Raw genomic sequence first — 448,744 nt, forward strand, 5'->3', positions numbered from 1 at the left:
ACCCGAAGGTGCACGGCGGCATCCTCGGCCGACGCGACCTGCCCGAGCACGTCGCCAAGATGGCCGAGCACGGCATCGGCAACATCGACCTCGTTTGCGTGAACCTCTACCCGTTCGAGGCGACCATCGCCAAGGCCGACTGCACGCTCGAGGACGCGATCGAGAACATCGACATCGGCGGTCCGACCATGGTTCGTTCGGCGGCCAAGAACTGGGCGCACGTCGCCATCGTCACCGACGCGGCCGATTACGAATTGCTGCTCTCCGAGCTGAAGGCCAACAAGGGCGCGCTGGCCAAGGCGACCCGCTTCAAGCTGGCGAAGAAGGCGTTCACCCACACCGCCGCCTACGACGGCGCGATCTCGAACTACCTGACCAGCCTGACCGAAGACTCGATCGAAGGCGTGCCCGAGCAGTTCGCCTTCCCGAATCGTTTGAATTCGCAGTTCGTCAAGGTGCAGGACATGCGCTACGGCGAGAACCCGCATCAGGCCGCCGCGTTCTACCGCGAGCTCGACCCGGCCGCCGGCAGCATCGCCCACTACAAGCAGCTGCAGGGCAAGGAGCTGTCGTACAACAACATCGCCGACGCCGACGCGGCGTGGGAAGCGGTGAAGACCTTCGATGCGCCGGCCTGCGTGATCGTCAAGCACGCCAACCCGTGCGGCGTCGCGATCGCGGCCGACCCGCTGACCGCGTACAAGCTGGCGTTCGCGACCGACACCACGAGCGCCTTCGGCGGCATCATCGCCTTCAACCGCGAAGTCGATGGCGAGACCGTCGAAGCGGTGACCGGCCAGTTCCTCGAAGTCTTGATCGCCCCGGCCTTCACCAAAGAGGCCAAGGCCATCATCGCCGCCAAGAAGAACGTGCGCGTGCTGGAAGTGCCGCTCGTCGCCGGCGCCAACCGCTTCGACATGAAGCGCGTCGGCGGCGGCCTCTTGGTGCAGACGCCGGACCTGAAGAACGTCGGCCTCGACGAGCTGCGCGTGGTGTCCAAGCGCCAGCCGACCGAGCAGGAAATGGCCGACCTGATGTTCGCGTGGCGCGTCGCCAAGTTCGTGAAGTCGAACGCGATCGTGTTCTGCGCGGGCGGCCGGACAGCCGGCATCGGCGCCGGCCAGATGAGCCGCGTCGACTCGACCCGCATCGCCGCGCGTAAGGCTGCTGACGCCGGCTTGAGCCTCGCCGGCGCGGTGGCGGCCAGTGACGCGTTCTTCCCGTTCCGCGACGGCATCGACGTCATCGCCGGAGAGGGCATCAAGGCCATCATCCACCCGGGCGGTTCGATGCGCGACGAAGAGGTGTTCGCCGCTGCCGACGAGCACGGCATCGCCATGGTGCTGACCGGCACGCGCCACTTCCGCCACTGATCCATCCGCCGGGGGCAGCGTCATGAAGATCCGACCCGAACAGGCCGGCGACCAGGCGGCGATCCGCGACGTGCTCATCGCCGCGTTCGCCGACCATCCGCACAGCCGCAACAACGAGCACACGCTGGTCGACGCGCTGCGCGAAGAGCACGCGCTGTCGCTCGGCCTGGTGGCCGAGGAGGGCGGCGAGGTGATCGGCTACATCGCGTTCTCGCCGGTCACCGTCGCCGGCGAAAAATGCGGCTGGTACGGGCTCGCGCCGCTGGCGGTGCGCCCGGACAGGCAGCGCCGCGACGTCGGCCGCTCGCTGGTCAAGGCCGGCCTTGCCGCCTTGCGCGAGACCGGCGCCGCCGGCTGCGTGCTGCTCGGCGACCCGGACTACTACGGCCGATTCGGCTTCGCGCGCCGCGCAGGGCTCACCCTGCCCGGCGTGCCGCCGGCGTTTTTCCTCGCGCTGGCCTTCGAAGATTCGCAGCCGGCCGGTGAGGTGGCGTACCATCCGGCTTTTGACAGTTGCAAGTGAGATAGAGACAGGAGTCCTCACAGCATGAAAGTACTGGTTATCGGCGGGGGCGGCCGCGAGCACGCCATCGCCTGGCGTCTCGCGCAGTCGCCGCGCGTCTCCAAAGTCTTCGTCGCGCCGGGCAACGCCGGCACCGCGCTCGACAAGCATCTGACCAACGTGCCGGCCGACTCGGTCGACGAGTGGCTGGCGTTCGCCAAGGCCGAAGGCGTGTCGCTGACCGTCGTCGGCCCCGAGGCGCCGCTGGCCGCCGGCGTCGTCGACGCCTTCCGCGCCGAAGGCCTGAAGGTGTTCGGCCCGACGCGCGAAGCCGCGCGGCTTGAGGCGTCGAAGGACTTCGCCAAGGCCTTCATGAAGCGCCACGGCATCCCTACCGCCGACTACGAGACCTTCTCCGACGTCGCCAGCGCGCACGCCTACGTCGACACGAAAGGCGCACCTATCGTGATCAAGGCCGACGGCCTGGCCGCCGGCAAGGGCGTCGTCGTCGCGATGAGCCTCGAAGAAGCGCACGCAGCCGTCGACGATATGTTGTCGGGCAATAAGCTCGGCGACGCCGGCAGCCGCGTCGTGATCGAGGAATTCCTCAGCGGCGAGGAAGCCAGCTTCATCGTCATGGTCGACGGCAACAACGTCTTGGCGCTGGCGACCAGCCAGGACCACAAGCGGCTGAAGGACAACGATCTCGGGCCGAACACCGGCGGCATGGGCGCGTACAGCCCGGCACCGGTCGTCACGCCCGAGGTGCACGCGCGCGCGATGCGCGAGGTGATCCTGCCGACCGTAGAAGGCATGAAGGCTGACGGCCTGCCGTACACCGGCTTCCTGTACGCCGGCCTGATGATCAGCCCGGACGGCACGATCAAGACGCTGGAATTCAACTGCCGCATGGGCGACCCGGAAACCCAGCCGATCATGGCGCGGCTGAAGTCCGACTTTTCCGTGCTGATCGAGCACGGCATCGCCGGCACGCTCGACAAGGTCGAGGCCGAATGGGACCGCCGCGTCGCGGTCGGCGTCGTGCTGGCATCCGAGGGCTACCCGGAGAAGCCGAAGCACGGCGACGTGATCGACAACGTGCCGGACAACACCGACGACATGATCGTGTTCCACGCCGGCACCGCGTTCAACGACAAGGGCCAGCTCGTCACCAGCGGCGGCCGCGTGTTGTGCACCGTGGGCCTGGGTGAAAACGTCAAGCAGGCGCGCCTGGTCGCGTACCGCCTGGCGGACCTGATCCAGTTCCCCGGCAAGCAGCAGCGCCGCGACATCGGCAACAAGGCGCTGGTGAAGAAGTAAGCGCTAAGCCTTAGAAAGACGAAAGCTTGGCCGAGCCTGCGGGGCTCGGCCAAGCTTTTATGGGGTAGTCCGGCGCAATGCGCTGCGCTTATTGCGCCCTACGGCGCTTATAGGTTGGTGGCCGACTTGGCCTGCAGCCCACCCCATTGTCTGAGGCCGTTGCTCAGACAGTCGATCTGGGTGCCCGCCATCGCGCTAAGCCTGGAGCAATATTCGCCCAAATTGGTGAGTGTCTGTTTCCATGCCGTATGGCTTGGAGGTACCAACTCGTTGAGCAAGCCGTTGGGTGCCACTTGCTTGATGGCGCCTCCGAGCACCTCCCGATAGGCGCCCAGGTAAAGGTTGTCCTTCACCGTGCTGGCGAACAGCTGCTTGCTCTTGTTGATCTGATCCGCCGCGCTTCCCACCGACACCACGTTACCTTGGGCCGGCACCGGCTGTAGATCCGTGGAGGTGATGTTGATAATGCCCATTTCAAGGTTTACACGCTGGACGCTGTAGAAGATGTCGGTCTGGTCGCTGGCCGTACGCATGGTATCGACCAGCGTTTCCGCCGAACGGATACGCTAAAGCAGTTTGTAAGCATCGGTCGTTGGCTGGGCCGAATGGTCCTTGAATCGTTCGTGCCCATAGTGAGCCAGCATCGTGATCAGCAACTGCGTGCGGAATAGCCGGAATTGCACATTGTCTTTTGGTATCTGGCAAAACTGCGAATCCAGCAAGTCTCCAAAGAAGTCTTCCCCGTCGAGCCGCACCTGATCAATGGGCCGCTGTATGCACGTCGTCGAGGACGACGCTACCGCCGTCGGTGTCAAGCTTACCGTAGCGTCCCGTCCCGGAGCCGCGCACCCAGCCAGCAGCGTCGGCAATAGAGCCGCGTACCATATGGCATGTTTCACTTCTTCCCCTCCCGTTTAACATGCAGCTTGAATTAGTGTTTTGGGCTGGCGGCTAAGGGTGCCTGGCCTGGAACGACCGCCGACCGAGCGCTCGGGCGGGCCAGGAACCGCACCAAATATTGTCGTCGTAGATTGAAGCTCCAGGGTAATGCAACAAGGCAGAGGCCGAGTTTTGCAATATTCAGTACATTTGTTTCTGCTTTAATGCCATGTTATGAATTAAGGCTGCCAAAAGTGATTTTATTTGAAAAATATAATGATATGCGTATAGGGCGGCCTGGTGGGTCGCGCGCAATAAGCTCAGCGCATTGCGCCGAATTGTCCCGCCAGGCCGACAAGGGTTGGCCGAGGGCCCGGCCAAGCTTGTACTCACGTCATACGCTCATCGCGGCGGCTCTTTAGCGATTCGCCGCAACGCCTCAGTGGAACCCGAGTGGCCGGCGCGACTCTGAGTGTTTCCGGGCTGACCTCAGCCCGCCGCAGTGCGATAATCCAGCCCCATGCGTTTTCCTGTTCATATCCCCGGCGCCGCGCTGCTGCGCCGCGCCCGCGCCCGCCTCAAGGCCGGCGGCGTGATCGCCTATCCGACCGAGTCGTGCTACGGAATCGGCTGCGACCCGCTGAACGCGCGCGCCTTGCGCCGCGTGATCGCGATGAAGGGCCGCCCCAACCACAAGGGGCTGATCGTGATCGCGGCGAGCATCGAGCAGCTCAGGCCGCTCGTCGAGCCCTTGTCGCGCGACGACGAGGCGCGGCTGATGGCGCACTGGCCGGGGCCGGTAACCTTCCTGCTGCCGGCGTCGCGCCGCGTGCTGCCGCTGTTGCGCGGCCGGCACCGGACGCTGGCGGTGCGCATCCCCGATCACGCCGAGGCGCGCAGCCTCGCGGCCGTGCTTGGCCCGCTGGTGTCGACCTCGGCCAACCCTGCGGGCCAGGTGTCGCTCAAGAGCGCGCGCGCGTGCCGTCTCACCTTCGGCGAGCGCCTGCTGACGTTGCCGGGCCGCGTCGGCGGCCGGCGCGCGCCGTCCACCATCATCGATTTCGCCAGCGGACGCGTGTTACGCTAGCCGCCTGCCTGTAAAGAGAGACCACCGTGCAAGAACCGATGTCTATCGTAAAGCTCATCCTCGACGCCAGCCTGATGGTGAAACTGGTGATGGCCGGGCTGATGCTGCTGTCCGTGCTGTCGTGGGGCCTGATCCTGCAGAAGATGGCGCTGTTGCGCCGCGCGCGCCGCGAGGCGGAAAGCTTCGAGCGCACCTTCTGGAGCGGCGCCGACCTGAACCGCCTGTACGAGGAGTCGGGTCGCCACAACGCGGCGCTCGGCATGGAGAAGATCTTCAGCGCCGGCTTCGGCGAATTCCTCAAGCTGCGCCGCCAGGGCGCGAGCGCCTTGTCCGACGTGATGGACGGCACGCGCCGCGCGATGCGCGCCGCCGCGCAGCGCGAATTGGACGAGCTGGACGCGCACACGTCCTTCCTCGCGACCGTCGGCTCGGTCAGCCCCTATATCGGCCTGTTCGGCACGGTGTGGGGCATCATGCACGCCTTCATCGGCCTCGGTAACGCCGGCCAGGCGACGCTGGCTACCGTCGCGCCGGGCATCGCCGAAGCGCTGATCGCGACCGCGATCGGCCTGTTCGCGGCGATCCCGGCGGTGGTCGGTTATAACCGCTTCTCCTACGACGTCGACCGCCTGGCGACGCGCTTCGACACCTTCATGGAAGAGTTCTCGAACATCCTGCAGCGCCTGGCGACCCGCGGCTGAGCGATTCTTGCAATATGAAAAAGGCGGTGCCTCGCGGCGCCGCCTTTTTTGTTTGCCCGACCGCCTCAACGCAGGATGATGACGTCTTCCCTGCGCGTTTCGGTTTGACCTGTGTTGCTGACCCGGTTGCCGTTTCGGGCCTCCGGGCTGACGCCGGGTGAGAATTGTTCCTCGATCTGCCGTGCGGCGTCCTCGCCCAGGCTCTTCGAGACTTCGCTCACGACACGTCCGCGGTTGGGCATCACCCGGTTGTTGCCGGTCAGGAAGCGCGCATCCTGGCCCTCGCCGCTCGCGCTGAACGCCGCCTTGACCTCGTAGGTACGGGTGTCGATCAGGCTGAAGTCGGCGACCAGGTCGAGGCTGAGCGCCTGGGTGTATTTGCCGGTGCCCTGTACTGGGTTGATCTCGTCGCGCCACTCCAGGCTCGACACCGAGCCGAACAAGACGTAATCGGCGCCGGGGTACATGCCCTTCTTGATCCGGTCGATGACGTCATAGAGTTTCTCGTTGTCCTTGCTGGTGTAGGGGCGCGGCTGGACCAGGCGGTATTGGCCCGACTTGAGCATCTCGCCCTTGATGTCGGCGGTGAATTTGCGCAGTTCGCCGCGATCGATGTAGCTGTAGGTGCCTTCGGCCTCGAAATAGCGGCTCTCCGAGTCGGCGCTGAGCGAGCCGTGTGTCCGGCCGGCCGAAGCACGGAGCGACGATTTCTCGCTGGCGGCGACCACGCGGAAGTATTCGCTGACACGTTCCTCGTACGCGAGATCGGTCACGGCGACCTTGGGCGCGTCGGCCAGCACGCTGCCGGCAAGGAACAGACCGGCCATCAGGCCGGCGATCGATGTCTTCATGATGGTTTCCCGTAAAAGGGGCCGCAGCCCCCAGTGCCAGCGCGCTCAGCGGCGCGAAGTCTTGCGGATTTCCTTCTCGTCCTGCCATTCGTCGATGCCGTCCTCAATGTTCTTCAGCATCAGCGTGAACTTGTAATCGACGAGCTTGGTGCTGGCGTTGCGCTTGACGATCGAAGTGATCTCGCCGGTCAAGAGGTACTTGGCGCCCTGCATCTTGCCGACCTTGGCCTTCTTGCCGTACAGGCCGGTCTGGTTCTGGCGCATCAGCTCGTCGGTCTGCGCGTTCATCGTGCTGTTGTCGGTCGTGAAGCGCGCGCCGCCCTTCATCAGCTGGGTCTTAATCGAGTTGGTGATGTTGCGGGTGTCGATGTACTCGCTGGTCTTGTTCTTCACTTCGGCGACGGTGATCAGCGGGCGACCCTGCATGGCGGGGTGCTGAATCAGCGAGCGCGTCATCGACTCGGCGATCGCCTGCAGGTCGGAGGTGCCGAATTCGTTGGTGATGGTCTCGACGGCCTTGCTGTCGCCGTAACTGACGCTGCCGTCGCCCAGCAGCGGCGAGGAGGTGGAGGAGCAACCGGTGACGAGCAACAGGCTGGCCAGCACGGACAGTGCACCGGCGCGGCCGGAATTCAGGAATGTCATTTTGCGTCCTTCTGTCTTGTCGATACGGGAAAGCTGGGGTCAGCGCACCGTGTTTTCCGGGCTCTGCAACTGCAGGCGGAAGTCGGTGGTAGCGGCGGTCGGCGCGACCTCGGAAAGAAGCTTGCGCTCAGTACCGTACAGCGTGATCGGCTTCCAGGCTTCTTCACCCCAGGTGGCGAAGCCGTTGTCGTCCAGCCACTTGAAGCGGTAGTACACGACCTGGTTGCGGCTGGACTCGTTGACGAGCTCGGCCTGGATGTTCAGGAGGCCGTTGCGGCGCGCGAGGCGGATGTTGTCCACCTTGACCTTGTCCATCTGGCCGAGCTGTTCGGTCTTGCTGGCCACCGAGTCGGCGAGCGCGGGCAGGCAGGCGCCGAGGCTGGTCGCCAGGACAAGCGAGGTAATCAGGGTTTTCATGGGGCGTATTCTCAACTGCGTTTACGGGCGCGCTTGGCGGTCAGGGTCGGGGCCGGCTCCTCTGCCTGGGCCTCTATGATTTTCGATGCGCCGGTCGGCGAGGCCGGGTCGGACTGCGCCAGGTAGGCGCTGCCGGCCATGACGCGGATGGGTACGATGGTGTGGCGCTGATCGATGCGCAGCGGCAACTGCTTGGTGCCGCTCGGTGTCTCGACGGTCAGCGTGTACTGGCCGTAGGCCAGCATCTGGCGGCCGATCGCGATCTGCTCGGGCAGGGTGCGCCACATGCGGTCGTCGGCCTGTTCGGTGACGACGGCGGCGACGCTGGTGAGCAAGCCGCCCAGCGGCCCGGCCTTGTCGTTCATCTCCTTCTGCAGCACGCTCTTGACGGTGGCGCGGATGGCGCTGCGCAGCAGGATGCCGGGCATATCGTCGCGCAGCGTGCGACGGGACATGGCGTCGAAGTCGGCGATCGGGCTGATGGCGATGTTCCGGCCGTTGACCACGATCTGGCGCGGGGCGATGTTGCCGCTCGTCTTGCCGATCACCGGGAAGGAGATCGGCGTCAGCACCAGGCCGCCGCCCATCGTCACCGGCAGCGGCAGCGTGACCGAACGGCGCGCCGGGGCGCTGCCACTGGAGACCACGAACAGCACGTCGGACGCCTTGGCTTTCAGGCGGCGCGCGCGCGAGTCGAGGCCGCGCAAGCCCTCCTCAAGAACGGGAGTGCTCGGACGCAGCTCGATGGCTTGGCGATAGCCGGGCGCGGCGAGGCTCGGTTCGCGGTTGGCTTCGTAGACATAGCCGGCGAGGTAGTGGCTGAAGGCGTTCTGGTAGCCGTTCTTCAGCTTGAGCACGTCAGGCGCGTCGAGCGTTTCTACCGGATAGCCCTTGATGTTCTGGATGCTGGGCTGGCTGACGTTCTTGGCCTTCGCCTCATCTTCCAGCTTCGCATATTCCTTGTCGCGGAAATCCTTGATCAGCGCCTCGCGCTCGTGGGTCTTCTTGATCTCCACCCGCGCGAGGTCGAGTTTGCCGCCCAGCGCGTGGTTGAGGGCGAGATAGGTGCTCAGCATCACCTTCTCATAGTCGGTGCCCTCGTAACGGCGCGTCTTGTCGTTGAGCAGCACGCTGCCGACCTGCCCCATCACCTTGCCGGCGTTGGCGCGGTATTCGTCCTCCCATGCGCGGATCTGCTGGTCGGCCTGCTGCCACGACGCGGTGCTAGCCGGAATGTCGTTCTTCAGCTGCTGCAACTGGCCGATCTCCATGTAGTAGAGCAGGTCCTTGCCGCTGCTCAGCAGGCCGCTGCTGTTGCTCTCGAGGCTGGCGATGGCGGTGTCGATCTGCCCCTGGTTGGCGGCGTTCAGCGAGCCTTGCAGCCGGCTGTTATGGCTGCTGAGCGTGCCGCAACCGCTCAGCAGGCCGGCGGCCAGCAGCAGTGTGGCCGTCGTGGACAGGCGGGATGGGATGGTCATGGGGACTCCTAGGCGGGAAGCGGACGAAAAAGGCTTTCCTGGCAGGAAGGAGACTCGTCAATCTGCATTCCCGATCAGGCGGCTGATCGGGCGCGATTATAGTGTTAATAATTGTGGTAATGTAATTTTTTTGCATTTGGCATATGCAAATATTGACTTGGTCTTCGCTGCCTTGGTCGCCGAAAAACGCAAGCCCCACCACCGTTGGCACGGTGTGGGGGCCTGGTCTTGAAGAACAGCTTGGCTGAGCCGTCTGGCTCAGTCTTCCAGCAGCTGCGCCGGCAGCCGCGGCGGGACCGGCGTGTCGACGACGATCGACGTCTTGGTGTCGCCATACTGCATCAGCTTGCCGATCAGGTCCTGCAGCGCCGGCATGGCCGGCAGCGCGGTGCGGATCAGCAGCGCGCTGGTGCCGGTGATCGACACGCACTCGACCACCTCAGGCATTTCGCGCACGCGCTCGAGCACCATGCCGTACTCGCGGTGCTTCACCGTCAGTTCGATCACGCACAGGATCGGCATGCCGATCTTGGCCGGGTCGATCGCGACGTGGTAGCCGGTGATCACGCCGGCGCGTTCGAGCTTCTCGACGCGGTCGGCCACCGCCGGCGCCGACAGATTCACGCGGCGCGCCAGTTCGGCGAAGCGGATGCGCGCGTTTTCCGATAACGCGGCGAGGATTTTGCGATCGTATTTGTCTAGTTGCACTTCGAAAGTCTCATACTCTTAATCCCTTTGAAAATAAGACAAAACTGCACAGAAACCAATGGTTTCCATTATGCGGCGGGTGATCGATTGTATACAATAGCTTCATCTCGATGCCTGTCCGGAGCTTGTTGCCTCTTGTTTCCCGGGCGGCCTCGATAGGGGCTGTTGTCTCTGGCTGCGCGTTCTGCCTACCGGTGCAATGGTTCTGGCGATCTCTTTGTCCCTGGTCCTTAAGTCAGGTTTGACGGAACGACCTTGCGGGTCCGCTTGTTTGAGCGGGCCCGTTTTTTTTGCCCCTCCGCCCCGCCGATCACGCGCCGCGCGCTGTTTTTTTCCGCGATCTGGCAGCCGTATCGCAAAACATGTCATATTTCTGTAACCGCCCGTTTCTATCCTTGCCACAGTTTCTAAACAGGGTCACACCATGCCTGCCAATATTCTGCTGGTCGAAGACGAACCGGCGATCCAGGAATTGATTGCCTTCAACCTGACGCAGGCCGGTCACCATGTGCTGCGTGCCAGCACCGCCGAAGCGGCGCTGACGCTGGTGAAGAACGCCTTGCCCGACCTCGTGCTGCTCGACTGGATGCTGCCGGGCGCATCGGGCATCGACATCGCCAGGAAGCTGCGCTCGGACGACCGCACCAAGCATGTACCGATCATCATGCTGACCGCGCGTTCGGACGAGCAGGACAAGGTCGTCGGCCTCGAGACCGGCGCCGACGACTACATCACCAAGCCGTTCTCGCCGCGCGAACTGTTGGCGCGCATCAAGGCGGTGCTGCGCCGTCGCGCGCCGCAGATGACCGACGACGCGGTCGAGGTGAAGGGGCTGAGGCTCGACCCGGTCACGCACCGCGTGTCCGGCCACGAGAACACCATCGACCTCGGCCCGACCGAATTCCGCCTGCTTCACTTCTTCATGACGCACCCGGAACGCGTGCACTCGCGTTCGCAATTGCTCGATCAGGTGTGGGGCGACCATGTGTTCGTCGAGGAGCGTACCGTCGACGTGCACATCCGGCGTCTCAGGAGCGCGCTCGAGCCATCCGGCCACGCGGAGCTGATCCAGACCGTGCGCGGCACCGGCTACCGATTCTCGACCCAGGCGTGAGGCCCGATGCGTGAATTCCTGCAGCGCACCCTGATCGGTGTCGTCGTCGTCGGCTTCTTCACTCTCCTCGTGTGGGGGGCGCTCGGCGCGGTCCAGGCGCTGTGGCTGGCGCTGACCGTCGTCGTCCTGTGGTTGTCCTTCCACCTGTATCACATCGCGCTGTTGCTGCGCTGGCTCAAGCACCCGGGCTCCGAGCGCGTGCCCGACGGCTTCGGTTCCTGGCACATGGTGTTCATGACGCTGTACCGCCAGGCGCGCGCGCAGACGCAGAACAAGAAGAAGCTGACCAACGTGCTCGAGCGCTTCATCAGCGCCGGCGAGGCGATGCCCGACGGCGTGGTCGTGCTCGACGAACATGACCGCATCGAGTGGCTGAACCCGTCTGCGGTCGAACACCTGGGGCTCAACCGCAAGGAAGACGTCGGCAACCAGATCCTCAACCTGATCCGCCAGCCGAACTTCCACGCCTACATGAGCGGCGACAGCTTCTCGCAACCGTTGATCCTGCGCTTCGTGCAGCCGTCCGAGCGCGTGCTGGCTATCCAGCTGGTGCCGTTCGATTCGACGCGCAAGCTCTTGCTGTCGCGCGACATCACGCAGATCGAGCGCGTGCAGACGGTGCACCGCGACTTCGTCGCCAACGTGTCGCACGAGTTGAGGACGCCATTAACCGTGATCGGCGGTTTCCTCGAGACCTTCGCCGACATGGACGAGCCCGACGTCGGCATGCTCAAGCAGTTCATGCCGATGATGCTCGACCAGACGCGGCGCATGCAGAGTCTGGTCGAAGACCTGCTGACGCTGTCGCGGCTCGAGAACAGCCCGAAGGCGGTGCCGAACGAGAAGGTCAACATGGACGAGCTGCTCGCGACGCTGCGCGCCGAGGCCGAGGGCCTGTCGCGGGGCCGGCACAAGGTCGTGTTCGATAAGGCTTCGGCGCGATGGCTGTGGGGCAGCGCGAGCGAATTGCACTCGGCGTTCGGCAACCTGGTGTCGAACGCGATCCGCTACACGCCCGAGGGCGGCACGGTGACGCTCGCTTGGCGCGATGCCGGCGAGAAGGCGGTGTTCTCGGTGTCCGACACCGGCATCGGCATCCCGCGCGAACACATCCCGCGCCTGACCGAACGCTTCTACCGCGTCGACCGCGGCCGCTCGCGCGGCAACGGCGGCACCGGGCTGGGGCTCGCCATCGTCAAGCACGTGCTGGCGCGCCACCACGCCAAGCTCGAGATCGCGAGCGAGGCCGACAAGGGCAGCACCTTCAGCGTGGTGTTCGGCGCCGAAAGGTTGGCCGAGGCCGAATAGGCTCGGCCAACCTTGGCGGTGAAATGCGGTCGAAGCTTAAGGGCGGCCACCGGCTTGGCCCGGCGTGCCGCCCGCGTTACGATGACACGACAATAACGACCGTCCCCGGGATATCGCCATGAACCGTTTGCAAGCCATCCGCCCGTTCGGCCAGCGCATCTGGCTGGACAACCTGTCCCGCGAGCTGCTCGCGTCCGGCGAGCTCGCCCGCCTCGTCGCCGAGGACGGCATCGCCGGCGTGACCTCGAACCCGACCATCTTCCACAAGGCGATCGGCAGCGATCCGCGCTACCGGGACGACCTCAATGCGCTCAAGCTGCGCGCGCTGAACGCCGAGCAGACGTACGAGGCGCTGGTGGTGCCCGACGTGCAGGCAGCGTGCGACCTGATGGCCGGACAATACGCCGCGAGCCACGGCGACGACGGCTACGTCAGCCTCGAAGTATCGCCGCTGTTGGCCGACGACGTCGAAGGCACGCTGGAGGCAGCGCGCCGCCTGTGGGCGGCGGTCAAGCGCCCGAACCTGATGATCAAGATCCCGGCAACAAAGGCCGGCGTGACGGCGCTCGCTCACCTGATCCGCGAGGGCGTCAACGTCAACGTCACGCTGCTGTTCAGCCTCACGCAGGTCGAGGCGGTGTGGGACGCGTACATCGCCGGTCTTTCCGCCCGCCACGACGACGGCGAGCCGCTGGGCCACGTGAAGGCGGTGGCGAGCTTCTTCCTGTCGCGCGTCGACAGCGCGATCGATGCGGCGCTGCCGGCATCGCTGCAGGGCAAGGGTGCAATCGCGCTGGCGAAGAGCGCGTACGCGCGCTATCTCGAGCGCTTCCACGGCGCCGAATTCGCCGCGCTCAAGGCATCCGGCGCGCGCCCGCAATACCTGCTGTGGGCGAGCACCGGCACCAAGAACCCGGCCTACCGCGACGTACTCTATGTCGAGGCGCTGATCGGCCCGGAAACGGTCAACACCGTGCCCGATGCGACGCTCGCGGCCTTCCGCGACCATGGCGAAGCGGCCGACGCGCTGACCGGCGCCGACTTCACCGCCGAGAAGCAAACGTTGGCCGAGATCGAGGCGGCCGGCGTGAACTGGGAAGACCTCGGCGCGCGCCTGCAGCAGAACGGCCTCGCGCTGTTCGCGGATTCCTACCTCGCGCTATTGAAGCTGACCGCGTGACGCGTCGGTGAGATAGGGAAGGGGGCGGCTGTCAGCCGCCCTCTTTGTTTTTAGTGCGTCTCCACGCGACGAAGCCGTACACCGCTGCGTTGACCGCGATGACGAAGAGCGCGAGCCAGGTCTGCAGGCCGGCCGTCAGTGCGTCCGGGTAGATCAGCGGCAGTAGATAGTGCTCGACGAAGCCGCCGTCATAACCCGCTTCGCCCGCTGCGCGTCTCAGTGCGTTCTCGAGCGGCGTGAGCGGGCAGGCCCAGTGCATCGTTTCGACCGTGACGCCCCAGGCGAACGCCGGCAGGTGCAGCCACGCCACGCGTGGCCAGCGCAGCGCCAACAGGCCGCCTAACATCACGAAGACGATGAACGCGAGGTGGACGAAGACCACCGCGTCGGCGGCGAGACGGTACGGCATATCGGTCTAGAACGGCCGCGCCTGCCGCCGCGCCGCCATGCGCGAGCCGGCGGCGGCGAGCTCGTCGGGGGTGATCAGGTGCGCGGCCAGCGGGAACAGCCATTCTTCCTCGAACGCGATGTGAGCGCGGTAGTCGCCGACGTAGGACGCGACCAGTTCAGCCGGCAGTTCTGCCGCCTCGCCTGAGGCGACGCGCTCGAGCGCCGGGCGCAGCGCCTGCCACTGCTCGACGAAAACTTCGTGCTCGCGGTGCAAACGGATGAGCGCCTCGGCGGCGCCCGGGTCGCGCTCGCGCAACAGCGGAAACAGCTCGTCCTCCTCGTCCTGATGGTGGTGCGGTCCGGCGTGATCGAAATAGCGCAGGATGGCGCGCGCGGCGTCGATCGCGTTCTCGTCCGCGCCGTGCATTTTCAGGTGCTCGGGCAGCGCGGTGAGCATCTTGCAGAAGCGGCGCAGCTTGTCGTGACAGGCGGCGAGCATCTCGAGCGGCTCGTCGAACGACGGCGCGGGGCGGGGCAGCGAATCGGTGAGCGGCATGGCGGCCTCCTGGGACGATAAGGATAGTGTAGGTCCAAGGCGCCACGCGACGAAGCTCGGCTCGCGCGAGGCTAGCCTACGGTGAGCAACTCGAGCACGTGGCCGTCGGGGTCGCAAAAGTACACGCCGCGTCCTCCCGCGCGATGGTTGATCTTCATGTCTTCCCGGGAATAAGGCTCGCTTCCGTAGCGGATGCCTTCCGCCTCGATACGCACGAAGATCGCGTCGAATTCCTGTTCGCTGACCTTGAACGCATAGTGGAGCACTGGCAGCGGCCCGTCGTCCCGGTCGGACCAGTCGCCGAAGTCGAGCGTCAGCGCGTCGTTGACCCGCACCGGCGCGAAATAGCCGACCGCCTCTTCATCGAACGAAAGCCCGAGAATCCTCGCGAAGAATCTCGCCGACGCGACCTTGTCGCGCGCCGGGACGATGGTGTGGTTGAGTTCGATCGTCATGGTCCTCTCCTCGTGAGCTATAGACCCGCTGCGCGCCGATTCGATCTCGATCGCTGCGCCAAAGGTCGGCCGAGCCAACGCTTCCTGACGCGCGCGCGCTGCGTTACGCTGTCGGCTGTCCTTCGATCCTCCGCCCCCATGAGCCTGACCCTAGACGAATCCGGCTGGGTGCGCCCGGCGCGCCACGTGATCAGCCCCAACTGCGACGACTATCCGGGCGGTGAGCGGCCGAGCCTGCTCGTCGTGCACAACATCAGCCTGCCGCCGAGCGAGTACGGCGGGCCGGGCGTCGAAGCGCTGTTCACCAACGCGCTCGACGCAGGTGAGCACCCGTACTACGCCGGCATCGTGCAGCTCAGGGTGTCGGCGCACTTCTTTATTAGACGCGACGGGGAACTGGTGCAGTTCGTTCCGGCCACGCGCCGCGCGTGGCACGCCGGCGCGTCGAGCTTCTGCGGGCGAGAGCGCTGCAACGACTTCTCGCTCGGCGTAGAGATGGAAGGTTCGGACTTCGAGCCGTTCGCCGACGCGCAATACGCCACGTTGGCCGAGCTGGCCGTCCTGCTCAAGCGCGAGCTGCCGCTGACCGCGATCACCGGCCATTCCGACATCGCGCCCGGCCGCAAGACCGACCCCGGCCCCTTCTTCGACTGGGAGCGCATCCGGCCGCTGTTCGAGTCCGCCTGACGTTGGGCGCGTCCCGCTGCCGCCGGGCAGCAGTCGCAGGCGTCGTGTTCTGATGGAAAAAAGAATAAATGGTAGGAAAAAGTCACGTTTTTGTCATATGTCGCGACTAAGCTCGAACGCTTCGTGATTCGCCCTTTTTCCCGCCATGACCCTCGTCAAACGCCTGCGGCTGACCGCCGCGCTCACCCTCGCGTGCCTGATCGTCGTGTTCGGCCTGACCGGCTGGCAGTTGTCGGCGCTCGCCGATCGTTTTTCGCAGTACCGCGAGCGCCAGCACTTCAGCGCCGACCTGTTGGCGCTGAAGGCCGGCGCCTTGTCGCTGTCGCGCGCCGACCCGCTGCTGTTCGAGACGCGCAGCAAGCTCGACCGGGTCAACGCCGACGTCGAGACGCTGAACCTGCGCGTGCTCGCCGCGCTGCAGTCGGAGGAGCGCGCGGCGTTCGAGGGGGCGGTGGTCAAGAACTGGGCCGGCTACCGCCAGCAGCTCGAGAGCGCGATCCAGATCGCCGAGACCGCGCCGCAGGACGCGCTGATCATCCCCGAGCGGGCGTATCAGCGTTACCTCGCGCCGTTGACCGACCATCTCGACAAGCGCCTGGTCGAGGAGCGGCGGCTGCTTGCGGCCGAGGAGGGCGCGATGCGCACCATGCTCGGCCGGCTGGCGGCCATGGTGCTCGGCCCGCTGGCGCTGGCGAGCGGCCTGGTGCTCGCGCTGCAGTGGCAGCTCGGCCAACGTCTGCGTCGCCAGATCGGCGCGATGCAGGCCGCCACCGAGCGGCTGGCGCGCGGCGACCTGACGGCACGCCTGCCCGACGACGGCGGCGACGAACTGGCCGACACCGCGCGGCTGCTCAACGACTTCCTCGACATCCTGGTCGACAAGCTGCGTTCGCTGCGGCGCAGCAGCGGCGAGTCGACCACCGGCCTTCGTCCTCCGGCCGCGCCGGCGACGGCGAGCCGCGAGGCCGAGACGGCGTAAGCTTGGCCGGTTCGCTCAACAAAAAGACCGCCCTGAGGCGGTCTTTGTCGTCGGGGTGGCCGGCGCGCTAAAGCTCGATCTGCGCGCCCAGTTCGACCACGCGGTTGGTCGGGATCTGGAAGAAGTCGGTCGCCCTGAGCGCGATCTTGCTCATCCACACGAACAGCTTCTCGCGCCAGCGCGCCATGCCTGGGCGTTCGGTAGAGATCAGCGTCTCGCGCGACAGGAAGAACGACGTTTCCATCAGCTCGAACACGAGCCCCTGAAGGGCGCAGTCGGTGATCACGTCGTGCACGTCGGGCGTTTCCTTGTAGCCGTAATACGCCTCGACGCGCCAGAACGACTCGGACATCCGCGTCACCTTCACGCGTTCTTCCTCGGGCACGTAGGGGTCGTCGACGGTGTGCATCGTCATCAGCACCACGCGCTCGTGCAGCACGCGGTTGTGCTTGAGGTTGTGCAGCAGCGCGTGCGGCAGGCCCTTGGCCGTGCTGGTCAGGAACACCGCGGTACCCTCGACCCGCGTCGGCGGGTAGGCTTCCAGCCCCTCGACGAAACTGTCGAGCGGGATCGCCTGCTCGGTGAGGCGCTCGAGCAACAGCTCGCGGCCGCGACGCCAGGTGGACATCACGACGAACAGCAGCACGCCGATCACCAGCGGCAGCCAGCCACCGTGGAACAGCTTGAGCGCGTTGGCGGCGAAGAACGGCAGGTCGATGATGAGGAAGGCCGCCAGCACCGGTAGCACGAACATCGCCGGCCAGCGCCAGTTGCGCAGCGCCACCATCGCCGTCAGCAGCGAGGTGATCACCATGGTGCCGGTGACCGCGATGCCGTAGGCGCCGGCAAGCGCGCTCGAACTCTGGAAGCCGGCGACAACGACGATCACGGCGACCAAGAGCGTCCAGTTGATCAGCGGGATGTAGATCTGGCCGATCTCCATGTCGGACGTATGGAGGATGCTCATGCGCGGCAAGAGGCCGAGCTGCACCGCCTGGCGGGTCAGCGAGAACACGCCCGAGATCACCGCCTGCGACGCGATCACCGTCGACAGCGTCGCGAGCGCCACCAGCGGCAGCAGCGCCCAGTCGGGCGCCAGCATGAAGAAGGGGTTGCTGACCGCCGCCGGGTTTGCCAGCAGCAGCGCGCCCTGGCCGAAGTAGTTAAGCGCGAGCGCCGGCAGCACGTAGAAGAACCAGGCGAGCCGGATCGGACGCCGGCCGAAGTGGCCCATGTCGGCGTACAGCGCCTCGGCGCCGGTGATCGCCAGCACCACCGAGCCGAGCGCGAGGAAGCCGAGTCCGGCGTGCTCCGCGATGAAGCGCATGCCCCAGTAGGGGTTGAGCGCGTACAGCACTTGCGGATTCTGGATAATGCCGTGCACGCCGAGCACCGCGAGCGCCGCGAACCAGACCATCATCACCGGGCCGAACAGGCGGCCGACGCGCGCGGTGCCGTGGTGCTGGATCAGGAACAGGGCGGTGAGCACGACGATCGCCGCCGGCAGCACGTAGGGCTTGAACGCGGGCGTCATCACCACGAGCCCCTCGACCGCCGACAGCACCGAGATCGCCGGCGTGATCACCACCTCTCCGTAGAAGAAGCCGCCGCCCAACAGGCCGAGCAGCATCAGCGGCAAGGCGACGCGCGGCGGGACGTGGCGACGCGCCAGCGCCATCAGCGTCAGGATGCCGCCTTCACCCTTGTTGTCGGCGCGCAGCACGAAGACGAGGTATTTGACCGACACCACCAGGATCAGCGCCCACAGCACCAGCGACAGGATGCCGAGCACGTTGTCGTGCGTCGGGGCGATGCCGAGATGGGGGCCGAAACATTCCTTCAGGGTGTACAGCGGGCTGGTGCCGATGTCGCCGTACACCACGCCGAGCGCGGCGAGGGTCAGGCCGGCCATCGCCTTCTTGTTCTGCGCTTGAGATTCCATTCGTTCTTTTCCGTTATGGCCGCATGTTGCGTTGCGCAATGGGCGTTGAGGCAGCGCGAAGCTTACTCCTGCGTCTGGCCCGGGCCAAGCCCCGCCCGGACGTACGGGGAAAAGACGGTGCAAAAGCCACAGATGCGCAGCGCTTCATGCTACGCCGGTGGCATGAAGACGGGAAGAATGGCGTCGATTTCGGGTTGGCCGAGCCCCTTGCCGCGGCTCCCGAGCCGTCGGCGGCCGGGCGCCGTTTCCGCGATGCCCTCTTGCGGCTACAATCAGGCCATTTGCCCGACATTCAGATCGTAAGGACTCCCGCCATGCGCGCATCGCAGTTTTTCATCTCCACCCTGAAAGAAGCGCCTTCCGAGGCCGAGTTGCCCAGCCACAAGCTGATGCTGCGCGCCGGCCTGATCCGTCGGCTCTCGTCCGGCCTCTACTCGTGGATGCCGATGGGGCTGAGGGTGCTCAAGAAGGTGGAGAACATCGTGCGCGAGGAAATGAACCGCGCAGGCTCGGTCGAACTCTTGATGCCGGCGGTGCAGCCGGCCGAGCTGTGGCAGGAGTCGGGCCGCTGGGACTTCTACGGCAAGGAACTGCTGCGCCTGAAGGACCGCCACGAGCGCGACTTCTGCGTCGGTCCGACGCACGAAGAAGTGATCACCGACATCGCGCGCAAAGAGGTCAAGAGCTACAAGCAGCTGCCGCTGAACTTCTACCAGATCCAGACCAAGTTCCGCGACGAGGTGCGCCCGCGCTTCGGCGTGATGCGTTCGCGCGAATTCATCATGAAGGACGCGTACTCGTTCCACGCCGACTTCGACAGCCTGAAACAGACCTACCAGGACATGTACGACGCCTACTGCCGCGTGTTCGGGCGCTTGGGGCTGAAATTCCGCCCGGTCGCCGCCGACACCGGCTCGATCGGCGGCACCGGCTCGCACGAGTTCCAGGTGCTGGCCGACTCGGGCGAAGACGTGATCGCCTACTGCCCGACGTCGCCCTACGCGGCCAACATCGAGCTCGCCGAAGCGCTGGCTCCTTCCGAGCCGCGTCCGGCCCCCTCGGCCAAGCTCGAGAAGGTCCTCACCCCGAAGACCAAGACCATCGCCCAGCTGGTCGATTTCCTGAAGGTCGATATCAAGGCGACGGTGAAGGCGATCGTCGTCGAGGGCGACGACGGCGCGCCGGTACTGATGCTGCTGCGCGGCGACCACGAGCTGAACGAAGTCAAAGCGGAGAAGGTCGCTGGCATCAAGACGCCGCTGACCTTCGCCAGCCCCGACGCGATCCGTACCGCGTTCGGCGCGAACCCGGGCTCGCTCGGCCCGGTCGGCTTCCCGGGCCGCGTCGTCGCCGACCGCACCGTTGCCGCGATGGCCGACTTCGTGATCGGCGCCAACGAGGACGACTACCACTACATCGGCGCCAACTTCGGCCGCGACTGTTCGGAGCCCGAGGTCGCCGACCTCCGCAACGTGGTGCCGGGCGACGCCAGCCCGGACGGGCAGGGCGTGCTCGAACTGTGCCGCGGCATCGAGGTCGGCCACGTGTTCCAGCTCCGGACCAAGTACTCCGAGGCGATGGGCGCGACCTATCTGGACCGCGACGGCAAGCACCAGGTGATGGAGATGGGCTGCTACGGCATCGGCGTGAGCCGCATCGTCGCCGCCGCGATCGAGCAGAACTTCGACGAGCGCGGGATCATCTTCAGCGACACGATGGCGCCGTTCACCGTCGGCATCGTGCCGATGGGCTACTACCGCTCGGACGCGGTGAAGGCCGCCGCCGACGCGCTGTACCAGGAGCTGAAGGCCAAGGGGGTCGACGTGCTGCTCGACGACCGCGAAGAGCGCCCGGGCGTGCTCTTGGCCGACTCCGAGCTGATCGGCATCCCGCATCGCGTCGTGATCGGCGACCGCGGCCTGAAGGAAGGCAAGGTCGAGTACCAACATCGCACCGACGCCGAAGCGACCCCCGTCGCCGCCGCCGAAGTGCTGGCGCACGTGCTGGCCAAGCTGGGCCAGTGATGAGGGTGCTGCAGCGTGGAGTCGTCGCGCTGACGCTCGCCCTCGCGTGCGCCGCGCCGGCCTTCGCCGGCGCGCAGCGCGAGGAGGCGCTGTCGGCCAACGTCGCGTCGGCGATGTCGCGCTCGATCGCCGACGTCAACGCGCCGCGGCTGGTGTTCGACGACGCGCGTGAGGGCCAGGCATGGTTGGCCGAGATGTCGCGCCGGCTCGAGAAGCGCATTCCAGACGCGTGGTTCCGCGAGCGCCTGCTGACCGCGATCCACTACGAGGCGACGCGCGCCGGGCTCGACCCGCAATTGGTGCTCGGCCTGATCCAGGTCGAGTCGGGCTTCAAGAAGTACGCGATCAGCCCGGTCGGCGCGCGCGGGCTGATGCAGGTGATGCCGTTCTGGGTGAGGAGCATAGGCACGCCGCAGCAGAACCTGTTCGACCTGACGACCAACCTGCGCTACGGCTGCACCATCCTGCGCCACTATCTGAACATCGAACGCGGCAACCTGTACCGAGCGCTCGGCCGCTACAACGGCAGCCTCGGCCAACCGCAGTATCCGAACCTGGTGTTCGGCGCGATGCGCGCGCACTGGCAGTGGACGCCGCCGGCGCGCGTGCAGAACGCGTCGCTCAAGCCCTGAGTTTTTGAGTCGGTACAAACGCAAAACGGCCGGGATATCCCGGCCGTTTTTGCTTTACTGTCAGAAGAGGGGGCTCACTCTTCGTCGTGGCTGTCGTGCGCCAAGAGCAGCTTCTTCAGCAGCGCGGCCATCTGGTGGCGCTCGTCGGCGTCAAGCGGCGACAGCATCTCGGCCTCGGCGGCCAGGTGGTACTCGGCCGCCTCGTCGACGATGGCGAGGCCCTTCTTGGTCAGCGTCACCAGCACGCCGCGGCGGTCGCTCGGGTCCGGCAGGCGCGCGATCAGGCCGTTGGTCTCGAGGCGGTTCAGCCGGTTGGTCAGCCCGCCCGAAGAGATCAGCACCATGCCCTGCAGCTGGTGCGGCGGCAGCTGGTACGGTTTGCCGGCGCGGCGCAGCGCGGCGAGCACGTCGAATTCGCCGACGTTCAGCTCGTAGCGGGCGAGGTCGGCCAGCACGCGGCGGGTGATGAAGTACTCCATGCGCACGATGCGGCCGATGACTTCGGTGGTCGACGCGTCGAGTTCGGGGCGTTCGGCCTGCCACAAGGCGACGATGCGGTCGATCTGGTCCTTCTGATCGGAAGCGGAGGTGTCGGAGCCGACAAGGTTGGCCGAGGTCGGGGTGGAAAGGGTCACAGGCGTATCCATTTTCAGAGTTTGCTTCACGAGTTCCACGAAGTCCTAGAGCCTTGTCATGGAGCACGGCGAGCGGCTCCGCAGCTGGCGTGTCGCCGGCGTAGCGGGCGCGGTTCGCGGACGGGTTCATCACGGGCTCTAACAGCATTCGCTGTCGTTCTTGTTGTTTCGGGGATAAAAAGCTTGATCAACAGATTCTTTATCGTAAGAATTTTGATATAAAGCTAGTTATCGGCCCGGCAGTTCCCATTATGCACCGGAGCGGCGTCTTAGCCGTCATGGGAATTGCCCTAGGTCCGCGCGCCGGCGCGGATTTTTTCCGCCAACCGGCGACAAGACCGGGTTGGGCCGACGGCGGAATACGACACCGGAAACCGCATATCAGGAGAAATCGAGATGCTTACTGCCATTCGCGGCGCGATGCTCACCTTCAAGGACGATCCGTTCGAGAAGGCCATGAAGGACTGTATGGTGCACGAGTCGGACGCCATCATCCTCATCGAAGACGGCAAGATCAAAGACGTCGGCCCGGCCGCCGACATGCTGAAAAAAGTGCCGGCCGGCGTGGAAATCACCAGCTACAAGGACAGCGTGATCGTCCCGGGCTTCATCGACACCCACGTCCACTACCCGCAGACGCAGATGATCGGCGCCTACGGCGAGCAACTGCTCGACTGGCTGAACAACTACACCTTCGTCGCCGAACAGCAGTTCGCAAACAAGGACCACGCCGACGAGGTCGCCGAAGTCTTCCTCGGCGAATGCCTGAAGAACGGCGTGACCAGCGCCACCGTCTACTGCACGGTGTTCCCGCAATCGGTAGACGCTTTCTTCGAAGCGGCCGAGAAGCGCAATATGCGCGTGCAGGCCGGCAAGATCACCATGGACCGCTTCGCGCCCGAGGCGCTGCTCGATACGCCGCAGCGCGCCTACGACGAGTCGGCCGCGCTCGCGAAGAAATGGCACGGCCGCGGCCGCGCCGAATACGTGATCACGCCGCGCTTCGCGCCGACCTCGACGCCGGAACAGCTCGAGATGGTCGGCCAGCTCGCACGCGACTTCCCGACCGCGCTGATCCAGTCGCACGTATCGGAGAACGTCAGCGAAGTCGAATGGGTGAAGTCGCTGTTCCCGGATTGCGGCAGCTACACCGGCGTGTACGACAAGTACGGCCTGATGCGCGAACGCGCGATCTACGGCCACGGCATCCACCTGACCGAAGAAGAACTCGAGATCTTCCACGCGACCGGCGCCGCCGTCGCGCATTGCCCGACGTCGAACTTCTTCCTCGGTTCCGGCGCGTTCAACGTGAAGAAGGCCAAGGAAAGCCGCCGTCCGATCAAGGTCGGCCTCGCGACCGACCTCGGCGCCGGCACCAGCTTCTCGATGCTACAGACGCTGAACGAGGCGTACAAGGCCGCCCAGCTGAACGGCAATGCGCTGTCGGCAGGCCACGCCTACTACCTCGCTTCGCGCGGTTCGGCGCAGGCGATCGGCCTGGAAGACAAGATCGGCTCCATCGCTCCGGGCTTTGAAGCGGACTTGGCGGTGATCGACCTCTACTCGACGCCGATCATCTCCTACCGCATGAAGTACGCGAAGGACTTCGCCGAGGCGCTGTTCATCCAGATGACGCTCGGCGACGACCGCGCGATCTCGGCGACCTACGTCGCCGGCAAGAAGGTGTACGACCGCGACGCGGCCCGATAGCCACCTTGTCAGCAAGAAGGCCACCCCAGGGTGGCCTTTTTTTTGTCGCCGCGGCCTATTCGGGACTCAAGACTTGGCCTTTTTCGGCACTTCCACCAGCCGCGTGCCGGCCAGCCGGTCGTGCAGGAACAGCTTTTCCGGGTCCAGCCACGCCGACAGCAAGGGCAGCAGCCACCAGACGAGCGCGAGTGCCACGTGTTGCAGCACGCTGCCGCCGCTCCTGGCGAGGCCGAGGTAGGACAGCGCCGGCAGGCCGACATAGAGGCCGAGCGCGAACACGTAACGGCGGAAAGCGCCGCGCCACGACAGCGTCAAGCCGGCACGGTCGACCAGGCGGATGCGCCACGTCTTCATCGCCACCGTCTGCCCGCCCCTGACCCAGCACCAGCCGAAATAGGCGAACAGCACGGCGGCGAAATACAGCTGCGACAGCAGGGTGGCAAAAAGCGACGGGCCGAGCCAGTTGAGGAGCGGGGTGATCAGCGCCGAGGCGACCAGGAGCAGCGCGCCCACGAGCAGCAGCTCGTAGAGGAGGCAGGCGAGCCGGCGCGCGAGGCCGGCGCCGGGAAGCGGGTTTTTCATGGCGGAAACATCGGCAAAATAAACGCGATTGTATCGCGCGCCGCCGCGGCTGCCTCGCTGTGCCGGCGGCGGGGCTCGGGCGGAAGTCGGAAATGCTATCGGAATTAAATGGAAAAAGTCGCAGCAGAAGACGAAAAAACAGCGCGGGGGCCGCGCAAAATGACAAGGGTTTGCCCCGCTTTCTATGCCTTTTGCGTTTGCACAAAAAGGCTTGACCGGCCTTTCGAAGATACGCTAATTTCAACCATTAAAACCTAACAAACATGAAATCAAGAGGCAATGATGCAGATATCGGGCGCGGAGATCGTCATCCGCAGCCTGCAGGAGGAAGGCGTTGAATTCGTCTTCGGCTATCCTGGCGGCGCGGTTCTCGAAATTTATGATGCTATCTTTAAACAGAGCGCATTCAAACACGTGCTGGTACGCCACGAGCAGGCCGCGGTCCACGCCGCCGATGCTTACTCGCGTTCCAGCGACAAAGTCGGCGTCGCGCTGGTAACGTCGGGTCCTGGCGCGACCAACGCCATCACCGGCATCGCCACCGCCTACCTCGACTCGATCCCGATGGTCATCATCACCGGTCAGGTGCCGACCGCGGCGATCGGTCTGGACGCATTCCAGGAAGTCGATACCGTCGGTATTTCCCGTCCCTGCGTGAAGCACAACTTCCTCGTCAAGGACATCAGCGAACTCGCCTCGACCATCAAGAAGGCGTTTTATGTCGCCAAGACCGGCCGACCCGGCCCGGTGCTGGTCGACGTCCCGAAAGACGTGCAACAGGCGCTGTCCGAGTTCCACTACCCCGACAGCGTCAGCATCCGCTCCTACGTGCCGGTGACCCGCGGCCACCCGGGGCAGATCAAGAAAGCGGTCAACCTGCTGCTGGAAGCCAAGCGCCCGTACGTCTACGTCGGCGGCGGCGCGGTGCTCGGCAACGCGTCCGAAGAAGTGCGCGAACTGGTTCGTTCGCTCGGCCTGCCCTGTACCAACACGCTGATGGGCCTGGGCGCCTACCCGGGCGACGACCGCCAGTGCCTCGGCATGCTCGGCATGCACGGCACCTACGAAGCCAATATGGCGATGCAGAACTGCGACGTGCTGATCGCGATCGGCGCGCGTTTCGACGATCGCGTGATCAGCGTGCCGGCCAAGTTCACCGCCGTGCCGAAGAAGATCGTCCACATCGACGTCGACCCGTCGTCGATCGCCAAGCGCGTGAAGGTCGACGTGCCGATCGTCGGCGACGTCAAGCAGGTGCTGCGCGAGATGCTCGACCAGCTCAAGCAGGCGACGCAGACCATCGACGCCGGCGCGCTGGCGTCGTGGTGGAAGCAGATCGAGGAATGGCGCGCGCCGAACTCGCTGAAGTACGCGTTCTCGGACGAGCTGATCAAGCCGCAGTACGTCGTCGAGACGCTGTACGAAGTGACCGGCGGCAAGGCCATCGTCACCTCCGACGTCGGCCAGCACCAGATGTGGGCGGCGCAGTATTACAAGTTCGCCGAGCCCAAGCAGTGGCTGAACTCGGGCGGCCTCGGCACCATGGGTGTCGGCCTCCCGTATGCGATGGGCGCTCAGCTGGCGAACCCGGGTGCGCAGGTCGCGTGCATCACCGGCGAAGCGTCGATCCAGATGAACATCCAGGAATTGTCGACCTGCCGCCAGTACCACATCCCGGTGAAGATCGTGAACCTGAACAACCGCTACCTCGGCATGGTGAGGCAGTGGCAGGAGATCTTCTACGGCAACCGCTACTCCGAGTCGTACATGGACGCGCTGCCCGACTTCGTGAAGTTGGCCGAGGCCTACGGCCACGTCGGCTTCAAGGTCGAAAAGCCGTCCGACGTCGAAGGCGTGCTGCGCGAGGCGTTCAGCCCGCGGCTCAAAGAGCGCCTGGTGTTCCTCGATTTCCTGACCGACCAGTCGGAAAACGTCTACCCGATGATTGGCAATGGCAAGGGCCTGGACGAAATGGACCTGCCGCCGCATATGCGCGAAGCGCAAGCGACCGAATCCGATCGCGACTACGGCAACCTGAGCTGATCGAGGACACCCATGCGACACATTCTTTCCATTCTCCTGGAAAACGAAGCGGGCGCCTTGTCCCGCGTGGTGGGCCTGTTTGCGGCTCGCGGTTACAATATCGATTCGCTGACGGTGTCGACGACCGAAGACCCGACGCTGTCGCGTATGACCATCGTCACCCACGGTTCGGACGACGTGATCGAGCAGATCACCAAGCAGCTGAACAAGCTGATCGAGGTGGTCAAGGTGATCGACCTCAACGAGTCCGAGCACATTGAACGCGAGCTGATGCTGATCAAGGTGCGCGCCACCGGCAAGGACCGCGAAGAGATGAAGCGGATGGCGGACATCTTCCGCGGCCGCATCATCGACGTGACCGAGAAGACCTACACCATCGAGCTGACCGGCACCAGCGACAAGCTCAACGCCTTTATCGAGGCCGTCGACCGTACAGTGATCCTGGAAACGGTCCGTACTGGCGCTTCCGGCATCGGCCGTGGCGAACGTATTCTGAAAATCTGATCGAACGGGGCGGCCCCCGCTGCCCCGAGCAAAAGGAATTGCAAAATGAAAGTGTTTTACGATAAAGACGCCGACCTCTCCATCATCAAGGGCAAGAAGGTCGCCATCGTCGGTTACGGCTCGCAAGGCCACGCCCACGCGCAAAACCTGAAAGAATCGGGCGTGAACGTCGTCGTCGGCCTGCGCCGTGACGGCGCTTCGTGGAAAAAGGCCGAAGCGGCCGGCCACGAAGTGAAGGAGGTCGCCGAAGCGGTGAAAGCCGCCGACGTGGTGATGATCCTGCTGCCGGACGAATCGCAGCCGGACGTGTACGGCCGCGACATCGAGCCGAACCTGAAGCAAGGCGCCGTGCTGGCGTTCGCCCACGGCTTCAACGTCCACTACAACCAGATCGTGCCGCGCGCCGACCTTGACGTGATCATGGTCGCGCCGAAAGGCCCGGGCCACACCGTGCGTTCCGAGTACCTGAAGGGCGGCGGCGTGCCGACCCTGATCGCCGTCTACCAGGACAAGTCGGGCCTCGCGCGCGACATCGCCCTGTCCTACGCGGCTGCCAACGGCGGCACCAAGGGCGGCGTGATCGAGACCAACTTCCGCGAAGAAACCGAGACCGACCTGTTCGGCGAACAGGCCGTGCTGTGCGGCGGCGCGGTCGAGCTGGTGAAGGCCGGCTTTGAAGTGCTGACCGAAGCTGGCTACGCGCCGGAAATGGCCTACTTCGAGTGCCTGCACGAACTGAAGCTGATCGTCGACCTGATGTACGAAGGCGGCATCGCCAACATGAACTACTCGATCTCGAACAACGCCGAGTACGGCGAGTACGTGACCGGCCCGGAAGTGGTGACCGCCGCGACCAAGGAAGCGATGAAAAAAGCGCTGTACCGCATCCAGTCGGGCGAGTACGCGAAGATGTTCATCCTCGAAGGCAAGACCAACTACCCGAGCATGACCGCGCGTCGTCGCCTGAACGCCGATCACCCGATCGAGAAGGTCGGCGCCCAGCTGCGCGGCATGATGCCGTGGATCGCCAAGAACAAGCTGGTCGACCAGTCCAAGAACTAAGCCCGCGCCGCGGGAATGCAAAAAGCCGGGAGATTCTCCCGGCTTTTTTATGGCGCCATAGCCGTTGTGCGGCTCAGTTGGCCATCGCCTCGCCCATGCGCACCGCGCACGCCGGCGCCCAGTCGGCGTTGAACTGCAGCGGACCGTCCGGGAACAGCAGCACCACGGTAGAGCCGAGCAAGAAGCGCCCCATCTCCTCGCCCTGTTTCAGGGTGATGTTCTGATCGCGATAGTCCCAGTGGCGCACGCTGGCGCTGCGCGGCGGGTTGACCACACCGTGCCACACCGTCTCCATACTGCCGACGATGGTGGCGCCAACCAGCACCAGGGCGAACGGCCCGTGCGGCGAGTCGAAGTGGCAGACCACGCGCTCGTTACGCGCGAACAGGTCGTCGACGCCGCATGCGGTGGCCGGGTTGACCGAGTACAGTTCGCCCGGCACGTAGCTCATCTGCAGTAGGCGCCCGTCGCACGGCATGTGGATGCGGTGGTAATCGCGCGGGCTGAGGTAGATGGTGGCGAACAGGCCGTCGTCGAACTGGCGCGCCAGCGTGGCGCCGCCGGCCAGCAATGCGCTGCTGCTGTAGGACTTGCCCTTGGCCTGGAAGATCTGGTCGCGCTCGATGCGGCCGAACTGACTGATCGCGCCGTCCACCGGACAGACCAGCTGCGCCGCCGCCAGAGGGCGCACGCCGGGCTGCAGCGCGCGGGTAAAGAATTCATTGAAGCTGGCGTAGGCGCTGGGCTCGTGCGTCGCCGCCTCCGCCATGTTGACGTCGTAGCGGGCGATGAAGCGGCGTATCATCCACTGCGTCAGCGCGCCGGCGCGCTGACGCGCGACAAAGCCGAACAGGCGGGTGATCAGGAGCTTGGGCAGCAGGTGCTGCAGCTGGACGAAGAGACGCTCGGACAAGGGCGGTTCCCAGGGGTTCGGTCAAAATAGCGAATTATAGCCTATCCGCCTGTCGGCTGCGCTGGGCGCACTGGCGCGGCGGACAAGGCGTTGCGCGCCCGCCGCGCCGCTCGCGTTACAATAGCCGGCTTGTTGATACCAACCGCAACGGTGCCGTGGCGCCGTTGTCTTCTGCGGAAAGTGAAGATGCAGACTCCTGACACCCTCAGCCCGGAAAAGCTGACGCTCCGGCGCCAGGGCATTTACCTGTTGCCCAACCTGTTCACCCTCGCCGCGCTGTTCGCCGGCTTCTACGCGGTGGTGCAGGGCATGAACAAGAACTTCGAATACGCCGCGGTCGCGATCTTCGTCGCGATGATCCTCGACGGCCTGGACGGCCGCGTCGCGCGCATGACGCATACGCAGAGCGCGTTCGGTGCCGAGTTCGACAGTCTTTCCGACATGGTCAGCTTCGGCGTCGCGCCGGCGCTGGTCACCTACGAGTGGATGCTCAAGGGGCTCGGCAAACTGGGCTGGATGGTCGCCTTCATCTATTGCGCGTGCGCCGCGTTGCGGCTGGCGCGCTTCAACACCATGATCGGCATCGCCGACAAGCGCTGGTTCATCGGCATGCCGAGCCCGGCCGCGGCCGCGCTGGTCGCGGGTCTCGTGTGGATCTGTCACGAGTACGGCTACAACGACATCGCGATCCTGCCGTGGCTCGCGCTCGGCTTCACCGCGTTCGCCGGCGTCTCGATGGTGACCAACGTGCGCTTCTGGAGCTTCAAGGAGCTGCACGTGCGCCGCAAGGTGCCGTTCGTCGCCTTGCTCCTGGTCGTCGCCGTGATCCTGGTGCTCGCGTCCAAGCCGGCGCTGGTGCTGTTCGGCTTCTTCGTCTGCTATGGCGCGTCCGGTTACGTGCTGTCGCTGTGGAATTTCGCACACCGCGGACGCCAGTCGGTGCCGTGATTGGACATTAAGTAGAATATTACGTCCAAAAAGAGACGACCGCGTATGCGGCCGTCTCTTTTTTTGTCAAAAACGTTTGACGGCCTGTCTAATTATTCGTAATCTGGTTTCAACAAAACACAGGAGTGAGCCGTGCAATTGGACATCGACAAGCTGGTCGCGGATTTTGGCGGGCCGGGTGCCCTCGCCGACGCGTTGAACGCGGCGTTTCCCGACGAGCCGGTGTCGCGCGCGGCGATCTACAAGTGGCGCGAGCGCGGCACCTTGCCGCTGACGCAGCTGAACAAGCTGGCGCAACTGGCCGCGAGCCAGGGACGAGCGTTCGACTTCAATACCTACCTGACAGGTGCCGCGACGACGGCGACCGCGACCGAGAGAGAGCCCGCCATGAGCGACCGTTTGTACATTTTCGACACCACTTTGCGCGACGGCGAGCAGTCGCCGGGCGCCGCGATGACCAAGGAAGAGAAGGTACGCATCGCGCGTCAGCTGGAAAAACTTGGCGTCGACATCATCGAGGCGGGTTTTGCCGCGGCGAGCCCGGGCGACGCCGACGCGATCCGCGCGGTGGCCGAAGTGGTGAAGGAGTCGACCGTCTGTAGCCTGGCGCGCGCCAACGAGCGCGACATCCGCGCCGCCGGCGAGGCAATCAAGCCGGCCGCGCGCGGCCGCATCCACACCTTCATCGCGACCAGTGCTATCCACATGGAGCACAAGCTGCGCATGAGCCCGGACCAGGTCGTCGACGCGGCGGTGAAGGCGGTGAAGATCGCCCGCGAATACACCGACGACGTCGAGTTCTCGGCCGAGGACGCGCTGCGTTCCGACATCGATTTCCTCGCCCGCGTGTTCGGCGCGGTGATCGAGGCCGGCGCGACCACGCTGAACGTGCCGGACACCGTCGGTTACGCGGTGCCGAAGAAGACCGAGGCCTTCTTCCGCGAACTGATCGCCAAGACGCCGGGTAGCGACAAGGTGATCTGGTCGGCGCACTGCCACAACGACCTCGGCATGGCGGTCGCCAACTCGCTGGCGGCGGTGCTCGGCGGCGCGCGCCAGGTCGAGTGCACGATCAACGGCCTGGGCGAACGCGCGGGCAACGCGGCGATGGAAGAGATCGTGATGGCGGTGAAGACGCGCCACGACATCTTCAACGTCGACACCCGCGTCGACACGACGCAGATCGTGCCGAGCTCGAAGCTGGTGTCGACCATCACCGGCTACCCGGTGCAGCCGAACAAGGCGATCGTCGGCGCGAACGCGTTCGCGCACGAGTCGGGCATCCACCAGGACGGCGTGCTCAAGCACCGTGAGACCTACGAGATCATGAGCGCCGAGTCGGTCGGTTGGTCGGCCAACCGCCTGACGCTGGGCAAGCTGTCCGGCCGCAACGCCTTTCGCACCAAGTTGGCCGAGCTCGGCATCACGCTCTCCAGCGAGGAAGCGCTGAACGCCGCGTTCGCCCGCTTCAAGGAGCTCGCCGACAAGAAACGCGAGATCTTCGACGAAGACCTGCACGCGCTCGTGTCCGACGAGATGATTTCCATCGAGCAGGAACACTACAAGTTCGTGTCGCTGAAGGTCGCGACCGAGACCGGCGAGCCGCCGCGCGCCGAGATCGTGTTCGCCGACAGCGGCAGCGAGAAGCGCGCGTTGTCCGAAGGCTCCGGCCCGGTCGACGCCGCGTTCAAGGCGATCGAATCGGTGGTCGGCAGCGGCGCCGAACTCGAACTGTATTCGGTGAACGCGATCACCAAGGGCACCGAATCGCAAGGCGAAGTCACGGTGCGCCTGGCCAAGGACGGCCGCATCGTGAACGGCCAGGGTGCCGACACCGACATCATCGTCGCATCGGCCAAGGCCTACCTGTCCGCCCTCAACAAACTGGCGGGCGAGGCGCGGGTCAATCCGCAAACCCAGGTTTAAGCGTCTACCCACGCCGCCAATCTGACACAGCCGCCGTTCCGCGTGCGATCCGCCGGGGCGGCCAGGGCAGTGCCCACAAGGCGCTGCCCTTCAGTGCGTCTGCGTCCTGCCGGCAAAAACAAAGCCCACCGCGTGATCAGGTGGGCTTTGTCGTTTGTGCGAGTGTCAGATCAGCCGGGTAGCGCAGGGTTGGCCGAGCCTGGCGTGCCTTCGATTACGCGGCGGTATTCGGCCATCTTCACCCAGTGGATGATCCACAGCACGATGGCCGGGATCAGCGCGATCAGGTTGATGAAGGGAATCATCAGCAGCACGAGGCTGATAACGAAGCCGATGGTCAGGCTGAAGCCGCCGTCGCCCGGCAGGCGGCGCTCGGCCAGGTCCTTTTTCAGGCTGGATGACAGCAGGATCGCGTAGACGCAGAACCAGACCGTGCCCAGTACCGGCACCAGCGACAGCCAGACGAGCCCGCCGGCAAAGGCGCGATTGCGCTCGGAGACCGCGTTCATCGTCTTTTGCAGCGTAAAATAGTAGAAGAAGGCCGGGATCAGCGCGAGAAGCGCGATGAACAGGATGGCGCCGAGTCCGAAGCCGGCGGTCAGCGAATCGAAGGTGCTTTGTTCGTACATGGTGGCAGATCCAAGATTGAAACAGGGGTGTCGCCAAGGTACGCGATGGATTTGCCATTGTCATTACGGCGCGCGCCCGCTTGAGTGGGCAAAACAGGGAAGACAGCGATGGCTCAGGGTTATTTCATCACCGGTACCGATACCGAGATCGGCAAGACGCACAGCGCGGTGAAACTGGTCGAATTGTGGCGGCGCGACGGCAAGCGCGTGGCGGCGATGAAGCCGGTCGCGTCCGGCTGCGAGGTGCTGCCCGACGGGCGCTGGCTGAACGACGACGTAGAACGGCTGGTGGCCGCTACCGGCCAGACCGACCGCGACGCGATGAACCCCTACCGCTTCCTGCCGCCGGTGTCGCCGCATATCGCCGCGCGCGAGGCGGGGGTGAAGATCTCGCTCGACGTGATCGCTGAACATTACGATAAGTTGGCCGAGGGGGCCGACGTGGTGCTGGTCGAAGGCGCCGGCGGCTGGCTCGCGCCGCTGTCCGACACGCTGTTCATGGCCGACCTCGCCGCCCGGCTCGAGCTGCCGGTGATCCTGGTGGTCGGCATGCGTCTGGGCTGCATCAACCACGCGCTGTTGACGGCGCGCGCGATCGAGGCGTCCGGGCAGACGCTGGCAGGCTGGGTCGCCAACCGCGTGGTGCCCGATCAAGCGGCTTACGCCGACAACCTGTCGACGCTCAAACGCCACATCACCGCGCCGCTGCTGCTCGAGATTCCCCACGCCGGCTGATCGTCGTGGTGCCGATTGCCGGCGGCCGTTCTTGCGGCATAGGGCTCGGCCAACCTTGGTTGGTGCGGTCGCATTGAGCCAGCCGTGTCCGTTCGTTGCGCTATCTGCCGCCATCGAATGGCTCCTCCCGAGCACTCGGTATCGTAGGGGGGGCCTCGTCAGGACGCGTTTCAGTGTGAAGTCATAGCGGTCATCGCCGTATATATCTTCAGATGAAGATATATGGAGTGAGGGGTGTCTCTCTGTGATTACGGCGGCAGGCGGGTGGCGAAAGCGCTTTCGATTTGCCGCTTATCCTATTGAGTTTCTTGCCAATAGGCCTTCAATCGCTTGGCGTGACGTCGCTGCCGGCGTGCCCGTGAGAAAGCTTGGCCGAGCCCTTGTGCGGGGGCGAAAGAAAGATATGAGCGTCAAAAAAAGTATCTTTATATAAAGATATTAGCCGTTATCCGCGGCCGACAGCGCGGCAAGCCTTTGTTACAATTCAGCTTTGACCGACAGCCCTCCTTCTTCCCACCGCCATGAACGAACTCAAGCAGAAAATCCTGACCGACGGCCGTTTGCTCGACGGTTATATCCTCAAGGTCGATAACTTCCTCAACCACCAGCTGGACGTCGGACTGCTCGAGCGCGTGGGGGAGGCGTTCGCCGAGCGTTTCGCCGGCGTCAAGATCGACAAGATTCTCACCATCGAGGCGTCGGGCATCGCGGTCGCCTGTATGGCGGCGCGTCACTTCGGCTACCCGCCGGTGGTGTTCGCCAAGAAGACGCAGAGCCTCAATATGGACCCGGACGCGTACGAGGTCGAAGTGTTCTCATATACCAAGCAGACGACCTATAAGGTCCGCGTGTCGCGCCGTTACCTGTCGGCCGGAGAGAAGGTGCTGATCATCGACGACTTCCTCGCCAACGGCCACGCGGCGCGCGGTCTGATCGACATCGTGCGCCAGGCCGGTGCCGAGCCGGTCGGCCTCGGTATCGTGATCGAGAAAGGTTTCCAGGACGGCCGCAAGGTCGTCGAGGACGCCGGTGTGCGCCTCGAGTCGCTGGCCATCCTCAAATCGTTCGAAGGCGGCAAGGTCAACTTCGCCTGATCGCGGCGCTCTTGTCAGCAAAAAACGGCACCCCTGGGTGCCGTTTTTTGTTGTCTGCCTGGCTCATTGTCCGGGCTGGACGCGGAACACTTCGCGGCCGCCCACCGAGCCGACCAGCGGGTTGCCGGTGCCGGCGGGCGAGTTGACGTCGCCGCTCATCACCGCCGGCTCGCCGCTGCGCGTGGTGCCGCTGCAATTGACGATGCCGGCGTTCGGTTCGAGCACTTGGCACTGCAGCAGGCCGTCGAGCGGGTAGCCCGCCTGTTCGAACCATTTGGCGCCGTAGCCGCCGGCGTTCTTGGCGGTGGTGGAGGACATCATGCTCGCACAGCCGGCAAGCAGCGCAAGGCTCGCTCCCAGTGCGACGAGAAGGCGTGGGGTCATGGTGGTCTCCGGTTCGCTAGGCAGGGTGTCGATCGATCAGAAAGACCGGCCATCGATCATTGGACGGTGGATTGCTGCATCGCAACACGATGACGGCTTGTTTTATAGCGCTTAAAGCCTAGTATCAGAACAGCCCGTCGTCATTATGGTTGTCATGAACGGGCAATGCGGCGGTCGGGTTGGGCCCGCTTGGGCCTCTCTAAAAAGCGGGGGAAGCCCATGTCTTTTCTGCGTGTCTCCACTATAGCGCTGCTCGCGTCGCCGCTGGTTGCGCGGGCGTCGCAGCTCAACCTCCAGACGCCGGTCACCGATACCGCGCGCGAGGTATACGACCTCCATACCCTGCTTCTCGTCGTCACCGCCGCGATCTTCGTGGTCGTGTTCTCGGTGATGTTTTACGCCTTGTTCAAGCATCGCAAGGCGGCCGGCCACCAGGCGCGCCTGTTCCACGAAAATACCACCGTCGAAATCATCTGGACGGTCATTCCCTTCCTGATTCTGGCCGGCATGGCTTGGCCGGCGACCCGCGTCATCCTCGAGCAAAAGAGCACGCGCGGCGAAGACATGACCATCAAGGTCACCGGCTATCAGTGGAAGTGGCGCTACGACTACCTCGATGCCAACTTCGGCTTCGTCAGTCATCTGGCCACCCCGAACGCCGCGATCGCCAACGACGGCGCCAAGGGCGAGCACTACCTACTGGAAGTGGACGAGCCGCTCGTGGTGCCGACCGGCCGCAAGGTGCGCTTGCTGATTACCGCCAACGACGTGATCCATGCGTGGTGGGTGCCGGCGCTCGGCGTGAAGCAGGACGCGGTACCCGGCTTCGTGCGCGACGCCTGGTTCAAGGTCGACCAGCCCGGCGTCTATCGCGGCCAGTGCGCCGAACTGTGCGGCAAGGATCACGGCTTCATGCCCATCGTGGTCGACGCGCGTTCGCCGGCCGACTACGACAAGTGGCTTGCCGCCAAGAAGGCCGCCGCCGCGGCCAACGTCGATGACCCGAACAAGGTGTGGACCTTGGCCGACCTAAATGCGCGCGGTGAGAAGGTCTACCAGCAAAACTGCGTCGCCTGCCACTTGGCGAACGGGCAGGGGGTGCCGGGGGCGTTCCCGGCGCTGGCCGCCTCGAAGATCGCTACCGGCGACATCGCGGCGCATATCGGCATCGTGCTTCACGGCAGCAAGAAGAATCCGGCGATGGCGGCCTGGGGGACTCAGCTGTCCGACACCGACCTCGCCGCGGTCATCACCTACGAGCGCAACGCGTGGGGCAACAACACCGGCCAGGCCGTCCAGCCCAAGGACGTGAAGGCCGCGCGCGGCGCCAAGAGCTAGGCGTGGCGTGCGACCGGACTCGGCCAATCAGCGCTGATATCCAGCAGAACCCGGGCCTGCCGGCCCTTAGAAGCGGCTTCGAGGAGTGATCTATGGCGATCGTTACCGATACCGAGCACGGCCACGCTGGCCACGAGCGCCCGACGGGCTGGGCACGCTGGCTGACGGCCACCAACCACAAGGATATCGGTACGCTCTATCTGTGGTTCTCGTTCGTGATGTTCCTGACCGGCGGCGTGATGGCGCTAGGCATCCGTGCGGAACTGTTCCAGCCGGGGCTGCAGTTCTGGCAACCCGAGCTTTTCAACCAGCTGACCACGCAGCATGGCCTGATCATGGTGTTCGGCGCGATCATGCCGGCCTTCACCGGCATGGCCAACTGGATGCTGCCCTTGATGATAGGCGCGCCGGACATGGCTTTCGCGCGCATGAACAACTGGAGCTTCTGGCTGCTGCCGCCGGCGGCGCTGCTCCTGATCATCTCCTTCCTGGTGCCCGGCGGCGCCGCCTCGGCCGGTTGGACGCTGTACGCGCCGCTGTCGACACAGATGGGCATGGGGATGGACTTCACCATCTTCGCGATCCACATCATGGGCATCAGTTCGATCATGGGGTCGATCAACATCATCGTCACCATCCTCAACCTGCGCGCGCCGGGGATGACGATGGCGAAGATGCCGATGTTCGCGTGGGCGTCGCTGATCACCGCCTACCTGATCATCGCGGTGATGCCGGTGCTCGCCGGCGTGGTGACGATGGTGCTGACCGACCGTCACTTCGGCACCCACTTCTTCAACGCGGCCGGCGGCGGCGACCCGGTGCTCTACCAGCACGTGTTCTGGTTCTTCGGCCACCCCGAGGTCTACATCATGGCGCTGCCGGCCTTCGGCATCGTCAGCCACATCCTGCCGACCTTCGCGCGCAAGCCGCTGTTCGGCTATGCGTCGATGGTCTATGCGACGAGTTCGATCGCGCTGCTGTCGTTCATGGTCTGGGCGCACCACATGTTCACCACTGGCATGCCGGCGACCGCGCAACTGTTCTTCATGTACGCGACGATGTTGATCGCGGTGCCGACCGGCGTGAAGGTGTTCAACTGGATCGCCACGCTGTGGCAGGGCAGCATCAGCTTCGAGACGCCGATGCTGTTCGCGATCGGCTTTGTCTGCCTGTTCACCGTCGGCGGGCTGTCGGGGGTGACGCTGAGCATCGCCGCGGTCGACATCCAGCTGCAGGACACCTACTACGTCGTCGCGCACTTCCACTATGTGCTCGTCGCCGGCGCCTTGTTCAGCCTGTTCGCCGCCGTTTACTACTGGTTCCCGAAGATGACCGGGCGGATGTACAACGAGAAGCTCGGCAAGCTGCACTTCTGGTGGTCGCTCGTGTGGTTCAACGTCACCTTCTTCCCGATGCATTTCCTGGGGCTGGCCGGCATGCCGCGCCGCATTCCTGACTACGCGCTGCAGTTCACCTCGTTCAACGAGGTCGCTAGCGTCGGCTCGTTCTGCTTCGGCCTCGGCCAGCTCATCTTCCTCTTCAATATGCTCTGGAGCATCAGGAAGGGCGAGCCGGCGCCGGCCAAGCCGTGGGAGGGCGCCGACACGCTCGAATGGCAGATCCCCTCGCCCGCGCCTTACCACAGCTTTGCCGAGGCGCCCGAACTCGAGGTCGGCGAAAACGGCGCGATCCGCGGCATGAAGGGTGGAGCGCACCACTGAGGAGAAGGCCATGTACGCCGACAGGCAACGCTCGGCCAACCTGGCCCTGCTGAAAAAACTCGCGGTGATCGCGCTCTTGATGTTCGGATTCGCCTGGGGGCTGATCCCGATGTACCGCGTGATCTGCGAGGTGACCGGCATCAACCAGCTGGTGCGCGCCGACGAGGTGTCGAAGCCCGCCCCCGGCGCGGCGGTCTCCGAGGTCGCGATGACCTTCGACGCCACCGTCCAGCCCGGCCTGCCGTGGCAGGTACGGCCGCTGACGACGCACTTGAGTGCCAGGCCGGGAGAGTTCGTGAAGGTGACCTACGAGATCACCAACGCCAGCCCGCGATCGGTCGTCGGCCAGGCGCTGCCGCGTTATCTGCCGGCGGCGGCGGGCGAGTATGTGAAGAAACTCGACTGTTTCTGCTTCAGGCAGCAGGCGTTCGCACCGGGCGAGCGACGAAGCTTTCCGGTGGTGTTCGTGATCGATCCTCGGCTGCCCGAATCGGTGCGCGAGATCACGCTGTCGTACACGGTGTTCGACGTGCCGGGCAAGGACGTGCAAGGGAAGGCAGGCTAGCGATGGCGCTGTGGGCGGCGTTCAAGGCGGTGGTGTCGGCGGCTTTCGGCGTGCGCCGTGGCGCGGCGGCGCGCGAGGACGTGAAACTGAAACCGCTGCAGGTGATCGTTGCCGCGCTGATCGCGGCGGGGCTGTTCGTCGGGGCGCTGCTGTTGCTGGTGAACTGGATCAGTTGAAGCGAACAAGGTTGGCCGAGCCCGAAACCGGGCGGTCCGCATGAAGGAGGAGGGCGTATGCAAGGCACCCCGCAAACCCATTATTTCGTGCCTAACCCATCGTACTGGCCGATCGTCGGCGCGGTGGCGCTGTTCTGCCTCGGTCTCGGGGCCGCGCTCGCGGTCAACGGCGTAGCGCTCGGCGGTGGCATGCTGGTCACGGGCGCGAGCATCCTCGCCTACATGCTGTTCGGCTGGTTCGGCGACGTGATCCGCGAGAGTCTCGCTGGCCGCTACCACGGCAAGGAAGACCACTCGTTCCGCTGGGGCATGGGCTGGTTCATCTTTTCCGAGGTGATGTTCTTCGCCGCCTTCTTCGGCGTGCTGTTCTACGTGCGCGTGATCTCGGTGCCCGAACTCGGCGACTTCGAACACAAACTGCTCTACCCTGACTTCGAGGCCGCGTGGCCGCTGTCGACCGGGCCGGGCATTACCGAGCGTTACGAGGCGATGTCGGTCTGGGGCTTGCCGGCGATCAACACGCTGATCCTGTTGTCGTCCGGCGTGACGGTGACGTTTGCGCACTGGGGCCTGGTGAAGGGCCGCCGTAGCCAGCTCGCCGCGGGACTCTTCGCGACGGTGCTGCTCGGTACGAGCTTCCTGTTTTTCCAGGCCTGGGAATACGCTCATGCCGTGCACGAACTCAAGCTGACGTCCGCGTCGGGCGCCTACGGCATGACCTTCTACATGCTGACCGGCTTCCACGGCATGCACGTGCTGCTCGGGACCATCATCCTCGCCGTCGTGTGGCTGCGCGTGCTCAAGGGGCACTTCAACCCCGAACACCATTTCGCTTTCGAAGCCGCCGCGTGGTACTGGCACTTCGTCGACGTGGTGTGGCTGTTGCTGTTCGTGTTCGTGTACTGGCTATAGGCCGTGCGGCGCCCACCAGCCTAGCGCCATGCCGGCGATGAGCAGGCAGAACAGCCCGAGCGACAGCCCGATACGCAGCGTCAGCGCCCGCACCGCGCGCGGCGAGCCGGGCCGGCCGCGCAAGACCCCGACAAGCCCCCACAGCAGGGTGGTCACGATGGCAAGCAGCAAGAACCCGATCAATCCCTTCATCACGCATCCTTTCGCACGACCGGTGTCGCTTCAGTGTAGAGCGCCCGGCCGCGCGGTGTTGTCGTTCAACCCGTTCGGCAAGCGGCGGCGCAACGCGATTCGCAAGGCGCGCCCCGCAACGGCGCCGCGCGATGCGGCAGGTGGCGGCTCGGAGCGGCAAATCGCGGGGCCGCATCTTGTGCCTGCCCGGCCGCAACGCCGCTCGCTCATCGGCTTGTGGCTATTGGCCCTGCTGCCGTTCGCTTTGGCGGTGTGGCAGTGGCAGCGCGGAGAATCGCGCGCCACCGTCCTCGCGAGCTACGAGGCCGCCACGCGCGCGCCGGCCGGGGCGCTTCCCTCCGACCTGCAACAGCGGCCCGACTATCGGCGCGTGACCGTTGCCGGTCGACCGGCAGGCGCACCCTTGTGGCTGGCAAACGCGTGGCTGGGTCGCGAGGCGGGGGTGCGCCAGTTCCAGCCGTTGGGGCTCGCCGACGGCAGCGTGATCCTGATCGAACTCGGCTGGCTGCCGGCGAACGCGCCGCACCGCACCATCGCCCTGCCCGATACGCCGCTGACCGGCCGCTGGATGCCGCTACCGGCCCGCTACACCTTGCCCGGCGCGCGCATCGTGAACAGCGGCGTGACCGATGCGATCGACCCGGCAACGTTGGCCGAGGGGTTCGGCCAGTCCTTGCGCGCAGGGGTCGTCGCGCTCGAGAGTCCGCCCGCGCCGCTGAAGGCATGGCCGACGCGGCCGTCCTTCGAGCCCGACCGGCATTATGCGTATGCGTTGCAGTGGCTGCTGATTGGGTTATGTCTGATAGTAGGGTGCATCGCGCTGGGGAGGCGTCGCAATGAGTCTGCGTAATCTGGCCCGTTTGAAACTGCTGCTGCTGGCGCTGTTCTGCGCGAGCCCGGTACTGGGGGCGTGGGTGGCCTATCAGGCACGCCTGCCCGAACAGGGCAGGACCGTCGGCACGTTGCTGCCGACCCGGCCTTTCGCTGCAGCGTCGGTCGGGGGCTGGCCGCAGGGCAAGTGGGTGCTGGCGGTGGTCGAGCACGGTGAGTGCGGCACCGTCTGCCAAGGCAGGCTGTTCGCCACGCATCAATGGCAGGCGGCGCAGGGTGAAGCGACCGAACGCTTGCGCCGCGTGCTGCTCACGCCACAGGGCGGGGCCGCGCTCGACGGCGTGCCGCGCTTGAGCCTGGGCGATGCCAAGGTCGACGATGGCGTGTATCTGATCGACCCGCTCGGCAACCAGGTGATGTTCTACGCCGACAACGCGCTGCCGACGCAGGTCATCCGCGAGGTGGCGCGCATTCTGAAGACCAATAACGGCCTGGGTTGAACGATCCGGGCCCGTAGGCCAACGTTGGCCGAGCCTTGCGCTAAGGGGGAGTCCGATGCGAGTGCAACGTGGATTGTGGCTGGCGCTGTTGCTGGCCGTGATCGTGGTGCCACTGGGCGCTTACGTGCGCCTGTCCGACGCGGGTCTCGGCTGTCCCGACTGGCCGGGTTGCTACGGCAAGCCGTCGCCGCTCGCCGCCGCCGCCGACATCGCCCGCGCGATGACGCTCGATCCGGACGGGCCGGTCAGTCACGCCAAGGCGTGGAAGGAAATGGTCCACCGCTACCTCGCCGCCGGCCTCGGCCTCGTCATCCTGATCGCGACCGCGATCGCTTTCAAGGTGCGCCGCGATCGTCTTCCGGCGAGTCTGCTGCTCGCGCTGGTCGTGTTCCAAGGCCTGCTCGGCATGTGGACAGTCACGCTGCTCCTGAAGCCGGCTATCGTCACCGGCCACCTGCTCGGCGGGATGTCGCTGATCGCGGCACTCGCGTGGTGGGTGTCGCGCGGACGGCTCGCGCCGGTGGCGACGTCCCGGAGCTTCAGCATCGCCTGCGGGATCCTGATCGCGCTGGTGTTCGGCCAGATCGCGCTCGGCGGCTGGGTGTCGACGCATTACGCGGCACTGGCCTGCCAGGGTTTTCCGAGCTGCAACGGCGAGCTGGTGCCGTCCGCGATGCGTTTCGACGGTGCGTTTCACGGTCTGCGCAACATCGGCGAAGCGGCCAGCGGCGCACCGCTCGATATCGAACAGCTTGTGGCGATCCACTGGACGCACCGTCTCGGCGCGCTGTTGCTGTCCGTCGCCGTGCTCGGCGTGAGCGCCTGGGGCTGGCGCTGGCCGGCCTTGCGCGGCCGTCTCGTCTGCTTGCTGGTCGCGTGGCTCGCGCAGGCCGCGATCGGCGTCGGCAACGTGCTGATGCAGCTGCCGCTGCCCTTGGCGGTGGCGCACAACGCCGGCGCGTTGTTGTTGCTGGTCGCGACGGTGAGGCTCGCCGCAAGCTTGGACGCCGTGCCGGCATCGGCGCGGTCTGCGTGGGAATGGAAAGGGGAATCGAGATGAGCGTGATGATCGTAGAGACAGCCCGCCACCCGCACGCCTGGCGCGCGCTGTGGCCGCTCGCCAAGCCTAAGGTGGTGCTCTTGATCGTGTTCTGCGCGGTGATCGGCATGTGCCTCGCGAGCCCCGGCTTGCCTCCGCTGTCGCTGCTGGTGCCGGCGACGCTCGGCATCGCGCTGGTGGCGGGCGCGGCGGCGATGGTCAACTGCCTCGTAGAGCGCACCGCCGACGCGCTGATGCGCCGCACCGCCCACCGCGCGACCGCGCGCGGCGAGGTGAGCACCGCGTTCACGCTTGCGGTGGCGCTCGCGGCAGGCGGCCTCGGCATGCTGCTGCTCGTCGTCTACGTGAACGCGCTGACCGCGTGGCTGACGCTCGCCACCTTCGTCGGCTACGCGCTCGTCTATACGCTGCTGCTCAAGCCCAATACGCCGCAGAACATCGTGATCGGCGGCGCGAGCGGCGCGATGCCGCCGATACTCGGCTGGGCGGCGGTCACCGGCGACATCGGCGTGCCGGCGCTGGCGCTGTTCCTGATCATCTACGCGTGGACGCCGCCGCACTTCTGGGCGCTGGCGCTCTACCGCCGAGACGACTACGCGCGCGCCGGCCTGCCGATGCTGCCGGTCACCCACGGCGAGCGCTTCACCACGCTGTCGATCCTGCTCTACAGCTGGCTTTTGGCCGGCATCAGCCTGCTGCCGGTGGCGATAGCGCACAGCGGTGCGCTTTACCTGGCAGTCGCGCTGCTGCTGAACGCGCGCTTCCTCTACCTTGCCGCCCGACTGCATCGTCAGTATGCTGACCCGCTCGCGCGGCGCACCTTCGTCTGGTCGATCTGGTACCTGACCTGGCTGTTCGCCGCCTTGCTCGTCGACCACTACTGGCAGGTTCCGCTTTCCTGATGCGCGCGCTGATCGTTTTCTTCGTCGCCGGCCTGTTCGCCTTCGCGCTGGCCGCCTGTTCGCCCGACGAGCCCCGGCTCGACCTCAAGGGCACCGACATCACCGGCGCCGGCTTCGGCGGCGACTTCACGCTGACCGACCAGCACGGCAAGCAGCGCAGCCTGTCCGAATTCAAGGGCAAGGCGGTGGCGCTGTTCTTCGGCTACACGCACTGCCCCGACGTCTGTCCGACGACGATGGCCGAGTTCGCGGCAGCCCGCCAGTCCATGGGCGAGGCCGCCAAGTCGGTGCGGGTGCTGTTCGTTACCGTCGACCCGGAGCGCGACACCGTCAAGGTGCTCGCCGACTATGTGCCGCACTTCGACCCGAGCTTTCTCGGTCTGACCGGAACGCCCGCCGAGGTCAAGACGGTGACCGAGCGCTTCAAGGTCGTCGCGCAGAAACAGGGCGCCGGCGCCGACTACACGGTCGACCACAGCGCCGGTTCCTACCTGTTCGGCAAGGACGGCCGGCTGCGCGTCTATGAGCCCTACGGTACCCCCTCCGCGGCACTCGCCCACGATCTGCAACAGCTATTACGCTAAACCGGCGGCGCTTACGTTAAACTAGCAGGGTTGAACCACCGTGCCCCCGAAAGTCCAGTATCGTGAGTGAAGCGAGCCGCCCCGACGCCGCGGGCAACCTCGACCTGGCCAGGTATACCCTGACCGCGCGGGTAGAAATCGCCCATCATCTGAGAGCCATCGCCCAGGCCGGGCCGATGGTGACCGTGTTTTCCAATCGAGGTCGCACCTTCATCCTCACGCGTTTTCTCGAGGTCGATGCCAAGGCCGGCGTGCTGATCTTCGACTGGGGCAGCAATCCGGATACCAACCGGCAGATGCTCGAGAGCGAGCGCAATGTGTTCGTCTGCTCGCCGGACGGGGTGAAGACGCAGTTCGTCACCGGCGCCGCGCGCGAGGTCGAATACGAGGGCCGGCAGGCGTTCGAAGCCGACCTGCCCGAGCAGGTGGTCAAGCTGCAGCGGCGCGAGTACTTCCGCATCCAGACGCCGGTCATCAACCCGCTCGTCTGTCTGATCGACGACTTCCCGGAAGGGCCGATCGAGCTGCCGCTCTACGACATCAGCCTGGGCGGCATCGCCTTGTGGCTGCCGACCGCCTCCGCGCCCGGCTTCGAGCTCGGCCAACGTTACGAGCGCTGCCGTATCGAACTGCCGGGCATCGGGTCTCTGAACGTGGCGCTCGAAGTGCGCCACCACCTGACGGTGCAGCAGCGCAACGGCAACGAGGCGAAGCGCGTCGGTTGCTACTTCCTCAACCTGAGGCCGGCGATGGAAAACCTGGTGCAACGCTACGTGGCGCAGCTCGAACGCGAGCGCCGTGCGCGTTGACCGCAAGACACGAATAGAACCATGACACTGACTATCGCGCTCTCGAAAGGGCGCATCTTCGAAGAAACCGTCCCGCTGCTCGCCGCGGCGGGCATCGTGCCGGCCGAAGCGCCGGAATCGTCGCGCAAGCTGATCATCGGCACCAACCGTCCCGATGTGCAGCTGGTGATCGTGCGCGCGTCCGACGTGCCGACCTATGTGCAGTACGGCGCGGCCGACCTGGGCATCGCCGGCCGCGACGTGCTGATCGAGCACGGCGGCGTCGGCCTCTACCAGCCGCTCGACCTCAATATCGCCAAGTGCAGGATGATGGTCGCGGTGCCCGAGGGCTTCGACTACGAAGACGCGGTGCGCCACGGCGCGCGCCTGAAGGTCGCGACCAAATACCCACAGATCGCGCGCGAGCACTTCGCCGAGAAGGGTGTGCACGTCGACATCATCAAGCTGTACGGCTCGATGGAACTCGCGCCCTTGGTCGGCCTCGCCGACGCCATCGTCGACCTGGTGTCGACCGGTGGCACGCTGAAGGCCAACAAGCTCACCGCGGTCGAGCATATCCTCGACATCAGCTCGCGCCTGATCGTCAACCAGGCCGCGCTCAAGCTCAAGTACCCGACGATCCAGCCGGTGCTGGACGCCTTCGCCGGTGCCGTGCCGGCCTGACCGAATCCATCTCAAGCGGGACGCGCATATGCAACGCCTCTCTACCTCGCAAGCCGACTTCGAGGCTCGCCTGAAGGCTCTCCTCGCCTTCGAAACCGCGCAGGACCCGGCGGTCGACGCCACCGTCGCGGCGATCTGCGACGACGTGAAAACGCGCGGCGACGCCGCCGTCGTCGAATACACCAACCGTTTCGACCGTATGAGTTCGGCTAACATGGCCGAACTGACGCTGTCGCGCGAAGAACTGAAGGCCGCCTACGAGCGCCTCGATGCGGCGGTGCGCGACGCGCTCGAAGTGGCCGCCCAGCGCGTGCGCCGCTACCACGAGAAGCAGCTGTCGACCTCGTGGAGCTATGAGGAAGAGGACGGCACCCTGCTCGGCCAACAGGTGACCGCGCTCGACCGCGTCGGCATCTACGTGCCGGGCGGCAAGGCGGCGTATCCGAGTTCGGTGCTGATGAACGCGATGCCGGCCAAGGTCGCCGGCGTCGGCGAGATCATCATGGTGGTGCCGACGCCTGACGGCGAGAAGAACGACCTGGTGCTCGCCGCTGCGTATATCGCCGGCGTCGACAAGGTGTTCACCGCCGGCGGCGCACAAGCGGTGGCCGCGCTCGCCTACGGCACCGAGACCGTGCCGCAGGTCGACAAGATCACCGGGCCGGGCAACGCCTACGTCGCGGCCGCGAAGCGCCGCGTGTTCGGCGTGGTCGGCATCGACATGGTCGCCGGCCCGTCGGAAATCCTCGTCGTGTGCGACGGCGACACCGATCCGGACTGGATCGCGATGGACCTGTTTTCCCAGGCCGAACACGACGAGATCGCGCAGGCGATCCTGCTCGCGCCGTCGGAGGCATTCCTGGACCAGGTTCAGGCCAGCATCGCCAAGCTGCTGCCGGCCATGCCGCGCCGCGCCATCATCGAGGCGAGCCTCACCAACCGCGGCGCGCTGATCGCGGTGAAGGATCTGGACGAGGCCTGTGACATCGCAAACTACATCGCGCCGGAGCACCTCGAGCTGTCAGTCGCCGAACCGGAAGCGTGGCTGCCGAAACTCAAGCACGCCGGCGCCATCTTCATGGGGCGCTTCACGTCGGAAAGCTTGGGCGACTACTGCGCCGGCCCGAACCACGTGCTGCCGACCAGCCGCACCGCGCGCTTCGCGAGCCCGCTCGGCGTGTACGACTTCCAGAAGCGTACCAGCCTGATCCGCGTGTCCGAAGCCGGCGCGCAGACGCTCGGTCGCGTCGCGAGTCTGCTCGCGCACGGCGAAGGGTTGACCGCTCATGCGAAGAGCGCCGAGATGCGGCTAAAGGACTGAAAAACCGGCTTGATTGCCGGCACGACTAGCCCTGAACGGCCGGGTCGCGTACGATCTGTCAGACAATCTCGGCCAAGCTTGTTGCGCTTGGCCCGACGCCCGACTCGGCCGAATGAAAGCACGATGAAACAGTCCGTAGAACAACTGGTCCGCCCGGAAATCCAGGCGATCGGCGCCTATCACGTGGCCGACGCGGCCGGCCTGATCAAGCTCGACGCGATGGAGAACCCGTACCGCCTTCCGGCCGCGCTGTCGGACGAACTGGCGGCAAGGTTGGCCGAGGTCGCGATCAACCGCTATCCCGACCCGTCGGGCGGCGGGCTGAAGGACGAACTCAAGGCGGCATTCGGCATTCCCGCCGCGGCCGAGGTGCTGCTCGGCAACGGTTCGGACGAGCTGATCACGCTGATCACGCAGGCGCTGGCTCGTCCCGGCGCCAAGCTGATGGCGCTCGAGCCGTCGTTCGTCATGTACAAGATGAACGCGCTGTTGTCGGGGCTAGCCTACGTCGGCGTACCGCTGACGGCCGACTTCGACATCGACCTGCCGGCGACGCTCGCCGCGATCGAGCAACACCAACCGGCGGTGCTGTTCATCGCCTACCCGAACAACCCGACCGGCAACCGCTATCCGCGCGATGCGGTCGAGGCGTTGATCGCCGCCGCGCCGGGCCTGGTCGTCGTCGACGAGGCCTACCAGGCGTTCGCCGACGACAGCTTCATGTCCGAGGCCGGCACGCGCGACAACCTGCTGGTGATGCGCACGCTGTCGAAGATCGGTCTGGCCGGTATCCGCCTCGGCTACGCGGCGACGTCGAGCGCGTGGGCGACGGAACTCGACAAGGTCCGCCCGCCGTACAACGTCAACGTGCTGACGCAGGCGGCCGCGCGCTTCGCGCTCGAACACCGCGCGGTATTCGACGGGCAGGCCGTAACGCTGCGCGCCGAGCGCGCGAGGTTGGCCGAGGCCCTCGCCGCGCAGCCGGGCTTTAGCGTTTATCCGTCGGAGGCCAACTTCGTCACCGCTCGCGTGCCCGACGCGCAGGCGCTGTTCGCCGGTCTGAAGGCCGCCGGCATCCTGATCAAGAACCTCAACGGCGCGCACCCGCTGCTCGAGAACTGCCTGCGTTTCACCGTCGGCACGCCCGAGGAAAACGGCGCGGTGCTCGCCGCGCTCGCCCAACTGAAATAATCATGCGCACCGCTACCGTCACCCGCAACACGCTGGAAACCCAGATCACCGCGTCGATCAACCTCGACGGCACCGGCAAGAGCCGCTTCGACACCGGCGTGCCCTTCCTCGACCACATGATGGACCAGATCGCCCGCCACGGCCTGATCGACATCGACATCGTCGCCAACGGCGACCTGCACATCGACGCGCACCATACCGTCGAAGACATCGGCATCACGCTCGGCCAGGCGTTCGCCAAGGCGGTCGGCGACAAGAAGGGCATCCGCCGCTACGGCCACGCCTACGTGCCACTCGACGAGGCCTTGAGCCGCGTCGTGATCGACCTGTCCGGCCGCCCGGGTCTGCAGTACCACATCGACTTCACGCGCGCCGCGATCGGCGGCTTCGACGTCGACCTGTTCAGCGAATTCTTCCACGGCTTCGTCAACCACAGCATGGTGTCGCTGCACATCGACAACCTGCGCGGCGTGAACAGCCACCATCAGGCCGAGACGGTGTTCAAGGCCTTCGGCCGCGCGCTTCGCATGGCGGTCGAGTTCGACGAACGCATGGCCGGCGTGACGCCGTCCACCAAGGGGACGCTGACCGCATGAGAGTCGCCGTGATCGACTACGGCATGGGCAATCTCCATTCCGTGCTCAAGTCCATCGAAGCCGTCAACGACGTCGGCGCCGAGATCTTTCTCAGCCGCGACCCGGACGCCATCGTCAAGGCCGACAAGGTCGTGTTCCCCGGCCAGGGCGCGATGCCCGACTGCATGCGCGAACTGAACGGCTACGGCCTCGCCGACGCGGTGCGCGAAACGACGCAGAGCAAGCCGTTTTTCGGCATCTGCGTCGGCGCGCAGCTGCTGTTCGACGAGAGTGAAGAAGGCCCGACGCAGGGCCTCGGCCTGTTCCCGGGCAAGGTCGTGCGCTTCGAGAACGGCCTCACCGACGAGCACGGCGACCGCCTGAAGGTGCCGCACATGGGCTGGAACCGCGTGTTTCGCACCCGCGAGCACCCGCTGTTCGCCGGCGTCGAAGACGGCGAGCGCTTCTATTTCGTGCACAGCTACCGATTTGCCCCGGCCGATCCGGCCCTGACCCTGGCCGAGAGCGAATACCCGGACCGTTTCGCCTGCATCGTCGGGCGCGACAACGTGTTCGCTACCCAGTTCCACACCGAAAAGAGCCACCGCGCGGGACTTCAGATGATGAAGAACTTCCTCGCCTGGGACGGCGCTGTTTAACCCTCGTTCGACGACTACGCACCATGCTGCTGATCCCTGCTATCGACCTTAAAGACGGTCAATGTGTCCGCCTCAAGCAAGGCGTGATGGACGACGCCACCGTATTCTCCGACGATCCGGTCAAGGTCGCGCTGCACTGGCGCGACCAGGGCGCGCGCCGCCTGCACCTCGTCGACTTGAACGGTGCCTTCGCCGGCAAGCCGAAGAACCTGCCCGTGATCCGCGACATCCTCGCCGAGGTCGGCGACGACATGCCGGTCCAGCTCGGCGGCGGCATCCGCGACCTCGAAACCATCGAGGCCTACCTCGACATGGGCCTGAAGTACGTGATCATCGGCACCGCCGCGGTGAAGAACCCCGGTTTCCTGCACGACGCGTGCGACGCGTTCCCGGGCCAGGTGATCGTCGGCCTCGACGCCAAGGACGGCATGGTCGCGATCGACGGCTGGGCCAAGGTCACCAACCACAACGTCGTCGAGATGGCCCGCCGCTTCCAGGACTACGGCGTGGCGTCGGTGATCTACACCGACATCGGCCGCGACGGCATGATGAACGGCGTCAACATCGACGCGACCGTCAAGCTCGCGCAGGCGCTGACCATCCCGGTGATCGCGTCGGGTGGGCTGACCAACCTCGACGACGTGCGCGGCCTGTGCGCGGTCGAGGCCGAGGGCATCGAAGGCGCGATCACCGGCCGCGCGATCTACGAAGGCAGCATCCAGTTCGCCGAAGCGCAGTCGCTCGCCGACGAACTGTCGGCCGACTAAGGCCGCGAAGGCACAAGGTTGGCCGAGGCCGGGCGACGCGTCGCCAGCGAGCCCTCGGCCAAGCTTTTTCAGGAATCGATCCATGGCACTGGCCAAACGCATCATCCCCTGTCTCGACGTGACCGCCGGTCGCGTGGTGAAGGGCGTCAACTTCGAAGGGTTGCGCGACGCCGGCGACCCGGTCGACATCGCGCGCCGCTACAACGACGAGGGCGCCGACGAGCTGACCTTCCTCGACATCACCGCCAGCTCCGACGACCGCGACCTGATCCTGCATGTGATCGAGGCGGTCGCCTCGCAGGTGTTCATCCCGCTGACCGTCGGCGGCGGCGTGCGCCGTGTCGAAGACATCCGTCGCTTGCTCAACGCCGGCGCCGACAAGGTCAGCATCAACACCGCGGCGGTGACCAACGCGCAGCTGGTGAAAGACGCCGCCGACCGCTTCGGCAGCCAGTGCATCGTCGTCGCGATCGACGCCAAGGCGGTGACGCCCGAGAACGACCGCTGGGAGATCTTCACCCACGGCGGGCGCAAGCCGACCGGGCTCGACGCGGTCGAATGGGCGCAGAAGATGCAGGAGCTGGGCGCCGGCGAGATCCTGCTGACCAGCATGGACCGCGACGGCACCAAGATCGGCTTCAACCTGCCGCTGACGCGCGCCGTGTCCGATGCGCTCGACATCCCGGTGATCGCCTCGGGCGGCGTCGGCAACCTGCAGCACCTGGTCGACGGCGTGAAGCTCGGCCACGCCGACGCGGTGCTCGCGGCGAGCATCTTCCACTTCGGCGAATACACGGTGCGCGCGGCCAAAGAAGCGATGCGCGATGCCGGCATCGAAGTGCGACTGTAGAAAGGTTGGCCGAGATGAGCGACAACAACTGGCTTGATGAAGTGAAGTGGGACGACAAGGGCCTCGTCACCGCGATCGCGCAGGACGCGCAAACCCAGCGAGTGCTGATGGTCGCGTGGATGAACCGCGAGAGCCTGCAACTGACCGCCGACACCGGCATCGCGCACTACTGGAGCCGTTCGCGCGAGCGGCTGTGGAAGAAGGGCGAGGAGTCCGGCCACCTGCAGACGGTCAAGGAGTTGCGTCTCGACTGCGATGGCGACGTGATCGTGATGCAGATCGAGCAGGCCGGCGGCATCGCCTGCCATACCGGCCGCGAGAGCTGCTTCTACCGCCGCTTCGAGAACGGCGGCTGGGTGATTACCGACGCGGTGCTCAAGGACCCCGACGCGATCTACGCGCACGGCCACCAGCACTGAGCACCGATTTTACCGGTCGATTGCACGCTGTTACTTGCCGGTAATTTTGCTGACATACAATACGGCGCTCGTCCCGCTTTCTTCGAAGGAAGACGGGCTCCGCGAAAAGGACCGAAATGGACGCCGACGTGCTCAAGACCCTGGGCGACACGCTCGAAGCCCGCCGCGAAGCGGCCCCGCAAAGTTCCTACGTGGCTTCGCTGTTTCACAAGGGCCAGGACGCGATCCTCAAGAAGGTGATCGAAGAGGCCGCCGAGACGCTGATGGCGTCGAAGGACGGCGACAAGCTGCACGTGGTGCGCGAAGTCGCCGACCTGTGGTTCCACAGCATGGTGCTGTTGACCTGGCACGGCCTGCGTGCCGAAGACGTGTTGGCCGAGCTCAAGCGCCGCGAAGGCACTTCCGGCATCGACGAAAAAAACGCGCGGCCGCAAGACTGAAGGAGACGACGATGAGCGACTGCCTGTTCTGCAAGATCGCGGCGGGCCAGATCCCGTCGAACAAGGTGTACGAGGACGACGAGTTCGTCGCCTTCCACGACATCCGTCCGAAGGCTGAGGTACACCTGTTGGTCATCCCGAAGCTGCATGTCGCGTCGCTGGCCGAGTGCGGCACCGAGCACGAGGCGATGCTCGGCAAGCTGTTGTTGCTGGCGCCTAAGCTCGCGCGCGAGCAGGGCATCGGCCACGGCTTCCAGACGCGCATCCACACCGGCGCCGCCGGCGGGCAGGAGGTGTTCCACCTGCACCTGCACGTGATCGGCAACAGGCCCTGATGGGCAAGGCCGTCACGCACTTCGCGCGCGATAAGCGGTCAAAACGACAGAAACCATGACGGCTCGCCATGCGAGCCGTCGTACAGAAAGGAATGAACCATGGGTGGCCTCAGCATTACGCATTGGCTGATCGTGTTGTTGGTCGTGGTGCTGATCTTCGGCACCAAGAAACTGCGCAATATCGGCCAGGATCTGGGTGGTGCGGTCAAGGGCTTCAAGGACGGCATGAAGAATGAAGACGAGAAGCCGGCCGAGCGCAGCGCCGACCCGCGTGTCATCGACGCCGAGTCCGACAAGAAATAAGACGGCGACGACGTGTTCGAAATCAGTTTCGGCGAACTGCTGTTGATCGGGGTGGTGGCGCTGGTCGTGCTCGGCCCCGAGAAGCTGCCGGCGGTCGCGCGTACCGTCGGCGCGCTGGTCGGCCGCCTGCAGCGTTTCGTGTCCAGCGTGAAGTCCGACATCCATCGCGAGACCGCGGCTGCCGGCCTCATCGGCCTCAAGACCGAACTGCAGGACGCCGCGACCGTGTTCCAGCAGCGCATCGAATCCGAGGTGAACGAGGTCCGCCAGGCGGGCGCCGAGGCCGAGCGGGAGATTGCTGACGCGTCCGCCGAAGTGAAGTCGCTCGCCGATGTCGCGATGCAGCCGGACGCGCGCTCGTCGTACGAGACCGGGATCGCCACCGAACCCAACCTCGCCGTCGCCGAAGCCGAGGCGGAGGCCGCCCAGGTGCTGTTCGCCGCCGCGCCCGACGCGCCGGCGCCACACGCCGGTCTTGACCGTCCCGACGTCGACGAGAACCAGCTCGACCTCTTCACGGCGAACGACAAGCCCGCCGAGACCCCCCGCGCATGAACGAACAACCCCTGCTTGTCCACCTGATCGAACTCAGGACGCGACTGGTGCGCGCCATCGTCGGCCTCCTCATCGTGTTCGTCGCGCTGTTCCACTGGTCGGGCGACATCTACCACCTGCTCGCCAAGCCGCTGCTCGACGCCTTGCCGGCCGGCACCCATATGATCGCGACCGACGTCACCGCGCCGTTCTTCGTGCCGGTGAAGGTGACGATGCTGGTCGCCTTCCTGGTCTCGCTGCCGAACACGCTGTACCAGATCTGGGCCTTCGTCGCGCCCGGCCTCTACACGCACGAAAAGCGGCTGGTGCTGCCCTTGCTGCTGTCGAGCCTGATCCTGTTCGTCGTCGGCATGGCTTTCGCCTACTTCCTGGTCTTCCCGGTCGTGTTCGGCTTCCTGTCGGCGGTGACGCCTGAGGGCGTCGCGATGGCGACCGACATCGACAAATACCTGTCCTTCGTTCTGGGCATGTTCGTCGCGTTCGGCGTGACCTTCGAGGTGCCGGTGATCGTGATCGTGCTCAACCGCATGGGCGTGGTCAGCCTCGAACAGCTGCGCGCCGCACGCTCCTACGTGATCGTCGGCGCTTTCGTGATCGCGGCGATCGTCACGCCGCCCGACGTGTTTTCGCAGGTGATGCTCGCGCTGCCGCTGTGGCTCTTGTACGAGTTCGGGATCATCATGTCGGCCTTCATCAACCGACCCGCCACAGAAAAGACCGCATGACCCTCCGTTCGCTGTTTCATTACGGCGCGATCGCCAGCCTGGTCGCGCTGATCCTATTGTCGCTCGCCTGGGAGCTGGTGCTCGCGCCGCTCCGCCCCGGCGGCTCCTTCCTCGCGCTGAAGGCGGTGGTGCTGCTGTTGCCGCTGATGGGCATTCTCAAGGGCCGCGTCTATACGTATCAGTGGTCGAGCATGTTCATCCTCGCCTTCTTCGCCGAGGGCGTGATGCGCGGCTGGAGCGACAGCGGCCTGTCGCAGCGCCTCGCCTGGGCGGAGATCGTGCTGACGACGCTATTTTTCGCCTGCGTGGTGCTGTGGGTGAGGAACGAGCGCATCGTGCGCGCCCGGGCGGCACGGTAGCAACATAGCTATCCAAGTTGGCCGAACCTTTCGAGGACTCGGCCAACCTTGAGATCAAAAAACCCCCGGCAGTGCTGTCGGGGGTTTTCGTTTGCGCCTGCGCCGGTTCAGACCTTGAAGCGGTTCAGGCCGGCGCTCAGCTCGCCGGACAGCGCGGTCAGCCCGCCGGCGAGTTCGTTCGCGGTCTCGACCGCCTGGTGCGTGTTGTCGTTCATGTGCGAGATGCGCTCGACGTTCTGCGCGATGTCCTGGCTCGCCTGGCCCTGTTCCTGCACCGCGCGCGCCATCTCGGCCGCCTTGTCGAGCGACTGCGCGCACAGCGCGTGGATCGTCGTCAGCGACGCGGCGAGCCGGCCCGCGCCGGCGACGCCGGCCTCGATGCGCTTGCCGGCCGCCTGCATGCTGTCGACCGCGGCGTGCGTATCGCCCTGCACCGCGGAAATGCGCGACGAGATCTCGCCGGTGGCCCGGCTGGTGCGCTCGGCCAGCTTGCGCACCTCGTCGGCGACGACGGCGAAGCCGCGTCCGGTCTCGCCGGCGCGCGCCGCCTCGATCGCCGCGTTCAGCGCCAACAGATTGGTCTGCTCGGCGATGTCGCGGATCACCTGGACGATATTGCCGATCTCGCCCGAACGCTGGTTCAGCCGCTCGATCAGCGCGCTCGCGTCGGCGATGCCCGAGGCGATCTGGCGGATCTCCTCGGCGGTACGCTCGGCCAACCTTCCGCCTTCGTTCGCCTCGTCGCTCGCCGCGCGCGCCTGCTCCTCGACGCCGGCGGCGCCTTGCGCCATCACTTGCAGGCTGACCGTCATCTCCTCGACCGCGGCGGCGCTCGCCTGCGTCGCCTCGGTCTGGCGCGCCGAGTCGGCCGACACGCGGCGGCTGATGCCAGATAGCTGCTCGGCGCCGTCGACCAGCCGGTCGGCGTGCTGGTGCGATTCGCGGATCAGCTCGCGCATGGTCGCGATCAGCGACGCGTACGCGGCTGCCAGCCGGCCGATCTCGTTGCGGCCGAAGTCGGGCAGCGCGGCGTCCAGGTCGCGCGTCTCGGCCAAGTTCTCGCTCGCCGCGGTGATCTCTTGCAGCGGCTTCCGGATCGACGCGACGATCAGCGCGGCGAACGCGCCGCCGACGAGCACCGCGAGGCCGACCAGCAGCAGCTGCAATTCGCGCGCCGACGCGGTGGTCGCGTCGATCTGTCCATGGAGCTTGCCGACCGCCTGGCTTGCCGCCTCGCCCAGCTCGGACAGTTTCGCCTCCATGCTGCGCACGCTGTCCTTGTGCGCGGACAGCGCCTGGTTGGCCGAGGTGGTGTCGGCCAGTTCGCCCGCCTCGATGCGGCGGTAAACGCCGGCAAAGCCCTGTTCGTAGGCGCCGACCAGCGCGTCGAGCTCCTTGACGCGCGCGCTGCTGTCGTCGTCGATCGGGTGGTTCGCCGCGGCGGCGAGGCTGTCGCGCGACTTGGCGACGGTCTGCTGCCAGCGGCGGAAGTAGTCGGCGCGTTTTTCGGCGTCGCCGATGTTGATCAACGCGTCCTTCTCGAAACGACGCAGGTTGCCGACGTGGTAGCGTGCCTCTTGGACGTCGCGGTAGAAGGCGAGGTCGCGTTCTACGACTTCCTCGACCTTGGTCTCGATGCGTTGCAGTTGCAGGTGGTTGACGAGACCCGACGCCGCCAGGATGGCGAGCAGCAGGACGAAGCCCGCGACGATGCGCGAGGCGATCGACAGATTGCGCATGGTGATGTCTCTGTGATGGTTTGGAAGGGGGCGGGCCGCGCGGCTTTATATCTTCTTTAAGCAAATATCTCGACATCGAGTATTACCGGCGCGTTAATATTGCCCGCGCGCGCAAGCTATCACAAAGTGATGACATCTGTGTGGAAAATGCGGCTATCTACTTGGCATGCCGAGTGCCGCCAGCGTGTTCGCGGTGGTCGCGCGCGCGACCTCGCAGAAAGGAATGCCGCGCAAGGCGGCCAGTTCTGCGGCGAAGGCGGCGACGTTGGCCGGGCGGTTCGGCCAGCCCTGCGCCCATTGCGGGCGGATGTCGGGAGAGTCGGTCTCGAGCACGATCGCCGACAGGGGCAGCGTCGCGGCGAGCGTGCGGATGCGTCGGGAGCCCGAGTACGTCATCGCGCCGCCGAAGCCGAGCCTGAACCCCTGGCGCAGGAAGGCGCCGGCCTGCTGCTCGCTGCCGTTGAAAGCGTGCGCGATACCGGACTCGACCTTCTGTTCGCGCAGGTATTTGAGCACGCGGTCCTGGCTGCGCCGCACGTGCAGGATGACCGGCAGGTCGTGGCGGCGCGCGAGTTTCAGCTGTTCGACGAACAGGGTTTCTTGCCGTTTGGCGTCGAGCTCGGGCAGGTAGAAGTCGAGCCCGATCTCGCCGACAGCGACCGGTTTATGCGCGACGATCGCGGCGTCGAGTTGGCCGAGGTGGTCGTCCAGATGCGTGTCGACGTAGATCGGGTGCAGGCCGAAGGCGATCGGGCAGCCATAGCGCTCGCGCATCGCCAGCGTGCTGTCGAAATTGGACACGGCGACCGCCGGCACCACGATGCGGCCGACGCCGGCGGCGCGCGCTTCGGCGACCGCGGCGTCGCGGATCGCGTCGAGCTCGGGCGCGTCGAGGTGGCAGTGGCTGTCTATCAGCGCGCAATCTTCGCCGGGTGCAGAAAACATGGCATTGGCAAGTCGAAAAAGCGGGAAAATGGCATCGACCAGGTTTGACGTGACCTTGGTCTAGAGTGGAACAGAACCCGTCACCGGACCCTTCATGATAATGCGTTTGCGAACCCTGCTGCTGCTCGGCTGCCTGTTGTGGCTGGCGATGACGGTGCTGATAGGCGTGGCCTTCGTCAGCCGCGCCGTGCTGTACGCCGAACAGGTGTTCGGCCGCCAGACGCAGCAGATCGCCGACCTGGTCGGCCAGAAGGTGCTCGCCAACGAAGCGGTGCTCGACGCCTACGCCGCGTACACGCTGGTAGACGGCGCGGCCTCGGGCGGCGAGGAGCGGCTGTTCACGCGCCAGATGATGCGCCGCTACCCGCAGATCGTCGCGATGGAGCGTGTCGAACGCGTCGCGCACGCCGAACGCGCCGTCGTCGAACGCCAGCTCGCCGAGCGCTACGGGCCGGACTTCGGCCTGTTCGGCTTCGACTACCAGGAGCGGCGCGTCGTCACCCCCCTGCCGGCACGCGACGAATATTTTGCGGTACTGTTCGTCGAACCGCTGACGCTCGGCGGCGCGCGCGTGATCGGGCTCGATATCGGCTACGCCGACTTCCAGAAGCGTACCCTGCTCGCGTCGGCTAAAGCCGGCCACGCGGTCGCGTCGCGCCCCTACCCGCTGATCGAGGGGCAGATGGGCTATCTCTTGGTGCGTCCGGCCGAGGAAAGGCTCGACGCGCGCGACCGTCACGACGCATCGGCCGCCGCGCCGCGCCGTTTCGTCGCGATGGTCGTCAACAGCGAGGTGTTCGCGCCTCAACTGGCCGACCTGCCCGACGGCATGCGCGTGAAGATGTGGCACAAGCGCTACGGCGAGAGCGACCGCGCCGGCCAGTTCTTCGACAAGGCGCGCGCCGCGCGCAGCCCGCTCGAAGCCGCGCTGTTCCCGAGGCTGGAAGAGACGCGCCAGATCGGCAGCGACAGCCAGCCTTTCTTGCTGCGCGTCAGCTGGCAGCTCGGCTGGTCGCAGTTAGGCGCTTTCGAGTGGGCGTTGATGGCGCTGCTGTCGCTCGCGCTCTTGGTGCTGCTGGGGCTCGGCCTCTCCAGCGCGGTGCGCGGCCACGAGCGGCGCCGCGCGCGCGAGGCGCGGCTGTTCCACCTGGCCAACTACGACACGCTGACCGGGCTGGCCAACCGTCACCTGTTCTACGACCGGCTGCAGCACGCGATCTCGATCCAGGCGAGGACCGGCCGGCGCCTCGCGGTGCTGTTTCTCGACCTGAACCGCTTCAAGCCGGTGAACGACACCTACGGCCACGCCGCCGGCGACGAGGTGCTGAAAGAGCTGGCGCGCCGCCTGACCGGCACGCTGCGCGCGCACGACACGGTCGCGCGTCTCGGCGGCGACGAGTTCGTCGTGCTGCTCGAAGGCGTCGGCGTGAAGGACGAGGTCGACGCGCTCGTGTCGCGGATCGGGGCGGCGGTCGAGCGGCCGATCGGCGTCGACGGCCGCGAGGTGGTGGTCGGCGTCAGCGTCGGCGTCGCCTACTACCCGGAAGACGGCCTGTTGATCGACGAATTGCTCGCCGCCGCCGACCGCAAGATGTACGGCAGCAAGGGCGCCGCGACGCGTTAGCACAGCGCGCCGGAAAGACAAAGGCTCGGCCAACGTTGGCCGAGCCTTTTACGTTGAAGCCTCGGATCGCTCAGAGCTTGAAGCGGCCGATCAGGGCGTCGAGCGTGTCGGCCAGCTCGAACAGGCGCGCAGTGTCGTCGCTCGCCGCCTGCAGCGCGTGGTCGGTCTCCTCGATCTGCTGGTGGATCTCTTCGATGTGGCGCGCGATGTCCTGGCTCGCGCCGGACTGCTCGGTGATCGCGCTGGCGATGTCGGCGGTGCGCTCGACCGACAGCCGCGTGTTGTCGCGGATATGGACGATAGAAGCGGCGGCGCGGCCGGCGCGCTCGACGCCTTCTTCGACCTCGGCGAGCGCGCGGCCCATCTCGCCGCTGGCCGCGCCGGTCTCGGTCTGGATCGCGCTGATCATGCCGCCGATCTCCAGCGTCGCGCGCGCGGTGCGCTCGGCCAACTTGCGCACCTCGTCGGCGACGACGGCGAAACCGCGGCCGGTCTCGCCGGCGCGCGCCGCCTCGATCGCCGCGTTCAGCGCCAACAGGTTGGTCTGGTCGGCGATGTCGCGGATCGTGTCGACGATGCCGCTGATCTCGCCCGAGCGCGTCTTCAGACCGTCGAGCACGGACGCCAGGCTGCGGATGCTGCCGGCGACGCGCGCGATGCCGTCGGCGGTGCCCTCTACCTCGAGGCTGACCGCGCCGGCGGTCGCACCGGCGTTTTCCGCCTGATGCTGCGTCTCGCGCGCGGAGCCTGCGATGTGCGACACGCTGACCGACAGCTCTTCTATCGTCGCCGCGGTCGCGTTGGCCGCCGCCGCCTGCTGGCTCGAGCTGGCGCGGATCTGGCTGACCTGCGCGCTGAGACTGCGGCTCGCGTCGAGCACGCCGCCGGCGTTGCCCTGCACCTCGCGCATCATGTCGCCAAGGCTCGCGATGAAGCGGTTGAACGCGGTCGCCGCCTCGGCGATTTCGTCGCGGCCGTCGGCCGGCAGCGTGCGCGTTAGGTCGCCGCTGCCCTCGGCCAACTGCGCCATCGCGCGCCTGAGCCGGTCCAGCGGCTTGAGCAGCTGGCTGAGCGTGAGCCCCATCGCGATCAGGATCGCGGCGGCGATGGCGACGCTGACCGCCAGCGATGCGAGCGCCCCCCGTTTGACCTCGGCCAACACCGCGTCCATCGGAATCGACAGCCGCACCGCCCAGCGCTCGCCCGCCGCGCCGACGCCTACCGGCACGAGGAAGTGGCGGAAACCGCTATCGTCGTCGTATTCGAGCGTTTTTCCCGAGGCGATCGACGCCTTCTGTTCGGCGGACAGTTCTTTATCGGGTTTGCCGATCTCTGCCGCGTCGCGGCCGGCGAGCACCATGCCGGCGCCCGAATACAGCGTCAGGTAGCCGCTGCCGTAAGGCTTGACCCGCTCGGCCATCTTCTGCAGCTGCGCGAGCGACAGGTCACAGCCGGCGACGCCTACCGGCTTGCCGTTCACCATCAGCGGGAAGGCGACCGTCGTCATCAGGACCTTGATATCCGCCTCGACGTAGGGTTCGATCAGCACCGCGCGTCGCAGCGCCTTGGGCCGGGTGTAGTAGTCGTAGCGGTCACCCCCTTCGACGCCCCACAGCACGTCGGTCTTGCCGTCCTTGCGGTACCAGTAGACGCCGGCGCGGCCTTCCTTGTCGTTGTCCGGCTTGCCGGCGAACTCGGCGTCGCGGCCGTCGAGCGCGTTCTTGTCCCACAGCACGAAGTAGCCGACCGCGTCAGGGTTGGTCGGCACGAGCCGCTCGGCGGTCGCCGAGATCAGCGCGCGCGGCTTGGCCGAGCCGGTTCGCGCGGCGAGCGCGGCGGCGGCGAGGCTCTCGGTGCTGTAGTAGGCCTGCGCCAGCGTCAGTTGCACCGCGTTCGCCTGGTTCTGGGCGAGCGCGCGCGCGTTCTTCAGCGCGGCGTCCTCGGCGTCGGCCAAACTGGAACGGGTGTTAAGAAAAATTAAAGCGGCGAAGCCGGCAAGGATCAGCAAACCGCTGCCGAAAAGGATCTTGCTGCGAAGCGTGGCAAGCATCATGGTTTCCTAGGGGTGGGCGGGTCCGGGTCGGTGCTCGCGGCATCCGACACGACAAAGTGTCAATTTTATTTAACACTACGTCGCCCATCCGGCAAGCATGCGGCATGAAAAAGCAAAACGGCCCGTGACGGGCCGTTTCTTTGTTGCCATGCAGCAGGGTCAGCCGATGCGTTCGATATGCGCGCCGACCGCGCCGAGCTTCTTCTCGATGTGCTCGTAGCCGCGGTCGAGGTGGTAGATGCGGTCGACGATGGTGTCGCCGTCGGCGACCAGGCCGGCGATCACCAAGCTGGCCGACGCCCTGAGGTCGGTCGCCATCACGCTGGCGCCCGACAGTCGTGCGACGCCGTGGCAGATCGCGGTGTTGCCTTCGACCTCGATGCGCGCGCCCATGCGGTTCAGCTCGGGCACGTGCATGAAGCGATTCTCGAAGATGGTCTCGGTGACGACGCCGGTGCCTTCGGCGATCGCGTTCAGCGTCATGAACTGCGCCTGCATGTCGGTCGGGAAGGCCGGGTAGGGCAGCGTGCGCAGGTTGACGGCCTTGGCGCGGCGTTTCATGTCGAGCGAGATCCAGGTGTCGCCGGCCTCGACGACGGCACCGGCCTCGGCCAGCTTGTCGAGGATGGCGTCCATGCTCTTCGAATCGGCGTTGCGCAGCACGACGTGGCCCTGCGTCGCGGCGGCGGCGACGAGGAAGGTGCCGGCCTCGATGCGGTCGGGCATGATCGCGTGCTCGCAGCCGTGCAGTCTTTCCACGCCTTCGATCACCAGGCGGTCGCTGCCGATGCCGGAAATCTTTGCGCCCATCTTGACGAGGCAATGCGCGAGGTCGGTCACCTCGGGCTCGCGCGCGGCGTTCTCGAGCACGGTCGTGCCCTCGGCCAAGGTTGCCGCCATCAACAGGTTCTCGGTCGCGCCGACCGACACCATTTCCATCACCACGCGCGCGCCGCGCAACTTGCCGCGCGCCTTCACGTAGCCGTGCTCGATCTCGACCTCGGCGCCCATCGCGACCAGGCCCTTGATGTGGATGTCGACCGGACGGCTGCCGATCGCGCAGCCGCCGGGCAGGGACACGGTCGCCTCGCCGAAGCGTGCGAGCGTCGGACCCAGCACCAGGATCGACGCGCGCATCGTCTTGACCAGCTCATACGGCGCGACGAGGTTGTCGATGCCGCCGGCGTTGATCTCGACCACGCTCACGCCGTCGCACGACACGGCCGCGCCCATGCCGGCGACCAGCTTCTGCGTCGTCGACACGTCGCGCAGCATCGGTACGTTGGTGAAGCGCATCGTGTCGGCGGTCAACAGCGCCGCGCACAGGATGGGCAGCGCGGCGTTCTTCGCGCCGGAGACGCGGATCTCGCCGTTGAGCGGGCCGCTGCCGCGGATCAGCAGTTTGTCCATGTTGGGGTCAGCCTTGCTGCTCGGCCCATTCTTCCGGGCTCAGGGTTTTCATCGACAGCGCGTGGATTTCATCGCCGAGGCGGCCGGACAGCGCCTGGTTGACGAGGCGGTGGCGCTCGATCAGGCGCTTGCCCGAGAACAAGGGGCTGACGATCACCGCGTCGAAATGCGCGCCGTCGCCGTCGACGGTCAGATAGGTACAGACGAGGCCAGCCTCGATGTATTGCTTGACGAGTTCGGGGGTCACCATGGGAGGGTCCTAGGGGAAAAGTGGAAGATTTTTTCTTAGTGTCTGAGTTTGTAGCCGCGGTCGATCAGGCGCAAGGCGATGCCCGACAGGACGAGGAAGCTGACGCCGACCACGGCGAACGACAGCCACGGGCTGACGTCGGCCTGGCCGAAGAAGCCGAAGCGGAAACCGTCGATCATGTAAAAAACAGGGTTCACGTGCGATACCGCGCGCCACAGCGGCGGCAGGCTGGAGATCGAGTAGAACACGCCCGACAAAAAGGTCAGCGGCATGATGATGAAGTTCTGGAACGCCGCCAGCTGGTCGAACTTCTCGGCCCAGATGCCGGCGATGATGCCGAGCGCGCCGAGCACGCCGCAGCCGAGCGCGCCGAAGGCGAAGGCCCACAGCGGGTGCGCGGGCCACGGTAGCCCAAACGCCGCGGTGACGACGAGCACGCCGGCGCCGACGAGCAAGCCGCGGCAGACCGCGGCGAGCAGATAGGCGGCGGTGAATTCGAAGCCGGTCAACGGCGGCAACAGGATGAACACGATATTGCCGGTCACCTTCGACTGGATCAGGCTCGACGAGCCGTTGGCGAACGCGTTCTGCGCCATCGACATCATCGCCAGGCCCGGAATCAGGAAGGCCGCGTAGCTGACGCCCGGGTAGGCCTCGACGTGGTTAGAGAGCACGTGCGAGAAGATCAGCTGGTAGAGCAGCGCGGTCAGCACCGGCGCGGCGACGGTCTGGAACGCGACCTTCCAGAAGCGCAACAGCTCCTTCTTGAACAGCGTGTAAAAACCGGTGGTGTTGATCATGCCATCCGCCCTCCGCGCATCATGGCGACGAACACCTGTTCGAGGTCGACCTCGACGATAGCCAGTTCGCGGATCTCGAGACCCGCCTCGCGGACCGTGGCGAGCACGCCTTCGAGCGTCGAGAGCTCGGCCAACCTCAGGATCTGGCGGCCGTCTTCCTCGCGTGTCTTCAGCGATTCGAGTGCCGTGGGCAACGGACCGGACAGCTTCAACGCGATCTCGCGCGCGCCGCTTTGCGACAGCAGCTTTTCCTTCGGTTCGAGTGCGATGAGGCGGCCGCGCTTGAGCATCGCGATGCGGTTGCACAGCGTCTCGGCTTCTTCCAGGTAGTGCGTCGTCAGCACGATGGTGTGGCCGGCGCGGTTCAGTTCCTGGATGAAGTCCCACAGGCTCTGGCGCAGTTCGACGTCGACGCCGGCGGTCGGCTCGTCGAGCACGATAACCGGCGGACGGTGCACCAAGGCCTGCGCGACCATCACGCGGCGTTTCATGCCGCCCGACAGCGCGCGCATGTTCGCGTTGGCCTTCTCGGTCAGACCGAGCTTGAACAGCAATTCGTCGACCCAGGCGCCGTTGTTCTTGAGGCCGAAGTAGCCGGACTGGAAGATCAGCGTCTCGCGGACGGTGAAGAAAGGGTCGAACACCAGTTCCTGCGGCACGACGCCGAGCGTCATCCGCGCGTCACGGAAGTCGCGCACCGTATCGTGGCCCATGATGCGGATAGCGCCCGAATCCTGGCGCGACAGGCCGGCCATGGCCGAGATCAGCGTGGTCTTGCCGGCGCCGTTCGGCCCCAAGAGCGCGAAGAACTCGCCGGGCATGACCGAGAAGCTCACGTCGTCGAGCGCGGTCAGCGGGCCGTAGTGCTTGGAAACGCCGACGATGTCGATGGCAGAGGTCATCGGAAAGGGGAGGCGGGAAAAAGCGGCAATTATAGCGCGCTGTCGGCGTCGCCGTCATCTTCGGCTAGCCAGCAGGCATCCTGGAAAACCCCTTGAAAATAAGGGCTTAGACAGGCGATGCCGCAGCCGGGCAAGGGCAGGTTGTGCGGCGTGACCAGCCAGATCAGCACGATGCCCTTGATGAAGGCCTGCAGGCCGGCCGCGGCGCGGCAGGGCTCGACGCCGGCGGAGAGTTGGCCGGCGCGCTCTGCAGCCTCGAAAGCGCGCGTCAGATGGCCATGGCAGCGCTCCATCCAGCGCACGTTCTCGACCTCGATCGCGTCCAGCTCGTCGACGAATTCGCACTTGAGGTTGACGATGCCGATCACGCGCGAGATCTGCGCGTCGCCCGAGATGGTTTCGAGCACGCGCCGGCTGTGCCGCCACAGCGCGCGCGCCGGGTCGACGGCGGCTTCGGCCTCGAGCGCGTCGAACAGCGCGAAGAACGGCGCCTCGATCCGTTCGCACATGGCGTTGAACAGGTCGGCCTTGTTCTGGAAGTGCCAGTAGATCGCGCCGCGCGTGAGGCCGGCGGCGTGCGCGATGTCGGCGAGCGAGGTGCGGCTGACGCCTTTTTCCCAGAACACCGCTTCGGCGGTGTCCAAGAGCAGGCTGCGGGTCTGTTCGGCTTCTTCTCGGGTGCGGCGAGCCATGGCGGTCTCGAATGATCTGGCAAACGGGGGCGAAGTGTAGCGAGCCGGGTCGAGCTTGTGTTGTCCGCTTCACACATCTTTAGTCAATTTTACATACGTTCGTGAATGTATGTAAAATGGCGCGGTGATTTATGACGAGCCGTATGGGACTCGCGTCGCATTTGTAGTCAAATGAAGTATTCCAATCAAGTAAATTAGGAGAGCGGGTCGTGCAAGGCGAAGCGTTCAAGTTAGTGAAATCGGGTGGCCGGCTGGCCGCTGTCGTGGCTGTCGGCCTGGCTCTTGCTGCCTGCGGCAAGGGAGGCGATGCAATCGGCAAGGGCAACCCGCCGCCGATGCCGGTCGGCGTGGTGAGCACCGTGGCCAAAGACGTGCCGGTGCCGTTCGAGTTTGTCGGCCAGACGGCCGGCTCGCGTGAGGTGGAGGTGCGCGCGCGCGTCGGCGGCATCCTGTTGAAGCGGGCTTACACCGAGGGCAAGTCGGTCAAGCAGGGGGATCTGTTGTTCCAGATCGACCCGGCACAGTTCCAGGCCGCGCTCGATCAGGCACAGGGCGCGCTCAAGGTCGAGGAGGCGCAGCGGGCGCGCACCCGCCAGGATTACGACCGCATCCTGCCGCTGTTCAAGGAAAACGCGGTCAGCCAGAAGGACCGCGACGATGCGGCGGCCGCCTACCAGTCGGCGCAGGCTTCGGTCGCCGCCGCGCAGGCCCGCGTCAAGGAAGCGCAGATCAACCTCGGCTACACCCGCGTCACCGCGCCGATCTCGGGCATGACCAGCAAGGAAGTGCGTTCCGAGGGCAGCCTGGTGAGCACCGGCGACGGTTCGCTGACCAAGATCTCGCAGATCGACCCGATGTACGTCAACTTCTCGTTCTCGGACAACGATCTGCTGGCATTCCGCCGTGACGAGCAGTCCGGCAAGTTGAAGCTTCCCGAGGACAGGCGCTTCGAGGTGTCGGTCAAGCTGTCCGACGGTTCGAGCTACGCCAAGTCGGGCCGCCTCAACTTCACCGACAACCTGATCGACCCGTCGACCGGCACCATCCGTGCGCGCGCCGAGTTCGCGAACCCGGACGGCGAGCTCCTGCCCGGCCAGTTCGTGCGCGTGTTCCTGAACGGCGCCAAACGCGTCAACGCCATCCTGATCCCGCAGCGCGCGGTGCTGACCTCGCAGCAGGGCAAGATGGTCTGGGTGGTAGACGCGAAGAACACCGTCGCGCCGCGACCGGTCACGCTCGGCGCCGAAGTGGGCGACCAGGTGCTGGTCGAGACCGGGCTCAAGCCCGGTGAGAGGGTCGTGATCGACAACATCATCAAGCTGCGCCCGGGTGCCCCAGTGAAACCGGAAGCGCTTAAACCCGAAGCGGCCGAGGCGAGCGCGCCGGCCAAGGCCAACGGCTAAGCCGCGAAGGAGCCCCCATGTTTTCCGCTTTCTTCATCAGGCGGCCGATCTTCGCTTCGGTGTTGTCGATCGTCATCATGCTCGCCGGCCTCGCGGCCATCCGCGCGCTGCCGATCGAACAGTACCCGCAGATCGTCCCGCCGAACGTCTCGGTCACCGCCAACTATCCGGGCGCGTCGGCCGAGGTGATCGCCGACACCGTCGCCGCGCCGCTCGAGCAGGCGATCAACGGCGTCGACGACATGCTGTACATCCAGTCGTCGAGTTCGAGCAACGGCACGCTGACGCTGTCGGTCACCTTCAAGGTCGGCACCGACGCCGACCAGGCGACGATCAACGTCAACAACCGCGTGCAGTCCGCGCTCGCCAAGCTGCCCGAGGAGGTGCGCCGCCAGGGCGTGACGGTCAAGAAGCGTTCGACGTCTTTCCTGCAGGTGATCTCGCTGTACTCACCCGACAAGAGCTACGACACGCTGTTCATCAGCAACTACGCGACGCTCAACGTGATCGACGAGCTGGCGCGCACGCCGGGCGTCGGCGAGGTGGTCAACTTCGCCGGCCAGGACTATTCGATGCGCGTCTGGCTGCGTCCGGACAAGCTCGCGCAATTGAAACTCACTCCGGGCGACGTCGCCGGCGCGATCCGCGAGCAGAACTCGCAGTTTGCCGCGGGCAAGCTCGGCGCCGAACCGCTCAGCCAGACGCAGGAGTTCACCTACACGGTGACGACCAAGGGAAGGATGACCGATCCCGAGGAGTTCGAGAACATCATCGTGCGCTCGAACCCGGACGGCTCGACCGTGCGCGTGAAGGACGTCGCGCGCGTCGAACTGGGCGCGCTCAGCTACACCTTCAACGGCAAGCATAACGGCCGGCCGACCATCCCGATCGGTATCTATCTCGCGCCGGGCGCCAACCAGCTCGACACCGCGAAGGCGGTCGAGGACACGATGGCGCGGCTGTCTAAGAGCTTCCCGCAGGGGCTGTCGTACGACATCCCGTACAACACGACGCGCTTCGTCGAGGTATCGATCAAGGAGGTGATCAAGACGCTGGCCGAGGCGATGGCACTGGTGTTCCTCGTCGTCTACCTGTTCCTGCAGAACTGGCGCGCGACGCTGATCCCGTCGCTCGCCGTGCCGGTGTCCATCGTCGGCACCTTCGCCGGCATGTATCTGCTCGGCTTCTCGATCAACACGCTGACGCTGTTCGGCATGGTGCTGTCTATCGGTATCGTCGTCGACGACGCCATCGTCGTGCTCGAGAACGTCGAGCGGATCATGATGAAGGAGGGCAAGTCGCCGTTCGACGCGACGATGCAGGCGATGCAGGAGGTGAGCGGGCCGGTGGTCGCGATCGTGCTCGTGCTGTGCTCGGTGTTCATCCCGGTCGCCTTCCTCGGCGGGATCGCCGGCCAGATGTACAAGCAGTTCGCGATCACGATCGCGGTGTCGGTCAGCATCTCGGGCCTCGTCGCGCTGACGCTGACGCCGGCGCTGTGCGCGCTGATCCTCAAGCCCGGCCACCAGCATCAGCACCACCTGTTCGACAAGTTCAACGCCTTCTTCGACTGGGCGACCGGCCGCTACACGGACGGCGTGCGCTTCTTCATCAAGCGCGCCGCGCTCGGCGGCCTCTTGTTCGCCGGGCTGATCGTCGTGTGCGTCGGGCTGTTCAGGATGATCCCGTCCAGCCTCGCTCCCGACGAGGACCAGGGCTATATCGTCAGCGCGACCATCCTGCCCGACGCTTCGTCGATCAAGCGCACCGAGGCCGCGATGGACCAGCTCGACGCGATGTTGCTCAAGAACAAGGCGGTCCAGGACGTGATGAGCTTCGCCGGCTTCGACATCCTTTCGGGCGCGAACAAGACCAACGCCGGCGCGACCTTCGTCATCCTGAAGCCCTGGGACGAGCGCACGTCGGCCGACGAGAGCGCGCAGGCTATCGCCGGCCAGGTGTTCGGCATGGGCGCGCGCATCAAGGACGCGATCGTGCTCGCGTTCAATCCGCCGCCGATCTCGGGGATGTCGAACACCGGCGGCTTCGAGGGCTACCTGCAGAGCCGCGGCGGCGGCGACGTGCACGCGCTCGGCGAGATGACGCAGAAGCTCGTCGCCGCGGCGGCCAAGCGTCCGGAATTGGCCGGCGTGCAGACCACCTTCAGCCCCAACGTGCCGCAGCTCTTCGTCGCGCTCGACAGGGAGAAGGCGAAGGCGCTCGGCGTGCCGGTGAACGATGTGTTCGACACGCTGCAGGGCACCTTCGGCGCGCTGTACGTGAACGACTTCAACAAGTTCGGTCGCATCTTCCGCGTCCAGATTCAGGCCGACGGCGACTTCCGCGCCAAGGCCGACGACATCCGCTTCATCTACGTGCGTTCGCAGAACGGCGAGATGATCCCGCTGTCTTCGCTGGTGACGATCACCCAGAGCACCGGCCCGGAAACGCTCGAGCGCTTCAACGTGTTCCCGGCGGCCAAGCTCGTCGGCGGACCGGCGCCGGGCTACAGCTCGGGCGAGGCGCTCGCCGCGATGGAGGCCGTGGCCAAGGACGTGCTGCCCGACGACTACGGTCTCGCGTGGAGCGGCTCGGCCTTCCAGGAGCAGTCGACCTCGGGTTCTTCGGCGATCGTGTTCGTTTTCGGCATGATCATGGTGTTCCTGATCCTCGCCGCGCAGTACGAGCGCTGGACGCTGCCGGTCGCGGTGCTGATGGCGGTGCCGTTCGCGGTGTTCGGCGCGCTCGCGGCCAACTGGCTCAGGGGGCTCGCCAACGACGTCTACTTCCAGGTCGCGCTGGTGACGCTGATCGGCCTGGCGGCCAAGAACGCAATCCTGATCGTCGAATTCGCGGTGCTGAAGATGGAGGAGGGGCTCGCGCTCGCCGACGCGGCGGTCGAGGCGGCCAAGCTGCGTTTCCGTCCGATCGTGATGACCTCGCTCGCCTTCGTGTTTGGCTGCGTGCCGCTGGCGATTTCCACCGGCGCCGGCGCGGCGAGTCGTCATTCGATCGGCACCGGGGTGATAGGCGGCATGCTGGCGGCGACCTTCATCGCCACCTTCCTGATCCCGCTGTTCTTCCTGTTGATCATGAAGTGGTCGGGCAGCGAGCGCCTGAAGGCGCCGGCCCGCGCCGCCGAAGAAGGAGTGCAACATGATTAAACGCTTGCTGCCGGTCGCGGTGGCGGTCGCGCTGACCGCCTGCGCGGTCGGCCCGGACTACCAGCGTCCGGCCCTCGAGCTGCCCGACAGCTGGGCCAGCGCCCCGGCGATCGGTCCGAGCGCCGCCGAGACCGCCGCGCTCGACGCGCGCTGGTGGGACCGCTTCGGCGATGCCGAACTGTCGCGGCTGATCGACGAGGCGATGGCGCACAACCAGGACCTCGCCGCCGCCGCCGCCCGCGTCGACGAGTCGGCCGCGCTGTCCGGCCAGGCGCGCGCCGCGCTGTTGCCGCGGCTGGACGCCAACGCCGGCTACACCCGTGCCCGCAAGTCGGCCGAGACGACGTCGCCGGGCGTGCCGCTGGTCGGCGACGTGCGCAGCGTCAACGCGGTCCTGTCGTGGGAGGCCGACCTGTGGGGCGGCCTGCGCCGCGGCAATGAGGCGGCGCGCGCCGACTTCGCCGCCAGCCGCTACAGCCAGGCGGCGGCGCGGCTGTCGATCGCGTCGCAGGTGGCCGACACCTACTTCCAGCTGCGCGCCTTCGACGCCCAGCTGTCGATCGCGCGCGACACGCTGAAGACCCGCGACGAAACGCTGAAGCTGCAGAACCGCCGCTTCAAGGGCGGCGTGATCTCGGCGCTCGACGTGCGCCAGGCCGAGGCCGAGTCGGCCGCGTCGCGCGCCGCAGTGCCGACGCTTGAGCAGGCGGTCGGCCAGACCGAGCGCGCGCTGTCGGTGCTGGTCGGCAAGAGCCCGCGCGCGCTGATGAGCGCGCCTGCACGCGGCAAGCCCCTCGAGGCACAGGCGATCGCGCCGGCGGTGCCGTCCGGCCTGCCGTCCGAACTGCTCGAGCGCCGTCCCGACCTCGCCGCCGCCGAGGCGCAGCTGATTGCCGCCAACGCGCGCATCGGCCAGGCGCGCGCCGCCTACTTCCCGTCGATCAAGCTGACCGCGGCGACCGGCTCGGAGAGCCTCGCGCTCGCGAGCCTGTTCACCGGGCCTACGCGCACCTGGGCCTTCGTCGCCAACCTGGCGATGCCGATCTTCGACTTCGGCGCGACCGCCGCCCGCGTCGACGCGGCGAGCGCGCGCCAGCGCCAGGCGCTCGCCGGCTACCAGAAGTCGGTGCAGGCCGCGTTCAGCGAGACGCTCGACGCCTTGCAGGCGCAGGGCACCAGCCAGAGCGCCGAGGCCGCGCAGGAACAGCAGGCGCGCGCGCTGCGCGAAACGCTGCGCCTGGCGCGGCTGCGCTACGACAACGGCTACTCGAACTACCTCGAGGTGCTCGACGCCGAGCGCGGCGCCTTCCAGGCCGAGCTGGCGCTGGTCGATGCGCGGCTGACGCGGCTGCGCGCGGTGCTGTCGCTGTACAAGTCGCTCGGCGGCGGCTGGCAGGGCGATACCGCCCGGGCGGGTTGACCGTTCGCTGGCTGGGTCAAAAAGGCCGCTCTTCGGAGCGGCCTTTTTTTTAGGCTGCTCATTCAAGAAGGTGTTAGCCAGAAAAGCCTGTCCTGTTTGAGCGAGCGGCATGGCCTTCTTCAGGGGCGCGCGGCCTCAAGGTCGGCCGAGCCCTCGCGCGTAAGGCGCCAGTAGTGTTTCTGCCGATTCGCTTCGCAGACGAGCGTGTCGGGCTGCCCGCTGTTCCATTCGATACCGCCGTCGCGGTCGCTGCGCGCGACCCGTATTCCGTGCTCGGCCAACCTTGCCAGCACCGTAGGATGCGGGTGGCGGTAGCGGTTGCGATAGCCGGCGCCGATCCACGCCCAGCGCGGCGCGACCGCGTCGAGAAAGGCGGCGCTCGTCGAGGTCTTGCTGCCGTGGTGCGGCGCGATCAGTACCGTGCTTTTGAGCGCGCCGCCGTAACGGTCTGCCAGCGCAGCCTCGCCCGCGGCCGGCAGGTCGCCGGCGACGAGCAGGCTCGCCGATCCGGCCGAGACGCGCAGCACGCAGCTCTTCGCGTTGTCTTCGGCGGAGTCGGGCGTCGGCTGCGTGAGAAAGGCAAAACGCACGCCGTCCCAGTCCCATGCGACGCCGTCGCGGCAGTACCGTGCGGGCAACGGGAGCCCGGCCAAGGTTTCGGGCTGGCCGGCGTACAGCCGGTCTGCGGACACGCGCGCCAGCAGCGACGCGGCCGCGCCGTCGTGGTCGGCGTCGTGGTGAGACAGCACCAGCGCGTCCAGCTTATAGACGCCTTGGCCGGACAAGGCCGGCAGCAGGCCGCGTTCGGCGTCGCCCGGCCCGGTGTCGTAGAGCAGCGTGTGGCGGTGCGTTTCGATCAACAGCGACAGGCCCTGGCCGACGTCGATCAGCCGCGCGCGAAAAGCGCCTTCTGCCGGCGGGGCAGGGCGGTACAGCAAGAGCGGCGCGAGGCAGGCGAGGCCGAACAGCCGTCCCGGCACCGCGCGCGGCGCCAAGACCCACAGCGTGCCGGCGAGCGCGAGCAGCCACAGCGGCCATGGCGTCGCCGCGAGCGACAGCGTCGGCAGCCTGGCGATGGCTGCGACGCCGGCCAGAAAAAGCTCGGCCAACCCTCCTGCTATTTCCAGCGGCCAGCCGAACGGCAGCGCGAGGGCGGCGAGCGCCAACGGCGTCAGCAATGCGGAAACCAGCGGAATCGCGACCGCGTTGGCGAGCGGAGACACCCACGGCAGCGTACCGAAGAAGACCGCCAGCGGCGCGATCGACGCCAGCGTCGCCGCCCCCTGCGCGTCTGCGAAGCCCTTGACGCGCGGCAGTGGCGCGCGCCGACCGGCGCCGCGCGCGAACAATACGCCGACGAGGCCGAAAGACAGCCACAGTCCCGGCGCGAGCGCCGAAAACGGGTCGATCACGAGCACCGCCGCGAGCGCCAAAAGCCACGCCGACAGCGCCGACACGTGGCGCCGCGTGAGAAGCGCGAGCGCGAACACGGCGAGCATGTAGAGGCTGCGCTGCGTCGGCACCGACCAGCCGGCGAGCAGCGCGTAAATCGTCGCGGCGACGAGGCCCGCCACCGCCGCGACGATGCGCGGCGGGCGGCGCGGGCTGGGCCGGACGCAGGCGAGGCGGTAGGCGATCGCGCCGACGAGCGCCGCCAGGAGCGTGATGTGCAGGCCGGAGATGGAGACGAGGTGGGTGAGGCCGGTCGCGGAAAACTGCCGCCATTGTTCAGGAGCGATCGCCTGCTGCTGGCCGACGGTCAGCGCGCCGATCAACGCGGCGGCCGGCGTGTCGCCGAGCGTCGTGCGGATCCGCTGCCACAGCGCGTCGCGCGCCTTGTCGACGCGCGCCAGAAAATCGCCGGCGTCGGCCAGCCGCTGCCGGCCCTTGGCGACCGATCCGGTCGCGAGCAGGCCCTCCGACCACAGCCACGCCTCGGCGTCGAAGCCGGCGCCGTTCAGCGTGCCGTGCGCGGCCTTCAGCCGTACCTTGAGCCGCCAGCGGCTGCCGGGAGGCCAGTCCTGTTCCCGGAAATCGGACAGCATCAGCCGCTGCGGCAACGGCGCGTCGCTTTCGTCGACGTCGAGCACCAGGCGGCTGCCCCATTCACGCGGTTGTGCGAAGCCGCGCACCGTGCCTTCTACCGTGACCGGCACGCCTTCGAGCGACGCCGGCAGGCGCTCGGCCAACCTTTGTTCGGCGCGGAAACCCGCCCACGCGACGCCGATAAAGAGCGCTGCGGCGCCGATCAAAAGAGCGCGCCGGCGCGGCCACGCCATCGCCACGGTGCCCGCGCCGACGGCGAGCGTCAGCACGAGTTGCCAGTTGGGCAGCGCTTGAAGAAAGGCGACGGCGACCAGGCCGGCGATCAGCGCCGCGAGGTGAGAGGGCAGGATGCGCATCAGTCATTTTATGTATATGGCATGGAACTCTGCCAGCCGTGCCGGGTCGCTCCCCCCTCGTCGCGACGCTGCCGGCCGTTGCCCGGCCCCGACGCATCCCGTATCGTGCCGGCTGAACGATGGAGTGCCCGATGCCCTTTCCCCTGTACGCCCCGCTACCCGAAACCCTTGAGCGCGCCGCCGAGCTCGCCCGCCGCTACGGCCTCGAACTCGTCGCGACGCCGCCCGATACCGGCTACTGGCTGGCCTTGTCCGCCACGCGGCTCGAGCTGGCCGCCGCCGAGGGGCACGGCGCGGTGGTCGCCGACTTCGTAGAAGGCGCGGCGCGCCACCGGCGCGAGTTCGGCGGCGGGCGCGGCCAGCCGGTCGCCAAGGCGGTCGGGCTCAAGGGCGGGGCTATGCCTACCGTGGTCGACGCGACCGCCGGCCTCGGCCGCGACGCCTTCGTGCTGGCGAGCCTCGGCTGCACGGTGACGCTGATCGAGCGCTCGCCGGTCGCCGCCGCGCTGGTCGACGACGCGCTGCTGCGAGCGTATTCGGACGCTGCCACCGCACCGATCGCCGCGCGCATGACGCTGGTGCACGCCGACGCCGCCGTGTGGCTGGCGACGTTGGCCGAGGCCGACCGTCCGGACGTCGTGTACCTCGACCCGATGTTCCCCGACACCGGCAAGAGCGCCGCCGCGAAGAAGGACATGAAGGCGTTCCAGAGCGTGATCGGCGACGACCTCGACGCCGACAAGCTGCTGACCGCCGCTATAGCGGTCGCGAAGAAGCGCGTCGTGGTGAAGCGCCCGCGTCTGGGCGCGCCGCTTTCGGGCGTGTTGCGCACCGGCGAATTGCCGGGCAAGAGCACGCGATTCGACCTTTACGCGCCGAAGAAGCCGGCCTGAGCGTACGGCGACGGTGCCGTAGCCGGCGCGGCAGCGTAGAATCCGCGCATCGTTTTCACGGAGTCGGAACATGGAATCGCGCATCGACGAGCTCGAGGTCAGGCTCGCCTTTCAGGACGAACTGCTCGACGCGCTCAACCAGACGGTCGCGCGCCAGCAGCAGGAGCTGTCGCTGCTGCAGGAACAGATGCGGCTCTTGTACCAGATGCTGCAGAACCAGGAACCGGGCTCGCCCGGCGCGACGCAGCACGAGATCCCGCCGCATTACTGAAACAGCTCGGCCAACCCTTCGAAGGTTGGCCGAGCTGTTTCTTGCGGCTGCGGATAAGGCTCAGCGCCGGCGCAGCCCGCGCGGCCGCGTCGCCTCGCCCTCGATATTGCGGCGGCGGATCACCGGCGGCGGTTCGGTCGCGGCGGGCTCGGCGGGTTCGGCTTCTCCGATCTGGCCGCAGCAAGGTGCGATGTCGGCCGGCGGCGCGGCCTCGATCGGCGCGGGCTTGCTCGTCATCTTTCCCGAGAACAGGCTCGCGCCGACGATCAGCACGCCGCCTAGCCACTCGTTCGCCGTCATCGTCTCGCCCGCCATTAAATACGCCGACACCGCGGCGAACACCAGTTCGGTCAGCATCAGCGTGATCACCTGGTTGGCCGGCAGCACCGCGAGGCTGGCCTGCGACACGACGCTGGTGCAGATCAGCGACACCGCGAGCGAGCCCAGCACCCCCCACTGCCAGACGTCGATGGCCGCGATGCGCGACAATTCGCCGTTGGCAGCCGACAGCGCGAAGCCGAGCGCCGCGGTGCCGATCCAGATCGCCGACGACTTCACCGGCGGCGGCAGCGCGCGCGCGTGGCGGCTGACCACCTGGCCGAACGCGAACGCCATGCCGGCGGTCAGCGCCATCCACTCGTAGGGTTCGGACAGCCACGGCCCGCCGGTGCCGCCGGGCTGCCACAGGATCGCGACGCAGCCGGCGAGCGACACCGCGACCACGCCCCAGCCGATACGCGTCAGTTTCTCCTTCAGCACCAGCCACGAGAACAGCGCTCCCCACAGCGGCGACGCGTAGAACAGCAGCAGCGCGCGCATCACCTCGCCGTCGGTCATCGCTTTCGTGTAGCCGAAATTGGTCCAGCCGAAGGCGACGAGCAGGATCGCCAGTTGCGTTGTCAGCCGCCAGTGCTCGTGGAACACGCGCCAGAACAGCGCCACGCCCATCACGGTGACGAGGCTGTAGACGAGGAAGGACGACAGCTGCGGCGAGACGCCGGCGTCGGCGAGGAAGCGGAACGGGTACCACATCAGCCCCCAGACGAGGGCGACCGACAGCACGCCCAGCGCGGCGAAACGGATCTGTGACGGGGTGGGCATAGGAAGGACGGGCGGAAAGATTAGGATGAATGCCATTGTACCGGAAGCCTCCGACGCGCCCGCGCGGCAGCGCCGGACCCGATCAAGTTTGTCAGAAGGCGTCGCAATTTCTTAAGATGGGCGTTTTTGGCCGTCAGGCCGGAGGCCAACCGTGAATCCCCATCTGGACGAGCTGCAACCGTACCCCTTCCAGCGCCTGCGCCAGCTGATGGCCGGCGCGACGCCTAACGCCGCGCTCGCGCATGTCAACCTGTCGATCGGCGAGCCCAAGCACCCGGCGCCCTGCTGCGTGAAAGACGCGATCGCGTCGTCGCTGCACGGCCTGTCCGGCTACCCGGCGACGCAGGGCAGCGACGCGCTGCGCGCCGCGTGCGCCGCGTGGCTGCAGCGCCGCTACGGCGTAACGGCAGACCCGGCGACCGAGGTGCTGCCGGTTAACGGCTCGCGCGAGGCGCTGTTCGCATTCGCGCAGGCGCTGGTCGACTCGTCGGGCATTGAAACGCCGGTCGTGATCTCGCCGAACCCGTTCTACCAGATCTACGAGGGCGCGGCCTTGCTCGCCGGCGCCGAACCGTACTACGTGAACACGCTGCCCGAAGGCCGCTTCCAGCCCGACTGGTCTAGCGTGCCCGAGGCCGTCTGGCGTCGCACTCAATTAGTCTTCGTCTGCAGCCCGGGCAACCCGACCGGCGCGGTGATGTCGCTGGAAGACTGGAAGACGCTGTTCGACTTGTCCGACCGCTACGGCTTCACCATCGCGTCGGACGAGTGCTACTCGGAGATTTACTTCGCCACGCCGCCGCTAGGCGGTCTGGAAGCCGCCGTGAAGCTCGGCCGCGGCTTCGAGCGCCTGGTGATGTTCACCAGCCTGTCGAAGCGCTCTAACGTGCCGGGCATGCGCTCGGGCTTCGTCGCCGGCGACGCGAAGATCCTCGCGCAATTCCTGCGCTACCGCACCTACCACGGCTGCGCGATGAGCCCGTTGTTCCAGTCGGCGAGCGTCGCCGCGTGGGACGACGAGGCGCACGTGCTCGAGAACCGCGCGCTCTACGCGGCGAAGTTCGCCGCGGTGATGCCGATCCTGGCGAGCGTGCTAGACTTCGCTGCACCCGACGCCGGCTTCTACCTGTGGGCGCGCGTCCCGGGCGACGACGACGCGGCGTTCGCGCGCGGCCTGTTCGAACGAGAACACGTGACCGTGCTGCCCGGCCGCTTCCTCGCGCGCGAAGCGCACGGCGTCAACCCGGGCGAAGGCTTCATCCGCATCGCGCTCGTCGCGCCGCTCGAGGAGTGCGTCGAGGCCGCGCAGCGCATCGCCCGCTACGCCGCTCGCTAACCGTCAAGCAAACCTATAATTATGACCATTACCGATCACCACTTCGCCAAAGGACTCAACAAAATGCATCCGATCCAAGCCCTGATCGAAGAGGCGTTCGAGCAACGCGCCGACATCACCCCGGCCACCGTCAGCCCCGAACTGAAGGCCGCCATCGGCCAGGTCATCGCCGAGCTCGACGCCGGCCGCCTGCGCGTCGCCGAGAAGGTCGACGGTGCGTGGACCACCCACCAGTGGGTGAAGAAGGCCGTGCTGCTGTCGTTCCGCATCCGCGACAACGGCCTGCTGGACGACGGCGTGAGCCGCTACTTCGACAAGGTCGACACCAAGTTCCACGACTGGAACGAAGCGCAGTTCAAGGAAGCGGGCTTTCGCGTGGTGCCGGGCGCCGTCGCGCGCAAGGGCGCCTTCGTCGCCAAGAACACCGTGCTGATGCCGTCCTACGTGAACATCGGCGCCTACGTCGACGAAGGCACCATGGTCGACACCTGGGCGACCGTCGGCTCCTGCGCGCAGATCGGCAAGAACGTGCACCTGTCCGGCGGCGTCGGCATCGGCGGCGTGCTCGAGCCGCTGCAGGCCAACCCGACCATCATCGAAGACAACTGCTTCATCGGCGCGCGTTCGGAAGTCGTAGAAGGCGTGATCGTCGAAGAAGGCTCGGTGATCTCGATGGGCGTCTACATCGGCCAGTCGACCAAGATCTACGACCGCGAAACCGGCGAAGTTAGCTACGGCCGCATCCCGGCCGGCTCGGTCGTGGTGTCGGGCAACCTGCCATCCGCCGACGGCAAGTACAGCCTGTACTGCGCGGTGATCGTCAAGAAAGTCGACGCCAAGACCCGCGCCAAGACCAGCATCAACGAGCTGTTGCGCGGCATCTAAGCCGGCGCGAATCGCCCGCTTCAAAGGCTCGGCCAGCCCCTTTCAGGGCTTGGCCGAGCCTTTTGTCATATGGGAGGGCGGGTCCGCTTGGCGCGACGGGGTCAAAAACGGTAAAATCACAGCATTTTCCGGTCTTTGTGCCGATTCCCACACGATAAACGTGACCGAACCCTTCATCGAATTCCGGGATGTGAGCTTCGCCTACAACGATCGCCCCATCCTGAAAGACCTTTCCTTCCAGATCGCCCGCGGCCAGCTGGTGGCCATCATGGGCGGCAGCGGCAGCGGCAAGACGACGATGCTCAGGCTGATCGCCGGCCAGGTGCGCCCGCAAAAAGGCCAGGTGCGCGTCGACGGCCGCGACCTTTCGACCATGAGCCACGCCGAACTGTACGAACACCGCCGCCGCATGGGCTTTCTGTTCCAGTTCGGCGCCTTGTTCACCGACCTGTCGGTCGGCGACAACGTCGCTTTCCCGCTGCGCGAACACACCGACCTGCCGCCGCGGCTGATCGACGACCTCGTCACGCTGAAGTTGAACGCGGTCGGTCTGAGAGGCGCCGAGAAGCTGATGCCGTCCGAGCTGTCTGGCGGCATGGCACGCCGCGTCGCGCTGGCGCGCGCGATCGCGCTCGACCCGCGGCTGATGCTGTACGACGAGCCGTTCACCGGCCTCGACCCGATCTCGCTCGGCGTGATCGCTCACCTGATCAAGAAACTCAACGACGCGCTCGACACCACCGCGGTGATGGTCACGCACGACGTGACGAAGTCGCTCGAGATCGTCGACTACGTGTTCTTCGTCGCGCAGGGCAGGATCATCGCCGAGGGCACGCCGGATGAGGTCCGCGCGTCCGACTCGCCTTGGTTGCGCCAGTTCATAGACGGCGCGCCCGAAGGCCCGGTGCACTTCGCTTATCCGGCGGCGAGCTCGCTCGAGGCCGACCTGGGACTGGAGGTGCGCCATGCTTGAGACGCTGCTGGCGCCGGTGCGTCACCTCGGCCACTTGTCGATCAACGCGGTATGGCGGCTCGGCTTCGCCGCGCGCTTCCTCTTGGCGATCCTGCGCTTTTCCGGCCAGAGCCTCGTGCGCTTCCAGCTCACGATCCGCGAGGTCTATTTCGCCGGCGTACTGTCGCTGATCATCATCGTCGTGTCCGGCTTGTTCGTCGGCATGGTGCTCGGCCTGCAGGGCTACAACACGCTGTCGCGCTTCGGTTCGGCCGACGCACTCGGTGCCTTGGTCGCGCTGTCGCTGTTGCGCGAACTCGGCCCGGTGCTCGCCGCGCTGTTGTTTGCCAGCCGCGCCGGCAGCGCGATGACCGCCGAGATCGGCCTGATGAAGGCGACCGAGCAGCTCGAGGCGATGAGCGTGATGGCGGTCAACCCGATCGCGCGCGTCGTCGCACCGCGCTTCTGGGCAGGCGTGCTCTCGATGCCGGTGCTCGCGGCGATCTTCAACGTGATGGGCATCTTCGGCGGCTATCTGGTCGGCGTGGTGCTGATCGGGCTCGACGAGGGGACGTTCTGGTCGCAGATGCAGAGCGCGGTCGACCTCTACGACGACGTGGTCAACGGGCTGATCAAGAGCCTGGTGTTCGGCGTCGCGGTGACGCTGATCGCGGTGTTCGAGGGCTACGACGCGACGCCGACCGCGGCCGGCGTGTCCGGCGCGACGACGCGCACCGTGGTGACGTCGGCGCTGGTCATCCTCGCGCTCGACTTCGTGCTCACCGCCTTTATGTTCTAGGAATCAGAGAATGAAAAGAACTACCATCGACTTGTGGGTCGGCGTCTTCGTCGCGATCGGCATCGCCGCCGTGGTCTTCCTGTCGCTGAAGGTCGCCAACCTGACGACCGTCTCGGCCGAACAGACCTACCCGATCGTCGCCGAGTTCGACAATATCGGCGGCCTCAAGGTGAAGGCGCCGGTAAAGTCGGCCGGCGTCGTCGTCGGCCGCGTCGCGGCGATCCAGCTCGACGCTAAGAGCTACCGCGCCAGGGTGTCTTTACAGTTGGACAAACAATACCGCTTCAGCCGCGACGCCAGCGCCGAGATACTGACGTCTGGCCTCTTGGGCGAGCAGTACGTCGGCCTCACCCAGGGCGGCGACCCGGACGACCTCGCCGCCGGCGGCCAGATCACGCTGACGTCGTCGGCCGTGGTGCTCGAACAACTGATCGGCAAGTTCATGACGAACTTTGCCGAGAAGGGCGACGCCAAGCCGGCCGACGCCCAACAACCCTGATTCGCTCTTTCAAGGTGGACAACATGTTAAAGACCTTTACCTCGCTGTTCCTGAAGCTGGCCCTCTTGGCCGGCCTGTCCGCGCCGGCGCTGGCCGCCAACGACAACCCGGTCGAGCTGGTGCGCGACACCTCGCGCCAGGTGCTCGACCTGTTGAAGAAGGACGACGGCAAGAACGGTCGCCAGGTCCGCGCGCAGGTCGAGGCGCTGGTGCTGTCCAACTTCGACTTCAAGCGCATGACCGCCTACGCGGTCGGCCAGGGCTGGCGCCAGGCCGACGCCGGCCAGCAGGCCGAGCTGACCCGCCAGTTCCAGACGCTCTTGGTGCGCTCGTACTCGAGCACGATGAACCGCTTCAAGAACGCGCAGGTCGACATCAAGCCGAACGTGATCGCCAGCGCCGACGGCCGCGAAACGACGGTGAAATCGGAAGTGACGCTGCCGAGCAACGGCGACAGGAAGCCGGTGGCGATCGACTACACCTTCTACAAGAGCCCGCAGGGCTGGAAGGTGTACAACGTGTCGGTCGAAGGCCTGAGCCTGATCACCACCTACCGCAACCAGTTCAACGACGAGATCCGCAAGGGCGGCGTCGACGGCCTGATCAAGTCGCTGCAGGACAAGAACGCCGCGCTCGCCGCCAAGGGGGCGTGATGCTGGTCGCGAGCGACGAAGGGCGCTGGCGGCTGTCGGGTCCGCTGACAATGAAGGAGTGCGCGGGGCTGACCCTGCCTTTGGCCCGGGCGGCGCGCGAGGGCGGCGAAGTCGACCTCGCCGCGGTGTCGGTCGCCGATTCGGCCGCGCTGGCACTGCTGCTGGATGCGCGGCGCACCTCGATCGACGCGGGCAGGGCGCTGGCGTTTTGCAACCTGCCCGCCGGCCTGGTCTCGCTCGCCCGTCTTTACGGCGTGGAAGCCTTGCTAGAAAGAGACGCATCTTGAGACAGCGCCCTTCCTGGATCGTCGCCGGGCTATGCGCCGTGCTGCTGGCCGGCTGCGCCAGCGCGCCGAGCAACCCGCAGGATCCGCTCGAGCCGATGAACCGGGTGATCTACCGTTTCAACGACGTGGCGGACAAGGCGGTGGTCAAACCGGTGGCGCAGGGCTACCGGGCGGTCACGCCGCAGCCGGTGCGCACCGCGATCGGCAACTTCTTCAACAACTGGCTCGACGCCTACAGCGCGGTCAGCAACCTGCTGCGCGCCGAAGGCGAAAAAACGCTGAACGACGTGATGCGCGTCAGCATCAACTCGACCTTCGGCCTGTTCGGCGTGCTCGACATCGCGACGCCGGCCGGGCTCAAGAGCAACAAGAACACGCTGGGCGACACCTTCGCCAGCTGGGGCTGGAAGAACAGCAGCTATCTGGTGCTGCCGGTGGTCGGGCCGTCGACGGTGCGCGACGGCATCGGCGCCGCCGCCTATTTCATGGCCGAGCCCTACCGTCATGCCTTCGGGACCTATACCCGGGCCACCGTGGCCAGCGTCGTCAATGGCGTCAATACGCGCGAGCGCTACCTCGGGCTCGAGGAGACGGTCGACGAGGCCGCGCTCGACCCGTACAGCTTCGTGCGCGACGGCTACCTGCAGCTCAGGGCGCGCGAGACCGGCGCCGAGCCGCCGTTGCACAAGGAAGATATCGACCTCGACGAATTGATGAACGAGTCGGCGCCGCCGGCCGCGGCACCCGCCGTTACGCCGGCATCCGAGCCAGCCAAGCCTGGCGCCGTCTCGACGCCGTCGGCAGAACAGTCCGAGAAGACCGAGGGTCTGCCCCCGCCAGACGCGTCGGCGGCGCAGTAGACCGCTGTCCCATCATGTAAAAAGCTCGGCCAACCTTCGAAGGTTGGCCGAGCTTGTTTGCGCGTTCGGTCGGCGTCAGTCGGCGGCAAGGAAGACGGTGGCCTCGACCGAGTTGCCCTTGTCGCGGTATTCGAGCGCGTCGAAGGCGAGCCGTTCGGCGATCAGCAGGCCACGGCCGCACGCCTCTCCTTCGCCCTGCCGCGCCTGCCAGCAGAAGCTCCGACCCTCGTCGGAGACGGTGAAGCGGAGGCGGTCGGCGAGGCGTTCGAACGCCAGCGTCACGCGGCGCACGCCCCGTACCGGCTCGGCCAACCTTTTCTCGAGTTCGGCCTCCCACGTTCCTTCGTCCTGCCGTCGCGCCTTTTCCTCGAAAGACAGCTCGAGGTTGCCATGCTCGATCGCGTTGACGAGCAGTTCGAACAAGCCGGTTGCCACGCGGCCTGGCTGCGGGCATGCGTGAGCCAAGAGCGCGGCCAGCTGCTGCGCCTCGTCGTGCGTCCTGAGGGTGAAGCGCGCGTCGGCCAGGTGCTGCAGCGCGTCGACCTGCTGTTCGGACCGCGCCTTGAGGTGCGCGAGCCGGTCCCGGTGGCCGACCGCGGCGCCGACTGCCGCCAGCAGCATCTCGCGCGTGAACGGCTTGCTCAGGTAGTAGAAGGCGCCGGCGGCGAGCCCCGCCTGCACGCTGGCCGCGCTGCTGACCGCGGTCTGTAGCACGACCGGCAGGCATTCGAGCCGCGGCGTGTCCTTGATGCGGCGCAACAGCTCGACGCCGCAGAGGCCCGGCATCATCTTGTCGAGCAGCACCGCCGAATAGCTCGCGCCGTCTTCGTTCAGTCGGCGCCACGCGTCCTCGCCGCTGCCCGAGGTCACCGTGCGGTAGCCGGCGTCTTCCAGCTGCTCGGCCAGCAGTTCGAGGTTGAACGGTTCGTCGTCGACGAGGAGGACGGTATGGCTCATGGCTGTCTCCCTTCTTCACCTGCCGTCGCACGCCAGCGCGGCAGGGTGAAGCGCAACTCGGCGCCACCGGTCGGTGCGTTGCCGGCGCGGATCACGCCGCGATGCGCGTGTACGATCTCGCGGCAGATCGCGAGGCCCAGCCCGGTGCCGCCCGCACCGGTCCGGGTGCCGCTGCTTTGCGTGAATTTTTCGAACACGCTGTCGAACTCGGCCGGCGGGATGCCGGGGCCGGCGTCGCTGACCGTCACGACGATCAGCTCGCGCGCGTTGCCGTCCATCAGCCGGGCGTTCAGCGAGACGGCCTGGCCTGCCGGGCTGACCTTGATCGCGTTCGACAACAGGTTGCGCAGGATCTGGCCGATGCGGAAGTCGTCGAACTCGGCCGAAAGTTGCGCCGGCTCGACCCGGCAGTCGATGCGGCAACCGCGCTTGGCCGCCAGCGGCGCCATCTCGTCGCACGCGTCGCGCAGCGTCGCATCGAAGTCGTGCCGCGCGATCCGGTACTCCATGCGGCCGACCTCCATTTTCGCGAGGTCGAGCAGGTCGTTCAGCAGCGCGAGCAGCCGGCTGCCGCTGGCGTGGATACGGTCGAAGTAGTGGCCGAGTTTGTCGCCGGGGCCGCTGCGGCTGCTTCCCATCTCGGCGAAGCCGAGGATGGCGTGCATCGGCGTCCTCAGCTCGTGCGACATATTGGCGAGGAATTCGGTCTTGGCGCGGCTGCTGCCCTCGGCCAACTCTTTCGCGGCGGTCAGCGTCGCCTCGGTGCTCTTCTGCGTCGAGATGTCCTGCAGCAACCAGACCGCACCGTGGCCGGGCGAGACCGCGTCGAGCGTCTTGACGAACAGCCGGCACCAGCACGGGCCGTCGGGCAGCGTCAACAGCGGCAGCTCGGTCTGGAAGGTATGCCCGGCGGCCAGCGTCTGTGACAGCGTGCGCTCGAGGCGGGTCCAGTCTTCCTCGCTCTCGCACAAGAGCCGCGGATTCTGGCCGACGACGGCGGTCACCGGGTGGCCGAACAGCTCGAGGAAGGCATGGTTGACCTCGCGGAAGGCGCCGTCGACGACGAAGGCCATCGCCAGCGGGCTCGCCTCGAGCAGCGCCTCCAGCCGCTGGTTCTGTCGGTTCAGCTCGCGCTCCAGCCGTTGCTGCAGCGCGACGAGTTCGCCTTCCTGCGCCTTGCGCGCGCGGATGTCGCGGCAGACGGCGACGTAGAAGCTGTCGTCGGGGCGCACCACGCGGCTCAGCGAGATCTCGACCGCGACGCGCCGGTTGTCGACGCGGATCAGCTCGGTCTCGAAAGCCTGGCCGACGAGGCTGCCTGCGACCGCGTCGAAGCCGCCGTGGCCGGCCTGCTGGTAGAAGGCGGCGATCAGCGCGTCGACCGGCAGCTCGGCGAGGCTGTCGCCGTCTTCACCGACGAGCCGGGCGGCGGCCGGGTTGACGTTGCGCAGCCGGCCGCGCGCGTCGATGAGCAGGATCGCGTCAGTGCTGGCGGCGAGGATGGCGCGCAGCCGCGCCTCGCTCTCGGCCAACGATTGCTCGGCGGCGAGGCGCTCGGCGAGCTGGCGGTGCAGCGCATACTCGCGTTCGGCCTTCTGGCGGCGTTCATCGTCGACTTCGTCCTGACGCTGGCGGACGCGCCGCGCGAGCCAGACGACGAGCGCGACCAGCGCCGACAGGCCGACGGCGAGCGTCGCGAGCAAGAAGCGGCCGTCGCCTGACGCGGCCGTTTCGCCGCCGGGCAAGAGGTAGGCGGTCAGCCGCAGCTGCTGTCCGCCGAGCGTGACGCGCTGCGTCGCCAGCGTCGGCAGGCGCTGCGGCGGGAGGCCGGCTTGGGAGTTCGTCACCCGCTCGCTGCCGCTCTCGGCGACCAGCCGCAGCGGCGCGCCGCGCTCGGCGGCCAGCGCGCGCTCGTTCAGAGCGGCGAGGTTGACGTTGAGGACCAGCCACGCCGGTTCGGTGCCGGGCAGTGCGCGCACGACGTCCCAGCGCGCCTTGTCGACGCCGCCCGGGTGGCTGAGCACCAGCCGGGCGCGCCAGTTCTGCCGGCTCTCGAGCAGCGCGCGCCCCCAGGGCAGCAGGCTGCCGACGTCGAGTCCCAGCGGCAAGGCCGCTGCGCCGTCCGGCTGGTAACGGTCGAGCACGAAGTATTCGGCCATGGCCGGCGCGTCGCCGAGCCGGCCGTGTTGATAGACGCGCAGCGCGGTACCGAGCCGTGCCTCGGCGGCGGGGCGGTCCTTTTCGCCCAGGCGCGTGACGCGGCCGACGGCGGCGATCAGCGGGTTGCGTTCGAACAGCGCGTTGGCGGTCTGTGAACCGGCGTCGCCGACGGCGCTCAGGTTGGCGAGCCGGTCGGCCTCGTCGAGCACGCCCTGCAGTTCGCGGCCGAAGGCCTGCAGGCTGGCTTCGGCTTCCCGTTGATGGCCGGCGACGAGGCGGGCGTCGCGTGCGGCGCTCAGCTGCCAGCCGGCGCCGGCGAGCGTCGCCGCCGAGAGCAGCAGCGCGAGCGCGATCCACCACGAGGGCCGGTTCATGGGGTCCTTAGGCGGCGGGGTTCAGGTGTTGGTAGAGCGCGGCGTATTCCTCGGCCAACTTGTGGCGCGCGTCGAGATACACCATCGGGCGGGAGAGCTGGTGCGATTCGCGGATCTTCACCGAGCTCGACAGCCTGACCGGCAGCACCGGCAGGCCTTCGTCCTCGAGCTCGGCGACCAGTTGCGCCGGCAGGCTCGCGCGCGGCTGGAACTGGTTGACGACGATGCCCTCGATCGCGAGCCTGGGGTTGTGATCGGCGCGGATTTCGCCGGTGTTGTTGATCAGCTTGTAGAGCGCGTGGCGCGAGAAGCTGTCGCAGTCGAATGGAATCAGGCAGCGGTCGGCGGCGATCAGCGCCGACCTCGTGTAGAAGTTCAGCGACGGCGGCGTGTCGATCCAGACTTCGTCGAAGTCGGCGGCGAGCGCGTCGAGCGCTTCCTTGAGCTTGAACATCTTGTAGCGCGCCTCGAGCTTGCCCATCAGCTCGTCGAGCTCGGGGTGCGAGGGCATCAGGAACAGCCGCTCGAACGGCGTCGGAACGACGAAATCGAGCGGCGACTTCTGGTAGAGGCTGATGGTCAGCTGGTCGGCGAAGAAGCCGGCGACGCCGTTGTTGGCGTCCTGGAGGGGGTGGCCGAGCAGGTAGTGGCTGGCGTTGCCCTGCGGGTCGAGATCGACCACGAGCACCTTGCGCCCGGCCTTGGCGGCCGCGGCCGCCAGGTTGACGGCGATGGTCGACTTGCCGACCCCGCCTTTCTGGTTGAACACCACTCGTTTCATCGCGCGTTTCGTCCTTGCTCGAAGCGGACCCGCGCGCGAAACGGGCGCGGGCGTTTTAGACCGCCGAATGGCCGCAGACGAACTGCATCTGCTGGAAACTGGCCGAGTTCTGCACCACCGGCATCGGTTTTATCTGTGCGTCATTATAAGTGTAGCTGGCGGTCTGTCGTCCGTTTTCGTCGAACAGCGCGACCGCCATCAGCCGGAAGGTGCGCGCGCTGCAGTCGATCTGCCACGAGTTGATCGAATACTTGTGCGGCGGCGTCGACAGGAAGTTTTCCTTCTTCGGGTTGAAGATGGTCTTGCGGTCGCGGAAGGTGACCAGGCTGCCCTGGCGCCGGATCGAGCGTTCGTCCAGCTCGTTGAGGATGTTGCCGTTGGGCGATACGCCGAGATTGTGCCAGTTGGCGTTGGCTTCGGGCTTCACCGTCGGGCGGCCGCCGGTCATGGACGAGGGGCCGGTGGCGCAGCCGGCGAGGGCGGCGGTCAGCGCCGACAAGAGCAGGACACGGTACAGCATGGACGTTCTCCTTAAACTGGCGCCAGTGTCGCATAGCGCACGGGCTCGGCCAACCTCGGGCGACGCGGCGCGCGCGCTTGGCGTACAATGTCGCCCTTGCCCAGAAGCCTTCCCATGCAAGACGCACTCACCCTTCTCAATCAGATTTTCGGCTACCCGGCCTTCCGCGGGCAGCAGGCCGACATCGTCGCCCAGGTGGCGGGGGCGGTCACGCGCTGGTCCTGATGCCGACCGGCGGCGGCAAGAGCCTATGCTTCCAGATACCCGCGCTGATGCGCGACGGCGTCGCCATCGTCGTCTCGCCGCTGATCGCGCTGATGCAGGACCAGGTTTCCACGCTGCAGGAGCTCGGCGTCGCCGCCGCCTGCCTGAATTCGGCGACGCCGCCCGACGAGGCGCGCCGCATCGCGTCAGACGCGAAGGCCGGCGTGTTGAAGCTGCTGTACGTCGCGCCCGAGCGCCTGTTGACGCCGCGCATGCTCGACTTCCTCGACAGCCTGCCGCGGATCTCGCTGTTCGCGATCGACGAGGCGCACTGCGTCAGCCACTGGGGCCACGACTTCCGTCCCGAATACCAGCAGCTCGGGCTATTGGCCGAGCGCTTCCCCGACGTGCCGCGCATCGCGCTGACTGCGACCGCCGACCACCAGACGCGCGCCGACATTCTCCACTATCTGAAGCTGGAGGACGGCCAGACCTTCCTGTCCAGCTTCGACCGCCCGAACCTGTTCTACCAGGTGGTGGAAAAGCACAACGCTAAGAAGCAGCTGCTCGACTTCATCAAGCGCGAATACACCGGCGCGTCGGGCATCGTCTACTGCCTGTCGCGCAAGAAGGTCGAGGACACCGCGCAGTGGTTGGCCGAGCAGGGCATCAACGCCTTGCCCTACCACGCCGGCCTGTCGCACGAGATCCGCGATACCCACCAGCGCCGCTTCCTGCGCGAGGACGGCATCGTGATGGTCGCGACCGTCGCCTTCGGCATGGGTATCGACAAGCCCGACGTGCGCTTCGTCGCCCACCTCGACCTGCCCAAGAGCCCGGAGAACTTCTACCAGGAGTCCGGCCGCGCCGGCCGCGACGGCCTGCCTGCGGCCAGCTGGCTGTGCTACGGCCTGAACGACCTGGTGCAGCTGGCGCAAATGATCGAGGGCGGCGAGATGGCTGTCGCCCAGAAACAGGTCGAGCTGTCCAAGCTCGACGCGATGCTCGGCTTCTGCGAGACCGCCGCCTGCCGCCGCCAGCACATCCTCGCCTTCTTCGGCGAGAGCCGCGAGCCGTGCGGCCACTGCGACAACTGCGTCAGCCCGCCGATCACCTTCGACGCGACCGTGCCGGCGCAGAAGCTGCTGTCGGCGGTCTACCGCAGCGGCCAGCGCTTCGCCGCCGGCCATATCGTCGACATCCTGATGGGCAGCGACACCGAGCTCGTCCGCCAGACCGGTCACGACAAGCTATCGACCTACGGTGTCGGCCGCGACTACAACAAGCGCGCGTGGCGCGGCTTCATCCGCCAGCTGGTCGGCAAAAAGCTGCTCGAAGTCGACATGAGCCGCGGCCAGCGCCTGCTTCTGACCGACGCGTGCCGCCCCGTCCTCAAGGGCGAACAGAAGCTCTACCTGCGCCCGCCGGTCGACGACGCGCGCGCCAAGACCGTGCACGCCGCCGACCGCTGGCTGCGCACCGAGCGCGAAGAGCGGCTGTGGCAGGCGCTGCGCCGCTGGCGCAAGGAGACCGCCGACGCGCACAACGTGCCGGCCTACGCGGTGTTCAACGACCGCACGCTGCGCGAACTGGTAGAGCAGAATCCCGGCTCCGAAGCGGCGCTGTCGCGCATCTACGGCCTCGGCGAACTGAAGCTCGCGCGCTACGGCGAGGCGCTGCTCGAACTGTTGGCCGAGGCGCGCGAAGCGGCCGGCTGATTCTGCTACCATCGAACGCTGCTTAAAGATAACAACGACAGGAGTCCCGTCATGGCCGTCAACCTTCCCGCCATCGACCCCGCCAAACTGTTCCCGGTCGCCGGCGTCGAGCTCGCCGTCGCCGAAGGCGGCATCAAGAAGCCGAACCGCAAGGACGTGCTGGTGATCCGTCTCGACAAGGGCAACACCGTCGCCGGCGTGTTCACGCAGAACCGCTTCTGCGCCGCGCCGGTGCAGATCTGCAAGCAACACCTCGACGCCGGCGTGCAGATCCGCGCGCTGGTGGTCAACACCGGCAACGCCAACGCCGGCACCGGCGAAGACGGCCGTCAGCGCGCGCTCGCCGTCTGCCAGGCCGTCGCCGACGAGATCGGCTGCGCCATCGAGCAGGTGCTGCCGTTCTCGACCGGCGTGATCCTCGAGCCGCTGCCGGTCGACAAGATCGTCGCCGCGCTGCCGACGCGTCGCGAGGCGGACTGGGCCGAGGCGGCCGAGGCGATCATGACCACCGACACGCTGCCGAAGGCTTCCAGCCGCCGGATCTCCATCGACGGCCACACGGTGACGATCACCGGCATCGCCAAGGGCTCGGGCATGATCCACCCGAACATGGCGACCATGCTCGGCTACCTGGCCACCGACGCGGCGATCACCCGCCCGCTGTTGCAGCAGCTGGTGAAGGAAGTCGCCGACGTGTCGTTCAACTGCGTCACCGTCGACGGCGACACCTCGACCAACGACAGCTTCATGCTGGTGTCGACCGGCAAGAGCGAACTGCCGCTGATCAGCGAGGCCGACGACGCCTACGCCCAGGTCAAGGCGGCGCTGACCGAGGTCGCGGTCGAACTCGCGCAGGCGATGGCGCGCGACGGCGAGGGCGCGACCAAGTTCATGACCGTCACCGTCGAGGGCGGCCGCTCGCGCGACGAATGCAAGGCCGTCGCCTACGCGATCGCCAAGTCGCCGCTGGTGAAGACCGCGTTCTTCGCGTCCGACCCCAACCTCGGCCGTATCCTGGCGGCGATCGGCTACGCCGGCGTGAACGACCTCGACGTCGACCGCCTCGAGCTGTACCTCGACGACGTGCTGGTCGCCCGTGACGGCGGCCGCAATCCGGAATACAAAGAGGAAGACGGCCAGCGCGTGATGAAGCAGGAAGAAATCACCGTGCGCATCGTGCTCGGCCGCGGCGGCGCCTGCGCCACCGTGTGGACCTGCGACTTCTCGTATGACTACGTGCGCATCAACGCCGACTACCGCAGCTAGTCGAGCTTTATATAGAGAAACAGGCCGGGCATCTGCCGGCCTGTTTTGGTATGTCGCCGTCTAGATCCAGCCCGCCTTGCGGAAGCGCCGCCACAGCAATATATCCATCGCAACCATCGACGCCAGCGCCAGCGGGTAACCGTACGCCCATTTCAGCTCCGGCATCGCGTCGAAGTTCATCCCGTACACGCCGGCGATCATCGTCGGCATCGCGAACAAGGCGCCGTAGGCGGCGAATTTCTTGGTGATCGCCGAATCGTCGATCGAGATCAGCGACAGGTTCACCTGGATCGCGGTGTTGAGCACGTCGCGTAGCGCCTCGATCTGTTTCACGATTCGCTCGAGGTGGTCGTAGATGTCACGGTAGTACTCGTGCATGCCGACGCAGACCTGCGGCACTCGTCCACCGAACAGCTTGTGCACGGTCTCCAAGAGCGGCGTCGTGCTGTGCTGGACGACGGTCAGCTTGCGCTTGAGCGCGTACAAGGCCTCGATGTTTTCTCGCGCCGAGCTCTCCTTGGTGAACATTCCGTCCTCGATCTGCTCGAGCTCCTGTTCGAGCGCGTTGATGACGGGGAAGTAGCGGTCGACCACCGCGTCCATCAGCGCGTAGAGCACGAAGCCCGAACCGAACTTCAACAGGTGCGGTTCGCGTTCGCAGCGGTCGCGCACGTTCAGGAAGCTGATATTGCTGCGGCTACGGAGCGACAGAACGTAGTTGGCGCCGACGAAGACATCGATTTCGCCGATCCGTATCTGTTCGTTGGCATCAATCTCCAATAGATGCATCACAACGAACAGCATGTCGCCGTATTCCTCAATCTTCGGGCGCTGGTGGCCGTTGCGCGCGTCCTCCACCGCCAACTCGTGCAGGCCGAACTCCTCCCGCATTTCCTCCAGTTCGCCGGCCTCCGGGTCTTTCAATGCAACCCAGACGAAACAGTCGGGGCGTTGCACGTAGTCGCTGATGGCCTCCTGCGGGATGTCCGCCAGTTTCTGGCCCTCCTGGTAGGCGGCGCAATTGATCAGCATCATGTCTCCTCGATATCACGTCGGCGCTAGCGTAAGGCAGTAAGCTTTTTGCGTATAGATAGCAGGTCGGTCCAAGGTTGGCTGAGCGTCGAGCTCTCGGCCAACCGTGTTGAGGGCGTTTGGTCTCCTGCAGCAATGTGCGAGCCAGGCGGGGGCGGGAAGAACCGGTCGAAAAGTACTCGGCCGAGCGATGTCGGGATGACCGATTTATTACCCTATTTGGTTAAATCGTTTTAAAACAGCGATTTATTGTAGGTGCTTTTCAAAACCTGTAAAAACATGAAGTTTTTCCGTTTCCGAGTGTTGACGGCCCGGGCGGGGCTGGGTATAGTTCGCCTCCTCTGCTGCAGACGCAACCAACGAAGCGAAAGCGGCGCCGCTCTTTAAGAACATGAACAACCGATAGGTGTGAGTTTCTGGCCGAGGCGAGAAACTGGCACCAGCAAGACAAGCGATCTTCGGATCGCAAGCCTTGCGGACCAGAAAGTACGATAAGCTTAGGTTTGAACTGAAGAGTTTGATCCTGGCTCAGATTGAACGCTGGCGGCATGCTTTACACATGCAAGTCGAACGGTAGCAGGTCCTTCGGGATGCTGACGAGTGGCGAACGGGTGAGTAATGCGTCGGAACGTACCGAGTAATGGGGGATAACGCTTCGAAAGGAGTGCTAATACCGCATACGCCCTGAGGGGGAAAGTGGGGGACCGGCAACGGCCTCACGTTATTCGAGCGGCCGACGTCTGATTAGCTAGTTGGTGGGGTAAGAGCCCACCAAGGCGACGATCAGTAGCGGGTCTGAGAGGATGATCCGCCACACTGGGACTGAGACACGGCCCAGACTCCTACGGGAGGCAGCAGTGGGGAATTTTGGACAATGGGCGCAAGCCTGATCCAGCCATGCCGCGTGTCTGAAGAAGGCCTTCGGGTTGTAAAGGACTTTTGTCGGGGAGGAAATCCGCACACCTAATACGTGTGTGGGATGACAGTACCTGAAGAATAAGCACCGGCTAACTACGTGCCAGCAGCCGCGGTAATACGTAGGGTGCAAGCGTTAATCGGAATTACTGGGCGTAAAGCGTGCGCAGGCGGTTGTGTAAGTCTGATGTGAAAGCCCCGGGCTCAACCTGGGAACGGCATTGGAGACTGCACGGCTAGAGTGCGTCAGAGGGGGGTGGAATTCCGCGTGTAGCAGTGAAATGCGTAGAGATGCGGAGGAACACCGATGGCGAAGGCAGCCCCCTGGGATGACACTGACGCTCATGCACGAAAGCGTGGGGAGCAAACAGGATTAGATACCCTGGTAGTCCACGCCCTAAACGATGTCGACTAGTTGTTGGGGGTTGAAATCCCTGGTAACGCAGCTAACGCGTGAAGTCGACCGCCTGGGGAGTACGGCCGCAAGGTTAAAACTCAAAGGAATTGACGGGGGCCCGCACAAGCGGTGGATGATGTGGATTAATTCGATGCAACGCGAAGAACCTTACCTAGCCTTGACATGCTCGGAACCCTGCTGAAAGGTGGGGGTGCCCGCAAGGGAGCCGGGACACAGGTGCTGCATGGCTGTCGTCAGCTCGTGTCGTGAGATGTTGGGTTAAGTCCCGCAACGAGCGCAACCCTTGTCGTTAATTGCCATCATTCAGTTGGGCACTTTAACGAGACTGCCGGTGACAAACCGGAGGAAGGTGGGGATGACGTCAAGTCCTCATGGCCCTTATGGCTAGGGCTTCACACGTCATACAATGGTCGGTACAGAGGGTCGCCAAGCCGCGAGGTGGAGCCAATCTCATAAAGCCGATCGTAGTCCGGATTGCAGGCTGCAACTCGCCTGCATGAAGTCGGAATCGCTAGTAATCGCAGGTCAGCATACTGCGGTGAATACGTTCCCGGGCCTTGTACACACCGCCCGTCACACCATGGGAGTGGGGGATACCAGAAGTGGGTAGGCTAACCTTCGGGAGGCCGCTTACCACGGTATGCTTCATGACTGGGGTGAAGTCGTAACAAGGTAGCCGTAGGGGAACCTGCGGCTGGATCACCTCCTTTCTAGAGATAGCTGAGGCCAGGAATTCACAACCTATCGGTTGTTCTTAAAGATGCGTAGCAACTGGGTTTGTAGCTCAGCTGGTTAGAGCACCGTGTTGATAACGCGGGGGTCGTTGGTTCGAGTCCAACCAGACCCACCAGTTCTAGTTGGGGGCATAGCTCAGTTGGGAGAGCACCTGCTTTGCAAGCAGGGGGTCGTCGGTTCGATCCCGTCTGCCTCCACCATCATTCCGCAAACGAAAGCGCATGGCCAGAGGATTCTGGTTGGCGTGAGCTTTCGTTTGCGTGATTAACGCATCGATCTTTAACAAACTGTAAGCCGAAATCAATCAAAGCGGCGCGACAAACGGCGTGGTTAATTCCTTGCCGGATGAAGTGCCAACTTGGGTAGATGATTGTATCAACGGCGTGTTCTTTGAAAAGGGGAGCATGCCGCGTCGCAAACACAACCGATTAGTTCAGAAATCGTAAGGTGTCTGAAATGATAGGGTCAAGCGACTAAGTGCATCTGGTGGATGCCTTGGCGATCACAGGCGATGAAGGACGTGTAAGCCTGCGAAAAGCGCGGGGGAGCTGGCAATAGAGCTATGATCCCGCGATATCCGAATGGGGAAACCCGGCTCGAAAGAGTCACCGCTGCCTGAACACATAGGGCAGAGGGAGCGAACCCGGCGAACTGAAACATCTAAGTAGCCGGAGGAAAAGAAATCAACCGAGATTCCGTTAGTAGTGGCGAGCGAATGCGGAACAGCCAGTACGTGATAAGTAGAGTGTTAGGAGAAGGCCCTGGAAAGAGCCGCCATAGTGGGTGATAGCCCCGTATCCGAAAACAGTTTACTGGTACTAAGCGTACGAGAAGTAGGGCGGGACACGCGAAATCCTGTCTGAAGATGGGGGGACCATCCTCCAAGGCTAAATACTCGTGATCGACCGATAGTGAACCAGTACCGTGAGGGAAAGGCGAAAAGAACCCCGGGAGGGGAGTGAAATAGATCCTGAAACCGGATGCATACAAACAGTGGGAGCCCTTGAAAAATGGGGTGACTGCGTACCTTTTGTATAATGGGTCAGCGACTTACGTTCAGTAGCAAGCTTAACCGAATAGGGGAGGCGTAGGGAAACCGAGTCCGAATAGGGCGATTCAGTTGCTGGGCGTAGACCCGAAACCGAGTGATCTATCCATGGCCAGGATGAAGGTGCGGTAACACGCACTGGAGGTCCGAACCCACTAATGTTGCAAAATTAGGGGATGAGCTGTGGATAGGGGTGAAAGGCTAAACAAACTCGGAGATAGCTGGTTCTCCCCGAAAACTATTTAGGTAGTGCCTCATGTATCACTTCCGGGGGTAAAGCACTGTTATGGCTAGGGGGTCATTGCGACTTACCAAACCATGGCAAACTAAGAATACCGGAAAGTGCGAGCATGGGAGACAGACGGTGGGTGCTAACGTCCATCGTCAAGAGGGAAACAACCCAGACCGCCAGCTAAGGTCCCAAATGATCAGTTAAGTGGTAAACGAGGTGGGAAGGCCTAGACAGCTAGGATGTTGGCTTAGAAGCAGCCATCATTTAAAGAAAGCGTAATAGCTCACTAGTCGAGTCGTCCTGCGCGGAAGATGTAACGGGGCTCAAACTGATAACCGAAGCTGCGGATCTAGACGTCGTCAGTGTCGTCTAGATGGTAGGGGAGCGTTCTGTAGGCCTGTGAAGGTGGCTTGTAAAGGCTGCTGGAGGTATCAGAAGTGCGAATGCTGACATGAGTAGCGATAAAGCGGGTGAAAAGCCCGCTCGCCGAAAGCCCAAGGTTTCCTACGCAACGTTCATCGGCGTAGGGTGAGTCGGCCCCTAAGGCGAGGCTGAAAAGCGTAGTCGATGGGAAACGGGTTAAAATTCCCGTACTTTCGTATAGTGCGATGTGGGGACGGAGAAGGTTAGGTCAGCGGCCTGTTGGAATAGGTCGTTCAAGCCGGTAGGCTGGAGAGGTAGGCAAATCCGCCTCTCCTTAAGGCCGAGACGTGATAACGAGGGTCTACGGACCTGAAGTGACTGATACCACGCTTCCAGGAAAAGCCACTAAGCTTCAGCTATACGAGAACCGTACCGCAAACCGACACAGGTGGGCAGGATGAGAATTCTAAGGCGCTTGAGAGAACTCAGGAGAAGGAACTCGGCAAATTGATACCGTAACTTCGGGAGAAGGTATGCCCCTGTAGCGTGTAGTGACTTGCTCACGAAGCGCGAAGGGGTCGCAGAGAATCGGTGGCTGCGACTGTTTATTAAAAACACAGCACTGTGCCAACACGAAAGTGGACGTATACGGTGTGACGCCTGCCCGGTGCTGGAAGGTTAAGTGAAGGGGTGCAAGCTCTGGATCGAAGCCCCAGTAAACGGCGGCCGTAACTATAACGGTCCTAAGGTAGCGAAATTCCTTGTCGGGTAAGTTCCGACCCGCACGAATGGCGTAACGATGGCCACACTGTCTCCTCCTGAGACTCAGCGAAGTTGAAGTGTTTGTGAAGATGCAATCTACCCGCTGCTAGACGGAAAGACCCCGTGAACCTTTACTGTAGCTTTGCATTGGACTTTGAACAGACTTGTGTAGGATAGGTGGGAGGCTATGAAGCGCAGACGCCAGTTTGCGTGGAGCCATCCTTGAAATACCACCCTGGTGTGTTTGAGGTTCTAACCTTGGTCCGTGATCCGGATCGGGGACAGTGCATGGTAGGCAGTTTGACTGGGGCGGTCTCCTCCCAAAGTGTAACGGAGGAGTTCGAAGGTTACCTAGGTACGGTCGGAAATCGTGCTGATAGTGCAATGGCATAAGGTAGCTTAACTGCGAGACCGACAAGTCGAGCAGGTGCGAAAGCAGGACATAGTGATCCGGTGGTTCTGTATGGAAGGGCCATCGCTCAACGGATAAAAGGTACTCCGGGGATAACAGGCTGATTCCGCCCAAGAGTTCACATCGACGGCGGAGTTTGGCACCTCGATGTCGGCTCATCACATCCTGGGGCTGTAGCCGGTCCCAAGGGTATGGCTGTTCGCCATTTAAAGTGGTACGTGAGCTGGGTTTAAAACGTCGTGAGACAGTTTGGTCCCTATCTGCAGTGGGCGTTGGAAGTTTGACGGGGGCTGCTCCTAGTACGAGAGGACCGGAGTGGACGAACCTCTGGTGTACCGGTTGTCACGCCAGTGGCATCGCCGGGTAGCTAAGTTCGGAAGAGATAACCGCTGAAAGCATCTAAGCGGGAAACTCGCCTGAAGATGAGACTTCCCTGGAGGCTTGACCTCCCTGAAGAGTCGTTCGAGACCAGGACGTTGATAGGTCGGGTGTGGAAGCGCTGTGAGGCGTGAAGCTAACCGATACTAATTGCTCGTGAGGCTTGATCCTATCATTTGAGACACTTTAAGAGTGTTGTGACTGCGACGAGAGACGATCGTCACCCAAGAATTTGATTGAACCGTGACCCCTCGGGGGCACGCTTCGGCTTACTAAGTTTGTTGACAGTTTATGTCTGGCGGCCATAGCGAGGTGGTCCCACCCCTTCCCATCCCGAACAGGACCGTGAAACGCCTCAGCGCCGATGATAGTGCAGATACCTGTGTGAAAGTAGGTCACCGCCAGACGCCCCTTACGCAACCCCCGTGCCCCTGGCACGGGGGTTTGCTGCGTTACGGCGCGCGAAAAATGCGGCCGCTCCGGCGTGCTCTTCAGCTCCCCGCCCGCCCTGCCCAGCTCCTTGCCCTCCCATGCACGCTGCTCCTCGATCCGCCGCGCCCCACGCGCTGCCCGCCGCGCGCTCGGCCAACGTGGGGCTCGCGCCGCTTCGTTGCTTCCTCTTGGTCTAAGCCATTTTTATTGGGTCTAACGGGCCTGCTTCTGTATGCCGATCCCTGCTGCTACGTAAATCTACGTATAGAGAACTGCTCGCGTATTACTTATAGAAAAATATATAAGCATTTAACAGTGTCGATTGATATGTCAAAGTGCAATCGCGTCAGTGGCTTCACCTTGATCGAGTTGGTTGTCGTCATGGCCGTTGCCGCGATCAGCCTCGCCGTCGCAGTTCCCGCGTTCAGCAGCCTGTCGCTCAACGCGCGCTTGAGCGATATCACATCCGACCTCGTCGCCACGCTCAACTACGCCCGCAGCGAGGCAATTCGTCGCAACCAGACTGTGTACGTCTGTGCGCTTAACGCCAAGAGTAACCTCGATGTACAGGGTTGCCTCTCAAGCAAAATTGCCGGCAGCAACAACTACTCGTGGGGCGAGGGTATCCTCGCTTACGCGGACTTGCAGGCTAAAAACACTCCGGCTGCCTACAGCAGTGGGGAGAAAGTCCGGCATGCCCTGTTCAAGCAGGATGTAAGCGTTCAACTGCCTGCGAAGCAATTGGCTTTTTCCGCTGAGGGAAGGCTCCAAGACGGCAGCAGTTATCGATTCGTCTTTCGCGACAACGCCAGCCAGGAATGCCGCACCATTCGGCTTTCCGGAAGCGGTCGGGCAAGGTTGTGCGACAAAGGGGAGACGGGCTGTGACATCTGCTGAACCTTTCTCCGTGCAGCGCGGATTCACGCTGCTTGAAGTCCTGGTCGCGCTATTTGTCTTAGGCTTTGGATTGCTCGCACTCGCAGCAGTACAGTTGCGCACCTATTCGACGACGCGCGAGGCGGAATACCAGTCGATCGCGGCGTTGCACGCAGAAGGGTTGGCCGAGGCCATGCGTGCCAATCCTAAGCGTACCGGCGTCGCTTCCGAGCCGTGGCAATGGAGCCATTATGTGGAGAGTACGCCGGGCAGTGCCGCTACGGCGCCATCGCAGACTTGCTCCAACTACGATGCCACAACGCAGGCCTTCGGTTCAGGGAGCCAAAACTGTAACCAGAACCAGGTCGCCGCCTACGACCTCTATCTGTTCAAATCACGACTGGAATCGGCCTTTCCACAGGCGCAGGAAGTCAAGGCGACGGTCTGCCCCACGAATGATCTGTCCGTCGCTCCCACGCTTAGTGCACTCGCATGCGATGTCTCGGGCGCCCTTGCGATCAAGATCGTCTGGCGAGCCAAGATTGGCCGCGAGGTGAATCGGCAGATGAGTGGTGACGCGAATGCGTCGGCGACCCGGCAGATGTTCTATCAGGTAAGGTTCAGCCCGTGAAACACGATTTTCACGCCCAAGACGGCTTCTCCTTGATCGAGCTGATGGTGGCCGTCGCGCTATCGCTCGTCGTTCTCGCGGCGGTCAGCGCCAGTTATCTCTCCGGGCGGCAGGCCAGCCGCGTCGCGGAGGAAAGATTGGCGCTCCAGCAGGACGCTCGGCTCGCGCTGGCTGTATTGTCGCGTGACCTCAGAATGGCCGGCGTGTTCGGCTGCGCGGTGCCGGCTCTGAGCAACATAGAACGTAAGGGGGCCGCAGGCACGACCGTTCGGGATAACCTCCAGTTGGTCAGCCATTACGCGTCGGATGCCACCGATCAATTCGATAGCAACGCACTGGGCTTTCGTGCAGTCAGCGCTCAAGGATCGGCATGGATGAGCGCGTCACCCGTCGCCGCGACCAGCCCGATGCTGGTCGTCCAGTTCGGACAGGGCACGGCGGCGGTCAACGGCTCGAGTACCGTAGTCGCTAGCGACGGTATTGCATGGATGAACCGGCTCGATACGACTCCACCGCCGGAGCGCGCGGTTAACGCGAGCGCCAGCTATCTGGCGATCAGCAGTTGTGCGCGTATCGACTTTGTGAAAGTGGACGGTGGCCGCGTCAGTCGTGGTGCCAGCGACGGTCTGCAGCTGGTTTTCGGCAATAACGACCGTCTGCCCGTCGGCAAGAGCACGACAATCTCCGGCCACCAGGCTGGCAGTCTCGACGTCATGCGCTTTGTCTCGCGTGCCTACGTGGTCGGTAGCTATCAGGGGGAAAAGGCGCTGTACATGTATGAGCGGGCAGAAAATGGCTCCCTCGTCGGGCCCATTGAGATCGCGCCCAATGTCAGCAAGCTTGATGCCGAATATGGCACCGTCAACGCCTGTGAAGGAGCCAGTGCTGGGCTAAGTATTACCTACACAAAGGAGCCCGATGACTGGCGAAAAGTGGATCTGGTTCGTTTGCTGATCACGATGGAAAGTCCGCGGCCGGCGGCAGTGGTCAGCGTTGACGGGGCGGCTGTGTCGTCCCGGCAGTACAGCACAACGGTCGCCCTCAGGGGGAGCAATCTATGCGCGAACCAGGCCAAATTCCTCGCCGGCACGTGATCGGCGGGCAGAGGGGGAGCGTGCTGATCGCCTCGCTCATCATCCTGCTGGCCTTCACGCTGATCATTCTTGGGTCCAGCCAGCAGTTACTCGTCGAGCAGCGTATCAGCAGCAATCAGAACGACCGGCAAAAGGCCTTTCAGCTGGCGCAATTGACGCTCGGCGCGGGGGAAAAAACAGCGACCTCACTCGATGCCAGCATCAATAGCCTCGCCGACCCAGTCCTCTTCGGCGCGAACGGCCGGTTCGCCAGCAGCTGCCTAAACAGCCTGCAACAAAATGGGATGTGCCTCGACGCGGCGCATGGCGGCAATCTGACCGCCGCGTGGGAGCGCAGTGTTGACCGAAACAGCCGTAGTTTTCCGATGCTGCATCCTTGTGGCAACGCCATCGAATACGGCGTCGACTCGAGCGCGCGTACCGACTGTGCGAATGGAAAAGTCACCGCGGGTTCGCAGCTTTGGGCCAATCCGCGCTATATCATCGAATTGCTCGACAGCCATTACTCCGATGCGCGCTCCATCTCGGGACGCCTCTATCGCATTACCGCCCGCGCATGGGGACACAACGAAAATACCCAAGTGACGCTGCAGAGCCATTTCGTCGTACCCGACAGTTGAGAGCGAACGGCCCATTATGAACCGGCAGAGCGGTTTCACCCTGATCGAAATGATGATTGCCGTCGCCATTGTTGGGATCCTGGCGGCGATCGCGTATCCCAGCTATCAGAATTACACGATAAGGACACGCCAGGACGAGGCGAGGGCGGCGCTCTTGGAGAACGCCCACTATATGGAGCGTTGGTATGCCGAAAAGGGGAATTACAAAAAGACGTCCAATAGTTGGCCGAGCCTGCCAAAAACCAGCACCGATGTGTTCGATATCTCGTTTTCCACGACGGCGGTCAACGCCGATGAAGGCGAGTTTCGCATTCAGGCGGTGCCGAAAAGCGGCCAAGGCTGGCTAGGCGATACCTTTATCGAGCTGGACGAAAGCGGCAACCTGACTTACTGCAGTCGGGTGACCGGTTCGAAGAAATGTAGCTTGACTCGCTAAGCCAGGTGTTTCGGAAAGCCGGCTTGCGATCGGGGGTAACGGCATGCATGAACATCGGGCGGGGGCGGGGGCCGAAACCCGCAGGGTTGGCGCAAAGCCAGTGGAGATGGGCAAGAAAAAAGCGCCTTACGGCGCTTATTTTCCGGCGTGGAGCCTGTATATCGCTGGTGCCCAGGGCCGGACTCGAACCGGCACACCTTGCGGCGGGGGATTTTGAGTCCCCTGCGTCTACCGATTTCGCCACCTGGGCGGCATCCACAAGAGTTCGCGAGTTTACCCAAAGCGCGAGGGTTTGTAAACGGCCTCGTTAATCGCCGGCCTTGAGCGCCAGTGCGGCGTCGTAGAGCTGCTTGCGCGGCAGGCCGGTGATCGCGGCGGCGAGGCCGGCTGCCTGCTTGGTCGGAAGCTCGGCGGCGAGCAGCGCGAGGATGCGTTCGCTCTCGGCGTCGAGTTCGCCGGATCTTTCCTCGGGCGGCGCGGCGTCGACGATCAGCACGATCTCGCCGCGCTGCTGGTTGCGGTCGCTTTTCACCCAGTCGAGCAGTTCGCCGGCCGGCAACAGGCGCAGCGTCTCGAAGGTCTTGGAGAGTTCGCGTGCGAGCAGGACAGGGCGTTCGGCGCCAAGCGTCGCGACGACGTCTTCCAGCGTGTCGACCAGGCGGTGCGGCGCTTCGTAGCAGACCACGCAGTAGTCGGCGGCTAGCCAGTTCTCCAAGGTGCGGCGCCGCTCGCCCGACTTGGGCGGCAGAAAGCCCGCGAACAGGAAGCGCCCGGTGGCCAGGCCGCTGGCCGACAGCGCGGCGACCACGGCGCTCGCGCCGGGGACGGGGCTGACCGGGTGGCCGGCTTCGCGCACGCGTGCCACCAGCCGTGCGCCGGGGTCGGATACCGCCGGCGTGCCGGCGTCGGACACCTGCACCACGATCTGGCCCTCGGCCAACCAGCCGACCACTTGTTCGGCCATCGCGCGCTCGTTGTGCTCGCGTACGCTGACCAGTTTGCACTTCAGGCCGTAGGCCGAAAGCAGCTGGCCGGTGACGCGCGTATCCTCGGCGCACACCACGTCGGCGGCGGCGAAGGCGGCCAGCGCGCGCAAGGTGATATCGGCCAGATTTCCAATGGGCGTGGCCACCACATATAATGTGCCGCGATGAAAACTTTCACGCGCAGAATCAACAAGGTGGGCAAACGAGGTATGCAAAAGTGGGCTCCGCTGTGGTTGCTGGGTCTGTCGCTGCTCGCCGGGAACGCAAAAGCTGCCCCGCCGACCGACTACATTATCCAGCAACAGCGCTCGAACGCGTCAACTTTGGCGGCCGCTCCCCATGCCGTCACGGAGCAGGGCTCGGCCAAGCTCGGGACGGGTGATGCTGGCGCCGGGCAGGGGTCGCCGAGCCGTGCCGGCTTGCCCAAGGTCGTGCTGATGCTGCCGACTTCGTCCAAATTGCTGGGTGAGGCTGCAACGGTGGTGCAGGAGGGCTTTCTCGCCGCCGCGCGTACCGACGATGCCTTGTCGGTGACGCTGCTGGCGATCGACGACGGCGAAGCCGTACGCCGTTATCGTGAAGCGGTCGCCGACGGTGCGCGCGTGGTGGTCGGTCCGCTGACGCGGCAGGCGATCGCCGCGGTGGCACCCGAGGTCAGCGTGCCGACGCTGGCGCTGAACGCGCTCGACCCGGGCATCGCCGCCAACCCCAAGCTGCTGTCGTTGTCGCTGACCGTCGAGGGCGAGGGGCGCCAGCTCGCGCAGATGATGCGCGACGACGGTCGGCGCAGCCCGGTGGTGCTGTCGGCGCGCGATGCGATCTCACGCCGTCTGGCCGACGCTTTCGCCGCTGAATGGCAGCGCCAGGGGGGGCGCGTGCCGCTCAGGCTCGAGCTCGATCCGGCCGAGGCCGACGTGGCCGGCCGGATCGGCACCGCGGACGCGATCCTTCTTGCCGCCGAGTCCGACGCCGCCGCGCACTGGCGCCGCCGCGTGTCGCCCGAACTGGCCGCCTACGGCGCGAGCCAGCTCAATGTGCGCCGCCCGGACGCCGCGCTCGCCGGCGTCCGCGTGATCGACATGCCGTGGTTCCTGATGCCCGAGCATCCGGCCGTCAAGCGCTACCCGCGCCCGGATGCGCGCCTGACCCATCAGACCGAGCGGCTGTACGCGCTCGGCGTCGACGCCTACCGGATCGCGGTCAAGCTCGCCGCGCGGCCCGCCGCGCCGGGCCTGGCGCTCGACGGTGTGACCGGCGACCTCAGGCTCGGCCGCGACCGCCAGTTCGAACGCCGTCTGCCGGTGACGGTGCTCGAAGGGAACCCCGCGCCGTGAACGAGCGCGGCCGACCGTTCGAAGACGCGGCGCTCGCGCTGCTCGAGCGAGCCGGCCTGAAGCTCGTCGCGCGCAACTGGAGCTGCCGCGGCGGCGAACTCGACCTGGTGATGCGCGACGGCGCGTTCTGGGTGTTCGTCGAGGTGCGACAGCGCCGCTCCGCCGCCTTCGGCGGCGCGCTGGAAAGTATTAGCGAAAGTAAATGCCGGAAACTTCGGCACGCCGCTTCCGTCTTTTTAATGAATCACGGCATCGACGCGCCCTGTCGTTTCGACGCCGTGCTGTTCGAGGGCGATGCGCCGCCACGGTGGCTGAAAAACATCATCGCCTGATCGGGCGGCCCCGCCGCCTATTGCCGAGAAAGACCCGCATGGACCTCATCGACCGCGTCAACGGACATTTTCTGGACAGCATCGCCGCCAAGCAGCAGGCGATGGACATCCTGCCTCCGGCCGTGGCCGCCGCCGCCGAGCGCATGGTGGCCTGCTTCATGAACGAGGGCAAGATCCTCGCCTGCGGCAACGGCGGTTCGGCCGCCGACGCCCAGCACTTCGCCGCCGAGATGGTCGGCCGCTTCGAGAAGGAGCGCCCCGGCCTCGCCGCGATCTCGCTGGCGACCGACTCGTCGGCGCTGACCGCGATCGGCAACGACTACGACTTCGACATGGTGTTCTCCAAGCAGGTGCGCGCGCTCGGCCATCAGAACGACCTGCTGCTCGCGATCTCGACGTCGGGCAACTCGGCCAACGTGATCGAGGCGATCTACGCGGCGCACGAGCGCGGCATGGGCGTGATCGCGCTGACCGGCAAGGACGGCGGCAAGATCGCCGAGCTGCTCGGTCCGGACGACATCCTCCTCAACGTGCCGGTAGAGCGCACCGCGCGCATCCAGGAGGTGCATATCCTGTTGATCCACGCGATGTGCGACGCGATCGACTACATGCTGCTGGGGGGCGAATGATGAAGAAGTGGATGACGCTGGGCCTCGCGGCCGCGCTGATGGGCAGCCTCGGCGGTTGCGCGGCGGTCGTCGCCGGCGGTGCGGCGACCGGCGTGCTGGCGGCGAACGACAGGCGCACCAGCGGCGCCCAGGTCGACGACCAGAGCATCGAACTGAAGGGCCGCAAGATCGCCGACAAGATCCCGGCGTCGCACGTCAACGTGACCGCGTACAACCGCGCGGTGCTGATGAGCGGCGAAGTGCCGACCGACGCCGCGAAGAGCGAGGCCGAGCTGATCGTGCGCGCGATCCCGAACGTCCGTCAGGTGTACAACTACACCGTGGTCGCGCCGGCGTCCGGCTTCTCCGAGCGCAATGGCGACACCTGGATCACGGCCAAGGTCCGCACCAATCTCTTGCAGTCCAAGGGTTTCTCGCCCAACCATGTGAAGGTGGTGACCGAGCGCGGCGTGACCTATCTCTTGGGGCTGGTGACGCCGACCGAAGCCGCCGCCTCGTCCAAGCAGGTCAGCGAGACCGCCGGCGTGCAGAAGGTGGTGACGCTGTTCGAGACGATCAACGAGATCCAGCCCTAAGCGGGTCGGCATTCGTTAAAAAGCTCGGCCAACCTTGAGAGGTTGGCCGAGCTTGTTTTTGGGGGGCAGATTGTCGAGTTTAGTGCGGCATCTTCAGGTCGGCGCACAGCACGTGCAGCGCCTCGTCGATCTCGATCGCCATCGACAGCGTGATGCAGCTGCGCGTGTCGGTCATCGACAGATAAGGCTGGCTCATATAGAGCACGCCCGGCTGCTCGATCGCATGCTGGAAGTAGGCGCGACGCGACCAGACCGCACCGGTGGTGTCGGCCAGCGGCGCGAACTTCAACCCGGGCTTGGCGGTGACGAGACGGCTGTTCAGGTTGGTGCCGATCTGCCGGCCCTCGTGGTCGAGCAGGAAGCAGCGTAGCACGTCGGGCAGCGCCAGCATCGGCGTCGCCGCGTTCGAGAACGGCGTGCCCTGCATCAGCGCGATCGCCGCCTGCACGAAGGCCTGGCGCGACAACTCGAGGTGGCGGCGCGTGACTTTGCGCTTGAGCATCTCGCGGCCCATCAGTTCGTCCCACTTGGCGTCGATGCGCGGCGTGATCGTGTCGTCGCCCTCGGGCTCGCTCGCCGGCGCCGCGACGAAGAAGCCCTGAACCAGGTCGCAGCCCGATTCGAGCGCGATGCGCACGTCTTCGTCGGTTTCGACGCCCGCGACCACGACCAGCGCGCCGGCTTCGTGCATCAGGTGCACCAGCCGCGACAGCAGCTGGCGCGAACGCGGCTCGGTCACCGCGCTGCGCACCAGCCGGTGACCGAATTTCACCAGGTCGGGCTCGAGCCGGTAAATGAGCTCGAGGTTGGTCTGCTGCACGCCGAAGTTGTCGATCGCGATCAGGAAGCCCGCTTCCTTCAGGAGCGACACGCTGAGATCGTCGACGTCGTCGCCGGCGCTGTCCAGCAGTTCGAGCACCACGGTTTCGGGCGGGACGCCGATCTCTTCCAGCGTGCGTACCAGGGTCGCCGTGCGCTCGGGCTGGCCCAGCGTGGCGCCGTCGACGTTCAGGCACAGCCAGCGCGGCTCGCCCCGGCAGGCGAGAAAGCGGCGCGCGTGCAGAGCGCAGGCGATCAGGTCGTGGGCGTGGCGCTCTTCTGGCGTGCCCTGGAAGGGGGCGTGCTGGTGTTGCGGTCGGGCGAGGGCTTCGAGGCCGACGGTACGGCGATGGGCGAGGCTATAGATGGGCTGGAAAAACGTATCCACCGCGGTGGCGCGTTCCAGTCCTGCGGCCGCAGGCGGGGGGGGCGGGCTGCTCATGGTCGTGCTTCCTTGTCGCCAAATCCTGTTCAATTTATCAGTTTAGACGAGTTCGGCCGCAAGACGAACAACGGGCGCCCTGGAGCGCCCGTCGTATAAGGGTTTCCGCGAGGTTTAGCCCTGCTGGATGCCGGCCAGCAACCAGCGCTGGGCGCCGGCGTCCTTCACGTAGTGCCAGGTCTCGCTGAACGGCACGGCCGGTGCGCCGACCGATTCGCTGACGGTGCCGGTGAAGCGCACGCTGGCGATGTAACGGCCGCCTTCGTTGACGGCTTCGGCGAGCTGGCAGTCGAGCTGCGGGAAGTCGGCGACGTCGGCGTTGGCGGCGATGTCGTCGCGCAAGCCGTTGAACAGGTCCGGCGTCATGTACTTGCGGACTTCTTCCAGGCTTTCCGGCGTGTTGAGGCTCTGCAGATGCAGAAAGGTCGCCTTGGCCTGGCGCAGGAAGTGCGGCGTCTCGGTGCCGTCCGGCAGGCGGGCAGCCGAGGCCATCGCCGGTGCGCCGCCGCCCATGCCCGAACCGATCGAAGGAATCGCGCCGAACTGGCTGTTGTTAGCCGGTGCTTGCGGCGGCTGGTAGTTCAGCGGCGCGCCGCCGGGGGTGGCGAGATGGCCGTGGCCTTGCGCTGCCTGCTGCTGGCGGCGGCGGAAGAACATCATCGCGCCGACGAGCAACAAGCCGCCGATCGCGAGCGTGCCCCACGGGAAGCCGCTGCCGGTTTCGCTCGAGCCTGCCGAGCTGTCCATCGCCTTGCCGATCATGTAACCGGCGGCGGCACCGGCGGCGCCGGCGGCGAGCGCGGTGCCGAGGCCCGGGCCTTTTTGCGGTGCGGCTTGCGCCGGCGCAAGTGGACGGGCCGGCGCTGCCATCGGGGCGGCGGGCTGGTTGTAGCTCTGCGTCGGCGCGCTGCGCTGCATGCCGCTGCTACGGCCTTTACCCATGCGCGCGGCCTCGGCAAGCGGGGCGGCGAACAGGGAAACCATCATCAAGGCGAGCAGGGTCGTCTTGGTCTTGGTAATCATCGGGACGTGTCTCCGTCTGGGTGGGTAAGTCGTTACATTCTGAAACATTCTACGCGGATTAGTTCGGGGGTGGCGTCTGTATTTCAAGCACCGTCGCCGTATTCCCCGCGATGGAGAAGCGTACGTTGTAGCAATAAAGCCTCACGCCGTACACGCGCGTCGGGTCGTCCTGGTAGGCGGGGCGCGGGTCCTGCGCGAGCACCTCGTCGATCAGCGTCGCGAATCCGGGGGGAGGCTCGGCCAAGGTGGCGAGTGTTTCGAGCGCCGCCTCGCTCCAGGCGACGGCGAGCGTCGGCGGCGGGCCGTCGACGAAACCGCCGCGCGCGTCGGGCCGGCTCTCTGCGAAGGGGATATAGGGCTTGATGTCGAGCACCGGCGTGCCGTCGACGAGGTCGGCGCCGGCGAGCGTCAGCGTGACGCCGTTTCGCGTGTCGACGGCGACCAATTCGACCAGCGACAGGCCGATCGGGTTCGGCCGGTGCGTCGAGCGGCTGGCGAACACGCCGACGCGGGCGTTGCCGCCGAGGCGCGGCGGGCGGACCAGCGGCGCCCAGCCGCGTTCGATCGTCTCGTGGAAGACGAAGCTCAGCCACAGGTGGGAAAAGGCGTCGAGCCCGCGCACCGTGTCGGGCTGGTTGTACGGCGGCAACAGCTCCAGCGTGACGCGCGCCGACGGGACGAGCGACGGCTGGCGCGGGATGCCGAATTTTTCCCGGTAGGGCGAGTGGATGCGGCCGATGGCTTCGAAGGTATAAGGCATGCGCGGATGCTAGCACACGCGCCTCGAGGAAAAGGCTCGGCCAACCTTTAGATGCTCAGGGTTGGCCGAGCCCGGGGCTTCAGCCGGCGAAGTGCTTCTTGTGCCGCTCGTTCAGCTGGCTGACCGGCAGCAGCATGAAGAAGTCGGCGCAGTTGAAGTCCGGGTCCCAGGCCGGCTCGCCGCAGACGACGGCGCCGGCGCGCAGGTAGCCCTTGATCAGCGGCGGCAGCGGCGCCGGCGGCGCGTCGTCGTGCACGCGTTCGAGCGGCAGCGGCAGGTGAGGGAACACGCGCCATTCGGCCGGCGACAGGTGCTGGCCTTCGAGCTGGCGGTAGAGGCTGACCGCCTGGTGGCCGCCGTCGGCGAGGCTGACGCTGGCGCAGCCGGCGAGGTATTCGCCGCCGCGCTGCCGCGTGTAGTCGAGCAGTCCGGACCACAACAACGCGATCACCGCGCCCGAGCGGTAGTCCTTGTGCACGCAAGAGCGGCCGACCTCGATCAGGCGGTCGCGGAGGTTGTCGAGGCGTTCGATCGCGAATTCATGTTCGGAGTAGAGCCGGTCGACGCGGCGCGCGTTTTGCGGCGGCAGCATCCGGTAGGTGCCGACGACGAGCCCGCTCGCGTGGTCCTCGACGATCAGGTGGTCGCACAGCGCGTCGTACTCGTCGCAGTCGATGCCGAGGTGGGCCGAACCCAGCTGGGCGCCCATTTCGCCGGCGAAGACGTTGTAGCGCAGCTTCTGCGCGCGGCGGATGTCCTCGGCGTTGTCGGCCACCCGCACGGTGAACCGGACGCGTTCGCGCGTCTGCCTTTGTTCGGTGAGCTGCATGGCGTTTCCCTTCTTCTCGTGTCGTGGGGCCTTGACGAGCCAGGTTCCGGTCGCGATCAAGGTTGGCCGAGCCTGATACAGGTGTTTGAAAACAAGATGCCGTGCCGCACGGGTAATGACAAATAAATTTTTTGTGCGGCGATATGCGCGGGCATTGCTGCGCCATGGCTGGGCCCATGAAGCGCTCGACACCATGCTAGGCGGCGGGCTTGACGGAATCGTGTCGCGTGCGTGACGGGTCGATGACCGGTGTATGAACGGAGGGTGACGGGGTGGGCCATTAAAATCAGTCACTTAAGCAGGGGGGCGGGTTTTGCCTTACAATGGCGAGTTATCTTGCCGAACCGATTTTTCCAGTCATGATCTATCCGACAGCCTTTGACGTCATCGTGGTCGGCGGCGGCCACGCCGGCACCGAAGCCGCGCTCGCCAGCGCGCGCATGGGGCGCGCCACGCTCCTTCTGACGCACAACATCGAAACGCTCGGCCAGATGTCGTGCAACCCGTCGATCGGCGGCATCGGCAAGGGCCACCTCGTCAAGGAGGTCGACGCGCTCGGCGGCGCGATGGCGCTGGCGACCGACATCGGCGGCATCCAGTTCAGGACGCTGAACGCGAGCAAGGGTCCGGCGGTGCGCGCGACGCGCGCGCAGGCCGACCGCGTGCTCTATAAGGCGGCGATCCGCGAGATGCTCGAGAACCAGGCTAACCTGATGCTGTTCCAGCAGCAGGTCGACGACCTGATCGTCGAGGGCGATAAGGTGACCGGTGTGATCACCACCATCGGCATCACCTTCAAGGCGCGCTCGGTGGTGCTGACCGCCGGCACCTTCCTGTCGGGCAAGATCCACGTCGGCCTGGAAAACTACACCGGCGGCCGCGCCGGTGACCCGGCCGCGGTGACGCTTGGCGCGCGACTCAGAGAGCTCGCGTTGCCGATCGGGCGCCTCAAGACCGGCACGCCGCCGCGCATCGACGGCAAGACGATCGACTTCTCGGTGATGGAAGAGCAGCCGGGCGATACGCCCGAGCCGGTGTTCTCCTACCGCGGCTCGCGCGCTTTGCACCCTAAACAGTTGCCTTGCTGGATCACGCACACCAACGAGCGCACGCACGAGATCATCCGCTCCGGTTTCGACCGCAGCCCGATGTTCACCGGCGTGATCGAAGGCGTCGGTCCGCGCTACTGCCCGTCGATCGAGGACAAGATCAATCGCTTCGCCGACAAGGACAGCCACCAGATCTTCCTCGAGCCCGAAGGGCTGACGACGCACGAGTTCTATCCGAACGGCATCTCTACCAGCCTGCCGTTCGACATCCAGCTGGCCGCGGTGCGCTCGATCAAGGGCCTGGAAAACGCGCACATCATGCGCCCCGGCTACGCGATCGAGTACGACTACTTCGACCCGCGCAACCTGAAGTCGACCTTCGAGACCAAGTCGATCGCCGGCCTGTTCTTCGCCGGCCAGATCAACGGCACCACCGGTTATGAGGAAGCCGCCGCACAGGGCCTTTTGGCGGGTCTTAACGCCGCGCGCTTCGCGACCGGCGAAGACGGCTGGAGCCCGCGCCGCGACGAGGCTTACCTCGGCGTGCTGGTAGACGACCTGATCACCAAGGGCGTGTCCGAGCCGTACCGCATGTTCACCAGCCGCGCCGAATACCGGCTGCAGTTGCGCGAAGACAACGCCGACCTGCGGCTGACCGAGGTTGGCCGAGCGATAGGCTTGATCGGCGACGCGCAGTGGGACGCCTTCTGCCGCAAGCGCGACGCGGTAGAGGCCGAGAAGGCGCGGCTGAAGGCGACCTGGGTGCACCCGAGCCGTCTGCCGGCCGACGAGGCGCTGCGCGTGCTCGGCAAGGCGATCGAGCGCGAGTACAGCCTGTCCGACCTGTTGCGTCGCCCGGACGTCAGCTACGAGGGCCTGATGACGCTGCCGGGCGCGGGCGAGCCCGTCGCAGAGGCCGACGTTGCCGAGCAGGTGGAAATTCAGGTCAAATACCAGGGTTATATCGACCGCCAGAACGAGGAGATCGCGCGCGCCAGCAGTCTCGAAGACGTGCGGCTGCCCGGCGACATCGACTACGCGCTGGTCAAAGGCCTCTCCAAGGAGGTGCAGCAGAAACTCAACGCCCAGCGTCCCGAGACGCTGGGTCAGGCCTCGCGCATCCAGGGGATCACCCCGGCCGCGGTGGCGCTCCTGATGGTTCACCTGAAACGCGGCTTTGCCGACGCGAAAAAAAGCGCATGACTTCTTCCCGACCCGATTTCGCCGCGGGCGTCGCCGCCCTCGGCCTGACGCTCTCCGACGCCCAACTCGAACAGCTGGGCGCCTACCTCAACCTGCTGGCCAAGTGGAACCAGACCTACAACCTGACGGCGGTGCGCGAACAAGACCGCATGGTCAGCTACCACCTGCTCGACAGCCTCAGCCTGGTGCCGCACCTGGCTGGCGGCACGCGCCTGTTGGACGTGGGCTCCGGCGGCGGCATGCCCGGCATCCCGGCGGCGATCGCGCGGCCCGACCTTCAAGTGGTGCTGCTCGACGCCAACCACAAGAAGACCACCTTCCTGCGCCAGGCGGTGATCGAGCTGAAGCTGACCAACGTCGAAGTGGTCACCGAGCGCGTCGAGGCTTATCAGCCGGAACAGAAGTTCGACCGCCTGACCAGTCGCGCGTTTGCCGAGCTGTCCGAGTTCGTCAGGCTGACGCCGCACCTGTTGGCCGAGAACGGCCAGTACGTCGCGATGAAGGGCGTCTACCCGTACGAGGAAATCGCCCAGTTGCCGGCCTCGGTGCGCGTCGCCGAGGTGCTGCCGCTGACGGTGCCGGGGCTCGACGCCGAGCGCCACCTGGTGAGAATGGTGGCCGCATGAGCGCACGCGTGATGGCGGTCGCCAACCAGAAGGGCGGCGTCGGCAAGACCACCACCGTGGTCAACCTCGCCGCCGGGTTGGCCGAGCTCGGCCGTCGCGTGCTGATCATCGACCTCGACCCGCAGGCCAACGCGACGATGGGCTGCGGCATCGACAAACACGCCCTCGAGCGCTCGGTCTACCACGTGCTGATCGACGAATGCGAGACGCGCGACGCGATCACACGCTCGGAAACGGGCGGCTTCGACGTGCTGCCCGCCAACCGCGACCTCGCCGGCGCCGACGTCGAGCTGGTCGAGATGATGGCGCGCGAGACGCGCCTGAAGGTTTCGTTGGCCGACGTCGAGGGCGATTACGACTACATCTTCATCGACTGCCCGCCGGCCTTGAACATGATGACGATCAACGGCTTCGTCGCCGCCGACTCGGTCATCATCCCGATGCAGTGCGAGTACTTCGCGCTCGAAGGATTGGCCGAGCTGTCGACCACGCTGCGCAAGATCAAGAAGTGGCTGAACCCGAAGATCGAGATCGAGGGCGTGCTGCGGACCTTGTTCGAGCCGCAGCGGCTGCTGTCGGTGCAGGTGTCCGAGCAGCTGAAAAAGCATTACGGCGACAAGGTGTACGACACCGTGATCCCGCGCAACGTCAGGTTGGCCGAGGCGCCGAGCTACGGCCGCCCGATCTTCGCCTACGATCGCTCTTCGCGCGGCGCCAAGGCCTACGCGGCGCTCGCCGCCGAGCTGGTGTCGCGACTCGAACCCGCCGCCCAACCGCAAACCGATAACGTCTGACCCATGGCCAAACCCAAACTCAAAGGACTCGGCCGCGGGCTGGACGCGCTGTTCAGCGCCGCCGACGAGGAAATCCAGGAAGACCGCCTGCAAGTGCTGGCGGTCTCTGCTATCCGCCCCGGGCGTTACCAGCCGCGCAGCCATATGGACGAGGTCGCGCTCAATGAGCTCGCCGACTCGATCCGCGCGCAGGGTGTGATCCAGCCGGTGGTGGTGCGCGAGGTCGACCTCGGCCGCTACGAGCTGATCGCCGGCGAACGCCGCTGGCGCGCGTCGCAACTGGCCGGCTTGGCCGAGCTGCCGGCGGTCGTGCGCCAAGTGCCCGACGAGACGGCGCTGGCGATGGCGCTGATCGAGAACATCCAGCGCCAGGAGCTCGACCCGCTAGAAGAGGCGCACGGCCTCAAGCGCCTGATCGACGAATTCGGCCTCACGCACGACGCGACCGCGCAGGCGGTCGGCCGCTCGCGCAGCGCGGTGTCCAACCTGTTGCGCCTCTTGGCGCTGCCCGAGCCGGTGCAGCACATGCTGCACAAGCGCGAGCTCGAGATGGGGCACGCGCGCGCGCTGTTGCCGCTGCCGGTGCTGCACCAGGTCGAACTGGCGAAGGAAATCTCCGACAAGGGGCTGTCGGTGCGCGAGGTGGAAGAGCGCGTCAAGCGCACGCTGGAACCCGCGGCGCCGCGCGAGGCGAAGCCGGTCGACCCGGACGTCGCGAGGTTGGCCGAGGAGTTGTCCGAACACATCGGTGCGCGGGTGCAGATCCGCCACGGCCGGCGCGGCACCGGGCGGCTTTCCATCGACTACGGCTCGCTCGACGAGCTCGACAGCCTGCTGGAAAAACTGCAAGCAAAATCAATCTAATGGCCGCAACGTCGTCATACCTCGGGACGCTCCCTTGGTTGACGTCATGAAGCGTGCCAGCCTATAATCTCGTGCTTTTTTAATAACCACATCATGGTTAATCCGGAAGTCAGACGCGTACTGCAGTTGCAGATCCTGTTCACCTTGGTGGCGGTGATCGCAGCCGCTGCGTGGGGAGGGGTGGACAGCCCGCTTCCGGGGTCGATCCTGGCCGGTGGCGCAGCCGCCTTCCTCCCGGCGCTCGTATACGCCAGGATCGCTTACGCCCGGCGACGTATATCGCCCGCAGAATTGATGCGCGCCCACTTCATAGCCGAAGCGGTGAAGTTCTTGCTCACCGTCGTGATATTTGGGGTGGTCGCGCTGTTTTTCAAGAACATGTCGGTGCCGGCGCTGGTGATCGGGTATCTGGTCGCCGCTTCCGCGTACTGGTTCGGGCTTCTAAGCAAAAATTGAGATCGAGCAATGGCTACTAACGCTACTGACTACATCAAGCACCACCTAACATTCTGGCAGTCGTCGCAGGAAGGCGGTTTCTGGACGCTCAACCTCGACACCTTCAGCGTGTCGCTGGTGCTGGCCTTCGTCTTCGCCGGCGTGTTCGCCATGGTCGCGCGCAACGCGAGCATCGAGGCGCCGGGCCGCCTGCAGCTCTTCATCGAGTCTATCGTCGAGCTGGTCGATACCCAGGCCAAGGAAGTCTTTCAAGCCAAGAGCAAGGTGGTCGCCCCGCTGGCGCTGACCATCTTCTGCTGGATCTTCCTGATGAACGCGATGGACCTGCTGCCGGTCGACCTGATCCCGATGGCGGCCCAGTGGATCGGCCACACCTTCTTCGGTGCCGACCCCGCCCACGTCTATTTCCGCGTCGTACCGTCGGCCGACATCAACGCCACCTTCGCGATGTCGCTGTCGGTGATGATGTGCATCATCGGCTTCTCGATCAGCGCCAAGGGCCTCGGCGGCTGGGGCAAGGAACTCTTGACCGCGCCGTTCCACGCGACCAACCCGATTCTGGCTCTGGTCCTCGCGCCGGTGAACTTCGCGTTCCAGATGGTCGAACTGGCCGCCAAGCCGCTTTCGCTGGCACTGCGTCTGTTCGGCAACATGTACTCGGGCGAGCTGATCTTCATCCTGATCGCGCTGTTGCCGTTCGGCTTCCAGTGGATGCTCGGCGCGCCGTGGGCGATCTTCCACATCCTGATCATCACGCTGCAGGCCTTCATCTTCATGATGCTGTCGATGGTGTACCTGAGCCTGGCAGTCGAAGCGCACTGATTTTTGTTTGACCGTTTTACGACACCCTTTTACCCAACCATCCTGCTTTTAGTCTTAGGAGATATCTAAATGGAAGCTCTCGTTTCTCAGATTCAGTCGATGACCGTGCTGGCCGCTGCCATCATCATTGGCCTCGGCGCCATCGGTACCGCTCTGGGCTTCGCCATCCTCGGCGGCAAGTTCCTGGAGAGCTCGGCTCGCCAACCGGAAATGATCCCGGTTCTGCAAACCAAGCTGTTCATCATCGCGGGTCTGCTGGATGCTATCTCCATGATCGGCGTGGGCGTGGCTATGCTCTACACCTTCAACAACCCGTTCCTGGCCGCTGCCGTCGCCGCTGTTAAAGCCGCTGCTGGCGCCTGATCCCGTTTCGGGACGGTTGTTGTAGACACCACTCTGGAGGAAAACAAGCGTGGAATTCAACGCGACACTACTGGGTCAGGCGATCACCTTCGCCATCCTGGTATGGTTCACCATGAAGTTTGTTTGGCCTCCGCTTACCAACATGATGGACGAGCGTGCCAAGCGCATCGCCGATGGCTTGGCTGCTGCAGAACGCGGCAAACAAGATCTGGAAGCTGCTGAAAAACGCGTAGCCGACGAGCTGCGCAAGGCTAAGGGACAGTCGACCGAAATCGTGCTGTCCGCCGAGAAGCGTGCCAACCAGATCGTGGAAGAAGCGAAAGAGGCCGCACGCACCGAAGGTGCCCGCCTCGTCGCCGACGCCAAGTCCGAGATCGAGCAGGAAGTCCTGCGTGCCAAGGAAGCCCTGCGCGAGCAAGTGGCGGCCCTGGCCGTGGATGGCGCAGAGAAGATCCTGCGCCGCGAGATCGACTCGGGCAAGCATGCTGACCTGCTCGCCTCCATCAAAGCGGAGTTGTAATTAACTCATGGCAGAACTTACTACCGTAGCAAGGCCCTACGCCGAAGCGGTATTCAGCCTCGCCAGCGAAGCCCAACGCCTCGACCCATGGTCCGAGGCGCTTCGCTGGCTGGCTGCCATGGTGCAAAACCCGGAAGTGGCCGAATACGTCACTAATCCGAAACATACCGCACAAGAGGTTGAGGCGCTGATGCTGGACGTACTCGGCGAGCGCGCCACCGACGAGGTGAAGAACCTCATCGGCGCGCTGAGCGAGAACAGCCGTCTGACGCTGCTGCCGGAAATTGCCAATCAGTTTGAGCTGTTCAAGGCCCAGACGGAAGGTATCGTCGACGCGACTGTCGAATCCGCCTTCCCGATGACTGAAGAACAGAAGAGCGAACTGGCCCAGACGCTTTCCAAGAAGTACGGCAAGACCGTACGGCTTGACGTGCACGAAAACGCCGATCTGATCGGTGGGGTCCGGGTGTTGGTCGGTGACGACGTCATCGACGCTTCCGTTCGCGGCAAACTGCACGCCATGGCGGCAAGCCTCAAGAATTAGGAGAGATCATGCAGTTGAACCCCTCTGAGATCAGCGAGCTGATCAAGGCAAAGATCCAGAACCTGGCCGAAGGCGCTGAAATCCGTACCAAGGGTACGGTGATTTCCGTGACCGACGGTATCGTTCGTATCCACGGCCTCGCAGACGTGATGCAGGGTGAAATGCTCGAGTTCCCGGGCAACACCTTTGGCCTCGCGATGAACCTGGAACGTGACTCGGTAGGCGCCGTGATTCTGGGCGAATACGAGCACATTTCCGAAGGTGACGAAGTCACTTGCACCGGCCGCATTCTCGAAGTGCCGGTCGGTCCGGAGCTGGTCGGCCGCGTGGTGAACGCGCTCGGCCAACCTATCGACGGCAAGGGCCCGATCAACGCGACCGCCACGTCCCCGGTGGAAAAAATCGCCCCGGGCGTGATCGCGCGTAAATCGGTCGACCAGCCGATGCAGACCGGCGTGAAGTCGATCGACTCGATGGTTCCGGTCGGCCGCGGTCAGCGTGAGCTGATCATCGGCGACCGCCAGACCGGCAAGACCGCCGTCGCGCTCGACGCGATCGTCAACCAGAAGGGCACCGGCGTCATTTGTATCTACGTCGCCGTCGGCCAGAAGGCGTCGTCGATCGCCAACGTGGTGCGCAAGCTCGAAGAGCACGGCGCGATGGCTCACACCATCATCGTCGCTGCGACCGCTTCCGAAGCCGCCGCGCTGCAGTTCATCGCCCCGTACTCCGGTTGCGCGATGGGCGAATACTTCCGCGACATCGGCGAAGACGCGCTGATCGTGTACGACGACCTGTCCAAACAGGCCGTCGCCTACCGTCAGATCTCGCTGCTCTTGCGCCGTCCGCCGGGCCGCGAAGCCTATCCGGGCGACGTGTTCTATCTCCACTCGCGTCTGCTCGAGCGCGCATCGCGCATCAACGAAGATGAAGTCGAGAAGCTGACCGGTGGCAAGGTGACCGGCAAGACCGGTTCGCTGACCGCGCTGCCTATCATCGAAACCCAGGCAGGCGACGTGTCCGCGTTCGTGCCGACCAACGTGATCTCGATCACCGACGGCCAGATCTTCCTGGAGTCCGACCTGTTCAACGCGGGTATCCGTCCGGCCATCAACGCCGGTATCTCGGTGTCCCGCGTCGGCGGTGCGGCTCAGACCAAGGTGATCAAGAAGCTCGGCGGCGGTGTCCGTCTGGCGCTGGCGCAGTACCGTGAACTGGCTGCGTTCGCGCAGTTCGCTTCCGACCTTGACGAAGCCACTCGCAAACAGCTGGCCCACGGCCAGATCGTGACCGAGCTGATGAAGCAGAAGCAGTTCTCCACGCTGTCGACCGCCGAAATGGCGCTGACGCTGTGGGCGGTGAGCAAGGGCTCGTACGAAGACGTGCCGGTCAAGAACGCGCTGGCGTTCGAAGCCGCCTTCCTCGCCTACGTTCGCGCCAACCACAGCGACCTGCTCAAGGCCGTCGACGCTTCGGGCGAACTGTCCGGCGACAACGAGAAGATCCTGGCTTCGGCGATGCAGTCGTTCAAGGCCGGCTTCAGCTACAACTGAGCCTTTCGGTAAACGAAGCTAACTGAAAGGGTCAGGACATGGCAGTCGGTAAAGAGATTCTCACCAAGATCCGAAGCGTGCAGAACACGCAGAAGATCACGCGCGCGATGCAGATGGTGGCAACCTCCAAGATGCGCAAAACGCAAGAGCGTATGCGCGCTGCCCGTCCTTACGCCGAGAAGGTGCGCCACGTGATGGCGCACCTGGCTCAGGCCAATACGGACCTGGAGCACCCCCTGCTCGCCAAGCGCGACGTCATCAAGCGTGCCGGCGTCATCCTGATCACCTCGGACAAGGGCTTGTGCGGTGGACTTAACGTCAACATCCTCAAGCGCTTTTACGTCAAGGTTCAGGAACTGACCGAAGCCGGCGTCGAAGTCGAAGTGTGCAGCCTCGGCCAGAAAGGCCTGGCGGCTGCTCAACGGACCGGCCTCGGCGTGGTGGCAAGCGCGATCCACTTGGGCGACGTGCCCAGGCTGGAAAAACTGATTGGCCCGCTTACAGTCCTGTTGAAGAAGTACGCCGATGGCGAACTGGATGCGGTTTACATCGTGTCGTCCCGTTTCATCAACACGATGAAACAGGAGCCGGCAGTCGAACAGCTGCTCCCGCTGACCCCGGAACACATGGTGGTCGAGCACTCGCACTCGTGGGATTACCTCTACGAGCCGAGCGCCACCGCCGTGATGGAGTTCCTGGTGCGTCGTTACGTGGAGTCGGTGGTATACCAGGCGTTGGCCGAGAACATGGCCGCCGAGCAGGCCGCTCGGATGGTGGCGATGAAGTCCGCCACCGACAACGCGGGCAACGCGATCAAGGAATTGCGCCTGGTGTACAACAAGTCGCGTCAAGCGGCGATCACCACCGAGCTGTCGGAAATCGTGGCCGGCGCCGCCGCGGTGTAAACCGTCAAGCAGGCTGTAACGTATATTGTTTAGGAACCGATAATGAGCCAAGGCAAAATCGTACAAATCATCGGCCCGGTGGTCGACGTGGAGTTTCCGCGCACCGCCATGCCGAAGGTTTATGATGCCCTGAAACTGGCTGACGGCGACCTCACGTTCGAAGTCCAGCAGCAGCTGGGCGACGGCGTGGTGCGTGCCATCGCCATGGGCAGCTCGGACGGTCTGAAGCGTGGCATGGCCGTTGCTAACACCGGTGCGGGTATTTCCGTACCGGTCGGCACCGCCACCCTCGGCCGCATCATGGACGTGCTGGGCAACCCGATCGACGAAGCGGGCGCGATCGCGACCGAAACCCGTCGCGGGATTCACCAGAGCGCGCCGAAGTTCGACGAGCTGTCCGCTGCGACCGAGCTCTTGGAAACCGGCATCAAGGTGATCGACCTGCTGTGCCCGTTCGCCAAGGGCGGTAAAGTGGGTCTGTTCGGCGGCGCCGGTGTGGGCAAGACCGTGAACATGATGGAGCTCATCAACAACATCGCCAAGGCGCACTCGGGTCTGTCCGTGTTCGCCGGCGTGGGTGAGCGCACTCGTGAAGGTAACGACTTCTACCACGAGATGAAGGACTCCAACGTCCTCGACAAAGTGGCGATGGTCTACGGCCAGATGAACGAGCCGCCGGGCAACCGTCTGCGCGTCGCACTGACCGGCCTGACCATGGCGGAACACTTCCGCGACGAGAAGGACGAGTCGGGCAAGGGCCGCGACGTGCTGTTCTTCGTGGACAACATCTACCGCTACACGCTGGCCGGTACCGAAGTGTCCGCGCTGTTGGGCCGTATGCCGTCGGCGGTGGGTTACCAGCCGACGCTGGCCGAGGAAATGGGCCGTCTGCAGGAGCGCATCACCTCCACCCGCAGCGGCTCGATTACCTCGATCCAGGCCGTTTACGTTCCTGCGGATGACTTGACCGACCCGTCCCCGGCGACCACCTTCGCCCACTTGGACGCGACGGTCGTGTTGTCCCGTGACATCGCCTCGCTGGGTATCTACCCGGCCGTGGACCCGCTCGACTCGACTTCCCGCCAGCTCGATCCGCTGGTGGTGGGTGACGACCACTACGCGGTTGCCCGCGGCGTGCAGACCACCCTGCAGAAGTACAAGGAACTGCGTGACATCATCGCGATTCTGGGCATGGACGAACTGTCGGAAGAAGACAAGCTCGTCGTGTACCGTGCGCGTAAGATCCAGCGTTTCCTGTCGCAGCCTTTCCACGTGGCCGAAGTGTTTACCGGTTCGCCGGGCAAATACGTGTCGCTGAAGGACACCATCACGGGCTTCAAGGCGATCATCTCTGGTGAATACGACCACCTGCCGGAACAAGCGTTCTACATGGTCGGCTCCATCGAAGAAGCCGTCGAGAAGGCCAAGACCCTTAGCTAAGGAGAGGGCCCATGGCCAAGATGCATGTGGAAGTGGTCAGCACTGAAGAGCTGATTTTCTCCGGCGAGGCAGAGTTTCTGGTGGCTCCGGCGGAAAACGGCGAGATCGGTGTCTATCCGCGTCACGTGCCGCTCCTGACTCGCATCAAACCCGGCGTCCTGCGTGTGCAGGTGCCGGGCGAGGCGAAAGAGGTTCTGGTGGCGGTCTCCGGCGGCATGATGGAAGTGCAGCCTACCCTCATCACCGTGCTGGCCGACGTGGCCGTGCGTGGTGACGAGCTGGACGAAGCCCGGGCTCAGCAGGCCAAAAAGGACGCCGAAGAGGCGCTCAAGAAGGCCAGCGACGACCGCGAAACCGCCAGCGCCCACGCGGCACTGGCGACCGCGATCGCCGAGCTGAAGACGCTCGAGTACCTCCGTCGGCGCGCGCACTGACACAATTCGCGTATACTTTCAGGCTGCCCCGAGGGGCAGCCTTTTTCCTTTTCAGACGCCGAAAAATCGTTCATGGATCGTCTTTCTGTAGTCATTCTCGCTGCTGGAAAAGGCAAGCGCATGTATTCCGACCTGCCCAAGGTGCTGCACCCGATAGGCGGCAGGCCGATGCTCGCGCGCGTGGTCGATACCGCGCGCCGCCTGGAGCCGGCAAAGCTGGTCGTCGTGTACGGCCACGGCGGCGAGCAGGTGCGCAATACGCTGCCCGATGCCGACCTCGGGTGGGCCGAACAGGCCGAGCAGCTCGGCACCGGCCACGCGCTCAAGTGCGCGCTGCCGCTGTTGCCCGACACCGGCAAGACGCTGGTGCTATACGGTGACGTGCCGCTGATCGAAGCCCATGTGCTGTCCGAACTCACGGCGCTGGCAGGAGAAGGCGCCGCGCTGTTGACCGACGAGCTGGCCAACCCCTCCGGCTACGGGCGCATCGTGCGCGGCGCCAGCGGCGCGGTGCAAGCCATCGTCGAGGACAAGGACTGTTCGCCCGAACAGAAGGCGATCCGCGAGATCAACACCGGCATGCTGGTGCTGCCGAACCGGCGGCTGGCCGGCTGGCTGAACGAGCTGAAGAACGGCAACGCCCAGGGCGAGTACTACCTGACCGATGTGATCGAGCTGGCGGTGCGCGACGGTGTGCAGGTCCATGCGCTGAAGGTGCCGGCTTCCTGGCAGGCGGCCGGCGTCAACAACAAGGTGCAGTTGGCCGAGCTCGAGCGCATCCTGCAGGCGAACCAGGCGCGTGCGCTGCTGGAAGCCGGCGTGCAGCTGGCCGACCCGGCGCGCATCGACATCCGCGGCACGCTCGCACACGGCCGCGACGTGACGATCGATGTCAACTGCGTGTTCGAAGGCACGGTCGAACTCGGCGACAAAGTCAGCATCGGCGCCAACTGCGTGCTGAAGAACGTGAAGATCGAAGCGGGCGCGCAGATCGCGCCGTTCTCGCACCTGGAGGGCGCGGTGGTCGGCGCGAACAGCAAGGTCGGTCCGTACGCACGCCTGCGCCCGGGCACCAGCTTGGCCGAGGGGGTGCATATCGGCAACTTCGTCGAGGTGAAGAAGAGCGTGATCGGGCAGGGCAGCAAGGTCAACCACCTGAGCTACATCGGCGACACCGTGATCGGCAGCGGCAGCAATATCGGCGCCGGTACGGTTACCTGCAATTACGACGGCGTGAACAAGTTCCAGACGCGGATCGGCGACAATGTGTTCGTCGGCTCGGGCGCGCTGCTGGTCGCGCCGGTGACGGTAGAGGATGGCGCGACGATAGGCGCCGGCACGGTGCTGACCAAGACCGCGCCGGCCGATCAGCTGACGGTCGCGCGCGCGCGCCAGGCGACGGTGCCGGGCTGGCAGCGTCCGGCCAAACAGAAATAATCCAGCGCTCGGCCGGTTGGCCGAGCGCTGGGATCCAGATCATCACGATTCGGGGTGTGGCCCCGCAAGGTGGACATTATGTGTGGGATTGTCGGTGCGATCGCGTCGCGCAATGTGGTTCCGGTACTGGTCGACGGCCTGAAGCGCCTCGAGTACCGCGGTTACGACTCGGCCGGGGTGGCAGTGCTGGACGGTGACAAGGTCCGTCGCGTGCGTCGAGTCGGCCGCGTCGTCGAGATGGAAGGCGCGGCGGCGGCGGAGAGCCTCGAAGGCCAGGTCGGCATCGGCCACACCCGCTGGGCGACGCACGGCGGCGTGACCGAGCCTAACGCGCACCCGCACATCTCCTTCGGCGAGCTGGCGGTGGTGCACAACGGCATCATCGAGAACCACGAACAGCAGCGCGAGCGCCTGAAGGGCCTCGGCTACGCCTTCGAATCGCAGACCGACACCGAGGTGATTGCCCACCTCGTGCATCACTACTTCAAGCGATCGGATGACCTGCTCGGCGCGGTGCGCGAGGCGGTGGCCGAGCTGCACGGCGCGTACGCGATCGGCGTGATCGCGCTGGCGAAGCCCGACGAGCTGATCACCGCGCGCATGGGCTGCCCGCTGTTGATCGGCCTCGGCGACGGCGAAAACTTCATCGCGTCCGACGTGTCGGCCATCCTGTCGGCGACGCGCAAGGTGATCTTCCTCGAAGAGGGCGACGTCGCGCGCCTGACGCGCGACAGCGTCACCATCCTCGGCCGCGACGGCGCCCCGGCGGAGCGCGCGGTGCACCTGTCCGACGTGTCGCTCGCGTCGCTCGAGCTCGGTCCTTACGACCACTACATGCAGAAGGAAATCCACGAGCAGCCGAAGGCGCTGGCCGACACCATCGAGGCGGTGCTCGAGGTCGGCTTCAGCCCGACGCTGTTCGGCGCCGACGCGGCCTCGAGGTTGGCCGAGGTCGAAGGCGTGCAGATACTCGCCTGCGGCACCAGCTACTACGCCGGCCTGACCGCCAAGTACTGGATCGAGGCGCTGACCGGCCTGCCGTGCAACGTCGAGATCGCCAGTGAATACCGCTACCGCGACGCGTGGGCGCACCCGAAACACCTGATCGTCACCATCTCGCAGTCGGGCGAAACGCTCGACACGATGGAAGCGCTCAAACGCGCGCGCGAACTCGGCCATGCGCACGCGCTGTCGATCTGCAACGTGCGTGAATCGGCGATTCCGCGCGCGTCGGACCTGGTGTTCTACACACGCGCCGGCGCCGAGATCGGCGTCGCGTCGACCAAGGCGTTCACCACGCAGCTCGTCGCGCTGTTCACGCTGGCCGGGACGCTGGCCAAGCTGCGCGGCCGCATCAGCGCCGAAGACGAAGCGGCCTACCTCGAAGAGCTGCGCGCGCTGCCGGGCAGCGTGCAGCACGCGCTGAACCTCGAGCCGCAGATCCACGCGTGGGCGCAGTCGTTCGCCGCCAAGCAGAACGCGCTCTTCCTCGGTCGCGGCCTGCACTACCCGATCGCGCTCGAAGGTGCGCTCAAGCTCAAGGAAATCACCTACATCCACGCCGAGGCCTACCCGGCCGGCGAGCTCAAGCACGGCCCGCTGGCGCTGGTCGACGAGGCGATGCCGGTGGTGGTGATCGCGCCGAACGACAGCCTGTTGGAGAAGGTGAAGTCGAACATGCAGGAGGTGAGCGCGCGCGGCGGCGAGCTGTTCGTGTTCGCCGACGCCGACAGCCACTTCACCGATTCGGAAGGCGTGCACGTGATCCGCACCCCGCGCCACGTCGGCATCCTGAGCCCTATCGTCCACTCGATCCCGGTGCAGTTGCTCGCCTACCACGCGGCGCTGGCCCGCGGCACCGACGTCGACAAGCCGCGCAACCTCGCCAAGTCGGTCACCGTCGAGTAAGGCTACGCCGAGGCACTTTCACACAATCAAGCGCTACCATGACTCGGTCAACCAGCCCGGCAGGCTCAGCTTGTCGGGCTGAGTGCTTTTGATGGGACAGTCGTCTCGCGGACCGGTCCCGAGTGGGATGGTCGACGAGGGCGCCCCGCAGCCACCGGCCTGGGCCTAGTAGCGGGTCGACTCGTTACGGCCACAGTTGAGGCAGTGCTGATACGAGCCCCAGCGCCCCCGTCGTTGATCCATCGGGCCGCCGCAGCAAAAACAGACGATGCCGCGGCCAAACATCGCACGCGCGAGGCGGTAGCATCCCCACAGCGCCCACAAGCCGGCAATCCCCAGAAGCACCGGCGCGGCCTGGGCCAACAGCAGGCCCAAGGGCTTGGACCAGTCACCGGTCGAGAGCATCAGCTTCTCGCCCTGAGAGTGGGCGAGCCAACCGAGGACGGCCAGCGCTGCCGGCCTGTAAAAGAGGTTGAGCAGCAACCCAATTCGCATGATTCGCATGATGCACCTCCATTGCCACAAGCCAACGGCATGACTAAACAGGCCCGCCTTGTGCGGGCATGTTGTTTTGGAGGTTCCCCATGTCCCCCGGCCAACAGACACTACAGATTGCACTCTCCCAACTGGGAGCCAAAGGAACAAGCGCCCGGCTTCATAATGGCCCTCGGGCACGCCTGTACCCCAAGAGCGTCTACCCCGGGTGCATGGCCATCGTCTACCGGCGCGTAACGCAGGCCATCGCCTAAACCCGCATGGCCATCGCTGTCGCGGCGCGCCGGCGTGCTGCATCCATGGAGCGGCCGGCGCTGCGCGTGAAAAACCCTGTGCAGCGTGATGTTTTCATTATGGAATTCGCCAGGAGACTTGGCCACACGGCTTTCGGCGAACGGGTGGGTGTACCGCATCGAAGGCAGCGCCAGCGCCGTCGGCCGTAGTGAAGAACACGCCGGGCGACGCGGACCTACCTCAGGATTATGCGACGAACCGAGCAAGGTTGGCCGAGCCCGGCCGGATAGTAAAAAGGCGCCCATCTGGGCGCCTTTTTGGTGCAGCGAGGTGGCTCAGGCGAAGCGCCGCGCCGCGTCCAGCGCCAGCCCGCTGCCGATGCTGCCGTACAGGTCGCCCTCGACCGCCTGCGCCGCCGGCAGCAGGGCGGCGATGCGCTGGCGCAGCAGCGGGACGCCGCTGGCGCCGCCGGTGAAGAACACGGTATCGACCTGGCCGGCGGCCACGCCGGCGTCCTGCAACAGACGCGCGACCGTGGTTTCGATGGTGTCGATCTGGCGCTCGATCGCCTGGTCGAAAGCGGCGCGGGTGATGTCGTGCTGCAGGCCGGCCTCGATCTCGCTCAAGGCCAGCGTCACCCGCTCGTCGGCGGACAGCGCGATCTTCGCCGCCTCGACCTGGATCGCCAGCCAGTGGCCGGCGCGCTTGTTGACGAGCGAGAACAGCCGGTCGAGCTTGTCGCGTTCTTCGGCCTCGCCGTAGACGCTCTTCAGGTCGGACATCGCCTGGCGCGTGTAGGCGAAGTTGATCGTGTGCCAGGTCGCGAGGTTGAAATAGAAGCCGGACGGCATCTCGGCGCCGCTCTTCAGGCGGCTCTTCAGGCCGAGGAGCGGCATCACGCCGTTGAGGCTCAGCTGCTTGTCGAAGTCGGTGCCGCCGATGTGCACGCCGCAGTTGGCGAGGATGTCGTCGCGGCGGTCGAGCCGGCCCGCGCGCTCGGGCGAGACGCGGATCAGCGTGAAGTCCGAGGTGCCGCCGCCGATGTCGACCACCAGCACCAGTTCTTCCTTGTGGATGCGGCTCTCGTAGTCGAAGGCCGCCGCGATCGGTTCGAACTGGAACTCGATGTCGGAAAAACCGGCGCGGCGCGCGATCTCGGCCAGGGTGTCCTCGGCCAACTTGTCGGCCTTCGCGTCGTCGTCGACGAAGAACACCGGGCGGCCGAACACCGCCTGCTTGAAGCCGCGCCCGGCCTCTCGTTCGGCGCGCGTCTTCAGGCCGTCGATGAACATGGCCAACAGGTCGAGAAAGCGCACCGCGCGGCCCTGCACCTCGGTCTGGCCGTTCATCAGCGAGGTGCCGAGCAGGCTCTTGAGCGAGCGCATCAGCCGGCCTTCGTAGCCTTCCAGGTATTCGGAAAGCGCGGCACGGCCGAGCGCCACCGAGTCTTCGTCGGCGTTGAAAAACACCACCGATGGCAGCGTGACCTTGCCGTCTTCGAGCGCCAACAGCGCGCTTTGCCCGGGGCGGTGCCAGCCGACCGTCGAGTTGGACGTGCCGAAGTCCACGCCGCAAGCATTCGTCATCATTGTTCGTCCAAGCCGGTTCAGTAGAAGGCGCGCGAGTATAGCGGAAAGTGCCGACACCCGTAGCAGCGGCGTGCCCGGAGGCGGGATTGTGTTGTTTCGGCGCAGTCCGGGAGTAGAATCGGCGCTTTACGGCGGGGCCGCGCGGCGGACAGATATGACATCTGTGACCGCCCCGATGCGCTCGAGTCAGCCGAAGCGCCCGGCCGGGTGCTTTTTCATCGATGGAGTCAGAACATGTTGATAGGCGAATCCCGCGTCGAGCGGCTGGTGGTCCACCGCGTCGGCAACCAGGCGCGCGGCGAGAGCCTGCAGTTGTCCGACCGCGCGACGTCGGTCGACGACGAGGTGTCGGCGCTGCTGCTGGGCGGGTATCTGAAAGGCATCGTCTCGGACAAGAAGAAGTACCAGTTCTTCCACGAGTCCGACCTCAACCTCAACGAGCTCTACCACTACTCGCGCCAGTTCTTCCGCGGCGAGATCGATTTTCTCGACGTGTCGCACCGCATCGCCCGGCACCTGTACGCGCATTCCCAGCACCCGAACATCAGCTCCGGCGACGTGCTGGTGATCCTGTTTTCCGGCCTGTCGGACGGCGACGAGACGCAGCGCGCGATCGGCGTGTTCAAGTCGGAGATCCGCGACGATTTCCTGACGCTGATCGACTCGGGCGACGTGATCGACATCCGCCACGCGTCGGGCATCAACCCCAAGCTGATCGACAAGGGCGCGCTGATCCTCGACAACGGGCCCATCGTCTACGCGGTCGACCGCCTCGGCCACCAGACCAAGTTCTGGCTCGACGATTTTTTAAAGGCGATGCGCGTGCCCGACGTCGGCTCGAGCAGCCGGATGGTGGCGAAGGTGGTCGAGCAGCTGTCGGGCGAGATCGACGACCCGGTCGAGCAGGTGCGCTTCAAGGACGAATTCCTGTCGCTGTGCAGCGCCGAGGACGACGTGTCGGCCGGCCAGCTGACGTCGATGGCCGAGAAGTTCGTCCCGCGCGAACAGGTGAACCAGGCCTTCGACAGCGCGGCCGAATCGTACGGCTTCACGCTCGACGACGACGCGCGTCTGCCGGCGCAGGGCATGTACAAGCGGCTGGAGAAGACGCTGAGCAAGGTTGGCGTCGGTCACGGCATCAGCCTGCTGCTGCCGTCCGACCTGAGCCTGGAGACCTTCCGCTCGCTCGACGACGGCGAGGGCGAGATGACGCTGACGCTGAAACTGAAGAAGCGCGACTGAGCGCACGGCGCCCGGGCGCCGTCGTTCCTGGCCAAGAGCTCGGCCAACCTTCTAAAGGTTGGCCGAGTTTCATGACGGGGATCGAGGGGAACCCGTCGGTGTCGAGCAAAGCCGGGCCAAGCCCGGTCCACGGCTCAGCGCCGGGCTAAAGCCAGCTTGGCGCGGCCGAACAGCACTCCGCCGTTGACGACGAAGATACCGGCGAGCACCAGGCAGGCGCCGGCGAGAAAATGCGCGTCGAGCGGCTCGGCCAACAAGAGCACGCCGAAGGCGACGCCGTACAGCGGCGTCAGGAACGAGAACACCACCAGCTGCGACGCCTGGTAGCGGCGCAGCATCCAGAACCACGCGAGGTAGCTGGCGCAGGCGACCAGCACGCCCTGGAAGAACAGCGTGCCGGCGGTAATCCACGACAACGCGACATGGCCGATCTCGCCGCTGACCGCCGCGTAAGCGAGGGCGACGACGCAACCGGCGACCAGCTGGTAGAGCAGCGTCTCGGCCGGTTCGGCGTCGGCCAGTCGTGAGCAGCGCACCACCACCGTGGTCGCGCCCCACGCGAGGCCGGCCAGCACCGCGAGCGCGTCGCCAAGCCGCGTGTCGGCGTTGCCCCCCGCGTCGCCGAGGAAGGCGAACGCGAGGCCGGAAAACGCGAGCGCGATGCCGATCCACTGCCGAGGCGACAGCCGCTCGCTCGGCAGCCGCCACGCGAGGCCGAGCGCGGTGAAGATCGGCGCGGTATAGAGGAAGACGACCATATGCGACGCGCTGGTGTACGCGAGGCCGACCGCGATCAGCACGAATTCGACGCCGAACAAGAGGCCGGCGGCGACGCCGGGTTTGAAGGTGCCTTTCAGCCGCTTGTGGCCGCGCCACCGCATCAGGCCGCCGACCAAGAGCGCGGCAAGGCCCGAGCGCAGCGCGATCTGCATGATCGGCGCGATGTCTTGCGCGGCCAGCTTGATCACGATCTGCTGCAGCCCCCACAGCGCGCACAAGAGCGCCATCAGTCCGGCGGCGAGACCGTCGATCGAGAGTCGGGGGGCTTGCATGGGGAATACCTTCTTGCACGGAGCGGGGAGAGTGACGATTATCGGACCGTCTTCATCGCTCGATATAGCGTGTTGCCGACAAGCGATAGCGAGAACATGCCATGGCCGTCTTTTCCAAGCTGATGCCGCTTGCCGAGCCGCCGCCCGGCCCGGTCTACTTCAAGAGCGCCGACCTCGACGCGGGCAGCGTCTACCCGACACACCGCCACAGCGTCGGCCAGTTCGTCCATTCGCACTGCGGCGTGATAGAGGTCGGGATCGAGTCCGGCCAGCTGATCGCAACGCCGCAGTTCGGCATCTGGCTGCCGCCCGGCGTCGAACACCTGAGCCAGAACCGCGATGCGGCGAGCTTCTCGTCGCTGTATCTGTCGAGAGCCTGGTGCGCCGGCCTGCCCGAGACCGCGTGCGCGTTGACGGTGAGCCCGCTGATCGCCGGCGTGATCGACGAATTGCGCGCGCGCCGCATCGCTGCGCCGCAGGACGACGAAGAGCGGCGGCTGGTACGCGTGCTCGTCGACGCGCTCGTTCGCGCGCCGCGCCACGGTTCCTACCTGCCGACCTCGAACGATCCGGCGCTGGCCAGGGTACTCGGCGAATTGTTGCGCAACCCCGGCGACAAGCGGTCGCTGTCGGCTTGGGCCGAGGCGGTGCACAGCACCGAGCGCACGCTGGAGAGGCGCTGCCGGCGCGACCTGGGGATGGGCTTTGGCGAATGGCGGCAGCGGCTGCGCGTGGTGCGCGCGCTGACGCTGCTCGCGGCCGGCGGCAAGGTCGAGAGCATCGCTTTCGAACTCGGCTACAGCAGCGCGTCGGCCTTCATCGCGATGTTCCGCCGCCAGACCGGCACGTCGCCCGACGAGTTCCGCAAGGCGAATCCGGCCGCGCTGGCGTGATCCGGCCCGGCTTATTCCCGTTGGTTTTATCTATATTTACGATAAGCAATATCGAAACAATCTGTTTCGCAAATGAGTTATCGCTCGCGTACAATCACGAGCAATTGGTAAACCTTGCGAGCGATTCAACGTCATGTCCAATCTTTCGACCGAACAAGTCCTCAGCGTCCACCACTGGAACGACACGCTGTTCAGCTTCAAAACCACCCGCAACGACGGCCTGCGTTTCGAGAACGGCCAGTTCGTGATGATCGGTCTGGAAGTGAACGGCAAGCCGCTGATGCGCGCGTACAGCGTCGCCAGCCCGAACTACGAAGAACACCTCGAGTTCTTCAGCATCAAGGTGCAGAACGGCCCGCTGACGTCGCGCCTGCAACACCTGAAGGCCGGCGACCCGATCATGGTCAGCCGCAAGCCGACCGGCACGCTGGTGCTGCACGACCTGAACCCGGGCAAGAACCTGTACCTGTTGTCGACCGGCACCGGTCTCGCGCCGTTCATGAGCGTGATCCAGGACCCGGAAACCTACGAGCGCTTCGAAAAAGTCGTGCTGATCCATGGCGTGCGCTGGACCAGCGAACTGGCCTACTCCGACTTCATTACCAACGAGCTGGCGAACAACGAATTCTTCGGCGAGGCGGTGCGCGAGAAGCTGATCTACTACCCGACCGTGACGCGCGAAGCGTTCCGCAACCAGGGCCGTCTGACCGACCTGATCGTCAACGGCAAGCTCGCCGCCGACATCGGCCTGCCGCAGATGAACCCGGAAACCGACCGCGCGATGCTGTGCGGCAGCCCGGCGATGCTCGACGACACCTGCAAGATCCTCGACGAGCTCGGCTTCAAGGTCTCCGGCCGCATCGGCGAGCCGGGCGACTACGTGATCGAGCGCGCCTTCGTCGAGAAGTAAGCCTCCCGCGTCGCGAAGCGACCCTAGGAAAAGCCCGCCATTCGGCGGGCTTTTTTGTTGGCCGAGCTCGGCCAACCTTTTCCCCGCCGCGCAGGCAAAAAAAAAACGGGCCACCGCCAGGTGGCCCGAAACGCACGCGCTCATTACCAGACTCAAACAAAAAACTCAGGGATACAGCTTCAGCAGCGTCGACTTCAGCTCGGTGTACTTCTCCAGCGCGTGCAGCGACTTGTCGCGGCCGTTGCCCGACTGTTTGTAGCCGCCGAACGGCAGGTTCTGGTCGCCGCCCTCGTCGTAGCAGTTGATCCACACCGTGCCGGCGCGCAGGCGGCGCGCCAGCCGGTGCGCGCGGCTGACGTCGCGCGTCCACAGGCCGGCGGCGAGGCCGTATTCGCTGTCGTTGGCGATCGCGACCGCCTCGTCCTCGGTGTCGAAGGGGATGACCGCGCACACCGGGCCGAAGATTTCCTCGCGCGCGATGCGCGAGTCGGGCGTGGTCTCGAACGCGGTCGGCGCGATGTAGTAACCGGTGTCGGTGTGGACCGCGTCGCCGCCGAAGGCGAGCGTCGATTCGGCCTTGCCGATGGCGATGTAGTCGAGCACGCGGCGGTACTGCAGCTCGTCGACGATCGCACCCATGCCGGTCGAAGGGTTCAGCGGGTCGCCCGGGCGGTAGCCTTCGGCGGCCTTTTTCAGTTCGGCCATGAAGGTCGGGTAGATGCTCCGGTGCACGAGCACGCGCGAGCCGGCCGAGCACATCTCGCCCTGGTTGAAGAAGATGCCGCCGGCGGCGGTGCGCGCCGCCTGCGCGATGTCCGGGCAGTCGTCGAGCACGATGTTCGGCGACTTGCCGCCCAGTTCCAGCCACACGCGCTTCAGGTTCGATTCGGCCGCGCACGCCATGATGCGCTTGCCGACCGCGGTCGAGCCGGTGAAGGCGAGGCAGTCGACGTCCATGTGCAGCGCCAATAGCCTGCCGGTCTCGCCGGCGCCCGGCACGACGTTGAACACGCCGTCGGGGATGCCGGCCTGTTTTGCCAGCGCGGCGACGCGGATCGCGGTCAGCGGCGATTTTTCCGACGGTTTCAGGATCAGCGAGTTGCCCGCCGCCAGCGCCGGCGCGAACTTCCAGCTCGCCATCAACAATGGGAAGTTCCACGGCACCACGGCCGCGACCACGCCGATCGGCTCGCGCGTGACGGTGCCGTGCAGGTTGGGGGCGAGCGGGGCGACTTCGCCGCCGACCTTGTCGATCGCCTCGGCGTACCACTGTACGCAGTAGGCAGCGCCGGCCACGTCGACGCCGAGCGAGTCGCCGACCGGCTTGCCGGTGTCCAGCGTCTCGAGCAAGGCCAGTTCGTCAGCGTTGTCGCGGATCAGCTCGGCGAACTTCAACAGCACCGTTTTGCGCTTGACCGGCGCGAGGTTCGCCCAGCGGCCGTCTTCGAACGCGGCGCGCGCGGCTTTCACCGCGCGGTTCACTTCGGCTTCGCCGCACTCGGCGACCTCGGCCAACGTTTCTTTATTGGCCGGGTTGACGGTGGCAAAGCTGCGGCCGCTCGCGGCGGCGACGTACTGGCCGTCGATGAAGGCGCGGCCTTCGAAGGTCTGGCTCGCGGCCAGCGCTTGCCACTCTGCGTGGGTGAGACGGGACATCACATTCTCCTAAGTAGCGCGCCGACCGCCGGGGCGGATCAGAAGTTGGCCGGCGTGTTGGCGCTGATGATTTCGGCTTCGTCCTGGCCGATGTTCTTGAAGCGGTGCGGCAGCGTGCTCGGGAAGTAGTAACCGTCGCCGGCGTGCAGCACGTTGATCTTGCCGTCTATCGTCAATTCGATCGTGCCGCGCACGACCAGCCCGCATTCCTCGCCTTCCGGGTGCGTGATCGGCTCGTCGCCGGTGCCGGCGCCCGGCGCGTAAAGCTCGCGCAGCATGCGCATCTGCCGGTCTTTGACCGTCGCGCCGATCAGCAACAGGCGCAGGCCTTGCTGTCCCAGGTCGGGCTGCTCGCCCGGCCTGAACACGTAGCCGTTCTCGCGCGGCGGCTCGTCGAAGGTGAAGAAGTCCGCCAGCGACATTGGGATGCCTTCGAGCAGCTTCTTCAGCGAGCTGACCGACGGGCTGACCCGGTTCTGTTCGATCAGCGAAATGGTGGCGTTGGTCACGCCGGCACGTTTGGCCAGCTCCCGCTGCGACAGCTTGTAGCTTTCGCGCACCAACTTGAGTCGTGGTCCGATGTCCATAGTGCCTTCGATGTTCATAATAATTGACGGCCCGTGTTAAATAATCCGTAACAGGCTAGGCCCGTCAAAGAGGTAAGACATTGTATGGAAAGCCGCCACGTGCTTGTTGTAGTGCACAATTTTGATGCATCGCAGCACAAAAATGGGGCGTCACGACTCGCTCTGATGGGGCCTAGTAAAAATTTTTTTGACGGTGCTTGTCAAATATTTTTAACAAGCTTAGACTGGATTCAAGCTCGAAACAACGTTCCAGTCAGCGGAACAAACGCAAGGATACCCGATCATGACCGCAAGCCAGACCGCCCGCACCGCACCGAATACCGCCCTCGCGGTTTCGGCCGGCGTGCGCCGTCTTTGCAGGCCGGTTCATGCGGTGACCCTGCCGGGCGATCTGTCGGAATACCTCATGCAGGCTCGCCGCGTCGATGCGGCGACCTTCGCGGGTGTCCAGTCTGCGGTACCCCTGAGGGGTGCCGTTTTTTTTGTCCTGAAAACGCTGCAAAGGAGGCGCGCCGCCGTCTGCTGACGGTGTGCGTGCGATCACGATGAAACGTCCTGTCATCGGAATTCCCTGCTGTCGCTGGTGGCTCAAGGAGTCCCAGTTCTTCCACCTGGTCGGCGAGAAGTACATCCGCGCCGCCGAAGGCGCCGGCGGCCTGCCGCTGCTCTTGCCGGCGCTCGGCGAATCGACGCCGATTGAACAACTGCTCGATACGGTCGACGGTCTCTTGTTCACCGGCAGTCCGTCGAACATCGAGCCGCACCACTACGGCGCGGCCAGCGTCGACGGCGACTTCAATGACCCGCAACGCGACGCGACGACGCTGCCGCTGGTCCGCGCGGCGATCGACGCCGGCATCCCGGTGCTCGGCATCTGCCGCGGCTTCCAGGAAATCAACGTCGCGCTCGGCGGCAGCCTGCACGCGAAAGTGCACGAGGTGCCGGGCATGAACGACCACCGCGACCCGGGCGGCACGCTCGAAGAAATGTACGCGCTGGCGCATCCGGTAAGCTTCGCAGAAGGCGGCGTGCTGCACAGGCTGGCCGGCCAGTTGGAAGCCCAGGTCAATTCGCTGCACGGCCAGGGCGTCGCGACGCTCGCGCTGGCCTTGCAGGCCGAGGCGTACGCGCCGGACGGCCTCGTCGAGGCGTTCAGCGTGAAAGAGGCGCGCGCCTTCGCGCTCGCCGTGCAGTGGCACCCGGAATGGCAGTACCAGGACAACCCGTTGTCGCTGGCCATTCTTGAAGCGTTCGGTGAGGCTTGCTCCGCCCGCAAGGCGGCGCGCCACACCCACCCCAGCAACTGAAACTGTCGATAAGGAGGCAACCATGAGCGTCTTGAGCGAATGGCTGCGAGAACACCGGATTACCGAAGTTGAATGCGTGATTCCCGATTTCACCGGCATTGCGCGCGGCAAGATCGTCCCGCGCGAGAAATTCAGCGAAGAGGAGGGCATGCGCCTGCCGGAAGTGGTGCTGGTGCAGACCGTGACCGGCGAGTACGCCGAAGGCATCTCGGCCGCCACCGACCCGGACATGGTGCTGGTGCCCGATCCGAACAGCATCCGCCTCGTACCGTGGGCCAAGGACCCGGTCGCACAGGTGATCCACGACTGCTACCACTTCGACGGCTCGCCGGTCGAACAGTCGCCGCGCCACATCCTGCGCCGCGTGCTGAAGCTGTACGAAGACCGCGGCTGGGAGCCGGTCGTCGCGCCCGAGATGGAGTTCTACATCGTCGACGTGAACCGCGACCCCGACCTGCCGCTGCAGCCGCCGATCGGCCGCACCGGCCGCCCGGAGACCGGCCGCAAGGCGTACTCGATCGACGCGGTCAACGAATACGACGACCTGTTCGAAGAGATCTACGACTTCTGCGACGCGCAGAACCTGGCGATCGACACGCTGATCCACGAAGTCGGCGCGTGCCAGATGGAGATCAACTTCCTGCACGGCAACCCGCTCGACCTTGCCGACCAGGTGTTCCTGTTCAAGCGCACCGTCCGCGAGGCGGCGATCCGCCACAACATGTACGCGACCTTCATGGCCAAGCCGATGGAGAACGAGCCGGGTTCGGCGATGCACATTCATATGAGCGTGATCGACAAGGCGACCGGCAAGAACGTGTTCTCGAACGCCGACGGCAGCGTCAGCGAGACCTTCCTGCACTCGATCGGCGGCATGCAGAAGTACTTCCCGCAGGTGATCGCGCTGTTCGCGCCGTTCGTGAACAGCTACCGCCGCCTGGTGCGCCACACCGCCGCGCCGATCAACGTGCAGTGGGGCTACGATAACCGCACCTGCGGCATCCGCGTGCCGCACTCGGGCCCGTCGGCGCGCCGCATCGAGAACCGCCTGCCGGGTGTCGACTGCAACCCGTACATCGCGCTCGCCGCGACGCTCGCCTGCGCTTATCAGGGCATCGTCGAGAAGATCGATCCGACCGAACCGCTGGCCGACGACGCCTACGGCCTGCCGTTCGCCTTCCCGCGCGGCCTCGACGAGGCGATCATCCAGCTGCAGAACTGCAAGCCGATCGCCGAAGTGCTCGGCGAGAACTTCGTGAAGGCCTTCTGCGCCGTCAAGGAAGCCGAGTACGTCGAGTACGCCCGCGTGATCAGCCCGTGGGAGCGCAAGTTCCTGCTGCTGCACGTCTAAGTTGTTGAGGAGGACCTGATCATGAACCTGACCCCTAACGTCGCCGAAGTGCGCCAAGTCGAAGAGCGCAAGGCCGGCAAACGCAGCACCCGCGAATGGCAGCAACTCGACGCTGCCCACCACCTCCACCCGTTCTCCGACGCCGCGTCGCTGAACGCGCAGGGCTGCCGCGTGATCACGCACGCCGACGGCGTCTACCTGTGGGATTCCGAAGGCAACAAGATCTTCGACGCGATGTCCGGCCTGTGGTGCGTGAACATCGGCTACGGCCGCAAGGAGTTGGCCGAGGTCGCGTACCAGCAGATGCAGGAGCTGCCGTTCTACAACACCTTCTTCAAGACCACGCACCCGCCGGTGGTCGAGCTGTCGGCGCTGTTGGCCGAGGTCGCGCCCGAAGGCTTCAACCATGTCTTCTATACCAACTCGGGCTCCGAGGGGAACGACACGGTGATCCGCATGGTGCGCCACTACTGGGCGAGCCTCGGCCAACCGCAGAAGAAGACCATCATCTCGCGGATCAACGGCTACCACGGCTCGACCATAGGCGGCGCCAGCCTCGGCGGCATGAGCTATATGCACGAGCAGGGCGACCTGCCGATCCCGGGCATCGTCCACATCGAGCAGCCGTACTGGTACGCCAACGGCGGGGACCTGACGCCGGAAGAATACGGCCTGAAAGCCGCGCGCGAACTCGAGAAGAAGATCCTCGAGCTCGGCGTCGAGAACGTCGCCGCCTTCATCGGCGAGCCGGTGCAGGGCGCCGGCGGCATCATCATCCCGCCGAGTACCTACTGGCCGGAAATCCAGCGCATCTGCGACCAGTACGGCATCTTGCTGGTCGCCGATGAGGTGATCTGCGGCTTCGGCCGCACCGGCCACTGGTTCGGCAGCCAGTACTTCGGCATCCGCCCGCACCTGATGACGATCGCCAAGGGCCTGTCGTCCGGCTACCAGCCGATCGGCGGCGTGCTGGTGCACGACCAGGTCGCCAAGGTGCTGGCCGAGTCGGGCGACTTCAACCACGGCTTCACCTACTCGGGCCACCCGGTCGCCGCGGCGGTCGCCGCCGAGAACATCCGCATCCTCAAGCGCGAACGCATCATCGAGAAGATGCGCGAAGACGTGATGCCGTACGCGCACAAGCTGTGGCACGACGCGTTCGACAACCACCCGCTGGTCGACGACGTGCGCACGCTGGGCTTCTTCTTCGCCGTGACGCTGGTCGAGGACAAGGCGAGCCGCAAACGCTACGCCAACGGCGGCGAACTCGCGCTGCGCTGCCGCGACATCTGCTTCGCCAACAACCTGGTGATGCGCGCGACCGGCGACAGCATGATCTCGGCGCCGCCTCTGACGATGACGCGCGCCGAGGCCGAGGAATTCGTCGCCAAGGCCAAGGCGTGCGTCGACCAGCTCGCGCGCGAACTGGGACGCCTGTAAACCCCGGCGGGGCCGCCGACCGCATTCAGAACAAGACGGCCCCGTCGCTTCGATTCGCTAGCCAAACCGAATCTACAGAGGAGAAAACCATGCGACATCGCATGTTCAAAGTCATCGCGGCCGGCGTCCTGGTTTCGGCAGCCGTACCGGCGTCAGCCGCCGGCAAGGTACTCAACATCTACAACTGGTCGGACTATATCGCGCCCGACACCGTGAAGAACTTCGAGAAGGAAACCGGCATCAAGGTCCGTTACGACGTCTACGACTCGAACGAGGTGCTGCAGGCGAAGATCCTGACCGGCCGTTCGGGCTACGACATCGTCGTGCCGACCAGCGCCTTCCTCGCCAAGCAGATCAAGGCCGGCGTCTACCTGCCGATCAACAAGGCCAAGCTGTCCAACTACAAGAACCTCGACCCGGTGGTGATGGCGCAGGCGGCCAAGTTCGACCCGGGCAACACCTACGCGGTGCCGTACTTCTACGGCATGAACACGCTGGCGATCAACGTCGGCAAGGTCAAGGCGGCGCTCGGCAGCATGCCGATGCCGGCCAATGAATGGGACCTCTTGTTCAAGCCCGAATACGCGTCGAAGCTGAAGTCCTGCGGCGTGTCGGTGCTCGACAGCCCGGCCGAGACGCTGCCGATCGCCGCGCACTACCTCGGCAAGAATCCTAACGGCAGCGCAGACGCCGACTGGCGCGCGTCGGCCGACCTGTTCAAGAAGGTCCGCCCCTATATCACCCGCTTCTCTTCATCCGGCTACATCAACGAATTCGCCAACGGTTCGCTGTGCCTGGTGCTCGGCTATGGCGGCGACCTGAACATCGCCAAGCGCCGTGCCGAGGAGGCGAAGAACAAGCAGCAGCTGAAGGTGCTCGCGCCCAAGGCCGGCATCGAATTGTGGATGGACAGCATGGCGATCCCGAAGGACGCCGCGAACGTCGACAACGCGCACGCCTTCATCAACTACGTGATGCGTCCGGAAGTGGCCGCCGCCAACGCGAAGGCGGTCAGCTACGCGACGCCGAACAAGGCCGCGAAGAGCTTGATCGACGCGAAGTCTCTGAACGACCCGTCGATCTACCCGACGCCGGAAATCCAGCAGAAGAGCTTCATGCAGCTGCCGGTCGACGCGAAGATCCAGCGCCTGCAGACCCGTCTGTGGACCGAAGTGAAAACCCGTAAGTGATCAAACTGAGGCGGCCGCCCGGGGCCCGGGCTGCCGCGTCGGAGGGGAAGAATCGTGAACATGGTTGAATCGTCCGTGAACCAGGCCGCGAAGACGGCCGCCAGCAAGCCCTACCTGCAAATCGTCGACGTCGTGAAGAAATTCGGCGACAACACCGTCGTCGACCACATCAACCTGTCGATCGCGAAGAACGACATCTTCGCCTTGCTCGGCAGCTCCGGCTGCGGCAAGTCGACGCTGCTGCGCATGCTCGCCGGCATGGAAACGCCGACCTCGGGCAAGATCATCCTCGACGGCGAGGACATCACGCACCTCGCGCCGTACGAGCGCCCGATCAACATGATGTTCCAGAGCTACGCGCTGTTCCCGCACATGAGCGTCGCGCAGAACATCGCGTTCGGCCTGAAGCAGGACGGCCTGCCGCGCGCCGAGATCGCCGAGCGCGTCGAGCGCATGCTCGATCTGGTGCAGATGAAGAAGTACGCCAACCGCAAGCCGTTCCAGCTGTCGGGCGGCCAGCAGCAGCGCGTCGCGCTCGCCAGGAGCCTCGCCAAGCGCCCGAAGCTGCTCTTGCTCGACGAGCCGCTCGGCGCGCTCGACAAGAAGCTGCGCCAGCAGACGCAGCTGGAACTGGTGAACCTGATCGAACAGGTCGGCGTGACCTGCATCATGGTGACGCACGACCAGGAAGAGGCGATGACCATGGCGTGCCGCATCGGCATCATGTCCGAAGGCCAGCTGCTGCAGGTCGCGTCGCCGGGCGAGATCTACGAGCGCCCGAACTGCCGCTTCACCGCCGAATTCATCGGCGAGACCAACCTGTTCGGCGGCCACGTCGTCGAGGACGAGCCCGACTACGTCAGGGTCCAGTCGAGCGAGCTGCCGCGCCCGGTGCACATCGGCCACGGCATCACCGGCACGCTCGGCATGCCGGTGTGGCTGTCGGTGCGCCCCGAGCGCGTCGGCGTGTCGCGCCAGCAGCCGGCAGGCAACGGCAACTGGGCCAACGGCACGGTGCACGATATCGCGTATCTGGGCGGTTTCTCGATCTTCCACGTGCGCCTCGACACCGGCAAGGTGGTCAAGGCCAGCGTGCCGGCGACGCGCTGGCGCGAAGAGTCGGCTCCGACCTGGGACGAGCCGGTGTTCGTCAGCTGGGCTGACAACGACGCAGTGGTGCTGACGCAATGATGAGCCGACTCCTTTCGCTGCGGGCTTCCCGCGAAGCGGCCGCGCGCGGTGCGCGACGGCCCGCCTGGTGGCAACGGCTGATGCCGCGTGGACGGTCGCTGGTGACGGCGATCCCTTACGGCTGGCTGCTGCTGTTCTTCCTCGTGCCCTTCCTGTTCGTGCTGCAGATCAGCTTCTCCGAGGTCGAGATCGCCAGCCCGCCGTACCGGGCGCTCATCGAGCGCACCGAGGACGTGCTGAACATCGCGCTGAACATCGGCAACTACAGCTACATCTTCAGCGACCCGCTGTACTTCGACGCCTACCTGAACTCGCTGTACATGGCGCTGGTGACGACGCTGACCTGCCTCGTGGTCGGCTACCCGATCGCCTACACCATCGCGCGCGCGCCGGAAGCCAAGCGCAACACCTTGCTGATGCTGGTGATGCTGCCATTCTGGACCTCGTTCCTGGTGCGGGTGTACGCGTGGATGGGCATCCTCGACAACGAGGGCCTCTTGAACAAGGCGCTGATGGCGCTCGGCCTGATCGACGCGCCGCTGCAGCTGATGCACACGCAGCTATCGGTGCAGATCGTGATGGTGTACGCGTATCTGCCGTTCATGATCCTGCCCTTGTTCTCCAACCTGGTGAAACTCGACGGGCGCCTCTTGGAAGCGGCGGCCGACCTCGGCTGCAAGCCGTGGAAGACCTTCCTGAAGGTGACGCTGCCCTTGTCGAAGAACGGCGTGATCGCCGGCTCGATGCTGGTGTTCATCCCGGCGGTCGGCGAGTTCGTGATCCCGGAACTGGTCGGCACGCCCGAGTCGCTGATGATAGGCAAGGTGCTGTGGATGGAATTCTTCGACAACAACAACTGGCCGATGGCGGCGTCGGTGACGATCGTGATGCTCGCGCTGTTGATCCTGCCGATCATTTACCTGCACAAGCGCGAAGAAAAAGCGCTGGCCCGCGCGGCGCAGCGCTAGGAGAGCAACCATGAACGGTAACAACATCAGCGGGTTCGGCAAGCTGTCGCTGGGCCTGGGCTTCACCTTCCTCTACGCGCCCATCCTGATCCTCATCATCTACTCGTTCAACGCGTCCAAGCTGGTGTCGGTGTGGGCGGGCTTCTCGCTGCACTGGTACGGCGAGCTGTTCCGCGACGACGCGGTGATCTCGTCGTTCGGCCTGAGCCTGAAGATCGCGCTGTTCTCGAGCGCGATGAGCGTGGTGCTCGGCACCATCGCCGGCCTGGTGCTCGCGCGCTTCGGCCCGTTCAAGGGCAAGAGCCTGTTCGCCGGCATGATCACCGCGCCGATGGTGATGCCCGAGGTGATCGTCGGCCTGTCGATGCTGCTCTTGTTCGTGCAGATGCAGCAGTGGCTCGGCTTCCCGGCCGAGCGCGGCGTGCTGACAATCTGGATCGGCCACGTGACGCTGTGCATGGCCTACGTCACCGTCGTGATCCGTTCGCGGCTGGTAGAGATGGACCGCTCGGTCGAAGAGGCGGCGATGGACCTCGGCGCGCGTCCGCTGAAGATCTTCTTCCTGATCACGCTGCCCATCATCGCGCCGGCGATCGCGTCGGGTTTCCTGTTGGCGTTCACGCTGTCGCTCGACGACCTGGTGATCACCGCCTTCCTGTCCGGCCCGGGCTCGACCACCTTGCCGCAGCTGATCTTCTCGCGCGTGCGCCTCGGGCTGAACCCGGAGATCAACGCGCTGGCGACCATCACCGTGCTGGCCGTCGCGACGCTGGTCATCGTCGCCAACCGCGTGATGGTCAAAGCGGAACAACGCCGCGCGCGCCTCGCCGCCGCCGGCTGATCGCTGCGACCGACCTGCCCGCGCGCGGTGCCGGCACCACCGCGGGCAGTTTCTTACCGCCCTTCTAAGGAGGATTTATGTTCGGGTCTTTGCAGTTTGCCGGTCAGGAACACGTCGATTCTTGGTACGCCGCCAGCGCCGGCCCGTTCAAGGAGCGCGCGAGCTTGACCGAATCGCTGGCCGCCGACGTCTGTGTCGTCGGCGCCGGCTACACCGGGCTGTCGGCGGCGCTGGAGCTGGCCGAGCGCGGCTACCGCGTGGTGGTGCTCGAAGGCGCGCGCGTCGGCTGGGGCGCGTCGGGCCGCAACGGCGGACAGGTCTTGTCCGACCTCGCGTGCGGCATGGACCTGGTGCGCGACGAACTCGGCCAGGAAGCCGCGCGCGAGGTATGGAACATGACGCGCGAGGCAGTCGACCTCGTCGGCCAACGTTGCGCGAAGCACAAGATCGACGCCGAACTGGTGTGGGGCTATTTCCACGCCGCGCTGAAGGACCGCCAGCTGCGCGAGCAGGCGGCGTGGCAGGAAGACGCGGCGCGCCACTACGGCTACGACCGCTTCGAGCTGATCGGCAAGAATCGCCTGCCCGAGATGGTCAACTCCGAGCGCTACGTCGGCGGCCTGTACGAGCCCGACGCGGGCCACATCCACCCGCTGAAGTACGCGTTGGGATTGGCGCGCGCCGCCGAGGCGGCCGGCGTGCGCATCTTCGAGAACAGCGCGGTCACCGAGATCGTGCCGGGCGCGACGGTGCGCGTGAAGGTCGGCCAGCTCGAGGTGCGCGCCGAGTCGGTCGTGCTCGCCGGCAACACCTACCTGGGCAAGCTGGTGCCCGAGCTCGACAAGAAGATCATGCCGGTCGGCACCTACATCATCGCGACCGAACCGCTGGGCGAGGGCCGCGCGCGCTCGCTGATCCCGAAGAACCTCGCGGTGTGCGACGCCAACTTCGTGCTCGACTACTTCCGCTTCACGCGCGACACGCGGATGCTGTTCGGCGGCCGCGTCAGCTATACCGGCATGACGCCGGTCGGTTTGAGGGAAACGATGCGCCGCAGCATGCTGAAGGTCTTCCCGAGCCTCGAGAACGTGAAGATCGAGTACGACTGGGGCGGCTTCGTCGACATCACGATGAGCCGCGCGCCGCACTTCGGCCGCGTGAAGCCCAACGTCTTCTTCGCGCAAGGGTTTTCGGGCCACGGCGTCGCGCTGACCGGGCTGGCCGGAAGGCTGATGGCCGAGGCGATCAACGGCGAAGCCGAGCGCTTCGACCTGTTCGCGCGCCTGTCGCACCACAGTTTTCCGGGCGGTTCGCTGTTGCGCACCCCGGCGCTGCTGATGGCGACCAGCTATTACCGGCTGCGCGACTACCTTTAAATGGCCCGGGGCTCGGCAGCCGAGCCTCCCTCATCGTTCCGCGCCGTGCCCACCGGCCCGGCCGCAAGGAGAGCAGCATGACCACGCAAGAGCAATGGAACGAGCGCCGCCACCTCGCCACGCCGCGCGGCGTCGGCCTCACGACGCAGATCTTCGCCGCGCGCGCCCAGAACGCCGAGGTGTGGGACCTCGACGGGCGCCGCTACATCGACTTCGCCGCCGGCATCGCCGTGCTGAACACCGGCCACCTGCACCCTAAGGTGAAGGCGGCGGTCGCCGAGCAGCTGAACGCGTTCTCGCACACCTGCTACCAGGTGATGCCGTACACCGGCTACGTCGAGCTGGCCGAAAAGCTCAACGCACGCGCACCGATCTCGGGCGTGAAGAAGACGATGTTCGTCACCACCGGCGCCGAGGCGGTAGAGAACGCGGTGAAGATCGCGCGCGCCGCGACCGACCGTTCCGCGGTGATCGCGTTCGCCGGCGGCTTCCACGGCCGCACGATGATGGGCATGGCGCTGACCGGCAAGGTCAAGCCGTACAAGGCGGGCTTCGGCCCGTTCCCGGGCGAAATATTCCACGCGCCTTACCCTAACGCGCTGTACGGCGTCAGCGTCGACGACGCGATCGCCGGCATCGAGCACCTGTTCAAGTCCGACGTCGACCCGCTGCGCGTCGCCGCGATCATCCTCGAACCGGTGCAGGGCGAGGGCGGCTTCACCGTCTGCCCGCCCGAGTTCATGCAGCGGCTGCGCGTGCTGGCCGATACCTACGGGATTTTGTTGATCGCCGACGAGATCCAGACCGGCTTCGCGCGCACCGGCAAGCTGTTCGCGATGGAGCACTACGACGCAGAGCCCGACCTGATCACGATGGCCAAGTCGCTGGCCGGCGGCTTCCCGCTCGCCGGCGTGGTCGGCCGCGCCGAGGTGATGGACGCGGCCGCCCCCGGCGGCCTCGGCGGCACCTACGGCGGTAGCCCGATCGGCATCGCCGCCGCGCTGGCCGTACTCGACGTGATCGACGAAGAGAAGCTGTGCGAGCGCGCCGACGCCATCGGCGCGAAGATCCGCGCGACGGTAGAGTCCGTCAGGAAGGACGTGCCGTCCATCGCCGAGGTGCGCGGCCTGGGCGCGATGGTCGCGGCAGAGTTCTTCGACAACGGCCAGCCGTCGGCCGAGATCGCCAACGCGGTCAAGGCGCGCGCGCTCGACGCCGGCCTGATCCTCTTGACCTGCGGCAGCTACGGCAACGTGATCCGCTTCCTGTGCCCGCTGACGATAGAAGACGACGTGCTCGACGAGGCGCTCGCGATCCTGAACACCGCGCTGCGCGGCTGAAACGAACGAAATCGGCCGGCGACCCCGGCCGGCAAGGAGACACCATGCTGCAACTGAAACGCCCCGACCTGCTGCGTAACCAGGCCTTCGTCGCCGGCCGCTGGGTCAGCGCCGCCGAAACCATCGCCGTCACCAACCCGGCCACCGGCGAGACTTTGGCCGAGGTGCCGAAGCTCGGCGCGGCCGAGACGCGCGAGGCGGTCGCCGCCGCGAAGGCCGCGATGAAGGAATGGAAGACCCGCCCGGCCAAGGCGCGCGCCGCGGTGCTGCGCCGCTGGTACGAACTGTTGATGGCGAATCAAGAAGATTTGGCGCAGATCCTTACCGCCGAGCAGGGCAAGCCGCTGTCCGAGTCGCGCGGCGAGATCGCCTACGGCGCGTCGTACATCGAATGGTTCGCCGAGGAGGCCAAGCGCGTGTACGGCGACACCATCCCGGCGCCGCAGGCGGACCGGCGCCTGGTGGTGATCAAGCAGCCGATCGGCGTCGCCGCCGCGATCACGCCGTGGAACTTCCCGAACGCGATGATCACGCGCAAGGCCGCGCCGGCCTTCGCCGCCGGCTGCGCGATGGTGCTGCGCCCCGCGTCGCAGACGCCGCTGTCGGCGCTGGCGCTCGCGGTGCTGGCCGAGGAGGCCGGCATCCCGGCCGGGCTGTTCAGCGTGCTGACCGGCGGCTCTGCCGAGATCGGCGGCGAGCTGACGTCCAATCCGGATGTCGCCAAGCTGTCGTTCACCGGCTCTACCGGGGTCGGCCGGCTGTTGATGGCGCAGTGCGCCGGCACGATCAAGAAGCTGTCGCTGGAGCTGGGCGGCAACGCGCCGTTCGTCGTGTTCGACGATGCCGACCTCGACGCCGCGGTAGAAGGCGCGATCGCGTCCAAGTACCGCAACGCCGGCCAGACCTGCGTGTGCGCCAACCGGCTGTACGTGCAGGCCGGCGTCTACGACGCCTTCGTCGCCAAGCTCGCCGTAGCGGTCGCCAAGCTGAAGGTTGGCCGAGGTGACGAGGAAGGCGTGACGCAGGGCCCGCTGATCGACGAGAAGGCGGTGCGCCAGGTCGAGGCGCACATCGCCGACGCGCTGGAAAACGGTGCGACGCTCGTCGCCGGCGGCAAGCGTCATGAACTCGGCGGCAGCTTCTTCGAGCCGACCATTCTGTCCGGCGTGACCGCCAAGATGCGCGTCGCGCGCGAGGAGACCTTCGGCCCGATGGCGCCGGTGTTCAAGTTCGACACCGAGGAAGAGCTGATCGCTGCCGCCAACGACACCGAGTTCGGCCTGGCCAGCTACTTCTACAGCCGCGACATCGGCCGCATCTGGCGCGTCGCCGAGGCGCTCGAGTACGGCATGGTCGGCATCAACACCGGGCTGATCTCGAACGAAGCGGCGCCGTTCGGCGGCGTCAAGCAGTCGGGCCTCGGCCGCGAGGGCTCGAAGTACGGCCTCGACGACTACCTGGAGATCAAGTACCTGTGCTTCGCCGGGCTCGACCGCTGAGTCTGACTGGGTAAAAAAAGCTCGGCCAACGTTGGCCGAGCTTTTTTTACGGGTGTGCAGTTGGAAGAGGAACAGCGGGCGGCGCGCTGTCGGTGTATCGATGCGCATCAGCAGAGAAACGGCTCGTAGTATTTCGTCGTGAATCGCGGGCGCGCCAGCTTCCTGGGAATCTTCACGTCGCCAGGCTGCAACCACTGCGTCTGGATCGGCGAAGCATTTCCGCCAAGCGTATGAATGGCCAGCCGGTTGTACTGCTGCGCGAACGCTTGCCATAGCGGGTCGGTCGGGTTCGAAGAGAACGGGTCGAACGAAAAGGAGACGCCGGGGCCGCCCGAATAGAGGCCGAAGGGTTTCTTGTCCTTCTCCGGGCGTTGCACGAAATAGGCCGCCCACCCTTTGGGCGCGAAGCCGGTCCTCTGTTCGAAGGCCTTGGTGAACTCGAACGATTCGACGATCACACGGGTGAGCCGGGCGATGTCGTGTTCGTAGTACTGGAAGTCGAGACGGCGCTCGTCGGCCGCCGGACGCCAGTATTCGTTGACGAAGTCGGCGCGCGAGTAGACGAGCCCCTTCGGCTGCGGCACCTCGACCCCGTCGAAGCCGTGCTGGATGGCCAGCCGTTTGGCGGCGCGGAACCGGTCGCAGGCGGGCTGCGACGACGCCGGAGTGGTCGAGCCGGGACCGGCCTTGTAACGCTGATCGAAAAAGGCGGCCAGCTGGTGCAAAAACACGATCGCGAGTAGCGCGTCGCTCTCTTCGCGCATACGGATCAATCCCGCGGCGAGCTCCTCCGGCGATTCGAACGCGGCGAGCGAAATCTCGGAACGGCACAGCGTGGCCGTGCGGACCTCGAGCTGGCACTCGACGACGATGCCGGAAAGGCCGAACGAGCACTTGAACTCGTGGAACGCCGCTCCGTCCTTGTCGGCGGACAGCGTGCACAGCTCGCCGCGCTCGTCGACATAGCTCAGCGCGACGACGTGCGCGGAAAAATAGCCGGGACCGTCCAGCGAGGACTCCTTCGTGTCGCCGACGGCGGCCGAGCCGACGGTCGCCTCGCCGATCTCCGCCTGGAACGGTATCTCGACGCCGCGCGCCTGGAGCCACATATTGAGCTTTTTCAACCGGCAGCCGGCCTGCACGCGGACGACGTGCCGCCCCGTCTCGTCGTGTTCGAGCCCCAGGATTTCATCGAGCTTGCGCGTACACAACATCGTCCCGCCGTCATTGACGATGGTGGAGCTCACCGAGAGCCGCGAGCCGACCGGGTGTACCGGGGTCGGGAAACGCTGCGTATCGCACACCACCGCCTGAACGTCGGCGTAGCTTAGCGGCTCGACGTAGACGGCCGGCTTCGTCGAGCGGCTCAGCCCCCAATTGCGGTAAACATGGCCTTCATTCTCGAGTAGGCCGCTGAAAGGCTGAACCTCCCGGACATCGCCCTGCTGCGGATTGGCCGCAGGACCGGTCTTGTTGACGTTTTTCATTGCCGTTTACCCGTCTAATCCTGCTCGTCGAGTCGCTAGACCCAGAGTGGCCGATCGCGCACCGGGGAGGGCGTTTCTTGTGCCGAGATACTCGAAATAAATAGCGAGACGATCGCTGGAGCCGACCCGAAAGTTGCATTTGAACAATAGTGCGTGGAAGGCCGGCTTCCCATTCCCGCTTGGGAGACGGCGCCCCCCTTTGCCACGATAAGGCCGCCAGGCGGCAAAAAGCTCGGCCAACGTGGGAGGTTGGCCGAGCTTTTCAGGGACCAGATGACGGGCGGGGAAGGCGGTCTTGCCCGCCGACACGGCGTGGCTATAGTGCGGCTAGGGGGCCACCCCATGAGGAAGGAGACCGACCATGTCACTCACGCTCACCTCGGCCGCATTCGCCGCGAACGGCACCATCCCGGCGCACCTCACCTGCGAAGGCCGGGACGTCTCGCCGCCGCTGGCCTGGAGCGGCGCGCCGGAGGGCACGCAAAGCTTCGTGCTGATCGTCGACGACCCGGACGCGCCGGACCCCGCCGCCCCCAGGATGACCTGGGTCCACTGGGTGCTCTACAACCTGCCCGCGACCACGACCGGACTGCCCGAGGACGTGCGCGCGCTGCCGCCCGGCACGCGCGAGGGGCTCAACGACTGGCAGAAGACCGGCTACGGCGGACCCTGCCCGCCTATTGGCACCCACCGCTACTTTCACAAGCTGTACGCGCTCGACACCGTGCTGCCCGATCATATCAACCGCCCCACCAAGTCCGAACTGATGATCGCGATGCACGGGCATGTGCTCGCCCAGACCGAGCTGATCGGCACCTACCGCAAGGCGGGCTGAGGCATTCGTCGACGAGGCCGGCAGCGGAAGGCGGCCGGGCGGGTGAGACGCTACCGTAACGCCGGCAGCAATTTAATAGGGTGTTTAAAAAGCTTGGCCAACCTTCAAGGTTGGCCAAGCTTTTTTTACGGGCGGTCGGTCCGGAAAAACCGGGCCGATTCGGTGAATGACAAAGCGTCCGGCCGGTCGGCGGGCCGCCGACACGATGGGTGAATTGCTAGTGAACCGTGCCGGGTTCTGGTCTATACAGAGACGCGTGGCCGCCGCCTCTCCTCCCCGAAAGGCGCGGGAAGCGGCCATGCCTGCTGTACAGCATGTCCCCCGAAGCACGGATACGGTCGTCGATGGGCTAGCCCCCTTAGCAAGAGGGCTAAAGACGAAGTGATATTGCTTGAAAGCTGCAAGTCCGCTACGCCGTGCCTTGCACGGTTCTATCGTCGGTGCGTTTTACGCCAAAACCATGCAAGCTTTTAATAACTTATGCAAAAAGAAGGCAATGGTCATGTCAGACATACTCAAAGTGGTGGAAGTGCTCGCCGAGTCGAAGACTAGCTGGGAAGACGCGGCAGCCACCGCCGTTGCCAAGGCAGAAGAAACCATTCATGGCATTAAATCCATTTATATCAAGGATTTTGAGGCCAAGGTGGAGAACGGCAAGATTTCCAGTTACAGGATCAACGCAAAGATTACCTTCTTGATCGATTAGGAAAAATCGAATCCGGAAGGTTTTTTTTTGAGTGTCACTCTTCGATAAGGAATGCGCATTATGGCGAATCAACCCCAGTTTGATCCCGGTCGTGCTCTTGCCAACTATGACCCGTTCAATGTCGCCGAAAACATGCGAAAGCTGTTCGGAGGTTTCTTTTTGCAAGAGAATTGGATGTCGCCGGTTCGCTGGATGACAAACATAGCCCAGCAGGGAATGACGATCGATATTGCGGAGAACGATGAATCTTATACCGTTCTGGCCGACATTCCCGGTGTGAAGAAGGAGGATATTACAGTCGAGATTGCCGGCAATCGTATCACCATCAGCGCCGAAACGAAAAGTGGGAAAGAGGAAAGAAAAGGAGACGCCATCATTCAAAGCGAACGCCACTATGGCAGTTTCTTCCGCAGTTTCATTCTCGATAAAAATGTCGACGATGACAAGGTGGCCGCCAAATATACCGATGGCGTGCTGGAGTTGACTATCCCGAAGAAAAACGGTGGGCAAGGCAAACAAATCTCTATTCATTAATTCAGGTGCGGAGACCGGTTTTGGTGAGTCGAATACGGGTCTCCGATTCAACCGCTCACCTGTCCACCTCAGTACGGCGCAATCGGCAGGGCGTCAATAAGCTAAGCGCAGTGCGCCGTACGGCCATGGCGGGCACGAAATCGCCGGAGACCGGCAGGCAAGGAAGTTGACCGGGCGTGCGGCGCTATGCGACCTATACTGCTTCACGTCGCCAGCTTAGACGCAGCCGCGCTCCCTGGCCCACCCGCTGCCGCAACGCCGGCAGCAACCCCACCATCCTGCAAGGAGGTCGAACATGACAATCCGCATAGGCGACGAAGCGCCCGATTTCACCGCCGAAAGCACCGAAGGCACGATCCGCTTCCACGAATGGATCGGCGACGGCTGGGCCATCCTGTTCTCGCATCCGAAGGACTTCACCCCGGTCTGCACCACCGAACTCGGCTACATGGCCGGGCTCAAGCCGGAATTCGACAAGCGCAACACCAAGATCGTCGGCCTCAGCGTCGACCCGGTCAGCGACCACAAGGCCTGGGTCGGCGACATCGCCGAAACGCAGGGCCACGCGGTCAACTACCCCTTGATCGGCGACGCCGACCTGACGGTCGCCAAGCTCTACGACATGATCCACCCGAACGCCAGCCCCGGCCCGCGCACCGCCGTCGACAACGCGACCGTGCGCTCGGTGTTCCTGATCGGCCCGGACAAGAAGGTCAAGGCGATGCTGGTCTACCCGATGAGCGCCGGCCGCAACTTCGACGAGGTGCTGCGCCTGCTGGATTCGCTGCAGCTGAACGCCAAGCACACCGTCGCGACGCCGGTGAACTGGCGGCCGGGCGAAGACGTGATCATCCCGACATCGGTGTCCGACGAGGATGCGCGGAAGAAATACCCGCAGGGCTTCAAAACGCTGAAACCCTATTTGCGCGTGGTGGCGCAGCCGAAATAGCACCGCGCCGATAATGTCGAGGGGGGGCGCCGCGCGGCGCCCTTTTTATTGAACCGATGAAAACAGCTCGGCCAACCATCGAAGGTTGGCCGAGCTTTTGCATATTGAATGCTTAATGTGGACTGGAAATATTTTAAACTGTTGTGACTTGCCTAATATCCAAGCTTGACGTCACTAGAGCTACTTTACATTGCCTTAGCGATGGAGGTAGTGACATTCTCTTTTGATATTGCGTAAATGCCGTTAAAAGTTCTAACCCAGATTCTGTCCTGTGATTCGGAAATCAGCTTCGCGGTCATCTCAAAGTCGAAACGCGGGCTCAGGAAGTCGGACTTGAAAGAAATGGTCTTTTCTTTGTCGGCATCTTCAGGAGAGTCTTTTTTGTAGAACTTAATAAGTTCAGTAAAGCCGACTGTCAGACTCTTCTCGACTTCAGGTGTGATGTCGGTATTGGATTGAGAGATATAATCAATTTTATAGCTTATCGGGAGCTGGTACATGTAGCGGCCAATCCATTTTTGATCGGCAGCCTCATGCTCGGCAATCAGTGCTGCAGCCAGTAAGATTTTTTCACCCTCAACTTTGGTGATGTAAAGGTACGGCGACATTTTTGTAGTACGGCTGCTGCTATTTTCTTGGGCGACGTAGTTTGTGGATTTTGCTGCCGAAGAAAATAATTTGAGCGGATCGACTCGGACTTTTCCTCTGAGTGCTTCAACATCTTTTTCAGTGTTCGACTCAATCATTTTCATATTTGCTGCAACGCCGATCGGTCCCAGCAGTAGCCCGAGCCCTATGCCCCCACCGCCAAAAGTCTGCGAATAGATGATGTTTTTGTCATCGTCGAGATGACGAACCATATGATTCGTTTGATCGAGAAGAGTCGAGTGCATCACCGTCGGGGGAGCGTCCCGGGTAGCGCTAGGAGCGGGCTTCATATACGTGGGGGAAGTAGCGCAGCCTCCAAGAGCGGCGGCAAGCACTAGAAGTAAAATGCCTTCATATGTTTTTTTCATTGTTATGACTTTCGATGATGGAGAATTTTACGAGTGGAGAAACGTAATGCCTATTCTCTGTTGTTTTTCGTTGCAGGTTGTGAGAAAAAGCTCGATTGGGTAGTTTGCCATATAAATTTTTATGACAAAAGTGTTTTTTGAGAGTGCTTTAAAAGGTAGGCCTCAAGCGCCTTTAAGTTCGTGAGGTATGAAAAAAGCGCCCCGAGGGCGCTTTTTTCATGGTCGCGGACCGGTCTACACCCACTCCCTCACCGGCAAATACTTCTCATACAGCTCCGCCTCCGGCGTCCCCGGCTCGGGCTGCCAGTTGTACTGCCAGCGCACCAGCGGCGGCATCGACATCAGGATCGACTCGGTGCGCCCGCCCGACTGCAGGCCGAACAGCGTGCCGCGGTCGAACACCAGGTTGAATTCGACGTAGCGGCCGCGGCGGTAGAGCTGGAACTGGCGCTCGCGCTCGCCCCACGGCGTGTCCTTGCGCTTGTCGACAATGGGCAGGTAGGCGTCGAGGAAGCCGTTGCCGGCCGCCTGCATGAAGGCGAAGCAGGTCTCGAAGCCGCCCTCGTTCAGGTCGTCGAAGAACAGGCCGCCGACGCCGCGCGCCTCGTCGCGATGCTTCAGATAGAAGTACTCGTCGCACCACTTCTTGTACTTCGGGTAGACGTCCTCGCCGAACGGCTCGCACAGGTTCTTCGCGACCCTGTGCCAGTGGACGACGTCTTCCTCGAACGCGTAGTAGGGCGTCAGGTCGAAGCCGCCGCCGAACCACCACACCGGATCAAAGCCTTCCTTCTCGGCGATGAAGAAGCGCACGTTGGCGTGGCTGGTAGGCAGGTACGGGTTCTCGGGGTGGATGACGAGCGATACGCCCATCGCCTCCCAGCGTCTTCCGGCGAGTTCCGGCCGGTGCGCGGTCGCCGACGGCGGCATCGCGTCGCCGGTGACATGGGAAAAACCGACGCCGGCCTGCTCGAACAAGGCCCCGCCCGTCAGCACGCGCGAACGGCCACCGCCGACCACGCGCGTCCACGCGTCCTCGACGAAGCGCGCCTTGCCGTCCCGTTCCTCTAGCGCGGCGCAGATGCGGTCCTGCAGGTCCAGCAGGAAGGTTTTGACGCGGGCGGTATCGGGGGGCTGGCTCATGGCGAATCCTTGCATAAACGGTTGCCGACATTGTACTTCAGCGCGAAGCGGACCCGCGTTTCCCCTTATCATCGTTTGATCGACATCAAACGCCGCCTATCGAAGGAGAACAATGATCACCCTCTACACCTGGGGCACGCCCAACGGCCGCAAGATTTCCATCGCGCTCGAGGAGCTCGGCCTCGCCTACGACGTGAAGACCGTCGACATCGGCGCCGACGAGCAGTTTTCGCCCGAATTCCTCGCGATCAGCCCGAACAACAAGATTCCGGCGCTGGTCGATACCGACGGTCCGGGTGGCAAGCCCATCGGCGTGTTCGAATCGGGTGCGATCCTGATCTATCTGGCAGAGAAGACCGGCAAGCTGCTGCCGAAAGACGGCGCCGCGCGTTTTGAGGTGCTGCAGTGGCTGATGTTCCAGATGGGCGGCTTCGGGCCGTTTCTGGGCCAGGCGCACCATTTCAACCGCTTCGCGCCGGAGGCCGTTCCTTACGCGCAGAAGCGCTATAACGACGAGGCGCAGCGCCTGTACGGCGTGCTCGATGCGGCGCTGGCGGGCCGCGACTTCGTCGCCGGCGAATTCTCGATCGCCGACATCGCGCTCTACCCGTGGGCGGCGCGCCACGAGTGGCAGAACGTGAAGCTCGCCGACTTCCCTAACGTGCAGCGCTGGTTCGACGCGCTGTCCGCGCGCCCGGCGTTTCAGAAGGGCATGGCCGTGCCGGCGTAAGCGGCGCATCAGCCGCTCTGGAGGCTCGGCCAACGTCGACGCACGCCAAACCGCCCGGATCAAACGGGTGGTTTTTTCATGCCGTCGCCGGGCGGGCGACGGCCGGCTACACTCGATTAAGTATCGCCGCCGCATCCTGCCCCGCCCAAGACACGGACCGCCATGCCCTTCGGCCTGCTCGACCTCAGCCTCATCCTGCTCTTGCTGCACCTGCTCGGCGTGATCGCCGCGGTGCACGCGGTGCTGACCGTGCGCACCTCGCAGGGCGCGGTCGCCTGGTGCGTCGCGCTCTTGACCCTTCCTTACGTCACGCTGCTGCCCTATCTGTTCCTCGGCCGGCGCCGTTTCGCCGACTACGTCGCCGCGCGCCGCTTCGTCGTGGAGCGCATGCACGAGCAGGCCGGCCGCATGGGCTGGCGCCCCTTGCGCGAGATGGCGTCCGACCTCATCGTCAACTCCGAGCACGCGTGCATCCGCACGCTGTCGCGTCTCGCCGGCTCGCCGACCACCGGCCACAACCGGGTGCGGCTGCTCGTCGACGGCGAGGCGACCTTCGCCGCCATCCTCGCGGCGATCGCCGCGGCGCAGCGCTGCGTGATCGTGCAGTTCTTCATCGTCCACGACGATAGCGTCGGCCGCGCGCTGCAGCGCGCGCTGATCGAGCGCGCGTCGGAAGGGGTCAAGGTCCACTTCCTCTACGACAGCATCGGCTGCCACGCGCTGCCCGGCCGCTACATCGCGACGCTACGCAAGGCCGGGGTCGACGCGCGCGCCTTCGCCGCGACGCGCGGCATGGTCAACCGCTTTCAGGTCAACTTCCGCAACCACAGGAAGCTCGTCATCGTCGACGGCGAGCGCGCCTTCGTCGGCGGCCACAATGTCGGCGACGAATACCTCGGCCGACGTCCGCCCTTGTCGCCGTGGCGCGACACGCATATCGAGCTGGTCGGCCCGGTCGCAGCGGTGCTGCAGCTGAGCTTCACCGAGGACTGGTACGCTGCGACGCAGACGCTGCCGACGGTGCTGCTGCCTAAGAAGGCCGACGGCGGGGCTATGCTGTGCCAGGCGATCCCGAGCGGCCCGACCGATAGCCTGGAGAGCGGCTCTCTCTTGTTCGTAGAGGCGATCAACGCCGCGCGGCGCCGGGTGTGGATCACCAGCCCCTACTTCGTGCCCGACGAGGCGGTGTCGGCCGCGTTGCGGCTGGCGGTGCTGCGCGGCGTCGAGGTGAAGGTGCTGCTGCCGTCGCGGCCCGACCACCGCGTCGTGTTCGCCGCGTCGACGCTGTACGCGTACGAGGCGGCGCGCGCCGGCGTGCAGCTGTTCCGCTACCAGCCGGGTTTCCTGCACCAGAAGGTGCTGCTGATCGACGACGACATCGCCATCGTCGGCAGCGCCAACCTCGACAACCGCTCGTTCCGCCTCAATTTCGAGCTGATGGTCGCGACGGTCGACGCCGGTTTCGCGGCCGAGGTCGAGGCCATGCTCGCCGACGATTTTTCCCACGCGGTCGCGATCGACCCGGCGGTGCTGTCGACCTTGCCGCCGTGGCGACGCGTCGCGATGGGGCTCGCGCGGCTGTTCGCGCCCATCCTCTGACGCCTTTCTCTGCGCGTAAAAAAGCTCGGCCAACCTTTGAAGGTTGGCCGAGCTATGGGCCTGCCGCTTATCGCGGACGGTTCACTGTGCCAAGCAGTCGCGCGCCATCATGCGGCCGCCGCGCGTGGTCAGGAAACCCTTGTCGCCCTTGGTCCACCAGATCAGCTGGCGGTTGACGTAGCGCGCGCCGCTGGCGCTTTGCACCCGCGTCAAAGCGTAGTTCTGCTGGCGCCAGCGCAGCACGATGGGCTCACGGGCGGCGTCGACATATGCGGGATAGCGCACCGTCAGCTGCCGGCTGCCCTTGCACAGATAGGTCTCGTTGAACGGCACCAGGCCCTTCCCGGCCACCGGGGCCGACGCGTCGTTCGCGAAGGCCGGCAGCGCCAAGAGCGAGATCAGCGCGAACGTTTTCATGTGGGTTCCTTCGGATAGCCGGTGGCGATATGAATCAATCGTCCAGCGCCACCGCGCCTTTCGGCAGGTCCAGCGCCTCGACGCGCGCCTTCATCCACAACAGCATCGCGAGGCCCGGCGCCGCCACCGCGGTGGAGAATAGGAAGAACACCGGCCAGCCTATGCTCTCCACCAGCACGCCGGCTAGCGGCCCGACCCACACCCGGCCGACGGCGGCCAGCGCCGACAAGAGCGCGAACTGCGTCGCGGAAAAGCGCTGATTGCACAGCGACATCAGGAAGGCGACGAACGCCGCCGTGCCCATGCCGCCCGAGACGTTCTCGATGCCGACCGCGAACAGCAGCAGGTTGTCGACCAGCGTGACTTCCTTCAACGAGACGATCCACCAGTCGAACGCAGGCAGCGCGAAGCCGCCCCACGCGCCCTTGGTCGACACCGAAACCAGCCAGAAGCCCAGATTGGACGCCAGCTGAAGCACGCCGAACAAGAGCAGCGAACGGTACAGCCCGAGGCGCATCATCAGCGCGCCGCCTGCCAGCGCGCCGAAGATGGTCAGCCAGATGCCGATCACCTTGTTGACCACGCCGATCTCGGCCGGCGCGAAGCCCATGCCCTTGAGCAGGAAGGTGGTGGTCAGCGCGCCGGCGAAGGCGTCGCCGAGCTTGTAGAGGATGATGAAGGTCAGGAACGCCGCCGCGCCTTCCATCCGGAAATAATTGCCGAGCGAATGGTTGAGCGTCTCGAACTTCGCGCGCTTCGCCGCCCACCACGCCAGCGGCAGCGTGACCGCGACCCCCATCAAGAGCGTCACGAGGTCCACCCACTTCTTCTTGTCGGGACCGGCCGGCGTGAACAGCGGCGACAGAAGCGCGTCGGCCAGCGGAGAGCCGAAGCGGACGGTGAGCTGATAGCCGACCGCCACCGCCAGCAGCACCGCGATAAAACCCTTCACGTCGTTGGCGGCGTTGCTGTGCGGTACGGCGTTTTCGCTGGCGACCGGCGGCAACAGCAGCAACGAGAGCACGGCGGCGCCGGCCATCACCGCCGCCATCACCATATAGATGGTGTTCCAGCTCCACGCGTTGCCGCTCACCGGGTCGGCCCACACCATGGCGATACCTCCGGACAGGATCATCGCCAGCCGGTAGCCGAATACGCCCAACGACGAACCCAGCCCGCGCTCTTCCGGGCGCAGCACGTCGGTACGGTAGGCGTCGACCACCACGTCCTGAGAGGCAGACAGGAAAGCCACCAGCACCGCGAGCAAGGCGAAGCTCTGCACGTCGGCGGATGGCGAGCTGCCGGACATCAGCGCCAGCATCAGCGCGAGGCCCAGCTGCGTCAGCACCAGCCAGCCGCGGCGGCGGCCGAGCAAGGGCAGCTCGAAGCGGTCCATCAGCGGCGCCCACAGGAACTTGAAGGTGTACGGCAGGCCGACCAGGCTCAAAAAGCCGATGGTGGCGATGTCGATGCCGTCGACGGTCAGCCACGCCTGCATCGCGGTGCCCGACAGCGCCAGCGGCAAGCCGCTGGCAAAGCCGAGCATCCAGATCATCGCCATGCGCCAGAACGCAGTCCTACGAAAGTCAGCCACTCGATCCCCTTCAGTCGCGGCCGACGCGGTAGACCGCGAGGCTGCCGCGCAGATTGGGCAGGAAGCTCACGCGTTCATCGTTGTTCATCACGACGCGTTCGCGGATCGCGATGCCGTTCTTGGCGCACAGCGCCTCGAAGTCGCCGAGCATGCACCAGTGGATGTTCGGCGTGTTGTACCACTGGTAGGGGATGGTCTCCGACACCGGCATGCGGCCCTGCAGGATCTGCAGCCGGTTCTCCCAGTAGCCGAAGTTAGGGAAGGTGACGATGCCCTCGGCACCGACGCGCAACAGTTCGATCAGGATTTCTTCGCTGTTGCGCATCGCCTGCAGCGTCTGCGACAGGATCACGTGGTCGAAGCTCGCGTCGTCGAAGTCGGCGAGGCCGGCTTCCAGGTCGCCCTGGATCACCTGCACGCCGGCGGCGACGCACTTGACGACGTTGTCAACGTCGATCTCGACGCCGTAGCCGGACACGCGCTTGTCGCGCATCAGGTGCGCCATCAGCGTGCCGTCGCCGCAGCCTAAGTCGAGCACGCGGCTCTTGGGCGTGATCCAGTCGGCGATCACCTTGAGGTCGGCGCGTAAGCTCATCGGTTGACCTCCTTGTGCACGCGGTTCAAGAAGGCGTGCATCAGATCGTGGTAGGGGTGGTCCCTCATCAGGAAGGCGTCGTGGCCGTGGCCGGACGCGATCTCGGCGTACTGCACGCGCTTGCCGGCGGCCACCAGCGCGTCGACGATCTCGCGCGAGCGGGACGGCGAGAAGCGCCAGTCGCTGTCGAAACTGACCACCATGAAGTTGGCGAGTGTGCCCGACACCGCCTTGACCAGGTCGCCGGCGAACGGCTTGGCCGGGTCGAAGTAGTCGAGCGCCTTGGTCATCAACAGGTAGGTGTTGGCGTCGAAGCTGTCGGAGAACTTGTCGCCCTGGTAGCGCAGGTAGGATTCGATCTCGAATTCGACGTCGAAGCCGTACTGGTACTCGCCGGACTTCAGCATGCGGCCGAATTTGGCGCCCATGCCGTCGTCGGACAGGTAGGTGATGTGGCCGAGCATGCGCGCGAGCCTAAGCCCTCTGCGCGGGATCGCGCCGTGCGCGTAGAAGTCGCCGCCGAAGAACTCGGGGTCGGTCAGGATCGCCTGGCGCGCGACGTCGTTGAACGCGATGTTCTGCGCCGACAGCTTGGGGGCGGACGCGATCACCAGCGCGTTCCTCACGCGCTCGGGGTAGTCGATGCTCCACTGCAGCGCCTGCATGCCGCCCAGACTCCCGCCGACGATCGCCGCGAAGCAGTCGATGCCGAGCCGGTCGGCCAGCCGCGCCTGCGACTTCACCCAGTCGTTGACGGTGACGACCGGGAAGGCCGAGCCCCACGGCTTGCCTGTCGCCGGGTCGATCGTCGACGGGCCGGTAGAGCCGTGGCAGCCGCCGAGGTTGTTCACGCCGATCACGAAGAAGCGGTCGGTGTCGATCGGCTTGCCCGGGCCGATCATATTGTCCCACCAGCCGGGGTTCTTGTCGGCTTCGCTGTAGCGGCCGGCGACGTGGTGGTGGCCGGACAGCGCGTGGCAGATCAGGACGGCGTTGCTCTTGGCCGCATTCAGCGTGCCGTAGGTTTCGAACTGCAGTTGGTAGCTTGGGAGCACCGTGCCGCATTCGAGCGCCAGCGGCGATTCGAACACGGCGGTCTGGGCGCTCACCAGGCCGACCGAGCGTGGCGTATTGGACATGGCTTCAGGGCTTGCGGGCGTCTGACACCGGCACGACGCGCGCCGGCATCTCTATTATCGTGTTGTAAGGGTTGCACGCGATTATAACGGCATTCGCCGGCGTGTCAGTCCCTCGACCATCGCCTTGTGCGGGGCGATAATCGCCGTTTTTCCTCGCACTGTGACCCCCATGATCGGCCGTCTTCTGAAGCTTTTCGTGCTGATCGCCGTCGCCTACGGCCTGATCCGCTGGCTGTTCACGTCGCGCCAGAAAATCCAGTTGCACGAAGGGGCGAAGACGCTCGCGCAGGCGCTGGTGATCTCGGGCTTGCTGGCGGTGGTCTGGCACCTGATCGGCGGCCACCGCTAGGTCCTGTTTTCAAAGCGGCTGCAGGCCGCCCATGCGGCGTTGCGCGGTGCTCGAAATCCTCATGGACGACGTGTCCATTCCAGTTTCTGCGCGCCGTGCGCCTTGCCTGGACGTCCTTCGCCGGCTTTGAAAATCACGACCGAAAGCGGGCTTACTCCTCGAGCAGCGCCTTGAGCGCCTTCAGGTCGCGCTCGACCCAGCGCAGGTCCTCGGCGAACTGCGTATCGCTCATGCCCGTCAGCCGGAACAGCGTGAAGATCACTTCGCTGCCGTCGCCGTTGGCGAGCACGCGCATCGGCACGTAAATCTCGACGTCGGGCGACGGGTCGACTCTGTGGTCGACGACGCCGAAGTCGTTGCGCGGCGTGAAGCGCACCGTCATCGGCCCGTTCGGCGTCTCGGCCAACCAGGCACTGCCCGCCGGCGCGATCGACTGGCACAGTCCCGACGCCCAGCGCGGGAAGTTTTCCGGCGCACAGAGGAAGGCGTAGACCTCGCCCGGCGCGCGCTCAATCGTTACGCTGATCGTTTTCGCTTCGTTCGTCGTCATCACGTTCTCCTCGTCCGGATACGGCCTTACGTCGCCTTTATAGCTGCTCGGCAACTTAAGCGTGGCGCGCGTTGTCAGAATGGGCGGAGGACGCCGACTAATCCGTAGAGCCTGTTATGAATCTGGTCGCGAGCCCTCCAGGAGAACGTCCATGCTGATCCGCCGCCCCGACGACCCCGACGGCATCCTGCCGTCCGGCATCACGCCGCGCGAACTCTACCTCGACCGCCGCCGCTTCCTCGCGCTGGGCGCCGCAGGCGCCTTGATGTCGGCCGACGCCTTCGCCGCGCTGTCGGCGAAGAAGAGCCTCTACTCGACCGCCGAGAAGATCAACCCGCTGAAGGACATCACCGGCTACAACAATTTCTACGAGTTCGGCACCGACAAGGAAGACCCGGCCGCGTATTCCGGCGCGTTCAAGCCGCGGCCGTGGACGGTCGCGGTCGACGGCGAGGTGATGAAGCCGAGGACCTTTTCGATCGACGAGCTGTTGAAGCTCGCGCCGCTCGAGGAGCGCGTCTACCGGATGCGCTGCGTAGAGGGCTGGAGCATGGTGATCCCGTGGATCGGCTACCCGCTGTCTGCGCTGCTCAAGCTGGTGCAGCCGACCAGCCGCGGCAAGTACGTCGCGTTCGAGACGGTGATGCGGCCGACCGAGATGCCGGGCCAGCGCTCGCGCGTGCTCGCGTGGCCGTACCGCGAGGGCCTGCGTATCGACGAGGCGATGCACCCCTTGGCCATCCTCGCCGTCGGCCTGTACGGCGACGTGCTGCCGAACCAGAACGGCGCGCCGATCCGGCTCGTCGTGCCGTGGAAGTACGGCTTCAAGAGCATCAAGTCGATCGTGAAGATCCGTCTCACCGAGAAGCCGCCGGCGACGAGCTGGAACCTTGCCGCGCCTGACGAGTATGGCTTCTATTCGAACGTGAACCCGAACGTCGACCACCCGCGCTGGAGCCAGGCGCGCGAGCGGCGCATCGGTGAGTTCTTCAAGCGCGACACGCTGCCGTTCAACGGCTATGGGGCGCAGGTCGCGCAGCTGTATCGCGGCATGGACCTGAAGGTGCATTTCTGATGGAAGCGACAATCAGCGCCGCGCGCGGCTCGGCCAACCTTCGCGAACAGCGGGTGCGCCGCCTGAAGGCGCTGCTGTTCGCGGTCTGCCTGCTGCCTATCGTGCGCGAGGCGTATCTGGTGCTGTCCGGCGCCGAGGTCAACCCGATCGAGTTCGTCATCCGCTCGACCGGCCTGTGGGCGCTGGTGTGGCTGTGGGCGACGCTGTTCATCAGCCCGCTGAAGAAACTCACCGGCTGGGGCTCCTTGCTGCGCTTCCGGCGCGAACTCGGGCTGTTCTCGTTCTTCTACGCGTGCCTGCACCTCGTCTGTTACCTGTGGCTCGACAAGTTCTTCGACTGGGCCGACGTCTATAAGGACGTGATCGGCCGGCCCTTCATCACCATCGGCACGGTCGCGGTCGTGCTGATGCTGCCGCTCGCGGTCACGTCGACCGACGGCTGGGTGCGTCGACTGAAACGCAACTGGTCGCGGCTGCACTGGCTCGTCTACCCGGCCGCTGCGCTGTCGGTGTGGCACTATTTCCTCGAGGTCAAACGCGATACGACGCAGCCGTGGATCTACGCGGTCGTGCTGGGCTTGCTGCTCGGCTGGCGCGTGTACGAGCGCGGCATCCGGCCGTGGCTCGCGCGGCGCATGAGTCCCGTTCGCTAAACAGACCGCCCGGCACGCCGGGCGGTCTGATGCCATGCCGGCGAGGCTTACTTGATCAGCAGCCTGCGCCCCCCGCTCGTCGTTTCGCGCTTGGGCAGCGTCAGCTCCAGTACGCCGTCGTTGAAGCGCGCGTTGGCGCTGGCGTCGTCGATGTCGTGCGCGAGCTGGAAGCTGCGCCGCACGCTGCCGTAGTAGCGTTCGGAGCGGATCAGCTGTTCACCTTCCTTCAGCTCGTACTCCTGCTTCATTTCGGCGCTGATCGACACGGTATTGCCGTCGATCTCGACGTGGATGTCCTCTTTCTTCACGCCCGGCAATTCGGCCTCGACCGTGTAGGCCTTGTCGTCTTCCTTCACGTCGATCTTGATGTCCGGAGCCAACGTCGCGTCGCGGCCGAAACCGACCGGCCGCACGAAGAAGCCCTTGAGCATGTCGTCCAGCAGCGTGTCGAAGTCCGGTCGCCTGATCAGATTGGCCATGGTGTCCTCCTATTCAAAGGGGAGCAGTTTGCGCTGCCCACAGCCTCGAAGTAGCCCTTAAGCGACTGGTTTTCAATGGGAATTTTGTCGGGTTTGTCGCGCCGGACGCGCGGTCGGTATACTCGCCGGCATCCACGATTCCGATAAAGCCGACCATGAGCAAGAACAAGGCGCCGGTCACCCAGGCGGTGCGCGTGCTGCGCGAGCACAAGGTCGCCTACAGCGAGCACCTGTACGACTACGAGGAAAATGGCGGCACCAAGGTGTCGAGCCGCGAGCTGGGCGTGCCCGAGCACGCGGTGATCAAGACGCTGGTGATGCAGGACGAGAACAAGAAGCCGCTGATCGTGCTGATGCACGGCGACAAGGAGGTCGGCGTCGGCCTGTTGGCGCGCCAGATCGGCGCGAAACGCGTCGAGCCGTGCGAGCCCAAGGTGGCCGACAAGCACAGCGGCTATACGGTCGGCGGCACCAGCCCGTTTGGCACCAAGAGCGCGATGCCGGTGTATATCGAGGCGAGCATCGCCGACCTGGAGAGGATCTACATCAACGGCGGCAAGCGCGGCTTTCTCATCGGCATCAGCCCGGCCGACGCTATAGCCATCCTCGAGCCGGTGGCGGTGACGGTCGCGGTGTGAGGGCGAAACCGCGCGTGGGCGTCGACGTGGTTTAGCGACGTCGGCGGCAAGCGCCATCCCCGTTGCAACATAAAAGCTCGGCCAACCTTCAGGGGGTTGGCCGAGCTTTTTTCGTTCCTGCTATTTGTTGATCCGCGCGAGCCGGCGCCGGAACAGCGTGCGCATCGTGAAGCCGACGACGAGGAAGGCGAACATCGCTGCCGCCAGCGTCGCCGGGCTGCCCCACACCAAGGGCGAGATCACGCCGGCGGTGAGGCTGGACAGCATCGTCTGCGTGAAGCCCTGCATCGACGATACCGTGCCCCTGAGGTGAGGCATCTGGTCCATCAGCGTCAGCGTGATCGTCGGCGCGACCACCGACATGCCGACCGTGTACAGCGCCAGCGGCAAGACGCTCCACGGCAGCATCGCCGGGAAGAACAGGTGGTAGGCAAGGTTGGCCGAGGCCGCGGCGAACATCAGCGTGTAGCCGAAGGTGACCATCTCCCTCGCGCTGCGCCGCCCGGCGAGCCGGCCCGACAGGTAGGCGCCGAACATCATCCCGCCGACCGCCGGGCCGAACATCCACAAAAAGGCCTGCGGCGACAGCTCAAGGTGCTGCATCAGGAACACCGGCGCCGACGGGATGTAGAGGAAGAAGCCGGCAAAGTTGAACGACACCGCCAGCGCCAGCAGGTCGAACTCGGGTTTCTTCAGCACCTGCCAGTAGTTCGACAGCAAGGTCTTCGCGGCGAGCTTGTGGCGCGCCGGCGGCGGCAGCGTCTCGGGCAGCGCCGCGAGGCTCGCGACGAACAGCGCGGCGCCGATCAGCGCCATGAACACGAAGATCGAATGCCAGCCGAACGCGCCGAACAGCCAGCCGCCGACCACCGGCGCGATCGCCGGCGACAGCGAGAACAGCATCGTCACCTGCGACATCAGTTTTTGCGCTTCGGCGCCTTCGAGCCGGTCGCGGATGATCGCGCGTCCGACGATCAGGCCGGCGCCGCCGCAGATGCCCTGCAGCGCGCGGAAGATCAAGAGCGCGGTCAGATCGGTAGACAGCGCACAGCCGATCGAAGCGAGCGCGAACAGAAAGGTCGTCACCAGCACCACCGGCCGGCGGCCGACCGCGTCGGAGATCGCTCCGTGCCACAGCATCATCAGCCCATAGAAGAACAGATAGACGGTCAGCGCCTGCTGGATGGCGACCGGGCTGGCGGCGAGGCTGTCGCCGATCGCGCGCATCGCCGGCAGGAAGGTGTCGATCGAGAACGGGCCGAGCGTCGAGAGCGCGGCGAGCAGCATGGCGAGGCGGAAGTGCTGCCGTTGGAAATCAGAAGTCATGGCGGTCCGGATGGTGAATCGGCGAATTAGTTTAGTGGTTGACTAATTGCCTAGGCAAACGCGCGTGGCCGAAACGGGAAAGGGCCGCGCGAGGCGGCCCGTTTGCAGGCGCTAGATAGGATCAGAACAACTCGCGCCACGATAGCCGCATGCCCTGCGCGGCGGCGGGCGGCGCGACCAGCATCAGGTCGCCGACCGAGGTGTCGCTCGCTGAGCCGGCGAAGGTCAGGCGCAGACCGAGTCGTCCCGGATTGATGCTGGTGTAGAGGTTCGCGCGGTTGTTGATCTGGCCGTCCTGCGAGCGGTACGGCTGCCAGCTGACCGGCTTCGCGCTGCTGCCTAGGAAGGTCAGCTCGGTCGGCATGGCGAGCCCGGCCTGCACGCCGCTTGCGACGTTGGTGTTCGGCTGGTCGCTGTACTGGACGCGGTCGAAGTCGGTGTACTTCTCGTCGCCGTCCAGGTCGAAGAGCGGAATGTCGCTGCGCGCGCCGCTGCCGGCGTCGAGCGCCATGATCCAGCCGTCGCCGGGCGGCGCGCACTTGCCGCCGGGCGAAACCGGGATCTGGGTCGAGAAGAACAGCTTGTCGCCTAGCAGCATCGGGCTGTGCATGATGCGCTCGCCGTAAGTCGCCGGCAGTTCGAGGTGCCAGCCGCCGTCGCCGGGCTGGCTGGCCGCATTCTGGCTCACGCGGCGCACCATGCGGCTTGCGCCGCCGGCCTCTGCCATCTCCTCGCGTTCTATGGTCTGCGCGACGAGCGTGGTCGAGCGTTCGGCGTAGCGGTATTCGCCGACCTGTCCGTTGTCGCGCAAGCCGTAGATGGCCTGTACCGCGAACGGCGCGGCCTTGTCGGCGTTGTACAGCAGCCGGCCGGTGCCGAAGATCACCGTGTGGCCGCTGCCGCCGGCGGCGATCACCGGCGCGCTCGTCACCGGCTGGCTCGCGCTGCCGTCCCAGAACAGCCGGCTAGTCCAGTTGGCCGGGGCGGTGGACAGGTCGAAGCGCCAGACGTCGCCCTTCAGGTCGCCGGCGTAGACGACGTCGGCGACGTCGTCGTTGTCGATGTCGAGCACCGCCGGCGCCGACAGGCCGTTGCCGCCGCTGGTATCGACCGTCAGCTCGCGGATCACGGCGCCGGTTGCAAGGTCGATCACGAACAGGCTGGCGACACCGCCGGCGCTGTCGTAGCCGTTGGCGACGATGGCCGCCCAGGTGGTGGAGTCCCCGCTGCCGGTGTGGACCTTGGCGATGATCGGCCGGCCGAAGGTGTGGCCGAGGTGGCCGAAGCCCGCCGACTTGTCGGTCTTGTCCCACAGCACGACGTCGGACGCCTCCCAGGTGGCGTCGCCGGCAAGCAGGGTGAGCTTGAGTGCGAACAGCCCCTTGCCGCCCTGCGCGAGCGTGCCGACCAGGATCGAGTCGTCGCCGGCCTTTTCGATCGAAAGAGGCCCGTTCACGTAGTAGCGGTGCGGGTTGGAGAAGGTGCCGTAGTCGTTGCGCGCGAGATAGAGCGTGTTGAACAGCACCGCCGACGGGATGTAGCCGAGCACCTCGGTGTAGTCGGTGTCCCCCCCCCCGCGCTTGAACACGTGCAGCATGCCGTCGTTGGCGCCGACCGCGACCAGCTGGCCGTCGTTGGCGGTCTCGGGGCGGCTGTCGATGATGTCGCCGAGTTGACGCTGATAACGGGTCGGCAGGCTGACCGCGATCCCCTTGGGCTCGCCGAACAGTTCGCCGAGCACGTCGCCGAGGCCGAGGTTGACGCCGATCAGCGGGTTCACTTCGTCGGACGCGGCGCCGACGAGGTTGGAGATGTCGTTGATCAGGCCCTTGTAGGTGGTGACGATGCGCCTGTCCTTCGGCGCGGGCAGCTTGGCCGGTACCGGATGCGCGAGGTCGATCTTGCCGGCTTCGGACACCGGGTAGACGTCGAGCCGGCCGGTCCACGCGCCGGACTGGTACGACGCCTGGAACACCGAGCGCGACATCGGGTGGGCCGACACCGGCGGCACCGAGATCGAGCCCTGGCCTGCCATTTCGCGCATCGCGTTGTCGTAGGCGGTGGACAGCTCGGCCAGGTTCTTCGCCCACTGGTAACGGCCGCCGCCTTTCTGCGCCGTCGCTGCCAAGAGGGGCTGATCGGCGCCCAGCGCGATGGTGTTGGTCACCAGGTTCTGCCGCGGGAAATCGGCGGCGTCGAAAGATTGTCCGTCGCGGTCCGTTCCCCCCGTCATCAGGTCGCCCTGGTACGCGCGTTCGGCCAGATCGTCCAGTTTTGGCGGGTTGGGCAGGCCGGACAGCAGCGTATCGTCGTTGAATGGGAAGCTGTCGTCCTTCGATGGCGTGTCGGAGGACACCAGTAGGACAAAGTTTTTCTGGCAGCGGTACAGAATCGGCGAGTCGTAGCGCGTGGAAGACGCGCCGAGCAGACCGCCGACCAGTCCCTCCACGGCGGAGCTGACGCTCTGCAACAAGGGGCTGGTCGGTTTGTTGTACAGCGACGGCTGGCCGCGGTAATAGCGAGTGAGTTCGGCGTACGACTCGGCGATCGGAAACCCCATCTGAACGCCGAGCGCCCCGCCGAGGGTGCCGGTCAGCGTGGTCGCCAACTTGCCGCTGAGCAGCTCGTTGACGCCGAACAAGGCGTCGCCGACCAGGCCGCGCTCTTCCGCTTCCAGATACAGGCGGCCGCCGCTATTGCGCTTGTTGAGGGCTCCCTGGAGATCGAGCACCGTGCCGAGCAGGCTGGCGAGCGTCGGCTCTGGCAGCGAGTTGTCGTAAGACAGCAGCCCGAGCCGAACCGGATACTGCTTGCCCAGCAATTGCGTGGTCAGCTGTTGCACGTCCACCAGCAACGGTGCCTTATCCAGCATCGGCACCAGCATCACGTTCGGCGGGAGGGTCGCCGACGACAGCTGCAGCGGAACAGCCGGGTAGGGAGACGGCTCTGCCCGAGAGCTCAGGCAGGGCAGGAGCAGGGTGGCACAGGCGAGGCGGGCGACGACGGGCGACATGGCGGGCTTCCTTGTCTGGCGACGGGCGTCATGCCGGTCGCAAACCAGGCTGTGCTCTGTGCGCCGTCTGTGCAGCGTATCTCGGGGCGGTATAGCGGTCCCGGCGGCCGGCCTGTGTCAGGGATATAGGCAGGCCAACGGGGTGCGGCTATACGTAAAAATACGTATAAGTCATGGCTTGAGAGGGGTTTTTTGTTACTGATAAAGCAGTTGCAGGCTTACAGCCGGGCTATTTTAAATAAAAAACCCGCCAATCGGCGGGCCTCGTTTTTTTCTGCGAGGGTTCAGTGCGCCGCTTCCCAGCTGTCGCCGGCGCCGACCTCGGCCAACAGCGGCACCTTCAGCTTTGCGACGCCGGCCATGATGGACGGCAGCGTTGCCTTCACCGTCGCCAGCTCGTCCTGCGGCACTTCGAGCACCAGTTCGTCGTGCACCTGCATGATCAGCTTCGTCTTCAGCCCCGACTCTTCCAGCCAGCGCTGCGTCGCGATCATCGCCAGCTTGATCAGGTCGGCCGCGGTGCCCTGCATCGGCGCGTTGATCGCCGCGCGCTCGGCGCCGGCGCGGCGCGCCTGATTGCTGGCCTTGATCTCGGTCAGGTACAGCCGGCGGCCGAACACCGTCTCGACGTAGCCCTGTTCGCGGGCGCGGGTGCGCGTCTCTTCCATATAACGCGCGACGCCCGGGTAGCGCATGAAGTAGCGGTCGATGAAGGCCTGCGCGGCGGAGCGCTCGATCTCGAGCTGGCTGGCGAGCCCGAACACGCCCATGCCGTAGATCAGACCGAAGTTGATCGTCTTCGCGTAGCGGCGCTGTTCGCTCGTCACCGCGTCGAGACCGACGCCGAACACCTCGGACGCGGTCGCCTTGTGGACGTCCTCGCCGTCGCGGAACGCCGCCAGCAGGTTCTCGTCGCCCGACAGGTGCGCCATGATCCGCAGTTCGATCTGCGAGTAGTCGGCCGACACGATCGCGTGGTCTTTCGGAGCGACGAAGGCCTCGCGCACGCGGCGGCCCTCGGCGGTGCGCACCGGGATGTTCTGCAGGTTCGGGTCGGAGCTCGACAGCCGGCCGGTGATCGCCACCGCCTGCGAATAGTTGGTGTGCACGCGGCCGGTGTCGGCGCGGATCAGCAGCGGCAATTTATCCGTGTAGGTCGACTTGAGTTTGGCGAGGCCGCGGTATTCCAGAATACATTTGGGCAGCGGGTGGTCGAGCGCGAGCTTTTCCAGCACCGATTCGTCGGTCGAGTAACCGCCCGACGGCGTTTTCTTGACGCCCTTAGTGGCGATGCCGAGCCTGCCGAACAGGATCTCCTGCAACTGTTTCGGCGAGTTCAGGTTGAACGGCTGGCCGGCCAGCGCGTAAGCCTGCGCCTCGAGCGCCAGCATGGATTCGCCGAGCTGCCGGCTCTGCTCGGCCAACCTTTGCTTGTCGATCAAGACGCCGTTGCGCTCCATCGTGAAAAGCACCTCGGCGGTCGGCAGTTCGATGTCGCGGTAGACATTCAACAGCCTGCCATTCAGTTGAGACACGAGCGCCGCGTTCAGCCGCAGCGTGATGTCGGCGTCTTCGGCGGCGTAGGCGGTCGCGGTGTCGAGGTCGACGTCGGCGAAGCCGATCTGCTTGGCGCCCTTGCCGCACACGTCCTCGTACTTGATCGTCGTCTCGGAGAGATGCCGCTCGGCCAGGTCGTCCATATTGTGCGTCAGGTGGCTCTCTACCACGTAGGACGCTAGCAGGGTGTCGTCGGCGACGCCGGCGAGCGCGATGCCGTGGTTGGCGAACACGTGGCGGTCGTACTTCAGGTTCTGGCCGAGCTTTTTCTTGTCCGGGTTCTCGAGCCACGGCTTCAGTTTGGCGAGTGTCTTGTCGAAGTCGAGCTGGTCGGCGACGCCCGGCGCTTTGTGCGCCAGCGGCAGGTAAGCCGCCTCGCCCGGCGTGACGGCGAAGCTGATGCCGACCAGCCGCGCCGACATCTGGTCGAGGCTGTTGGTCTCGGTGTCGAGCGAGACGATAGACGCAGCGTCGAGTTTCGCCAGCCACGCGTCAAATTGCATCTCGGTCAGGATGGTCTCGTAGCGGCGTTCGACGCTGGTGTGTGCGGTATCGTCAGGGACGGTCGCGGCTTGGGGGGCGGCCGGTTCGGCGGCGCCGAACAGGTCAACGGTCGCGCCGCCGGCCTGCGCGGCTTCGGCCGGTGCCGGAGTGGTTAGGTTGGCCGAGCCCTTGGCGAGCCAGCCCTCGGCCTCTTTCAGCCAGCTCTTGAAGCCGTGTTCGCGGAACGCGTCGGCCAGGGCCTGCTCATCCTTCTCGCGGTGGCGCAGCGTGTCGAGGCCGTCGGGCAGGTCAGCTTGCAGATCGACGTCGCACTTGATCGTCACGAGTTCGCGCGACAAGGGCAGGCGCGCCAATGCCTCGCGCAGCTTCTCGCCGACCACGCCCTTGATCTGATCCGCGTGCTCGATCACGCCGTCGAGGTCGCCGTACGCTTCCAGCCATTTGAGCGCGGTCTTCGGCCCGCATTTGTCGACGCCGGGCACGTTGTCGACCTTGTCGCCGATCAGCGTCAGGTAGTCGACGATGAGCGTCGGCGGCACGCCGAACTTGCCGGCCACGCCCGCCTCGTCGAGGTTCTCGTCGGTCATCGTGTTGACCAGGCTGACGTTGGGCGTCACCAGCTGCGCCATGTCCTTGTCGCCGGTCGACACGATCACCTTGAAACCCTGTGCCTCGGCCGCGCGCGCGAGCGTGCCGATCACGTCGTCGGCCTCGACGCCTTCTACCGACAGCAAGGGCCAGCCGAGCGCCCTGACCAGCGCGTGCACCGGGGTGATCTGCTCGCGCAAGTCGTCGGGCATGCTCGGGCGTTGCGCCTTGTATTCCGGGTACAATGCGTCGCGGAAGGTCTTGCCTTTTGCGTCGAATATGCAGGCGCTATAATCGAAGCGGACTTCCTTTTCGAGCCTCCTGAGCATATTGACCATGCCGTACACCGCCCCGGTGGGGCGGCCGTCCGGCGAACGAAGATCCGGCATGGCGTGAAACGCGCGGTAGAGATAAGAAGAGCCGTCGATCAATAACAATGTTTTCATGAGGCAGACGCTATGAGCTTATTCGATAAGTTGCCGCAGGCGAGCGACCGGTACGCCACCATGCACCGCTTCCGCGCCCGCGAGGCGTGGCATGTGCTGAAGATCGTCTCGGAATTCGTGGAGTCGGCGGAAGAACTGCAGGGTATCACGCCCGCCGTCAGCATTTTCGGCAGCGCCCGCACCCCGCGTGACCACGCCTATTATAAGCTCACCGAAGAAATCGCCCGCCAACTGTCCGACTCGGGCTTCTCGGTGATTTCCGGCGGCGGCCCCGGCATCATGGAGGCGGCCAACCGCGGCGCCTTCCACGGCAAGAGCCCGTCGATCGGCCTGAACATCGTGCTGCCGCACGAGCAGAGCGGCAACGAATTCCAGGACCTGTCGCTGCGCTTCAACCACTTCTTCTCGCGCAAGGTGATGTTCGTCAAGCACGCGATCGCCTACGTCGTGATGCCGGGCGGTTTCGGCACCATGGACGAGATGTTCGAGGCGCTGACGCTGATCCAGACCGGCAAGGGTCGCAAGATCCCGATCATCCTGGTCGGCGCCGAGTTCTGGGGCGGGCTGGTCGCCTGGTTCCGCGAGCGCCTGGTCGGCGAAGGGATGGTTTCGTCGAACGACCTGAACCTGATCCAGCTGATCGACGAACCCGCCGCCATCGTCGAGGCGATCTTCCGCTACTACGAGACCCGCGGTTTCGAAGCGTCGCCGGAAGAGCGCGAACAACTGCTCAATCTATAGAATCGGAGCCGCGTCATGCGTCGCTTATTGCTTATTGCCGTCATGGCCCTCGGCCTGCCGGCGCTCGGTCAGGCCGCCGAGCCTGCCCCCAAGACTGCCGTTCCGCCGCCGCCGCAGGTGGCCGACGACGGCAGCGCCGAACCCGAGCCCGAGGTGCGCATCATCCAGAAGGGCGAACAGAAGATCGAGGAGTACCGCGTCAACGGCAAGCTCTACATGGTCAAGGTCACGCCGGCGACCGGCGTGCCGTACTACCTGGTCGACGAAGACGGCACCGGCCAGATGCAGCGCAAGGAAATCGACCCGACCCGGCGTGTCGTGATTCCGCGCTGGGTATTGATGCGGTTCTGAAGGGACATTTGATGTCGGTATACACCTCGGTCGGCGAGGCTGAACTCGCCGCCTGGCTGACCCGCTATTCGATCGGGCAGCTCAAGTCGCTCAAAGGCATCGCCGCGGGCATCACCAATACCAACTACTTTGTCGATACCACGCACGGCCGCTACGTGCTGACGCTGTTCGAGGTGCTCGCGCTCGACGAACTGCCTTACTACCTCGAGCTGATGAGCCACCTCGCGCGCCACGGCGTCGCCTGTCCGGCGCCGATCGCCGATTCGACCGACAGTTACGCGTCGCTCTTGGCCGGCAAGCCGGCCTGTGTCGTTACCTGCCTGACCGGCTCCGAAGTCGGCGCGCCGTCGGCGGCGCAGTGCCAGGCGGTCGGCGAGATGCTCGCCGCGATGCACGAGGCCGGCAACACCTTCCCGAAACGGATGGACAACCCGCGCGGCCCGGGCTGGTGGAGCGCGACCGCCGCCGGCCTGTACGGCGAGATGGACGCGGCGGACGCGGCCAGCCTGCACGAGGAGGTCGCGTTCCAGGAGCGCTACCGCTTCGCCCACCTGCCGACCGGCGTCGTGCACGCCGACCTGTTCCGCGACAACGTGCTGCTCGACGGCGAGCGCGTCGCCGGCTTCATCGACTTCTACTACGCGTGCAACGACGTGCTGCTGTACGACGTGGCGATCGCGCTCAACGACTGGGCGCGCGGCGAGGACGGTCTGATCGACGACGACAAGGCGCGCGCGCTGTTGGCTGGCTACCAGTCGGTGCGGCCGCTGACCGGAGACGAGCGCGCCGCGTGGCCGTCGATGCTGCGCGCCGCGGGCCTGCGCTTCTGGGTGTCGCGGCTGTTGGACCTCTACCGCCCGCAGGAAGGCGAGATGACCTATACGAAAGATCCGAAGGTGTTTCAGAAGGTGGTCGAAGCCCACCGCGCGCGCAGCGACTTCTGGCTGTAGGCGCGGACGGCACGGTAAAAGCAGCTCGGCCAACCTTCTGAAGGTTGGCCGAGCTTTTTTCGTGGCCGGCGCTGAGGGCGGCCGTGCCGCCGGGCCGGTCCCGGATCAGCGCGCCGCGAGCTTCAGCGCCGCCTCGGCCAGCCTTCTGCCCTGCGCGAGCGCCAGCGTTTTCTCGTCTTCCGAGATCGGCGCCTCGTTCTTCACGCCGGACACGTGCGACACCCCGTAGGGGCTGCCGCCGCTCGTGGTGTGCGTCAGCGCCGGCTCGGTATACGGCAGGCCGACGATCAGCATGCCGTGGTGCATCAGCGGCAGCATCATCGACAGTAGCGTCGTTTCCTGCCCGCCGTGCTGGGTGCTGGTGGTGGTGAACACGCACGCCGGCTTGCCGGCCAGCGTGCCGGCCATCCACTCGGCGCTGGTGCCGTCGAGGAAATACTTGACCGACGCGGCCATATTGCCGAAGCGCGTCGGGCTGCCCAGTGCGAGGCCGACGCATTCGGCGAGGTCGGCGCGTTCGACGTAGGGCGCGCCCGACTCGGGGATCGCAGGCGCGGTCGCCTCGCACACGGTCGAGACTTTCGGCACGGTGCGGATGCGCGCGCGCGCGCCGGGCACGCTCTCGATGCCGCGCGCGATCAGCCGCGCGAGTTCGCGCGTCGCGCCGTGCTGGCTGTAGTACAACACCAGAATGTCCTGCATTTTTGCCTTTTCGTGCGCGTCGCCGTCGCCGTTGCCATGGGCTTGGACGCCGACACGCGTTACCATCTGAGAATGAACAGCGATATTACCGTGCGTCTTGCCGAATTCAAGCGCTGGGACACCTGGCGCGGCTTCGGCCGTTTCCTGTTGGCCCGCATGGCGCAGGCGCGCCTGACCCAGGTGGCCGGCAGCCTGACCTTCACCACCTTGCTGGCGCTGGTGCCGCTGTTCACCGTCGCGCTGATCGTCGTGTCGGCGTTCCCGGTGTTCGACGACTACAGCACGCGCTTCAAGGTGATGCTGCTGACGACGCTGGTGCCCGAGTTCGCCGGCAAGGTGTTCTCTGTCTATCTCAGGCAGTTCGCCGACAACGCCGGCAAGCTGACGTCGGCCGGCGTCGTCATGCTCGGCGTGACCGCGATCCTGATGATGATGACGGTAGAGCGCACCTTCAACACTATCTGGCGCGTGACGCGCTCGCGCCCGCTGCTCAGCCAGACCATGGTGTACTGGACCGTGCTGACGCTGGGTCCGCTGATCCTCGGCGTCGGCCTCGGCTCCTGGCACTGGCTGTTCAAGACGATGCGGCGCCAGCACGAACTGTCGACCTTGGCCGAGCTGTTGCAGAGCATGGGTGCGATGGCGCTGACGACGGTGGTGCTGTCGCTGTTGTACCGCATCGTGCCGGCGCGCTTCGTGCCGATGCGCCATGCGCTGGTGGGCGCGACGTTGACCGCGGCGCTGATGGAGGTGCTGAAGGCGGGCTTCCGCTACTACATCGAGGAGGTCGCGTCCTACCAGCTGGTGTACGGCGCGTTCGCCAGCCTGCCGATCTTCCTGATGTGGCTGTACCTCTTGTGGCTCTTGGTGCTGGCCGGCGCGGTGCTGACCGCGTCGCTGTCGTACTGGGAAGGCGAGGCGTGGCGCCGCTCGCTGATGCCGCGCCGGCGCTTTCTCGACGCGATCGAAGTGCTGCTGCTCTTGGACGCCGCGCAGGCAGACGGCCGCCCGCTAAGCTTGCCCGAACTGCGGCGCGCGGTGAATGTCGGCTACGACGAACTCGGCGTGGTGGTCGACAAGCTGACGCTGGAAGGGCTGGCGGAGCGCACCCAGGCCGGCGCCTGCGTGCTGGCCAAGAAGCTCGACGCGATCCGGCTGATCGAACTGTTCCGGCTGTTCGTCTACCGGCCGGACGGCAGCGAGGACGACGACATCGCCTGCGCGGTCGAGGCGCTGATGGTGCCGCTGACCGACGTGTTCGAGGAGATGACGCTGGCCGACTTCTCGCGCCGGCTGGCCCTGAAGTAGCCGGTATCGTCGTAGAAGGCCGGGTCCCGGTTGGCATCCCACCAGCCGGGGATGCCCAATAGCGGCAAGGGGCTGAGCGCGCGCGGCGTCGAAAGAAACGAGTCGTCGGCCAAGAGCTCGGCTAAGCGCGCGTCCAGTTGCGCGCGCTGCGCGTCGGCCGGCAGCGCGAAGAAGCCGGCGTCTACGATAAGCGGCAGCGCCTTGCCGCACCAGCCGATGTGCATCTTGAGACCCTGTTCCATCAGCGCGTGGCCGAAGGCGAAGGCGGCGACGCTATCTCCCCAGCACTCTCTTTTCTCTATGAACAATTCCCGCCAGCGCATGCCTGCAAGCGCGTCGAGCAGGCCGGCATCGCTCGCGACGACGATCACGCCGCACTCGTCGAATAGCGTCGCGGCGTCGCGCAGCGGCCCGCGCTTGATTTCCCCTCCGGCGATCGCGCGCATGTGACGCGCGTTGAGCGCGGTCTTGGCGCGCGGCCACGCCAGCCACGACAGCGCGTTGAACCAGTCGTGCCAGTTCTGCGTGCGCGTCGGCACCTCGCCGGTGGTCGCGATGTGCGCTTCGTAGTAGTGCTCGGGTTCGAGGCCGCAGGCGAAGCGGAGATGGCCGGGCAAGGCCGCGCCACGGCCGCGCGCGCAAACGACGAGCGCGTCGAAGTCGGCCTGGGTCGGCCAGTGGCCGAGTTCGGGCAGCGGCGTGAGCGGCGCGTACAGCGGGTGGTCGGGATGGCGCAGCGGCCAGTTGGGTTGCGGCATGGGTGAAAACGGTGGGCTTAGCGCACGGCGTCGACCGGGTCGCGGAGGCCGGCTCGTTCGCCATCGCAACGGTTGCGGCCGTCGCGCTTGACGGTGTAGAGCCAGCGGTCGGCGCGCGCGAGCATGTCGTCGATGCTGTCGGCGCCGAACAGCGTGCTGACGCCGACACTCAGCGTGTAGCGGATCGGCGCGCCCTGCCAGTCGACGGCGTCGGCCTCGGCGGCGTCGCGCAGTCGTTCGGCGACCTGATGCGCCTCGTCGAGCGGCGTGTTCGGCAGCAGCACGGCGAATTCCTCGCCGCCGAGACGGCCGAGCACGTCGCTGCCGCGCAGCGCCTGGCGCGCGAGCCGGGTGAAGGCGCGCAGCACCTCGTCGCCGGCCGGATGGCCGAACGCGTCGTTGATCGCTTTGAAGTGGTCCATGTCGACCAGGAGCAGCGACAGCGGGCTGTCGTAGCGGCGGCTGCGCTTGTGTTCGCGCACCGCCAACTCGAGGAAGTGGCGGCGGTTGTAGGCGTTGGTCAGTACGTCGCGCGTCGCCTCGTGGTAGAGGCGCTTCTCGTGCCGGTCGCGTTCGAGTGCGATCGCCGCGATACGCGACGCACGGTAGACGAAGCGCATCTCGTCCGGGCTCGGGCTGCGCGGTTCGGCGTAGTAGGCCGCGATCGTGCCGATCAGGTGTTGTTCGTTGGTCATCACCGGCACCGACCAGCAGGCACGGATGGCGAACTGCTGGGCGAGTTCGCGGTAGCGCGTCGGCAGCGTGCCCGCGCCGACGTCGGCGACGATGGTGGTGCGCTGCCAGTAGGCGGCACCGCCGCAATTGGGCTCGTCGGGGCCTACGGGCACCTCGCGCAAGGCATGGGCGAAGCCCGAGGGCAGTGACGGCGCGGCGGCCAGCGTCAGCACCTCGCGGCCCTTTTCACGCAGCATGACCGCGCAGCGACCGGCGTTCAGCTGCGACTCGATCATCCGGCACAGCTGCGTCAGCACCTCGGGCAGCGGCCGGTTGTTGGCGATCATCTCGAGCACGATGTTCTCTTCCTCGAGCAGGCGCTGCGTCTGGCGCGTCTCGGTGATCTCGCGCTGCAGCGACAGGATCGAGACCAGCCGCTGCTCGGCGTCGAACTCGGGCAAGAGCCGCACTTCGAACACATGGCGACGCTGCGCCGACTCGAACTCGACCTCGAAGCGGCGGCCCTCCCAGGTGTCGATCAGGTGGCGGCATTCGGTCTCGAACTGGGTGGCGGCGTCGGCCGGCCAGCCGTTCTCGCCGACGCGGTGGCCGATCATTTCCTCGCGCGGCAGAGGCGTGTAGCGGTTGACCGCGCGGTTGACGAAGCGGCAGTTGAGGTCGAGGTCGAAGCGCGACACGATGTCGGCGGCGTTGTCGACCAGCGCACGGAAGTGCTGTTCGCGGCGGACCAGTTCGGCCTCGGCGAGTTTTTTCTGGGTGATGACCTGGCAGACGCCGAACAGCCGGTCGTCGTCCGGCGCGCCGCCGACGAGGCTCGCGTGTACCGACAGCCATTCCCAGTGGTCGTCGGCGTGGCGGATGCGGAATTCCAGCCGGTGTTCGGCGCCCGCTTCGGTGAGCGCCGTCAGGGCCGGCAGGTCGTCCGGATGCACGCGCGCCAGCCAGCGTTCGAGCGACGTGGTGCGCCAACTCTTGTCGAGCCCCAGCAGCGAAAGCAGCTCCGCCTCGCTCATCACCTGGCTGCTTTTCGGGTCGTACTCGAACCAGCCGAGCAGCGCGCTCGCGCGCGCCATCTGCCAGCGCGCGTCCTTGTCGCCGTTGCGCCGCCGCCGCCCGAGCCACAGGCCGGTGGCCACGCCGAACAGCACGCCGACCGCGCCGACGAGGCCGGTGCCGGCGGCGAAATCGGCGCCGGCGGCCAGCGCGGCGGGGCTCGCGGCGAGGAGCGGGGGCAGGGCGATGAGGCGCGCGTGTTTCAAGTGGGTTCTCCAGGCGGGTCGGGCCGGATACACTGACGGGTTCGGATGTTCGGTTTCCCGCGAGAGGCGGCCGGGCTTGTGTGAAGCCACTACAGCGTGCGTTGCCGCATCGCGGGGAAGGCGTATGGACTATTTTCCCATTTTTCTCAAGCTACAGGGTAGACCGTGTGTCGTGGTCGGCGGCGGCGACGTCGCCTTGCGCAAGGTCAGGCTGTTGCGCCAGGCCGGCGCGCGGGTGACGGTGGTCGCGCCCGAACTCGTCGCCGAGTTGGCCGAGCTCGCCGACCAGGGTGAGATCGCGCACCGCGCCGGCGAGTTCGCAGAGGCCGACCTCGACGCGGCGGTGCTGGCGATCGCCGCGACCGACGATCGCGACGTCAACCGGCGCGTCGCCGCAGCGGGCGAGGCGCGCCGGGTGCCGGTCAACGTCGTCGACGACGCCGAACTGTCGGGCTACATCACGCCGGCCATCGTCGACCGCTCGCCGTTGGTGATCGCGGTGTCGACCGGCGGCGGCGTGCCGGTGCTCGCGCGCCTGGTGCGCGCGCGGCTCGAGAGTCTGATCCCGGCGAGCTTCGGCGCGCTGGCGGGTTTCGCCGCGCGTTTTCGCGACGTGGTGAAGGCGCGCTTTGACGACGTAGAAGCGCGTCGCGCGTTCTGGGAGTCGGTGCTCGAGGGCCCGATCGCCGACGCGGTGGTCGCCGGCAACGTCGAGGCGGCCGAGGCGCAGATGGCGCAAAGGTTGGCCGAGCCCGACGCGCCGTCCGGCGCGGTGTACCTGGTCGGCGCCGGCCCGGGCAACCCCGACCTGTTGACCTTCCGCGCGCTGCGCCTGATGCAGCAGGCCGACGTCGTGCTGTACGACAGCCTGGTCGCGAAGGAACTGCTCGAACTGGTGCGCCGTGACGCCGAGCGCGTGTTCGTCGGCAAGCAGCGCGCCAACCACACGCTGCCGCAGGAAGACATCAACCAGCTGATGGTGCGCCTTGCGCTCGAAGGCAAGCGCGTGCTGCGTCTGAAGGGCGGCGACCCGTTCACCTTCGGCCGCGGCGGCGAGGAGATCGAGGAGCTGGCCGCGCGCGGCATCGCCTTCGAGGTGGTGCCGGGCATCACCAGCGCGAGCGGCGCGGCGGCCTACGCCGGCATCCCGCTCACGCATAGGGACTACGCGCAGTCGGTGACCTTCGTCACCGGCCACAAGAAGGACGGCAGCATCGATCTCGACTGGCCGGCGCTCACAAGGCCGCAGCAGACGGTGGTCGTCTACATGGGGCTGTCGACCGCGCGCGAACTGTGCGCGGCCTTCATCGAGCACGGCAAGGCGGCCGACACGCCGGCGGCGATCGTCGAGGCGGCGACGACGGCACGCCAGCGCACGCTGACCGGCACGCTGTCGACCCTGCCCGATGCGATCGACGCGGCGGCGATCAAATCGCCGGCGATCATCATCGTCGGCGAGGTGGTGAGCCTCGCTTCGCGTCTGGCTTGGTATCGCGGCGGGAACCCGCGCGCGGGCGAGGGTTCCAAGGTGCAGAACGGCGAGCGGGGGGAGTAAGATGGTCGGAGTTTTGCTTTTGTGCCACTACCAGCTCGGCGACGCGCTGATCGAGTGCGCGACGCACGTGCTGGGCGGCCCGCCCGAGCGCTGCGCGGCGCTGGCGGTCGGCCGCGACGAAGACCCGGACGTGGTAGAGGAAAAGGCGCGGCGCCTGATCGACGTGCTCGACGCCGGCGACGGCGTCGTGGTGCTGACCGACCTGTTCGGCGCGACGCCGGCCAACGTCGCCGCGAGGTTGGCCGAGCCCGGGCATGTGCGCGTCGCGGCCGGGCTGAACCTCGCGATGCTGGTCAGGGCGCTGTGCTATCGTGGCCTCGCCATTGACGATGTCATGATCAAGGCGCTGGAAGGCGCAAGAAACGGTATTCTCGACATGCAGTGATCGTCATGCGGGGATGTGCGACGACGTGGGAAACCCCCGGCGAGGGCCGGGAGCAAGGGAGAGCAAGAGAATGATCAAGACCCAGGTGGAAATCATCAACAAACTGGGCCTGCACGCGCGCGCTTCGAGCAAGTTCACCCAGCTGGCCTCGCGCTTCAAGAGCGAGGTGTGGCTCGCGCGCAATCAGCGGCGCGTCAACGGCAAGAGCATCATGGGCGTGATGATGCTGGCCGCCGGCAAGGGCACGACCGTCGAGCTGGAGGTGAATGGCGACGACGAGCACGCCGCGAGCGACGCGCTCTTGGCGCTGATCAACAACAAGTTCGACGAGGCGGAGTAAGCCCGATGAGCATCGCCCTGCACGGGGTGCCGATCGGCGGCGGGATCGCCATCGGTCGCGCCCACCTGATTTCGCAAAGCATGGACGAGGTGGTGCACTACCAGCTCGTCGAATCTGAGCTCGCCGAAGAGCTGGCGCGCTTCGACGAAGCGATCGCCACCACGCGCGAAGAGCTCGAAAGGCTCACCGCCAGCGTGCCCGACAACGCGCCGGCCGAGATGAAGGCCTTCCTGTCGCTGCACGTGATGCTGTTGTCCGACCCGATGCTGACCGAGGAGCCGCGCGGCATCATCGAGTCGCAGCGCTGCAACGCCGAATGGGCGCTCAAGCAGCAGGCCGACGCGCTGGTCGAGCAGTTCGACGCGATCGAGGAAACCTATCTGCGCGAGCGCAAGCACGACGTGCTGCAGGTGGTCGAGCGCGTGTTCAAGAACCTCAACGGCCAGGGCGTAGAACTGCCCGACGGCGACTGGGACGGCGAGCTGATCCTGGTCGCGCACGACCTGTCGCCGGCCGACATGGTGCTGTTCAAGGACAGCGCGTTTTCCGCCTTCATCACCGACGTCGGCGGTTCGACCAGCCACACCGCCATCCTCGGGCGCAGCCTCGACCTGCCGTCGGTGATCGCGCTGCACAACGCGCGCGAGCTGATCCACGAGGAAGAATGGATCATCGTCGACGGCGAGCAGGGCGTCGTCATGATCGACCCCGACCCGCTGGTGCTCGACGACTACCGCAGCCGCCAGGAGCGCTGGCGCGCGGCACGCGCCGATCTCGCCTGCCTGCGCCTGTCGCCGGCCGAGACGCTAGACGGCGAGTTCATCGAGCTGTTGGCCAACATCGAGGTGCCGTCCGACATCGAAGACGTCATCGACGCGTCGGCCGACGGCGTCGGCCTGTTCCGCAGCGAGTTCCTGTTTCTCGGCCGGGACACGCTGCCGTCCGAGGACGAGCAGTTCCAGGCCTACCGCAAGGTCGTGTCGGCGATGCAGGGCAAGCCGGTGACGATCCGCACCATGGACCTGGGCGCCGACAAGAACGCACGCTGGATGAGCCACGGCGTCGCCGACAATCCGGCGCTGGGGCTGACCGGCATCCGGCTGTGCCTGGCCGAGCCGCTGTTGTTCCGCGCGCAGCTGCGCGCGCTGATGCGCGCGTCGGTCTACGGCAAGCTGCGCATCCTGTTCCCGATGGTCAGCGGCCTTTCCGAACTCAAGCAGGCGCTCTCCCAGCTCGAGATCGTCAAGGACGAGCTGTGGGAGGAGGGCTTCGCGATCGCCGAGAACGTCGAAGTCGGCGCGATGGTCGAGGTGCCGGCCGCCGCGCTGGTCGTCGGCAGCTTCCTCAAGCTGGTCGACTTCGTGTCGATCGGCACCAACGACCTGATCCAGTACACGCTGGCGGTCGACCGCAGCGACGACGCGGTCAGCCATCTGTACGACCCGCTGCATCCGGCGGTGCTCAAACTGGTCGCGCACACGATCAAGACCGCCAACAAGGCCGGCATCCCGGTGTCGGTGTGCGGCGAGATGGCGGGCGACCTGAGGATGACGCGGCTCCTGCTCGGCATGGGGCTGACGCGCTTCTCGATGCACCCGGCGCAGGTGCTGGCGGTCAAGCAGATCGTCAGGGGCACGAGACTCGAAACTGTTAAGGAGTTGGTCGCGCGCATGCTGCGCACCGAAGACCCTGATAAAATCGCCGATCTGCTGACTCAACTGAATACCGCGCCGGGCGTCTGATCCGGCGGTTTTTTTATGCTCAAGGATGCCATAGCCCCCCAAGCGCTGCGCCGCGTGCTCGTCGTCAAGCTGCGTCATCACGGCGACGTGTTGCTGACCTCGCCGGTGCTGTCGGTGCTCAAGCGTCACGCGCCGCACGCCGAGATCGACGCGCTGGTCTACCACGATACCCGCGAGATGATCTCGGGCCATCCGGCGCTGTCCGAGCTGTTCACCGTCGACCGCGGCTGGAAGAGGCTCGGCCCTGTCGGCCAGTTGAAGGCCGAATGGGCGCTGCTGAAGCGCTTGAAGGCGCGCGACTACGACCTCATCGTGCATCTGACCGAACACAACCGGGGTGCCTGGCTGAGTCGCTTCCTCAAGCCGCGCCACTCGGTCGCGATGGAAGGGCGCGGGCGCTTCTTCAAGAAGAGCTTCACCCACCGCTTCCCCTATTTGCACGGCAACCGGCGCCATACGGTGGAAATCCATCTGGACGCGTTGCGCAGGCTCGGCATCCAGCCGGCGCCCGGGGATCGCCGCCTCGTGCTCGAGCCGGGGGACGACGCCTTTGCCAGCGTGGCGGCGCGACTGTTGGCCGAAGGCCTCGCGCCGCGACGCTTCGTCGTGGTCCATCCTTCTTCACGCTGGATGTTCAAGAGCTGGCCCGCCGAGCGGATGGCCGAGGTGATCGACCACCTTGCTGCCGAGGGTTGGCAAGTCGTGCTGACCGCGGCGCCGTCCGACGAGGAGCTCGCGATGGTGAACGCGATCAAGAGCCGGCTAAGCCGCCCCGTCTCCGACTGGAGCGCGAGCCTGTCGCTGAAGGAGCTGGCGGCGCTGATCGCGCAGGCGCGCCTCTATCTCGGTGTCGACTCCGTCCCGATGCATATCGCGGCGGCGATGGGGACGCCGACGGTCGCGTTGTTCGGCCCGTCGGGCGACAAGGAATGGGGGCCGTGGCAGGTCGCTCACCGGATCATCGCCGACAACGGCTTTGGCTGCCGCCCGTGCGGGCGCGCCGGCTGCGGCGACGGGCAGCTCAGCGAGTGCCTGACCGCGATACCGTCGTCGCGCGTCATCGAGGCGATCGATTCCTTGCTTAAGGAGACCGCGTGACCCGGCTCGCCATCGTCCGCCAGAAGTACAACCCGGCCGGCGGCGCGGAGCGCTTCGTCAGCCGCGCCTTGTCGGCGCTGTCGCAGGACGGCGCGCTGGAAGTGAGCCTGATCGCCCGCAAGTGGGAAAAGGTCGCCGGCATCCACGCGCTGACGGTCGACCCGTTCTACCTCGGCAACGTCTGGCGCGACTGGGGTTTCGCGCGCGCCGCGCGCCGCGCGTGGCTGCGCGAGGGCTACGACCTGGTGCAGTCGCACGAGCGCATCCCCGGTTGCAGCATCTATAGGGCGGGAGACGGCGTGCACGCGGCGTGGCTCGAGCACCGCCGCCGCGCCTTGAGCGGGTTCAAGCGGCTGTCGCTGGCGATCAACCCCTACCATCGCTACGTGTGCCGCGCCGAGCGGGCCATGTTCGTCGATGCGGCGCTGAAACTGGTGATCTGCAACGCGCACCTGGTCAAGCGCGAGATCCAGCGCCACTTCGGCCTGCCCGACGAGAAGTTCGCCGTGGTCTACAACGGCGTCGACACCGACGCCTTCCACCCGCGGCTTAAGATCGAACACCGCGCGGCGATGCGCCGGCAATGGAAGATTCCCGAGGCGGCCCCGACCCTGCTCTACGTCGGCTCCGGCTTCGAGCGCAAGGGGGTCGAGCGCGCGTTGCGCGCGATCGCGCCGCTGGCCGGCGTACATCTGGTAGTGGTCGGCCGCGACAAGCACGCGGTACGCTATCAAAGGTTGGCCGAGGCGCTGGGCGTGGCGTCGCGGGTGCGTTTCGCCGGCGCGCAGAACGAGGTCAAGCCGTTCTACGGCATGGCCGACGCCTTCGTCCTGCCGACGCTGTACGACCCCTTCCCCAACGTCTGCGTCGAGGCGCTGGCGTCGGGACTGCCGCTGTTCACCTCGGACAGCTGTGGCGCGTCGGAATTGGTGCGGCCCGGCGAAAACGGCTGGGTGGTCGATGCGCTCGACGTGGAAGACCTGACCGCGGCGATCCAGGTGTGGCTCGCCCGCGAGTCGCAATGGCCAGCATTGGCCGAGGCCGCCCGCGCGACCGCCGAGCCGCTGACGCTGTCGGCGATGGCCCGGCAACTTACCGAACTTTACCGCCGCTTCCTCTAGGGAGGCGGCCCTGGAAGGACTAGCCTAGATGTCGGAATACCGCACGCTGGATAGCTTCGCGCTCTACAAGCGCCTGTTCGGCTACCTGCGCGCCTATTGGAGGATGTTCGCCGTCTCGCTGGTGGCGATGATCGTCGCCGCCGCGACCGAGCCGGCGTTCGCCAGCCTGATGAAGCCGCTGATCGACGGCGGCTTCGTCGACAAGGACAAGGCGGCGATGATCTGGACGCCGCTGGCGATCGTCGGCCTGTTCCTGGTGCGCGGCGTCAGCAGCTATCTGAACGAATATACGACGAGCTATCTGTCCGGCCACCTGGTGCAGAAGCTGCGCGAACAGATGTTCGGCCAGCTGATGCGCCTGCCGGTGCGCTACTTCGATGACCATCCGTCCGGCCGCGTGCTGTCGCGCATCGCCTTCGACGTCAACCAGGTGACCGAGGCCGGCTTCAACGTGATCACCGTCGTCGTGAAGGACGGCATCACGGTGATCGGCCTGTTGGCGCTGCTCCTCTATACCGACTGGCAGCTGACGCTGATCTGTCTGGGCGTGCTGCCGCTGGTTACCTTGATCGTCAGGGTGGTCGGCAAGCGGCTGCGCGGGCTGTCGCGCCAGAACCAGCACAATATGGCGCAGCTGACGCAGGTGCTCGGCGAGACGATAGACTGCCAGAAGGTGGTCAAGGTCTACGGCGGCCAGGACTACGAGGCGACGCGCTTCGCGCGCTCGGCCGAGGCGATCCGCCACAACGCGGTCAAGCAGAGCTCGATGAGCTCGCTCAACACCGGCGTGACGCAGCTGGTGATCTCGATGGCGCTGGCGGCCATCCTCTACTTCGCCACCTTGCGCGCGCACGCCGGCAACTTCACCGCCGGCGACTTCATGTCCTTCCTGACCGCGATGCTGATGCTGTTCGCGCCGGTCAAGCGCATCACCAGCATCAGCCAGTCGCTGCAGCGCGGCCTCGCCGCTGCCGAGAGCGTGTTCGGCTTCCTCGACGAGCACGCCGAGGCCGACCATGGCCGGCGCGAGCTCGGCCAACCGCGTGGCCGGCTGGTGTTCCGCGACGTGCGCTTCCGCTATCCGAGCGCCGAGCGCGACGCGCTTGCCGGCGTGAACCTCGAGATCGAGCCGGGCAAGACGGTGGCGCTGGTCGGCTCGTCGGGCAGCGGCAAGACCACGCTGGTCAGCCTGATCCCGCGCTTCTACGACCCGGCCGGCGGCGAGATCCTCCTCGACGGCGAGCCCTTGCCCGACTACACGCTCGCCAGCCTCAGGAGCCGGATCGCGCTGGTCAGTCAGGAGGTGGTGCTATTCAACGACAGCGTCGCCGCGAACATCGCCTACGGCCGGCTCGACGAAGTCGGCCGTGCCGAGATCGTCGAAGCGGCGCGCGCCGCGAACGCGCTCGAGTTCATCGAGGCGATGCCGCAGGGTTTCGACACGCTGATCGGCGAGAACGGCGTGCGTCTGTCCGGCGGCCAGCGCCAGCGCTTGGCGATCGCCCGGGCCCTGTTGAAGAACGCGCCTATCCTGATCCTCGACGAGGCGACCAGCGCGCTCGACACCCAGTCGGAACGGCTGGTGCAGGCGGCGCTCGAGAACCTGATGAAGAACCGCACGACCATCGTGATCGCGCACCGTCTGTCGACGATCGAAAACGCCGACCGCATCGTCGTGATGCACCAGGGGCGCGTCGCCGAAGAGGGGGCGCACGCAGAATTGATCGAACGAGGCGGGCGCTACAAGGCTCTCTACGAGAGCCAGTTCGCCGAGGCGAGGGAGGCTTAGCATGTGCGGCATCGCCGGTTATTTCGGCCTCAGCGAGCGACCCGTCGCGGTGCGCGAAGCGATGCTGGCCGCCTTGCGCCAGCGCGGCCCCGACTCGCAGCACGCGGTCGGTTTCGGCCCTTCCGGCCAAAGGTTGGCCGAGCCCGGTGCGGCGCCCAACGCTCTGCTGCACGCGCGGCTGTCGATCATGGACCCGCGCCCCGAGGCCGACCAGCCGATGGCGAGCCCGGACGGCCAGGTCTGGCTGTGCTACAACGGCGAGGTCTACGGCTGGCACGACGACCGCGCCGCGCTCGAGCGGCAGGGCATCCCGTTCCGCACTCACTCCGACACCGAGTTCATCCTCAACGGCTACCTCGCGTGGGGGCTGGAGGGCCTGCTGCCGCGGCTGCGCGGCATGTTCGCCTTCTGCCTCGTCGACTGGCGCCTGGGCAAGGTGTGGCTGGTGCGCGACCGGCTCGGGCTCAAGCCGCTGCTCTACACCCACGACGGCGAATCGCTCGCGTTCGCTTCGCTGCTGCGCGCGCTGCTGCCCTCGCTGGACGCCGCGCCGCGCCTGAACCCCGACAGCCTCGACGCCTTTCTCGCGCACCGCTACGTGCCGGCGCCGCTGACGATCTTCGACGGCGTCCACCGGCTAGAGAACGGCCACTACCTCGAATTCGACCTCGGCAGCCGCAAGCTGCGCAAGGTCTGCTACTGGACGCCGCACGCGCATTCGCACGGCGCGTGGGAGGAGGTGCTCGACGAGGCGATCCGCATCCGCACCCACGCCGACCGGCCGATGGGCCTGTTCCTGTCGGGCGGCATCGATTCGAGCACCGTCGCCTGCCGCCTCGCCGAGATGGGCATGTCGTCGTTCCGGACCTTCAGCGCGAGCTTTCCGGGCACGCGCTTCGACGAGTCCGATCTGGCCGCCCAGATCGCTGGCCGGCTCGGCTTCCCGAACACCGCGGTGCCGATCGACCCAGAGCGCCTGCCCGACTTCGAGCGGCTGATCGCCGACCTGGACGAACCGTTCGCCGACCCGTCTTCGATGCCGACCTGGCGCCTGTCTGAGGCGGTGAGCCGCGAGGTCAAGGTGGTGCTCGGCGGCGACGGCGGCGACGAACTCTTGGCCGGCTACAAGCGCATCGACCAGCACCTGAGGCACGCATGGCGCGGCGACGCCCGCCTGCCACTGCCGACGCCCGCCGGCGTGGCCAAGCGCGGCTGGCGCAAATGGGTGGGCGAGCTCGGCATCGGCTGGCGCGACGCGTACGCGCTGCGCTTCTCCGGCTTCGCGCCGCACCAGCGCGCGTGGCTGCAGCCAGGACGCCGCATCGAGCGGCCGCACTACTGGCGCCTGCCCGAAGCCGCCGACCGCTCGCCACGCGAGACGCTGCTGGCGATCGACATGCTCAACTATCTGCCCGAATACATCCTGCGCAAGGGCGACCTGTGCACGATGGCGCACGGGCTCGAACTGAGGGCGCCGCTGCTCGACCATAAGCTGGTCGAGACGCTGATGGCGCTGCCGCCCGAGCAGCGCTTCACCCGGCCGGCCAAGCGGCTGTTCGCGTCGGTGAGCACGCCCTTGGAGTCGCTGCAGCTGTTCGACAGACCGAAGAAGGGCTTCAACCCGCCGCTCGAGCGCTGGCTGGCTGCTGAGCTCGCGCCGCGCCTGCCCGGCTTGGGCGAGCGTCTGGCCTCGTCGACCGGAGGACAACTCGAGCGTGCGCGCGTCGACGCGATGACCGACGCCTACCGCGCGAGGCAGGTCCCGGCCGAGCAGCTGATGCAGCTTGTGATGCTCGACGAAAGCCTGAGGCAGCTGCGTGAGGCTGGAGGTGGCGGTGAAAAATAGTCGCGCCTTCGGGCGGCTGCTGGTGTTCGCGTTTTATCTATTGCGGCTGCCGCTGTTCCTGTTCCGCCGCCGTCCTGACGACGCGTCGGTGCACCGCATCCTCATCCTTCACCATCTCTTGCTCGGCGACAGCCTGATGGTGGTGTCGCTGTTGGCCAAGGCTCGAGCGCGTTACCCGGATGCCGAGATCTATCTGGCGATGCCCAAGCTGGTCGCCAGCCTGTTCGACGAGCGTCCCTACGGCGTGATCCCTATCGGCTTCAGCCCCAAGGACGTCGGCTCGATCTGGCGGCTGTTCCGCCTGCCCAGGATAGACCTCGCCTACCTGCCGGCGGACAACCGCTACGGCTGGATGGCGCGCGCGCTGGGCGCCCGCTGGGTGATCGGCTTTGCCGGCGATAGGCCGGCGCATAAGAATTGGGCGGTGGACGAGTTGCGCCCCTACCCGCAGTCGCCGATGACCTGGTCGGACGCGGTGATGGAGCTGATCGACGGGGCTGGACCCGCACCGTTCTCGCTCGGGCAGTGGCGTGTCGCTGCGGAGGCGCTGCCGTTCAACATGCCTTCGCCCTATGCGGTATTGCACCTTGGTGCGAGTTCGGCGTTGAGGCATTGGGCGCCGGAAAACTGGAATGCGTTGGCTGCCGCTATCCGGGCGGAGGGGCGTGCGGTCGTGTGGAGTTGTGGCCCCGGTGAGCAGGGCTTGCTGGAAGGAATCGAGAGCCTGGCCGAAGACGTGGTAGTGGCCGGCTCGCTGAGTCTGCGGCAGTTACGGTTCCTGATCGCCGGCGCCGATTATCTCGTCTCCCCCGATACCGGTGTCGCCCATCTGGGCCGGGTCGCCTGTACTCCGACGCTGGTGCTGTTCGGCCCTGGCCCGGCGACCTTGTTCGGAAACGGCGCATTCTGGCAGCACTGCCCGTTCGAGCCGGTGACCGAGCCGGTGTTCCCCTGCCGGAACCAGCAGATACTGTTTTTCCGCGAGGTCCAGTGGCTAAGGCGCTGCGAGCGCTTTCACGGCGATGCACCGGGGCAGTGCGCGCGTGCGCAGTGCATGGAGGCGATCTCTGTGGCCATGGTAGAGGCCGGGCTAAAACGGCTCGGCTACTGATTCCGCCGTTTTTGTCCGGGCCGCGTTTCCAAACTTTGCAGCAAGGAAGTCGTTTTGTTTACATCGCGTAATGAAATCGCCAGCGCGGGTTGGCTGACGGTGCTGGCGGGCGTGTTTCTGGCGCTCTCTAATATCCCTCATACCGTCGCGTTCCGGTACTCGGCGCTGGCGGTTTTTCTGTTCGTCGTCTTCCGTTCCAGGCGCACGCTCGCGGACTTTGTCTACAAGAACCGGTTGCCGGTTGTGGCGTTTCTGTCGTTCGTGTGTTTCGGCCTGCTGCACTCGATCTTCCTGTCGGCGTGGCCCGAGGCCTCGCTGGGCGAGTTCAGGAGCCAGGTACTGGTCGGGGCGGGGTTCTTCCTTGCCGGAGGCACCGTGTTTACCCGGCGGCGCGAACTCTCGGTGGTCGACCTGATTGTGTGCGCGGTCGTCTCCGTGGCTGCATTGGAGCTGTTCTACGCGCTCTACCACTATTACACGAGCGGTACCTTGCCCTATATGGTCACGGCGACGACCGAGACCAAGCTCGAGTACACCTTCTTCGTCAATCTGGGGTTGACGGTACTCGGCGTGAGTCTGGTCGTAGGCAACTGGCTCGGCTTCGGCCGCCTGTGCCGCTGGCCGGCCTGGGCACAGTGCATCGCTTTTCTGCTGCTGATCACGACCAGCCTGTGGGCGGGCGCGCGCAACGGCCTGATTGGGATGGTCTATCTGTTCGGCTCGCTGCTGGCCGTTTACGTGCTGGTGGGTATCAAGAACAAGCAGGCGATCAAAGCGATCCTTGCGGGCGCGGTGGTGGTCATGACGCTCAGCGGGATGGTGTCTTATGCAGTAGAGAAAGACGCCCGCTGGCAGCGCTTCTGGGGGTCGGCCGAGGCCGGCTTCAATTACCAGGACAGCAAGGGTTGGTTCCGGCGTGACGTTTACCCACTGCTCGGGGATGGTCAGCCTGTCGATGGCTCTGCCTACGAGCGGATCGCCTGGATCAGCAAGGGGTCCGACCTGATCCTGCATAACCCGCTGGGTTTCGGTTACGCGCGGGACGCGTTCGGCCGTGCGCTGAAACAGGAATATCGCGATTCGGTCGTAGCGCATAGCCATAGCGGTTTCATCGATCTCGGGGTCGGCCTCGGCTGGGGTGGGCTCATTCTCTGGCTGGTGTTCCTCGGCGGCCTGGTCTGGCGTGGACTCACCGCCTTTTTCCGTCATCGCGAGCCGCTCGGCCTAGTGCTGGCGCTGCTGGCGACGGGCTATTTCGGGCGGATGCTGATCGAGAGCGTCAACAAGGATCACATGCTGCATATCTTTCTTTTCCTGGTCGCAGCGGTGATGGCCGAGCTGACCCGAAGAGTAGGGGAGCGGTCTTCGGCCTGAGGGGCATCGGGGGGTTAGCCGGCTGGGGGGGGGCAGCGTCCCATATCAGGAGTAGGTGCCTGTCCGTGTTTCTTATCGCCGCGCGTGAGGTTTCAGCCTATCGCAAGCTTGCACGACGGACTCGGAAAAGCTCGGCCAACCCTCTCAATGGGTTGGCCGAGCTTGAATTTGGGGCGGCATGCCACGCAGGCCATAAAAAAGGGCCACTGGGGTGGTGGCCCTCGACGTTTGTGGAGATTTACGTGGCAACGGACTCAGGCGTGCGCCTGCTGGTATAGCGGGTTGGCAGGGTCGAGTTCGCGACCGGTCTGTTGGATGGTGTGCCACAGGCTGCGGTCCTGCAGCTTGGGGCTGACCTGCGCCGCCAGCCCGGAATAGGCTTGGGCGTTGCGCTGGTGAGAATAGGCACGCAGCAGGGTGATCTGCGCGTCCAGATTGTCGGGCTCGTCGGTTAGCGTGTCGCGAAGCACGCGGATCGCTTCATCGACGCGGCCGTAGGCCAGGAAGACCTCGGCCTCGCCGACCGGGTCGATGCCGCGGGCGCGAGGTTTGACGTAGCGGGCCGTTTTCCAGGTGCGGCGTGCGGTGAAGTAGATCACCATCAGCAAGAAGCTGCAGCCGAAGGCGGCAAAGAAAATGCTCATTCCCCACTCCCAATAATCGTTTTGTTGTAGCAACGATTATTGGGAGAGCGAGGACCGGCGACAATCCGTAAAAATGCGTAATTTCCCTAGGGAAAGGGGAGAAAATCCATGCCTGCGACATTGAGTATGCGGGATGGGAGCCAATAGACACTCCGGACCGGGGCGGTGTCGCAGGAAAAGGGTCAGGTCAGGCGGCGCGCTGGATGTAAGGGCCGGTCAGGACGCGTTCGAGTGCAGCGGCATCGACGCCATCGACGATGGCGGCTTCTCCCAGGCGCTTGAGCAGCACGAAGCGCAGCTTGCCGGACTCGACCTTCTTGTCGTGGCTCATGTGCTCGAGCCAGGCTTCCAGCCCCAGATCGGGGGCCTGCGTCGGCAGGCCGGCCGCGCCGATCAGATGTACGGCTCGTTGCAAGGCTGCCTCATCGATCCAGCCGAGTTCATGTGACAAGGCCGCGGCGAGCACCATGCCGGCGCCCACCGCTTCGCCGTGCAGCCAGGTGCCGAAGCCGAGACCGGCCTCGATCGCGTGGCCGAAGGTGTGGCCGAGGTTGAGCAGCGCGCGTACGCCGGTTTCTTTTTCGTCCTGCACAACGATATCCGCCTTCATCTCGCATGAGCGGCGTACCGCGTAGGCGAGCGCGTCGTAGTCGCGCGCCCTCAGCGCGGCCATATTGTCTTCCAGCCAGGTAAGGAAGTCGACGTCGCCCAAGAGACCGTATTTGATGACCTCGGCCAACCCTGCGGAGAGTTCTCGCTGCGGCAGCGTGTCGAGCAGGGTCATGTCGGCGATCACCGCGCGCGGCTGGTAGAACGCGCCGATCATGTTCTTGCCCTTGGGGTGGTTGATCGCGGTCTTGCCGCCGACCGACGAATCCACCTGAGCCAAGAGCGTGGTCGGCACCTGGATGAACGGCGCGCCACGCTGATAACAGGCGGCGGCGAAGCCGGTCATGTCGCCGATCACGCCGCCGCCGAGCGCGATCAGCGTGGTCTTGCGCTCGGCGCGCGCGGACAGCAGTGCGTCGAAGATCAGGTTGAGCGTGTCCCAGGTCTTGTAGGCCTCACCGTCGGGCAGCACGATGGGCAGCACCGATACACCGGCCTCTTCGAGGCTGTTTTGCAGGCGTTCGAGATAGAGCGGAGCAACGGTGGTGTTGGTGACGATCGCGACCTTGCGCTGCGGCAGGTGGGGCAGGATCAGTTGGGCATCGTCGAGCAGACCGCGGCCGATGTGGATCGGGTAGCGGGTATCGGGCAGGCAAAGATCGAGGGTAATCATGAGGGCTTATCCGGCACGGCCGTTCAGGTGAGCGGCCAGCGCGTGTTCGAGGTCGATAATCAGCTGGTTGACGTTCTGCTGCGAGGTGTCGATCACCAGGTCGGCGACCTCGTTGTAGAGCGGGTCGCGCTCGCTGAACAAGGCTTCGAGCTTGGCGCGAGGGTCGGCGGTCTGCAGCAGCGGGCGGCTCTTGTCGTGCAGGGTGCGCGCGAGCAGGTCGTCGATAGGGGCGCGCAGGTAGATGACCGTGCCGTGGCGGCGCAACAACTGGCGGTTTTCCGGGCGCAGCACGGCGCCGCCGCCGGTGGCCAGCACGATGTCGTTGAGCTTGACCAGGTCGCCGATCACCGAGGTCTCGCGGTCGCGGAAACGCTCCTCGCCTTCGATCTCGAAGATGGTTGCGACCCGCACGCCGGTACGCGCTTCGATCTCGTGGTCGGAATCGTAGAAGGTCTTGCCCGCGCGCCGCGCGAGGGCTCGGCCAACCGTGGTCTTGCCGGCGCCCATCAGCCCGACCAGAAAGAAATTGCCTGCCAGTTTCATGGCAGGCATTGTACCCAACTTGGCTGGGCTGGTGTGAGCGGCGAGCCGACAGCGTCAGCGGGTGGAGGCGAGCGAACTCAGATTGTCGACCGTCTTGGGGGTGATGAAGACCAAGAGTTCGCGACGGTTCTTGCGCGCCTGCTTGTTCTTGAACAGGTAGCCGAGCACGGGGATGTCGCCGAGCAGGGGAACCTTGTTCTCGCCCTCGCTCTCGTCCTGCACGTAGATGCCACCGATGACCACGGTGCCGCCGTTCTCGACCAGCACCTGCGTCTGGATCTTCTTGGTCGAGATCGCCGGAATCAGCGTGGAACCGAAAATCGGCGCGTCCTTGTTCACCTGCAGATCCATGATGATGTTGCCGTCCGGCGTAATCTGCGGCTTCACCTTGAGACTCAGTACCGCCTTCTTGAACGAGATGCTGGTGGCGCCGCTCGATGTCGCTTCCTGATACGGAATCTCGGTGCCTTCCTCGATCGTCGCCTCGGTGCGGTCGGACGTCATCACGCGCGGGCTGGAGATGACCTTGCCCTTGTCCTCGGCCTGCATCGCAGAAAGTTCCAGTCCCAGTATGCCGCCGGCGGCTTGGGTCAAGATGGCGATCGTGCTGGCGTTGGCAACCCTGGCGGGAAGGTTCACGTTGTTGCCCAAGGTAAACGGGTCGCTTTTATCGTTGACGATGTTGCTGACGAGGGTATTGCGATTGGTAATGGCAGTATCTACGGTATTGGCAATGCTGGTGTTGAGTTTGACTTTTGCAAAGCCCAGTTTGACGCCCAAGTCGCGCTGGAAATTATCCGACGCCTCGACAATGCGCGCTTCGATCAGCACCTGTTTTTGTTGCACGTCCAGCTGGTCGACGAGGCTGCGCACCTTCTCGATCACCGTCGGCGTGTCGTTGATGATGAGGGTGTTGGTCTTCGGGTCGAGCAGCGCGCTGCCGCGGTCGGTCAGCAGCGTCTGGCGGCGGCCGTTGCTGCCGGTGGTGCTGTCCATGTCGAGCACCTGCTTGAATTCCTCGACGCTCTTGTAGCGCAGCACGAAGGTTTCCGAGCGGATCGGTTCCAGGACTTCCAGCTGCTTGCGTGCCTCGAGGATCTGCTTGTCGCGGTCGAGCAGTTCCTGGCGCGGCGCGATGTTGATCACGTTGCCGTTGCGGCGCATGTCGAGGCCCTTGGCCTGCATGATCAGGTCGAGCGCCTGGTCCCACGGCACGTCTTTCAGCCTGAGCGTGATCGAGCCGCTGACCGAGTCGCTGGTGATGATGTTGAGGCCGGTGAATTCGGCGATCACCTGCAGCACGGTGCGCACGTCGATGTTCTGGAAGTTGAGCGACAGCTTGTCGCCCTTGTACACCGGCTTGCCGAGCCCGTCGGGGGTCTTGGCGGCGGCGGCCTGCTCCTGCGTGAGGCGTTTGACCTCGATCACCAGCTTGCGGTCGGTCTGGTAGGAGGCGAAGTCCCAGTCGCCGGCCGGTTCGATCACGATCTTGCCGTCGCGGCCCTGGTTGAAGGCGTCGATCCTGCGCACCGGCGTCGCGAAGTCGCCGACGTCGAGCTTGCGCTGCTGGCTGCGCGGCAGCGGCAGGTCCGGCAATTCGACCACCACGGTGTTGCGCACGCGCTTGACGTCGGCCGAGGTGCCGCTGCTGGGCAGCAGGATCTCGATGCGCCCCTCGCCGTTCGCGCCGCGGCGGAAGTCGACCGCGATGTCGCTGCCCGGCGCGGCGGCTTGTGGCGCGGACGGCGTGGCCGCCGCCACCTTGGCCGAGGGGGCGGGGCGGCTGCGCTGTTCGACCGGGGGCGCGGCCTGGGCGGTGTTGACCGGGTCGCTGTTGAGGCGAATGGACAGCTTGTTGCCGCTGACTTGTGCGCTGTAAGCGGCGTTGCGCGTCAGGCTGAGGACGAGGCGAGTCCGCGAGCCGGCCTGCACCGCGGCGGCCGAGCGGACCAACGGGTTGTCGAGGTCGAGCACCGGCTTGGCCAGTTTCACTTCGGTGGCGGCGAAGTCGAACGCGATGCGCGGCGGGTTGGACATCGCGAAGCTGTTGGGCGTGGGGGCGGGGCCGTCGAAGCTGACCTGCAGCACATGCTCGGTGCCGCTGGCCCGGGAGACGCTGATGTCGGTGATCGCCGCCGCCTGGCTGAACGTGTAGGCGAGCGACAGGCCGACGCCGGAAAGCAGTTTGATTGTGGATTTTTTCATTATTTCTGCCCTTGTTCTTCGAGGTACAGGCTGGTGCTGCGCTGGACCCATTCTCCGTTGAGGTCCTCGACAGTTTCGCTCAATTGGACTTCGGTCTCGGCGACCTTCTTCACCTGGCCGAAGTTCGGCCCCATGAAGTTGCCCGGTGCGACGCGGTAGACGGTGTTGTCCGGCGTCTGGATCAGGCCGTAGTTAATGCCGCTGCGCTTGAGCGTGCCCACCAGCTTGAGCTTGTCCAGGTCGAAGTTTTCGAGCGCCTCGCGTGCGCGGTTGAAGTCGGGCGCGTTGGCGCTGTTCTGCCGCTTGGCGACCAACAGCTTCTGGTCGTCGAACGGGGTGAGCGCGTCGGCGTTGTCGTAGACCACCGGCTGATAGGGTTGCACCTGGGGCAGCGGGTCGACCTGGCCGGTCAGCCCTTGTCCCGCCTGTGCCATCCAGGCTTCCAGGTCCTCGTTGTCGCTGCTAGAACAGCCCGCGAGGGCGGCCAGCAGCGAGATCGCAAGCCATTTCTTCATGATGGTTTTCATTTTTGCGGAGGCGGCGTCTGGGCGGCGATTTCCTGCGGTTCGAGCGCCCGATAGGTTTTGGCGACGGCCTGCATGGCCAGGCGCTGGTCCTTGCCGGCGATCGGCGTGAGTACGACGTTGCCGATGGTCACGATGCGCGACAGCTGGCCGACGTCGCTGGCGAAGGCGGCCAGCTCGTTGTACGTGCCGGACAGGCGGATGTCGATCGGCACCTCGGCCATCTCGGGCGACTTGACCTCGGTGCCCGGACGGAACAGCTCGAACTGCAGGCCGCGTCCGATGCCCGCCTGGTTGATTTCGGTCAGCAGCGACTCCATCTCGGACTTGGTCGGCAGCTGTTTGATCAGCGCGCCGAACGACTGCTGGATCTCCTTGAGCTGAGCCTCGAGCGCCGACTGGTTGATCGCCTGACGCTTCTTGTCGACGAAGGTCTGTTTCAGCGTTTCTTCCTGGGTCTGGCCTTCCTTGAGCCGGTCGAGCTGGTCGCTCAATACCAGGTAGTAGCCGAGGAACAGCACGATCAGCGCGATGATGGCCAGCGCGCCGATCTGGGCCGGCAGCGGCCAGTTCGGCATGTCCTTGGGGTCGAGGTTGCGGAGGTCGTCGTACGTCATGATGCCGCTCCCGGCGCCGCCGGCTGGGCCGGTGCCTGTTGCTGTTTGGTGCTGAGGTTGAGCGTGAATTCGCTGACGCGCTGGTTGTTGATCACGGCGGCTTTCACCTCGACCAGCACCGGCGCGTCGAACACCGTCGACCCGGCCAACGTGCGCATATAGTTGGACACGCGCGCGCCGGACAGCGCGTAGCCCGACAGCGCGAAGCCGTTGCCGTTCTGGCGGAAATCCTTCAGGTAGACGCCGTCCGGGGTCTGCTTGAGCAGCTGGTCGAAGAGGCGCGTCGCGTCGCCGCGGCTGAGCTGCAGCTTTTCGACCAGCTGTTTGCGCGCGAGCAGTGAGTCGCGCTCCTTTTTCAGCGATTCGATGCTGCGGATCTGCTCGTCGAGCTTGGCGATGGCCTGCTGCAGGTGTTCGTTGCGCGCGTTCTGGCGTTCGACGCGGCCGTCGAGCAGCAAGTAGGTCGCCATCACGATGGCCGCCGAGCCGACGAGCGCGGCGCCGAACAGCACCTGGAAGCGCAGCCGGTGGACCGCCTTTTTCTGTTCGCGGTGCGGCAGAAGGTTGATGCGGATCATCAGTCGAACCTCCTCAGTGCGAGGCCGCAGGAAACCAGCAGCGAGGGCGCGTCGAGCAGCAGCGCCTTTGGGCGGATTGAGGTGGACTGCACCAGGGTGGTGAAGGGGTTGGCGATCATGGTGCTGATCTGGGTGCGGGCGGACACCGCGTCGTCGAGGCCGGGCAGGAGGCTCGAGCCGCCGGCGAGCAGCAGGTAGTCGACGCGCAGGTACTGCGACACGCTGACCGTGGTGTAGAAGAACTGCAGCGAACGCTGGATTTCCTGCGCGAGCGAGTCGACGAAGGGGTGCAGCAGTTCGGACTCGTAGCCGTCCGGCAGCGTCGACGCGCACTTGCCCTTTTCGGCCTCTTCATAAGTGATGCCGTAGCGGCGCTGGATGTCGCGCGTCAGCTGCTGGCCGCCGAACGCCTGCTCGCGGTAGTAGAGCTGCTGGCCGTTGCGGATCACGTTGCAGTAGATCTTGGTCGCGCCGATGTCGAACAGCGCGAAGGTCTGGTTCATGCCCTGCTCGGGCAGTTGCAACTGGATCTGTTCGAAAGCGGTCAGCGTCGCGAACGCGTCGATGTCGACCACCGACGCCTTCAGTCCGGCCATCTCGACCGCGGCGACGCGTTCCTCGACCTTTTCCTTGCGCGCGGCGCACAACATCACCTCGAGGTCGTCGGGGTTGTGCGCGGCGGGGCCGAGTACCTGGAAGTCGAGGTTCACTTCATCCAAAGCGAACGGGATGTACTGTTGCGCCTCGGACTCGATCATCTCCTCGAGGTCGTGGCTCTGCGCGACCGGGACCAGAATCTTCTTGTAGATCGCCATCGTGGTCGGCAGCGCCAGCGCGACGTCGCGCGTGGAGGTGCCGAGTTTCTGCCAGCCCTTGCGGATGGCGTCGGAGACCGCCTCGATATTGTTCAGGTTGCCGTCGACGACGGCGTCGCGCGGCAGCGCTTCGATGACGTAGCGGTCCACCTGATAGTTCTTGCCCGAGCGCGAGATTTCGACGAGCTTGACCGCGCTACTGCTGATGTCGAGCCCGATGAGCGGCGCCTGGTGGATTTTTCTTAGCCCGATGCGGCTTAGCCAGTCTGAGCCTTGTGCAAGCTTGCCGGATAGCATTCTTATAGTTTCCCGTGCAGGCGGCAGCGCCCCAGTCGCTGCCGTGGTAACGTTGTCTTGCGCCTTCTGCGAAGACGTTATAATCCGAACTCTCTCAGAAACCCTATCGAGAATATGTTGAAACGATTCTTTGCGCTCCTGGCCGGCCTCGCCGTCGGCGGCATCGTGCTCTTGGCCGGTGGAACGGTCATCGCGGTGATGCTGACCTATCCGCGCCTGCCGAGCCTGGACGTGCTGACCGACTACCGACCCAAGATTCCGTTACGCGTTTTCAGCGCCGATAGCGTGCTGATCGGCGAATTCGGCGAGGAGCGCCGCTCCTTCGTCCGCATCCACGAAGTGCCCGAGTTGATGAAGCAGGCGATCCTTTCCGCCGAGGACGAGCGCTTCTACCAACATAGCGGTGTCGACTATGTAGGGGTTATGCGCGCAGCATTCGGGAACGTAGTATCCGGACATGCCAAGTCCGGTGCAAGTACGATCACCATGCAGGTGGCGAAAAATTTCTTTCTATCAAGCGAAAAGACCTTCACGCGCAAGTTCAACGAAGCGCTGTTGGCGTTCAAGATCGAGCATACGCTGAGCAAGGACCAGATCCTCGAACTTTATTTCAACCAGATCTACCTCGGCCAACGTGCCTACGGTTTCGCCGCCGCGGCGCAGGCCTACTACGGCAAGAGCCTGCAGCAATTGAACGTCGCCGAGATGGCGATGCTGGCCGGCCTGCCGAAGGCGCCGTCCGCGTATAACCCGATCGTCAACCCGGACCGCGCGCGCTTGCGTCAGCTCTACGTGCTGCGCCGTATGCGCGAACTCAACTACATCACGCCGGCCCAGTACGACGAGGCGAAGAACCAGCCTTCGCACGCCGCGCCGCAGGGCTCGGACGTCAACCTGCCTGCGCAGTACGTCGCCGAGATGGTGCGCCAGGCGATGTACACGCGCTATCAGGACCGTGCCTATACCGACGGCTTCAAGGTGTACACGACGATCGACAGCCTCCACCAGCGGTGGGCTTTCGACGCGCTGCGCGCCGGCCTGACCGACTACGACCGCCGCCTCGGCTACCGCGGTCCGGAATCCTTCGTCGACCTGTCGACGCTGCCGTCGGGCACCGAGCGCGACGAGGCGCTCGAGGACACGTTGGCCGAGATCCGCGACAGCGGCGACATGCAGCCGGCGGTGGTGCTCTCGGCCAACCCTGCAGAGGTGCGCGCCTTCGTGCGCGGCGGCAAGGTCGCGGTGGTCAAGGGGCAGGGCCTGTCGTTCGCGCGCCGCGCGCTGAGCCCGAAGTTGACGCCGGCGCAGCAGATCCGTCCCGGCGCGGTGGTGCGCATCCGCGCGAATCCGAAGGGCTATTGGGAGATCGTGCAGATGCCCGAAGTCGAGGGCGGCTTCGTGTCGCTCGATCCGCGCACCGGTGCGATCCGTTCGCTGGTCGGCGGCTTCGACTTCAACCGGCGTAGCTTCAACCACGTCACGCAGGCGTGGCGTCAGCCGGGCTCGTCGTTCAAGCCCTTCATCTATTCGGCCGGCCTCGAGCGCGGCTTCACGCCGGCGAGCATGGTCAACGACGCGCCGCTGGTGATCGACCCGCAGACGCTGGGCGGCCAGCGCTGGGAGCCGAAGAACGACGACGGCAAGTTCTACGGCATGATGACGATGCGCCGCGCGCTGGCGCTGTCGAAGAACCTGGTGTCGGTGCGCATCCTGATGTCGATCGGCACCGACTACGCTCAGCAGTACATCCAGCGCTTCGGCTTCGGCCCCAAGCAGCACCCGGCCTACCTGACGATGGCGCTCGGCGCCGGCATGGTGACGCCGCTGCAGATGGCCGAGGGCTACGCGGTGTTCGCCAACGGTGGCTACCGCGTGCGCGCCTACTTTGTCGACCGCATCGAAGACCCGCGCGGCAAGGTGCTGGCCAAGACCGCGCCGGCGGTCGCCGGCCAGAACGCGCCGCAGGCGATCGACCCGCGCAACGCCTTCATCATGAGCACGATGATGCGCGACGTGGTGCGCTTCGGCACCGCCAACCGCGCGATGAGCCTCGGCCGCATGGACCTGGCCGGCAAGACCGGCACCACCAACGAGAACCGCGACGCGTGGTTCTCCGGCTTCAACCCGAACCTGGTCGCGATCACCTGGGTCGGCTACGACCAGCCCAAGAGCCTCGGCCGCTACGGCTACGGCGGCACGGTGGCGCTGCCGATCTGGATCAACTACATGGCCAACGCGCTCAAGGGGCAGCCGGAAGTCGAACTGCCGCCGCCTAACGGCGTGGTGGTGCGCGCCGGCGGCGGCTTGCGCGGCGGCGACGAGTACTTCTACGAGGAGTACCAGCGCACCAATCCGGAGCTGAGGGTGGACAACAGCGGCAGCGTGCCCGGCGCCCGCCGGCCGGAAGCGTCCAATGGTGCGGCCGAAGAGGGGGGCGACGCCGGCAGCGACAGCGCGCCGGCAGAGGATGCGGTCGAGAACGTCAAGGAGCTGCTGTTCTGACGATCCGCTTACCCGTGGACGTTAAAAATGCCCGCTCTGGTGAGCGGGCATTTTTTTGGGCGGGGCTGGGCACGGGTTGGCCGAGCCCGTCGGCTGGCCGGCAGGTGGGCGTCACGCCGGCGGCGTTTTGTCCGGATTGAGCAGCGCCCCGATGAGGTCCATCGGCAGCGGAAACACGATGGTCGAACTCTTGTCGCCGGCGATATTGGTCAGCGTCTGCAGATAGCGCAGCTGGATCGCCTGCGGCTCCCGGGCCAGCAATTGCGCGGCCTGCAGCAGTTTTTCCGCGGCCTGCAGCTCGCCTTCGGCGTGGATGACCTTCGCGCGCCTCTCCCGTTCCGCCTCGGCCTGCTTGGCGATCGCGATGACCATCGATTCCTTCAAGTCGACGTTCTTGATCTCGACGTTGGACACCTTGATGCCCCAGGCGTTGGTCTGCGCGTCGAGCGCCTTCTGGATGTCGAGGTTGAGCCGTTCGCGTTCGGCGAGCAGCTCGTCCAGCTCGTGCTTGCCGAGCACCGAACGCAGCGTCGTCTGCGACAACTGGCTGGTGGCCTCGGGGAACTGGGCGACCTGGATGATCGCCTTTTCCGGGTCGACCACGCGGAAGTACACCACCGCGCTGACGTTGACCGACACGTTGTCGCGCGTGATCAAGTCCTGCGGCGGCACGGCGAACACCACGGTGCGCAGGTCGACCCGCACCACCTGCTGCACCCCCGGGATGATGACCACCAGGCCCGGCCCCTTGACCTTCCAGAAGCGGCCGAGCATGAACACCACGCCGCGTTCGTATTCGCGGAAGATGCGGAACGCCGAGATCACTATCAGCGCGGCCAGCACGAATGCCGCGCCGCTGAAGCCCAATGTAAACCCCGTCATCGCTGTTCTCCTTGAGAGTCGTCGAGCGGCTCGACGATCAGGGTCAGGCCGTCGCGGCCGATGACCCGTACCGGCATGCCGCGCCCGAGTGCTACCGTGCTGCGCACCCGCCATTGCTCGCCCTGTACGCTCGCCCAACCTTCCGTCGCGGTGTCGCCGGGCGGCATGTCATCCAGCATGACCCCGACGCTGGCGGCCAGCGCTTCCTTGCCGCTGACCACCGGACGCCGGCGCGCCTTCAGCGCGAGGCCGGAGACGCCGAAGATGAACAAGGCGGTCGTGGCGGCCAGCGTCGCGACCAGCGCGACCGGGATGCCGAGGCCCGGTACGTCGGTGTCGATCAGCAACAGCGCGCCGATCGAGAACGCGACGATGCCGCCGATGCCGAGCGTGCCGAAGCTCGGCAGGAAGGCCTCGGCCAACAGCAAGGCGAGGCCGAGCAGGATCAGCGCGAGCCCGGTGTAGTTGATCGGCAAGAGCTGCAAGGCGAACAGGCCGACCAAGAGGCAGATCGCGCCGACGACGCCCGGCAGCACGAAGCCCGGGTTGGAGAACTCGAAGATCAGCCCATAGATGCCGATCATCATCAGGATCAGCGCGATGCTCGGGTCGGTGAGCGTGGCGAGCAGGCGGTCGCGCCAGTCCGGCTCTAGCCTTACCAGCACGGCGCCGGCGGTGTGCAGCACGCGCGTACCCGCGGCGGTGGCCACTTTGCGGCCGTCGAGCTTGTGCAACAATTCCGGCACGTCGCGCGCCAAGACGTCGACCACCTTTTGCGCCAGCGCTTCGTCGGCCGACAGGCTGACCGCCTCGCGTACCGCGCGTTCGGCCCAGTCCGCATTGCGTCCGCGCAGCTGCGCGAGCCCGCGGATGTAGGCCGCGGCGTCGTTCACCTGCTTCTTCTCCATCGTGCTTGGCGATTCTGCCCCGCCCGGGCTGGCGCCGGCCTTGCCGCGCTTGCCCTCGTCGGGCGCCTTGCCGGGCGGCTGCTCCGGCCCGCCTATGCCGATCTGCACCGGTGTCGCCGCCCCCAGGTTGGTGCCGGGCGCCATCGCGGCGAAGTGGCTCGCGTAGAGGATGTAGGTGCCGGCGCTGGCGGCCCGCGCGCCGCCCGGGGCGATGTAGGTGGCGACCGGCACCGGCGAGGCCAGGATGGCCTGGATGATCTGGCGCATCGCCACGTCGAGCCCGCCGGGGGTGTCCATCTGCAACACGACGAGCTGCGCCCGTTCCTGCTGCGCGTGGGCGAGGCTGCGAACGACGAAATCGGCGCGTGCCGGACCGATCGCGCCTTGCAGCGGGATGACCATGACGGCTTGCGGCGCCGCTTTCACGTCCGTCAACGCCAAACCGAAGCAGAGAACGGCGGCAAGTAGCCGGGCGAAGTGCGCGCGCAAACGGTGCGGAAGGCCGGCCGGTTTCATCGCGGCGAGCCTTCTGGCTGCCTGCCTGCAAGCGGGGTGGGCCGGATGGGCGGGGTGGGCATGATGTCAAATCCAGCGGAGGTTCAGTCTCCGGTGCAGGAAGAGGCGAGGAGATATCAGCAGTATAGGTTAGCGCGGCATGCGCCTTTTTCCGCCCCGGCGGGACTCGCCGGGTGTGGCGGGCGGCGGAGGCGATGAGTCGAAGGATGGCCAGGGTTGGCCGAGGCGGCGGGCGACAAAAAACCCGCAGAGCCTTTGCTGTGCGGGTTGTAGGGAATGTTTCGTGCTGCTTGGGAACTGAAGGTGGTGCCCCCGACAGGAATCGAACCTGTAACTGCCCCTTAGGAGGGGGCCGTTATATCCATTTAACTACGGAGACAGCCTTGAAAACTTACGCGTTGCGCCGGACCGACAGCTCGGCCAACTCGGCGAGCGCGGTGCGGACCGGCGTGTCCGGCAGCGCGGCGAGCGCCGCGACGGCGCGGCGGGCTGCCGCTTCGGCTTCGGCGCGAGCGTAGTCGAGCGCGCCGCAGGATTGTACCGCAGCGAGCACCTCGGGGAAATGATCGCGGCCGGCGCGTTCGAGCGCGTCGCGCACTTTGCGGGCGGAGGCCTCGTCGCCCTGGCGCATGACATAGATCAGCGGCAGCGTCGGCTTGCCCTCGGCCAGGTCGTCGCCGAGGCTCTTGCCGATGGTTTCGGCGTCGCCGGAATAGTCGAGCACGTCGTCGATGATCTGGAACGCGGTGCCGAGGTGCATGCCGTAGTCGGCCAGCGCCTGTTCCTGCTCGGGTGTCGCGCCTGCGATCAGCGCGCCGACGCGGGCGGCGGCCTCGAACAGCTTGGCGGTCTTGTACTGGATCACCTGCAGGTAGGCGGCTTCGTCGATATCGGTGTTGCCGATGTTCAGAAGCTGGAGCACCTCGCCCTCGGCGATGATGTTGGTCGCGTCGGCCATCACGTCGAGGATGCGCATGTCCTGCGTCGCGACCATCATCTGGAACGCGCGCGTGTAGAGGAAGTCGCCGACCAGCACCGCGGCGGCGTTGCCGAACAGCGCATTGGCGGTGTCACGGCCGCGTCGCAGGTCGGATTCGTCGACGACGTCGTCGTGCAAGAGCGTCGCGGTGTGGATGAATTCGACCATCGCCGCCAGCTCGAACAGGTGCTCGCCGTCGTAATCGAGCGCGCGGCCCGCCAACAGCGTGAGCGCCGGGCGAAGGCGCTTGCCGCCGGCGCCGATGATGTATTCGGCCACCTGGCGGATCAGTACCACGTCGGAGTGGAGGCGCGACCGGATGACGCGGTCGACGGTCTGCATGTCGTCGGCGATCAGCGACTTGAAGAGCGGGGCGGTAGACACGGTGTTGTTGTTTGGCGGGCCTGAAAGCGCGGGATCATACCAGAAAAGCCCGCCGGACCGTAGGCGCCGGACGTCGGCAAGACCGGGTCTTGCGAAAAAGTTGACGCGTTTCAGTGACTTGCGTAATATTGCGGGCTCCGCGTTTTGCGCGCGGAAGCAATGCAATTTTCAGGAGCTCATGCGAATGTATGCGGTCATAAAAACCGGCGGTAAGCAATATAAAGTTGCCGTCGGCGAAAAACTCAACGTAGAACAGATACCTGCAGACGTCGACAGCCAAATCGTACTTGAAGAAGTGCTGATGGTGGCGGACGGTGATCAGGTGGTGATTGGTGCTCCGCTGGTGGAAGGCGCCGTCGTGAAAGCGACCGTCGTGTCCCACGGCCGTGGTGAAAAGATCCGCATCTTCAAGATGCGTCGTCGTAAGCACTACCAGAAGCGTCAGGGTCATCGTCAGAACTTCACCGAACTCCGCATCGACGAGATTTCGAAGTAATCAGGAGATACAGTCATGGCACACAAGAAAGCTGGCGGTAGCTCCCGCAACGGCCGCGACTCCGAAGCTAAACGCCTGGGCGTGAAAGTATTCGGCAGCGAACTGATCCCGGCCGGTTCCATCATCGTGCGTCAGCGCGGTACCCGCTTCCACGCTGGCGACAACGTCGGCATGGGCAAGGACCACACCTTGTTCGCCAAGGTCGACGGTTACGTCGAGTTCACCACCAAGGGTGCGCTGAACCGCAAGACCGTGAGCGTGCTGCCGTACACCGGCGCGGACGCCGAGTAATTCGGTTCCGTCACGTCGAAAAAGCCCTGTCCTCGGGATAGGGCTTTTTTGTTTGTCCGGAACCGCGAGGTGTCGGACCTGAAGGGCGGCTCGGCCAACCTTGAGGCCCGATTCCTCATGCATTGGAGGAGAGAAAAGTGAAATTCATCGACGAAGCCCGCATCGAAGTGGTGGGCGGTAAGGGCGGCAACGGCGCGTCGAGCTTCCGACGCGAGAAGTTTGTGCCGTTCGGCGGCCCGGACGGCGGCGACGGCGGCCGCGGCGGCAGCGTGTACGCGGTGGCCGACGAGAACGTCAATACGCTGGTCGAGTACCGTTTCGTCAAGCGCTATCAGGCGCTCAACGGCGAGAAGGGGCACGGCGCCGACTGCTACGGCAAGGGAGCCGACGACATCGAGCTGCACATGCCAGTCGGCACGGTGATCGTCGACATCGACACCGAAGAGACGGTCGCCGACCTGACGCACCACGGCCAGCGCGTCGTGCTCGCCAAAGGCGGCAAGGGCGGCCTCGGCAACATCCACTTCAAGTCGTCGACCAACCGCGCGCCGCGCCAGTGCACGCCGGGTGAGTCGGGCGAGATGCGCGCGCTCAAGCTCGAATTGAAGGTGCTGGCCGACGTCGGCCTGCTCGGCATGCCAAACGCCGGCAAGTCGACCTTCATCCGCTCGGTGTCGGCCGCCAAGCCCAAGGTCGCCGACTACCCGTTCACCACGCTGCACCCGAACCTCGGCGTGGTGCGCATGAGCGATACGTCGAGCTTCGTGATCGCCGACATCCCCGGCCTGATCGAGGGCGCGGCCGAAGGCGCCGGCCTCGGCCACCGCTTCCTCAAGCACTTGAGCCGCACCGGCCTGTTGCTGCACATCGTCGACGTCGCGCCGTTCGACCCGGAAGTCGACCCGGTGCGCGAGGCGAACGCGATCGTAGAGGAACTGAAGAAGTACGACGAGGAGCTGTACGACAAGCCGCGCTGGCTGGTGCTGAACAAGCTCGACATGGTGCCCGGGGACGGGCGCCGGGAAGTCGTCGACGCCTTCCTTGCCGCCTTCGACTGGCCGCTTGAGAACCCGGACGACCGCTTCGCCTTCGACACCGGGGCCAAGCGCCACTTCGTGATCTCGGCGCTGACCGGCGAGGGCACGAAGGAGCTCACCTACGCGATCAAGGACTACCTCGACGCGCGCCGCGCCGCAGAGCGCGCCGCCCGCGGCGAAGAGCCGACCGAGGCGCCCAAGCCCTACGATCCGCTGGCCTGAGCCCTTTCAGGCTCGGCCGACGCCCCGTCTACCTCAGGTAGCGGGGCGTTTTTGCTGCGCCGCGCTTGTCAGCGCCGCGTCGCGCTGGCAAGGTCGCGGGATGACTTCCGCCACCCTTGCCGCCCCGGTCACGTCGAACCGGACCGCGTATTTCCTTCTCATGCTCGCCGCGCTGTTCTGGTCGGGCAACTTCGTGCTCGCACGCGCGATGCACGCGGCTATCCCGCCTTTCACGCTCGCGTTCGCGCGCTGGGGCATCGCGCTTCTCGTGCTGCTGCCGCTCGGATTGAAGCCCTTGTTGGCCGAGCGCGCGCTGTGGCGGCCGTACTGGCGCCGCATCGTCGTGCTTGCGCTCCTCGGCATCACCGGCTTCAATTCGCTCGTCTACGTCGGCCTGCAGAGCACCAGCGCGACCAACGGCGTGCTGCTCAATTCCTTCATCCCGATCCTGATCGTGCTGATCGGCGCGCTGGGCTTCGGCCTCAAGGTCGGTGTGCGCCAGGCGCTGGCGATAGCCGTGTCGTTCGCAGGCGTCTTGACCATCGTCGCGCACGGCGAACCGTCGCGGCTGCTGTCGCTGCAAATCAACCCCGGCGACGCACTGGTGTTCGCCGCCATGGCGTGCTGGGCCGTCTACACGCTGCTCTTGCGCGCCGTGCCGCCTTCGATCAGCCGCGTCGGCCTGTTGACGCTACTGGTCGCGTTGGGCCTCGCAGCGCTGCTGCCGTTCTGCGTCTGGGAATGGTCGCGCGGCGCGGCGGTGGCGTTCACGCCGGCGACGCTCGCGACCTTCCTCTACATGGGCACGCTGCCGTCGGTCGCCGCCTACTACTTCTACAATTTCGGCGTGGCGCGCGTCGGCGCGGCGCGCGCCGGCACCTTCATCCACCTGATGCCGGCCTTCGGCGCGTTGCTGTCGACGCTGTTCCTCGGCGAGGCGATCGCCGCCTACCACCTCGTCGGCATCGGGCTGATCCTCGCCGGCGTCGCTCTGGCGACGCGCGTGGCGCGGCGATAACGGCACAACCGTCACAAAGGAGAAGCACGATGAGCGATGAGGACAAAGAGAACGGCATGGCGAAGCGCACCCAGGTGATGGGCGAGGCCTTCGTCGCGCGCGCGATGAGCGGCGTCGACGGCTTCAACGCGCCGCTGCAGGACTGGCTGAACGAACACGCGTGGGGCAGCACCTGGCAGCGCGACGGCATCGACCTGAAGACGCGCAGCCTCGTCACCTGCGCGATGCTCGCGGCGCTCGGCCGCAGCCACGAACTCAAGGGCCACGTGCGCGGTGCGATCCATAACGGCGCGAGCCTCGTCGAACTGCGCGAGGTGCTGCTGCACGCGGCGGTGTACGCCGGCGCGCCGGCGGCGGTAGAAGGCTTCCGCGTTGCGCGCGAAATCATCGACGAGCTGGGGCTAGCCGTGCCGCCGCTCGAAGAAAAGCGCTGACCCTGCTGATGCAAGGGTTGAAATGTCGGCACAGTGCATCAAACTGATGCCGGTTCCTACCCCCAATATGAGGAGACTTGAGATGGCCACCGTTACCCTGAAGGGCACCCCGTTCGACGTCGCCGGCAACCTGCCGGCCGTAGGCGCCACCGCCGCCGAATTCTCGCTGGTCGGCAACGACCTGGGCGAAGTGAAACTCGCCGACTTCGCCGGCAAGAAAAAAGTGCTGAACATCTTCCCGAGCGTCGACACCCCGGTGTGCGCCGCGTCGGTGCGCAAGTTCAACGAGACCGCCGCCAGCCGCGCCGACACCGTCGTGCTGTGCATCTCGGCCGACCTGCCGTTCGCCCAGGCCCGCTTCTGCGGCGCCGAAGGCCTGAACGACGTCAAATCCGCGTCGACCTTCCGCGGCGGCGACTTCGGCCAGGCCTACGGCGTGGCGATCGCTTCGGGCCCGCTGGCCGGCCTGAACGCGCGCGCGGTCGTGGTGCTCGACGAGAACAACGTCGTGAAGTACACCCAGCTCGTGTCCGAAGTGACCGAAGAGCCGAACTACGAAGCGGCCCTGGCTGCGCTGTAATTCCGCTTGGCCGGTTCGCCGGACGGCTGAAAGCAAAACCCCGCGTAGGCGGGGTTTTTTCATGGCTCGGCCAACCTTTGGCGACGTTGGCCGAGCCTTAAGGACAATTCCTGTTCGGCCAAGCTTCGGGGAGGGTGGAAGACCAATATGGTTTTGATGCGGCTTCGCCGCGTTTGATTTGCATCGCCGGTTCCGCCCGGCGGACGGGTTCCTTTCTTTGCTTCGCCAAAGAAAGGAACCGAAAGAAAGGCGAGCCCACCGCCGCTCGTGTCCGCTTGACCGGCCCCCGGCGAGGCGTCGTCGAACTCGCGCCGCGCTACCGTCGCGGCGCTCAAACAGCCGGCGGCTTAAAACCTCGCCGGGGGCCGGTCAAGCGGCGCGGCAGAAGGGCGGTTATCCGTGGTCTACTGCGGCAGTCGTTCTTGTTTGGCAAAAGGCTTGGGGGAGTTTCAAAGGTTGGCCGAGCCCCCGTCGCGAGCTTGAGCCGCAGGGACGCGACGAATCAACTGCCGACGCTCGGCCAACCTTGGAGCATAGGAACGGTTTTTCAAAATGAGACCGCAAAGCGTGGCATACCGCGGCCCATGTGCCCTTCCGCCGCGCCGACCGGACGACGTCCCGCGAGGTTTTAAGCCGCCGGCTGTTTGAGCGATTCGACGCTAGCGAATCGCGAGTTCCGGCGGCGCCTCGCGGGGCGTTGGCCGGGCGGGAATAAGCGGCGGTGGGCTCGCCTTTGGGGTGCAGGGGGCTTTGGCGAAGCAAAGCCCCTTGCCCGTGTGCCGGGCGGAACCGGCATCTAAACAATGCGGCGAAGCCGCAACAAAACTATCTTGATTTGGTTAGGCCGAGCGTGGGCTGTTGGTGCATCGCCGCGCGGTTGGGCATTTAGGGCGTGTCGCGGGTGAACCTTGCGTAGGACACCTTATCGCCGGCCTCAAACCCCACGATCAGAAGACTGTTGTGCCAGCCGAATCCGGAGCATTGTCCCAATTCGTAGGTAAGAACCCTATTTTCTGAACGGTCGGGTCGGCCGAGTAAGAGGAAGATTTCGGAATGAGTCTTCCCAACAAGGCTGCCTTTTTCTATCAGGTCCAGAGCCATGCCGCCGCGAACACACCCGGGGTCATTGGTGGCGGCGTAAATATCGGTGTTACGCCGCCATTTGTGGGTATCGAACGGCTCGCTATTGACACTGGGGCGCTGGAGGCTAACCCAGACAAGGGCAATGGCGGAGACGCCAATCCCAAGGGCAATCGCGGCCGATACTCGAAGAAATTTTCGTCCCGGCATGTTCAAGTCAGTACCTCGGATGTAAGCGTTACCCGGCCGAGTTCGCAAGGCTCGGCCAAGCTCTCGCATCAAAACTCGAACCTGCTCTCCACCACCTCCACGCTATCCCCAACCCTCACCACCCCACTATTCAACGCCCGCATATTCACCCCGAAGCAAATCCCCTCCGGCAACGCCCGCGTGCGGAGCAGCGTTCTCATCGGCTCGCCGTCGGCGCGTCGCGCGCCGAGCTCAGGGTCGACCGTGCTGAAGATGCAGCGCGAGCACGGCGTGGTGACTTCGAATTCGACCTCTCCGACGCGCACCCGCTTCCATTCGTCTTCTTCCCACGCGAAGTCGGCGTCGACGACGAGGTTGGCGCGGAAGTGGCGGGTGGTGACCGGCTCGGCCAACTCCGCGTTCAACTCGTTAAGCGACGCGCGGTTGATCAGCAGATAAGGATAGCCGTCTGCGAACGACAGCTCGCCGTCGCCGCCCTTCTGCGCGCGCTGCGACTCCTTGCCCAGCCACAGCAGCCGGCAGGGGTGGCCGAGGTAGTCGGTGAACCACGCGTCGGCCGCCGCGTCGCCGTGCCAGGCGGAAAAAAGATCCTTCCACACCGTCGCGTCGTGCGGTGTCTTGAAGCTGGCGTGTTCTACGGCAAGCGCTTCGCGGCCCGGCGCGGTGAAGCGCGCGCCGCTGGGGCCCGGTTCTACGACGACGCGTACCAGGCTCGGCGCGGTGCGGCCGGTGATGAAGTGGCCGGCGGGGCTCACCAGCAGCCATTCGCGGTCGTGCTCGAGGCCGCGCGGGCCTGCGGCGGCGGATTCCAGCGCGTTGCCGCGCGACGATTTCAGCGGGTGGACGTAGAGTTCGGAGAGGCGCATCGCGTTACGCTCCGGCTTCGTCGTCGATCAGGCTTGCCTTGTGCTTGTCGGCGAGGCGCACGTAGTGCTCGGCGGAATACTTGAAGAAGGCGAGTTCGGCCTCGGTCAGCGGCCGCACCTGTTTGACCGGGTTGCCGAGGTACAGGAAGCCCGATTCGAGCCTCTTGCCCGGCGGCACCAGGCTGCCGGCGCCTATAAGCACGCGCGATTCGATCACCGCGCGGTCGAGCACGGTGCTGCCGATGCCGATCAGCACCTCGTCGTGGATGGTGCAGCCGTGCAAGGTCACATGGTGGCCGATGGTGACGTGACGGCCGATGATCAGCGGCGCGCCGTGCGGGTCGGACTCGCGCTTGTGGCTGACGTGCAGCATCGCGAAGTCCTGGATGTTGCTCGCCTCGCCGATCTCGATGTGGTTGACGTCGCCGCGCACCACCGCGCACGGCCACACCGACGCGGCGTCGCCGAGCTTCACTTCGCCGATCACGACCGCCGCCGGGTCTACATAAGCCGATTCGGGCACTTCGGGGCGGTGGCCGCAGAAGGAGCGGATATTGCGATTCATCGGTTTGTCCTCATCTCGAAAGGGTTTCTACGATGATACCGTGAGCCCGCCTCCCCGGATGCGGCGTCGCACCCAGGGTTTCACCGCACACTAAAGGATTCCGCATGAGCCTCAACCCGCTGCTCGACTTCTCCGGCCTGCCGCGCTTCGCCGACATCACCCCCGACCACATCGCGCCGGCGATCGACCAGATCCTGGCTGACGCGCGCGCCGCGATCGATGACATCACCGCCGGCGACGCGCCGGCGAGCTGGGGCACCGTGCTCGAACCGCTGACCGACGCGACCGAACGGCTCGGCCGCGCGTGGGGCGTGGTCGGCCACCTGAACGCGGTGGTCAACACGCCGCCGCTGCGCGACGCGTACAACGCGAACCTGCCGAAGGTGTCGATGTTCTCTACCGAGCTCGGGCAGAACCTCGAACTGTTCGCGCGCTTCAAGGACCTGAAGGCGAGCGCCGGCTACGCGGCCTTGAGCGGCGCGCAGAAGGCGCTGCTCGACCACGACCTGCGCGACTTCGTGCTGGCCGGCGCCGACCTCGAGGAGCCGGCGAAGAGCCGCTTCGCCGAGGTCGAGACGAGGTTGGCCGAGCTGGCGGCCAAGTTCGAGCAGAACGTGCTCGACGCTACCGACGCCTTCGCGCTGTACGTCGACGATGTGAAGGAACTGGCCGGCCTGCCCGACGACGTGCTCGCGCTGTTCGCCGCGGTCGCCGAGGCCGACGGCAAGAGCGGCTATAAGATCACGCTGCAGATGCCGTTCTACCTGCCGGTGCTGCAGTACGCCGACAAGCGCGAGCTGCGCCGCGAGCTGTACGACGCGTACGTGAAGCGCGCGTCCGAGTTCGGCCCGGCGGAACTCGACAACACCGCCATCATCGGCGAGAAACTCGGCCTCGCGCGCGAGTCGGCCGAGCTGTTGGGCTTTGCCGATTTCGCGACGCTGTCGCTCGAGACCAAGATGGCCGACAGCCCTTCCGAGGTGATCGCCTTCCTGCGCGACCTCGCCGCGCGCGCCAAGCCGTTCGCGGTCAAGGATCGCACCGAGCTCGAAGCGTTCGCGCGCGAGACCTTGGGCCTGGACACGCTCGAGGCGTGGGACCTGGCCTACGCCGCCGAGAAGCTGCGCGTCGCGCGCTACGCGTTCTCCGAGCAGGAGGTGAAGCAGTACTTCCCCGAGCACAAGGCGCTCGAAGGCCTGTTCGGCGTCGTTGACACGCTGTACGGCGTTAGCGCGAAGCCGGCCGACGCGCCGGTGTGGCACCCGGACGTGCGCTACTTCGAACTCGTGAAGGACGGCGAGCTCGTCGGCGGCTTTTATCTGGACCTGTACGCGCGCGAGAACAAGCGCGGCGGCGCGTGGATGGACGACGCGCGCGGCCGTCGCAAGAAGGGCGAAGTGGTGCAGACGCCGGTCGCTTATCTGACCTGCAACTTCAGCCGCCCGGTCGGCGACAAGCCGGCGCTGTTCACCCACGACGAGGTGATCACGCTGTTCCACGAGTTCGGCCACGGCCTGCACCACCTGCTGACGCGCGTCGACGTGTTGGGCGTGGCCGGCATCAACGGCGTCGAATGGGACGCGGTAGAGCTGCCGAGCCAGTTCATGGAGAACTTCTGCTGGGAGTGGGACGTGCTCTTGGGCATGACGAGCCATATAGAGACCGGGGAGACCTTGCCGCGCGCGCTGTTCGACAAGATGCTCGCCGCGAAGAATTTCCAGAGCGGCATGCAGACGGTGCGCCAGATCGAGTTCGCGCTGTTCGACATGCGGCTGTACGGCGACTTCGACCCGGAAGGCGACTGGCTGAAACTGCTCGACGAGGTGCGCGCCGAGGTCGCGGTGAACTTCCCGCCGGCCTACAACCGCTTCCCTAACGGCTTCTCGCACATTTTCGCCGGCGGCTACTCGGCCGGCTACTACAGCTACAAGTGGGCCGAGGTGCTGTCGGCCGACGCGTACGCGGCGTTCGAGGAGGCCGGCGGCGCCAACCCGGTCACCGGTAAGCGTTTCTGGGACGAGATCCTGGCGGTCGGCGGTTCGCGCCCGGCGCTCGAATCGTTCCGCGCGTTCCGCGGCCGCGATCCCGAGATCGACGCGCTGCTGCGCCACAGCGGCATGATCGCCGAAGAAATTCGCTGAGCGCCGGAACTTAGGCGAACGCGTCCGGCTCTATACCAGGGAATGTTCTCCTGTGTGTGGAGTGCTTTCCCGGCGGGCTTGGCGGCCCGCCAAGAGCAGCAAGCGAGCTGGACGCAGCGATTCTTTCCTCGTGTGTGTGGAAATCTTGAGAGTCTGTGTCACCCCTCCGGGTTTAAGCACCCCGGAGGGTTTTTTTTGCGCCTTGTCTCCCGCGTTTGACCGCGTCTCCCGCCCTTCCTTGCCCCCTGTCGTAATCGTGGCTTCACGAATTTTTCGCTTAAGCTTTATGAGTCATATTGATATAAAAAATATGTAAAATGATTGAAAATTTTATTGGCATGGCTAATAAATCATTCGGCAAATTGTGCTAGGGTTGCCCCTCGTCCAAACATATGAGAGACGGGTCGTCGGCGTGCCGGCGACCATATAAAGGGGAGAATCCGATATGACTATTCGTTCCAGGCTGATTTTACTGATCGTTTGTGCCGTGCTGGCGCTGGCCATGGTGGCCGGGGTCGGCTACCGCGGCATGGTGGCCGAAGAAGAGGCGATCCACGAGATCGGCGACGTCCGCCTGCCTTCGGTGCTGCACCTGCTGGACGCGCGCTCCAACTTCAACCGCGTGCGGGTGTGGAATCTGGAGGTCGCGATCAAGGAAAACGACTACAGCCCGGGGGCGCGCCAGTTCTTCGACGAGCGCCTGAAGAACAAACTGACTTCACGCGGCTATTTCGAGGGCGCCATCAAGGCGTACAGCGCGCTGCCGATGAGCGACGACGAGGGCCAGCTCTGGGACGCGTACACGCCGCGCGCCGAGGCCTGGCTCGCGGCCGACAAGGGCTTGGATCGCATTATCTCCCGCCTTTCCCGCGCCGCGACGCCCGAGGAGCAACAGGCGCTGTTCCGCGAGTTCTACTCGCTTTATGAGAAGCAGGCGACGGCGGCCGAAAGCATGGACGCGGCGCTGTGGAACCTTGTCACGCTGAACCAGAAGATCGCCGAAACCGCCGTCAAGGGCGGTATCGAGACCAGCCAGGAGAGCAAGCGCCTAGCCTTCGGCGTGATCGCGCTCGCCGTCGTCGCGCTGATCGCCATCGGTTTCTGGGTGTACCGCGCGGTGCTCGGCCCGCTGCTGGCGACGCGCGATACCGTGCGGCACATCGCCGAGCATAACGACTTCACCTTGCGCATCCCGCACGCCGGCCGCGACGAGGTCGGGCAGATGGTCGAAGGGCTGAACGGCCTGATCGACCGGCTGCAAACGTCGTTCCGCCAGATCCAGGCCAGCATGGGCGAGGTGCGCGGCGCGGTGTCGGCGCTGTCGGCGGCGTCGCAGCAAGTGGCCGCCGGTTCGGCGCAACAGAGCCAGTCGACCGCCGAAATGGCCGCCTCGGTCGAGGAGGTGACGGTCAGCATCGGCCATGTGGCGAGCAACGCCGACGCGGCGATGAGCATTTCCGGCCAGGCCGGCGGCGAGTCGCAGGAAGGCGGGCTGATCATCGAAAAGACCGTGTCCGGCATGGTGGGGATCGCCGGCACCGTGTCCACCGCCGCGAAGGTCATCGAACAGCTCGGCGAGGAGTCGCAGCATATTTCCAGCGTGGTCCAGGTGATCCGCGACATCGCCGACCAGACCAACCTGTTGGCGCTGAACGCGGCGATCGAGGCGGCGCGCGCCGGCGAACAGGGGCGCGGTTTCGCCGTCGTCGCCGACGAGGTGCGCAAGTTGGCCGAGCGCACCGCGCAGTCGACCGGCGACATCGGGCTGATGGTCGGAAAGATCCAGTCGGCCGCGCTGTCGGCGGTCAAGGAAATGCAGGACGTGGTCAGCCAGGTGGACGGCGGCCGCGCGCTCGCCGACGAGGCCGGGCTCAGGATAGCCAGCATCCGCGAGCGCACCGACGAGGTGGCCCGCGCGGTGACCGAAATCACCCATGCGCTGAAGGAGCAGGGGCAGGCGAGCCAGCAGATCGCGCGCCATGTTGAAGCGATCTCGCAGATGGCCGACGAGAACCACGCCGCCAGCGACGAAACCGCGAACAACGCGCGCCGGCTCGACGAGCTGTCCGGCTCGGTGTCCGATACGCTGGCGCGTTTCAAGGTCTGAGACGGCCGATTCGCCGTTCCGAACCCCGCGTCGCCGCAAGGCGCGCGGGGTTTTTTTATGGTGCTTCAAGAAGCCGACCTTCGCCAAGCGCACACCGACGCCGTCAGCGCGCGCAGGCCGTACAATGGCGGGTCCGATTGCCCGATAAGGAAGACTCCCTGTGAAATTCGCCACCTGGAACGTCAACTCGCTCAAAGTTCGCCTGCCGCAGGTGCTGCAATGGTTGGCCGAGAATCCGGTCGACGTGCTCGCGCTGCAGGAGCTGAAGCTCGACCACGACAAGTTCCCGCTGACCGAGATCGAGGCGGCCGGCTACCGCGCGGTGTGGTACGGCCAGAAGACCTACAACGGCGTCGCGCTGCTGACGCGCGCGCCGCTCGAGCCCGTCGAGGAGGTGCTCGGCATCCCCGGCTACGACGACCCGCAGCGCCGCGTGATCGCCGCGACGGTGAACGGCGTGAGGGTGATCGGCGCCTACTGTGTGAACGGCGAATCGATAGAGTCCGACAAGTACGTGTACAAGCTCGAGTGGTACGCGCGCTTGCATGACTACCTCGCCGCCGAGCTCGAAAAGCACCCGGCCTGCGTGCTGATGGGCGACTTCAACATCGCGCCCGACGACCGCGACGTGTACGACGTCGAGGCGTGGCGCGACAAGGTACTGTGCTCGGTGCCCGAGCGCGCCGCGTTCGAAGGGCTGTTGGCGCTCGGCCTGACCGACGCGTTCCGGATCTTCAACCAGGAAGACAAGCAGTACAGCTGGTGGGACTACCGCGCGGCGATGTTCCGCCGCAACCTCGGTCTCAGGATCGACCACATCCTCGTCACCGATGCGCTGAAAGCGCGCGCGACCGAGTGCGTGATCGACAAGGCGCCGCGTAAGTGGGAGCGTCCGTCCGACCACGCGCCGGTGGTGATCACGCTGGCCGACTGAACCCGGGCGCGGCCCCGACATCGAACAGCCTGGCCGAGTCTCCGTATAGCGGAACTCGGCCAGGCTGTTTGCTTTGATGGCGCCGCTCAGCCCTGCTGAGTCGCGAGCGCGGTCTCGGGCAGCGCGCGCGGGTGCAGGTTGGCCTCGAACTGGCGCGCGGCGGCGGTCCACGAGAAGCGCTCGGCGACGCGGCGGACGTGCTCGCGGTCTATAGAGAGCGCCTCAAGGCACGCTTTCTTGAGGTCCCAGTCGAGCACACCGGCGCCCGACTCGCCGACGACGTCGAGCGGCCCGGCGACCGGGTACGCGGCGACCGGCGTGCCGCACGCCATCGCCTCGAGCAGCACCAGGCCGAAGGTGTCGGTCAGGCTCGGGAAGACGAACACGTCGCCGGCGCGGTAGAAGCGCGCGAGCTCCATCTGCGGGAATACGCCGGCGAAGTAGACGTCGGGATAGTCCTTCCTGAGCTTCGGCAGCAGCGGGCCTTCGCCGACCACCCACTTGCTGCCGGGCAGGTCGAGCTTCAAAAACGCCTCGATGTTCTTCTCTACCGCGACGCGGCCGATGTAGACGAAGCGCGGCGGCGCGGTGTCTAGCCTGCCGCGTTCGCCGGGTGTGAACAGCTCGGTGTCGACGCCGCGGCCCCACAGTACGACGTTGTTGAAGCCGCGCGCGGCAAGGTCGTCGCAGATCGAGCGCGTCGGCGCCATCACCGCGCGACCGGCGTTGTGAAAGCGCCTGAGCCACGCATAGCTGACCTTGACCGGTAGCTTGACGCGCGCGTGCACGTATTCGGGAAAGCGCGTGTGGGAGGCGGTGGTGAAAGGCCGCTTCTTCTTCATGCAGTAGCCGCGCGCTGCGAGGCCGAGCGGCCCCTCGGTCGCGATGTGGATCGCGTGCGGCGCGAAGGTCTCGATTCTTTGCGCGACGCGCCGCCCCGGGAACAGCGACAGCCTTATGTCCGGGTAGGTCGGGCAGGGCAGCGTCGTGAAGTCCTGCGGCGTGAGGAATTCGACGGTGTGGCCGAAGCCGGCCAGTTCGCGCGCGGTTTCGGTCAGCGTGCGCACGACGCCGTTGACCTGCGGGCGCCACGCGTCGGTGACGATCAGGATACGCATGCTTTTTCTCCTTCGCTTGCCAGGGGCTCGGCCAAGCTGACGGGGGCGCCGCCCGGCTGCGCGGTCCACGCAAGGACCTCGAGCCGGCCGTCGGCGTGCTCGGCGAGCGCGGTCAGGCTCTCGACCCAGTCGCCGCTGTTGGCGTACAGCACGCCGTCGATGTCGCGGATCTCGGCCTTGTGGATGTGGCCGCACACGACGCCGTCGAAGCCGCGCCGGCGCGCCTCGTTCGCGAGCACTGCCTCGAACTGGCTGATGAAGTTCACCGCGTTCTTGACCTTGTGCTTCAGGTACTGCGATAGCGACCAGTAGGGCAGGCCGAGCTTCATGCGCACCCAGTTGAAGCCGCGGTTCAGCTGCAGGATCGCCGTATAGAGGCTGTCGCCCAGATACGCGAGCCACTTCGCGTACTGGATCACGCCGTCGAACGCGTCGCCGTGGATGACGAGCAGGCGCCTGCCGTCGGCGGTGCGGTGCTCTGCCTCGTCGCGGATCGCGATGCCGCCGAAGTCGAGCCCGCAGTAGGGGCGCGCGGCCTCGTCGTGGTTGCCGGGGATGTAGACGACGCGCGTGCCCTTGCGCGCCTTTCTCAAGAGCTTCTGCACGACGTCGTTGTGGCTCTGCTTCCACTGCCACGATCTCTTCAGCTGCCAGCCGTCGACGATGTCGCCGACCAGGTACAGCGTGTCGGCCTCGTGGTGGCGCAGGAAGTCGAGCAGCTGCTCGGCGCGGCAGCCGCTGGTGCCCAGGTGCACGTCGGAAATCCACAGCGTGCGGTAGCGCGGGGGCGGGGCGAAGTCTCGGATCATGATGGCGTCCAGGCGAGGGCGACGGCGCCATCGTGCAGGCGCGATGTGACAGCATGGTGAGCGCGGCGTGACGTTAAGGTGAACGCCAGTTTGGTATGATGGGCACCGCGCCTATTGGGGCGAGGAATGGTTGCAGGACCTGCACGAGGGCCTGTCCAAGCTGCCGATGTTGCCGGTCGGCCTGCCGTCGGTCGACGACAGGGTCCGCGGCCTCGACACCGGCGCCGACGACTACCTCGTCAAACCGTTCGCGTTGGCCGAGGTCGCCGCGCTCGCGCACGACGACGCGACGCGGACGCGCGCGCTGTCCAAGCTGATGGCCGGCATCGACCGCGCAACAAGGCTGACCGAGCCGTTGCTCGCGTTGTCGCGGCTCGACCCGCTCGCCGGCCTCGCGCGCGGCGACGCGCTGTTGATCGCTCTCCTCTTGCGCAACCTGCTCGACAACGCGCTGCGACACCCTGCCGCATTCCGCCAGCCCACACTAGGCGCTACACTGAGCGGGTCGGTGTTGCTGCACGTGGCGGCGCCGGCTCCAAGCTTAGGGCGACCATCCGCCCCCGTGCCCCGTCACCGCGCGGGGCGTTTTCTTGTCGCGGCCTTTCATGACGCTGTTTCCCGCCGCCGAGCAAGGCTCGGCCAACCTTGCCCGTGCCGCACTAGGCGTCGCGCGCCTGCGCGATGCGATGCTCGCGCTCGCCTTCGTCCTCGCCGCCGTCGCCAGGCTGTCGGGCGTCGCTTTGCCGTGGCTGCTCGTCGGCCAGGCGCTGGCGATGCTGTTCGGCCTGAACCGGCTGACCGTCGCAGCGCTGCGACGCGGCCTGCCGCCGCGCCTGCCGCTTTGCGCCGGCCTCGCAGGCGACCTCGTCGCGCTGACCGAAATCCTGGCGTTCACCGGCGGCGCGGCCAACCCGCTCGCGTCCTTGTATCTTCCGGTGGTGCTGATCGCCGCGCTCCTGGCGCCCGGGCGCTTCGTGTGGGCGCTGGCGCTGGCGGCCGTAGCCGCCTACGGCCTGCTGTTCTACTTCCACCTGCCTTGGCCGCTCGCCGGCGGCGACGCCGCCTACGCGTTCAACCTGCACCTTGTGGGCATGTGGCTGACCTTTGCGCTATCGGCGCTGTTGATCGCCGGCTTCGTCGCGCGGCTGTCGAGGCGCCTCGTCGAGCAGGAGGCGGCGCTCGCCCGTGCGCGCGAGGCGCAGCTGCGTAACGAACAGTTGATCGCGCTCGGTGTGCAGGCGGCCGGCGCCGCGCACGCGCTGTCGACGCCGCTGAACATACTGACCCTGCTCGCCGGCGAACTGCGGAGTGAAACCGCCGACCGGCCGGAATTGGCCGCCGACTGGGCGGCGATGGACGCGGCGCTCTTGCGCTGCCGCGAAGCGTTGGCCGAGCTGAAGGAGGGCGGCGAGCCCACGCCGCAGGCAGAAAGCCTGCGCCACGCGTTCGTGCGCCGGCTCGAGGGCTGGCGCGCGCTCAAGCCCGGCGTGAGGCTGGCGGCCGAGCTGCCGCCTGAGGATGCGCCGGCCGCCAGCCTGTCTCTGCTGTTCTGGCCGGCCTTTTTCAACCTGCTCAACAACGCCGCCGAGGCCGACCCGTGCGAGGTGAGGCTGAACGTAGAACAGCGCGAGCACGCGCTCTTGATCGACATCGTCAACCCGCGCGGCGCGCTCACCGATCAACAGCTGTCGCGCGCCGGACTCGCGCCGGTCGAGAGCGGCAAGCCGGCCGGGCTCGGCATCGGCGTGATGCTGAGCCACGCGACGCTGTCGCGGCTCGGCGGCACGGTTCGGCTCGAAAACCGCGCCGGCGGCGGCGTGCTCGCGCGGCTCGAGCTGCCACTGTTGCCGGAAGGGGAAACGCGATGAATGAGAACTGGCTGATCGTCGACGACGACGACGCGTTCGCCGGCGTGCTGGCAAGGAGCCTGGCGCGCCAGGGCCGCGCGGCGCGGCACGCGGCGGACCCCGAATCTGCGCTTGCCGCGCTGTCGCCCGACGTCACCCACATCGTGCTCGACCTGAACCTTGCCGGCGAGAGCGGCTTGCGCCTGTTGCCCGAACTCAAGCGCCGTTGTCCGGCGACGGCGATCCTCGTCTTGACCGGCTACGCGAGCATCGCCAGCGCGGTCGACGCGGTGAAGCTCGGCGCGGTGCAGTACCTCGCCAAGCCGGCGACCTTGGCCGAGATCGTCGCGGCCTTCGACGCGCGCGAACCGAACGCCGCGCAGCCGCTGCCGGCGCAGCCGATGTCGGTGAAGCGGCTGGCCTGGGAGCACGTGCAGCGCGTGTTGTTTGAACACGGCGGCAACGTGTCGGCGACCGCGCGCGCGCTGAACATGCACCGCCGCACCTTGCAGCGCATGCTGGCCAAGCGGCCGGTCAAGCAGTGAGCATGGCGCGTAGTCGAAACGCCATGCTGTTCGGAAGTGAAAAAACGACTCAAACAAATGTTCGAATTGGCGAAAGGCTTGGACGCGCTAGAGCATTTGCGCTAAATTCCCATGCGCACTGAAACCATTACTGGTTTTTGTGGTGTTAGCCCCTCGAAGCATCGTACCGGTCAATCCGGTAGGGTGTTTCTTCCTCGTGTTGGCCCCTGACGGATTCCCTTCAGGGGTATTTTTTTGCCCGCCGTTCCTCTCCCGCCGCCATTCGCGTCGCCTTCCGTGCGCTAGGCAAGCTCGGCCGGCCGAGCCTCTGTCAGTCCCTCGCCCCGCCCGGTTCGGCCGGGTTCGACGCGGCGCGCGCCCTTAGCCGAGCACCTTGCCCGGGTTCATCAGGTTTTTCGGGTCGAGTGCAGCCTTCAGCGTCTTCATCAGGTCCAGCGCGACCGGGTCCTTGTAGCGGGTGAGCCAGTGGGTCTTGAGTTGGCCGACGCCGTGTTCGGCGGCGAAGGTGCCGGCGTGGCGCGCGACCGCGTCGTAGACGATTTCGTTCGCGCGCTCCTCGTCGCAGAAAAGGTTCTCGTTGCCTGGCCGCGTGTACGACAGGTTGTAGTGCAGGTTGCCGTCGCCGGCGTGGCCGAAGGCGACGATGCGCACGCCGGGGAAGGCCGCTTCGAGCGCCGCGTCGGCGTCGCGCAAGAAGGCCGGGATGGCGCTCGACGGCAGCGCGATGTCGTGCTTGATGCTTGCGCCGTCCTTCGCCTGCGCCTCGGAGATCGCCTCGCGCAGCTGCCACAGCGCTTGGCGTTCGCTCTCGCTCTGCGCGACGACCGCGTCTGCGAAGGTCTGCTCGGCCAACCATTCGACCAGGTCGTCGGTGAGCCGGGCGGCGTCGCCGCCGTCGGTCAGCTCGACGAGCAGGCTCCACGGCGCGGAAAACGGCCGGCGCGCGCCCGGGATGTGCTGCTCGACCAGTTTCAGGCACACGTCGGCGACGAGCTCGAACGTCGTCAGCCGGTCTGCGAAACGGTCGCGCAATGTCGAGAGCCAGGCTATCGCCGCCTCGGCCGACTCGACGCCGATGAAGGCCGTCGCGACCGCGGTAGGGCGGGGAAACAGCTTGACCGTCGCCGCGGTGATCAGCCCCAGCGTGCCCTCGGCGCCGATGAACCACTGCTTGACGTCGTAGCCGGTGGTGTCCTTCCTCAGTCCCGACAAGGCGTTCAGGATCCGGCCGTCGGGCAGCACCACCTCGAGACCGAGCGTCAGCTCGCGCATCGTGCCGTAGCGCAGCACCGCGAGGCCGCCGGCGTTGGTCGACAGGTTGCCGCCGATCTGGCACGTCCCTTCCGATGCGAGCGACAGCGGGAACAGCCGCCCGGCTTGTTCCGCCGCGTCCTGCAAGCCTTTGAGCGTCACGCCGGCCTCTGCGGTCAGGCTGTTGTTGGCCGCGTCGACGCCGCGCACCTTGTTCAGCCGCCCCATCGCGATCACCAGCGCCGCGCCCGACGTATCCGGTGTCGCGCCGCCGGCCAGCCCGGTGTTGCCGCCCTGCGGGACGACGGGGGTGCCGGTCTCATGGCAGAGCCTGACGAGTTCGGCGACCTCGGCGGTACTGGCGGGGCGCGCGACGGCCAAGGGTTGGCCGAGGTAGCGTTTGCGCCAGTCGAGGCAGTACGGCGCGGTATCCGACGGGTCGGCAAGCAGATGATTCGCGCCGACGACGGCGGCGAAGCGTTCGACGAGGGGGCTCATTGGGCGGCCTCCATCAGCAGCGGCAGCAGTCTGCCGGGGGTGGCCCCGGGTTCGGCGTGAAGGATCAGCGTCCGGCGCGCCCGCGTGCAGGCCACATAGGCGTAGCGTTTTTCCTCGGCGAAAGGGACGTTGGCCAGCGGAAAGCGGCCTTCTTCCAGGCCGACCAGGACGACGCGATCCCATTCGCTGCCCTTGGCGTGGAAGATGGAGCTCAGCAGCGGGCCGGGCCGGGCGGTCTCGGACGGGTAGCGATGCCGGCGTTCCAGGTCCGCCAGCCTTTTGAGCCAGCCGGCGGCGGTAAAGCCTTGTGTATAAAGATGCCCGACGAGGTGGCGCCAGGCGGCGACGCGCGCCCGCCCTTGTTCGCGGCTGCCCGCATACGCGGCCAGGTCGGTCTCCAGCCGGGCCTCGCGGGCGAAGGCCTGGACCTGCGGGCCGAGGGCTTGGTCCGCGGGGGCTTCCAGCAAGGTGGCGATCGCCGCCTGGAGCTGGCTGCGCCGGCCTCTTTGCGCTTCGCCGGCGTCCGGGGCGAACGGGACCCTGGGCAGCATCTCGCAGACGGCACGCCAGTTGGCGGCGCTGTCGGCGATGTGGTCGATCAGGTCCTGCCGCGTCGCGTCGGCGAGCAGCCAGCCAGGCAGGCTCAGCAGCCGCTCGGCGAGCAGGCTGCGCTGGCGCTTCAGATATTCGGGGTCGGGCTGTGCGTGCGCTCGCGTCTCGCCGGTGCGCGGGGCGGCGACGATTTCGGCCAGCGCCTGCAAGAGCCGCGCTTCGCCGCGCCGCCAGAACGGCAGCACGCGTTCGTGCAGGCGTAAGGGTTGGCCGAGCTCGGCGAGCGCCAGTTGCACCGGCACCAGCTGCCCGGCGTCGCGCGCGAGGATGGCGCAGCTGCCGGCGTCCGGGTCCTGGCCCAGCGCCTTCAGGAAGGCAGCCAGCGGGCGGCGCTCTTCGATGACCCGGCCGGGGCTGTCGCCCGCGCCCTGCACCGGCGCTTGCGAGGGGCTGCGCAGCGCGTTGGCCAGTTGCGCCAGGCGCGGGCCGAAGCGGAAGGACAGCGACAGCGGCAGCCGCGTGCGCACCGCGAAGCGCTCGCAAAAGGCCGGGAAGATATGCGCCGCGTCGGCCGCCCGCCACGCCTGCAGCGCCTGGTCGCGGTCGCCGACGGCGACCACCCGCTGCAGCCGCCGTCCCCACAGCGACAGGAATTCGAGCTGCAGCGGGCTGGTGTCGTGGAACTCGTCGAGCAAGAGATAACGTTGGCCGAAGCCCGGCGGGTCGAGGCCGTCCTGCCCGGCCGCCCGCACCAGGTCATAGCAGGCGTCGCCCGCCAGCCGGAAGCCGCGTCCGCGGCGTTTTCGACGCTCTACCGGCTGGACGGCGCGCCGCCGTTCGTATTCCAGGAAGGCGTGCCAGACCGGGTAGGGGCGGTCGCCGATCGCCTGTTCGATCCAGTCGGGGTCCTGTTCGTCGCCGATCAGCCCGGGGGCGAGGCTCTGCTTGATGAAGCGGAAGGCGTCGAGCAGCTCGCGCCGCGCCTCGGCGTGCCCTTCGAGCTGCGGGTGACGCTCGTCGCCGGCGAAGGCCTCGTTGGTGCGCTCGATCACCTCCGGCAGCACATGGTCGAGCGCCCAGCCGTCGTCGACGCTCAGCCGGTCGTCTGCCAGGCAGCGCTGCGCCTCCGCCTCGCAGACCTCGTCGATGGTGGCCACGGTGACCCTGTCGGCCAGACGCGGATTCCACGCAGACAGGCGATCGGCCAGCACCGCCTTGCCGTTCGCGCTGAAGGTGAGCGCCAGCACCGCTCGGCCGACGGCCGCGTACTCCAGCGCCAGGAGGGCCAGCACGCTGGTCTTGCCGCTGCCGGCCGCCGCCTCGATCAGCAGATGGCCGTCGGCGTGGTCGAGGATGCGGCGCTGCTCGTCGGTCGGGGTGAAGGGGGCGCTCATTTCTGCCAGTAGGTCTTCACGTTGACGAATTCGTAGAGGCCGAATTCGGACAGCTCGCGGCCGTAGCCGGACGCCTTCACGCCGCCGAACGGCAGCCTGAGATCGGAGCTGGTGTGGCGGTTGATGAAGACGCTGCCGGCCTCGATCTGGCGCGCGAGCTGCCAGCCACGCTCGACGTCGCCGGTGTAGATCGCCGCGCCCAGGCCGAACGGCGTGTCGTTGGCGAGCCGGATCGCGTCGTCGGCGTCGCGTGCGCGCAGGATGCTCGCGACCGGGCCGAAGGTCTCTTCGTGGTAGACGCGGCAGGCCGGCGTGACGTGGTCTAGCACGGTCGCCGGGTAGAAGAAGCCGGGGCCGTCGGGCATCGCGCCGCCCAACAGCCGCTCGGCGCCGTTGTCGAGAGCGTCGAGCACCTGGGCGTGCAGGCTCTCGCGCAGGTCGGCGCGCGCCAAGGGGCCGAGGCTCGCGGCCGGGTCGGAAGGTTGGCCGAGCGTCAGTTTTCTAGCTTCGGCAACGAAGCGCTCGATGAAGGCGTCGGCGATCTCGGGGACGACGATCATCCGCTTGGCGGCGTTGCAGCTCTGGCCGGCGTCGCGGAAGCGCGAGTGGCAGGCTTCGGCCGCGGCGGCGTCGAGGTCGGCGTCCTCGAGCACGATGAAGGCGTTGCTGCCGCCGAGCTCGAGCACGGTCTTCTTGATGTGGCGGCCGGCGAGGCTGGCGATCACGCGGCCGGTGCTCGTCGAGCCGGTGAAGGCGACCGCGTCCGACGCGCGCACCGCGTCCTCGACCGACTCGGGGTCTATCCACGCGACGTCGAACACGTCGAGGCCGGCGGCGCGCACGACGTCGAGCAACAGGCCGGTCGACAGCGGCACCGACGGCGCCGGCTTGACGAGACAGGCGTTGCCGGCGGCCAGCGCCGGCACCGCGAAGCGCAGCACCTGCCACACCGGGTAGTTCCACGGCATGATCGCGAGCACGATGCCGAGCGGCTCAAACGCGACCGCGCTGGCGCTCGCCTGCGTCGCGATGTGCTTGGCGGCCAACAGTTCGGGCGCGAGCTGCGCGTAGTAGCGCGTCAGCTGTACCGACTTGTCGATCTCGGCCAGGCACTCGGCGGTGCGCTTGCCGACCTCGAGCGTCACGCGGTGGGCGAGCTCCTCGCGCACCGCTTCGAGCGTGTTGGCGAGCGTGGTGAGCTTCTCGGCGCGCGCCTCGGGCGCAAGCTGCGCCCACGCGCGCTGCGCGGTCTTCAGCGCGGCAAGGCGGCGCGGCAGTTCGTCGGCCGGCCAGGCGGGCCGGGTATGGACCACCTCGCCGGTGGCCGGGTTGCAGCTGGTAAACGCAGTCATGCCGCCACTGTAACAAAAAGCCCCGGCGCGTTCAGCAAGGAGGCTTCCCGTGTCGCGCGCCGGCAAGGCGGCGTCGCAACGTTGGTTAAGCTTACGCGGGCTCGAGATCGGCCGGCATCCGGCCGGTCAACAGGTAGTCGATCAGCTCGCGGGCGCTCCTGATCGCGCTGCCGAACGGCAAGGGTTCGGCGCCACGGAAGAACAGGCCCTTGGACACCTCGCCGCGGAAGGCGGCGGCGAGCTTGAGGTCGATGCAGAACTGGCCGACCTTGGACAGACCGTCGCGCAGGCCGCACACCGCAAGGCAGTTGAGGCCCTGCGTGCAGCGCGCCGGGTCGGCCTTCGCATGCGCCTGCAGCTTCTCCTCGCGTTTCAGATAATTTCTCAGGAAAGGCGTCAGCACGCCGCGCGCCGGCAGGCCGGCGACGCTCATGAACTCGCCGATGTCCTCGGGGCGCGCGCCGGCGAGCACCGCCTTGAAGTTGTCGTGCGCGTCGCCCTCGCGCGTGACGGCGAAGGCGGTGCCGACCTGCACCGCGCTGGCGCCGTAGTCGTCAAGGTAGGTTTTCACCTTCTCGTGGCTGTTCACGCCGCCGGCGACGATCAGTGGGATCGCCTCGCGCTCCAGACCCAGCGACTTGAACAGTTCGAACGTTTCGTCGAGCACGCGCTTGAAGCAGAACTTCGCGTCGGAAATGTCCGAGATCTTGGCCGCGCCGAGGTGGCCGCCGGCGTGCTTCGGATGTTCGATGACGATCGCGTCGGGCAGGCGGCCCTTCTTCATCCAGCGCTTGAGCACGATGCCGATGCCGCGCGCCTCGGACAGGATCGGGATCAGCGCGATGTCTGGATATCCAGAGGCCATCTCGGGCAGGTCGAGCGGCAGGCCGGCGCCCATCACGATCGCGCCGGCGCCCGATTCGCACGCCTGGCGCACGTAGGCGGCGTGCGCGTCGACCGCCTTCATTACGTTGACGGCGATAAGGCCCTGGCCGGCGGCGGTGGCGTTCGCGGCGCGGATCTCGCGGTCGAGCGCGGTGAGGTTCAAGGCGTCGAGCGCGGCTTGGTCTTTCGCGTGTTTCGATTCGGCGAGCAGGTCTTCGTGCAGGTGGCGCAGGTCGACGCTGGCGATGGTGCCGACGCCGCCTTCGCGCGCGACGGCGCCGGCGAGGCGCTTGGCCGAGATGCCGACGCCCATGCCGCCCTGGACGACGGGAAGCAGCGTGCGTCCGGCGAGGCGGAGCTCAGAGAAGGTGTGGGACATGAAAAAACGCCAGGTGGAGGTAAAACCGCATTCTGGCGTCTAGGGCTCGGCCAACGTTTGACCCGCATCAAGGAAGGCGCTCAGCGCGTCGCGTAGACGCGCCTCTTGCCCTGCCTGTCGAAGGCGATGACCGGGTAGGAGACCTTGGTCGGGCCTTCCATGCCCGGGCTCCCGGCCGGCATGCCCGGCACCGCAAGGCCGGCGATCGCCGGTTTTCCCTTCAGCACCTTCTTCACGAGGTCGGCCGGCACGTGGCCCTCGAACACGTAGCCGTCGATCTTCGCCGTGTGGCAGCCGCCGAGGTCGGCCGGCACGCCGAGCTTCGCGCGAACGGCGGCGAGGTCGTCGCGCGGCTCGACTTTCAAGCTCACGCCGTTCTTTGCGAGGTGTTCGGCCCACGCGGTGCAGCAGCCGCACTGCGGATTCTTGTAGACGGTGCCGGTCGCGGCGAGCGCGGACAGCGGCAGGATTAGGCTGGCGAGCAGGAGCGCGAGCTGCGGGTTCATAGATCTCTCTCTAGGGCATGCTTAACAATTAAACGTCATTAATGATGTTGCTAATGACATAAAGTGTTCAAGGGTGACAAAAATTGTCGTATCATCTTTAAACGAACTGTTTCTAATCAGGGCCGGGAGCGTTTAGCGACGCCCGGATGATGCGACGCAATGGATACACTTAAGGCGCTGATGGTCTTTATGACCACGGCAGAAAACGGCAGTTTCTCGGAAGCCGCACGAAAACTCGGCGTGTCGCCGGCGGCGATCAGCCAGAGCATCGCGAGGCTCGAGCAGGAGCTCGAGGTGAGGCTGTTCAACCGCACGACGCGCCAGCTGACGCTGACCGAGGACGGGCGGCGCTTCTATTCGCAGTGCCGCGGCCCGGTCAACCACCTCGACACCGCGATCAACCAGCTCAAGGAAAGCCGCGACGAACCGGCCGGCAACCTGCGCGTCAGCCTGCCGCCGTCGTTCGGCCGCCACTACGTGCTGCCGCTGCTGGGCGAATTCTGCGCGCAGTACCCAAAGATCAAGGTCTTTCTGGGGCTGAACGACCAGTTCAACGACCTGATCGACGACGGCTTCGACGTCGGCGTGCGCGTCGGCATGATGCCCGACAGCCGGCTCGCCGCACGGCATCTGACCGACATTCCGCTCTACGTCGTCGCGTCGCCCGGCTACTGGGCCGAGCACGGCAAGCCGCAAAAGCCGGAAGACCTGTCCGAGCACGACTGCATCAACTACCAGTTCTCGACGTCGGGCCGGCTGTTCAAGTGGGAATTCAACGTGGCCGGCGAACGGCTGCCGCTGGAAGTCAACGGCACCTACACGCTGAACGACATCGGCGCGGTGGTCGACATGGCGCGCCTCGGCCTCGGCGTCGCTCAGCTGTCGGGTCACGAGGTGATGCCCTATATCCGCAGCGGCGAGCTCGAGGTCGCGCTGGCCGGGCATGTGTCGCGTGAACGCTCGATCTATCTGTGCTTCCCGCACCGCGACCATATCGCGCCGCGCACGCGCGCCTTCGTCGACTTCGTCGTCGAGAGGCTGGCCGACCACCCGGACATCCGCGCCGAACTGACTGCGGCCGCGCCGGCCTGACCTTACGCCCCGGCGCGGTCATGCCGTTCGCCGAAGCAGAAAAGCCGTGTTCCCTGATCGGGAAACGGCTTTTTTTGGGCGGGCCTCCAGTGAACGGCCTTGGCCCCGGAGTGCGTTGTCAGAACGGCAGCACGTTCTTGGTGATCGCGACCCTCACGATATAGGCGACCGCGATCAGCGCCAGCGCGAAAGACGTTGCGCGCACCGCAGGCGGCCGCCCCGGTTTGAACACGACGACGCCGAAGCCGATGTAGGCGACGAGCGCGACGAGCTTGGCCGCGAGCCACGGCGTCGTCACCGGGTTGATCGACGCGATCACCGCGAGCGCGACGCCAGAGGCCAAGAGCAGCGTGTCGACGACGCGCGGCAGCACGCGCAGCCAACGTTGGCCGAGCGCGACCGGAACCGTGACGAGGAAGGCGCCGCGCAGCACGAACAGCGCGATCGACAGCGCGGCGAAGCCCAGGTGGGCGTGTTTGACAATCGCATAGGTATTCACGAGGCAGACTCCGTTCGGGTATCGGGGTCGATGATAAACTGGCCCGGGTGACAAGAGGGCGCGCACGACAGATGCTTTACCTGTACCAATCCAACCGGCTCGAGCAACTCGGCGCCTTCTTCGCGCGGCTGACGCGCGCGGTGCCGCTGCACGACCCGTTCGAGCCCGAGACGGTGATCGTGCAGAGCCGCGGCATGGGCCGCTGGCTGACGCAGACGCTCGCGCGCGAGAACGGCGTGGCCGCGAATATCGACTTCGCGCTGCCGGCCGCCTACGCGTGGCGGCTGATGCGCGAGGTGCTGCCCGAACTGCCTTCCAAGTCGCCGTTCTCCCCGGAGGCGATGCAGTGGCGGCTGATGCAGTTGTGGCCGCATCTACAAGGCGACGAATTCGCGCCGATCCTGACGTATCTCGCCGGCGGCGAACGCGCCGCGTTCGAACTGGCCGGCAAGGTCGCCGACATCTTCGACCAGTACCTGGTGTTCCGCCCGCAGTGGCTGCGCGCGTGGGAGGAGGGGCGCTTGCTCGGCCTGTCCTGCGACGAAGCGTGGCAGGCGGCGCTGTGGCGGCGGCTCGCCGCCGAGACGCCGGGTGTCAACCGGATCGGCATGCTCGACGCGCTGTTTTCCGGATTGAAGCGCGAACACCTGCCCGAGCGCGTCGTGCTGTTCGGCATCGCCAGCCTCGCGCCGATGTACCTCGCGCTGGTCAAAAGCTTGGCCGAGCTCACCGACGTGTGCTTCTTCGCGCTGAGCCCGTGCGCCGAGGCGTGGGGCGACATCGTCGACGCGCGTGGCCAGCTCGCGCTGTTCCACGACGATGACACGTACGACGCCGGTCATCCTTTGCTCGCGTCGCTCGGCAAGCAGGGGCGCGACTTCTTCGACCTGTTGCTCGCCGAATGCGCCAACGAACTGACCGACGTGTTCTCTCCCCCGGAAGGCGACACGCTGCTGTCCCGGCTGCAACAGGATCTGTTGACCCTCACGCCGCCCGGCGACGCGATAGCGCCGATCGCAGGCCATGACCGCTCGGTAGAACTCCATATCACGCATGGCCCGATGCGCGAACTCGAGGTGCTGAAGGACCGCCTGCTTTCGATGTTCGCGTTAGATGCGACGCTGACGCCGGCCGACGTCGCCGTACTGACCCCAGACATCAACGCCTACGCGCCGTATATCGACGCGGTGTTCGCGCGCCGCGACGACGCGCCGTCGCTGCCGTACACGCTCGCCGACCGCCAGCGGCTGCGCGAGCATCCGCTGGTGACCACCTTGGCCGAGCTCGTCGCGCTTTTCGACTCGCGCTTCGAATCTGAAGCCGTCCTCGCGCTGTTCGACTGCCCGGCGCTGATGCGGCGCTTCGATCTGGCCGAGGGTGACCTGCCGCTGATCCGCGACTGGGTGCGCCGCGCCGGCATCCGCTGGGGCCGCGACGCGGCTCATAAACAATCGTGCGGCGTGCCGGCCGGGCCGCGCTTCACCTGGCGCTGGGGGCTCGATCGCCTCTTGCTCGGCAGCGTGCTGCCCGACGGGCTCGCCGGAAGGGATATCGATCCTTGCTTCGCCGGCCTGTTGCCGGCCGCCGGCGCCGACGGCCAGCTGTTCGCGACGCTGTCGCGCTTTGCTTCGGCGCTGGACGCGCTGATGGGCCTGGCCGACACCTGGCAGACGCCGGCGACGCCGGCGGAATGGGCGACGCGCATGTCGGCGCTCGCCGACGCGCTGTTCGAGCCCGACGACGCCGCCGAAGACGCCGCGCTGCAGCTGTGGCGCGATGCGGCGGCCGAGCTGGTAGAGGATTCCGCACTCGCCGACTTCGACGCGCGCGTCGGCCAGGCGGTGCTGCGCGACTGGCTGGCCAGAAGGTTGGCCGAGACGTCGAGCAGCGGCTTTCTGGCAGGCTCCATCACCTTCTGCGCGATGGTGCCGATGCGCAGTCTGCCGTTCCGCGTGATCTGCCTGATCGGCATGAACGACGGCGCCTACCCGCGTGACGAGCGGCCGGTCAGCTTCGACCTGATCGCGCGCCATCCGGCACGCGGTGACCGTTCGCGCCGCTTCGACGACCGCTACCTGTTCCTCGAGGCGCTGCTGTCGGCGCGCGACACGCTGTACCTGTCCTACGTCGGCCGCTCGGCGCGGAGCAACGAGCCCTTGCCGCCGTCGCCCTTGATCGCCGAGTTGTTCGACACCTTCGACGCGATGACCGCTGGCGCCGCGCGCGAAAAGCTCACTGTGTCCCACCCGCTGCAGCCGTTCTCGCCCGACGCCTATCCCGACGATGCAACGGACCCGCGCGCGAGCTTCGAGCCGAGCTACGCCGCCGCGCTCGCCGCCCCCGCACGCGACGCCGCGCCGTTCGCTTCGCCGTTGCCGATAACCAAACCAAGCTTAGTGCGGCTCGAAACGCTTGCCCGCTTCTGGCGCCACCCAGCGCGCTTCTGGCTGGCCGAACGCCTCGGCATCCGGCCGCTGAAACACGACGAGGCGCTGCCCGAGGCCGAACCGTTCGGCCTCGGCAATCGCGCGCGCGAGGCGGTGCGCGACGCGTGGCTGACGGCCTACCTGGAGCGCAGGCCGAACGCGCCGGTCGCCTCGCGCCTCGCCGGCGCCGGGCTGTTGCCAGATGGCGCGCTCGGCGACGCGTGGCTGAACCGCGAGCGCGACGACAGCCTCGAATTCGCCGCGCGGCTGCCATCAACGTTGGCCGAGCCGGTACTGCCGCCACAGCCGTTCAGCATCGATTTCCCCTGCGAGACCGGAGTCCAGACATTGGCAGGAGAACTGGCAGGCTTGCGCAGTGCCGGCCGCATCGGCGTCTTGGCGCGCGCGAGCTTCACCGCCGAGCGCATCGGCTGGTGGCTCGAGCATCTGGCGCTGTGCGCGGCGCGCCCCGACGGGATCGAGCCTATCAGCCGCTGGTACGCGGCCGACGGCCTGTTCGACTTCGCGCCCGTCTCTCAAGACGCCGCACGTGCGCACCTGGCCGCCTGGCTCGCGCACTTCAATCGCGGCCTCGTCGCGCCCTTGCCGTTCTTCCCGCGCACCAGCTGGGCGTTTGCCGAGGCGCGCGCAAAGAGTCCGGACGACCTGGCGAAGGCCTTCGCCGCGGCGCGCGCCAAGTGGGCGCCGGCCTTCGTCGCCGACGGCGGCCAGCCGCAGAGCGAGGAGGCCGAGGTCGCGCTGGCCTTCCGCGCGATAGACCCGCTCGCCGACCCCGACTTCGTGCAGCTGGCCGACGCGTTGTTGCTGCCGCTGATGCAGTGCCTTCAGGGAAGCGAGCCATGAGCGCAAAACTCAATCCGCTGACGTGCCCGCTTAACGGCGTGAACCTGATCGAGGCGAGCGCCGGCACCGGCAAGACCTGGACCATCGCCGCGCTGTATCTGCGGCTCTTGCTCGAGGCCGAGCCCGACGCCGCCCCGCCCCGTATCGACGAGATCCTCGTCGTCACCTATACGAAAGCGGCGACCGCCGAGCTGCGCGGTCGGCTGCGTGAAAGGTTGGCCGAGGCACTCAAGGCGTTCGAAGACGGCGAGACCGAAGACGGCTTTCTCGCGTCGCTGCTCGCACAGCACGCGGCACAGGACGCGCGCGAACGCGCGAGACTGCGCATCGCGACCGCGCTGACCGGTTTCGACACGGCCAGCGTCTACACCATCCACGGCTTCTGCCAGCGCGTGCTGACCGACGCCGCGTTCGAGTCGGGCCAGCCTTTCTCGGCGACGCTTGTCAGCGACGACGGCGAACGCCTAGCCTCGCTCGCCGCCGACTTCTGGCGCCGCGAGCTGGTCGGCGACGCCGAGGTCGCCGCGCTCTTGGCGGGCGAGGGCGATACGCCCGACGCGTGGTTGGCCGAGGTACGCGCCTTCGTCGGCAAGCCCTATCTGGTGGCCGACGCGCCGCCTGATGCCGACCTCGCCCGTGCGAGGCAGGCGCGCGAAGCCGCGTGGCAAGCGGTGCTGGCGCTCGGCGACGAGACTGTCGCGCAGGGTCTGGAGTTGATGCGGACCAGCAAGGCGCTGAATCGCAGGAGCTACACGGCGAAAGTGTGCGAGCGCGTTGCCACGCTGCTCACGTCGCTGATTTCGGCCGGAACGCTACCCGATCTTTCCGGCAAGTCGCGCGAAGACGTAGAGCGCCTGTCGCCGGAAGTCCTGGCGGCCAAAACCCTGGCCGGGCAGCCGGCGCCGTCGCACCGCCTGTTCTGCGCTATCGGCGACTGGCTCGCCGCCGAGGACGAATGGCTCGTAGCGGTCGCCGCCAAGCGTGCGGCGCTGAAACTTCGAATGATTTCGTGGCTCGACGATGCGCTGGTCGCCGAACGGCAGAAGGCGCGCGAACGCAGCTTCGACGATTTGCTCACCGACCTTGCCGCCGCGCTCGAAGACCCGGACCGGGGCCCCTTGCTCGCCGCGCACATGGCGCGCACCTGGCGGGTCGCGCTGATCGACGAATTCCAGGACACCGACCCGGTGCAGTACGCGATCTTCGCGAAGGGCTTCATCGACAAGGACCGCACAGTCTTTCTCGTAGGCGACCCGAAGCAGGCGATCTACAGCTTCCGCGGCGCCGACATCTTCGCCTACCTCGCGGCACGAGCGCGCGCGAGCCGCCACTACACGCTGTCTACCAACTACCGCTCGGATTCGAGGCTGGTCGACACCGTCAATAAACTCTTCGCGCGCGCCGCGCCCTTCGTCTTGCCCGGCATCGACTACCGGCCGGTAGACGCGCGCGACGGCGACACTACCGGTCTGATAGGCGACGACGGCGCGCCGTGGCGCTGGTTCTCGCTGCCCTCGCGCGAAGGCGGCAAGGCGCAGCCGAAAGAAGGTGCGCAGCAGCAGGCGGCGGCGATGACGGCCGACGAGATCGTGCGCCTGATGGCCGCCGGGCGCGCCGGCGAACTGGTACTTAAGGAAACCGGCGCGGGGCTCGCCGGCGGCGACATCGCGGTGCTGGTCGCCACGCACCGCCAGGGCGACGCGGTGCGCGACGCCTTGGCCGAGCGCGGCGTCCAGGCGGTGTCGCTGAGCCAGCAGAGCGTGTTCCAGAGCCGCGAGGCGCGCGAGGTCGCCGCGCTGATGCGCGCGTGGGCCGAGCCTGGGCACGAGGGGCGGCTGAAGGAGGCGCTCGCGACCGAACTCGCAGGTCTCACCGCAGCCGGCATCGCCGCCTTGCTCGACGACGAGTCGGCGTGGGAGGGCAGGCTTGCCGCGTTTGCCGACGATCATATTCTTTGGCGCGAACGCGGCTTCATCGCGCTGTGGCGGCGCTTCTGCGCGCGCGAAAAGGTCGCCGAGCGGCTCTTGCCCTTGCCCGACGGCGAGCGCAGGCTGACCAACCTCGGCCAGTTGGCCGAGCTGATCCAGCAGGAGAGCGACAGCCTGTCGGGCATCGCCCCGTTGATGGCGTGGTTCGAGGCGCGGCTGGCCGATCCGCCGTTCGGCGAAGAGGCGCTGATGCGGCTCGAGAGCGACGCCGAGCTCGTCAAGATCGTCACCGTCCACACGGCTAAGGGGCTGCAGTACCCGGTCGTGTTCTGCCCCTTCCTGTGGGACGGCCAGCTCGAACGCAAGGGCACCGCGTTCTGGCGCCACCAGTGCGACGGCGTCGCGCGGCTGACGCCGGCCGCCGGCCACCCGGCAAGCCAGGCCGCGCGCGAGGCGGCGCTTGCCGAGACGCTATCGGAGAAGCTGCGCCTGCTGTACGTCGCGCTGACGCGCGCGCAATACCGCCAGTACCTCGCGTGGGGGCCGGTGTCGGGCATGGAGACGGCGGCGCTGTCGTGGCTGTTGCACGCGGGCCGCGCGACCGGTCTGGCCGATATTCCCGACGACGCGTTCAAGCCGGCTGCGGTGCAACAAGCCTTGGCCGAGCACGTCGCGCGATGCGCGCCCGACGAGGCTTTCGTGCCGCAGTCCGAATGGCCGGTGCGGCTCGCGCCGCGCGACGAGATCCGCCATCGGCCTGCGCCGCGGACGCTCAAGCGCGCGGTCTACACGCCGTGGCGCGTGACGAGCTTCACCGCGCTCGCGCACCGCAGCGATACGGGCGCCGACACGCCGGCCATGCCGGTCGCTGAGCGGCCCGACCACGACGCCGGCCAGAGCGCATCGACGTCGGCCGAGCCGATCGCCGTCGAACCGGTAGCGGAGGAGCTCATCCCCGCCGCGCCCGCCCTCGACCGCTTCGCCTTCCCGCGCGGCGCGCGCGCCGGCGTGTGCCTGCACGGCGTATTCGAGCGCATCGACTTCACGCACCCGCCCTGCGAGCATCGAAAGACGGTGCTCGAGGAACTCGCGCGCGCCGGCTTTAACGAACGCTGGCAGGACGCCGCGCTCGACATGGTCGCGCGCACGCTCGCCGCGCCGCTCGATCCCGATATCACATTGGCCGAGGTGCCGCCGAAGAAGCGGCTGATCGAGCTCGAATTCACGCTGCCGATCGAGAAACTGTCGCTGCCTCGGCTCAAGGCCATCCTCGCCGACCCGGAAAACGGCCTCGCCGAGCCCTTGCGCCGCGCGGCCGCGACGCTCGCTTTTCCGGCGGTAACCGGTTTCCTCAAGGGCTTCATCGACCTCGTCGTCGAGGCGGGCGGGCGCTTCTACCTGATCGACTACAAGTCGAATCATCTGGGCGCAAGCGACGCCTGCTACGCGCCTTCAAGGTTGGCCGAGGCGATCGCGCGCGAGCACTATTATCTGCAATACCTGTTCTACAGCGTCGCGCTGGTGCGTTATCTGACGTCGCGTGGGCTGTCTTTCGACGCCAGCCTGCCCGAGGTGCGCTACCTGTTCCTGCGCGGCATCGACGGGACCGGCAACGGCGTCTGGCGCGACAGGCCGAGCGCGCGCCTGATCCGCGCGCTCGACGCGTGGTTGGGAGGGAGAAATGTTTGAATCGGCCGAGATCGGGCACGCGATAGCCAAGGAAACCTTCCTGCGCGAGGCGCCGAAGTTGCGCGAGGCCTTGCTCGACGCACAGTACGAGCTGAAGGAACGCGGCGACTTTCCGCTTCTCATCCTGATCCACGGCTTCGACGGCGCCGGCCGTGGCGAGACGATGAACCTGGTCAACGAGTGGCTCGATCCGCGGCTGATCCGCACCGTCGCCTTCGACGCGCCTGACGACGAGGAAAAGGCTCAGCCTTGGCTGTGGCACTTCTGGCGCCACGTGCCGGGGCGTGGCGGCATCACGCTGTTCGACAGGAGCGGGTACGGTCGCGTGCTGGTAGAGCGCGTCGAGGGGTGCACCGGCACCGACAAGGCGCCGTGGCACCTGATCGAAGCGAACAACAAGTACCACGCGCGCATCAAGGTTCTTGAAATCTTGTGCCGCGCGCTGGCCGCCAGGCTGGGGGGCTGAGATGCCGCACGACGACGCGCGCGCGCCGCAGCTTACGGCGCTGTTCAAGAGGCTGGACCCAGCGCTGCCCTGTGAGGTCGAAAGGCTGGTCGGGCGCCTGATCAACGCGAACGGCGCCGGCCACGTCTGCCTGCCGCTGTCGGGCGCGGAGGCGCGCTCGCTCGCCGGCACGTCCATCGTCGGCCGGGCCGGCGGCTACGCGCCGCTGATCGTCGACGCGCAGCGCCGGCTCTATTTCGCGCGCCACTGGTACGACGAGCACCGGCTGGCGGCGACGCTGGCGCGGCTCGCGCGCGAGGCGCTGCCGGTCGACGCGGCGGAGGCGCGGGGGCAGCTCGACGCGCTGTTCGGCGCCGATGCCGGATCGCGCCAGCGGCTGGCCGCCGCGCTGGCGTTGCGGCAGCGTTTCCTGCTGATCGCCGGCGGCCCCGGCACCGGCAAGACGACGACCGTCGTGCGGCTGCTGGCGCTGATCGCCGCGACCAGCGGGCGCCCGCCGGTGATCGCGATGGCGGCGCCGACCGGCAAGGCGGCGGCGCGGCTGTCCGAATCGGTGCGCGCCGCGCGCGACGCGCTGCCGGTGTCGGCAGCGGTGAAGGCATTGCTGCCCGAGCGCGCGCAGACCTTGCACCGGCTCTTGGGCCTCGCGCCCGGCGCCGCACGCGCGCGCCACCACAAGGGCGCGCCCTTGCCGCTCGACGTGCTGGTCGTCGACGAGGGATCGATGGTGGACCTCTCGATGATGGCGCGCGTCGCCGACGCGCTGCCTTCGAGCGCGCGGCTGATCGTGCTCGGCGACCCGGACCAGCTCGCATCGGTCGAGGCCGGCAGCGTGCTCGCCGACCTCGCCGTCGGCGAGGCGTGGCGGCCGGACACGGTGTCATGGTTGGCCGAGGCGGGTTGCGCGGCACCGCCCGAGAGCGGCGCCGCGGTGCTGCCCGACTGCGTGGTGCGGCTGACCGAAAGCCACCGCTTCGACGCGAAAAGCGCGATCGGCCGGCTCGCGCGCGCGGTCAACGCCGGCGACGCCGCGGACGCCGAAGCGCTGCTCGACGACCCGGCCGAGCCCGACGCCGCGTGGCTTTTCGCGCCCGACGGCCTCGTCGCCGCCTTGTTCGCCGCGCGCGCCGGCTATTTCGAGCTGGTGAAAAAGGGCGCTGCGCCCGACGCGCTGTTCGCGGCGTTCTCGCGCCACATGCTGCTTTGCAGCGAACGCCGCGCGGTGGAAAACATGAACCGGGCGTTCGAGGCGAGGCTGGAAGCCGCGGGGCTGAAGACGGTAGGTGCCGACTGGTATCCGGGCCGCGCGGTGATGGTCACCGTCAACGACTACGCGGTCGGCCTGTTCAACGGCGACGTCGGCATCCTGGTCGAGACCTTGTCCGAGAACGGCCCGGTGCGGCGCGTGCTGTTCCCCGAGCCCGACGGCGGCTTTCGCGCGCTCGCGCCGGGGCGCCTGCCGGCGCACGAGACGGTGTTCGCGATGACGGTGCACAAGAGCCAGGGTTCGGAATTCGACGAGGTGTGGCTCGCGCTGCTCGGCGAGGGCTCGGCGTCGCGCGCGCTCGTCTATACCGCGATCACGCGCGCGCGCCGCCGTTTCGCGCTCGCCGCGACGCCGGCCCAACTGGCTTCGGCGTTGGCTTGTGGCGCGTCGCGCGCGAGCGGACTGGCCGATCAGCTGGCCGCGCAGGCGGACGGCTGAACGGGGTTTGCGAATGGCATGAGTTTCTTGTCGCACTGCGGCAAAAAACGCGTAAGATGGCCAACTTTCCGGCAGCAGTCATGGAGTCGCCATGCTTGTTGAAGAAGTTATCGCCGTGCTCGGTCGTGCCACCCATATCGACCGCAGCGCCTTCACCCCGTTGATCGTCGCCGGCCAGAAGCTCGGTTGTGTCAACGCTGTCTGGCGCGAGCGCCTGCTCGGCCACGAGTCCGCGCTGTTCGAAGAAAAGGGCGGTTCGATCGCCTGTCGCATCGCGGGCGACGCCGCCCAACTAACCCGCGAACTGAACGCCGCCGCCGAGCGCTGGCAGGCCATCGGCTGGCTGAACGGCTGGCGCAACGAGCGCTTCACCGCCTTCGGCGCCGACGGCACGCCGCTGTTCGAACTCGAACGCGCGGCGTTCCGCCCGCTCGGGCTCACGAGCCGCGCGGTGCATCTGAACGGCCTGACGCGGCTCGCCAGCGGCGAAGTGAGGATGTGGATCGCGCGACGCAGCCCGCACAAGGCGGTCGAGCCGAACCGCATGGACAACCTGATGGGCGGCGGCGTCGCCGCCGGCGAGAGCCTGCAGCAGGCGCTGTTGCGCGAGGGCTGGGAAGAGGCCGGCATGAGCGCAGGCTCCTTGACCGGGCTCGCGCCGGCGAGCCTCTTGCTCGCCGAGCGGCCGGTGCAGCGCGGCGTGCACCGCGAGTGGCTGTACGCCTACGACGTGTGGTTGGCCGACGGCGAACGCCCGGCGAACCAGGACGGCGAGGTCGCCGAGCACGTGCTGCTGCCCTTGCACGAGGTCGAAGACCTGCTCGTCGCCGAGCGCTTCATGATCGACGCCGCGCTCGTCGCGAGCGACTGTCTGGTGCGGCTCGGCTACTGGGGGGGCGAGACCGCGCGCGTCGACGCGGCGCTCGCCGCGGTGCGCCACCCGGTCGACGCCGCCGTCCACGCGCTCTGAGCGCCATTTCATCCGAGTTGCCCCGGTTTGACCTGGGTCAAGGCCGGCCCGCGCCGCGTCGCTAGACTGGTCCTGTCGGCGCCTCCCCGGCCCGGCTTCCCGACGCAGTCCCGGATAGTCACTGCTCTTCATCCCTCCCAGCAGACCGCCCACGCGGTCTGCTTTTTTTCGGCCCGTTTCGGGTTAAAACGAGTGTTTGCCATGATGGCCGCGCGCATGCCGGCGCGTCACAATCCTCGGGCAAGCCGAACATTGCCGCTGGCCGCGGCGCGCAAAACGTCGTAACACGCATAGAGACCCCGTCGTCGCGGAGCCACTACCATGTCCATGTACCGTGTGAAGTTGATCTCGCCCGTGTTCGGCGTGGACGACGCCGGCCCGCTGCATCCGGGCGTCTCAGAGGCGCGCCGGGCCGCACACCTGATGCTGGCGCTGTACCAGGGTCGCGTGCGCGCCGAGATCCACCGGGTGATCGACCTGAGGCTCAAGCAGAGCGAGTGCGTCGAGGTGATCGGGCCTTGGCCGCAGGCCGGCCCGCCGCCCGCGTGAGTCTCGCCGTTCCCCGCAACGGGGAGCGGGTCCTACGTGATGCGGAGCGGTCGCCCGGATCGCCATCAGACCATGCTCGGTCGGCAATGCGCCGCCGAGTTTCTCGATATTGACGCCGGCCGGCGCATCCCTTTGCAGAAGGCGTTCGGGCCGCGGCCTCAATAACAGCCGTTCTGAATATCCGGTGCGCGCAAGATGCCATATCTCCCGCTGTTTTCGCCGCCATTCAATTGGAGCTCCTGACCGAATCGAGCCCGTTTTCAGGGACTCTGGCGCGGCGATTCGGCCACGCAAGCCGGCGACGGCTTTTTGTATCGGAATGTGACGGGACGCGCGTGAAAGAATCGGGCCTTGCCGGAGGAAAATCGGGGAGGGGAGGGAAGCTGGCGCACCCGACAGGGATCGAACCTGTGACATTCAGTTTCGGAAACCGGAATTCGCGCATCCAAAGCGTTCCCATGTTGCCCCGCATCAATCTCTAAAGCCTTTGCTATGCCTAGCTTTACGACGTTGTGTTGTCCTATCATGTCCTATGTTTTCCTATCCAAGCTTTCCGGTTTTGTCGGGGCGTGTGTCGGGGCGTGAGAGATGGCAAGGGCTGAGTCAAAGCTGACGATCAAGAAGCTGGCAACACTAAAGCCACGCGATAAGGGCGAGGTGCTGCGTGATGGCGGCGGGCTGGTGGGTATCGTCGGCGTTGCCAAGGACGGGGAAACCGTCACCGTGCGGTTTACCTATCAGTACCGCGACGGCGTGCGTCGCCGGGAAAAATCCTGTGGCGTCTGGACGCACGATGACCGCCGCGACAAAGTGCCGGGTAGCAAGGGACTAGCTGAGATTCGCACCGAGCGCGACCGGCTGAGAGCCCTCGTGAAGGCCGGCATTGATCCGATCCAGCAAGAGGAACAGGAGAGGGAGCGCCAAGAGCAAGAGTTGGCCGAGCGGCAACGCGCCTTAGTGAAACAGAAAGAGGCCGAACGCCGTGAAGGCGAGGCCATGACGATGGACGGGCTGTACGAGTTATGGGATGCCAACCACGGCGCGACGCTGGAACCGCACTGGCGGGCGGTGCGCCGATCTCACTGGCGTTGCCATGTCTCCCCGGTGATCGGTGCGCATAAGGTGCACCACGCTGACAAGCAACCTATGCTGCTGCACTACGACAGGATGGTGCGCAAAGGGAAGGAAGTCACGGCGCGGCGCGTGCTTGCGTTGCTGAAGCAGGTAATCGCGTGGGGTGTGGAACGTCAGCATGTGGCCGACGACCACCCACTGACTCGCCTGACCATTCCCAAGAAGCAGCGCACCGTTAGGGCCGACCAGCTCCCCGAAAACTTCGACATTCAGCAGTATCTGAACGCCCGCGGGGACGAAGCGGTCGGCTCCGACCTGGAAGACTCGCTCGCCGGCCGCGCCTTGCCGTTTGCCGAACTGGTGACGCTGTTCAACGACCGCCTGCCCAAGGCCACCCAAGCCATCACCGGAACACACCTGATGCGGCTGATGCTCGCCACCGGCATTCGCTCGAGCGAGGCAGTACGCCTGCGCTGGCAATGGATCGACCTGGACCGGCGCTTAATGATTATTCCGGCCGGCAGCATGAAGAAGCGCAAGATGCACCACATCCACTTGTCCTCCTTTGCGGTGCGCCAGCTCGAGGAAATGCGGGCGATCCGGACGGGGGATTTCGTGTTTCCGGCTCCGCGTAAAGAGAACGACCACATCCTGCGCACTAACGTCGGCAACGACATCAGCAGCCGCCAGTTTTACCGCGCGGCAGACGAGTCAGACGAAGCCTTCGCTGCTCGTCTGGCAAAGCGCATGGTGTGCCGGCGGTCCCGTAAGGACTACGACCTCTATAACCTTCCTGGTGGCAAGTGGACGCTGTACGACCTGCGCCGCACCGTTGCCACGCGCCTGGAGGAGCTGGGCATCGAGCGCGATATGGTGGGTCGCGTGCTGGCCCATGCCCAGCCCGATGCCAAGACGACTGGACGCTACGCCCGCCATAGTCATTGGGAGCAACGTTGCAAGGCACTCGACCTGCTGGGTGTGGCGTTGGACATGTGCGAAGCCGGCGAGCTGCCGCTGATCGAGGTTGATAACGTGGTGCGGATGCGTCGCGCCTGATTTACACCAGCTTTGCCGCGCCTAGATCGGCCAATCGAAAAGCGGGAATCCCTGCCCGCCTGGCGCGGCAATCCATTTCAGAGATGCGCGAGGGAGCGCAAGTACAAATGAACTTTCCTTCATGGGCGCCAGAAATACTGGTGCATGAATGTCGCCGGAACCCGCACCCCACGCTCAAGACTCTTCTGACCGAGGCTGCCCTTGAACAGTTTTGGGAAAAGGTCGATGAACTACTGAGCAAAGCCAGTACCGCCTTTCCTGATGGCATTCCAGCGACTGCAGCACAGGTCGCAGCCAGACAGCTACTTGATGGCGGCCATCCCCTGCTTACCTACTGGAACGCCATTCGTAGAGCCCAGCAATACGAACCGATGGGGCATACCAAGAACGACAGAAAAGATCATCTGAACGAAGTTAAAAACCTTGCCTGGCGCTTGTCCCAAAAGCTCGACCGCTCCGAGTACTTCAGCACCGGGAAATTTCGAGATGCAGCGATCTGGATAGAGGCAGCAGCACCGACGATCGATGATGACAAGGTAAAAAACTACTACCTGAACCTGGCCGACGGCTTATCAAAAATGACCCTCGACGGAACGATGGCTCGCCTTGCCGACATCATCGCCTACATCGATCTTGCCTCGTTGGCCTCCCCTATCGTTGCTAGGCAGAAGGACATTGAGAAGGCACGGCTGATCAAGTTCTGCCGCCAAATGGTTGAGGCCCACCGGCACCATCTGTTCGGGCCAACCTCGCCTCGTCATGATCTGATTGCTGACCTAGCCAAAGCACTCGACATCGTCCCTCAAGACTACGACCGGGACGGTTTTGGGATGCAGGAGGTCAAGTCCATGACAAGAGGGGTGTAGATAACACCGTAAAAATCGTCGTTATCTACATAACGACCCGTTTCCTCCACAACGCATCATGCGGTCATCGATTCCCAACCCTCCTAAAGGGGACAGACGATGGCCGAGCAACTCAAAACCGCCCTGGCGATTCTGCGCCGCAAGCAGGTCGAAGCCCGCACCGGGCTTTCCCGCACCACCATCTACGACCGCATCAATCCCAAGTCGCCGCGCTACGACGCCACATTCCCCAAGCCGATCAGCTTGGGCGCGGGGGCGTCGGCGGTCGGCTGGCTCGAGTCCGAGCTGAACGCCTGGATCGAGTCGCGCATCATTGCCACCCGCCACGAGGCCTAAAGGGGACGAGCGATGGAAAAGAAAAACGCCCGCCCCGCCGAAGCGGAAACGAGCGCTCACATCAGCGCGAATCAGAGCACCGCCACGCCGCCGATCGTGACCGGACAATGCGCCGAGGTGCTCGCCATCCTGCGCGAGCGCGGCTCGGTGCTGAGCCTCGAACTGACCGCCGATCGCGCCATTCCCGAGGCCGCCGCGCGCATCCATGAGCTGCGCGCCATGGGCTTCAACATCATCACCACCCTCCTGGCCGAAGTCGTATTCCGGGATCGCGTGCGCCGCAAAGTAGCGCGCTACACGCTCGGCACGCCGGCATGGTCGGCACTCGATTACGGCAAGAACGGCACGCTCATGAGCGACCAGGCGGTCGCGCGCTGCCCGCCCGGCTAGACCGCTAACCCTCTCCCCGACAATTTGAGCGAGGCGTGAGGACGTGACCACGAACGGTGAACAACCGGTCGCGGCCACCCTCATGCTTGGAGGATTGTCACCATGGCAAGAATCGAGCCGCAAACCGTCCGCCGCGAAGCCTTGGTTATATACGCGGAAACTGAGGCCGCTCCCGCAAATCACCACCCTGTGGTCTGGGCCAAACTGCCCGACGACAGCGGCGAAACGCTCGCTCTCGAACGGCACGGCACCGGCTTCCGCCTCTACGTCAGCCCGCAGGAATCCCGCGCCGAACGCTACGCACTCAAGGCGCTGGTGGCGCGCTGGATGCCGCGTTCTCGCACGGCCAAGTGTCTGCGCTGGAAGCTGCCGAACCGCCAGCTTGAGCTGATGCGCTCGACCGAGCATGCCAAGGCGTTCTACGCCGGCCTCCAGGTCTGTGCCATGCCCTGGCTGTGCCCGGTGTGCTCCGCCAAGATTGCCGAACGTCGTAAGGCCGAGCTGCAGGCGGCGATGGCGACGGCGAAGGCCAGAGGCTGGCAGGTGCTGCTGCTGACGCTGACCGTGCCGCACGGCATGGGCGACGATCTGAACGTGATGCTCGATCAGATGCGCCAGGCGTGGCGCTACTGCTCCACCAGTCGGGCCGGCAAGGCGATGCGTAAGGCGATCGGTTTGATGGGGACGGTGCGCGCGCTCGAAGTCACCTACGGTCAGAACGGCTTTCACCCGCACTTCCACGTCCTGCTGTTCCTGGACAAGTCCAAGACGCCGCACGAGGTCGCGCAGTCCTTCGCGCCGATCTGGCAGCGCGCTTGCCTGAAAGCGGGGTTGGAGCGTCCGAGCGATGAGCACGGCTGCCGGGTTGACGACGGCAGCAGGGCGGCCGATTACGTAGCCAAGGGCGGGTTGGATTCGCACTGGGGTTTCGAGGACGAGGTCACGAAAGGACACAGCAAGAAGGGCCGTAGAGGCTCGCTGACGCCGTTCGACTTCCTGCGCGCCTACCGCGAGACCGGCGACGACAAGTTCCGCCGCCTGTTCCTGGTCTACGCCGACGCGTTTAGCGGTCAGCGCCAACTCTACTGGTCGAACGGCCTTAAGGCGCTGCTGGCGGTCGAGGATCTGACCGACGAGGAAGTGGCTACTCAAGAGGACGACGCGGATATTGTCCTGGCGCAGCTCACTAGCGACGACTGGAAGGCCGTCGTGGACACGCACAGCGAGGCTGCCTTGCTCAATGTGGCCGAGACGCACCCGGACGCGCTGGAGGCGTTCCTAGACGGCGTGAGGGCCATTGCCAGGGCCTGTCGGGGCAGCGGCACCCGTCGCCGGCTGGCGTTCCCGCTGCGCCTGGCCGGCGAGCGCGAAGGCTAGGCGCTGCTGCGCGACATGGGACTGGCGGCAACCACCCAGCGCGGCCTTCAGGACAAGCTCGCCAAGTACCACCTGCAAGAGGAAGGCAGCGACGCGATGCACCACGTCACCGCGCGCGGGCTGCTGGACGCATGGCGCGTACATCCTGCCGAGCGGCGACATCCTGGGCACACCGAGCGAGCCGATTTTCTACCGGGGCGACATCAAGGACGCGAACGCCTACGCGCCGCGCGGCACGCTCGACGGCTGGCGCGACCACGTGGCGCGGCTGGCGCATCGGTGTGGGGCCATCACGAGCAAACCAAACTTGCCTGGGACGCTACCGCGCTGGGGCTGGCGAACGCCGCCGCCGCGCGCAATGACTGCCTGATGTTTCTGGACGAGGCGGGACAGGGCAGCCCGGACGCCGTCAGCTTATTGGCCTACCGGCTGTTCAACGGCACCGGCAAGATGCAGGGGGCCAAGGACGGCGGCAACCGCGAACAGGCGCGCTGGCGCGTGCTGGCGTTCTCGACCGGCGAGCACCCGGTCGGCGAGCTGCTGAAAGAGGGTGGCCGCCGCATCAAGGTAGGGCAAAGCGTGCGCTTGCCCAGCATCGCCGCCGACGCCGGCCGGGACTACGGCGTATTCGAGACGCTGCACGGCTACCCGTCCGCCAAGGCGCTGGCAGACGACCTCAAGCGCCTATGCGGCGAGCACTACGGTACGGCGGGGCGGGCATTCGTCGAGTACGTCGCCCCGCGCCGGGAGGAGCTGGCCGACCTGATCCGGGAGCACACCGGGGCATGGTGCGCCGATCTGCCACCGTCGAGCGGGCAGGCCGCCCGCGTCGTGACCCGCTTCGCCGTGGTGGCGCTGGCGCTGGAGTTGGCGACGCGCGCCGGCATCACCGGATGGGCGGAAGGCGAGGCGCGCGAGGCGATCCACGCCCTGATGCGCGAATGGCTGCAGCGCAACGGCACCGGCAAGCACGAAGACCGCGCCATCGTTGACCAGGCGGAGGTCTTCCTCGCCCTGCACGGTTTCAGCCGCTCATCAAACAGCGTTTCCCACTGGTTCTTGCTCCAGGTGTATTCGCGCTGGTAACGAGGGATCGCGTAGACCACGTCCGCTTCGATGTCGAAGAGCTGCGAGACCGGGTAGTTGTTGACCGACTTGATCATAGGGACTCAATCACCTCAGCCGTTTGGCGGTAGTCGGCCAGGTAGCTGTCGAACGAAAAATCAGGGCTCTTGATGGCCGAAATGAAGTCGTCCATCCAGCTGCCCGCCTTCTGCTGCAGGCCATGCATGCTGGCCTCCGGCGCGATCACCCCCGCTGGGCGCGACGCGTAGCCCGTCAGGACGTTCAGCGCGGCATAACCGTGGTGTCCCATCTCCGAGAAGTACGCCTGGGTCAGGCTCTTGGCCTGCTCGCGCAGCGCCAGCAGCTCGTCAACGCGCCTTTGCTTCTTGACCACATCTTTGGTCGTCTTGATGTCAAAGACGCGGCAAAGCAGTGGCAGCATCTCCTTCTCTGGCACGTGGTAGCGCTTGAGCTGGTGCAGCTTCTCGGTCAGTGCCGTTTCCAGCTTGCGGATGTCGCCGATGTTCTGCACGAACCGATCAACCCGGTCCATGCCGCGCCGGGTGTGTGCGTAGCTGAATTCGATACTCTTGCTACCAAAGATGATGCCGTTCAAGCATATCCAGCGGCAGAAGCCCAACTCGAAGCGCAGCAGCCGGGTGCGGTTGTAGCTGTTGCTGATGCGCAGGAATGCGGTCCACTTATCCTTCTCCCAGGGCGAGAATTCCGCTGTCTTGTGGATCAAATCGATATGGCAGAACGACCGGGTCTTGGGCATGGTGATGTTCAAGCACTCCATGTCGCCGATCTCCGTGGTGAGGAACACCTTCTTCATCACCTTAGCCGCCATGTCGAAGGCCGTCTTGTTGGTGACAAGCTTGTAGTCATCGGTCACCACGGCAAAGGGGTTCTGCCGCTCCACGTCGACCACGGCGAAGTGCCTTTTGAGCTGCTGGTAATCATTCAGCGCATTCTTGGCTGGCATGTAAAGCTGCCGCAGCTCGACCGGGAAAAACGCTTCAGCAGGGTCTCTGGCCGTCCAGGCTTGTGCGGTCGTCATGGTCTTATTCCTTTCCCTGTTTGGCGCGAGCTGCACGCTTCTCGGCCAGGCTCAAGTGATGATCGTTGATGCGGTCGCCGACGTCACATCCCGGACAATCATATAAGTAAACGCCTTTGGAAACTGGCCATCGCCCGGGAAGGTATGGGCTTGCTTCTGCAAGCCCTACAACAGCAAAAACGATGATCGTCAAATTACACAAACAAGCTCGAACGACGCCGGCCATCCGCGAGGAAATCCGCCACGCGACTGGCACCTTGGCCGAACTGACGGCACGCTTCAACGTCAGCATTTCCACCATTCTCAAGTGGAAGAGCCGCGACGCCGTTGAAGACCGTTCTCACACGGCGCATCGGCTGCAAACCACGCTGACGCCTGCCCAGGAACGCATCGCAGTCGAACTACGCAAGATACTCAGAAATAGCTGGTGGCGTTGGTTTACCACCCAGGCAGTAGGCAGATCGCAAAGCACCTGTATGACGCCAAAGGCCCTAACTAATATTAACCAGCCAAGCCGGCTAAGGCAGTGACTTTCCGTGACCTAGACATCAAGAGGGCATGTTGACCTTGCTCTGAGAGGCGCGTGTTCAATAGTGGAATTTGACGGAACAGGTGCGCTTCGCCTACCTGTCCGGCGCGCGCGGCGTCAACAGCAACTACATTCTGCCGACCGACTGGAGCGGCCACGCCGGCAACGCGCTCGAAGCGCCGGATTCCGACCACATCCTGTACGGCGGCGCGGCGACCAGCAAGGCGTCGCTGGCGGCTGTTATCTGATTGTCAACTACCCCGGCCTGAAGGAATGAGAGGCGCAAATATGCAATTCCGCCCCTCTTGTATAGTCAACTACCCCGGCCTTCAGGCCGGAGCTTGCTGAAAGTCGAGCTGGGTTGACCAGGGAGAGCGGTTCACGCCGCTACGTTTGCAACAGGTCGTTGAGACCCACTTCGGGATGCTTCCTCAGTCCCGAACCCTGGAAGGACGGGATCATGCTGGCGAAAGGGAAAGCGCCGAAGGTTCTGTCCGCCGCGACAGCGGGAGCCGGTTGCAGACATTCCCGAGGGGAGCGGTTCTTCGGAACCCGTTACCAGGCCCGTAAGGGCAACCACAGGAGAAATCGCCATGGCGGTTTTGGTACTCAACAAGCAGGGCAAGCCGCTGATGCCGTGCAGCGAAAAGCGAGCCAGGCTGCTTCTGGAGCGCGGTCGTGCCGTGGTACATCGGCAGATGCCGTTCACCATCCGGCTGAAACACCGGATCGACGGCGCAGTGCAACCGCTGCGGCTCAAGCTCGATCCCGGTAGTCGCATCACCGGACTGGCGCTGGTGCGCGAAGTGGAAACGGTCGATGTCGAGACTGGCGAGGTGCGGCGCGAAGCGCACCCGCTGCTGCTGGCGGAGTTGCAGCAGCGCGGTGCCAGCATCCGCGACGCACTGACCCAGCGGGCCGCCTTTCGCCGGCGGCGCCGCAGTCAGCTGCGCTACCGCGCCGCGCGCTTCCTCAACCGCACCAGGCCGAAAGGCTGGCTGGCACCTTCGCTACGCCATCGCGTCGCTACCGCGCAGGCGTGGGTGACGCGGCTGCGCCGGCTCGCGCCGGTCACTGCCTTGAGCATGGAGTCGGTGCGCTTTGACATGCAGCAGCTGCTCAACCCGGAAATCTCCGGGGTCGAGTATCAGCAGGGCGCGTTGCTGGGCTATGAGGTGCGCGAGTACCTGCTGGAGAAGTGGGGCAGGCAGTGCGCCTACTGCGGCACGGGCAACGTACCGCTGCAAGTCGAGCACATCCAGCCCAAGGCCAAGGGCGGCAGCAATCGCGTCAGCAACCTGACGCTGGCCTGTCGGCAATGCAACGAGAAAAAGGGCAAGCGCGACGTGCGCGACTTTCTGGCCCACGCCCCGCAGCGGCTGGCCAGGATTCTGGTGCAGGCCACGGCCCCGTTGCGCGACGCCGCCGCAGTGAACAGCACGCGCCGCGCCTTGTACCGGGTCTTGGCCGCCACTGGCCTGCCGGTCGAAGCCAGCAGCGGCGGCCGGACCAAGTACAACCGCCACCTTCACCACATTCCCAAGACGCACTGCCTCGATGCGTTGTGTGTCGGCCAGGTCGATGCTGTCGGCCGGTGGCAGCGCCCGGTACTGGCGATAAAAGCCTGTGGGCGCGGTAGCTACCAGCGCACCCTACTGGACAAGTACGGCTTCCCGCGCGGCTACCTGACCCGGCAGAAACGCCACTTCGGTTTCCAGACTGGCGATCGGGTGCGAGCCATCGTGCCGAGCGGCAAGAATGTCGGCACCCATGTGGGCCGGGTCGCCGTCAGAAGCAGAGGCAGCTTCAACATCCAGACCCCAGCAGGCGTTGTTCAAGACATCAGCCACCGCCACTGCTCGCTGATCCAGCGGGCCGACGGCTATGGCTACTGTCATCAACCGGCCGTTCGAGAAAGGAATGCGTGAGCAGGCAACGGCCACCGCCTCGACGCCTGGGGCGTCGGCGCTCTACCTCCCCGCCATGAATGGCGGGGTTTCACGCGCAGACTGATGATGTTCGATACCTCGGTGCCGATGCCGAGCAACATCAAGCTGCTGCGCGAGCACGCCGCCGTGCTGCTGCCCTATCTATCCGACGCCGAGGCGCGGCGCCAGCGAAGAAGCCGAACCGGTGAATGATTTGGAGACACTTTGAGCGAACAGAAAAGGCGCGACGCGTTCGAGGCATGGGCGAACGAGCATATGGGGTTGCATGGGCTCGACCGGTGCGCGCTCGGCGGTTATCTGGACAACGCCGTCCACGACGCATGGTGCGCGTGGGCCGCCGCGCTCGCCACGCTGGCTGACCGGCGCAGCGACGAGGTCGAGCCGCCGACCGTGCCGGACTTCGAGACGCTGGTCTGCGAGCTGTACCAGGTGCTCGGCGCACTGGACGCGCCACAGGCGGTGCTGGACCAGGTGTGGGCCGCGATCGAAGGCGAGCCGTTGCCGCATGCGACGCGGCTGCCGTTCGAGGCGCCGGTGGTCGAGCCCGACGCCGCGCTGATCGCCGCCGCCGACAACGCGCTGCGCTTCATCGCGGCTACGCACGGCGTCGCCGGCGAACCGCCGGTCGCCGGGATCGCACTGACGGCCTACGCGCTCGCCGGTGCGCTGGCGAAGTACAAGACGGTGGAAGGACGGGAAGCGGACCGGCGCATGGCCGAGCAGATTGCCGACTCCATCACGCCCGCGCCGCGTCAGGTGAAGTACGCCGACTGGCGGCGCGAGCACGCCGCGCGCGTAGCGGCCGAGGCGAGATTGGCCGAGGTGGCGCGCGAGCAGGCGGCCGCAAAGCGTGAAGCGAGCAACATCGCCATGCAGCCGCCGGCCGAGTAGAGCCGCGTGAAATAGCCGGCGCCATAGAACTTTTTGGCATAACTGGCGCTAACCGGCCGGCGGGACACTCCGCCGGCTACGAGGTGCTCAGAGAGAGGTGCGCTTCATTGATTCGAACCAGATCCAGTGAGGGGGCGGGCGAGAGCAAAGGCCCACCTTAAGGCCGTCTGGTAAACGATCAATTTCCGGTCTTGTCGGGGCGTGTGTCGGGGCGTGAGGCCCTGAGACGGAAAAGGGCTTGCGTTCATGTACGCAAGCCCTTGAATTTGTTGGCGCACCCGACAGGGATCGAACCTGTGACCTTCAGTTTCGGAAACTGACACTCTATCCAACTGAGCTACGGATGCGCGATAGAACGGGAAAGATCATACGCTAATTTGCATGACCGCGTCCAGCGTGCGGCTTTTGCCTTGCCTGCCCCGTTTCCGTATAATTTGCCCCATTTTGATGTATTTACGGTTCTATTCTCAGGCGAGGCTCTCAGATGAGTAACGAAAACCAGGCGGCTGGTGCGCCCTTGAAAGCGGTAGTCGGCATCATTGTATTTCTGGCGGTGGCCATTTATCTCTTGGCCAAGCTGGCGACCAGCGGCTTCCAGATCGATGCGCAGGTGATGACCAAAGAAGCAGTGGCCGCGCGCCTGAAGCCGGCCGGCGATTCGGTCGCGAGCGACGCGCCGCCGGGACAGCGTAGCGGCGAGCAGGTGTACACGGCCGTGTGTATCTCCTGTCACGGCACCGGCCTCGCCGGTTCGCCGAAGTTCGGCGACGCCGGCGCCTGGGGCGCGCGCATCGCGCAGGGCTTCGACACGCTGTCCAAGCACGCGCTCGAGGGCCTCAACGCGATGCCGGCCAAGGGCGGTTCGCCCGACCTGTCCGACGACGAAGTGAAGCGCGCGGTCGCCTATATGGGCAACTCGGCCGGCGCCAAGTTCACCGAGCCGGCCGTCGGCGGCGCGGCGGGCGGCGAGGGCGCGGCAGCCGATCCGAACACCGTCGGCAAGAAGATCTACGAGAGCATCTGCGTGGCCTGCCACGCGTCGGGTGCCGCCGGCGCGCCGAAGTTCGGCGACAAGGCCGCCTGGGCGCCGCGCCTGAAGGACGGCGTCGACGCCGTGTTCAATAATGCCAAGAAAGGCCTGAACGCGATGCCGCCGAAGGGCGGCTTCACCGGCAGCGACGACGAGTTCAAGGCCGCCGTGACCTACCTGGCCAATTCGGCCAAGTAATCCGCGCCGCAGTCGGCATAAAAAAGCGCCTCCCGAGGGAGGCGCCTTTTTATGCCCGTCGAATCCGCGGGCGGGGCTCGGCCAACGTTGGCCGAGCGTGTTCAGCCCGTCTCACCCTTGCCCTTCAGCGCGTCGAGCGACGACAGCAGCGACGACAGCTTCGCGCGGCCCTCGCTCTTGGACACGATGGGCTCGGCGCCGGGACGGCCGAACAGGCGCACGTCGTCGGCGCCGATCTCGGCGATGAAGCGCGACGGGTCGACGAACTGCCATTCGCCGGCGCGCTTCCTCTTCACGCAGTGGGTCAGCGTCAGCGAGCGTTGCGCGCGCGTGATGCCGACGTACATCAGCCGTCGTTCCTCCTCGATCATGCCGTTGTCGACCGATTCGCTGTGCGGCAGGATGCCTTCCTCGCAGCCGACGAGGAAGACGTGCGGGTATTCGAGGCCCTTGCTCGCGTGCAGCGTCGACATCTTCACCGCGTCGACCTCGCTCTCGTCGCGGCCTTCGAGCATGGTGATCAGCGCGATCGTCTGCGCCAGCTCGATCACGTTCTTGCCGTCGGCCTCGCCCTTCTTCGCGAGCCAGCCGACCAGCTCCTGCACGTTCTTCCACTTGCTCTCGGCGGCGCGCGGGCTGTCTTCGGAGTCGAGCAGCCACGTCTCGTAGCCGATGTATTTCAGCAGCTCCTGCACCAGTTCGCCCGCCGGTTCGCGCCGCGCGCGCGATTCGAGGTTGACGATCAGCCGGCAGAAGTCGTCGAGCGCCTCGTGCTGCGCTATCTGGATCTGCCCGCGGAAGCCTTCCTCGGTCGCGGCGGCGAACAGGCTCTTCTGGCGCTGCCCGGCGTAGGCGCCGAGCTTTTCCAGCGAGACGTTGCCGACGCCGCGCTTCGGCGTCGTCAAGGAGCGGATGAAGGCCGGGTCGTCATCGGGGTTGGTGATTAGCCTTAGGTAGGACAGCACGTCCTTGATCTCGGCCTTGTCAAAGAAGCTCTGCCCGCCCGACATCTGGTAGGGGATCTTGTTGTTGCGCAGCACCTGCTCGAAGATGCGTGCCTGGTAGTTGCCGCGGTAGAGGATCGCGTAGTCGGCGAAGCGCGTGCGGCTTTCGAACTTGTGCGCCAGGAGGCGCTGCACGACGATTTCGGCCTCGTGCTCCTCGTCCTTGCACTGCACGACGTGGATCGGTTCGCCTAAGCCCAGCTCGCTCCACAGCTTCTTCTCGAACAGCTTAGGGTTGTTGCCGATCACCGAGTTGGCGGCGCGCAGGATGCGTGCGGTCGAGCGGTAGTTCTGTTCGAGCTTGATGATCTTGAGGCGGGGGAAGTCGACCTGCAACAGCCGCAGGTTCTCGATGTTCGCGCCGCGCCACGCGTAGATCGACTGGTCGTCGTCGCCGACGGCGGTGAACATGCCGCGCACGCCGGCCAGCAGTTTTACCATCTGGTACTGGCAGGTGTTGGTGTCCTGGTACTCGTCGATCAGCAGGTAACGCAGCTTGCCCTGCCACTTGGACAGCACCGCGTCGTCGCTGCGGAAGAGTTGCACCGGCAGGCGGATCAGGTCGTCGAAGTCGACCGCCTGGTAGGCGAGCAAAGTGTCCTGGTACGACAGGTAGGCACGCGCGCACACCTGTTCGAACGCGTTCTCGGCTTCGGTCAGGCAGGTCTCGGGCGCGCGAAAGTCGTTCTTCCACAGCGAGATCTGCGTCTGCACCTTGCGGATCTCGTCCTTGCTCGTGGTCTGGATCAGGTCGGCGACGATCTTGCCGGCGTCGTAGGCGTCGAGGATGGAAAACTGCGGCTTGTAACCGAGGTGGGCCGCTTCCTGGCGCAGGATCTGCATGCCGAGCGAGTGGAAGGTCGAGACGGTCAGGCCGCGCAGCTCGGACGCGGGCAACAGCTTGCCGACGCGTTCCATCATCTCGCGCGCCGCCTTGTTGGTGAAGGTGATCGCGGCGATGTTGCGCGCGTTCATGCCGCCTTCGCGGATCAGATGGGCGATCTTCTGCGTGATGACGCGCGTCTTGCCGCTGCCGGCGCCGGCCAGCACCAAGAGCGGGCCGTCGAGATACTGGATCGCCGCGCGCTGCGGGGGGTTGAGTTGCGGCAGGGACATGGCGGTATCGTCAGGCGTCATTCGGGGGGAGCGTGCATTGTAACACCGTGGCCCGGCCGGCCCCGGGCGGACGCGTGCGAGCGTAATGACGGCCGGGTCGAGTATCATGGCCGAAAGCAAAGGCTATCGGACGCGCTTTGCCTTTCAGAGGAATCCAAACACTATGGCCACCTATGCGATCGGCGATATCCAGGGCTGCTACGACCCGTTCCAGCAATTGTTGCGCGAGATCGACTTCCAGGCCGGGCGCGACACGCTGTGGCTGACCGGCGACCTCGTCAACCGCGGCCCCGAGTCACTGGAAGTCCTGCGCTGGGTCTACCGCCACCAGGACTGCGTCGAGATGGTGCTCGGCAACCACGACCTGCACCTGTTGGCGGTCGCCGAGGGCTTCGGCAAGTCGCACGCCGACGACACGCTGCTCGACATCCTCAACGCCGCCGACGGCAAGCTCCTGCTCGACTGGCTGCGCTGCCAGCCGATGATGATCGCGACCGAAGGCGCGGCGATGGTGCACGGCGGGCTCTTGCCCGAATGGAGCATCGCCAAGGCGATGCGGCTGGCCGCCGAAGTCGAATCGGCATTGTCCGGCCCGCATCACAGGCAATTCCTGTCGCGGCTCTACGGCAACAAGCCGACGCGCTGGAGCGAAGACTTGAGAGGCATGGACCGGTTGCGGCTCATCGTCAACGCGATGACGCGGATGCGCATGGTGACGCGCGACGGCGAGATCGATCTCACGTTCAAGGGGGAAAGGGAAGACGCGCCACCGAACCTCGTGCCGTGGTTCGAAGCGCCGAACCGCAAGAGTGCCGGTACGCCCATCGTCTGCGGTCACTGGTCGGCGCTGGGGCTGATGCTGACCGACGACGTGTGGGCGATCGACACCGGCTGCCTGTGGGGCGGCAGCCTTACCGCGCTTCGGCTCGAAGATCTTCAGGCGTTCTCTCTGCCGTGCCGGGCAAATCGGACGATCGCGTAAGCGCGGCCCCGATCTGCTCGCGCGCCGCTTCGCTCAGTGCGAAGCGGCTGTCGAACGCCGTCGCCGGCAGCGGCGTGCCAAACGACAGTTCGACCGTCATCGACGGTTCGGCGAGGATGTTGGCGATACAGGTCCACAGGCTGGTGTCGCCGGCGTAGGCCGGCGCGGTCGTCAGTTCGCCGTTCGCGTCGAGGTAGCGTAGCGCCACCGGTTGCACCATGCCGCGGGACAATATGGCCGACTCGAACAGCGACGCCTTGAACGGCAACAGCACGGTGCCGTCCGACGTCGTCGACTCCGGGAACACCGCCATGCAGCCGCCGTTCTCGAGCGCGCGCGCCAGTTGTTCGTTGATGCGGCTCGCGTCGCGACGCTTGCTGCGGTCGATGAACAGCGTGCCGGCGTTCTTCACCAGCCAGCCGGCGATCGGCCAGGAGAGGATCTCGCGCTTGGCGACGAAGCGCGACACGGTGACGCTGTTCAGCGCGAAGATGTCGAGCCACGACACGTGGTTGGCGACCAAGAGCGTGTTGGCCGGGAACACGCCCGGCGCGGTGCCGCGCACCTTCACCTCGACCCCGAAAATCTTCAGCAGCCCGCGGCTCCAGCGCTGGTTGACCACCGCGCGCTCGGCGTATGCGAGGTTGCGAAAGCGCCCTGCGACGATCACGAGCGCGCGCAGCGCGTGCGAGACGACGCGGCCGAGCCGGGCGATACGGGTGGGAAACGGAGTTCGGCGGGGGAGGGCTGGAGACATGCTCAATCGGGCTTCAAAACGGTCAGCGCCACTCTAGCACGGCTGACAATGCGGGCAATAGTACGAGCTGCGCTGGCCCTGGCGGATCGCCTCGATCGTCGCGCCGCAGTGCCGGCATGCTTCGCCGGCGCGGCCGTACGCGTAATACGTCTGCTGGAAGTAGCCCGGCTCGCCGCCCGCGCCGACGAAGTCGCGCAAGCTGCTGCCGCCGGCCTCGATCGCGCGTGCCAGCACCGCCTTGATCGTCTCGGCCAACCTTGCGCAGTCGTCGCGCGTCAGCCTTTTCGCCGGCCGCGTCGGCCGGATGCCGGCGTGGAACAGCGCCTCGTTCGCGTAGATGTTGCCGACGCCGACCACCAGCGCGTTGTCCATCAGCGCCTGCTTGATCGCGACGCTCTTGTTGCGCGTCACCTTGTAAAGATGCTCGCCGCTGAACGCGTCGGACAGCGGCTCGGGGCCGAGCCTGGTCAACAGCGGATGATGCTCGGGCGCGCCGGCGTGCCACAGCCACGCGCCGAAGCGCCGCGGATCGCGGTAGCGCAGCACGGTCGGCATCGCGCCTACGGGCGACAGCACGAGGTCGACGTGGTCATGCTTCTCGGGCGGCGTGCCGGGCGGCACGAAACGCAGGCTGCCCGACATCCCGAGGTGCACGATCAGCGTGCCGTGCGCGAAGCCGATCAGCAGGTATTTGGCGCGCCGCGTCACCGACAGCACGGTCGCGCCCTCGAGCGTCGCGGCCAGCTCCGGCGGCACCGGCCAGCGCAGGGCCGCGCAGCGTACGGTGACGGCGTCGACGCGCGCGCGGGTCAGCGTCGGCGACACGCCGCGCTTCGTGGTTTCGACTTCGGGCAATTCGGGCATGGCGCTCGCGGGCTTGTCACCCGCATGGAAGGAAAGGGCGTGATATTCTAGGGTCTATTCGCGTTGCACAATACGCGCCAAGGCCCAAGGCTTCGAACATGAATCGTCTGTCCCGCCCGCTGTCCATTCTACTCATCGCGCTTCTGGCTGGCTGCGCCCAGTTGAAGACGCCTGCGCCGACCGATGCGGCCAAGCCCGCCACCCAGCAGGACGCGGTGAAGGAGGGCGACGACAAGGACGACACCGTCGAGAACGAAGCCAAGCTGCCGAAGCTGGCGCTGACGCCGAGCATCTTCTACGGCGTGCTCGCCAGCGAGATCGGCGCGCAGCGCGGCCAGGTCGGCAGCGCCGCGGCAACCTATCTCGACCTCGCGCAAAGCACCAACGACCCGCGCCTGGCGCGCCGTGCCGCCGAAATGGCGCTGTTCGCCGGCCAGGTGAAGGTCGCTGCCGACGCGCTCACGCTGTGGGTCAAGCTCGACCCCGAATCGCACGCCGCGCGCGAGCAGCTGTTCATCGTGCTCTTGCGCGCCGGCAGGTTGGCCGAGAGCCGCCCGCTGATCGAGGAGGTGCTGATGCGCGACCCGTCGCGCGCGCCGGCGGTGTTCGTCCAGCTCGCCCGCCTCGCGTCGCGCCAGTCCGACAAGCCCGGCACCTTCGCGCTGGTGCGCGAGTTGGCCGAGCGTTTCCCCGCGCTGCCCGAGGCGCGGTTCGCGCTGATCACCGTCGCCGCCGAAGTCGACGACCAGGCGACCGTCGACGCCGAATTCGACAAGCTCGCGAAGATCGCGCCGAAGTGGGATCTGCCCGTCGCCTGGCAGGTCGACCGCCTGCGCCGCGGCAACGTCGACGCCTCGCTGGCCTTCCTGAAGGCGGAGCTCGCGCGCCGCCCCGCCGCCGGCATCGACCTCAAGATGGCCTACCCGCGCCTCTTGGTGTCGGTCAAGCGCTACGACGAGGCGCGCGCCGAATTCGGCAAGCTGCTCAAGCCATACCCGGACAACGCCGACCTCTTGTACGCGGCCGGGCTGATGGACTACCAACTCAAGGACACCCAGAACGCCGAGAAGCTGCTGTCCGAGGCGCTCAAACGCGGCCACCCGGAGGCCGACTTCCTGAGGCTGACGCTCGGCCAACTGGCCGAGGAGCGCGGCGATGCGACGGCCGCGCGCGGCTGGTACGAATCGGTCGCCAGCGGCCAGCACAAGCTGCAGGCGCAGTTGCGCCTCGCCTCGATCGACGCCGAGGCCGGCTTCATCGGCCCTGCGATAGCGCGTCTCGAGGCGGTCAACGCGTCGAGCAACGACAAGATCGCGCTCGCGCAAAGCGCGTCGCAACTGGCGCGCCAGTACAAGCGCAACGACCTGGCCGAGCGCGTGCTCGACAAGGCGCTCGTGAGCTATCCGAACACGCCGGAGCTGTTGTACGAACGCGCGCTGGTGCACGAGATTCGCGGCAACTATGCCGGCGCCGAGCGCGACCTGCGCGCCTTCCTGATCGAAAAACCGGGCGACCCGGTCGGCGAGAACGCGCTCGGTTATCTGCTGGCCAATCGTACGCAGCGCTACAAGGAAGCGCACGCGCTGATCGCGCGCGCGTTGAAGGCCGATCCGGAAAACGCGACCATCCTCGACAGCATGGGCTGGGTGCTCTACCACCAGGGCCGGCTCAAGGCCGCGCGCGGCTACCTGGAGCGCGCCTGGAACGCGATGCCGGACCCGGAGATCGCCGCCCATCTCGGCGAAGTGCTGTGGAAGCTCGGCCAACGTGACGAGGCGCGCGCGCTGTGGCAGAAGGCGGCCGCCGCCGCCCCCGATCATCCGGTGTTGAAAGACACGCTGAAACGATTCCAGCCCTGACATGCGATCCCTCAGCCTGGTCCCCCGCCTGGCCGCGCTCGCTCTTGTCGCGACGCTGACTGCGTGCGCGACGGCAGAGCGCCCCTTCGTCCCCGGCCCCGAATCGACCGCGCAGCGTCCGGCGGACACGCCGTTCGCCGCCGCCGGCCGCATCGCGGTCAACGCCGATGGCCGCGGGCATTACGGCAACTTCGAATGGCAGCACCGCGCGGAGCGCGACGAGCTGTCCATCCTGTCCCCGGTCGGCAGCACGGTCGCACGGCTGACGCGTGACGATTCCGGCATCGCGCTCGAGGCCGACGGCCAGACGCGCCGCGCGCTCGACGTAGAGACGCTGACGGCCGACGCGCTCGGCTACCCGCTGCCGCTCGAGAACCTGGTGTGGTGGATCCGCGGCCTGGCCGCGCCGGGCGTGCCGGTCGAAAAGACCGCCGACGGTATCGAGCAAGAGGGCTGGCGCATCCGCTTCATCGCCGACGATGCCGGCGGCCCGGTGCCGCGCCGCGTCGAACTCGCGCGCGACGGGCTGTCGATCAAGCTCGTCACGCACCGCTGGCAGTGAAACTTCCCGCCGGGCAGGGCTCGGCCAACCTTTACCCATCCGGCGCCATCCGGACCCGATTGATGACGTACGACTTCCAAGCCTTTCCTGCACCGGCCAAGCTCAACCTGATGCTCAAGGTGGTCGGCCGCCGCCCCGACGGCTACCACCTGCTCGAGACGGTGTTCCGCTTCATCGACTTTGCCGACACGGTCGAGATCGCCGCCACCGACGACGGCATCATCGAGCTCGTCAATCCGACGCCGGGCGTGCCCGCCGAGGCCGACCTCACCGTACGCGCGGCGCTGGCGCTGAAAGCCGCGAGCGGCAGCGAGCTGGGCGCGCGTATCCGCCTCACCAAGCGCATCCCGATGGGCGGCGGCCTCGGCGGTGGCAGTTCGGACGCCGCCACCGTGCTCTTGGCATTGAATCGCTTGTGGGGGGCGGGTTTCTCGCGCGAACGGCTGATGGAGCTGGGGCTGAAACTCGGTGCCGACGTGCCGGTCTTCGTGTTCGGCCGCAACGCTTTCGCGACCGGCGTCGGCGAGGCGTTGACCGAGCTCGACCTGCCCGAAGCGTGGTACGTCGTGCTGCATCCGGGCGTTCACGTGCCGACCGCCAAAATATTTTCGTCGCCGCTGTTGACACGCGATAGCCGGCCCAGCATAATGCGAACCCTCGAAACAACGCAGCAACGACGAAACGACCTGCAAGCGGCCGTTTTGGCGGAGTTCAAAGAAGTTGACAGCGCATTGTCGGAGCTAGCAAAATATGGCCCCGCGCTGATGACCGGCTCCGGAAGTTGCGTGTTTCTCGAGTGCGAGTCGCAAGACCAAGCAAATACAGTATTCAGGACCGTGTCGGAAAAATACGACGGGTTTGTGGCCAAGGGGCTGGCAAGCCACCCGATGTTCGACAGGGTCTGACAGGTTTACTGGGGAGTCGCCAAGTGGTAAGGCACCGGATTTTGATTCCGGCATTCGTAGGTTCGATCCCTACCTCCCCAGCCAATAAATCAAGAAAGCGTGTAAGCTCACCCCTTACACGCTTTTTTCTTATGTTTTTTCCAGGGCAATCGTTATGGCGGCTTACGACAGTCTGATGGTCTTCACCGGGACGGCCAACCCCGACCTCGCGCAAAACGTGGTCAAACACCTCGACATTTCGCTGGGGCGCGCCGACGTCGGCCGCTTCTCCGACGGCGAGGTGGCGGTGGAACTCCTGGAGAACGTCCGCGGTCGCGACGTGTTCATCCTGCAGTCGACCTGTAACCCGACCAACGACAACCTGATGGAAATCCTGACCATGGCCGACGCGCTCAAGCGTGCCTCGGCCGGCCGGATTACCGCCGCGATTCCCTACTTCGGTTACGCCCGCCAGGACCGCCGTCCGCGTTCGGCGCGCGTGCCGATCTCGGCGCGCCTGGTGGCCAATATGCTGACCACCGCCGGCATCGACCGCGTGCTGACCGTCGATCTGCACGCCGACCAGATCCAGGGCTTCTTCGACGTGCCGGTCGACAACGTCTACGCGACGCCGGTGCTGCTGAAGGACATCATGGCCCAGCGCTTCGAAGACCTGATCGTCGTCAGCCCGGATGTCGGCGGCGTGGTGCGCGCGCGCGCCACCGCCAAGGCGCTGAACACCGATCTGGCCATCATCGACAAGCGTCGTCCCAAGGCCAACGTGGCCGAGGTGATGAACATCATCGGCGACGTATCGGGCCGTACCTGCCTGATCATCGACGACATGATCGACACCGCCAACACCCTGTGCAAGGCCGCTTCCGCGCTGAAAGAGCGCGGCGCCGCGCGAGTGTATGCTTACGCCACCCACCCGGTATTCTCCGGCCAGGCGGTCGACCGCATTCAGAATTCCGACATCGACCAAGTCGTTGTGACCGACACCATCCCGCTGTCGGCTCAGGCCCGCGCCTGCTCGCGCATCCGCGCCGTCTCGATCGGCGGCCTGATCGCCGAGACGCTGCGTCGCATCAACAACGAAGAGTCTGTGTCCTACCTCTTCAACGAGGAACTGGTTTCGACAGGCTCCGTCCTGCCGTAAACGGTACGGCCGCTGGTCGCGGCGGCCGTGCTGCCTTCATTAGAAACTTGGAGTTTTACACATGTCCTACGAACTGATCGCCGCCAAGCGCGTTGAACAAGGTACGGGTGCGAGCCGCCGCCTGCGCCGCGCTGGCAAACTGCCGGCCGTCGTCTACGGTGCCGGCAAGGATGCCGAAGCCATCGTGCTCGAGCACAACCCGCTGTACTACGCGCTGAAAGACGAAGCTTTCCACGCCTCGGTGCTGGACCTCGTCGTCGACGGCGACAAGCAGCAGGTGCTGGTGCGTGACTACCAGATGCACCCGTTCAAGCAGCTGGTGCTGCACATCGACTTCCAGCGCATCGATGCGAACGAAAAAATCAACGTGAACGTGCCGCTGCACTTCCTGAACGCCGACCTGTCGCCGGCCGTGAAGCTGCAAAGCGGCAAAGTGTCGCACGTCGTGACCAGCGTCGAAGTCAGCGCCCTGCCGGGTCAGCTGCCGAAGTTCATCGAAATCGACCTGTCCGAAGCGCAAGCCGGTCAGTCGGTTCACCTGTCCGACCTGAAACTGCCGGAAGGCGTCGAGCTGGTGGCCCTGGCCCGCGGCGAGAACGCGACCGTGGCCAACATTTCGGGCAAAGCTTCCGCCGAAGCCGCTGCCGAGTAATTCCGGGTTTCCCGGAAACCGGGCCCGCTGCGAACCCTCTCGGCTCGCAGCGGGCCTTTTGCATTGAAGAGGGAAGAAGAATGAGCGAGATCCGCCTGGTGGTCGGGCTCGGCAATCCAGGCCCCGAATACGAAAAGACCCGTCACAACGCCGGTTTCTGGCTGGTCGACGAACTGGCGTGGCAGCTGAAGGCGCGCCTCTCGCCAGACGCCAAGTTCTTCGGCGAGGTCGCGCGCGCGACGCACCCGGCAGGCGGCGAACTGTGGCTGTTGAAGCCGGCGACCTATATGAACCTGTCCGGCCAGTCGGTCGGCGCGCTGGCGCGTTTCTACAAGATCCCGATCGAGTCGACGCTGGTCGTCCACGACGAACTCGACCTTGCGCCCGGCATCGCGCGCTTCAAGCAGGGCGGCGGCCACGGCGGCCACAACGGCCTGAAAGACATCGTCGCCAAGTGCGGCGGGCCGAACTTCTGGCGCTTGCGGATCGGCATCGGCCACCCGGGCGACCGCAACGAGGTCGCCAACTTCGTGCTGAAGAAGGCGCGCAGCGAGGAGCAGACACAGATCGACGACGCGATCGCCGACGCGCTCAAGGCGCTGCCGACGGCGCTCGCCGGCGACTTCCCGGCGGCCATGAAGGCGCTGCACACCGCGCGCTGATCGGTTTACTCAAATCGAATTTCTGGTGAGGCGGGGATCGAGAACGGACCGGCCGTGAGCGAAACGTCCGCCCGAGCGGCGGCAGACCGGGGCCATCCCGAGCCAGCCTTTCCCCGACGTCGGCTTTCCCCTGCGTTGTCCCGCCGGCATTGCCACGCCGGCGCCTCTCGTGTCGCCGCGACGGCGGACCGTCTTGCTAAGTGATGCTAAAATAACGGTTTTTCGTGCGCCGCCCCCGCCGGGGGCGTCTCGACAAAGGATTCCCATGAGCCTCAAATGCGGCATCGTCGGCCTGCCGAACGTCGGCAAGTCGACCCTGTTCAATGCGCTGACCCGTGCCGGCATCGAAGCCGCCAATTATCCGTTCTGCACCATCGAGCCGAACGTCGGCATCGTCGAAGTGCCCGACCCGCGCCTCGACGCGCTGTCGCAGATCGTCAACCCGCAGAAGGTGCAGCCGGCCATCGTCGAATTCGTCGACATCGCCGGCCTGGTGGCGGGCGCGTCCAAGGGCGAGGGCCTCGGCAACCAGTTCCTCGCCAACATCCGCGAGACCGATGCCATCGTGAACGTCGTGCGCTGCTTCGACGACGACAACGTCGTGCACGTCGCCGGCAAGGTCGACCCGGTCGCCGACATCGAGACCATCGTCACCGAACTCGCGCTGGCCGATCTCGCGACGGTGGAAAAGGCGATCCAGCGCGACGGCAAGAAGGCCAAGTCGGGCGACAAGGACGCGATGCGCCTCGTCGCGTTGCTCGAGAAGGTGCGAGCGCACCTCGACCAGGGCCTGCCGGCGCGCTCGCTCGGCCTCGATGAAGACGACGTCGCGCTCCTGAAGCCGATCTGCCTGTTGACGATCAAGCCGGCGATGTACGTCGCCAACGTCGCCGACGACGGCTTCGAGAACAACCCCTACCTCGACCACTTGAAGGCGCTGGGCGACAAGGAAGGCGCGCCGGTCGTCGCGCTGTGCGCTGCGATCGAGTCGGAAATCGTCGAACTCGACGACGCCGACAAGGCCGAGTTCCTGTCCGAGATGGGCCTCGATGAACCGGGCCTGAACCGCCTGATCCGCGCCGGCTACAAGCTCTTGGGCCTGCAGACCTACTTCACCGCAGGCGTGAAGGAAGTGCGCGCGTGGACCATCCACGTCGGCGACACCGCACCGCAGGCGGCCGGCGTGATCCACACCGACTTCGAACGCGGCTTCATCCGTGCACAGACCATCGCCTTCGACGACTTCATCGCCTGCGGCGGCGAGGCCAAGGCCAAGGAAGCCGGCAAGATGCGCTCGGAAGGCAAGGAATACGTCGTCAAGGATGGCGACGTGATGAACTTCCTGTTCAACGTCTGATCGGTCTTGTCGACGAGAAAAACGCCGCCCCACGGGGCGGCGTTTTTTTATCGGGCATCCAAGGTTGGCCGAGCCTCAGCGCCCCGGCGTCGCCCAGCGCCGTTCGCTGTAACACCCGAGCGCTTCGAGCGTGCCGCACAGCAGCAGATAGAGCCGCGCGATGAAGGCGAGGATCTCCAGCGGGTAGACCTGCTCGCGCTTGTTCACCTGCGTCGCGACGAAGGTCAGCTCGGCGACGCCGACGACGTAGGCGAAAGCGATGCGGGCGTCGGCGGCTTGTGCCGTCATGTCGATTGCATCTTACGGAGTCGCCATCATTCCATGAAATTATCGATTTCTATATCGCTGCCGGTTTTATTCGGCTGAAGTTTCCATGCGGTAAGGCCGATGTCAGCGCGCAATCTGCGACTAATATGGAAGCGTTGCGCCCGCGCGGCGCGTGATGACATCGAGGAGCTAGGCGGCATGATCAAGGTCAGCGTGTTCTACCCGAACCAGGCAGACAAGAAGTTCGACCTGGACTACTACCTCGGCCAACATATGCCGATGGTCGAGGCGCGTTTTGGCGAGGCCTGCCGCGAGGCGTCGGTGGAGGTCGGCATCCTGGGCGTCGCCCCCGGCACGACGCCGGCCTTCATCGTTACCTGTCATCTGACGTTCGACTCGGTCGACGCCTTCCAGACGGCGTTCGCGCCTCACGTCGCCGAGATCATGGGCGACATCCCGAACTACACCGACATCGAGCCGGTGATCCAGATCGGCGAGGTGAGGCGCGGACCGCTCGTGCGATGAAGGGAGCATGACGGCGACGCTACCCACTTGGCAAGGCCGTGAGCTCTTGCTAAGGTGACGCCCGCCAGCCTCGCGCGGCTAGGGTAGGCATCCTGACAGGCCGTCTGTGCTCTGCCGGATAGCCAACTTCAATGTTCGACGGCATCAGCCTCGCACAGTTTTTAAATCGCCGAGAGGGAAAATGGCCGCAAATTACCCGCCTCAGTCCAAAGAAGAAGAGCTTGATCTGGCCGACCTGTTGATCTTGTGTTGGCGTCACCGTTACTGGCTCGTGGGCTTTCCGCTTGCTGCCGTAGCGCTGGCCTTCATGGTGGTGCAAATCCTCCCCGTTCGTTACACGGCTTCCGCGACCTTGCTGCTTCCCTCGCAGGCAGCGGGGGCTGCGGCTGCCAACGTCGTCAAAAGCGACGACGTCGTGGACAAGCTCGCCAGTAACCAGGCCTTGATGGCGTCGTACGGCGTGCGTGGTGCCGAAGACGCCAGGCGAGCCGCGTTGAAGGGAGCGCTTGCCGTGTCCGCCACCCGCGATGGGATGGTGCAGGTGTCCGTGGACAGCGTGGATCCCAAAGCCGCAGCGGGGCTTGCCAACGCCGTTGCCGAGGCTGGGCGGGAGCAATTGCTAGAGGCGGGCGTGACCCCCGAAGGGAAGCTGCTTCGCCAGCTGGAAATCCGCCGCCGTCTGACCGTCAATAAGCTCTCGCAGGCGGAAAGCGCGCTGCGTGTGTCCGCGCAGGACATTCCAGAAGATAAGCGCGCCGTGCTTCGGCAGGAGGCCGCTTTGCTGGCGCTGCTGGAGACGAGGTCGTCGGAAAAGGATGAAGGGAATATGAGCTCTGCCGTCCTGTCGAATACCGCGGCGCTCCAGGGGGGCGGTGTGAAGGAACAGTTATGGCGGCGGCTGTTTTTCTACCAGGAGTCGCTCCGGCTGCTGGACGGCGACATCGCGCTGATCCGCGCCTCGCTGAAGACGGATTTCGGGGTGGCCAGCTACGCCACCGTGTCTTCTGAGAAGTCTTCGCCCAAGGCGGCGAAGATACTGGCGCTTTCGGGGATCGCGGGCTTGTTCTTCGCGTTCCTATCCGTGTTTCTTAAAGTCTCCTGGCAGAGGCTGCGCGGCGAATTGCGTGCGAAGCTGGCATGACAGGGAGGGCCATGCATCATCCGGCGAATACCCCTGCTGTCAAACCCAATCTATCGAGGTTCCCGCCCTATGAAAAAATCCCTGGTATTGCTCGCCGCGCTGGCCGTATCCACCCACGCGATCGCCGCCGACCTGCTCGACACGGCCAAAAGCCGTGGCACCTTGAAGATCGCGCTCGAAGGCACCTATCCGCCGTTCAACTTCAAGGACAAGAACCAGCAGCTGGCCGGCTTCGAGGTCGACTTCGGCAAGGCACTCGCGCAGCGCCTGAAGCTGAAGCCTGAATTCGTCACCGGCGAGTGGAGCGGGCTGTTGGCTGGCCTTCAGGCCGGCAAGTTCGATGTGGTGCTGAACCAGGTGTCGATCACCGACAAGCGCAAGGAAGTGTTCGACTTCTCGGTGCCCTACACCGTGTCGAGCGCGCAGCTGATCGTCCGCAAGAACGAGACGCGCAGCTTCAAGAGCCTGGAAGACCTGAAGGGCAAGAAACTCGGCGTCGGCCAGGGCAGCAACTACGCCGACATGGCCAAGGCGGTGCCGGGCATCGAGGTGAAGACCTACCCGGGCGCGCCGGAATACCTGCAGGACCTGGCGACCGGACGCCTCGACGCCGCGCTCAACGACAACCTGATGGTCCCGTTCTCGATCAAGGAATCGAAGCTGCCGGTGAAGGCCGGCGCGCCGGTCGGCGGCATCACGCAGATGGGCGTGCCGTTCGCCCGTGGCAACCCGAAGTTCAAGGCGGCGGTCGACAAGGCGATCGGAGCGATGCAGGCCGACGGCAGCTTCAAGAAGATCTCGGTGAAGTGGTTCGGCATTGATGTGTCCAAGGCTCCCGGCGCAAAATAAGTGCCCTCGGCCAACCTCAAGGCGCGGCGGCTGACGGCCGCGCCCTTCACGCCCTCGGGGCCCACCCGGGGGCGTTTGCATTCGGAAAGACAAGATGAATTGGTGGGAACTGTTTGAAACCGCCGGGCCGGTGCTGCTCAAGGGGGCCGGCTATACGCTGTTGTTCGCGGTGAGCTCGATGGTCTTGGGCCTCTTGCTCGGCTTCATCGTCGCGCTCGTGCGCGTCGCGCGCGTGCCGGTGCTCGCGCAACTGGCCGCCTTCTACGTCAGCGCGATGCGCGGCACGCCGCTCCTGGTGCAGATCTTCGTCATCTACTACGGCCTGCCCAGCGTCGGCATCGAGTTCGAACCCGTGACCGCCGGCATCCTCGCGTTGACGCTGAACGTCGCCGCCTACCTGTCGGAAAGCATGCGCGGCGCGATCGCCGGCGTCGCGAGGGGGCAGTGGGACGCCGGTCTGTCGCTCGGCTTCAGCTGGTGGCAGAGCATGCGCTACATCGTCGCTCCGCAGGCACTGCGCCTGGCGGTGCCTAGCCTGTCGAACAGCCTGATCTCACTGATCAAGGACACGTCGCTCGTGTCGGTGATCACCGTCACCGAGCTGATGCTGGCGACGAAAGAGGTCATCGCACAGACCTTCCAGCCGCTGCCGCTGTATCTGGCCGCCGCCGCGGTCTACTGGGCGCTGTCGGCGAGTTTCGAGCGCGTGCAAAGGCGGGTCGAGATCAAACTTGAGGAAGCGCACCGGCGCTGAGTGGTGCACCCCGATGAGAAACGCCCCGCATTGCGGGGGCGTTTGTTTTGAAGGTCAGCCGGGCTCGGCCAACCTTGTTCAGATGAAGAATGCCAGCGCTGGCAAGTCATGCCGTTTCCGTTAAACGAATCTGCTCTTTATCCGCCGCCGCAATACAAGCATGCCTGTTTGAAGAACGCCCCGCTTCCGTACCATGGAAAGCGGGGCGTTCTTATTGTCAGCGAGCGGTATCTCCCACCATGTGGTAGTGGTGAATGCGTAGCCGCATGCTGGGCCACCCCGCCGACGTTTCCTCTTTACGCGGTTTGGCAAAATTACGGTCGTCGATGCAGAAGGCCAACGCATCTCGCAGCGTCCCTGCCGCCCTCAGGATATCCAGCGGGGTCGGCAGGTAAACCGCGTTGCCTTTGGCGAGTTCGAGGCCCGCGTGTTCCAGTACCTGCCGGTGCTGTTCGCTGAGGTCGAAGCCGAATTCGGCGACGGGACGTTTTTTGTCACCCCAGTAACGCAACAGCCAGCGGTTGGTCTTGCCTTGGTAGAGGATGCTGAAATAGCTCTCGGTATCCTTAGGCTGGATGTCGACCTCATCGCCCAGCGCCGTCTGGCAGACGCTGAACAGTTGCTTTTCGATTGCGGTGGTAACGATGCGGTCGTTGTCCGGCTTGATCACGTCCCCGCTGGGCTCTGCTGGCGCGGAAGCGATAGGGATAGGTGCGATCTCCATCGTCGGCTCTGCCGGCTTGACCGACAGACCGCTCACGACCATGTCGCTGATGGTCAGTTCGACGGCCTTGCGGGCGATCGGTGCAAGGCCGTCGAGGAACTTGGTAGTGAAGGTGCGCTGAATATTGGCCCGGGTGGCCAAGAAGCGGACAAAATCGGCGTCGATGTCGCGCAAGCATGCGCCGAGAGCGGCTTTGAGCGCGGCAAGGTAGACGCTCTCCTCGGCAATGCTGCGCACGGTATCGGGCTTGAATTGGTCGAAACGGAAGCGGTAGAGCTGGGAGAGCGGCTCGTCGACCGGCTGCTCGAAATCGACCGTCAGAAAGGGTTCGCCATCCATGACATTCTTGTTGACGAGGTCGGTGAAGAAGCGCCATTCGCGTCCATTGGTAATCGCGGCGACCGCCACGCCCGGCGACGAGTTGAAATAACGCGAGAGCTGTGGGGCGTGGTTGTTGAGGCGTTCGGCGTGGGCCTTGGCCTCGATGAACATGACGGGAATGCCATCGCAGAACAGCGCGTAGTCCACGCGCTCGGAAGTTTTCACCCCCAGGAAATCGGCGTGATATTCGGCTTTGACGCGGGTTGGGTCGTAGGGGCTGAAACCGAGGATATCCAGCAGCGGTAAGATGAGTGCTTGCTTGGTGGTTTCCTCGGTCACGCAGTGACTGCCGACGCTGTGCACGTGGTTGGTGTGCTTTTTCAACCGTTCCTTGAACTCCTCCATCTACATTCTCCGCTCGGTGAAGATGCATTCAGCATTGCACGCCCGAGGGCAAGAAAAAACCTGCTTGCGCCTTGCCGTCATTTATTTCAAATGAATCGTCAGAACATGGCGTTGTGTGATGCGGCTTGTGGCGTGCTCACTACGAACGCGATTACCGCTGGTAGGCTCGGCCAACGTCGGGGGCTGAAAACAAAAACGCCCCGGGAGTGGGGCGTCTTGATGGCAGTTCAAAGAACTTACTGGCGTACGCAGTCGACGCAGTAGACCTTGTTGCCGTCCTTCTCCTGCGCGACCAGGCCGTGCACGTCGGTCTCGAAGCCCGGCAGGCGGCGGTTGAAGTCCTGCGCGAAGCGCAGGTAGTCGACGATGGTCTTGTTGAAGCGCTCGCCCGGGATCAACAGCGGGATGCCCGGCGGGTACGGCGTCAACAGCACCGCGGTGACGCGGCCCTCGAGCTCGTCGACCGGCACGCGGTCGATCTCGCGGTGCGCCATCTTGGCGAACGCGTCGGACGGCTTCATCACCGGCTCCATGCCCGACAGGTAGATCTCGGTCGTCAGGCGCGCGATGTCGTGCTCGCGGTACAGGTTGTGGATCTTCTGGCACAGCTCGCGCAGGCCGACGCGCTCGTACTCCGGATGCTTGGCGACGAACTCCGGCATGATGCGCCACATCGGCTGGTTCTTGTCGTAGTCGTCCTTGAACTGCTGCAACAGCGAGATCAGCGTGTTCCAGCGGCCCTTGGTGATGCCGATGGTGAACATGATGAAGAACGAGTACAGGCCGGTCTTCTCGACCACCACGCCGTGCTCGGTCAGGTACTTGGTGACGATCGCGGCCGGGATGCCCATCTCCTCGAAGCTGCCGTCGACGTTCAGGCCCGGCGTCAACAGCGTCGCCTTGATCGGGTCGAGCATGTTGAAGCCGTCTTCGATGTTGCCGAAGTCGTGCCACGATTCGCCGGCCTTCAGCGTCCAGTCCGGCTGCTCGCACACGCCCTCGTCGGACAGCGCTTCCGGGCCCCAGACGCGGAACCACCAGTCGTCGCCGTATTCCTCATCGACCTTGCGCATCGCGCGGCGGAAGTCGAGCGCCTCGACCAGCGACTCCTCGACCAGCGCGTGACCGCCCGGCTGCTCCATCATCGCCGCGGCGACGTCGCACGACGCGATGATCGCGTACTGCGGGCTGGTCGACGTGTGCATCAAATAGGCTTCGTTGAAGCCGTCGCGGTCGAGCTGGCGGCTCTGCGGGTCCTGCACCAGGATCTGCGACGCCTGGCTCAAACCGGCCAGCAGCTTGTGCGTCGACTGCGTCGAGAAGATCATCGACTCCTCGCAGCGCGGACGGTTGTCGCCGATCGCGTGGAAGTCCTTGTAGAACTCGTGGAAGGTCGCGTGCGGCAGCCACGCTTCGTCGAAGTGCAGCGTGTCGACCTCGCCGTCGAGCATGCGCTTGATCTCCTCGACGTTGTACAGGATGCCGTCATACGTGGATTGGGTAATGGTCAGGATGCGCGGTTTGACGCCCGGGTTCTTCTCGAGGATCTCGCGCGCGAACGGGTTGGCGAGGATCTTCTGTTTGATCGTTTCCGGCTCGAACTCGGATTTCGGGATCGGGCCGATGATGCCGTAGTGGTTGCGCGTCGGCATTAGGAACACCGGCACCGCGCCGGTCATCATGATCGCGTGCAGGTTCGACTTGTGGCAGTTGCGGTCGACCAGCACGATGTCGCCGGCGGCGACCGTCGAGTGCCAGACGATCTTGTTGCTGGTCGACGTGCCGTTGGTGACGAAGAACAGGTGGTCGGCCTGGAAGATGCGCGCGGCGTTGCGCTCGCTCGCGGCGACCGGGCCGGTGTGGTCCAGGAGTTGGCCGAGCTCGTCGACCGCGTTGCACACGTCGGCACGCAGCATGTTCTCGCCGAAGAACTGGTGGAACATCTGGCCGACCGGCGACTTCAGGAAGGCGACGCCGCCCGAGTGGCCCGGGCAGTGCCACGAGTACGAACCGTCGTAAGCGTAGTCGACCAGCGCGCGGAAGAACGGCGGCGCCAAGGTGTCGAGGTAGGATTTCGCCTCGCGGATGATATGGCGCGCGACGAACTCCGGCGTGTCCTCGTGCATGTGGATGAAGCCGTGCAGCTCGCGCAGGATGTCGTTAGGGATGTGGCGCGCGGTGCGCGTCTCGCCGTACATGTAAAGGGGGATGTCCGGGTTGCGGCTGCGGATGCGGTTGACGAAGCTGCGCAGGTGGGTCAGCGCCTCGAGCGTTTCCTCGGGCGAGCCGGCGCCGAATTCCTCGTCGTCGATCGACAGGATGAAGCCGGCGGCGCGGCTCTGCTGCTGGGCGAAGGAGGTCAGGTCGCCGTAACTCGTGTAGCCGACCACGCTCATGCCTTCGGCCTCGATGGCGGCCGCCAGCTCGCGGATGCCGGATCCGCTGGTGTTCTCGGAACGGAAGTCTTCGTCGATGATGACGAGGGGGAAGTAAAATCGCATGCCAGTTTCCTGAAAAAGCAAACTGCGCTGGCGGTGCGGGTTGGACGAATGTCCTCGCCGTCCTGAGGGCGCTGAAAAAAAGGGCGCTTTGCGCCGCGGTGCGTGTGAGCTGCTTTCGGCAACCGTCTCGTCAGCCGGCCCTGGGGTTTTTGAGCTAGCGCGCCGCGTCGGCGCGGGCTCAGGTCTGGCCCCAAGTCACCCGGAAAGGGGCGTATCTTAAACGAGAAAGTTGTCGCTTTTGCGTTCTTGTGCCCGCCGATGCTGCGCCGGTGCGGGTTTGCCGGGCTAAGTGCCCGTGTTACGGGCGTTTTTGCCTGGCGTGGCCCGCAAAAAAGCGTCGCAGTTTTACGACAACACGACGTCTTTCCCGTCGCCTTGCCGCGTCCAGCCCGGTCCCGCTACCCTGTGAGACAGTTTTCTGCCGAGTCCATTCCATGAAATTCGCGACCAAAGCCATCCATCTCGGCCACGACCCTAAGGATCACCAGCGCGCGGTGATGCCGCCGGTGTACCAGACCACGGTGTTCGCCTTCGACCACGTCGGCGAGGAGCTGCCTTTCACCTACGCGCGCGGCGGCACGCCGACGCACGCCGCGCTCGAGGATTGCCTCGCCGGGCTGGAGAACGCGCGCCACGGTCTGGCCTTTTCGAGCGGCATGGCGGCGATCGACGCGGTGCTGCGCGCGACGCTGAAACCGGGCGACACGGTGGTCGCGCTCGCCGACTGCTACGGCGGCGCCTACCGGCTCTTGACGCGCGTGATGCAGCCAACGGGTGTCAACGTCGTGTTCGCCGACCTGTCCGACCCGGCCAGTCTGACCGGGCTTCTTGACGAGACGGTGAAGCTGCTGTGGCTCGAGTCGCCGTCGAACCCGCTGCTGAACCTGGTTGACATCGAAGCGCTGTCTGCGATCGCGCGCGCGCGTGGCGTGAAAGTCGCGGTAGACAACACCTTCGCGACGCCCTATCTGCAGAACCCGCTCGACCTGGGGGCCGACGTCGTCGTCCATTCGGCGACCAAGTACCTCGGCGGCCACTCGGACGTGCTGCTGGGGCTGGTCGCGGTCAACGACGAGGCCTTGTTCCGCGACATCCGGCTGGTGCAGATCTCGGCCGGCGCGGTGCCGGGGCCGCAGGACTGCTTTCTCGTGCTGCGCGGCATCAAGACCTTGGTGCTGAGGATGGAACGCCACTGCGACAACGCCGAGCGCGTCGCCGACTTCCTGCTCGGCCAACCTTCCGTCGAGAAGGTGTTCTTCCCGGGGCTGCCCGACCATCCGCAGCACGCACTGGCGAAACGCCAGCAGCGGCGCTTCGGCGGCATCGTGTCGTTCTATCTGAAGGACGACAGCCGCGAGGCGGCGAGTCGCGTCGCCGAGAGGCTGCAGCTGTTCGCACTGGCCGAGTCGCTCGGCGGCGTCGAGTCGCTGGTCAACCATTCGGCGACGATGTCGCACGGCTCGCTGCCGCCGTTGAGGAAACGCGAGCTGGGGATACGCGAAGGGCTGCTGCGGCTGTCGCTCGGCATCGAGGACATCGACGACCTGCTCGCCGATCTTGAGCAGGCGCTCGCCTGAAGCCATAGGCGTCAAAAGGGTTGGCCGAGCCTTGTTGCGGGGCTCGGCCAAGCTTTTTCTATGGCGATGGCGCTGTTGGACGCGGATTGTGCACGACTCATTGCGCCGGCGGTGCGTCGTCGGGAGGCGCGGGTGAGGCGGCGGTGAGGGCCGCCGCCTCGGCCAACTTGCGGCGGCGTCGCGCGCGGTAGAGGTTGACCGCCTTGAGCGTGATCGCGCCACCCGACAGCAGCGACAGCAGCGCGACCGGCGCGGCGACCAGATACGGAAAGAGCGCGGTCAACAGCGCCAGCGCGACGAAGAACAGGCCGATGGTGAGGAAGGCCGCCGCCTCGCTGGCGTCGACGAGGCGCGTGCCGCGCACCACCGCGCCGAAGGCGTCGCCGATCCGCGCCGCCTGGCGTACCGCCGCGGCGCGTTCGCGCGGCACGAGCGACGGCGACAGCAGCGTCGGCTTCGCGCGTCGCCTCGGTTTGACCATCACCGGCCGTGGCTTCCGGCCGGCGAGCACGATCTCGGTCGAGTTTTCCAGGTCCTTCAGGAAGCGTTCGGCCAGGCCCCCGGCGAGCCTGGTGTCCTCGATCGCGACGTCGACCTCGCGGTTGGAGAACCAGCTCGAGTAGTTGAGGTTGGTCGATCCGACGCGCGCCCAGCGCCCGTCGGCGACCGCCGTCTTGCCGTGCATCATCGGCCCGTCCCACTCGTACACGCGCACGCCGGCCTGCAGCAGCGGGCGGTACAGCGTGCGCGACACCGTCGCGATCCAGCCGATGTCGGAGGAGCGCGGCACCAAGAGGCGCACGTCGACGCCGTCCTGCGCCGCGTGCTTGAGCGCGGTCATATAGAGGCCGCTGGCCATGAAGTAGGCGTCCGACAGCCACAGCGTGCGCCGCGCGAAGCTCGCGATGAGCAGGTCCAGACGCATCATGTAGGCGGTGTCGGGCGTCGTCGCGATCAGCCGCGCCTCGACTTCGCCCGCCGGCGGCGGCGTCGCCGGCAACGCGTCGGCCGGCAAGGGCGCGCCGGTGCTGGCCCAGCTGTCGGCGAATGCAAGCAAGGCGTCGCGCACGATCGGCCCTTCGAGTTTCAGTCCGGTGTCGCGCCACGGCGCGAGATTGCGCTCAGAATCGCCCTCCCAGTGGCTCGAGATGCACAGCCCGCCGATGAAGGCGACGCGGCCGTCGACGACGATCAGCTTGCGGTGGTTGCGGCCGAGCAGGCTGGTCGCGTCGCCCATCGCCGGCGGGTTGTACGCGCGAATCTCGCCGCCGGCGGCGGCGATGGGCTTGAAGAAGCCGCGGTAGTGTTCCTTCCAGCAACCGAGCCAGTCGTACAAGAGGCAGACGCGCACGCCGGCCTTCGCGCGCTCGGCCAACAGGTCGCGGATGCGCGTGCCGTAGGCGTCGGCGGCGAAGATGTACATCTCGATGTAGACGCAGTCGGTCGCGCCGGCGATCGCTTCCGCCCAGGCGGGGAAGTTGTCGGTGCAGTCGAACAGCGGCGTGACGGCGTTGCCCTCGACGAGCGGCGCGCCGGCCGAGCGCGCGAAGGCCTGGTCGGCGAGTTGTCTGACGAATTCAAACGAAGCGGGGGAGGGGGATGGCGTTGTCATTTCACGCTAAATGTTTGACTTCGAACACATTTGCCTAAAAAATAACCGGTTCAGTCGTGTTTATGAATATGTGCGTCACATAAATAGAAAAAAACTTTCAAAATAGACCGAAAACGGGTCCGGAAATGATCGCCGGAATTGTTGCAAGTAATTGATTTTTAAGGGAAAAACAACCGTCCAAAAAGCGGTTGCGGGGGTGCTCGCCTTGCCCTTAAAATCGAAACATTCGTTTCACATTATAAGTAGGTAATTGGTATGGACAGACAGCGCTGGTTGCAGGGGACCCTGTACAGCCCGGACTTCGAACAGGACAGCTGCGGCTTCGGTTTGATCGCCCAGCTGGACGACAAACCCAGCCACTGGCTCGTCAGCACCGCGATTTCCTCGCTCGCCAAATTGACCCACCGCGGCGCGGTGGCGGCGGACGGCAAATCGGGCGACGGCTGTGGTTTGCTGTTCCGCAAGCCGGACGGCTTCCTGCGTGAAGTCGCCGCCGAGGCGGGCATCACCCTGAAGGCGATCTACGCCGCGGGCCTGGTATTCTCGCACCCCGAAGAGGGGACCGGCCAGCGCTCGCTGCGCCGCCTGAAAGAACACCTCGAAGCGCAGGGCCTCGAAGTCGCCGGTTTCCGTAGCGTGCCGACCGACGTGTCGGTCTGTGGCGAAGCCGCGCTCAAGTCGCTGCCGGCGTTCAGCCAGGTGTTCGTCAACTGCCCGTTCGGCATGGACGAGACCACCTTCCAGCGTCGCCTGTACCAGGGCCGCCGCGGCGCCGAAAAGGCGAACAAGGGTGAAGACAACTATTTCTACCTGCCGACGCTGAACACCCACACGCTGTCGTACAAGGGTCTGGTGACGCCGGACAACCTCGAACACTTCTTCCTCGACCTCAAAGACCCGCGCTTCGAGTCGAGCCTCGCCGTGTTCCACCAGCGCTTCTCGACCAACACCTGGCCGCAGTGGCGTCTGGCGCAGCCCTTCCGTTTCCTCGCGCACAACGGCGAGATCAACACCGTGCAGGGCAACCGCAGCTGGGCGCGCGCGCGCGAGCAGATCATGGCCTCGCCGCTGCTCGAGATGGATGACGTGCGCCCGATCGTCCAGACCGACGGTTCCGACTCGATGTCGCTCGACAACATGCTTGAAGGCCTGTTGATGGGCGGCGTGCCGCTGTTCCGCGCGTTGCGCCTGTTGGTGCCGCCGGCTTGGCAGAACGTCGACTCGACCGACAAGGACCTGCGCGCGTTCTACGAATACAACTCGATGCACATGGAGCCGTGGGACGGCCCGGCCGGCATCGTGCTGACCGACGGCCGCTACGCCGCCTGTCTGTTGGACCGCAACGGCCTGCGTCCGGCGCGCTGGGTGCTGACGCGCGACAACATCCTGACCATCGCGTCCGAAGTCGGCGTGTGGGACTACAAGCCGGAAGAGGTGGTCAAGAAAGGCCGCGTGAAGCCGGGCCAGCTGTTCGCCGCCGACCTCTTCACCGGTGAACTCTTGATGCCGGAAGAAATCGACGCGCAGCTGAAGTCGGCCAAGCCCTACCGCCAGTGGATCAAGGACAGCGCCAAGTATCTCGAGCTGTCGAGCGAAGACGACTCGGCGCTCGAACTCATGCCGCGCGACGAGCTCGACAAGTACCAGAAGCTGTTCAGCGTCAGCCTCGAAGAGCGCGACCAGGTACTCCGCGTGCTGGCCGACGACGCCCAGGAGGCGATCGGCTCGATGGGCGACGACACGCCGATGGCCGTATTGAGCCAGAAGGTGCGCTCGCCGTTCGACTACCTGCGCCAGCAGTTCGCGCAGGTGACCAACCCGCCGATCGACCCGATCCGCGAAGCGGTCGTGATGTCGCTGAATACCGTGTTCGGCCCGGAACGCAACCTGTTCGAAGAGTCGGCCGAGCATGCCAAACGCCTCGAAGTGCGCTCGCCGGTGCTGTCGCTCGAGAAGTTCACGCAGATCACGACGCGCCCGGAGAGCTACCTCAAGGCGACCACGTTCGACCTGTGCTACGACCCGAGCGAGAGCAATCTCAAGGTCGCGATCGAGCGCCTCGCCGCCCACGTCGTCGACGCGGTGCGCGAAGGCAGCGTGATCGTCGTGCTGTCCGACCGCAACATCAGCCCGTTCCGCCTGCCGATCCCGTCGCTGTTCGCGACCGGCGCGGTGCACCACGCGCTGATCGACGCCGGCCTGCGCTGCAAGTCGAACATCGTCGTCGAAACCGGCGCGGCGCGTGACCCGCACCAGATCGCCGCGCTCGTCGGCTATGGCGCCACCGGCGTCTACCCCTACCTCGCTTACCAGATCATCGCCGACCTCGTCGCCGACGGCACCGTCGCGTTCCAGGTCAACGAGGCGCTGCAGCGCTACCGCAAGGGCATCAACAAGGGCCTGTTGAAGGTGCTGTCGAAGATGGGCATCTCGACCATCGCGTCCTACCGCGGCTCGCAGCTGTTCGAAGCGATCGGTATCCACGACGAAGTGGTCGAGCTGTGCCTGAAGGGCACCGTGTCGCGCCTGCAGGGTGCGAACTTCGACGACTTCGAAGCCGACCAGAAGAAACTCGCGCGTCTCGCGTTCAACGCGATGCGCCCGCTGTCGCAGGGCGGCCTCCTGAAGTACGTCCACGGCGAGGAATACCACGCCTACAACCCGGACGTGGTGATGGTGCTGCAAAAGGCGGTGCAGAACGGCGACTACGACGCGTACCAGACCTTCGCCCACCTGGTGAACGAGCGTCCGGTCGCGATGTTCCGCGACCTGATGAAGGTGAAGTTGGCCGAGACCCCGCTGCCGCTCGACGAAGTCGAGTCGGAAGAGGCCATCCTGAAGCGCTTCGATTCCGCCGGCATGTCGCTCGGCGCGCTGTCGCCGGAGGCGCACGAAGCGCTGGCGATCGCGATGAACCGTCTCGGCGGTCGTTCCAACTCGGGTGAAGGCGGCGAAGACGCGTCGCGCTACGGCACCGAGCGCATGTCCAAGATCAAGCAGGTCGCGTCGGGCCGCTTCGGCGTCACGCCGCACTACCTGGCGAATGCCGAAGTGCTGCAGATCAAGGTCGCCCAGGGCGCCAAGCCGGGCGAAGGCGGCCAGCTGCCGGGCGACAAGGTCAGCCCGCTGATCGCCACGCTGCGCCACGCGAAGCCGGGCATCTCGCTGATCTCGCCGCCGCCGCACCACGACATCTACTCGATCGAAGACCTGGCGCAGCTGATTTTCGACCTGAAGCAGGTGAACCCCGACGCGCTGGTGTCGGTGAAGCTGGTGGCCGAACCGGGCGTCGGCACGATCGCCGCCGGCGTCGCCAAGGCCTACGCCGACCTGATCACCATCTCGGGCTACGACGGTGGCACCGGTGCGTCGCCGCTGACGTCGGTGAAATACGCCGGCACGCCGTTCGAACTCGGCCTGTCCGAAGCGCAACAGGTGCTGCGCGCCAACGGCCTGCGTGGCCGCGTGCGCGTGCAGGCCGACGGCGGCCTGAAGACCGGCCTCGACGTGATCAAGGCCGCCGTGCTCGGCGCCGAGTCGTTCGGCTTCGGCACCGCGCCGATGATCGCGCTGGGCTGTAAATACCTGCGCATCTGCCACCTGAACAACTGCGCGACCGGCGTCGCGACCCAGGAAATCAAGCTGCGCGACAAGTACTTCATCGGCCTGCCGGAAATGGTGATGAACTACTTCAAGTTCGTCGCCCGCGAGACCCGCGAGTGGATGGCCAAGATCGGCGTTCGCAGCCTCGACGAGCTGATCGGCCGCATGGACCTGGTGGAGCTTGCCGCCGGCGAAACCGAGCGTCAGAAGAGGCTCGACCTATCGCCGCTGCTGTCGCTGGGCAGCGTGCCGGACTCCGAGCCGCGCTTCTGCGTCGAGCCGTCGAACCCGTCGTTCGACAAGGGCGAGTTGGCCGAGCAAATGGTGCGCGACGCGCTGCCGGCGCTCGAGAACCAGCAGATGCTGACGCTCGAGTACGACATCGAGAACATCCACCGCTCGATCGGTGCGCGCCTGTCCGGCGAGATCGCCAAGCGCCACGGCGCCGCCGGCCTACCGGACGGCTGCCTGACGGTGAAGTTCAAGGGTTCGGCCGGCCAGAGCTTCGGCGTGTGGAACGCGCCGGGCCTGAACCTCGAGCTCGAAGGCGACGCGAACGACTACGTCGGCAAGGGCATGCACGCCGGCCGCGTGGTGATCTACCCGCCGAAAGGCTCGGCCTACAAGTCGAACGAAGCGATCATCGTCGGCAACACCTGCCTGTACGGCGCCACCGGCGGTGCGCTGTACGCGGCCGGCGTCGCGGGCGAGCGCTTCGCGGTGCGTAACTCGGGCGCGCTGGCGGTCATCGAAGGCGCGGGCGACCATTGCTGCGAATACATGACCGGCGGTACTGTGATCGTGCTGGGCGACACCGGCTACAACTTCGGTGCGGGCATGACCGGCGGTTTCGCCTTCGTCTACGACAAGAGCGAGAAGTTCGCCTACCGCGTCAACAACGAGCTGGTCGACATCAATCTGATCAACAGCGAGGCGATGGGCATGTACCGCGCCTTCCTGCTGGAGAAGATCGCCAAGCACGTCGAGTTGACCGGTTCGGAAATCGGCCGCGCGATGCTGGAAGACTTCGACGACTACGTCGACTACTTCTGGCTGGTGAAGCCGAAGGCCGCTAAGCTCGACAGCCTGCTCAAAGACTAAGCGGTGACCCCGGGGAAGGCTTGCGCCGATCCCGGGGGCCGGACAGAGATACCAGAATTGCCGAGGCGGCATGCCCGCCTCCCAAGCTCCGAGGAAAGCCCCAATGGGTGACGTATTCCAGTTTATGAATGTGCAGCGCAACCCCGGCGACAAGGTCGAGGTCGCGGTACGCAAGATCGAGTTCAAGGAAATCTACACGCCGCTGTCCAAGACGGGCGCCGGCGAACAGGCCGGTCGCTGCCTGTCCTGCGGCAACCCGTACTGCGAGTGGGAGTGCCCGGTCCACAACTACATCCCGAACTGGCTGCAGCTGGTGCAGGAAGGCCGTCTGTTCGAGGCCGCCGAACTCAGCCACAAGACCAACTCGCTGCCCGAGGTCTGCGGCCGCGTCTGCCCGCAGGACCGCCTGTGCGAGGGCGCCTGTACCCTCAACCAGGTCGACGCCGGTGCCGTGTCGATCGGTTCGGTCGAGAAATACATCACCGACGAAGCCTTCAAGCAAGGCTGGCGTCCGGACATGTCGAAAGTCGTCTGGACCGACAGGAAGGTCGCCGTGATCGGCGCCGGACCTGCCGGCCTCGGCTGCGCCGACATCCTGGTGCGCAACGGCGTGAAGCCGGTGGTGTTCGACCGCTACGAGGAGATCGGCGGCCTGATCACCTTCGGCATCCCCGAGTTCAAGCTCGAGAAGGAGATCATCAAGACGCGCCGCCTCGTCATGGAAGGGATGGGCGTCGAGTTCCGTCTGAACACCGAGATCGGCGTCCACGTCACCATCGACGAACTGCTCGAAGAGTACGACGCGGTGTTCATGGGCATGGGCGCGTACAAGTACATGAAGGGCGGTTTCGACGGCGAACACCTGCCGGGTGTGCTCGAAGCCTTGCCGTTCCTGATCAACAACGTACGCAATAGCATGGGCACGCTGCCGGAAGGCGAAGCGCACCTGTCGATGGAAGGCAAGCGCGTCGTCGTGCTCGGCGGCGGCGATACCGCGATGGACTGCAACCGCACGTCGATCCGTCAGGGCGCCCAGAGCGTGATCTGCGCCTACCGCCGCGACGAGGAGAACATGCCGGGTTCCAAGCGCGAAGTCGCCAACGCGAAGGAAGAGGGCGTCGAGTTCCTGTGGAACCGCCAGCCGCTGGGCATCGAACAGGCCGCCGACGGCAGCCTGCTTCTTAGGTTGGCCGATACCCGCCTGGGCGCGCCGGACGCGCACGGCCGCCGCGCCGCCGAGGTGCTCGAAGGCTCCGAGCAGGTGATCGAGTGCGACCATGTGGTGATCGCGTTCGGTTTCCAGGCCGAAGCCGCCGACTGGTTCGGCCACACCGGCATCAAGACCGACAAGCGCGGCCGCACCGTCGCACCGGAAAAGCAGCCGTTCAAGTTCCAGACCAGCAACCCGAAGGTGTTTGCCGGCGGCGACCAGGTGCGCGGCGCGGATCTGGTGGTGCGCGCGGTCTTCGAAGGCCGTCAGGCCGCCGAAGGCATGCTCGAGTACCTGCAGATCTGGTAAGGCTACAGCCTGGCCCTGCCGTGAAAAGCCCGCCGTTTGGCGGGCTTTTTGTTGGGCCTCTCGATCGCCAGAGAACGAGGTCGGCAAGTTTGGCCGAGCCTCGGCCAAGCTTGCCGGCGTAAAGCCGCCCACAAAAAAGCCCGCCAATTGGCGGGCTTTTTTCAGGCCAGCGATTAAGCCGATTGACGCGAAGTCGCCAGCGTCGCTTCCTTGCCCTGGCGGTGGTAGCCGAGCAGGTAGTAGAGCCCCGCCAGGAGCACCAGCCAGCCCGGGCCGATCAGCAGCGCGATGCGCGTGTCCGGGAAGTAGGCCATCAGGCCGACCACCAACACGAGGAAGGCCAGCGCGATGTACGAACCGTAAGGCCAGAACGGCATGCGGTATTCGAGCGCAGCCAGCTGCGCGGCGCTCAGCGAGCGGCGGAATTTCAGCTGCGACAACAGGATGATCGCCCAGGTCCAGATCGCGCCGAAGGTCGAGATCGCGGTCAGCCAGGTGAACACCTCTTTCGGCGCCAGGTAGTTCAACAGTACGCCGCCCAAGAGCATGGCGACCGAGATCAGCACGGCGGCGTTCGGCACGCCGTTCTTGCCTACCTTGGCGAAGATCGGCAGCGCCTGGCCTTGCTGCGCGAGGTTGTACAGCATGCGGCCAGTACTGAAGATGCCGCTGTTGCACGACGACAGCGCGGCGGTCAGCACGACGAAGTTGATGATGCCGGCGGCGGCCGGGATGCCCATCTTCTCGAAAGTCATCACGAACGGGCTGCCCTGGGTGCCGATCTCGTTCCACGGGTAGATAGCCATCACGACGAACAGCGCGCCGACGTAGAAGATCAGGATGCGCCAGAACACCGAGTCGACCGCGCGCGCGAGCGTTTTCTTCGGGTTCTTCGCCTCGCCGGCGGTCAGGCCGATCATCTCGACGCCCAGATACGCGAACATCACCATCTGCATCGACATCAGGATGCCCTGCACGCCGTTCGGCATGAAGCCGCCGTGCGACCACAGGTTGGCGATGCCGGTGGCGATGCCGCCGTTGCCGAGGCCGAAGAAGATCATGCCTGTGCTGGAGACGATCATCAGCACGATGGTGACGATCTTGATCAGCGCGAACCAGAACTCGAATTCTCCATACGCTTTCACCGCGATGAAGTTGATCGAGCCCATGATCACCAGCGCCGACAGCGCCCAGATCCACGCCGGCATGTCCGGGTACCACACGCCCATGTAGACGCCGACCGCGGTGATCTCGGCCATGCAGGTGACGATCCACAGGAACCAGTAGTTCCAGCCGGTCAGGTAGCCCGACAGCGGGCCGAGGTAGTCCTGTGCGTAGCGGCTGAACGAGCCGGCGACTGGATTGTGGATCGCCATTTCGCCGAGCGCGCGCATGATGAGGAAGATGGCGAAGCCGCCGAGTGCGTACGAGACCATGATCGCCGGGCCGGCCATCTTGATCGCGGTCGCCGAGCCGAGGAACAGGCCGACGCCGATCGCGGCGCCGAGCGCCATCAGGTTGATGTGCCTCTCCTCGAGGCCGCGGTGCAAGGTGTCTTGCGTATCCTGCATTAGGTTTCTCCTCTATTGCAGTGAAGGGCGTCCGGGCCGGTCGGGCCGCGGCGCCGCTTTTTTAAAGACAGCACGGTTTGGCTGCTTGGACTTTGACTCGCCTTGCCGGGGTGACCGGAGGGCCGAGCCTTACCGCCCGCGAAAAGCGGGGCAGGAAAACGCCTTAGTATAAGAAGTCAACACCTTGCGATTTCACCATATCAAATTTTATAAATAGTGATTTTTACTAATTTTTTGGCATTACGTAGAAAAATAACGAAATCGTGAAAGGGCGGCGCGCGGCATGAAAAAACCCGCGCCGTGGCGGGCGCGGGTTGGCTGGGTTGGGCTCGGGCCGATCAGCTGGCCTTGATCGCCTCGAGCGCGATGTTGAGCTTCACCTCGTCGGCGATGCCCGGCAGACCGTAGGCCATGCCGAAGTCGCTGCGTTTGATGCTGGTGGTCGCGTTCACGCCGTACGCCTCCTTCTTCAGCATCGGGTGCTCTTTCTTGGCGAAGCGGGTCACGGTCAGGGTGACCGGCTTGGTGACGCCCAGCAGCGTCAGCTTGCCCTTCACCTCGGCCAGCTTGTCGCCGTCGTATTTCAGTTCGGTCGACTTGAACGTCAGCGTCGGGTACTTGGCGACGTTGAAGAAGTCGGCGCCCTTCAGGTGCTCGTCGCGCTTGGCGAAGTAGGTGTTAAGCGAAGCGGCGTCGATGGTGACGTCGACCGCGCCCTTCTTGGCGGCTTCGTCGAGACTGACCGTGCCGTTCACCTTGGTGAACATGCCGTTCTGGACCGACAGGCCCAGGTGGTTCAGCTCGTAGCCGGCGTAGGTGTGGGTCGGGTCGATCGCGTAGGTGGCCGGTGCGGCGAGTGCGAAGGCCGAGGCCGACGCGAACACGGCGGCGAGGACGGTGCGTTTCATCATGATTCAGCTCCTGGATAGAGGGCGGTTGAACTGCGCTGGGGGAAACTACGCGGCGCGCTTGAGCGCGACGCGGAACTTGATCTCTACCTTGTCGTCGACGGTGCCGGTGTCCGACCACTCGCCGTCGCCGACCTTGAACGCGAGGCGCGACACCGGCAGCACGCCGTCGACGACGGTCACGCCGCCGGCCTCGCGCGCGGTGAACGGCGCCGACACGTCGCGCGTCACGCCCTTCATCGTCAGCTTGCCGTTGACCTGGTAGCGGCCGTTGCCGAGCGACTTCATGCCGCTCGACACGAAGCGCGCGGTCGGGTACTGCGCGGCGTTGAACCAGTCCTTCTTCTTCGCCTCGGCGACCGCGTCGGCGGTCGGCAGGCTGATGCTGGCGGTCTGGATGGTGAAGTCGGCCTTGCCGGCTTCCGGCTTCTTCGCGTCGAAGTCGACGTTGGCCGAGAACTTGGTGAAGGCGCCGTCGATCGGCACGTTCAGCTGCTTCATCGTGAAGACGATGCGGCTTTGCGCGAGGTCCACCGGCTGGGCGAAGGACAGCGGCGCGACGAGAAGGACGGTACCGGCGATCAGGGTCAGTTTGTTCATGCTTGCCTCGGTTGCGGATGGGTAGCCGACCCGGCACGGCCGGGCCGCGGGATTCAGGAGCGGCGCAGGCTCATGCGCGCCAAGAGCCCGTCGCGGTCGACGAGCTGGTGCTTGAGCGCGGCCAGCACATGGCCTGCCACGGCGGCGGCGAGTATCCAGTTAAGCAGCACATGCACCTCGCGCAGCGCGTCGCCGAGTTCCTTGTTCTTGGCGACGAGGTCCGGCAGCGCGACGAGCTTCAGGTACACCACCGGGAAGCCGTAGGCCGAACTCATCAGCCAGCCGGTGAGCGGCACGGCGAGCATCAGCGCATAGAGCGCGGCGTGGCCGAGCTTCGCCAGCGCCTTGGTGTGCGAACTCATGCTCTCAGGCAGCGCCGGCGCGGACAACAGCGCGCGCAGCAAGAGGCGTAGCGCCAAGAGGCCCAAGACGGTGACGCCCAGCCACTTGTGCCAGCCTATCCACTTGAACTTGGTCGGCGACAGCGGCATGTCGGCCACCGTCAGGCCGAGAAAGAAGGCGGAGATGATCAACAGCGCCATCAGCCAGTGCAGGACGATGGTCGGCGCCGGATGGCGGGCGGACGAGGCGGTCATGGTTTGTAGTTCTCCATCGCGAGGCCGATCGTGCGCCTCAGCTTGGCAAGTTCGGCGCAGATGCGCGAAAAATCGTCGTTGTCGAGCCCGGCGAAGGCCTGGCGCATATGCGCCAAGTGCGCCGGGAAAATCTGGTCGAACAGCGCCTGGCCCGTGTCGGTCAGCGCGATGAACACGCTGCGCCGGTCTTCTTCCCGCGCGGTGCGGCTCACCAGGCCCTTGTCGAGCAGGCGGTCGATCACGCCGGTCAGCGTGCCCTTGGTGATCAGCGTCTGTTCCGAGAGTTCCTTACACGTCATGCCCGGCGTGTTGCCGAGCGTCGCGAGCACGTCGAACTGCGGCGGGGTCAGCCCCAGTTCGCGGATGTGTGCGTTCGAGAAGGTTTCGAACGCCTGGTAGGTGCGAACGAGTTCGCGAATCACCGGCAGGAACGGCTCCCGAGTTGCAGTAGGCATACGCGGCTCCAAAAAGTTCACACCATGATAGTTCTAATTAGAACTAAATGGCAAGACTGCTACGTGCTATCTAAATACGGCTTTGTTAAATCCTGTTAAGCGGCGTCATGCAACTGTTGTGCCGATGCCGCAGCCGCTCGTTATAATAACGAACACAAAATTTCGGGCGCAGAGTGTAATGAGCGAATTGCAGATCGGATTGCTGGTACTGGGGGTGGCGGTGATCGCCCTGGTATACGGCTTCAACGTGTTCCAGGAATGGCGTTTCCGCAAGAAGACGCGCCAGTCCTTCGCGCGCTCGCACCCCGACGTGCTGCTCGACGTGCCCAAGAACAATGTGCGCGACGGCGTGAAGGCCGACCGGCTCGAGCCGGTGCTGGTGCGCGACGCGCCGGAACTGGATGACGACGAGCCGCTGCCCAGCCTCGACGACGAGCCGGCCCCCGCACGCCACGAACCGGTCACGCTGACGTTGCCGCCTGAAGAGGAAGATGACATTGCAGAAGGCAGGGACTTCGACAACGCCGACCACCAGGCGCTGGTGGTGTCGCTGCTCGATCCGTCGCTCGACTTTATCGCCGAGGTCGCTTTCGCCGAGCCGCACGAACTGGCCACGCTGCCGCGTTTCAACGTCGCCAAGCGCGTACAGATCATCGGTCGCACCGAAAAGGGCTTGTGGAAGCCGGCCGAGGCGCTGCCGGGCCAGCGCTACAAGCAGCTGAACATCGCGCTGCAGCAGGTCGACCGCGGCGGTGCGGTCACCGAACAGGAGCTCGACAGCTTCTGCCAGCAGGTCGCCCGCTTCGCCGACGAGCACGATGCGGCGGTCAAGCTGCCGCACCGCCAGCAGAAGATCGTCGCCGCGCGCGAACTCGACCGCTTCTGCGCCGACGTCGACGTGCTGGTCGGCATCAACGTCGTGCCGCATTCGCCGCTCGAGGGCACGCGGCTCAGGAGCTTCGCCGAGTCCGCCGGTTTCACGCTCGAACCCGACGGCGCCTTCCATTACCTGGCCGACTCGGGCAACACGCTGTACTCGCTGGTGTCGGCCGACCAGGTGCCGTTCAGCCTGCACACGCTGCTCGACCGCCAGTTCCCGGCGTTCACGCTGTTGTTCGACGTGCCGCGCGTCGCCGGCGGCGTCGAGGTATTCGACCGCGCGGTCGAGTTCGCCAAGCGGATGGCGGTCGAGTTCGACGCCGAGCTGGTCGACGACAACCGCCGCGTGCTGTCCGACGCCGGCCTTGCGCGCATCCGCGACCAGCTGGTGCACATCTACGGCAGCATGGACGACCGCGGCATCGCGCCGGGCAGCGTCGCCGCCTTGCGCCTGTTCGCCTGACCCGCTCTGCGTTTCCCCGAGGCCGGCTTGATGCCGGCCTTGTCGCGTCCGGCTCCTCGGTCCCCGACCCAGCCCGCGTTACAATGGCGGACCGCCTCTCCTAGCCAAAGAATGACCATGTCCCAAGCGCTTGCCGACCGCGCGGCCGAGCTGACCGCCTTGCTCGAACGCTACAACCACGAGTACTACGTGAACGACGCGCCGAGCGTGCCCGACGCCGAATACGACCGCGTGTTCCGCGAGTTGGCCGAGCTCGAGGCCGCGCACCCCGAACTCAGGTCGCCCGACTCGCCGACGCAGCGCGTCGGCGGCGCGCCGGTGCCGGCGTTCGAGCCGGTGGTGCACACGGTGCCGATGCTGTCGCTGTCCAACGCGTTTTCAGACCTCGACGCCGACGACTTCGCCTTGCGTCACGCCGAGCTGATCGCCTTCGACGAACGCGTCAGGAAGGGGCTCGGCCAAGCCTTGGTCGAGTACGCGTGCGAGCCGAAGTTCGACGGGCTGGCGGTCAGCATGAGCTATATCGACGGCGTGCTGGTGCAGGGTGCGACGCGCGGCGACGGCGCGACCGGAGAGAACGTCACCGAGAACATCAGGACCATCCGCAGCATTCCGCTGAAGCTGACGACGCCCCATCCGCCGGCGCTGCTCGAGGTACGCGGCGAGGTGCTGATGCTGAAGAAGGACTTCGAAGCGCTCAACGCCGACCAGCTCGCGCGCGGCGACAAGCCCTTCGCCAACCCGCGCAACGCGGCGGCCGGCAGCCTGAGGCAGCTCGACTCGAAGATCACCGCGCGCCGCCGCCTGTCCTTCTTCGCCTACGGCGTCGCACGCGTTGAAGGCGTGGATGCGCCCGACACGCACGAAGACGAGATGGCATGGCTGGCCGAGCTCGGCATCCCGCGCGTCGGCGACGGGCTCGCGGCGGTGGTCGAGGGCGCCGAAGGCATGGCGAAATACTATGAAACGGTGCTCGCGCGCCGCGCCGCGCTGCCGTTCGACATCGACGGCGTCGTCTACAAGGTCAACAAGAAGCGAGAGCAGGATGCGCTCGGCTTCGTGTCGCGTGCGCCGCGTTTCGCGATCGCGCATAAATACCCGGCCGAGGAGGCGCTGACCGTCGTCGAGACGATCGACGTGCAGGTCGGCCGCACCGGCGCGATCACGCCGGTCGCGCGGCTCAAACCGGTGTTCGTCGGCGGCGTGACCGTCACCAACGCGACGCTGCACAACGAGGACGAGGTGCGGCGCAAGGACGTGCGCGTCGGCGACACCGTCGTCGTGCGCCGCGCCGGCGACGTGATCCCCGAGGTGGTCAGCGTCGTGCTCGAGCGCCGTCCGACGCAGCCGTCCGACGACGGCGACCTGTTCAGCGAGTCGAGCGTCCCGCTCTACCGCCCGTACGAACTGCCGAAGACCTGCCCGGTGTGCGGCAGCCACGTCGTGCGCGAAGAGGGTGAGGCGATCGCGCGCTGCTCGGGCGGCCTCGCGTGCAAGGCGCAGCGCACGCAGGCGATCCTGCACTTCGCCGGTCGCCGCATGATGGACATCGAGGGCCTCGGCGACCGTTACGTCGAGAACCTGGTCGAGTTCGGCTACGTGAACGGCGTCGCCGACCTGTACAGGCTGACGCTCGACAAGCTCTTGGAAATGAAGCGCAGAGCCGACGAGCGCGACGGCGTGATCACCGAGACGGTGAAGGCCGGCAAGATCGCGACCTTGTGGGCGGAGAACCTGCTCGACGGCATCGCCGCGAGCAAGACGCCGCCACTCTCGCGGCTGCTGTTCGCGCTTGGCATCCGCCACGTCGGCGAGTCGACAGCGAAGACGCTGGCCGACTGGCTCGGCCAACTTGCCATTGTCCGCCGCGCGCCGGCCGCCCTGCTCGCCGCCTTGCCCGACATTGGCGGCATCGTCGCCGATGCGATCGCCGACTTCTTTTCCGAACCCAACAACGAGAAAGCGCTTACTGCCTTGCTCGATGAAGGCGTCGCCCCGAGCGACGAACGCCCGCCGCGCGCCGACCTCGCCGCAAGGCTCGAGCCGGCGCTGCTGCTCGCGCGTCTCGGCATCCCGAAGCTGACCGAGACGCGCGCGCGGCAACTGGCCGAGCAGCAGCCCGACCTCGCCACGTTGGCCGAGCTGCCGCGCCGCGCCGTGATCGAAATCAAGCTGCCGGCCGAGGTGGTCAACGCGCTCGCCGACTGGCTCGACGAAGGCGCGCACCGTGTGCAGCTGGCGGCACTGGCTGGCTTGCGCGAGGAGCTGCTGGCGAGGCTGCCGGCCGAGACGAGCTCGGCCAACTTGGTGTTCGCCGGCAAGACACTGGTGCTGACCGGCACCTTGCCGACGCTGACGCGCGACGAGGCGAAGGCGCTGATCGAGGCGGCAGGCGGCAAGGTCGCCGGCAGCGTGTCGAAGAAGACCGACTACGTCGTTGCCGGCGAAGCGGCCGGCAGCAAGCTGGCCCGTGCCGAGGAACTCGGCGTCGCGGTGCTCGACGAGGCGGCGCTGATGGCGCTGCTGGAAGGCTCTCAATAACAATGACTTATTTTGCCAACAGGCTGGAGGCGGGCGGGCAAACCCACTACAATCCGCCCCGACCTCTTCGAAGGAAGCGAACATGAAAAAGATCACCAAGGCCGTGTTCCCGGTCGCCGGCCTCGGCACGCGGTTCCTGCCGGCCACCAAGGCGAGCCCGAAGGAGATGCTGCCGGTCGTCGACAAGCCGCTGATCCAGTACGCGGTCGAAGAGGCGATCGCCGCCGGCATGACCGAGCTGATCTTCATCACCGGCCGCAACAAGCGCTCGATCGAGGACCATTTCGACAAGGCGTACGAGCTCGAGACCGAGCTCGAGTACAAGAACAAGCAGAAGCTGCTCGAGATCGTGCAGGACATCCTGCCGCCGTCGGTGACCTGCATCTACATCCGCCAGGCCGAGGCGCTCGGCCTCGGCCACGCGGTACTGTGCGCGAAGCCGGTGGTCGGCGACGAGCCGTTCGCGGTCATCCTCGCCGACGACCTGATCGACGGCGAGCCGGGCGCGATGGAGCAGATGGTCGGCCTTTACGAGGCGACCGGCGCGTCGGTACTCGGCGTCGAGACCGTCGCGCGCGAGGAGACCGGTTCCTACGGCATCGTCGAAATTACCGATGCGCCGCAGGGCCGTCATCGGGTCACCAGCATCGTAGAGAAGCCGCACCCGGACGTCGCGCCGTCGACGCTGGCCGTCGTCGGCCGCTACATCCTGTCGCCGCGCATCTTTGACAAGCTGTCGACCACCGGCGCCGGCGCCGGTGGCGAGATCCAGCTGACCGACGCGATCGCCGCGCTGTTGAAGCAAGAAACGGTGCTCGCGCTGCCGTTCGAAGGCGTGCGCTACGACTGCGGCTCCAAGCTCGGCTATCTGAAGGCGACCGTCGCCTACGGCCGCAAGCATCCCGAGGTCGGCCGCGACTTCGCCGCCTATCTCGAACAGTTGAAGAATTAATATCGTCGGCGCGACCCGGGCACCGGGCACGCGCCGCCTCTGCCATCCAGGAGTCTGTTATGCCCAACCTCACCGAAGCCCAAGGCATCCTCAATAGCGCCGACGTGCTCTTCACCGCCGAAGAAGTCAGCGCCGCCGTCGACCGCATGGCGGCCGAGATCACCGAGCAACTGTCCGGCGAGTATCCGCTGGTGCTGGCGGTGATGGGCGGCGCGGTGGTGTTCACCGGCCAGTTGCTGCCGCGCCTGTTGTTCCCGCTCGACTTCGACTACGTGCACGTGTCCCGCTACGGCGACAAGACGCACGGCGGCGAGCTGAACTGGAAGATGGCGCCGAAGGAAGACGTGCGCGACCGCGTGGTGCTGGTGCTCGACGACATCCTCGACGAAGGCGAGACCATGGCCGCGATCCGCGACAAGGTGATGGAAATGGGCGCGAAGGCGTTCTACAGCGGCGTGTTCGCCAACAAGCTGATCGAAAAGGCCAAGCCGATCAAGGCCGACTATGTCGGCATCGACGTGCCCGACCGCTACGTGTTCGGCTACGGCATGGACGTGCGCGGCATCTGGCGCAACCTGCCGGCGATCTACGCGCTCAAATGATCCGGCCGGCCTCGGCCAACCCTTGAAAATAAAGCCCGTGAGGATTGCCCTCCGGGCTTTTTTTATCGACACTAGCCACGGATACAAACAACATAAACAGGTGCGATCATGCTGGCCATCATCGGAGGCAGCGGGCTGTCCCAACTGCCGATACTCGAAGTCACCCACCGCCAGGTGGTGCGCACCCCTTTCGGCGAACCGTCCTGCGCGCTCAGCTTCGGCCGCATCGCCGGGCAGAACGTCGTCTTCATCGCCCGCCACGGCTACGGCCATTCGCTGGCGCCGCACGAAATCAACTACCGCGCCAATATCTGGGCACTCAAGGAAATGGGCGTCAAGGGCGTGATCGGCATCGGCTCGGCCGGCGGGATCCGTCACGACCTCGCGCCGGGCACGCTGGTGGTGCCGGACGACCTGATCGACTACACCTGGGGGCGCGATCACACCTTCTTCGAAGGGCCGAACCATCCCGTGGTCCACGTCGACTTCACCCACCCCTACGATGGCGCGCTGCGCGAGCGCTTGATCGCGGCGGCCGACAAGAGTGGCCAGGCCTTTGTCGCCGGCGGCGTGTACGCCTGCACCCAGGGGCCGCGCCTCGAGTCGACCGCCGAGATCCGTCGCCTAGAGAGCGACGGCGCCGACATGGTCGGCATGACCGGCATGCCCGAAGCCGCGCTGGCGCGCGAGGTCGGCCTGCCGTACGCGATGTTGTGCGTGGTGTCGAACTGGTCGGCGGGCAAGATGGATTCGCAGCAACAGGTCGAATTCGCCGAGGGCCTGCGCGAGGCGGGCCTGGCCAAGGTACAAAGCCTGCTCGCCACACTCTGCCACGATTGATGGCCGGTACAAGGCTCGGCCAACCTTGCAAGGTTGGCCGAGCTTTTTTGTCCGCGTGAAAAAAATGTGTTCCGGGTGCTAAAGTCGGCGCGCGCCATGCCGATAAGGTGAGGGTAGGCGAAGAGCACCGGCGGCAGTCGGCAGCAAACGCCCGTTCAGCTGACTCAAAAACACAGGAGCAATACCCATGCTGACGATCAACACCAACGTCTCCTCGCTCACCTCGCAGCGCAACCTGGGCGCTTCGCAGAACGCGCTCTCCACCTCGCTGCAGCGCCTGTCTTCCGGCCTGCGCATCAACAGCGCCAAGGACGACGCCGCCGGCCTCGCCATCTCCGAGCGCATGTCCGGCCAGATCCGCGGCCTCGACCAGGCCAAGCGCAACGCCAACGACGGCATCTCGCTGGCGCAGACCGCCGAAGGCTCGCTGGTGGAAATCTCCAACAACCTGCAGCGTATCCGCGAGCTGTCGGTGCAGTCGGCCAACGACACCAACTCGGCCACCGACCGCGCCGCGCTGCAGGGCGAGGTCGCGCAACTGACGCAGGAAATCACCCGCGTCGCGTCGACCACCCAGTTCAACGGCAAGAACCTGCTCGACGGCACCTTTACCGCCCAGTCCTTCCAGGTCGGCGCGAACGCCAACCAGAACCTGTCGGTCAGCCTGAACAGCGCCAAGGCGACCAGTCTCGGCGCCAACAACCTGACCGCGACCGGTACCCTGAGCAACGCGACCGCCGCCGGCGCCGCCAAGGTGACCAACACGACGCTTGGCACCGAAGTGCTGACCATTTCCGGTTCGCTCGGCACCACCACCGTCACCCCGGCGGCCGGTGCGTCGGCCGGCACCGTCGCCGCGCAGATCAACGGCTCCACCGCGTCGACCGGCGTGGCCGCCGAGGCGCGCACCCAGGCGACTCTGTCCACCCTCGGTTCCGCCGGTACCGTGTCCATGAACCTGTACGGCTCCAGCAGCACGGCGGTGGCCATCTCGGCCAACGTGGCCAGCACCGGCGACCTCTCCACGCTGTCCGACGCGATCAACGCCAAGAGCGCGAGCACCGGCATCACCGCCGCGCTGAGCAGCAACAAGTCGAGCATCACGCTGACCAGCGAAACTGGCGACGATATCAACATCGAAGACTTCAACAACTCCGGCGCGACCAAAACGGCTAGCTTCCAGGGCCTGAATGCCTTCAGCGGCGCAACCTCCGGCGGCGCGATCACCCTGACCGGCGGCGCCGCGACCGACTCGTCGACCGTCGGCGGCACGCTGCGCTTCAAGTCGGACGCGTCCTATACGGTGACCTCGGCCGCCGCCGGCGGCCTGTTCAGCGCGACGACCGCCAACGCCTCGACGCTGACCAACGTCGCGTCGATCAGCATCGGCACCACCACCGGCGCCAACAACGCCATCGACATCATCGACGGCGCGCTGGCCGCGATCAACTCGCAGCGCGCGTCGCTGGGTGCCACGCAGAACCGCTTCAACTCGGCCATCACCAGCCTGCAGTCGACCTCGGAAAACCTGAACGCCTCGCGCAGCCGCATCCGCGACGCCGACTTCGCTTCCGAAACCGCCACGCTGAGCCGCAACCAGGTGCTGCAGCAGGCCGGTACCGCGATGCTGGCGCAGGCCAACCAGCTGCCGCAGCAGGTCATGCAGCTGCTGCGCGGCTAAGCGAATGTCGTGATGACAAAACCCGGTCGCACTCTGTGGCCGGGTTTTTCTCCTTGGGAGCGTGTCCATGTCCAGTCTGACCCCTCTGTCGCCCGCCGGCGGCTTACCCCTCCCCACGGCCGACGTGTCCGGCCGTTCCTTGCCGCTGCCGACGCCGCGCAGCAGCGCGCCGACCGTGCCGGTGTCCGCCCAGGCGGTGCAGGCGCTCGGCAACGCCGAAGCGGGAGGCGGAGCGCGCGCCGGTACCGACCGTCAAGCCCTGACCGAGGCGGTCGAGAAGGTCGGCAAGGCCGTATCCGCGTACACTAGCGAGCTGCAGTTCTCGATCGACGACGACCTCGGCGTCACCGTCGTCAAGGTCATCGACAAGCAGAACGACGAAGTCATCCGCCAGATTCCGTCGGAAGACATGCTCAAGCTCGCCAAGGGGCTGGACAAGCTCCTCGGCGTGCTGATCGAGCAGAAGGCCTGAAGCCCGGGCAGGGCTTGCGTTTAGGAGAAGAAGATGGCGTTGAGTGTCGGCGGTCTGGGTAGCGGCCTGCAGGTGGATGACCTGGTGTCCAAGCTGATGGCGGTGGAGTCGCAGCCGCTCAATCAATTGACCGTCAAGGAAGCCTCGTATCTGGCCAAGGTGACCGCGCTGGGTTCGATCAAGGGGGCGGTGTCGGCGTTCCAGACGGCGACCAAGGCGCTGCAGGACGTCAGCAAGTTCTCGAGCCTCACGGCCAGCAGCGGCAACAAGGACGTGGTCGACGTTTCGGCGGGAGACCAGGCGGCGGTCGGTAGTTTGTCGATCAAGGTCGATCAGCTGGCCCAGAACCAGAAGCTGGCGAGCACCGCATTCAGCAGCAGCAAGTCGGCGATAGGCAGCGGGACGCTGCGCTTCTATTTCGGCACCGACAACGGCGGCGCGGGTTTTGCGCTGAACGGCGACAAGTCGTACAAGGACGTCGCGACCCCTACGGGGGCAACGCTGGAAGGGGTCCGCGACGCGGTCAACAAGGCCAATATCGGCGTGACCGCCAGCATCGTCAACGACGGCTCGGGCTACAAACTGGTTTACAGTTCGAACGACACGGGCACCAAGAACGCGCTCAAGGTCGCGAGCAACGACGCGAGCCTGACTTCGCTGACCAACGCCGACAAGTTGTTCACCGACGGGACGTTCAGCGCGACGACGGCCACGACCTCGGCCAACCTGTCGAGCGTGCAGGCGGCGAAGGACGCCAAGTTCACGCTCGACGGCATTGCCATCGTGAAATCGTCGAATGTGGTCGGCGATGCGGTCGATGGCCTGACGCTGACCTTGAAAAAGGCGCAAGAGAGCGGCGATGCACCGGTGAGCCTGTCGGTGGCGAAGGACACCTCGGGCATCAAGAAAACCCTCGAGGGCTTCGTCAAGGCGTTCAACGACCTCAACAAGGCGCTCAACGACTCGAGTTCCTTCGATCCTTCCGAACCCAAGAAGGGCGAGACGCGCAAGGCGGCGGCGCTGAACGGCGAGTCGGTGATCCGTACGCTGCGCACCCAGATTCGCAACGCATTCAACGTCGCACAGGATGTCGGCGGCGCATTCCGCGTGCCGGCGGACGTGGGCATCAACTTCAATGCCGACGGCTCGATGAAGCTCGACAGCACCAAGCTGCAGAAGGCCATCGACTCGAATCCGCAAGACATCGCCAAGTTGTTCGGCTCGGTGGCGGCGCCTACCGACTCGCAGGTGCGCTTCGTTTCGGCGGGGAGCAAGACCGCTACCGGCACGTATGCGGTCAACCTCACCAACCTGCAGAACGGTGTCTTGCTCGGCGCCGACAAGGTGCCGGCGTCTTTCACGCTGAATACGGCGGCGAACTTTACCGTCAAGATCGACGGCGTGCAGAGCGACCCGATCAGCCTGGGCACCGGAAACTATACGCCGGCTACCCTCGCGACCGCCGTGCAGAATGCGATCAACGCCGATGGCAAATTGACGGCAGCCGGCGCCAAGGTCGGCGTGACCGTCGACAGCGTGACCGGCAAGCTGGTGCTGAGCTCGCAGAAGACCGGCAGCGGTTCGACGGTGGAGGTGACGGACGGCGGCTTGACGGGCCTGGATACGAGCGCGGGCGCGCTGAATCTGTTTGCGATGGGCGCCGGCGTGGCCGGCGGGACCAGCGTCTCGGGTACCATTGGAGGCCATGCCGCCGTCGGCGACGGCAAGACGCTGACCGGTGCGGTGGGGACGCCTGTAGAAGGCCTGAAGCTGGAAATCACCGGCGGCGCGACAGGCGATCGGGGGACGGTGACGGTGACCAAGGGTTTCGCGATCGCGCTCGACAAGGTGCTGACAGAGTTGCTCGACAGCAAGAATGGCCCGATCGCTGCGCGTACGGAAGGCTTGAACAAGTCGGCGAAAGATATCGGCAAGCAGCGGGATTCTTTGAGTAGCCGTCTTCAAGACATCGAAAAACGCTATCGAGCGCAGTTCAACGCGCTGGATACGCTGATGTCCCAGTTTACCTCCACCAGCAACTTCCTCACCCAGCAACTGGCCGGGCTGAGCAAGAGTTCATAAGAAAAGCCGTAATTGCGAGGATCGATGCGATGCGTAATCCCTATCTGAACGCGTACCAGAATGCGCTCGAAGTCGAGGTGGAGGCGGCCAGCCCCCACAAGCTGGTGCTGATGCTGTTCGACGGCGCCATCGCGGCGATCCGGCAGGCGCGTATCCAGATGGTGAATCGAAATATTGCCGAGAAGGGGCGCCTGATCGGCAAGGCCGTGGCGATCGTCGACGAAGGGCTGCGCGCCTCGCTGAATCGGGACGCTGGCGGGGAGATGGCGGCCAACCTCGCCGATCTTTACGAATATTGCGGGATGCGCCTGCTGGAGGCCAACCTGAAGAACGAGCCGGCCCTGCTCGACGAGGTCGAACGCTTGCTGGGCGAGATCAGGGGCGCGTGGGCACAGATCGGCAAAGGGTCGGCCGAGGCGCCCGCCGAAGCGCCCGCCCGGCAAGGATTGCACTATGGGGCAGCCTGACGGCCTTGAGACTTGGCGGCAATGGTTCGATACTGTCAGTACCCTGCGGCAGTTGGTCGAAGCCGAGCACTGGGACGAGGCGATCGAACTCGCCAACCGGGTGCTCGAATGGCAGAATGCGCTCCCCGACCTCGGCGCCTTGGCCGGCGGTCAGACGGTGGCGCCTGCGTTGGTCGCTGCGCTGGAGGACGTACAATCCGTCCGACAGGGAATGTCACTACAACGTGATGAGTTGGTCTCGACCCTGCAGCTATTGAGAACCGAAAGCAAGCTGAGCAAGACCTACGGCGGCTAGGTTCCGGTGGCGTCTCTCTCGCTTTAGGCCAACTCCTCAACTTTCGGGATGCTGATCGTGGAATGGTTGGTCTTGTCTTTGCTCTGTGTCTCCATGTTCGGCATCGCGGCCCTGGCGGCCTGGGTGCGTTCCTTGCACATGGCGCGCCGGATAGATTCGGCCCATCTGGAGAATCTGCAGCAGCAGATCGTGTCCTTGCAGAAGGACCTGCGTTTTCTCGCCGAGCAGACGGCGAAGCGTCCTCAGCCTGTCGTTGGCCGTATCGCGCCTTCCGAAGCCCCCGGCAACACGCCGTACGCGCAGGCGATCGAGCTCGTCCGACAGGGTCTCGCCGCCGTCGAGGTCGCCGCGCGCTGCGGTATTTCGCGTAGCGAAGCCGAGCTGATCGTCTCGCTGTACCGCAACAACTCCCCTTCATGATCAACCCGCTCGTCCCGCCGCCCGGCGCCTCCGTGACGCCCCCTTTGCAGGGCGGCACGCCGGCCACGCAAGGCGTCTCGGCCGTGCGTCTCTTGCGCGAGGGCAGCCGGCCGCTGATCGAGGCGAGCGTCCTGCCGGCGCGCCTGCCCTCGCTCGTCGTCGGCGAGGAGGTCGACGCGCGCGTCGCCGAGCGGCTCGACGGTAACCGCCTCGTTGCGCTGATCAAGGGCAACGCTTTCACGCTCGACCTGCCGCAGAACCTCACCGTGCGCGGCGACTCCTTGCACCTGAAGGTCACCCGGCTCGACCCCACGCCGACGTTTGTGCTGCTCGACGGCAACGCCGAGGCGGAGGCCGCCGCGGACAGTTCGAGCAACGTGCAGCTGAGCCGCTCGGCGCAGTACCTGAACGGGCTGCTCGACGCCGCCCGTGGCCGCGGCGCGACCGGCACGCGCGAGAGCGCCCCCGCGCTGTTGAGCTCCAGGCCCGATGAGCCCGAAACGTTGGCCGACGGTCTGAAGCAGGCGATCGGCAAGAGCGGTGCGTTCTACGAATCCCATCTCAAGGCCTGGTCCGAAGGACGGCTGCCGCTCGACGCGCTGAAGGACGAACCGCAGGCGCGGCTGGAGAGCGGCCGGCTGCAGGACGGCGCTCATGCCGCGCGCCAGGGCGCGGCTAGCCCCGAGCTCGGCCAACTCGTGCAACGCCAGCTCGACACGCTCGAGAACCGCCAGCTGCAGATGCCGGTGCTCGCCTGGCCGGGTCAGCCGGCGCAGGTGACAATCCAGGAAGAACAGGTCGCCGAGCGCGACGCCCATCACGACGACGCGTCGGCGCGCGCCTGGCATACGCGGCTCGACCTCGACCTGCCCAGCCTCGGCGGCCTGTCGGTGAAGCTCACGCTCTTAGGCGGCGCGGTGCAGGTGCGCTTCGCCGCCGACGATGCCGACTCGGCCGCGCTGATCGAGCGGCACGGTGCGCGGCTGACGAGCGGCATGGCGTCGGCCGGCCTTGACCTCGCCCAATTGACGGTAGCGTCCGATGCCCGCCTTGAAACCTGACGACAACCGCCGCTCGGCGGTCGCGCTTACTTACCGCGACGGGCAGAAGGTGCCGAACGTCGTCGCCAAGGGCTACGGTGAGCTGGCCGACCGCATCGTCGAACGCGCGCGCGAGGCCGGCGTGTTCGTGCACGATTCGCCGGCGCTCGTGTCACTGTTGATGCAGGTCGACCTGGACAGCCAGATCCCGCCCGAACTGTACCGCGCCGTCGCCGAGGTGCTCGCCTTCGTCTACTTCCTCGAACAGCAGACGCTCGCTCCCGACACGCGCTTCGGCGACTGGCGCAGCGCCCGCCCGCAGCCTGCCGAAGGTTGAGCCGACTGCCCCGCCCGTAAACCGGGCAGGCTGTCTCTGGTGCGTCGCCGTGCGTTTCTCTACCGTAATCGCGGAAATCCTACAACGGCCATGCGCCGCCGCTGGCCGCCGCAAAGCAAAGGGGAAAAAGATGAAAGTCGGATTTATCGGGCTCGGCATCATGGGCCGGCCTTGTGTGTTGAACCTGTTGAAGGCCGGTCACGCGGTCACCTTGTGGGCGCGCCGCCGCGAATCGGCCGAAGACCTGCTCGCCGCCGGCGCGAGCTGGGCCGACAGCCCGGCAGAACTGGCCGGCGAGGTCGAGCTCGTCATCACCAACGTGCCGAACACCGCCGATGTCGATAACGTGCTGCTCGGCGAGAACGGCGTCGCCGCCGGTGCGACACCGGGCCTCGTCTGCGCCGACATGAGCACGATCTCGCCGATCGGCGCGCGCCGCATCGCCGGGAGGTTGGCCGAGGTCGGCGTCGACTTCCTCGACTGTCCGGTGTCCGGCGGCGAGGTCGGCGCGATCAACGCGACGCTGTCCATCATGGTCGGCGGCAAGGCCGACGCGCTGGAAAAGGCGCGCCCGGCGCTGAGCGCGATGAGCAAGTCGATCACCCGCATCGGCGACTCGGGCGCCGGCCAGGTCGCCAAGGCGTGCAACCAGATCGCCGTCGGCGCGACCATCCTCGGCATCGCCGAAGTGGTGAAGCTCGCGCGCGCCTGCGGCGTCGACCCGGCGCCGGTGCGCCAGGCGCTGATGGGCGGTTTCGCCGCCAGCACCGTGCTCGACATCCACGGCCAGCGCATGATCGACGACAACTTCGCACCCGGCTTCAAGGCGGTGCTGCACAAGAAGGACATGGGCATCGTGCTCGAGACCGCCCGCGAGCTCGGCATCAAGCTGCCCGAGTCGGCGCACATCGCCGAGCTGATCGACCAGTTGATCGAGCGCGGCGACGGCGAGCTCGATTCGTCGGCGATCGCCCGGCTGGTGTGGGAAGATAACTGAGCGTCCCGCGCGCACGATGAAAAGCCGCCCGATACGGGCGGTTTTTTCTTGGCCGGCCTCGGCCTGGCCGAGCCCGACAAAAAGCCCCGCCGGGGCGGGGCTTGTTCACTCCAGATTGCGGCGAGCCGCGCGCGGCTTATTCCAAATTCTGGATCTGCTCGCGCATCTGTTCGATCCGCACCTTCAATTCGACCGACGCCTGCGTCGTCTCTGGCGACACCGACTTCGAGCCGAGCGTGTTCGCTTCGCGGTTCAGTTCCTGCATCAGGAAGTCGAGCCGCTTGCCGGCCTGGCCGCCCGCCTTCAGGATGCGGCGCACTTCGCTGACGTGGGTGGAAAGGCGGCCCAGCTCCTCGTCGACGTCGATCTTCTGCGCGAACAGCGCGAACTCCTGCTTGATGCGGTCGTCGTCGACGTTGTCGAGCGCCTCGGCCAACCTGGTCGACAGCTTGGCCAGATACGCCTCGAGGATCTGCGGCAGGCGCGGTTTAACGGCCGTGACGATCGCTTCGATGCCGTCGAGCTTCTCGATCAGGATGGCTTTCAGCTTTTCGCCTTCGCGCACGCGGCTGGCGTTGAAGTCGTCGAGCAGCTTGCCGAGCGTCTCGAGCGCGGCCTTCTGCAGCGCTTCGGCGGCGACCTCGTTGCTTTTCAGCACGCCCGGCCAGCGCAACAGTTCGGCGGTAGTCAAGGGCGCGAGGCCGGCACGCAGGCCGGCCAGTTCGTCGCCGAGCGCCAGCACGCGGTTCAACAGTTCGCGGTTCAGTTCGAGCGACGGCGCGTCCGATTCGCTCGCGTTGAAGCCAATCCGGCATTCGACCTTGCCGCGCGTCACCTTGGCCGAGATCAGTTCGCGCAGTTGCGATTCGATCGGGCGCAGTTCTTCGGGCAGGCGCATCTGCAGGTCGAGATAACGGTGGTTGACGGCGCGTAGTTCGAGGTTGAGTACCGCGCCGGGCAGGTCGCGGGTCGCGACGGAAAATCCCGTCATGCTAGAAATCATGGAAAGCTCCGGTAGAATGATTAGCGCATAACAGGTCTGAACGGCTAAGCTACGGGTTCAGACCCCGGTTCACTATATCAACGGCCCCGATATGACTCAATCCGCGCCGCAGAAACCTTTGCCAGCAGGTTACCGCCTGTCGGACTACACCGTGGTTCGCCAGCTTTCGGTGGGGGGCTTCAGCATCGTTTACCTGGCCCTCGACGACCAGGATCAGGCTTTTGCGATCAAGGAATACCTGCCGCACAGCCTTGCCTGCCGCGACGAGGACTTTGCCGTCACGGTGAAGAACGACCTCGACCGCGACTCGTTCAATCTCGGCCTGAAGTGTTTCTTCGAGGAAGGCCGCGTGCTCGCGAGCATCCATCACCCGAACGTGGTGAGGGTGAGCAATTTCTTCCGCGCCAACCACACCGTCTACATGGTGATGGAGTACGCCGAGGGACGCCCGCTGTCGCGCGAGCTCGAACTCGCCGGCGGGCGCCTGTCCGAACGCCGCATCCGGCGCATCTTCGCGCACCTGATCGCCGGCCTGCGCGAAGTGCACCTGAACCGCCTCTTGCACCTGGACATCAAGCCGGCCAACATCTATCTGCGTCGCAACGGCGCGCCGCTGCTGCTCGACTTCGGCGCCGCGCGCGAGACGCTGATGCGCGGCAGCCGCCAGTTCGCGTCGATGTACACGCCGGGTTTCGCGTCGCCCGAGCAGTACGAGCGCGACAGCTCGCTCGGTCCGTGGACCGACATTTACGCGATCGGCGCCTGTCTCTACACCTGCATGGGCGGCAAGCCGCCGCCGCCGGCGAACGAGCGCAAGGAGAGCGACAAGCTGGCCCCGGCCAGCGAGGCATTCGTCGCTTACTATTCCCCGGAGCTGACCGAATTGACCGACCGCTGCCTCGCGCTCCTGCCCGACGAGCGGCCCGCCAGCCTGATGCTGCTGCAAAAGCAGCTGATGTCGGAAGACTACACGCCGCCTGCGCTGCAGCCGGAGCCGGTCACCGTCGAGACGCTCGAGGCGCCGTCGCGTCTGATGGGCTGGCTCAAGCACATCACGCGTCGCGTCGAATAAGGAGTCGGCATGAAACTGGCATTTTTCCAGGACAGCCGGACCGGCGGCCGCGCCTACAACCAGGACCGCTGTGCTTTCGCGTATTCGGAAGAGGCGGCCCTGCTGGTCGTCGCCGACGGCATGGGCGGCCACCTGCAGGGCGAGGTGGCGGCGCAGATCACCAGCGACGTGCTGATCGATTGCTTCCACCAGCAGGCACAGCCCGGCATCGCTTATCCGAACCGCTTCCTCGTCAACGCGGTCAGCGCCGCTCACCAGGCCATCCTTGACTACACGATCGACCATCACCTGCCCGAGGTGCCGAGCACCACCGTCGTCGTCGCGCTGATCCAGCAGGGCATGCTGTACTGGTGCCATGTCGGCGACTCGCGCCTCTACCTGATCGACCAGGACGGCGTGCGCCTGCGTTCGCGCGACCATTCGCAGGTGCAACGCATGATCGACCAGGGCTTGCTGACCGAGGAGACCGCCCGCGTTCACCCGGATCGCAACAAAATCTACAACTGTCTGGGCGCGTCGCCCGAGCCCGACATCGACATCGGCGAGCGCCAGGCGCTCGTGCCCGGCCAGACGGTGCTCTTGTGCAGCGACGGCTTGTGGGGCTACATCCACGACGCCGAGTGGGCCAAGGTGTTCACCGGGCGCACGGTGAGCCAGGTGATGCCGGCGCTGATGAACGTCGCCGAGCGACGCGGCGGCGTGAGCGGCGACAACCTGACCGCGATCGCGATCACCTTGTTGCCCGACGCGGTCGAGTTGGCCGAGCGAGCCGACCTGATCGACACCGCCCGCGCCGAATCGCGCCACGGCAAGGCGGCGCCGTGCGAGCGCAACGTCGCGATTGCGCACCGCGAAATCCTCGCCAGCCAGCTGCCGCCGGCTCTCCCCGCTTCCTGATCTGCCTTGCCCCGCCGGCGCATCGATGCCGGCGGGGGTCGAGTCCGCGTCCAAGAGCTTGTATAATCTACGGTTTTTGGACGAGACCCTGCCATGCGCCCCTCCCAACGCTCCGCCGACGCCCTGCGTGCGGTGAAACTCACCCGCCGCTACACCTGTCACGCCGAAGGTTCGGTGCTGGTCGAATTCGGCGACACCAAGGTGATCTGCACCGCCAGCGTCGACGAGACCGTGCCCGGCTTCCTCAAGGGTAAGGGGCAGGGCTGGGTGACCGCCGAGTACGGCATGCTGCCGCGCTCGACCAACAGCCGCATGCGCCGCGAGGCGGCAAGCGGCAAGCAGTCCGGCCGCACCCAGGAGATTCAGCGTCTGATCGGCCGCTCGCTTCGCGCCGTGGTCGACCTGCAAAAGCTCGGCGAGCGCCAGATCGTCATCGACTGCGACGTGATCCAGGCCGACGGCGGCACGCGTACCGCGAGCATCACCGGCGCCTTCGTCGCCTTGCACGACGCGATTTCCGGCCTGATCGCCGCCGGCAAGCTGGCCGAGAGCCCGATCAAGGACTTCGTCGCGGCGATCTCGGTCGGCGTGGTCGACGGCGAGGCGGTGCTCGACCTCGACTACCCGGAAGACTCGGCGTGCGACACCGACATGAACGTCGTGATGACCGCCTCCGGCCGCTTCATCGAGGTCCAGGGCACCGCCGAGGGCGAGCCTTTCTCGCGCCAGGAGATGAACGCGCTGCTCGAACTGGCCGAGAAGGGCATCGCCGAGCTGATCGCCGAGCAGAAACGGGCGCTCGAACTGTGAGCCGAAAAGCCTTACCCGCGCGCCGCCTGTCGGTCGCCCCGATGCTCGACTGGACCGACCGCCACTACCGCTACTTCGCGCGGCTGATCACGAAGCACACCTGGCTCTACACCGAGATGGTGACGACCGGCGCGCTGCTTTACGGCGACGTGTCGCGTCATCTGCGCTTCGACGACGCCGAGCACCCGGTCGCGCTGCAGCTGGGCGGCTCCGAGCCCGACGAGCTGGCGCGCTGCGCAAGGTTGGCCGAGCAATGGGGCTACGACGAGGTCAACCTCAACGTCGGCTGCCCGTCCGAGCGCGTGCAGAAGGGCGCGTTCGGCGCCTGCCTGATGGCCGAGCCGGATCTCGTGTCCGACTGCGTGAAGGCGATGCGCGACGTCGTCGATATCGACGTGACCGTCAAGCACCGGGTCGGCATCGATGAGGTCGAAAGCTATGACTACGTGCGCGACTTCGTCGGCCGCGTGTCCGACGCCGGCTGCACCACCTTCGTCGTGCACGCGCGCAACGCGATCCTCAAGGGCCTGTCGCCTAAGGAAAACCGCGAGATCCCGCCGCTCAAGTACGACTACGTTTACCGCTTGAAACGCGACTTCCCCGACCTCGAGATCCTGGTCAACGGTGGCGTGAAAACCCACGACGAGATCGCAGCCCACCTCGAACACGTCGACGGCGTGATGGTCGGCCGCGAGGCCTACCACAACCCGTGGGTGATGGCCGACTGGGACGCGCGCTTCTACGGTGCGGCGGACGACGCGCCGAGCCGCGACGCGGTGGTCGAGGCGATGCTGCCCTATGTCGAACAAAGGTTGGCCGAGCCCGGCGCCAACCTGCGCCATATCGCGCGCCACATCCTCGGCCTGTATCAGGGTGTGCCCGGCGCTCGCGTCTGGCGGCGCATGCTGTCGGATTCAACGCTGCTCAAGGACGCCGACGGCGGCCTCTTGCTCGCCGCGCGCGACGCGATGGGCCGGGACTGAGCCCCGCCGTCAGAGCCGGCCGGCCCAGGCGTGAAGCCCGGCCGGCCTTGTCGTTTCGCCGCCGCCGGCCCCGCTCGGAAGAGCGCCCGCTGCGACGGTCGGCCTGCGATGATGTCTCGCTATGTCGGAAAACACTGGTGAATTTAGCTGTAAAACAGCCATTCCACACGAAAAAATAATTGCAGATTGCAGGGTTGTCGGAATAATTTCCGCCGGCCGATTTTTCGCTTTCAGCGCCACCCGGTTCTATGGCTAAATCGCAGCCAGTAACCGGGCTCGCCCAGGAGAACGCATGTTCGACCGCATCGTGCTGGCCAGCAACAACGCCGGCAAATTGAAGGAATTTTCCGCGCTTTTCGCGCCGCTCGGCATCAAGCTGGTGCCGCAGGGCGAGCTCGGCGTGCCCGAGTGCCCGGAGCCGCATCATACTTTCGTCGAGAACGCGCTGGAAAAGGCGCGCCACGCGAGCCGTGTGACCGGTCTGCCGGCGCTGGCCGACGATTCCGGCATCTGCGTCGAAGCGCTGGGCGGCGCACCGGGCGTGTTGTCGGCGCGCTTCGCCGGCGAACCGAAATCCGATGCGCGCAACAACGCGCTCTTGGTCGAAAAACTGCAAGGCGAAGCCAACCGCCGCGCCTGGTACACCTGTGTGCTGGTGCTGGTACGCCACCCGGAAGACCCGCACCCTATCGTCGCCGACGGCGTGTGGCTGGGCGAGGTGCAGGACAGCCCGGCGGGCGAGGGCGGCTTCGGCTACGACCCGTACTTTTACCTGCCCGAGCGGGGCTGTACCGCCGCCGAGCTCGATGCGGCCGAGAAGAACCGCGTCAGCCACCGCGGCCAGGCACTCGCGGCGCTGATCGCGCGCCTGAAGGCGCTGGCATGAGCATCGTCTCGCTCGACCAGCTGCGATGGGGGCTGAAGGAGCTGCCGCCGCTGTCGCTCTACGTGCACGTGCCCTGGTGCATCCGCAAGTGTCCTTACTGCGACTTCAACTCGCACGAGGCGAAGAGCGGCTTCGACGAGATGGCCTACGTCGACGCGCTGCTGCGTGACCTGGAATTCGACCTGCCGAAGATCTGGGGCCGGCCGGTGCGGACGATCTTCATTGGCGGCGGCACGCCGAGCCTGTTGTCGGCCGCGGCGATCGACGCCTTGCTAACCGGCATCCGCATGCGCGTGAAGCTCGACCCGGACGCCGAGATCACGCTCGAGGCGAATCCAGGTACCTTCGAGGCCGAAAAATTCCAGGGTTTCCGCGACGCCGGCGTCAACCGCCTGTCAATCGGCATCCAGAGCTTCGACGACCGTCACCTGAAGGCGCTCGGCCGCGTCCACGACGCCGGCCAGGCGCGCGCCGCGGTAGAGATCGCGCTGAACACGTTCGACCGCGTGAATCTGGATTTGATGTACGCGCTGCCGAATCAGACCTTGGCCGAGGCCCTGTCGGACATCGACACCGCGATCGGCTTCGGCGTCAGCCACGTGTCCGCCTACCACCTGACCATCGAGCCGAACACGCTGTTCGCGGTGCAGGTGCCGGCCAACCTGCCCGAGGACGACGCGTCGGCCGAGATGCAGGAGGCGATCGAACGAAGGTTGGCCGAGGCCGGCTACGAGCACTACGAGACGTCGGCATTCGCCCAGCCGGGACAACGCAGCCGCCACAACGTCAACTACTGGCAGTTCGGCGACTACCTCGGCATCGGTGCCGGCGCGCACGGCAAGCTGTCCTTCCACGACCGCATCGAGCGCTCGATGCGCGCCAAGCAGCCGGCGGCCTACCTGAAGGCCGTCGCCGCCGGCGAACCGAACCAGAGCCTGCACAACGTCGACAAGGCCGACCTGCCGTTCGAGTTCATGATGAATTTGCTGCGGCTGACCGAAGGCTTCGAGAGCCGCCTGTTCATGGAACGCACCGGCCTGCCATTGGTAAAGATCGAAGCCGAACTGAAACAGGCCGAGGCGCGTGGTCTGATCACGCGTGACCTCGCCACGATCCGGCCGACCGAGCTCGGCCAACGTTTTCTCAACGACCTGCTCACCCTGTTCCTGAAAGAAGGAGACTGATATGGCCCGCGAAATCATCCACACCGACCTGGCCCCGGCCGCGATCGGCGCCTATTCCCAAGCCGTGAAAGCCGGCAACACCGTCTACCTGTCGGGCCAGATCCCGCTCGATCCGGCGACGATGACCGTGGTCGAAGGCGGTTTCGCCGCCGAGACGCACCAGGTGTTCAAGAACCTGAAGGCGGTGTGCGAGGCGGCCGGTGGCGACCTGAACCAGATCGTCAAGCTCAACGCCTACCTGACCGACCTGTCGAACTTCGCGACCTTCAACGAGGTCATGGCGCAGTACTTCAGCCAGCCGTACCCGGCGCGCGCCGCCGTCGGCGTGGCCTCGCTGCCCAAGGGCGTGCTGGTCGAAGCTGAAGCGGTGCTGGTGCTCGGCGAGTAAGCCAGAACGCCATCATCGCGATGAGAAACGCGCCCCACGGGGCGCGTTTTCTTTTGGCTCCGGCCGACGCAGGGGGGAGTGTTATAAGTATTCGATTTAATGAATGAAAAGCGAATTTGACAGATGCACAAACATTGAGTATGCATAAGTAAGTCGCCGAGTTGCCTCGCACCGGAGCCGCGCCATGATCACCCTGTATACCTTCGGCCCGGAAATGGGCCTGCCCGATCCCAGCCCCTTTGTCATGAAGGCCGAGATTCTGCTCAAGATGGCGGGGCTGCCGTATCGCACCCGCACTCGCGGCTTTCACGAAGCACCCCACGGCAAGTTGCCGTATATCGACGGCAACGGCCAGGAGGTCGCCGATTCCTCGTTTATCCGTTCCTATCTGGAACGTCAGTACGGCATCGATTTTGACGCCGGCTACAGCCGGGTCGAGCGGGCGTTCGCGTGGTCTGTGGAGAAGATGCTGGAAGAGCACCTGTATTTTGCGATCGAACACATGCGCTGGACCATCGACGAGAACTTTCGGCACGGCCCGGCCCGGTTTTTCCGCGGGGTGCTGGCGCCGCTGCGTCCGCTGGTGCGCCGGGCGACGCGCCGCAAGGTGGTCAATCGCTTGCGCGCGCACGGTCTGGGCTTCCAGAGCATGGACGAAATCGCCGAGCGGGCCACGCGCGACATCGATGCCTTGGCGACCATTCTCGGCAGCAAGCCGTATCTGCTCGGAGAAACCCCGAGCGGGGCCGACGCTACCGTGTTCGCGTTTGTCGCCAGCGTGCTGTGTCCGGTGTTTGAAACTTCGATCCGTACCAACGCCGAGCGGCACGCCAACCTGAAGTTCTATTGCGAGCGCATGTGGTCGCGCTATTACCCGTGGGGCGATAAACAGGCCGAACAGGCACCCGAGCCACAAGAAGCCAGGTTCGGCCGCCTGGCCGTGGCCGCCGTACTGGAGAACGCCCGCCGCGAAAAGCCGCGCTTGAAGGCGCAATGAGCGTAGCGCATTGCCATTCCGTTCGGCTGACGTTGGCCATGCGCTAAGAAACGCGTCCAAAGGGCGCGTTTTTCATGCGCTGTGCTCGGCCAACGTTGGGGTCATTCGGCACGATGTGCTGTGCTTCTTACGTGTTCGGCCCCGGACGATGGCTGACGCGTTTCTTGAATAAACCCGGCTATTGTTTCTGCCAGTCCTTCATGGCCCGAAGTGGCGTCCGCTATTGCAGTGCCAATCGAGGCAAATGCAGCTTATAGAGCCGCACATAGCGCTCCAGGTCTCGGCCAACCCTGTCAGGCCGGAGCGAAGCGCTCGTGACGCGGCTGGGCGTCGTCCGCCTCGAGCCAGTCCACGGCGTGCTCCATCCAGATGTGGCAGGCATCGACGGGGGGAGGCGCGGTGTCGAGCGTCGCGACGCGCAGCACCCACAGCGGGCGACCTTCGCGGATCGCGAGCAGATGGCTGCCGCAGTCGCCGCAGAAGTGGCGGCGCTTGCCGGGCGACGATTCGAAGCCTTTCAGCCGTTCCTCGCCGCGCAGCCAGCGGAAGTGCTGCGGCCGTACGCCGGCGGTCGGTGCACAGGCGGCGGCGTGTGCCTTGCGGCAGGTGTGGCAGTGGCAGTGCTGGATGGGCGTGGCGAGCGCGTCGACCTGGTAGGCGACGGCGCCGCACAGGCAGGAACCGGCGAGCGGGGCGGGGGAGCGGGTCATCAGTGGAAATCGGTAGCGTGGAATAAAATGATTATGGCATTTTTGTTCCGCGGCTTGCGCGCGAGCTGTCACCGCCGGCCGGCTTCGGTTAATATTTCCATGTTGTTGGAAATATGGGAATGAAGACGATGCAAACGAGGAAACTGGCCGCCGAGGCGCTCGGCACGGCGCTCTTGCTGGCGGTGGTGGTCGGCTCTGGGGTGATGGGCGAGAAGCTGGCGGCGGGCAACGTCGCGATCGCGCTGTTGGCCAACGCGCTGGCGACCGCCGGCGGGCTCTACGTGCTGATCACGCTGTTCGGCCCGATCTCGGGCGCGCACTTCAACCCGGCGGTGACGCTTGCCGCATGGCTGTCGGGTGAGAAGGGCACAGGCGAGACGGCAGCTTACGTCATCGCGCAGGTCGCCGGTGCGGTGGCCGGCGTGTGGGCGGCGCACGCGATGTTCGATCTGCCGCTCTTGCAGTTCTCACAGCACGTGCGCAGCGGCGGCGCGCAGTGGTGGGCGGAAGGCGTCGCGACCTTCGGCCTGCTGCTGACGATAGGCCTCGGCGTGCGGCACGCGCGGGAGCGCGTGGCGGCGCTGGTGGCCTGCTACATCCTCGCCGCCTACTGGTTCACCGCGTCGACCTCGTTCGCCAACCCGGCGGTGACGCTGGCGCGCGCGCTGACCGACACCTTCGCCGGCATCCGCCCGGCCGACGTCGGCGGCTTCGTGCTCTCCCAACTGGCCGGGGCATTGGCCGGCTGGGCGACGGTGCGCTGGCTTCTGGCCGGCGGGCAACAGGAACAAGGGTTGGCCGAGGTCAGGCGCGGCGGATGATAACGGCGGCCGGTCGCAGCGAGCCGGTTCTGGGCGGATCGATGCGCGCGCGCCCATGAAAAAACGGACGGGATTGCCCGTCCGTTTTTTTGCTGGCCGCTTGCCTTGCCAGCGGTTTACTCGTTGGGCGTCTCGCCGATCGCCTTGAGCGCCAGCTTGTCGAGCTTGTCGTCCGGCCGCGCGACGAGGAGCGCGATGCGCTTCTCGATCTGGCCGAAGATCTTTTTGAACGACGCGCGCGCCGCTTCTTCGGTGTCGCCGTGCGGGTCTTCGTAGCCCCAGTGCGCGGTGCTCGGGTGGCCCGGCCAGATCGGGCAGGTTTCACCGGCGGCGTTGCCGCACACGGTGATGACGATGTCCATCACCGGCGCGTCTGCGCCCTCGAATTCGTCCCACGATTTGGAGCGCAGACTGGACGTGTCGTAGCCGACTTCGTCGAGCAGTGCGATCGCATGCGGGTTGACGCGGCCGGAGGGCTTGCTGCCGGCGCTGTACGCGCGGAAACGGCCACGGCCCATGATGTTGAGCAGGCCTTCGCTCATCACGCTGCGCGCCGAGTTGCCGGTGCACAGGAACAGCACGTTGTAGGTTTTTTCGCTCATGGCGGTCTCTTGGTGTGTGTGGATGTTGTACCGAAGGTTGGCCGAGCCTCGGCCAACCCTAGAGTGTGCTTAGCAGCAGCCGCTGCCGGGCGCGCATTCGCCGAGCCTGATGCGCGGCTTCGTCTCGAGTTTCACCGGCTCGGGTTTAAGCGGCGCGCAGCAGGCGCTGGCTTTGGCGACGGCTTCAGCGCCGTTGAAGGTCGGGACGCTGGACAGCGTGTGATAGGCCTCCCAGGCGATGCCGGCCGGGTCGCTCACCCAGTGCTTGTCGGATTCGGCGTAGCAGCAGGCGGTACCGGTCTGCGTCAGCATGGCCACGTCGGCGGCCGCAAGCTGTCGCTCGAGCGCGGCCAGTTCCTCGTCGCTGTCGACCTGGATGCCGAGGTGGTCGACGCCGACCGCCGCGCCGCGCGCCGAGATCGCGAAGTTGACGCGCGGGTCGTCGAGCATCCACTTGGCGTAGTCGTCCTTGACCACCGCCGGCTGGCAGCCGAACAGCGCCGAGTAGAACGCGAGGCTCTGGGCGACGTTTTCTACCGATACGTGGACATGGAAGCGTTTCATCGGGAGTCCTTTCAGCAGCACGGCGTGGCCGGCGCACCGCAGGCGGTGCCGGCGCAGCAGTTCTCGGTCAGGTAGCCGACGAGCGCGTTCATCGCCGCGTAGTCGGCTCGGTAGTGGATGTAGCGACCCTCTTGGCGGCTGGCGACCAGCCCGGCGTTGGCCAGTTCCTTCAGATGGAAGGATAGCGTGGCCGGTGCGAGGGCCAGCGTTTCGGAGAGCGTGCCGGGCGTCATTCCGGCGTCGCCCGCCTGCACCAGCGCGCGGAACACCGCGAGGCGGGTTTCCTGCGCCAGCGCGGCGAGGCGTTTGACGGCGTCTGTCTGATTCATGTTTCCAATATTATGGAAATATCGAATCGAAGGCAAGGGTGGTCTTACTCCCGGCTGTGCCGTGCTGCCGGTCGGTGTCCTGCCGGGCGGTGGGCTTGGCCGGGCTTTTGTCGCTTGTCCCGCCCGGCGTCGGCCATTAAGGTGAAGCATCAGAATGAGGAGACCTTCATGGCCGACTACGCCTTCCAGCTCGTCAACGTATTCACCCGCGACTTCGACGGAGGCAACCCGCTCGCTGTATTCACCGACGCCACCGGTCTCACCGACGCACAAATGCAGGCGGTCGCGCGGCAGATGAACCTGTCCGAAACCGTGTTCCTGTTCCCGTCCGACAAGGCCGACGCGAGCTTGCGCATCTTCACGCCGGCCACCGAACTGCCGTTCGCCGGCCACCCGACGCTCGGTTCGGCCTACGTCGTCGCGCAACTCAAGGGGCAGGGCGACGCCGTAAGGCTCGAAACCCACGCCGGCGTGATCCCGGTCGCCATCGACGGCCACCGCTTCACGCTGACCGCCAACGCGCCGACGCAGCGCCCGGCGGGTTTCAACCGCGCCGAGGCCGCCGCGACCTTCAAGTTGGCCGAGCACGACATCGCCGCCGACCCGGTCTGGGTCAACACCGGCGTCGAGCAGCTGCTGATCCGTCTTTCCAGCCGCGAGGCGGTGCTGACCGCTCAGCCCGACCTGCCGCTGTTCTTCACCTATTGCGGCGAAGACCCGGCGCACCAGCTCGCCTACCTGTGGCACGAGGAATTCGGCGAGGCGACGGTGCGGCTGTTCTTCGCCGACAACGGCGGCTTGCGCGAAGACCCGGGCACCGGTTCGGCGGCGGCCAACCTCGGCGGCTGGTGCGTGCTGGGCGGCGTCGAACTGCCGCTGTCGTGGCGCTTGCTGCAGGGCGAAACGATCCACCGGTTGAACCTGCTGCACCTCGACGTCTCGGCCGAAGGCGCGATCCGCGTCGGCGGCGATGTGGTATTCGTGGGACAGGGCTCGCTGGTGTTGCCGGACTGAGGGAAGCCTTTCTTGACGCTGCGCACGGCGGCTGGCAGATTCTGGTGTAAAACAACCGTTTGAAAACGGGCCAACACGAGAAGCGGGTCAACAAGAGAAGAGGAAGATCATGAAAGCATTGCTGAAACTGGCGCCGGCCGCTGTGGCGCTGGCCTTCGCCGGGAATGCGCTGGCCGATTCGGCGGCGGGTACCTGGAAGACCATCGACGACGAGACCCGCCAGGCGAAGGCGCTGGTACAGATTACCGAGAACCCGGGCGGCGTGCTGACCGGCCGCATCGTCAAGCTGTTCGCCAACCCGGACGCGGTGTGCGACAAGTGCGACGGCGACAGGAAGGGCAAGCCGGTCGAGGGCATGACCATCCTGTGGGGGCTGAAAAAGGCCGGCAACGACGCTTGGGAAGACGGCAAGATCCTCGACCCGAAAAAGGGCTCGGTCTACAGCGCCAAGATGAAGCTCGCCGAAGGCGGCAAGAAGCTCGAGGTGCGCGGCTTCATGGGCGTGTCGCTCTTGGGCCGCACCCAGACCTGGGAACGCCAGTAGCTAGCCTATTCAGGCTGCTCGCCGACGTCGTGAACCTGGCGGTGTAGGGAAGAAGGGCAGCAAGATTCAGACAGGCCCGGCGTTGCCGGGCCTTTTCGCATTCCCCCGCCTGCGCCCGTTTCGCATTTTTGCGCTACCATCGCCGCATGGATGTGTCCGCCGATATCGCCAACCAGCCGGTCGCCGCCGCACCGGCCACCGCCAAACGCCTCGAGAAGCTCGGCATCCGCCGCCGCTTCGACCTGGTGCTGCACCTGCCGCTGCGCTACGAAGACGAAACCCACCTCTACACGATCGCCGACGCGCCCTACGGCCAGCCGGTGCTGGTCGAGGGCGAGGTGATAGCCAGTGAGGTGCAGTTCAAACCGCGTCGCCAGTTGATCGTCCAGATCGAGGACAGGACCGGCACGCTGATCCTGCGTTTCATCCACTTCTATCCCAGCCAGCAAAAGCAGCTCGCGCGTGGCCGGCGCGTGCGCGCGCTCGGCGAAGTGAAGCGGGGCTTTCACGGCGACGAGATCATCCATCCGAAGATCCGCGAGGTGGTCGCGGGCGAGCCGCTGGCCGACCACCTGACGCCGATCTACCCGACGGTGAACGGCCTGACGCAGCCGGTGCTGCGCCGCATGATCGCCGCCGAGGTCAAGGTGCAGAACCTGGCCGACACGCTGCCGGCCGACCTCAAACAAAGACTCGACCTGTCCGACTTCGGTCACGCGGTGCGGCTCTTGCATTCGCCGACGCCCGAATACTCGGCGCGCGATCTGACCGACCCGACGCTGCCGGCGTGGCAGCGATTGAAATTCGACGAACTGTTGGCGCAGCAGCTGTCGATGCGGCTCGCCTACCGCGCGCGCCGCAAGGGCAGGGCGGTGCCGCTCGTCGGAACTGGCGAGCTGCGCAAAAGCTTGGCCGAGCTTTTGCCGTTCGCGCTGACCGGCGCGCAAGCCAAGGTGCTTGAGGAAATCGACGCGGACCTGGCCAAGACGCACCCGATGCACCGGCTGTTGCAGGGCGACGTCGGCAGCGGCAAGACCATCGTCGCGGCGATGGCGGCGTTGTCGGCGATCGAGGCCGGCTACCAGGTCGCGCTGATGGCGCCGACCGAGATCCTCGCCGAGCAGCATTACCTCAAATTGAGCGGCTGGCTCGAACCGCTCGGCGTGAAGGTGGTGTGGCTGTCCGGCAGCCTGAGAAAGAAGCAGAAGGCCGAGACGATCGGCGAGATCACCGACGGCTCGGCTCGGCTGGCGGTCGGCACGCACGCCTTGTTCCAGGACGACGTCGCGTTCGCCCGGCTGGGCCTGGCCATCGTCGACGAGCAGCACCGCTTCGGCGTCGGCCAGCGCTTGGCGCTGAAGGACAAGGGCGGCGAAGCGCACCAGCTGATGATGTCGGCGACGCCGATCCCGCGCACGCTGGCGATGAGCTTCTATGCCGACCTCGACGTGTCGGTGATCGACGAATTGCCGCCGGGGCGCACGCCGATCGTCACCAAGCTGATCAACGCCGGCCGCCGCGACGAGGTGATCGCCTTCGTGCGCCGCACCGTCGCCGAAGGACGGCAGGTGTACTGGGTGTGCCCGCTGATCGAGGAATCGGAGGCGCTCGAATTGCAGACGGCGGTCGACACGCACGCGGTGCTGTCCGAGGAGCTGGCGCCTATAGAAGTGGGGCTGGTGCACGGCCGGATGAAGTCGGCCGAGAAGGCCGACGTGATGGGGCGGTTTTCCGACAACTGGCTGCAGGTCCTGGTCGCGACGACGGTGATTGAGGTCGGCGTCGACGTGCCGAACGCCAGCCTGATGGTGATCGAACACGCCGAACGGATGGGCCTCGCGCAGCTGCACCAGCTGCGCGGCCGCGTCGGCCGCGGTGCGGCCAAGAGCAGCTGCGTGCTCTTGTTCGAGACGCCGCTGTCGGAGATCGCCAAGGCGAGGCTGAAGGTCATCTACGAAAACACCGACGGCTTCGAGATCGCGCGCCAGGACTTGCTGATCCGCGGGCCCGGCGAATTCCTCGGCGCGCGCCAGAGCGGCCTGCCGATGCTGCGCTTCGCCAACCTCGAGGAAGACATCGCGCTGCTCGAGGAGGCGAAGGCGTTCGCGCCGGAGATGCTGAGGCAGCACCCGGCGTTGGCCGAGGCCCACCTGAGGCGCTGGCTCGCCGGTCGCGAGCATTTCCTGAACGCCTGAAGCTCGGCCAACCTTCTTAAGGTTGGCCGAGCATGGCAACCATCACCAAACAAAAAGCCGCGTCTGAGGACGCGGCTTTTTGTCGACATGCTAGCAGGCTTACACGAACAGCTTCACGCCCAGCCAGTAGAAGCCGATCGCGAGGCTCATGCACACCGGCAGCGTCAGCACCCACGCCATCAGGATGCTGCGGATGGTAGAGAACTGCAGGCCGGCGCGGTTGGCGACCATGGTGCCGGCGACCGCGCTGGACAGGATATGCGTCGTCGACACCGGGAAGCCGAACAGGCTCGCCAGGCCGATCGATGTGCCGGCGACGATCTGCGCCGACATGCCCTGCGAGTAGGTCATGTCCTTCTTGCCGATCTTTTCGCCGACGGTCTTCACCACGCGTTTCCAGCCTATCATCGTGCCGATGCCGAGCGCGAGCGCGACGGCGACGACCACCCAGAACGGCGCGTATTCGGTGGTCGCGGTCAGATCCTTGTGCAGGCTCTTGACGCGCTGCTTCTCGGCCGGTGTGACGCCCGGCAACTTGTCGGCCTTCTTGGCCGCGTCGGCGAGGCACAAAAGCTGCGTGCGCACTTCCCAGCGCTTGTCGGCCGGCAGTTCCTGGTAGCTCTGCACCGAACCGATCGCCGCGAGCAGCGCGTCGGCATGCGGGACCGTGTCGGTCGGCGCGCATTCGAACGGCTTGCCGGCGGCAAGCGGCTCGGCCTTGGCCGGGTACTTGGCGGCGAACGCCGCCTCGTGCCGCTGGTAGAACTCCTTCATGTGCACCGCGGCCAGCCGCGTGTGCTCGATCTGGTAGGCGTCGCTCTCCATATTGACGACGAACTGCGCCGGCACGATGCCGATCAGCACCAGCATCACCAGGCCGACGCCCTTCTGGCCGTCGTTCGAACCGTGCGAGAAGCTCATGCCCATCGCCGAGACGATCAGCATGAAGCGCGCCCAGAACGGCGGGTGCTTGCGGCCTTCGACCTGCTGGCGCTGGAACGGCGTCTTGTGGATGTTGCTCAAGGGGCGCAGCTTGATCAGCGCGAGCACGAGGAGCGCGGCGAGGCCGCCGCCGACCAGCGGCGACAGCAACAGCGACAGGCCGACGTCGATCGCCTTGCCCCAGTTCACGCCGTGCGCGAGCGTGGTGCCGTTGAGCAGCGAGTTGGCGATGCCGACGCCGAGGATCGAGCCGATCAGCGTGTGCGAGCTCGACGACGGGATGCCGAAGTACCAGGTGCCGAGGTTCCAGATGATGGCCGACGCCAGCAGGGAGAACACCATCACCAGGCCCTTGGCCGAGTTGACCGAGACCAGGAGGTCGACCGGCAGCAGGTTGACGATCGCGTACGCGACCGCGAGGCCGCCGGCGAACACGCCGAGGAAGTTGAAGATCCCGGATAACACCACCGCGAGTTGCGGCTTCATCGACTGGGTGTAGATAACGGTCGCCACCGCATTGGCGGTGTCGTGGAAACCGTTAATGAATTCGAAAGCGAGCACGAAGCCCAAGGACAGGATCAGGGTGACGGCGATCGTCGGCTCCAGTCCTGAGAACATCTCCAGCATGATGAGGGGGAACGGATGATAGAAAGGCGCGATTGTTGGCGGGCGGGCGGGTCGCGTCAAGGCTTACATGTAAACTTTTCTTAACAGTGTGTCACCCGCCCCGGAAATGCCGTGACCGGCTTGACGCGGGCGAAGCAAATACGGCGGCATAACGGCGTGAAGTGACGGAAAACAAAAGAAAAACCCCCGTCGCGCGACGGGGGTTCTGTCGAGGCTAGTCCAGGCTTTCCGGCTCAGCCGAACTTGCCGGTGATGTAGTCTTCGGTCGCCTTCTTCTTCGGCGCGGTGAAGATGTTGTCGGTCTCGCCGAACTCGATCAGCTCGCCCAGGTACATGTAGGCCGTGTAGTCGGACACGCGCGCCGCCTGCTGCATATTGTGCGTGACGATGGCGATCGTGTAGTCCTCCTTGAGCTCGTGGATCAGCTCCTCGATGTGCGCGGTCGAGATCGGGTCGAGCGCCGACGTCGGTTCGTCGAGCAGCAGCACTTCGGGCTTGGACGCCACCGCGCGCGCAATGCACAAACGCTGCTGCTGGCCGCCCGACAGCGAGTTGCCGGACTGCTTGAGCTTGTCCTTCACCTCTTCCCACAGCGCGGCCTTCTTCAAAGCCCACTCGACGCGGTCGGCCATTTCCGCTTTGGAAAGTTTCTCGTACAGCTTCACGCCGAAGGTGATGTTGTCGTAGATCGACATCGGGAACGGCGTCGGTCGCTGGAACACCATGCCGACCTTCGCGCGCAACAGGTTCACGTCGATGTCACGGCCCAGCACGTTGTTGCCGTCGAGCAGGATCTCGCCTTCGCTCCGCATGCCCGGGTAGAGTTCGAACATGCGGTTGAAGGTGCGCAGCAGCGTCGACTTGCCGCAGCCGGACGGGCCGATGAAGGCAGTCACCTGCTTGGCCTCGATCTCCATGTTGACGCCCTTCAGCGCGTGGAAGGAGCCGTAGTAGAAGTTGAGGTCTTTGACCTCGAGCTTGGTTTTCTTTGCGGTCATGGTCGTCCAGCCTTAATGCGATTGGGTTTTCTGGCTGCCGAGCCAGCGGGCGAAGATGTTCAGCGACAGCACCGAGAGGGTGATCAACAGCGAGCCGGCCCAGGCCAGCGTGTGCCAGTCCTCGTACGGGCTCATCGCGAACTGGAAGATCACGATCGGCAGGTTGGCCATCGGCTGGTTCATGTTGAAGTTCATGAACTGGTTGTTCAGCGCGGTGAACAGCAAGGGGGCGGTCTCGCCGGAAATGCGCGCCACCGCGAGCAGCATGCCGGTCAAGACACCGGCCTTGGCCGAGCGCAGCGTCACGTACATGATGACTTTCCACTGCGGCGCGCCGAGCGCGGCCGCGGCCTCGCGCAGGCTGTTAGGCACCAGGCGCAGCATGTTCTCGGTGGTGCGTACCACGACGGGGATGACGATCAGCGACAGCGCCAACGAGCCGGCCCAGCCCGAGAAGTGGCCGACCGAGATCACGTACACCTCGTAGATGAACAGGCCGATCACGATCGACGGCGCCGACAACAGGATGTCGTTGATGAAACGGGTGGCCGGCGCGAGCCAGCCGCGGCTGCCGAATTCGGCGAGATACACACCGGCGAGGATGCCGACTGGCGTGCCGATCAGCGTGCCGAAGAAGGTCATCAACAGGCTGCCGTAGATCGCGTTGACGAGGCCGCCTTCGCTGCCAGGCGGCGGCGTGATCTTGGTGAACACGTCCGGCGAGATGCCGGAAAAGCCATAGGAGAACAGCGTGTAGAGGATCCACGCGAGCCAGAACAGGCCGAACGCCATGGTCATCATCGACGCCGTCATGTTGAAGGCGTTGGTGAAGCGGCGGCGGCGGTAGATCGAATTATTCAAGGTCAGGCTCCTAGTGCTGTCGGCCTTCCTGGCGCTTCAGGCGAAGCAGCAGGATCTTGGAGAAGGCCAGCACCACGAAGGTGATGAAGAACAGAATCAGGCCGAGTTCGATCAGCGACGCCAGATACAGATCGCCACTCGCCTCGGCGAACTCGTTGGCCAGCGACGACGCGATCGAGTTGCCCGGCTCGAACAGGCCGGTCGCGAAGTTCGACGAGTTGCCGATCACAAAGGTGACCGCCATCGTCTCGCCGAGCGCGCGGCCCAGGCCGAGCATGATGCCGCCGACGACGCCGGTCTTGGTGTACGGCAGCACCACGTGGCGTACGACTTCCCAGGTGGTCGAGCCGAGGCCGTACGCCGATTCCTTGAGCAAGGGCGGGACGATCTCGAACACGTCGCGCATCACCGCAGCGATGAAGGGGATCACCATGATCGCGAGGATCAGGCCGGCGGTGAAGATGCCGATGCCCATCGGCGCGCCCTGGAACAGGAAGCCGATACCGGGCAGCTCGCCGAGGTTCTCGATCAGCCAGGGTTGTACGTGTTCGCCGAACAGCGGGGCGAACACGAACAGACCCCACATGCCGTAGATGATCGAAGGGATGCCCGCCAATAATTCGATCGCGATGCCGAGCGGGCGCTTGAGCCACACCGGGCACAGCTCGGTCAGGAACAGCGCGATGCCGAAGCTGACCGGCACGCCGATCAGAAGCGCGATCACCGCGGTCGCGATCGTTCCGTAGATCGGCACCAGCGCGCCGAACTTTTCGCCGACCGGGTCCCAGTCGCTCGAGGTCAGAAAGCCCCAGCCGAACGCCTTGATGCTCGGCATCGCGCCGACCAGCAAGGACAGCAGGATGCCGAGCAGCAGCGCCAGCACGAGGAAGGCGAAGAAGCGCGTCACGCCCCGGAACACCGAGTCGAGAAGGCGCTGGCGCTGGTGGCTGTGGGCGTTCTGGTACTTTTGCATGCTTTGCTCAGTATTCAGCCGCGCTTGGTCCATGGACGGAGGCATACACGTTTTATCCTTTTGGAATAAATATTCGGCCGATATTTAGACAAAAAGCCGGGGAGCGTCCCCCGGCTGTCAATCCGGCCGGCATCACGACGCGTGGACGTGGTGGCCGGCCTGTCGTTTTATTGTTGTTCGCTTATTTCCAGGCGACCGGCTTGCTGCCGTCGCTGATCTGCTTCCAGCTGTCGCGGATCGCGGCCTTGGTCACGCCCGGCATCGGCACGTAGTCGAGCTGGGTCGCGATCGCATCGCCGCTGCTGTAAGCCCAGTCGAAGAACTTCAGCGCTTCGGCGCCCTGCGTCGGCTTGTCCTGCTTCTTGTGCATCAGGATGAAGGTCGCGCCCGAGATCGGCCAGCTGTTCTTGCCCGCCTGGTTGGTCAGGATCAGGTAGAAGCCCGGTGCCTTCTTCCAGTCGGCGTTGGCGGCGGCGGCCTTGAAGGTCGCGTCGTCCGGCTGCACGAAGCTGCCCGCCGAGTTCTGCAGCGCGACGTGCGCGATCTTGTTCTGTTTGGCGTAGGCGTATTCGACGTAGCCGATCGAGCCCTTGATGCGGGTCACGTAGTTGGCGACGCCCTCGTTACCCTTGCCGCCGACGCCGGTCTTCCAGCTGACCGCGGTGTTCGAGCCGACGCTGCTGCTCCACTCCGGAGACACTTTCGACAGGTAGTTGGTGAACAGGAAGGTGGTGCCCGAGCCGTCCGAACGACGCACGACGGTGATCTTCTGGCCCGGCAGCTTCACGCCTGGGTTCAGCTTGGCGAGCGCCGCGTCGTTCCACTGGCTGATCTTACCCAGGTAGATGTCGGCCAACAGCGGGCCGGTCAGCTTCAGCTGGCCGCCGGATATGCCCGGCACGTTGATCACCGGTACCACGCCGCCGATCACGGTCGGGAACTGGGTCAGGTTGTGCTTTTCCAGCTCTTCCGGCTTGAGCGGCATGTCGGACGCGCCGAAGTCGACGGTCTTGGACTGGATCTGCTTGATGCCACCGCCCGAGCCGATCGACTGGTAGTTCATATTGTTATTGGTCTTGGCCTTGTAGGCCTCGGCCCATTTGGCGTACAGCGGGTACGGGAAGGTCGCGCCGGCGCCGGTGATGTCGGCGGCGAAAGCAGAAGTGGCGAACGCCCCGGTCAGGGCGAAGGTTGCAGCCAAACGGACGGTGGTTTTCATGCGAGCTCCCAAAGTTAGCGCTTTATGGCACAGGGCGAATCCTAAAGCGAGCAGTTTGCAGAAATATTACAAGTCGTCATCCGGGCGCGGTCGAAGGGGAAGGTTGGCCGAGCGATGCCCGCCGTCGGCGCATCTCTTATATAATGCGCGCCGGAAACGAGGATATAAGCTATGAGCCGCAAACTGATCATCGGTAACTGGAAAATGCACGGGCGCCTCGCACGCAACGCCGAACTCATCGACGCGCTGCGTGCCGGTCTTGCCGCTTGTGAGGCCGAAGTGGGTGTCGCCGTGCCGACCGCCTATCTGTCGCAGGCGTCGCACGCACTCGCGGGTAGCACGATCGCCTTGTCCGCGCAGGACGCGAGCCGCTTCGCCGATGACGGCGCGTATACCGGCGAGACCTCGGCCAACATGCTGGCCGACCTCGGCGTGAGTTATGTGCTGCTCGGCCACTCCGAGCGCCGCCAATACTTCCAAGAAGACAACGCCGTGTTGCGCGAGAAGATCGAGGCAGTGCTCAAGGCCGGCCTGAAACCGGTGCTGTGCATCGGCGAGACCTTGGCCGAGCGCGAAGCGGGGGAGCACCTTTCGGTGACCGAGGGCCAGCTCGAAGTGCTGAAGGCGTTGACACTGGGCGATGAATGCATCGTCGCGTACGAGCCGGTGTGGGCGATCGGTACCGGCAAAGTGGCGAGTATCGAACAGGTCGCCCAGATGCACGCGCACCTGAAGCAAAAGCTCTTGCCAATCGTCGGATGCTCGGTTAATATTCGCGTCCTCTACGGCGGCAGCGTAAAGAGCGACAACGCCGTCGCCATATTGGCGACGCCCAATGTAGATGGTGCTCTTGTCGGTGGGGCGTCGCTGGACGCCGAGTCGTTTAAGAAGATTTGCCAAGCTGCCGGATAGATGATAAAGTATGGAAATTCTGAAAACGCTGATCTGGGTCGTCAATTTAGTCTCTGCGCTTGCAATTATCGTGCTGGTATTAATGCAGCATGGCAAGGGGGCTGACGCAGGTGCGGCTTTTGGTGGTGGTTCTTCGGGTAGTATTTTCGGTTCGACCGGCTCGGCGAATTTTCTGAGCAGGGTTACCGCCACTTCCGCGGTAATTTTCTTTTCCACTTGCTTGGCGTTGGTTTACCTCTCCTCGGGTAAGCACGATGCGCTGGGTGTGATGGGTGGGCAGGTTGATCAAACGGCTCCGCAAATCCCGAGCGGGGCCTCTGGTAGTAAAGCTCCAGGCTCAAAGATTCCGGAGTGACAATGCAGGTTAAGCCGACATGGTGAAATTGGTAGACACGCTATCTTGAGGGGGTAGTGGCCGTAGGCTGTGTGAGTTCGAGTCTCACTGTCGGCACCACCATAGAAAAAACAGGCCACCGGGACTCCCGGTGGCCTGTTTTGTTCAGTGTCAAGGAGGTCCTGCGGCCTCCTTTTTTGAGGGGTGTGCGGGAAATGCTGCAAAACTACTTTCCCATTCTGTTGTTTGTCGTGGTGGGTCTGCTCGTTGGGGTGGTACCGATTCTCTTGGGTCGTCTGGTCGCGCCAAACCGTCCTGACCCCGAGAAACTCTCCCCTTATGAGTGCGGCTTCGAGGCCTTCGAAGACGCCCGCATGAAGTTTGACGTCCGCTACTACCTGATTGCCATTCTTTTCATTCTTTTCGACCTCGAGATCGCCTTCCTGTTTCCGTGGGCCGTCGTGTTGAAGGAACTTGGCATGTTCGGTTTTGGCGTGATGATCGAGTTCATCACCGTCCTGACAATCGGCTTTGTCTACATGTGGAAAAAGGGAGCCCTGGAATGGGAGTAGAAGGCATCCTTGAAAAAGGCTTCGTCACCACTTCGGCCGATAAGCTCATCAATTGGACGCGTACCGGTTCGTTGTGGCCGATGACCTTTGGTCTGGCCTGCTGTGCTGTTGAAATGATGCACGCGGGCGCCGCCCGTTACGACCTGGACCGCTTCGGTATCGTGTTCCGTCCGAGCCCGCGTCAGTCCGACTTGATGATCGTGGCCGGCACGCTGTGCAACAAGATGGCCCCGGCCCTGCGCAAGGTCTACGACCAGATGGCCGAACCGCGCTGGGTGATCTCGATGGGGTCCTGTGCGAACGGCGGTGGTTATTACCACTATTCCTACTCGGTGGTGCGCGGCTGTGATCGCATCGTGCCGGTTGATGTCTACGTGCCGGGCTGTCCGCCGACGGCCGAGGCGCTGCTGTACGGCATTATCCAGCTCCAGAACAAAATCAAACGCACCTATACCATCGCCCGCTAAGGTAACCGCCCATGGCATCCAAAACGGAAGCGCTCAAGGCGCTTGTCGAGCAGGTGTTTGGCGACAAACTGGTGTCGACCAAGCTGGTGCTCGATGAGCTGACCATCGTCTGCCGCGCCGCAGACCTCGTGGAGGTGGCCACCACCCTCCGTGATCATCCCGAACTTTCCTTCGCGCAGTGCATGGACGCTGCCGGCATGGACTACAGCGCCTACCAGGACTCCGTCTGGGAAGGGCCGCGTTTCGCCGGCGTCTACCACCTGCTGTCGATCAAGCACAATTGGCGCATCCGCGTGCGCGCCTTCGCGCCGGATGACACCTTCCCGGTGCTGCCGTCGCTCGAAGCCGTATGGAACGGCATCAACTGGTTCGAACGCGAGGCGTTCGACCTGTATGGCATCGTGTTCGAAGGCCACTCCGACCTGCGCCGCCTGCTGACCGACTACGGTTTCGTCGGCCACCCGTTCCGCAAGGACTTCCCGCTGTCCGGCTACGTCGAAATGCGTTACGACCCGGTCGAGGCCCGCGTGATCTACCAGCCGGTCACCATCGAACCGCGCGAAATCACGCCGCGCATCATCCGCGAGGAGAACTACGGTGGCTGAGATCCGCAACTACACCCTTAACTTCGGCCCGCAGCACCCGGCCGCGCACGGCGTGCTGCGCCTCGTGCTCGAGCTGGATGGCGAAGTGATCCAGCGTGCCGACCCGCACATCGGCCTGTTGCACCGCGGCACCGAGAAGTTGGCCGAGAACAAGACCTTCATCCAGTCGCTGCCGTATATGGACCGTCTCGACTACGTGTCGATGATGTGCAACGAGCACGCCTACTGTCTGGCGATCGAAAAGCTGCTGCAGCTCGAGGTACCCGAGCGCGCGCAGTACATCCGCGTGATGTTCTCGGAAATCACCCGGGTCCTGAACCACCTGCTGTGGATCGGTGCGCACGCGCTCGATATCGGCGCGATGACCGTGTTCCTCTACGCCTTCCGCGAGCGCGAGGACCTGATGGACTGCTACGAGGCGGTGTCCGGCGCGCGCATGCACGCGGCCTACTTCCGTCCGGGCGGCGTCTACCGCGACCTGCCGGATACGATGCCGCAGTACACCGTCTCGAAGATCAAGAACGCCAAGGCTCTGGCGAGTCTGAACGAGAACCGCCAGGGTTCGCTGCTCGACTTCATCGAAGACTTCTCCAACCGCTTCCCGAAGTGCGTCGACGATTACGAAACGCTGCTGACCGACAACCGTATCTGGAAGCAGCGTACCGTCGGCATCGGCGTGGTGACGCCCGAGCGCGCGCTGCAGCTCGGCTTTACCGGCGCCATGCTGCGCGGTTCGGGTATCGAGTGGGACCTGCGCAAGAAGCAGCCGTACGACGTCTACGACCGCATGGACTTCGACGTTCCCGTCGGCGTGACCGGCGACTGCTACGACCGCTACCTGGTGCGTATCGAAGAGATGCGCCAGTCGAACCGCATCATCCAGCAGTGCATAAAATGGCTGCGCGTCAACGAAGGACCGGTGATCACCGACAACCACAAGGTGGCGCCGCCGTCGCGCGAGTCGATGAAATCCAATATGGAAGAGCTGATCCACCACTTCAAGCTCTTCACCGAAGGGATGCACGTGCCGGAAGGCGAAGCCTACGCCGCGGTCGAGCATCCGAAGGGCGAGTTCGGCATCTATCTGGTGTCCGACGGCGCCAACAAACCGTACCGTCTGAAGATCCGCGCGCCGGGCTACGCCCACTTGGCCGCGCTGGACGAAATGTCCCGTGGCCATATGATCGCCGACGTCGTCGCGATCATCGGCACGCAGGACGTCGTATTTGGGGAGATCGACCGCTAATGTTGTCCGCAGAATCGCTTGCCAGGATCGACCGCGAGGTCGCCAAGTACCCTGCCGACCAGAAGCGCTCCGCGACCATGTCGGCGCTGCGTATCGCTCAGCAGGAAAAGGGGTGGCTCGCCACCGAAACCATCGAGTTCGTGGCCAACTATCTCGGCATTCCGCCGGTGGCCGCCTACGAGGTGGCGACCTTCTACAACATGTACAACCTCAAGCCGGTCGGCAAATACAAGCTGACCGTGTGTACCAACCTGCCGTGTGCGCTGACCGGCGGTTACGACGCGGCCGACTACCTCAAGGAAAAGCTGGGGATCGGCTTCGGCGAGACCACCGAGGACGGCAAGTTCACGCTGCAGGAAGGCGAATGCATGGGCGCCTGTGGCGACGCGCCGGTCATGCTGTTGAACAACCATTCGATGTGCAGCTTCATGACGCGTGAAGCCATCGATAAGAAACTGGCGGAGTTGGAATAATGGCAGTCTTCGCTGACGGTATCCTGTTCGAGGGCGTCGATGCTTCCGATCCGAACTGCTGGACGCTCGACGCCTACGTCGCGCGCGGCGGTTACCAGGCGCTCAAGAAGATCCTGGGCGAGAACATCACCCAGGACGACGTGATCGCCGAGCTGAAAACCTCGAGCCTGCGCGGCCGCGGTGGTGCGGGCTTCCCGACCGGCCTGAAGTGGAGCTTCATGCCGCGCTCGTTCCCGGGCGACAAGTACGTGGTGTGCAACACCGACGAGGGCGAGCCGGGCACCTTCAAGGACCGCGACATCCAGCGCTACAACCCGCACGCGCTGATCGAGGGCATGATCATCGCCGGCTACGCGATGGGCGCCAAGCGCGGCTACAACTACATCCACGGCGAGATCTTCGAGGAGTACGAGCGCTTCGAAGAGGCGCTCGACCAGGCCCGCAAGGCCGGTTTTCTCGGCGACAACATCCTCGGCAGCAGCTTCTCGTTCGAGCTGTTCGGCCACCACGGTTACGGCGCCTACATCTGCGGCGAGGAAACCGCGCTGCTCGAATCGCTGGAAGGCAAGAAAGGCCAGCCGCGCTTCAAGCCGCCTTTCCCGGCGTCGTTCGGCCTCTACGGCAAGCCGACCACGATCAATAACACCGAGACCTTCGCCTCGGTGCCGTACATCATCACCCAGGGCGGGCAGAAGTTCCTCGAGCTCGGCAAACCGAACAACGGCGGCACCAAGCTGTTCTCGGTGTCCGGCCACGTGAACCGTCCGGGCAACTACGAGATTCCGCTCGGCACCCCGTTCTCCGAATTGCTGGAGATGGCCGGCGGCATGCGCGGCGGCAAGAAGCTCAAGGCGGTGATCCCGGGCGGATCGAGTGCGCCGGTACTGCCGGGCGACATCATGATGCAATGCACGATGGACTACGATTCGATCGCCAAGGCGGGCTCGATGCTCGGTTCCGGCGCGGTGATCGTGATGAACGAAGACGTCTGCATGGTCCGCGCGCTCGAGCGTCTCGCTTATTTCTACCACGAAGAGTCCTGCGGTCAGTGCACCCCGTGCCGTGAAGGCACCGGCTGGCTGTACCGCGTGATCCACCGCATCCTCAACGGCGAAGGCCGTGCCGAGGATCTCGATCTTCTGGACTCGGTGGGCAACAACATGGCCGGCCGTACCATTTGCGCGCTCGCGGACGCCGCGGTTTTCCCGGTTCGCAGCTTTACCAAGCACTTCCGCCACGAGTTCGAATACCTCATCGAACACAAGAAGCCGCTGGTCAATCACAAATGGGGCTGATCCGGTCTCCGGGTCCTAAAAATCGGGTAGCGCATCGCTATGCTTGAAATCGAAATCGACGGTAAGAAACTGACGGTGCCCCAGGGCAGCACCATCATGGATGCTGCCCACTCGGTGGGTACCGAAATCCCGCACTTCTGCTACCACAAGAAGCTGTCCATCGCGGCCAACTGCCGCATGTGCCTCGTGGAAGTGGAAAAGGCGCCGAAACCGCTGCCGGCCTGTGCCACGCCGGTCACCGACGGCATGAAGGTCCACACGCACTCCGAACTCGCCGTCAAGGCGCAGCAGGGCGTGATGGAGTTCCTGCTGATCAACCACCCGCTCGACTGCCCGATCTGCGATCAGGGCGGCGAATGCCAACTGCAGGACATCGCGGTCGGCTACGGCGGTTCGTCCTCGCGCTACCAGGAAGAAAAGCGCTCGGTATCCGGCAAGGATATGGGCCCGCTGGTTTCGGCCGAGGAGATGAGCCGCTGCATCCACTGCACGCGCTGCGTGCGCTTCACCGAGGAAATCGGCGGCTTCCAGGAAATCGGCATGGCGCACCGGAGCGAGTTCTCCGAGATCCTGCCCTTCCTCGGCAAGACCGTGGATTCGGAAATCTCCGGCAACGTGATCGACCTGTGCCCGGTCGGCGCGCTGACGTCCAAGCCGTTCCGCTACAGCGCCCGTTCGTGGGAGCTGTCGCGCCGCAAGAGCGTCGCGCCGCACGACGGCCTTGGTTCCAACCTGATCGTACAGGTGATGAACCACAAGGTGATGCGCGTGCTGCCGCTGGAAAACGAGGCGATCAACGAATGCTGGCTGTCCGATCGTGACCGCTTCTCGTACGAAGCGCTGAACTCCGAGCAGCGCCTGACGCGCCCGATGATCAAGCACGACGGCCAGTGGCACGAAGCCGACTGGCAGACCGCGCTCGACTATGTCGTCAAGGGTCTGACCGGCGTGTCGGCCCAGCATGGCAAGGACGCGATCGGCGTGCTCGCCGGTGCCGGCTCGACCACCGAAGAACTCTACCTGCTGCAGAAGCTGGCGCGCGCCTTCGGCGTGAACAACATCGACCACCGTCTGCGCCAGAGCGACTTCGCAGCCGACGCCGGCCAGGCCGGCGCGCTGTGGCTCGGCTCGACCGTGACCGAACTGGCCTCGGCCAACGCCATCCTGGTGGTCGGCTCGACCCAGCGCCAGGAACAGCCGCTGTTGGCTGCCCGCCTGCGTCAGGCGGTCAAGAAGGGTGCCGAACTCAACCTGATCCACGTCGCCGACGACAATCTGTTGACCCGTATCAACGGCAAGCTGATCGTCGCGCCGCAAGCGCTGGCCGACGGCCTCGCCCAGGTGCTGAAGGCCGTCGCCGAAATCAAGGAAGGCTCGGCCAACCTCGACCTCGCGAACGTGGCCGTCTCCGACGAAGCGCGCCGCATCGCCGAGAGCCTCACCAAGGCCGAGACCGCTTCGATCGTGCTCGGCAGCGTCGCCCAGCATTCGCCGGTGTTCTCGCAACTGTTGGCGATCGGCGGCGAAATCGCCCGCCTGACCGGCGCGCACTTCGGCGTGCTGTCCGAAGCGGCCAACAGCGTCGGTGCGCAATTCGCCGGCGTGCTGCCCAAGCGCGGCTTCGCGGGCGAGAGCGTCACCGCCGGCCTCGACGCCGGTCAGATGATCGCCTCGCCGCGCAAGGCCTACGTGCTGTTCAATGCCGAAGTCGAGGCCGACAGCTACGACGGCCAGGCCTCCGTCGCCGCGATGAAGGCCGCCGACACCGTGATCGCGTTCACCTCGTTCAAGGGCGAGGGCCTCTTCGACTACGCCGACGTGCTCTTGCCGATCGCACCGTTCTCCGAGACCGCCGGTTCCTTCGTGAACATGGAAGGCAAGCTGCAGACCTTCAACGGCGTCGTCCGTCCGCTGGGCGAAACGCGTCCGGGCTGGAAGGTGCTGCGCGTGCTGGGCAACCTGCTGTCGCTGCCGGGTTTCGAGCAGAACACCGCCGAAGACGTACGTAACGAGTTCGTCGGCCCGTTCGGCGACGGCTCGGCCAAGCTGTCGAACGCCGTGTCGGGCGTTGCGCTGACCCAAGCGGCAGCGAACGGCCTGGCCCGCGTCGGCGAAGTGCCGGTCTACCAGCTCGACGCCATCGTGCGCCGCGCGCCGTCGCTGCAGCAGACCCGTCACGCGCAGTCCCCGGTGGCCTCGGCCAACCCGGCGGTGCTGGCCGCGGCAGGCTTAGCCGATGGCGAGGTGGCGCTGGTTCGCCAGGGCGCCGCCGAAGTGCGCATCGTCGTGAAGGCCGACGCCGGCCTGCCCGAAGGCGTGCTGCGTCTGGCGGCCGCACATCGGGCGACCGCGCAGCTTGGCGGCATGTTCGACCCGATTGAACTGAAGCGGGGTTAATCGATGGAATTCTTTCAAGGCATTTTGGGTACTGAAGCGGGGCTGACGGTCTGGACGCTGCTGAAAATCGTGGCCATCGTCGCCCCGATGATGCTTGCCGTCGCCTACCTGACGTTGGCCGAGCGCAAGGTGATCGGCTACATCCAGATCCGTATCGGCCCGAACCGGGTCGGCCCGAAGGGTCTCTTGCAGCCGATCGCCGACGGCCTGAAGCTGTTGCTCAAGGAGATCATTCTCCCGACCAACGCGAACAAGAGCCTGTTCCTGGTCGCGCCGGTGCTGGCGATCATGCCGGCGCTCGCCGCCTGGGCGGTGGTGCCGTTCACCGACAAGCTGGTGCTCGCCAACATCGACGCATCGCTGCTGTTCATCATGGCGATCACGTCGATGGGCGTGTACGGCGTGATCATCGCCGGCTGGGCCGCCAACTCGAAGTACTCGTTCATCGGCGCGATGCGTTCGGCGGCTCAGATCGTATCGTACGAGATCGCGATGGGCTTCGCGCTGGTCGGCGTGCTGATGGTGTCCGACAGCCTGAACCTGGTGAAGATCGTCGAGCAGCAGGCGCACGGCATCGCCGGCGGTTCGCTGTTCTCGTGGAACTGGCTGCCGCTGTTCCCGCTGTTCCTCGTCTACCTGATCTCAGGCGTCGCCGAGACCAACCGTGCGCCGTTCGACGTCGCCGAGGGCGAGTCGGAGATCGTCGCCGGCTTCCACGTCGAATACTCGGGCATGGCGTTCGCGGTGTTCTTCCTCGCCGAATACGCCAACATGATCCTCGTCTCGACGATGACCGCGATCATGTTCATGGGTGGCTGGCTGTCGCCGTTCCCGGTGTCGTGGGGCTTCCTCGGGGCGGCCGGCTTCTTCTGGCTCGCGCTGAAGGTGGCGCTGGTGCTGTTCTGCTTCCTGTGGTTCCGCGCGACTTTCCCGCGTTACCGCTACGACCAGATCATGCGTCTGGGCTGGAAGGTGTTCATTCCGGTGACCCTGGTGTGGGTGGTCGTGCTGGGCGTCTGGTTGATGAGCCCGCTGTCGATCTGGCAGTAACTCTGGGTGATGAAGAGCATGGATACGATTCGCAATTTTTTCAAAACCTTCCTGCTGATCGAGCTGGTGAAGGGCCTGGCGCTGACCGGCCGTCACCTGTTCGCGCGCAAGATCACCGTGCAATTCCCGGAAGAAAAGACGCCGATCTCGCCGCGCTTCCGCGGTCTGCACGCGCAGCGCCGCTACGCCAACGGCGAAGAGCGCTGCATCGCCTGTAAGCTGTGCGAGGCGGTCTGCCCGGCCTTGGCGATCACCATCGAGTCGGAGCAGCGGGAGGACAACACCCGCCGCACGACGCGCTATGACATCGACCTGACCAAGTGCATCTTCTGCGGTTTCTGCGAAGAAGCGTGCCCGGTCGACGCGATCGTCGAGACGCACATTTTCGAATACCACGGCGAAAAACGTGGCGACCTCTACTACACGAAGCCGATGCTGCTGGCGGTGGGCGACAAGTACGAGGCGGAAATCGCGGCCAACAAGGCGGCCGACGCCAAATACCGCTAAGGGGACGTGATGAACTTTCAAGCCTTTGTATTTTATGTGCTGTCGGCGATCCTGATCTTCGCGAGTTTCCGCGTGATCACCGCCAAAAACCCGGTGCACGCCGCGCTGTATCTGGTGCTGGCCTTCTTCACCAGCGCCGGCCACTGGCTGCTGCTGCAGGCCGAGTTCCTTGCGATCACGCTGGTGCTCGTCTATGTCGGCGCGGTGATGGTGCTGTTCCTGTTCGTGGTGATGATGCTCGACATCAACTTCGAGAAGTTGCGAGAGGGCTTCTGGCGCAACTTCCCGCTGGCGGGCACCGTCGCCCTGATCATGGTCGCCGAGATGGTGCTGATCCTGATGAGCCCGCAGGCGTCGCTCGATCACTTCCAGGCGGCCGCGCCGGTCGCCGCCGATGCGAGCAACGTGAAGGAACTGGGTCGTCAGATCTATACCACCTACCTGCTGGCGTTCGAGCTGGCCGCCGTGGTGCTGCTGGTGGCGATCATCGCCGCGATCGGCCTGACCCAGCGCCAGCGCAAGGACACCAAGTTCGTCGATCCGGCTGTGCAGGTCAAAGTGCGTAGCGTAGATCGCGTGCGCATTGTGAAGATGGACGCCGAAAAGCGTGCCGTAGCGGACACCGAAAGCGTGTCTGGTGAACAACAGGCCTGACGGCCACTTAGAAAAAGGGAGGAAACGTGCTGACGCTGACTCACTTCCTGGTGCTGGCCGCAATCCTGTTCGCCATTAGCGTGCTGGGCATCTTTTTGAACCGCAAGAACGTCATCGTGCTGTTGATGGCGATCGAGCTGATGCTGCTCGCGGTGAACTTCAACTTCATCGCGTTCTCGCATTACCTGTCGGATACCGCCGGTCAGATCTTCGTGTTCTTTATTCTGACCGTGGCAGCCGCGGAATCCGCGATCGGTCTTGCCATTCTGGTGGTGCTGTTCCGCAACCTGAACACCATCAACGTGGAAGATCTGGGCAGCCTCAAAGGCTAAGATCACCGAATCTCAACTTACCTAAAGCACGCTAAGCATGGATATGAAAAGCTTGTACCTGCTGATTGCGCTCTCGCCTCTGGCGGGTTCGCTGATTGCAGGCTTGTTTGGGTGGGCGATCGGACGCCGCGCGGCTCACGTCGTGACGATCCTCGGCGTGGCCGTATCGGCCGCGCTGTCGCTCAAGGTCCTGGCCGGATTCCTGTCCGGCGAGGCCAGCGTCTTCAACGCGCCGGTGTACACCTGGCTGACCGTCGGCGGCATGGAATTCTCGGTCGGCTTCCTCGTCGACTCGCTGACGGCGATGATGATGGTGGTGGTGAGCTTCGTGTCGCTGATGGTGCACATCTACACCATCGGCTACATGCAGGAAGACCCGGGCTACCAGCGCTTCTTCAGCTACATCTCGCTGTTTACCTTCTCGATGCTGATGCTGGTGATGAGCAACAACTTCATCCAGCTCTTCTTCGGTTGGGAAGCGGTGGGCCTGGTGTCCTATCTGCTGATCGGTTTCTGGTTCAAGCGCCCGACCGCGATCTATGCGAACCTGAAGGCCTTCCTGGTCAACCGTGTCGGTGACTTCGGCTTCCTGCTCGGCATCGGTCTGGTGCTCGCGCATTTCGGCGGTTCGCTGAACTACAGCGACGTGTTCGCCGCCGCGCCGAATCTCGCCAACGCCACCATCGAGATCTTCCCGGGCGTCGAATGGTCGCTGATGACCGTGACCTGCATCCTGCTGTTCGTCGGCGCGATGGGTAAGTCGGCGCAGTTCCCGCTGCACGTGTGGCTGCCGGACTCGATGGAAGGTCCGACCCCGATCTCGGCGCTGATTCACGCCGCGACCATGGTGACCGCCGGTCTCTTCATGGTGTCGCGCATGAGCCCGCTGTTCGAGCTGTCCGACGTCGCGCTGAACTTCATCTTGATCACCGGCTCGATCACCGCGCTGTTCATGGGTTTCCTCGGCGTGATCCAGAACGACATCAAGAAGGTCGTCGCGTACTCGACGCTGTCGCAGCTCGGCTACATGACCGTCGCGCTGGGCGCCTCGGCCTACTCGGTCGCGATGTTCCACGTGATGACGCACGCCTTCTTCAAGGCGCTGCTGTTCCTCGGCGCGGGTAGCGTGATCATCGGCATGCACCACGATCAGGACATGCGCAATATGGGCGGCCTGCGCAAATACATGCCGGTCACCTGGATCACCTCGCTGATCGGTTCGCTGGCCTTGATCGGCACGCCGTTCTTCTCGGGCTTCTACTCGAAAGACTCGATCATCGAAGCGGTGCACGCGTCGCAGCTGCCGGCGGCCGGTTTCGCCTATTATGCCGTCGTAGCCGGCGTGTTCGTGACCGCGTTCTACTCGTTCCGCATGTACTTCCGTGTCTTCCACGGCAAGGAACAGTGGATGGAGAACCACGGATCGCACCACGGGCATGACGAAGACCACGACGACGAAGAGCCGACGGCCGATCACCACCACGGCCTCGGGCCTGACGACAAGCCGCACGAGAGCCCGTGGGTGGTGACGCTGCCGCTGATCGTGCTGGCGATCCCGTCGGTGCTGATCGGTTACTTCGCGATCGAACCGCTGTTGTACGGCGACTTCTTCAAGGGCGTGATCTTCGTGAACCACGAAGCGCATCCGGCGATGGAAGAAATGGCGCACGAATTCCACGGCGCCGTCGCGATGGGTATCCACTCGCTGCAGACGCTGCCGCTGTGGTTGGCAGTGGCCGGTGTGGCAACGGCCTGGTTCTTCTACATGAAGGCCCCGCAGATTCCGGCCGCGATCAAGCAGCGCTTCGCCTTCGTCGACCGCGTGCTCGAGAACAAGTACTACATGGACGACCTGTACTTCAACGTGTTCGCCAAGGGTTCGCGCGCACTGGGTACCTTGTTCTGGAAGGTCGGCGATACCCTGCTGATCGATGGCTTGCTGGTGAACGGCACCGCCAAGATGGTGGGCGCGTTCTCGGGCCTAGTGCGCAAGCTGCAGACCGGTTTCATCTACAGCTACGCCACGACCATGATCATCGGCGTGCTTGCGCTGATGTCGCTGTGGTTCGCCCAGCTGATCTTCTGATCGGCCCGAGTACAAGATTGCAATAAAACAAACTTAGGTCTTGCTATGTTCACACATCCGCTTAGTCTGGCGATCTGGACACCGATCGTGGCCGGGTTGCTGGTGCTGGCTACCGGCGGTGACCAGAAGGCGCCGCTGGCGCGCTGGCTGGCGCTGGCGGGCGCCGTCGCCGGCTTCCTGGTCTCGCTGCCGCTGTTCACCGACTTTGACAACCTCAACGCGGGGATGCAGTTCGTCGAGAACGCCCCGTGGATCGAGTCGCTCAACATCAACTACACCCTCGGCGTGGACGGCATTTCGATGCTGTTCATCGTGCTCAACAGCTTCACCACGCTGATGGTGGTGCTGGCGGGCTGGGAGGTGATCCAGAAGCGTGTGGCTCAGTACATGGCCGCCTTCCTGATCATGTCGGGCCTGATCAACGGCGCGTTCGCCGCGCTGGACGCGATCCTGTTCTACGTGTTCTTCGAGGGCATGCTGATCCCGATGTACCTGATCATCGGCGTCTGGGGCGGTCCGCGCCGCGTGTACGCGTCGATCAAGTTCTTCCTGTACACGCTGCTCGGCTCGCTGTTGATGCTGGTCGCGTTCATCTACCTGTACTTCCAGGCCGGCAAGAGCTTCGACATCCTCGCGTTCCACGACCTGAAGATCGCGTTGTCGGTGCAGACGCTGCTTTTCATCGCCTTCTTCCTGTCGTTCGCGGTGAAGGTGCCGATGTGGCCGGTACACACCTGGCTGCCGGACGCGCACGTCGAGGCGCCGACCGGCGGTTCGATGGTGCTGGCGGCGATCACGCTGAAGATCGGCGCATACGGCTTCCTGCGTTTCGCCTTGCCCATCCTGCCGGACGCGTCGCGTGAACTGGCGCCGATCATCGTCGGCCTGTCGCTGATCGCCGTCGTCTACATCGGCCTGGTCGCGCTGGTGCAGACCGACATGAAAAAGCTGGTCGCGTACTCGTCGATCTCGCACATGGGCTTCGTCACGCTCGGCCTCTTCATGTTCGTCGGCAGCAATCTCAACGCGTGGGCGGTAGAGGGCGCGCTGGTGCAGATGATCTCGCACGGCTTCGTGTCGGCCGCGATGTTTATGAGCATCGGCGTGATGTACGACCGCGTGCACAGCCGCAACATCGCCGACTACGGTGGCGTGGTCAACAAGATGCCGATCTTCGCCGCCTTCATGATGCTGTTCGGCATGGCCAACTCGGGCCTGCCGGCGACCTCCGGCTTCGTCGGCGAGTTCATGGTGATCATGGGTGCCGTGCAGGTGAACTTCTGGTACGCGTTCGCCGCCGCGACCACGCTGATCTTCGGCGCCGCCTACACCTTGTGGATGTACAAGCGCGTGATCTTCGGCGACGTCGGCAACCACCACGTGGCCGAAATGAAGGACGTGAACAAGCGGGAATTCCTGGTGCTCGCGATCCTGGGCCTGGCGGTGCTGGGCATGGGTCTGTATCCGCAGGTCTTCGTCGAGAAAATGCACCTTTCGGTCAACGACCTGATCGCCCACGTGGCGCAGAGCAAGCTGTAAGGTCTCAAGGAAAACGCTATGAACTGGGCTGATCTCAATCTGGTACCGGCCAAGCCCGAGCTGTTCCTGCTCACGGCCGTGTCGGTGCTCCTTCTTCTCGATCTGTTTATTTCGGACGCCAAGCGCGGCATCACCTATGCGCTGTCGCTGCTGATCCTGGTCATCACGGCCGGGCTGCAAGTGATGGTGGCCGAACCGTACGCGATCTACACGCTGAGCAACAACTTCGTGTCCGACCCGCTGTCGACCGTCGTGAAGCTGGCGATGTACGCGAGCACCTTCGCGGTGCTGGTCTACACGCGTCAGTACTGTAGCGACCGCGGCATCTTCAAGGGCGAGTACTTCACGCTGACGCTGTTCGCGCTGTTGGGCATGAACGTGATGGTCAGCGCGAGCCACTTCCTGTCGCTCTACATGGGTCTGGAACTGCTGTCGCTGTGCCTGTACGCGCTGATCGCGCTGCAGCGCGATTCGATCCCGGCGACCGAATCGGCGATGAAGTACTTCGTGCTCGGCGCGCTCGCCTCGGGCCTGTTGCTCTACGGCATGTCGATGATCTACGGCGCGACCGGTTCGCTCGAACTGGCCGTCGTCGCCAAGAGCATCGCGTCGGGCTCGGCCAACCAGGTGCTGCTGGTGTTCGGCCTGGTGTTCATCGTCGCCGGCCTCGCGTTCAAGCTCGGCGCCGTGCCGTTCCACATGTGGGTGCCCGACGTCTACCAGGGCTCGTCGACCGCGCTCGCGCTGATGATCGGCGCCGCGCCGAAACTGGCCGCCTTCGTGTTCGTGCTGCGTTTCCTGGCGCAGGGCCTCGCGCCTCTGGTCGCCGACTGGCAGGGCATGCTGGCGATCATTGCCGTGCTGTCGATGGCGGTCGGCAACATCACCGCGATCGTGCAGACCAACATCAAGCGGATGCTCGCGTACTCGACGATCTCGCACATGGGCTTCCTGCTCTTGGGCCTGATCGCCGGCAACGCGGACGGCTATTCGGCCGCGCTGTTCTACACCGTCATCTACGTGCTGATGACGCTGGTCGGCTTCGGCATCCTGCTGGCGTTGTCGCGCGCCGGTTTCGAATGCGAGACGCTCGACGACCTCAAGGGTCTGAACCAGCGCAACAGCTGGTACGCGTTCCTGATGTTGCTGGCGATGTTCTCGATGGCCGGCATCCCGCCGCTGGTGGGTTTCTTCGCCAAGTTCGCGGTGATCATGGCGGTGGTGAACATCGGTCTCGTGTGGCTCGCGGTCTTCGCGGTGGTGATGTCGCTGATCGGCGCTTTCTACTACCTGCGCGTCGTGAAATGCATCTACTTCGACGATGCGACCGACGACGCGCCCATCGTCGTTCGCGCCGACATGAAGCTCTTGCTGTCGGTGAACGGCGTGGCGCTCCTGGTTCTGGGCGCGATCCCGGAGCGTCTGGTCGCGTTGTGCCTCGAAGCGATGAAGCAGTCGCTGACCGCGCTGTAATCTTCCAGGGAACTTACTAGGGCGCGCGCCGCCCAATTCCCTCCCGGGCGACCGCCTGCGCTACGCAGCCGGTCGCTTATTTTTTGAGACCCCGCGTTAAAGAAGCTTAGGAGTGATTGTGCAAGCGAGTGTCGCCACCCTGTTGATCGTCGCCGTGCTGGCGGCCAACCTGCCGTTCCTGACCGAGAGCTTCGCCGGCGTGGCGAAGCTGAAGAACAAGCACTTCGGCTGGCACCTGCTCGAACTGGCCGTGCTGTACGCGCTGGTCGGGCTCTTCGCGCGGCTGCTCGAGGGGCGCAGCGCGCCGGTTCACCCGCAGAACTGGCAGTTCTACGTGACGACGCTGGCGCTGTTCCTGGTGTTCGCCTTCCCCGGCTTCGTCTACCGCTACTTCTGGCGCAAGCGCGGCGTGTGATCCGCGATGAAAAAAAACCCGGCCTCGGCCGGGTTTTTTGTCGGGTGCCTCTCAAAGCTTGGCCGAGCTCGGCCTGGCTCAATAGAAGCGCGCTTCGCCCTCGGGGCGGGTCTTGAAGCGCTTGTGCAGCCAGAAGTACTGCTCGGGGCATTCGCGGATGCGGTCCTCGAGGAAGGCGTTCATCCGGCGCGTGTCGGCGACGACGTCGTCGCTCGGGAAGTTGTCCCAGGCCGGGTAGAACTCGATCTCGAAGCGGAAGCCGACGCGCCGCGCGATCGCCGGCACCACGCGCGCGTTCGCGAGCCGCGCGATGCGCGCGAGACCCGGGATGGTCGCCGCGTCGGTGTTGAAGAACTTCACGAACAGCGAGTCGCGCGGGCCGAAGTCCTGGTCGGGCAAATAAAGGAAGGGCGTGTGGTCGGCCTTCATCGCCTTGATGATGCTTCTGAGGCTCTCCTGGCGCGACACGATCTTCACGTTGTCGTAGCGCTGGCGGTGCCGGTAGATCGCCGCGTCGAGTTCCTTGTTCTTCTGGTGCGAATAGACGCTGACGAGCGGCAGGTCCTGGTTGAGCCGGAAGCAGCCCATCTCGAATGCGGTGAAGTGCGGGTAGAACACGATCACGTCGTGGCCGGCCTCGCGTAGATCGGTCACGTAGTGCAGATTTTTGACGGTGACGAGCTTCCTGATGCGCTCGGCCGACGCGTACCAGCAGATGCCGTATTCGAGCATCAGCCGCAGCATCTGCACGAAGTTCGCGCGCACCAGGCGCCGACATTGGCCGAGGGAGAGTTCGGGAAAGCACAGGCCGACGTTGACCATGCCGACGCGGCGCCGTTCGCGCGCGGCGATCCACGCGAGGGTGCCAAGCAGCTCGGCCAACAGGTGAAGCAGCGGGATCGGCAGAAAGCGCACCCCCCACAGGAAGGCAAAGACGAATTTCATTCGGTGTCCAGTTCGGGCGCCGGCACGCCGGCCGGGTGCTTGTATCGGTTGTAGCTCCACAAATACTGCGCAGGGCAGCGGCGGATCATCGTCTCGACCATGCGGTTCAGCCGCGCCGCGTCCGCGTCCTTGTCGCCGGTGAACGGCTCGATCGGCGGCTCGATCTTCACCGCGAAGCCTTCGCCGCGTGGCAGCCGCTCGCCGGTGAAGAAGAGGGTGGTCACGCCGTTCAGTTGAGCGAGGCGCGCGAGCAGCGTCATCGTATAAGCGGGACGGCCGAAGAACGGCGCCCACACGCCCTCGCCGCCGCCGGGGACCTGGTCGGGCAGGATGATGGTCGCCTCGCCCTGCTTCAGCGCCTTGACCAGTTGCCTGACGCCCGACGCGTTGGCCGGCGCGGTCTTGCCCTGGCCGCGTTCGCGGCCGGCGTTCATCAGCGGTTCGAGCCAGGCGATCTTCGGCGGGCGGTACATCGCGGTCAGGGGGAAGGGCAGCCGTTGACTGAGGTAACGGCCGGCGATGTCGTAGCTGCCCAGGTGTGGCGTGACGAACACGATCCCGTCGCCGCGCGAGAGCGCCGCCTCGACGTGCTGCCAGCCTTCGCAGCGCCTGATCTGTCGGGCGATGGTGGCCGGTTCGGCGCTCCAGGCGATCGCCAGCTCGAACGCGCCCTTGCCGGTTTCGGCCGCGCACTGTTTGACGAGGGCTGTCAAGTCCTGATAAGGTCCCACGATTTGGCTTTGCGCCAGATTCGATTTCAGCCTCGCGGCGAACCGCGGCGAGGCATGGTAGACCAGCCGACCACAGAGCGAACCCACCCCCTGCAACCGCCCCAGCGGCAGTCGCGCCAGCGCGTGAAACAGCAATTCGATCAAGCGGGCCATAGCGTTTGCGTGGATTCAAAACGGCGTAGTCTATCATCTTAAGCAATGAGCAATATTCGGGAACGTCAAGGAAATGAGCGAATACCTGTTTACTTCGGAGTCGGTGTCTGAAGGCCATCCGGACAAAGTGGCCGACCAGATTTCGGACGCGATCCTCGACGCGATCCTGCGCGAGGACAAGCACGCGCGCGTCGCCGCCGAGACGCTGGTGAACACCGGCCTCGTGGTGTTGGCCGGCGAGATCACCACGCACGCCAACATCGACTACATCCAGATCGCGCGCGACACCATCAAGCGCATCGGCTACGACAACGCCGACATGGGCTTCGACCACCGCGGTTGCGCGGTGCTGGTCTGCTATGACAAGCAGTCGCCGGACATCGCGCAGGGCGTCAACGAAGGCGAAGGCCTCGACCTCGACCAGGGCGCCGGCGACCAGGGCCTGATGTTCGGCTACGCCTGCGACGAAACGCCGACCCTGATGCCGTTCCCGATCTACTACGCGCACCGCCTGGTGCAGCGCCAGTCGGAACTGCGCAAGGACGGTCGCCTGCCGTGGCTGCGCCCGGACGCCAAGAGCCAGATCACCTGCGTCTACGACGCCGAGACCGGCCTGCCGAAGAGCATCGACACCGTCGTGCTGTCGACGCAGCACGCGCCGGAGATCGACCACAAGACGCTGACCGAGGCGGTGATCGAGGACATCGTGAAGCCGGTGTTGCCGGCCGACATGCTGACCGAGAACACCAAGTACCTGATCAACCCGACCGGCCGCTTCGTCATCGGCGGCCCGCAGGGCGACTGCGGCCTGACCGGCCGCAAGATCATCGTCGACACCTACGGCGGCGCCGCGCCGCACGGCGGCGGCGCGTTCTCGGGCAAGGATCCGAGCAAAGTGGACCGTTCGGCGGCCTACGCCGGCCGTTACGTGGCGAAGAACATCGTCGCCGCTGGCCTTGCGCGCCAGTGCCAGATCCAGGTCTCGTACGCGATCGGCGTCGCGCACCCGACGTCGATCTCGGTCGACACTTTCGGCACCAACGTCGTGCCGAACGAGCTGATCGTCGAACTGGTGAAGCGCCACTTCGACCTGCGCCCGAAAGGCATCATCCAGCAGCTCGACCTGTTGCGCCCGATCTACACCAAGACCGCCGCCTACGGCCACTTCGGCCGCGAAGAGCCGGAGTTCAGCTGGGAGCGCACCGACAAGGCCGACGCGCTGCGCGCCGACGCCGGTCTGTAATCGCCGCTTGCTGCCAACAAAACGCCCCGTCTCGCACGGGGCGTTTGTTTTATCGGGACAAGGGTTGGCCGAGCGTTTTCCCGGGCTCGGCCAACGTTTCGACCATTCGCGCCACGCCCTGTATAATGGCCGGATTCCGGGGAGCGCTGCGAGGCATATGCCCCAGGCCCGGACCCCAAACGGCGCTCACCTCGCTATAACCCGTGCCGGGCACGGGATGCCGGGTGAGCCGCGTCCCTCCCGGCCTTCGTGAAGGATCATCCACGATGGCTGAATTCAAAGATTACCTCGTCGCCGACATCGGCCTTGCCGCCTGGGGCCGCAAGGAACTGGCGATCGCCGAAACCGAGATGCCGGGCCTGATGGCGCTGCGCGCCGATTACGGCGATTCCAAGCCGCTCAAGGGCGCCCGCATCGCCGGTTCGCTGCACATGACCATCCAGACCGGCGTGCTGATCGAGACGCTGACCGCGCTGGGCGCCGAAGTGCGCTGGGCGTCGTGCAACATCTTCTCGACGCAGGACCAGGCCGCCGCCGCGATCGCCGCCGCCAACATCCCGGTGTTCGCGTTCAAGGGCGAGTCGCTCGACGAGTACTGGGAATTCAGCCACAAGATCTTCGAATGGCCGGAAGGTCAGCCGGCGAACATGATCCTCGACGACGGCGGCGACGCGACGCTGCTGCTCTTGCTCGGCAGCAAGGCCGAGAAGGACCGTGCGGTCATCTCCGAGCCGACCAACGAGGAAGAGGTCGCGCTGTACGCCGCGATCGCGCGTTATCTTGAAAAAGACGCCAACTGGTACTCGAAGCGCCTGCAGCATATCCAGGGCGTGACCGAGGAAACCACGACCGGCGTGCATCGTCTGTACCAGCTGGAAAAAGACGGCCTGTTGCCGTTCCCGGCGTTCAACGTCAACGACTCGGTGACCAAGTCGAAGTTCGACAACCTGTACGGCTGCCGTGAGTCGCTGGTCGACGGCATCAAACGCGCGACCGACGTGATGGTCGCCGGCAAGGTCGCCGTCGTGCTCGGCTACGGCGACGTCGGCAAGGGCTGCGCGCAGAGCCTGCGCGGCCTCGGCGCGACCGTCTGGGTGACCGAGATCGACCCGATCTGCGCGCTGCAGGCGGCGATGGAAGGCTACCGCGTCGTGACGATGGACGACGTGTGCGACCAGGGCGACATCTTCGTCACCACCACCGGCAACGTCGGCGTGATCACGCACGACCACATGGTCAAGATGCGCAACAACGCGATCGTGTGCAACATCGGCCACTTCGACTCCGAGATCGAGGTCGCCAGTCTGCGCCAGTACCAGTGGGACAACATCAAGCCGCAGGTCGACCACATCATCTTCCCGTCGGGCCGCCGCATCATCCTGCTGGCCGAAGGCCGCCTGGTGAACCTCGGCTGCGGCACCGGCCACCCGTCGTTCGTGATGTCGAACAGCTTCACCAACCAGGTGCTCGCGCAGATGGAAATCTTCGGTGCCGGCGAGAAGTACGGCAACGAGGTCTACGTGCTGCCGAAACACCTCGACGAGAAGGTCGCGCGCCTGCACCTGGAGCGCATCGGCGTCAAGCTGACCGAACTTTCCGACGAGCAGGCCGCCTATATCAGCGTGCCGAAGGAAGGCCCGTACAAGCCGACCCACTACCGTTACTAAAAATCGACCCTTAAAGGGCACACGGCGGCGGCCCGAACACCGGCACGCCGCCGTTTTTGCGACAAGAGACGTCCATGAGCCAGAACCGCACCTTCAGCTTCGAATTCTTCCCGCCCAAGACGCCGGAAGGCGTCGCCAAGCTGCGCACCACGCGCCAGCAGCTGGCGCAGTTCAAGCCGGAATTCTTCTCGGTGACCTTCGGCGCCGGCGGCACCACGCGCGACGGCACGCTGGCCGCCGTGCTCGAGATCCAGGGCGAGGGCCACGCCGCCGCGCCGCACCTGTCGTGCATCGGCTCGACGCGCGAGAGCATCGCCGCCATCCTGCAGGAATACCGCAACCACGGCATCCGCCACATCGTCGCGCTGCGCGGCGACATCCCGTCGGGCATGGTCGGCATCGGCGAATTCCGCTACGCGAACGAGCTGGTCGCCTTCATCCGCGAGCAGCACGGCGACTGGTTCCACATCGAGGTGGCCGCCTACCCGGAATACCACCCGCAGGCGGTGAGCGCGACGGCCGACATCGACAACTTCGTGCGCAAGGTCGAGGCCGGCGCCGATGCGGCGATCACGCAGTACTTCTACAACGCCGACGCCTACTTCCACTTCGTCGACGCCGTGCGCGCGAAGGGCGTCGAGATCCCGATCGTGCCGGGCCTGATGCCGATCGCCAACTTCAGCCAGCTCGCGCGCTTCTCCGACGCGTGCGGCGCCGAGATCCCGCGCTGGCTGCGCCTGAAGCTGCAGGCCTACGGCGACGACATCGCGTCGATCCGCGCGTTGGGGCTGGACGTCGTCACCGAGCTGGGCGACAAGCTCCTCACCGGCGGCGCACCCGGCCTGCATTTCTACACGCTGAACCAGGCGGGGCTCGTGTCGACCGTGTGGCAACGCCTGGGTCTGTAACACGAGGAAATGAGATGACGAGTCAAACCGACGCCCTGTCGTTCAACGAGAGCCGCAAGTCGCGCCTCGGCCAGGTGATGTTCGCCAGCCGCTGGCTGCAGCTGCCGATCTATCTGGGCCTGATCGTGGTGCAGGGCGTGTACGCGTACAAGTTCATCGCGTCGCTGTGGCATTTGTTGAGCGATCTGGACGTGCTGTCCGAGACCGAGATCATGCTGTCGGTGCTCGGCCTGATCGACGTGGTGATGATCGCCAACCTGCTGTTGATGGTGACGGTCGGCGGCTACGAGACCTTCGTGTCGCGCCTCAGGATCGACAACCACCCGGACCAGCCCGAATGGCTCGACCACGTGAACGCGTCGGTGTTGAAGGTGAAGCTGTCGATGGCGATCATCAGCATCTCGTCGATCCACCTGCTGCAGACCTTCATCAACGCGAGCAAGCTGTCGCCGCAGACGATGATGTGGCAGCTGTTTATCCACCTGGGTTTTCTCGTGTCGGCGGCGGCGATCGCCTACACCGACAAGCTCTTGTACTCGACGCTGCACAGCGCCCCGGCTTCGCCGCACTGAACCGAAAGGATCGCGTGCCGGCGCGAAAAGCCCCGTTCCGCCTTCGGTGGGAACGGGGCTTTTTCATGTGCTTCTTTGGAAAAGGGCGAAGGGTTGGCCGAAGGCGCTTCGCTCCCTCACTCCGCGCTGATCACCCTGTTCCGCCCCTGCTGCTTGGCGCGGTACAGCGCCGTGTCGACGTCGTTGATCAGCGCCTCGATATTGTGATGTCGGGCGGCATCGAGCGTCGCCACGCCGACCGACACCGTTACGCACGGCGCGACCGGCGAGGCGGCGTGTTCGATGTCGAGTTCGGCGACCGCCTCGCGCATTTCCTCGGCCAGCTCCTGCGCCAGGTGGGTGTCGGCGCCGGGCAGGATCACGATGAACTCTTCGCCACCGATGCGCGCGACCAGGTCGTTGCTGCGGCGGAATACCGCGCGCAGCGCTTCGCTGACGCGTGCGAGACAGGTGTCGCCGCGCGGGTGGCCGTAGCGGTCGTTGTACAGCTTGAAGTGGTCGACGTCGCACAGCACCAGCGACAGCGGCGTGCGGTTCAGCAGCGCCGAGTCGAACAGCGGGCGCTTGATCTCGTCGAAGTGCAGCCGGTTCGCGAGGCCGGTCAGCGCGTCGCGCCGCGCCTGGCGGTGCAGGCGCGCGTTGCTGTCCTCGAGGTCCTGGCGCGCGGCCTGCAGCGCGCGCAGCTGGTGGCGGCGCGCCATCACGTTGGCGAGCATCTCGCCGATCAGGCGCAGCAGCGCGACCTCCTGCTCGCCCCACACGCGCGGTGTCGCGGTGTCGCAGCCGAAGAAGCCGAGCGGTACGTGCGATACGCGCACCTTGACCAGTACCAGCGTCGCGATGCCCAAGAGCGACAGCGTCAGCTGTTCCTGGCCGAGGCCGTGGCTGTCCGGCGTGTGCGCGTCGAGGATGACGACGCTGTGACGCGCCAGCTGCGGCACCAGCCAAGGCGAGGCGTCGGCGCTGTACAGCGTCAGGAGCTCGTTCACGGAGCGGCTCTGAGCGGCATGCCATTCGTGCGTTTCCTGCACCGCGAGCCGCGAATCGAGAATGAACAGATAACAGCGCTGCACGCCGAGAAAACCGCCGATGCGCGCCAGAGCCTCGGCCAACGTCGCGTCGAGTGCGTCTTCGGTGACGTTGATGAAGCGGGTCGACAGCTCGGACACCAGCTGCTGGAAACGGTTCAGGTGGTCGAGTTCTGCGGTGCGTATCGCGACGAGTTCGGCGAGCCGGTCACGGTGGGCGGCCAGCTCTTCGCACGCGCGCAGGCCCTCGGCGTTCTTGTCGGCGAGCCGGTCCTGCAGGTCGCCGAAAGCGTCGACGAGCGCATCGAGTTCATGGCAGCGCCGCGTGTCGGGCAGCACGGCGGCACCGAGGCGATAGCGGCGCAGGTGCTCGGTCAGCGTGTTCAGCGGCGCGGTGAAGTAGTGATTGAGCGCGAGCGCCAGCAGCAGCGCGACCAGCGCCAGCTGCAGCAGCTGCACTAAGGCGTTCTGCAGCGCCTCGTCGCGGATATGCGCGTACAGCGTGGCGTAACTCAGCATCACGCGCAGTGTGCCCAGCTTGACCGGTGGGCGATGCCCCAGCATCAACGGCACTTCGACCACCCGCGTCGGCTTGACCGTCATCGGCAGGCGAGAGCTCGACAAGCGCTGGTCGGAATCGGTCGTCAGTTCGGCGTAGGCGACGCCGGGATGGGTGGCGATCGCCTGCAGCGTCTTCTCGGCCGACGGCAGGTCGACGTCCCAGACGTTCTGCGCCAGGATCGGCATGTATTGGTCGCGGATCAGCCGTTCGATCGAACCGGCGTGCTCGATCTCGGTATGGTAGCCGCGCCAGGTCTGCCAGCCGACCACCGCGATGCTCAATAGCGACAGGCACAACAGCACGCGCCCGACGACCTGCCGGACGAGCGGTGTCTCGCTGGCCGCGTCGGCGCTGGTGCTCATGGCGGAAGCGGTAAGAGCGCGGGCGGCAGCGCGCCGGCGCGCGAAAGAGGAGAGAGGGGGCGACAAGCGTGCAGCATGCAGACCTCCTGCCATTGGCTTTTGCTTGTCAGTGTGGCACAGCGGGCTTCAAGCCGCAGGAGAGGGTGCCTGCCCTTATGTAACGGGCTAAGGCCTGAGGTGGGACAGCGGCATGGCCGTCGTGCGTTTCAACTCCTTGAGGACGAAGCTCGACTTCACGTCGATCACGCCAGGGTGGCTCAAGAGCTCGTCCATCACGAAGCGCGAGAAGTGTTCGAGGTCTTCGAAGTACACCTGCAGCAGGTAGTCCATTTCGCCGGTCATCGCATAGCAGTGCGTCACCTCGGGCCATTGCTGCACCGCGTCGACGAAGCTCTGGATATGCGCATTGCCACGCTTTTCCAGCATCACGCGCACGAAGGCCTGCAGGCCGAGGCCGATGCGGCCCGGGTCTAAAAGCGCGACGTACTGCTTGATCACGCCCGATTCTTCCAGCTGCTTCAAGCGCCTCAGGCAGGGCGACGGTGACAGCGCCACCCGCTCGGCGAGCTCGACGTTGGTCAGCCGGCCGTTCTTCTGCAACTCGGCGAGAATGCGCAGATCGGTCTTGTCTAGGGTCAAGCTTGACATGTTTTGTGTTCCTCTCGCTGACCATTAGCAGTCTATGCCTGTATTTTCGTTTTTTGCAGCCATTTTGCAAGAAAATTGCCGTTCTCCTTGCCTACACTAGTCATCAAGCGAGTCCCGTCTCGAGGGCCGAGGAGAAACGGTATGTACACGCTCGACGCCGCCGAACAGCGCGAAGACATGAAGCTGGCCGCTTTGCCAGCCGATCTGGATATCCACAACGCCGCAGTCCCCGTCTATACCGACGCAGAACATCACACCTGGTCGGTGCTGTACGCGAACCAGGAAAAAGTCCTCCCCGGGCGCGCGTGCGCCGAGTTCCTCGAAGGTCTGCGGCTGATCGACTTCCCGCACGACCGTATCCCGCGCCTCGCCGACATCAGCGACCGCATCGAGGCGTGTACCGGCTGGCGGCTGACCCGCGTCGACGGCATCGTCCCCGACAAGGAATTCTTCGAACTGCTTTCGCAGCGCATCTTCCCGTCCACCGACTTCATCCGCAAACCCGAGGAAATCGGCTACACGCCGGCGCCGGACATGTTCCACGACCTCTTGGGTCACGTGCCGATGTTGACCAGCCCGCGCTTCACCGCCTTTTTCGAACGCTTCGGCCGCGCCGGCGTGCGCGCGTTCGAACTCGGCCACGACGCGACCATCTGGCTGCCGCGCATCTACTGGTACACCGTAGAGTTCGGCCTGATCCGCGGCGCCGACGGCCTGCGCATCTACGGCTCCGGCATCCTGTCGTCGCCGAACGAGGTGATGTACAGCCTGTCGGACGCGACCGACAAACGCGCCTTCGACATCGACGCCGTCGCCGCGATGCCGTACGACATCTGGCACATGCAGGACACGCTGTTTGTCATCGACAGCTTCGATGCGCTCGAAGCCGACTTCGCGCGCTGGACCGAACGCCAGGGCCTCGCCTGATTTCCCCTGCACCAGAAAAAAGGCCGCCCCACGAGGGCGGCCGACCTGTACCTACGCAAAGGAGACCCCGATGAGAATGGAAACGATGCTGCAAAACCCGCTGCAGACCGACGGCTTCGAGTTCGTCGAGTACACCGCGCCCGACGAGGCGGGCCTGAAGCATCTGGCCGAGCTGTTCGCGCTGATGGGCTTCAGCGAGGTCGCGCACCACAAGCACAAGAACGTGCGGCTGTTCCGCCAGGGCGACATCAATTTCATCCTCAACGGCGAGCGCGCCGCGCCGTTCACCGAGTTCGGCCAGAAGCACGGCCAGTCGGCCTGTGCGATGGCATGGCGGGTGAAGGACGCGGCGAAGGCCTACGAATACGCGCTCGCGCACGGCGCCAAACCGTACCAGCGCCCGGTCGGCGCGATGGAACTGAACATCCCAGCGGTAGAAGGCATCGGCGGCTCGGCGCTGTACTTCGTCGACCGCTACGGCCGCGACACCATCTACGACGTCGATTTCGTGCCGGTCGACGGCGTCGACCCGCACCCGGCAGGTGTCGGCCTTACCGAGATCGACCACCTGACGCACAACGTCGCGCGCGGCCATATGGGCGTGTGGGCCGGCTTCTACGAGAGCATCGCCAACTTCCGCGAGATCCGCTACTTCGACATCGAAGGCAAGCTGACCGGGCTGGTGTCCAAGGCGATGACCAGCCCGTGCGGCAAGATCAGGATCCCGATCAACGAGTCGAGCGACGACAAGAGCCAGATCGAGGAATTCCTGCGCGAATACCACGGCGAGGGCATCCAGCACATCGCGCTGGCGACCAGAGACATCTTCGCCACCGTAGAGGCACTGCGTCAGCGTGGCGTGAAATTCCTCGACACGCCGGACACCTACTACGACAAGGTCGACGCGCGCGTGCCGGGCCACGGCGAGAACGTAGAGCGGCTGCGCGAGAACCGTATCCTCGTCGACGGCGCGCCGGTAGAAGGTGCCGGCATCCTGTTGCAGATCTTCACCGAGACGGTGATCGGGCCGATCTTCTTCGAGATCATCCAAAGGAAGGGCAACGAGGGCTTCGGCGAAGGCAACTTCAAGGCCTTGTTCGAGTCGATCGAAGAAGACCAGATCAAGCGCGGCGTGCTCAAAGCCGACTAATCGACCATCAAGGTTGGCCTGACTGAGCGAGGCTAGCATCGCGAAGAAACGCTAAGCGGAGCATGCGAAACCAGGCTCGGCCAACCTTTCACCCCCACGGTGACCGCCATGCGCAAATGGATCAGCTTTCCGCACAAGGCCGGGACGGTGTCGCGCCAGGCGCACGCCGACTTCCCGGCCGCAGGCATTTACGAGCGCGAGGCCGGCCGCAGCGGCTTTTTCGGCCCCGCCAGCCACTTCCACCACCGGCACGCGCCGACCGGCTGGAGCGCCTGGGAAGGCCCGCTCAGACCGCGCGCGTTCGACCTTAACGAGCTGCCGCAACAGGGCGCGATGCCTGTCGACGCGGCGACGGTGCTGAAAAACGCGCACTGCGACTTCCGCATCTGGAGCCTGGATAAGCCGATGCCGGCGCTGTTCCGCAACGGCGACGGCGACGACCTGCTGTTCATCCATCAAGGCAGTGGCGAACTGTTCTGCGACTACGGCCACCTGAGTTTCCGCGACGGCGACTACCTGTTGATTCCGCGTTCGACGATGTGGCGCATCGAGCCGGCCGAACCGGTGACGATGCTGCTGATCGAGGCGACGAACGGCGCCTACCAGTTGCCCGACAAGGGCCTGGTCGGCCCGCACGCGATCTTCGACGAGGCGATGCTCGACGTGCCCGAGATCGACGACGCCTTTCGCGCGCAGTACGCCGAGACCGAGACGCGGGTCGTCATCAAGCGCCGCGGCGCGCTCTCGACGGTGACCTACCCGTACAACCCGCTCGACGCGATCGGCTGGCACGGCAATCTGTCGGTCGCCCGCATCAACTGGCGCGACATCCGGCCCTTGATGAGCCACCGCTACCACCTGCCGCCATCGGCGCACAGCACCTTCGTCGCCGAGCGCTTCGTCGTCTGCACCTTCGTGCCGCGGCCGATCGAGTCGGACCCGGGCGCGCTGAAGGTGCCGTTCTACCACAACAACGACGACTACGATGAAGTCATCTTCTACCACGCCGGCGACTTCTTCAGCCGCGACAACATCAAGCCCGGCATGCTGACCTTCCACCCGTGCGGCTTCACGCACGGCCCGCACCCGAAGGCGTTCGCCAAGGCGCAGACCGCGCCCAAGACCTTCACCGACGAGGTCGCGGTGATGATAGACGCGCGCGACGCGCTGGAAACCGGCGACGCGATGGCGGCGGTCGAGTGGGGCGGCTACGTGGATAGCTGGAAGCCGAAGGATTAATCACGAGCTTGGCCGAGCCTGATCCGCCAGAGGCTCGGCCAAGCTTTCACTTCAAGAGACGAGACCCTTATGAAACTCGCCACCTACAAGAACGGCAGCCGCGACGGCGAGCTGCGCCTCGTCAGCCGCGATCTTTCCCGCTGCGTCGCCGTCACCGACATCGCGCCGACGCTGCAGGCGGCGCTCGACGACTGGCTCGACGCCGCGCCGCGGCTGAAGGAACGCTACGTAGAGCTCAACAGCGGCAGCCTCGCCGGCGTCGAAGCGTTCGACGAGGCACGCTGCCACTCGCCGTTGCCGCGCGCCTACCAGTGGGCTGACGGCAGCGCCTATCTGAACCACGTCGTACTGGTCAGAAAGGCGCGCGGTGCAGAAGTGCCGGAAAGCTTCTACACCGATCCGCTGATGTACCAGGGCGGCTCCGACGCCTTCCTCGCGCCGCACGCGGCTATCCCGCTGCGCGATCCGGCGTGGGGACTCGACTTCGAGGGCGAGGTCGGCGTGATCACCGGCGACGTGCCGCTGGGCGCCGATGTCGACGTCTGCGCGAGGGCGATCCGCCTCGTGCTGCTGGTCAACGACGTCACCCTGCGCAATCTGATCCCGTGCGAACTCGCCAAGGGCTTCGGCTTCTTCCAGAGCAAGCCGGCGACCAGCTTCTCGCCGGTCGCGGTCACGCCGGACGAGCTGGGCGCCGACTGGCATGGCGGCAAGCTGCACCTGCCGCTGTTGGTCGACTACAACGGCAAGCGCTTCGGCGAGCCGAACGCCGGCGTCGAGATGCAGTTCTCCTTTCCGGAGCTGATCGCGCACGTCGCGAAGACACGCGAGTTGTGCGCCGGCTCCATCGTCGGCTCGGGCACGATCTCCAACAGCGACCGGCGTGTCGGCTCGGCCTGCCTCGCCGAGCTGCGCATGATCGAGATCATCGACGACGGCGCGGCGCACACGCCGTTCATGCAGGTCGGCGACACGGTGAGGATAGAGATGAGCGACGCCGCCGGCGACAGCATCTTCGGCGCGATCGAGCAGAAGGTGGTCGCCCATGAGTGACGTGAGCTCGGCCAACCTTGGCACCGAACGGGTGCTGTACGGTTACTGGCGTTCTTCGGCCGCCTACCGCGTGCGCATCGCGCTCCACCACAAGAATCTGCCATTCGAGAACGTGCCGGTGAGCCTCGTCAACGGCGAACAAAGGTCGGCCGAGCACCTCGCACGTAACCCGCAGGGCCTGGTGCCGGCGCTCGTCGATCGCGGCGCGACCTTCACCCAGTCGCTCGCGATCTGCGAATACCTCGACGAAGCCTACCCGGACACGCCGCGGTTGCTGCCGTCGCATCCGGCCGAGCGCGCCGGGGTGAGGGCGATGGCGCAGCTCGTCGCGTGCGACATCCATCCGCTTTGCAACCTTAGGGTGTTGAAGTATCTCGAGGCCGAACTCGGGCAGGACGCCGACGGCAAGAAGGCGTGGGTCGCGCGCTGGCTGCACGACGGTCTCGCGGCCTTGGAGACGTTGGCCGAGCCGGTCGCCGGCGACTACCTGTTCGGCGACACGGTGACGCTGGCCGACGTCTTTCTCGCGCCGCAGCTCTACAACGCGCGCCGCTTCGACGCCGACCTCGCGCCTTACCCGCTGTTGCGCCGTATCGACGAAACCCTGGCCGAGCTGCCGTCTTTCCAGGCCGCCGAACCGTCGCGCCAGCCGGACGCGCAGTGAAGCGGAACGGTCATCTTGATGTCATCAAAACCCACCGAAGCGGGTTTTTTATCGGTTGAATACTTGACTCCCGCAAGTCGCTCTGATTAAATGCGTGCCTCTGATGCGCGAGCGTCAGGATGGCCAATTAGCTCAGTTGGTAGAGCAGCGGATTGAAAATCCGCGTGTCCTTGGTTCGATTCCGAGATTGGCCACCAAGAATTTCGCTTCATGCGCAGCGTGAGGCAAATCAGCCGGGAGCGATTCCCGGCCGTCGATGGCCAATTAGCTCAGTTGGTAGAGCAGCGGATTGAAAATCCGCGTGTCCTTGGTTCGATTCCGAGATTGGCCACCAAGCTTCAAGTCAAAAGCCCGAACCGCAAGGTTCGGGCTTTTGCGTTTCCGCCAGCTTCCCCTCCCCCGGTCGGTTTTTGCCGATTCGAATCCTTTCGCCAGGCTGGCGTGCCGCCGATGAAAACGGGCCGGCATGGCCGGCCCCCATCTACATGTCCTGCGCCTCGACGATGCCCTCGTGGTGCGCTGCGTGGCGTGGCAGGATCAGGTTGAGGATGATCGCCAGCAGCGAGCACAGGCCGACGCCGACCAGCGAGAAGCCGCCGAACTTCAGCTCCAGCGCGCCGATGCCGCAGGTCAGCACCACCGACACGATCACCAGGTTCCTGGGCGCCATCAGGTCGACCTTCGCTTCGATCAGCGTCTTCAGACCGATGCTGGCGATCGTGCCGAACAACAGCACCATGATGCCGCCCATCACCGGCATCGGGATCGACGCGAGCAGCGCGTTGAACTTGCCGAAGAAGGCCATCGCGATCGCGAACAGCGCCGCCCAGGTCATCGTCACCGGGTTGAAGTTGCGCGTGATCATCACCGCGCCGGTGACTTCGGCATACGTCGTCACCGGCGGGCCGCCGATCAGGCCGGCGATGCACACGCCGAGGCCGTCGCCGGCCAGCGTGCGGTGCAGGCCGGGATCGCGCGGGTAGTCGCGGCCGGTGACGCCGCCGATCGCCATCACGCCGCCGATGTGTTCGATCGCCGGCGCGATCGCCACCGGCAGCATGAACAGCGCCGCCGCCCAGTTGACCTCGGGCGTGACGAAGTGCGGCACCGCGAGCCATGGCGCGTCGGCGATCTTTTCAAAGTCCACCAAGCCCATGAAGCCGGCCACGGCGTAGCCTGCGATCACGCCGGCGAGGATGGGCACCAGCCGGAACATGCCTTTCGCGTAGATCGCGACCAGTACCGTCGTCGCGAGCGAGATCGCCGCCAGCATCAGCGCGGTCTGGTACGGAATCACCTGCTGGCTGCCTGCGCGGCCCATCGCCATGTCAGATGCGACGGTCGCGACGCTCAAGCCGATGACCATGATCACCGGGCCGATCACCACCGGCGGCAACAGCCTGTTGACCGCCGCGATGCCGCGCCAACGCACCAGGCCGGCGAACACGAAGTACATGAAGCCGGCGGCGAACAGGCCGAACATCGTCGACGGCAGCCCCCAGGTCTGCGTCGCGTAGATGATCGGCGCGATGAAGGCGAACGAGGAGCCGAGGAAGATCGGCACCTTGCGGCCGGTGCTCAGCTGGAACAAGAGCGTGCCGACGCCGGCGCCCAAGAGCGCGAGCGACGGGTTGAGTCCGGTGAGCAAGGGCACCAGCACCATGGCGCCGAAGGCGACGAACAGGATCTGCGCGCCGGCCAGCGCCTGCTTGAGTGGTTGGAACATGTTTTCCCCTGGATGCGGCCGATACGAGAAGGGGGAGCCGGATCGCGTCTCCCCCTTGAGGCTCGGCCAACCTTGCGCATGTTTAGACGTGTTTGGTGCCGAAGATCTTGTCGCCGGCGTCGCCGAGGCCCGGGATGATGTAGCCGTTCGCATCCAGGTGCGAGTCGAGCGCCGCGGTGTAGATCCGGACGTCCGGGTGCGCGTCGTTGACCGCCTTCACGCCCTCGGGCGCGGCGACCATCACGATCGCCTTGATCTGCTTGCAACCCTTGCGCTTGAGAAGGTCGATGGTGGCGACCATCGAGCCGCCGGTGGCGAGCATCGGGTCGATGATCAGCGCGATGCGCTCGTCGAGCGCGTCGACGAACTTGTCGAAGTAGGGGACCGGTTCGAGCGTCTCCTCGTTGCGGTACAGGCCGACGACGCTGATCTTGGCCGACGGGATCATGTCGAGCACGCCGTCGAGCATGCCTAGACCGGCGCGCAGGATGGGCACGACGGTGACCTTCTTGCCCTTGATCTGCTGTATCTCGACCTCGCCGCACCAGCCCTGCAGCGTGGTCGTCTCGAGTTCGAAGTCGTGCGTGGCCTCGTAGGCGAGAAGGCGCGCGAGCTCCTGCGTCAGCGCGCGGAATTTCTTGGTGCTGATCTCGCCTTCGCGCAGAAGGCCGATCTTGTGCTGGACCAGCGGATGTTTCACAACGTGGATGTTCATTGGTATTTTGCCCCGAAAGACGTGCCGGCAGTGAAGGGTAGGGTTGCCGGACGGATGTGCGGTGAATCGTGTTACCGGAGGAAATTCTAGCTCGAAACCGGGAAGGCCGGCGCGTCCCGCTAGGCGCGGAACTTGTTGCCTTGCCACGGGGTCAGTTTATTTACCTGTAAAGAAAGCGGGACTCGTCGATCGTCGCCAGGCCCACGACTCCCGCAGCAGAAAGGTGGTCCACGATGAAGAAAAACACCCTGATTTCTGTTTTGACGATCGCGTCGCTGCCGGCGATGGCCGCGGTCGACAACGCTCAACTGCCCGAAAACATCCGCGTGCCCGGCGGCCACGTCGAAAAGCTGCAGGTGCAGGGCGAGGGCAAAATCATCTACGTGTGCAGCGCGAAGGCCGGTGCGCCTGGCCAGTACGAATGGACGCTGCTGCAGCCGCAGGCGACGCTCTACAACGCGCAGCGCCAGCCGGTCGGCCAGTATTACGCCGGTCCGCGCTGGGACCTTGACGACGGCTCACAGGCGGTCGGCAAGCCGGTGGCCGGGATGACGGCGCAAGGCGGCATCCCGCTGCAGCTGGTGAAGATCGACGAGACGCGCGGCGAAGGCGCGCTGCGCAACACGAGCTACGTTCAGCGCCTCGGCACGCAAGGCGGCCTGCCGCCGACGTCGCTGTGCGACAAGATCAACGACCGCGCGGTCGAAGAGGTGCCGTACAAGGCGACCTATGTGTTCTACCAGCCGTCGAAGCCGTAAGGCGTACGACAGCACGGCAAAAAGCCCGGACCTCGCGGTCCGGGCTTTTTTGCGTCCACAAGGTTGGCCGAGCGTCAGGCCAACGCCGCGATCTGGCGCTTGCGGCCGGCGGCCATGCCGCACAGCAAGGCGCCGCCGCCGTACATGACGTAGACGAGTGCGGCGACATGCCAGTTGTGGAACAGGTCGTGACCGAGGCCGACCAGGAACGGCCCGGTCGACGCGAACAGATAGCCGAAGCCCTGCGCCATGCCCGACAGCTGCGCGGCGACCTGCGCGTCAGGCGCGCGCAGCACGATCAGCGTCAGCCCTATGCTGAACATGCCGCCGAGGCCGAGGCCGAGCGGCACCGCCCAGAACCACACGGTAGCCAGCGGCGCGAACACGAGGCCGAGGAAGCCTGCGGTCGACAAGGACAGCATGATCGCGATCATCGCGCGCTGGTCGCGGAAGAAACGGCTGGCGAGCCACGGCGCGCCGAACGCTGTGGTCAGCTGGATCATCGTCGTGATCGACAGCACGAAGCCCGCCGCCAGCGGCGTGAGGCCACGGTCGATCAGGATCACCGGCAGCCAGCCGAACACGATGTAGGCGTGCGACGACTGCAGCCCCATATAGCCGGTCACCTGCCAGGCGAGCTTGTCACGCCACAGGCTTTTGGGCTTCGCCAGATGGGCGGGTTCGACGTGGGGCGGCTTCGCCTGCGGCATCCAGACGACGGCGGCCAGCAGCGCCGGCAGCGCCCAGAACGCGAGGCCGACCTCCCAGCTGCCGGTGGCGTCGCGCACCGGCACCGTTACGCCGGCGGCGAGCGCCGCGCCGAGGCACAGCGCCAGCGTGTAGAGGCCGGTCATGATCTCGGCCTTGTCGGGGAAGTCGCGCTTGACGAGGCCGGGCAGCAGTACGCCGGCGATGCCGATGCCGGCGCCGGCCAGCATGGTGCCGGTGAACAGGCCGGATACGCCGAAAAAGCTCCTCAGCGCGCAGCCGGCGGCCAGCACCGCCAGCGCGATCATCAGCGTGCGTTCGGCGCCGATGCGGCGCGCCATGCGCGGCGCGAGCGGCGCGAACAGGCCGAGGCACAGCACCGGCAGCGTGGTCAACAGGCCGGCGCCGGTGGCGGTGAGGCCGGTGGCGGACTTCACCTCGTCCAACAGCGGCGACAGGCTGGTCAGCGCCGGGCGCAGGTTGACCGCGATCAGCACCATGCCGGCGATCAGCAGCCGGTTCACGCCGGCTTTCGGCGGCGCCGGCGGGTCGTTGGCCTCGGCGTCGATCAGGAGTTCGTCGTGCAGGCGCGACGCGTCGGGCGCGCAGACGGGACGGGGAGACGACATGATTTTCCTTGCGGTGGCGGTTCAGCCCTTCCAGTACACGAAGACGCGGCAGGCTTCGGCGGCGGCGTCCGCGTCCTGTGCGATCACCGCGTCGAGCAGCGCGCGGTGTTCGGCGAGGCCCGGTTGGGCGAGGGCGGGGTTGTGGAAGCTGTCGACGAGTTCGGCGCGGTGATGGCTCATGACGAAGAACTGGTAGAGTTCGAGCAGCACCGGGTTGTGCGCCGCAGCAACGAGCCGGGTGTGGAAGGCGAGGTCGAGGTCGGCGTGGCGTTCGGGCTCGTCACGGTAGGACACCGCCTGCGCGGCGTCGAGCGCGACTTCGAGTTCGGCGATGTCATCGTCGGTGCGGCGCTGCGCGGCGAGCCGCATCGCCTGCGTCTCCAGCAGCTCGCGCACTTCGCGACGCTGGTCGGGCGCGCAGCGCGCCAGCGTCTTGACCGTGTCGAGCGGGTTGCTGCGCGTGCGCAGATAGGTGCCGTCGCCCTGGCGCACCTCGAGCACGCCGGCGAAGTTGAGCACGCGCACCGCCTCTCGCACCGTGTTGCGGCTCATGCCCAGTCTTTCGGCGAGTTCGGGTTCGGTCGGGATGCGGCCGCCGATCGGCCAGTCGCCGCGGTCGATCCGGGTCTTGAGTGCGGCTATGGCCAGGTCGACCAGGGAAGTTTTTTGCATGGCGAGAAATTCATCCGATGATTGCTTGAATCTACCGCCGTCGTCAGCGGATCGGCAAGTCATCCGTCGTAGTTTTCTTCAAAAAACTGGCTATTCTGGTTAAAAAACTACGATTGAATTGTCGCAGCCGTCCGGTGGCATTCCATGTCCTCTCCGCTTGCCCTGTTCCGCGTGTTATGCCATCGCCTCGTCGGCGGCGCGCCGTGGCTCGCGCTGCTTGCCTGGGTGCTGCTCCTGGCCCTCGCCGCTTTTCTCGCCTGGCAACCCTTCGCCGCGCAACGCCGTGCGGTGCTCGCCGAAACGCGCGACCGCATCGCCGCGCGGCGCCACGCGCTCGACACCCGGCTGTGGGAGGTGATCTACCAGGTCGAGAGCCAGCGGCGCGCGGCCGAGAACGGCCTCGCGCAGCCGCCGTCGCCCCCCGCGCTGATGCAAGCCCTGAAGACGCTGCCGGACGGCAAGAGCGTCGGCCTCGAGGCGGTGCCGATCACGCTGCTGCCCGAGCGCGTCGGCAACGTCTTCGTTCCCGGTCGCCGCGAGGCGATCTCGCAGGCCACCGAGCGCGAACTGGCGATGGCGCTGTCCTTGTTCCCAATGCACAAGGCGGCGCTCGCCTCGACGCCCGAGTTGGCGTGGGTGTACTACCACTCGGTCGACGGCTGGTGTGCCGCCTCGCCGTGGCTGTCGCAACGGCAGCTGCTGGCCGAGAGCGGTTCGGGCTCGCTCTCGGGCTTCATGAAAGCCGCCGCCGACCTGGACTTCCTGAAGATGGGCATGCCGGCGCGCAACCCGCAGCGGCGTTCTTACTGGACGCCGCTTTACCGTGATCCGGTCGGCAAGGGCTGGCTGATGAGCTATGCCGCGCCGGTGTACGAAAAGCAGCGTTTTCGCGGCGTGGCCGCGGCCGACCTGACGCTGCATTTCCTGTCGGCCTTTCTCGAGTCCGGGCGCGGCGACGGCGCACAATGGCTGATCGTCGACCGTTCTGCGACCGCGCCGGTTGCGCGGCTGGTCGCCGCCAGCCGGTTCAACGCGGTGGGAGGCGAGGTGCTGCCCGACTGGCGGGACTTCGCCGGCCGGCGCCTCGGCCTGCCGGCGGCGCCCGGCCTTCAGGTCGGCCAGTGGCAGGAGTGGGGTGGCTACCAGGTCTATGTCGATCCGCTCGACCGGGTGCCGTGGTCGCTCGTCTACCTGGTGCCGGCACACGTGATCGACCGCCAGGTGCTGTCGCAGCTGCGCCCGGTTATCGGTCTTTTGGTCCTGCTGCTGCTGCTGTTCACGCTGGTCGGCGCCAAGCTGTGGCAGGCCGTCCGCGAGCTGCAACGGCGCGCGAGTACCGACGGGCTGACCGGCGTCAGCAACCGGCGCGCCTTCTTCGAGACGGCGCGGCGCGAACAGGCGCGGCATCTGAGGCTCGGCCAACCTTTCTCGTTGCTGATGATAGACATCGACCACTTCAAACAGGTGAACGACCTCTTCGGGCACGCCGCCGGCGACCGCGTGCTGAAGGAGTTCTCGGCGCTGCTGTGCAGCCTGATGCGGGCCGAGGACCTGTTCGCGCGCCTCGGCGGCGAGGAGTTCGCCTGTCTGCTGTACGGCAGCGACGCCGAGCAGGCGCGCGAGGTGGCCGAACGGCTGTGCCGCATCGTGTCGCGCACCGCCTTCATCCTGTCGGGCGGGCAGCGCGTGTCGCTGACCGCGAGCTTCGGCGTGGCGACCGCCGAGTCGTCGAGGCTCTCGCTCGAGGAGCTTTACCAGAACGCCGACCACGCGCTCTACCGCGCCAAGGAGGCCGGGCGCAATCGGGTCGAGGTGGCCGGCACGCCGTCGGCCGGCCACCTCGCCGTCGCCGGCCCGTCCGTCTGACCTTGCTGCGATGCCTCCCCCGTGCTCGCTCGGGCCCGGCCGGGCCCGAGTCTGAGCCCCTATCGGACGGGGGTCGATGAAACACAGGCCGCCTGTTTCCCACATCGAGCAGGCAAAAAAGCGGCAGCCTTGTGGGCTGCCGTTTTTTATCGACCAAAGCTTGGCCGAGCTTACTTCGCGTCAGACCACAGCACGCCGCCGGTCGCCCAGTCGCTCTTCTTCACGTCCTGGAAGAGGATGTCGACGGCGGACGCATCGCAGCCGAGCACCTTGACCGACGCTTCGGTCAGCGCTTCGGCGTACTGGCGTTTTTCTTCGTCGCTGCGGCCTTCGAACAGTTGCACGTTGAGGGTCGGCATTGGTGTCTCCTTGGTTGGTTAGGGTTCAGTCTTTGTAGTCGGGGCAGAGCCGGTCGAGCCGGCGCAAGAGGGCCGGCCATTCGCGCTCGCCCTCGGGCAGCGGGTCGGCGGTCAGCTGGGCGAAGGTCTTCTCGCACACCTCGGGCGTCGGGAGGATCAGTTCGGCGCCGGTCGCCTGCGCGGCGAGCTGCATGCGGCACGCCTTGTCGAGCATGTCGATCAGGCAGAACGCCTCGGCGACGGTGCGGCCGGTGACGAGGCTGCCGTGGTTGTACAGCAGCATCGCCTTCCGCCCGCCGAGGTTCTCGACCAGCCTGACCTTCTCGCTCTCGGTCAGCGCCAGGCCTTCGTAGCGGTGGTAGCCGAGGTCGCCGTAGAAGCGCAGCGCGTGCTGCGACAGCGGCAACAGGCCGTCTTTGAGCATCGCTATAGAGATCGCAGCCTCGTTGTGCAGGTGCATCACGCATTTCGCGTCTTCGCGCGCCGCGTGCACCGCGCCGTGGATGGTGAAGCCGGTCGCGTTCACCTCGTAAGGCGTGTCACCGATGATGTTGCCGGCGATGTCGATCTTCACCAGGTTCGACGCGGTCACCTCGTCGAACATCAGCCCGAACGGGTTGATCAGGAAACGGCCCTTCTCGCCGGGCACGGCGAGCGAGATATGCGTATAGATCAGGTCGCCCCAGCCGCGCTCTGCGACCAACCGGTAGCAGGCGGCCAGATCGACGCGCGCCTGCCATTCGGCGTCGCTGATGCCGTCGCCGGCGACGCGGCCGGCGGCGTGCGCGAGGCTCAAGGAATCGGTCGTCACGGTCTTCTCTCAGGGTTAACGATAGGCCCCGATCTTCGCACGTCGCGGCGGGGTTTTCAAAGCGGGGTGGCGTCGGCGTGTCCGGCCGCTCGCCATCGAGTGCGTGGAATCAGGCGCGCGGCGCTGCCGGCGACAGGCTGGCGCCGAAGGTCGACGCGCCGAACGCGACCCGGTCGCCCGGCGCGAAACGCGCCGCCTCGTCGGCGGTGGCGATCACCTCGATCAGGTCCTGGCCGACGAGCAGGGTCATGATCCACACCACGTCGCTTTGGCGTTTGGCGATCAGCTCGGCCGACAGCGTCAGCCGGTTGCCGGCGACCGCGTGTTCGAGGAACAAGGCCTGCGGCGTACCATGCTTCACGATCCGTCCCGATTCGCACACGAGCACGCGGTTCGACAGCCGGAACACTTCGGACAGGTCGTGCGACACGAGCACCGTGGTCAGCTCGAAGCGCTGGTGCAGTTGCAGCAGTTCCTGCTGCAGCTTGAGGCGCAGCGACAGATCGAGCGCCGACAAGGGCTCGTCGAGGAACAGCAGCCTGGGCTTTCTCGCCAGAGCCCGCGCCAGCGCGACACGCTGCTTCTGGCCGCCCGACAGCATCGCCGGCAGGCGCTCGGCCAACGTCGCAAGGCCGGTAATCTCGAGCAATTCGGCGACCCAGGCGTCCTGATTCTTCCCAGCGGCAAAGCGCAGGTTTTCGCGCACGCTCATGTTCGGGAACAGCGCGTAGTCCTGGAACACCAAGCCGATAGCACGCGACTGCACCGGCAGAGACACGCCGCGTTCGGTGTCGAGCCATACCTCGCCGTCGACGACGAGCCGGCCGCGCTCGGGCGTCTCGAGTCCGGCCATCAGACGTAAGAGCGTGCTCTTGCCGGCGCCCGAGGCGCCGAACAGCGTGACGAAGTCACCGGAGGCGATCTCTCCATCCATGGCGAGCGAAAAGGCATGCCCGCCCTGGGCCGGGCGGGCGAGCGAAAAATCGAATTCGATCATAAGGTCTGGATCAGGTGGCCGCGCCGCTTGATGAGGTTGACGGCGAGCACCACCGCGAATGAGAAGCCGAACAGGATCGCCGAGTAGGCGTGGGCGACGTCGTAGTTGAGCTGTTCGACCTCGTGGTAGATCGCGATCGACATCACGCGCGATACGCCCGGGATGTTGCCGCCTATCATCAGCACCACGCCGAATTCGCCGACGGTATGCGCGAACGCCATGATGGTGCCGACGATGATCGCCGGCTTCACGTTCGGCAGTTCGACGCGCCAGAAAGTCGTCAGCCGCGACTTGCCGAGCGTGTACGACGCCTCGGTGAGGCTACGGGGCAGGTTGGCGAAGGCGGCTTGAACCGGCTGCACCATGAACGGCAGGCTGAACAGCACCGAGCCGATCACGAGGCCGGGGAAGGAGAAAACCAGTTTCAGATTGAAAGTGTCGATCAGCCAGCGGCCGAACGTGTACTGCGGGCTGAACGCGAGCAGCAGATAGAAGCCGAGCACCGACGGCGGCAGCACCAGCGGCATTGCGATCAGCGTCTCGACCAGAGCACGCGCGGGCGTGCGTCCCTTGCCGATCCATGCGGCGAGCGGCAGGCCGATGATCAGCAAAATCGTCGTGGTGATGGCGGCGAGCTTTAATGTGAGCCAGAACGGCGAAAGATCGAGGTCCTGCATGTTAGACGAGCGTCATTTCGTTGGCCTTGACGAGCGCGGTGACCTCTACGCCCGGCGCGAGCGCAAGCCGGTCGGCAGAGCGGGTGGTGACGATGGACGCGAGCGTCGTCCCCTGGAAGTCGAGCGTCACCTGGGAGAGCAGCCGGCCGCGCTCGACGCGTGTCACCTTGCACGGCAGCGCGTTGCGCAGGCTGATCGTGCCGGCGAGGTCGCGCGCGAGCGACACCTCGGCCTCCTGGAAGCCGAGGGTGACGGTCTGGCCGGTGGCGAGCGCGCTCGCCCCCGACAGCGCGCCGATCAACAGCGCGGTCAGCCCGACGCCGCCGACGGCGACGTCGACCAGGGTCACGCCGTCGACCGATTCGACCGCGACGATTTCGCCCTGCAAGCGGTTCATGGCAGCTGGTAGCCGAAGCGCTGGAACACCGCGCGCGCCTTCTTCGACGACAGGAAGTCGTAGAACTTCTTCGCGGCGGCCGGATCGTTCTGCTCGGCCTGCTTGAGCACGACGACGCCCTGCGCGATCGGCTGGTACGCTTTCTTCGGCACTTCGACCCACTTGCCCTGGCCCTTCAGTTCGGGCGAGATCACCACCGACTTGGCGGTGAAGCCGATGTCGGCCGCCTGCGTGCTGATGTACTGGTTGGCCTGGCTGATGTTCTCGCCGTAGACGAGCTTGGGTTCGACCGCCTTGTCGATCTTGTAGTGGGCGAGCGCCTTGATCGCCTCGCGGCCGTACGGCGCGGCCTTAGGGTTGGCGACGGCGATCTTGCCGACCTTGTCGCTGGTCAGCGTGTTCGCCCAGTTCTTCAGGTCCAGGTCCTTCATCGTCCACAGCACCAGCGTGCCGTAGGCGTAGGGCTTGACCTGGCCGACGGTGAAGCCGCCGTCGGCCAACTTGTTCGGGAAGTCCATGTCGGCCGACAGGAACAAGTCGAACGGCGCGCCGTTCATGATCTGGCTCGCGAACTTGCCCGACGCGCCGTAAGACGCCTTGATGTCGGTGCCCGATTCCTTCTTGAACTCGGCTGCGAGGTCGTCGAACGCGTACTGCACGTTGGCGGCGACCGCGACGTTCAGCGTGGCGGCGTGGGCGGCGAACGGCAAGAGCGCGAGCGCGGCGGCGATCAGGTGACGGTCAAAACGCATGGCGGGGTCTCCTCGGTGGAATCGTTATTTCCAAGAGTATATAGCCATGTCGCTGTGTTGTTAAGTAAATAACGAAGCCTCGGGGATCGAATATCATAAGCTCACATCGGCACGCCGAGGATCACGCTGGCCGGGCTGATGACCGCGCCGACCGCGACGCCCGGCGCCAACGCCAGCGCGTCGGCCTGCTCGCGGCCGACCATGCTGCACAGGCTGCTGCCGCCTTCCAGATCGACCGTCACCTCGCACTCGGCGTCGCCGCCGGCTATAGAGCGCACGACGCCCGGCAGCACGTTGTGACCTGCGAGGCTGCCCGGCGCGGCCGGAGGCGTCAGCGCGACCCAGCCCGCCTTGACCAGCGCGACCACGTCCAGGCCCTCGGCCAACCCTAGCCGTTCGCTGCTCGCATGGGTAATCAGCGCCAGGAGTCGCTCGCCGCCGGGCAGCGTCAGTTCGACCTCGTCGTTCACCTCGCCGCGGCGGATCGCTGTGACCTTGCCGAACAGCTGGTTGCGCGCCGAGGTCTTCACCGCGAACTTCTTCAGCAGCGACAGGCAGTCGGAGAAGTCCTCGCCGCCGGCCGACAACGCGGCGACGAACTGCTGCTGCGCGTGCTCGATCGCCCGGTAGGACTCGATCAGCCGTTTGCCGCGCTCGGTGAGCCGCGTGCCGCCGCCGTTCTTGCCGCCGGTTTCGCGCACGACCAGCGCTTCGGGCGACAACTGGTTCATCGCCTCGACGGTGTCCCACGCCCACTTGTAGCTGCGGCCGATGGCCTTGGCGGCCTGCGTGATCGAGCCGGTCTCGGCGACGGCCGACAGCAAGGCCACTTCGGTGGCGCCGGCGAGGCTGGCGTCGCCCTGCTCGAACCAGACGCGCGCGTTGAGTTTCACGGCAGGGTTGGTAGTGGCGGGAGGAGTCGTTTTTTTCATGGTTTCGCTGGCGACGAGGGTTGGGACGATTCTGGCGTTTCGTTGTGTATTCTAGTTTACACCGAGGCGCCGGAAAGCGAATGCGGCAGACCGCGGCAAGACTAGCTCAATTTCTTCAGATAGGCAGCCAGCCCGCTCATCAGCATCTCGATCGAGATCGCGGTGAGCACCAGCCCCATCAGCCGTTCGAGCGCGGCGATCACCTGGTCGCCGAGGATCTTCTGCAGGCGGCCGGATGCGAGAAACACGGTGGTGGTGACGAACATCGTGATCGTCAGCGCGCCCATCCATTCGGCCATGCGTGCCGGCTCGCGCGTCGATAGCAAGAGCACGGTCGCCATTGCCGACGGCCCGGCGATCAGCGGCACCGCGATCGGCACGATGAAGGGCTCGCTCTGGAATCTGGCGCCGAAGGCGCTCTCCTCGCCGGGGAAGATCATCTTGATCGCGATCAGGAACAGGATCACGCCGCCGGCGACGCGCAAGGATTCGTCCGACAGCTGCATCAGTTCGAGAAAGTGCCGGCCGAAGAACAGGAAGGACAGCAACACCGCGAACGCGATCAGGCATTCGCGCAGGACGACCTTATGCCGGCGCTCGGGCTTGACCTGCTTGAGCGCGGCGATGAACAGCGGAATGTTGCCCAAGGGGTCGGTGATCAGGATCAGCAGCACTGTAGCCGACCAGAACGACGTTTCCATGGCTCTTCCTCGCGTGTGTGCGACCTTGCGCCGGGTGCGGCAGACTCCCGGCGCAAGGTCGCTCAGCCCGCGTCGGGTTTGTCCTTGCGGTTGCTGCCGGACACCATAGGGATCGCGAACAACCGGCACTCGAGCGCGCCGTTGTAGAGCGGCACGCGGCGCTTCGGCGTCAGGCGGATCAGCTTCGCCAGGCGCAGGTCGCCGGTGAAGAAGTTGGCGGTCCAGCCGGCCCAGTACTGCTTGAGCCACGCACCGAGCGACGGGTAGAGCGCGGCGAGCGCGTCCTGCTCGTCGAGGCGCACGCCGTACGGCGGGTTGGCGATCAGGATGCCGTTGCCGGCCGGCGGGCGCGTGTCGAGCACGTCCTGCGCCTTCAGCCGTACCAGACCCTTGAGGCCGGCCTGCACGAGGTTGCGCTCGGCCGTTTCGATCATGCGCCGGTCGCGGTCCGAGCCCCAGATCATCAGCGGTTCGGGCTCGCGCTCCATAGACTTGACGACCTTCTTCACCTGCTGCCACTGAGCAGAATCGAAGTCGGCGAACGCCTCGAAGCCGAAGCGGCGGTTGCGGCCCGGCGCGCGTTTGAGCGCGATGTCGGCCGCTTCCACCAGAAACGTACCGCTGCCGCACATCGGGTCGACCAAGGGCTGGCTGCCGTCGTAGCCGGCGATCAAGAGGATGCCGGCGGCGAGGTTCTCGCGCAGCGGCGCCTCGCCGGTCTCACCGCGCCAGCCGCGCTTGAACAGCGGCTCGCCGCTGGTGTCCAGGTAAACGGTCGCGGTGTCGCGTGTCAGGAACACGTGGATGCGGATGTCGGGGACGCGGGTGTCGACGCTCGGCCGTGCGCCGGTCGCGTCGCGGAAGCGGTCGCAGATCGCGTCCTTGACCTTTAGCGACACGAAGTCGAGGCTCTTGACCGGCGCGTTCACGCCGTCGGTCTTGATCTTGAAGGTCTGCTCGAGCGAGAACCAGGACGGCCAGTCCACCGTGTGTGCGAGCTGGTAGACGTCGCGCTCGTCAAGGTAGCGGCCGTGCACGAGGCGCAACAGCACGCGGCTGGCGGTGCGGCTCTCGAGGTTGGCGCGCATCATCACCACCTCGTCGCCGGTGAAGCCGACGCCGCCGTCTACCGGCGCGATGTCGCGGGCGCCGAATTGGGCGAGTTCGTCGGCGAGCGCGGCTTCGAGGCCGCGCGGGCAGGGGGCGAAAAAGTGTTGCGGTTTCAAGCGGCATCCTCCGGGCAATTCGTTATTCTAGCCGGATTCGCCGTCTTGGTCGGCGGCCGGCTTTACGCTACCATCTTCGATTCCCCGAATTTGTGCTCCCGATGCTGGAAAACGCCTTTGCCGAACGTCTGGTCGCCTGGCAGCGCGACCACGGCCGGCACGACCTGCCGTGGCAGGTCGACGACCCCTACCGCGTGTGGCTGTCCGAGATCATGCTGCAGCAGACCCAGGTCGCGACCGTGCTCGATTACTATGCGCGCTTCCTGGCGCGCTTTCCGAGCGTAGAGACGTTGGCCGAGGCCCCGGTCGACGACGTACTCGCCGCGTGGAGCGGACTCGGCTACTACAGCCGCGCGCGCAATCTGCACAAGGCCGCCGAGCGCGTGATGGACGTCTACGGCGGCGCCTTCCCGCAGGCGCGAGCCGAGCTTGAAACGCTGCCCGGCGTCGGCCGGTCTACCGCCGCGGCGGTCGCCGCCTTCGCCTTCGGCGAGCGCGAGGCCATCCTCGACGGCAACGTCAAGCGCGTGCTGACGCGCGCGTTCGGTATCGCCGGCTTCCCCGGCGAGAAGGCGGTAGAGAAGAAGCTGTGGGCGTTGGCCGAGCGCCTGCTGCCCGAAACGGGCATCCAGGCGTACACGCAGGGCCAGATGGATCTCGGCGCCACCGTCTGCACGCGCGGCAGGCCGGCGTGCACCGTCTGCCCGATGGTCGACGGTTGCGTCGCCGCACGCGAAGGCCGTACCGGCGAACTGCCGACGCCGCGCCCGAAAAAGGCGGTGCCGACGCGCGACACGGTGATGCTGATGCTGACCTGGCAGGACAAGGTCTGGCTCGAGCGCCGCCCGCCGTCCGGCATCTGGGGCGGACTGTTGTCGCTGCCCGAGTTCGCCGACAGCGGCGCGGCCGAAGACTGGGCGTCGGCGCTCGGCCATGTCGACGTCGATATCGCATGGCCGGAACTCGAACATGTTTTTACGCACTATCGTTTGATCATCACGCCGTTGCCGGCGCGGCTCAGGGAAGGCTCGGCCAACCTTGTGCGCGACGGCGGCGGCGACTGGTGGCCGTTGGCCGAAGCGCTCGACGCCGGCCTGCCGGCGCCGGTGAAACGCCTCCTGGGTCGGCTCGCGCCGCGGGCCTGATCTCGAACCGAACCGCCGGTGTGCCCGGCCCCGTAACGTTATGGTTTCCGTCGTTAGATCCGTTGCCGATACCCTGGCCGACGCCGCCGATCACGGCCGTTGGCTCAGCAAGCTAGCCGCCTCGCACAACGAGACGGAGAGCGGGCTGCTCACGCGCGCCTACGAGGCCGCCCGGACGCTGTACGCCGGCAGGACGCTCGCGTCGACCGGCGAGGACCTGTTCGACCACGCGGTCGCCTCCGCCGCCATCGTCGCCGACCTCAACCTGTTGCCCGACGCCATCGTCGCGACGCTGCTGTTCGCCGCGCCCGACTGCCGGCCCGACTGGCAGGAATGGCTCGCGCGCGAATTCAACGGCACCGTGTCGGTGCTGGTCGAAGGCGTCGACCGCGTGCGCACGCTGACCGAGTTCGCGCGCATCGACACGCTCGCCACCGGCGACGAGCGCGCGCGCCAGGCCGAGACGATGCGCAAGATGCTGCTGGCGATGGTCGCCGACATCCGCGTCGTGCTGATCAAGCTCGCGTGGCGCACGCAGACCATGCACTTCTTGATTAACTGCGACGAGCCGATAAGGCTGAAGATCGCGCAGGAGACGATGGACCTGTTCGCGCCATTGGCGAACCGGCTCGGCGTCTGGCAGATCAAGTGGGAGCTCGAGGACCTCGCCTTCCGCCATCTGCATCCGGCCGACTACAAGAAGATCGCCAAGCTGCTCGACGAGCGGCGGCTCGAACGCATCGACTACATCGAACGCGTGCTCGGTTCGCTGCGCGGCGAGCTCGCGGCCGCCGGCATCAAGGCCGACGTCGCCGGCCGGCCCAAGCACATCTATTCCATCTGGAAGAAGATGCGCAAGAAGCAGCTCGACTTCTCCGAGCTCTACGACATCCGCGCGGTGCGCGTGCTGGTCGACAAGGTCGCCGACTGCTATTCGGTGCTCGGCATCGTGCACAGCATCTGGCAGCCGGTGCCGGGCGAGTTCGACGACTACATCAGCCATCCGAAAGCCAACGACTACCGCAGCCTGCACACCGCGGTGATCGGCCCCGAGGACAAGGTGCTCGAGGTGCAGATCCGCACCTTCGAGATGCACGAGCACGCCGAATTCGGCGTCGCCGCGCACTGGCGCTACAAGGAAGGCGGGCGGGGCGACGCCGCCTACGAAGAGAAGATCGCGTGGCTCAGGCAGTTGCTCGACTGGCGCGAGGAAGTCGCCGACGCCAACCGCGAAGGGCTGGCCGAAGCGTTCCAGACCGAACTGTTCAACGATACCGTCTACGTACTGACGCCGGCGGGCAAGGTGCTGACGCTGCCGGCAGGCGCCACCGCGATCGACTTCGCCTATTCAGTCCACACCGACCTCGGCCACCGCTGCCGCGGCGCCAAGATCGACGGCCAGATCGTACCGCTGTCGACGCCGCTGGAGAACGGCCAGCGCGTCGAGATCCTCGCCGCCAAGGAGGGCGGGCCGTCGGTCAACTGGCTGCACGAAGGCTGGGTGAAGAGCCACCGCGCGATCAGCAAGATCCGCCAGTACGTCAGGCTGCAGAACGCCGACGTCGTGCGCGAGACCGGCCGCCAGCTGTTCGAGAAGGAGCTCGCGCGTCATCCCGACGTGCAGCCCAACCTGCAGGCGTTGGCCGAGAAGCTCGGCTTCGCCAAGGTCGACGAGGTCTACAACGCGCTCGGCCACGGCGAACTGACGATGCGCGCCATCGTGCAGGCGATCATGAGCTTCGCGCCGCCTCCGCCGGCCGACGTGACGCCGGAAGACATCGTCCATCGCAGCCGCGGCGGCCACGACGCCGGCGGCATCCTGATCGAGGGCGTCAACAACCTGATGACGGTACTCGCGCGCTGCTGCAAGCCGGCGCCGCCCGACCCGGTCGCCGGCTTCGTCACCAAGGGGCGCGGCATCTCGATCCACCGCGCCAGTTGCTCGACGCTGAAGCGCCTGTCGGCCGACGCGCCCGAGCGGCTGATCTCGGCCGACTGGGGCGAGCAGAAGAACAGCGTGTTCCCGATCGACATCGAAGTGCTGGCGCGCGACCGCAACGGCCTGTTGCGCGACATCTCCGACGTGCTGTCGCGCGATAAGCTCAATGTCATCGCCGTCAACACGCTCTCCCGCGATCTGAAGGCGAGGATGCGCTTCACCGTCGAGGTCAGGAGTGTGACCGACCTGTCGCGCGTTCTTGCACACGTCATGGACGTCAACGGCGTGCTCGAGGTGAGGCGCGTCTGAAGCTTGGCCGAGCCGGGGCTCGGCCAAGCTTGTGCAGTGCATTTTTGTGACAGGCCAAGAGGCCATAAGCCTTATGAATTGGGGGTTTTCCCGAATGTTGCGCTGCGTATACTGCGCTGCACAAAAAACTTGCCAAGCCTATAACGCTCGCCAATAATTGGCATTGCATCAGGACGTGGCACGCAAGTGTGCGTTTTGGTGTTGTCTCCTCCATCCTCCTTCCAAAAGGTGGAACTTGGCGCAATCGGCATCGTCCGGTTGCGCGTTTTTTTTTGCCTGCTTTCCGGGGCTTCTGTTCCTCCTTTGCGACGCCCGATTTTTGCTTGTCGCACAAGGGTTTGACAGGCCCAGACCCCTGTAATAGAATCCGGAACTTTCAAGAATTACGATGGAAGAGTTCCATGAAGACCTTTTCTGCCAAGCCGCATGAGGTTAAGCGCGAGTGGTTCGTGGTCGATGCAACCGACAAGGTTCTCGGCCGTGTCGCTGCTGAAGTCGCCCGTCGTCTGCGCGGCAAGCACAAGCCGGAATTTACCCCGCACGTTGACACCGGCGATTACATCGTCGTCATCAACGCCGAAAAACTGCGCGTGACCGGTGCCAAGGCTCAGGACAAGAAGTACTACCGTCACTCGGGCTACCCGGGCGGTATCTACGAGCGCACCTTCACCGAACTGCAGAACCAGTTCCCGGAGCGCGTTCTGGAAAAAGCCGTGAAAGGCATGCTCCCGAAAGGCCCGCTGGGCTACGCGATGATCAAGAAGCTGAAGGTGTACGCCGGTGGCGAACACCCGCACGCTGCCCAGCAGCCGCAAGTGCTGGAATTCTGATTTCTGAGGCAACACGATGAACGGTAAATACTACTACGGCACCGGCCGTCGCAAGAGCTCGGTAGCTCGTGTGTTCATGCAAAAGGGCAGCGGCCAGATCATCGTCAACGGCAAGCCGGTTGACGAATATTTCGCTCGCGAAACCGGCCGCATGGTGATCCGCCAGCCGCTGGCCCTGACCGAAAACCTCGAGTCGTTCGACATCAAGGTGAACGTGATCGGCGGCGGTGAAACCGGTCAGTCCGGCGCGATCCGTCACGGCATCACCCGTGCGCTGATCGACTACAACGCCGACCTGAAACCGGCGCTGTCAGGCGCTGGCTTCGTGACCCGCGACGCTCGTGAAGTCGAGCGTAAGAAAGTCGGTCTGCGTAAAGCCCGCCGCGCCAAGCAGTTCTCCAAGCGTTAATTCGCGATGGATACCCCAAAAAGCCGCCCTACGGGGCGGCTTTTTTGTTGCTTGCGCACTGCCGTCTGCGTCCTTAACATGTCGTCTTTGCAACACGGATTTACAGGAAGGGACGTGGCATGATCAAGGTCGGCATCGTTGGCGGGACCGGTTACACCGGCGTGGAATTGTTGCGGCTGTTGGCCGGGCATCCGGGCGCCGAAGTGGTCGCGGTGACCTCGCGCAAGGAGGCCGGCATGAAGGTGGCCGAGATGTTCCCGTCCTTGCGCGGTCGCGTCGACGTCGCCTTCTCGACGCCGGAAGACGCGAAGCTCACCGAGTGCGACGTGGTGTTCTTCGCGACACCGCACGGCGTCGCGATGGCGCAGGCGCGCGAGCTGCTCGACGCAGGCGTCAAGGTGATCGACCTGGCGGCCGACTTCCGGCTGAAAGACCCTGTGGTGTTCCAGCAGTGGTACGCGATGGAGCACAGCTGCACCGACCTGTTGGCCGAGGCGGTGTACGGCCTGCCCGAGGTCAACCGCGACGCCATCAAGAAAGCCCGCCTGATCGGCATGGCCGGTTGCTATCCGACGTCGGTCCAGCTCGGCCTGTTGCCGCTGCTCGAAGGCGGCAAGCAGCTGATCGACACCCAGACGCTGATCGCCGACTGCAAGTCGGGCGTGTCCGGTGCCGGCCGCAAGGCCGAGGTCGGCACGCTGTTGGCCGAGGCCGGCGACAACTTCAAGGCCTACGCGGTGAAGGGCCACCGTCACAGCCCGGAGATCGAGCAGGGCCTGTCCGCCATCCACGGCGCCCCGGTCAAGCTGACCTTCGTGCCGCACCTGGTGCCGATGATCCGCGGCATCCATTCGACGATCTACGCGCGCATCGCGCCGGAAGGCCGCGACACCGACTTCCAGGCGCTGTTCGAAGCGCGCTTCGCCGGAGAGCCTTTCGTCGACGTGCTGCCGGCCGGCAACCACCCGGAAACGCGCTCGGTGCGCGGCTCCAACACCGCGCGCATCGCGGTGCACCGCCCGGGCAATGGCGACCTGTTGATCGTGCTGGTGGTCGAGGACAACCTGGTCAAGGGGGCGTCCGGCCAGGCGGTGCAGGTGATGAACCTGATGTTCGGCCAGGACGAAAACGCGGGTCTGGACATCGTTCCGCTGCTGCCCTGATCTTGAGCTCTCGCCAGACGACCCAATATCCGACTAAAATAGTAGGGTGATTTCAGGCCATGGGCGAGAATGCCCGCGCCAGATGTTTTGCGAGGTAAACACATGAATGCAGCGACCGAGATGCCGTCCCCGATCAACTTTACCGACAGCGCGTGCGCCAAGGTGCGCGACCTGATTGCTGAGGAAGGCAATCCGGAGTTGAAATTGCGCGTGTTCGTCACTGGTGGCGGCTGTTCCGGCTTCCAGTACGGCTTCACCTTCGACGAGCTCGTCAACGAGGACGACACGCCGATCGAACGCGACGGCGTGACCTTCCTCGTCGACCCGATGAGCTACCAGTATCTGGTCGGCGCCGAGATCGACTACCAGGAGAGCCTCGAAGGTTCCCAGTTCGTGATCAAGAACCCGAACGCACAGTCCACCTGCGGTTGCGGTTCGTCGTTCTCGGCGTGATCGCCGTTTGAAACGCGAAAGCCCGGGTCCTAGCGGCCCGGGCTTTTTTGTCGCGAGGTTCCATGGACAAACTGCCGGCGATCCATCTGCCGAAGATCGAGTTCAACCGCGAGTTCAGCTTTTCCGAGGCCGACTTCGAGCGCATCCGCAAGCTGATCTACAAAGAGGCCGGCATCGCGCTCAACCCGTCGAAGAAGGACATGGTGTACGGCAGGCTGGTGCGGCGCATCCGCGAACTGAAGCTGGCGAGTTTCGCCGCCTATGTCGACTTGCTCGAGTCCTACACCGGCAAGCGCGAGTTCGAACAGTTCGTCAACGCGCTGACCACCAATCTGACCTTCTTCTTCCGCGAGGAGCACCACTTCCCGCTGCTGGCCGAGCAGTTGAAGCAACGGGTCGCCGCCGGCGAGCGCGAGCTGACGATCTGGTGCGCCGCCGCGTCGACCGGCGAGGAGCCGTACTCGCTGGCGATCGCCGCGCTTGAGGCCTTCCCGATGGGAGCTCGGCCAACGATCAGCATCCTCGCGACCGACCTCGACACCCACGTGCTCGAGATCGGCCGCAAGGGCGTCTACTCGGCCGACAAGGTCGCACGGCTGCCGGCGGGCCACGCGAGCAAGTACTTCGACAAGCTGCCCGACGGCAGCTTCCAGGCCAAGCCGGTATTGCGCAGCCTGATCACCTTCCAGCGGCTGAACCTGGTCGACACGACGTGGGCGGTGCGCAGCAGCTTCGACGCGGTCTTCTGCCGCAACGTGATGATCTACTTCGACCGCGAGACGCAGTTCTCGGTGCTGAAGAAGTTCGTGCCGCTCTTGAAACCCGACGGCCTGTTGTTCGTCGGCCACTCGGAAAACTTCTTCTTCGCGTCGGACTACTTCCGGCTGCGCGGCAAGACGGTGTACGAGCTGACTAAGAGGCCGGCCTGAACGGCGGGCTTGAAGCGCGGAGCGCGCAGGGCTTACCATCGGTGCACAAAAAACGGGCGGGCCGGTCGGCCCGCTTTTTCGTGGAGACAGGATAGTCATGAAGGTGGTGGTTCTCGGCTCGGGCATCGTCGGCGTGTCGACGGCCTGGTTTCTGGCACAGGACGGCCACGAGGTGACGGTGATCGACCGCGCCAGCGGCCCGGCGCGCGAGACCAGCTTCGCCAACGGTGGGCAGATCTCGGTCAGCCAGTCCGAACCGTGGGCGCAGCCCGACGTGCCGCTCAAGGTGCTCAAGTGGCTGTTCAAGGAAGACGCGCCGCTTCTTTACCGTCCGATGTTCGACCCGGCGCAGTGGGCATTCTGCCTGCGTTTCCTGAACGAATGCCGTGCCAGCCGCGCCGAGGCGAACATGCGCCAGATCCTCGCGCTCGGCCGCTTCAGCCGCGAGACCTTCGATGCGATCCGCGCCGAGACCGGCCTCGCCTTCGACCACCGCGCGCGCGGCATCGTATCGCTCTTCCTTACGCAGCAGGAGCTCGACGCCGCCGCGCACGCCGCCGCGGTGATGGCCGAGTTCGGCATCGACAAGCGGGTGATCTCGCGCGACGAGATGGTCGTGATCGAACCGGCGCTCGCTGGCTACTCGGCCAACGTCGTCGGTGCGACCTATTGCGAGAGCGACCAGTCGGGCGACGTACACCAATTCACCAGCGCTCTGGCCAGCTTGGCCGAGGCCGCCGGCGTCAACTTCCGCTTCTCGACGCGCATCAACGCGCTGCTGGCAGAGAGGGGCGATATCGCCGGCGTGTCGGTGACGCGGCCCGACGGCGCGTTCGACACCGTCACCGCCGACGCCTACGTGCTCGCGCTCGGCAGCCACAGCCCGCTCGTCGCGCGCACCGCCGGCCTCAAGCTGCCGATCTACCCGGCCAAGGGCTATTCGGCGACGCTGCCGGTGGTCGAGCCCGCCGCCGCGCCGACCGCCAGCCTGACCGACGAGAGCTACAAGATCGTGATGTCGCGCCTCGGCGATCGCTTGCGCATCGCCGGCACGGCCGAGCTCGCCGGCTACTCGTCGACGCTCAATCCGGTGCGCTGCAAGCTGCTGGTCGACCGCGCGCGCGCGATGTTCCCCGACGCCTGCGACTGGGGCGCCGCGCAGTTCTGGACCGGCTTGAGGCCCGCGACGCCGGGCAACGTGCCGATGATAGGCCGCACCCGCTATCCGCGCCTGTGGCTCAACACCGGTCACGGCACGCTGGGCTGGACCGAAGGCCCGGGCTCGGGCCGGGCGCTCGCGTCGCTGATCGCCGGGCGCGACCCCGGCATCGCTTTTCGCTTTCAAGGCCGCTGAGGCCCGGCCGACCGATCCGACAGGAATGGAATCATGCAGCAATTGACCCCCTACGAACTGCTCGGCGGTGCCGGCGTGGTGCGCTGGCTGACCGACCGCTTCTACGACATCATGGACACCGACCCGTCGGTCAAAAGCTTGCGCGACATGCACCCGGCTGACCTCGCCGGTTCGCGCGAAAAGCTTTACATGTTCCTGTCCGGCTGGCTCGGCGGCCCGGCGCTCTATATGGAAGCCTACGGTCACCCGCGCCTCAGGGCGCGCCACCTGCCGTTCGCCATCGACGAGGCGGCGCGCGACCAGTGGATGTATTGTATGAATAAGGCGGTGGCCGAATTGGTGTGCGAGGACGAGTTGAAGGCCAAGCTTATCGAAGCGTTCTATGGCACCGCTGACTTTATGCGCAACCGTTAATCGTTTCGTTGCAACTTATTCAATCAAAGCCTAAAGAAAGCCCTTGCATCGTCTTTGGAATCGTCCATGCTGAAGTGCTAGGTGCAAGTTTTCGTGCGCTGTCCTCTGTTTGAGGAGGTGTCGTATGAAAACCGTCAGGCTTGTCTACAAAATGATGGCATTGCTATGGGCAATGCCTGCGTGGGCGGAAGGATGCCCACCCGAGGCGTGGATGTGCGCGTCGCCCTCTTTGGGCCTCTCGTCGGAAGCGCCTTCGACGATCCAGAAGGAACAATCGTTGCTGATCGGCAACGGACGTTTTGCGCTGGAAAAATTGGAAGATGGAAGCCGCTTCGGTTTGCGGCCCAGTCTCAAGCTAGGGGAAAACGGGCGCCTGTCGCTCAGGGTTGGCAAGTCAAAAACCGAAGTACGGATGAAGTGGACCTACTAAATACCCAGCCGTAGCAAGCCTGCCGACACGCGAAACGGGCAACCTTACAAGGTTGCCCGTTTCGTTTTGCCCGTGTACGTGGAAATCAGTGCGGCCGGTGGCCGCGCTCTATCATCACGCCGACGCGTTTGACGCCGGGCAGGATGCCGAGCTTGGTGACCGCTACTTTCACCCACGGCGCGCCGAACTCCTCGCGGATCACCTTGGCAATGTACTCGGCCAACGCTTCGATCAAGAGGAAGTGCTGCTCGGCCAAGGCCTGGCGCAGCCTGTCGACCACCACGCCGTAATGGATGGTGTCGCCGATATTGTCGGTGTGGCATGGGACTTCGCTCGGGATGCCGATTTCGAGGTCGAGCTCGATGGCCTGGGGCGCCTGGCGCTCCCATTCGTATACGCCGATGATGGTGTCGGCCCGCACCTCGCGCAGGAAGATGATGTCCATGAGTCTGCGGCGCTTGGGGAATCGCCGCGTGATACCGTAGAATCCAAAGCCTTGTATTTTATTGAATTCGCCATAAGCATGATAGCGTTTGTTGTTGCCGCCTATTTGATCGGTTCCCTGTCCTTCGCGGTGATCGTCAGCAAGGCCATGGGTCTGGACGACCCGCGTTCCTACGGCTCGGGCAATCCGGGCGCCACCAACGTGCTGCGCACCGGCAAGAAGCTGGCCGCCGTTCTGACCCTGCTGGGCGACGGCCTGAAGGGCTGGGTCGCGGTCGCGCTGACCGCCTGGCTCGCGCCGCGCTATGGTCTGGGCGACCAGGCGGTGGCCGCCGCCGGCCTCGCGGTGCTAATCGGCCACATGTGGCCGGTGTTCTTCGGCTTCAAGGGCGGCAAGGGCGTCGCGACCGCGGTCGGCGTGCTGTTCGGCTTCTCGCCGTGGCTGGCGCTGGCGGCGGCGGCCACCTGGCTGTTCATGGCCCTCGTCGTGCGCATCTCGTCGCTGTCGGCGCTGGTCGCGGCGGTGCTGAGCCCGGTGTACGCCTTCTTCATCGTCGGCCCGCAAAGCGTGTACTTCGGCGCGACGCTGATCATCGCGATCCTGGTGCTGCACCGGCACAAGTCGAACATGCTGAAACTGTTGACCGGCGCGGAAGGCAAGATCGGCGACAAGACCGACGGCGGCGCCAAGCGGCCCTGATCCGTCGTCTCCCATGAAAAACGCCGACCCGCGGGCCGGCGTTTTTTCATGGGATTGATCCAAGGTTGGCCGAGCCGGGTTCAGGCGTCGGACAGCACCCTCAGATGCGCGACCACGCTGCGCGCCAAGGCCGACAGCTCGTAGCCGCCCTCGAGCACCGACACGATGCGGCCCTGGCAGTACAGGTCGGCGATCTGCACCAGGTGGCGCGTCACCCACTCGTAGTCCGCCTCGGTGAGCCCGAGCGAGCCCATGTCGTCCTCACGGTGCGCGTCGAAGCCGGCCGACACGAAGATCATCTGCGGCTGGAAGGCGTGCAGCGCCGGCAGCCACTCGTGCTCTACCGCGTCGCGGAATTCCCGGCCGCCACTGCCCGCCCTGAGCGGCACGTTGTGCATGTTAGCGCCGAGCGGCACGTCACCCGAGTACGGGTAGAACGGCGACTGGAAGGTTGACACCATCAAGACCCGTTCGTCGTCCTTGAAAATGTCCTCGGTGCCGTTGCCGTGGTGGACGTCGAAGTCTGCAATCGCGACGCGTTCGAGCTTGTGCGCCGCCAGCGCGTGCGCGACGCCGACGGCGACGTTGTTGAAGAAGCAGAAGCCCATAGCACGCGCGCTCTCGGCGTGGTGGCCGGGCGGACGCACCGCGCAGAACGCGTTCGGCGCCGCGCCTTCGCACACCAGGTCGACCGCGTGCACCACTGAGCCTGCGGCGCGCCGCGCGGCCAGTAGCGTGCCGGGCGACATCGCGGTGTCGGGGTCGAGGCGGAAGGAGCCGACCTCGGGCGAGCAGGACTCAAGATAATCGATATAGCGCGGCGCGTGGACGCGTGCGAGCTGCTCGCGGCTGACCTCGGGCGCGTCGACCTCCTGCAGGAAGTCGAACAGCTGCGCGGCCATCAACTGGTCGCGGATCGCCGTCAGGCGCTCGGGGCATTCCGGGTGGCCGGCACCCATATCGTGCTTCAGGCAGTCGGGATGGGTCAGGTAGGCGGTCATGCCGGTGCGGTGCCAACGGTTCTTGAGCCAGGTGAACATGTTTTGCCCTACGGAAAAGCGCCGGCCGGGTTTTTCACTTGCGCTGCCGGCCATTCAAATGGCATCAAAAGCTGGCTGGCGCGACGGGCATGGCTTATGATTATCGCCCCCCAGTTTGTGCGCGACAGGAGTGAAATGCAATCGTTGAGCCAGGCCTACCGGCAATTGAACGCGCTGATTCTCGGCAAACCCAGGCCGCTGAAACTGGCGCTGACCTGCCTCGTCGCGCGCGGCCACCTGTTGATCGAGGACGTGCCCGGCGTCGGCAAGACCACGCTCGCGCACGGGCTCGCCAAGGTGACGGGGCTCGACTACCGGCGCGTGCAGTTCACCAACGACCTGATGCCGGCCGACATCCTCGGCGGCAACGTTTACGAGCGCGACGCCGCCGCGTTCCGCTTCCATCCCGGCCCGATCTTCACCCAGGTACTACTTGCCGACGAGATCAACCGCGCGTCGCCGAAGGTGCAGTCGGCGCTGTTGGAGGCGATGGAGGAGCAGCAGGTCAGCGTCGACGGCGCGACCTTCGAACTGCCCAAGCCCTTCTTCGTGATCGCGACGCAGAACCCGAGCGAGCAGCTCGGCACCTTCCCGCTGCCCGAGTCGCAGCTCGACCGCTTCCTGATGCGCCTGTCGCTCGGCATGCCGCCGGCGGAGGCCGAGCGCGCGCTGTACCTGGGCGAAGACCGTCGCGCGCTGCTCGAACGCCTGCCGGCCTGCCTTGAGCCATCCACGTTGGCCGAGCTGCAGGCGCGCGCCGCCGCGCAGACCGTAAGCTCAGCGCTTGCCGACTACGTGCTCGCGCTGGTCGACGCCACGCGCCGCGCCGACCGCTTCGTCTGCGGCCTGAGCCCGCGCGCCGGCCTCGCGGTGGTCGCCGCCGCGCGCGCGTGGTCGATGCTCGAAGGACGCGACTACGTGCTGCCCGAGGACGTGAAGGCGGTGTTCGCCAGCGTCGCCTGCCACCGCCTGGTGCCGACGCTGCCCGGCGCGCGCGTCGAGGACGACGTCGAACGCCTGCTGTCCCATGTCCCGACCGCGTAAGCGCCTCGTCGCCCGCCTGCCGCGCGAACGCGAGGCGCGCCTGAGCTTGCGACGCATTTATCTCGTGCCGACCCGCTTCGGCGCGACGCTGATCGTGGTCGCGCTGGCGGTGTGGATCGGCGCGCTCAACTACGGCGTCAGCCTTGCCTACGCGCTCGCGTTCTGGATCGTCGCGCTGATGATCGTGTCGGTCGCCTTCGCCTACCGGCAGCTGGCCGGCCTCGTCATCGCTCCGCAAGCGGCCGAGCCCGCTTTCGCCGGCGACAGTGTGAGCTTTGCCGTGCGTCTTGATATCCCCGGCTCGGCCAACGGTCGCTACGAGTTACGCCTGCTCGGTGGCGAGGCCGAGTCCCGTAGCGTCTCTCACGACCAGCAAATTCCCTTGAGCCTGCCGTGGCCGGCGCCCGAGCGCGGCAGGCTCGCGATGCCGCCGCTCGAGATCGCGTCGAGCGCGCCGTTCGGCCTCGTCCGCGCGTTCTCGCGCGTGCGGCTCGCCAGCGACGCGCTCGTCTATCCGCGCCCCTGCGAAGATGCGCGCGACGAGGTCGGCGCGGCCGGCGGCGGCGACACGCGCGTGCTGCGCACGGGCGATGAAGAGTTCTCCCATCTCGAACCCTACCGGCGCGGCGACGCGGTACGTCGTATCGCGTGGCGCGTATCGGCGCGGCGCGGTGCGCTCGTCGCCAAGCGCTTCGGCGGCGGTACGCTAAGCGGTGCGTGGCTGATCGCCTGGCGCGACTACCCGGCAGGCTGCGACACCGAGACGCGCTTGTCGCGGCTCGCATGGCGCGTGCTGCGCGCCGAAAGGCTCGGCCAACCCTGGCGTTTGCACCTGCCCGATGCCGACATCGCTGCGCGCCCGCGTCAGCTCGACGAGGCGCTGGCCGCGCTCGCGTGCTTCGGAAAGCGGTCGTGAGCGGCGTCGTGCAGCCAGACGTGACGCGCAGTGCGGCGTCAGCCGTGCTCGCCGCCGTCGCGGTGGCCGGCGCGCCGCTCGTCTTTTTCCTGCCAGGCTGGGTCGGCGCGCTGTTCGTCGCGATGCTCGTCGCGCGCGGCCTGACGCTGTCGCGCGGGATGGGCCTGCCGCCGCGCTGGCTGCTCGCGCTCGTCGTCACGGTGCCGGTAGGGCTGCTATGGCTGAGCCTCAACACCTTGGTAGGTCGCGAAGGCGGCGTAGCGCTGTTCCTCTTGCTGCTCGGCTTCAAGGCGTTAGAGACGCATACCTTGCGCGACTGGCAGGTGCTGCTCGCGCTCGGCTTCTTCCTCGCCGCGACACCGCTGCTGTTCGACCAGTCGCCGCTGGCCGCCTTGTGGCTGATGCTGACGATCGCGTCGCTGACCGTCGCGATGGCGCAACTGGCCGGATTTTCCCTGCACGGCGGCGCGCGTGCGGCGGGACGGGCGATGGCACTCGGCCTGCCGCTCGCGCTGCTGCTGTTCCTGCTCGTGCCGCGCCTGCCCGGGCCGTTGTGGAACCTGCCGCGCAGCGACAACAGCGCGACGACAGGGTTGGCCGAAGAGATGGCGCCGGGCAGCATCGGCCGGCTGATCCCGAACCGCGCGCCAGCGTTCACCGTCGTGTTCGACGGACGCACGCCGCCACCGTCGGCGCGCTATTGGCGTGTGCGCGTACTCGACGCTTTCGATGGTCGCGCGTGGCGCTATGCAGATCGAGTGACCACGCGCGAGAGCGCGGTCACCGGCGGCGAGCCGCTCGACTACTGGCTGACGGCGACGCCCGACAAGGGGAGGCTGCCGGCGCTCGACTGGCCGATAGCCTTGCCGCAGGGTGTGCGCGCGGCGCCGGGCAGTCTGTACCAGATGGCGGTGCCGGCGAACGAGGCGGTGCGCATCAGGGGACGCAGCGCAGGCGGGCGCGTGCTGCACGAGGCGCTGAGCCCGGCGCAGCGCGCGTTTTATCTGGCTTTACCGCCGGGCAACCCGCGAACGTTGGCCGAGGCCCGACAGAGCCGGGCGGCCGCCGTTAGCGATTCGACTTGGCTGAAGGCGAGCCTCGATCGTTTCCGTCTGCAGTGGTTCCGCTACACGCTAGAGCCGCCGCCGCTGGCCGGCGACATCGTCGACGGCTTCCTGTTCGAGACGCGCGCCGGCTTCTGCGAGCACTACGCGGGCAGCCTCGCCTTCCTCGCGCGAGCGGCCGGCATCCCGAGCCGCGTGGTGGTTGGCTACCAGGGTGGCGAGTACAACGAGGTCGGCCGATTCTGGCAGGTCCGCTCGTCCGACGCGCACGCGTGGGCAGAGCTATGGTTGGCCGAGGAGGGCGGTTGGGTGCGCGTCGACCCGACCGCAGCGGTGTCGCCCGAGCGCATCGAGGCCGGCGCCGCGCCGACCCTGCCGGCGGCGCGGCCTAGCCTGCCGGTGGTCGGTGCCGCGGCGCCGGACTGGCTGCGCGGGCTCGAGCAGCGCTGGATGGCCGCGCGTTTCGGCTGGGAGCAGTGGGTGGTCGGCTTCGACGCGGAGCGCCAACGTGCCTTGTTCGCCGGGCTGGGGCTCGGCCAAGGTGTGGGCGTCGCTTCGGTACTGCGCGGTTTGCTCGCAGGCGGCGCGCTCGCGCTGTTGCCGCTGCTGTGGTGGGCATGGAGGCGGCGGAGCCAGGCGCCGCCGCTGGTGCGCGCGTGGCGGCGTTTGCGGCACAAGCTCGCCGTGGCCGGTATCCGTGTTCAAGACAGCGACGGACCGCTGGAGATGAGGTCGCGCGCCAAGTCGCTGCCCGACGACGACTTCCGCCGCGTCGAAGCGCTGTTGAAAGCCTACGTCGCGCTGCGCTACCGCAGCCGCGACGCCGATCCGGCGGCCGAGCGCGCGTGGTGCCGTGCGGTGGCGCGGCTGCGCCTTGTGAAAATGCGCGCATGAAAAAGCCCCGCTTTGGCGGGGGCTTCGAGTTTGCTGCTGGAGGGGTCGGGCTAGAACAGGAAGTCCTTGGCGATGCCCTTGCGGCGCAGGATGCGGCGCAACTGTTCGAGGCCTTCGATCTGGATCTGGCGTACGCGTTCGCGCGTGAGACCGAGCGCGGCGGCCAGTTCCTCTAGCGTGCAGATCTCGTGGCCGTTCAGGCCGTAGCGGCGTTCGATCACCAGGCGCTGCTTGTCGTTCAGCTGGGCCAGCCATTCCTGCACATAGCGCTCGAGCTGAGCATTGTGCAGCTGGATTTCCGGCTCTTCGTACTGCTCGTCGGGGATAGACTCGCCGATAGACAGCATCGGGTCGATGTCGAGCGGTGCGTCGAGCGACGCCATGCGCTCGTTCAGCGACATCACGCGGCGGACGTCGTCGGGCGTCTTGCCGACGAGATGTGCGATCTCCTCGATCGTCGGCTCGCGGCCGGCCTGCGCCTCGAGGTGGCGCGAAGCGCGCAGGTAGACGTTCAGTTCCTTGATGACGTGCACCGGCAGGCGGATGGTGCGCGACTGGTTCATGATCGCGCGTTCGATGCTCTGGCGGATCCACCAGGTCGCGTAGGTCGAGAAACGGAAACCGCGCTCGGGGTCGAACTTCTCGAGCGCGTGCATCAGGCCGATATTGCCTTCCTCGATCAGGTCGAGCAGGGCGAGGCCGCGGTTGATGTAGTGCTTGGCGATGTTCACCACCAGCCGAAGATTGTGTTCGATCATCTTCTGCCGGGCTTCGAAATCGCCTGCGACGACGCGGCGCGACAGCGCCAACTCCTCGGCGGGGGTCAGGAGCGCATTGTTGCCGATATCGTTGAGGTAGATCTGGGTGACGTCGGCGACTTCCTCGTAGACGCGCACCTTCTCGGCGCCTTCCTCGGCTTCGCTTTCCGCTTCGCTGTCGGCGCGGCCTTCTTCAGCCTCTTCCTCGACGGCAACGTCATCTTCTTCCAGTGTTTCGCTGTCGTTGCTCATGACTTCCCCCGCTGGTTAAGGCGTCCCGGGCGGGGTGGTGCCGCCCTAGGACTGGTTGTCGAGATATTGCGTCGGATCCACCGGTTTGCCAAAACGCCTGACCTCAAAGTGCAGCTTCACCTGATCGGCGTCGCTATTGCCCATTTCGGCAATCTTCTGCCCCTTCTTGACGTCCTGACCTTCCTTGACCAGCAACTGGCTGTTATGCGCGTACGCGGTCAAATAGGTCTTGTCGTGCTTGATGATGATCAGCTTGCCGTAGCCCCTGAGGCCGGCGCCGCTATACACCACCTTGCCGCCGCCGACGGCGAGCACCGGCTGTCCGCTCTTGCCGGCGATGTCTATGCCCTTGTTGCTGTCGGAGAAGCCGCGCATCACCTTGCCCTGCGTCGGCCAGATCCAGTCGGTCCCACCGGCCACCGCGCCTTCGGCGGAGTTGGCCGAGCCGTTCTCGGCGGAGCCGCCGTCGGTCTTGGCCGTTTGTAGTTTGATCGCTTCCGGCCTGCTTGTCTCCGGTTTGGCGACGACCGGCATGGTGCCTGTGCCTGTCGTGCCTTCGCTCTGCGCCGGCAGGCTGCGGATCGCCGTTTCCGAGTAAGGCAGCTTCAGCGCCTTGGGGTAGGGCTTGAGCGCCGCCGTCGTTCCCGCCGCCACCGGGGCGGCCGTCGCCGGTTTGCCCGCCGTGACGCTCACCATGGCGCCGCCGTCCGGCGGGGTCAGGCGTAGCGTCTGCCCGGCCTTGATGCTGAAGTCTGCCGGCAACTGGTTCCACGCCGCCAGGTCCTGATACTTCAGCTCGTTGTTGAACGCGATGCGGTACAGCGTCTCGCCCGCTTGCACCGCGTGGGTGGTGGCGCGCGTACCGTCAGCACGCACGTCGGGGCGGACCACGACCGGGCGCGACAACGGCGTCGTCGTCGCCGACGAGCCGTTATTCCCCCCGTTCTTCACCGGCGCAGGGCGGGTGTCGGACGACGACGGTTGACGACTGGCGCTGCCGGATTCGATCGGCGCGCCGCTTTGCGTGAGGCTGGTGCAGGCCGACAGGCCGGCCACGAGGCTCACGCATGCGAAAGAACGGTATAGGTGATTCTTGCTCATGTGCTAAACGCTGTTATAAGCGTGTGATGATTCGATGTAAATCGGGGGCGCCGACGATGTTGCGTTTTTGCCTTGCATCATTGGCGCCCAGGCAACAAGGGCACGAAGCGCACCGCGTCGAGGCGGGTCTTTTGCAGCCCCTGAGCCGTCTTTTCAATCAGCCACAGGTGTTGTTCGGTCTCGCCGATCGGCATCACCAGGCGGCCGCCTTCGGCGAGTTGGCCGGTGAGTGCCTCGGGGACGCTGCGAGCCGCCGCGGTCATGATGATGCCGTCGAACGGTGCGGCTTCCGGCAGGCCGAAGTGGCCGTCGCCGTGGACCAGGCGCGCGTGGATCAGCCGCGCTGCGCGCAGGTTCTGTCTAGCTTTGTCCAGCAACGGTGTCAGACGTTCCACCGAATACACTTCGGCGCCGGTTTTCAACAGCACGGCGGTCTGGTAGCCGCAGCCGGTGCCGATTTCCAGCACCTTGCCCGGCGCGCGGCCGGCGATCAAGAGTTCGGTCATCCGCGCGACGGTGAAAGGCTGCGAGATCGTCTGGCCGTGGCCGATCGGCAGCGAGGTGTCGTCGTAGGCGCGCGTGGCGATCGCCTCGTCGACGAACAGGTGGCGCGGCACCTCGAACAAGGCCGCCAACACGCGTTCGTCACGGATGCCGCCCTGGCGCAGACGCTCGACCATGCGCATGCGCGTGCGGTCGGACAGCATGCCGGAGTTGCGTGGGGCTTGGGTCAGCGATGGAGCCATTGTTCTACCGTTGCGAGTTGGCTGTGGGCGGTCAGATCCACCGTCAGCGGGGTGAGCGAGGCATAGCCTTGGGCGACGGCGTGAAAATCGCTGCCTTCGCCGGTGTCCTGGGCGGCGCCGGCCGGGCCGACCCAATAGACGGTCTCGCCGCGCGGATCGAGGCTACACAGCGCCGGGCCGGACTCGTGGCGGCGGCCGAGCCGCGTGACCTTGATGCCGCGGTATTGTTCACGCGGCACGTCGGGCACGTTCAGACTCATGAGGCACGGGCCGCTCAAGGGTTGGCCGAGCCAGCGGTCGAGGAAGTCGGTCAGCGCGAGCCGCGCGGTGTCGAGGTGGGCGGCGTCGCCGGTCAGCGAGACCGCCAGCGACGGCAGGCCGAGCAGGAAGCCTTCGGTCGCGGCGGCGACGGTGCCCGAGTACAGCGTGTCGTCGCCGAGGTTGTCGCCGTGGTTGATGCCCGAGATCACCATGTCGGGCCGCGCATCGAGGATGCCGGTGACGGCGAGGTGCACGCAGTCGGTCGGCGTGCCGTTCACCGTGTAGAAGTCGTTGGCGGCGCGCCGTACCTTCAGCGGCCGGTCCAGCGTCAGCGAGTGGCTGGCGCCGCTCATGTCGCGTTCCGGCGCGACGACGGTGAACTCCCCGTAATGGGCGAGCGTGTCCGCGAGGGCCGCCAGGCCGGGCGCGAAGTAACCGTCGTCGTTGCAGAGCAGAAACCGCATGGTGGCCGGACTCTAGGGCGAAGTTGTGCCTGATTGTATCCCTGCCTGAATAACAAAGGAAATACGCCGCGAGTGCCAAAATAAAACCCGCCGGCATGGCGGCGGGTTTCAGGGCTGGACGGGCCTCGCTTACTGGTAGTAGCGCTGGCTGAATTCCAACATGCGCTCTATCGGCAGACGCGCGTCGTCCATCTGTTCGGCGGTGAGGTAATCGATCTCCAGCCCTTGCCCCGCTTGGGCGCGCTTGACCGCCTCGATGGTGTTCATCTTCATGTAAGGGCAGGAGTTGCACTGGCAGCCGGCGTAGATCGGCGCCTGGCGGATGTCGAGATCCGGGCGCGCCAGGCGCATGTTGTAAAGGATGCCGTCTTCGGTCGCGACGAAGATGACCGCGGCCGCGTCGCCCTGATACGCTTTGATCCAGTTCAGCATGCCCGACGTCGAACCGACGTAGTCGGCGCCGGTCAGTACCGGTAGCGGGCTCTCCGGGTGGGCGATCAGGTATTTGTCGCCGGTGACCGCGGCGAATGCTTCCTTGAGTGCCGCCTCGTTGAACTTGTCGTGTACCTCGCACACCGCCGACCACAGCGGCATGTCGTAGCCGTACTGGAAGTTCAGGTAGGCACCCATGTTGCGGTCGGGCGAGAAGATGACCTTCTTACCTTGTTCATAGAGGTGGGCGATGATGTCGTCGACGTTGCGGCTGGTGACGATCCAGTCGGACAACGCCTTGTGTTCGGCGCTGGAGTTGATGTACGACACGTGCACGTGGTCCGGGTAGCTCTCGCGCCAGCGGCGCAGCGCGGCGACGTCGGTCTGGGTGACCAGCGAACAGGTCGACTGCGCGTCCGGCAGGATCACGCGGGCGTTCGGGTTGAGGATCTTGGCGGTTTCGGCCATGAAACGCACCCCGGCGAACACGATGATGTCCGCCTCGGCTTCGCGCGCGTATAGCGAGAGCTCCAGGCTGTCGCCGACCTTGTCGGCCATTTGCTGGATTTCTGGTTGGGTGTAGTAATGGGCGAGCGTGACTACGCGAGTCATACGACTGAACTCCGGTCGTATCGGGACGGCGGCGTTGGGATAAGCCGCACATCCTCTTGATGCGACGCAATAAATGGTTAACGCTGAATCGATTAGAGTAGCAATATTGTACCGGCTTGACCACTGTAGCGCTTGAGGCCCTGCCAAGCCTGGCCGGGCAGGGCGCAGCGGGCGGGCCGGTGAGGACATCGCGATGTCGCATTCTTTCCACGCGCACAACGAGCACGATCATCTGCATACGCCGCACGACGACGACCACGTGGCCAATCATGAGCAGCGCGTGCACGGCCACGGCCTGGCCGGCCACGCCGCGCGCGCGGCGAGCAGTCGTTCGCTGACGCTGGCGCTGGCGATCACCTTCGGCTACGCGCTGGTCGAGGCGGCCGGCGGCGTGTGGAGCGGTTCGCTCGCGCTGTTGTCGGATGCCGGTCACATGCTGACCGATTCGATGGCGTTGTTCCTTGCGGTGCTGATGGCGCGCGTCAGCCAGAAGCCGGCGTCGAACCATCACTCGTACGGCATGGGGCGCGCCGAGGTGGTCGGCGCCTTCATCAACGGCCTGTTCATGCTCGGCGTGATCGTCTTCATCGCGGTCGAGGCGGTCGCACGCATGCTCCATCCGCTGCCGGTGAACGGCGCCGGCGTGATGGCTATCGCGCTCGTCGGCCTCGCAGTGAACCTGCTGTCGGCGTGGGTGCTGTCGCAGGGCGCGCATTCGCTGAACAGTCGCGCCGCGCTGTTGCACGTGATGGGTGACCTGTTGGGCTCGGTCGCGGCGATCGTCGCCGGTGCGGTGATCTACTTCACCGGCTGGACGCTGGCCGACCCGATCCTGTCGGTGCTGGTCGCGCTCTTGATCCTCAATTCGACGTGGCGGCTGTTGAGACAGTCGCTGTTGGTGTTGATGGAAGGCGTGCCGGCCCACCTCGACTACAACAAGGTTGGCCGAGGGCTGGCGGCGGTGCCCGGTGTGTTGTCGGTACACGACCTGCACATCTGGACCATGTCGGCCGAGCGGGTCGCGCTGTCGGCGCACCTGCGCGTGGCGAGCCCGGGGGAGTGGCCGCGCGTGCTCGCGCACTGCCAGCGCACGCTGTCCGGCCGCTACGGCATCGATCACATCACGCTGCAACCCGAATGGCCGCTGGCCGCGCCCGGCGGGCGCCAGCTCAAGGTCGCGGTGCGCGCATCGGAGAGGCCGCAATGAAACCGCACTATCTGACGCCGCTGTTCTCGCCGCGTTCGGTCGCCGTCATCGGCGCGAGCGATACGCCCGCCTCGATCGGCCAGGCGGTGTTCGCCAACCTGTTGGCCGGCAACTTCCAGGGCAAGCTCTACCCGGTCAACCTCAACCGCAAGGTGGTCGGCGGGATGACGGCGTACGCGTCGGTGCGGCAGATCGACGCGCCGCTCGACCTCGCGGTGGTCGCCACGCCGATCCGCGCGCTGCCGGCGATCATGAAGGACTGCGGCAGGCACGGCGTGAAGACGATGCTGATCGCGAAGGACTTTTCCGACTCGGTCCCGCTCGAGCGCGAAATCCTGAACGAGTCGCTGGCGATCGCGCGCCAGTACGGCATCCGCGTGCTCGGTCCGGTGGTGCTCGGCATGATGCGCCCGGTGGCCGGCCTGATCGCCAGCAGCTACACGAGCAAGGTCCGCCCGGGCAACCTCGCCTTGGTGACGCAGTCGAGCGCGCTGTGCGCGGCGATGCTCGACTGGGCCGACAGCAAGAACATCGGCTTTTCCAGCGTGGTCCCGCTCGGCGAGGCGCTCGACGTCGACTTCGGCGAGGTGCTCGACTACCTGGTCGCCGACAGCTTCACGCAGGGCATCCTGCTGCACGTGCACCACATCCACGACGCGCGCCGCTTCATGAGCGCCTTGCGCGCCGCCGGCCGCGTCAAGCCGGTGGTCGTGATCAAGTCCGGCCGCTTCGAGGAGAGCGGCGACGGGCTGACCCCGCTCGCGCACCGCCTCGACAGCGGCGAGGTGTTCGACGCCGCGCTGGCGCGCGCCGGCGTGCTGAACGTGTCGACCATCGCGCAGCTGTTCACCGCCGCCAAGGTGCTGGCCGCCAACTACCGCGTGCAGGGGTCGAGGCTGGCGATCGTCGTCAACGGCATCGGGCCGGGCGTGCTCGCCGCCGACAGCGCGACGCGCATGGGGGTCGAGCTGCCCAGCTTGGCCGAGCCGACGCTGGCGCTGCTGGACGACGTGCTGCCGCGCAACTGGTCGCACGGCAACCCGGTCGACATCATCGGCGACGCCAGCCCGATGCGTTACCGTACCGCGGTCAAGGCCTGCCTCGACGACCCGAACGTCGACGGCGTGCTGGTGATCTTCACGCCGCAGGCGGGCACCGACCACCTGACGACCGCGCAGCTGATGATCGGCCTGCAGCGCGAGGCGACCAAGCCCTTGTTCCTGTCGTGGCTGGGCGACGCTAAGGTGTCGGAGAGCCGCGAACTGTTTTCCAAGGCCAAGTGCGCGCACTTTCGCGCGCCCGAGTACGCGATCGAGGTGTTCCAGAGCCTCGCCGCCTACCATCGCAACCAGCAGTTGCTGCTGCAGACGCCGGGGCCGCTCGAGGGCAAGCGCGAGGCGCCCGATCTTGTTGGCGCGCGTGCGCTGATCCACGCCGCGCTGTCCGAAGGACGCTCCGTGTTGGCCGAGCGCGAGGCCAAACAGGTGCTCGCCGCGTTCAGCATCCCGGTCAACCCGTCGGAATTGGCTAAGACGGCGGACGAAGCGGCCAGCTTGGCCGAGCACATGGGCTACCCGGTGGTGCTGAAGATCGACTCGCCCGACATCCTTTATAAGTCCGACGTCGGCGGCGTCGAACTGAACATCGGCAACGAGATCGCGCTCAGGGAGGCCTACCACGCGATCGTCAAGCGGGCCCGGCGCGCGCGCCCCGAAGCGCTCATCGAAGGCGTCACTGTGCAGCCGATGAAAAAGCGCCGCTTCGCGCGCGAGCTGGTGGTCGGCGTCGCGCACGACGACACCTTCGGGCCGGTGGTGACCTTCGGCGCCGGCGGCATCGCGGTCGACCTCTTGCACGACCAGACACTGGCGCTGCCGCCGCTGAACGGCTTTCTCGCCGACGCGATGATAGACGGCACGCGCATCGGCAAGACGCTGGCGGGCTTCAAACATCTGCCGCCGGCCGACCGCGACGCGTTGAAAGACGTGCTGCTGCGCGTGTCGGAAATGGTCTGCGAGCTGCCCGAGATCCGCGAGATCGACATCAACCCGCTGTTGTCCGACGGCGACGGCGTGATCGCGCTCGACGCGCGCTTGGTGATCGCGCCGCCGCCGCCGCGTGCCAAGCGCTACGGCCACATGGCGATCATGCCTTACCCGAGCGACAAGGTCCGCGACGCGGTGCTGCGCGACGGCACGCCGGTACAGATCCGCCCGGTGCGCCCGGAGGACGCACAGATGCAGCAGGCGTTCGTCGCGAACCTGTCCGAGGAGAGCCGCTACAACCGCTATATGTCGAGCATCAAGCAGCTGTCGCAAATGATGCTGGTGCGCTTCACCCAGCTCGACTACGACCGGGAGATGGCGATGTCCATGGTCCATGAGGGCGAAAACGGCGAGGAGCAACTGGCGATAGCGCGCTATATCACCGATCCGGACAACGAGAGCTGCGAGTTCGCGCTGGTGGTCGCCGATGCGTGGCAGGGGCGCGGCATCGGGCCGATGCTGATGAACGTGCTGTTCGATGCCGCGCGCGACCAGGGCTTGAAGCTGATGCACGGCGAAGTGCTCGCCGGCAACAAGGCGATGCTGAAGCTGATGCACAAGCTCGGCTTCAGCGTGAACGTCCATCCGGAAGACCGTTCGCTGACCGTGGTGAGCAAACCGTTGACGGGTGCAGCGGGCGGGGAATAAGCGCTTGCCAGATAAGAGAAAACTGCCCTAGAATGCTACCCTTTTCACGATTCCGAATTTTTCAAGGACACTCGACATGGTAGTGATTCGTCTGGCCCGTGGTGGCTCCAAGAACCGTCCGTTCTACAACATCGTGGTGACCGACTCCCGCAACCGTCGCGACGGCCGCTTCATCGAGCGCGTGGGTTTCTACAACCCGGTGGCCAACGAGAAGGTCGAGCGCGTGCGCCTGACCATGGACCGCGTCAACTACTGGATCGGCGTCGGCGCCCAAGTGACCGACTCGGTCGCCAAGCTGCTCAAGGAGCAGGCCAAGGCCGCTGCCTAAGCGTCTGACACGTTTTTGACTGGGTGGCGCATGCGCGACAACGATCTTGTGATCATGGGGTATGTCCGCGGCGCCTTCGGTGTGCGCGGCTGGGTGAAAATCCAGGCAAATACCGAACACGCAGACAGCCTGTTCGACTACAGCACCTGGTGGCTGGGTCGTGACGGCGACTGGAAACCCTATCGTTTCGAAGACGGCTTGCTGCAGCCCAAGGCCATCGCGGCCAAGCTGCAAGGCGTGGACGGTCGTGAAGCGGCAGAAGCCATGCGCGGCTGCGAGATCGCGATCCCGCGCAGCGAGTTTCCCGAGCCCGACGAGGACGAGTTCTACTGGACCGACCTGATCGGGCTTGAGGTGTTCACTGTCGACGCGGTGCTTCTGGGCAAGGTCGCCGAGCTGATGGAGACCGGCGCGAATGACGTGCTGGTCGTCGTCGACGGCGAAACCAAGACCAAGCGCCTGATCCCCTTCGTCGACGCGGTGGTCAAGACGGTCGAGCTCGAAGCCGGCCGTATCACGGTCGACTGGGGCCTCGACTACTGATGCAGATCGACGCGATCACGCTGTTTCCCGAGATGTTCGCCGCGCTCAATACCTTCGGTGTGACGCGGCGTGCGCTCGAGGCGGGCATCTGGGGGTTTCACGGCTGGAATCCGCGCGATTTCACCCACGACAACTACCGCACGATCGACCATCGCCCTTATGGCGGCGGTCCCGGCATGGTGATGTTGGCCGAGCCGCTCGAGGCGGCGATCGCCGCCGCGCGGCAGCGCCAGGCGGCGGCCGGCGTCGAGAAGACCCACGTCGTCTACCTGTCGCCGCAGGGGCGCCGTTTCGACCACGCGAAAGCGGTCGAGCTGGCGGCGCGCCCCGGGCTCGTGTTCCTCTGCGGTCGTTACGAGGGCATCGACGAGCGGCTGATCGAGCGCGAGGTCGACGAGGAAATCTCACTCGGCGATTACGTGCTGTCCGGCGGCGAGTTGCCGGCGATGGTGCTGATGGACGCGGTGATCCGTCTGCTGCCGGGGGTGCTCAACGACGCGCAGTCCGCCTACGAAGATTCGTTCGTGAACGGCCTCTTGGACTGCCCGCACTACACCCGGCCGGAAGAATACCGTGGCGTACGGGTGCCGGAGGTTCTCCTCTCAGGCAACCACGCCCGGATCGCCCAGTGGCGGCTGAAACAGTCGCTCGGGCGCACTTGGCGGCGTCGCCCCGATTTACTGGCGAACCGCCCTTTGACAAAACTGGAGTCTCGGCTGCTGACTGAGTATCAGCAGGAACAAGACCCCGCAAAAAAACTGGAGCCTTGAATATGGATCTGATCCAAATCCTCGAGCAAGAAGAAATCGCCCGCGTCGGCAAGACCATCCCTGCATTCGCCCCGGGTGACACTGTCATCGTCCAGGTGAAGGTGAAAGAGGGCAACCGCGAGCGTCTGCAGGCTTACGAAGGCGTGGTGATCGCCAAGCGCAACCGCGGCCTGAACAGCTCGTTCATCGTTCGCAAGATCTCCGCCGGCGAAGGCGTCGAGCGTACCTTCCAGACCTACTCGCCGCTGGTCGCTTCGGTCGAAGTGAAACGCCGCGGTGACGTGCGTCGCGCCAAGCTGTACTACCTGCGTGGTCGTACCGGCAAGTCCGCACGCATCAAGGAAAAGCTGCCGGCACGCAAAGTCGTCGCCAAGGCCTAAGCCTTTTCCGTTGCTATGCTTGCAAAGCGCAAGGCGAACGCCTTGCGCTTTTTTCATGCCGGCACCGCCATGAACCCCGACCCCACGGCCATCCTCCGCTGCTTACTCGCCCATGAAGCCTGATAACGACGCCGCCGCGGTCGACGCCTTCCTCGTCACGCTGTGGCAGGCGGAAAACCTCTCCGACAACACGCGCGACGCCTATCGGCGCGACCTTGCCAAGCTGGCTAAAAGGTTGGCCGAGCACGGGCGGGGTCTGTTGACGGCCGATACTGACACTTTGCGCGCGGTGCTCGCCGACGACGCGAGCCGGCCGAGCACGCGCGCGCGCCTCGTTACCAGCGTACGCCGCTTCTACCGTCATGCTCACGAAGCCGGCTGGCGCGACGACGACCCGTCGCTGCGGCTCGCGACGCCCAAGCGCGGCCTGACGTTGCCCAAGACGCTGTCCGAGCGCGACGTCGACGCGCTTCTCGCCGCGCCCGACGTCGCCGCGCCCTTGGGCTTGCGCGACAGGACGCTGCTCGAACTCGTGTACGCCACCGGCCTCAGGGTGTCCGAACTCGTCGGCCTGCGGCTCGGCCAGTTCGACCTGAACGAGGGCTGCCTGACCACCGTCGGCAAGGGCGACAAGGAACGCAAGGTGCCGATGGGGCAGGTCGCGATCCGCTGGCTGGAACGCTATCTCGCCGGCGCGCGCCCGAAGCTGCTCGCCGACCGCCAGAGCGACGCGCTGTTCGTCTCCGAGCGCGGTCAGGCGATGACGCGCCAGGCGGCGTGGCTGTTGATCTCGCGCTATGCGGCCGGGCTCGGCTTTCCCGGCGTCAGCCCGCACACGCTGCGCCACGCCTTCGCCACCCACCTCGTCAACCACGGCGCCGACCTCAGGGTGGTGCAACTGCTGCTCGGTCATGCCGACATCACCACGACGCAGATCTACACCTATGTCGCGCGAGAAAGGCTGAAGGCGCTGCACGCGCAACACCATCCGCGAGGCTGAAGTACCGTCGCGCGCAAGCTTGCGTGAGGCGTCTGGGTCCGCGCCCCGCGACTCTCGGCACAAAAGCTCGGCCAACTCTGAGTTGCACTCAAGGTTGGCCGAGCTTTTTGTCGTCAAGAAAATGCTGGGCCGGCTCGATTATTGCCGCTACCTCCGGTCATTCGGGGGACGGTGGCTTGCACTGATGTATCCGGGCTCCAGGTGCGCATGGATACGTGCCCGGCCCTCGATGAGTGGCCCGCACCTGACCGTATTTTAAATCATTCGGCATCAAATGCCGATCATTTTTATATAAATTTGTTAATATTTTTGTCATAAAAATGACAAAAAGATATCATTTGTCTTCTCATCAAGTTATTTTGAGCTAAGACATGTCGCGCCGCGTCCGCAGACGAATCCCTCGCTTGAAACTGTCTTATGTTGTCGTTGCCCAAGCGATGCTGCTGCCGTCGGCCAATGTGTTCGCGGCCTGCACCACCACGGGCAGCGCGACGGTGTGCGATGCCAATGCGCCGAATCCGTGGACGATGCGGGTCGGCGCAGGCAATGTTGCAGCCGAAGACAACCGATCGGTGGACGTGCAATCCGGCGGAAAGATCGCCGTCGGCAATTCGAATGCGATCAGCCTGCGCGACAACGCGAACGTCCATGTCGCCAACGGCGGCTCGGTCAGCGCCACGGCGGTCAATACGGCGGGGCAGTACAACACCGGCGGCAACACGATCGAGTTTCGCAATAACGGCGTTCTGACGGTCGACCAAGGGGGCGAGGTGCTAGCTAAGGGCACGCAGAGAAACGCGGAAGCCGTCAACCTGCAGGGGAGCGGCAATACGATCACCAACAACGGCACGATCAAGGCCGATAACGCCGCGGCGATCTGGTTCGAGAATACCTCGGGTCTGAACACGATCGTCAACAACGAGACCGGCGTCATCCAGGCGCCCGGCAACGTGATCGGGTTCAGCGGAAACGGCTCGGTCGACTTCACCAACAAGGGCATGGTCATCGGCAACCTGGTGTTCGCCGGCGGCAACGACACCCTGCGGCTCTACACCGGCTCGACGATCACCAGTAACTTCAGCGGCGGAGCGGGCAACGACACCATCTTCCTGAGCGGCAACGGACAGGCGTCGCTACCCGGCAATATGGTCGGCTTCGAAGCGCTGATCAAAAACGACCCGGGTACCTGGACGTTGACCGGGACCATCACCGGGGTCACCGTTTCCACCGTCCAGCAAGGCACGCTCGCGCTGACCGGCAACAACTCCAACTACACCGGCCAAGTTATCGTCGACCCTGCGGGCACTCTCGAGGCACGGGCGCAGAGCCTGCCTCCTACGGTGACTAACAACGGGCTGCTGCGCTTCGTCCAGCCGGATGCGGGAAGCTATACCGGCCTGATCAGCGGCACACCGGCGCCGTCGAGAAGACCGGGGCCGGCACGCTTACGCTGGCGCCCACCGCTGCCGGCGGCAATACCTATTTGGGCGGAACGCGTATCAACGAGGGCAGCGTCGCGGTCGGTGCCGACAACGTGCTTGGCGCTGCCAACGGTGGTCTGACGTTCAACGGCGGAACGCTGCAGCTCAACAGCAGCTTTGATCTCTCGGCCGGGCGCGCGATCACGCTCAATGCCCTCGGCGACACTATCGATACCCAGGCGTTCTCATCAAGCATCGCCCAGGGAATCGGTGGTGCCGGCGCACTCACCAAGGCCGGTGCGGGTACGCTCACCTTGGCCGGCAACAACACCTACGTCGGTGGCACGACGGTCTCGGCCGGCGCGCTCGTCGTCGGCGATGCAGCGCATCCGGGGGCAAGCCTTTCGGGAGGCGGTTTGGTCAGGGTCGCTGAAGCGGGGACGCTTGGCGGCTATGGCAGTGTTCTCGGCAATGTGGAGAACAGCGGCACGATTGCCGTGGCCAATGCGCTGGCAGCGGCCAGTACAACGAACGGTAGTCTCACACTCACCGGTGATTTGTTGAACAGAGGACTCGCACAAGTCGGCGGGACCGGCATCGGCAACAGCCTGGTCGTGGCGGGCAACTATGCCGGGCAGGGCGGCACGGTGGCACTTAACACCTTGCTCGGTGCTGACGACTCGCCGTCGGATCGTCTTGTCATCTCGGGTGGCCAAGCCTCGGGCACGTCGCTTATCCGCGTTACCAACGTCGGCGGCGAAGGGGCCGTAACGAAAGGGAACGGCATCAAGGTCGTCGATGCGGTCAACGGCGCAACGACCGCATCCGGAGCATTCAAACTCGCCGGGCCGGTCGTGGCGGGTCCGTACGAATATACGCTTTACCGCGGAAGCCGGGATGCCAGCGCGGCGGATAGTTGGTTCCTGAGGACGAGCGCCGACGATCCCTCTGGGCCTGCCGTAACGCCTCAAACAGAACGCCCGAATTATCGCCAAGAAGTCTCACTTTACACCGCGATTCCGTCGCTGGCTCTGCTCTACGGCCGCACGCTATTGGACACCTTACATGAGCGGGTGGGCGACGAAGCGCAATTGCGCAGGCGCTCGGCGCGAGACGGTGACACCGTGGCCTGGGGCCGCATCATCGGTCAGCGCGGCGAAGTCGAGGGAAGCGCGAGGGGAATTTACGAGAATGGGCCGGGCTTCGATTATCGGCTGCTCGGCGCACAGGCGGGGCTCGACCTATATCAGGATGAGCACAAGGACGGCAGCCGCGATCACGCAGGCTTTACGCCGCCAGCGGCGAGATCAGGGGCGACGTGAAGCACTTCGATAGTGCTCAGGCCGGCAAGGACAAGTTGGATGCGCACACGTTCGGCGCCTATTGGACGCACTTCGGGGCCAAGGATGGGTATGTCGATGGCGTGTTTCAGGGGACGTGGTACGACGCCACCGCAACATCTGGCCGGGTCTCGGCCTTGAAGACGGACGGTTTTGGTTTCGCCGGCAGTGTCGAAGCAGGATATCCGCTGCAGATCAATGACGGCTGGATCGTCGAGCCACAAGTTCAGCTTGTCTATCAGAAGTTGTCGCTCGATACGGCAAGCGATAATGCCGCGACGGTACGATTTGACGATTCACGCTCGCTCGTTGGACGTATCGGTGCGCGTCTTGCCAATACGTCGGCATCAGAGAGGTCCGCGGCGTCCGGCCGGCGGTTCACCACATGGCTGCGTGCTAACGTCTGGCATGAGTTCTCGGCCAACTCGAAAACGGAGTTCTCTTCGGACGGCGGCTTTGTTCCCTTCCACTCCGATCTTGGCGGAACTTGGGGGGGGACGTAACCTGGGGTGTTACCGTGCAACTTGGCGCGGCAACGTCTCTCTGTCAGTGCAGGTTATCAAGCCGGCTTTGATGGCCAGTCGCACGCTTACAATGGCAAGGCAGGCTTGCGTATTTACTGGTAACGGATAGCCGCCGCATTCTCTCGGGATGCGGCGTTCGATGCTGCCAAGGCCAGCCGCAAGCGGTTGGCCTTTGAGCGGATGGTCCGGTTTCAGCAATTGAAGGGGGCGGTTGCCATGAGATCGCCCCAGAAAAGAAGAAAGCCCGGCAAGTGTTGCTGGGCTTTCGGTCAGGCTGACCCCCCTCATTGAGTCCGGTATGGCCGGTCTCGCTTGGGTTTGAAGGTCAGACCGGCGCCGCGGCGGGTTCCTCGGTGAACTGCAGCACCACCTTCTCGGCGTCTTCGACGTCCACCGTCACTTCGCCGCCGTTGGCCAGGCGACCGAACAGCAGTTCATCGGCCAGCGCCTTGCGGATGGTGTCCTGGATCAGGCGCGCCATCGGGCGCGCGCCCATCAGCGGATCGAAGCCTTTCTTCGCGAGGAAGGCGCGCAGCGCCTCGGTGAAGTGGATGTCGACCTTCTTCTCGATCAGCTGCTGTTCCAACTGCAACAGGAACTTGTCGACCACGCGCATGATGATCTCTTCGTTGAGCATCTTGAACGGGATCGTCGCGTCGAGCCGGTTGCGGAACTCCGGGCTGAACATCCGCTTGATATCGGCCATCTCGTCGCCGGCCTGCTTGGCGTTGGTGAAGCCCATCGACGGTTTGGACAGCGACTCGGCGCCGGCGTTGGTCGTCATGATCAGCACCACGTTGCGGAAGTCGGCCTTGCGCCCGTTGTTGTCGGTCAGCGTGCCGTGGTCCATCACCTGCAACAATACGTTGAAGATGTCCGGGTGCGCCTTCTCGATCTCGTCGAGCAACAGGATCGCGTACGGATGCTTGTTGATCGCCTCCGTCAGCTGGCCGCCCTGCTCGAAGCCGACGTAGCCCGGCGGCGCGCCGATTAGGCGCGACACCGCGTGCCGCTCCATATACTCGGACATGTCGAAGCGGATCAGCTCGACGCCCATGATGAAGGCGAGCTGGCGCGCGACCTCGGTCTTGCCGACGCCGGTCGGACCCGAGAACAGGAAGGAGCCGATCGGCTTCTGCGGGTTGCCGAGGCCGGAGCGCGCCATCTTGATCGCACTCGACAGCGCCTCGATCGCCTTTTCCTGGCCGTAGACGACGTTCTTCAGATCGCGATCGAGGTTCTTGAGCGAGTTCTTGTCGTCGCTCGACACGGTCTTCGGCGGGATGCGTGCGATCTTGGCGACGATCTCCTCGATCTCCGGCTTGCCGATGACCTTCTTCTGGCGCGACTTGGGCAGGATCTTCTGCGCCGCGCCGGCCTCGTCAATCACGTCGATCGCCTTGTCGGGCAGGTGACGGTCGTTGATGTAGCGCGCCGACAGCTCGGCCGCGGTCGACAGCGCCGCCTGCGTGTACTTCACGCCGTGGTGAGCCTCGAAGCGGCTCTTGAGCCCCTTGAGGATCTCGTAGGTCTGTTCGACCGTCGGCTCGGGCACGTCGATCTTCTGGAAGCGGCGCGACAGCGCGTTGTCCTTCTCGAAGATGCCGCGGTACTCGTTGTACGTGGTCGCGCCGATGCAACGCAGCGCGCCGTTCGACAGCGCCGGTTTCAACAGGTTGGACGCGTCGAGCGTGCCGCCCGAGGCGGCGCCTGCGCCGATCAGCGTATGGATCTCGTCGATGAACATGATCGCGTGCTCGTCGTCGGTCAGCTGCTTGATCACCGCTTTGAGGCGCTGCTCGAAGTCGCCGCGGTACTTGGTGCCGGCCAAGAGCGCGCCCATGTCGAGCGCGTACACGGTCGCCCTGGCGAGGACCTCGGGCACTTCGCTGTTGACGATGCGACGCGCCAGGCCTTCGGCGATCGCGGTCTTGCCGACGCCGGCCTCGCCGACCAGCAGCGGGTTGTTCTTGCGCCGGCGGCACAACACCTGGATCACGCGCTCGACCTCGCCGTCGCGGCCGATCAGCGGGTCTATCTTGCCGTCGCGCGCCAGCTGGTTGAGGTTCTGCGTGTAGCTCTCGAGCGCGCCGCCCGGGCCGGTGGCGACGTCTTCGCCTTCCTGCTCGCCGTTGTTGTTGCTCTCGCGCGGTTCGCTATTGGGCTGCGAGCGCTGCTTGGTAATGCCGTGCGAGATGAAGTTCACGACGTCCAGGCGCGAAATGCCCTGCTGGTGCAGGTAGTACACCGCGTGCGAATCCTTCTCGCCGAAGATGGCGACGAGGATGTTGGCGCCGGTGACTTCCTTCTTGCCCGAGGACTGCACGTGCAGGATCGCACGCTGGATCACGCGCTGGAAACCGAGCGTTGGCTGGGTCTCCACCTCGGTCTCACCGGGTACGGTGGGGGTGTGCTCGTCGACGAAGTCGGTGAGCTGCTTTTTGAGTTGATCGAGATTCGCCCCGCAGGCACGCAGTACTTCGGCGGCCGACGGGTTATCGATCATGGCAAGCAGCAGGTGTTCGACACTGATGAACTCGTGCCGCTTGCGCCTGGCGTCCATGAAAGCCATGTGCAGGCTCACTTCAAGCTCTTGGGCAATCATCAGTTTTCCTCCATCACGCATTGGAGCGGATGCTGGTGTGATCTTGCGAATTGCAACACCTGCTCAACCTTGGTGGCGGCCACGTCTTTGGCATAAACACCACACACGCCGCGGCCTTGCGTATGAACTTGCAACATGATCCGGGTCGCTTTTTCCCGGTCCATGAAAAAAAAGACTTGTAATACCTGTATGACAAAGTCCATCGGTGTGAAATCGTCGTTCAATAACAAGACCTTATAAAGGGGGGGCGGACGGGTCTTCGTCCGCGACGCCTCCAGGACGGTATCGTCCCCAAGCTGGGTGGGCATGTCAGCTTTCTGCAGATTCGCGACTTACTCTAATTTTGGTTCCGGGTGGCCGTTTTTCAAGGCTCCTCGTTTTTATGTTTTCCACTTGACGTTGCCACCCAGCATGCGTAGAAATGTCGGCAGGTGCTTGGTTTAAAGTCCGGCAGTGATAACGAAACCGTGTTCACGCACTTTAAGCTTTTGTTGTTCGGCCTCACCAGCCAGTTTTATCAAGGAAGTAACATGGCAACTGGTATTGTCAAATGGTTCAACGATGCTAAAGGCTTCGGTTTCATCACTCCGGACGAAGGCGGCGAAGACCTGTTCGCTCACTTCTCCGCGATCAACATGCCGGGCTTCAAGACCCTGAAAGAGGGTCAGCGCGTGAGCTTCGACATCGTGAATGGTCCGAAGGGCAAGCAGGCTTCGAACATTCAGAACGCCTAATAAGCGTTTTGACGGGGCGGGCGAACGCAAGTTCTTCTGCCCCGGATGTAAAAAAACCCGCCGATCGGCGGGTTTTTTCGTTGCTGAGCAATCGCTTACATGCGCGCGATCATCGCACGACCGAAGGCCGAGCAGCTCACCTCGGTCGCGCCGTCCATCAGGCGCGCGAAGTCGTAGGTGACCTGCTTGTCGTTGATCGCGGCTTCCATGCCCTTGATCACGAGGTCGGCGGCTTCCACCCAGCCCATGTGGCGCAGCATCATCTCGGCCGACAGGATCAGCGAACCCGGGTTCACCTTGTCCTGGCCGGCGTACTTCGGCGCGGTGCCGTGGGTCGCTTCAAACATCGCGATGCTGTCGGACAGGTTGGCGCCCGGCGCGATGCCGATGCCGCCGACCTGCGCGGCCAGCGCGTCGGAGATGTAGTCGCCGTTCAGGTTCAGCGTGGCGATCACGTCGTATTCGGCCGGGCGCAGCAGGATTTGTTGCAGGAAAGCATCGGCAATCGCATCTTTGATGATGATGTCTTCGCCGGTCTTCGGGTTCTTGATCTTGCTCCACGGGCCGTTGTCGATCAGTTCGGCGCCGAATTCGTCCTTGGCCAGCGCGTAGGCCCAGTCACGGAAGCCACCTTCGGTGAACTTCATGATGTTGCCCTTGTGCACGATGGTGACCGACTTGCGGTTGTTGTCGATCGCGTACTGGATCGCCTTGCGCACCAAGCGCTCGGTGCCTTCCTTGGACACCGGCTTGATGCCGATGCTGGAAGTGGCCGGGAAGCGGATCTTCTTGACGCCCATCTCGTTCTGCAGGAAGTCGATGACCTTCTGTGCGCTTTCGGTGCCCGACATCCATTCGATGCCGGCGTAGATGTCTTCGGTGTTCTCGCGGAAGATCACCATATTGGTGAGTTCCGGGTGCTTCAGCGGCGACGGCACGCCGTCGAAGTAGCGCACCGGGCGCAGGCAGACGTAGAGGTCGAGGTCCTGGCGCAGCGCGACGTTCAGCGAGCGGATGCCGCCGCCGACCGGCGTGGTCATCGGGCCCTTGATCGAGACGACGTATTCCTTGAGCGCGGCCAGGGTTTCTTCCGGCAGCCACATGTCGCTGCCGTACAGGCGGGTCGCCTTCTCACCGGCGTAGATTTCCATCCAGTGGATCTTCTTCTGGCCGCCATAGGCCTTCTCGACCGCGGCGTCGATCACGTCTTTCATCACCGGGGTGATGTCGACACCGATGCCGTCGCCTTCGATGAACGGGATGATCGGTTGGTCGGGGATGGTCTGGCCCGGGACGATCTTCTGGCCAGCTGCTGGAACCTTGATGTGAGATGCGCTCATTGCTGCTCCCTTCTGGTTGACGTGTGCCCTGGTAGTGTTTTCGGTGCGTGCTCGCCCTCTGCGGCGCCCGATTTTCCCCTCGCTACTCTTTCGCGCCAGCGTCAAGACGGGCCGCACCGGGACTGCTTTTCAATTATCCACGAAAATCCCGCCGTGTCCGAGGCGGCGCGGGATCAGAGCCGTCTGCCCCGGCAAGTCGAAAAGCAAAAACGCCAGGGCAGGGCCCTGGCGTAGCTCAAGAAAGCGTCGGCGTCCGGATCGTTGCCGATCTTCCTCGCGTCCGAAGACGATCCGCTCAGACGCGCGCTGCGGCCAGCGCGGCGTTGAGGGTGGCGCTCGGGCGCATCACCGTGTCGCACTTGTCGGCGTCGGCGAGGTAGTAGCCGCCGATGTCGGCCGGCTGGCCCTGCACCCCCTTCAGCTCGCCGACGATGACCTGCTCGTTGTCGGCCAGCATCTTGGCCAGCGGCGCGAAGTGGGCCTGCAGTTCCTTGTCTTCGCTCTGCTCGGCCAGCGCCTGCGCCCAGTACATCGCGAGGTAGAACTGGCTGCCACGGTTGTCGAGCTCACCGGTGCGGCGCGACGGCGACTTGTCGTTGTCGAGCAGCTTGCCGGTGGCGGTATCCAGCGTCTTGGCGAGGATCTTGGCCTTGTCGTTGCCGGTCTTGATGCCCAGCTCTTCCAGCGACACGGCCAGTGCGAGGAACTCGCCCAGCGAATCCCAGCGCAGGTGGTTTTCCTCTAGCAGCTGCTGCACATGCTTCGGCGCTGAGCCGCCTGCACCGGTCTCGTACATGCCGCCGCCCGCCATCAGCGGAACGATGGACAGCATCTTGGCAGAGGTGCCCAGCTCCATGATCGGGAACAGGTCGGTCAGGTAGTCGCGCAGGATGTTGCCGGTCACCGAGATGGTGTCCAGGCCGCGGGCGACGCGCTCGAGGGTGAAGCGCATCGCGCGGACCTGCGACATGATGTGGATTTCGAGGCCGCTGGTGTCGTGATCCTTCAGGTAGGTTTCGACCTTCTTGATCAGTTCGGCCTCGTGCGGACGGTAGGGGTCGAGCCAGAACACGGCCGGCATGCCGGAGTTGCGGGCACGGGTGACGGCCAGCTTGACCCAGTCGCGGATCGGCGCGTCCTTGACCTGGCACATGCGCCAGATGTCGCCTTGTTCCACGTTCTGCGACAGCAGCACTTCGCCGGTGGCCAGGTCGGTGATATTGGCCACGCCGTCTTCGGGAATTTCGAAGGTCTTGTCGTGCGAGCCATATTCCTCGGCCTTTTGCGCCATCAGGCCGACGTTGGGCACGGTGCCCATGGTCTTCGGATCGAAATTGCCGTGCCACTTGCAGAAGTTGATCATCTCCTGATAGATGCGGGCAAAGGTGGATTCGGGCATCACGGCCTTGGCGTCGTACGGCTTGCCGTCGGCGCCCCACATCTTGCCACCGGAGCGGATCATCGCGGGCATGGAGGCATCGACGATCACGTCGTTCGGCGAGTGGAAGTTGGTGATGCCCTTGGCCGAGTCGACCATGGCCAGGCGCGGACGGTGTTCCTGGCAGGCGTGCAGGTCGCGGATGATCTCTTCTTGCTTGGAGGCCGGCAGGGTCTTGATCTTTTCGTACAGGGTGGCAATGCCGTGGTTGACGTTGATGCCCAACTCGTCGAACAGCTTGCCGTGCTTCTCGAAGGCTTCCTTGTAGTAGATCTTCACGCAGTGGCCGAACACGATCGGGTGCGACACCTTCATCATGGTGGCTTTCACGTGCAGCGAGAACAGGATGCCGGCCTGGCGGCAGTCTTCCAGTTCCTTCTCGTAGAACTCGCACAGCGCCTTCTTGCTCATGAACATCGAGTCGATGATTTCGCCATCCTGCAGCGACACCTTCGGCTTCAGCACGATGCTCTTGCCACTCTTGGTGACCAGTTCCATCTTCACGTCACGGGCGCGGTCCAGGGTCATGGACTTCTCACCGTGGTAGAAGTCGCCGTATTCCATGTGGGAAACGTGGGTCTGCGACCACGGCTTCCATTCGCCCATCGAATGCGGATGCTTCTTGGCGTAGTTCTTGACGGCGGCGGGGGCGCGGCGGTCGGAGTTGCCCTCGCGCAGCACCGGGTTCACGGCCGAGCCCAGACATTTGGAGTAGCGGGCCTTGATCGCCTTCTCTTCGTCGGTGGTCGGATTTTCCGGGTAGTTGGGGATGGCGTAGCCCTTCCACTGCAACTCCTTGATGCAGGCCATCAGCTGGGCGACGGAGGCGCTGATGTTGGGCAACTTGATGATGTTGGTGTCGGGTTCCTGGGTGAGGCGGCTGAGCTCGGCCAGCGTGTCCGGCACTTTCTGTTCGTCGGTCAGGTAATCAGGAAACTCGGCCAGGATACGCGCTGCCACCGAGATGTCCGCCGTGGCGATATTGATGCCAGCAGGGCCGGCAAAGGTTCGGATGACCGGCAGGAAGGCGCTGGTTGCCAGCGCGGGCGCTTCGTCGGTAAGGGTGTAGATTATGGTCGGCTGTTCCGAAGGCATTACTTGATCTCCATGATTGTCTTGAGACGAGCGAACGATTGCGCAAGGAGGCTGCGGTGCGGGGCGACGTGCCGCGCTGGCGCGTTGAAAGACATTTGGAAAGGCGGGCTTGCCGTGCGTAAGGCGCTGTAAAGCGCATTCGCAGCATGCGGCCCGGTGATTTCGGGCGCTTGTTTTCAGTTGTGAATGATATTGCGCCCTGGTCATCCCGTTTTGGAAGAGTATTTCGAACGTTCGTTTCGATAGCGCTCGGCCGGCCTTTCGAATGCGAATTATATCGCGCCTCGGCCGAGCAAGACTGTTAGCAATAACACTCACTTGCTTTCAGATTGCTTACATCGGCACAAAAAATGTCTAGGCGAAGCGCAGTCAGCGCTGAATGCCTCATCTCAGCCTTGCTATCATCCTGGTAATTGTTCCTTTCGTTGACCGTCGAGAAATGCCCCAACTGATCCTGCTTAACAAGCCGTACGGCGTGATCTGCCAGTTCTCCGACCACCCTACCCACCCGACGCTGAAAAGCTGCGTCGACGTGCCCGGCGTCTATCCGGCAGGCCGGCTCGACACCGACAGCGAAGGGCTGTTGCTGCTGACCGGCGAGGGCGCACTGCAGCACCGCATCGCCGACCCGCGCTGGAAACTGCCGAAGACTTACTGGGTGCAGGTCGAGGGCGAGCCCGACGACGCGGCGCTCTCAAGGCTGGCCGAGGGGGTTGACCTGGGCGACTTCGTCACGCGCCCGGCGACGGTGACGCGGATCGCCGCGCCCGAGCTGTGGCCGCGCAGCCCGCCGGTGCGATTCCGCAAGACCGTGCCCGACAGCTGGCTCGAACTGACGATCAGCGAGGGCAAGAACCGCCAGGTGCGCCGGATGACCGCCAAGGTCGGCCATCCGACCTTGCGCCTGGTGCGCGTCGCGATCGGACCGTGGCGGCTCGACGGCCTGGAGCCCGGCCAGTGGCGCGCGCTCGACGTCGACCTTGCCGATTTGCCGCGCGTGGGGCAGGCTAGGGATCAACAGCGCAAGGCCGGGCCGGCTCCACAAAGGAGGAGCGGCGGCGCGGGGCCGCGATCCGGCCCCGCACGCGCGCGCTTCAAGAAGCCGCGCTAGCCGCCGACACAACACTGCCTCCCGCCTTCGCCTGAAGCATTACGTAGCGCCCCGCAAGCTTGGCCGAGCTCGGCCAACCTTTGCGCCGTTCGCGAGAAGCGCGATCGGTAAAGGCGTCCGATGGTTTTGTTCAGGGCGAAGTCATGCAGATTCCCGATTCCTACAACCCGGTGGCGCGCGAGATCGCCGAGGCGCTGATCGCCGGGTTCAACAAGCACTACCGTCTGTTTAGCGAGGTCAACCGAGGCGCCAAGGCGCTGTTCGAGGACGGCGACTGGCAGGGCATCCAGCAGATGGTGCGCGACCGCATCCAGCTCTACGACGAGCGGGTCGCGGAAACCACCGAGCGGCTGCGCACCGGGTTCCACGCCGAGCTGCTCGACGACGAGATCTGGCAGCAGGCCAAGCTCTACTTCGTCGGCTTGCTGACCAACCACAAGCAGCCGGAGTTGGCCGAGACCTTCTTCAACTCAGTGTTCTGTCGCATCCTGCACCGCGACTACTTCCACAACGACTTCATCTTCATGAGGCCGGCGATCTCGACCGAATACATCGAGTCGGACCCGCCGACCTACCGCAGCTACTACCCGGCCACCGCCGGGCTGCGCCGCACGCTCACGCAGATCGTGCGCGACTTCGGCTGGCGCCGGCCTTTCGCGCGGCTGTCGCGCGACATCGGCTGCGTGCTGCGCACGGTGCGAGCTCACCTGGAGGGCGAGTGGCCGGCGCTGGAGGCCAACTTCCAGCTCCAGGTGCTGTCGACCGCGTTCTACCGCAACAAGACCGGCTACATCATCGGCAAGGTGATCAACGGCGGTGCGGTCTACCCGTTCGCGGTGCCGGTGCTGCACGGCGCCGACGGCCGGCTTTATCTGGACACCGTCATCCTCGAGCCGTGGCGCATCGGCGTGCTGTTCTCGTTTTCACGCGCCTATTTCCTGGTCGACATGGAGGTGCCGTCCGGCTACGTGCAGTTCCTGCGCTCGATGCTGCCGACCAAGAGCAAGGCCGAGCTCTACACCATGCTCGGCCTGCAAAAGCAGGGCAAGAACATCTTCTACCGCGACTTCATCCACCACCTGAAGCATTCGAACGACGACTTCACCGTCGCGCCGGGCATCCGCGGCCTCGTGATGCTGGTGTTCACGCTGCCGTCCTTCCCCTACGTGTTCAAGCTGATCAAGGATGTGTTCGGCCGGACCAAGGAGGTCGACCACGCGACGGTGAAGGCCAAGTACCTGCTGGTGAAGCGGCACGACCGCGTCGGGCGCATGGCCGACACGTTGGAGTTCTCCAACGTCGCCTTCCCGAAGGCGCGCTTTACCGACGAATTGCTTGACGAATTGCGCACGCTCGCGCCGTCGCTGATCGAGGAAGACGAGGACTCGCTGGTGATCCGTCACCTCTACATCGAACGGCGGATGAAGCCGCTGAATCTGTTCCTGGCTGCCGCGAGCCCGGCCGAGAAGGAGCGCGCGGTGCGCGACTACGGCGACGCGATCAAGGAGCTGGCCTCGGCCAACATCTTCCCCGGCGACATGCTGTTCAAGAACTTCGGCGTGACGCGCTACGGTCGCGTGGTGTTCTACGACTACGACGAGATCGAGTACATGACCGACTGCCAGTTCCGTGACATTCCGCCGGCGCCGAACCCCGAGTATGAGCTGTCGGGCGAGGTGTGGTACCCGGTCGCGAAGAACGACGTGTTCCCCGAGGAGTTCGGCACCTTCCTGCTCGGCGACGCCGAGGTGCGTCGGATTTTCATGAAGCACCACGCCGACCTCTTGTCGGCGCGCTTCTGGCAGGAGAGGCAGGCGCGTATCAATTCGGGCGTGATAGAGGACTTCTACCCCTATCCGCACGAGATGCGCTTCGTGAACCGCTTCGCGTATCGTTACGCTCGGCGCGAGAGCGCGATACCGGTGGCGGCGCTGGAAGGGTAGGCAGGCTGCTTGGCTCAGCTCAGCTCAGCCGTCTGACGTTGGCCGAGCAGAGCGGCAGATGACAAAAAGGGCAGCCACCGGGCTGCCCTTTTTTTTCTGCGAAGCGGGACGGTTACGCCGACTGCGCTTGCGTGCAGCTTTGTTCTTCGAAATAGGCGATCGAACCGGCGCTGGTCAGGCCGATGTAAAAGCTCACTTCCGGCGGTGTCGGCGCACCGGCGCGCTCGGCGGCGCGCACGATCTCGAACAGCACCTCGACTTCCTTGAACTTCTTCGCGACCTTCACGTTGCCGTCGAGCCAGTCGAGGATCTCTTCGGCCTGCGGGTGCTTGTTGTCCAGCGCGAGTGCGTTGCCGGGCCGGCTGACGAGGCTGATGGCCGGCGGGATGTCGACGCCGAGTGCCAGAAGCTGGCCGCGCGCCAGTTGCTCGAACTTGGTGAGCTGACGGCGCGCGCGCGCTCGGATCGCGGTCAGCGGCACGGTGGCGCTGCCCTTGGAGTCGCCGAACAGGGCTTTCAGCCCGGGATTAGCGGTCTGTTCTTCGGCTTCTTGCATTGAATCGATCTCCTTGTCCTGATGCGATGGGATGGTTGGGACGCAAGCCATCCTCCGCCGCCTTATGATTTCCCGGCCTCGTTCATGTGCCGCTCGGCTTCCATCCGCATCTTCTTGCGGATTTCGGCCTCGCGAAAACGCTTCTCGTACCGCGCGTCGGACAAGTCCAGCGGCGGTACGCCCACCGGTTTGCCGTCCTCGCCCAGCGCCACCATCGTGAAGTAGCAGCTGTTGGTGTGACGTACGCTGCGGCTGCGGATGTCTTCCGCGACGACCTTGATGCCGACTTCCATCGAGGTGCGGCCGACGTAGTTCACCGACGCGAGGAAGGTGACCAGTTCCCCAACGTGGATGGCCTGCTTGAACAGTACCTGGTCGACCGACAGGGTGACCACGTAGCTGCCTGCGTAGCGGCTGGCACAGGCGTAGGCGACCTGGTCCAGCAGCTTGAGCAGCACGCCGCCGTGCACATTGCCGGAGAAATTGGCCATGTCGGGCGTCATCAGCACCGACATCGTGAGTTCGCGTTGCGAGATGTTTTGTTGATCCATCTTCTTTTCGGGTCGGGTCGGGTTGGGGGCGGTAGGGGGGCTCCGGATTCAGTCTAGGAAAACCCCGCGAATTTGTCCGATGAGTTTCTGTCTTTTTTGTTACAAACGCGCGGCTTGGCTCAATTCGTACAACAAGGCGTGCGCTTCGCGCGGACTCATGCCATCTACATCAAGTTCGGCCAACCTTTCTACGAGCGGATCCGGCTCGGCCTCTGCCGGCGCGCTGTTCAGCGCGGCGACGAACAGGTCCGGCTGGCGGCTGGCGGCCGCCGACTGGTTCTCCAGCTCCGTCAGGTGCTTCTTCGCCTCGCGGATCACCCTGGCCGGCACGCCGGCGAGGCCCGCGACCGCGAGGCCGTAGCTCTGGCTGGCCGGACCGTCCTCGACATGATGCAGGAAGACGATGCTGTCGCGGTGCTCGACCGCGCTCAAATGCACGTTGGCGACCTGCGCGAACTCCTCGGCCAACCTCGTCAGCTCGAAGTAGTGCGTCGCGAACAGCGTGTACGCGCGGCTCTTGTCGATCAGCGCGCGGGCGATCGCCCACGCCAGCGCCAGACCGTCGAAGGTCGACGTGCCGCGGCCGACCTCGTCCATCAGCACCAAGCTACGGTCGGTCGCGTTGTTGAGGATATTGGCGGTTTCCGTCATCTCGACCATGAAGGTCGAACGCCCGCCGGCCAGGTCGTCGCTCGCGCCGATGCGGGTGAAGATGCGGTCGACCTCGCCGATCACCGCGCGCGTCGCCGGCACGAAGCTGCCTACGTGCGCCAACAGCGTGATCAGCGCGACCTGGCGCATATACGTCGATTTACCGCCCATGTTAGGGCCGGTGATCAAGAGCAGCTTGCGTTGCTCGGACATGACGACGTCGTTGGCGATGAAGCGCTCGACCTGCGCCTCGACCACCGGGTGGCGGCCGCCTTCGATGTTCAGTTCGATACCCGGCACGAACTCGGGCTCTGCGTAAGCTAGCGTATCGGCGCGCTCGGCCAACGTCGCGAGCACGTCGAGGCTCGCCGCCGCCTGCGCGATCAGCTTCAGTTCGGCGATGTGCGGCGCCAGTTGATCCAGCACCGCTTCGTACAACTGCTTTTCCAGCGCAAGCGCCCTGTCGTTGGCCGACAGCGCCTTGTCCTCGAATTCCTTCAGTTCCGGCGTGAGATAGCGCTCGACGTTCTTAAGCGTCTGGCGACGGCGGTAGTCGTCGGGCACCTTGTCGGCCTGCGCCTTCGTCACTTCGATGTAGAAGCCGTGCACCTTGTTGTACTCGACCTTCAGCGTGCTGATGCCGGTGCGCGCCTTCTCGCGCGCCTCGAGTTCGAGCAGGAAGCTGCCGCAGTCGCGCTGGATCGCGCGCAGCTCGTCGAGTCGGGCGTTGTAGCCCTCGGCGATCACGCCGCCGTCGCGCAGGAAGGTCGCCGGTTCCGGATCGATCGCGACGGAAAGGAGGCTTGCTACCGGCGAGTCGTCGGGCAGGCAATGCGCCAGTTGCTGCAACAGCGGGCTGTCGAGGCCGGCGACCGGCGCTTTCAGCGCGGCAAGTTGGCCGAGGCTGTCGCGCAGCGCCGACAGGTCGCGCGGGCGCGCGGTACGCAGCGCGACGCGCGCGGTGATGCGCTCGACGTCGGCGACCTCGGCCAAGCTTTGCCTGACATCGTCGTAGCCGGCCAAGAGCGCGCGCACCGCCTCGAGCCGCTCGGCGATCTTCTGGTGCGAGCGCAGCGGGTGGTGCAGCCAGTGGCCGAGCGCGCGGCTGCCCATGCTGGTCGCGCAGGTGTCGAGCAGGGAGAACAGCGTCGGGCTCGCCTCGCCACGTATCGTTTCGGTGATTTCGAGGTTGCGGCGCGTCGCCGCGTCGAGCTGGATGTGGCTGTCGCGGCTCTCGATCGCGAGGCTCGCGATATGGCCGGGGTGCGTGCCCTGCGTCGCGAGCACGTAGTCGAGCAGCGCGCCCGCCGCGCCGATCGCGACCGGCAGGCCATCGGCGCCGAAGCCGGCGAGGTCGCGCGTGCCGAAGTGGCGCGTCAGCGTCGCCGTCGATGACTCGGCGTCGAACTGCCACGCCGGGCGCTTCTGGCAGGGAATCGACAGCGTGTCGACCAGCGCGGCGATGCCGTCGTCGGGCAGCAGCAGTTCGGCCGGCTTCAGGCGTTCGAGTTCGCTGGCGAGGTCGTCGACGCGCGTCTGCGACACGCGGAATTCGCCGCTGGCGAGCGAGATCCACGCGAGGCCCAGCACACCCTTGACCGCGTTGACGGCGAGGATGCGGTTGTCGCGCTTGTCGTCGAGCAGCGCCGCGTCGGTCAGCGTGCCCGGCGTGACGATGCGCGCCACCTTGCGTTCGACCGGACCCTTGCTCGTCGCCGGGTCGCCGATCTGTTCGACGATGGCGACCGATTCGCCGAGCTTCACCAGGCGCGCCAGATAGCCTTCGGCCGCGTGGTAGGGCACGCCGGCCATCTTGATCGGGATGCCGGCGCTGCTGCCGCGCATGGTCAACGTGATGTCGAGGAGGCGCGCGGCGCGTTCGGCGTCTTCGAAGAACAGTTCATAGAAGTCGCCCATTCGGTAGAACAGCAGCTTGTCCATGTGCTCGCGCTTGAGCGCGAGGTACTGCTGCATCATCGGCGTGTGCTTCACTTCGGGCGGTGCGGCGGTCACGGATACGTCTCTTTCCTGTTGCCGGAACAAAAACTCCAATTATCCCGCGAAACGGCGCCCATCGTGCGGCTTTCGCGGAGGGCGGGGCAGGTGGGCACGAGTCGGAAGGGTACCGGGGGTGGGGCTCTATTGCTCCTCGCAGTTTTATGAGAAATTTCATATATTGATGTCATCGGCGCTGACAATAGAATAAAAAAGCCATATTAAAAGGCATAACTATAGTAAATAATTTCCGATAGTCAATGGTTTTTGGTGGCGACGAGTTTCATTCGCCTTGCCTGTGGCCTCTGCAGTGGGGCGAGGTGCTGGCGTGTAAAAGCGCCTCCAGTGAGTCTCTGGCCTCCGGGTCTGCAACTTCATGAGGGAAATGGGAGGTGGCAAGCTTTTTGCGGCATTAAAGGTGGGCACGTCGAGTGGCTTGAGGTAAGTAGCTAATAAATCGAATGGCTTGTGGTTATGACGCCAGGGTTATCTATTAAACATGGTGGGTCGGGGGGGGTATGGCTTACTTTGGAAATGTGGCGAGGGTTGTTCCGTTTTACGCATTCGTGGCGGCAAATGGATTGATTTTTTTGGGGTGGCCTATTTATGCAAGCGGAAAAACGGTTAAGCAGATGGAGCGGGAAGTTTCTCTGCTCGCGGAGAAGAATCGACAGCAAGAGCTACGCTTGAATAGGTTGGAGCAGGAGTTGATGCGTTTAACCGCAGGTGGCGCGCAGAAGAGCCTGATTAAAGCGCCCGCGCCGGTTGCCGTTGCATCAGTCCAGCCGCCAGTCAAAAATGCCTCAAGAGCACAGTTCATTGTTGCAGGGGAAAGCGCAAGCTCAAATCCTGAGGCTAATCAGGTGCGTCAGAGTGTTGAGGATATCTATCAGGAAGCGAGTGGATTTTTTTCTGGAACAAAATTTTCTATCGAACCCGGATTGACATACACCCATTACGATACACGAGAGTTGCGGCTCAACGGTTTTTTGGCCCTTGATTCCATTTTTTTGGGCAGCATCAATCTGGATCGCTTGAAAAGCGATAGTTATACCTTTGATTTGACCACCCGTCTCTCTCCCTCTCCCCGCTGGCAATTCGATCTGAATGTGCCGTTCGTGGCGAGAGATACCACCTATTTCTCCGGTGGGGTGGGCGGTGCCTCTTCACGCATATCTCAAGCTTCGGTCAATCAAGGGCCGAGGCTGGGGGATATAAGTTTTGGCGTGTCTTACAAGCTGCTCAAGGAGACGGCTGATAATCCCGATATGGTTGTGAGTCTGCGTGCAAGAGCGCCAACGGGAAAGGAGCCCTACGGTATAAAGCTTAATACGGTACCGGGTAACGATAATCTGAGCATTCCCGACGAACTGCCAACGGGTAGCGGAATCTGGTCGATGTCGGCCGGTATGTCGTTCGTCAAGACGGTGGATCCTGCGGTGCTGTTTGCAAGTATTGGCTACACCCATAATAGAAAGCAGCATTTCGATGATATCAGCGCGACGCGCGGAGTCGTTCAGCCGGGGGTCATTAAACTGGGAAATAGCTGGCAGTTCGGCGCCGGCTTTGCCTTTGCCCTCAGTGAAAAGCTTAGCCTGGGAATGTCGTACTCACTGCAGAGGGCATCTTCTGCTCGCGTAAAGGGTGATGGTGGCGAGTTTTCGGTGGTGACAGGGAGCGATGCCAATGCCGCAACGATGAATCTTGGCCTGACTTATGCTGTTTCCAAAAAACTGTCTATTGTTCCCAACCTCGCTACCGGATTGACGCCGGATGCGCCCGACTATTCTGTTTCCATCAAGTTCCCGTATGCATTCTGAGGAGCCGGATCATGATCTCTCCGCGCCAACTTGTAGTGGTAGGGGGAAACTCTCAAGAGCTTGCGCCGGTATTGTCCTGCATAAAGCAGGAGGGGTGGTCGATAGTGAATGTGGCTGAGGTTCGTCAGCTGTCGACGTCCCGGATGGTCCGTCAGGCGACCGTCGGCTTGATCTTTGCCGAGGATGGCCGTTTCGAGCGGAGTTTACGTTCGCTATCCAGCGTTGTGGCACAACTGGATATGGAGTGGATTGTCGTACTAAATCGCATTTTACTCACCAAAAGCAATGTGCAGCATTTTGTATCGGAATTGTGCTACGACTATCATTGCCGACCAATTGAAATGCAACGGTTATCGGTGATGCTGGGGCATGCCCATGGTAAGGTCATGATGCGACGTGGTTTGGCAGCTGCGGAAGTTATCCATCATGATCGAATCATCGGCGATCATCCGCTGATGCAGCAGCTTAAAAGTGACATTCTTAAACTGGCCCGGACCGAAGTCAATGTTTTGATTACTGGAGAGAGTGGGACGGGAAAGGAGCTAGTGGCACAGACCTTGCACAGCCACTCGTCGCGAGCAGACAAGCCTTTTCAGGCTATCAACTGCGGTGGGTTGCCTGGAAGTTTAGTCCAGACTGAATTATTTGGTCATGAGAAAGGTGCGTTTACGGGGGCGCAGGACAGGCGTTTAGGGCGTATTGAAGTTGCAGATGGCGGGGCGGTTTTTCTTGATGAAATTGGCGATATGGCGATCGAGGCTCAGGCGAACCTGTTGCGTTTTCTCCAAGAGGGCACAATAGACCGTGTAGGGTCTAGTAAAGCGATCGATATCGATGTAAGGGTCATCTCTGCAACGCATGTCAATCTTCCTCAAGCCGTGGCGAGTGGGCATTTTCGGGAAGACTTGTTCTACCGCTTGAATGTTTGTCACCTTCATACCCCTTCTCTTCGGGAGCGGCTCACCGATATATTGCCGATTTCTCGGTATCTTATAGAATGTCATGCAGATAAATTGGGGGTGCCGAAAAAGCGCTTTTCGGCTGAGGCAGCTCAGGCACTGACAAACCATCATTGGCCAGGAAACGTGAGGGAATTGTCGAACAGGGTTTGTCAAGGGTTGGTGATGGCAAGTGGGCGTTATATAAAACCTGCCGACATGAACTTGAGCCATGTTTCGAGTGGGCCAGAAAGCCGGCTGTTGTCGATAGATGAGGCGAAGGACAAGGCTGAAAAAGAGGCTCTAGAAATGGCAATTGGATTGTATAATGGGAATAATTCTCAAGCCGCACGAATTTTAGGCGTATCGCGTGCAACTTTTTATCGATTATTGAGAAAGCATCAGTTGGCGGACGTTTGATGTGGTTTGAAAGAAAGCGGAAAGATAAATTGTGAAGGGCGTGTAATACTCCAGGCGATCATTACCCAGATCGTGTCGAACTGCTGAAAAGCCCATGCTGCAAGCGATGATCCGTGGGCAGGTCAGCGTGGAAAGTGAGATCCATTTCGAACGGGCTGTCCGGCTACGACGGGCGGTCGACGTCGGTTAGTCAAGCATCGGCCTCGGTCAGTTTCTTGCCGAAGGCGAAGTTCAGCAAGGTTCCCAGTGCGGCCGCGCCGCAGCTGAAGTCGGTTTTCTGTTCGATCACGTTGGCAAAGCGCGCTTCCCTGAGGCTCGTCACGCGCATGGTCGGCGCCGCGTCGCCGGTAAAGGCCGGCACCATCAGGCTGGCCGCCTGGGATGGTGCGAAGCAGGCGAAAGCCAATGCGGCAAACAGGGAGCGGGTCGCGGTGTTCATGGCCAAAAGGGGGCGGGTTGCCCCGCCCCCATTTCCTTAGGTGGGTTGATCAGTCGCCGGCTCTGGCGATCGACAGCGTGTTGACCTGCTGGTTGCCGATGCCGGCCGCGAGGTTGACGCCGACGTTGCCTTCGATGTCGTTGACCGAGTCGGACAGCGAAGCGCTCGTCGCGCTGCCCCACCAGCCAGAGTCGCTGTCGACTTCGTTGTCGGCGTTCATCTGGAAGCCGGTGCTGGAGGCGGAAGCCAGCACACCCTCGTCGGCGACGGCGATGGCGAGGTCGTTCTTCTGCTGGTTGCCGATGCCGGCCGCGACGTTCAGGCCGACGTTGCCTTCGATGTCTTCAACAGACTCTTCCACGTCGGCGTCCATGGCCGAGTAGTCGGTATCGATCTCATTGTCCTCGTTGAGCTGCTCGAAGGCGGTGGTGGCGCGCACGGCGGCGTCTTCCGCGTCGTCGAGGCTGGCGATCGCCACATTGTTGGCCTGCTGGTTGAACACGCCGGCCGCCACGTTCACGCCGGCGTTGCCCTCGATGTCGGTCACGCTCTCTTCTACGTCCGCCTCGTACGAAACTTCGGTATCCACCTCGTTATCCAGGTTTTTCTGCACGTCATGGGTGCTGGCGTTGGCCAGGCTTTCGAGTTCCGGGTCGAACTCGGCTTCTACTTCGACCTCTACCGAATACTCTTCCTCGTAGGAGAAATCGTTGTCGAGGGAGGTGCTGATCTCCATCTCGTTTTCGAGTGTGTTCTCCAATTCCGTGCCATTGTCGTTTGCGTATGTCATCGACATGGCGGCGCTCAGGGCGAGGAAGATGGCGGTTTTTTGCAGCTTAGCGATCATGATCGTTCTCCTTTTTGGGATAAATGCGGCACCGGAATGCCGCTTCACTACGGCTACTGCGGGAACTGCGACTACACCTGCAACGCGATCGATACCAAAGCCTCTTCCGCACGCTACTGTTTCACCTGTGGGGGAGGCCATTTTGGCCCTCTTTGCTACCCAAGCCCCTTTGTACGTCAATACGTAATGAGAGCAGCGTCGTTTTATAAGCTTTCATCTCATTCCGGTTAGCATGGAGTGGTAACTTTGCATGGCAAGTTGTTGCTGCGTGGAAAGGTCTGGGCGTACGCCGATCTGGATTTGCAGCGAGTTTTCGACGGCCATGTTATTCCCCTGGATGCGCGTGAACTGAAGAACCTGACCCTGGCCGATGTTCTGGAAGCTATTTCCCGCGGCGCCCTTGTTGATTTCGATGCGTAGCTGGTTGTCGTGCAGCGTCACTCCCGCCATGCCGGCGTTGGCCTCCTGCCAGTTCGGCCCGGGCGCAGTCGGTGCGGCAGTATTGACTGGCTGCGTGCTGACCAGAATGTCGGCCGAGTTGTTGCTCGTATTGGCACTGCCCGCAATCTGGTTGACTTGGCCTACACCCTGGACCGACATCAGGCCTTGGGGGGGCGGGAAGATGCCGTTTGTGCGGTGGCGGCGTCGAGCCGGTACGCTGTCAGGTTGGGTGTAAAGCCGGGCGCGCCGCTTAATACGGCGGCTACGCCATTCTTGCTTCCATCCGGGGAAGTCCAGGTGCTTACGAGCTGGATGCCGAAGTTCACGATCTGTCCGGCGTCCAGGTAGCGGCCGCGTTGCTCTCCCAGTACGTTGTCGGCGACATACGCCAAGCTTGTCTGGGCCTGGACTGTTCCGATACTGCAGCCCAGCGCAAGCGTAATGAGGCAGGTGTTAAGTCGAGTCTTCATGATGGACTCCCGGTCTTACACATCTGTTCAGAAAAAATCGCTGTGGCTAAATCCATATTCGAGCAGCTCGGCTTCCTGCGCCGGGTAGGCTTCATTGACCGTATTTCGCGCCGACAATACGGATGGGATTGTCCGCAAGGGGGTATTTAGCCGATACCCCGGGCCGGCGACGGCGAGCAGAATGCCGTTCCATTGTTTGTTGAATTGTTCGGTCGGAATGGTGCGGTTTCCCATGGCCGGGTCGGCGATATAGGTTTTTTCCGGCGTGTAGCGCCGTATAACGACGAAATGCCTGTATCCATCGACGTTCAGCAGCACGATGGCGGGTATTTTGAGTGCCAGCATTTTTTCCGGACCGGCGGCGAAGCCGGAGGCGCGAAGGCCGAGCCGCTGGACGTAGCGTTTCATATCCAGCAAGGAAAACCCCATCTTGTGCACGGCAGCCTGGTCGGCACCTATCATCATTCCGGCAATCACGTCGCTTTCGGTCAGCGTCTTGCCGAAGGCGAAGTTCAGCAAGGTTCCCAGTGCGGCCGCGCCGCAGCTGAAGTCGGTTTTCTGTTCGATCACGTTGGCAAAGCGCGCTTCCCTGAGGCTCGTCACGCGCATGGTCGGCGCCGCGTCGCCGGTAAAGGCCGGCACCATCAGGCTGGCCGCCTGGGATGGTGCGAAGCAGGCGAAAGCCAATGCGGCAAACAGGGAGCGGGTCGCGGTGTTCATGGCCAAAAGGGGGCGGGTTGCCCCGCCCCCATTTCCTTAGGTGGGTTGATCAGTCGCCGGCTCTGGCGATCGACAGCGTGTTGACCTGCTGGTTGCCGATGCCGGCCGCGAGGTTGACGCCGACGTTGCCTTCGATGTCGTTGACCGAGTCGGACAGCGAAGCGCTCGTCGCGCTGCCCCACCAGCCAGAGTCGCTGTCGACTTCGTTGTCGGCGTTCATCTGGAAGCCGGTGCTGGAGGCGGAAGCCAGCACACCCTCGTCGGCGACGGCGATGGCGAGGTCGTTCTTCTGCTGGTTGCCGATGCCGGCCGCGACGTTCAGGCCGACGTTGCCTTCGATGTCTTCAACAGACTCTTCCACGTCGGCGTCCATGGCCGAGTAGTCGGTATCGATCTCATTGTCCTCGTTGAGCTGCTCGAAGGCGGTGGTGGCGCGCACGGCGGCGTCTTCCGCGTCGTCGAGGCTGGCGATCGCCACATTGTTGGCCTGCTGGTTGAACACGCCGGCCGCCACGTTCACGCCGGCGTTGCCCTCGATGTCGGTCACGCTCTCTTCTACGTCCGCCTCGTACGAAACTTCGGTATCCACCTCGTTATCCAGGTTTTTCTGCACGTCATGGGTGCTGGCGTTGGCCAGGCTTTCGAGTTCCGGGTCGAACTCGGCTTCTACTTCGACCTCTACCGAATACTCTTCCTCGTAGGAGAAATCGTTGTCGAGGGAGGTGCTGATCTCCATCTCGTTTTCGAGTGTGTTCTCCAATTCCGTGCCATTGTCGTTTGCGTATGTCATCGACATGGCGGCGCTCAGGGCGAGGAAGATGGCGGTTTTTTGCAGCTTAGCGATCATGATCGTTCTCCTTTTTGGGATAAATGCGGCACCGGAATGCCGCTTCACTACGGCTACTGCGGGAACTGCGACTACACCTGCAACGCGGTCGATCAAGGTGTTGGTTGTCACGATGGCCGGCCGATTCCTTTATTCATTTCCCGATGCTCACTGGAGCACCCGCACGGCGAGGAGGTTGGCGGCCTGGTTCAGGCTGCCCGCGACCTGGTTGAGCTGGACGACGCCGGTCGCCCCCTGGAAAGCCTGGTCGCCGATCTGGGCTGTGGGCAGCGACGCGCTGCTTTGTTGGGGGTCTTCGGTCGCGCCGGCCGACTGCGCCAGCAGCGTGTCGTCGGCCTGTCCGAGCCGGCCCGGCCGGGCGACGGTGATTTCGGTGCGGGCCCAAGGGCCGACCGCCACCGCCGCAAGGTTGGCCGAGCGGTTGGCGTAACCGCTCGTCTGGTTGACGCCGAGCATGCCGCTGAAGCCGGCAAATGAAGCGCCGTCGATGCTTGCGCTCGCTTGCCGTTCCGGGGCTTGCGGACCGGCTCCGGCTAGCCCCTGCGACAGCGTCAAGGAGGCCCGGGAGGTTTGGTCGCCGATGGCCAGCGCGCGCAGGTTGGCTTGCTGGTTTTGCTCGCCGGCGGCCTGGTTGACCGACAGCACGCCGTTTGAATCGTCGCCGCTGTCCCGGATCAGGGACAGGTCGTCCGCCATCGCCGGCAGGCTGAGGCAGAGTGCGATATAGCAGGCTCGAAGTTTCATGAAGCATCTTCCTGTCTTGTGCGGCTTGCCGGCTCAGCGGTTAAGGCCGCTCAGCGGGGAGAAGGCCCGGTCGATGGTCTGGCCGACTCCGGCGGTGGCTCCGCCGGAACCGCCGCCGTTGCCGCCGATCAGCCCGCTGGCTGCCATGCTGCCGGTAACCGCGTCGGCGCTGCCGACGAGGCTGCCGCCTCCCGATGCGAAGGGGGGCACGATTTGGCCCGACAGCATCGATTCGTCTTTAAATGCCCGCACCCCGGCCAAGGCCTCGTTGATGACCTCTTCCTGCGACACCTCCATGCCGGTCGTATGCGGCGACTTGGGGAGGTCGGGGCGGTAGGCGGGGCGCGGATCCACGGGACGCGAAATCAGGATTTCCTGGTCGTCGTTGCTGCCCGGGCCGCTCCATGCCTGAGCCGGAAGGCCGATGCCAAGGCCGATCAGCAGGGCGGTACGCGTTGTGATGGAGCGGATGGTGAGCATGGGAGCCTCGGGGTTTCGGTGTGCCTCCCCTTATGCAGTTCCCGTGCCATGTTTTTAGGTTGTTGATTTGTTTGGGTTTTTATTTTTTAGGTCACGGCGAGAGGGCCGAATTTGTCACGCCGGCGAGACACTCTCGGGGGGCCGGCAGCAAGTGGTGGCGGAGTGATGGGAAAGCGATGGGAAAGCGATGTCCGGCTGAGGGCTGGATCGGCCACTGGCCTGGGAAGGGAGTGGGGATGGAGAGCCCCGATGTGTCTCTAAATTGAGCCTGCCGTCGCGCTCGGCGGGGCTGCGACGACTCGATAAGCCCGCCGGTAGGGGAGCGGGTGGGTCGCCTTACCGTGGCGCGTGGTCGGCGAGGAAGTCGAACAGTCGCGCATCAAGGGACCACGCGACGTTGAAGCGGAACCAGCCGGGCTCGGGGTTTTCCTCGCACTGGTAGAAGGCGCCGGGCGCGAGCGCGATACCGGCCTTGGCGGCCGCGTCGGTGAGGGTTTTGCTATCGATCCCCTCGGGCGCCGCCGCCCACAGGAACAGACCGCCGCTTGGACGGTGGAACACGCGCCAGCCGAGCGCTTCGAGGGCGTCGGCGACGCGCCGCTGCGCCTCGGCCAGGCTTTCGCGCAGGCGCTCGAGATGCGCGCGGTAGTGGCCGTCGGTGACGATGGCGAGCGTCGCCGCCTCGTTGAGCAAGGAACTCGTCAACCCGCCGGCCATCTTCAGCTGGCTCGCCGCCGCGACGGTGTTGGGGTTCGCCGCGAGGAAGCCGACGCGCAGCGCCGGCGAGATCGTCTTCGAGAAACTCCCCAGGTAGATCACGCGCTTCAAGGCGTCGAGGCTCGCGAGCGTCGGCCCGGAAGGCATCGCCAGTTCCGCGAACGGGTCGTCCTCGACGATGGTGAAGTCGAAGCGCTCGGCCAACTGCAACAGCCTAAACGCGGTCGCCGGGCTGGTGCGGGTGCCGGTCGGGTTGTGCAGCTGCGTGTTGGTGAAGAAGGCGACCGGGCGGTGGAGCTCGGCCAACGTCGCCAACACCTCCGGATCGGGGCCGGCGGCGGTGCGCGGCACCGGCAACAGCCGCACGCCGTGGTGGCGCAGCGCGGTCAACAGGTTCGAGTAGCCGGGCGTTTCTACCAGCACCGCGTCGCCGGGGCGCGCGATCAGCCTTATTGCCAGGTCGAGCCCCTGGCTCGCGCCGTGGGTCAGCACGATCTGCGCGGCCGGCGCCTCGATGCCGCGCAGCGCAAGCTGCCACTCGAGGTGTTCGCGCAGCGCGGTCAGGCCCTGCGGGTGGCCGTAGCGCACGAGCCGTTCGGCCGGGCCGCGCGCCAGTTGCCTTAACGCGCCGCGCACGCCTTCCTCGTACAGCCAGTCGCCCGGCAGCCAGCCGCCGCCGGCCGGCAGCGTCAGCGCCTCGTCCTCGTACACGCGGCGGATCAGCCAAGCCTCGTCGACCGGCGCACGCAAGGCCGGTGCGGCGACCGGGCGCGACTTGGCGAGCACGTAGTAGCCGCGCGCCGGCTTGGCCGCTATCCAGCCCTGCGCCGACAGCCGGTTGTATGCCTCGGCGACGGTGAACGGGCTCACGCCTAGCGTCTTGGCGAGCGCGCGTACCGACGGCAGCCGGCTGCCTGCCGGCAAGAGGCCGCGGCCGATGCGCTGGGCGACGCCGGCGACGATCTGTTCGGTGAGCGAGGTCGATGAATCCTTGTCGAGCGTGAGCATGGGGCAAACCGTACCGGGTTATCGTGCAGTACAGGCAGCCGCAAGAAGCGCCGCCATGTATCTGTTTTTCGATCTCATCGTCGCCAATACTGACCGTGCCGGCAAGTTGTCTTGCCCAATGTCACCAATACAGCGAGCAGTACAGACCTAGACGGAGCTCATCATGGCCATAGAAGACCTGAATCTCGACGCCTACTGGATGCCGTTCACCGCCAAGCGCTACTTCGAGGCGCACCCCGAGCGGCGCATCCTCGCGCGCGCCGAGGGCGCCTACTACTGGACCGAGGACGGCCATAAGCTCTACGACGGCTTGTCCGGCCTGTGGTGCTGCGGCCTCGGCCATCGCCACCCGAAGATCGTCGACGCGGTGAAGAAGCAGCTCGACACGCTCGACTACAGCACCGCGTTCCAGATGGGCCACGCGCCGGCGTTCAGGTTGGCCGAGCGCATCGCCGACACGGCGCCCGATGGTTTCTCCAAGGTGTTCTTCTGCAACTCGGGCTCGGAGGCGGTCGACACCGCGCTGAAGATCGCGCTGGCCTATCACCGCATCCGTGGCGACGCGGCGCGCACGCGGCTGATCGGCAGGGAGAAGGGCTACCACGGCGTCGGCTTCGCCGGCATCTCGGTCGGCGGCATGGTCGCCAACCGCAAGATGTACTCGGCGAGCATGCTTGCCGGTGTCGACCACCTGCCGCACACGCACAAGCTCGAAAAGATGGCGTTCTCGAAGGGCGAGCCCGAGTGGGGCGCGCACTTGGCCGACGAGCTGATCCGCCTCGTGCAGCTGCACGACGCGTCGACGATCGCCGCGGTGATCGTCGAGCCGATGCAGGGCTCGGCCGGCGTGATCGTGCCGCCTAAGGGTTATCTGAAGCGGCTGCGCGAGCTGTGCACGCAGTACGGCATCCTCTTGATCTTCGACGAGGTGATCTGCGGTTTCGGCCGCATGGGCGCGCCGTTCGCCGCGCAGCACTACGACGTGAAGCCCGACCTGATCACCTTCGCCAAGGGCGTGAACAACGGCATGGTGCCGATGGGCGGCGTCATCGTCACCGACGAAATCTACGACGCCTTCATGACTGGCCCCGAGCACGCGGTCGAGTTCTTCCACGGCTATACGTATTCGGGCCACCCGCTCGCGGTCGCCGCCGCACACGCGACGCTAGACGTGATCGAGGAAGAGGGCATCTACGCGCGCGCCAACGACCTAAGCCGCGTGCTCGAGGAGGCGGTGCACGGCCTGAAGGGCGAGCCTAACGTGATCGACATCCGCAACTGCCAGCTCGCCGCCGCGGTCGAGTTCGCGCCTGTCGAAGGCAAGCCGGGCTGGCGCGCGCTCAGGGTGTTCGAGGAAGCCTTGAAGCGCGGCGTGCTGTTCCGCTTCACCGGCGACATCATCGCGATGGGCCCGCCGATGATCTCGACGCCGGATGAAGTCACCCGCATGGCCGACGTGCTCGCCGACTCGATCCGCGCCGCCGGCTGAACCGAATTCCGATCAAATCACCAGGACTGAATCATGGTTGCCAAACTGAATCACTGGATCCACGGCGAGGCCAAGCAAGGCGCTTCCGGCCGCTACGCCCCCGTCTACAACCCGGCGCTCGGCGAAGTCAGCGCCGAGCTGCCGCTCGCGAGCAGCGAAGAACTCGACGCCGCGGTCGCATCGGCCAAGGCCGCCTTCCCGGCGTGGGCCGCGACGCCGGCGCTGCGCCGCGCGCGTGTGATGTTCAAGTTCAAGGAACTGCTCGAGGCGCACGCCGACGAGATCGTCGAGGCGATCTCGCGCGAGCACGGCAAGGTCCGTGACGACGCGCGCGGCGAGCTGACGCGTGGCATCGAGGTCGTCGAGTTCGCGTGCGGGGCGCCGCATCTGTTGAAGGGCGAGATGTGCGAGAACGTCGGCACCGGGGTCGACAGCTACTCGCTGCGCCAGCCGCTCGGCGTCGTCGCCGGCGTCACGCCGTTCAACTTCCCGGCGATGGTGCCGATGTGGATGTTCCCTATAGCGCTCGCCGCCGGCAACTGCTTCATCCTGAAGCCGTCCGAGAAGGTGCCGTCGGCGTCGCTGATCATCGCGCGGCTGCTTAAGGAGGCGGGCCTGCCCGACGGCGTGTTCAACGTCGTCAACGGCGACAAGGACACGGTCGACGCCATCCTCAAACACCCGGACATCCAGGCGGTCAGCTTCGTCGGCTCTACGCCGATCGCGCGCCACATCTATACGGTCGGCACGGCGCACGGCAAGCGCGTGCAGGCGCTCGGCGGCGCGAAGAACCACATGGTGGTGATGCCCGACGCCGACCTCGACCAGGCGGTCGACGCGCTGATGGGCGCCGCGTACGGGTCGGCGGGCGAGCGCTGCATGGCGATCTCGGTCGCCGTCGCGGTCGGCGACGACACCGCCGACGCGCTGATAGCCCGGCTCGCGCCCAAGGTGCGCGACCTCAAGATCGCCGCGTGGGACGCGGAAGGCGCCGAGATGGGGCCTCTGGTCACGCGCGAACACCGCGACAAGGTCAAGTCCTACGTCGACGCCGGCGTGCAGGAAGGCGCGAAACTCGTCGTAGACGGCCGTGATCTGAAGGTTTCCGGCGGCGAGACCGGCTTTTTCCTCGGCGGCTGCCTGTTCGATAACGTGACCCCCGAGATGAAGATCTACCAGGAGGAAATCTTCGGCCCGGTGCTCGCCGTCGTGCGCGCGAAGCGCTACGACGAGGCGGTGAAGCTGGTGAACGACCACGCGTTCGGCAACGGCACCGCGATCTTCACCCGTGACGGCGACGCGGCGCGCGACTTCGTGCACCGCATCCAGGTCGGCATGGTCGGCGTCAACGTGCCGATCCCGGTGCCGATGGCGTTCATGAGCTTCGGCGGCTGGAAGGCGTCGCTGTTCGGCGACCACCACGCGTACGGCATGGAGGGGATACGCTTCTACACGCGTCTGAAGACCGTCACCGAGCGCTGGCCGCAGTCTATCCGCTCGGGCGCCGAGTTCGTGATGCCGACGATGAAATAAGTCTAAGGTTGGCCGAGCCCTGACCGCTCGGCCAACGTTGATGACTGCTGATGAACGCTCGCCGCTGGTGGGCGTTTTGGTTTTTGAGGGGGGAGGGGGAGGCCGCGGCCGCGGCCGCGCTCGTACCCTTATTCCCCCGCGGCTTCCGTTTTGGCTTGCTAGATTGAGAACAGTGGCCGGCGTTTTCCGGCCCTGTTTCTACCCTGGGGAGGGCCGGATCATGAAGAAAGTCGCGATGGCGCTGCTGCTCGGCGCGTCGGCGCTGGCGCAGGCGGAGGTGAACATGGAATTCAAGTTCACCCCGTTCGTCGGCGCCGAGAACGAGGCGGGCAAGATCGAGGTGATGCCGGGGACGGCGCGCATCTACGTCAACGGCGCGCTGCATTCCGAGCGGAAGCTCGCGAAGGCGTCGGTGCTGGCCGACGGCGGCGGCGTCGCGCCGTCGCTCAGCCTGCCGGTGTCGTCGCTGGGAGAGAAGCTCAAGCGCGGCGCGAACACGCTGCGCGTCGAGTTCCGGCCGGCCGATGCGAACAAGCGCTACCGCGTCCAGTTCGGTTGGGCGGCGGCGAGCGATTCGATCGGCGCGGCGGACGATGCGGGGCGCCGGCGCAGCGGAAACCAGGCGAGCAGCACCGGCCGGCAGACGCGCGACGCGGTCGGCCCGGTGGCGTTCGAGAGCCGTTTCAGCGCGATCGCCGCGGTCGAATCCGACGCACTCGACGCCGAGACGGTGGGCAAGCGCGACAAGGCGGACGGATCGGATCAGGTCGCCGGCGAGGCGATGAGGCGGAACGACCTGGCCGGCGCGCGTCCGCCCGAGATCCCCGCCGACGCCGGCGCGACCCAGCTTCCCAATCTGCCGAATACGCCGCCGCCTTCTGCGGCACCGCCGGCGGCGTCGGCCCCGCCCCCCAGTTCGTCCCCCGGCTCGACCGGCTCGTCGAGCTCGCCGTGGTGGAGCCCTTTCCGCCAATGAGCCCGTCTACGCCGCCTTCGGCGGCGTGAGGCCCGTGTCGGCGAGGATGAGGCTGGCCATCTCGATCTCGGCCGCGCCCGGCGCGAAGAAGTGCACGCCCGGCGCGCCTGCGGCGATCAGCTGCGAGACGAGCCGCGCGCCGACCTCGCGGCCGAAGCTTGCGAGCGCGGCCGCGTCGCCGTGGCAGGCGTCGAGCGCGCGTTTCATCCAGCGCGGCAGCTCGACGCCGCGTACCTCGGCCAACCTCGCCATCGATACGCGCGTCAACGGCAGCACGCCCGGCACGATGGGCAGCGTGACGCCGGCACGGACCGCCGCGTCGGCGAAGTAGCGGTAGGCGTCTGCGTTGTAGAAATACTGCGTGACCGCGCCGGTCGCGCCGGCGTCCTGCTTGGCCTTCAGCGCGGCGAGGTCGGTGTGCGCGCTCTTTGCCTGCGGGTGCACCTCGGGGTAGGCGGCGACGAGGATGTCGGGGCCATCGCCCAAAGTCTCGCGCATGAAGCGCACCAGATCGCTCGCGTAGCGGAAGTCGCCGCGCTCGCCCATGCCGGACGGCGTGTCGCCCCTGAGCGCGAACAGCGTCTTCGCTTTCCTGTCCGAAAACTCGGCCAACCTTTCGGTCGCGGTCGCCTGGTCGAGGCCGGCCGTCGACAGGTGAGGCGCGACGGCGAAACCTTGCGCGTTAAGCGCGTCGGAGAGCGCGAGGCCCGCGGCGCGGCTGATGCCGCCGGCGCCGTCGGTGACCGACACGAAGGCCGGCGCCAGCGGCGCGAGCCTTGACGCGAGCTCGGCCGACCTCGCCGCGCCGGCCGGGTTGATGCCCGGGTAGAGTTCGATGCTGATCGGCAGTGTCATTTCGTCACCCTTAGCGGAACACCACGGTGCGGTCGCCGTTCAGGAAGACCCGGTGTTCGGTGTGATACTTGACCGCACGCGACAGCGCGAGGCATTCCATGTCGCGGCCGGTCGCCATCAGCTGTTCGGGACGGTGCGTGTGGTCGACGCGCTCGACCACCTGCTCGATGATCGGGCCTTCATCCAGATCATTGGTCACGTAGTGCGCGGTCGCGCCGATCAGCTTCACGCCGCGGTCGTAAGCCTGATGGTAGGGCTTGGCGCCCTTGAAGCCGGGCAGGAACGAGTGGTGGATGTTGATCGCGCGGCCCTTGAGCCGGTCGGCGAGGCCCGGCGACAGGATCTGCATATAGCGCGCGAGCACGACGAGTTCGCTGCCGGTCGATTCGATCAGCGCCTCGAGCTTCGCCTCCTGCTGCGCGCGGTTCTCGCTGCCGACCGGCAGGTGGTGGTAAGGCAGACCGTGCGCCGCCGCCAAGGGCTCGAGCTTGGCGTGATTCGACACGACGCCGGTGATGTCTATCGGCAACTCGCCCATCTTCCAGCGGTAGAGCAGGTCGTTCAGGCAGTGGTCGAGGCTGGAGACGAGGATCAGGGTCTTGGTGCGCGCCGCCGCGTCGTGCAGCTGCCACTGCATCGAGAAACGCGACGCGACGTCTGCGAACTCGCTGCGCAGCCGCGCCAGGCGTTCTTCGTCGGCGCTCTTGGCGTGGAAACGGCAACGCACGAAGAAACGCTTGGCGATGTCGTCGTCGAATACCGACAGCTCGTCGATATAGCCGCCGCGCGCGTCGAGAAAGCCCGACACGGCGGCGACCTGGCCGGGGCCGCTCGGGCACGACAAAGTCAAGATGTAGGCGGTGTGTTCGGTCTGGAACATGGTGGCCTCCTTTACGGGCGGCGGATCACGCCGCCCGGTCTTGGATGGATAGTGTTGCGGCGGGGTGCGCCGTCTCATCTTGCGTGGATAAGGCTCAGGCGACGATCTCGCCACGGGCCTGCAGGTCGGCGTGGTAGCTCGATCTGACCATCGGCCCGGCGGCGACCTGGGAAAAACCCATCGCCAGCGCCGTCTCGCGCAGGGACGCGAACTCAGAAGGCGTGACAAAGCGCTTGACCGGCAGGTGGTGGCGGCTCGGCTGCAGGTACTGGCCTAGCGTCAGCATGTCTACCTGGTGGACTCTCAAGTCGCGCATCACGTCTACGATCTCGTCGTTGGTTTCCCCGAGGCCCAGCATCAGCCCCGACTTGGTAGGCACATCCGGCCGTTCGGCCTTGAACGCTTCCAAGAGGGCGAGCGAATGCGCGTAGTCGGAACCCGGGCGCGCCTCGCGGTACAGGCGCGGCACTGTCTCGAGGTTGTGGTTGAACACGTCGGGCGGCACCTCGGCCAAGGTCTCGAGCGCGATCGCCATCCTGCCGCGGAAATCGGGCACCAGCGTCTCGACCTTGATGTTCGGGCTCAAGCGCCGCGTTTCGGCGATACAGGCGGCGAAGTGCGCCGCGCCGCCGTCGCGCAGGTCGTCCCTGTCTACCGACGTGATCACCACGTACTTCAGCTTCATCGCGGCGATGGTCTCGGCCAACCTTTGCGGCTCGTCGGCGTCGAGCGGGTTAGGCCGGCCGTGGCCGACGTCGCAGAACGGGCAACGGCGCGTGCAGATGTCGCCCATGATCATGAAGGTCGCGGTGCCGTGGCTGAAGCACTCGCCCAAGTTCGGGCAGCTCGCCTCCTCGCAGACGGTGACGAGCTGGTGCTCGCGCAGCGTCTTCTTCAGTTCCAATACTTCCTTGCTGCCGGGAAACGCGGCGCGGATCCACTCCGGTTTGCGCAGCATTTCGCTGCGCTCGGTCGGCGCGATCTTCACCGGGATGCGCGCGACCTTCTCGGCGGCCGACAGCTTGACACCTGTTTTCATCGGGGCCTCCAGTTTCGCGGGCTTGACTGCGACGTCGGCCATGTCTTTTAGCCCCTGTAGTAGCGCTGCGGCACGAACGGGGTCTTGGCGACCTCGATAGAAATCGGCTTGCCGCGCACGATCGCGAACAGCGCGGTGCCGGCCGCCGCATGCTCGATACCGACGTAGCCCATGCCGACCGGGCCTGCGAAGCTCGGGCCGAAGCCGCCGCTGGTGACCTTGCCGATCACGTTGCCGTTTTCGTCGGTGATCTCGGCGCCTTCGCGCACCGGCACCTTGTCCTTGACGACGAAGCCGACGCGTTTCTTCTCGACGCCGTCGGCGATCTGGCGCGCGACCACGTCGGCGCCCGGGTAGCCGCCTTCGCGCTCGCCGCCGGGGCGGCGGTTCTTAGAGATCGCCCACAAGAGGCTGCCCTCGATCGGCGTCGTCGCCTTGTCGATGTCGTGGCCGTACAGGCACAGCCCGGCTTCGAGGCGCAGCGAGTCGCGCGCGCCGAGGCCGATCGCCTCGACTTCCGGCTCGGCCAACAGCAGCCGGGCCAGCTGTTCGGCCTTGTCGGCCGGCACCGAGATCTCGTAGCCGTCTTCGCCGGTGTAGCCCGAGCGGCTGACGTAGCACAGCACGCCGGCCAGTTCGAGCTGTGCGTTCTGCATGAATTTCAGCTCGGCCACCGCCGGCGACAGCCGCGCCAGCACCGCAGCGGCGGAAGGGCCCTGCAGCGCCAGCAGCGCGCGGTCGGAGAGCTCCACTACCTCGCAGCCGAGGTGCTTTTTCATATGGGCGATGTCCTGCTCCTTGCACGCGGCGTTGACGACGACGTACAGGCAATCGCCGAAGTTCGACACCATCAGGTCGTCGAGGATGGCGCCGTTCTCGTCGGTGAACAGCGCGTAGCGCTGCATGCCTGTAGGCAGGTCCTGGATGTCTACCGGGACCAGGGTTTCCAGAGCCGCCGCGGCATCAGGGCCGATCAGCTTGACCTGGCCCATGTGCGACACGTCGAACAGGCCGGCCTGCAGACGGGTGTGCTGGTGTTCCTTCAAAATCCCTAGCGGATACTGTACCGGCATCGCGTAGCCGGCGAACGGGACCATCTTGGCGCCAAGCTCCACGTGCAGGTCGTAGAGCGGGGTGTGGTTCAGCGGTGCGTTCATTGTTTGTCCTTTAGCATTCGATCACGTTGACGGCGAGGCCGCCGCGCGAGGTTTCCTTGTACTTGGTCTTCATGTCGGCGCCGGTGTCGCGCATGGTGCGGATCACCTTGTCGAGCGAGATGAAGTGGCTGCCGTCGCCCTTCAAGGCCATGCGCGCGGCGTTCACGGCTTTTACCGACGCCATCGCGTTGCGCTCGATGCACGGCACCTGGACGAGTCCCCCTACCGGGTCGCAGGTCAGGCCGAGGTTGTGTTCCATGCCGATCTCGGCAGCGTTCTCTGCCTGGCGAACGCTGCCGCCGAGCACCTCGGCCAGCGCGCCGGCCGCCATCGAGCACGCGACGCCGACCTCGCCCTGGCAGCCGACCTCGGCGCCCGAGATCGACGCGTTCTCCTTGTACAGGATGCCGATCGCGGCGGCGGTAAGCAGGAAGCGCACCACGCCATCGTCGTTGGCGGTCGGGACGAAGCGGGTGTAGTAGTGCAGCACCGCCGGGATGATGCCGGCCGCGCCGTTGGTCGGCGCGGTGACGACGCGGCCGCCGGTGGCGTTCTCCTCGTTGACCGCGAGCGCGTAGAAGCTGATCCAGTCGAGGATGGTCAGCGGGTCGCGCAGCGCGGCTTCGGGCTGGCTGGATAACTTTCTATACAGCTCGGCCGCCCGGCGCTTGACCTTCAGGCCGCCCGGCATGATGCCCTCGCGCTCGGAACCACGGCGCACGCAGGCCTGCATCACGTCCCAGATCGCGAGCAGCCCGGCGCGGATCTCGGCTTCGGTGCGCCACACCTTCTCGTTTTCGAGCATCAGCTGGCTGATCGACAGCCCGTGCTGCTCGCACTGTTCGAGCAGCGCCTTGCCCGACTTGAACGGGTAGGGCAGAGAAGTCGAATCGGGCACGATGCGGTCGGCGCCGGCCGCCTCCTCGTTGACGACGAAACCGCCGCCTACCGAGTAGTAGACCTTGCTCGCCAACTCCTCGCCGTCCGCGTCGAGCGCGGTGAAGCGCATGCCGTTAGGGTGAAAGGGCAGCGTCTCGCGGCGGTAGAGGATCAGGTGTTCCTTTTCCCTGAACACGATGCGATGTCTGCCGAGCAGCTTCATCTCGCCGGCCGCGCGGATCGCCGCGACTCTTGGTTCGACGCTGTCGGTGTCTACCGTGTCCGGCTCCTCGCCCTCCAGCCCCAAGAGCACCGCGACGTCGGAGCCGTGGCCGCGCCCGGTCGCGCCGAGCGAGCCGAACAGCTCGGACTTCACCGCGGCCGTTTTCTCGAGCAGGCCGTGCTCGGCCAACCCTCGCGCGAAGCGCGCGGCGGCGCGCATCGGCCCGACGGTATGCGAGCTCGACGGCCCGATCCCGATCTTGAACAAATCAAATACGCTGATGGCCATGATGCGCGCCTCCTTACGTTTACTTGCCGTACACTGGGAAGGCCGCGCACAGCTCGGCGACCTGGCGGCGCACCCGCGCGATGACTTCCGGATTTTCTATATCGGCGAGGATGTCGCAGATCCAGCCGGCGATCGCGCGCACTTCCGGTTCCTTGAAGCCGCGCGTGGTCGCCGCCGGCGTGCCGATGCGGATGCCGCTCGTCACGAACGGCGATTGCGGGTCGTCAGGCACCGCGTTCTTGTTGACGGTGATGTGCGCGGCGCCGAGCGCGGCGTCGGCCGCCTTGCCGGTAAGCCCCTGGCGGATCAGCGACAGCAGGAACAGGTGGTTGTCGGTGCCGCCCGACACGATGTCATAACCGCGCTCGAGAAATACCGCCGCCATCGCGCGCGCGTTGGCGATCACCTGCTGCTGGTACGCCTTGAACCCGGGCTGCAGCGCCTCCTGGAACGCGACGGCCTTGGCGGCGATCACGTGCATCAGCGGGCCGCCCTGGATGCCTGGGAAGACGATAGAGTTCAGCTTCTTCTCGATCTCGGGGTTGGACTTCGCGAGGATCAGGCCGCCGCGCGGGCCGCGCAGCGTCTTGTGCGTGGTGGTGGTCACCACGTCGGCGAACGGCAGCGGGTTAGGGTAGAGGCCCGCGGCGACGAGGCCGGCGACGTGCGCCATGTCGACGAGCAGGTAGGCGCCGACCTTGTCGGCGATCGCGCGGAAGCGCGCCCAGTCGATCACACGCGAATAGGCCGAGAAGCCGGCGACGATCAGCTTCGGCTGGTGTTCGAGCGCGAGTTTTTCGACCTCTTCGTAGTCGATCAGGCCGGCCTTGTCGATGCCGTACTGGACCGCTTTATAAATCTTGCCCGAGAAGTTGACCGACGCGCCGTGGGTCAGGTGGCCGCCGTGCGCGAGGCTCATGCCGAGCACCACGTCGTGCGGCTGGATCAGCGCCATGTAGACGGCGGCGTTGGCCTGGCTTCCGGAATGAGGCTGCACGTTCGCGTAGTCGGCGCCGAACAGTTGCTTGGCGCGGTCTATAGCGAGCTGCTCTACCACGTCTACATGTTCGCAGCCGCCGTAGTAGCGCTTGCTCGGGTAGCCCTCGGCGTACTTGTTGGTCAGCACCGAACCCTGCGCCTGGATCACGCGCGGGCTCGCGTAGTTTTCCGACGCGATCAGCTCGATGTGGTCTTCCTGGCGCAGGCGTTCGCCTTCCATCGCCTGCCACAGCGCGTCGTCGAAACCGGCGATCTGCATGTCTTTATTGAACATTCTTCTCTCCTTTGTGGGGATGCGGCCCGGGCTCGGCCAACCTTGGGGATGGTAAAAGGTTGGCCGAGCCTGGCGCGTTTTCAGTCTTCGTAGGCCGACAGCGGCGGGCAGCTGCAGACAAGATTCCTGTCGCCGTAGACGTTGTCGACGCGGCCTACCGGCGGCCAGTACTTGGTGCCGTGGTCGCGCTCGAGCCCGCGCGGGAACACCGCCTGCTCTCTCGAATAGGAATGGCCCCACTCGCCTACCAGCGCGGCCGCGGTATGCGGCGCGTGTTTCAGCGGGTTGTCGTCTCTATCGAGCGCTCCCTGTTCGATCGCGCGGATCTCGTCGCGGATCGTCACCATCGCCTCGATGAAGCGGTCGATCTCGACCTTCGATTCCGACTCGGTCGGTTCGATCATCAGGGTGCCGGCGACCGGGAACGACATCGTCGGCGCGTGGAAGCCGAAGTCGATCAGCCGCTTGGCAACATCCTCGCCGGAGATGCCGGTCGCGTCCTTGATTGGCCTGAGGTCGACGATGCACTCGTGCGCGACGCGGCCGTTAGGCCCGCTATAGAGGATCGGGTAGTGCGGCGCGAGCTTGGCGGCGATGTAGTTGGCGTTGAGGATCGCCGTCTCGGTCGCGCGCTTGAGCCCTTGAGCGCCCATCAGCGTGATATAGGTCCAGGTGATCGGCAGGATGCTCGCGCTGCCGAACGGCGCGGCCGACACCGCGCCGCCGCCGGACAACTCGCCGGCCTTGTGGCCGGGCAGGAACGGCGCCAAATGCGACTTCACGCCGATCGGGCCGACGCCCGGGCCGCCGCCGCCGTGCGGGATGCAGAAGGTCTTGTGCAGGTTCAGGTGCGACACGTCGCCGCCGAACTGGCCGGGTTGGGCGAGGCCCACCAGCGCGTTCATGTTGGCGCCGTCGATGTAGACCTGGCCGCCGTGCGCGTGGACCACGTCGCACACCTCGCGCACGCGCTCCTCGAACACGCCGTGCGTCGACGGGTAGGTGATCATGATCGCGGCGAGCCTGTCGCTGTGCTGCTCGGCCTTGGCCTTGAGGTCTTCGACGTCGACGTTACCGGCGTCGTCGCAAGCGACGACGACCACCTTCATGTTCACCATCTGCGCGGAAGCCGGGTTGGTGCCGTGCGCCGACGACGGGATCAGGCAGACGTCGCGCTGCGACTCGCCGCGGCTGGCGTGGTAGGCGCGGATCGCGAGCAGGCCGGCGTATTCGCCCTGCGAACCGGCGTTAGGCTGCAGCGACACCGCGTCGTAGCCGGTCACCGCGCACAGCATCGCCTCGAGTTCACGCGTCAGTTCGCGATAGCCGGCGGTCTGCTCGAGCGGCGCGAACGGGTGCAGCCTGCCGAACTCGGGCCAGGTCACCGGGATCATCTCGGTCGTCGCGTTCAGCTTCATCGTGCACGAACCGAGCGGGATCATCGTCCTATCGAGCGCGAGGTCCTTGTCTGCGAGACGGCGCAGGTAGCGCAGCATCTCGGTTTCCGAGCGGTAGAGATGGAACACCGGGTGGGTCAGGAAGTCGCCGCTGCGCGCGAGTTGCGCGGGAATCGCGTCGGACACGCTCGCCTCGACCTCGGCAAACGACGGCGTCGTATTGCCCATCGCGAAGATCGACCACAGCGCCTGCACGTCGTCGGCGGTGGTCGTCTCGTCAAAAGAGACGCCGACGCGGGTGCCGTCGACCTGGCGCAGGTTGATAGAGTGCGCACGCGCGAGCGAGTGCAGCACCGCGGTGTGCTTGCCGGTGTCGACGGTGACGGTGTCGAAGAAGGATTCGGTCGGCACGCTGAAGCCGAGGCGGCGCAGGCCCTCGGCCAAGGTCGCGGTCAGCCGGTGCACGCGGCGCGCGATCGTCTTCAGCCCTTCCGGCCCGTGGTAGGCGGCGTAGAGGCCGGCGATGATCGCGAGCAAGGCCTGCGCCGTGCAGATGTTGCTGGTCGCCTTTTCGCGGCGGATGTGCTGCTCGCGCGTCTGCATCGCCAGGCGCAGTGCTTGTCTTCCATGGCTGTCGACCGATACGCCGACGAGGCGACCCGGCATCGTGCGCTTGAACTCGTCGCGCGTCGCGAAGTAACCGGCGTGCGGGCCGCCGAAGCCTATCGGCACGCCGAAGCGTTGCGTGGTGCCGACCGCGACGTCGGCGCCGAATTCGCCCGGCGGGGTCAACAGCGTCAGCGCCAGCAGGTCGGCGGCGACGACGACCAGCGCGCCGTTGGCGTGCGCGGTCTCGGTGACGGAGCGGTAGTCGATCAGGTCGCCGTGCGAGCCCGGATACTGGAGCAGCACGCCGAAGGCTTCGAAGCCGGCGAGGTCGCGGCGCGGGTCGCCGACGACGACCTCGATGCCCAGCGGTTCGGCGCGGGTGCGGATGACTTCTATGGTCTGCGGGTGACAGTCGCGCGCGACGAAGAACACCTTGCTCTTCGACTTGGACAGGCGCTGGCAGAAGGTCATCGCCTCGGCCGCGGCGGTCGCCTCGTCGAGCATCGACGCGTTGGCGATCTGAAGGCCGGTCAGGTCGGTGACCATGGTCTGGAAGTTCAGCAGCGCCTCGAGCCGGCCCTGCGAGATCTCCGGCTGGTACGGCGTGTACGCGGTGTACCACGCCGGGTTTTCGAACACGTTGCGCAGGATCACCGGCGGCGTGTGGGTATCGTAGTAGCCCATGCCGATGAAGGACTTGAACACCTTGTTGCGCCCGGCGATCTTGGCCAGGCGCGTCAGCGCCTCGGCTTCGGTGCAGCCTTCCGGCAGGTCGAGCGGCTTGGCGAGGCGGATGCTTGCTGGCACGACCTGGTTCATCAGTTCGTCGACCGACGCGACGTCAAGCTCGGCCAACATCGCTTCTTTTTCGCTTGTATCGGGGCCGATGTGGCGGCGCTGGAACAGTTCGCGCTCGGTCAGTGCGGCGTAGGGTTGCTGGCTCATGGCGGTCTCCCGGGATCAGGCGAGGTCGCCGACCAGTTGCTGGTAGGCGGTTTCGGTCAGGAGACCGGCAAGCTCCTCTGCGTCGTCGAGCTTGACCTTGAAGAACCAGCCGTCAGAAAGCGGTGCGTCGTTGACGAGAGACGGCTCGCCTTCGAGCGCGGCGTTCACCTCGACGATGGTGCCGGCGACCGGGATCTTGATCTCGCCGGCGGCCTTCACCGATTCGATCGTCGCCGCCTCGTCGCCGGCGGCGAAACGCTCGCCGACCTTCGGCAGCTGCACGAATACGATGTCGCCGAGCTGTTCCTGCGCGAAGCCGGTGATGCCGACGGTCGCGGTGCCGTCAGCCTCGCTGCGCAGCCATTCGTGGGATTCGGTGAATTTGATGTCGCTCATGTCTCTCTCCTGACGGGTGAAGTGCGGATGAATCCGACGTCACGGTCAAGAAGACGGAGCGGGCGAATGCGGGGAAGGGCATCCGGAACGCGGGCGCGCACTTGACTTGACGTCGGTTGGCGCCCCCTCTGTCCGTTTGCCTGAGAGATTACGGTGACGGGGTGAGACCCATCGCCTTCCTTCGGCGAGGCGACCGGGCCTGGCGTGTCCACGATGGACGGCCTCGGTGCCTTCTCTCCAGAGAGCTCGTCGACGCGGCAGTCCTTTTGCCTGAGAGTTTCTGGGGCGATACCCCTTCGGCGCCGCCATTCAAGGCGATCTCTCCCGCTGCGTCACATAAGCTGATTGGCAATTTAATTAATCGGTTTTTGAATGTCAACCGGCCAAGTCGTAAAAAATCGGGGCCCGAAAGAAATATAAAAATCGCGCAGAGGGTAAATGATTAAGGGTTTTACCGGGGACGGAAACGCCCGTCAGGCGGGGATTTCGGCGGGGTGTGAAAAAAGGGCGACATAATGATTCGGCGAAAAGACAAGGGGGAACCCGCGTGTTTGAAAACGGCTATTGCGGTGCAATAACGGTGATGACGAGAAAATATTCAGTCGCGGCGTGGGAAACTGGATTTTGAAACGCTTGTTTTTGCTGCGAAGCACAAAATAAAGACGGTGCCGGCGCCGATTGACGCGAACGCACGTCGCTTCCTAGAGTGCGATCAGCCTAGCGAACGCAGCGGGAGAGATCGCCTTGAATGGCGGCGCCGAAGGGGTATCGCCCCAGAAACTCTCAGGCAAAAGGACCGTTGCGTTGATGGGCACTCTGGAGAGTAGGCCGCGGGACGTCGTCGCACAACCCGTAGGCCTCGCCGAAGGAAAGGCGCCGACGAGAGTCGGCGCCGTCAATCTCTCAGGCAAACGGACAGAGGGGGCATGCGCATCGGCCAGGGCCTGCCGTCGACCGACTGCAGGAACCCGGCCGGTCTCGGCCGCCGTCCGGCGGCGTCTCGCCCCCGTCTGAGGAGTCTTGCCATGAACACGTCACGCTAGCGCACTCCATCAGGTCGCGCCGGCCCACAAGGCCACCCGACCTTTCATCCGGCCCGCTCATCCGGCGGTCCGGTCCGTGCATCTTCTGGAGAAAGCCCCCGACAGCGTCCCCGACAGAGGGCTGCCCCGGGGTGGGAGAAATCATGCAGCAAACACCGCAACAAGAAACCTTACACCGCGGCCTCGAAGAGAGGCACATCAACCTGATGGCGCTCGGCGCCGCGATCGGCGTCGGCCTGTTCCTCGGCTCGGCCAAGGCGATCAAGCTCGCCGGCCCGGCGATCATGATCTCGTACGCGCTCGGCGGCTTCGCCATCTTCCTGATCATGCGCGCGCTCGGCGAGATGGCGATCCATAACCCGGTCGCCGGCTCGTTCAGCCGCTACGCTAAGGACTATATTGGCCCGCTGACCGGCTATCTGACCGGCTGGACCTACTGGTTCATGTGGATCGTCACCTGCATGGCCGAGATCACCGCGGTCGGCGTCTATATGGGGATGTGGTACCCGGACGTGCCGCCGTGGATCTGGGCGCTGTCGGCGCTGGTGATCATGGGCTCGGTCAACTTCATCGCGGTCAAGGCCTACGGTGAGTTCGAGTTCTGGTTCGCGCTGATCAAGATCGTCACCATCGTGCTGATGATCGTGTCGGGCGGCGGGATGATCTTCTTCGGACTCGCCAACGACGGGCAAGCGCTGGGCATCGCCAACCTGTTCAGCCACGGCGGCTTCATGCCCAAGGGCTTCGAAGGCGTGCTGATGGCGCTGCCGATGGTGATGTTCGCCTATCTGGGCGTAGAGATGATCGGCCTGACCGCCGGCGAAGCGAAGAACCCGAAGAAAACGCTCGCGCGCGCGGTCGACTCGGTATTCTGGCGGATTTTGATTTTCTATATCGGCGCGCTGTTCGTGATCCTGTCGATCTATCCGTGGAACGAGATCGGCGCCAAGGGCAGCCCGTTCGTGATGACCTTCGAGAAGATGGGCATCCCGGCCGCCGCCGGCCTGATCAACTTCGTCGTGCTGACCGCGGCGCTGTCGTCGTGCAACAGCGGCATCTTCAGCACCGGCCGCATGCTGTTCAATCTGTCCGAACAGTCTCAGGCGCATCCGCTGTTCGCGAAGCTCGGCAAAAACGGCGTGCCGAACGCCGCGGTGCTGGTGTCGTGCGTGCTGCTCTTGATCGGCGTCGCGCTCAACTACGTCGCGCCGGAAGAGGTGTTCACCTGGTTCACCGCCATCGCGACCTTCGGCGCGATCTGGACCTGGGCGGTCATCCTGTTGGCGCAGATGAACTTCCGCAAGACGCTGAGCGCCGCCGAGCTGGCCGAGCTGCCGAGCAAGATGCCTCTCTTCCCGTACGGCTCGTATATCGCGCTGGCCTTCCTCGCGCTTGTGATCGGCGTGATGACCTACTTCCCGGACACCCGCGTCGCGCTGATCGTCGGCCCGGGCTGGCTCGTACTGCTGATCGCGGTCTACTACGGCACGGGCATGCACCGCAAGACGGCCGAGCCGCGCCTGCAGACCGAGAGCCGCTGAGTCGCTCCCATCTTCACACATGCAACACGCAGCCCCGCCGTTCAGGCGGGGCTTTTTCGTGGCCGGGCGTTCGAGCCTCGACGTTGGCCGAGGCCGCGCCGGCGCCATTGGGGTCGGGGCCGGACGCAAAAAAGCCGGGCTTGCGCCCGGCCATCTCGCGGCCTCAGGCCGCGACCTTGCGCCGGGGCGAGTGGCTGCGCTGCTGCGTCTCCCAGTTCGCGGCCAGGCCGACCGGCGCGTCGGACGGCAGCAGCGGCGGCCTGCCGCGCACCAGGTCGGCGGCGCGCTCGGCCAACATGATGGTCGGCGCGTTCAGGTTGCCGTTCGGCTCGGTCGGGAACACCGACGAGTCGATCACGCGCAGCCCGGCTATGCCGCGTACGCGCAGTTCCGAATCGACCACCGCCATGTCGTCCTCGCCCATGCGGCACGAGCCGCACGGGTGCATGGTGCTTTCCATGTTGGCGCGCACGAAGGCGTCGATCTCGTCGTCGGTCTGAACCTGAGGCCCCGGCGCCAGCTCGACGCCGCGGTAGCGGTCCATCGCCGGCTGGCCGATGATCTCGCGCGTCAGCCGCACACAGCGGCGGAAGCCCTCGCGATCCTCCTCGCTCTCTAGATAGTTGAAGCGGATCTCGGGATGGACGTAGGGGTCGGCCGACAGCGCGCGCACGTGGCCGCGGCTCTTGGGCTTGTTCGGCCCGGTCAGCACCATGAAGCCGTGGCCCTTGAACGGCTTGTCGCCATCGTAGCGCATCGCCGCGGGCAGGAAGTGGAACTGGATGTCCGGCCAGCGCAGGCCGACCTCAGAGCGGATGAAGCCGCCCGCCTCGAAGTGGTTGCTGGCGCCCAGGCCGTCCTTGAACAGCAGCCAGCGCAGGCCGATCATCATCTTGCCGAACAGCCCCATCTTGCCGTTCAGCGTGACCGGCTCCTTGCATTCGTACTGGATGTAGATTTCCGAGTGGTCCTGCAGGTTCTCGCCGACGCCGGGCAGGTCGTGCTTGACGGCGATGCCGGCCTTCTTGAGCACCTCGGCCGGGCCGATGCCCGAGCGCTGCAACAGGTGCGGCGAGCCGATCGGGCCGGACGACACCAGCACCTCGCGCCGGCAGCGCACGGTATGGGTGACGCCGCCCTGGTCGTAGACGACGCCGACCGCGCGCTTGCCTTCCAGGATGATCTGCCGCGTCATCGCGTGGGTGACGACGGTCAGGTTCGGCCGCCGCATCGCCGGGCGCAGATAGGCGTTGGCGGTGGACCAGCGCACGCCGTTCTTGACCGTCATGTGCATCGCACCGAAGCCTTCCTGCATGTGGCCGTTGCAGTCCTCGGTCTTGATGTAGCCGGCCTCTGCGCCGGCTTCCACCCAGGCGCCATACAACGGGTTCTGCATATTGTTGCCGTTGTTGGTGCTCAGGGGGCCGTCGGCGCCGCGGTAGTCGTCGCCGCCGAACTTGTAGCTCTCGGCGCGCTTGAAATACGGCAGGCAGTTGCGGTAGCCCCAGCCCTTCGCGCCCAGTTCTTCCCACTCGTCGAAGTCGTAGGCGTGGCCGCGGATGTAGACCAGGCCGTTGATCGACGAGGAGCCGCCGAGCACCTTGCCGCGCGGGCAGTGCAGGCGCCGGTTGTCGAGGTGCGGCTCGGGGGTGGTTTCGTAGCGCCAGTTGAACTTCTTGGTGTTCATCGGCAGCGAGAACGCGCTCGGCATCTGGATGATGACGCTCTTGTCGCTGCCGCCGAATTCCAGCACCAGCACCGAGACGTTCGCGTCCTCGGTCAGGCGGTTGGCCAGCACGCAGCCGGCGGAACCGGCGCCGACGATGATGTAGTCGAATTCGTTTGCCATGATTCTTCTCTCCGTGGATGGCGCGGCCCGGGGCCGCTTACCAGCCTTCTCCCGTGGTGTATTGGGGGGTGGTCTTTTCGATGTGGCGGATGAGCTCTTCTTCCTTCTTGAGGTCGAGCGTCAGGCACAAGAGGTAGTAGGCGAGGCCCGAGACGACCAGGCCGACCAGCCAGGCCAGGTCGACGCTGCCGATCATCCGCGCCAGCGGGCCGACGTAGACTTCCTTGGGGCCGTTGAAGATGGTGAAGAACGGGATCATCGTGACAAAGCCGATCAGGTAGGCGAGCAGGCCGCGGCAGCCCCAGTGGCCGTAGAGGTTGTCGTGCGGCAGGAAGAAGTGCGGGATGGCGTAGCGGCCCTTGCGCACGAAGAAGTAGTCGGTCAGGTTGACGGCGGTCCACGGCACCAGGAAGTACAGCATCACCACCAGGTAGATGTTCAGCACCGACAGGCCCGAACCGGAGGTGTAGATGCTCATCGCCACGCCCAGCTGCAGGAAGACCACGAACAGGATGGCCCAGACGCGCACCTTGGGCGTCGGCTTGACCTTGCGGAACGAGTCCACGCCGGTGATCGCCGTCAGCTTGGCGCTGTAGATGTTCATCGCGATGACCGGCAGGAAGGCGATGATGGTGACGGCCACGACCACCGTGCCCAGTTGCGGTGCGACGCTGGCGCCTACGCTGTGGAGCGCGACCAGCACGTCGGTGGCGTGCAGGTGTTCGCCCAGCCAGCCGCCGACGGCGATCATCCACGCGCCGGACAGCGAGGCGCCGAGGAAGACGGCCGCGATCAGCTTGCCGCTCGAGGTGTTCTTCGGCAGATAGCGCGAGTAGTCCGACACGTAGGGCGCGTAGGCGATGTTGTAGCTGGCGCCGGCGGCGAACTGGGTGATGAAACCGATCCAGGTGAAACCCAGTGCAGCCGTGGCGGGCGCGTTGGCCACCGGAGGCGCGTCCTGGATCCAGCCCATCAGCACCGCCAGCGTCACGATGCCGTACAGCGGCAGCGACAGGAACAGCGACCACTTGAAGGTCTTGTGCATCCAGTCGTGGCCGAGGATGGCGAGGATCGTCGCCGGCACCGTCACCGCCAGTCCGACCTGCATCGGTCCCCACGCGAACAGCGTGTTGAGCCCCTGCATCATCAGCACCAGGTTGACGATGTTGAAGCCTGCGAACACGAACAGCGTCGCCAGCAGCACCAGCACCACGCCGCGGTAGCCGAACTGCGCGCGCGACTGGATCATTTGCGGCAGGCCCAGGTGAGGCCCCTGCGAGCCGTGGAAGGCCATGAACAGCGTGCCGAACATGATGCCGAGCGTGCCGGCGATCGTGGTCCACAGCGAACTCAGGCCCACGCTCGGTCCGACGAAGCCGATCGTCATAGTGAAGAAGGTGAAGTTGCCGACAAACCAGAACGGACCTTGCGTCGACAGCTTGTCGGTCCTCTCGTGTTCCGGAATGAAGTCGATCGAATGGCCTTCGATTTCCAGCCCGCCTTGTCCCTGAGACGCAGGCGTAGTGTGCGTACCCGATTTCATCGGTTTCTCCTCTGTATCCTTTGTCGTGCCGTCAGGTGCGCGCATCTCGCGCCGCCCGCGACGGCAAGGTTGGCCGAGCCAGGCTCGGCCAACGTCCGTCTTGTCATGCGCTTGCCCGTGGGCGGTGTACCCGCCTCTTTGTCAGGGCAGCGTGATCCACACGGCCTTGGTCTCCATCAGGTGATCGAGCTGTTCCGGGCCGAGGTCCTTGCCGAAGCCGGACTCCTTGAAGCCGCCGAACGGCATCGCCGGGTCTATCGTGCTGTGCGCGTTCACGTAGACCGAGCCGGCGTGAAGGCGCGGGATCAGGCCGTGCACTCGGCCGAGGTCGTTGGAGTAGATCGCGGCGGCCAGGCCAAACGGCGAATCGTTCGCCTGCGCCAGCGCGTCGTCGATATCGTCGAACGGGGCGGTCACCAGCACCGGGCCGAAGATCTCCTCGCGGACGATGTTCATGTCGTTGCGGCAGTGGGCGAAGATGGTCGGCTCGACGTAGTAGCCCGGCCCTTGCAGCGCGTGGCCGCCGTGGACGAGCTCGGCTCCCTCACGCCGGCCAGTGTCGATGTAGGAGACGACGCGGTCCTTCTGCAGCGCCGATACCAGCGGGCTGATGAAGCAGTCCGGATCCAGGCCTGGGGCGATCTTCAGCGTGGCGGTGTAGGCGATCAGCTCGTCGAGGAAGGCGTCGTACACGCTGCGGTGCACGTAGGCGCGGGTGCCGGCGTCGCACACCTGTCCCGAATTGAAGAATACGCCGTTGGCCACCGCGCGCGCGGCGGCCGCAAGGTCGGCGTCGTCGAGCACCAGCACCGGCGACTTGCCGCCCAACTCGAGCGTGACGCGCTTGATGCTGTCGAGCGCGGCTCGGCCAACGTTGCGGCCGACCGGGGTCGAGCCGGTGAAGGTCAGCTTGTCGATGCCAGGATGGGTGGCCATCGCCGCGCCGACCACGCTGCCGCGCCCGGTGACGATGTTGACCACGCCGTCGGGGATGCCGGCTTCTTGCACCAGCTCGGCGAAGCGCAGCGTCGACAGCGAGGTCAGCTCGGCCGGCTTGACGACGGTGGTGCAGCCGACCGCGAGCGCGGCGGCGAGCTTCCACGCCATCGTCTGCAGCGGGAAGTTCCACGGCACGATCGCGCCGACCACGCCGATCGGCTCCTTGCGCGTGTAGGCCAGATAGTTGCCCGGCAGCGACGGCTCGACGGTGCGGCCGTGCAGCTTGGACGCCCAGCCGGCGAAGTAGCGGAAGGTGTCGACCGTGCCCTGGATGTCGACGTCGCGCGCAGAGGCGACCGACTTGCCCATGTCGATGGCTTCGAGCTCGGCCAACTCGATGGCGTTCGCCTCTATCAGGTCGGCGAGGCGATGCAGCAGGCGCTCGCGCTCCAGCGGCTTCAGGCGTCGCCACTGCCCGCCGTCGAACTGGGCGCGCGCGGCCGCGACCGCATGGTCGAGGTCGTCGACCGTGCCGGCCGGGATACGCGTGATGACGCCTTCGGTCGACGGTTCGACCGAGTCGAAGAACTGGCCGTCGCCGCTTTCCAGCCATCGGCCGCCGATGAACATCTTCTGCGGCTTGGCGAGGAAGCGTCGCGTCGCCTCCGACACGCCGTATCGTTCCAGGTATTGCTGTACGACTGTATCCATGATCTTTCCTCTGTTTCTGACGCCCGCATCTTGGCGGCGGGCTCTGTCTGAATGGGTAGTGAACGTCCGGGGGAGGCTTAGCGTCCCGCCTTGGCCTGAGCACGGTCGTGGAAGATGAAGCCGAGGCTGTTCATCAACAGCTGCGCCGCGAGGATCGAGGTCACGTCTGCCTGGTCGTAGGCGGGCGCGACCTCGACGAGGTCCATGCCGACGATGTTGCCGCGGCTGCGCTTGGACAAGGCCTGGATGATTTCCAGCACTTCGTAGTACTGGAAGCCGCCGTGGCTCGGCGTGCCGGTGCCCGGCGCGATCGACGGGTCGAAGCCGTCGATGTCGATGGTGATGTAGTAGGGCACGCCTTCCGGAATGAGCGCGAGCACGCCGTCGGTGCCGAGGCGGCGCACGTCGCGCACAGACAGGATGTGCGAGCCGGCGTCGCGCGCGGCGTCGTAGTCGTCGCGGTTCGACGACGAGACGTTGCGGATGCCGAGCTGCGTCATGCCGCCGATGTGGTCCATCTCGGATGCGCGGCGCAGCGGGTTGCCGTGGCCGTAGCGCACGCCGTGGCGCTCGTCGACGAAGTCCAGGTGGGCGTCGAAGTGCACGATGTGGATCGGGCCGTGCCCTTCGTAGGCCTTGATCACCGGCGCGTGGATCGAGTGGTCGCCGCCGAGCACCACCGGCATCGCGCCCGATTCGAGGATCTTGCGCACCGCGAACTCGATGTTGGCGTTGCTCTTGGCCATATCGGTGTGGACGATGTCGGCGTCGCCGACGTCGACCATGCTCACCTGCTCGCGCGTCAAATAGGTCGTGTCGTCTTCGTGGTCGTAGGCGCCCGAGTGGCCGAACGAGAACAGCGTCGACGCCTCGCGGATGCCGCGCGGACCGAAGCGCGCGCCCGAGCGCCACTGGGTGCCCATGTCGTTCGGTGCGCCGAGGATGGCGACGTCGGCGTCGATGCGGTTCCAGTCGAGGCAGACCGGCGACTTGGCGAAGGTGCAGTGCCCGACGAAGGGCAGGTCGAGGCGGCCCGTTTCGTATCCGTTTTTTTCCATCTTGCATCTCTCCCATCAGGGTTTTCTACGATAAAGCGCCGCTTGATTGCGATCGGCTTTGACGTGAATATGGGCGAGGATTTGCATTGGGAAAATGCTAATCATCAGATGCATAAATCGGAATTTCCGAAGTATTCGGGAAGAGGAGGCGAACGATGATGCAGCTTCACGACGTCGACCTGAAACTGCTCAGGGTCTTCGTCACCATCGTCAAGTGCGGCGGCTTTTCCGCCGCGCAGGCGGCGCTGAACGTCGGGCAGTCGACGATCAGCGAACAGATGACCAGCCTGGAAACCCGGCTCGGCGTGAAGCTGTGCGACCGCGGCCGCGGCGGCTTCAGGTTGACCGAGCACGGCCAGGCGACCTACGAGGCGACGCAGCGCCTGCTGATGGCGGTAGAGACCTTCTGCATGGATACCGACCTCTTGAAGGAGCGCATCACAGGCCGGCTCTACCTCGGCATCATCGACAACACCATCACCGATCCGGAGTCTCCGCTGCCGCGCGCGACGCAGCGCTTCGTCGCGCGCGGGCACGACGTGCATCTGGACGTGTATATCGGCACGCCGGCTGAGCTCGAGGAGCGCGTGCTCGACGGCCGCCTGCACGTGGCGATCGGGCACTTCCCGATGCGGGTGCCCGGCCTCGCCTATTCGCTGCTGTACCAGGAGTCGGACGGCCTGTTCTGCAGCCGTCTCCACCCGCTCTACGAGAGCCCGGCTACCGACGCCGAGCTGTTCGACACGCTGGCGGCGAGCCGTATCGTCGCGCGCGGCTATCTGCAGCAGCGCGACCTGCAGCTGATCGGCGCCGCCAAGGCGGCCGCGACGGTCGACAACGTCGAGGCGCAGGCCATCCTGATCCTGTCCGGGGCCTACGTCGGTTTCCTGCCGGTGCACTACGCCGAGCGCTGGGTCGCGAGCGGCGAGATGCGCCGGCTCGAGCCGCAGCGCTTCGGCCTGATGTGGCCGTTCACCGCCATCACGCGGCGCGGCACGACCATCCCGCCCATCCTGCGCGTCTTCCTCGACGACCTCGAGGCGTGCACGCCGCAGGGCCGGCTGCAGACTTGAGCCTGTCGCTCAGGTCCTGCGCAGTTTTTCCAGCAGCCAGCTGCCGGCCGGCCCCAGCCGGTGGCTGCGCGACCAGACCACATCCACCGCCAGGTATTTCGGCCAGCCGGCCATCTTCAGTTTGACGAGGTCGTCGCGGCCGAAATGCTCGGCCAACCAGTCGGGCAGCTCCGCCCAGCCGAAGCCGAACGCCGCCATTTCCATCAGCAACAGGTAGTTGGGCGCCGACCAGCAGCGCCCGCCGGTCGGGCGCTGCGGCTTGTCGAGCACGGTGTTGAGGCGCAGCTCGCGTTCGCCCAAGAGCTCGTCCCGGTCCAGCTCGGCACGGCCGGCCAGCGGGTGGGTCTTGCCGACGTAGAGGCCGATCTCGGCCGGCGTGGCGAGCGTCGCGCGGCCGATGTCGGCCGGGTAGTCGGGCAGCGCGCCGACCAGGCCGAGCTGGGCGCGCCCCTGTTCGACGAGGTCGATCACGTCGTCGTGCTCGGCCACCATGCATTCTAGTTCCAGGTCGGGGTACTGCCGGTCGAGGTCGGCGAGCAGCGTTTCGTACGGGATCGACTGGAGGGCGGTATCGGACACCACCAGCGTGAGGCGCGCCTCCATGCCGTCCAGCAGCTGGCCGGCGTTGCGGCTCAGGCGGTCGTGCGCGGCGAGGATGTCCTCGGCGCGCGGCAACAGCTGGCGGCCGGCGTCGGTCAGCGCCGGCGGCCGCAGCTGCCGGTCGAACAGCGTCACGCAAAGGTCGATCTCGAGGTTGGCGATCGCCTCGCTGACGGTGGACTGACTCTTGCCGAGCTTGCGCGCGGCGGCGCTGAACGAGCCTAGCGTGGCGGCGGCGACGAAGGCGTGCAGGGCTTCTGGCGCGTAGTGCATATCGGTTTTTCCGATGGTTTCCTGCTTTGTAGTATCCAGCACGCCGATGAAAATAGCGTCAATTCTTCATTTACGGCAGGGAGGCGACGATGGATACCCGAAAAACGCTGCTGGAGCGCGCGCTCTTCGCGCTGGCCTTCGAGCTGTTGGCGGTGGCGATCTGCGCGCCGCTGCTGTCGTGGCTGATGGGCGGGTCGCTGGGCCACATGGGCGCGCTGACGCTGATGATGTCGCTCTTGGCGATGGGCTGGAACATGCTGTTCAACACGCTGTTCGACCGCGCCCAGCAAGGGCTCGGCTTTACGCGCACGCTGGCGGTGCGCGCCTTGCACGCGATGCTGTTCGAGGGCGGGCTGGTCGGCCTGGCGGTGCCGCTCGTGGCCTGGTGGCTGGGCGTCAGCCTCATCGACGCCTTGCTGTTCGACATCGGCATCCTGCTGTTCTTCCTGCCCTACACCATGGCGTTCAACTGGGGCTACGACGTGCTGCGCGCGCGCTGGTTCGCGAGGCGGGCGGTGGCCATGCCGTGCTGAGCGCGCTCCAAATGAAAAAGCTCGGCCAACCTGATACAAAGGTTGGCCGAGCTTTTTTCCGGAAAGGGTGGGCCATGCGGCGCGCCGCCGCTGCCGCGTACGGGCAGCCCGGAAACAAAAAAGCCCGCCGGATGCCGGCGGGCTTTTCATCTCTAATCTAGCGCTTACTTCACGTGCGGCGCGAGGGTGTGCAGCAGTTGGCCGAGCACCTTCGGGTTGCCGGCGACGATGTCGCCCGAGTCGAGCCAGCCGTCCTCGCCCTTCGGGTTGGTGACGATGCCGCCCGCCTCCTGCACCATCAGGCTACCTGCGGCGATGTCCCACGGCTTGAGGTTCAGCTCCCAGAAGCCGTCGACGCGGCCGCAGGCGACGTTGCACAGGTCGAGCGCGGCCGAGCCTTCACGGCGCACGCCGGCGACTTTCGGCAGCACGTCGCGGAACATCGCGAGGTATTGGTCGAGGTAGCTCATGTCCGACACCGGGAAGCCGGTGGCGATCAGGCATTCGTTCAGCGCGATGCGGCGCGACACGCGGATGCGGCGGTCGTTCAGGAAGGCGCCGACGCCTTTGGACGCGGTGAAGATGTCGTTGCGGTTGGGGTCGTACACCACCGCCTGCTGGATCTGGCCCTTGACCGCCAGCGCGATCGAGATCGCGTATTGCGTGTGGCCGTGCAGGAAGTTGGTGGTGCCGTCCAGCGGGTCGATGATCCACTCGTAGTCGGAGTTGCCCACGCCTTTGGCGCCGGACTCTTCTGCTAGAATTGCGTGCTTCGGATAGGCCTCGAGCAGGGTCTCGATGATGATTTCTTCCGCCTGGCGGTCCACGTCGGACACGAAGTCGTTCGCCTTTTTCTTTTCTACGCGGATCACGTCCAGATTCTGCGAAGCACGCTGGATATGGTTGCCGGCACGGCGAGCGGCTTTGACCGCCACGGTTAGCATCGGATGCATTGAGGCCTCAGTACGTTGCAACCCGCAGGCGCTCGGGCGCCTGACGAGTGGATGATGATCGGTTTAAGGAACGAAGAGCCCGGCCGAGGGGACGGGTTCTAGAAGATGGCGCGCATTGTAACCGGAAAACGCTGATGAATAAACCCCAAGTGCCTGATTTTCTGAAGAACATTCGCGTGGTGCTGGCCCGTCCGAGCCACCCCGGCAACATCGGATCGGCCGCGCGCGCGATGAAGACGATGGGGCTGACCAAGCTCTATCTCGTCGAACCGAAGACCTTCCCGTCGGCCGAGGCGGACACGCTCGCCTCGGGTGCGGTCGACGTGCTCGAGAACGCGACGGTGACGTCGACCTTGGCCGAGGCGCTGGCCGGCGTCACCGTCGCGTGTGCGCTGACCAGCCGCCGCCGCGAGCTGACGACGCCGCTGTCCACGCCGCGCGAACTCGCGCCCGACCTGATCGCGCGCGCCACGGCCGGAGAACAGGTCGCGCTGGTGTTCGGCAACGAGACCTTCGGCCTGTCGATCGACGAGGTCGAGCAGTGCAACCGGCTGATGACCATCCCCGGCAACCCCGACTACTTCTCGCTGAACCTGGCGATGGCGGTTCAGGTGCTGTCGTACGAGCTGTTCTCGCACGTCGACGTCGGCGTCGACTATTTGAAGACAGACGCCGAGGCGGCGACGCACGAGGAGGTCGACGGCTTCTACGGTCATCTCGACGAGACGCTCGAGGCGATCGGCTACTACCGTCGCCGCAACGGCGAGCGGCTGATGCGCCGGCTGAAGACGCTGTTCAACCGCGCCCAGTTGCAGCGCGAGGAGATCGACATCCTGCGCGGTATGCTCAAGCAGATGCAGCGCAGCGCAGGCGGACAGTCCGGCACCCGGTCCGACCCTGGCGAAGCCGACGAAAACGCCTGATTCGCGCGGCACGGCGCACCGGGGTAAAGTTCAGGAAAGACGTTCCTCCGAAAGGCTGACCGTGCCGCCCGTTCCGCCCGTCTCGTTCCCCCTTCTTTCCGCGCTGCCGGCCTGGCACGCGCGGCTGTTGACGCTGCGCCACCAGGCGGTGCGCGACCTCGCCTTCCTGCTGACCGCGCCGATGGGCTGGGCGGCGTCGAGCAACCTCGAACCGGCCCGGCTGCTCGGCGCCCGAGGTTGGCCGAGCCTTTCGGCGCTCGACGCCGATCCGGCGCCGCTCGAGCAATGGCTGCTCGCGCATCCGTCGGGCCGGCTCGGCCGCTACGCCGAGGTGCTGCTCGCGTACTGGTTCGCGCATGCGCCGCACGCCGAACTCGTCGCGCACAACCTCGCGGTGCGCGACGCCGCGCACCGCACGCACGGCGAATTCGACTTCCTGGTGCGTCTGGACGGCGAACCCTTCCATATCGAGCTGGCCAGCAAGTTCTACCTGATGCTGGGCGACGTGCCCGACAGCCTGATCGGCGCCAGCCTGCGCGACGCGTGGCGGCTGAAGGCGGCCAAGCTCGAGCGGCAGCTCGCGCTGCGCCGCCACCCGCTCGCCGCACCGCTGCTGCCGGCGGGCTTCACTCAGGCGGCGAGCGTCGCGCGCGTCACCGGCTGGCTCTTCATCAACGACGGCCTCGCGCTGCCGCACCCGCTGAACCCCCATGCTCCACGCGGCTGGTTCGCCCCATTGGCCGAGCCTTGGCCGCATCGCAGCGGCGACAGCCGCTGGCTGTGGCTGCCGCGGCTGCAATGGCTCGCACCGGCCAGGCTGCCGGCGCTCTATACCGAATCCGAGCAAGACTTGCGCGCCCGGCTCGCTCTGATCGACCGGCCGCAACTGGTCGCCGAGGTCGCCGTCGACGAGACCGGCGAGGCGTTCGAGGTGGCGCGCGGCTTCGTGCTGCCGGCCGGCTGGCCGCCGCCCGAGGCGCTCGCCGCGCTGCGCGCACGCATGCTGCCGGAGCCGGCGTGGCAGGCCGGCCGTTGAGCGTCGGCGAGCGCGCGCTCGTCGCTTCGCTGTACGGCGCCGCGCTCGACCCCGCGCCGCTGCGCCTCGTGCCGCGCGCGCGCTTCCCCTTCTGGACGCGCCCTATGGCGTGGCGCAACACCGTCTGGCTGACGGCTCCCCTTTACCGCGGCGACTACTCGATTTGCTGCGCAAGGTTGGCCGAGGGTTCGGCCGAGGATCTGGCCGCGCTGCACACCTGGCTGCACGAGCTGGTCCACGTCTGGCAGGCGCAGCAGGGCGCACCGCTGTTGACGCGCGGCTTCGCGATCGGCGTCGTCGGGTCGCTACCTTTCACCGTCGACCCCTATCTTTATTCTCTCGACGCGGGCCGCTTCGCCGACTACGGGCTCGAACAACAGGCGGCGCTGTGGTCGGACTACCAGCTGCTGAGCTTGCTGCCCGACTCGGCGGCGCTCGCGTGGCGTTTGGCGCGCGACAACATAGGCTGGCGACGCGTTCTGGCATCGTCCGGGGAGGCTTGCGCGGCGCTCAAAGCACAGCGCCCGGTACTCCTTGCGGAATACCGGGCGGTGTTGGCCGAGCCGCTCGCCGATCCGGGCTGCTACCGGGGAAAGACGGCTTGTCTGGGGCGGGTGAGGCCGCTCACCTAGGGCCGGAGCTCGCGTTCGCGCAGCCGGACAGCAGCGCCTTGAGCGTGGCGGGTTCCAGGAGCCGGATGTGCTTGTGGTCGACCTTGATCCAGCCCTGCTGCTGGAGTTTGGACAGCGTGCGGCTGACCGTCTCGAGCTTGAGGCCGAGGAAGCTGCCGATCTCCTCGCGGCTCATCCGCAGGATGAAGTCGTTGGCGGCGAAACCGCGGCTGGCCAGGCGCTGCGACAGGTTCAAGAGGAAGGCGGCGAGGCGCTCCTCGGCCTTCATATTGCCGAGCAGCAGCATCACGTTCTGGTCGCGGACGATCTCGCGGCTCATCAGCCGGTAGAAGTGGCGCTGCAGGCTGGGGATGTCGCGGCTGAGGTCTTCCATGCGCGTGAACGGCAGCTCGCACACCTCGCTGTCCTCGAGCGCGATCGCGTCGCAGCCGTGCAGGTCGACCGAGATGCCATCCAGCCCCATCAGCTCGCCCGACATGTGAAAACCGGTCACCTGCTCGCGGCCGTCGCAGCTCGCGACTGTCGTCTTGAAAAAGCCGGTGCGCACCGCGAACAGCGAGCGGAAACCCTCGCCGCTGCGGAACAGGGCGTCGCCGCGCTTGAGCTTGCGGCTCTGGCGGATCACCGCGTCCAGTTGTGACATCTCGTCGGGGTTGAGGCCTATAGGCAGGCACAGCTCGCGCAAGGAACAGTCAGAGCAGCTGACTTTCAGCGTGGCGGGCGAAAGGGTATCGGCCATGGGCGTTGCGGTTTTCCTTCTTCGCTTGACGTGGGGCAAGGCGGTAAAGCGGGCGTTTCGGCAAATTTAACAGCCCACCCGTGCCTTTGTCATCGCAGTGAAACCCGAACCGACTTCGCCCGCCCGCTTCGAATTCGACCGCCATCTGCGCGAACGCGCGACGACGGCGCGCTATTCGCGCACGGTGTGAAGAAAAAAGCTCGGCCAACCTTTTGTAAGGTTGGCCGAGCTTCTTCGTGCAGACGGCGTCGAAGATCAGGCGCGGTGCGCGTGTCCGTTCAGCCTTGCGAACACGCGGCGCACGCGGGTCCGCAAGCCGTCCATATAGGTGTACACCACCGGCACCACGATCAGCGTCAGCACGGTCGACGTCACCATGCCGCCGATGATCGCGTGCGCCATCGGCGCGCGCGTCTCCGAGCCTTCGCCGCCGCCGAGCGCCAGGGGCAGCATGCCGAAGATCATCGCCAGGCTGGTCATCATGATCGGGCGCAGCCGCACGCGGCCGGCCTCGACGATCGCCGCGCGCCTTTCCATGCCCTCGCGGCGCGCCTGGTTGATGAAGTCGACCAAGAGGATGCCGTTCTTGGCCGCCAGGCCCATCAGCATCACGATGCCGATCACCGAGAACATATTGAGCGTCGAGCCGAACAGCAACAGGCCGAGAAACACGCCGACGAAGGCCAAGGGCAGCGACACCATGATGGTCACCGGCAGCGTGAAGCTGCGGAACTGCGCGGCGAGGATCAGATAGATGAAGATCACGCCCATCGCCAGCGCCTGCACCGCGAAGCCGAGCGACTCGGCCATGTCCTTCTGCTCGCCTTCCTGGTTCAGGCTGACGCCCGGCGGCAGCTTCGCGTCCTTCAACAGCTTGCCGATGTCGGCGAACACCGCACTCGACTCGCGGCCCTCGATGTTGGCGGTGATCGTCACCTCGCGCTGCAGGTTCACGCGGTCGATCTGGCGCGGGCTCTCGGCCGGCCGGCTCTCGGTCACGCTCGACAGCGGCACCATGTTGGCCGAGCCGTCGTCCTTGCGATTTCCGGCGACGGTCAAGACGTCCAAGAGTTCGGCCGCGCGCGCGGGTTTCGGGATCTGCAGCCTGACGTCGTAGTTCTCGCCGTCGGGCGCTTCCCAGGTGGTGACGGTGTTGCCGGCCAACAGCGTCGACAGCGTGTCGCCGACCTCGGCGAGGTCGATGCCGAGGCTGCCGGCGGCGTCGCGCTTGACCGAGATGTCGAGCGCCGGGTCGGCCGCCGACAGGCTGCTCTCGACGTCGCTGACGCCCTTGACGCCAGCCAGCCGCCCGGACAGCGCGTTGGCGGCCGCCTCGAGCACATGCACATCGCTGCCGCGCAAGCCGATGTTGACCGCCTTGCCGCCCGGACCGTGCTTGCCGAGTTCTTCTACCGACGACAGCTCGATGCCGGCGACGCGCTCGGCCTTGCCGCGCGCGGCGGCCATCAGGTCGAACAGGCTGCGTTCGCGCTCCTGCTTGCTGCCGGCGTCGACCACCAACCGTGCCTCGGTCTTGCCGGCGCCGAAGCGCCCGCCGGCGACGCTGACGTTCACCGAGCGCACCTCGGGCAGCTCGCGCAAGCCTTTCTCGACCTGGCGCGCCTTCGCCTCGGTGTATTCGAGCGAGCTGCCCGGCGCGGTCTTGAAGCTCAGCGAGAACTTGCCCTGGTCGCTCTTGGGCAGGAATTCGCCGCCGATCAGCGGCACCAGCATGAAGCTGCCGACGAGCAGCGCCAAGGCGCCGGCGATCACCGTCTTCCTGTGGTCGAGCGCCCAGCCGATCGCGGCGCCGTAGCGCTCGGCCAAGCGGTCGAGCGAGGCTTCGAACCAGTCGAGCGTGCGCCCGAGCGGCCCCTTGTGCGCATCGCCGTGGTGGTGCGGGTCGTGCCAGATCGACGACAGCATCGGGTCGAGCGTGAAGCTGACCAGCATCGAGATCAGCACCGCGACGGTGACGGTCAGGCCGAACTGGTGGAAGAACTTGCCGATGATGCCGCCCATGAAGCCGACCGGCAGGAACACCGCGACGATGACCAGCGTCGTCGCCAGCACCGCCAGACCGATCTCCTCGGTGCCTTCGAGCGCCGCCTTGTAGTGCTCCTTGCCCATATTGGCGTGGCGGACGATGTTCTCGCGCACGACGATGGCGTCGTCGATCAACAGGCCGATCGACAGCGACAGCGCCATCAGCGTCATCAGGTTCAAGGTGAAGCCCATCGCCGAGATCGCGAACAGCGTGCCGATCAGCGCGACCGGCAAGGTCAGGCCGGTGATCACCGTGCTGCGCCAGCTGCCCAGGAACAGGAACACGATCAGTACCGTCAGCGCCGCGCCCTCGATCAGGCTGTTCCTCACCTCGGTCAGCGAGCGTTTGACGTTGTCGGACTTGTCGTAGGTGACCTTGACGCCGGTGCCGGCCGGCATCAGCGGCCTCATTTCTTCCATCACCTTCTTCACGCCTTCGGCGACCGCGACGACGTTGGCGCCGCGCGCCGCGCGGATGTCGAGGCCGACCGATGGCAAGCCGTCGATCAGCGACAGGCTGTCCTTCTCGGCCTCGTCGTCGGCGACGGAGGCGACGTCGGCGAGCCGGATCGGCGCGCCGTTACGCCACGTGAGCGTCAGCTTGGAGAAGTCGTCGACCGTCGCCAGCTTGCCGGTCAGGCGCACCGACAGCTCGTTGCTCGCGGTGTTGACCGAGCCGGTCGGGAAGTCCTGGTTGGCGGTGCGGATGGCCGAGGCCACGTCGCCGACCGACAGGCCGACCGCCTCGAGCCGGTAGGGGTCGACGTCGACGCGGATCTCGCGGCGGGCTCCGCCGACGCGTTTGACTTCGCCGACGCCCGACACCGTCTGCAGCCGCTTCTTCAGCACGTTGTCGACCCAGGTCGTGAGTCCCCTTAGGTTCTTGTCGGGCGATGTCAGCGCGAACGAAAGCAGCGGCTGGTCATTCGGGTTCAGTTGCGACACCACCGGCGACTTGATCTCGCGCCGGAAGCTGCCCTGCACCGCCGAGATGCGGTCGCGCACGTCCTGCAGCGCGACGGTCGCGTCGGCAGACAGTTCGAACTCGACGACGACGGTCGAAGAGCCTTCGAACGAGTACGAGCGGATGTTCTTGATACCGCTGATCGTGTTCAGCGTCTCCTCGATCGGCCGGCTGACCTCGCTCTCGACCACCTCGGGTGATGCGCCCGGGTAGCTGACGGCGACGACGGCGACCGGGAAGCGGATGTCGGGGAACTCCTCGAGCGGCAGGCGATTGATCGAGAACAGGCCGAGCACGATCAGCACCAGCATCAGCACGGCGGCGAAGTAGGGGTTCTGGATACTGACGCGGGTGAGCCACATCGCTTATTTCCCCGTCGCGAGCGGCAGCTTGACCGCGTCGCCTTCCTTCATGCCGATCAGCTCGGTCGTGACGACGGTCTGTCCGGGGACGATGCCCGACACCGCGACGCGGCGGTCGGCTTCCGATTCGAGCTCGACCTTTACCTGCGCGCGGGAGAGCCTGCCGTTCTTCACGACCAGCACCCACGGCGATTTTTCGCGCTCGCGCACCGCGCTGGCAGGCAGCACCACGAAGTCGTCGACTTCGTGCAGTACGACGCCGCCGCGCGCGAACTGGCCGGCCTTCAGCCGGCCGTCGGGGTTGGAGACGCGCAGGTAGGCCTCGAAGGTGCGCGTGCTAGTCGACGCGACCGGGTTGATGCGCGCGACGTTGGCCGAGAACTCGCCGGGCATCCCTTCCACCGTGAAGCGCGCGCGCATGCCGGGAGACAAGGCCGCCCCTTCGCGCGACGGCAGGCTGGCGGCGATCTCGAGTTCGGACAGGTCGGCGACGCCGAACAGCTTCTCGTTGCGGGCGATGCGCTCGCCCGGGTTCTTCGCGCGTTCGAACACCACGCCGGCGATCGGCGCCCTGACGACGGTGTCGGACAGGTCTTCGCGCGCGCGCTTCAGTTGCGCCTGCTGCACCCTGAGCGAGCCGGCCTGCACCGCGAAGTCGCTCTCGAGTTCGTCGAGCGCGAGCTTGGAGATGAAGCCCTTGGTGAACAGTTCGCGCTGGCGGTCGAGCTTGACGCGCGCGAGCTTCAGCCGCGCCTCCTGGTTGGTCAGCTGCGCCTCCTGCTCGGCGACCGTCTGGCGCAGCGCCTCGTTGGCTATCACCGCGAGCACCTGGCCGAGCCGCACCGGCTGGCCGGCGCGCACGTTGACCTCGGCCAACGTGCCTTCGACGCGCGCGGCGACCAGCGCCTCGTTCAGCGGTTTGAGCGTGCCGGTGAACGGCACCGTTTGCGCCAGCGGCTGCGCGCTCGCCTCGACGATGTCGCTCGCGTCGAGCTGGCGCGGCGGCGTGGCGGCGGGCTTCGCCGCCTCGTGCTGGCCGCAGCCGGCGACGATCAGCGCGGCGGTGACGGCCGCAATAAGGGATTGCAGGCTTAGTTTCATGGTCTTTAGATGGCGAGCACCTGATTGGGGCTGACGCCCTTGGGCAGCAGGATCCACAGGCGGCCCTGCTGTTTCATGCGGCCGGCGTACAGGCCGGCCTCGCTGCCGAAGCCCCAGAAGAAGTCGGCGCGCACCCCGCCGCGGATCGCGCCGCCGGTGTCCTGCGCGTGCATCAGCCGCACCAGCGGTTCGTCGGACAGCGGCCAGGTGGTCGCGAGCAGCACCGGCGCGCCCAGCGGGATGTAGCGCGGGTCGACGGCGATGCTGTAGCCGTTGGTCAAGGGCACGCCGAGCGCTCCGGGAGGGCCGCCTTCTTGGCTGGCATGCGCCTTGAAGAACACGTAGCTCGGGTTCTGGTTGAACAGTTCCTGGCGACGGTCGGGGTGGGCCTTGATCCACGCCTGGATGCCCTGCATCGACGCATCGGCGATCGTCAGCTCGCCGCGTTCGATCAGCACCTTGCCGATCGACTGGTAGCCGTAGCCGTTCTGCTCGGCGTAGGTCACGCGTAAAAAGCTGCCGTCCTCGAGCTGGATGCGGCCCGAGCCCTGAATCTGCAGGAAGAACAGCTCGGTCGGGTCCTCGACCCAGGCGAGCACCGGCGAGCTCGAGACGCCACGGCCCGCCTCGATCTCGGCGCGGCTGTAGTAGGGCAGCACGCGCTCGCCGTCGACGCGGCCCTTCAGGCGCGTCGTGCGCGCGTCGGGCTTGAAGTCGGAGGGCGTCAGCATGAACTCGCCGGCGCCGGGCGAGGTCTTGCCCGGCACGATGGCGAGCTTGTTGCCGTTGGCGCGCCGCACGACGAGTTGCGCGGCGTTGCGGTCGGCGGCGCTGACGTCGAGCGTGACGAGGTCGGCCGGCACGCCGTACACCGGGTAAGGCGTGCGCGCGCTTTGCGTGCGGCTGCCGGCCAAGAGCGGCTCGTAGTAGCCGGTGATGAGGCCGGTGTCGCGCGCGCTGTCTATGACCTTCCACGCGTCGAAACGCGTCTCGAAGAAGCGTTTGACCGCGCTCGCGTCGGCGGCGTCTAGCGTCGCCGCGTCGCGGCAGACGTCGGCCCAGCCCGGCCGCTTGGCGAGCGCCTTGCAGCTCTGTTTAAGCGCGGCAAGGCTGTCGAGCTGCTGCGCGCGGCCCCAGTCGGGCAGCGCGCTCAGCGTTTGCTGCGTGTAATTGACCGCGCCTCTGGACGGCGGGGTCGGCGTGGTCGTGCAGGCCGCGACGAGCGCCAGCGGCAGGATGATCAGGAGAAGACGTTTCATGGCAATCGGTCGCGTTGGGCGGCGGGGCGCACGGTCGGACTATTCTACACGGCGCTTGTGCGGTGCAGGTCGATCCGAGTAGACCGTTTGAATAGAGGGTGAGTTCGCGCCGAATAAGAAAAGACGCCGCCCGCAGGCGGCGTCGAGGCAGGCTCTGGCCGCTTATGACCGAGCCTGGCTTGCGCATCGCGTAGAAAGCGGCGCCGGCGAAGTGGAGTGAAAGCGGACGAAGCGGATGCCCGCGGCCGCCAGCGCATAGGTGGCCGCCACCAGCCAGAAACCGGCGTTCAGCCCGAAAAAGCCCATCCCTGCGGCCCCAAGCAAGGTGCCGACCAGGGCACCGGCCTTGGCGGCGCTGTTGCCCAGGCCGAGCGCCAGCCCCTGGCCGGTTTCCGGCACGGTGCGCGCGATCAGCGCGTACGCCACCGGCAGCAATGCCCCTTGCCAGACGCCCCAGACCAGCCGGCTGGCGACGAAGCCTTGCCAAGTGCCGGCCAGCGCGGTCAGCGCCAGGGTCAGCGCGCACAGCCAAGCGACCACTTCGATCACCGACAAGGTGCGTGCCGGCTGCCAGCGGTCGAACGCCCGGCCCCACAGTGGCGCCGACAAAGCCAGTGTAGCGGCGCTGGCCGCGTAGCTTGCGCCCACCAGCCAGTTCGGCGCGTGCAGCACGTCGGACACGTACAGCGCGAAGAACGGCTGCGGCATCATCTTGGCGGCCTGGATCAGCACGATGACGAGCAGGATTCCGGTCAGCCAGCCGTGCGGCCAGCCGGCTTGCGTGGACTTTGCGTCACGCACCCGGTGTGACGGAGCATCGGCCGGCAGCGCAAGCGCGGCCAGCGCGCACGCCAGGCACGCGACGGCAGCCCAGAGGCAGAGCCAGGCAAAGCCGGACACGTCCATCAGCCAGCCGCCCAGCACCGGGCCGGCCAGCGAACCCACCGCGGTGGCCGATTGCAGATGCGACAGCGTCCGGCCGCGCCGGGTGGGGTCGCTCACCGCCACCGCGTATGCCTGGGCGGCGGCGATGAAACCGGCGAATCCGCCTTGCAGCAAGCGGATGCCCACCAGCGCCCACGCGTTGTCGGTGAAGGCCGCCGCCGCCTGGCACAGCGCCAGCGCGAGCAGCGCGCGCAACACCATAGGCTTGTGGCCGGTGCAATCGCCGATGCGGCCCCAGAACGGCGTG

The 448,744-nt window shown here is 65.5% G+C and carries 419 protein-coding genes, 9 tRNA genes, 3 rRNA genes, 4 pseudogenes and 3 riboswitches (2 of these 438 cut by a window edge); of the genes and pseudogenes, 270 read left to right on the plus strand and 165 right to left on the minus strand.

What is annotated here, in order from left to right; translation table 11 throughout:
* The 3 genes in view from purH to purD are tightly spaced (at most 24 nt apart) and all read left to right on the plus strand, a layout consistent with a single transcriptional unit that may run on beyond the window.
* Positions 1-1,373: the 3' portion of a bifunctional phosphoribosylaminoimidazolecarboxamide formyltransferase/IMP cyclohydrolase gene (gene purH / locus DWG20_RS06525; RefSeq protein WP_115433047.1), read on the plus strand. Its footprint begins 205 nt before the window's first position; the window shows 1,373 of its 1,578 coding nt (coding positions 206-1,578); its start codon lies beyond the left edge, outside the window; it ends in the stop codon at positions 1,371-1,373.
* Positions 1,374-1,395: 22 nt separating this feature from the next.
* Positions 1,396-1,896 (plus strand): GNAT family N-acetyltransferase, encoded by a 501-nt coding sequence (locus tag DWG20_RS06530; protein WP_115433048.1) that lies wholly within the window; start codon positions 1,396-1,398, stop codon positions 1,894-1,896.
* Between the two features lie 24 nt (positions 1,897-1,920).
* Positions 1,921-3,195, plus strand: coding sequence for a phosphoribosylamine--glycine ligase (purD, locus tag DWG20_RS06535; protein WP_115433049.1), 1,275 nt, complete (start codon positions 1,921-1,923; stop codon positions 3,193-3,195).
* 107 nt (positions 3,196-3,302) lie between these two features.
* Here the strand turns inward: purD and DWG20_RS06540 are convergent, their stop codons facing one another.
* Positions 3,303-3,728: a hypothetical protein gene (locus tag DWG20_RS06540; RefSeq protein WP_115433050.1), complete on the minus strand. Its 426-nt coding sequence runs from the start codon at positions 3,726-3,728 to the stop codon at positions 3,303-3,305.
* 866 nt (positions 3,729-4,594) lie between these two features.
* Here DWG20_RS06540 and DWG20_RS06550 point away from each other — a divergent pair.
* Complete coding sequence (locus DWG20_RS06550; RefSeq protein ID WP_115433052.1) at positions 4,595-5,161, plus strand: L-threonylcarbamoyladenylate synthase; 567 nt, start codon at positions 4,595-4,597, stop codon at positions 5,159-5,161.
* 38 nt (positions 5,162-5,199) lie between these two features.
* Entirely contained in the window at positions 5,200-5,862 is a 663-nt protein-coding gene (gene tolQ, locus DWG20_RS06555) for a protein TolQ (RefSeq protein WP_115433053.1), read from the plus strand.
* 65 nt (positions 5,863-5,927) lie between these two features.
* Here tolQ and DWG20_RS06560 read toward each other — a convergent pair whose 3' ends face one another.
* From DWG20_RS06560 to DWG20_RS06580, 5 genes are all read right to left on the minus strand, one after another.
* On the minus strand, positions 5,928-6,713 hold the full coding sequence (locus DWG20_RS06560) for a penicillin-binding protein activator LpoB (protein ID WP_181880987.1): 786 nt from the start codon (positions 6,711-6,713) through the stop codon (positions 5,928-5,930).
* A gap of 45 nt (positions 6,714-6,758) precedes the next feature.
* The gene (gene lpoB / locus DWG20_RS06565) at positions 6,759-7,358 is read right to left on the minus strand and encodes a penicillin-binding protein activator LpoB (RefSeq protein WP_115433054.1); all 600 of its coding nucleotides are present in this window, start codon (positions 7,356-7,358) and stop codon (positions 6,759-6,761) included.
* 39 nt (positions 7,359-7,397) lie between these two features.
* Positions 7,398-7,775, minus strand: a complete 378-nt coding sequence (locus DWG20_RS06570) for a DUF1425 domain-containing protein (protein ID WP_115433055.1) — start codon at positions 7,773-7,775, stop codon at positions 7,398-7,400.
* Positions 7,776-7,786: 11 nt separating this feature from the next.
* On the minus strand, positions 7,787-9,253 hold the full coding sequence (locus DWG20_RS06575; RefSeq protein WP_115433056.1) for a COG3014 family protein: 1,467 nt from the start codon (positions 9,251-9,253) through the stop codon (positions 7,787-7,789).
* 258 nt (positions 9,254-9,511) lie between these two features.
* Positions 9,512-9,961, minus strand: coding sequence for an Lrp/AsnC family transcriptional regulator (locus tag DWG20_RS06580; RefSeq protein WP_115433057.1), 450 nt, complete (start codon positions 9,959-9,961; stop codon positions 9,512-9,514).
* A 424-nt stretch (positions 9,962-10,385) separates the two neighbouring features.
* On the opposite strand from DWG20_RS06580, the gene phoB reads away from it, so the two are divergent.
* From phoB to tal, 3 genes are all read left to right on the plus strand, one after another.
* Complete coding sequence (gene phoB / locus DWG20_RS06585) at positions 10,386-11,075, plus strand: phosphate regulon transcriptional regulator PhoB (RefSeq protein ID WP_115433058.1); 690 nt, start codon at positions 10,386-10,388, stop codon at positions 11,073-11,075.
* Between the two features lie 6 nt (positions 11,076-11,081).
* Positions 11,082-12,383 (plus strand): phosphate regulon sensor histidine kinase PhoR, encoded by a 1,302-nt coding sequence (phoR, locus tag DWG20_RS06590; protein ID WP_115433059.1) that lies wholly within the window; start codon positions 11,082-11,084, stop codon positions 12,381-12,383.
* 118 nt (positions 12,384-12,501) lie between these two features.
* Positions 12,502-13,563 carry a transaldolase gene (tal, locus tag DWG20_RS06595; protein ID WP_115433060.1) on the plus strand — a complete coding sequence of 354 codons (1,062 nt, stop codon included), beginning with the start codon at positions 12,502-12,504 and terminating at the stop codon, positions 13,561-13,563.
* 31 nt (positions 13,564-13,594) lie between these two features.
* On the opposite strand, the gene DWG20_RS06600 is transcribed toward tal, so the two are convergent.
* The 3 genes from DWG20_RS06600 to DWG20_RS06610 all read right to left on the minus strand — a co-directional run bounded on the left by DWG20_RS06600 (position 13,595) and on the right by DWG20_RS06610 (position 14,964).
* The gene (locus tag DWG20_RS06600) at positions 13,595-13,972 is read right to left on the minus strand and encodes a DUF2784 domain-containing protein (RefSeq protein ID WP_115433061.1); all 378 of its coding nucleotides are present in this window, start codon (positions 13,970-13,972) and stop codon (positions 13,595-13,597) included.
* A gap of 6 nt (positions 13,973-13,978) precedes the next feature.
* Positions 13,979-14,509: a hemerythrin domain-containing protein gene (locus tag DWG20_RS06605; RefSeq protein ID WP_115433062.1), complete on the minus strand. Its 531-nt coding sequence runs from the start codon at positions 14,507-14,509 to the stop codon at positions 13,979-13,981.
* 71 nt (positions 14,510-14,580) lie between these two features.
* Complete coding sequence (locus DWG20_RS06610; protein ID WP_115433063.1) at positions 14,581-14,964, minus strand: VOC family protein; 384 nt, start codon at positions 14,962-14,964, stop codon at positions 14,581-14,583.
* A 138-nt stretch (positions 14,965-15,102) separates the two neighbouring features.
* On the opposite strand from DWG20_RS06610, the gene ampD reads away from it, so the two are divergent.
* Together ampD and DWG20_RS06620 are read left to right on the plus strand one after the other, a co-directional pair.
* Positions 15,103-15,651 (plus strand): 1,6-anhydro-N-acetylmuramyl-L-alanine amidase AmpD, encoded by a 549-nt coding sequence (gene ampD, locus DWG20_RS06615; protein WP_115433064.1) that lies wholly within the window; start codon positions 15,103-15,105, stop codon positions 15,649-15,651.
* A gap of 145 nt (positions 15,652-15,796) precedes the next feature.
* Entirely contained in the window at positions 15,797-16,630 is an 834-nt protein-coding gene (locus DWG20_RS06620) for a HAMP domain-containing protein (protein WP_115433065.1), read from the plus strand.
* 67 nt (positions 16,631-16,697) lie between these two features.
* Here the strand turns inward: DWG20_RS06620 and kup are convergent, their stop codons facing one another.
* A complete protein-coding gene (gene kup, locus DWG20_RS06625; protein WP_115433066.1) occupies positions 16,698-18,572 on the minus strand; it encodes a low affinity potassium transporter Kup in 1,875 nt (624 codons plus the stop codon).
* 314 nt (positions 18,573-18,886) lie between these two features.
* Here kup and DWG20_RS06630 point away from each other — a divergent pair, with 314 nt between their 5' ends.
* Entirely contained in the window at positions 18,887-20,596 is a 1,710-nt protein-coding gene (locus DWG20_RS06630; protein WP_115433067.1) for a proline--tRNA ligase, read from the plus strand.
* Entirely contained in the window at positions 20,596-21,228 is a 633-nt protein-coding gene (locus DWG20_RS06635) for a lytic transglycosylase domain-containing protein (protein WP_115433068.1), read from the plus strand. The genes DWG20_RS06630 and DWG20_RS06635 overlap by 1 nt, the downstream gene beginning before the upstream one ends.
* A 74-nt stretch (positions 21,229-21,302) precedes the next feature.
* On the opposite strand, the gene DWG20_RS06640 is transcribed toward DWG20_RS06635, so the two are convergent.
* On the minus strand, positions 21,303-21,863 hold the full coding sequence (locus DWG20_RS06640; protein ID WP_245944789.1) for a MarR family winged helix-turn-helix transcriptional regulator: 561 nt from the start codon (positions 21,861-21,863) through the stop codon (positions 21,303-21,305).
* 396 nt (positions 21,864-22,259) lie between these two features.
* On the opposite strand from DWG20_RS06640, the gene guaD reads away from it, so the two are divergent.
* Complete coding sequence (gene guaD, locus DWG20_RS06645; protein ID WP_115433070.1) at positions 22,260-23,573, plus strand: guanine deaminase; 1,314 nt, start codon at positions 22,260-22,262, stop codon at positions 23,571-23,573.
* Positions 23,574-23,639: 66 nt separating this feature from the next.
* Here guaD and DWG20_RS06650 read toward each other — a convergent pair whose 3' ends face one another.
* Positions 23,640-24,155: an RDD family protein gene (locus DWG20_RS06650; protein ID WP_115433071.1), complete on the minus strand. Its 516-nt coding sequence runs from the start codon at positions 24,153-24,155 to the stop codon at positions 23,640-23,642.
* Between the two features lie 282 nt (positions 24,156-24,437).
* Between DWG20_RS06650 and ilvB the strand changes: the two genes are divergently transcribed.
* The 3 genes from ilvB to ilvC are packed head-to-tail and all read left to right on the plus strand — an operon-like array spanning position 24,438 to position 27,764.
* Positions 24,438-26,198, plus strand: coding sequence for a biosynthetic-type acetolactate synthase large subunit (gene ilvB / locus DWG20_RS06655; protein WP_115434751.1), 1,761 nt, complete (start codon positions 24,438-24,440; stop codon positions 26,196-26,198).
* A gap of 12 nt (positions 26,199-26,210) precedes the next feature.
* The gene (ilvN, locus tag DWG20_RS06660; protein WP_115433072.1) at positions 26,211-26,702 is read left to right on the plus strand and encodes an acetolactate synthase small subunit; all 492 of its coding nucleotides are present in this window, start codon (positions 26,211-26,213) and stop codon (positions 26,700-26,702) included.
* 45 nt (positions 26,703-26,747) lie between these two features.
* Positions 26,748-27,764, plus strand: coding sequence for a ketol-acid reductoisomerase (gene ilvC, locus DWG20_RS06665; RefSeq protein WP_115433073.1), 1,017 nt, complete (start codon positions 26,748-26,750; stop codon positions 27,762-27,764).
* A gap of 73 nt (positions 27,765-27,837) precedes the next feature.
* On the opposite strand, the gene asd is transcribed toward ilvC, so the two are convergent.
* Positions 27,838-28,677, minus strand: a complete 840-nt coding sequence (gene asd, locus DWG20_RS06670) for an archaetidylserine decarboxylase (RefSeq protein ID WP_115433074.1) — start codon at positions 28,675-28,677, stop codon at positions 27,838-27,840.
* 186 nt (positions 28,678-28,863) lie between these two features.
* Between asd and pssA the strand changes: the two genes are divergently transcribed.
* Both pssA and DWG20_RS06680 read left to right on the plus strand, forming a co-directional pair.
* A complete protein-coding gene (pssA, locus tag DWG20_RS06675; protein WP_115433075.1) occupies positions 28,864-29,625 on the plus strand; it encodes a CDP-diacylglycerol--serine O-phosphatidyltransferase in 762 nt (253 codons plus the stop codon).
* A 132-nt stretch (positions 29,626-29,757) separates the two neighbouring features.
* On the plus strand, positions 29,758-31,551 hold the full coding sequence (locus DWG20_RS06680) for a 2-isopropylmalate synthase (protein ID WP_115433076.1): 1,794 nt from the start codon (positions 29,758-29,760) through the stop codon (positions 31,549-31,551).
* 170 nt (positions 31,552-31,721) lie between these two features.
* Here the strand turns inward: DWG20_RS06680 and DWG20_RS06685 are convergent, their stop codons facing one another.
* Complete coding sequence (locus DWG20_RS06685) at positions 31,722-32,180, minus strand: hypothetical protein (protein WP_115433077.1); 459 nt, start codon at positions 32,178-32,180, stop codon at positions 31,722-31,724.
* 108 nt (positions 32,181-32,288) lie between these two features.
* Here DWG20_RS06685 and bioD point away from each other — a divergent pair, with 108 nt between their 5' ends.
* Both bioD and DWG20_RS06695 read left to right on the plus strand, forming a co-directional pair.
* Positions 32,289-32,915 (plus strand): dethiobiotin synthase, encoded by a 627-nt coding sequence (bioD, locus tag DWG20_RS06690; protein ID WP_115433078.1) that lies wholly within the window; start codon positions 32,289-32,291, stop codon positions 32,913-32,915.
* 521 nt (positions 32,916-33,436) lie between these two features.
* A complete protein-coding gene (locus DWG20_RS06695; RefSeq protein ID WP_115433079.1) occupies positions 33,437-34,009 on the plus strand; it encodes a xanthine phosphoribosyltransferase in 573 nt (190 codons plus the stop codon).
* Between the two features lie 63 nt (positions 34,010-34,072).
* On the opposite strand, the gene DWG20_RS06700 is transcribed toward DWG20_RS06695, so the two are convergent.
* Positions 34,073-34,393: a hypothetical protein gene (locus DWG20_RS06700; RefSeq protein ID WP_147289926.1), complete on the minus strand. Its 321-nt coding sequence runs from the start codon at positions 34,391-34,393 to the stop codon at positions 34,073-34,075.
* A 219-nt stretch (positions 34,394-34,612) separates the two neighbouring features.
* On the opposite strand from DWG20_RS06700, the gene coxB reads away from it, so the two are divergent.
* The 5 genes from coxB to DWG20_RS06725 all read left to right on the plus strand — a co-directional run bounded on the left by coxB (position 34,613) and on the right by DWG20_RS06725 (position 39,105).
* A complete protein-coding gene (gene coxB, locus DWG20_RS06705) occupies positions 34,613-35,731 on the plus strand; it encodes a cytochrome c oxidase subunit II (protein ID WP_115433081.1) in 1,119 nt (372 codons plus the stop codon).
* Positions 35,732-35,823: 92 nt separating this feature from the next.
* On the plus strand, positions 35,824-37,452 hold the full coding sequence (gene ctaD, locus DWG20_RS06710; RefSeq protein WP_115433082.1) for a cytochrome c oxidase subunit I: 1,629 nt from the start codon (positions 35,824-35,826) through the stop codon (positions 37,450-37,452).
* Between the two features lie 10 nt (positions 37,453-37,462).
* The gene (locus DWG20_RS06715; RefSeq protein WP_115433083.1) at positions 37,463-38,017 is read left to right on the plus strand and encodes a cytochrome c oxidase assembly protein; all 555 of its coding nucleotides are present in this window, start codon (positions 37,463-37,465) and stop codon (positions 38,015-38,017) included.
* A gap of 2 nt (positions 38,018-38,019) precedes the next feature.
* Entirely contained in the window at positions 38,020-38,193 is a 174-nt protein-coding gene (locus DWG20_RS06720) for a DUF2970 domain-containing protein (protein WP_115433084.1), read from the plus strand.
* A gap of 57 nt (positions 38,194-38,250) precedes the next feature.
* Positions 38,251-39,105: a cytochrome c oxidase subunit 3 gene (locus tag DWG20_RS06725; protein WP_115433085.1), complete on the plus strand. Its 855-nt coding sequence runs from the start codon at positions 38,251-38,253 to the stop codon at positions 39,103-39,105.
* On the opposite strand, the gene DWG20_RS06730 is transcribed toward DWG20_RS06725, so the two are convergent.
* Positions 39,100-39,297, minus strand: coding sequence for a DUF2909 domain-containing protein (locus tag DWG20_RS06730; protein WP_115433086.1), 198 nt, complete (start codon positions 39,295-39,297; stop codon positions 39,100-39,102). The two genes, DWG20_RS06725 and DWG20_RS06730, sit on opposite strands and share 6 nt — an antisense overlap.
* On the opposite strand from DWG20_RS06730, the gene DWG20_RS06735 reads away from it, so the two are divergent.
* The 20 genes from DWG20_RS06735 (at position 39,263) to DWG20_RS06830 (ending at position 53,145) form a co-directional block, all read left to right on the plus strand.
* Positions 39,263-40,147, plus strand: coding sequence for an SURF1 family protein (locus DWG20_RS06735; protein WP_115433087.1), 885 nt, complete (start codon positions 39,263-39,265; stop codon positions 40,145-40,147). The genes DWG20_RS06730 and DWG20_RS06735 overlap by 35 nt on opposite strands.
* A complete protein-coding gene (locus DWG20_RS06740; protein ID WP_115433088.1) occupies positions 40,134-40,628 on the plus strand; it encodes a hypothetical protein in 495 nt (164 codons plus the stop codon). Before DWG20_RS06735 ends, DWG20_RS06740 begins: the two co-directional genes overlap by 14 nt.
* A gap of 55 nt (positions 40,629-40,683) precedes the next feature.
* A complete protein-coding gene (locus tag DWG20_RS06745; protein ID WP_245944790.1) occupies positions 40,684-41,688 on the plus strand; it encodes a COX15/CtaA family protein in 1,005 nt (334 codons plus the stop codon).
* Entirely contained in the window at positions 41,685-42,590 is a 906-nt protein-coding gene (locus DWG20_RS06750; protein ID WP_115433089.1) for a heme o synthase, read from the plus strand. The genes DWG20_RS06745 and DWG20_RS06750 overlap by 4 nt, the downstream gene beginning before the upstream one ends.
* Entirely contained in the window at positions 42,590-43,174 is a 585-nt protein-coding gene (locus DWG20_RS06755) for an SCO family protein (RefSeq protein ID WP_115433090.1), read from the plus strand. Before DWG20_RS06750 ends, DWG20_RS06755 begins: the two co-directional genes overlap by 1 nt.
* 62 nt (positions 43,175-43,236) lie before the next feature.
* Positions 43,237-43,983, plus strand: a complete 747-nt coding sequence (locus DWG20_RS06760) for a flagellar brake protein (RefSeq protein WP_245944791.1) — start codon at positions 43,237-43,239, stop codon at positions 43,981-43,983.
* Positions 43,984-44,004: 21 nt separating this feature from the next.
* The gene (gene hisG, locus DWG20_RS06765) at positions 44,005-44,646 is read left to right on the plus strand and encodes an ATP phosphoribosyltransferase (RefSeq protein ID WP_115433092.1); all 642 of its coding nucleotides are present in this window, start codon (positions 44,005-44,007) and stop codon (positions 44,644-44,646) included.
* Positions 44,647-44,674: 28 nt separating this feature from the next.
* Positions 44,675-45,967 (plus strand): histidinol dehydrogenase, encoded by a 1,293-nt coding sequence (hisD, locus tag DWG20_RS06770; protein WP_115433093.1) that lies wholly within the window; start codon positions 44,675-44,677, stop codon positions 45,965-45,967.
* 123 nt (positions 45,968-46,090) lie between these two features.
* Entirely contained in the window at positions 46,091-47,158 is a 1,068-nt protein-coding gene (gene hisC, locus DWG20_RS06775; protein WP_115433094.1) for a histidinol-phosphate transaminase, read from the plus strand.
* 2 nt (positions 47,159-47,160) lie between these two features.
* Positions 47,161-47,754 (plus strand): imidazoleglycerol-phosphate dehydratase HisB, encoded by a 594-nt coding sequence (gene hisB, locus DWG20_RS06780; RefSeq protein WP_181880988.1) that lies wholly within the window; start codon positions 47,161-47,163, stop codon positions 47,752-47,754.
* The gene (gene hisH, locus DWG20_RS06785) at positions 47,751-48,392 is read left to right on the plus strand and encodes an imidazole glycerol phosphate synthase subunit HisH (protein ID WP_115433096.1); all 642 of its coding nucleotides are present in this window, start codon (positions 47,751-47,753) and stop codon (positions 48,390-48,392) included. Before hisB ends, hisH begins: the two co-directional genes overlap by 4 nt.
* Positions 48,393-48,415: 23 nt before the next feature.
* On the plus strand, positions 48,416-49,159 hold the full coding sequence (gene hisA, locus DWG20_RS06790; protein ID WP_115433097.1) for a 1-(5-phosphoribosyl)-5-[(5-phosphoribosylamino)methylideneamino]imidazole-4-carboxamide isomerase: 744 nt from the start codon (positions 48,416-48,418) through the stop codon (positions 49,157-49,159).
* Positions 49,160-49,241: 82 nt separating this feature from the next.
* Positions 49,242-50,009: an imidazole glycerol phosphate synthase subunit HisF gene (hisF, locus tag DWG20_RS06795; protein WP_115433098.1), complete on the plus strand. Its 768-nt coding sequence runs from the start codon at positions 49,242-49,244 to the stop codon at positions 50,007-50,009.
* A gap of 14 nt (positions 50,010-50,023) precedes the next feature.
* Positions 50,024-50,428: a phosphoribosyl-AMP cyclohydrolase gene (gene hisI / locus DWG20_RS06800; RefSeq protein WP_115433099.1), complete on the plus strand. Its 405-nt coding sequence runs from the start codon at positions 50,024-50,026 to the stop codon at positions 50,426-50,428.
* 116 nt (positions 50,429-50,544) lie between these two features.
* Positions 50,545-50,868 (plus strand): phosphoribosyl-ATP diphosphatase, encoded by a 324-nt coding sequence (locus tag DWG20_RS06805; protein WP_115433100.1) that lies wholly within the window; start codon positions 50,545-50,547, stop codon positions 50,866-50,868.
* Positions 50,869-50,879: 11 nt separating this feature from the next.
* Positions 50,880-51,203: an HIT domain-containing protein gene (locus DWG20_RS06810; protein WP_115433101.1), complete on the plus strand. Its 324-nt coding sequence runs from the start codon at positions 50,880-50,882 to the stop codon at positions 51,201-51,203.
* 99 nt (positions 51,204-51,302) lie between these two features.
* On the plus strand, positions 51,303-51,506 hold the full coding sequence (gene tatA / locus DWG20_RS06815; protein ID WP_115433102.1) for a Sec-independent protein translocase subunit TatA: 204 nt from the start codon (positions 51,303-51,305) through the stop codon (positions 51,504-51,506).
* A 12-nt stretch (positions 51,507-51,518) separates the two neighbouring features.
* Positions 51,519-52,061 (plus strand): Sec-independent protein translocase protein TatB, encoded by a 543-nt coding sequence (gene tatB / locus DWG20_RS16630; protein ID WP_115433103.1) that lies wholly within the window; start codon positions 51,519-51,521, stop codon positions 52,059-52,061.
* On the plus strand, positions 52,058-52,786 hold the full coding sequence (tatC, locus tag DWG20_RS06825; RefSeq protein WP_115433104.1) for a twin-arginine translocase subunit TatC: 729 nt from the start codon (positions 52,058-52,060) through the stop codon (positions 52,784-52,786). The genes tatB and tatC overlap by 4 nt, the downstream gene beginning before the upstream one ends.
* Positions 52,783-53,145: a DUF2069 domain-containing protein gene (locus DWG20_RS06830; RefSeq protein WP_115433105.1), complete on the plus strand. Its 363-nt coding sequence runs from the start codon at positions 52,783-52,785 to the stop codon at positions 53,143-53,145. The genes tatC and DWG20_RS06830 overlap by 4 nt, the downstream gene beginning before the upstream one ends.
* Positions 53,146-53,252: 107 nt before the next feature.
* Here the strand turns inward: DWG20_RS06830 and DWG20_RS06835 are convergent, their stop codons facing one another.
* Positions 53,253-54,884 (minus strand): methyl-accepting chemotaxis protein, encoded by a 1,632-nt coding sequence (locus DWG20_RS06835; RefSeq protein WP_115433106.1) that lies wholly within the window; start codon positions 54,882-54,884, stop codon positions 53,253-53,255.
* 153 nt (positions 54,885-55,037) lie between these two features.
* A complete protein-coding gene (locus tag DWG20_RS06840) occupies positions 55,038-55,829 on the minus strand; it encodes a TatD family hydrolase (RefSeq protein ID WP_115433107.1) in 792 nt (263 codons plus the stop codon).
* Positions 55,830-55,935: 106 nt separating this feature from the next.
* On the opposite strand from DWG20_RS06840, the gene DWG20_RS06845 reads away from it, so the two are divergent.
* The gene (locus tag DWG20_RS06845) at positions 55,936-57,453 is read left to right on the plus strand and encodes a sensor domain-containing diguanylate cyclase (protein WP_220272027.1); all 1,518 of its coding nucleotides are present in this window, start codon (positions 55,936-55,938) and stop codon (positions 57,451-57,453) included.
* 70 nt (positions 57,454-57,523) lie between these two features.
* Here DWG20_RS06845 and DWG20_RS06850 read toward each other — a convergent pair whose 3' ends face one another.
* The 6 genes from DWG20_RS06850 to DWG20_RS06875 form a co-directional block, all read right to left on the minus strand.
* Positions 57,524-59,503 (minus strand): methyl-accepting chemotaxis protein, encoded by a 1,980-nt coding sequence (locus DWG20_RS06850; RefSeq protein ID WP_181880990.1) that lies wholly within the window; start codon positions 59,501-59,503, stop codon positions 57,524-57,526.
* Between the two features lie 162 nt (positions 59,504-59,665).
* Positions 59,666-60,916 carry a UDP-N-acetylglucosamine 1-carboxyvinyltransferase gene (gene murA, locus DWG20_RS06855; protein ID WP_115433110.1) on the minus strand — a complete coding sequence of 417 codons (1,251 nt, stop codon included), beginning with the start codon at positions 60,914-60,916 and terminating at the stop codon, positions 59,666-59,668.
* A gap of 7 nt (positions 60,917-60,923) precedes the next feature.
* The gene (locus tag DWG20_RS06860; protein ID WP_115433111.1) at positions 60,924-61,166 is read right to left on the minus strand and encodes a BolA family protein; all 243 of its coding nucleotides are present in this window, start codon (positions 61,164-61,166) and stop codon (positions 60,924-60,926) included.
* Between the two features lie 35 nt (positions 61,167-61,201).
* Complete coding sequence (locus DWG20_RS06865) at positions 61,202-61,966, minus strand: ABC transporter permease (protein ID WP_115433112.1); 765 nt, start codon at positions 61,964-61,966, stop codon at positions 61,202-61,204.
* Positions 61,963-62,868 (minus strand): ABC transporter ATP-binding protein, encoded by a 906-nt coding sequence (locus tag DWG20_RS06870; protein WP_115433113.1) that lies wholly within the window; start codon positions 62,866-62,868, stop codon positions 61,963-61,965. Before DWG20_RS06870 ends, DWG20_RS06865 begins: the two co-directional genes overlap by 4 nt.
* A gap of 29 nt (positions 62,869-62,897) precedes the next feature.
* Positions 62,898-63,560 (minus strand): TetR family transcriptional regulator, encoded by a 663-nt coding sequence (locus DWG20_RS06875; RefSeq protein ID WP_115433114.1) that lies wholly within the window; start codon positions 63,558-63,560, stop codon positions 62,898-62,900.
* A 209-nt stretch (positions 63,561-63,769) separates the two neighbouring features.
* On the opposite strand from DWG20_RS06875, the gene DWG20_RS06880 reads away from it, so the two are divergent.
* Genes DWG20_RS06880 through DWG20_RS06890 form a run of 3 tightly spaced genes read left to right on the plus strand, consistent with a single transcriptional unit; the run spans position 63,770 to position 69,547 of the window.
* Entirely contained in the window at positions 63,770-64,963 is a 1,194-nt protein-coding gene (locus DWG20_RS06880) for an efflux RND transporter periplasmic adaptor subunit (protein ID WP_245944792.1), read from the plus strand.
* Positions 64,964-64,980: 17 nt separating this feature from the next.
* Positions 64,981-68,127, plus strand: coding sequence for an efflux RND transporter permease subunit (locus tag DWG20_RS06885; RefSeq protein WP_115433115.1), 3,147 nt, complete (start codon positions 64,981-64,983; stop codon positions 68,125-68,127).
* Positions 68,120-69,547 (plus strand): efflux transporter outer membrane subunit, encoded by a 1,428-nt coding sequence (locus DWG20_RS06890; RefSeq protein WP_115433116.1) that lies wholly within the window; start codon positions 68,120-68,122, stop codon positions 69,545-69,547. Before DWG20_RS06885 ends, DWG20_RS06890 begins: the two co-directional genes overlap by 8 nt.
* 119 nt (positions 69,548-69,666) lie before the next feature.
* On the opposite strand, the gene DWG20_RS06895 is transcribed toward DWG20_RS06890, so the two are convergent.
* A complete protein-coding gene (locus DWG20_RS06895; RefSeq protein ID WP_115433117.1) occupies positions 69,667-71,949 on the minus strand; it encodes a DNA internalization-related competence protein ComEC/Rec2 in 2,283 nt (760 codons plus the stop codon).
* 131 nt (positions 71,950-72,080) lie between these two features.
* Here DWG20_RS06895 and DWG20_RS06900 point away from each other — a divergent pair, with 131 nt between their 5' ends.
* Both DWG20_RS06900 and DWG20_RS06905 read left to right on the plus strand, forming a co-directional pair.
* The gene (locus DWG20_RS06900; protein WP_115433118.1) at positions 72,081-72,842 is read left to right on the plus strand and encodes a class I SAM-dependent methyltransferase; all 762 of its coding nucleotides are present in this window, start codon (positions 72,081-72,083) and stop codon (positions 72,840-72,842) included.
* A gap of 70 nt (positions 72,843-72,912) precedes the next feature.
* Positions 72,913-73,113 (plus strand): SlyX family protein, encoded by a 201-nt coding sequence (locus tag DWG20_RS06905; protein WP_115433119.1) that lies wholly within the window; start codon positions 72,913-72,915, stop codon positions 73,111-73,113.
* A gap of 60 nt (positions 73,114-73,173) precedes the next feature.
* Here DWG20_RS06905 and DWG20_RS06910 read toward each other — a convergent pair whose 3' ends face one another.
* Positions 73,174-74,214, minus strand: coding sequence for a DMT family transporter (locus DWG20_RS06910; RefSeq protein WP_115433120.1), 1,041 nt, complete (start codon positions 74,212-74,214; stop codon positions 73,174-73,176).
* A gap of 151 nt (positions 74,215-74,365) precedes the next feature.
* On the opposite strand from DWG20_RS06910, the gene dapC reads away from it, so the two are divergent.
* The 8 genes from dapC (at position 74,366) to DWG20_RS06950 (ending at position 80,485) form a co-directional block, all read left to right on the plus strand.
* Positions 74,366-75,550, plus strand: a complete 1,185-nt coding sequence (gene dapC, locus DWG20_RS06915) for a succinyldiaminopimelate transaminase (RefSeq protein WP_115433121.1) — start codon at positions 74,366-74,368, stop codon at positions 75,548-75,550.
* Positions 75,551-75,613: 63 nt separating this feature from the next.
* Positions 75,614-76,435 (plus strand): 2,3,4,5-tetrahydropyridine-2,6-dicarboxylate N-succinyltransferase, encoded by an 822-nt coding sequence (gene dapD / locus DWG20_RS06920; RefSeq protein WP_115434754.1) that lies wholly within the window; start codon positions 75,614-75,616, stop codon positions 76,433-76,435.
* 160 nt (positions 76,436-76,595) lie between these two features.
* A complete protein-coding gene (locus tag DWG20_RS06925; protein ID WP_181880991.1) occupies positions 76,596-77,408 on the plus strand; it encodes an ABC transporter ATP-binding protein in 813 nt (270 codons plus the stop codon).
* The gene (gene mlaE, locus DWG20_RS06930; RefSeq protein WP_115433122.1) at positions 77,401-78,186 is read left to right on the plus strand and encodes a lipid asymmetry maintenance ABC transporter permease subunit MlaE; all 786 of its coding nucleotides are present in this window, start codon (positions 77,401-77,403) and stop codon (positions 78,184-78,186) included. The genes DWG20_RS06925 and mlaE overlap by 8 nt, the downstream gene beginning before the upstream one ends.
* A gap of 10 nt (positions 78,187-78,196) precedes the next feature.
* Complete coding sequence (gene mlaD / locus DWG20_RS06935) at positions 78,197-78,685, plus strand: outer membrane lipid asymmetry maintenance protein MlaD (protein WP_115433123.1); 489 nt, start codon at positions 78,197-78,199, stop codon at positions 78,683-78,685.
* A 23-nt stretch (positions 78,686-78,708) separates the two neighbouring features.
* Positions 78,709-79,338, plus strand: a complete 630-nt coding sequence (locus DWG20_RS06940; protein WP_115433124.1) for an MlaC/ttg2D family ABC transporter substrate-binding protein — start codon at positions 78,709-78,711, stop codon at positions 79,336-79,338.
* Positions 79,338-79,625, plus strand: a complete 288-nt coding sequence (locus tag DWG20_RS06945) for an STAS domain-containing protein (RefSeq protein ID WP_115433125.1) — start codon at positions 79,338-79,340, stop codon at positions 79,623-79,625. Before DWG20_RS06940 ends, DWG20_RS06945 begins: the two co-directional genes overlap by 1 nt.
* Positions 79,622-80,485, plus strand: coding sequence for an MlaA family lipoprotein (locus DWG20_RS06950; protein ID WP_245944793.1), 864 nt, complete (start codon positions 79,622-79,624; stop codon positions 80,483-80,485). Before DWG20_RS06945 ends, DWG20_RS06950 begins: the two co-directional genes overlap by 4 nt.
* Positions 80,486-80,560: 75 nt before the next feature.
* On the opposite strand, the gene DWG20_RS06955 is transcribed toward DWG20_RS06950, so the two are convergent.
* From DWG20_RS06955 to DWG20_RS06970, 4 genes are read right to left on the minus strand one after another with little or no spacing between them, the layout of a single operon-like run.
* The gene (locus DWG20_RS06955) at positions 80,561-81,442 is read right to left on the minus strand and encodes a response regulator (protein WP_115433126.1); all 882 of its coding nucleotides are present in this window, start codon (positions 81,440-81,442) and stop codon (positions 80,561-80,563) included.
* Entirely contained in the window at positions 81,439-83,976 is a 2,538-nt protein-coding gene (locus DWG20_RS06960) for an ATP-binding protein (RefSeq protein WP_115433127.1), read from the minus strand. The genes DWG20_RS06955 and DWG20_RS06960 overlap by 4 nt, the downstream gene beginning before the upstream one ends.
* 7 nt (positions 83,977-83,983) lie before the next feature.
* Positions 83,984-84,757, minus strand: coding sequence for a ParA family protein (locus DWG20_RS06965; protein WP_115433128.1), 774 nt, complete (start codon positions 84,755-84,757; stop codon positions 83,984-83,986).
* A gap of 55 nt (positions 84,758-84,812) precedes the next feature.
* Positions 84,813-85,277 carry a surface-adhesin E family protein gene (locus DWG20_RS06970; protein ID WP_115433129.1) on the minus strand — a complete coding sequence of 155 codons (465 nt, stop codon included), beginning with the start codon at positions 85,275-85,277 and terminating at the stop codon, positions 84,813-84,815.
* 114 nt (positions 85,278-85,391) lie between these two features.
* Between DWG20_RS06970 and recQ the strand changes: the two are divergent.
* Both recQ and argJ read left to right on the plus strand, forming a co-directional pair.
* Positions 85,392-87,199 (plus strand): annotated as a pseudogene (gene recQ / locus DWG20_RS06975) (DNA helicase RecQ).
* Between the two features lie 51 nt (positions 87,200-87,250).
* A complete protein-coding gene (gene argJ, locus DWG20_RS06980) occupies positions 87,251-88,465 on the plus strand; it encodes a bifunctional glutamate N-acetyltransferase/amino-acid acetyltransferase ArgJ (RefSeq protein ID WP_115433130.1) in 1,215 nt (404 codons plus the stop codon).
* Positions 88,466-88,525: 60 nt separating this feature from the next.
* Here the strand turns inward: argJ and corA are convergent, their stop codons facing one another.
* Positions 88,526-89,500, minus strand: a complete 975-nt coding sequence (corA, locus tag DWG20_RS06985; protein ID WP_245944794.1) for a magnesium/cobalt transporter CorA — start codon at positions 89,498-89,500, stop codon at positions 88,526-88,528.
* A gap of 502 nt (positions 89,501-90,002) precedes the next feature.
* Between corA and DWG20_RS06990 the strand changes: the two genes are divergently transcribed.
* From DWG20_RS06990 to DWG20_RS07035, 10 genes are all read left to right on the plus strand, one after another.
* Positions 90,003-91,540: ribosomal RNA gene (locus DWG20_RS06990) — 16S ribosomal RNA — on the plus strand.
* A 63-nt stretch (positions 91,541-91,603) separates the two neighbouring features.
* A tRNA-Ile gene (locus DWG20_RS06995) sits at positions 91,604-91,680 on the plus strand.
* 9 nt (positions 91,681-91,689) lie between these two features.
* Positions 91,690-91,765 (plus strand) — tRNA-Ala (locus DWG20_RS07000).
* Positions 91,766-92,028: 263 nt separating this feature from the next.
* Positions 92,029-94,931 (plus strand): 23S ribosomal RNA (locus DWG20_RS07005).
* A gap of 123 nt (positions 94,932-95,054) precedes the next feature.
* Positions 95,055-95,167: ribosomal RNA gene (gene rrf, locus DWG20_RS07010) — 5S ribosomal RNA — on the plus strand.
* The 16S, 23S and 5S rRNA genes sit together here with 2 tRNA genes alongside, the layout of an rRNA operon.
* A 340-nt stretch (positions 95,168-95,507) precedes the next feature.
* A complete protein-coding gene (locus tag DWG20_RS07015) occupies positions 95,508-96,089 on the plus strand; it encodes a GspH/FimT family pseudopilin (protein ID WP_181880992.1) in 582 nt (193 codons plus the stop codon).
* On the plus strand, positions 96,076-96,699 hold the full coding sequence (gene pilV, locus DWG20_RS07020) for a type IV pilus modification protein PilV (RefSeq protein ID WP_181880993.1): 624 nt from the start codon (positions 96,076-96,078) through the stop codon (positions 96,697-96,699). The genes DWG20_RS07015 and pilV overlap by 14 nt, the downstream gene beginning before the upstream one ends.
* The gene (locus DWG20_RS07025; RefSeq protein ID WP_115433133.1) at positions 96,696-97,793 is read left to right on the plus strand and encodes a PilW family protein; all 1,098 of its coding nucleotides are present in this window, start codon (positions 96,696-96,698) and stop codon (positions 97,791-97,793) included. The genes pilV and DWG20_RS07025 overlap by 4 nt, the downstream gene beginning before the upstream one ends.
* Positions 97,757-98,413 (plus strand): pilus assembly PilX family protein, encoded by a 657-nt coding sequence (locus DWG20_RS07030; RefSeq protein ID WP_115433134.1) that lies wholly within the window; start codon positions 97,757-97,759, stop codon positions 98,411-98,413. The genes DWG20_RS07025 and DWG20_RS07030 overlap by 37 nt, the downstream gene beginning before the upstream one ends.
* A 16-nt stretch (positions 98,414-98,429) precedes the next feature.
* Positions 98,430-98,849 carry a type IV pilin protein gene (locus tag DWG20_RS07035; RefSeq protein WP_115433135.1) on the plus strand — a complete coding sequence of 140 codons (420 nt, stop codon included), beginning with the start codon at positions 98,430-98,432 and terminating at the stop codon, positions 98,847-98,849.
* A gap of 165 nt (positions 98,850-99,014) precedes the next feature.
* Here the strand turns inward: DWG20_RS07035 and DWG20_RS07040 are convergent.
* Positions 99,015-99,099, minus strand: a tRNA-Leu gene (locus DWG20_RS07040).
* 57 nt (positions 99,100-99,156) lie between these two features.
* Positions 99,157-100,050, minus strand: a complete 894-nt coding sequence (rsmI, locus tag DWG20_RS07045; RefSeq protein WP_425451606.1) for a 16S rRNA (cytidine(1402)-2'-O)-methyltransferase — start codon at positions 100,048-100,050, stop codon at positions 99,157-99,159.
* On the opposite strand from rsmI, the gene DWG20_RS07050 reads away from it, so the two are divergent.
* The 4 genes from DWG20_RS07050 to DWG20_RS07065 are packed head-to-tail and all read left to right on the plus strand — an operon-like array spanning position 100,045 to position 102,705.
* On the plus strand, positions 100,045-101,169 hold the full coding sequence (locus tag DWG20_RS07050; RefSeq protein WP_115433137.1) for a penicillin-binding protein activator: 1,125 nt from the start codon (positions 100,045-100,047) through the stop codon (positions 101,167-101,169). The genes rsmI and DWG20_RS07050 overlap by 6 nt on opposite strands.
* A complete protein-coding gene (locus tag DWG20_RS07055; protein ID WP_115433138.1) occupies positions 101,166-101,501 on the plus strand; it encodes a YraN family protein in 336 nt (111 codons plus the stop codon). Before DWG20_RS07050 ends, DWG20_RS07055 begins: the two co-directional genes overlap by 4 nt.
* Before the next feature lie 38 nt (positions 101,502-101,539).
* Positions 101,540-102,130, plus strand: a complete 591-nt coding sequence (locus tag DWG20_RS07060; protein WP_115433139.1) for a phosphoheptose isomerase — start codon at positions 101,540-101,542, stop codon at positions 102,128-102,130.
* Positions 102,127-102,705: a BON domain-containing protein gene (locus tag DWG20_RS07065; RefSeq protein WP_115433140.1), complete on the plus strand. Its 579-nt coding sequence runs from the start codon at positions 102,127-102,129 to the stop codon at positions 102,703-102,705. Before DWG20_RS07060 ends, DWG20_RS07065 begins: the two co-directional genes overlap by 4 nt.
* A gap of 79 nt (positions 102,706-102,784) precedes the next feature.
* Here DWG20_RS07065 and DWG20_RS07070 read toward each other — a convergent pair whose 3' ends face one another.
* The 4 genes from DWG20_RS07070 to DWG20_RS07085 form a co-directional block, all read right to left on the minus strand.
* Positions 102,785-103,966, minus strand: a complete 1,182-nt coding sequence (locus DWG20_RS07070; RefSeq protein WP_115433141.1) for a sensor domain-containing phosphodiesterase — start codon at positions 103,964-103,966, stop codon at positions 102,785-102,787.
* Positions 103,967-104,080: 114 nt separating this feature from the next.
* Positions 104,081-104,989, minus strand: coding sequence for a Tim44 domain-containing protein (locus DWG20_RS07075; protein WP_115433142.1), 909 nt, complete (start codon positions 104,987-104,989; stop codon positions 104,081-104,083).
* Positions 104,990-105,047: 58 nt separating this feature from the next.
* Positions 105,048-105,749: a tRNA (N6-threonylcarbamoyladenosine(37)-N6)-methyltransferase TrmO gene (tsaA, locus tag DWG20_RS07080; protein ID WP_115433143.1), complete on the minus strand. Its 702-nt coding sequence runs from the start codon at positions 105,747-105,749 to the stop codon at positions 105,048-105,050.
* 79 nt (positions 105,750-105,828) lie between these two features.
* Positions 105,829-106,578: a GNAT family N-acetyltransferase gene (locus tag DWG20_RS07085; protein WP_115433144.1), complete on the minus strand. Its 750-nt coding sequence runs from the start codon at positions 106,576-106,578 to the stop codon at positions 105,829-105,831.
* Between the two features lie 359 nt (positions 106,579-106,937).
* On the opposite strand from DWG20_RS07085, the gene mnmG reads away from it, so the two are divergent.
* From mnmG to glmS, 15 genes are all read left to right on the plus strand, one after another.
* On the plus strand, positions 106,938-108,830 hold the full coding sequence (gene mnmG, locus DWG20_RS07090; RefSeq protein ID WP_115433145.1) for a tRNA uridine-5-carboxymethylaminomethyl(34) synthesis enzyme MnmG: 1,893 nt from the start codon (positions 106,938-106,940) through the stop codon (positions 108,828-108,830).
* On the plus strand, positions 108,827-109,456 hold the full coding sequence (rsmG, locus tag DWG20_RS07095; protein WP_115433146.1) for a 16S rRNA (guanine(527)-N(7))-methyltransferase RsmG: 630 nt from the start codon (positions 108,827-108,829) through the stop codon (positions 109,454-109,456). The genes mnmG and rsmG overlap by 4 nt, the downstream gene beginning before the upstream one ends.
* Positions 109,453-110,250 carry a ParA family protein gene (locus DWG20_RS07100; RefSeq protein ID WP_115433147.1) on the plus strand — a complete coding sequence of 266 codons (798 nt, stop codon included), beginning with the start codon at positions 109,453-109,455 and terminating at the stop codon, positions 110,248-110,250. Before rsmG ends, DWG20_RS07100 begins: the two co-directional genes overlap by 4 nt.
* A gap of 3 nt (positions 110,251-110,253) precedes the next feature.
* Positions 110,254-111,114, plus strand: a complete 861-nt coding sequence (locus tag DWG20_RS07105) for a ParB/RepB/Spo0J family partition protein (protein WP_115433148.1) — start codon at positions 110,254-110,256, stop codon at positions 111,112-111,114.
* A gap of 126 nt (positions 111,115-111,240) precedes the next feature.
* Complete coding sequence (locus tag DWG20_RS07110) at positions 111,241-111,570, plus strand: ATP synthase subunit I (RefSeq protein WP_245944795.1); 330 nt, start codon at positions 111,241-111,243, stop codon at positions 111,568-111,570.
* 9 nt (positions 111,571-111,579) lie between these two features.
* The gene (atpB, locus tag DWG20_RS07115) at positions 111,580-112,392 is read left to right on the plus strand and encodes a F0F1 ATP synthase subunit A (RefSeq protein WP_115433150.1); all 813 of its coding nucleotides are present in this window, start codon (positions 111,580-111,582) and stop codon (positions 112,390-112,392) included.
* A 69-nt stretch (positions 112,393-112,461) separates the two neighbouring features.
* Entirely contained in the window at positions 112,462-112,755 is a 294-nt protein-coding gene (atpE, locus tag DWG20_RS07120) for a F0F1 ATP synthase subunit C (protein WP_115433151.1), read from the plus strand.
* Positions 112,756-112,804: 49 nt separating this feature from the next.
* Positions 112,805-113,275: a F0F1 ATP synthase subunit B gene (locus tag DWG20_RS07125; RefSeq protein ID WP_115433152.1), complete on the plus strand. Its 471-nt coding sequence runs from the start codon at positions 112,805-112,807 to the stop codon at positions 113,273-113,275.
* Positions 113,276-113,282: 7 nt separating this feature from the next.
* Positions 113,283-113,819: a F0F1 ATP synthase subunit delta gene (locus tag DWG20_RS07130; RefSeq protein ID WP_115433153.1), complete on the plus strand. Its 537-nt coding sequence runs from the start codon at positions 113,283-113,285 to the stop codon at positions 113,817-113,819.
* 8 nt (positions 113,820-113,827) lie between these two features.
* Positions 113,828-115,372 (plus strand): F0F1 ATP synthase subunit alpha, encoded by a 1,545-nt coding sequence (atpA, locus tag DWG20_RS07135; protein WP_115433154.1) that lies wholly within the window; start codon positions 113,828-113,830, stop codon positions 115,370-115,372.
* 38 nt (positions 115,373-115,410) lie between these two features.
* A complete protein-coding gene (atpG, locus tag DWG20_RS07140; protein WP_115433155.1) occupies positions 115,411-116,277 on the plus strand; it encodes a F0F1 ATP synthase subunit gamma in 867 nt (288 codons plus the stop codon).
* Positions 116,278-116,319: 42 nt separating this feature from the next.
* Complete coding sequence (gene atpD, locus DWG20_RS07145; protein ID WP_115433156.1) at positions 116,320-117,717, plus strand: F0F1 ATP synthase subunit beta; 1,398 nt, start codon at positions 116,320-116,322, stop codon at positions 117,715-117,717.
* Between the two features lie 11 nt (positions 117,718-117,728).
* Complete coding sequence (locus DWG20_RS07150; protein ID WP_115433157.1) at positions 117,729-118,151, plus strand: F0F1 ATP synthase subunit epsilon; 423 nt, start codon at positions 117,729-117,731, stop codon at positions 118,149-118,151.
* Positions 118,152-118,223: 72 nt separating this feature from the next.
* Positions 118,224-119,588: a bifunctional UDP-N-acetylglucosamine diphosphorylase/glucosamine-1-phosphate N-acetyltransferase GlmU gene (gene glmU, locus DWG20_RS07155; protein WP_115433158.1), complete on the plus strand. Its 1,365-nt coding sequence runs from the start codon at positions 118,224-118,226 to the stop codon at positions 119,586-119,588.
* 78 nt (positions 119,589-119,666) lie between these two features.
* On the plus strand, positions 119,667-121,496 hold the full coding sequence (gene glmS, locus DWG20_RS07160; protein ID WP_115433159.1) for a glutamine--fructose-6-phosphate transaminase (isomerizing): 1,830 nt from the start codon (positions 119,667-119,669) through the stop codon (positions 121,494-121,496).
* 165 nt (positions 121,497-121,661) lie between these two features.
* On the opposite strand, the gene DWG20_RS07165 is transcribed toward glmS, so the two are convergent.
* Entirely contained in the window at positions 121,662-122,000 is a 339-nt protein-coding gene (locus tag DWG20_RS07165) for a hypothetical protein (protein ID WP_115433160.1), read from the minus strand.
* 560 nt (positions 122,001-122,560) lie between these two features.
* The gene (locus DWG20_RS07170) at positions 122,561-123,814 is read right to left on the minus strand and encodes an Hsp70 family protein (protein ID WP_115433161.1); all 1,254 of its coding nucleotides are present in this window, start codon (positions 123,812-123,814) and stop codon (positions 122,561-122,563) included.
* A gap of 234 nt (positions 123,815-124,048) precedes the next feature.
* Here DWG20_RS07170 and DWG20_RS07175 point away from each other — a divergent pair, with 234 nt between their 5' ends.
* Positions 124,049-125,056 carry a nucleoid-associated protein gene (locus DWG20_RS07175; protein WP_115433162.1) on the plus strand — a complete coding sequence of 336 codons (1,008 nt, stop codon included), beginning with the start codon at positions 124,049-124,051 and terminating at the stop codon, positions 125,054-125,056.
* Positions 125,057-125,190: 134 nt separating this feature from the next.
* On the opposite strand, the gene DWG20_RS07180 is transcribed toward DWG20_RS07175, so the two are convergent.
* On the minus strand, positions 125,191-126,108 hold the full coding sequence (locus DWG20_RS07180; RefSeq protein WP_115433163.1) for a DMT family transporter: 918 nt from the start codon (positions 126,106-126,108) through the stop codon (positions 125,191-125,193).
* A gap of 101 nt (positions 126,109-126,209) precedes the next feature.
* On the opposite strand from DWG20_RS07180, the gene DWG20_RS07185 reads away from it, so the two are divergent.
* Positions 126,210-127,001: an AraC family transcriptional regulator gene (locus DWG20_RS07185; RefSeq protein WP_115433164.1), complete on the plus strand. Its 792-nt coding sequence runs from the start codon at positions 126,210-126,212 to the stop codon at positions 126,999-127,001.
* A gap of 133 nt (positions 127,002-127,134) precedes the next feature.
* Positions 127,135-127,911 (plus strand): ferredoxin--NADP reductase, encoded by a 777-nt coding sequence (locus tag DWG20_RS07190; protein ID WP_115433165.1) that lies wholly within the window; start codon positions 127,135-127,137, stop codon positions 127,909-127,911.
* A 165-nt stretch (positions 127,912-128,076) separates the two neighbouring features.
* Here DWG20_RS07190 and DWG20_RS07195 read toward each other — a convergent pair whose 3' ends face one another.
* A complete protein-coding gene (locus DWG20_RS07195; RefSeq protein ID WP_115433166.1) occupies positions 128,077-129,567 on the minus strand; it encodes an aldehyde dehydrogenase in 1,491 nt (496 codons plus the stop codon).
* Between the two features lie 38 nt (positions 129,568-129,605).
* Positions 129,606-130,154 carry a cupin domain-containing protein gene (locus DWG20_RS07200; RefSeq protein ID WP_115433167.1) on the minus strand — a complete coding sequence of 183 codons (549 nt, stop codon included), beginning with the start codon at positions 130,152-130,154 and terminating at the stop codon, positions 129,606-129,608.
* A 283-nt stretch (positions 130,155-130,437) separates the two neighbouring features.
* Here DWG20_RS07200 and DWG20_RS07205 point away from each other — a divergent pair, with 283 nt between their 5' ends.
* From DWG20_RS07205 to DWG20_RS07255, 11 genes are all read left to right on the plus strand, one after another.
* Positions 130,438-130,680: a hypothetical protein gene (locus DWG20_RS07205; protein ID WP_115433168.1), complete on the plus strand. Its 243-nt coding sequence runs from the start codon at positions 130,438-130,440 to the stop codon at positions 130,678-130,680.
* Positions 130,681-130,699: 19 nt separating this feature from the next.
* Positions 130,700-131,461, plus strand: coding sequence for a gamma-glutamyl-gamma-aminobutyrate hydrolase family protein (locus DWG20_RS07210; protein ID WP_115434758.1), 762 nt, complete (start codon positions 130,700-130,702; stop codon positions 131,459-131,461).
* A 22-nt stretch (positions 131,462-131,483) separates the two neighbouring features.
* Positions 131,484-132,812, plus strand: a complete 1,329-nt coding sequence (locus DWG20_RS07215; RefSeq protein ID WP_115433169.1) for a glutamine synthetase family protein — start codon at positions 131,484-131,486, stop codon at positions 132,810-132,812.
* A 21-nt stretch (positions 132,813-132,833) separates the two neighbouring features.
* On the plus strand, positions 132,834-134,252 hold the full coding sequence (locus DWG20_RS07220) for an aspartate aminotransferase family protein (protein ID WP_115433170.1): 1,419 nt from the start codon (positions 132,834-132,836) through the stop codon (positions 134,250-134,252).
* 89 nt (positions 134,253-134,341) lie between these two features.
* Positions 134,342-135,442 (plus strand): polyamine ABC transporter substrate-binding protein, encoded by a 1,101-nt coding sequence (locus tag DWG20_RS07225; RefSeq protein ID WP_115433171.1) that lies wholly within the window; start codon positions 134,342-134,344, stop codon positions 135,440-135,442.
* 60 nt (positions 135,443-135,502) lie between these two features.
* Complete coding sequence (locus DWG20_RS07230; RefSeq protein WP_115433172.1) at positions 135,503-136,633, plus strand: ABC transporter ATP-binding protein; 1,131 nt, start codon at positions 135,503-135,505, stop codon at positions 136,631-136,633.
* Between the two features lie 80 nt (positions 136,634-136,713).
* Positions 136,714-137,601 (plus strand): ABC transporter permease subunit, encoded by an 888-nt coding sequence (locus DWG20_RS07235; RefSeq protein ID WP_220272028.1) that lies wholly within the window; start codon positions 136,714-136,716, stop codon positions 137,599-137,601.
* Between the two features lie 10 nt (positions 137,602-137,611).
* A complete protein-coding gene (locus tag DWG20_RS07240; RefSeq protein WP_115433174.1) occupies positions 137,612-138,442 on the plus strand; it encodes an ABC transporter permease subunit in 831 nt (276 codons plus the stop codon).
* A gap of 77 nt (positions 138,443-138,519) precedes the next feature.
* Entirely contained in the window at positions 138,520-139,818 is a 1,299-nt protein-coding gene (locus DWG20_RS07245; RefSeq protein ID WP_115433175.1) for an NAD(P)/FAD-dependent oxidoreductase, read from the plus strand.
* A gap of 77 nt (positions 139,819-139,895) precedes the next feature.
* Positions 139,896-141,158 carry a 4-aminobutyrate--2-oxoglutarate transaminase gene (gene gabT, locus DWG20_RS07250; RefSeq protein WP_115433176.1) on the plus strand — a complete coding sequence of 421 codons (1,263 nt, stop codon included), beginning with the start codon at positions 139,896-139,898 and terminating at the stop codon, positions 141,156-141,158.
* 44 nt (positions 141,159-141,202) lie between these two features.
* Complete coding sequence (locus DWG20_RS07255; protein ID WP_115433177.1) at positions 141,203-142,657, plus strand: NAD-dependent succinate-semialdehyde dehydrogenase; 1,455 nt, start codon at positions 141,203-141,205, stop codon at positions 142,655-142,657.
* A 107-nt stretch (positions 142,658-142,764) separates the two neighbouring features.
* Here the strand turns inward: DWG20_RS07255 and DWG20_RS07260 are convergent, their stop codons facing one another.
* On the minus strand, positions 142,765-144,144 hold the full coding sequence (locus DWG20_RS07260; protein WP_115433178.1) for an FAD-binding oxidoreductase: 1,380 nt from the start codon (positions 144,142-144,144) through the stop codon (positions 142,765-142,767).
* 361 nt (positions 144,145-144,505) lie between these two features.
* On the opposite strand from DWG20_RS07260, the gene DWG20_RS07265 reads away from it, so the two are divergent.
* From DWG20_RS07265 to DWG20_RS07280, 4 genes are all read left to right on the plus strand, one after another.
* Positions 144,506-144,979, plus strand: coding sequence for a YbhB/YbcL family Raf kinase inhibitor-like protein (locus DWG20_RS07265; protein WP_115433179.1), 474 nt, complete (start codon positions 144,506-144,508; stop codon positions 144,977-144,979).
* Positions 144,980-145,370: 391 nt separating this feature from the next.
* The gene (locus DWG20_RS16250) at positions 145,371-145,685 is read left to right on the plus strand and encodes a dodecin family protein (RefSeq protein ID WP_220272029.1); all 315 of its coding nucleotides are present in this window, start codon (positions 145,371-145,373) and stop codon (positions 145,683-145,685) included.
* A gap of 60 nt (positions 145,686-145,745) precedes the next feature.
* Complete coding sequence (locus DWG20_RS07275) at positions 145,746-146,219, plus strand: Hsp20/alpha crystallin family protein (RefSeq protein ID WP_115433180.1); 474 nt, start codon at positions 145,746-145,748, stop codon at positions 146,217-146,219.
* 295 nt (positions 146,220-146,514) lie between these two features.
* Entirely contained in the window at positions 146,515-147,168 is a 654-nt protein-coding gene (locus tag DWG20_RS07280; RefSeq protein WP_115433181.1) for a peroxiredoxin, read from the plus strand.
* A gap of 185 nt (positions 147,169-147,353) precedes the next feature.
* Here DWG20_RS07280 and DWG20_RS15930 read toward each other — a convergent pair whose 3' ends face one another.
* Positions 147,354-148,184, minus strand: a complete 831-nt coding sequence (locus DWG20_RS15930; RefSeq protein ID WP_147289928.1) for a hypothetical protein — start codon at positions 148,182-148,184, stop codon at positions 147,354-147,356.
* A 234-nt stretch (positions 148,185-148,418) separates the two neighbouring features.
* Positions 148,419-149,327, minus strand: coding sequence for an oxygen-dependent coproporphyrinogen oxidase (hemF, locus tag DWG20_RS07290; protein WP_115433183.1), 909 nt, complete (start codon positions 149,325-149,327; stop codon positions 148,419-148,421).
* A gap of 112 nt (positions 149,328-149,439) precedes the next feature.
* Here hemF and DWG20_RS07295 point away from each other — a divergent pair, with 112 nt between their 5' ends.
* Both DWG20_RS07295 and cls read left to right on the plus strand, forming a co-directional pair.
* Positions 149,440-150,057: a glutathione S-transferase family protein gene (locus DWG20_RS07295; RefSeq protein ID WP_115433184.1), complete on the plus strand. Its 618-nt coding sequence runs from the start codon at positions 149,440-149,442 to the stop codon at positions 150,055-150,057.
* Between the two features lie 162 nt (positions 150,058-150,219).
* A complete protein-coding gene (gene cls / locus DWG20_RS07300; RefSeq protein ID WP_115433185.1) occupies positions 150,220-151,656 on the plus strand; it encodes a cardiolipin synthase in 1,437 nt (478 codons plus the stop codon).
* A gap of 81 nt (positions 151,657-151,737) precedes the next feature.
* Here the strand turns inward: cls and DWG20_RS07305 are convergent, their stop codons facing one another.
* Genes DWG20_RS07305 through metX form a run of 4 tightly spaced genes read right to left on the minus strand, consistent with a single transcriptional unit; the run spans position 151,738 to position 155,401 of the window.
* On the minus strand, positions 151,738-152,073 hold the full coding sequence (locus DWG20_RS07305) for an MliC family protein (RefSeq protein ID WP_115433186.1): 336 nt from the start codon (positions 152,071-152,073) through the stop codon (positions 151,738-151,740).
* A gap of 34 nt (positions 152,074-152,107) precedes the next feature.
* Positions 152,108-153,667: an AmpG family muropeptide MFS transporter gene (locus DWG20_RS07310; RefSeq protein ID WP_245944796.1), complete on the minus strand. Its 1,560-nt coding sequence runs from the start codon at positions 153,665-153,667 to the stop codon at positions 152,108-152,110.
* 10 nt (positions 153,668-153,677) lie between these two features.
* Positions 153,678-154,262: a methionine biosynthesis protein MetW gene (gene metW / locus DWG20_RS07315; protein ID WP_115433188.1), complete on the minus strand. Its 585-nt coding sequence runs from the start codon at positions 154,260-154,262 to the stop codon at positions 153,678-153,680.
* A complete protein-coding gene (gene metX, locus DWG20_RS07320) occupies positions 154,259-155,401 on the minus strand; it encodes a homoserine O-succinyltransferase MetX (RefSeq protein ID WP_115433189.1) in 1,143 nt (380 codons plus the stop codon). Before metX ends, metW begins: the two co-directional genes overlap by 4 nt.
* 169 nt (positions 155,402-155,570) lie before the next feature.
* Here metX and DWG20_RS07325 point away from each other — a divergent pair, with 169 nt between their 5' ends.
* Positions 155,571-155,750 (plus strand): protein MIGRI, encoded by a 180-nt coding sequence (locus DWG20_RS07325; RefSeq protein WP_115433190.1) that lies wholly within the window; start codon positions 155,571-155,573, stop codon positions 155,748-155,750.
* Positions 155,751-155,901: 151 nt separating this feature from the next.
* Here DWG20_RS07325 and DWG20_RS07330 read toward each other — a convergent pair whose 3' ends face one another.
* Complete coding sequence (locus DWG20_RS07330; RefSeq protein WP_115433191.1) at positions 155,902-156,300, minus strand: SRPBCC family protein; 399 nt, start codon at positions 156,298-156,300, stop codon at positions 155,902-155,904.
* Between the two features lie 151 nt (positions 156,301-156,451).
* Here DWG20_RS07330 and msrP point away from each other — a divergent pair, with 151 nt between their 5' ends.
* Both msrP and DWG20_RS07340 read left to right on the plus strand, forming a co-directional pair.
* Entirely contained in the window at positions 156,452-157,375 is a 924-nt protein-coding gene (gene msrP, locus DWG20_RS07335) for a protein-methionine-sulfoxide reductase catalytic subunit MsrP (protein ID WP_115433192.1), read from the plus strand.
* On the plus strand, positions 157,375-158,028 hold the full coding sequence (locus DWG20_RS07340; RefSeq protein WP_115433193.1) for a protein-methionine-sulfoxide reductase heme-binding subunit MsrQ: 654 nt from the start codon (positions 157,375-157,377) through the stop codon (positions 158,026-158,028). The genes msrP and DWG20_RS07340 overlap by 1 nt, the downstream gene beginning before the upstream one ends.
* Before the next feature lie 47 nt (positions 158,029-158,075).
* Here the strand turns inward: DWG20_RS07340 and DWG20_RS07345 are convergent, their stop codons facing one another.
* Positions 158,076-158,507, minus strand: a complete 432-nt coding sequence (locus DWG20_RS07345; RefSeq protein ID WP_115433194.1) for an Hsp20/alpha crystallin family protein — start codon at positions 158,505-158,507, stop codon at positions 158,076-158,078.
* Between the two features lie 155 nt (positions 158,508-158,662).
* Here DWG20_RS07345 and ybaK point away from each other — a divergent pair, with 155 nt between their 5' ends.
* A complete protein-coding gene (ybaK, locus tag DWG20_RS07350) occupies positions 158,663-159,145 on the plus strand; it encodes a Cys-tRNA(Pro) deacylase (RefSeq protein ID WP_115433195.1) in 483 nt (160 codons plus the stop codon).
* A 120-nt stretch (positions 159,146-159,265) separates the two neighbouring features.
* Here ybaK and DWG20_RS07355 read toward each other — a convergent pair whose 3' ends face one another.
* The 3 genes from DWG20_RS07355 to polA all read right to left on the minus strand — a co-directional run bounded on the left by DWG20_RS07355 (position 159,266) and on the right by polA (position 166,579).
* On the minus strand, positions 159,266-160,471 hold the full coding sequence (locus tag DWG20_RS07355) for a multidrug effflux MFS transporter (protein ID WP_115433196.1): 1,206 nt from the start codon (positions 160,469-160,471) through the stop codon (positions 159,266-159,268).
* Between the two features lie 121 nt (positions 160,472-160,592).
* Positions 160,593-163,484 carry a pilus assembly protein gene (locus DWG20_RS07360; protein WP_115433197.1) on the minus strand — a complete coding sequence of 964 codons (2,892 nt, stop codon included), beginning with the start codon at positions 163,482-163,484 and terminating at the stop codon, positions 160,593-160,595.
* A 284-nt stretch (positions 163,485-163,768) separates the two neighbouring features.
* Positions 163,769-166,579 carry a DNA polymerase I gene (gene polA / locus DWG20_RS07365; RefSeq protein WP_115433198.1) on the minus strand — a complete coding sequence of 937 codons (2,811 nt, stop codon included), beginning with the start codon at positions 166,577-166,579 and terminating at the stop codon, positions 163,769-163,771.
* Positions 166,580-166,591: 12 nt separating this feature from the next.
* On the opposite strand from polA, the gene DWG20_RS07370 reads away from it, so the two are divergent.
* The 3 genes from DWG20_RS07370 to DWG20_RS07380 are packed head-to-tail and all read left to right on the plus strand — an operon-like array spanning position 166,592 to position 168,621.
* A complete protein-coding gene (locus DWG20_RS07370) occupies positions 166,592-167,320 on the plus strand; it encodes an LOG family protein (RefSeq protein ID WP_115433199.1) in 729 nt (242 codons plus the stop codon).
* A 15-nt stretch (positions 167,321-167,335) separates the two neighbouring features.
* A complete protein-coding gene (locus DWG20_RS07375) occupies positions 167,336-167,671 on the plus strand; it encodes a DUF2782 domain-containing protein (protein ID WP_115433200.1) in 336 nt (111 codons plus the stop codon).
* Positions 167,672-167,682: 11 nt separating this feature from the next.
* Entirely contained in the window at positions 167,683-168,621 is a 939-nt protein-coding gene (locus DWG20_RS07380; protein WP_115433201.1) for a homoserine kinase, read from the plus strand.
* A gap of 105 nt (positions 168,622-168,726) precedes the next feature.
* Here DWG20_RS07380 and wrbA read toward each other — a convergent pair whose 3' ends face one another.
* Positions 168,727-169,323: an NAD(P)H:quinone oxidoreductase gene (gene wrbA, locus DWG20_RS07385; protein ID WP_115433202.1), complete on the minus strand. Its 597-nt coding sequence runs from the start codon at positions 169,321-169,323 to the stop codon at positions 168,727-168,729.
* A gap of 72 nt (positions 169,324-169,395) precedes the next feature.
* Between wrbA and DWG20_RS07390 the strand changes: the two genes are divergently transcribed.
* Positions 169,396-170,631, plus strand: coding sequence for a YihY family inner membrane protein (locus DWG20_RS07390; protein WP_115434760.1), 1,236 nt, complete (start codon positions 169,396-169,398; stop codon positions 170,629-170,631).
* 41 nt (positions 170,632-170,672) lie between these two features.
* Here the strand turns inward: DWG20_RS07390 and DWG20_RS07395 are convergent.
* Together DWG20_RS07395 and DWG20_RS07400 are read right to left on the minus strand one after the other, a co-directional pair.
* A pseudogene (locus DWG20_RS07395) lies at positions 170,673-171,389 on the minus strand (DUF3025 domain-containing protein); the annotation flags it as partial.
* Positions 171,390-171,406: 17 nt separating this feature from the next.
* A complete protein-coding gene (locus DWG20_RS07400; protein ID WP_115433203.1) occupies positions 171,407-173,344 on the minus strand; it encodes a sensor domain-containing diguanylate cyclase in 1,938 nt (645 codons plus the stop codon).
* A gap of 124 nt (positions 173,345-173,468) precedes the next feature.
* On the opposite strand from DWG20_RS07400, the gene cysG reads away from it, so the two are divergent.
* The 10 genes from cysG (at position 173,469) to DWG20_RS07450 (ending at position 185,705) form a co-directional block, all read left to right on the plus strand.
* Positions 173,469-174,899, plus strand: coding sequence for a siroheme synthase CysG (gene cysG / locus DWG20_RS07405; RefSeq protein ID WP_115433204.1), 1,431 nt, complete (start codon positions 173,469-173,471; stop codon positions 174,897-174,899).
* Positions 174,900-174,918: 19 nt separating this feature from the next.
* Positions 174,919-175,284, plus strand: coding sequence for a PTS sugar transporter subunit IIA (locus tag DWG20_RS07410; protein ID WP_245944797.1), 366 nt, complete (start codon positions 174,919-174,921; stop codon positions 175,282-175,284).
* Positions 175,285-175,354: 70 nt separating this feature from the next.
* Positions 175,355-175,624, plus strand: coding sequence for an HPr family phosphocarrier protein (locus DWG20_RS07415; RefSeq protein ID WP_115433206.1), 270 nt, complete (start codon positions 175,355-175,357; stop codon positions 175,622-175,624).
* A 5-nt stretch (positions 175,625-175,629) separates the two neighbouring features.
* Positions 175,630-177,366: a phosphoenolpyruvate--protein phosphotransferase gene (gene ptsP / locus DWG20_RS07420; RefSeq protein WP_115433207.1), complete on the plus strand. Its 1,737-nt coding sequence runs from the start codon at positions 175,630-175,632 to the stop codon at positions 177,364-177,366.
* A 15-nt stretch (positions 177,367-177,381) separates the two neighbouring features.
* A complete protein-coding gene (rfaQ, locus tag DWG20_RS07425; protein ID WP_115433208.1) occupies positions 177,382-178,464 on the plus strand; it encodes a putative lipopolysaccharide heptosyltransferase III in 1,083 nt (360 codons plus the stop codon).
* A complete protein-coding gene (locus tag DWG20_RS07430; RefSeq protein WP_115433209.1) occupies positions 178,461-179,585 on the plus strand; it encodes a glycosyltransferase family 4 protein in 1,125 nt (374 codons plus the stop codon). Before rfaQ ends, DWG20_RS07430 begins: the two co-directional genes overlap by 4 nt.
* Before the next feature lie 28 nt (positions 179,586-179,613).
* Positions 179,614-181,374, plus strand: a complete 1,761-nt coding sequence (gene msbA / locus DWG20_RS07435) for a lipid A export permease/ATP-binding protein MsbA (RefSeq protein ID WP_115433210.1) — start codon at positions 179,614-179,616, stop codon at positions 181,372-181,374.
* 1 nt (position 181,375) lies between these two features.
* Complete coding sequence (gene asnB, locus DWG20_RS07440; RefSeq protein WP_115433211.1) at positions 181,376-183,220, plus strand: asparagine synthase (glutamine-hydrolyzing); 1,845 nt, start codon at positions 181,376-181,378, stop codon at positions 183,218-183,220.
* Positions 183,210-184,331, plus strand: coding sequence for a glycosyltransferase family 9 protein (locus tag DWG20_RS07445; protein ID WP_147289929.1), 1,122 nt, complete (start codon positions 183,210-183,212; stop codon positions 184,329-184,331). The genes asnB and DWG20_RS07445 overlap by 11 nt, the downstream gene beginning before the upstream one ends.
* 54 nt (positions 184,332-184,385) lie before the next feature.
* Positions 184,386-185,705, plus strand: a complete 1,320-nt coding sequence (locus DWG20_RS07450) for an O-antigen ligase family protein (protein ID WP_115433213.1) — start codon at positions 184,386-184,388, stop codon at positions 185,703-185,705.
* A 254-nt stretch (positions 185,706-185,959) separates the two neighbouring features.
* Here the strand turns inward: DWG20_RS07450 and DWG20_RS07455 are convergent, their stop codons facing one another.
* The 8 genes from DWG20_RS07455 to DWG20_RS07490 all read right to left on the minus strand — a co-directional run bounded on the left by DWG20_RS07455 (position 185,960) and on the right by DWG20_RS07490 (position 193,210).
* Positions 185,960-186,349, minus strand: a complete 390-nt coding sequence (locus DWG20_RS07455; protein ID WP_245944798.1) for a type IV pilus assembly protein FimV — start codon at positions 186,347-186,349, stop codon at positions 185,960-185,962.
* Positions 186,350-186,536: 187 nt separating this feature from the next.
* The gene (aroB, locus tag DWG20_RS07460) at positions 186,537-187,631 is read right to left on the minus strand and encodes a 3-dehydroquinate synthase (RefSeq protein WP_115433214.1); all 1,095 of its coding nucleotides are present in this window, start codon (positions 187,629-187,631) and stop codon (positions 186,537-186,539) included.
* Positions 187,632-187,637: 6 nt separating this feature from the next.
* The gene (locus tag DWG20_RS16410; protein ID WP_115433215.1) at positions 187,638-188,183 is read right to left on the minus strand and encodes a shikimate kinase; all 546 of its coding nucleotides are present in this window, start codon (positions 188,181-188,183) and stop codon (positions 187,638-187,640) included.
* A 45-nt stretch (positions 188,184-188,228) separates the two neighbouring features.
* Positions 188,229-190,379, minus strand: coding sequence for a type IV pilus secretin PilQ (locus DWG20_RS07470; RefSeq protein ID WP_115433216.1), 2,151 nt, complete (start codon positions 190,377-190,379; stop codon positions 188,229-188,231).
* Positions 190,379-190,894, minus strand: a complete 516-nt coding sequence (locus DWG20_RS07475) for a pilus assembly protein PilP (RefSeq protein ID WP_115434762.1) — start codon at positions 190,892-190,894, stop codon at positions 190,379-190,381. The genes DWG20_RS07470 and DWG20_RS07475 overlap by 1 nt, the downstream gene beginning before the upstream one ends.
* Positions 190,895-190,902: 8 nt before the next feature.
* Positions 190,903-191,520 (minus strand): type IV pilus inner membrane component PilO, encoded by a 618-nt coding sequence (locus DWG20_RS07480; RefSeq protein ID WP_115433217.1) that lies wholly within the window; start codon positions 191,518-191,520, stop codon positions 190,903-190,905.
* Positions 191,517-192,098, minus strand: coding sequence for a PilN domain-containing protein (locus tag DWG20_RS07485; protein WP_115433218.1), 582 nt, complete (start codon positions 192,096-192,098; stop codon positions 191,517-191,519). Before DWG20_RS07485 ends, DWG20_RS07480 begins: the two co-directional genes overlap by 4 nt.
* Positions 192,098-193,210, minus strand: a complete 1,113-nt coding sequence (locus DWG20_RS07490; RefSeq protein ID WP_115433219.1) for a pilus assembly protein PilM — start codon at positions 193,208-193,210, stop codon at positions 192,098-192,100. The genes DWG20_RS07485 and DWG20_RS07490 overlap by 1 nt, the downstream gene beginning before the upstream one ends.
* 114 nt (positions 193,211-193,324) lie before the next feature.
* Here DWG20_RS07490 and DWG20_RS07495 point away from each other — a divergent pair, with 114 nt between their 5' ends.
* On the plus strand, positions 193,325-195,712 hold the full coding sequence (locus DWG20_RS07495; protein ID WP_115433220.1) for a penicillin-binding protein 1A: 2,388 nt from the start codon (positions 193,325-193,327) through the stop codon (positions 195,710-195,712).
* Positions 195,713-195,823: 111 nt separating this feature from the next.
* On the opposite strand, the gene DWG20_RS07500 is transcribed toward DWG20_RS07495, so the two are convergent.
* The 5 genes and pseudogenes from DWG20_RS07500 to ispB all read right to left on the minus strand — a co-directional run bounded on the left by DWG20_RS07500 (position 195,824) and on the right by ispB (position 199,339).
* The gene (locus tag DWG20_RS07500; protein ID WP_115433221.1) at positions 195,824-196,594 is read right to left on the minus strand and encodes a slipin family protein; all 771 of its coding nucleotides are present in this window, start codon (positions 196,592-196,594) and stop codon (positions 195,824-195,826) included.
* A complete protein-coding gene (locus DWG20_RS16730; RefSeq protein ID WP_484012586.1) occupies positions 196,591-197,364 on the minus strand; it encodes an NfeD family protein in 774 nt (257 codons plus the stop codon). Before DWG20_RS16730 ends, DWG20_RS07500 begins: the two co-directional genes overlap by 4 nt.
* A 255-nt stretch (positions 197,365-197,619) precedes the next feature.
* Positions 197,620-198,018: pseudogene (locus tag DWG20_RS16780) on the minus strand (Clp protease/crotonase-like domain-containing protein); the annotation flags it as partial.
* A 304-nt stretch (positions 198,019-198,322) separates the two neighbouring features.
* Positions 198,323-198,397: transfer RNA gene (locus DWG20_RS07510), tRNA-Arg, on the minus strand.
* A gap of 12 nt (positions 198,398-198,409) precedes the next feature.
* Positions 198,410-199,339, minus strand: coding sequence for an octaprenyl diphosphate synthase (ispB, locus tag DWG20_RS07515; protein WP_115434763.1), 930 nt, complete (start codon positions 199,337-199,339; stop codon positions 198,410-198,412).
* 226 nt (positions 199,340-199,565) lie between these two features.
* On the opposite strand from ispB, the gene rplU reads away from it, so the two are divergent.
* The 6 genes from rplU to tpx all read left to right on the plus strand — a co-directional run bounded on the left by rplU (position 199,566) and on the right by tpx (position 203,459).
* Positions 199,566-199,877, plus strand: a complete 312-nt coding sequence (rplU, locus tag DWG20_RS07520; protein WP_115433223.1) for a 50S ribosomal protein L21 — start codon at positions 199,566-199,568, stop codon at positions 199,875-199,877.
* Positions 199,878-199,892: 15 nt separating this feature from the next.
* On the plus strand, positions 199,893-200,168 hold the full coding sequence (rpmA, locus tag DWG20_RS07525; protein WP_115433224.1) for a 50S ribosomal protein L27: 276 nt from the start codon (positions 199,893-199,895) through the stop codon (positions 200,166-200,168).
* A 137-nt stretch (positions 200,169-200,305) separates the two neighbouring features.
* Positions 200,306-201,427, plus strand: coding sequence for a GTPase ObgE (gene obgE, locus DWG20_RS07530; protein ID WP_115433225.1), 1,122 nt, complete (start codon positions 200,306-200,308; stop codon positions 201,425-201,427).
* A 100-nt stretch (positions 201,428-201,527) separates the two neighbouring features.
* On the plus strand, positions 201,528-202,445 hold the full coding sequence (locus DWG20_RS07535) for a DMT family transporter (protein WP_115433226.1): 918 nt from the start codon (positions 201,528-201,530) through the stop codon (positions 202,443-202,445).
* A gap of 29 nt (positions 202,446-202,474) precedes the next feature.
* Positions 202,475-202,879, plus strand: a complete 405-nt coding sequence (locus tag DWG20_RS07540) for a carboxymuconolactone decarboxylase family protein (protein ID WP_115433227.1) — start codon at positions 202,475-202,477, stop codon at positions 202,877-202,879.
* Positions 202,880-202,961: 82 nt separating this feature from the next.
* Positions 202,962-203,459 (plus strand): thiol peroxidase, encoded by a 498-nt coding sequence (gene tpx, locus DWG20_RS07545; protein ID WP_115433228.1) that lies wholly within the window; start codon positions 202,962-202,964, stop codon positions 203,457-203,459.
* A gap of 885 nt (positions 203,460-204,344) precedes the next feature.
* Here tpx and DWG20_RS07550 read toward each other — a convergent pair.
* From DWG20_RS07550 to DWG20_RS07560, 3 genes are all read right to left on the minus strand, one after another.
* Complete coding sequence (locus DWG20_RS07550) at positions 204,345-204,749, minus strand: hypothetical protein (protein WP_181880994.1); 405 nt, start codon at positions 204,747-204,749, stop codon at positions 204,345-204,347.
* A gap of 68 nt (positions 204,750-204,817) precedes the next feature.
* Positions 204,818-205,615 carry an MOSC domain-containing protein gene (locus DWG20_RS07555; RefSeq protein ID WP_115433230.1) on the minus strand — a complete coding sequence of 266 codons (798 nt, stop codon included), beginning with the start codon at positions 205,613-205,615 and terminating at the stop codon, positions 204,818-204,820.
* A 4-nt stretch (positions 205,616-205,619) separates the two neighbouring features.
* Entirely contained in the window at positions 205,620-206,180 is a 561-nt protein-coding gene (locus DWG20_RS07560; protein WP_115433231.1) for a gamma carbonic anhydrase family protein, read from the minus strand.
* Between the two features lie 104 nt (positions 206,181-206,284).
* Here DWG20_RS07560 and DWG20_RS07565 point away from each other — a divergent pair, with 104 nt between their 5' ends.
* The 3 genes from DWG20_RS07565 to xth all read left to right on the plus strand — a co-directional run bounded on the left by DWG20_RS07565 (position 206,285) and on the right by xth (position 211,362).
* Positions 206,285-208,321, plus strand: coding sequence for a M3 family metallopeptidase (locus DWG20_RS07565; protein ID WP_115433232.1), 2,037 nt, complete (start codon positions 206,285-206,287; stop codon positions 208,319-208,321).
* A gap of 445 nt (positions 208,322-208,766) precedes the next feature.
* On the plus strand, positions 208,767-210,428 hold the full coding sequence (locus DWG20_RS07570; RefSeq protein WP_115433233.1) for a HAMP domain-containing methyl-accepting chemotaxis protein: 1,662 nt from the start codon (positions 208,767-208,769) through the stop codon (positions 210,426-210,428).
* A gap of 160 nt (positions 210,429-210,588) precedes the next feature.
* Positions 210,589-211,362: an exodeoxyribonuclease III gene (gene xth / locus DWG20_RS07575; protein WP_115433234.1), complete on the plus strand. Its 774-nt coding sequence runs from the start codon at positions 210,589-210,591 to the stop codon at positions 211,360-211,362.
* 86 nt (positions 211,363-211,448) lie between these two features.
* Here xth and DWG20_RS07580 read toward each other — a convergent pair whose 3' ends face one another.
* The 3 genes from DWG20_RS07580 to DWG20_RS16735 all read right to left on the minus strand — a co-directional run bounded on the left by DWG20_RS07580 (position 211,449) and on the right by DWG20_RS16735 (position 213,749).
* Complete coding sequence (locus DWG20_RS07580) at positions 211,449-212,480, minus strand: glycosyltransferase family 4 protein (RefSeq protein WP_115433235.1); 1,032 nt, start codon at positions 212,478-212,480, stop codon at positions 211,449-211,451.
* Positions 212,468-213,289 carry a UDP-2,3-diacylglucosamine diphosphatase gene (locus tag DWG20_RS07585; RefSeq protein ID WP_115433236.1) on the minus strand — a complete coding sequence of 274 codons (822 nt, stop codon included), beginning with the start codon at positions 213,287-213,289 and terminating at the stop codon, positions 212,468-212,470. Before DWG20_RS07585 ends, DWG20_RS07580 begins: the two co-directional genes overlap by 13 nt.
* Positions 213,290-213,362: 73 nt before the next feature.
* The gene (locus DWG20_RS16735) at positions 213,363-213,749 is read right to left on the minus strand and encodes a hypothetical protein (RefSeq protein WP_425451608.1); all 387 of its coding nucleotides are present in this window, start codon (positions 213,747-213,749) and stop codon (positions 213,363-213,365) included.
* A 145-nt stretch (positions 213,750-213,894) separates the two neighbouring features.
* On the opposite strand from DWG20_RS16735, the gene DWG20_RS07595 reads away from it, so the two are divergent.
* Positions 213,895-215,157 carry an ATP-binding protein gene (locus DWG20_RS07595; RefSeq protein ID WP_115433237.1) on the plus strand — a complete coding sequence of 421 codons (1,263 nt, stop codon included), beginning with the start codon at positions 213,895-213,897 and terminating at the stop codon, positions 215,155-215,157.
* Positions 215,154-215,681: a response regulator transcription factor gene (locus DWG20_RS07600; RefSeq protein WP_115433238.1), complete on the plus strand. Its 528-nt coding sequence runs from the start codon at positions 215,154-215,156 to the stop codon at positions 215,679-215,681. The genes DWG20_RS07595 and DWG20_RS07600 overlap by 4 nt, the downstream gene beginning before the upstream one ends.
* 360 nt (positions 215,682-216,041) lie before the next feature.
* Here the strand turns inward: DWG20_RS07600 and DWG20_RS07605 are convergent, their stop codons facing one another.
* The 5 genes from DWG20_RS07605 to DWG20_RS07625 all read right to left on the minus strand — a co-directional run bounded on the left by DWG20_RS07605 (position 216,042) and on the right by DWG20_RS07625 (position 222,498).
* Positions 216,042-217,430, minus strand: a complete 1,389-nt coding sequence (locus DWG20_RS07605; RefSeq protein WP_115433239.1) for an FAD-binding oxidoreductase — start codon at positions 217,428-217,430, stop codon at positions 216,042-216,044.
* A complete protein-coding gene (locus DWG20_RS07610; RefSeq protein ID WP_115433240.1) occupies positions 217,427-219,376 on the minus strand; it encodes a UvrD-helicase domain-containing protein in 1,950 nt (649 codons plus the stop codon). Before DWG20_RS07610 ends, DWG20_RS07605 begins: the two co-directional genes overlap by 4 nt.
* Positions 219,373-220,728, minus strand: coding sequence for an aldehyde dehydrogenase family protein (locus tag DWG20_RS07615; RefSeq protein ID WP_115433241.1), 1,356 nt, complete (start codon positions 220,726-220,728; stop codon positions 219,373-219,375). The genes DWG20_RS07610 and DWG20_RS07615 overlap by 4 nt, the downstream gene beginning before the upstream one ends.
* A gap of 91 nt (positions 220,729-220,819) precedes the next feature.
* Positions 220,820-221,992 (minus strand): NAD(P)H-dependent flavin oxidoreductase, encoded by a 1,173-nt coding sequence (locus DWG20_RS07620; protein WP_115433242.1) that lies wholly within the window; start codon positions 221,990-221,992, stop codon positions 220,820-220,822.
* A gap of 80 nt (positions 221,993-222,072) precedes the next feature.
* On the minus strand, positions 222,073-222,498 hold the full coding sequence (locus tag DWG20_RS07625; RefSeq protein ID WP_115433243.1) for a DUF411 domain-containing protein: 426 nt from the start codon (positions 222,496-222,498) through the stop codon (positions 222,073-222,075).
* A 159-nt stretch (positions 222,499-222,657) separates the two neighbouring features.
* On the opposite strand from DWG20_RS07625, the gene DWG20_RS07630 reads away from it, so the two are divergent.
* Positions 222,658-223,590, plus strand: a complete 933-nt coding sequence (locus DWG20_RS07630; RefSeq protein ID WP_115433244.1) for a LysR family transcriptional regulator — start codon at positions 222,658-222,660, stop codon at positions 223,588-223,590.
* A 118-nt stretch (positions 223,591-223,708) separates the two neighbouring features.
* Here the strand turns inward: DWG20_RS07630 and DWG20_RS07635 are convergent, their stop codons facing one another.
* A complete protein-coding gene (locus DWG20_RS07635; RefSeq protein ID WP_115433245.1) occupies positions 223,709-224,089 on the minus strand; it encodes a SirB2 family protein in 381 nt (126 codons plus the stop codon).
* 71 nt (positions 224,090-224,160) lie between these two features.
* Here DWG20_RS07635 and recC point away from each other — a divergent pair, with 71 nt between their 5' ends.
* The 12 genes from recC to DWG20_RS07695 all read left to right on the plus strand — a co-directional run bounded on the left by recC (position 224,161) and on the right by DWG20_RS07695 (position 240,871).
* Positions 224,161-227,379: an exodeoxyribonuclease V subunit gamma gene (recC, locus tag DWG20_RS07640; protein ID WP_115433246.1), complete on the plus strand. Its 3,219-nt coding sequence runs from the start codon at positions 224,161-224,163 to the stop codon at positions 227,377-227,379.
* Entirely contained in the window at positions 227,376-230,996 is a 3,621-nt protein-coding gene (gene recB / locus DWG20_RS07645) for an exodeoxyribonuclease V subunit beta (protein ID WP_115433247.1), read from the plus strand. The genes recC and recB overlap by 4 nt, the downstream gene beginning before the upstream one ends.
* On the plus strand, positions 230,989-231,462 hold the full coding sequence (locus tag DWG20_RS07650) for a hypothetical protein (protein ID WP_115433248.1): 474 nt from the start codon (positions 230,989-230,991) through the stop codon (positions 231,460-231,462). The genes recB and DWG20_RS07650 overlap by 8 nt, the downstream gene beginning before the upstream one ends.
* A gap of 1 nt (position 231,463) precedes the next feature.
* On the plus strand, positions 231,464-233,167 hold the full coding sequence (recD, locus tag DWG20_RS07655; protein WP_115433249.1) for an exodeoxyribonuclease V subunit alpha: 1,704 nt from the start codon (positions 231,464-231,466) through the stop codon (positions 233,165-233,167).
* Positions 233,168-233,258: 91 nt separating this feature from the next.
* Complete coding sequence (locus tag DWG20_RS07660; RefSeq protein WP_115433250.1) at positions 233,259-234,137, plus strand: NUDIX hydrolase; 879 nt, start codon at positions 233,259-233,261, stop codon at positions 234,135-234,137.
* Positions 234,138-234,458: 321 nt separating this feature from the next.
* Positions 234,459-234,686 (plus strand): hypothetical protein, encoded by a 228-nt coding sequence (locus DWG20_RS07665; RefSeq protein ID WP_115433251.1) that lies wholly within the window; start codon positions 234,459-234,461, stop codon positions 234,684-234,686.
* A gap of 588 nt (positions 234,687-235,274) precedes the next feature.
* On the plus strand, positions 235,275-236,816 hold the full coding sequence (locus tag DWG20_RS07670; RefSeq protein ID WP_115433252.1) for a tyrosine-type recombinase/integrase: 1,542 nt from the start codon (positions 235,275-235,277) through the stop codon (positions 236,814-236,816).
* A 107-nt stretch (positions 236,817-236,923) separates the two neighbouring features.
* On the plus strand, positions 236,924-237,682 hold the full coding sequence (locus DWG20_RS07675) for a hypothetical protein (protein ID WP_147289931.1): 759 nt from the start codon (positions 236,924-236,926) through the stop codon (positions 237,680-237,682).
* Positions 237,683-237,781: 99 nt separating this feature from the next.
* Complete coding sequence (locus DWG20_RS07680) at positions 237,782-238,018, plus strand: helix-turn-helix transcriptional regulator (protein WP_115433254.1); 237 nt, start codon at positions 237,782-237,784, stop codon at positions 238,016-238,018.
* Between the two features lie 12 nt (positions 238,019-238,030).
* Positions 238,031-238,408: a helix-turn-helix domain-containing protein gene (locus DWG20_RS07685; RefSeq protein ID WP_115433255.1), complete on the plus strand. Its 378-nt coding sequence runs from the start codon at positions 238,031-238,033 to the stop codon at positions 238,406-238,408.
* A gap of 189 nt (positions 238,409-238,597) precedes the next feature.
* Positions 238,598-239,785, plus strand: a complete 1,188-nt coding sequence (locus DWG20_RS07690) for a protein rep (RefSeq protein WP_115433256.1) — start codon at positions 238,598-238,600, stop codon at positions 239,783-239,785.
* A 15-nt stretch (positions 239,786-239,800) separates the two neighbouring features.
* The gene (locus DWG20_RS07695) at positions 239,801-240,871 is read left to right on the plus strand and encodes a DUF927 domain-containing protein (protein WP_115433257.1); all 1,071 of its coding nucleotides are present in this window, start codon (positions 239,801-239,803) and stop codon (positions 240,869-240,871) included.
* Positions 240,872-240,944: 73 nt separating this feature from the next.
* Here the strand turns inward: DWG20_RS07695 and DWG20_RS07700 are convergent, their stop codons facing one another.
* Positions 240,945-241,910, minus strand: coding sequence for a DUF932 domain-containing protein (locus DWG20_RS07700; RefSeq protein ID WP_115433258.1), 966 nt, complete (start codon positions 241,908-241,910; stop codon positions 240,945-240,947).
* A 182-nt stretch (positions 241,911-242,092) separates the two neighbouring features.
* On the opposite strand from DWG20_RS07700, the gene DWG20_RS07705 reads away from it, so the two are divergent.
* The 5 genes from DWG20_RS07705 (at position 242,093) to DWG20_RS07720 (ending at position 245,279) form a co-directional block, all read left to right on the plus strand.
* Complete coding sequence (locus tag DWG20_RS07705) at positions 242,093-242,440, plus strand: hypothetical protein (RefSeq protein ID WP_181880995.1); 348 nt, start codon at positions 242,093-242,095, stop codon at positions 242,438-242,440.
* A gap of 70 nt (positions 242,441-242,510) precedes the next feature.
* Positions 242,511-242,687, plus strand: a complete 177-nt coding sequence (locus DWG20_RS07710) for a DUF4043 family protein (protein ID WP_115433259.1) — start codon at positions 242,511-242,513, stop codon at positions 242,685-242,687.
* A gap of 345 nt (positions 242,688-243,032) precedes the next feature.
* Positions 243,033-244,367, plus strand: coding sequence for an RNA-guided endonuclease IscB (gene iscB, locus DWG20_RS07715; RefSeq protein ID WP_115433260.1), 1,335 nt, complete (start codon positions 243,033-243,035; stop codon positions 244,365-244,367).
* A gap of 84 nt (positions 244,368-244,451) precedes the next feature.
* Positions 244,452-244,580 carry a hypothetical protein gene (locus DWG20_RS16570; RefSeq protein WP_281269957.1) on the plus strand — a complete coding sequence of 43 codons (129 nt, stop codon included), beginning with the start codon at positions 244,452-244,454 and terminating at the stop codon, positions 244,578-244,580.
* A 12-nt stretch (positions 244,581-244,592) separates the two neighbouring features.
* The gene (locus DWG20_RS07720; protein WP_115433261.1) at positions 244,593-245,279 is read left to right on the plus strand and encodes a phiTE_015 family protein; all 687 of its coding nucleotides are present in this window, start codon (positions 244,593-244,595) and stop codon (positions 245,277-245,279) included.
* Between the two features lie 270 nt (positions 245,280-245,549).
* Here DWG20_RS07720 and DWG20_RS07725 read toward each other — a convergent pair.
* Positions 245,550-245,626, minus strand: a tRNA-Arg gene (locus DWG20_RS07725).
* Between the two features lie 137 nt (positions 245,627-245,763).
* On the opposite strand from DWG20_RS07725, the gene DWG20_RS07730 reads away from it, so the two are divergent.
* Complete coding sequence (locus tag DWG20_RS07730; RefSeq protein WP_115433262.1) at positions 245,764-246,507, plus strand: c-type cytochrome; 744 nt, start codon at positions 245,764-245,766, stop codon at positions 246,505-246,507.
* A gap of 101 nt (positions 246,508-246,608) precedes the next feature.
* Here the strand turns inward: DWG20_RS07730 and rep are convergent, their stop codons facing one another.
* Positions 246,609-248,627, minus strand: coding sequence for a DNA helicase Rep (gene rep, locus DWG20_RS07735; RefSeq protein WP_115433263.1), 2,019 nt, complete (start codon positions 248,625-248,627; stop codon positions 246,609-246,611).
* Between the two features lie 163 nt (positions 248,628-248,790).
* Here rep and DWG20_RS07740 point away from each other — a divergent pair, with 163 nt between their 5' ends.
* Positions 248,791-249,609 (plus strand): symmetrical bis(5'-nucleosyl)-tetraphosphatase, encoded by an 819-nt coding sequence (locus DWG20_RS07740; protein WP_115433264.1) that lies wholly within the window; start codon positions 248,791-248,793, stop codon positions 249,607-249,609.
* On the opposite strand, the gene DWG20_RS07745 is transcribed toward DWG20_RS07740, so the two are convergent.
* Together DWG20_RS07745 and mutM are read right to left on the minus strand one after the other, a co-directional pair.
* Positions 249,539-250,366 (minus strand): lysophospholipid acyltransferase family protein, encoded by an 828-nt coding sequence (locus DWG20_RS07745; protein WP_115433265.1) that lies wholly within the window; start codon positions 250,364-250,366, stop codon positions 249,539-249,541. The two genes, DWG20_RS07740 and DWG20_RS07745, sit on opposite strands and share 71 nt — an antisense overlap.
* A 33-nt stretch (positions 250,367-250,399) precedes the next feature.
* On the minus strand, positions 250,400-251,230 hold the full coding sequence (gene mutM, locus DWG20_RS07750; protein WP_115433266.1) for a bifunctional DNA-formamidopyrimidine glycosylase/DNA-(apurinic or apyrimidinic site) lyase: 831 nt from the start codon (positions 251,228-251,230) through the stop codon (positions 250,400-250,402).
* Between the two features lie 98 nt (positions 251,231-251,328).
* Here mutM and DWG20_RS07755 point away from each other — a divergent pair, with 98 nt between their 5' ends.
* From DWG20_RS07755 to ychF, 8 genes are all read left to right on the plus strand, one after another.
* Positions 251,329-253,089 carry a tetratricopeptide repeat protein gene (locus DWG20_RS07755; RefSeq protein ID WP_115433267.1) on the plus strand — a complete coding sequence of 587 codons (1,761 nt, stop codon included), beginning with the start codon at positions 251,329-251,331 and terminating at the stop codon, positions 253,087-253,089.
* 1 nt (position 253,090) lies between these two features.
* Positions 253,091-253,651: a lipoprotein insertase outer membrane protein LolB gene (gene lolB / locus DWG20_RS07760; RefSeq protein WP_115433268.1), complete on the plus strand. Its 561-nt coding sequence runs from the start codon at positions 253,091-253,093 to the stop codon at positions 253,649-253,651.
* Positions 253,652-253,713: 62 nt separating this feature from the next.
* A complete protein-coding gene (gene ispE / locus DWG20_RS07765; RefSeq protein WP_115433269.1) occupies positions 253,714-254,556 on the plus strand; it encodes a 4-(cytidine 5'-diphospho)-2-C-methyl-D-erythritol kinase in 843 nt (280 codons plus the stop codon).
* 9 nt (positions 254,557-254,565) lie between these two features.
* Positions 254,566-254,640: transfer RNA gene (locus tag DWG20_RS07770), tRNA-Gln, on the plus strand.
* Positions 254,641-254,710: 70 nt separating this feature from the next.
* Positions 254,711-255,694: a ribose-phosphate pyrophosphokinase gene (locus DWG20_RS07775; RefSeq protein ID WP_115433270.1), complete on the plus strand. Its 984-nt coding sequence runs from the start codon at positions 254,711-254,713 to the stop codon at positions 255,692-255,694.
* Between the two features lie 61 nt (positions 255,695-255,755).
* Positions 255,756-256,346 carry a 50S ribosomal protein L25/general stress protein Ctc gene (locus DWG20_RS07780; protein WP_115433271.1) on the plus strand — a complete coding sequence of 197 codons (591 nt, stop codon included), beginning with the start codon at positions 255,756-255,758 and terminating at the stop codon, positions 256,344-256,346.
* A gap of 80 nt (positions 256,347-256,426) precedes the next feature.
* A complete protein-coding gene (gene pth, locus DWG20_RS07785) occupies positions 256,427-257,008 on the plus strand; it encodes an aminoacyl-tRNA hydrolase (RefSeq protein ID WP_115433272.1) in 582 nt (193 codons plus the stop codon).
* Between the two features lie 265 nt (positions 257,009-257,273).
* Positions 257,274-258,365: a redox-regulated ATPase YchF gene (gene ychF, locus DWG20_RS07790; RefSeq protein WP_115433273.1), complete on the plus strand. Its 1,092-nt coding sequence runs from the start codon at positions 257,274-257,276 to the stop codon at positions 258,363-258,365.
* 75 nt (positions 258,366-258,440) lie between these two features.
* Here ychF and DWG20_RS07795 read toward each other — a convergent pair whose 3' ends face one another.
* A complete protein-coding gene (locus DWG20_RS07795) occupies positions 258,441-258,653 on the minus strand; it encodes a hypothetical protein (protein WP_115433274.1) in 213 nt (70 codons plus the stop codon).
* A 99-nt stretch (positions 258,654-258,752) separates the two neighbouring features.
* Here DWG20_RS07795 and DWG20_RS07800 point away from each other — a divergent pair, with 99 nt between their 5' ends.
* The 4 genes from DWG20_RS07800 to DWG20_RS07815 all read left to right on the plus strand — a co-directional run bounded on the left by DWG20_RS07800 (position 258,753) and on the right by DWG20_RS07815 (position 261,901).
* Positions 258,753-259,157 carry an EthD family reductase gene (locus DWG20_RS07800; protein WP_245944800.1) on the plus strand — a complete coding sequence of 135 codons (405 nt, stop codon included), beginning with the start codon at positions 258,753-258,755 and terminating at the stop codon, positions 259,155-259,157.
* 181 nt (positions 259,158-259,338) lie between these two features.
* Positions 259,339-260,298 (plus strand): Wzz/FepE/Etk N-terminal domain-containing protein, encoded by a 960-nt coding sequence (locus tag DWG20_RS07805; protein ID WP_115433276.1) that lies wholly within the window; start codon positions 259,339-259,341, stop codon positions 260,296-260,298.
* A 69-nt stretch (positions 260,299-260,367) separates the two neighbouring features.
* The gene (locus DWG20_RS07810) at positions 260,368-261,147 is read left to right on the plus strand and encodes a transporter substrate-binding domain-containing protein (RefSeq protein ID WP_115433277.1); all 780 of its coding nucleotides are present in this window, start codon (positions 260,368-260,370) and stop codon (positions 261,145-261,147) included.
* 94 nt (positions 261,148-261,241) lie between these two features.
* A complete protein-coding gene (locus DWG20_RS07815; RefSeq protein ID WP_115433278.1) occupies positions 261,242-261,901 on the plus strand; it encodes an amino acid ABC transporter permease in 660 nt (219 codons plus the stop codon).
* A 217-nt stretch (positions 261,902-262,118) separates the two neighbouring features.
* On the opposite strand, the gene DWG20_RS07820 is transcribed toward DWG20_RS07815, so the two are convergent.
* Together DWG20_RS07820 and DWG20_RS07825 are read right to left on the minus strand one after the other, a co-directional pair.
* Complete coding sequence (locus DWG20_RS07820) at positions 262,119-263,351, minus strand: type I restriction endonuclease (RefSeq protein ID WP_115433279.1); 1,233 nt, start codon at positions 263,349-263,351, stop codon at positions 262,119-262,121.
* Positions 263,352-263,587: 236 nt separating this feature from the next.
* Positions 263,588-265,852 (minus strand): arginine/lysine/ornithine decarboxylase, encoded by a 2,265-nt coding sequence (locus DWG20_RS07825; protein WP_115433280.1) that lies wholly within the window; start codon positions 265,850-265,852, stop codon positions 263,588-263,590.
* Between the two features lie 434 nt (positions 265,853-266,286).
* On the opposite strand from DWG20_RS07825, the gene DWG20_RS07830 reads away from it, so the two are divergent.
* Positions 266,287-267,429, plus strand: coding sequence for a trans-sulfuration enzyme family protein (locus DWG20_RS07830; RefSeq protein WP_115433281.1), 1,143 nt, complete (start codon positions 266,287-266,289; stop codon positions 267,427-267,429).
* Between the two features lie 97 nt (positions 267,430-267,526).
* Here DWG20_RS07830 and DWG20_RS07835 read toward each other — a convergent pair whose 3' ends face one another.
* The gene (locus DWG20_RS07835; protein ID WP_115433282.1) at positions 267,527-269,041 is read right to left on the minus strand and encodes a phospholipase D-like domain-containing protein; all 1,515 of its coding nucleotides are present in this window, start codon (positions 269,039-269,041) and stop codon (positions 267,527-267,529) included.
* 255 nt (positions 269,042-269,296) lie between these two features.
* Here DWG20_RS07835 and gltB point away from each other — a divergent pair, with 255 nt between their 5' ends.
* Positions 269,297-273,745 carry a glutamate synthase large subunit gene (gltB, locus tag DWG20_RS07840; RefSeq protein WP_115433283.1) on the plus strand — a complete coding sequence of 1,483 codons (4,449 nt, stop codon included), beginning with the start codon at positions 269,297-269,299 and terminating at the stop codon, positions 273,743-273,745.
* 103 nt (positions 273,746-273,848) lie between these two features.
* Positions 273,849-275,264 carry an FAD-dependent oxidoreductase gene (locus DWG20_RS07845; protein WP_115433284.1) on the plus strand — a complete coding sequence of 472 codons (1,416 nt, stop codon included), beginning with the start codon at positions 273,849-273,851 and terminating at the stop codon, positions 275,262-275,264.
* A gap of 173 nt (positions 275,265-275,437) precedes the next feature.
* Here DWG20_RS07845 and DWG20_RS07850 read toward each other — a convergent pair whose 3' ends face one another.
* The 5 genes from DWG20_RS07850 to DWG20_RS07870 all read right to left on the minus strand — a co-directional run bounded on the left by DWG20_RS07850 (position 275,438) and on the right by DWG20_RS07870 (position 279,394).
* Positions 275,438-276,835, minus strand: a complete 1,398-nt coding sequence (locus DWG20_RS07850) for an amino acid permease (RefSeq protein ID WP_115433285.1) — start codon at positions 276,833-276,835, stop codon at positions 275,438-275,440.
* Positions 276,836-277,173: 338 nt separating this feature from the next.
* On the minus strand, positions 277,174-277,746 hold the full coding sequence (locus tag DWG20_RS07855) for a YceI family protein (RefSeq protein WP_115433286.1): 573 nt from the start codon (positions 277,744-277,746) through the stop codon (positions 277,174-277,176).
* Between the two features lie 45 nt (positions 277,747-277,791).
* A complete protein-coding gene (locus tag DWG20_RS07860; protein WP_115433287.1) occupies positions 277,792-278,343 on the minus strand; it encodes a YceI family protein in 552 nt (183 codons plus the stop codon).
* A gap of 53 nt (positions 278,344-278,396) precedes the next feature.
* Positions 278,397-278,939: a cytochrome b gene (locus DWG20_RS07865; RefSeq protein WP_115433288.1), complete on the minus strand. Its 543-nt coding sequence runs from the start codon at positions 278,937-278,939 to the stop codon at positions 278,397-278,399.
* Positions 278,936-279,394: a MarR family winged helix-turn-helix transcriptional regulator gene (locus DWG20_RS07870; RefSeq protein WP_115433289.1), complete on the minus strand. Its 459-nt coding sequence runs from the start codon at positions 279,392-279,394 to the stop codon at positions 278,936-278,938. The genes DWG20_RS07865 and DWG20_RS07870 overlap by 4 nt, the downstream gene beginning before the upstream one ends.
* 178 nt (positions 279,395-279,572) lie before the next feature.
* On the opposite strand from DWG20_RS07870, the gene DWG20_RS07875 reads away from it, so the two are divergent.
* The 14 genes from DWG20_RS07875 (at position 279,573) to DWG20_RS07940 (ending at position 293,462) form a co-directional block, all read left to right on the plus strand.
* Positions 279,573-280,736: a cell division protein ZipA C-terminal FtsZ-binding domain-containing protein gene (locus tag DWG20_RS07875; RefSeq protein WP_115433290.1), complete on the plus strand. Its 1,164-nt coding sequence runs from the start codon at positions 279,573-279,575 to the stop codon at positions 280,734-280,736.
* Between the two features lie 117 nt (positions 280,737-280,853).
* Positions 280,854-283,277, plus strand: coding sequence for an NAD-dependent DNA ligase LigA (gene ligA / locus DWG20_RS07880; RefSeq protein ID WP_220272030.1), 2,424 nt, complete (start codon positions 280,854-280,856; stop codon positions 283,275-283,277).
* Positions 283,278-283,359: 82 nt separating this feature from the next.
* The gene (gene galU / locus DWG20_RS07885; protein ID WP_115433292.1) at positions 283,360-284,229 is read left to right on the plus strand and encodes a UTP--glucose-1-phosphate uridylyltransferase GalU; all 870 of its coding nucleotides are present in this window, start codon (positions 283,360-283,362) and stop codon (positions 284,227-284,229) included.
* A gap of 59 nt (positions 284,230-284,288) precedes the next feature.
* The gene (locus DWG20_RS07890) at positions 284,289-284,831 is read left to right on the plus strand and encodes a hypoxanthine-guanine phosphoribosyltransferase (protein WP_115433293.1); all 543 of its coding nucleotides are present in this window, start codon (positions 284,289-284,291) and stop codon (positions 284,829-284,831) included.
* A gap of 108 nt (positions 284,832-284,939) precedes the next feature.
* Positions 284,940-285,671, plus strand: coding sequence for an S-methyl-5'-thioinosine phosphorylase (locus DWG20_RS07895; RefSeq protein WP_115433294.1), 732 nt, complete (start codon positions 284,940-284,942; stop codon positions 285,669-285,671).
* Between the two features lie 187 nt (positions 285,672-285,858).
* The gene (locus tag DWG20_RS07900; protein WP_181880874.1) at positions 285,859-287,352 is read left to right on the plus strand and encodes a flagellin N-terminal helical domain-containing protein; all 1,494 of its coding nucleotides are present in this window, start codon (positions 285,859-285,861) and stop codon (positions 287,350-287,352) included.
* 67 nt (positions 287,353-287,419) lie between these two features.
* Entirely contained in the window at positions 287,420-287,824 is a 405-nt protein-coding gene (locus DWG20_RS07905) for a flagellar protein FlaG (RefSeq protein WP_115433296.1), read from the plus strand.
* 33 nt (positions 287,825-287,857) lie between these two features.
* Complete coding sequence (gene fliD / locus DWG20_RS07910) at positions 287,858-289,906, plus strand: flagellar filament capping protein FliD (protein ID WP_115433297.1); 2,049 nt, start codon at positions 287,858-287,860, stop codon at positions 289,904-289,906.
* A 29-nt stretch (positions 289,907-289,935) separates the two neighbouring features.
* Positions 289,936-290,373, plus strand: coding sequence for a flagellar export chaperone FliS (gene fliS, locus DWG20_RS07915; RefSeq protein ID WP_115433298.1), 438 nt, complete (start codon positions 289,936-289,938; stop codon positions 290,371-290,373).
* Positions 290,360-290,668, plus strand: coding sequence for a hypothetical protein (locus DWG20_RS07920; RefSeq protein ID WP_115433299.1), 309 nt, complete (start codon positions 290,360-290,362; stop codon positions 290,666-290,668). The genes fliS and DWG20_RS07920 overlap by 14 nt, the downstream gene beginning before the upstream one ends.
* Positions 290,669-290,725: 57 nt before the next feature.
* The gene (locus DWG20_RS07925; protein WP_181880875.1) at positions 290,726-291,088 is read left to right on the plus strand and encodes a DUF2802 domain-containing protein; all 363 of its coding nucleotides are present in this window, start codon (positions 290,726-290,728) and stop codon (positions 291,086-291,088) included.
* A 32-nt stretch (positions 291,089-291,120) separates the two neighbouring features.
* Entirely contained in the window at positions 291,121-292,149 is a 1,029-nt protein-coding gene (fliK, locus tag DWG20_RS07930) for a flagellar hook-length control protein FliK (protein ID WP_245944683.1), read from the plus strand.
* Positions 292,130-292,465, plus strand: coding sequence for an EscU/YscU/HrcU family type III secretion system export apparatus switch protein (locus DWG20_RS07935; RefSeq protein ID WP_115433302.1), 336 nt, complete (start codon positions 292,130-292,132; stop codon positions 292,463-292,465). Before fliK ends, DWG20_RS07935 begins: the two co-directional genes overlap by 20 nt.
* A gap of 130 nt (positions 292,466-292,595) precedes the next feature.
* Positions 292,596-293,462, plus strand: a complete 867-nt coding sequence (locus DWG20_RS07940; protein WP_115433303.1) for an NAD(P)-dependent oxidoreductase — start codon at positions 292,596-292,598, stop codon at positions 293,460-293,462.
* Between the two features lie 136 nt (positions 293,463-293,598).
* Here the strand turns inward: DWG20_RS07940 and DWG20_RS07945 are convergent, their stop codons facing one another.
* A complete protein-coding gene (locus DWG20_RS07945; protein WP_115433304.1) occupies positions 293,599-294,465 on the minus strand; it encodes a YicC/YloC family endoribonuclease in 867 nt (288 codons plus the stop codon).
* 118 nt (positions 294,466-294,583) lie between these two features.
* On the opposite strand from DWG20_RS07945, the gene DWG20_RS07950 reads away from it, so the two are divergent.
* The 8 genes from DWG20_RS07950 to DWG20_RS07985 all read left to right on the plus strand — a co-directional run bounded on the left by DWG20_RS07950 (position 294,584) and on the right by DWG20_RS07985 (position 301,682).
* Entirely contained in the window at positions 294,584-295,537 is a 954-nt protein-coding gene (locus tag DWG20_RS07950; protein ID WP_245944684.1) for a serine/threonine protein kinase, read from the plus strand.
* Positions 295,538-295,546: 9 nt separating this feature from the next.
* Positions 295,547-296,434, plus strand: coding sequence for a PP2C family protein-serine/threonine phosphatase (locus DWG20_RS07955; RefSeq protein WP_115433306.1), 888 nt, complete (start codon positions 295,547-295,549; stop codon positions 296,432-296,434).
* Between the two features lie 93 nt (positions 296,435-296,527).
* Positions 296,528-297,244, plus strand: a complete 717-nt coding sequence (gene rph, locus DWG20_RS07960) for a ribonuclease PH (RefSeq protein WP_115433307.1) — start codon at positions 296,528-296,530, stop codon at positions 297,242-297,244.
* 41 nt (positions 297,245-297,285) lie between these two features.
* On the plus strand, positions 297,286-298,227 hold the full coding sequence (gene dusA, locus DWG20_RS07965) for a tRNA dihydrouridine(20/20a) synthase DusA (RefSeq protein ID WP_115433308.1): 942 nt from the start codon (positions 297,286-297,288) through the stop codon (positions 298,225-298,227).
* Between the two features lie 292 nt (positions 298,228-298,519).
* Positions 298,520-299,113, plus strand: a complete 594-nt coding sequence (gene rdgB, locus DWG20_RS07970) for an RdgB/HAM1 family non-canonical purine NTP pyrophosphatase (RefSeq protein ID WP_115433309.1) — start codon at positions 298,520-298,522, stop codon at positions 299,111-299,113.
* Positions 299,110-300,297 carry a radical SAM family heme chaperone HemW gene (hemW, locus tag DWG20_RS07975; RefSeq protein WP_115433310.1) on the plus strand — a complete coding sequence of 396 codons (1,188 nt, stop codon included), beginning with the start codon at positions 299,110-299,112 and terminating at the stop codon, positions 300,295-300,297. Before rdgB ends, hemW begins: the two co-directional genes overlap by 4 nt.
* Position 300,298: 1 nt before the next feature.
* Complete coding sequence (locus DWG20_RS07980; protein ID WP_115433311.1) at positions 300,299-300,685, plus strand: RidA family protein; 387 nt, start codon at positions 300,299-300,301, stop codon at positions 300,683-300,685.
* 184 nt (positions 300,686-300,869) lie between these two features.
* Positions 300,870-301,682 (plus strand): glutathione S-transferase family protein, encoded by an 813-nt coding sequence (locus tag DWG20_RS07985; RefSeq protein WP_115433312.1) that lies wholly within the window; start codon positions 300,870-300,872, stop codon positions 301,680-301,682.
* Between the two features lie 293 nt (positions 301,683-301,975).
* Here the strand turns inward: DWG20_RS07985 and DWG20_RS07990 are convergent, their stop codons facing one another.
* Positions 301,976-302,392, minus strand: a complete 417-nt coding sequence (locus DWG20_RS07990) for a GFA family protein (protein ID WP_115433313.1) — start codon at positions 302,390-302,392, stop codon at positions 301,976-301,978.
* Positions 302,393-302,511: 119 nt separating this feature from the next.
* Here DWG20_RS07990 and DWG20_RS07995 point away from each other — a divergent pair, with 119 nt between their 5' ends.
* Positions 302,512-303,213, plus strand: coding sequence for an aquaporin (locus tag DWG20_RS07995; protein WP_281269903.1), 702 nt, complete (start codon positions 302,512-302,514; stop codon positions 303,211-303,213).
* A 116-nt stretch (positions 303,214-303,329) separates the two neighbouring features.
* On the opposite strand, the gene DWG20_RS08000 is transcribed toward DWG20_RS07995, so the two are convergent.
* The 3 genes from DWG20_RS08000 to DWG20_RS08010 all read right to left on the minus strand — a co-directional run bounded on the left by DWG20_RS08000 (position 303,330) and on the right by DWG20_RS08010 (position 304,708).
* Positions 303,330-303,815 carry an arsenate reductase ArsC gene (locus tag DWG20_RS08000; RefSeq protein WP_115433315.1) on the minus strand — a complete coding sequence of 162 codons (486 nt, stop codon included), beginning with the start codon at positions 303,813-303,815 and terminating at the stop codon, positions 303,330-303,332.
* A 69-nt stretch (positions 303,816-303,884) separates the two neighbouring features.
* Positions 303,885-304,379, minus strand: a complete 495-nt coding sequence (locus DWG20_RS08005; protein WP_115433316.1) for an ArsI/CadI family heavy metal resistance metalloenzyme — start codon at positions 304,377-304,379, stop codon at positions 303,885-303,887.
* Positions 304,380-304,390: 11 nt separating this feature from the next.
* Positions 304,391-304,708, minus strand: a complete 318-nt coding sequence (locus tag DWG20_RS08010) for an ArsR/SmtB family transcription factor (protein ID WP_115433317.1) — start codon at positions 304,706-304,708, stop codon at positions 304,391-304,393.
* Between the two features lie 168 nt (positions 304,709-304,876).
* Here DWG20_RS08010 and DWG20_RS08015 point away from each other — a divergent pair, with 168 nt between their 5' ends.
* The 3 genes from DWG20_RS08015 to recG all read left to right on the plus strand — a co-directional run bounded on the left by DWG20_RS08015 (position 304,877) and on the right by recG (position 308,461).
* The gene (locus DWG20_RS08015; protein ID WP_115433318.1) at positions 304,877-305,722 is read left to right on the plus strand and encodes a PhzF family phenazine biosynthesis protein; all 846 of its coding nucleotides are present in this window, start codon (positions 304,877-304,879) and stop codon (positions 305,720-305,722) included.
* Positions 305,723-305,831: 109 nt separating this feature from the next.
* Positions 305,832-306,266 (plus strand): DUF2147 domain-containing protein, encoded by a 435-nt coding sequence (locus DWG20_RS08020; protein WP_115433319.1) that lies wholly within the window; start codon positions 305,832-305,834, stop codon positions 306,264-306,266.
* A gap of 146 nt (positions 306,267-306,412) precedes the next feature.
* On the plus strand, positions 306,413-308,461 hold the full coding sequence (recG, locus tag DWG20_RS08025) for an ATP-dependent DNA helicase RecG (protein ID WP_115433320.1): 2,049 nt from the start codon (positions 306,413-306,415) through the stop codon (positions 308,459-308,461).
* A 99-nt stretch (positions 308,462-308,560) separates the two neighbouring features.
* Here recG and DWG20_RS08030 read toward each other — a convergent pair whose 3' ends face one another.
* The 5 genes from DWG20_RS08030 to pstS all read right to left on the minus strand — a co-directional run bounded on the left by DWG20_RS08030 (position 308,561) and on the right by pstS (position 314,081).
* On the minus strand, positions 308,561-310,030 hold the full coding sequence (locus DWG20_RS08030) for an inorganic phosphate transporter (protein WP_115433321.1): 1,470 nt from the start codon (positions 310,028-310,030) through the stop codon (positions 308,561-308,563).
* A 233-nt stretch (positions 310,031-310,263) separates the two neighbouring features.
* Positions 310,264-311,028, minus strand: coding sequence for a phosphate ABC transporter ATP-binding protein PstB (gene pstB, locus DWG20_RS08035; RefSeq protein ID WP_115433322.1), 765 nt, complete (start codon positions 311,026-311,028; stop codon positions 310,264-310,266).
* A gap of 12 nt (positions 311,029-311,040) precedes the next feature.
* Complete coding sequence (gene pstA / locus DWG20_RS08040) at positions 311,041-311,889, minus strand: phosphate ABC transporter permease PstA (protein WP_342767276.1); 849 nt, start codon at positions 311,887-311,889, stop codon at positions 311,041-311,043.
* Between the two features lie 10 nt (positions 311,890-311,899).
* Complete coding sequence (pstC, locus tag DWG20_RS08045; RefSeq protein WP_115434764.1) at positions 311,900-312,862, minus strand: phosphate ABC transporter permease subunit PstC; 963 nt, start codon at positions 312,860-312,862, stop codon at positions 311,900-311,902.
* Between the two features lie 181 nt (positions 312,863-313,043).
* Complete coding sequence (pstS, locus tag DWG20_RS08050) at positions 313,044-314,081, minus strand: phosphate ABC transporter substrate-binding protein PstS (RefSeq protein WP_115433323.1); 1,038 nt, start codon at positions 314,079-314,081, stop codon at positions 313,044-313,046.
* A gap of 171 nt (positions 314,082-314,252) precedes the next feature.
* Between pstS and tpiA the strand changes: the two genes are divergently transcribed.
* From tpiA to DWG20_RS08140, 18 genes are all read left to right on the plus strand, one after another.
* Positions 314,253-314,993 (plus strand): triose-phosphate isomerase, encoded by a 741-nt coding sequence (gene tpiA, locus DWG20_RS08055; RefSeq protein ID WP_115433324.1) that lies wholly within the window; start codon positions 314,253-314,255, stop codon positions 314,991-314,993.
* 10 nt (positions 314,994-315,003) lie between these two features.
* Positions 315,004-315,348, plus strand: coding sequence for a preprotein translocase subunit SecG (gene secG, locus DWG20_RS08060; RefSeq protein ID WP_115433325.1), 345 nt, complete (start codon positions 315,004-315,006; stop codon positions 315,346-315,348).
* Between the two features lie 13 nt (positions 315,349-315,361).
* Positions 315,362-315,447, plus strand: a tRNA-Leu gene (locus DWG20_RS08065).
* A 95-nt stretch (positions 315,448-315,542) separates the two neighbouring features.
* On the plus strand, positions 315,543-315,899 hold the full coding sequence (locus DWG20_RS08070) for an NADH-quinone oxidoreductase subunit A (RefSeq protein WP_115434766.1): 357 nt from the start codon (positions 315,543-315,545) through the stop codon (positions 315,897-315,899).
* Positions 315,890-316,366, plus strand: coding sequence for a NuoB/complex I 20 kDa subunit family protein (locus DWG20_RS08075; protein WP_066611930.1), 477 nt, complete (start codon positions 315,890-315,892; stop codon positions 316,364-316,366). The genes DWG20_RS08070 and DWG20_RS08075 overlap by 10 nt, the downstream gene beginning before the upstream one ends.
* An 11-nt stretch (positions 316,367-316,377) precedes the next feature.
* Positions 316,378-316,971 (plus strand): NADH-quinone oxidoreductase subunit C, encoded by a 594-nt coding sequence (locus tag DWG20_RS08080; protein WP_115433326.1) that lies wholly within the window; start codon positions 316,378-316,380, stop codon positions 316,969-316,971.
* Complete coding sequence (locus DWG20_RS08085) at positions 316,964-318,217, plus strand: NADH-quinone oxidoreductase subunit D (RefSeq protein WP_115433327.1); 1,254 nt, start codon at positions 316,964-316,966, stop codon at positions 318,215-318,217. Before DWG20_RS08080 ends, DWG20_RS08085 begins: the two co-directional genes overlap by 8 nt.
* Positions 318,217-318,690 (plus strand): NADH-quinone oxidoreductase subunit NuoE, encoded by a 474-nt coding sequence (gene nuoE, locus DWG20_RS08090; protein WP_115433328.1) that lies wholly within the window; start codon positions 318,217-318,219, stop codon positions 318,688-318,690. Before DWG20_RS08085 ends, nuoE begins: the two co-directional genes overlap by 1 nt.
* Complete coding sequence (nuoF, locus tag DWG20_RS08095) at positions 318,690-319,985, plus strand: NADH-quinone oxidoreductase subunit NuoF (RefSeq protein ID WP_115433329.1); 1,296 nt, start codon at positions 318,690-318,692, stop codon at positions 319,983-319,985. Before nuoE ends, nuoF begins: the two co-directional genes overlap by 1 nt.
* Before the next feature lie 39 nt (positions 319,986-320,024).
* Entirely contained in the window at positions 320,025-322,382 is a 2,358-nt protein-coding gene (nuoG, locus tag DWG20_RS08100; RefSeq protein ID WP_115433330.1) for an NADH-quinone oxidoreductase subunit NuoG, read from the plus strand.
* 3 nt (positions 322,383-322,385) lie between these two features.
* A complete protein-coding gene (nuoH, locus tag DWG20_RS08105) occupies positions 322,386-323,432 on the plus strand; it encodes an NADH-quinone oxidoreductase subunit NuoH (protein ID WP_115433331.1) in 1,047 nt (348 codons plus the stop codon).
* A 27-nt stretch (positions 323,433-323,459) separates the two neighbouring features.
* A complete protein-coding gene (gene nuoI / locus DWG20_RS08110) occupies positions 323,460-323,939 on the plus strand; it encodes an NADH-quinone oxidoreductase subunit NuoI (RefSeq protein WP_205694403.1) in 480 nt (159 codons plus the stop codon).
* A 9-nt stretch (positions 323,940-323,948) separates the two neighbouring features.
* Positions 323,949-324,593, plus strand: a complete 645-nt coding sequence (locus DWG20_RS08115) for an NADH-quinone oxidoreductase subunit J (protein WP_115433333.1) — start codon at positions 323,949-323,951, stop codon at positions 324,591-324,593.
* 26 nt (positions 324,594-324,619) lie between these two features.
* On the plus strand, positions 324,620-324,925 hold the full coding sequence (gene nuoK / locus DWG20_RS08120) for an NADH-quinone oxidoreductase subunit NuoK (RefSeq protein ID WP_066611908.1): 306 nt from the start codon (positions 324,620-324,622) through the stop codon (positions 324,923-324,925).
* A gap of 37 nt (positions 324,926-324,962) precedes the next feature.
* Positions 324,963-327,011 carry an NADH-quinone oxidoreductase subunit L gene (nuoL, locus tag DWG20_RS08125; RefSeq protein WP_115433334.1) on the plus strand — a complete coding sequence of 683 codons (2,049 nt, stop codon included), beginning with the start codon at positions 324,963-324,965 and terminating at the stop codon, positions 327,009-327,011.
* Positions 327,012-327,056: 45 nt separating this feature from the next.
* Positions 327,057-328,550, plus strand: coding sequence for an NADH-quinone oxidoreductase subunit M (locus tag DWG20_RS08130; RefSeq protein ID WP_115433335.1), 1,494 nt, complete (start codon positions 327,057-327,059; stop codon positions 328,548-328,550).
* An 18-nt stretch (positions 328,551-328,568) separates the two neighbouring features.
* Positions 328,569-330,023 carry an NADH-quinone oxidoreductase subunit NuoN gene (gene nuoN, locus DWG20_RS08135; RefSeq protein WP_115433336.1) on the plus strand — a complete coding sequence of 485 codons (1,455 nt, stop codon included), beginning with the start codon at positions 328,569-328,571 and terminating at the stop codon, positions 330,021-330,023.
* A gap of 118 nt (positions 330,024-330,141) precedes the next feature.
* A complete protein-coding gene (locus DWG20_RS08140; protein ID WP_115434767.1) occupies positions 330,142-330,438 on the plus strand; it encodes a DUF2818 family protein in 297 nt (98 codons plus the stop codon).
* Positions 330,439-330,516: 78 nt separating this feature from the next.
* Here DWG20_RS08140 and DWG20_RS08145 read toward each other — a convergent pair whose 3' ends face one another.
* Together DWG20_RS08145 and DWG20_RS08150 are read right to left on the minus strand one after the other, a co-directional pair.
* A complete protein-coding gene (locus DWG20_RS08145; protein ID WP_115433337.1) occupies positions 330,517-331,383 on the minus strand; it encodes a lipid A biosynthesis lauroyl acyltransferase in 867 nt (288 codons plus the stop codon).
* Positions 331,380-332,267 carry a lysophospholipid acyltransferase family protein gene (locus DWG20_RS08150; protein ID WP_115433338.1) on the minus strand — a complete coding sequence of 296 codons (888 nt, stop codon included), beginning with the start codon at positions 332,265-332,267 and terminating at the stop codon, positions 331,380-331,382. The genes DWG20_RS08145 and DWG20_RS08150 overlap by 4 nt, the downstream gene beginning before the upstream one ends.
* A 73-nt stretch (positions 332,268-332,340) precedes the next feature.
* Here DWG20_RS08150 and metK point away from each other — a divergent pair, with 73 nt between their 5' ends.
* The 4 genes from metK to DWG20_RS08170 all read left to right on the plus strand — a co-directional run bounded on the left by metK (position 332,341) and on the right by DWG20_RS08170 (position 336,657).
* Positions 332,341-333,510, plus strand: a complete 1,170-nt coding sequence (metK, locus tag DWG20_RS08155; RefSeq protein WP_115433339.1) for a methionine adenosyltransferase — start codon at positions 332,341-332,343, stop codon at positions 333,508-333,510.
* Positions 333,511-333,644: 134 nt separating this feature from the next.
* Positions 333,645-333,705, plus strand: a riboswitch (S-adenosyl-L-homocysteine riboswitch).
* 71 nt (positions 333,706-333,776) lie between these two features.
* Positions 333,777-335,177 (plus strand): adenosylhomocysteinase, encoded by a 1,401-nt coding sequence (ahcY, locus tag DWG20_RS08160; RefSeq protein WP_115433340.1) that lies wholly within the window; start codon positions 333,777-333,779, stop codon positions 335,175-335,177.
* 74 nt (positions 335,178-335,251) lie between these two features.
* Positions 335,252-336,085, plus strand: a complete 834-nt coding sequence (metF, locus tag DWG20_RS08165; RefSeq protein ID WP_115433341.1) for a methylenetetrahydrofolate reductase [NAD(P)H] — start codon at positions 335,252-335,254, stop codon at positions 336,083-336,085.
* A gap of 14 nt (positions 336,086-336,099) precedes the next feature.
* Complete coding sequence (locus tag DWG20_RS08170; RefSeq protein WP_115433342.1) at positions 336,100-336,657, plus strand: TIGR00645 family protein; 558 nt, start codon at positions 336,100-336,102, stop codon at positions 336,655-336,657.
* A 116-nt stretch (positions 336,658-336,773) separates the two neighbouring features.
* On the opposite strand, the gene DWG20_RS08175 is transcribed toward DWG20_RS08170, so the two are convergent.
* On the minus strand, positions 336,774-338,609 hold the full coding sequence (locus DWG20_RS08175; protein WP_181880876.1) for a GGDEF domain-containing protein: 1,836 nt from the start codon (positions 338,607-338,609) through the stop codon (positions 336,774-336,776).
* Positions 338,610-338,774: 165 nt separating this feature from the next.
* Positions 338,775-339,257 (minus strand): Lrp/AsnC family transcriptional regulator, encoded by a 483-nt coding sequence (locus DWG20_RS08180; protein ID WP_115433344.1) that lies wholly within the window; start codon positions 339,255-339,257, stop codon positions 338,775-338,777.
* A 141-nt stretch (positions 339,258-339,398) separates the two neighbouring features.
* On the opposite strand from DWG20_RS08180, the gene DWG20_RS08185 reads away from it, so the two are divergent.
* The 7 genes from DWG20_RS08185 (at position 339,399) to DWG20_RS08215 (ending at position 344,624) form a co-directional block, all read left to right on the plus strand.
* Complete coding sequence (locus tag DWG20_RS08185; protein ID WP_115433345.1) at positions 339,399-340,184, plus strand: phenylalanine 4-monooxygenase; 786 nt, start codon at positions 339,399-339,401, stop codon at positions 340,182-340,184.
* A gap of 70 nt (positions 340,185-340,254) precedes the next feature.
* Positions 340,255-341,334, plus strand: a complete 1,080-nt coding sequence (gene hppD / locus DWG20_RS08190; protein WP_115433346.1) for a 4-hydroxyphenylpyruvate dioxygenase — start codon at positions 340,255-340,257, stop codon at positions 341,332-341,334.
* 108 nt (positions 341,335-341,442) lie between these two features.
* The gene (locus DWG20_RS08195) at positions 341,443-342,573 is read left to right on the plus strand and encodes a homogentisate 1,2-dioxygenase (protein ID WP_115433347.1); all 1,131 of its coding nucleotides are present in this window, start codon (positions 341,443-341,445) and stop codon (positions 342,571-342,573) included.
* Between the two features lie 69 nt (positions 342,574-342,642).
* Entirely contained in the window at positions 342,643-343,626 is a 984-nt protein-coding gene (locus DWG20_RS08200; protein WP_115433348.1) for a fumarylacetoacetate hydrolase family protein, read from the plus strand.
* On the plus strand, positions 343,619-344,290 hold the full coding sequence (maiA, locus tag DWG20_RS08205) for a maleylacetoacetate isomerase (RefSeq protein WP_115433349.1): 672 nt from the start codon (positions 343,619-343,621) through the stop codon (positions 344,288-344,290). The genes DWG20_RS08200 and maiA overlap by 8 nt, the downstream gene beginning before the upstream one ends.
* Before the next feature lie 121 nt (positions 344,291-344,411).
* Positions 344,412-344,487 (plus strand) — tRNA-Phe (locus DWG20_RS08210).
* Between the two features lie 61 nt (positions 344,488-344,548).
* Positions 344,549-344,624: transfer RNA gene (locus DWG20_RS08215), tRNA-Phe, on the plus strand.
* Between the two features lie 147 nt (positions 344,625-344,771).
* Here the strand turns inward: DWG20_RS08215 and DWG20_RS08220 are convergent.
* Together DWG20_RS08220 and upp are read right to left on the minus strand one after the other, a co-directional pair.
* Positions 344,772-346,016, minus strand: a complete 1,245-nt coding sequence (locus DWG20_RS08220; protein WP_115433350.1) for a uracil-xanthine permease family protein — start codon at positions 346,014-346,016, stop codon at positions 344,772-344,774.
* An 82-nt stretch (positions 346,017-346,098) separates the two neighbouring features.
* Positions 346,099-346,731: a uracil phosphoribosyltransferase gene (upp, locus tag DWG20_RS08225; protein ID WP_115433351.1), complete on the minus strand. Its 633-nt coding sequence runs from the start codon at positions 346,729-346,731 to the stop codon at positions 346,099-346,101.
* 233 nt (positions 346,732-346,964) lie between these two features.
* Between upp and DWG20_RS08230 the strand changes: the two genes are divergently transcribed.
* Positions 346,965-347,489, plus strand: a complete 525-nt coding sequence (locus tag DWG20_RS08230) for a DUF3455 domain-containing protein (RefSeq protein WP_115433352.1) — start codon at positions 346,965-346,967, stop codon at positions 347,487-347,489.
* 74 nt (positions 347,490-347,563) lie between these two features.
* On the opposite strand, the gene DWG20_RS08235 is transcribed toward DWG20_RS08230, so the two are convergent.
* Entirely contained in the window at positions 347,564-348,826 is a 1,263-nt protein-coding gene (locus DWG20_RS08235; RefSeq protein ID WP_115433353.1) for a CynX/NimT family MFS transporter, read from the minus strand.
* Between the two features lie 21 nt (positions 348,827-348,847).
* Positions 348,848-349,498, minus strand: coding sequence for a FadR/GntR family transcriptional regulator (locus DWG20_RS08240; RefSeq protein WP_115433354.1), 651 nt, complete (start codon positions 349,496-349,498; stop codon positions 348,848-348,850).
* Between the two features lie 144 nt (positions 349,499-349,642).
* On the opposite strand from DWG20_RS08240, the gene DWG20_RS08245 reads away from it, so the two are divergent.
* A complete protein-coding gene (locus DWG20_RS08245; RefSeq protein ID WP_115433355.1) occupies positions 349,643-351,364 on the plus strand; it encodes a sensor domain-containing diguanylate cyclase in 1,722 nt (573 codons plus the stop codon).
* Between the two features lie 170 nt (positions 351,365-351,534).
* Here DWG20_RS08245 and DWG20_RS08250 read toward each other — a convergent pair whose 3' ends face one another.
* From DWG20_RS08250 to DWG20_RS08290, 9 genes are all read right to left on the minus strand, one after another.
* A complete protein-coding gene (locus DWG20_RS08250; protein ID WP_115433356.1) occupies positions 351,535-351,723 on the minus strand; it encodes a 4-oxalocrotonate tautomerase in 189 nt (62 codons plus the stop codon).
* A gap of 25 nt (positions 351,724-351,748) precedes the next feature.
* Positions 351,749-352,534, minus strand: coding sequence for a class II aldolase/adducin family protein (locus DWG20_RS08255; protein ID WP_220271941.1), 786 nt, complete (start codon positions 352,532-352,534; stop codon positions 351,749-351,751).
* 109 nt (positions 352,535-352,643) lie between these two features.
* Positions 352,644-353,531 (minus strand): ABC transporter ATP-binding protein, encoded by an 888-nt coding sequence (locus DWG20_RS08260; protein ID WP_115433357.1) that lies wholly within the window; start codon positions 353,529-353,531, stop codon positions 352,644-352,646.
* Positions 353,528-354,208 carry a molybdate ABC transporter permease subunit gene (gene modB / locus DWG20_RS08265; protein ID WP_115433358.1) on the minus strand — a complete coding sequence of 227 codons (681 nt, stop codon included), beginning with the start codon at positions 354,206-354,208 and terminating at the stop codon, positions 353,528-353,530. The genes DWG20_RS08260 and modB overlap by 4 nt, the downstream gene beginning before the upstream one ends.
* 1 nt (position 354,209) lies before the next feature.
* The gene (locus DWG20_RS08270; protein WP_115433359.1) at positions 354,210-354,605 is read right to left on the minus strand and encodes a TOBE domain-containing protein; all 396 of its coding nucleotides are present in this window, start codon (positions 354,603-354,605) and stop codon (positions 354,210-354,212) included.
* On the minus strand, positions 354,602-355,357 hold the full coding sequence (modA, locus tag DWG20_RS08275) for a molybdate ABC transporter substrate-binding protein (RefSeq protein WP_115433360.1): 756 nt from the start codon (positions 355,355-355,357) through the stop codon (positions 354,602-354,604). The genes DWG20_RS08270 and modA overlap by 4 nt, the downstream gene beginning before the upstream one ends.
* A 101-nt stretch (positions 355,358-355,458) precedes the next feature.
* Entirely contained in the window at positions 355,459-356,289 is an 831-nt protein-coding gene (locus tag DWG20_RS08280) for a TOBE domain-containing protein (protein WP_115433361.1), read from the minus strand.
* 101 nt (positions 356,290-356,390) lie between these two features.
* Positions 356,391-356,990 carry a MarC family protein gene (locus tag DWG20_RS08285; protein ID WP_115433362.1) on the minus strand — a complete coding sequence of 200 codons (600 nt, stop codon included), beginning with the start codon at positions 356,988-356,990 and terminating at the stop codon, positions 356,391-356,393.
* Between the two features lie 62 nt (positions 356,991-357,052).
* Positions 357,053-358,216 carry a THUMP domain-containing class I SAM-dependent RNA methyltransferase gene (locus DWG20_RS08290; RefSeq protein ID WP_115433363.1) on the minus strand — a complete coding sequence of 388 codons (1,164 nt, stop codon included), beginning with the start codon at positions 358,214-358,216 and terminating at the stop codon, positions 357,053-357,055.
* A 101-nt stretch (positions 358,217-358,317) separates the two neighbouring features.
* On the opposite strand from DWG20_RS08290, the gene mutY reads away from it, so the two are divergent.
* From mutY to DWG20_RS08340, 10 genes are all read left to right on the plus strand, one after another.
* Positions 358,318-359,361: an A/G-specific adenine glycosylase gene (gene mutY / locus DWG20_RS08295; RefSeq protein WP_181880877.1), complete on the plus strand. Its 1,044-nt coding sequence runs from the start codon at positions 358,318-358,320 to the stop codon at positions 359,359-359,361.
* Between the two features lie 40 nt (positions 359,362-359,401).
* Positions 359,402-361,609, plus strand: a complete 2,208-nt coding sequence (locus DWG20_RS08300; RefSeq protein ID WP_115433364.1) for a RelA/SpoT family protein — start codon at positions 359,402-359,404, stop codon at positions 361,607-361,609.
* 401 nt (positions 361,610-362,010) lie between these two features.
* The gene (gene rplM / locus DWG20_RS08305; RefSeq protein ID WP_115433365.1) at positions 362,011-362,439 is read left to right on the plus strand and encodes a 50S ribosomal protein L13; all 429 of its coding nucleotides are present in this window, start codon (positions 362,011-362,013) and stop codon (positions 362,437-362,439) included.
* 16 nt (positions 362,440-362,455) lie between these two features.
* Positions 362,456-362,848, plus strand: coding sequence for a 30S ribosomal protein S9 (rpsI, locus tag DWG20_RS08310; protein ID WP_115433366.1), 393 nt, complete (start codon positions 362,456-362,458; stop codon positions 362,846-362,848).
* Between the two features lie 119 nt (positions 362,849-362,967).
* Entirely contained in the window at positions 362,968-364,011 is a 1,044-nt protein-coding gene (gene argC, locus DWG20_RS08315) for an N-acetyl-gamma-glutamyl-phosphate reductase (RefSeq protein WP_115433367.1), read from the plus strand.
* A 102-nt stretch (positions 364,012-364,113) separates the two neighbouring features.
* The gene (gene erpA, locus DWG20_RS08320) at positions 364,114-364,464 is read left to right on the plus strand and encodes an iron-sulfur cluster insertion protein ErpA (RefSeq protein ID WP_115433368.1); all 351 of its coding nucleotides are present in this window, start codon (positions 364,114-364,116) and stop codon (positions 364,462-364,464) included.
* A gap of 62 nt (positions 364,465-364,526) precedes the next feature.
* Positions 364,527-365,393, plus strand: coding sequence for a CheR family methyltransferase (locus DWG20_RS08325; RefSeq protein ID WP_115433369.1), 867 nt, complete (start codon positions 364,527-364,529; stop codon positions 365,391-365,393).
* Between the two features lie 97 nt (positions 365,394-365,490).
* Positions 365,491-366,747 (plus strand): D-amino acid dehydrogenase, encoded by a 1,257-nt coding sequence (locus tag DWG20_RS08330; protein ID WP_115433370.1) that lies wholly within the window; start codon positions 365,491-365,493, stop codon positions 366,745-366,747.
* A 33-nt stretch (positions 366,748-366,780) separates the two neighbouring features.
* Entirely contained in the window at positions 366,781-367,161 is a 381-nt protein-coding gene (locus tag DWG20_RS08335; protein ID WP_115433371.1) for a group II truncated hemoglobin, read from the plus strand.
* Between the two features lie 124 nt (positions 367,162-367,285).
* Positions 367,286-367,591 carry a hypothetical protein gene (locus DWG20_RS08340; protein ID WP_115433372.1) on the plus strand — a complete coding sequence of 102 codons (306 nt, stop codon included), beginning with the start codon at positions 367,286-367,288 and terminating at the stop codon, positions 367,589-367,591.
* An 85-nt stretch (positions 367,592-367,676) separates the two neighbouring features.
* On the opposite strand, the gene DWG20_RS08345 is transcribed toward DWG20_RS08340, so the two are convergent.
* Positions 367,677-368,036, minus strand: coding sequence for a dihydroneopterin aldolase (locus DWG20_RS08345; RefSeq protein WP_115433373.1), 360 nt, complete (start codon positions 368,034-368,036; stop codon positions 367,677-367,679).
* A 78-nt stretch (positions 368,037-368,114) separates the two neighbouring features.
* Between DWG20_RS08345 and plsY the strand changes: the two genes are divergently transcribed.
* Positions 368,115-368,735: a glycerol-3-phosphate 1-O-acyltransferase PlsY gene (gene plsY / locus DWG20_RS08350; protein ID WP_181880878.1), complete on the plus strand. Its 621-nt coding sequence runs from the start codon at positions 368,115-368,117 to the stop codon at positions 368,733-368,735.
* An 80-nt stretch (positions 368,736-368,815) separates the two neighbouring features.
* Here plsY and DWG20_RS08355 read toward each other — a convergent pair whose 3' ends face one another.
* Complete coding sequence (locus DWG20_RS08355; protein WP_115433374.1) at positions 368,816-369,775, minus strand: histone deacetylase family protein; 960 nt, start codon at positions 369,773-369,775, stop codon at positions 368,816-368,818.
* A gap of 135 nt (positions 369,776-369,910) precedes the next feature.
* Here DWG20_RS08355 and DWG20_RS08360 point away from each other — a divergent pair, with 135 nt between their 5' ends.
* The 3 genes from DWG20_RS08360 to DWG20_RS08370 are packed head-to-tail and all read left to right on the plus strand — an operon-like array spanning position 369,911 to position 373,693.
* Positions 369,911-370,819 carry an AAA family ATPase gene (locus DWG20_RS08360; RefSeq protein ID WP_115433375.1) on the plus strand — a complete coding sequence of 303 codons (909 nt, stop codon included), beginning with the start codon at positions 369,911-369,913 and terminating at the stop codon, positions 370,817-370,819.
* On the plus strand, positions 370,803-371,735 hold the full coding sequence (locus DWG20_RS16415) for a DUF58 domain-containing protein (protein WP_115433376.1): 933 nt from the start codon (positions 370,803-370,805) through the stop codon (positions 371,733-371,735). The genes DWG20_RS08360 and DWG20_RS16415 overlap by 17 nt, the downstream gene beginning before the upstream one ends.
* The gene (locus tag DWG20_RS08370) at positions 371,732-373,693 is read left to right on the plus strand and encodes a transglutaminase TgpA family protein (RefSeq protein WP_245944685.1); all 1,962 of its coding nucleotides are present in this window, start codon (positions 371,732-371,734) and stop codon (positions 373,691-373,693) included. Before DWG20_RS16415 ends, DWG20_RS08370 begins: the two co-directional genes overlap by 4 nt.
* Positions 373,694-373,743: 50 nt before the next feature.
* Here the strand turns inward: DWG20_RS08370 and rpoS are convergent, their stop codons facing one another.
* The 5 genes from rpoS to nadA form a co-directional block, all read right to left on the minus strand.
* A complete protein-coding gene (rpoS, locus tag DWG20_RS08375) occupies positions 373,744-374,703 on the minus strand; it encodes an RNA polymerase sigma factor RpoS (protein ID WP_115433378.1) in 960 nt (319 codons plus the stop codon).
* Positions 374,704-374,748: 45 nt separating this feature from the next.
* On the minus strand, positions 374,749-375,804 hold the full coding sequence (locus DWG20_RS08380; RefSeq protein ID WP_115433379.1) for a peptidoglycan DD-metalloendopeptidase family protein: 1,056 nt from the start codon (positions 375,802-375,804) through the stop codon (positions 374,749-374,751).
* Positions 375,805-375,881: 77 nt separating this feature from the next.
* Positions 375,882-376,550, minus strand: a complete 669-nt coding sequence (locus DWG20_RS08385) for a protein-L-isoaspartate(D-aspartate) O-methyltransferase (RefSeq protein WP_115433380.1) — start codon at positions 376,548-376,550, stop codon at positions 375,882-375,884.
* On the minus strand, positions 376,535-377,275 hold the full coding sequence (gene surE, locus DWG20_RS08390) for a 5'/3'-nucleotidase SurE (RefSeq protein ID WP_115433381.1): 741 nt from the start codon (positions 377,273-377,275) through the stop codon (positions 376,535-376,537). The genes DWG20_RS08385 and surE overlap by 16 nt, the downstream gene beginning before the upstream one ends.
* Before the next feature lie 129 nt (positions 377,276-377,404).
* A complete protein-coding gene (nadA, locus tag DWG20_RS08395) occupies positions 377,405-378,319 on the minus strand; it encodes a quinolinate synthase NadA (protein ID WP_115433382.1) in 915 nt (304 codons plus the stop codon).
* Positions 378,320-378,512: 193 nt separating this feature from the next.
* Between nadA and DWG20_RS08400 the strand changes: the two genes are divergently transcribed.
* From DWG20_RS08400 to DWG20_RS08445, 10 genes are all read left to right on the plus strand, one after another.
* Complete coding sequence (locus DWG20_RS08400; RefSeq protein ID WP_115433383.1) at positions 378,513-379,526, plus strand: cation diffusion facilitator family transporter; 1,014 nt, start codon at positions 378,513-378,515, stop codon at positions 379,524-379,526.
* A complete protein-coding gene (locus tag DWG20_RS08405; protein WP_115433384.1) occupies positions 379,523-382,219 on the plus strand; it encodes a bifunctional acetate--CoA ligase family protein/GNAT family N-acetyltransferase in 2,697 nt (898 codons plus the stop codon). The genes DWG20_RS08400 and DWG20_RS08405 overlap by 4 nt, the downstream gene beginning before the upstream one ends.
* Positions 382,220-382,295: 76 nt before the next feature.
* Complete coding sequence (gene rpsP, locus DWG20_RS08410; protein ID WP_115433385.1) at positions 382,296-382,547, plus strand: 30S ribosomal protein S16; 252 nt, start codon at positions 382,296-382,298, stop codon at positions 382,545-382,547.
* A gap of 54 nt (positions 382,548-382,601) precedes the next feature.
* Complete coding sequence (gene rimM, locus DWG20_RS08415) at positions 382,602-383,090, plus strand: ribosome maturation factor RimM (protein ID WP_220272049.1); 489 nt, start codon at positions 382,602-382,604, stop codon at positions 383,088-383,090.
* Positions 383,090-383,860 carry a tRNA (guanosine(37)-N1)-methyltransferase TrmD gene (gene trmD / locus DWG20_RS08420; protein WP_115433387.1) on the plus strand — a complete coding sequence of 257 codons (771 nt, stop codon included), beginning with the start codon at positions 383,090-383,092 and terminating at the stop codon, positions 383,858-383,860. The genes rimM and trmD overlap by 1 nt, the downstream gene beginning before the upstream one ends.
* 2 nt (positions 383,861-383,862) lie before the next feature.
* Positions 383,863-384,240: a 50S ribosomal protein L19 gene (gene rplS / locus DWG20_RS08425; protein WP_115433388.1), complete on the plus strand. Its 378-nt coding sequence runs from the start codon at positions 383,863-383,865 to the stop codon at positions 384,238-384,240.
* Between the two features lie 112 nt (positions 384,241-384,352).
* Entirely contained in the window at positions 384,353-385,240 is an 888-nt protein-coding gene (gene xerD, locus DWG20_RS08430) for a site-specific tyrosine recombinase XerD (protein ID WP_115433389.1), read from the plus strand.
* Positions 385,241-385,644: 404 nt separating this feature from the next.
* Positions 385,645-386,802, plus strand: a complete 1,158-nt coding sequence (locus tag DWG20_RS08435) for an autotransporter outer membrane beta-barrel domain-containing protein (RefSeq protein WP_147289932.1) — start codon at positions 385,645-385,647, stop codon at positions 386,800-386,802.
* A complete protein-coding gene (locus DWG20_RS08440; protein ID WP_115433391.1) occupies positions 386,691-387,983 on the plus strand; it encodes an autotransporter-associated beta strand repeat-containing protein in 1,293 nt (430 codons plus the stop codon). Before DWG20_RS08435 ends, DWG20_RS08440 begins: the two co-directional genes overlap by 112 nt.
* Complete coding sequence (locus DWG20_RS08445) at positions 387,980-388,504, plus strand: autotransporter domain-containing protein (protein ID WP_181880880.1); 525 nt, start codon at positions 387,980-387,982, stop codon at positions 388,502-388,504. The genes DWG20_RS08440 and DWG20_RS08445 overlap by 4 nt, the downstream gene beginning before the upstream one ends.
* A 346-nt stretch (positions 388,505-388,850) precedes the next feature.
* Here DWG20_RS08445 and clpA read toward each other — a convergent pair whose 3' ends face one another.
* Both clpA and clpS read right to left on the minus strand, forming a co-directional pair.
* Complete coding sequence (gene clpA / locus DWG20_RS08450) at positions 388,851-391,130, minus strand: ATP-dependent Clp protease ATP-binding subunit ClpA (protein WP_115433393.1); 2,280 nt, start codon at positions 391,128-391,130, stop codon at positions 388,851-388,853.
* Positions 391,130-391,438, minus strand: coding sequence for an ATP-dependent Clp protease adapter ClpS (gene clpS / locus DWG20_RS08455; protein WP_115433394.1), 309 nt, complete (start codon positions 391,436-391,438; stop codon positions 391,130-391,132). Before clpS ends, clpA begins: the two co-directional genes overlap by 1 nt.
* Before the next feature lie 222 nt (positions 391,439-391,660).
* Between clpS and DWG20_RS08460 the strand changes: the two genes are divergently transcribed.
* Positions 391,661-391,864 carry a cold-shock protein gene (locus DWG20_RS08460; RefSeq protein WP_115433395.1) on the plus strand — a complete coding sequence of 68 codons (204 nt, stop codon included), beginning with the start codon at positions 391,661-391,663 and terminating at the stop codon, positions 391,862-391,864.
* 95 nt (positions 391,865-391,959) lie between these two features.
* On the opposite strand, the gene icd is transcribed toward DWG20_RS08460, so the two are convergent.
* Both icd and DWG20_RS08470 read right to left on the minus strand, forming a co-directional pair.
* Positions 391,960-393,204: an NADP-dependent isocitrate dehydrogenase gene (gene icd / locus DWG20_RS08465; protein ID WP_115433396.1), complete on the minus strand. Its 1,245-nt coding sequence runs from the start codon at positions 393,202-393,204 to the stop codon at positions 391,960-391,962.
* A gap of 295 nt (positions 393,205-393,499) precedes the next feature.
* Positions 393,500-395,737 carry an NADP-dependent isocitrate dehydrogenase gene (locus tag DWG20_RS08470; protein ID WP_115433397.1) on the minus strand — a complete coding sequence of 746 codons (2,238 nt, stop codon included), beginning with the start codon at positions 395,735-395,737 and terminating at the stop codon, positions 393,500-393,502.
* Positions 395,738-396,176: 439 nt separating this feature from the next.
* On the opposite strand from DWG20_RS08470, the pseudogene DWG20_RS08475 reads away from it, so the two are divergent.
* Together DWG20_RS08475 and aceK are read left to right on the plus strand one after the other, a co-directional pair.
* Positions 396,177-396,698 (plus strand): annotated as a pseudogene (locus DWG20_RS08475) (pseudouridine synthase); the annotation flags it as partial.
* A gap of 293 nt (positions 396,699-396,991) precedes the next feature.
* A complete protein-coding gene (aceK, locus tag DWG20_RS08480; RefSeq protein ID WP_115433399.1) occupies positions 396,992-398,791 on the plus strand; it encodes a bifunctional isocitrate dehydrogenase kinase/phosphatase in 1,800 nt (599 codons plus the stop codon).
* Between the two features lie 112 nt (positions 398,792-398,903).
* Here the strand turns inward: aceK and DWG20_RS08485 are convergent, their stop codons facing one another.
* From DWG20_RS08485 to mutS, 3 genes are all read right to left on the minus strand, one after another.
* Entirely contained in the window at positions 398,904-399,347 is a 444-nt protein-coding gene (locus DWG20_RS08485; protein WP_115433400.1) for a hypothetical protein, read from the minus strand.
* A 62-nt stretch (positions 399,348-399,409) separates the two neighbouring features.
* Entirely contained in the window at positions 399,410-399,898 is a 489-nt protein-coding gene (locus tag DWG20_RS08490) for an acyl-CoA thioesterase (RefSeq protein WP_115433401.1), read from the minus strand.
* Positions 399,899-399,997: 99 nt separating this feature from the next.
* Positions 399,998-402,526, minus strand: coding sequence for a DNA mismatch repair protein MutS (mutS, locus tag DWG20_RS08495; protein ID WP_115434771.1), 2,529 nt, complete (start codon positions 402,524-402,526; stop codon positions 399,998-400,000).
* Positions 402,527-403,062: 536 nt separating this feature from the next.
* Here mutS and DWG20_RS08500 point away from each other — a divergent pair.
* Positions 403,063-404,364 (plus strand): porin, encoded by a 1,302-nt coding sequence (locus DWG20_RS08500; RefSeq protein WP_220271942.1) that lies wholly within the window; start codon positions 403,063-403,065, stop codon positions 404,362-404,364.
* Between the two features lie 11 nt (positions 404,365-404,375).
* Positions 404,376-405,722: a sigma-54 dependent transcriptional regulator gene (locus tag DWG20_RS08505; protein ID WP_115433403.1), complete on the plus strand. Its 1,347-nt coding sequence runs from the start codon at positions 404,376-404,378 to the stop codon at positions 405,720-405,722.
* A 190-nt stretch (positions 405,723-405,912) separates the two neighbouring features.
* On the opposite strand, the gene DWG20_RS08510 is transcribed toward DWG20_RS08505, so the two are convergent.
* The 9 genes from DWG20_RS08510 to DWG20_RS08550 all read right to left on the minus strand — a co-directional run bounded on the left by DWG20_RS08510 (position 405,913) and on the right by DWG20_RS08550 (position 412,435).
* Entirely contained in the window at positions 405,913-406,161 is a 249-nt protein-coding gene (locus DWG20_RS08510) for a cysteine peptidase family C39 domain-containing protein (RefSeq protein ID WP_115433404.1), read from the minus strand.
* Positions 406,162-406,210: 49 nt separating this feature from the next.
* The gene (locus DWG20_RS08515; RefSeq protein ID WP_115433405.1) at positions 406,211-407,008 is read right to left on the minus strand and encodes a hypothetical protein; all 798 of its coding nucleotides are present in this window, start codon (positions 407,006-407,008) and stop codon (positions 406,211-406,213) included.
* Positions 407,009-407,221: 213 nt separating this feature from the next.
* Positions 407,222-407,608, minus strand: a complete 387-nt coding sequence (locus tag DWG20_RS08520) for a hypothetical protein (protein WP_115433406.1) — start codon at positions 407,606-407,608, stop codon at positions 407,222-407,224.
* Positions 407,608-407,919 (minus strand): hypothetical protein, encoded by a 312-nt coding sequence (locus DWG20_RS08525; RefSeq protein WP_115433407.1) that lies wholly within the window; start codon positions 407,917-407,919, stop codon positions 407,608-407,610. Before DWG20_RS08525 ends, DWG20_RS08520 begins: the two co-directional genes overlap by 1 nt.
* A 27-nt stretch (positions 407,920-407,946) precedes the next feature.
* Positions 407,947-408,639, minus strand: coding sequence for a C39 family peptidase (locus DWG20_RS08530; RefSeq protein ID WP_115433408.1), 693 nt, complete (start codon positions 408,637-408,639; stop codon positions 407,947-407,949).
* Between the two features lie 49 nt (positions 408,640-408,688).
* Positions 408,689-409,486, minus strand: coding sequence for a hypothetical protein (locus DWG20_RS08535; RefSeq protein ID WP_115433405.1), 798 nt, complete (start codon positions 409,484-409,486; stop codon positions 408,689-408,691).
* A 147-nt stretch (positions 409,487-409,633) separates the two neighbouring features.
* Positions 409,634-410,230, minus strand: a complete 597-nt coding sequence (locus DWG20_RS08540; protein WP_115433409.1) for an adhesin — start codon at positions 410,228-410,230, stop codon at positions 409,634-409,636.
* A gap of 33 nt (positions 410,231-410,263) precedes the next feature.
* Entirely contained in the window at positions 410,264-410,710 is a 447-nt protein-coding gene (locus DWG20_RS08545) for a hypothetical protein (protein ID WP_115433410.1), read from the minus strand.
* 336 nt (positions 410,711-411,046) lie between these two features.
* Positions 411,047-412,435 (minus strand): aminotransferase-like domain-containing protein, encoded by a 1,389-nt coding sequence (locus DWG20_RS08550; RefSeq protein WP_115433411.1) that lies wholly within the window; start codon positions 412,433-412,435, stop codon positions 411,047-411,049.
* 163 nt (positions 412,436-412,598) lie between these two features.
* On the opposite strand from DWG20_RS08550, the gene aptA reads away from it, so the two are divergent.
* From aptA to DWG20_RS08565, 3 genes are all read left to right on the plus strand, one after another.
* Positions 412,599-413,924, plus strand: coding sequence for an omega-aminotransferase AptA (gene aptA / locus DWG20_RS08555; RefSeq protein ID WP_115433412.1), 1,326 nt, complete (start codon positions 412,599-412,601; stop codon positions 413,922-413,924).
* Between the two features lie 33 nt (positions 413,925-413,957).
* Positions 413,958-415,457 (plus strand): CoA-acylating methylmalonate-semialdehyde dehydrogenase, encoded by a 1,500-nt coding sequence (locus DWG20_RS08560; RefSeq protein WP_115433413.1) that lies wholly within the window; start codon positions 413,958-413,960, stop codon positions 415,455-415,457.
* A gap of 220 nt (positions 415,458-415,677) precedes the next feature.
* On the plus strand, positions 415,678-416,433 hold the full coding sequence (locus tag DWG20_RS08565; protein WP_147289933.1) for a hypothetical protein: 756 nt from the start codon (positions 415,678-415,680) through the stop codon (positions 416,431-416,433).
* A gap of 6 nt (positions 416,434-416,439) precedes the next feature.
* Here DWG20_RS08565 and DWG20_RS08570 read toward each other — a convergent pair whose 3' ends face one another.
* The 8 genes from DWG20_RS08570 to gcvH form a co-directional block, all read right to left on the minus strand.
* Entirely contained in the window at positions 416,440-417,288 is an 849-nt protein-coding gene (locus tag DWG20_RS08570) for a methylenetetrahydrofolate reductase (protein ID WP_115433415.1), read from the minus strand.
* 10 nt (positions 417,289-417,298) lie between these two features.
* Positions 417,299-418,168, minus strand: coding sequence for a formyltetrahydrofolate deformylase (gene purU, locus DWG20_RS08575; protein ID WP_115433416.1), 870 nt, complete (start codon positions 418,166-418,168; stop codon positions 417,299-417,301).
* A 94-nt stretch (positions 418,169-418,262) separates the two neighbouring features.
* Positions 418,263-419,207, minus strand: a complete 945-nt coding sequence (lipA, locus tag DWG20_RS08580) for a lipoyl synthase (protein ID WP_245944686.1) — start codon at positions 419,205-419,207, stop codon at positions 418,263-418,265.
* Between the two features lie 47 nt (positions 419,208-419,254).
* On the minus strand, positions 419,255-420,364 hold the full coding sequence (gene gcvT / locus DWG20_RS08585; protein WP_115433418.1) for a glycine cleavage system aminomethyltransferase GcvT: 1,110 nt from the start codon (positions 420,362-420,364) through the stop codon (positions 419,255-419,257).
* Positions 420,365-420,374: 10 nt separating this feature from the next.
* Complete coding sequence (locus DWG20_RS08590) at positions 420,375-421,754, minus strand: L-serine ammonia-lyase (protein WP_115433419.1); 1,380 nt, start codon at positions 421,752-421,754, stop codon at positions 420,375-420,377.
* Between the two features lie 19 nt (positions 421,755-421,773).
* Positions 421,774-423,027, minus strand: coding sequence for a serine hydroxymethyltransferase (gene glyA, locus DWG20_RS08595; RefSeq protein ID WP_115433420.1), 1,254 nt, complete (start codon positions 423,025-423,027; stop codon positions 421,774-421,776).
* A gap of 80 nt (positions 423,028-423,107) precedes the next feature.
* On the minus strand, positions 423,108-425,978 hold the full coding sequence (gene gcvP / locus DWG20_RS08600) for an aminomethyl-transferring glycine dehydrogenase (protein WP_115433421.1): 2,871 nt from the start codon (positions 425,976-425,978) through the stop codon (positions 423,108-423,110).
* Positions 425,979-425,993: 15 nt separating this feature from the next.
* Positions 425,994-426,374, minus strand: a complete 381-nt coding sequence (gene gcvH, locus DWG20_RS08605) for a glycine cleavage system protein GcvH (protein ID WP_115433422.1) — start codon at positions 426,372-426,374, stop codon at positions 425,994-425,996.
* Between the two features lie 248 nt (positions 426,375-426,622).
* Positions 426,623-426,711, minus strand: a riboswitch (glycine riboswitch).
* 383 nt (positions 426,712-427,094) lie between these two features.
* A riboswitch (glycine riboswitch) is annotated at positions 427,095-427,183 on the plus strand.
* A 377-nt stretch (positions 427,184-427,560) separates the two neighbouring features.
* On the opposite strand from gcvH, the gene DWG20_RS08610 reads away from it, so the two are divergent.
* Positions 427,561-428,958, plus strand: coding sequence for an amino acid permease (locus DWG20_RS08610; protein WP_115433423.1), 1,398 nt, complete (start codon positions 427,561-427,563; stop codon positions 428,956-428,958).
* 163 nt (positions 428,959-429,121) lie between these two features.
* Here DWG20_RS08610 and betA read toward each other — a convergent pair whose 3' ends face one another.
* The 4 genes from betA to speB form a co-directional block, all read right to left on the minus strand.
* Positions 429,122-430,807, minus strand: coding sequence for a choline dehydrogenase (gene betA, locus DWG20_RS08615; protein ID WP_115433424.1), 1,686 nt, complete (start codon positions 430,805-430,807; stop codon positions 429,122-429,124).
* 37 nt (positions 430,808-430,844) lie between these two features.
* Positions 430,845-432,350: a purine-cytosine permease family protein gene (locus DWG20_RS08620; RefSeq protein ID WP_115433425.1), complete on the minus strand. Its 1,506-nt coding sequence runs from the start codon at positions 432,348-432,350 to the stop codon at positions 430,845-430,847.
* Between the two features lie 141 nt (positions 432,351-432,491).
* Complete coding sequence (locus DWG20_RS08625; RefSeq protein ID WP_115433426.1) at positions 432,492-434,000, minus strand: aldehyde dehydrogenase family protein; 1,509 nt, start codon at positions 433,998-434,000, stop codon at positions 432,492-432,494.
* A 77-nt stretch (positions 434,001-434,077) separates the two neighbouring features.
* Positions 434,078-435,058 carry an agmatinase gene (gene speB, locus DWG20_RS08630; RefSeq protein WP_115433427.1) on the minus strand — a complete coding sequence of 327 codons (981 nt, stop codon included), beginning with the start codon at positions 435,056-435,058 and terminating at the stop codon, positions 434,078-434,080.
* Between the two features lie 155 nt (positions 435,059-435,213).
* On the opposite strand from speB, the gene DWG20_RS08635 reads away from it, so the two are divergent.
* Positions 435,214-436,131 (plus strand): LysR family transcriptional regulator, encoded by a 918-nt coding sequence (locus DWG20_RS08635; RefSeq protein WP_115433428.1) that lies wholly within the window; start codon positions 435,214-435,216, stop codon positions 436,129-436,131.
* Positions 436,132-436,140: 9 nt separating this feature from the next.
* On the opposite strand, the gene DWG20_RS08640 is transcribed toward DWG20_RS08635, so the two are convergent.
* A complete protein-coding gene (locus DWG20_RS08640) occupies positions 436,141-437,004 on the minus strand; it encodes a LysR family transcriptional regulator (protein ID WP_115433429.1) in 864 nt (287 codons plus the stop codon).
* An 89-nt stretch (positions 437,005-437,093) separates the two neighbouring features.
* On the opposite strand from DWG20_RS08640, the gene DWG20_RS08645 reads away from it, so the two are divergent.
* Entirely contained in the window at positions 437,094-437,537 is a 444-nt protein-coding gene (locus DWG20_RS08645) for a multidrug/biocide efflux PACE transporter (RefSeq protein ID WP_115433430.1), read from the plus strand.
* A 164-nt stretch (positions 437,538-437,701) separates the two neighbouring features.
* Here DWG20_RS08645 and DWG20_RS08650 read toward each other — a convergent pair whose 3' ends face one another.
* The gene (locus tag DWG20_RS08650) at positions 437,702-438,490 is read right to left on the minus strand and encodes an inositol monophosphatase family protein (RefSeq protein WP_115433431.1); all 789 of its coding nucleotides are present in this window, start codon (positions 438,488-438,490) and stop codon (positions 437,702-437,704) included.
* 134 nt (positions 438,491-438,624) lie between these two features.
* Here DWG20_RS08650 and DWG20_RS08655 point away from each other — a divergent pair, with 134 nt between their 5' ends.
* The 3 genes from DWG20_RS08655 to DWG20_RS08665 all read left to right on the plus strand — a co-directional run bounded on the left by DWG20_RS08655 (position 438,625) and on the right by DWG20_RS08665 (position 441,081).
* Positions 438,625-439,413, plus strand: coding sequence for an RNA methyltransferase (locus DWG20_RS08655; RefSeq protein ID WP_115433432.1), 789 nt, complete (start codon positions 438,625-438,627; stop codon positions 439,411-439,413).
* 61 nt (positions 439,414-439,474) lie between these two features.
* Complete coding sequence (locus DWG20_RS08660) at positions 439,475-440,449, plus strand: DUF1853 family protein (RefSeq protein ID WP_245944687.1); 975 nt, start codon at positions 439,475-439,477, stop codon at positions 440,447-440,449.
* A complete protein-coding gene (locus DWG20_RS08665; protein WP_115433433.1) occupies positions 440,431-441,081 on the plus strand; it encodes a hypothetical protein in 651 nt (216 codons plus the stop codon). Before DWG20_RS08660 ends, DWG20_RS08665 begins: the two co-directional genes overlap by 19 nt.
* Here the strand turns inward: DWG20_RS08665 and fnr are convergent.
* From fnr to DWG20_RS08690, 5 genes are all read right to left on the minus strand, one after another.
* The gene (gene fnr / locus DWG20_RS08670) at positions 441,074-441,820 is read right to left on the minus strand and encodes a fumarate/nitrate reduction transcriptional regulator Fnr (RefSeq protein WP_115433434.1); all 747 of its coding nucleotides are present in this window, start codon (positions 441,818-441,820) and stop codon (positions 441,074-441,076) included. The genes DWG20_RS08665 and fnr overlap by 8 nt on opposite strands.
* A 255-nt stretch (positions 441,821-442,075) precedes the next feature.
* Positions 442,076-445,192 (minus strand): efflux RND transporter permease subunit, encoded by a 3,117-nt coding sequence (locus DWG20_RS08675; protein WP_115433435.1) that lies wholly within the window; start codon positions 445,190-445,192, stop codon positions 442,076-442,078.
* Positions 445,193-445,195: 3 nt separating this feature from the next.
* The gene (locus tag DWG20_RS08680) at positions 445,196-446,293 is read right to left on the minus strand and encodes an efflux RND transporter periplasmic adaptor subunit (protein WP_115433436.1); all 1,098 of its coding nucleotides are present in this window, start codon (positions 446,291-446,293) and stop codon (positions 445,196-445,198) included.
* 5 nt (positions 446,294-446,298) lie between these two features.
* The gene (gene mltA / locus DWG20_RS08685; protein ID WP_115433437.1) at positions 446,299-447,552 is read right to left on the minus strand and encodes a murein transglycosylase A; all 1,254 of its coding nucleotides are present in this window, start codon (positions 447,550-447,552) and stop codon (positions 446,299-446,301) included.
* Positions 447,553-447,714: 162 nt separating this feature from the next.
* Positions 447,715-448,744 carry the 3' portion of an MFS transporter gene (locus DWG20_RS08690; RefSeq protein ID WP_115433438.1) on the minus strand. 188 nt of this gene lie beyond the right edge of the window, so only the last 1,030 of its 1,218 coding nucleotides appear in the window; the start codon falls outside the window, past its right edge — the gene reads right to left on this strand; its stop codon occupies positions 447,715-447,717.

The organism is Crenobacter cavernae, from assembly GCF_003355495.1.
Lineage (GTDB): Bacteria > Pseudomonadota > Gammaproteobacteria > Burkholderiales > Chromobacteriaceae > Crenobacter > Crenobacter cavernae.

What these genes read in the sequence shown, in the direction of transcription:
- DWG20_RS06530 (WP_115433048.1), top strand. Translation starts at nt 1,396, where the DNA reads ATGAAGATCCGACCCGAACAGGCCGGCGACCAGGCGGCGATCCGCGAC.
- purD (WP_115433049.1), top strand. Translation starts at nt 1,921, where the DNA reads ATGAAAGTACTGGTTATCGGCGGGGGCGGCCGCGAGCACGCCATCGCC.
- DWG20_RS06540 (WP_115433050.1), bottom strand. Translation starts at nt 3,728, where the DNA reads ATGCGTACGGCCAGCGACCAGACCGACATCTTCTACAGCGTCCAGCGT.
- DWG20_RS06550 (WP_115433052.1), top strand. Translation starts at nt 4,595, where the DNA reads ATGCGTTTTCCTGTTCATATCCCCGGCGCCGCGCTGCTGCGCCGCGCC.
- tolQ (WP_115433053.1), top strand. Translation starts at nt 5,200, where the DNA reads ATGTCTATCGTAAAGCTCATCCTCGACGCCAGCCTGATGGTGAAACTG.
- DWG20_RS06560 (WP_181880987.1), bottom strand. Translation starts at nt 6,713, where the DNA reads ATGAAGACATCGATCGCCGGCCTGATGGCCGGTCTGTTCCTTGCCGGC.
- lpoB (WP_115433054.1), bottom strand. Translation starts at nt 7,358, where the DNA reads ATGACATTCCTGAATTCCGGCCGCGCCGGTGCACTGTCCGTGCTGGCC.
- DWG20_RS06570 (WP_115433055.1), bottom strand. Translation starts at nt 7,775, where the DNA reads ATGAAAACCCTGATTACCTCGCTTGTCCTGGCGACCAGCCTCGGCGCC.
- DWG20_RS06575 (WP_115433056.1), bottom strand. Translation starts at nt 9,253, where the DNA reads ATGACCATCCCATCCCGCCTGTCCACGACGGCCACACTGCTGCTGGCC.
- phoB (WP_115433058.1), top strand. Translation starts at nt 10,386, where the DNA reads ATGCCTGCCAATATTCTGCTGGTCGAAGACGAACCGGCGATCCAGGAA.
- phoR (WP_115433059.1), top strand. Translation starts at nt 11,082, where the DNA reads ATGCGTGAATTCCTGCAGCGCACCCTGATCGGTGTCGTCGTCGTCGGC.
- tal (WP_115433060.1), top strand. Translation starts at nt 12,502, where the DNA reads ATGAACCGTTTGCAAGCCATCCGCCCGTTCGGCCAGCGCATCTGGCTG.
- DWG20_RS06600 (WP_115433061.1), bottom strand. Translation starts at nt 13,972, where the DNA reads ATGCCGTACCGTCTCGCCGCCGACGCGGTGGTCTTCGTCCACCTCGCG.
- DWG20_RS06605 (WP_115433062.1), bottom strand. Translation starts at nt 14,509, where the DNA reads ATGCCGCTCACCGATTCGCTGCCCCGCCCCGCGCCGTCGTTCGACGAG.
- DWG20_RS06610 (WP_115433063.1), bottom strand. Translation starts at nt 14,964, where the DNA reads ATGACGATCGAACTCAACCACACCATCGTCCCGGCGCGCGACAAGGTC.
- ampD (WP_115433064.1), top strand. Translation starts at nt 15,103, where the DNA reads ATGAGCCTGACCCTAGACGAATCCGGCTGGGTGCGCCCGGCGCGCCAC.
- DWG20_RS06620 (WP_115433065.1), top strand. Translation starts at nt 15,797, where the DNA reads ATGACCCTCGTCAAACGCCTGCGGCTGACCGCCGCGCTCACCCTCGCG.
- kup (WP_115433066.1), bottom strand. Translation starts at nt 18,572, where the DNA reads ATGGAATCTCAAGCGCAGAACAAGAAGGCGATGGCCGGCCTGACCCTC.
- DWG20_RS06630 (WP_115433067.1), top strand. Translation starts at nt 18,887, where the DNA reads ATGCGCGCATCGCAGTTTTTCATCTCCACCCTGAAAGAAGCGCCTTCC.
- DWG20_RS06635 (WP_115433068.1), top strand. Translation starts at nt 20,596, where the DNA reads ATGAGGGTGCTGCAGCGTGGAGTCGTCGCGCTGACGCTCGCCCTCGCG.
- guaD (WP_115433070.1), top strand. Translation starts at nt 22,260, where the DNA reads ATGCTTACTGCCATTCGCGGCGCGATGCTCACCTTCAAGGACGATCCG.
- DWG20_RS06650 (WP_115433071.1), bottom strand. Translation starts at nt 24,155, where the DNA reads ATGAAAAACCCGCTTCCCGGCGCCGGCCTCGCGCGCCGGCTCGCCTGC.
- ilvB (WP_115434751.1), top strand. Translation starts at nt 24,438, where the DNA reads ATGCAGATATCGGGCGCGGAGATCGTCATCCGCAGCCTGCAGGAGGAA.
- ilvN (WP_115433072.1), top strand. Translation starts at nt 26,211, where the DNA reads ATGCGACACATTCTTTCCATTCTCCTGGAAAACGAAGCGGGCGCCTTG.
- ilvC (WP_115433073.1), top strand. Translation starts at nt 26,748, where the DNA reads ATGAAAGTGTTTTACGATAAAGACGCCGACCTCTCCATCATCAAGGGC.
- pssA (WP_115433075.1), top strand. Translation starts at nt 28,864, where the DNA reads ATGCAGACTCCTGACACCCTCAGCCCGGAAAAGCTGACGCTCCGGCGC.
- DWG20_RS06685 (WP_115433077.1), bottom strand. Translation starts at nt 32,180, where the DNA reads ATGTACGAACAAAGCACCTTCGATTCGCTGACCGCCGGCTTCGGACTC.
- bioD (WP_115433078.1), top strand. Translation starts at nt 32,289, where the DNA reads ATGGCTCAGGGTTATTTCATCACCGGTACCGATACCGAGATCGGCAAG.
- DWG20_RS06695 (WP_115433079.1), top strand. Translation starts at nt 33,437, where the DNA reads ATGAACGAACTCAAGCAGAAAATCCTGACCGACGGCCGTTTGCTCGAC.
- DWG20_RS06700 (WP_147289926.1), bottom strand. Translation starts at nt 34,393, where the DNA reads ATGACCCCACGCCTTCTCGTCGCACTGGGAGCGAGCCTTGCGCTGCTT.
- coxB (WP_115433081.1), top strand. Translation starts at nt 34,613, where the DNA reads ATGTCTTTTCTGCGTGTCTCCACTATAGCGCTGCTCGCGTCGCCGCTG.
- ctaD (WP_115433082.1), top strand. Translation starts at nt 35,824, where the DNA reads ATGGCGATCGTTACCGATACCGAGCACGGCCACGCTGGCCACGAGCGC.
- DWG20_RS06715 (WP_115433083.1), top strand. Translation starts at nt 37,463, where the DNA reads ATGTACGCCGACAGGCAACGCTCGGCCAACCTGGCCCTGCTGAAAAAA.
- DWG20_RS06720 (WP_115433084.1), top strand. Translation starts at nt 38,020, where the DNA reads ATGGCGCTGTGGGCGGCGTTCAAGGCGGTGGTGTCGGCGGCTTTCGGC.
- DWG20_RS06725 (WP_115433085.1), top strand. Translation starts at nt 38,251, where the DNA reads ATGCAAGGCACCCCGCAAACCCATTATTTCGTGCCTAACCCATCGTAC.
- DWG20_RS06735 (WP_115433087.1), top strand. Translation starts at nt 39,263, where the DNA reads ATGGCAAGCAGCAAGAACCCGATCAATCCCTTCATCACGCATCCTTTC.
- DWG20_RS06730 (WP_115433086.1), bottom strand. Translation starts at nt 39,297, where the DNA reads ATGAAGGGATTGATCGGGTTCTTGCTGCTTGCCATCGTGACCACCCTG.
- DWG20_RS06740 (WP_115433088.1), top strand. Translation starts at nt 40,134, where the DNA reads ATGAGTCTGCGTAATCTGGCCCGTTTGAAACTGCTGCTGCTGGCGCTG.
- DWG20_RS06745 (WP_245944790.1), top strand. Translation starts at nt 40,684, where the DNA reads ATGCGAGTGCAACGTGGATTGTGGCTGGCGCTGTTGCTGGCCGTGATC.
- DWG20_RS06750 (WP_115433089.1), top strand. Translation starts at nt 41,685, where the DNA reads ATGAGCGTGATGATCGTAGAGACAGCCCGCCACCCGCACGCCTGGCGC.
- DWG20_RS06755 (WP_115433090.1), top strand. Translation starts at nt 42,590, where the DNA reads ATGCGCGCGCTGATCGTTTTCTTCGTCGCCGGCCTGTTCGCCTTCGCG.
- hisG (WP_115433092.1), top strand. Translation starts at nt 44,005, where the DNA reads ATGACACTGACTATCGCGCTCTCGAAAGGGCGCATCTTCGAAGAAACC.
- hisD (WP_115433093.1), top strand. Translation starts at nt 44,675, where the DNA reads ATGCAACGCCTCTCTACCTCGCAAGCCGACTTCGAGGCTCGCCTGAAG.
- hisC (WP_115433094.1), top strand. Translation starts at nt 46,091, where the DNA reads ATGAAACAGTCCGTAGAACAACTGGTCCGCCCGGAAATCCAGGCGATC.
- hisB (WP_181880988.1), top strand. Translation starts at nt 47,161, where the DNA reads ATGCGCACCGCTACCGTCACCCGCAACACGCTGGAAACCCAGATCACC.
- hisH (WP_115433096.1), top strand. Translation starts at nt 47,751, where the DNA reads ATGAGAGTCGCCGTGATCGACTACGGCATGGGCAATCTCCATTCCGTG.
- hisA (WP_115433097.1), top strand. Translation starts at nt 48,416, where the DNA reads ATGCTGCTGATCCCTGCTATCGACCTTAAAGACGGTCAATGTGTCCGC.
- hisF (WP_115433098.1), top strand. Translation starts at nt 49,242, where the DNA reads ATGGCACTGGCCAAACGCATCATCCCCTGTCTCGACGTGACCGCCGGT.
- hisI (WP_115433099.1), top strand. Translation starts at nt 50,024, where the DNA reads ATGAGCGACAACAACTGGCTTGATGAAGTGAAGTGGGACGACAAGGGC.
- DWG20_RS06805 (WP_115433100.1), top strand. Translation starts at nt 50,545, where the DNA reads ATGGACGCCGACGTGCTCAAGACCCTGGGCGACACGCTCGAAGCCCGC.
- DWG20_RS06810 (WP_115433101.1), top strand. Translation starts at nt 50,880, where the DNA reads ATGAGCGACTGCCTGTTCTGCAAGATCGCGGCGGGCCAGATCCCGTCG.
- tatA (WP_115433102.1), top strand. Translation starts at nt 51,303, where the DNA reads ATGGGTGGCCTCAGCATTACGCATTGGCTGATCGTGTTGTTGGTCGTG.
- tatC (WP_115433104.1), top strand. Translation starts at nt 52,058, where the DNA reads ATGAACGAACAACCCCTGCTTGTCCACCTGATCGAACTCAGGACGCGA.
- DWG20_RS06830 (WP_115433105.1), top strand. Translation starts at nt 52,783, where the DNA reads ATGACCCTCCGTTCGCTGTTTCATTACGGCGCGATCGCCAGCCTGGTC.
- DWG20_RS06835 (WP_115433106.1), bottom strand. Translation starts at nt 54,884, where the DNA reads ATGCGCAATCTGTCGATCGCCTCGCGCATCGTCGCGGGCTTCGTCCTG.
- DWG20_RS06840 (WP_115433107.1), bottom strand. Translation starts at nt 55,829, where the DNA reads ATGTTTTCTGCACCCGGCGAAGATTGCGCGCTGATAGACAGCCACTGC.
- DWG20_RS06850 (WP_181880990.1), bottom strand. Translation starts at nt 59,503, where the DNA reads ATGCTTGCCACGCTTCGCAGCAAGATCCTTTTCGGCAGCGGTTTGCTG.
- murA (WP_115433110.1), bottom strand. Translation starts at nt 60,916, where the DNA reads ATGGACAAACTGCTGATCCGCGGCAGCGGCCCGCTCAACGGCGAGATC.
- DWG20_RS06860 (WP_115433111.1), bottom strand. Translation starts at nt 61,166, where the DNA reads ATGGTGACCCCCGAACTCGTCAAGCAATACATCGAGGCTGGCCTCGTC.
- DWG20_RS06865 (WP_115433112.1), bottom strand. Translation starts at nt 61,966, where the DNA reads ATGATCAACACCACCGGTTTTTACACGCTGTTCAAGAAGGAGCTGTTG.
- DWG20_RS06870 (WP_115433113.1), bottom strand. Translation starts at nt 62,868, where the DNA reads ATGACCTCTGCCATCGACATCGTCGGCGTTTCCAAGCACTACGGCCCG.
- DWG20_RS06875 (WP_115433114.1), bottom strand. Translation starts at nt 63,560, where the DNA reads ATGGCTCGCCGCACCCGAGAAGAAGCCGAACAGACCCGCAGCCTGCTC.
- DWG20_RS06885 (WP_115433115.1), top strand. Translation starts at nt 64,981, where the DNA reads ATGTTTTCCGCTTTCTTCATCAGGCGGCCGATCTTCGCTTCGGTGTTG.
- DWG20_RS06890 (WP_115433116.1), top strand. Translation starts at nt 68,120, where the DNA reads ATGATTAAACGCTTGCTGCCGGTCGCGGTGGCGGTCGCGCTGACCGCC.
- DWG20_RS06895 (WP_115433117.1), bottom strand. Translation starts at nt 71,949, where the DNA reads ATGCGCATCCTGCCCTCTCACCTCGCGGCGCTGATCGCCGGCCTGGTC.
- DWG20_RS06900 (WP_115433118.1), top strand. Translation starts at nt 72,081, where the DNA reads ATGCCCTTTCCCCTGTACGCCCCGCTACCCGAAACCCTTGAGCGCGCC.
- DWG20_RS06905 (WP_115433119.1), top strand. Translation starts at nt 72,913, where the DNA reads ATGGAATCGCGCATCGACGAGCTCGAGGTCAGGCTCGCCTTTCAGGAC.
- DWG20_RS06910 (WP_115433120.1), bottom strand. Translation starts at nt 74,214, where the DNA reads ATGCCCACCCCGTCACAGATCCGTTTCGCCGCGCTGGGCGTGCTGTCG.
- dapD (WP_115434754.1), top strand. Translation starts at nt 75,614, where the DNA reads ATGCATCCGATCCAAGCCCTGATCGAAGAGGCGTTCGAGCAACGCGCC.
- mlaE (WP_115433122.1), top strand. Translation starts at nt 77,401, where the DNA reads ATGCTTGAGACGCTGCTGGCGCCGGTGCGTCACCTCGGCCACTTGTCG.
- mlaD (WP_115433123.1), top strand. Translation starts at nt 78,197, where the DNA reads ATGAAAAGAACTACCATCGACTTGTGGGTCGGCGTCTTCGTCGCGATC.
- DWG20_RS06940 (WP_115433124.1), top strand. Translation starts at nt 78,709, where the DNA reads ATGTTAAAGACCTTTACCTCGCTGTTCCTGAAGCTGGCCCTCTTGGCC.
- DWG20_RS06945 (WP_115433125.1), top strand. Translation starts at nt 79,338, where the DNA reads ATGCTGGTCGCGAGCGACGAAGGGCGCTGGCGGCTGTCGGGTCCGCTG.
- DWG20_RS06955 (WP_115433126.1), bottom strand. Translation starts at nt 81,442, where the DNA reads ATGAGCCATACCGTCCTCCTCGTCGACGACGAACCGTTCAACCTCGAA.
- DWG20_RS06960 (WP_115433127.1), bottom strand. Translation starts at nt 83,976, where the DNA reads ATGAACCGGCCCTCGTGGTGGATCGCGCTCGCGCTGCTGCTCTCGGCG.
- DWG20_RS06965 (WP_115433128.1), bottom strand. Translation starts at nt 84,757, where the DNA reads ATGAAACGAGTGGTGTTCAACCAGAAAGGCGGGGTCGGCAAGTCGACC.
- DWG20_RS06970 (WP_115433129.1), bottom strand. Translation starts at nt 85,277, where the DNA reads ATGCTGTACCGTGTCCTGCTCTTGTCGGCGCTGACCGCCGCCCTCGCC.
- argJ (WP_115433130.1), top strand. Translation starts at nt 87,251, where the DNA reads ATGGCCGTCAACCTTCCCGCCATCGACCCCGCCAAACTGTTCCCGGTC.
- corA (WP_245944794.1), bottom strand. Translation starts at nt 89,500, where the DNA reads ATGATGCTGATCAATTGCGCCGCCTACCAGGAGGGCCAGAAACTGGCG.
- DWG20_RS07030 (WP_115433134.1), top strand. Translation starts at nt 97,757, where the DNA reads ATGCGCGAACCAGGCCAAATTCCTCGCCGGCACGTGATCGGCGGGCAG.
- DWG20_RS07035 (WP_115433135.1), top strand. Translation starts at nt 98,430, where the DNA reads ATGAACCGGCAGAGCGGTTTCACCCTGATCGAAATGATGATTGCCGTC.
- DWG20_RS07050 (WP_115433137.1), top strand. Translation starts at nt 100,045, where the DNA reads ATGCAAAAGTGGGCTCCGCTGTGGTTGCTGGGTCTGTCGCTGCTCGCC.
- DWG20_RS07060 (WP_115433139.1), top strand. Translation starts at nt 101,540, where the DNA reads ATGGACCTCATCGACCGCGTCAACGGACATTTTCTGGACAGCATCGCC.
- DWG20_RS07065 (WP_115433140.1), top strand. Translation starts at nt 102,127, where the DNA reads ATGATGAAGAAGTGGATGACGCTGGGCCTCGCGGCCGCGCTGATGGGC.
- DWG20_RS07070 (WP_115433141.1), bottom strand. Translation starts at nt 103,966, where the DNA reads ATGAGCAGCCCGCCCCCCCCGCCTGCGGCCGCAGGACTGGAACGCGCC.
- DWG20_RS07075 (WP_115433142.1), bottom strand. Translation starts at nt 104,989, where the DNA reads ATGATTACCAAGACCAAGACGACCCTGCTCGCCTTGATGATGGTTTCC.
- tsaA (WP_115433143.1), bottom strand. Translation starts at nt 105,749, where the DNA reads ATGCCTTATACCTTCGAAGCCATCGGCCGCATCCACTCGCCCTACCGG.
- DWG20_RS07085 (WP_115433144.1), bottom strand. Translation starts at nt 106,578, where the DNA reads ATGCAGCTCACCGAACAAAGGCAGACGCGCGAACGCGTCCGGTTCACC.
- mnmG (WP_115433145.1), top strand. Translation starts at nt 106,938, where the DNA reads ATGATCTATCCGACAGCCTTTGACGTCATCGTGGTCGGCGGCGGCCAC.
- rsmG (WP_115433146.1), top strand. Translation starts at nt 108,827, where the DNA reads ATGACTTCTTCCCGACCCGATTTCGCCGCGGGCGTCGCCGCCCTCGGC.
- DWG20_RS07100 (WP_115433147.1), top strand. Translation starts at nt 109,453, where the DNA reads ATGAGCGCACGCGTGATGGCGGTCGCCAACCAGAAGGGCGGCGTCGGC.
- DWG20_RS07105 (WP_115433148.1), top strand. Translation starts at nt 110,254, where the DNA reads ATGGCCAAACCCAAACTCAAAGGACTCGGCCGCGGGCTGGACGCGCTG.
- atpB (WP_115433150.1), top strand. Translation starts at nt 111,580, where the DNA reads ATGGCTACTAACGCTACTGACTACATCAAGCACCACCTAACATTCTGG.
- atpE (WP_115433151.1), top strand. Translation starts at nt 112,462, where the DNA reads ATGGAAGCTCTCGTTTCTCAGATTCAGTCGATGACCGTGCTGGCCGCT.
- DWG20_RS07130 (WP_115433153.1), top strand. Translation starts at nt 113,283, where the DNA reads ATGGCAGAACTTACTACCGTAGCAAGGCCCTACGCCGAAGCGGTATTC.
- atpA (WP_115433154.1), top strand. Translation starts at nt 113,828, where the DNA reads ATGCAGTTGAACCCCTCTGAGATCAGCGAGCTGATCAAGGCAAAGATC.
- atpG (WP_115433155.1), top strand. Translation starts at nt 115,411, where the DNA reads ATGGCAGTCGGTAAAGAGATTCTCACCAAGATCCGAAGCGTGCAGAAC.
- atpD (WP_115433156.1), top strand. Translation starts at nt 116,320, where the DNA reads ATGAGCCAAGGCAAAATCGTACAAATCATCGGCCCGGTGGTCGACGTG.
- DWG20_RS07150 (WP_115433157.1), top strand. Translation starts at nt 117,729, where the DNA reads ATGGCCAAGATGCATGTGGAAGTGGTCAGCACTGAAGAGCTGATTTTC.
- glmU (WP_115433158.1), top strand. Translation starts at nt 118,224, where the DNA reads ATGGATCGTCTTTCTGTAGTCATTCTCGCTGCTGGAAAAGGCAAGCGC.
- glmS (WP_115433159.1), top strand. Translation starts at nt 119,667, where the DNA reads ATGTGTGGGATTGTCGGTGCGATCGCGTCGCGCAATGTGGTTCCGGTA.
- DWG20_RS07165 (WP_115433160.1), bottom strand. Translation starts at nt 122,000, where the DNA reads ATGCGAATCATGCGAATTGGGTTGCTGCTCAACCTCTTTTACAGGCCG.
- DWG20_RS07170 (WP_115433161.1), bottom strand. Translation starts at nt 123,814, where the DNA reads ATGATGACGAATGCTTGCGGCGTGGACTTCGGCACGTCCAACTCGACG.
- DWG20_RS07175 (WP_115433162.1), top strand. Translation starts at nt 124,049, where the DNA reads ATGTTGATAGGCGAATCCCGCGTCGAGCGGCTGGTGGTCCACCGCGTC.
- DWG20_RS07180 (WP_115433163.1), bottom strand. Translation starts at nt 126,108, where the DNA reads ATGCAAGCCCCCCGACTCTCGATCGACGGTCTCGCCGCCGGACTGATG.
- DWG20_RS07185 (WP_115433164.1), top strand. Translation starts at nt 126,210, where the DNA reads ATGGCCGTCTTTTCCAAGCTGATGCCGCTTGCCGAGCCGCCGCCCGGC.
- DWG20_RS07190 (WP_115433165.1), top strand. Translation starts at nt 127,135, where the DNA reads ATGTCCAATCTTTCGACCGAACAAGTCCTCAGCGTCCACCACTGGAAC.
- DWG20_RS07195 (WP_115433166.1), bottom strand. Translation starts at nt 129,567, where the DNA reads ATGTCCCGTCTCACCCACGCAGAGTGGCAAGCGCTGGCCGCGAGCCAG.
- DWG20_RS07200 (WP_115433167.1), bottom strand. Translation starts at nt 130,154, where the DNA reads ATGGACATCGGACCACGACTCAAGTTGGTGCGCGAAAGCTACAAGCTG.
- DWG20_RS07205 (WP_115433168.1), top strand. Translation starts at nt 130,438, where the DNA reads ATGACCGCAAGCCAGACCGCCCGCACCGCACCGAATACCGCCCTCGCG.
- DWG20_RS07210 (WP_115434758.1), top strand. Translation starts at nt 130,700, where the DNA reads ATGAAACGTCCTGTCATCGGAATTCCCTGCTGTCGCTGGTGGCTCAAG.
- DWG20_RS07215 (WP_115433169.1), top strand. Translation starts at nt 131,484, where the DNA reads ATGAGCGTCTTGAGCGAATGGCTGCGAGAACACCGGATTACCGAAGTT.
- DWG20_RS07220 (WP_115433170.1), top strand. Translation starts at nt 132,834, where the DNA reads ATGAACCTGACCCCTAACGTCGCCGAAGTGCGCCAAGTCGAAGAGCGC.
- DWG20_RS07225 (WP_115433171.1), top strand. Translation starts at nt 134,342, where the DNA reads ATGCGACATCGCATGTTCAAAGTCATCGCGGCCGGCGTCCTGGTTTCG.
- DWG20_RS07230 (WP_115433172.1), top strand. Translation starts at nt 135,503, where the DNA reads ATGGTTGAATCGTCCGTGAACCAGGCCGCGAAGACGGCCGCCAGCAAG.
- DWG20_RS07235 (WP_220272028.1), top strand. Translation starts at nt 136,714, where the DNA reads ATGCCGCGTGGACGGTCGCTGGTGACGGCGATCCCTTACGGCTGGCTG.
- DWG20_RS07240 (WP_115433174.1), top strand. Translation starts at nt 137,612, where the DNA reads ATGAACGGTAACAACATCAGCGGGTTCGGCAAGCTGTCGCTGGGCCTG.
- DWG20_RS07245 (WP_115433175.1), top strand. Translation starts at nt 138,520, where the DNA reads ATGTTCGGGTCTTTGCAGTTTGCCGGTCAGGAACACGTCGATTCTTGG.
- gabT (WP_115433176.1), top strand. Translation starts at nt 139,896, where the DNA reads ATGACCACGCAAGAGCAATGGAACGAGCGCCGCCACCTCGCCACGCCG.
- DWG20_RS07255 (WP_115433177.1), top strand. Translation starts at nt 141,203, where the DNA reads ATGCTGCAACTGAAACGCCCCGACCTGCTGCGTAACCAGGCCTTCGTC.
- DWG20_RS07260 (WP_115433178.1), bottom strand. Translation starts at nt 144,144, where the DNA reads ATGAAAAACGTCAACAAGACCGGTCCTGCGGCCAATCCGCAGCAGGGC.
- DWG20_RS07265 (WP_115433179.1), top strand. Translation starts at nt 144,506, where the DNA reads ATGTCACTCACGCTCACCTCGGCCGCATTCGCCGCGAACGGCACCATC.
- DWG20_RS07275 (WP_115433180.1), top strand. Translation starts at nt 145,746, where the DNA reads ATGGCGAATCAACCCCAGTTTGATCCCGGTCGTGCTCTTGCCAACTAT.
- DWG20_RS07280 (WP_115433181.1), top strand. Translation starts at nt 146,515, where the DNA reads ATGACAATCCGCATAGGCGACGAAGCGCCCGATTTCACCGCCGAAAGC.
- DWG20_RS15930 (WP_147289928.1), bottom strand. Translation starts at nt 148,184, where the DNA reads ATGAAAAAAACATATGAAGGCATTTTACTTCTAGTGCTTGCCGCCGCT.
- hemF (WP_115433183.1), bottom strand. Translation starts at nt 149,327, where the DNA reads ATGAGCCAGCCCCCCGATACCGCCCGCGTCAAAACCTTCCTGCTGGAC.
- DWG20_RS07295 (WP_115433184.1), top strand. Translation starts at nt 149,440, where the DNA reads ATGATCACCCTCTACACCTGGGGCACGCCCAACGGCCGCAAGATTTCC.
- cls (WP_115433185.1), top strand. Translation starts at nt 150,220, where the DNA reads ATGCCCTTCGGCCTGCTCGACCTCAGCCTCATCCTGCTCTTGCTGCAC.
- DWG20_RS07305 (WP_115433186.1), bottom strand. Translation starts at nt 152,073, where the DNA reads ATGAAAACGTTCGCGCTGATCTCGCTCTTGGCGCTGCCGGCCTTCGCG.
- metW (WP_115433188.1), bottom strand. Translation starts at nt 154,262, where the DNA reads ATGAGCTTACGCGCCGACCTCAAGGTGATCGCCGACTGGATCACGCCC.
- metX (WP_115433189.1), bottom strand. Translation starts at nt 155,401, where the DNA reads ATGTCCAATACGCCACGCTCGGTCGGCCTGGTGAGCGCCCAGACCGCC.
- DWG20_RS07325 (WP_115433190.1), top strand. Translation starts at nt 155,571, where the DNA reads ATGATCGGCCGTCTTCTGAAGCTTTTCGTGCTGATCGCCGTCGCCTAC.
- DWG20_RS07330 (WP_115433191.1), bottom strand. Translation starts at nt 156,300, where the DNA reads ATGACGACGAACGAAGCGAAAACGATCAGCGTAACGATTGAGCGCGCG.
- msrP (WP_115433192.1), top strand. Translation starts at nt 156,452, where the DNA reads ATGCTGATCCGCCGCCCCGACGACCCCGACGGCATCCTGCCGTCCGGC.
- DWG20_RS07340 (WP_115433193.1), top strand. Translation starts at nt 157,375, where the DNA reads ATGGAAGCGACAATCAGCGCCGCGCGCGGCTCGGCCAACCTTCGCGAA.
- DWG20_RS07345 (WP_115433194.1), bottom strand. Translation starts at nt 158,507, where the DNA reads ATGGCCAATCTGATCAGGCGACCGGACTTCGACACGCTGCTGGACGAC.
- ybaK (WP_115433195.1), top strand. Translation starts at nt 158,663, where the DNA reads ATGAGCAAGAACAAGGCGCCGGTCACCCAGGCGGTGCGCGTGCTGCGC.
- DWG20_RS07355 (WP_115433196.1), bottom strand. Translation starts at nt 160,471, where the DNA reads ATGACTTCTGATTTCCAACGGCAGCACTTCCGCCTCGCCATGCTGCTC.
- DWG20_RS07360 (WP_115433197.1), bottom strand. Translation starts at nt 163,484, where the DNA reads ATGTCGCCCGTCGTCGCCCGCCTCGCCTGTGCCACCCTGCTCCTGCCC.
- polA (WP_115433198.1), bottom strand. Translation starts at nt 166,579, where the DNA reads ATGAAAACATTGTTATTGATCGACGGCTCTTCTTATCTCTACCGCGCG.
- DWG20_RS07370 (WP_115433199.1), top strand. Translation starts at nt 166,592, where the DNA reads ATGAGCTTATTCGATAAGTTGCCGCAGGCGAGCGACCGGTACGCCACC.
- DWG20_RS07375 (WP_115433200.1), top strand. Translation starts at nt 167,336, where the DNA reads ATGCGTCGCTTATTGCTTATTGCCGTCATGGCCCTCGGCCTGCCGGCG.
- DWG20_RS07380 (WP_115433201.1), top strand. Translation starts at nt 167,683, where the DNA reads ATGTCGGTATACACCTCGGTCGGCGAGGCTGAACTCGCCGCCTGGCTG.
- wrbA (WP_115433202.1), bottom strand. Translation starts at nt 169,323, where the DNA reads ATGCAGGACATTCTGGTGTTGTACTACAGCCAGCACGGCGCGACGCGC.
- DWG20_RS07390 (WP_115434760.1), top strand. Translation starts at nt 169,396, where the DNA reads ATGAACAGCGATATTACCGTGCGTCTTGCCGAATTCAAGCGCTGGGAC.
- cysG (WP_115433204.1), top strand. Translation starts at nt 173,469, where the DNA reads ATGGACTATTTTCCCATTTTTCTCAAGCTACAGGGTAGACCGTGTGTC.
- DWG20_RS07415 (WP_115433206.1), top strand. Translation starts at nt 175,355, where the DNA reads ATGATCAAGACCCAGGTGGAAATCATCAACAAACTGGGCCTGCACGCG.
- ptsP (WP_115433207.1), top strand. Translation starts at nt 175,630, where the DNA reads ATGAGCATCGCCCTGCACGGGGTGCCGATCGGCGGCGGGATCGCCATC.
- rfaQ (WP_115433208.1), top strand. Translation starts at nt 177,382, where the DNA reads ATGCTCAAGGATGCCATAGCCCCCCAAGCGCTGCGCCGCGTGCTCGTC.
- msbA (WP_115433210.1), top strand. Translation starts at nt 179,614, where the DNA reads ATGTCGGAATACCGCACGCTGGATAGCTTCGCGCTCTACAAGCGCCTG.
- asnB (WP_115433211.1), top strand. Translation starts at nt 181,376, where the DNA reads ATGTGCGGCATCGCCGGTTATTTCGGCCTCAGCGAGCGACCCGTCGCG.
- DWG20_RS07455 (WP_245944798.1), bottom strand. Translation starts at nt 186,349, where the DNA reads ATGAGCATTTTCTTTGCCGCCTTCGGCTGCAGCTTCTTGCTGATGGTG.
- aroB (WP_115433214.1), bottom strand. Translation starts at nt 187,631, where the DNA reads ATGATTACCCTCGATCTTTGCCTGCCCGATACCCGCTACCCGATCCAC.
- DWG20_RS16410 (WP_115433215.1), bottom strand. Translation starts at nt 188,183, where the DNA reads ATGCCTGCCATGAAACTGGCAGGCAATTTCTTTCTGGTCGGGCTGATG.
- DWG20_RS07470 (WP_115433216.1), bottom strand. Translation starts at nt 190,379, where the DNA reads ATGAAAAAATCCACAATCAAACTGCTTTCCGGCGTCGGCCTGTCGCTC.
- DWG20_RS07475 (WP_115434762.1), bottom strand. Translation starts at nt 190,894, where the DNA reads ATGAAGAAATGGCTTGCGATCTCGCTGCTGGCCGCCCTCGCGGGCTGT.
- DWG20_RS07480 (WP_115433217.1), bottom strand. Translation starts at nt 191,520, where the DNA reads ATGACGTACGACGACCTCCGCAACCTCGACCCCAAGGACATGCCGAAC.
- DWG20_RS07485 (WP_115433218.1), bottom strand. Translation starts at nt 192,098, where the DNA reads ATGATCCGCATCAACCTTCTGCCGCACCGCGAACAGAAAAAGGCGGTC.
- DWG20_RS07490 (WP_115433219.1), bottom strand. Translation starts at nt 193,210, where the DNA reads ATGCTATCCGGCAAGCTTGCACAAGGCTCAGACTGGCTAAGCCGCATC.
- DWG20_RS07495 (WP_115433220.1), top strand. Translation starts at nt 193,325, where the DNA reads ATGTTGAAACGATTCTTTGCGCTCCTGGCCGGCCTCGCCGTCGGCGGC.
- DWG20_RS07500 (WP_115433221.1), bottom strand. Translation starts at nt 196,594, where the DNA reads ATGACGGGGTTTACATTGGGCTTCAGCGGCGCGGCATTCGTGCTGGCC.
- ispB (WP_115434763.1), bottom strand. Translation starts at nt 199,339, where the DNA reads ATGCAGACCGTCGACCGCGTCATCCGGTCGCGCCTCCACTCCGACGTG.
- rplU (WP_115433223.1), top strand. Translation starts at nt 199,566, where the DNA reads ATGTATGCGGTCATAAAAACCGGCGGTAAGCAATATAAAGTTGCCGTC.
- rpmA (WP_115433224.1), top strand. Translation starts at nt 199,893, where the DNA reads ATGGCACACAAGAAAGCTGGCGGTAGCTCCCGCAACGGCCGCGACTCC.
- DWG20_RS07535 (WP_115433226.1), top strand. Translation starts at nt 201,528, where the DNA reads ATGACTTCCGCCACCCTTGCCGCCCCGGTCACGTCGAACCGGACCGCG.
- DWG20_RS07540 (WP_115433227.1), top strand. Translation starts at nt 202,475, where the DNA reads ATGAGCGATGAGGACAAAGAGAACGGCATGGCGAAGCGCACCCAGGTG.
- tpx (WP_115433228.1), top strand. Translation starts at nt 202,962, where the DNA reads ATGGCCACCGTTACCCTGAAGGGCACCCCGTTCGACGTCGCCGGCAAC.
- DWG20_RS07550 (WP_181880994.1), bottom strand. Translation starts at nt 204,749, where the DNA reads ATGCCGGGACGAAAATTTCTTCGAGTATCGGCCGCGATTGCCCTTGGG.
- DWG20_RS07555 (WP_115433230.1), bottom strand. Translation starts at nt 205,615, where the DNA reads ATGCGCCTCTCCGAACTCTACGTCCACCCGCTGAAATCGTCGCGCGGC.
- DWG20_RS07560 (WP_115433231.1), bottom strand. Translation starts at nt 206,180, where the DNA reads ATGAATCGCAATATCCGCTCCTTCTGCGGCCACCGCCCCGAAGTGCCC.
- DWG20_RS07565 (WP_115433232.1), top strand. Translation starts at nt 206,285, where the DNA reads ATGAGCCTCAACCCGCTGCTCGACTTCTCCGGCCTGCCGCGCTTCGCC.
- DWG20_RS07570 (WP_115433233.1), top strand. Translation starts at nt 208,767, where the DNA reads ATGACTATTCGTTCCAGGCTGATTTTACTGATCGTTTGTGCCGTGCTG.
- DWG20_RS07580 (WP_115433235.1), bottom strand. Translation starts at nt 212,480, where the DNA reads ATGCGTATCCTGATCGTCACCGACGCGTGGCGCCCGCAGGTCAACGGC.
- DWG20_RS07585 (WP_115433236.1), bottom strand. Translation starts at nt 213,289, where the DNA reads ATGATCCGAGACTTCGCCCCGCCCCCGCGCTACCGCACGCTGTGGATT.
- DWG20_RS07595 (WP_115433237.1), top strand. Translation starts at nt 213,895, where the DNA reads ATGACGCTGTTTCCCGCCGCCGAGCAAGGCTCGGCCAACCTTGCCCGT.
- DWG20_RS07600 (WP_115433238.1), top strand. Translation starts at nt 215,154, where the DNA reads ATGAATGAGAACTGGCTGATCGTCGACGACGACGACGCGTTCGCCGGC.
- DWG20_RS07605 (WP_115433239.1), bottom strand. Translation starts at nt 217,430, where the DNA reads ATGAGCCCCCTCGTCGAACGCTTCGCCGCCGTCGTCGGCGCGAATCAT.
- DWG20_RS07610 (WP_115433240.1), bottom strand. Translation starts at nt 219,376, where the DNA reads ATGAGCGCCCCCTTCACCCCGACCGACGAGCAGCGCCGCATCCTCGAC.
- DWG20_RS07615 (WP_115433241.1), bottom strand. Translation starts at nt 220,728, where the DNA reads ATGACTGCGTTTACCAGCTGCAACCCGGCCACCGGCGAGGTGGTCCAT.
- DWG20_RS07620 (WP_115433242.1), bottom strand. Translation starts at nt 221,992, where the DNA reads ATGTCCCACACCTTCTCTGAGCTCCGCCTCGCCGGACGCACGCTGCTT.
- DWG20_RS07625 (WP_115433243.1), bottom strand. Translation starts at nt 222,498, where the DNA reads ATGAACCCGCAGCTCGCGCTCCTGCTCGCCAGCCTAATCCTGCCGCTG.
- DWG20_RS07630 (WP_115433244.1), top strand. Translation starts at nt 222,658, where the DNA reads ATGGATACACTTAAGGCGCTGATGGTCTTTATGACCACGGCAGAAAAC.
- recC (WP_115433246.1), top strand. Translation starts at nt 224,161, where the DNA reads ATGCTTTACCTGTACCAATCCAACCGGCTCGAGCAACTCGGCGCCTTC.
- recB (WP_115433247.1), top strand. Translation starts at nt 227,376, where the DNA reads ATGAGCGCAAAACTCAATCCGCTGACGTGCCCGCTTAACGGCGTGAAC.
- DWG20_RS07650 (WP_115433248.1), top strand. Translation starts at nt 230,989, where the DNA reads ATGTTTGAATCGGCCGAGATCGGGCACGCGATAGCCAAGGAAACCTTC.
- recD (WP_115433249.1), top strand. Translation starts at nt 231,464, where the DNA reads ATGCCGCACGACGACGCGCGCGCGCCGCAGCTTACGGCGCTGTTCAAG.
- DWG20_RS07660 (WP_115433250.1), top strand. Translation starts at nt 233,259, where the DNA reads ATGCTTGTTGAAGAAGTTATCGCCGTGCTCGGTCGTGCCACCCATATC.
- DWG20_RS07665 (WP_115433251.1), top strand. Translation starts at nt 234,459, where the DNA reads ATGTCCATGTACCGTGTGAAGTTGATCTCGCCCGTGTTCGGCGTGGAC.
- DWG20_RS07670 (WP_115433252.1), top strand. Translation starts at nt 235,275, where the DNA reads ATGGCAAGGGCTGAGTCAAAGCTGACGATCAAGAAGCTGGCAACACTA.
- DWG20_RS07675 (WP_147289931.1), top strand. Translation starts at nt 236,924, where the DNA reads ATGAACTTTCCTTCATGGGCGCCAGAAATACTGGTGCATGAATGTCGC.
- DWG20_RS07680 (WP_115433254.1), top strand. Translation starts at nt 237,782, where the DNA reads ATGGCCGAGCAACTCAAAACCGCCCTGGCGATTCTGCGCCGCAAGCAG.
- DWG20_RS07685 (WP_115433255.1), top strand. Translation starts at nt 238,031, where the DNA reads ATGGAAAAGAAAAACGCCCGCCCCGCCGAAGCGGAAACGAGCGCTCAC.
- DWG20_RS07695 (WP_115433257.1), top strand. Translation starts at nt 239,801, where the DNA reads ATGGGACTGGCGGCAACCACCCAGCGCGGCCTTCAGGACAAGCTCGCC.
- DWG20_RS07700 (WP_115433258.1), bottom strand. Translation starts at nt 241,910, where the DNA reads ATGACGACCGCACAAGCCTGGACGGCCAGAGACCCTGCTGAAGCGTTT.
- DWG20_RS07705 (WP_181880995.1), top strand. Translation starts at nt 242,093, where the DNA reads ATGATCGTCAAATTACACAAACAAGCTCGAACGACGCCGGCCATCCGC.
- iscB (WP_115433260.1), top strand. Translation starts at nt 243,033, where the DNA reads ATGGCGGTTTTGGTACTCAACAAGCAGGGCAAGCCGCTGATGCCGTGC.
- DWG20_RS16570 (WP_281269957.1), top strand. Translation starts at nt 244,452, where the DNA reads ATGATGTTCGATACCTCGGTGCCGATGCCGAGCAACATCAAGCTGCTG.
- DWG20_RS07730 (WP_115433262.1), top strand. Translation starts at nt 245,764, where the DNA reads ATGAGTAACGAAAACCAGGCGGCTGGTGCGCCCTTGAAAGCGGTAGTC.
- rep (WP_115433263.1), bottom strand. Translation starts at nt 248,627, where the DNA reads ATGTCCCTGCCGCAACTCAACCCCCCGCAGCGCGCGGCGATCCAGTAT.
- DWG20_RS07740 (WP_115433264.1), top strand. Translation starts at nt 248,791, where the DNA reads ATGGCCACCTATGCGATCGGCGATATCCAGGGCTGCTACGACCCGTTC.
- DWG20_RS07745 (WP_115433265.1), bottom strand. Translation starts at nt 250,366, where the DNA reads ATGTCTCCAGCCCTCCCCCGCCGAACTCCGTTTCCCACCCGTATCGCC.
- mutM (WP_115433266.1), bottom strand. Translation starts at nt 251,230, where the DNA reads ATGCCCGAATTGCCCGAAGTCGAAACCACGAAGCGCGGCGTGTCGCCG.
- DWG20_RS07755 (WP_115433267.1), top strand. Translation starts at nt 251,329, where the DNA reads ATGAATCGTCTGTCCCGCCCGCTGTCCATTCTACTCATCGCGCTTCTG.
- lolB (WP_115433268.1), top strand. Translation starts at nt 253,091, where the DNA reads ATGCGATCCCTCAGCCTGGTCCCCCGCCTGGCCGCGCTCGCTCTTGTC.
- ispE (WP_115433269.1), top strand. Translation starts at nt 253,714, where the DNA reads ATGACGTACGACTTCCAAGCCTTTCCTGCACCGGCCAAGCTCAACCTG.
- DWG20_RS07775 (WP_115433270.1), top strand. Translation starts at nt 254,711, where the DNA reads ATGGCGGCTTACGACAGTCTGATGGTCTTCACCGGGACGGCCAACCCC.
- DWG20_RS07780 (WP_115433271.1), top strand. Translation starts at nt 255,756, where the DNA reads ATGTCCTACGAACTGATCGCCGCCAAGCGCGTTGAACAAGGTACGGGT.
- pth (WP_115433272.1), top strand. Translation starts at nt 256,427, where the DNA reads ATGAGCGAGATCCGCCTGGTGGTCGGGCTCGGCAATCCAGGCCCCGAA.
- ychF (WP_115433273.1), top strand. Translation starts at nt 257,274, where the DNA reads ATGAGCCTCAAATGCGGCATCGTCGGCCTGCCGAACGTCGGCAAGTCG.
- DWG20_RS07795 (WP_115433274.1), bottom strand. Translation starts at nt 258,653, where the DNA reads ATGACGGCACAAGCCGCCGACGCCCGCATCGCTTTCGCCTACGTCGTC.
- DWG20_RS07800 (WP_245944800.1), top strand. Translation starts at nt 258,753, where the DNA reads ATGTCAGCGCGCAATCTGCGACTAATATGGAAGCGTTGCGCCCGCGCG.
- DWG20_RS07805 (WP_115433276.1), top strand. Translation starts at nt 259,339, where the DNA reads ATGGCCGCAAATTACCCGCCTCAGTCCAAAGAAGAAGAGCTTGATCTG.
- DWG20_RS07810 (WP_115433277.1), top strand. Translation starts at nt 260,368, where the DNA reads ATGAAAAAATCCCTGGTATTGCTCGCCGCGCTGGCCGTATCCACCCAC.
- DWG20_RS07815 (WP_115433278.1), top strand. Translation starts at nt 261,242, where the DNA reads ATGAATTGGTGGGAACTGTTTGAAACCGCCGGGCCGGTGCTGCTCAAG.
- DWG20_RS07820 (WP_115433279.1), bottom strand. Translation starts at nt 263,351, where the DNA reads ATGGAGGAGTTCAAGGAACGGTTGAAAAAGCACACCAACCACGTGCAC.
- DWG20_RS07825 (WP_115433280.1), bottom strand. Translation starts at nt 265,852, where the DNA reads ATGCGATTTTACTTCCCCCTCGTCATCATCGACGAAGACTTCCGTTCC.
- DWG20_RS07830 (WP_115433281.1), top strand. Translation starts at nt 266,287, where the DNA reads ATGAAATTCGCGACCAAAGCCATCCATCTCGGCCACGACCCTAAGGAT.
- DWG20_RS07835 (WP_115433282.1), bottom strand. Translation starts at nt 269,041, where the DNA reads ATGACAACGCCATCCCCCTCCCCCGCTTCGTTTGAATTCGTCAGACAA.
- gltB (WP_115433283.1), top strand. Translation starts at nt 269,297, where the DNA reads ATGGACAGACAGCGCTGGTTGCAGGGGACCCTGTACAGCCCGGACTTC.
- DWG20_RS07845 (WP_115433284.1), top strand. Translation starts at nt 273,849, where the DNA reads ATGGGTGACGTATTCCAGTTTATGAATGTGCAGCGCAACCCCGGCGAC.
- DWG20_RS07850 (WP_115433285.1), bottom strand. Translation starts at nt 276,835, where the DNA reads ATGCAGGATACGCAAGACACCTTGCACCGCGGCCTCGAGGAGAGGCAC.
- DWG20_RS07855 (WP_115433286.1), bottom strand. Translation starts at nt 277,746, where the DNA reads ATGATGAAACGCACCGTCCTCGCCGCCGTGTTCGCGTCGGCCTCGGCC.
- DWG20_RS07860 (WP_115433287.1), bottom strand. Translation starts at nt 278,343, where the DNA reads ATGAACAAACTGACCCTGATCGCCGGTACCGTCCTTCTCGTCGCGCCG.
- DWG20_RS07865 (WP_115433288.1), bottom strand. Translation starts at nt 278,939, where the DNA reads ATGACCGCCTCGTCCGCCCGCCATCCGGCGCCGACCATCGTCCTGCAC.
- DWG20_RS07870 (WP_115433289.1), bottom strand. Translation starts at nt 279,394, where the DNA reads ATGCCTACTGCAACTCGGGAGCCGTTCCTGCCGGTGATTCGCGAACTC.
- DWG20_RS07875 (WP_115433290.1), top strand. Translation starts at nt 279,573, where the DNA reads ATGAGCGAATTGCAGATCGGATTGCTGGTACTGGGGGTGGCGGTGATC.
- ligA (WP_220272030.1), top strand. Translation starts at nt 280,854, where the DNA reads ATGTCCCAAGCGCTTGCCGACCGCGCGGCCGAGCTGACCGCCTTGCTC.
- galU (WP_115433292.1), top strand. Translation starts at nt 283,360, where the DNA reads ATGAAAAAGATCACCAAGGCCGTGTTCCCGGTCGCCGGCCTCGGCACG.
- DWG20_RS07890 (WP_115433293.1), top strand. Translation starts at nt 284,289, where the DNA reads ATGCCCAACCTCACCGAAGCCCAAGGCATCCTCAATAGCGCCGACGTG.
- DWG20_RS07895 (WP_115433294.1), top strand. Translation starts at nt 284,940, where the DNA reads ATGCTGGCCATCATCGGAGGCAGCGGGCTGTCCCAACTGCCGATACTC.
- DWG20_RS07900 (WP_181880874.1), top strand. Translation starts at nt 285,859, where the DNA reads ATGCTGACGATCAACACCAACGTCTCCTCGCTCACCTCGCAGCGCAAC.
- DWG20_RS07905 (WP_115433296.1), top strand. Translation starts at nt 287,420, where the DNA reads ATGTCCAGTCTGACCCCTCTGTCGCCCGCCGGCGGCTTACCCCTCCCC.
- fliD (WP_115433297.1), top strand. Translation starts at nt 287,858, where the DNA reads ATGGCGTTGAGTGTCGGCGGTCTGGGTAGCGGCCTGCAGGTGGATGAC.
- fliS (WP_115433298.1), top strand. Translation starts at nt 289,936, where the DNA reads ATGCGTAATCCCTATCTGAACGCGTACCAGAATGCGCTCGAAGTCGAG.
- DWG20_RS07920 (WP_115433299.1), top strand. Translation starts at nt 290,360, where the DNA reads ATGGGGCAGCCTGACGGCCTTGAGACTTGGCGGCAATGGTTCGATACT.
- DWG20_RS07935 (WP_115433302.1), top strand. Translation starts at nt 292,130, where the DNA reads ATGCCCGCCTTGAAACCTGACGACAACCGCCGCTCGGCGGTCGCGCTT.
- DWG20_RS07940 (WP_115433303.1), top strand. Translation starts at nt 292,596, where the DNA reads ATGAAAGTCGGATTTATCGGGCTCGGCATCATGGGCCGGCCTTGTGTG.
- DWG20_RS07945 (WP_115433304.1), bottom strand. Translation starts at nt 294,465, where the DNA reads ATGATTTCTAGCATGACGGGATTTTCCGTCGCGACCCGCGACCTGCCC.
- DWG20_RS07955 (WP_115433306.1), top strand. Translation starts at nt 295,547, where the DNA reads ATGAAACTGGCATTTTTCCAGGACAGCCGGACCGGCGGCCGCGCCTAC.
- rph (WP_115433307.1), top strand. Translation starts at nt 296,528, where the DNA reads ATGCGCCCCTCCCAACGCTCCGCCGACGCCCTGCGTGCGGTGAAACTC.
- dusA (WP_115433308.1), top strand. Translation starts at nt 297,286, where the DNA reads ATGCTCGACTGGACCGACCGCCACTACCGCTACTTCGCGCGGCTGATC.
- rdgB (WP_115433309.1), top strand. Translation starts at nt 298,520, where the DNA reads ATGTTCGACCGCATCGTGCTGGCCAGCAACAACGCCGGCAAATTGAAG.
- hemW (WP_115433310.1), top strand. Translation starts at nt 299,110, where the DNA reads ATGAGCATCGTCTCGCTCGACCAGCTGCGATGGGGGCTGAAGGAGCTG.
- DWG20_RS07980 (WP_115433311.1), top strand. Translation starts at nt 300,299, where the DNA reads ATGGCCCGCGAAATCATCCACACCGACCTGGCCCCGGCCGCGATCGGC.
- DWG20_RS07985 (WP_115433312.1), top strand. Translation starts at nt 300,870, where the DNA reads ATGATCACCCTGTATACCTTCGGCCCGGAAATGGGCCTGCCCGATCCC.
- DWG20_RS07990 (WP_115433313.1), bottom strand. Translation starts at nt 302,392, where the DNA reads ATGACCCGCTCCCCCGCCCCGCTCGCCGGTTCCTGCCTGTGCGGCGCC.
- DWG20_RS07995 (WP_281269903.1), top strand. Translation starts at nt 302,512, where the DNA reads ATGAAGACGATGCAAACGAGGAAACTGGCCGCCGAGGCGCTCGGCACG.
- DWG20_RS08000 (WP_115433315.1), bottom strand. Translation starts at nt 303,815, where the DNA reads ATGAGCGAAAAAACCTACAACGTGCTGTTCCTGTGCACCGGCAACTCG.
- DWG20_RS08005 (WP_115433316.1), bottom strand. Translation starts at nt 304,379, where the DNA reads ATGAAACGCTTCCATGTCCACGTATCGGTAGAAAACGTCGCCCAGAGC.
- DWG20_RS08010 (WP_115433317.1), bottom strand. Translation starts at nt 304,708, where the DNA reads ATGAATCAGACAGACGCCGTCAAACGCCTCGCCGCGCTGGCGCAGGAA.
- DWG20_RS08015 (WP_115433318.1), top strand. Translation starts at nt 304,877, where the DNA reads ATGGCCGACTACGCCTTCCAGCTCGTCAACGTATTCACCCGCGACTTC.
- DWG20_RS08020 (WP_115433319.1), top strand. Translation starts at nt 305,832, where the DNA reads ATGAAAGCATTGCTGAAACTGGCGCCGGCCGCTGTGGCGCTGGCCTTC.
- recG (WP_115433320.1), top strand. Translation starts at nt 306,413, where the DNA reads ATGGATGTGTCCGCCGATATCGCCAACCAGCCGGTCGCCGCCGCACCG.
- DWG20_RS08030 (WP_115433321.1), bottom strand. Translation starts at nt 310,030, where the DNA reads ATGCTGGAGATGTTCTCAGGACTGGAGCCGACGATCGCCGTCACCCTG.
- pstB (WP_115433322.1), bottom strand. Translation starts at nt 311,028, where the DNA reads ATGACCGCAAAGAAAACCAAGCTCGAGGTCAAAGACCTCAACTTCTAC.
- pstC (WP_115434764.1), bottom strand. Translation starts at nt 312,862, where the DNA reads ATGCAAAAGTACCAGAACGCCCACAGCCACCAGCGCCAGCGCCTTCTC.
- pstS (WP_115433323.1), bottom strand. Translation starts at nt 314,081, where the DNA reads ATGAAAACCACCGTCCGTTTGGCTGCAACCTTCGCCCTGACCGGGGCG.
- tpiA (WP_115433324.1), top strand. Translation starts at nt 314,253, where the DNA reads ATGAGCCGCAAACTGATCATCGGTAACTGGAAAATGCACGGGCGCCTC.
- secG (WP_115433325.1), top strand. Translation starts at nt 315,004, where the DNA reads ATGGAAATTCTGAAAACGCTGATCTGGGTCGTCAATTTAGTCTCTGCG.
- DWG20_RS08070 (WP_115434766.1), top strand. Translation starts at nt 315,543, where the DNA reads ATGCTGCAAAACTACTTTCCCATTCTGTTGTTTGTCGTGGTGGGTCTG.
- DWG20_RS08075 (WP_066611930.1), top strand. Translation starts at nt 315,890, where the DNA reads ATGGGAGTAGAAGGCATCCTTGAAAAAGGCTTCGTCACCACTTCGGCC.
- DWG20_RS08080 (WP_115433326.1), top strand. Translation starts at nt 316,378, where the DNA reads ATGGCATCCAAAACGGAAGCGCTCAAGGCGCTTGTCGAGCAGGTGTTT.
- nuoE (WP_115433328.1), top strand. Translation starts at nt 318,217, where the DNA reads ATGTTGTCCGCAGAATCGCTTGCCAGGATCGACCGCGAGGTCGCCAAG.
- nuoF (WP_115433329.1), top strand. Translation starts at nt 318,690, where the DNA reads ATGGCAGTCTTCGCTGACGGTATCCTGTTCGAGGGCGTCGATGCTTCC.
- nuoG (WP_115433330.1), top strand. Translation starts at nt 320,025, where the DNA reads ATGCTTGAAATCGAAATCGACGGTAAGAAACTGACGGTGCCCCAGGGC.
- nuoH (WP_115433331.1), top strand. Translation starts at nt 322,386, where the DNA reads ATGGAATTCTTTCAAGGCATTTTGGGTACTGAAGCGGGGCTGACGGTC.
- DWG20_RS08115 (WP_115433333.1), top strand. Translation starts at nt 323,949, where the DNA reads ATGAACTTTCAAGCCTTTGTATTTTATGTGCTGTCGGCGATCCTGATC.
- nuoL (WP_115433334.1), top strand. Translation starts at nt 324,963, where the DNA reads ATGGATATGAAAAGCTTGTACCTGCTGATTGCGCTCTCGCCTCTGGCG.
- DWG20_RS08130 (WP_115433335.1), top strand. Translation starts at nt 327,057, where the DNA reads ATGTTCACACATCCGCTTAGTCTGGCGATCTGGACACCGATCGTGGCC.
- nuoN (WP_115433336.1), top strand. Translation starts at nt 328,569, where the DNA reads ATGAACTGGGCTGATCTCAATCTGGTACCGGCCAAGCCCGAGCTGTTC.
- DWG20_RS08145 (WP_115433337.1), bottom strand. Translation starts at nt 331,383, where the DNA reads ATGAAATTCGTCTTTGCCTTCCTGTGGGGGGTGCGCTTTCTGCCGATC.
- DWG20_RS08150 (WP_115433338.1), bottom strand. Translation starts at nt 332,267, where the DNA reads ATGGCCCGCTTGATCGAATTGCTGTTTCACGCGCTGGCGCGACTGCCG.
- metK (WP_115433339.1), top strand. Translation starts at nt 332,341, where the DNA reads ATGAGCGAATACCTGTTTACTTCGGAGTCGGTGTCTGAAGGCCATCCG.
- ahcY (WP_115433340.1), top strand. Translation starts at nt 333,777, where the DNA reads ATGGCTGAATTCAAAGATTACCTCGTCGCCGACATCGGCCTTGCCGCC.
- metF (WP_115433341.1), top strand. Translation starts at nt 335,252, where the DNA reads ATGAGCCAGAACCGCACCTTCAGCTTCGAATTCTTCCCGCCCAAGACG.
- DWG20_RS08170 (WP_115433342.1), top strand. Translation starts at nt 336,100, where the DNA reads ATGACGAGTCAAACCGACGCCCTGTCGTTCAACGAGAGCCGCAAGTCG.
- DWG20_RS08175 (WP_181880876.1), bottom strand. Translation starts at nt 338,609, where the DNA reads ATGAGCACCAGCGCCGACGCGGCCAGCGAGACACCGCTCGTCCGGCAG.
- DWG20_RS08180 (WP_115433344.1), bottom strand. Translation starts at nt 339,257, where the DNA reads ATGTCAAGCTTGACCCTAGACAAGACCGATCTGCGCATTCTCGCCGAG.
- DWG20_RS08185 (WP_115433345.1), top strand. Translation starts at nt 339,399, where the DNA reads ATGTACACGCTCGACGCCGCCGAACAGCGCGAAGACATGAAGCTGGCC.
- hppD (WP_115433346.1), top strand. Translation starts at nt 340,255, where the DNA reads ATGAGAATGGAAACGATGCTGCAAAACCCGCTGCAGACCGACGGCTTC.
- DWG20_RS08195 (WP_115433347.1), top strand. Translation starts at nt 341,443, where the DNA reads ATGCGCAAATGGATCAGCTTTCCGCACAAGGCCGGGACGGTGTCGCGC.
- DWG20_RS08200 (WP_115433348.1), top strand. Translation starts at nt 342,643, where the DNA reads ATGAAACTCGCCACCTACAAGAACGGCAGCCGCGACGGCGAGCTGCGC.
- maiA (WP_115433349.1), top strand. Translation starts at nt 343,619, where the DNA reads ATGAGTGACGTGAGCTCGGCCAACCTTGGCACCGAACGGGTGCTGTAC.
- DWG20_RS08220 (WP_115433350.1), bottom strand. Translation starts at nt 346,016, where the DNA reads ATGTTCCAACCACTCAAGCAGGCGCTGGCCGGCGCGCAGATCCTGTTC.
- upp (WP_115433351.1), bottom strand. Translation starts at nt 346,731, where the DNA reads ATGAACATCCACGTTGTGAAACATCCGCTGGTCCAGCACAAGATCGGC.
- DWG20_RS08230 (WP_115433352.1), top strand. Translation starts at nt 346,965, where the DNA reads ATGAAGAAAAACACCCTGATTTCTGTTTTGACGATCGCGTCGCTGCCG.
- DWG20_RS08235 (WP_115433353.1), bottom strand. Translation starts at nt 348,826, where the DNA reads ATGTCGTCTCCCCGTCCCGTCTGCGCGCCCGACGCGTCGCGCCTGCAC.
- DWG20_RS08240 (WP_115433354.1), bottom strand. Translation starts at nt 349,498, where the DNA reads ATGCAAAAAACTTCCCTGGTCGACCTGGCCATAGCCGCACTCAAGACC.
- DWG20_RS08245 (WP_115433355.1), top strand. Translation starts at nt 349,643, where the DNA reads ATGTCCTCTCCGCTTGCCCTGTTCCGCGTGTTATGCCATCGCCTCGTC.
- DWG20_RS08250 (WP_115433356.1), bottom strand. Translation starts at nt 351,723, where the DNA reads ATGCCGACCCTCAACGTGCAACTGTTCGAAGGCCGCAGCGACGAAGAA.
- DWG20_RS08260 (WP_115433357.1), bottom strand. Translation starts at nt 353,531, where the DNA reads ATGATCGAATTCGATTTTTCGCTCGCCCGCCCGGCCCAGGGCGGGCAT.
- modB (WP_115433358.1), bottom strand. Translation starts at nt 354,208, where the DNA reads ATGCAGGACCTCGATCTTTCGCCGTTCTGGCTCACATTAAAGCTCGCC.
- DWG20_RS08270 (WP_115433359.1), bottom strand. Translation starts at nt 354,605, where the DNA reads ATGAACCGCTTGCAGGGCGAAATCGTCGCGGTCGAATCGGTCGACGGC.
- modA (WP_115433360.1), bottom strand. Translation starts at nt 355,357, where the DNA reads ATGCGTTTTGACCGTCACCTGATCGCCGCCGCGCTCGCGCTCTTGCCG.
- DWG20_RS08280 (WP_115433361.1), bottom strand. Translation starts at nt 356,289, where the DNA reads ATGAAAAAAACGACTCCTCCCGCCACTACCAACCCTGCCGTGAAACTC.
- DWG20_RS08285 (WP_115433362.1), bottom strand. Translation starts at nt 356,990, where the DNA reads ATGGAAACGTCGTTCTGGTCGGCTACAGTGCTGCTGATCCTGATCACC.
- mutY (WP_181880877.1), top strand. Translation starts at nt 358,318, where the DNA reads ATGCTGGAAAACGCCTTTGCCGAACGTCTGGTCGCCTGGCAGCGCGAC.
- DWG20_RS08300 (WP_115433364.1), top strand. Translation starts at nt 359,402, where the DNA reads ATGGTTTCCGTCGTTAGATCCGTTGCCGATACCCTGGCCGACGCCGCC.
- rplM (WP_115433365.1), top strand. Translation starts at nt 362,011, where the DNA reads ATGAAGACCTTTTCTGCCAAGCCGCATGAGGTTAAGCGCGAGTGGTTC.
- rpsI (WP_115433366.1), top strand. Translation starts at nt 362,456, where the DNA reads ATGAACGGTAAATACTACTACGGCACCGGCCGTCGCAAGAGCTCGGTA.
- argC (WP_115433367.1), top strand. Translation starts at nt 362,968, where the DNA reads ATGATCAAGGTCGGCATCGTTGGCGGGACCGGTTACACCGGCGTGGAA.
- erpA (WP_115433368.1), top strand. Translation starts at nt 364,114, where the DNA reads ATGAATGCAGCGACCGAGATGCCGTCCCCGATCAACTTTACCGACAGC.
- DWG20_RS08325 (WP_115433369.1), top strand. Translation starts at nt 364,527, where the DNA reads ATGGACAAACTGCCGGCGATCCATCTGCCGAAGATCGAGTTCAACCGC.
- DWG20_RS08330 (WP_115433370.1), top strand. Translation starts at nt 365,491, where the DNA reads ATGAAGGTGGTGGTTCTCGGCTCGGGCATCGTCGGCGTGTCGACGGCC.
- DWG20_RS08335 (WP_115433371.1), top strand. Translation starts at nt 366,781, where the DNA reads ATGCAGCAATTGACCCCCTACGAACTGCTCGGCGGTGCCGGCGTGGTG.
- DWG20_RS08340 (WP_115433372.1), top strand. Translation starts at nt 367,286, where the DNA reads ATGAAAACCGTCAGGCTTGTCTACAAAATGATGGCATTGCTATGGGCA.
- DWG20_RS08345 (WP_115433373.1), bottom strand. Translation starts at nt 368,036, where the DNA reads ATGGACATCATCTTCCTGCGCGAGGTGCGGGCCGACACCATCATCGGC.
- plsY (WP_181880878.1), top strand. Translation starts at nt 368,115, where the DNA reads ATGATAGCGTTTGTTGTTGCCGCCTATTTGATCGGTTCCCTGTCCTTC.
- DWG20_RS08355 (WP_115433374.1), bottom strand. Translation starts at nt 369,775, where the DNA reads ATGTTCACCTGGCTCAAGAACCGTTGGCACCGCACCGGCATGACCGCC.
- DWG20_RS08360 (WP_115433375.1), top strand. Translation starts at nt 369,911, where the DNA reads ATGCAATCGTTGAGCCAGGCCTACCGGCAATTGAACGCGCTGATTCTC.
- DWG20_RS16415 (WP_115433376.1), top strand. Translation starts at nt 370,803, where the DNA reads ATGTCCCGACCGCGTAAGCGCCTCGTCGCCCGCCTGCCGCGCGAACGC.
- rpoS (WP_115433378.1), bottom strand. Translation starts at nt 374,703, where the DNA reads ATGAGCAACGACAGCGAAACACTGGAAGAAGATGACGTTGCCGTCGAG.
- DWG20_RS08380 (WP_115433379.1), bottom strand. Translation starts at nt 375,804, where the DNA reads ATGAGCAAGAATCACCTATACCGTTCTTTCGCATGCGTGAGCCTCGTG.
- DWG20_RS08385 (WP_115433380.1), bottom strand. Translation starts at nt 376,550, where the DNA reads ATGGCTCCATCGCTGACCCAAGCCCCACGCAACTCCGGCATGCTGTCC.
- surE (WP_115433381.1), bottom strand. Translation starts at nt 377,275, where the DNA reads ATGCGGTTTCTGCTCTGCAACGACGACGGTTACTTCGCGCCCGGCCTG.
- nadA (WP_115433382.1), bottom strand. Translation starts at nt 378,319, where the DNA reads ATGACTCGCGTAGTCACGCTCGCCCATTACTACACCCAACCAGAAATC.
- DWG20_RS08400 (WP_115433383.1), top strand. Translation starts at nt 378,513, where the DNA reads ATGTCGCATTCTTTCCACGCGCACAACGAGCACGATCATCTGCATACG.
- DWG20_RS08405 (WP_115433384.1), top strand. Translation starts at nt 379,523, where the DNA reads ATGAAACCGCACTATCTGACGCCGCTGTTCTCGCCGCGTTCGGTCGCC.
- rpsP (WP_115433385.1), top strand. Translation starts at nt 382,296, where the DNA reads ATGGTAGTGATTCGTCTGGCCCGTGGTGGCTCCAAGAACCGTCCGTTC.
- rimM (WP_220272049.1), top strand. Translation starts at nt 382,602, where the DNA reads ATGGGGTATGTCCGCGGCGCCTTCGGTGTGCGCGGCTGGGTGAAAATC.
- trmD (WP_115433387.1), top strand. Translation starts at nt 383,090, where the DNA reads ATGCAGATCGACGCGATCACGCTGTTTCCCGAGATGTTCGCCGCGCTC.
- rplS (WP_115433388.1), top strand. Translation starts at nt 383,863, where the DNA reads ATGGATCTGATCCAAATCCTCGAGCAAGAAGAAATCGCCCGCGTCGGC.
- xerD (WP_115433389.1), top strand. Translation starts at nt 384,353, where the DNA reads ATGAAGCCTGATAACGACGCCGCCGCGGTCGACGCCTTCCTCGTCACG.
- clpA (WP_115433393.1), bottom strand. Translation starts at nt 391,130, where the DNA reads ATGATTGCCCAAGAGCTTGAAGTGAGCCTGCACATGGCTTTCATGGAC.
- clpS (WP_115433394.1), bottom strand. Translation starts at nt 391,438, where the DNA reads ATGCCCACCCAGCTTGGGGACGATACCGTCCTGGAGGCGTCGCGGACG.
- DWG20_RS08460 (WP_115433395.1), top strand. Translation starts at nt 391,661, where the DNA reads ATGGCAACTGGTATTGTCAAATGGTTCAACGATGCTAAAGGCTTCGGT.
- icd (WP_115433396.1), bottom strand. Translation starts at nt 393,204, where the DNA reads ATGAGCGCATCTCACATCAAGGTTCCAGCAGCTGGCCAGAAGATCGTC.
- DWG20_RS08470 (WP_115433397.1), bottom strand. Translation starts at nt 395,737, where the DNA reads ATGCCTTCGGAACAGCCGACCATAATCTACACCCTTACCGACGAAGCG.
- aceK (WP_115433399.1), top strand. Translation starts at nt 396,992, where the DNA reads ATGCAGATTCCCGATTCCTACAACCCGGTGGCGCGCGAGATCGCCGAG.
- DWG20_RS08485 (WP_115433400.1), bottom strand. Translation starts at nt 399,347, where the DNA reads ATGCAAGAAGCCGAAGAACAGACCGCTAATCCCGGGCTGAAAGCCCTG.
- DWG20_RS08490 (WP_115433401.1), bottom strand. Translation starts at nt 399,898, where the DNA reads ATGGATCAACAAAACATCTCGCAACGCGAACTCACGATGTCGGTGCTG.
- mutS (WP_115434771.1), bottom strand. Translation starts at nt 402,526, where the DNA reads ATGATGCAGCAGTACCTCGCGCTCAAGCGCGAGCACATGGACAAGCTG.
- DWG20_RS08500 (WP_220271942.1), top strand. Translation starts at nt 403,063, where the DNA reads ATGGCTTACTTTGGAAATGTGGCGAGGGTTGTTCCGTTTTACGCATTC.
- DWG20_RS08505 (WP_115433403.1), top strand. Translation starts at nt 404,376, where the DNA reads ATGATCTCTCCGCGCCAACTTGTAGTGGTAGGGGGAAACTCTCAAGAG.
- DWG20_RS08510 (WP_115433404.1), bottom strand. Translation starts at nt 406,161, where the DNA reads ATGAACACCGCGACCCGCTCCCTGTTTGCCGCATTGGCTTTCGCCTGC.
- DWG20_RS08515 (WP_115433405.1), bottom strand. Translation starts at nt 407,008, where the DNA reads ATGATCGCTAAGCTGCAAAAAACCGCCATCTTCCTCGCCCTGAGCGCC.
- DWG20_RS08520 (WP_115433406.1), bottom strand. Translation starts at nt 407,608, where the DNA reads ATGTCGGTCCAGGGTGTAGGCCAAGTCAACCAGATTGCGGGCAGTGCC.
- DWG20_RS08525 (WP_115433407.1), bottom strand. Translation starts at nt 407,919, where the DNA reads ATGAAGACTCGACTTAACACCTGCCTCATTACGCTTGCGCTGGGCTGC.
- DWG20_RS08530 (WP_115433408.1), bottom strand. Translation starts at nt 408,639, where the DNA reads ATGAACACCGCGACCCGCTCCCTGTTTGCCGCATTGGCTTTCGCCTGC.
- DWG20_RS08535 (WP_115433405.1), bottom strand. Translation starts at nt 409,486, where the DNA reads ATGATCGCTAAGCTGCAAAAAACCGCCATCTTCCTCGCCCTGAGCGCC.
- DWG20_RS08540 (WP_115433409.1), bottom strand. Translation starts at nt 410,230, where the DNA reads ATGAAACTTCGAGCCTGCTATATCGCACTCTGCCTCAGCCTGCCGGCG.
- DWG20_RS08545 (WP_115433410.1), bottom strand. Translation starts at nt 410,710, where the DNA reads ATGCTCACCATCCGCTCCATCACAACGCGTACCGCCCTGCTGATCGGC.
- DWG20_RS08550 (WP_115433411.1), bottom strand. Translation starts at nt 412,435, where the DNA reads ATGCTCACGCTCGACAAGGATTCATCGACCTCGCTCACCGAACAGATC.
- aptA (WP_115433412.1), top strand. Translation starts at nt 412,599, where the DNA reads ATGGCCATAGAAGACCTGAATCTCGACGCCTACTGGATGCCGTTCACC.
- DWG20_RS08560 (WP_115433413.1), top strand. Translation starts at nt 413,958, where the DNA reads ATGGTTGCCAAACTGAATCACTGGATCCACGGCGAGGCCAAGCAAGGC.
- DWG20_RS08565 (WP_147289933.1), top strand. Translation starts at nt 415,678, where the DNA reads ATGAAGAAAGTCGCGATGGCGCTGCTGCTCGGCGCGTCGGCGCTGGCG.
- DWG20_RS08570 (WP_115433415.1), bottom strand. Translation starts at nt 417,288, where the DNA reads ATGACACTGCCGATCAGCATCGAACTCTACCCGGGCATCAACCCGGCC.
- purU (WP_115433416.1), bottom strand. Translation starts at nt 418,168, where the DNA reads ATGTTCCAGACCGAACACACCGCCTACATCTTGACTTTGTCGTGCCCG.
- lipA (WP_245944686.1), bottom strand. Translation starts at nt 419,207, where the DNA reads ATGAAAACAGGTGTCAAGCTGTCGGCCGCCGAGAAGGTCGCGCGCATC.
- gcvT (WP_115433418.1), bottom strand. Translation starts at nt 420,364, where the DNA reads ATGAACGCACCGCTGAACCACACCCCGCTCTACGACCTGCACGTGGAG.
- DWG20_RS08590 (WP_115433419.1), bottom strand. Translation starts at nt 421,754, where the DNA reads ATGGCCATCAGCGTATTTGATTTGTTCAAGATCGGGATCGGGCCGTCG.
- glyA (WP_115433420.1), bottom strand. Translation starts at nt 423,027, where the DNA reads ATGTTCAATAAAGACATGCAGATCGCCGGTTTCGACGACGCGCTGTGG.
- gcvP (WP_115433421.1), bottom strand. Translation starts at nt 425,978, where the DNA reads ATGAGCCAGCAACCCTACGCCGCACTGACCGAGCGCGAACTGTTCCAG.
- gcvH (WP_115433422.1), bottom strand. Translation starts at nt 426,374, where the DNA reads ATGAGCGACATCAAATTCACCGAATCCCACGAATGGCTGCGCAGCGAG.
- DWG20_RS08610 (WP_115433423.1), top strand. Translation starts at nt 427,561, where the DNA reads ATGCAGCAAACACCGCAACAAGAAACCTTACACCGCGGCCTCGAAGAG.
- betA (WP_115433424.1), bottom strand. Translation starts at nt 430,807, where the DNA reads ATGGCAAACGAATTCGACTACATCATCGTCGGCGCCGGTTCCGCCGGC.
- DWG20_RS08620 (WP_115433425.1), bottom strand. Translation starts at nt 432,350, where the DNA reads ATGAAATCGGGTACGCACACTACGCCTGCGTCTCAGGGACAAGGCGGG.
- DWG20_RS08625 (WP_115433426.1), bottom strand. Translation starts at nt 434,000, where the DNA reads ATGGATACAGTCGTACAGCAATACCTGGAACGATACGGCGTGTCGGAG.
- speB (WP_115433427.1), bottom strand. Translation starts at nt 435,058, where the DNA reads ATGGAAAAAAACGGATACGAAACGGGCCGCCTCGACCTGCCCTTCGTC.
- DWG20_RS08635 (WP_115433428.1), top strand. Translation starts at nt 435,214, where the DNA reads ATGATGCAGCTTCACGACGTCGACCTGAAACTGCTCAGGGTCTTCGTC.
- DWG20_RS08640 (WP_115433429.1), bottom strand. Translation starts at nt 437,004, where the DNA reads ATGCACTACGCGCCAGAAGCCCTGCACGCCTTCGTCGCCGCCGCCACG.
- DWG20_RS08645 (WP_115433430.1), top strand. Translation starts at nt 437,094, where the DNA reads ATGGATACCCGAAAAACGCTGCTGGAGCGCGCGCTCTTCGCGCTGGCC.
- DWG20_RS08650 (WP_115433431.1), bottom strand. Translation starts at nt 438,490, where the DNA reads ATGCATCCGATGCTAACCGTGGCGGTCAAAGCCGCTCGCCGTGCCGGC.
- DWG20_RS08655 (WP_115433432.1), top strand. Translation starts at nt 438,625, where the DNA reads ATGAATAAACCCCAAGTGCCTGATTTTCTGAAGAACATTCGCGTGGTG.
- fnr (WP_115433434.1), bottom strand. Translation starts at nt 441,820, where the DNA reads ATGGCCGATACCCTTTCGCCCGCCACGCTGAAAGTCAGCTGCTCTGAC.
- DWG20_RS08675 (WP_115433435.1), bottom strand. Translation starts at nt 445,192, where the DNA reads ATGTGGCTCACCCGCGTCAGTATCCAGAACCCCTACTTCGCCGCCGTG.
- DWG20_RS08680 (WP_115433436.1), bottom strand. Translation starts at nt 446,293, where the DNA reads ATGAAACTAAGCCTGCAATCCCTTATTGCGGCCGTCACCGCCGCGCTG.
- mltA (WP_115433437.1), bottom strand. Translation starts at nt 447,552, where the DNA reads ATGAAACGTCTTCTCCTGATCATCCTGCCGCTGGCGCTCGTCGCGGCC.